Source organism: Streptomyces sp. NPDC002671 (assembly GCF_053592475.1).
Map to the genome: position 1 here is coordinate 1 of NZ_JBSFVU010000003.1, position 367092 is coordinate 367092.

A 367092-nucleotide genomic window follows, 5' to 3' on the forward strand; every position below is an offset into this window, starting at 1 on the left:
GTTGATTTTTGGCACGCTGTTGAGTTCTCAAGGAACGGTCGCTTCCTTTGTACTCACCCTCTCGGGCTTTCCTCCGGGCTTCCCTTCGGTGTTTCCGACTCTATCAGATCTTTTCTCGATCCGATTTCCTCGGCGCTTTCCAGGTTCTCGCTCTCGCGTTTCCCTTTCCGGCGGTTCTGACTCTATCAGATCCTTTCGGGCCTGACTCCCAGTCAGTTGGGCTTGTCTTCACGGTTGTTGGGCCGTTCCGACGTCTCAAACCTTAGCGGATCCTCCCGGCGATTCCCAATCGGACCGCCGAGTCCCTATTCGAATTGAATTCGGGCACGCCGAAATCAACCCGGATGGGTGATCGTGCTGTTGCTTGAGGGGAGTGCCGCTCGAAGCGGCTGAGGTGCTGTCAGAGAACCGTTACGGCTCGGTGGCAACTCGGAGAACTTTACGGATCGGGCATGGGGGTGTCAAGCACCCCTGTCAAGATTTTTTTCCGAGCCTCAGTCGAGGTCGCTCAGCCGACCGCCGGCGTCCGGCTGGGCGTGCTCCACACGGCGCAGGAGCCGGGTGAGGACTTCGCCGAGCACCATGCGCTCGGCGGGGGTGAGGTCCTGGAGGAGGTCCTCCTCGAAGACGGTCGCCAGGCGCATCGCCTCCAGCCACTTCTCGCGGCCCTCGGGAGTCAGCTCCACGATCACCCGTACGCGGTTGGTCTCGTCGCGCTCCCGGGTGACCAGACCCTCGGCGACCATCCGGTCGATGCGGTGGGTCATCGCGGCCGGGGTGAGGCCGAGCCGCTTGGCGAGGTCGCTCGGGCCCATGCGGTACGGAGCGCCGTCGAGGACGAGGGCCTTGAGGACCTCCCACTCGGTGGTGCTGATGCCGAGGGCCGAGGTCTGGCGGCCGTACGCCACGTTCATCCGGCGGTTCAGCCGGGACAGCGCCGACACGATCTTCTCGATCTGGGGGTCGAGGTCCTGGAACTCGCGCTGGTAGGCGGCGATCTGTTCTTCGAGTGTCGGCTCCGTGACGCCGGGGGTGTCGGCCATGGGCGAAGTATCGCACGGAGCCGCTTTGCCTTGAAGTCCTTCGCTGTGTACTCTTTAGCTTCGAACTTTAGAGTTGAAGTCTTCACTCCTAACTAGTGAGAGAGGTGAACGTGACCAGGGCGATGGGCGCAGCGATGCGCCGGATCCACGTGGGTAACGCACTCAGCGCTTTCGGGCTCGGCTTCACGGTCCCGTACCTGTACGTCTATGTGGCGCAGGTGCGGGGTCTGGGGGCCATGACGGCGGGTCTCGTGCTCGCCGTCTTCGCCGTGGCCGCGCTGATCGTGCTGCCGTTCGCCGGCCGGGCGATCGTGCGGCGCGGCCCGCTGCCGGTCCTGCTCGCCGCCCTGGTCACCGCCGCGCTGGGCGCGCTCAGCCTGGGGCTCGCGGGCAACGCCGCGGCCGTACTGCTGTCCGCCGCCGCGCTCGGGGCGGGGCAGGCCGTGATGCAGCCGGCGCTGGCGACGATGATCGTGGACTGCTCGACTGCGGACACGCGGTCGCGGGCGTTCGCCATGCAGTTCTTCCTGCAGAACCTTGGACTGGGCGTCGGTGGCCTCATAGGCGGTCACCTCGTCGACACGACGCGGGTCTCCTCCTTCACGCTGCTGTTCGCGATCGAGGCGGCGATGTTCCTGCTGCTGGTCGTCGTGATGTCGACGGTGCGGATGCCTCGGGCGCCGCGGATCGAGGAGGCGCCGACCGGTTCGGCGAAGGGCAGCTGGAAGCAGCTGCTCGGGAACCGGGCGATGGTGCAGCTGTGCGTGCTCGGCTTCGTGCTGTTCTTCGCCTGCTACGGACAGTTCGAGTCCGGCCTGAGCGCGTACGGCGTCGAAGCGGCCGGGATATCCACCTCCGCGCTGGGGACGGCGCTGGCCGCGAACACGCTGATGATCGTGGTCGCGCAGTTCGCCGTGCTGAAGTTCGTGGAGCGGCGCCGGCGCTCGCGGGTGATCGCCGCTGTCGGTCTGATCTGGGCGGTGGCCTGGGTGGCCGCGGGGTACGCCGGGCTCGGGCACGGCAGCCAGGAGATGGCGACGGCTGCGTTCGTCTCGACGTACGCGTTGTTCGGGCTGGGTGAGGCGATGCTGTCGCCGACGGTCGCGCCGCTGGTGGCGGATCTGGCGCCGGAGGGGATGGCCGGGCAGTACAACTCGGCGTTCGCGCTGGTCAAGCAGTTGGCGTTGGCTGTGGGGCCGGCGGTGGGCGGGCCGCTGGGGGCCTCGCTGCCCGGGCCGTACATCGTGACGTTTCTGCTGTTCTCGCTGGGGATCACTGTGCTGGCGCTGCGGCTGGGGCGGGGGCTCACGGCGGTGCAGGACCGGCCGTGGCTGGCGCGGAGCCGGGTGGTCACGCGTGGCGGCCTTCCTGCGGAGCCGGTGCCGGCGGAGGCGTAAGGCGCCCGGCGCTGGGGCTGGGCGTGCGTGGGTTTCGCTTGCCCGCGCTCGCGGGGTGCCTCCCCCACGCCCGACTGCCCGCAGCTACGGGGACGCCGGGAGTGCGAACTCGCACCACACCGCCTTGCCGCCGCCCGGGGTTCTCCGCGAGCCCCAGTTCGACGCGATCGTCGCCACGATGGCGATGCCCCTCCCCGATTCGTCGCCCGGTTCTGCTCGGCGGCGGCGGGGGAGGTGGTCGTCGCCGTCTGTGACCTCGATGATCAGGCGGCGGTCGGTGCGGCGGAGGCGGAGGCGCATGGGCGGGGTGCCGTGCTGGAGGGAGTTGGCGACCAGCTCGCTGGCGGCGAGGACGCCGAGGTCGTGCAGGTCGACGGGGAAGCGCCAGCTGGTGAGGACACCGGAGGCGAAGGCACGGGCGCGCGGGGCCGCCTCCACGCCGCCGAGGAGTTCCAGTGCGGCGTTGCGGAAGAGGTCGCCCTCGGGGCCCGTACGGGCGGGGTGCTGGAGGACGAGGACGGCCACGTCGTCGTCGTGGTCGGCGGTGACGCCGGCCGAGCGGACCAGGCGGTCGCAGATGACCTGCGGGGTGCCCGTGGCACCGGCGAGGGCGCCCTCGAGTGCGGCGATGCCTTCGTCCAGGTCCTCGTCCCGGCGCTCCACCAGGCCATCGGTGTAGAGGACGGCGGTGGCGCCGGGGCCCAGCGGGACCGAGCCGGAGGCGTGCATCCAGCCGCCGGTGCCGAGCGGCGGGCCGGTGGGTTCGTCGGCGCGCGTCACGGTGCCGCTCTCGTCGCGGACCAGGATCGGCAGGTGCCCGGCGGAGGCGTACACCAGGCGGCCCTCGTTGGGGTCGTGGACGGCGTAGACGCAGGTGGCGATCTGGTTGGCGTCGATCTCGGTGGCGAGGCCGTCGAGGAGCTGGAGCACCTCGTGCGGGGGCAGGTCGAGGCGGGCGTACGCGCGTACGGCCGTACGGAGCTGGCCCATCACCGCCGCCGCACGGACTCCTCTGCCCATCACGTCGCCGATCACCAGCGCGGTGCGTCCGCCGCCGAGGGTGATCACGTCGTACCAGTCGCCGCCGACCGCGGCCTCGGTGCCGCCGGGCTGGTAGGTGGCGGCGATGCGCAGGTCGTCGGGCTGTTCCAGTTCCTGCGGGAGCAGGGAGCGCTGGAGGGTGACGGCGGTCTCGCGCTGGCGGCGCTCGCTGGCGCGCAGGCGTTCGGCGGCCTCGGCGTGGTCGGTGACGTCGGTGGCGAAGACGAGCACGGCGCCGTCGCCGCCGGCGCGGTCGGCGTCCTCGGTCACGGGGGTACAGGTGAAGGTGTAGGAGCGGCCGTCGACGGCCTTGCGGGACTTCAGGGTGCGGGGCTTGCCGCTGCGCAGCACCTGGTCGAGGAGGGGGAGCAGGCCGAGTTCGGCCAGTTCCGGCAGGGCCTCGCGGGCGGGTGCGCCCGGGGGGCGTGCGCCGAAGGCCGCCGCGTAGGCGTCGTTGACGTAGGCGATGCGGTGCTCGGGGCCGTGGACGAGGGCGACGAGTGCCGGGACGCGGTCGAGGACCTCACGCCCGCACAGTTCGTCGACCGCGGGCACCGGCGCCGTTCCATCGGTCTGTTGTTCGACGCGGGCCGCGGGCACGGAGCCTTCCCCTCGGCGGTCCGGGGAGACCGCGGTTTCGGTCCGCGCGGCGGCGCGGCGCTGCGTTCCGGGGAGCCGGGCGCTCCAACGCGTGAAGTTCACAGTGGGGAAAGCCTCGTGGGTGCTGAGGGCGGGCGGGTGGCCCGTCCGAGGTCGTGGGGCAGTCTGGCAAAGGGCGGGCCGCGGCGACATCCGTCAGACGCCGGAGCGGCCCGGGGAGTTCCCAGGTCGGGTCAGGACGACCCCTTCGGGTCGTCCGAGGGGCTGTGAGGAGGCTTTCCCCCGGCAGCCAGTTCGAACTCCGCTCGGGGATGTTCGAGCGAACCGAGCGAGACGATCTCCCGTTTGAAGAGCCCGGCGAGGGTCCACTCGGCGAGCACGCGGGCCTTGCGGTTGAAGGTGGGCACCCTGCTGAGGTGGTAGACGCGGTGCATGAACCAGGCAGGGTAGCCCTTCAGCTTGCGTCCGTAGACCTGGGCGACGCCCTTGTGCAGGCCGAGGGAGGCGACGGAGCCGACGTATTTGTGCGCGTACGTCTCCAGGGGCTCGCCGCGCAGCGCGTGGACGAGGTTGTCGCCGAGGACCCTGGCCTGGCGGACCGCGTGCTGGGCGTTGGGCGCGGTCTCGGTGCCGGGTTCGGCGGCCGTGACGTCGGGGACGGCGGCGGCGTCGCCCGCGGCCCAGGCGTGTTCCGTGCCGTCCACGGTGAGTTCGGCGGTGCACCTGAGCTTGCCGCGCTCGGTGAGCGGCAGGTCGGTGGCGGCGAGCAGCGGGTGCGGTTTGACGCCGGCGGTCCACACGACCGTACGGGTCGGGAAGCGCTGGCCGTCGCTGAGGGCGGCGACGCGGTCGGCGCAGGACTCCAGGCGGGTCTCCAGCAGCACCTGGATGTTGCGGCGGCGCAGCTCGGTGACGGTGTAGCGGCCCATCTCCGCGCCGACCTCGGGGAGGATGCGGTCGGAGGCCTCCACGAGGATCCATTTCATGTCCTCGGGGCGGACGTTGTGGTAATAGCGCGCGGCGTAGCGGGCCATGTCCTCCAGTTCGCCGAGCGCCTCTACGCCCGCGTAGCCGCCGCCTACGAAGACGAAGGTGAGGGCGGCGTCGCGGATCGCGGGGTCGCGGGTGGAGGAGGCGATGTCCATCTGCTCGATCACGTGGTTGCGCAGGCCGATGGCCTCTTCGACGGTCTTGAAGCCGATGCCGTACTCGGCGAGGCCGGGGACGGGCAGCGCGCGGGAGACGGAGCCGGGGGCGAGCACGAGTTCGTCGTAGCCGACGAACTCGGTGGTCCTGCCCTCGTCCTCGGTGGCGAGCGTGGTGAGGGCGGCGGTGCGCACCGCGTGGTCGATGGAGGTCACCTCGCCGATGACGATGTGGCACTGGTGCAGAACACGGCGCAGGGGTACGACGACGTGCCGAGGAGAAATCGAACCGGCCGCCGCTTCGGGAAGGAACGGCTGATACGTCATGTAGGGGTCGGGGGTGACGACGGTGATCTCGACGCTCCCCTGCTTCAGCTCCCGCTTCAGCTTCCGCTGGAGGCGCAGGGCCGTGTACATCCCGACGTAGCCGCCGCCGACAACGAGAATGCGCGCACGTTCCTTCACCATCCCATGACGCACCCGGCGCTGTTGTTTGTCCACAGCCCCGGCAAATTGTGTGACCGGCGGCCAGGTGTGCGCGGTGGGCGGGGCGGAGGCGGAGCGGAGTGAAAGCGGGCAGGTCAGCGGGGGCGGACGGGCGGGAAGGATGGGGCGGAATCGGGACGTACACACCCCGTACTCCGATCGGGGGGCGCACTGTGCGGAACCTGCCCCTTCTGAATTGACGCTCCCTCAACTATGTTCGTGTGCAGACGGGGTGTAGGGATTGTGGTCGAACGCGTCCGCGACGGGCGGGTCCCGCATGTTGAACGGCGCCGCAGCCGCGCACTCCGCTTTGATTGGCGGGGAGCGTCTCCGGGGGGAGACGTCATTACCGGGGGAAAACACATGCATGTTCAGGACACTCATTGGGCATCGGCAGCCGCAGTCGCATCCGGTGGCGGAGCGGTGAGCGGAGCGGTGGGCAACGGGCGCGCGGACCAGGCGCGTACGACCCCGCTGCGGGTGGACGCACAGCGCAATCTGGAGCACGTGCTGCGTGCGGCGCGCGAGGTCTTCGGCGAGCTGGGGTACGGCGCGCCGATGGAGGACGTGGCGCGGCGCGCGCGGGTCGGTGTCGGCACGGTGTACCGGCGCTTCCCGAGCAAGGACGTGCTGGTCCGGCGGATAGCCGAGGAGGAGACCGCCCGGCTGACCGAGCAGGCGCGGGCCGCGCTGGGGCAGGAGGACGAGCCGTGGTCGGCGCTGTCGCGGTTCCTGCGGACGTCCGTGGCCTCGGGGGCGGGGCGGTTGCTGCCGCCGCAGGTGCTGCGGGTCGGGGTCGCCGAGGAAGGCTCCGACGGTACGGCCGGGTCGATCGGCTCTGCTGACGAGGCTCGGGTGCCGCAGCAGAGGTCGCAGCCGGCGGCGGGGGAGCTGCGGCTGGTGCCGGAGCCTTCGGTGACGGCCGAGGAGTGCGACGCGGGGGCGGCTGCACTGCTCGACGTGGTGGGGCAGTTGGTGGACCGGGCGCGGGCGGCGGGTGAACTGCGGCCGGACGTCTCGGTGTCCGACGTGCTGCTGGTGATCGCCACGGCGGCGCCGTCCCTGCCGGATGCTGCGCAGCAGGCGGCGGCGTCGGCGCGGCTGCTGGACATCCTGCTGGACGGGCTGCGCTCGCGTCCCGCGTAACCCCGCGGGGCATGACCGGCTGCCGCCTCGGCCACGCCTTCGGCGGGGATGGTTTTCCACCCGCACCCCCCGTGCAGCTTTCGCGGTCGGGTGCGGGTGGCCCTTGTGGGGGCCTCTCGCCGTCGGCGGGTGCGGGTGGGTCCCGTGGGAGGCTTTCGGCGTCGGCAGGTGCCGGTCGGCCGTCGGGACGGGAGTCTTTGGTGACGAGTCCGCTCGGATGAGTGGATGGGGTGGATGGGGGTCCTTGAACGAAAGACAATGTGGCACCCTGTGCCCGTAACGGGTTGGGCTGGGCCGGTGTCGGGGGCTTTCCGCGATGGGCGTTGACGGGTGGGCCGAGTCGCGCGGTGACGGTGACGCGGAGGCCGGTGGGCTGACTTCGCCACAGGTGCCGAGTCAGGGGGGCCGCGCCGATGTGCCTGCCCCGGGCGACCGGAGTGTGCCCGCTCAGCGGGACCGGAGGGGGCTGCCACCGTCCCGGGAACTGCCGGCCGCCGACGGCGAGCTGATCGAGCGGATGCGTGCCGGTGACGACTCCGCCTACGAGGAGCTGTACCGGCGGCACGCGGATGCCGTGCGGCGGTACGCGCGTACCTGCTGCCGGGACGGGCACACCGCCGATGACCTCACCGCCGAGGTGTTCGCCCGGATGCTGCAGGCCGTACGCGGCGGGTCCGGGCCCGAGCACGCCGTACGTGCCTATCTGCTGACCTCCGTGCGGCGCGTCGCCGCGCACTGGATCAAGTCCGCCCGGCGTGAGCACCTCGTCGACGACTTCGCCGTCTTCGCCCAGCAGGCCTCGCGCGGGTCCGAGGTGTCCGCCGACACTGCGTCCATGGGCTCCTTGGGAGCGGGCCTGGACCTGGGCGCCGATGCGCTCGCCATGCACGAGGCCGAGCAGTCGATGGCCATGCAGGCCTTCCGTACGCTGCCCGAGCGCTGGCAGGCCGTGCTGTGGCACACCGAGGTGGAGGACGAGTCGCCGAGCGAGGTGGCCGTTCTCTTCGGGCTCGATGCCAATGGCACTCGGGTGCTGGCCAGCCGCGCCCGCGAGGGACTGAAGCAGGCCTACCTCCAGGCCCACGTCAGCACCACCCTCACCGACGACGAGGAGTGCGCCCGCTACGCCGACCAGCTCGGCACCTACGCCCGCCGCAAGCTGCGCATCCGCGCCGAGCGGGGCCTGCGCAAGCACCTGGAGGAGTGCGCCAGGTGCCGGCTGGCCGCCGTGCAGATCGAAGAGGTCGCGAGCGGCATCCCCGGTGTCGTCCCGGTCGCGGTCATCGGTTGGTTCGGGGCCGCCGGGTATGCCAAGGCGCTCGGGATCATCGCCGGCAGCGCCGGGACCGCGGGCGCAGCCGCCGCGGCGACCGGCACGAGCGGCGGGACGAGCGCGGGTGGCGGGGCCGCCGCCGCGGAGGGGCTCGGCGCGCCCGTGAAGGCAGGTGTCGCGGCCGGTGTCGTCGCGGTGGCCGCCGCCGCGCTCGCCATGGCCCTGATGAACGACAGCCACCCGGCGAAGGTGGTGGCCCAGCCGTCGCCGCCCCCGCCGGCCGTGCAGCCCGAGCCGCCCAAGCCGGCACCGCCGAAGCCGACTCCCCAGCCTCCGAAGCCGGTGGTGCTCGCGCCCACGCCGACGCCCACCCCGCCCCCGAAGCCGACGCCGACGCCGGCCGCCAAGCCGAAGCCGAAGAAGCCCAGACCCACCCCCACGCCGACCCCGACCCCGACCCCGCCCCCGAAGCCCACACCGAAGCCGACCCCGAAGCCCGCTCCCCCGCCGGTTCCCGCCGACTACGAGTGGAGCGAACTGAACTACGACGTCAACGGCGACGGCACCCGGCCCGAGATGCGGATGGCCGAGAGCAGCTGGGTGTGGCGGCGCCATGGCCTGTCCATCGACGGCAAGCAGTACGCGCGCGGGGTGACCGTCGGCGGCACGTCCTCCGTCACCATCGACCTCAACCGGCAGTGCACCGCCTACGACGCGATGGTCGGCGTGGACGACATGACCCTCGGGCTCGGCAAGGTCATCTTCTCCGTCTACGCCGACGGAGTCCGGCTGTGGCAGTCCGACATGGTCAAGGGCCGGGACCAGGCCATTCCCGTCCATGTGAATCTGACCGGGCACAAGACCGTACGGCTCGTCGTCGAACCGCACAGCAACGCCTTCGACCAGGCCGCGCTGGCGGACTGGGCGGACGCCAAGTTCGCCTGCCGGTAGCCCCGCTCAGCGGCCGTCCGCGGTCGTCGCCGCTGCCACCGTCGCCAGCTCCCGCAGTACGTCGTCCGTGTCGAGGGACGCGCCCTGGGCCTGCTCGGCCTCGTAGCGCTCCGGGGCCAGCGCCGCGCGGGCCCCGGCGTCCACGTGTGCGGCGCGGGTGCGCTCCGGCTCGGGGCGCGGATTGCCGTCACGCCAGTGGTCGGCGGCGGCGAACAGCCGTACCGCGCCCGGCAGATCGCCGAGCCGGGCCAGCAGGTCCGCCGCGATGTCCACCAGCCCCGCGGTGACCGACTCCGCGCACCGCTGCTCCACCGCCTCCCGCAGCGCGTCTGCCACGATCGGCAGCCCGTGCGCGGGACCCGACTCGCCGGCCGTGACGAGCGCCTCGACCGCCCGCAGGCCCGCCGTGAACTGCGGCGGCAGGGTGCCCCCTCGCGATACCGCGCAGGTCTCCTCGTACAGCTCGCGCGCGCGGACCAGGTCCCCTTCGTCCCGGGCGATGTGCGCGCGCATCAGCAACACGAAGGCCCGCGACTCCGCCACCCCGTACCGGTCGGCCACCGCGCCCGCCTCGTCCAGGGTGGCCAGCGCTGTCGTCCGGTCGCCGGAGCGGTAGGCGATCTCGGCGAGCCGCGCCTTCAGGAACGGCGTCTCGGCGTAGGCGCCCACCTCGTAGGCGAGCCGCTGCCCCTCCTCGTACTCGGCGCGGGCCTCCGCGTACCGGCCGCGGGCCATGGCCGCCTCACCCGCCGCGCTGCACACCTGCGCCCGCATCCAGCGGTCCCCGACCCGCCGGCTGAGCGTCCGCAGCTCGGCCAGGTCCTCGTCCACGCCCCGCAGGTTGCCCGGCGAGTCGACGACGACGTGGGTGCGGTACATCAGGGCGACGCCGACCTCCCAGTCACCGCCGTACGCCCGGCAGTTGGCGACCGCTTCCGCCAGGTCGGCCCCCATGTCCGTCACGCTGCCCAGGTAGTAGTCGGTCAGCGGCCAGACGATGCCCGGCACACGGGCGGACTGCGGGCCGCCGGGCTCGTAGTGGGCCCGCACGCGCGCGATGTACTCCGGGGCCCGCTCGTCCCCCGAGAGATGGTCCGCGCTCGACTCCGCCGTCAGGAACAGGTCGAGCATCCGCAGGTCCATGCGCCGGGCGCGCAGCGGATGCCCGGACTCGCCGTCGGGCGCGGCGAGGAAGGAGCCCACCGGGTCGGCCGACGCCACCAGCGGCATCAGCTCGCCCTCGGGTGCCGCCGCAGGCAGGGCGTCCAGGGCGGCGCCCAGGCGCAGCACCAGCCGCACCCAGGCCACCGCCTCCTGGCGGTAGTTGCGCAGCCACCAGAACCAGCCCATGGCCAGGACGATCGCGCCCGCCTCCGCCTCGTCGCCGGCGCACACCGCGCGGTCCAGGGCCGCACGGATGTTGTCCAGGTCGCTCTCCAGGCGGGAGATCCACGGCAGTTGCGCCGCGGACCGCAGCTGCGGGTCGGCCTCCTCGACGAGGGCGCGCACCCACGCGCGGTGCCGGCGCTCGGCCGCCGCGCGCACCTCGGGGACCTCGGCCGCGCGCTCGGTGGCGTACTCGTGGATGGTCTCCAGCATCCGGTACCGCATGCCGCCGGAGCCGTCCGTGACCCCGCCGGGGCCCTCCGTGCCGAACGTGCCGTCCGGGGTGGCCACGACGAGGGACTTGTCGACCAGGGCGCCGATCAGGTCCGCCGCCGGGCCGGTGCACACGGCCTCTGCCGCCGCGAGGTCCCAGCCGCCGGCGAACACCGACACCTCGCGCAGCACGGTCCGCTCCCGCTCGTCCAGCAGCTCCCAGGACCAGTCGACCACCGCGCGCAGGGTCTGCTGGCGGGGCAGGACCGTGCGGCTGCCGGAGGTGAGCAGGCGGAAGCGGTCGTCGAGCCGGTCGGCGATCTGCCGCGGGGTCAGCAGCCTGAGCCGGGCCGCGGCCAGCTCGATGGCGAGCGGCAGGCCGTCCAGGCGGCGGCAGATCTCCGCCACGGCCGCGGTGTCGCGGAGGACGGCGCCGGCGTCGGGACGGACGGCCTTCGCGCGCTCCGCGAAGAGGTGGTGCGCCTGCTCGGGGACGAGGGGTTCGACCGGGCGCACCGACTCACCGGGGACGCCCAGGGGTTCACGGCTGGTGGCGAGGATCGTGAGCCCGGGGCAGTGGGTGAGGAGGGTCTCGGCGAGGTCGGCTGCCGCGCCGATGACGTGTTCGCAGTTGTCAAGGATCAGGAGTTGGCTGCGCTGAGCGCAGTACTCGATCAGCAGGGCCGTGGGGTCGGCCTGCGGCATCGCCAGCTCGTTGGTCAGCAGCACGGTCTCGCGCAGACCGAGCGCGCTGACCACCGCGCCGGGCACCGCCTCCGGCTGGTCGAGCGGGGCCAGCTCGACCAGCCAGGCCTGCGGGAGCCCGGCGGCGGCCTGTTCGGCGAGGCGGGTCTTTCCGGAGCCGCCCGGTCCGGTGAGGGTGACCAGGCGGGTCCTGTGCAAGTCGGAACGAATGGCCTCGAGTTCTGGTTCCCGGCCGACGAAGGACGTCAGACGGGGGCGGAGGTTGCCGGTGCGCTCGGGGGGTGGAGCTAGCGCAGGCTGCCCCGCCTGCCTCGGTGCCGGGGTCTCCTGCTTCAGCAACGACGTGTGCAGGGCCCGGAGTTCCGGGCCCGGGTCGGTGCCGAGGGTGTCGGCGAGGGTGCGGCGGGCCGACTCGTACGCGGCGAGGGCGTCGGCGGGGCGGCCGGTGTCGCGCAGGGCGCGGATGAGGAGGGCGTGCAGGGGTTCGTCGTACGGGTGGGCCGCCGTCAGCTCCGTCAGTTCCGGTACGACGTCCCCGGCGCGGCCCAGGTCGAGGGCGGCGGCGGCGCGGGCGCGGGCCGCCTCCAGGCGCAGGGACTCGGGGCGGGTGGCCGCGGTGCGGTCGGGGAGGTCGGCGAGGGCGGGGCCTTGCCAGAGGGCGAGGGCCTCGGTGAGGGTGCGGTGCGCGGTGGCCGGGTCGCCTGCGGTGAGGGCCTGGGTGCCGGTGCGGGTGAGGCGCTCGAAGACGTGCAGGTCCACGTCGTCCTCGGTGGCTTCCAGGCGGTAGCCGCCCGGGGTGGAGGTGACGGCGTCCCGGCCGAGGGTGCGGCGGAGGCGGCCGACGAGCGCCTGGAGGGCGGCGGTGGCGTCCTGGGGCGGGTCGTCCGCCCAGACCTCGTCGATGAGGGTTTCGGGGGTGGTGGTGCGGGCGGGGCGCAGGGCGAGGGCGGTGAGGAGCGTGCGGAGTCGTTGGCCGCCGATGGGTATGGGGGTGCCCTGGTCGTTGGCCGCCTGGGTTATGCCGAGGATTCTGTACCGCACCTGGTCATTGTTGCGGCGGATGCCGGTACTGGCGACGGGGTTTGCCGGTGCGGGTCGGCTGGGCGGGGGGTGGGTTCCGCCTGCCGCGCCGGGCGCAGCGACAGGGGTGGCTGGGGAACCTCACGCCCCCGACGCCAAGGCCCCCTTCCTCGGCTGGATCCCGGAAGGCACCGCACGCGCGCGTGCCGGTGTTCCCGTCCAGCACGTGCCGCGGCGGGCGAGGAGGCGGTGGAGCCAGAGTTCGAGGGAGACGAGGTCGGCGAGGCCGTCCAGGGGGAGGGAGGCGCCGGAGGCTGCCGCGCGCAGGGCCTTGCGGACCACGCGGGCCTCGACCAGGCCGGCCTCCGCGAGGAGGGGCGTGGCGAAGAGGTCCATCAGGGGGTCGGCCGCCAGGCGCAGCCCCGCGCGTGTGGCCGCCGCCGAGGACGCGTGGGAGGGGGCGCCCCAGCCGGGCGGGAGGTCGGTGACGCCGGCGCCTTCCAGGACCGTGCGCAGGACGGCGGAACGGGCGCCGGGCTGGACGCGCAGGGCCTCGGGGAGGGCGCGGCAGGCGCGGACGACCTGGTTGTCGAGGAAGGGCGCGTGCAGGCGCTGGGAGCGGATCTCGGCGGCCTGTTCCAGCACGCGCAGGTCGGCGGCGTACCGGGCGAGCACGGCACGCGCGCGGTAGTCGCCGGGGCGCTGGCCGGGACCCGCCGCGGAGCGGTCCGCCGCACTCTGGAGCAGAACCGATACTTCAGCCAGCGCCTCCCCCGTCAGCCAGCGCGCCGCCGGCCCCGGTCTGGCCCAGGTCAGCGCGGCGAGGGACGCCCCGACCGCGCCCCCCGGCTCCTCGAAGCGGCGCCGCATCAGCCGTTCGGCCAGCCCTTCGAGGCCCGCCCGGTAGGGGGTGCGGGCCAGCCGCCGGGCCGCGCCGTACACGCGCGCGGAGACCATCACCGAGCCGTCGGCCCGCGCGAGCGCGGCGACCGGCCGGACCAGGTGGCGCCGTTTGCGGTCCATCAGGAGGTCGGCGAGGCGCGCCGGGTGGGCGTCGAGGACCTGGCGGGCCCCGTGCCCCGTGAAGTGGTCGGCGCTGCCCGCGGCGAGCCGGGCGCGGTGCCGGGCGGCGGAGACGAGCGAGGGGCCGGGTTCGTCGGTGAGGGGGATGTCCAGGTCGGCGTAGGGCAGCGCCTCCTCGGCGCCGGTCACCACCACGTGGTGCAGGCGGGGGTTGGCCGCGAGGGTTCCCGCGCGCTCGACCTCGGCCTCCCGGCCGCCGACGGCAAGGTCGTTGAAGGTGACGGCGAGCAGCCGTTCGCCCGCGCCCGTGCCGTGGCCCAGCAGCGTGCCCGGTCTGCCGGGCAGCCCGGCGGCCAGCAGGGCGAGCGTGCCGGAGGCGGGGCCGCCGGACAGGTCGGCGCCGATCCCCGGCACCGGCATCCCGCGCGCGGCGCGCCGCTCGGCGGGGCCCATGCCGGGCACCGGCCCCGGGTCGATGTCGGGGACGTGCCGGGGTGCCGACAGCCGGGTGCGGACGGCCTCCACGAGGGCGTCCCGTACGGCGTCCACGGCGTGGTGCGGGTCGGCGGAGGGCGCGGACACCGCGAGGGAGGCGACCGGCTCGTACCCCGTGATCTCGCGCGCCCCGGCACGCAGGACCAGCGCATGCCCCGGCGGGACGCGTCGTACGCCCTCGTAGGGGGTGCTGTCGCGCAGCGCGGCCGGTACGTCGGGGGCGGCGAGCAGGGCCGCCAGGTGTCCGAAGTCGAGGTTGGCCTCTATGAGGTCGGCGAGGGGCAGCGCGGCCGTGGCGTAGGCGGTGCCGCCGGCCCACGGGGTGCAGAACACCGGGCGGGCGCCCGCGAGATCGCCGCAGACGGTGATGCGGCGGCCGACCTGGACGACGGCCGTGTAGCTGCCGGGCCAGGCCGTCAGATGCCTCAGTGCGCCCCCGCGCGCGGTGTACAGGCCGCGCCGCAGTTCCTCGTCGGAGGCGCCGCAGATGCCGAGGACGGCGATCCGGTTCTGCGCGTCGGCCTTCACCACGCGCACCTCGTCCGGGCGCCAGTCGCCGACGGCCCAGAGCGGATCGGGGTCGCCCCACAGGAGCTGGGAGCCGACCGGGTGCAGGGTCTCGCCGTCGTAACCGGCCGCGCCCGCGTACCCGTTGCCGCCCGCGGAACCGATCCCGGCGGCGCCCGCGGCGGTGCTGCTCCAACCCACCAACCACCGCATCGACGCCTCCACAGACTGTGGACAACCAGTGCACCGCACGAACCGGATCCCCATGCTGCCATGAAGAACGCGCCACGGAGGGGCGGTGACACCCCCTTCGATCGAGGGAAGTCAGCGGGAAGCCGAAGGGGTGCGCGCGGCCGGCCGCGCGGGCCGGGGTGGTCCAACCGCCGGACGGGCCAAGGTCGGTGCGATGTGAATGCGCCCCTGATGCGCTCCCCCAGAACGCCCTTCGCGCCCTCAACTGCCGTGGTGAGAGCGCTCATCACCCTCGACAGGCAGGGTCGGTTTTCGGCCAATTCAGCAGAGGGAAGCGGGCTTTGAGCACGCTCCGTACAGGCCTGCGGAACGCGTGGCGGCGCCGGACGCGCACAGTCCGGGAGGCGGGCATCGCCTCCCGGACCGGTCCGCCACCCGCGGGGATGAAGGCGGCGGTGTCCCCCAGCCCGCTGGATCCAGTACAGCGGGCCGACCCACGCACCCGCCATGGAACCGGTCCCCGGATGGCCGGAGAAGAGCGCACGGACGGGCGCACGGCCACACGGCCGGGGGCACACCGCGAAGGTCCGTGCACGGTGCGTACAGGGCCGCACTCCCGTACGGACCACAATCCCGCCATCCGGAACAATGCCCCTTAACGCTTGGGATGCGGCGAACTACGCTGGGTTTACGAATGCCGCGTGGTTATGCCAGAGCGGCAGCCGTCTGTGTCGAGGGGTGGCGCATGTCCAGGGAGCAACGCGGGCCGAACGAAAAGCTCGGCGCCGTTCTCGCCCTCGCGGGAATCAGCAACGCAGGACTCGCGCGACGCGTCAACGACCTTGGCGCACAACGCGGTTTGACTCTTCGCTACGACAAGACCTCGGTGGCGCGCTGGGTGTCGAAGGGGATGGTGCCGCAGGGTGCGGCGCCGCATCTCATTGCGGCTGCCATCGGCCAGAAGCTCGGCCGTCCGGTGCCGCTCCACGAGATCGGCCTGGCGGACGCGGATCCCGCCCCCGAAGCGGGTCTCGCCTTCCCCAGAGACGTGGCACAGGCGGTGAAGTCGGCGACGGAGCTGTACCGTCTCGACCTCGCCGGGCGCCGGGCCGGCTCCGGCGGCATCTGGCAGTCGCTCGCCGGATCGTTCGCAGTGAGCGCATACGCAACGCCCGCCTCACGATGGCTGATAACCCCCGCCGACAGCTCGGTCGCGCGGGAGGCGAACTCTGCCGAGGGCTCCGGCGCACCGATCAAAGTCGGCCACAGCGATGTGCGCAAGCTGCGGGAGGCAGCCGAGGACGCCAGGCGCTGGGACTCCAAGTACGGAGGCGGCGACTGGCGTTCGTCCATGGTTCCGGAGTGTTTAAGGGTGGAGGCGGCACCGCTGCTGCTCGGCGCGTACTCCGACGAGGTCGGCCGCGCCCTGTTCGGGGCCTCCGCCGAACTCACCCGGCTCGCGGGCTGGATGGCCTTCGACACCGGCCAGCAGGAGGCCGCACAGCGGTACTACATCCAGGCGCTGCGCCTCGCGCGTGCCGCCGCCGACGTCCCCCTCGGGGGCTATGTGCTGGCCTCCATGTCGCTGCAGGCGACGTACCGGGGCTTCGGCGACGAGGGCGTCGACCTCGCCCAGGCCGCCCTGGAGCGCAACCGGGGACTGGCCACCGCCCGCACCACGAGCTTCTTCCGCCTGGTCGAGGCACGGGCGCACGCACGCGCGGGCGACGCACAGGCGGCCGGCGCCGCACTGAAGGCGGCGGAGGGGTGGCTGGAGCGGTCGCGGGACGGCGACCACGACCCGTCCTGGCTCGGCTTCTACTCCTACGACCGGTTCGCCGCCGACGCGGCGGAGTGCTACCGCGATCTGAAGGCACCCCGGCAGGTCCGCCGCTTCACCGAACAGGCGCTGTCGAAGCCCACGGAGGAGTTCGTACGGTCGCACGGGCTGCGGCTGGTCGTCTCCGCGGTCGCCGAGCTGGAGTCGGGGAACCTGGACGCGGCCTGCGAGCAGGGCGTGCGGGCCGTGGAGGTGGCCGGGCGGATCTCGTCCGCGCGGACGAAGGAGTACGTCAGGGATCTGCTGCACCGGCTGGAGCCGTACGGGGACGAGCCGCGGGTGGTGGAGCTGCGGGAGCGGGCCCGGCCGCTGCTGATGGCTCCGGCTTGAGAGACACCGCACACGGCTCGGCCTGAGAGACAGGCCACACGTTTGAAGGTGTTGTCAGTGGCGCAGTGCACTATCTGAGGTGGGAGGTGGTGCGGATGCGCGCGGGTGCGTACGACTGTGACGTGCTGGTGGTCGGCGGGGGGATCGTCGGGCTGTCCACGGCGTATGCGATCACGCGTGCCGCGCCGGGCACACGGGTGACCGTGCTGGAGAAGGAGCCGGGCCCGGCCCGGCATCAGACGGGGCGCAACAGCGGGGTCATCCACAGCGGGATCTACTACCGGCCGGGCTCCCTGAAGGCGCGGTACGCGGTGCGGGGCGCCACCGAGATGGTGAAGTTCTGCGCCGAGTACGACATCGCGCACGCCGTCACCGGCAAGCTGATCGTCGCCACCGAGCGGGAGGAGCTGCCCCGGCTGCACGCACTCGTCCAGCGCGGCCGGGAGAACGGCATTCCGGTGCGCGAGCTGGGGCCCGCGCAGATCACCGAGTACGAGCCGGAGGTGCGCGGACTCGCGGCCATACACGTCGGTACGACCGGCGTGTGCGACTTCGTGGGCGTGGCCCGGCAGCTCGCGCAGGCCTCCGGGGCCGAGATCCGCTACGGGGCACGGGTCGTCCGCGTGGACCGGCGGCCGGAGCGGGGCGTGGCCGTGCTCACCTCGGCCGGGGACGTCGTCCGGGCGCGCGTGCTGGTGAACTGCGCCGGGCTGTACTGCGACGAGGTGGCCCGGCTGACCGGGGACGAGCCCGGGGTGCGGATCGTGCCGTTCCGCGGGGAGTACTACGAGCTGGCGCGGCCGGAGCTGGTGCGCGGGCTGGTGTATCCGGTGCCGGATCCGGCGTTCCCGTTCCTCGGGGTGCATCTGACCAGAGGGATCGACGGCGGCGTGCACATCGGGCCCAACGCGGTGCCGGCGCTGGCCCGCGAGGGGTACGGCTGGGGGGTCGTACGGCCCCGGGAGCTGGCCGGGACGGTGGCCTGGCCGGGGTCCTGGGTGATAGCCCGGCGGCACTGGCGGTACGGCGCGGGGGAGCTGCGCCGCTCGGTGTCGAAGGGGGCGTTCCTGGAGGCGGTGCGCAGATTGCTGCCCGCGGCGGAAGCCTCGGACCTGGTGCCGGCCCCTGCCGGGGTGCGGGCGCAGGCGGTGCTGCGGGACGGGACGCTGGTCGACGACTTTCTCATCCGCGAGGGGAACAGGGCCGTGCATGTCCTCAATGCACCGTCTCCTGCGGCTACCGCGAGCTTGCCCATCGGCAGGGAGGTCGGGCGACGCGCACTGGGCATGCTCGGCTCGCTGTAGTGCGCCGTAAAATCGGTCCTACTGTGTCTGACTCCCTGAGCACCCCCGAAGCCCCCCAGCCCGCTGCCGACGCGCCCCGGGCGCATGTCCCCGGTGTGTCCGTCCGGCACAGCAGGGCCAAGGGTGAGCCGCGGTTCCCGGACGGGCCCCAGGCCGATCCCGCCGGGTCGCACTTCGAGCGGCGGATCCGGAGCTTCCAGCCGCGCCGGAGCCGGGTGACGGCCGGGCAGGCCGACGCCCTGCAGCGGCTGTGGCCCAAGTGGGGGCTGGACATCGACGGACAGCAGACCATCGACCCCGTCCAGCTGTTCGGGAACACCCACCCCGTCGTCCTGGAGATCGGGTTCGGCATGGGCGAGGCCACCGCGCAGATGGCCGCCGCGGACCCCGGCACCAACATCCTCGCCGTGGACGTGCACACCCCGGGGCAGGGAAACCTCCTCAACCTCGCCGACCAGAACGCGCTGTCCAACATCCGGGTCGCCAACGGCGACGCGATCATCCTGCTCAGGGAGATGCTGCGGCCCGACTCGCTGGACGGGCTGCGCGTCTACTTCCCGGACCCCTGGCCCAAGAAGCGGCACCACAAGCGGCGGCTCATCCAGCCCGAGTTCCTTTCCCTCGCCGCGACCCGGCTCAAGCCCGGGGCGATCGTGCACTGCGCGACCGACTGGGAGCCGTACGCCGAGCAGATGCTCGAAGTGCTCACCGCGCATCCCGACTTCGAGAACACCCAGGCAGACGGCGGTTTCGCGCCACGCCCCGAGTTCCGGCCGCTGACCCGTTTCGAGGGGCAGGGACTGGACAAGGGACATCTGGTGAACGACCTGCTCTTCCGGCGCGTACCGCACCGGGAACAGCAGTGACAAGCTAAGAGGAGTCCCTCGTTAGGGTCGATGCCGTGGCCACCAGTCCTCCGTACCCGACGTACCCACCGCGGCACCCGCACTGGTGGCAGCGCACCTGGGTGCGGTACGGCGCGCTGGTCACCCTGCTCGCGCTGTCCGGTCTGGTCATCCTCGCGCTGGTGCGCCGGCAGACGGGCACGGACGGGTTCCTCGTCGGGCTCGGTCTGGCCGTGCTGCCGGTGCCGTGGCTGATCGCCGCCTTCCGCTGGCTGGACCGGGTGGAGCCGGGCCCCTGGCGGAACCTGCTGTTCGCGTTCGCCTGGGGCGCGTGTGCGGCGGCGCTCATCGCCATCGTCGCCAACAGTTTCGCGACGAAGTGGATAGCCACCGCCACCGCGGATCCGGCGAGCGCCGACACCCTCGGCGCGACCGTGATAGCGCCGATCGTCGAGGAGTCCGCGAAGGCCACCGCCGTGCTGCTGGTCTTCCTCTTCCGCAGACGGGACTTCACCGGGATCGTGGACGGGGTGGTGATAGCCGGGATCACCGCCACCGGGTTCGCGTTCACCGAGAACATCCTCTACCTCGGCACGGCCTTCGGGACCGACCAGCTCACCGGCGACCGCGGCATCGCCTCCGTCACCGCCGCCACCTTCTTCGTGCGCATCGTGATGTCCCCGTTCGCGCACCCCCTGTTCACCGTGCTCACCGGCATCGGCTTCGGCATCGCCGCGCTGTCCGCCGAGCGGCAGCGCGTCCGGCGGGTGCTGGTCCCGCTCTGCGGTCTGCTGCTCGCGATGGGCGTGCACGCCTTCTGGAACGGCTCCTCGACCTTCGGCGAGTACGGGTTCTTCGCCGTCTACGGCGTGTTCATGCTGCCCGCGTTCGGGCTGCTGACCTGGCTCGCGATCTGGACGCGGCAACGGGAGCTGCGGACCGTGCGGGAGGAGCTGCCCGCGTATGTGTACGCCGGGTGGCTGGGGCCGGCGGAGCCGTTCGCCCTCGGGTCGATGCGGGCGCGGCGGCTGGCCCGCAACCACGCCCGGCAGTACTTCGGGGGGCGGCCGGCGGCACGCGCGGTCGCGGAGTACGAGGCCTGCGCCACCTCGCTCGCGTTCCTGCGGCACCGCGGGCGCAACGGCAAGGCCGGGGCCGACTTCGCCGTACGGGAGCGGGAGCTGCTGGCGGAGCTGTGGAAGCGGAGGGAGGTTTCCTGGCCGGCGCTGGAGTACGCGGCCAGGGCCTCCGTTCCGGTGCCGGTGCACTGGGCGCCGTACGGGTATCCGGCCGGGTACCCGGCGGTGCCGTATCCCGCGTACAACCCGTACCGGACGTAGGCACCGCCGGATCACGCAGCCGCGGCGGAAAGACCGGGCGGAAAGACCGGAAGGAAGCCTCAGGCGGAGGCCTCCGTCAGCTGCTTCAGTTCCGTGTCCGTCAGCTTCAGATCCGCCACGCCCAGAAGCGCCGGCAGCTGCTCCACCGTCCGCGCCGAGGCGATCGGTGCCGTGATGGTCGGCTGGGCCGCCAGCCAGGCGAGGGCGACCGTGGCCACGGGGGCGTCGTGGGCGGCGGCGATCTCGTCCAGGGCGGTGAGCACCCGGCGCCCGCGCTCGGACTTCAGGTGCTGCGCGGCCGAGCCGGCGCGGGGGCTGCCGACCGTCGTGCCGGGGCGGTACTTGCCGGTGAGGAAGCCCGCGGCCAGCGAGAAGTACGACACGGCCCCGAGGCCCTCGCGGGCGGCGAGGTCGCGCAGCGGGCCCTCGTAGGTGTCGCGGGAGACCAGGTTGTAGTGGGGCTGGAGGGCGACGTAGCGGGCGAGGCCCTCGCGGTCGGAGAAGTCGAGGGAGGCCTGGAGGCGCTCGGGGGTGATGTTGGAGGCCGCGATGTGCCGGACCTTGCCGGCCTTCACCAGCTCGTCCAGGGCGCCGATGATCTCCTCGACCGGGACCTCGGGCTTGTCGAAGTGGGTGTAGTAGAGGTCGATGTAGTCCGTGCCGAGGCGGCGCAGGGAGGCGTCGGCGGCGGCCTTGATATTGGCCGCGGACAGGCCCGGGTACTCCGGGTGCTGGCTGACCTTGGTCGCGATGACGACGTCGGAGCGGTTGCCGCGGGCCTTCACCCACTTGCCGATGACGGTCTCGGACTCACCGCCCTTGTTGCCCTCGGCCCAGGCCGAATAGGAGTCGGCGGTGTCCACGAAGTTGCCGCCGGCCGCCGTGTAGGCGTCGAGTACGGCGAAGGACGTCTCCTCGTCGGAGGTCCAGCCGAAGACGTTGCCGCCGAGGGCGAGGGGGAAGACCTGGAGATCGGAGGAACCGAGTGTGCGCAGAGAAGCCATACCCTGTTTCAACACCCGTACCAGTGATCACATTCCGCGCAGCAGGACAGCAGAGCGCGGGCGCCGGAAGGAATCCGGCAGCCCTGACGTCGGGGGGATGCCGCCAGGACCGCCGGGGACCGGGGTCAGGCCGGGTCAGGGGTTGAGGCCCTTGTCGCGGAGCCAGGTCATCGGGTCGATGCCGGTCGGCTGGCCGCCGGGGTGGACCTCCAGGTGGAGGTGCGGGCCGGTGACGTTGCCGGTGGCGCCGATACGGCCGATCACGTCGCCGGTGTTGACCTTCTGGCCGACGCTGACGTTGATCGAGGACTGGTGGCAGAACCACAGCTCGGTGCCGTCGTCCAGGGTCAGCACGGTCCGGTAGCCGTAGGCACCGGCCCAGCCCGCCTGCGTGACGGTGCCGCTGTGGACGGCCTTGATGAGCGTGCCCGTGGGGGCGGCGAAGTCCAGGCCCGTGTGGTAGCCGGAGGACCACATCGCACCGGGCTGCCCGAAGGTGCCGGTGATGGTGTACGAGACGACCGGCAGGCTGAACTGCTTGGCCAGCTTGGCCAGGCGCTCCGCCTCGGCCTTCTTCTTCGCGATGGCCTCGGCCTGCTCCTTGGCGGCGGCGGCCTTGGCGACGGCGGCCTTCTCGGCCTTCGCAGCCGCAGCGGCGCTCTGCTGCTCGGCGGCGGCGACCGCGGCGGCGGTGGCCTTGCTGTCGGCCTGGCCCTGCTGCTGGTCGGCCTGCGCCATGATCCGGTTGCGCAGGGCCTCGCCCGCGTCCGTGTTCTGCGCGTCCTCGGAGGTCATGCCGACCCTGCTGAGCGTGTCCGCGGAGGCCGCCTTGGGCGCGTCCGCGGAACCGTCGTCAAGCAGGGAGTCGACGGAGGAAGGCAGGTCGGGCAGGTCGGGCATCGAGATGGCGACCGGGGGCTTGCCGGAGTTGGCACTGGCGATGCCACCCGCGCCGACCGCGGCCAGGACGCCGACGCCGAGGACCGTGGAACTGCGCGCGAGCCCGCCGCGCTGCTTGGCGACGCGGTGCCGGCCGCGGACCGGGCGGACGGAGTCCTCGGTGGGGTTCCACTCCTCCCAGGGGCCCTCCTCGGCCGGGAAGGAACCGTAGCCAAAGGCTTCGGTCTCGCGCTGAGCCGGTATGAACGGGGCTTCTTGGGCAGGCCGGTTGGACGCCACGCGGGCGTACTCCTTTCCTTCCTCCGCCTACCGGGTTAGCTGACGGGTTCGGAGCAGGAAGGTCTCCTACGCGTGGCACTGTCGTGTACTCAGCGAGTTCACGACGGCGTCCGCGCGATTCACCCCAAGGTGGTGGTTCCCCGGTTCCCTCACGGGATTCGGCGCATGAGCACGGAGCCGCCTCTTGTGACGGCTGGGACGACCGCGCTGCGTTATCGAACGTTAATAGACCCGGCTGTCAGATTCCAAGCCGTTCGGCTTGATCATTAACGCTTTCCGAGGTGGAGATACACGCCATTACCGGCGCAAACCGGGCGACTTGGTCGAGGTTCAGGAGTCACAGCGTTTTTGATGGTGACTCAGATGTTATGCAGAGGGCGGTCGCCCGATCACCCTGAGTAGTGCGCCCCGCAGGCCGTTGAACACTGCAAACACTCAGGGCCGGAACCCATGTCTGGATTCCGGCCCTGAGCCTTCAGTAGCGGGGACAGGATTTGAACCTGCGACCTCTGGGTTATGAGCCCAGCGAGCTACCGAGCTGCTCCACCCCGCGGCGATGTCTCTACTGTACGCCATACGCGGGGCAGAAAGCACATCGGTTTATTCACCGGTCAGTAGGTGGCGGTTCGGCGCCATGGCACGCTCCTCGTATTCGGGCAGTACGACGACCTCGACGCCCTGGGCCGACAGCAGTCCGCTCCCGTCCGCCGCCGCCACGAACGTGTCCGGCTCGCGCCAGGCCGTGACCACCCGCCGTACCCCCGCCGCCAGGATCAGCCGCGCGCAGGGAGCCGGCCGTGAGGCGCGGCGGGCGCAGGGCTCCAGGCTGCTGTAGACCGTGGCGGCGGGCAGCCTCGGGTCGGCCGGGTCGATCTTCGCCAGGGCCGCCTCCTCGGCGTGGACGACCGGATCGCCGCCCTCCCGCGAGTGGCCGCGCGCCAGCTCGGTCCCGTCCTCGGCCACCACGACCGCGCCCACGCTGAACGCCGTCTCCGAGGGCGGGCACAGCGCCGCCAGCTCGCAGGCGATCCGCATCCAGTGCCGGTCGGCGGCCGTGACCGACTGCCCGGTTCCGGGTGCGGTGGGCTCGTAATGCATCAGTACGACGTCCTCGATCCTGCGGGTTTCGGTGAGGCGGAGGCGACCGGCCTGGTACGCGCCCGGGCCGAACAGCCGGGGCGCCTTCGGGTCCCCGACGAGCAGCGGGGCGAGGACCAGCTGGAGCTCGTCGGCGAGGCCCTGCTGGAGAAGCTGGGTGTGGACGGTGCCGCCGCCCTCGACCATCAGGCGCCGTACGCCGCGCACGTCGTGCAGGTGCTCCAGCAGGGCACGCCAGTCGAGGTCGGGGCCGAGGGCGACGACGTCGGCGGCGATACCGAGGCCGCGGGCCCGCTCGGCGCCCTTGTCGGTGGTGCAGACGAGCTTCTCGCCGCCGGTGTGCCAGAACCTGGCGTCCGGGTCGAGGTCGCCGGAGGCGGTGACCGTCACCTTCAGCGGATACTCCGGCCGGCCCGCGGCGACGCGGGCCGCGCGGCGCTCCGGGGAGTTGACCAGGAGCCGTGGGTTGTCCGCGCGGATGGTGCCGGCGCCGACCAGGATGGCGTCGGCCGAGGCCCGTATCTCGTCGACCCGGTCGAAGTCGGCCGGGCTGGACAGCAGGAGTCGCTCGGGGCCGGTGTCGTCCAGGTAGCCGTCGAGGGAGACGGCGGCGGACAGCAGCACGTACGGCAGGGGCATCGGCGTCCTCTTTCCGGAAGCGGACTTGCTGAGGCTGACGACTGGGCTCGCCTTGGTTCAAGTTTGAAACAAACTTACACTGGCGGCATGACGACCCGCTGGCTCACCCCCGAAGAGCAGCGCGCCTGGCGCGCCTACATGGCCGCCTCCCGGCTCCTGGAGGACACGATCGACCGGCAGCTCCAGCAGGACGCCGCCATGCCCCATCTGTTCTACTCCGTGCTCGCCAACCTCTCCGACGCACCCGACCGGCGACTGCGCATGACCGATCTCGCCGAGACACTGAAGATCACGCGCAGCAGGCTGACGTACGCGGTGACCCGGCTGGAGCGGGACGGGCTGGTGCGCCGCGAGGACTGCCGGTGGGACAAGCGCAGCAGCCTCGCGGTGCTGACGGACGAGGGGACGGCCGTACTGGAGCGCACGGCACCCGGACACGTCGACACGGTGCGCGCCGCCCTCTTCGACCGGCTCACCCCGGAGCAGGTACGGCAGCTGGAGGAGATCTGCGCGCAGATCGCGGGCGGGCTGCAGGGCGACGACGCCGAGGCCGGGGCGGGTGACGTCCCGTGGCGGCGCCGTTCGTCATGCCCGTCGTCCGCATCACCGACAGCTCCATGATTGCTTTAACTTTTAAGCATGAGGTAGGGTCCCTACGAACCGACTGCTTCAAATGTGAAGCAAACCGCCTCGGAGGGATCCGCATGCCCGACACCCCTGCCGCCACGCCGCGCGCCCGCGTCCGGGTACCGCTGCGCTTCCACGACGGCTACAGCGCCGACGCCGAACTCGTCACCTTCCACGGGCTGGCCGACGGCCAGGAGCACGTCGCCGTCGTCCTCGGCGACCCCGCGCCCGGCTCCGTCCCCCTGGTGCGCCTGCACTCCGAGTGCCTGACCGGCGACGTCTTCGGCTCGGCCCGCTGCGACTGCGGACCCCAGCTGCGCGAGGCGGTCGAGCGCATCGCCGACCGCGGCGGCGTCCTGCTCTACCTCCGCCAGGAGGGCCGCGGCATCGGCCTGTACAACAAGCTCGACGCCTACGCCCTCCAGGACCAGGGCCTCGACACCTACGAGGCGAACGCCGCCCTCGGCCTCCCGGAGGACGCCCGCGACTACACGGCCGCCGCACAGATGCTGGGCGCCCTCGGCATCGGGGAACTGGACCTGCTGTCCAACAACCCCGACAAGGCGGAGCAGTTGCGCGCGCTGGGAGTCGGCGTACGGGACCGGGTACCGACCGGCGTCTTCACCACCGCGCACAACGTCCGGTATCTGCGGGCGAAGGTCCTCCAGACCCAGCACACACTGCCCCTGACCGAGCTGACCGAACTGACCGAACTGAGCGCGGGCTGACGGCCGGTCCGTCGCTTCAGGGAAGGAACTTCACCTCCGGGAAGGCCGGGCACGGGCCGTCGAGCAGATGCCCGCGCCGGTGCCGCAGGTGCAGGTCGAAGAACGCGAGGGGGTACGCCCGCTGGATCCGCACCGCCCGGGCGGGAGCGAGGGTGCCGATCCAGCCCCGGAGTTCTTCGTCGCTCATCCCGACCGCCTTCGCCAGCTGCGGGATCAGCACCTGGTCGTCACCGTACGACCAGTGGGTGGCGCCCTCGGCCTGGACGTTGAGCCGCCATCCGCGCAGGTGGGACCAGAACTCGGCGACACTCGGCTGCGTGGCCCGGGGGAACGCCGCGGTCATCAGCATGAACGGCCGGTCCAGGTCGTTGGTGACCGTCGGCTGCATCGGGCCGTCGAGGCTCAGCCCGGCCCGGACGCGCTGGTCCTCGCTCATGACGAAGGCGGTCGCCGTCGCGCCTTTCGACCAGCCGAACATGCCGATGCGATGCGGGTCGAGGGCGCCACGCAGGCCGGGCGGCAGCGGTCGGTGTCCGGCGTCGGGGTTGCGCCCGGCGGCAAGGTCCTCGATGCAGTCGAGCACGAACCGGATGTCGGTGGCGAAGTCCCGTGGTGTCAGGGCGGGTTGGTCGAGCGGGACCGTGAGCCGGCCGTCGGGGAACTCACTGAACGCGTCGTACGTGTGATCCACCGTGACCACCACGTACCCGTGGCTGGCGAGCTCCTGCACCACGACGGTGGTGTCCGCACGGTGATCGTGCGCGCCGTGCGAGAACACGACGACGGGCAGTCGTCCACCCGTTCGCAGCACCGGGGCGCCCTCGTGGCCGGCCGTGAGTGGCGCCACCGCGACATCGACCGGCCAGCCCGCCGACGTGGCGAGGATGGCCCGCGTCACGGCAGGGGGCGTCCAGCGGGCGAGCGGATACCGCTCGACGCCCCGGGCGGGGTACCAGACGCTCGCCATCAACTCGCGGTGTTGCCCGGGGCCGGCCACGGGATCCGGGCGTGAAGTGTCGACGAGGTGCAGGGGCACCGTACCCACCGGGTACGGCCCGGTGGGCGCGGGCAGGGTGAGCTGAACCGGGCCTGAGGCGGTCGAAGCCGCCGACGCCTGGCGTGCGATGCCCATCAACACGGCGGCACCGACTGCCAGCGCGGCTCCGAGCATGCGACGGCGCGTCGTTCCCTCTCGGCCTTCTCGACCTTCTCGGCCTTCTCGGCCTTCTCGGCCTTCTCGGCCTTCTCGGCCTTCTCGGCCTTCTCGGCCTTCTCGGCCTTCTCGGTTCATGAACGGCGTGGTGGTCACGGACCCTCCCTGGGTCTTCGGACAGAACCGGGCTACGCCCGGCGCTTGGGCACGGACATGAGGTAGGCGAGCACGGCCAGCACGCGACGGTTGTCGTCGTCGGAGGGCGCGAGCTCCAGCTTGGTGAAGATGCTGGTGCTGTGCTTGGACACGGCCTTCTCGCTGATGAAGAGCCGGTTCGCGATGGCACTGTTGGAGCGTCCCTCGGCCATGAGTTCGAGCACCTGGCGTTCCCGCTCGGTGAGCCCGGACAGGGGTTCGCGTCCGACACGGCTGCGGCGGCCGAGCAGCTTGGCGACCACTTCGGGGTCCATGACCGTGCCGCCCGCGGCGACCGTACGGATCACGTCGACGAACTGGTCGTCGCTGAACACCCGGTCCTTGAGCAGGTAGCCGACCCCTCCGGCCTGGTCGGCGAGCAGCTCCTGGGCGTAGATCTGCTCGACGTACTGCGAGAGCAGCAGAATCGGCAGCCCGGGTATCCGTTCGCGGGCGGACAGCGCCGCACGGAGTCCGTCGTCGGTGTGGGTGGGCGGCAGCCTGATGTCCACGATCGCGAGGTCCGGCCGGAACTCCAGCAGCGCGTCGAGCAGGCCCGGCGCGCTGTCGGTGGCCGCCACGATCTCGAACCCACGCGCCTTGAGGAGTCTGACCAGCCCCTCCCGGAGCAGGAAGAGATCCTCCGCGACGACTACGCGCACGGGACCTCCATGACCACGATCGTCGGGCCCCCGGGCGGGCTGCTGACCGCCAGGATGCCGTCGAAGGCCGCCAGCCGTCGTTCCACCCCCGCCAGCCCGGTGCCCCGGGCGGGATCCGCGCCGCCCACCCCGTCGTCGACCACCTCGATGCGCAGCAGCCCGCCCGCCTGGGCCATGCGGATCTGGAGGGCATGCGCCGAGGCGTGCCGGACGGCGTTGGTGACCACCTCGGCGACGGCGAAGTAGCAGGCCGACTCCAGCGGGGCGTCGAGCCGCCCGGGCAGATCGATCTCGGTCTCACACGGCAGGGGCAGGTCCAGCGCGAGCGCCCGGACCGCCTCCCCCAGGCCCCGGTCGGCGAGCATCGGCGGGTGCATCCCCCTGATCAGGCCGCGCAGTTCCTCCAGTGCCGCCGCCGAGGCGACACGAGCCTCCACGACGAGTGCGGCGGCCTCGTGCGGATCGCTGTGGATCATCTCCTCGGCGACCCGGAGGTTCATCCCGATGGTGACCAGCCGTCCCTGTGCGCCGTCGTGCAGGTCCCGCTCGATCCTGCGCAGCTCCGCGGCTGCGGAGCTGACCGCATCGGCCCGTGTCTCGGTCAGCTCCCGCACTCGCCGGGTCAGCGCCGGGTCAGGCCCCCTCCCGAACAGCCGTCCGGCATCCGCCAGCACGGTTCTGGGCAGCAGCCAGAGCCCGAGGGCCAGTAGCACCGCCCCCTGGATGCCGCCGAGGACCGATGCATGGTGGGCAATCTCCAGGGGGAGGGACGGCGCCGGCCCGGGCGGGGAGCCGAACTTCCGCACCACCACCAGGTGTTGTCCGAACCCGCTCTGGGCGACGTCGTACGCCCCGATCCCCACCAGCCCCAGGACAGCCAGGTTCGCCGCAGCCCTGGGCCACCGCACCAGCCCGGCCACGACGGCCGCCAGCAGCGCCAGTCCCGCCAGGTAACCCGCCACTGCCGGCCCGATCCCGGTGCCCGGTGACGCGAACTGCCACAGATCAAGACCGAGCAGGTCACCGGTCATCACCACGACGGCGGGCAGCAGCAGGGCCCAACGCGCGGAGCTCGACGCGCCGGCTCCGGCCAGACGCGCGGGCCTGCCGTTCGCCGGCCGGAGCAGAGCCGCACCGGCGAAGGCGGCGAGCACCGGGACGCTCACACAGCCCACCAGGACGTTCAGCAGTGTCTGCCCATAGCCGGCAGAGGAATGCGTGAGCCAGTACATCCATTCCAGCAGTTCGCCGGTCACCGCCGCGACCACGGGCAGCACCCACCGCCTGGGCACGCTCGCCGAGGTGAGCAGCGTGGTGGCCAGCAGGCCGGCCATCAGCAGCGCCGCAGGGAGCAGCCCGTCGGGTTGCAGATCCGGCACGGTGACGACGTAGCCGCCCGGTCCGGCGGAGTTGTGCAGGGCGAACAGCAGGGTCGGCACGCTGCCGTACGCGGCCGTACCCACCAGTCCCGCCACGACCGGCCAGCCGATCCGCCCAACCGGTCGCGCGGTACGCCCCGGCCGGTCCCGCGCCTGCTCCGCCCTGAACGCCAGCACGGCGCAGACCGCGGTCAACACCACGATCACGCCCGCCGGCCAGGGCGCCCCGCCCACCGGAAACGGCCACATATCCGCCCCTCGCCTCGTCTTCCGGGCCACGCGCCGTGGCCTGGAGATCATGCTGCTGCGAGGGGTCCGGCAAGCACCATGGGCCGAAACCCACTTCTGGGGTAGGTAAACACCCACCCCGGCCGGAGAGCCTCTGCCGGAGCTGCGAGCCGGAAGCCGCGTGGCAGCGGTCTCCCCCGGCTTGGTGGCCGCCCGGATCACAACTCGTTCGGCGCACGCAGCGCGCGCGGAGAGCCGCGCCACGTAACGATGGGCGCACCTTCCGACCCGCACTCAACGGAGGCCGCCTTGGGACACGCTGTCGGTGATGTGCTGGGCCTGGCGGCCGGTGTCGCGGTCAGTCCCCTGCCCATCGTGGCGATCATCCTCATCCTGGCCACGCCCCGCGGTCGTCTCAACGGCCCGCTCTTCGCCCTCGGCTGGGTCCTGGGCCTCGCTGTCCTGGGAGCGATCATGCTCGCCGTGGGAGGCTCGGGCAGCGCCTCCACCCACAAGCACCCGGCCACCTGGGTAGGGGCCCTGAAACTCGCCCTCGGCCTGCTCCTGGTTCTGTTCGGCGCCCGGCAGTGGCGGCGGCGCCCCGCCGACCCCTCCCAGGCGCAGTTGCCGAAGTGGATGGCCGCGATCGACCGCTTCACCCCGCTCAAGATCCTCGGACTCGGGCTCCTGCTGTCGGCGGCCAACGCCAAGAACGCCCCGCTGACCCTTGCCGCCGGTGCCTCGATCAGCTCGGCCGGAATCCCCCTCCCGCAGCAGATCGGCGCTCTCGTCATCTTCGTGGTCATCGCCTCGGTCGGCGTACTCGCACCGCTCGCCGTCTACCTGCTCATGGGCGAACGAGCGAAAGGCGTGCTCAGCAACTGGCGAGACTGGGCCACCCGCCACAACGTCGCCGTCATGGCGGTTCTCTTCTTCGTCCTCGGCCTCAAGCTGCTCGGCGACGGCATCACCATCGTCGCCTCCTGAGGAAAGTCCCGGGCCTGAAAACGAAGCAGCGCCCGAGCCGACCGAAGCCGACCCGAGCGCTGCACAGCAGGTCAGAGGGGGTTTCCCCTCTCCCGCACCCGTAGGCCCTGTGGGACTCGAACCCACAACCAATGGATTAAAAGTCCACTGCTCTGCCAATTGAGCTAAGGGCCCAGGCGATGTTGCCTGTCCGAGCATAGCCGGACGCGGCCGTGTCGCCGATCGGGTATCGGGGACACGGCCGCGTCAGAGTGCAGGACGGGGCGGGTGTGGTCAGCTTTCGGCCGGCTCTGGGGAGGTTCTGGCGGTGCGCGCCGGGTGCATGAACCAGTGGCGGGCCGAGGCCAGCCACCAGGCCGCCGCGAAGCCCAGGACGAACAGGACGGCGACCGGGGCGTAGTTGAAGGTCTTCCAGGTCACCGGGGAGACCTGGGGGAGCATGAAGAGGACGGTGATCACCGCGACCCAGGTCACCGACACCACCCCGACCAGGCGCGACCAGCGGCCCAGGTGCCACGGCCCGGGTTCGAACTCGTCCCCCTTGCGGACCCGCAGCAGGGTCGGGATGACGTACGCGATGTAGAGGCCGATCACCGCGATCGACGTCACCGCCGCGTAGGCCGTCGAGTTGATCAGGTACGGCAGGCCGAGCACCAGGGCGCCCAGCGCGGCCAGCCAGACCGCCGCGACGGGCGTGCGGGTGCGCGGGCTGACGGTGTGCCATACGTGGGAGTACGGCAGCGCGCCGTCGCGGGAAAAGGCGTAGATCATGCGGCTGTTGGCGGTCACCGAGGCCATGCCGCAGAAGAGCTGGGCGCCGATCACGACCAGCAGGAGCAGCTTGCCGGTCGTCGCGCCGAGCGCGTCCAGGAGGATCTGGGCGGGCGGCGCGCCGGTCGGGGACGCCAGCTCCTTGTCGTACGACTGGATCGCGAAGGTGAAGCCCAGCAGCAGCACGAACCCGGCGATCCACGACGTCCAGATCGAGCGGACGATGCCCTTCGGGCCCGCGATCGCCGCGTCGTGGGTCTCCTCCGTCATGTGGGCGGAGGCGTCGTAGCCGGTGAAGGTGTACTGGGCCATGAGGAGGCCGAGGAGCACGACGTAGGGCCCGCTGCTCCAGCCGGTCTCGTTGACGAACTTCGTGAAGACGAAGGACGCCGACCGGTGGTGGTCGGGGACGAACGCCAGCGCCCCGACGATCACCGCGACCCCGAGTACGTGCCACCACACGCTCACGCTGTTGAGGAAGGCGACGATCCGGACGCCGAAGGTGTTCAGCAGGCCGTGCAGGAGGAGGATCGCGGCGAAGAGGAGGACCGTCCGGCCGGGGGTCACCCGGAAGTCGAACTGGAGGTCCAGGTAGGCGCCGAGGAAGGACGCTGCACCGAAGTCGATGCCCGCCGTCACCGCCACCTGCCCGAGCACGTTGAACCAGCCCGTGAACCACGCCCAGGCCGCCGCCGAGCGGGGCGGCGCCAGCCGGTGGGCCCAGAAGTACAGGCCGGCCGAGGTCGGGTACGCCGAGCAGATTTCGGCCATCGAGAGACCGACGAACAGCGTCATCAGGCCCACCGCCACCCACCCCCAGGTGATCACCGCGGGGCCTCCGGTCACCATCCCGAAGAGGTACAGGGTCAGGCAGCCGGACAGGACCGAGATGATCGTGAAGGAGACGGCGTAGTTCGAGAACGCCGACATCCGGCGGGCGAGGACCTGGGTGTAACCGAGCTGGGCCAGCCGATCCTCGTCCGACAGCCCACTCACTCTGGCGTCATCTGTCATGCCCCCAGCAATTCCCTCGCTGGGGGCGTGACATGCGTCACAGAATGGCTAAGAAATGCCCTTGTATACCTGCCAGCCCGTGGCGATCTTCACCGGCGCCCCGAAGGCCCCCCTGCCGTCGCCGCCCAGGCGGCAGAGTGCGCCGGCCGTGTCGCGCGCGACGAGGTCGGCCCTCCCGTCGCCGGTGATGTCCCCCACGCCCACGACCACGTCGTACGAGCCGCCCCAGCCGGCCGACAGTTTCACCCGAGCGCTGAACTCGCCCGTGCCGGTGCCGAGGTAGCGGTACAGGTTGTTCGATCTGTCCTGCGCGATCAGGTCACCGATGCCGTCACCGTTCAGGTCCCCTGTGCCGACGACCTTCTTGTACGTCTTCCAGTCGTCGTACAGCTTCACGCGCGCCGACAGCTTGCCCGTGCTCGTCCCCTTGTACAGGTAGACCGCGCCGGTCGACGCGTTGCGCGCGATCAGGTCCGGCCGGCCGTCCTTGTTCACGTCGCCGGGCGCGGTCAGCACGTCGTACTGGTTCCAGCCGCCGGCGGCAAGCGTCGTGTACGGCGTCGACGGCTTGAGCGCCGCCTCGCACGCCGGCTTGTACAGGCGCAGGGCGCCGCTGCCCGGCCGTACCAGGACGTCGTTGCAGCGGTCCCCGCTCAGGTCGCCGAACGGCACCGCCGTCACGCTCGTCGCCCAGCCGGTGCCGCTGACCTTGCCGGAGAAGGTCCCCTTGCCGGTGCCCTGCTGGAAGGTCAGCGCGCCGGAGGAGTTGAGAGTGAGCAGGTCGCCGGTGCCGTCGCTGCCGACGTGGTCATGGCGTACGGCGGCACCGCCGGACAGGGCGGTCTTCCCGGTGAGCGTCAGCGGCGCGCCCTGGCCATCGGCGGGCTGGGCGGTGAGCGTCCAGGTGTACGTGCCGTTCGGCGCGTACCCGCCCGCCGTGGTCCTGCCGTCCCAGGTGGCCGTGACGGTCCCGCGGGCCTCGCCGCCGCCGAGGGTGCGCACGGTGGCGCCGGCCGCGGACTTCAGTGTCAGTGTCCAGGAGGCGGCCGGCTTGGACAGCTGCCAGGACGCCTGCCAGGTGGCCGGCGCCTTGACGGCGGTGGGCGTACTGGCCTGGGTCGCCGTCAGCGGGGAGGCGGGCACCCCGCTCGGCACGACATGGACGACGTTCTCCTTGTCGACGTAGGCGAGGCCGCCGCCGAAGCGGTCCACCGCCCAGGTCCGGCGGCGGGTGTCGCTGCCGTCGACGGGCATGGGGATGCCCAGGTCCCGGCTGACGGCGGTGCCGCTCTGGAACTCCGTCAGGCGCAGACCGGAGCCGACATAGCGCTGGTTGACGAAGTAGCCGTCCCCGAGCAGACCGCCCCGGCCGGCCGGCAGCGCGATCTTCGCGCCGGTCCGCACGTTCACCACGCCGTGCTGCTGAAACTGCTCGCACGTCCAGTACAGCCACGGCCCGGCGCTCTGCAGCTCGACCGGGACGCAGGGCGCGCCCGTGTCGAGGGTCCCCGCGTCCTTGCCTGTGGCCAGGTTCTTGCGGGCGACCGTGCCCGCCGTCGCCGTTCCCGTGTAGAGCGTGCTGCCCCACACGGTCGCGCCCGTCTGCGCCCGCTGGTCGACGACCTTCCCGGTGTCCAGGTCGACGACGATCGTCTTCCCGTCCTCCGCCGGCAACCCGGACCCGGGCGTCCGACCGCTCTGGAGGACGGCGTACCGCCCGGTGGAGTCGGTGAGCCACCCGTCGAAGGCGCCGGTCAGCGCCCGGTCCGCCCGGTCGGGGCCGCGCCGGCCGACGATCTCGACCTGGGCCTGGCTCGTCTGGTAGTTGCGGACCTGGTAGACGCTGCGCCCGTCACCGCTGTTGAACAACTGGGTGCACGGGCTCTGGCCGCAGACTGTGTAGTCGTAGTACCGCCCGCTCTCGCGTCCCACCCAGACCGGCGCGGAGACGGAGGTGGGCGCCTGGGCGGGGCTGAGCGTGCGGTTGTAGAAGCCGGCGCCCTGCGGGCCCTCCTTCTCCACCGTGGAGAGGGTGCCCGCGCTCAGCGCGATCGCGTCGATGCCGACGGCTACCGGGGCGATGCGCCGCACCTTCGTCAGGCTCGGCAGGCCGTCCGCGTCAAGCGTCACCTTCTGCAGGTACCAGTCCGCCGACGAGGTGCCGCCGATCACCGCGACCCCGCCACCCGCGATCTGCACCGCCTCCTTGTCGGCCTTCTCCAGCAGGGCCCGCCGCTGCTGCCCGACCGACACGGCGACCAGGCTCCGCTTCAGCGCCGCATCCGTGCCGTCGGCGTCCGTGAAGGCCAGCACCCAGCCGTCCAGCAACCCGAGCTTGGAGGTGTCCAGGTCGGCGGGGAACGGGAAGACCCGGACGGGCGCGTCGAGTCGGCTGCGCGAGGCGACATGGGCGATCCGGTCGGTGTCGATCCAGGCCATGTCGTCCCCGGCGACCACGACCGAGGTGTTCCCGGTGGTGTCCGCCTCGACGGCGCGCAGTTGCCCGGTCTTCAGGTCGATCAGGCCGAGTCGGTCGAAACGGCCGGACTCCGCCGCAGTGGCCGACGTGGCGAACCGGACGACTGCCTCCTTGGCGTCACCCGCGACCAGTCGCGCATGCTGCAGGTCCGCGCCCTCGGACCAGCCGGTGACCGGGACCTTGGCGTCGGCCACCGGGTGGTCGGCGGGCAGGACGTACCAGCCGTCGACCGTGCCGGAGCCGTCCGCCGCATAATCCCGTACCAGGACCGAGGAGCCCACGAGCCCCTGGAAGGAGTCCTCGTGCGGGATGTCGAGCGAGGGCGCGGTGCCGTCCGCCATGTTCTCGATGTCGATCTCACCGAGGTGGTGGTGGGCCACGTAGTCCGACTCGGCACCGAACTCGCCGAAGCCGGCGTCCTCGTTGGCGCCGTAACCGAGCAAGTTCGTCGTCTTCCCGGTGTCGAACCGGGTCCACTGGAACTCCTGCCCGAAGGACGGGTCCGCGTCCTCGGGCGAGTGCACGAACCCGGTCGCTCCGAAGGAGGCCAGCGAGTCCTCGCGGGGCACGGCACGCCAGGTGGGCGTGATGTCCAGCCGGGCCGGGCCGTCCGCGGCGGCGGCAGGTGAAGCGAGGGCGGGCGCCAGCCCGATGGCCAGGGCCAAGGCGGCCACGGCGGTCGCGGTCCGCCGGAGCCGGTGGGTGCTGCGCATCAGAAGACCCCCTTGTAGACCTGCCACCCGGTCGCGATCCGCACGCGCGCGGCGAACGACCCCTTGCCCGTGCCGGTCTGGCGGTACAGGTTGCCCGCGGTGTCCCGCACGACCAGGTCGTTCTTGCCATCGCCGGTGATGTCCCCAGCCCCGACGACGGCGTTGTACGAAGCCCCCCAGTTCGAGAAGACCTTCACCCGCTCCTTGACCTGGCCCGTCCCGGTGCCGTCGTAGCGCCACAGCGTCCCGGCCTTGTCCAGCGCCAGCACGTCCCCGAAGCCGTCGCCGTTCAGGTCACCGGCGCCGACGATCTTCTTGTACCCCGGCCAGGTGCGGATCTTGACGCCCGCCTTCAGCTTCCCGGCCCCGTCGTTCGCGAACAGGTAGACGTCCCCGGTCGAGGCCTTCCGCGCCAGCAGGTCGGTACGGCCGTCGCCGGTCAGGTCACCGGGGGCGGTGAGGACGTTGTACGCGTTCCAGCCGGTGCCGAGGGAGGTGTGGCTGTTCGACGGGCTGTAGGGCTCACCGCACCGGCCCGCGTAGCGCCGCAGCTCACCGTTCGGCATACGGACCAGCAACTCGGCGCACCGGTCCTTGCCCATGTCGCCGAACGGCACGGCCACCGTCCCGGCGGGCCAGCCGGAGCCGGACCGCTTGAAGTCGTAGGTGCCCTTGCCCTGGGTGTAGTGCAGGGTCAGGGCGCCCGATGAGTTGAGGGTGACCAGCTCGCCGTAGCTGTAGTAGCCCTGGTCGTGGAAGCCCTGGAGGCCGCCGTCGTACCCGAGCGGACCGCCCGTGGTGTACGTGCCGCCGCCGTCCTCGGCGGTGGCCTTCAGGCTCCAGGTCTTGGGGCCGTTGTAGAGGTAGGCGCCCGAGTCCGACTTCAGGTCCCAGTTCACCTCGACGTGCGCACCGCGGCCCGTGATGGTGCGCTCGGTGCGCCCCTGGGCGTCCTTCACGGTGAAGGTCCAGTTCGCCGGCTTGTTCAACTGCCAGATGCTGTCCCAGTAGTCGACGCCGTTGCGGCTCTTCACATCCACGGCGCTGCCGGCCACGTCCGACTCGATCTTCGCCAGCGACTGCGCGGGCACCCCGCTCTGCATGATCCGGATCGCCTTGTCCGGGCCGACGTACGCGATGTCGCCGCCGAACTTGTCCACCGTCCAGGTCAGCCGCCGCTGGTCGGCCGTGTTCCCGGCCGGCAGGTCGGCGATCCCGCGCGCGGCGGCGGCCGTCCCGGTGTGGTAATCCGTCAGCATCAGCTTGCCGGCCGCCCGGTCGTGCTGGACGAGGTAGCCGTCGCCGACGAGGGCGGGGCCGGAGGGCACCTTGATGTTCTTCTTCGCCGTACGGTCGTACACGCCCGCGGCGCCCGTCGGCCCGCAGTTCCAGTAGATCCAACGGCCGATGGCCTGAAGCTCCTTGACCGTGCAGGGAGCGCCGGTCGAGACGGTCTGCACGGTCTTCTTCTGCTCCAGGTCGTACGCGGTGACGACCCCGTTGCCCGAGCCCGGCGTCCACAGCGCCGCACCCCACACGGAGGCGGCGGTGGCGGACCGGGGCAGCCGCACGTCCTCGGTGCGGTAGGGGTGCACCGCGTCGACGTACTGCTTGCCGGTCGAGGACGCCTGGTAGACGTAGTAGCGGCCGGTGGCGTCGACGAAGCGGCCACCGGTGACGGTCGGCTCGTCCGTGCCGCTCAGTGAGTTCTCGGTCAGACTGATCTCGGCCTGCTGCTTGCCGGTGCCGTCGTCCATGAAGTAGCCGACGTACGTGTTGCCGAAGGAACGCATCGGCACGCAGCCCTCCGCACCGGCATCGCACGGCACCCGCTGCACATGGCTGCCGTCCGCGAAGGTCGCCGCATAGCCGCGGGACGTCTTGCCCAGCACCGTGGAGCCGTCGGCCGAGATCTGTCGGCCTATCACCCACTGATAACCACTCGGCGTGTTCTCCACGGTGGTCAGAAAGCCGCCCGCGTAGTCAATGCCCCAGACGCCGTCTGTCGTGATCGGCATCGGGGCGGTGTCCGCGGCCGCCGGGCCCGCGGTGGTCAGCGAGCCGGCGCCCAGGGCGGCCAGACTCACGAGCGTGAGAGTGATCCGGGCATGCCGGCTCAAAGGGTCCCTCCCCAGGGAAGTCAGAAAAGGCACGGCGGCAGGCCTCGTCGTATTCCCCCTCGGCCACGCTCCGCCACGCAAGCGATGGGATGCTAACAACCGTCACACAGGCTTCGGTAGGCCTTTTCCAGCGTGGAGAAAGCCATTTCTGTCCCGCCGCTCCCGGCCCGGGGACGGGGAAGGGCCCGTACGACCGGAGTCGTACGGGCCCTTGTCAGGTCACTCGGCGTCAGCCGTTGCGCTTCCAGCGCGGCTTGTCCTCGCGGCGGCCGAAGGAGCCGGAGCCGCGGTGGTCGTCACGACGGCCGTAGGGGCGCTCGTGGCCGCCGGAGCGGAAGCCCGGACGGTCGTCACGGCGGTCGCGGTTGAACGGCCGGTCGCTGCCCCGGTGCCCACCGCGCTCGTCCCGGCGGAAACCGCCACGGTCACCGCCACGGTCACCGCCACGGTCACCGCCCCGGTCGCCGGCCCGGTCGTCACGACGCTCGAAACCACGGTCGCGGTCCCGGTCACGGTCGAACGGACGGCGGTCGTCACGACGCTCGAAGCCACGGCCACCACGGTCACCGCCACGGTCGTCACGGCGCTCGAAACCACGGCCACCACGGTCGTCACGACGCTCGAAACCACGGTCGCGGTCACGGTCGAACGGACGGCGGTCGTCACGACGCTCGAAACCACGGCCACCGCGGTCGTCACGACGCTCGAAACCGCGGTCGCGGTCACGGTCGAACGGACGGCGGTCGTCGCGGCGCTCGAAGCCACGGCCACCACGGTCACCGCCACGGTCGTCACGGCGCTCGAAGCCACGGCCACCACGGTCACCGCCACGGTCCTCGCGGCGCTCGAAGCCGCGCCGCTCCCGGCGCTCGTACGACCCCTCAGCCGCCGGACGCTCCTCGCGCTCGGCCGGCTCCTCCGCCACGGACGCCTCGGTCACGGCCTCCGCCGCGGACGCCTGGGCCTCGGCCACCGCGGCCTCCGGGTCCTCGCCGCGCTCGCGGGCGACCCGGGCGACCAGCCGGTCGGCCTCCTCGCGCAGCTCGGCGGCGCGGCGCTGGGCGCGCTCCAGCTGCTTGGTGAGCTGGGTGACCTCGCGCTCGGCCTGCTGGGCGGCGTTGGCGGCGGACTCGGACTGGACCTCGGTCATGGAGCGGGCGCCGGTGATCTCGGCGACCTCCGGGTCGAAGGCGGCGCCGCCCTGGATGATGTGGCGGCCGGCGTCGACGCCCGCGTCCTCCATCAGGCGGAAGATCTGGCGCCGCTGGTGCGGCAGGGACAGGGAGACGACCGTGCCCGTACGACCGGCACGCGCGGTGCGGCCCGCGCGGTGCAGGTAGTCCTTGTGGTCGCCGGCCGGGTCCACGTTCAGGACCAGGTCGATGCCGTCCACGTGGATACCGCGCGCCGCCACGTCCGTCGCGACGAGGACGTTGACGTAACCGTCCTTGAAGTCGGCCAGCGTGCGCGTGCGGGCGCCCTGGGTCATGCCGCCGTGCAGCGCGTCGGCCTTCACGCCCGCCTCGCGCAGCTGCTCGGCGACGCGGTCGGCGCCCAGCTGGGTGCGGACGAAGATGATCGTGCGGCCCTTGCGGGAGGCGATCGCGGCCGTGACCGGCGCCTTGTCCTTGGGCTTCACGATGAGGATGTGGTGGGACATGGTCGTCACCGCACCCTGGGCCGCGTCCACCTCGTGCGAGACGGGGCTGTTCAGGTAGCGGTCGACGAGGGTCTGGATCTCGTTCTCCATGGTGGCGGAGAAGAGCATGCGCTGGCCGCCCGCGGGGACCTGGTCGAGCAGCTCGGTGACCTCGGGCAGGAAGCCCAGGTCGGACATCTGGTCGGCCTCGTCGAGGACGGTGATCTGCACGTCCTCCAGGGAGCAGGCGCCGCGGTTGATGATGTCGCGCAGACGGCCCGGGGTGGCGACGAGGATGTCGACGCCGCGCTCCAGGGCGTAGATCTGGTTGCCCATCGACGTACCGCCGCAGACGACCTTCATCTTCAGGCCGACGACGTCGCCGTACGGCTGGAGGGCGTCGGCGACCTGCATGGCCAGCTCGCGGGTCGGGGTGAGGATGACGGCGCGGGGCCGCTTCTTCTCGGTACGGCCGCCGGCCAGCTGGGCCAGGGTCGGCAGACCGAAGGAGAGGGTCTTGCCGGAGCCGGTGCGGCCACGGCCGAGGATGTCCTTGCCGGCCAGGGCGTCCGGGATGGTCGCGGCCTGGATCGGGAAGGGGGTGGTCACGCCGTTCTGTGCGAGCTTGCGCACGACACCCTCGGGCAGGCCGAGGTCGGCGAAGGTGATCTGGGGGGTGGTGTCAGCGGCCTCGACGGCCTCGGTGACCTCGGTGACCTCGGTCGTCACGTCCACGAGCTCGTTGTCGTTCTCGGGCATGACGATCTGATCAGTACTGGACACGGACATGCGTATGCGAAACCTTCCGGAGTCTCTTCGGCACGCGCCCGTCAACTCCGTGCTTCGCATACGACCGCCTCAATGCGGTCCGCCACGGCAAAGGAGAGTACGCGCCACACGGCGCGCTCTGCGGTGGCGCCGGGCAAATGGGATCAAACGATCTACCACCATACGCACCCACCACCCCCGAAGGCAAACCCGATCCCCCGTCCACAGGTGAGACTTCCTTCACTCCGCAGGCCGGCACGCCCGCCCTCCTGCGTCGGCGCGCCCGCCCGCTCACGCCGGGACGCCCGCCACGGGCGCCGGCTCCCGCTCGACCAGCTGCGGTCCCGTCGCCTCGTGGGCCGAGGAGGACGGCTCGGCCGACGGCGGCTCCGTGCTGGCCGGGGGCGGGGTGGGCGCGGGCGGCTCGGGGGGCGGGGTGGAGGAGGGCGGCGGCGTCGGGTCGGGCTGGGCCGGTGTCGGATCCCCCGGCTGGACGGGCTTCCCCGACTTCGGCTTCCCCGGCTTCCCGGAGGCCGCCGACGCGCTGTCCGTCCCCGACGGGCTCGCCGAGGCGGAGGCCGGCTCCCCGGGCTTCCGCTTCCCGCCGTGCTCGTGCTTGCCGTCGTCCGCCCCGCCGCCCCCGGGACCCCCTCCGCCGCCGACCGGGCCACCGTCCGGCGCCACCCCGCCGTGCTGCCCCGACGAGTGCGGGGGCTTGGGCCCGCCGGCGTCATCACCCACGTTCACGCAGCCTGCGGCAGTGGCGACGGCCAGTACCGCGACGGCGAGACGGGCGGGTACGTACAAGGGGCGCACGGCGGCCACCTCCGGAGGCAAGGAGAGGATTCAACCTCCTCAACTCCCGCCGCCCGCAAGAGGACACGCGCCCCGCCAGCATCGCGCACCCGGGTCGCCTCACCCGTACCCCAGCGCATGCAGCCGCGCGTCACCGATGCCGAAGTGGTGGGCGATCTCGTGGACCACGGTCACCTCGGTCTCGGCGACGACGTCCTCCCGGCTGTCGCACATCCGCAGCGTCGGCCCCCGGTAGATGGTGATCCGGTCCGGCAGGACACCGGCGTACCACTCGCCGCGCTCCGTCAGCGGGGTCCCTTCGTAGAGCCCGAGCAGCTCGGGGTCCTCGGCGGGCGGTTCGTCCTCGACGAACACCGCGACGTTGTCCATCAGCCGTGTCAGCTCCGGCGGAATCCGGTCGAGCGCCTCGGCGACCAGTTCCTCGAACTCCTCGCGCGTCATCTCCAGCACAGGGCCATTGTCCGGTACGGATGCCGCATATCCACCGCGGGACTTGGGCATACGCGACCAATGGCCCGCGTCTCCCTCGCAGCCCTGCGCAGCCTGCTGAACCGGATCCGGCCCCCGAACCGCGGGACCCGGCCCCTCAGGCGCCCTGCGGGCGGCCTCCCGGACCTGGAGCCGGCCGCCCACGCCCGCCCCTGGCCGAGCGCGCTGGGCCTGACCGCGGTGGTCCTCGCCGGCGCCTGGCTGGGCCTGCTGATCGTCGGGAACGTACGGGCGCCGGTCGGCCCCATGAACACGACCATGGCGCTGCGCCCCTCCCTCACCGGGGGCACGAGGATCAACGTCTCCCCGCTGGGCGCGCTGACCCTGGACAGCCATGTCGCCCCGGTCCGGCTGGACGTCAACGTCGACCAGCTCGACCCGCTGCGCTCCCAGGCCCTGGTCGACCACCCCGAACGGCTCTCCGGCCTCCAGGACGAGGTCGCCCGGGACGTGGAGCACGGCACGCTCGACCTGGCCGTACGCTCCTGCGTCGCCGTCGTCTCCGGCGCGACGGCCCTCGGTCTGGCCGTCTACCGCCGCCCGCGCCGGGCGCTCGCGGCCGGCGGACTGGCTTTCGCGCTCCTGGCCGCCTCGGGCGCGTCGGCGTACGCCACCTGGAACCCGGCGTCGGTCCTGGAGCCGCGGTACTCCGGGCTGCTGTCCTCGGCGCCGTCCCTGATCGGCAACGCGCGCAGCATCGTCACCGAATTCGACGTCTACCAGAAGGAGTTGGCCCGCCTGGTGACGAACGTGACGAAGCTGTACGACGTCACGTCCACGCTCCCGGCCTACCAGCCGGACCCGAGCACCATCCGGGTCCTGCACGTGTCGGACATCCATCTCAACCCGGCGAGCTGGAAGATCATCGGCTCGCTCGTGGAGCAGTACAAGGTGGACGTGATCGTCGACTCCGGCGACACGATGGATCACGGCGCGGCGGCGGAGAACGGCTTCCTGGACCCCGTCGCGGACCTGGGCGTGCCGTACGTCTGGGTCCGGGGCAACCACGACTCGACGACCACCCAGCGCTACCTGGCGCGCATGAGGAACGTGCACGTCCTGGACGACGGCCGGGCGGAGACGGTCGCGGGCCTGCGCTTCGCGGGCATGGGCGACCCGCAGTACACCCCGGACCGCTCGGTGCCCCCCGGCGGGAACGCGGCCGAGGAGCTGGCGGGCGACCGCCTGGACACCGCCCTGCGGGACCAGCGGGCGGCAGGGACCCCGGTGGACGTGGCGATCGCCCACGAACCGTCGGCGGCGCGCGAGACGGACGGCACGGTGCCGCTGGTCCTGTGCGGCCATTTGCACCACCAGGGCACCGAGATGCTGCGGTACGGCACCCGGCTGCGGATGGAGGGTTCGACGGGCGGCAGCGGGCTGCGTGCGGTGGAGGGCACGTACCCGGACCCGATCGAGGCCTCGATCCTCTACTTCGACCGCGACACCCGCCGCCTCCAGGCCTGGGACGAGATCAGACTGGGCGGCCTGGGCCTGACGACAGCCGAGGTCAGCCGCCACCTCCCGGAGGAGAACCTGCCAGGCGCGACCCGACCCCCCGCCCCGCCTTCGCCATCGGGGCCGTAAACCGTTTTGGCGATCCTCCCCGCCATCCCATATGCTTCTCACGTCCCCGACGCGCTGAGAAGCGCCCAGGCGGGCCGATAGCCCTCATCGTCTAGCGGCCTAGGACGCCGCCCTTTCAAGGCGGTAGCACGGGTTCGAATCCCGTTGGGGGCACGCACCACCTTGTGCGACACTGTCGTACGAAAGCTTGGTCCTGTGGAGCAGTTTGGAGTGCTCGCCACCCTGTCAAGGTGGAGGCCGCGGGTTCAAATCCCGTCAGGACCGCTGAGGTTTCACGTGAAACCTCGTGGCTGGGTAGCTCAGTTGGTACGAGCGATCGCCTGAAAAGCGATAGGTCGCCGGTTCGACCCCGGCCCCAGCCACAACCAGAAGGCCCCGTTCATCCGAACGGGGCCTTCGCCGTATAGGCACGAAGTTTCGGCACGAAGTTTCGGCACGGGGGGTAGTGATGGCAGAGGACTTCCGCGGCTTCGAGATCGTCCGCCGGGGTTACGACCGCGCGCAGGTGGACGCCTACCTGTCACAGCTCGCCGCAGGAACGGCACCCGAGGCGCCGCCTGCTTTCGATATCGTCCGGCGCGGGTATGACCGTACGCAGGTGGACGTACGTGTCGCGGAGCTGCGAGGCGGGGGACGATGAGCCGGGACGAGACCAGGGCCAATCGGGACACCGATCTGGAGAAGGACAGGGCCCGGTACGGGCTGCTGGCGGTCGTCGTCAGCAATCTCGCCATCGCCGGGGTCGCGATCTTCGGCGTGTGGCGGCTCCACGGGGACAGGTCCGTGATCGTCGGCGTGCTGACCGCCGCCTTCACCGCCGTGAGCAGCATGACCACCGCCTACCTGGGCATCAAGGCCGTCTCCAACACCGTCAAGTCGATCGCCCTCGGCGACACATCGGCACGGCAGCAGCACCAGCACGTGCCGCCTCCGCCGCAGGGGCACGCACCGCCCGCCCAGCGGACCCCGTAAGCCCCGGCCGACGGGCCGGGAGCAAATCGTTCGCCAGTGATTTCCCTGAGGTGAGATCCTGGAACGCGTATGTCTACGCATCCCGCCCCCGCCCTCGGCACCCTCGCCTCCCGCCTGACCGAACTGTCGCTGCGCGACGCGCACCGGCTCGGCAGGCGGCTCGAAGGTGCGCGCAAGATCCGCAAGCCGGAGGCCCGTGCCACCGTCCTCGCCGAGATCGAGGGCGAGGTCGGCAGGGCCGAGGCACAGATGGAGGGGCGCCGCACCCGCGTGCCCGCCATCACGTACCCCGAGCAGCTGCCCGTCAGCCAGAAGAAGGACGTGATCGCCGAGGCCATCCGCGATCACCAGGTCGTCATCGTCGCCGGTGAGACCGGGTCCGGAAAGACCACGCAGATCCCGAAGATCTGCATGGAGCTGGGCCGCGGCGTGCGCGGCATGATCGGGCACACCCAGCCCCGCCGTATCGCCGCCCGGACCGTCGCCGAGCGCGTGGCGGAGGAGCTGCGGACGCCCCTCGGCGAGGCCGTCGGCTGGAAGGTCCGCTTCACCGACCAGGTCAACCCGGACGCCACCTTCATCAAGCTGATGACGGACGGCATCCTGCTCGCCGAGATCCAGACCGACCGCGAGCTGCGCGCCTACGACACGATCATCATCGACGAGGCCCACGAGCGGTCCCTCAACATCGACTTCCTGCTCGGATACCTCGCGCAGCTGCTGCCGCGCAGGCCCGACCTCAAGGTGGTCATCACCTCCGCGACCATCGACCCCGAGCGCTTCTCCCGGCACTTCGGCGATGCCCCGATCGTCGAGGTCAGCGGGCGTACCTATCCGGTCGAGGTCCGTTACCGGCCGCTCCTCGAAGAGGACTCCGAGGACGTCGACCGGGACCAGATCACCGCCATCACCGACGCCGTCGAGGAGCTGATGGCGGAGGGGAAGGGCGACATCCTCGTCTTCCTCTCCGGGGAGCGGGAGATCCGGGACACCGCGGACGCCCTGGACAAGAAGAAGTACCGGTTCACCGAGGTCCTGCCGCTCTACGCCCGGCTCTCCCACGCCGAGCAGCACCGGGTCTTCCAGCCGCACACCGGACGCAGGATCGTTCTGGCGACCAACGTCGCCGAGACCTCCCTGACGGTCCCCGGGATCAAGTACGTCATCGACCCCGGCTTCGCCCGCATCAGCCGCTACAGCCACCGCACCAAGGTCCAGCGGCTGCCCATCGAGGCGATCTCGCAGGCCAGCGCCAACCAGCGCAAGGGCCGCTCGGGCCGTACCAGCGACGGCATCTGCATCCGGCTCTACTCCGAGGACGACTTCCTCGCCCGCCCGGAGTTCACGGACCCCGAGATCCTGCGGACGAACCTCGCCTCCGTCATCCTGCAGATGACCGCGGCCGGCCTCGGCGACATCGAGAAGTTCCCCTTCATCGACCCGCCGGACCACCGCAACATCCGCGACGGCGTCCAGCTGCTCCAGGAGCTGCACGCGCTGGACCCGGCCCAGAAGGACCCGCGCAAGCGCCTCACCGACACCGGCCGCAAGCTGGCGCAGCTGCCCGTCGACCCCCGCCTGGCCCGCATGGTCCTGGAGGCCGACAAGAACGGCTGTGTCCGCGAGGTCATGGTCATCGCCGCCGCGCTGTCCATCCAGGACCCGCGCGAGCGCCCGGCCGAGAAGCAGGCCCAGGCCGACCAGCAGCACGCCCGCTTCAAGGACGAGACCAGCGACTTCCTGGCGTACCTGAACCTGTGGCGGTACATCCGCGAGCAGCAGAAGGAACGGGGTTCCAGCTCCTTCCGCCGGATGTGCAAGCAGGAGTACCTGAACTTCCTGCGCATCCGTGAGTGGCAGGACATCTACACCCAGCTGCGTACGGTCGCCAAGCAGATGGGCATCCACATCGAGGAGCCTTCGGCGGGTACTGACGCCCCCGCCGACCGCGTGCATGTCTCCCTCCTCGCCGGCCTCCTCTCCCACATCGGGATGAAGGACGTGAAGGACGGCAGCAAGAACGAGTACCTGGGCGCCCGCAGCGCCAAGTTCGCGATCTTCCCGGGCTCGGCGCTGTTCAGGAAGCAGCCCCGGTTCGTGATGTCGGCGGAGCTGGTGGAGACGAGCCGGCTGTGGGCGCGGGTCAACGCCAAGGTCGAGCCCGAGTGGGTCGAGCCGCTGGCCGGCCACCTCCTCAAGCGGACGTACAGCGAGCCGCACTGGGAGAAGGACCAGGCGGCCGTCATGGCGTACGAGAAGGTGACGCTGTACGGCGTCCCGATCGTCGCCCAGCGCAAGGTGAACTACGGCCGGATCGACCCCGCGGTCTCGCGCGAGCTGTTCATCCGCAACGCGCTGGTCGAGGGCGACTGGCGTACGCACCACAAGTTCTACGCGGACAACCGGAAGCTCCTCAGCGAGGTCGAGGAGCTGGAGCACCGGGCCCGCCGCCGGAACATCGTCGTGGACGACGAGACGCTCTTCGACTTCTACGACCAGCGGGTGCCCGAACATGTCGTCTCCGGCGCCCACTTCGACTCCTGGTGGAAGCGGAAGCGGCACGAGCAGCCGGACTTCCTGGACTTCGAGCGGGAGATGCTCATCCGGGAGTCGGCGGAGGCGGTCACCAAGGCCGACTATCCGGACAGCTGGCGGCAGGGGCAGCTCAAGTTCCGGGTGACGTACCAGTTCGAGCCGGGCGCGGACGCGGACGGTGTGACGGTCCACGTCCCGCTCCAGGTCCTCAACCAGGTCACCGACGAGGGCTTCGACTGGCAGATCCCGGGCCTGAGGGAGGAACTGGTCACCGAGCTGATCCGCTCCCTCCCCAAGCCCATCCGCCGTAACTACGTGCCCGCGCCGAACTACGCGAAGTCGTTCCTGGAGAAGGCGGTGCCCCTTCAGGAGCCGCTGACGGTGACGATGGCGCGGGAACTGAAGCGCATGGTCGGCGTGCCCTTCGAGGCGGACGACTTCGACTGGGCGCGGGTCCCCGACCACCTCCGGATCACCTTCCGGATCGTCGACGAGCGGCGCCGCAAGCTCGCGGAGGACAAGGACCTGGAGGCGCTGAAGCTGCGCCTGAAGCCGAAGGCGAGGCAGGCCCTCTCCCAGGCGGCGGCAGCGACCGCTGAACGCCAGGGCGGGGAGTCCCTGGAGCGCAAGGGCCTGACCGACTGGACGATCGGGACCCTCACCCGGGTCTTCGAGACGCGCCGGGCCGGGCAGCCGGTGAAGGCGTACCCGGCGCTGGTGGACGACGGCGACACGGTCTCCGTACGCCTCTTCGACACGGAGGCGGAGCAGGCGGAAGCCATGTGGAAGGGCACGCGCCGGCTGATCCTGCGCAACATCCCGGTGAACCCGGCGAAGTTCGCCTCGGAGAAGCTGACGAACGCCCAGAAGCTCGCCCTGTCCTCGAACCCGCACGGCTCGATCCAGGCGCTGTTCGACGACTGTGCGATGGCGGCGGCGGACAAGCTGATCGCGGACTTCGGCGGGCCGGTGTGGGACGAGGAGTCGTACCGGAAGCTGTACGACAAGGTGCGCGCGGAGATCGTGGACACGACGGTCCGTACGGTCGCCCAGGTGCAGCAGGTCCTGGCGGCCTGGCAGGCCTGTGAGCGCCGCCTGAAGGCCGTGCGCAGCCCCGCGCTGCTGGCGAACCTCACGGACGTCCGCAAGCAGCTGGACGCCCTTGTGAAGCCCGGTTTCGTGACGTGGGCGGGGATACGCCGCCTGCCCGACCTGATGCGCTATCTGGTGGCCGCCGACCGGCGCCTGCAGCAGATGCCGACCGGGGTCCAGCGGGACACCACCCGCATGGAGAAGGTCCACGAGATGCAGGACGAGTACGCCTGGCTCCTGGAACAGCTGCCGCAGGGGCGGCCGGTGCCGCAGCAGGTGCTGGACATCCGCTGGATGATCGAGGAACTGCGGGTCAGCTATTTCGCCCACGCGCTGGGCACGGCGTACCCCGTCTCGGACAAGCGGATCGTGAAGGCGATCGACGCGGTCGTCCCGTAATCGCCCGTGTACAGGGGGTGAGTTCGACCAGGACCCTCACCCTCCTGTACAGTCCTTCTCGCAGCGCAACGCAGCAAGCCGAGCGCCGCGAAACCTGGTCCTGTGGAGCAGTTTGGAGTGCTCGCCACCCTGTCAAGGTGGAGGCCGCGGGTTCAAATCCCGTCAGGACCGCAGAGAGGCCCCCATCCATAATTGGATGGGGGCCTTGCACTTGTCATCACCAGCCTGCCCGCCACCCTGCCGAGGTCGAGGTGGAGGCCGCGCCCGCGGCGGAGCCGCAATCGGACAGGGGCAAATCCCGTCAGGACCGCACAGAAAGAAGGGCCCCCGAATCGGGGGCCCTTCTGCTGTTCCCGACGCAGCCGTTCTCAGGGTTGACGGTGGCACGTTCGCTCGGTACCTAGAAACCAGGCCCCCGTCCCCCTGTGCGGCCCCCGGAGGTGGCGTATGGCGGCATCGGTCAGGCATGAGACGCGGGCGCTTCTGAGGGCCCATCTGTCGGCCGCCTCGTCCTATCGGCACCTGACCCGCCACTGCCCGATCTGCCATCACCTGCAGCGGCTGGCGATGGACTCGGTCCCGCACGCCCCGGAGCACCCCGAGGGGGAGGCCGGCGGGGACGAGAGTCCGCGTGGCGCGTGAGCGGACGGCGGCCCCAACACCCTTGTGTGCGTGGGACGCTGGAATGCGTGGTTCCACTAGCGCACCTCAGGCGGAGGCAGCAAGGCGCCGGTCATGTGACGGGAGTCACCGAACCAGTTTTTGAAACTCCCAGTTTTACCCCTGCCCTACAACAGGTCAATTTAATATGTGCAATTGCACGGGCGCCCACAGCATCCCCTGCCACACCCGTCACTCCCGTCACCAGCACACACGCCCAACGCGCGGGCCCGGCACACAAAAAGATCGCGCTGGACCCGGCGGAGTCCAGCGCGATCGACGACGCACCCTGTGTCGCTTGCCTTGAAAGTCTTGTTCGGCTCGGGCGTGGGTCCTGTTGGGGCAGTTCCCGCGTCGCTTGGAGCTAGGGTTTCGGGCGCCTCGGCCGGATGGGGGACCAGCCGCTTTGCCCGGTTATTCGGTTGTTCAGGCCTCGCTGCGCTGCTGCGGGATACCCGCGAGCAGAGCGCGGACCTCGGCCTCGCGGTAGCGGCGGTGCCCGCCGAGCGTACGGATGGACGTGAGCTTGCCGGCCTTCGCCCACCGCGTGACCGTCTTGGGGTCGACGCGGAACATGGTGGCGACCTCAGCCGGGGTCAGCAGCGGCTCGGCATCAGGGGTGCGAGCGGTCATGAGCGGCCTCCTCGGGAGAACCGAACCTTCTCGGTTCTTTCCTCTAAATTCTGCACCTTGACCCGCGTTGCCCGAAATGGCGGACGCGAGTCGAGTCGGTTATAGGACGAACGGCTTGTCCTCGGCACTACAACTACACCATCTGTCCAGCCGCGTCGGCCAAACCGATGGAATTGCCCTCCCAGGTGTTCATCAGCGACGGAAGCCGATGGACCATGCCATAGCGGACAGTCACGCCACTGTGACGATCAGTCACAGGGCGATCAGGAGGCACCAGACCCCCCAAAGCGTGCAATGCTGAGATTCCACCCATAGTTGAGCATAGTTGGGCGGAGGGAACCCTCCCCGGGCCCCTTGTCCTATTTTGGCATGAGGGGCGGCAAGAGGCGCAAGAGCCGCGTAAGTGCCGTCCATCACCCTTGAGGCAAAAGCCCGGATCGGAACCAACGTCCCGTCAGGTGGTCTAAGTGCGTAGACGGTACGTCGTTCGATGCCATTTCGACCGTGACGTACGTCACTCAACGCGACTCAGTTCGCGGAACGCAGGTCCCGCACCGCCCGCCACCGCTCCACCAGCCGCGCGTACGCCTCCCCCGCGGCCGTGCCGTCGCCCTGGCGCAACGCCTCGATGCCGGCGGCCACATCCGCCGCCGAGTGGTCGTCCTCCAGTTCGCCGGCCGGCACCACGTGCACCAGGCCGCCGTAGTCCAGCTCCACGAGCGCGCGCGGGTGGAACTCCTCCAGCCAGCGGCCGACGTCCACCAGGCCGTCGATCAGCGGCCCTTCCCCGACCGTGTCCTTCAGCGTGCGCAGCGCCCGCGCCACCCGCCGCCGGGCCTGCACCATCGGCGTGCGGTACCGCAGCAGCGGCGGCACCTCGCCGGTCCCCTTCTCGTACCGGCGCTCCTCGTCGGAGACCAGCACGAACCAGTTCAGCGGCACCTGCCAGGTCGCGGTGCGGATCCACGGGCGGGCGTCCGGGTTCCGGGCGAGCCAGCGCTCGTAGTCCTGTGCGGCCTGGTTGCGGACCACCTCCGGCAGCACCGCGTCCAGCAGCAGCGGCGGCAGCTCCGCGGTGAGGTCGTCCAGCGCCAGCCAGCCGCGCAGCCGGGTCCGCCAGGGGCACACACAGACCACCCCGTCGATCTCCAGCACGAAGGCGTCGCCGCTCTCGTGCACCGGCACCGCGATCGGCGGGGTGGGCAGCAAGTCGGCGAGGGAACGGCGCAGTTCGTCCTGGTACGAGGGGCGGTCGGCGCGGCGCGCGTAGCGCGCCCAGTGGGTGCGCTCCGGCTCCGGGAAGGCGGCCAGCGGCTCATAGACGCGCAGGTACGCGGCATAGGGGACGATCACCGAGGACACCTTGGGCACGCCTGCTCCCTCCCCATCGGACCCGCCGCTCAACCACTGCAGATCGTGCCACGGTCATGCGTGCACAAGCGGCTCGCGAGGGTGATCCTGAACACTGGGCCCATGGCGGGTGACCGCAGGCTCTACGCTCATGCCACGGCCCCCCGCCACCTGTACGGGAGCCGCTCCCCACCCGCCGCTACTTACTCAGGAGTCACCACAGTGACCGACGTAACTGGCGCACCTGCCGACGTCCTGCACACCCTGTTCCACTCGGACCAGGGCGGCCATGAGCAGGTCGTGCTCTGCCAGGACCGCGCCAGCGGCCTCAAGGCCGTGATCGCCATCCACTCCACCGCCCTGGGCCCCGCCCTCGGCGGCACGCGCTTCTACCCCTACGCGACCGAGGCGGAGGCCATCGCCGACGCCCTCAACCTCTCGCGCGGAATGTCGTACAAGAACGCCATGGCCGGCCTGGAGCTCGGCGGCGGCAAGGCCGTGATCATCGGCGACCCGGAGCTCGACAAGACCGAGGAACTGCTCCTCGCCTACGGGCGCATGGTCGCCTCGCTCGGCGGGCGCTACGTCACCGCGTGCGACGTCGGCACCTACGTCGCCGACATGGACATCGTGGCCCGCGAGTGCCGCTGGACCACCGGCCGCTCCCCCGAGAACGGCGGCGCCGGCGACTCCTCGGTGCTCACCTCCTTCGGTGTCTACCAGGGCATGCGCGCCTCCGCCCAGCAGCTGTGGGGCGACCCCTCGCTGCGCGGTCGCAAGGTCGGCATCGCGGGCGTCGGCAAGGTCGGCCACCACCTGGTCCGGCACCTGCTCGACGAGGGTGCCGAGGTCGTGATCACCGACGTGCGTGCGGACGCCGTGCAGCGGATCCTCGACCAGCACCCGGAGGTCACGGCCGTCGCCGACACCGACGCCCTGATCCGCGTCGAGGGGCTCGACATCTACGCCCCCTGCGCCCTGGGCGGTGCCCTGAACGACGACACCGTGCCGGTGCTCACCGCCAAGGTGGTCTGCGGCGCGGCCAACAACCAGCTCGCCCATCCGGGTGTGGAGAAGGACCTCGCCGACCGCGGGATCCTCTACGCGCCGGACTACGTGGTGAACGCGGGCGGCGTCATCCAGGTCGCCGACGAACTGCACGGGTTCGACTTCGACCGGTGCAAGGCGAAGGCCGCGAAGATCTTCGACACCACGTTGGCGATCTTCGCACGTGCGAAGGGAGACGGGATTCCGCCGGCCGCCGCGGCCGACCGGATCGCCGAGCAGCGCATGGCGGAGGCCCGCGCCGCGCGCTGATTCGCACAGCTGAGCGGTACCCGCCGGCGGGAACTTAGAGAGAACTCTCACTTCCACCGGCGGGTCGGCCCCCAAGAAGTGGTTAAAATCGGCACTGACCAGCAAGGACAGGGCGCCTTGGCGGTCCTGTGCACACGCGCGTAGTGCGGGCGACGTACCGTATGGGCGCGGGCTCAGGTACCGTGGAAGCCCTACGGACCGGCCTCTCCGCGGAGAGTCCGTTCCGGATCATGAACGCGTGTCAGACTCTGGGGCCGTCGAGCCCCGTCACCGAGGGGGTCGAGCCATGGGGCGCGGCCGGGCCAAGGCCAAGCAGACAAAGGTCGCCCGCCAGCTGAAGTACAACAGCGGTGGGACTGACCTGTCACGTCTGGCCAGTGAACTGGGCGCATCGTCTTCGAACCAGCCGCCGAACGGCGAGCCGTTCGAGGACGATGAGAACGACGAGGACGATCTCTACTCTCGTTACGCCGACCTCTACGAGGACGACGACGAGGAAGAGGACGACAACGATCCTCACCAACAGCACCGTCGCGGCGCTTGACCTTGCAGTGACCAGTCCGGTCGGTGGCAGAGCCACCGACCGGTTTCTGTGCTGTCCGCACGGTCGGCGTCCGCCGGATCAGGCGGCGTAGTCCCCCACCAGCTCGGCGCCCGACTCCTTGTCGCCCCGCTCGGTGATCTCGCCGGCCACCCAGGCGTCCACACCGCGGTCGGCCAGTGTGGCCAGGGCCGCGTCCGTGGACTCCTCGGGGACGATCGCCATCATGCCGACGCCCATGTTGAGGGTCTTCTCCAGCTCCAGGCGCTCGACGTTCCCGGTCCGGCCGACCAGGTCGAAGATCGCGCCCGGGGTCCAGGTGGAGCGGTCCACGGTGGCGTGCAGCTCGTCCGGGATCACGCGCGCCAGGTTGGCCGCCAGCCCGCCGCCGGTGATGTGGCTGAACGCGTGCACGTCCGTCGTGCGGGTCAGCGCCAGGCAGTCCAGCGAGTAGATCTTCGTCGGCTCCAGCAGCTCCTCACCGAGGGTGCGGCCCAGCTCCGCGATCTCCGCGTCCAGGGACAGGCCCGCGGTGTTCAGCAGGACGTGGCGGACCAGGGAGTACCCGTTCGAGTGAAGCCCGGAGGCCGCCATGGCGATCACGGTGTCACCCTTACGGATACGATCCGGACCCAGCAGCCGGTCGGCCTCCACGACGCCCGTACCGGCGCCGGCGACGTCGAAGTCGTCCGGGCCCAGCAGACCCGGGTGCTCAGCCGTCTCGCCGCCCACCAGGGCGCAGCCGGCCAGCACACAGCCTTCCGCGATGCCCTTGACGATGGCCGCGACCCGCTCCGGGTACACCTTGCCGACGCAGATGTAGTCCGTCATGAACAGCGGCTCGGCACCGCACACCACGATGTCGTCCATGACCATGGCGACCAGGTCGTGGCCGATGGTGTCGTAGACACCCAGCTGCCGGGCGATGTCGACCTTGGTGCCGACGCCGTCCGTGGCGGAGGCGAGCAGCGGACGCTCGTAGCGCTTGAGGGCGGAGGCGTCGAAGAGCCCGGCGAAGCCGCCGAGGCCGCCCAGGACCTCGGGGCGCTGGGTCTTCTTCACCCACTCCTTCATCAGCTCTACGGCGCGGTCGCCCGCCTCGATGTCGACTCCGGCAGCCGCGTAGGAAGCACCGGTGGAACGGCTCTCAGACATTGCCTGGGATCTTTCGGGTTGGTTTCTACGGGGCTTACGGGCGACGGATCGCGTCGGCCGCGGCCGTGGCGGCCGGCCCGGCGGCCAGCTCGGTCTCCAGCAGCTGCTTCCCGAGCAGCTCGGGGTCCGGCAGCTCCATCGGGTACTCGCCGTCGAAGCAGGCGCGGCACAGGTTCGGCTTGGCGATGGTGGTCGCCTCGATCATGCCGTCGATGGAGATGTACGACAGGGAGTCGGCGCCGAGGCTGGTGCCGATCTCCTCGATGGTCATGCCGTTGGCGATCAGCTCCGCGCGGGTGGCGAAGTCGATGCCGAAGAAGCAGGGCCACTTCACGGGCGGCGAGGAGATCCGGATGTGGACCTCGGCGGCCCCGGCCTCGCGCAGCATGCGCACGAGGGCCCGCTGGGTGTTGCCGCGCACGATCGAGTCGTCCACGACGACCAGGCGCTTGCCCTTGATGACTTCCTTCAGCGGGTTCAGCTTGAGCCGGATACCGAGCTGGCGGATGGTCTGCGAGGGCTGGATGAAGGTGCGGCCGACGTAGGCGTTCTTGACGAGACCCGCGCCGAACGGGATCCCGCTCTCCTCCGCGTAGCCGATGGCGGCCGGGGTGCCGGACTCCGGGGTCGCTATGACCAGGTCGGCCTCCGCAGGGGCCTCCTTGGCGAGCCGGCGGCCCATCTCCACGCGGGAGAGGTACACGTTCCGGCCGGCAATGTCGGTGTCCGGGCGGGCCAGGTACACGTACTCGAAGACACAGCCCTTGGGCTTCGCTTCCGCGAATCGCGACGTGCGCAGGCCGTTCTCGTCGATGGCGACGAACTCGCCCGGCTCGATCTCGCGGACGAAGCTGGCGCCGCAGATGTCCAGGGCGGCGGACTCGGAGGCCACCACCCAGCCGCGCTCCAGGCGGCCGAGGACCAGCGGGCGGATGCCCTGCGGGTCGCGGGCGGCGTAGAGGGTGTGCTCGTCCATGAAGACGAGCGAGAAGGCGCCCCGCACCTTCGGGAGGACCGCGTGTGCGCCCTCCTCGATGGTCAGCGGCTTGCCGTCCTCGTCGACCTGGGCGGCCAGCAGGGCCGTCAGCAGGTCGGTGTCGTTGGTGGCCGCGACCCGGGTGGAGCGGCCGTTGGTGTCCTTCGGCAGCTCGGCGACCATCTCGGCGAGCTGCGCCGTGTTCACCAGGTTGCCGTTGTGGCCGAGCGCGATCGAACCGTGCGCGGTGGCGCGGAACGTCGGCTGGGCGTTCTCCCACACGGAGGCGCCGGTGGTCGAGTAGCGGGCGTGACCGACCGCGATGTGACCCTGGAGCGAACCGAGAGAGGTTTCGTCGAAGACCTGGGACACGAGGCCCATGTCCTTGAAGACGAGGATCTGGGAGCCATTGCTGACCGCGATTCCCGCGGATTCCTGACCCCGGTGCTGGAGGGCGTAGAGCCCGAAGTACGTGAGCTTTGCGACCTCTTCGCCCGGAGCCCAGACACCGAAGACGCCACACGCGTCCTGGGGGCCTTTCTCGCCGGGGAGCAGATCGTGATTGAGTCGACCGTCACCACGTGGCACGGCACCGAGTGTAGGCGAGGTCGACCACTGGTCCGAATTGGGGATACGCACCCGTAACGGATCACGGCTCGGTAATCATCTTGGCGGTTTCTTGGTTTCCGCAGGTCAGATGGGGTGAATCAGCGGGCGGACCAGCCACTGGGCACCCTCTGCGACGTCCGGCCGGGCCACTTCACCGCGTGCATGAGTGAGGCGTCGCACATCATTCGGGCGCGCCGCGACTGAGGTGGACGAGGTCGCCGTCGCTGTCGGTGAGCGTCAGCTTGCCGTCGTCGACCCGGGCGGTGAGCGTGCCGGTGGTCAGGGTGCGGGCGAGGGCGCGCTCGAAGTCCATCCGCTCAGGGCCGCAGGCCATCTTGGTCGTACGGAGGTCCCCGAACGTGATCCGGTCGCCGTGCACGGCGGCCCGGGCGCTGAACAGGTTGCAGCCGAGGTTGCCGGCCGCCTGGCCGTCGGCGCCGATGCGGAGGCGGGGGGAGCCGGAGGCGGGCGCGGGGTGGGTGACGCCCTCGGCGGTGACGCTGTCGACCCGCCACTCCACGCCGGTCACGGGTTCGGGTACGGCCACGGCACCACTGTCCGCCCTTCCGCCCCCGCAGGCCACCACGAGCGGGAGAAGGAGTGCCGCCGTCACCGGAACCGCGCGTCGCATGTACCGCTTCATACGCATTCGACGTACCCCTTGGGACGCCGGTTCCCTCAGGCCATCAGCGGCAGCAGCCCCCCGATGTCCGCCCGCTCCCCGCCGGCGCTGACCTTGGCCTCGTCCAGCGCGTCCTTCCAGGCCACGCGCCCGGTGGCGAGCCGCACCCAGGTCAGCGGGTCGGTCTCCACGACGTTGGGCGGGGTGCCGCGGGTGTGCCGGGGCCCCTCGACGCACTGCACGACGGCGAACGGCGGCACGCGCACCTCGGTGGAGCCGCCGGGCGCCTTGAGGGCGAGCGCGTCGGCGAGCAGCCGGGTGGCGGCGGCCAGGGCCTGCCGGTCGAACGGCACGTCGAGGCCCGGGACGGCGGCGTTGAGGTCGTCGGTGTGGACGACGAGTTCGACGGTCCGGGTGACCAGGTAGTCGTCCAGGGGCAGCGCGCCGACGCTGGTGGCCAGCAGCCGGGTGCCGGGGTGTTCGTCGAGCAGGGCCCGCAGGCTGCTCTCGACGTGGGCGAGGTACGCGTCGACGTCGGGGTGGTCCGCGGCGAGGTTCCGCGTGAAGTCGTCGATGGCCGAGGCGTTGACGGCGGTGCCGAAGGGCCACTCGACGAGGGTGACGTCCTGCTTCGCCGGGGCCGGCTGGTCCAGGGCGCGGTGGACCGCGGTGACCGCCATCCCGATGTGCACGGCCAGCTCCCGTACGGTCCACTCCCCGAGCCGGGTGGGCAGCGCGAGCTGCTCCGGGGTGAGGCCGCGGACGGCCTCCCGTACGTTGCCGAGCTGGGCGAGGACCGCCGCGCGGGTCTTGGCGGGGTCGTATCTGCGGGCACGCTTCCTGGCCGGGGGCATACCGGCGAGCCTATGCCTTCACGGCGTAGCCCTTCAGCCCGTTTTCCACCAAGTCGAAGGCCTGCCGGGCGCGTCCGGGCGCGTCGGCGGCGACCGCCTCGCGCGTCTCGCCGGCCTCGATGCGGCGGTTGTTTTCCTCGATCAGGGCGTTGCGGGTGGCGGACAGGGCGGAGGCGACGATGAGGGCCAGGGTGCGATCGCCGGTCTCCTCGGCGATCAGGTCGGCCAGTTCCCGGGTGCCCTTCTGCGCGGCCAGGAAGGCACGCTCCATCAGTACCGGGGTCTGCAGGACGAGTTGGCGCACCTGACGGGTGAGCGGCTCAGGGCTCAGGCCGACCGAGGGATCGCTGCGGTCGACCTGCTCCAGGAACTGCCGGCGTACGGCGTCCACGGCGGACTCCCCCGGCTGCCGTTCGCGCACCGCGAGCGCGGCGTCACCGAAGTGCTCCTCCATCGGCCGGAAGACCAAGTCCTCCTTGGTGCCGAAGTAGTTGAAGACGGTCATCTTGGAGACCTCGGCGGCGTCGGCGATCTCCTGCACGGAGACATTGTCGAACCCTCGCTCCGCGAACAGCGTCACCGCGGTCCGGTAGATCCGCAGCGCCGTCTGCTGCTTCTTGCGCTCCCGCAGTCCCATCGCTTCGGCCATGCGAGCACCTTACCAAGACGAATTTTAGCCCCAGATGAAATCTCAGCCCAGCTTAAATATTGACTCGGTACACAATCGCGAGGCATGGTGATGCCCATGACCGAGACCCAGCGCAAAATCGGCTTCCTCGTCTGCCTCGTCACGATCGTCCTGGCCGTCCTCGACCTGCAGATCGTGTCCGCGGCGACCGTCCCGATCGTCAAGGACCTCGACCCCGGTCACGGCATCGACAAGATCCCCTGGCTGATCAGCGCGTACGCGCTGGCGTCGGCCGCGATGCTGCCGCTGTACGGCAAGCTCTGCGACGTCCTCGGCCCCAAGCGCGTCTTCACCGGCGCGATCGCCACGTTCCTGCTCGGCTCGGCGCTGTGCGGCGCCGCCCAGTCGATGACCCAGCTCATCGCGGCACGGGCGCTCCAGGGACTCGGCAGCGGCGGACTGATGAGCGTGACGATGGTCGTGCTCGCCCACCTCAGGGGCCCCGGGGAGAAGGGCGCCGGCAAGGGCGGCAACATCGGCGGGCTCGTAGCGGGCGGCGCCATGGCGGTCGGCCCGTGGATCGGCGGCCTGCTCGCCGATCACGCAAGCTGGCGCTGGATCTTCTACGTCAACCTGCCGGTCGGCCTCGCGGTCCTCGCCGCCTCCGCCCTGGCCCTGAAGCTCCCCGCCCACCACGTGCGCCGCCCGCTCGACTACCCGGGCGCCGCGCTCGCGGCCACGTTCTCCAGCGCACTGCTGCTGGTCACCGACTGGGGCGGCAAGAAGTACACCTGGTCGTCACCGGCCGTCCTCACGCTGATCGCGGTGGCCTGCGTCGCGCTCGCCCTGTTCCTGCGGCGCCAGCTCCGGACGGCGGAACCGATCCTCCCGCTCAGCCTGTTCCGCGTCCGCGTACTGCGCCTGGGCTTCGCCATCCAGGCGCTCACGGGCGCCGCGATGATGGGCGCCATCTACTACGTGCTGATCTATCTACAGCTCGTCCGGGGCCTCAGCAGCTCCTCCGCGGGCCTCTACCTCATCCCCCTGGCCGTCGGCCTCTCGGCGACCGGCCTGCTCTCCGGTCCGCTCACCGCGCGTGGCTGGACGGCACGGACCTTCACGATCAGCGGCACGGCCACCACCGCCCTGGCGTTCGTCCTGCTCGCGACGACCATCGGCCCCGGCACCTCGCTCTGGCTCATCCGCGCCGAACTCCTCCTGACGGGCGCCGGGTTCGGACAGCTCCTGGGCCAGCTGATCCTGCTCGTGCAGGAAGCGGCCCCCCGCTCCCAGCTCGGCGTCGCCACCACGTCCATCCGTTACTTCCAGTCCCTCGGCACCGCCCTCGGCACCGCGCTCTTCGGCACCGTCCTGACCCGCCTGTACGCGGCCGACGGCCCCGGCGGCGAGGTCAGCGCCCTCGCCCGCCTGACCGGCACCGCACGCACGGCCGGCGTGCACGCCTACGTCGACGCGACGAGCGTGGTGTTCTGGTGCGGCGCCGGAGTGATGGCCCTGTCGGCGCTGATGGCCCTGCGGCTGCCGAAGTCCCAGCGGATGCGACCCGCTTCGGAGCCTGAGTCTCCGGCTGAGGACCTCCGGCTGTCTTCCACAAGCCGGGCCCAGAAGTGACCGCTGGGCCGGTGGCCCTGACCGGCGTGGGGCCATGCCGACCAGCTGAGAAGGCCCCACCCGGAAGCGTGAATCCGGGTGGGGCCTCCATATCTCCCTGGCTACAAGGGACTTACGCCAGCAGCGCCGGGATCGTGCCCTCGTGGGCCTCGCGCAGCTCCGTCAGGGAGAGGGCGAACTCGCCCTGGATCTCCACCGCGTCGCCGTCCACGACACCGATGCGGGTGACCGGGAGGCCCCGGGCGCCGCACATGTCGTTGAAGCGGACCTCCTCCGAGCGCGGCACGGCGACGATCGCGCGGCCGGCCGACTCGGAGAAGAGGAAGGTGAAGGCGTCCAGGCCGTCCGGGACGACCAGGCGGGCGCCCTTGCCGCCCAGCAGGGCGGACTCGACCACGGCCTGGATCAGACCGCCGTCGGACAGGTCGTGCGCGGAGTCGATCATGCCGTCGCGGGAGGCGGAGATCAGGATCTCGGCCAGCAGGCGCTCGCGCTCCAGGTCGACCTGCGGGGGCAGACCGCCGAGGTGGTCGTGGACCACCTGGGACCAGGCCGAGCCGCCGAACTCCTCGCGCGTGTCGCCGAGGAGGTAGATCAGCTGGCCCTCCTCCTGGAAGGCGACCGGGGTGCGGCGGGCCACGTCGTCGATGACGCCCAGGACCGCCACGACCGGAGTCGGGTGGATCGCCACCTCGCCCGTCTGGTTGTAGAGCGAGACGTTGCCGCCGGTGACCGGGGTGCCCAGCTGCTGGCAGGCGTCCGCCAGACCGCGGACGGCCTCCGCGAACTGCCACATGACCGCCGGGTCCTCGGGCGAGCCGAAGTTCAGGCAGTCGGAGACGGCGAGCGGCTTGGCGCCCGTGGTCGCCACGTTGCGGTAGGCCTCCGCCAGCGCCAGCTGGGCGCCCGCGTACGGGTCCAGCTTGGCGTAGCGGCCGTTGCCGTCCGTCGCGATGGCGACGCCGAGACCGGTCTCCTCGTCCACGCGGATCATGCCGGAGTCCTCCGGCTGGGCGAGGACGGTGTTGCCCTGCACGAAGTGGTCGTACTGCTGGGTGATCCACTTCTTGGAGGCCTGGTTCGGCGAGCCGACCAGCTTCAGGACCTGCTGCTTCAGCTCGTGCGTGTCGGCGGGCCGGGGCAGCTTGTTCGCGTCGTCGGCCTGGAGGGCGTCCTGCCAGTCCGGGCGGGCGTACGGGCGCTCGTAGACCGGGCCCTCGTGCGCGACGGTGCGCGGGTTGACGTCCACGATCTTCTCGCCGTGCCAGAAGATCTCCAGCCGGTCGCCGTCCGTCACCTCACCGATGACCGTGGCGATGACGTCCCACTTCTCGCAGATCTCGAGGAAGCGCTCGACCTTCTCCGGCTCGACGACCGCGCACATGCGTTCCTGCGACTCGCTCATGAGGATCTCCTCGGGCGAGAGCGTGGAGTCGCGCAGCGGGACGTCGTCCAGGGTCACGCGCATGCCGCCGGAGCCGTTCGACGCCAGCTCGGACGTGGCGCAGGACAGGCCGGCCGCACCCAGGTCCTGGATGCCGACGACGAGCTTCTCCTGGAAGGCCTCCAGGGTGCACTCGATGAGGAGCTTCTCCTGGAAGGGGTCGCCGACCTGGACGGCCGGGCGCTTCGAGGGCTTGGCGTCGTCGAAGGTCTCGGAGGCGAGGATCGAGGCGCCGCCGATGCCGTCGCCGCCGGTCCGGGCGCCGTACAGGACGACCTTGTTGCCGGCGCCGGAGGCCTTGGCCAGGTGGATGTCCTCGTGCCGCATCACGCCGATGGCACCGGCGTTGACCAGCGGGTTGCCCTGGTAGCAGGAGTCGAAGACGACCTCGCCGCCGATGTTGGGCAGACCCAGGCAGTTGCCGTAGCCGCCGATGCCCGCGACCACGCCCGGCAGGACGCGCTTGGTGTCGGGGTGGTCGGCCGCGCCGAAGCGCAGCGGGTCGACCACGGCGACCGGGCGGGCGCCCATCGCGATGATGTCGCGGACGATGCCGCCGACACCGGTGGCCGCGCCCTGGTAGGGCTCGACGTACGACGGGTGGTTGTGCGACTCGACCTTGAAGGTGACCGCGTAACCCTGACCGACGTCCACCACGCCCGCGTTCTCGCCGATGCCGACGAGCAGCGCGTCGCTCTGCGGGGCCTTCTCGCCGAACTGGCGGAGGTGGACCTTGGAGGACTTGTACGAGCAGTGCTCGGACCACATGACCGAGTACATGGCGAGCTCGGCACCGGTCGGGCGGCGGCCGAGGATCTCGACGACCCGCTCGTACTCGTCCTTCTTCAGGCCCAGTTCGGCCCAGGGCAGCTCGACGTCAGGGGTCGCGGCGGCGTGCTCGACCGTGTCCAGAGGGGTCTTGCTCATGCGTTGACCAGCTTCTTGAGGATCGAGGTGAAGAACGGGAGGCCGTCGGTACGGCCCGTGCCGATCAGCGGCTCGACGGCGTGCTCGGGGTGCGGCATGAGGCCGACGACGTTCCCGGCCTCGTTGGTGATGCCGGCGATGTCCCGCAGCGAGCCGTTGGGGTTGAAGTCCAGGTACCGGAAGACGACCCGGCCCTCGGCCTCCAGCTTGTCGAGCGTGTAGGAGTCGGCGACGTACCGGCCGTCCATGTTCTTCAGCGGAATGTGGATCTCCTGGCCGGCCGTGTAGTCGCCGGTCCAGGAGGTCTCCGCGTTCTCCACCCGCAGCTTCTGGTCGCGGCAGATGAAGTGGAGGTGGTCGTTGCCGAGCATCCCGCCCGGGAGGAGGTGGGCCTCGGTGAGGACCTGGAAGCCGTTGCAGATACCGAGGACCGGCATGCCGGCCTTCGCCTGCTCGATCACGGTCTCCATCACGGGCGAGAACCGGGAGATGGCCCCGGCCCGCAGATAGTCGCCGTAGGAGAAACCGCCGGGGAGCACCACAGCGTCGACCTGCTTGAGGTCCTTGTCCTTGTGCCAGAGGGCGACCGGTTCGGCACCCGCGAGGCGGATCGCGCGCCGGGTGTCCTGGTCGTCCAGGCTTCCCGGGAAAGTGACGACGCCAATACGAGCGGTCACTTCGCCGCCTCCGCGACTTCCACGGCCTCTTCCACCCGAACGGTGAAGTCCTCGATCACGGTGTTGGCGAGGAAGGATTCCGCGAGATCGTGGATGCGGGCGAGCGCGGCCTCGTCGACCGGTCCGTCAACTTCCAGTTCGAATCGCTTTCCCTGACGTACGTCCGAGATCCCGTCGAAACCCAGGCGCGGCAGCGCACGCTGGACCGCCTGGCCCTGGGGGTCGAGGATCTCCGGCTTGAGCATGACGTCGACTACGACGCGTGCCACTGGCACTCCCGGTGTGTGGTGCTGAGCAGGTTCCTTCAGACTACCTGCACAAAATTTCTACGCGGGTAGAGTTGTAGGAAACTACGTGAGGGGCATCACGATCGGGTGACGAACGGTTGCCGCCATGAAAAGTTCTGGGAAAGTTCCCCCGACCCCCGCACCGCGCGTAATGCACTGGGACACGCGGACGGATTTAGCAGGGCTTCACTTTGTATTGCCGGGCACTGTACAAATGAATTGGCAATAGCCGATACTCGGCACGTCATCGCCGGTGAGCTGTATCGACGTGCCGCACGAAGGGACCGATATTCGTGGCGCAAAAGGTCGTGGTCACTCTCTTTGACGACATCGACGGCTCGGAAGCGGCGGAAACGATCGCCTTCGGACTCGACGGCAAGTCGTACGAGATCGACCTGAACGAATCCAACGCCAAAAAACTGCGCAAGGCGCTCGCGCCCTACGTGGAGGCCGGCCGCAAGCGTTCCCGCTCCGGCAAGGCGTACAAGCAGACCGAGGTCGCCCCCGACCCGGCGGCCGTCCGCGCCTGGGCCCAGGCGAACAAGATGGACGTACCGGCGCGAGGCCGCATCCCGAAGAAGGTCTACGAGGCGTTCAGCGCCGCGCAGTGAGCCCGTGAGCCCGCGAAGGGGCACCCCTCAGGGTCCGTCAGCGGGCCCTGAGGGCCGTCCACTTGGCCGCGCGGGCCGCCCGCCCCCGGCCGCCCGCGGGCCCGCCCGGACAGCCGACTTGCGCTACCCCCCTGCTGATCAGCTAATGTCTGGGACACGCCGAGGGGCGAGGCCGAAAGGCCGGATCCCAAGGAGTACATGCGGGTGTAGTTCAGTAGCAGAACATCCCCCTTCCAGGGGGAAGGCGCAGTGTGCAATTCCTGTCACCCGCTCTGGCACCGGTTGTCACGACCACTCTTGTGGATCAGGTAAGCTGGTGCTCGCACCGATCGGTGGGAGCCGGTCGGGGGCAGTGCGGACGTAGCTCAGTTGGTAGAGCGCAACCTTGCCAAGGTTGAGGTCGCGAGTTCGAGCCTCGTCGTCCGCTCGGGAATGAGACCCCGGTCCACTGGACCGGGGTCTTTTCGTGTGCCCTGTACCCGTCTGACATTTGTCATGCCGGGTGATGACATCGCGCACTGCTGTTCCGGCCCGCGCGCCGGGACGCTGAAGGCATGGACACCAACGAACACGAGCACGTGATCGAGGTCACCGACCTCAGGCGTGTCTACGGGGGCGGGTTCGAGGCCGTACGCGGAATCACCTTCTCCGTGACACGCGGGGAGATCTTCGCCCTGCTGGGCACCAACGGCGCGGGCAAGACGTCGACGGTCGAACTGCTGGAAGGCCTCGCGGCACCGGCCGGGGGCCAGGTCCGCGTCCTCGGCCACGACCCCTACCGGGAGCGGGCCGCCGTACGCCCGCGGACCGGGGTGATGCTCCAGGAGGGTGGCTTCCCCTCCGACCTGACCATCGCCGAGACCGCCCGGATGTGGGCGGGCTGCACCAGCGGGGCCCGGCACGAGGCGGAGGTACTGGAGCTGGTCGGGCTGGCCCGGAAGGGCGACGTACGGGTCAAGCAACTGTCCGGTGGCGAGCGGCGGCGCCTGGACCTGGCGCTCGCCCTGCTCGGCGACCCCGAAGTGCTGTTCCTGGACGAGCCGACGACCGGACTCGACGCCGAAGGCCGCCGGGACACCTGGGAGTTGGTACGCGGTCTGCGGGCGGCGGGCACGACCGTGCTGCTCACCACGCACTACCTGGAGGAGGCGGAAAGCCTCGCCGACCGGCTCGCCATCCTGCACGAGGGGCGCATCGCCGTCTCCGGAACCCCGGCCGAGGTCACCGCGGGCCGGCCCTCCCGGATGTCCTTCGAGCTGCCCGACGGCTACTTCCTCGGCGATCTGCCGCCCCTGGCCGACCTCGGTGTCTGCGGGCACGAGAGCGACGGCCGCCTCGTACGGCTGCGCACCCTGGAGCTGCAGCGGACCGCCACCGGAGTACTGGCCTGGGCCGAGCGGGCCGGGGTCGAGCTGCGCCGGCTCGATGTGCGCTCGGCTTCGCTGGAGGAGGCGTTCCTCGGGATCGCGCGGGAGCAGGAGGTCATGGCATGAGCACTCTCGCCTGGGCACCGGCCAGCCGGCGGCTGCGAGCGCTGGCCCGCGCCGAACTCGCCCTTCTCGGCCGCAACCGCAGCGTCGTCCTCACCGCGCTCGTCATGCCGCTCGCCCTGCCGTTCAGCGTGCGGCCGGCCCTCGACCAGATCGACCTGAAGAAGGAAGGGCTCTCCGCCGGCGCGGTGATGATGACGGCCGCGGTCGGCTTCTCCTTCCTCTTCGCCGTCTACACCTCCCTGGTCAACGCCTACGTCGCCCGCCGCGAGGAACTCGTCCTCAAACGGCTGCGCACCGGCGAACTCTCCGACGCCGAGATCCTCACCGGCACGGCCCTGCCGGCCGTCGGCCTCGGCCTCGCCCAGGCCCTGCTGCTGTGCGCGGGCTGCGCGGTGCTGCTGCACACCGGGGCCCCCAAGGCGCCGTACCTGACCCTGCTGGGGCTGGTGGCGGGGCTCGTGCTGAGCGCCGCGCTGGCCGCGCTCACCGCCTCCTTCACCCGAAGCGTGGAGAGCGGTCAGGCCACCGCGCTGCCGCTGGTGCTCTTCTCGATGATCGGCTCCGGCATCGCGATCCCGACCGAGGTCCTGCCCGACCGGCTCGCCTCCGTCTGCGAACTCCTTCCGCTGTCCCCCGCGATCCGGCTGGTCCGCGGGGGCTGGACCGGCCAGTTGAGCGCGTACGAGGTGCTGGGCGCCGTGGCCACCGCGCTGGCCTGGACCGTCGTGGCGGTGTTTGCTGTACGGCGGTGGTTCCGGTGGGAGCCGCGGCGCTGAGCACGGGGGCACACATGGTCGGTTGGATACGGCGGTGGCAGCAGCGGCACTGGGGAGAGCGGAGCAAGGCCGAGCGGGTCGAGCTGTTCAGCCTCGTCACCTGGTACTGCACGGTCTGGTTCATCATGGTCTGCTGGCTGCTGCTGCCCATGGTCGGCGGCCTCGCCTACCGGCCCGTGGCGGTCGGCCTCGGAGCCCTCTTCATCCTCGTGGGGATCCTGCAGTGCGCCGTCTCGAACCGGCTCACCCGGCCCGCGCTCGACCACTACCTCGGGCGCGCCGAGCTGCCGGCCCGCGCGCACCGCACACCGGCCGTCCTGCTGGGGCTGGGGGTGGCGCTGCTCGTGGCGCTCGCCGCGCTGGACGCGGCCACCCCGATGGCGGTCCGGTTCGCGATCGGTGGCCTGGTGCTGCCGTTCGTGCTGGTCTACGGGCTCACGGTCCCGGTCCGGGTGCTCCTGCGCCGCTCGGCGGTGTTCACGGTCCTGCTCACAGCCGCCATCGGGCTCGCCGATCACGACGGCCTCGGCCTGGTGGCGACCGGCGCGATGGCCGTCTTCCAGGTGGTCTTCGCGCTGCTCGCGGGCCGCTGCGGAGCCTGGACCCTCGCCGTGCTCTGGGAGGCGGAGCGCGCCCGGGAGATCGAGGCCCGGCTCGCCGTCGCCGAGGAGCGGCTGCGGTTCGGACGGGACCTGCACGACGTGCTGGGGCGGAACCTGTCCGTGATCTCCCTCAAGAGCGAACTGGCCGTGCAACTGGCCCGGCGCGGGCGGCCGGAGGCCGTGGAGCAGATGATCGAGGTGCAGCGCATCGCGCAGGAGTCGCAGCGGGAGGTGCGCGCCGTCGTACGCGGGTACCGGGAGGCCGACCTCGGTGCCGAACTCATCGGCGCCCAGGGGGTGCTGACGGCCGCCGGCATCGACTGCGAGGTGACCGGGGAGGCCGGCGGGCTGCCGGCCGAAGTGCAGTCGGCGCTCGGCTGGGTGGTGCGGGAAGCCATCACGAACGTGCTGCGGCACGGGGACGCCGAGCGGTGCACCGTGGGACTGCGGGTGCTTGAGAGGCATGTGGTGCTCACGGTGGAGAACGACGGGGCGTCCGGAGCCCCCGACGGGGGTGGGGGTTCCGGACTCGCCGGACTGCGGGAGCGGCTGGCCGTGCTCGACGGAACGCTGAAGGCGGGAGCCGTCGGAAAGGATCGGTTCCGGTTGGTGGCGGAGGTGCCCTTGACGGGAGTGAGAGGAGTGACGCGATGAGTTCGCCGGTACGGCTGTTGCTCGCCGACGACGAGCATCTGATCCGGGGCGCGCTGGCCGCCCTGCTCTCGCTGGAGGAGGATCTGCTCGTCGTCGCCGAAGCGGCGAGCGGGCCCGAGGCGCTGGCCATGGCGCGGGCCCACGAACCCGACGTGGCCGTGCTGGATCTCCAGATGCCGGGCGCGGACGGTGTGAAGGTCGCCACATCTCTGCGCACCGAACTGCCCCGCTGCCAGGTGCTGATCGTCACCGGTCACGGGCGGCCCGGCCACCTCAAGCGGGCCCTCGCGGCGGGTGTGCGCGGATTCGTCCCGAAGACCGTCAGCGCCCAGCGGCTCGCCGAGATCATCCGGACGGTGCACGCCGGAAACCGTTACGTCGACCCCGAGTTGGCCGCCGACGCGATCTCCGCCGGGGACTCGCCGCTGACCGCTCGGGAGGCCGAGGTGCTGGAGCTGGCGGCCGACGGAGCGCCCGTCGCGGAGATCGCCGAGCGGGCCGCGCTGTCGCCGGGAACCGTCCGGAACTACCTCTCCTCGGCCGTCACGAAACTCGGTGCGGAGAACCGTCATACAGCGATACGTCTCGCCCGCGAGCGAGGTTGGGTATAGTTGGCCTCGCGCCACGGCGCAACGCGGACGTAGCTCAGTTGGTAGAGCGCAACCTTGCCAAGGTTGAGGTCGCGAGTTCGAGCCTCGTCGTCCGCTCCACAGCAAAGGCCCCGGTCATCGACCGGGGCCTTTCTCGTGCCTCAGCTCCAGCTGACGCCCGTGAGCCGCTCGTACGCCTCCACGTACTTCTGCCGGGTCGCCGCGACGACCTGCTCGGGCAGCGCCGGCGGGGGCTGCTCGCTCTTGCGGTCCCAGCCCGACTCGGCCGAGGTCAGCCAGTTCCGCACGAACTGCTTGTCGTACGACGGCTGCGTGCGGCCCGGCTGCCACTGGTCGGCCGGCCAGAAGCGGGAGGAGTCCGGGGTGAGGACCTCGTCGGCGATGACGAGCGTGTCGCCCTCGAAGCCGAACTCGAACTTGGTGTCGGCCAGGATGATCCCCCGCTCGCGGGCGATGTCCCGGGCGCGGGAGTACACCGCGAGGGTCGCCTGGCGCAGCTGGGCGGCGGTCTCCGCGCCGACCTGGCGGGCGACCTCCTCGTAGGAGACGTTCTCGTCGTGCTCGCCGACCTCGGCCTTGGTGGCCGGAGTGAAGATCGGGCCGGGGAGTTCGGAGCCGTCGACCAGGCCCTCGGGGAGGGCGAGGCCGCAGACGGTGCGGGACTCGTTGTACTCGAGCAGGCCGGAGCCGGTGAGGTAGCCGCGGGCCACGCACTCGACCGGGACCATCTTCAGGGACTTGCAGATGAGCGTGCGGCCCTGCCAGTCGGCGGGGGCGCCCTCGGGCAGCTCGGTGCTGAGGACGTGGTTGGGGACCAGGTCGCGCAGCTGGTCGAACCACCACAGGGAGAGCTGGGTGAGCACGCGGCCCTTGTCCGGGATCTCCGTGGGCAGCACCCAGTCGTAGGCGGACATGCGGTCGCTGGCGACCATCACGAGGTCGCCCGCCTCGTTCTGGTACAACTCGCGCACCTTTCCGGTGTGCAGGTGCACCAGGCCCGGAACCTCGATCGGCTCGGGCTTTTCTACGAATCCGGACACGGTTCCTCCCCGTGGTTCTGTCCAAGTGCCTCGATTCTCCCTTATACGGGCGATCGGTTTCGGCCAGGGGGCCGGTGACCTCTGCGACGGTCAGTCGCGTTTGCAGATGCGGTCCAGCAGATTCGCCGTCGCCCGCTGGATCCGGGGGTCCTGGTGGCCGGGGCGGTCCAGGGCCGGGGACCAGGCGAAGGTGCCGGAGGCGAACACCCAGGCGCCGGAGGGGGCGCGGTAGAGGGAGGTCTCCTGGTGGCGCTGGGTGCCGGCGGTGTCGGTGTAGGGGGAGTGGGAGAGCAGGATCCGTTCTTCGTGCGCGGGCAGCGGGGTGCGCGGGAAGTACCGGTCGGCCTCGCCGGCGACCAGGCCCTCGATCGCGTCGCCGTCGTGCGCGCCGGTGGCCTCCCACAGCCAGTGGCCCGCGTTGCGGACGATCAGCGGGTGCGGCTCGGGCACCCGGCCCGCGTACTGGATGCCGATCAGCCGCTGCTCGGGCCGGTCGATCTCGCGCCACAGCACCGGCCTGCCGGGGCCCTTGCGCTTGCGGCAGGTCAGCAGCCGGTCGGGGGCGCCGGACGGGGAGGGTCCCAACTCCACGTGCCAGTACATGGTGTTGGCGGACAGGAAGACCAGCGAGGTGCCGTGGTCGCGGGCCTGCTCGACCGCGCGGCGCATCGCCGTCGACCAGTACTCGTCGTGGCCGGGGAAGACCAGGCCCCGGTAGCGGGTGAGGTCGACGCGGCCGGCGTGCAGATCGCGGGCGTCGGCGTAGGCGAGGTCGTAGCCGTAGCGCTCGGCCCAGCGGATGAAGTCGTAGGCGTGGCCGACGTGCAGGGGCAGGCCCGCGCCCGCGTACGGGCGGTCGAAGGAGACGGTGGTCGCCGCGTCGGCCTCGCCGAGCAGCCGCCCCTTCTCGTCCCAGGCGTGGTAGAGGCTGGCGCCTGTGTGGCCGTCCTCCGGGTAGAGGTTGTACGCCTGCCAGGTGATGTCGGGCAGCAGCAGGAGCAGGTCGGCGGGGTGGTCGTCGCGGACCGTGAACGGCACGTGGGAGCGGTAGCCGTCGGCGGTGGTGAGGACGGCCACGTAGGCGCCGATGCTCCAGTAGGAGGGCACCTGGAGGCGCCAGGACAGCCACCAGTGGTGGCAGGAGACGGTGCGGTCGGCGGTCAGCGGCGGGGGCTGGACGATGCCCGAGAGCCGGGGGCTGGTGGTGATCTTGGCGGCGCCGTCGCCGCCGTAGTGGCCGATCCGGTAGACGTCGACGGCGAACTCCTGCGGCGGGTCGACCGTGATGTGGAAGTCGATCGCCTCGCCGGGCCGGACGGTGCCGGTCGCCGTGAAGCCCTTGATCTGGCGGTGCACGTCGTCGGCCGAGCGCGGTCCGGGGGCGCTGCGCGGCACGGGCACGCGCGGGTGGTCACCCGTGAGCTGCTGCGGGTTCGGGTCGACGTACCAGGGGACGACGTGGCCGGTGTCGTCGAAGTACGTCTCGCTGCCGCGCAGCCAGGGCACCGGGCCCTGGCCGAAGGGGTCTGTGACGGCGTGCGCGAGCGCTCCGGACTCCCAGCGGCGGATGTGGTCCGAGGCCATGGCGGCTTCCCCTCCCTCATGCCCCCGTGTGCTCGTGTGCTGGCTCGGTGCTGTGTTGGGTCGCGCTGTCGTATGTCGCAAGCCTTTGCCAGGTGCGTGGTCGGTCCCAGCACATCACATAACGCACGGGTACGGTCACTATTCGTTGCGAATTGACCGGAATTGGAAGTCACCACTCCGCCTACGCGGCTCAGGGCGGGTCAGACGAGACGCACCGGCTTCTCCGGGCGTATGCCGGACGCGGCCAGCCAGTCGTGCAGCGGGCCCGGGTCTCCCTCCTCGATCAGGCTGAGGACCCTGGGCATCAGGTCGGCGGCCCGCTCGCCGTCCAGCAGCAGCGCCGGGCCGTCGAGCCAGTCCAGGCCGGGGGCCGCGCCGGCGGTGTCGACGGCCGCGCAGCACACCAGCGCGGTCACGTGGTCGGCGAGGAGTTCACGGGCGGTGCGCGGGGTCTGGAGCGGGAACAGCGGGAGGGCGCCGTCGTCCCACAGGGAGCCGCCGGGGCCCTGCCCGGGTGCGGTGGCGCCGCTCGGCGCGACGGCCTCCTCGCGGGCCAGCGCGGCACTCAGCCCGGCGGCGAGGGCGGCGCTGCGCTCGGTGCCGGGGTCGGAGCACTCGCCGTCGTCCCCGTCGTACGCCTCGTCGTGGTCGTACGCCTCGTCGGTCTCGGCGGTCTCCTTGGCCCCGTCGGTCTCGTCGGCGGCGGCCTCGTCCCCGGGGTGCTCGTGGACGGCGGGGCCGGGGGCGGGTTCCGTGAGGTGGTCCAGGACGCGGGCCAGGGTGGCACCGCCCGGGTCGGGGGCCGTGGGGTCGGGGGAGGGGCGGACGCCGAGGGAGTCCAGGACGCGGTGCAGACGGGCCGCGTGGGCGCGCCAGGTGCGGTCCACGACCTCCTCCGGATAGGCCTGCCAGTCCACCGGCGCCCAGTCCCGGCCGGGCTCGGCGGGGCCGCCGTGGAAGAGGCGGGCGGCGAGCAGGGAGACGGCCTCGTCCACCGCGCCCGGCTCCTCCAGCAGGTCGCACGCGGGCCGTTCGCCGAGACGGGAGGCGAAGCCCTCGGCGAGCCGGTCGCGCCGGGACAGCTCGGTGAGCGCGGCCACCACGCCGGCGTCCAGCCGGGCCGGCCAGCGGCCCATGCGCCAGGCGGGCAGCGCCACCCTGGTCAGCAGCCGGTCCCAGCCGGCGTACGCCAGCCCGACCTGCTCCTGGGCGACGATCCGCAGGCCGTAGTCCACCGCCTGCGCGCGCTCGGCCGCGGCGGCGGCGACCCCGCGCTCCATCTGCGCCGCGTGCTCCCGGCAGCCGCGCAGCAGCAGCCGGGCCACCGCGCCGACGGCCGCGCACACCCAGCGGGCCGGCGGGCGGCGGCCGGGGGCCGCGGCTACGGCCACGGCCGCGTCCAGCCCGCGGACGAAGCGGCGGGCGGCGGCTATGTCCGGATGCGCGGAGGGGCCCGTACCGGCGACGACCGGCGCGAGGACCGCGCGCAGCTCGCCGACCCGCATCCACCACAGGAACGGGGAGCCGATGACGAGGACCGGGGCGGTGGCCGTGCGGGCCTGGGCGCGGCGCCCGGGCCCCGCTATCTCGTCGTGCGCGGGGCGCGGGGGCGGGGCGTGGGCCGGGTGGGTGCGGTCCTCCAGCCAGCTGTCGCAGTCCGGGGTGAGGGCTATGGCGGACGGCGCCGGGACGTCCAGGCGGTCCGCGAGGTCGCGCACCATCCGGTACAGGTCCGGGGCGGACCGCTCCGGGATCGGGACCGTGGGGCTGACGGCGGGCCGGGCTCGGGCCACGACCAGGGCGATGCCGGCGGCGGCCAGCAGCACCAGCACGGCGAGCACGCCCACGACCCAGCGGGCGGTGTCCCAGCCCCGGCCGACGAAGTGCCCGGTGGAGCCGCCGGTCAGCAGGATCACCGCGGCGGCTGCGGGCAGCAGGGCCACACCCAGCGCCCGGCCGCGGACACGCAGCACGGCCAGGGCCCGGGAACGCGCGGCCTGCGCGCCCGTCTCCACTCCGATTCCGGTCACGAGCGGCCTTCGCCCCCTCCTTGCCGATCCGATGCCGTCCTGGCGTTGCTCACTCCCCCACTGTGGCACCCGTCGCTGACATCGCAATGTCGGTGGGCCAAGTGCCGGAACGCTTGCGCGGCACCATAGTTGGGGCCCCGGCCCCCGTCAGCCGTATGGAAGATTGCTCACCCGATGGAATGGCTTTGGTCAGAGGTGGGTGACAGACAGCGAGGATCAGGCCCCGGATAACGCACCAAACGCGCCAGGCCCCGGATGTTCGTCCGGGGCCTGGCGCGTTTGGCGTGCTTGTTGGCGTGCTTGACCGGCGGTTTTACGCCTCAGCCGACTCGGCCGTCCCGGTCGCCCCAGCCGTCTCGGCCGCCTTCGCCGCGATGTCCGTGCGGTGCTGCGAGCCGTCCAGGCGGATGCGGCCCACGGCCCGGTACGCCCGCTCGCGGGCCTGGGTCAGGTCCTGGCCGGTCGCCGTGACGGACAGCACACGCCCGCCCGCGCTGACGACCGCGTCGCCGTCCTGCCTCGTCCCGGCGTGCAGCACGTACGCGTGCGGGGCGTCCTCGGACGCGACCTCGCCCAGGCCGGTGATCGGGTCGCCGGTGCGCGGCGTGCCGGGGTAGTTGTGCGAGGCGACGACGACGGTGACGGCCGCGTCCTCGCTCCAGCGCAGCGGCTCCAGGACGTCGAGGGTGCCGTTCGCGGCGGAGAGCAGGACACCGGCCAGCGGGGTCTTCAGGCGGGCCAGCACGACCTGGGTCTCGGGGTCGCCGAAGCGGGCGTTGAACTCGATGACCCGGACACCGCGCGAGGTGATCGCGAGCCCGGCGTAGAGCAGACCGGAGAAGGGCGTGCCGCGGCGGCGCAGCTCGTCCACGGTCGGCTGGAGCACCGTCTCCAGCACCTCTTCGACCAGCTTCGGGTCGGCCCACGGCAGCGGCGAGTACGCGCCCATGCCGCCCGTGTTCGGGCCCTCGTCGCCGTCCAGGGCCCGCTTGAAGTCCTGGGCGGGCTGCAGCGGGACGACGGTCTGTCCGTCGGTGATGGCGAAGAGGGACACCTCGGGGCCGTCGAGGAACTCCTCGATGACGACGCGCTCGCACCCGGCCGCGTGGGCCTTGGCGGCCTCCAGGTCGGAGGTGACGACCACGCCCTTGCCGGCGGCGAGTCCGTCGTCCTTGACGACGTAGGGGGCGCCGAAGGCGTCGAGGGCCGCGGCGGCCTCCTCCGGCGTGGTGCAGACGTACGACCGCGCGGTCGGCACGCCGGCCCGGGCCATGACGTCCTTGGCGAAGGCCTTGGAGCCCTCGAGCTGCGCCGCCTCGCCGGAGGGGCCGAACACCGGGATGCCCACCTCGCGCACGGCGTCGGCCACACCGGCGACCAGCGGGGCCTCCGGGCCGACCACGACCAGGTCGGCGCCGAGGCCGGTGGCCAGCGTGGCCACGGCCGCGCCGTCGAGCGGGTCGACCTGGCGCAGCTCGGCGACCTCGGCGATGCCGGCGTTGCCGGGGGCGCAGTACAGCGCGCTGACGTCGGAGTCGAGGGACAGGGAGCGGCACAGGGCGTGTTCGCGGGCGCCGCTGCCGATGACGAGGACCTTCACGGGGTTCAGCCTAATGGCAAGGTTGCCGAAGGCCGGGGGCCGGGGATCCTGTGGGTTCCTACGAAGGCAGGGAACAGCCGGTGCCCCCCTCACTCGTTGGAGAGCTCCTCCACCACGGTCGCGCCCAGCTCCCGCACGATCAGTTCGTGGCCGGACAGGGCCGACTCGTCCAGGTCGGGGTCGTCGTCCTCGGGGATGTCGTCCTCGGGGGCGACGGGGGGCGGCTCGGGCGCCGAGGCGGGCTGCGGGGCAGGGGTGGCCGGTGCCGGGGCGCTGCCCTGGGGGGCGGCGGGCGCCGGGGTGGGCTGCGGGGCGGGGCGAGGGGCGGCGGGGGCGCCGTAGCCGCCGGCGGGTGCGCCGCCGTAGCCCGAGGGGCCGCCGGACGGCATGGGCGCGGAGCCGCCGCCCGACGGGTCGACGACCGCCTCGATCTTCCACTGCACGTTGAACTGCTCGGCCAGCGCCTGTCGCAGCACGTCCTCGCTGCCGCTGCTCGCGAAGTTGTCGCGGGCACCGGCGTTGACGAACCCGAGCTGGAGGGTGGTGCCGTCGAATCCGGCCACGTGGGCGTTCTGGCTGAGCAGGATCCAGGTGAAGCGGCGGCGGTTCTTGACGGCCTCCAGGATGTTCGGCCAGAGCATGCGGGGGTCGAGGCCACCGGCGGGGGCGGCTGCCGGAGCCGGGGCCTGAGCCGGAGCCTGAGGCGGGGTGGAGGGGGCGGCCGGGGCAGGGGCCGCGGCCCGCTGCTGCGGCTGGCCGGAGCCCGCCTGACCTGGCCCTTGCCCCTGTCCCTGGCCGGCCGGGGCGGCGGCCGTGGGCCAGCCGCCGGGGCGTCGGCCGCCGCCGGCCGGGGCGGCGGCGGGCCAGGCACCCGGGGCCGGGGCGGCGGGAGCTTCGGGGGCCACGGGGGTCGCCGGAGAGGGGGCCGGTGCCTGAGCCACCGCAGGCGCGGGTGCTGCCGGGGCAGCAGGTGCCGGAGCGGGGGTCGGAGCAGGGGTCGCCGGGGCGGGCGCGGGCGACGTAGCCGCCGGGGCGCCTGCCCCCTGGCCGGCACCCGGACCACCACCGGCGCTCGGCGCGCCCGAAGCCCGTACGGCCGCGCGGGCTGCCGCGGGACCGCCGCCGGCAGCCACGCCACCGCCGGCCGGATCCCCACCGCCGCCATGGGCCCCAGGTCCCGGGACGTAGTCCATGGCGGGTGCGCCGGCACCGGCGGAGAAGCTGACGCCGCGCTCCAGGCGGTCGAGGCGGGCCATGACGGAGCGCTCGTCGCCGTAGGCGGCGGGGAGCAGCACGCGGGCGCAGATGAGTTCCAGCTGGAGGCGGGGCGAGGTGGCGCCGCGCATCTCGGTGAGGCCCGCGTTGACGAGGTCGGCGGCGCGGCCCAGCTCGGCGGGGCCGAAGGTGCCGGCCTGGGCCTGCATGCGCTCCAGGACGTCGGCGGGGGCGTCGAGGAGCCCCTTGTCCACGGCGTCCGGAACGGCGGCGAGGATCACCAGGTCGCGCAGCCGCTCCAGCAGGTCGGCGACGAACCGACGCGGGTCGTTGCCGCCCTCGATGACACGGTCGACGACCTCGAAGGCGACGGCGCCGTCACCGGTGGCGAAGGCCTCGACGACGGAGTCGAGCAGGGACCCGTCGGTGTAGCCGAGGAGGGAGGTGGCCATGGCATATGTCACACCCTCCTCTCGCGCACCGGCGAGGAGCTGGTCCATGACGGACATGGAGTCACGCACGGACCCGGCACCGGCGCGTACGACGAGCGGGAGCACGCCCTCTTCGACGGGGATGTTCTCCCGCCGGCACACCTCGGCGAGGTACTCGCGGAGGGTGCCGGGCGGCACGAGCCGGAACGGATAGTGGTGCGTACGCGACCGGATCGTCCCGATGACCTTCTCGGGCTCGGTGGTGGCGAAGATGAACTTCAGATGCTCCGGCGGCTCCTCGACGACCTTGAGCAGCGCGTTGAAGCCGGCCGACGTGACCATGTGGGCCTCGTCGATGATGTAGATCTTGTACCGGCTGGAGGCGGGGCCGAAGAAGGCCTTCTCGCGCAGCTCACGGGCGTCGTCCACGCCACCGTGCGAGGCGGCGTCGATCTCGATGACGTCGATGGACCCCGGGCCGTTCCTGGCCAGGTCCTGGCAGGACTGGCACTCCCCGCAGGGCGTCGGAGTGGGACCTTGCTCACAGTTCAGGCAGCGGGCGAGGATCCGCGCGCTGGTCGTCTTGCCGCAGCCGCGCGGCCCGCTGAACAGGTACGCGTGATTGACCCGGTTGTTCCGCAGCGCCTGCTGCAGCGGGTCGGTGACATGCTCCTGCCCGATGACCTCCGCGAAGGTCTCCGGGCGGTAGCGGCGGTACAACGCGAGAGACGACACGCATACGAGGTTATAGGCGCCCACTGACAACCGGTCCCGGCCACAGACCCCGGAAACGCAAGCGCCCCCCACGCACCCGCCAGAGCCGACCTACCCTTGCTGCCTTCCGGCCCTGGGGGAGTTCAGTCAGATAGCGCCACGTGAGGGGCTGCGCCCACAGTACCCGATCGCGGCCCGCGGGCAGTAACGCGATGCGGACCCGATCCGGACCCGATCCGGAGCCGAGCCGGGCCTGCGGGAACGAGTTCGCGAGCACTCCCCTCGGTCATGTAATGTTCCCAGCGGAGGATTCGCCTAGAGGCCTAGGGCGCACGCTTGGAAAGCGTGTTGGGGGCAACCCCTCACGAGTTCGAATCTCGTATCCTCCGCCAGTGCCTCACCGGGCACGTTGTCGAAGGGCCCCCTGGAAACAGGGGGCCCTTCGACGTTGTCCTCACGCCTCGTGGCGCATCGACGATGTGGGTGGTGAGGGTCCTGAGGAGCTTCCGATACCCGCACCAGCTAGAGGATCCCAAGCTTCCTGCAAGTCCAAGTCCCCATCGGAGGCAACCACGGACTGCATGAAAGCGTCACTTGCGGTGACCGAGCCCTGTCGCCTCCTTGGAGGGCTTCCGTTGCCGCCATCACCTCAGCCGCCTCTGCCGCCATCTTTGCCACCGCCGCGGGGGCAGTCCGTGGCGGTGTGGATACGGCGTACGTTTCGCTCACGCAAGGCGTTGTCGGGCGTCACGCAGTGGTTCATCGACTGGGGTATACCGATCGCCCTGGTCATCGGGTTCGTCTGGGTATTCGGTGCCAGCCGATCCGAAAAGGGTTGGAGCGGCATCTACAGGGCGTTCACGCTCATCGACCCGCCCGTGCACGAATCGTCCTGGGGCGCGTCGATACTCGGCTGGCTGCTGGTGCCCGCCCTCATCGGTGGAGTGGCCGGTCATGTGATCGCTGCCCGGATGCAGCGGGTCAAGGAGATCGCCACCAATCACCTCTTTCAGCAAAGGGGCCTCGGCCGTCGGCTCAAGTTGCCGGGAAGGATCACCTTTCTCGAGTCACTGCACCTGAAGAGCGCGGTGGACCAGGAGTTCCTGGACCGTTATGTGAGGCGGGCCCACCGGGGAGACTGGAAGAAGGCCCAGGACCACTGGGAGGTCCTGGTCCGGGACGTGCTCTGCACGGTCGAACTCGCTGAACTGGACCGCACCGAGGCACTCGAATCCGCCGAGAGCTTCGCCCGCGCGGTGATGTGGATGACCGGCTACCAGGACAAGTGCCTCGTGTGCACCGCCCGCGCCAACCACCCGTGACCCTGCAGTAAGGACCCTAACGATGCAGACACGAAGCGCCGTGGAGATCGCTCGCGCTGCCCTGCGCGAAATCTTTCCTACCGCTCCCGAGGATGGCCTGGACGAGGGAGCACGCCACCTCGCCCGCTGGGGAGTCGAAGGTCACGGAAGTCAGCTCGGCAGCTCGGCTGCCGCGCTTATGTACATCGATCTGGCTTCGGCGTCCCAAGAGAGTCGGGTGCCAGACAATGTCAGTCTGGCCGCCGAAGTTGGTGGTGCCACACGGACCTGGCGTGCGCCAACACGGCGGGGCTGACCATGAACCGCGCGCGTTCTGAGCCGCTCGTTGTCCTGGTCTTTGTCCAGTACGCCCACGGCCACCGCTGTTCACCGCCGTACGCACACTCGCGCTGACCTGCCCCGCGGACCCCTGCGAACGCCCCCGGGCGGTCACGCGGACAGTTGGAAAGCGTGTTGGGGGCAACCCCTCACGAGTTCGAATCTCGTATCCTCCGCCAGCCCAGAGGGCCGGACCGCGAAAGCGGTCCGGCCCTCTGGCGTATGTCGGCCGTATGTCGGCCTGATCGCGTCGACGAAGGCAGGCGTGCCGGGTGACGCGCCTCGCGTGTCGATGTGGGCTTGCTTGCGGCATATGAGATGACTTCTACCAGTTCGTCCCACCCGGGACCGCACTGGAACAGGAGCATCTGGATGGCATCACAGGCAACGGCCCGTAGACCCCGCCCCGGCCTGCGACGACTGACGGCGGTCGCGCTGGCCCTGGGCACGGTCGGCGCGCTCGCCGCCGCAGCGCCGCCCGTGGCGGGGCACACCCCGCGCGGGAACGATCACGGCTTCCTGGAGCGCGACCTCGTCTCCGACATCCCGGGCAGGGCGGAGAAGACCGACCCGAACCTGGTCAACCCCTGGGGCCTGGTCCCCGAGAGGACCGGCGAGATCCTCGTCTCGGACAACGGTTTCGACAGGGCGACGGCGTACTCGGGTGCCGTACGCAACCAGCCGGTCAACATCACCCCGCTGCTCGTGCCGTTCCCCGACGGCGGCGCTCCGACCGGGGTCGTGCGCAACGACACCGACAACTTCCAGTTCAGCCTGGGCACGAGGTCCGGGCCCGCCCGGTTCCTCTTCGCGGGGGAGAGCGGCACCCTGTTCGCGTACAACCCGGACGTGAGCGCGGGCGCCGTCCAGGTCGCGTTCGAGCCCAGCGACGGCACGTTCGCCGTCTTCAAGGGCCTGGCGCTGGTGACGGGCAAGAAGAAGGGCCTCGGGTGCGACGGGAAGGGGAAGGCGGGCAAGAAGGGCGGCTGCGACGAGCCGCGCATCCTCGTCGCGAACTTCCGTGACGCCCGCGTCGACAGCTTCGACACCGATTTCAACCTGCTGCCGCCCGACGACCGGTTCCAGGACCCGAGCCTCCCGGAAGGCTTCGCGCCGTTCGACATCAAGAGGATCGACAACAAGATCTTCGTGACGTACGCCCTGCAGGACGACGAGAAGCAGGACGACGTCGCCGGTCCGGGCAACGGCTTCATCGACGTGTTCAGCACCGAGGGCAAGCTGCTCAGGCGCTTCGCGAGCCAAGGTGTGCTCAACTCGCCCTGGGGCCTCGAAACGGCGCCCAAGGGGTTCGGGAAGTTCGCCGGTGACCTGCTCGTCGGCAATTTCGGAGACGGCCGCATCAACGTCTTCGACCTGAAGACCGGCCGGTTCGAGGGCACGGTCAAGGACCGCAACGGGGAACCGATCGTGATCCCCGGCTTGTGGGGTCTGCAGCGTGGCACCAAGCAGTCCGGCGGCAAGGACAGCGTCTGGTTCGCCGCGGGAATCGAGGACGAGGAACACGGCCTGCTCGGCACCCTGCGCGCCGCGAAGTGACCCGTCGCCGCGCCTCGGAGGGCTCGCCGGGCGGTACACCCGCCGGGCGAGCCCTCTTTCCCTCCCTCTCTCAGCCCGCGCAGCAGGAGGGCGCAGCGTTCAAGACGCCGTCAGCTGCGTGGCCAGGGCGGTGAAGGCGCGGATCTTCGCCGTTTCCGTGTCCGTGCGCCAGACCAGGGCGCCGTTGGCGGGGGCCATGCCGGTGAGGGGGCGGTGGGTGACGCCGGGGTGGCGGTAGAGGCGGAAGAGGCCTTCGTGGGTCGCCCAGACGAGACGGCCGGAGGCGACGCTGTGGAGCGCCTCCTGGTAGGTGCGTCCGCCGGGTTCCCGGCGCAAAGGCCTGCCGCGGGGGGTGAACGGGGGGCAGATGGCGTGCCGGAACGCCTCGGGGCGTTCCGCGGGGCCGTCCAGGACCACCCAGTCCGCCAGTTCCTCCACGTCCACGGTCTCCCGCCGCGCCAGCGGGTGGTCGGTCGCGACGGCCAGGACGCGGGGGTGGGACACCAGGACGGTGCCGACCCTGAGGTCCGGTTCGTCCAGCGGCAGCAGCGTGAACAGGACGTCGATCTCGTCGGTGCGCAGCGCCCCGTACACATCGCTCCACGCCACCTCGGCCACCGTGATGTCGCAGGCCGGGTGGCGGCGGCCGAAGGCGGTGACCGGGTCGGTCAGCGGGGGGCCGTTGAGGCAGCCGAGGAAGCCGACCCGCAGGGTGCCGACCACGCCCTGGGCGATGGCGACGGCCTCCTCGAAGCTCTTCCGGAGGCCGGTGTAGGCGGTGCCGAGAGTGCCCCGGGTGTGCTGCCCCAGCGGGGTCAGCGCGACCCGGCGGCTGGTGCGGGTGAACAGCGGGGCGCCGATGCGCCGTTCGAGATTGCGGATCAGCTGGCTGACCCGGGACTGGGACAGCATCAGGCGTTCCGCGGTGCGGCCGAAGTGCAGTTCCTCGGACAGGACGAGGAAGGTCTCGATCTCGGTCAGGTCCACTGTGCTCTCCCCCAGGTCACGGCCTCCCCCGGATCTACCAGACCCGCGCCGCTGCCCCGGCGGGCTTTGCCGATCGATGAGCGTGGCAGATGGGTCGTGCGCCGAATCGGCCTTGATCGGCTTCTGCCCGGGCTGAAATCGTCCAGCCGACGGGACTTCGTCCAACCGACGGGAGAGACTTTCGTGATCGTCGTTACAGGCGCCACCGGCACCGTGGGCTCCCAGGTGGTCCGCGGCCTGCGTGAGCGAGGCGAGGCCGTGCGGGCGCTGGTCCGGGCAAAGACGGCGCCGCCCGCGGGCTGGGACGAGGGGGTCGAGCGGGTGGTCGCCGACTTCGCCGACCCGGACTCGCTGGACGCCGCGCTGGCGGGTGCCGACGCGGTGTACCTGCTGGTGGCGGTGCATCCGGAGATGGACGGCCATGAGCGCAACGTGATCGACGCCGCGGTGCGCGGCGGGCGGTCCCCGCGCATCGTCCTGCACGGCGCCGCGGGGCTGGAGCAACGGCCGGACGGTGTGCGGTTCGTGGGCGCGCACGTCGCCGGCCTCGATCATCTGAAGGCCAGCGGTCTGCCCTGGACGGTGCTGGCGCCGAACGGGTTCTTCCAGAACTTCCTGGGCATGGCGGACGCGGTCCGGTCCGGCACGCTCGCGGTGCCGGGCGGCGCGGGCGCGGTGTCGTACGTGGACGCGCGTGACGTCGCCGCCGCGGCCGTCGAGGTGCTGACCACCGAGGGGCACGAGGGCTCGGTGTACACGCTGACCGGCCCCGCCGCGCTCACCCACGCCGAGATCGCCGCGCGGCTCGGCACCGCCGCCGGGCGCGAGGTGGCGTACGCCTCGCCGGCGCCGGAGGCGGCCCTGGCCGGGATGCTGGGCGCCGGGTGGGACCCCTGGCGCGCGGAGGGGATGGTCGAGTTGTACGGGCTCTACGCCGCCGGGCGGGCCGCGGCCGTCAGCCCGGACGTGGAGAAGCTGACCGGGCGGCCCGCGCGGTCCTTCGCCGAGTTCGCGACGGAGTTCGCGGCCGGGTTCCGCCCCTGAGCCGGACGACGAGTTCACCCATGCCGGCCCCGACCCGCCCCGGGGAAGGCCTTCTCCCTGGCGAGGAAGGCCAGTTGGGCCCGCTTCCGCGGTAGGTACACGTCCGGGAGGTCGATCTCGGGGAGGACGGCCTCGGGGCCGCGCTCGAAGCCCTGGCGTTCGAAGCGGGCGATCGCCTTGGCGTTGCGCACATCCGGGTCGATCACGATGCGCCGGCGGTCCAGGGTCAGCAGGGCGTACCGGGTGATCGCCGTCATCAGCGCGGACGTCCAGCCGGGGCGGGGGCCGTCCGGGCCGGCGGGGGCGAGGAGGAGATGGATGCCGATGTCGCCGGGGCGGGCCTCATAGCACTCGCTCACCCGGTCGGCCGCCGGCTCGTACGTCTGGAGCAGGGCGGCCGGTTCGCCGTCCCTGGTGACCAGGTGGGCGTGGTGGGTGTCGAGGGTGGCCATGTGGGCGTAGATCTCGGTGACTTGGGCCTCGGTGAGGCCGTTCATGCCCCAGAACGCGGCGCGTTCCTCGCTCACCCAGGCATGGACGACGGGCGCGTCGGCCGCCGGGTCCAGGGGGCGGATACGGACGGTGCCGTAGCCGTCGATTCGCTGCTCCGTGTGTTCGTGGGTGAGCAGGGTCCAGTCCGTGACGACCGGGGCCAGATCTCCCTCGATCCACAAGGGCAGTTGGTCGCGGTGGTGCGGGGCGCCGGGTACGCCGTCCGCGCCGAAGGGGACCACCCAGCGGCTGTTCTCGCGGCGGGACAGGTCCCAGACGTAGCGGGCGGCGGGGCCGCGCGCGGCGAGATCGGTGAGGCCGGGGACGGCCGAGGTGCACAGCACGCAGTCGTGGTCGCCGGCCAGGCCCGGTTCCTCGTACGACTCCCCCGGCAACGCCCGCCAGGGGGCGAGTCGGTGGCTGTCGGACCAGGTGCCGGCGGGCGGTGCGGCAGCCACCTCCTCCAGCGCGGCGCGGACCGCGGCGGGGCGGTCGATGCCGTACAACTCCTCGGCGCGCAGCAGGTGTTCGAGGGCGTAGCCGATGCGGGGGGTGAGGGCCAGCCAGGGCTGGAGGATCTCCGGGTAGGCGGGCGGTGCGGTGAGGGCGGCGAACGCCGGGTGCGCGGCGAGATGTCGTACGACGGCGGTGCGGACGGCCGCGTAGGCCGCCGCGCCGGTGCTGTCGGCGTCCATGCGGCGGTCCCAGGCCAGCAGGCGCTCGCGCAGGCGGGCCGCCTCGGGGGTGAGGCCGTCCAGGGCGGCGAGGTGGTCGAGGAGGGGAGCCGCCGAGGCGAGGTGGGTGTCGGTGTGGATCGCGGGCAGGGCGGCGGCGGACCAGGTGCGGCGCTCGTCGAGGAGGGCGCGGATGCGGTCGGCGCGGTGCGGTGGGGCGAACTCGACGCCGAGGGGGGTGGCGGGGCCGCGCTGGTTGGCCATCACGGCGACGCCGTCGGTGAGGGTGCCGTACGGCGTTTCGTGCCAGCCCTGCCACTCGTGGCCGGGCTGCCAGGCGGGGACCGGCCGGAGGCGGTTCGCCGCCGCGCGCACGGGGACACGGCCTGCGACGCGGTGCAGGAGGCCGCCCTCGGCGTCGGCGGCCTGCACGACGTCGACCGGCTCGGCCCAGGTGTCGAAGGCCCGGTCGACGTCGGCGACGGTGCGGGCGCGGAGGAGGGGGAGGAGGGTGCTGAAGCCGAGGTCGCCGGTGACGCGCGGTGGGTGGCGCAGGGCGAGCGGGAGTGGCCCCTGCGGGGCGCTACCGGCGTCGGCGGCTTGCGGTTCGACTCCCTCCAGGCCCTCCGGACCCCCCACGATCACCGGCCCCCGGGCCGTTTCGATCAGCTCCAGTTCCAGGGGAGGTTCGCCCGCGACCTCCACGGTCTCGGTGTGGCGGGTGGCGCGGTGCCAGGCGCCGTCCGGGCCCAGGGCCTCCACGCCCGCGCCGGTGCGGCGGAGGCGCTCGCGGTAGAGGTCCTGGTAGTCGGCCATGGCGTTGGTGACGGACCAGGCGACCGTGCCGGTGTGGCCGAAGTGGGCGATGCCGGGGACGCCGGGGACGGCGAGGCCGAGAATGTCGAACTCGGGGCAGGCGAGGCGGATCTGCTGGTAGACGCCGGGGTCCTCGATGAAGCGGTGCGGGTCGCCGGCGAGCAGGGCGTGGCCGGTGTCGGTGCGGGCGCCGGAGAGCAGCCAGCCGTTGCTGCCCGCCGTGCCGGGGCCGTCGGTGGCGAACAGGCCGACCGCCTCGGGGCCCAGGTGCCGTATCGCCTCCTCGCGCCACAGCTTGGCCGGGAAGCCCGCGAACAGGATGTGCGTGCCGAGCCAGATGCCCAGCGGGGTCCACGGCTCCCAGGTGCCGGGGGTGAGGCCCGTACGGGTGAACTCCGGGGCGCGGCGAGCGCCTTCGGGCAGGCCCGCGTTGACTCCGTCGACGTACGCCCGTACCCACGCGGCCGTCTCGGGGTCCCGGCTCTCCAGGGCCGCGAAGCAGCGCCGCGCGGTGTCGGCGAGGCGGGCGCGGCGGGCGAAGACGTCCCAGGACAGGGCGGAGGCGCCGAGGAAGGATGCCGTGGTGCCCTGGCAGCGGTGCCGCTCCACCTCCAGTTGCCAGGCGCGGTCCACGGCGGTCACGCGGCCCTGGGCGTGGGCCAGTTCGCGGGCGCTGGACGCGCGCAGGTGGGGGATGCCCCAGGCGTCGCGGTAGGTCTCGGTGGTCACTCTGGGAAACCCTTACATTAGGTTAGCCTTGCCTAAGTTAATTGCAGAGATCGTAGTACAACCTTTCGAGCGCTTCGTGAGTCCTCTGCGGCGACCGTTCTCTATTGGGGGAGTTCCGTTGCGCAGAGTTCTCACGGCCGCTGCTGTGGTCGCCGCAGCCGTCGCCGTTCCGCTGACCCCGGTGGCATCCGCCGCCGCGCCCTACAAAGGGGCCAACACCGCCGCCGTCCAGGACGACTTCAACGGTGACGGGTACCGGGACCTGGTCATCGGTGCCCCCGATGCCTCCAACGGCAGCGTGAACAAGGCCGGCGCCGTCGTCGTCCTGTACGGCTCCGCCTCGGGGGTCAGCACCGCCCGCCGCCAGGTCATCACCCAGGCCACGACCGGGATCCCGGGCACGCCGGAGAAGAACGACCGCTTCGGCCAGACCGTCACCACCGCCGACCTGGACCGGGACGGATACGCGGACCTGGTCGTCGGCACCCCACGCCAGGACTTCGGCCTCCAGCTCGGAACGCGCGGCGCCGTCACCGTGATCTGGGGCGGCCCGAGCGGTCTCAAGGGCGGCGCCGACATCGCTCCGCCCACCGGATACGGCCAAAATCGTTCGTACTGCCTCTTCGGGCAGTCGCTCGCCACCGGGGACATGAACGGCGACGGCGCCCCCGAGCTGGCCGTCGGCAGCACCTGCCAGAGCGCCACCTACACCGGACCCTTCACCCGCACCGGAAAGCCGGCCGCCGCCCACCTCGGCAAGGGCCTCAAGCGCAGTGTGGTCATGGGTGACGTCGACGGCGACGGCAAGGCCGAGCTGTTCTCGATGCCCGGACCCGTCTCGGCCGACAGCGGCCCCCTGAGCGTCGTCCAGGACGATCCGGCCGCACCGTCGACCCAGCTCCCGCTCGCCCACGGCTGGAACGGGCAGGTCGGCGACGTCAACGGCGACGGCTACGGCGACCTCGTCACGGGAGTCCAGTACGACGCCCTGCACACCCAGGACCCGAGCGGCGCCCACAGCGGCGGCGAGATCCAGGTCCTGTACGGCGGCCCGCACGGCATCAGCCCCGACCAGCAGCCCGCGGTCATCCACCAGGACACGCCCGGCGTTCCCGGCGTCGGCGAGGACGGCGGCCAGTTCGGCTCCTCGCTCAGCGTCGGTGACGTCAACGGCGACAAGATCGCCGACGTCCTCGTCGGTGTGCCGTACAAGACCCTCGGCTCGGCCAAGTGGAGCGGTGAGGCCGTTCTGCTGCGCGGTTCCACCGCCGGGCTCTCCGGCGCCAAGGCCACCGCCTACACCCAGAACACGACGGGCGTCCCCGGCACCGCCGAGGCGGAGGACTACTTCGGCTGGGCCGTCCACCTCTCCGACCTGAACAGGGACGGGAAGGCCGACCTCGTCGTCGGTGCGCCCGGCGAGAACACCGATGGCCTGGTGTGGGTCGCCCGCGGCTCCGCCGCGGGACCGGTGACGAACGGCTCGGTCGGCATCTCCGGCAAGAGCGCCGGCATCACCGTCGGCTCTGCCGGCCTCAGCCTCGGCGCGGCGCTGCCCAGCACCGCGGTGACCCGGTAGCAGGCCGGTCCGGCCGGGCGGCGAGCGGATCCCGGGCGAGGCATGATCGACGCATGGACGTCACCCTGCACCTCGCCCAGGATCCCGAGGCCGACGCGCTCCTCGGGCGCAGTCCGCTCGCCGCGCTGACCGGGATGCTGCTGGACCAGCAGGTCCCCATGGAGTGGGCGTTCAAGGGCCCGGCGACCATCGCCGGGCGCATGGGCGCCGACGACCTGGACGCCCACGAGATCGCCGTCATGGACCCGGAGGCCTTCGCCGCGAAGCTCTCCGAGAAGCCCGCCGTGCACCGCTACCCGGGCTCGATGGCGAAGCGGATCCAGCAGTTGTGCCAGTACCTGGTCGAGCACTACGACGGCGACGCCGAAACGGTGTGGCGGGGCGTCGGCAGCGGGGCCGAGCTGCTCAAGCACCTGGAGGACCTGCCCGGGTTCGGCAGGCAGAAGGCGCAGATCTTCCTCGCACTGCTCGGCAAGCAGCTCGGGGTCGCCCCCGAGGGCTGGCGGGAGGCCGCCGGCGTCTACGGCGAGCGGGACTCCTTCCGGTCGGTCGCCGACATCACCGGGCCCGAGTCGCTCGCCAAGGTACGGGCGCACAAGCAGGAGACGAAGGCGGCGGCCAAGGCCGCGAAGGCGGCGCAGAAGTAGGTCCGCGGTAAGCCTGCCGGACCACCCGGGTGGCGGGATTCGACGGGCCGCTCTCAGCATGGAACATGACCGAGCAACCGAGCGGTGGCCCCGACTGGGGCCGTGAGTACGACGACCGCGGGGTGCACTCCCGGCAGGCCCCGCACACCCACGAACCCGAGCCGCCCCTCGAGGGCCCGCTGCACGCCCTGTCCCGGGCCACCTGGCAGGTCGTCCTGGTCACGGGCATCGCCTCGCTGATCCTGGGCGTACTGGTGCTGGTCTGGCCGGGTCAGTCCCTGCTGGTCTTCGGTGTCCTGTTCGGCGTCTACCTCGTGATCAGCGGCGTCTTCCAGCTGGCCTCCGCGTTCGGTACGCACACGGCGACCTCGCTGCGGGTGCTGGCCTTCATCAGCGGCGCGGTGTCGATCCTGCTGGGCCTGTTCTGCTTCCGCGGTCCCTTCCAGTCGATCCTGCTGCTCGCCCTGTGGATCGGCATCGGCTGGCTGTTCCGCGGGATCACGCAGGCCATCGCCGCCGCCTCCGACCCCCGGATGCCCGCTCGGGGCTGGCAGATCTTCCTCGGGATCGTCACCGTCGTCGGCGGCGTCGTCCTCATCGACTCCCCCTTCCATTCGGTCGCCGTACTGACCCTGGTCGGCGGCATCTGGCTGGTCGCGGTCGGGATCGTCGAGATCGTCACCGCGCTCAGGATCCGCAGCCGCGCCCGGAGCGTGCCGCGCACCGTGTGAGCCGTACGCCGAACGGGTGTATTACGCGTCCGGTGTGCTGAACTCCGGGCGTGTCGTGGGCAGATGACCCCCATGAGCACCGCACGACGCCTCCCACGCAGCCGCGCCTGGCTGCGGGTGCTCGTGCTGCTGCTCGCCCTGCTGGTACCGGGCGCCCGCGCCGAGGCCTGCGCGGCGCCCGTCGCGTCCGGGGAGACCGTCGAGTACGACGGCCCGTACGACGCCCTCTACGACGCCCTGGGCCTGGCCGTACGGCCACCGGCCGGCGCCGTCCGCCGGGCCGCCGTACCCCTGTCTCCGGCGCCCCTGGCGACCCCGCCGTCCGCCGCCGCGGAGCACCCCCTCCCGGCCGCGCCGCCGCCGTACACCCTGCGCACCCTGCGCTCCGTGGTCCTGCGCTGCTGACAGAGCCCGCCCCGAGCGAGACCCGTCAGTACGACGCAAGGAACACAGCCATGCCCACAGACCCGTACGCGGTCCTGCGCGCCCTGCTGCGCGCGGAGGCCCGGCGCAGCGCGCCGCCCCGACCAGAGACGCCAGTAGCGAGGGAACAGGAACAGGAGCGGTCACCGAAGGAGCGGGGCCGCTGAACCGCACCGGCGGGGGCGGGCCCTACCGCCCCCGCCGGGCGGCTTCGGCCGCGTCTCGGACTCACTCTTCTGCCGCAACTGCGACCCCTGTTTCCGATCCCGTTTCCGATCCCGCCTCCGGCGTCTGCTCCCGGCCCCCGCACCGATACCGGCCGGTATGCCCATGTTCGCGGCGTGTTTTCCAGCGTCGCACTCCGTCGCCATGGCTGCGCCCGGAACGCCTTGGCCGGTAGGCTTTCCGTGTGATCTTCAAGCGCATCGGAAACGGCCGGCCGTACCCCGACCACGGCCGGGAAAGCACCCGGCAGTGGGCGGACGTCGCGCCGCGCCCGGTCCGCCTCGATCAGCTCGTGACCACCAAGCAGCAGCTCGATCTGGAGACCCTGCTGGCGGAGGACTCGACGTTCTACGGCGACCTCTTCGCACACGTCGTGAAGTGGCAGGGCGACCTCTACCTGGAGGACGGACTGCACCGCGCCGTCCGCGCCGCCCTCCAGCAGCGCCAGGTGCTGCACGCGCGCGTGCTCGAACTCGACTGACCCCGGCGCGGCACACGGTCGTTGACCCTTTCGGGTTCCGCGAGCGGCGTCGACTGATCATCTAATAGGCATCGCCGCTCCGGCGCACTACGCTGCGCCCATGAGCATGCTGACTCCCCCCGGCATGGGCGGCAAGTACCGGATCACGGGGGACAAGTACCCCCGGATGCGCCCTCCGAGGCGACGCGGCAGGCTCGCGCTCGCCGTCGTGGCGTCCGTCGCCGCGCTCGGCCTGATCGGCTGGGGCACGCTGCAGCTCATCGACGTCTTCGCCGACGGCGGCAAGAAGACCTCGGCGGCCGGCGCCAAGGCCCACTGCCACACCAGGACCGCCACGGCCGCCCAGGCGAAGGTCCTGCCCAGGCCCGGCCAGATCACCGTGAACGTCTACAACGCCACCGAGCGCAGCGGGCTCGCCAAGGACACCGCGGACGAGCTGAAGAAGCGCGGCTTCAAGATCGGCGACGTGGGCAATGCCAGCGACGAGTTCGACAAGAAGGTCAAGGGCACCGGGGTACTCCTCGGTCCCCCGTCCGCGCTGAACACCTCGCTGCCGGTGCTGGCGATCCAGCTCACGGACGCGGAGCGGCGCACCGATGCGAAGCGCACGGGTGCGGACCTCGACCTGATCATCGGGGACGCGTTCAAGTCCCTGACGCAGCAGGCGGCGGCCGACAAGGCGCTGACCGCGCTGACGGCGCCGGCGCCTGCCGCGCCGAAGAAGGGCTGCTGAGTTCGCCCAGGGAGTTGCCTCTCAGGGCGCTTGCCCGGCTCGCTTGCCCGGCTCGCTTACTCCGCGGCGCCGTACAGCCGGTCCCCCGCGTCGCCCAGGCCCGGGATGATGTAGCCGTGCTCGTTCAGGTGGTCGTCCACCGCTGCCGTGACGACCGTCACCGGCGTGCCCGCCAGCTCGCGTTCCATGACCTCGACGCCCTCGGGGGCGGCGAGGAGGACCACGGCGGTCACGTCGTCGGCGCCGCGCTTGATCAGCTCCTGGATGGCGGCGACCAGCGTGCCGCCGGTGGCCAGCATCGGGTCCAGGACGTACACCTGGCGGCCCGAGAGGTCCTCCGGCATGCGCGAGGCGTACGTGGAGGCCTGCAGCGTCTCCTCGTTGCGGATCATGCCCAGGAAGCCCACCTCGGCGGTCGGCAGCAGCCGGACCATGCCGTCCAGCATGCCGAGACCGGCCCGCAGGATCGGTACGACCAGCGGGCGCGGGCGGGCCAGCTTGACGCCGGTGGTCCGCGCGACGGGCGTCTGGATGTCGACCTGCTCGGTGCGCACGTCCCGCGTGGCCTCATAGGCCAGCAGGGTGACCAGTTCGTCGGCGAGCCGGCGGAAGGTCGCGGAGTCGGTGCGCTGGTCGCGCAGAGTGGTGAGCTTGTGAGCGACCAGGGGGTGGTCGACGACGTGGAGACGCATGCCCCTAACGGTACCCGCGACCAGAGCCCCGCCGACCCTGGCGCCGGAGCGGCCGTCCGGGGGAAAGTGGGAGGGACGGACTGGGGTGGTGTGACGTGCCTGACCTGCCCGACCTGCCTGAGGACGCGTCCGGGAACACCAAAGCCCCGGTCGAGCCCGCGACACCCGAGACGGACTCGGCGACACCCGAGACGGACGCCGAACGGCGGCGCCGCCGCGCCCAGTTCCTGCGCGACCTCGCCGAGGCGCGCGCGCTGCGCGAACGCGTGCAGCCGCGGCGCGCCAAGGCCGCCCGGCTGCGGCACGCCATGCGGATGAGAACCTTCCGTTGGTAGGGCGGTCCCGGTAAGAAAGTTCCGGGAAAGTTCCGTAAAAACGGCCCCCCGGCAAGGAAGATCAACGAGGGCGCCGGCGTTTGCGGTGGCGGGCGTGCGCGGGCGGCTGGAAAAGCCGCGTACGATCCGCAGGTGGCGGCAACAAGTGCGCTGGTGAGTGCTTTTCGCTTCACAACCAGATGCTCGACCAAAACAGCCAGACACAGGGAGCCGAAGACGTCCCCTGAACGCCTTGTTTCTGCCACGATTCCGAGTGGGCGGGGCTCGGAGCCAGCTCCCTCCGCCCAGAACCTCCGCCGGGGGGACCCCCAACCGGCACGCCTATGACCAGTGGGAGAGTCACGGTGTACTTCGCCGCACTGCTCGCGCGCACCGAAGACGGGTGGAAAGCGAGCGACACAGAGCTCGACGATGTGGAGACCCTGTCGGATCTGGCCGACCTGGCCCGGGAATCCTCTCCTGAAGAGGACACGGTGCTCGTCCTGATCGAGCAGGAGGACGCCTGGTTCGGCGTCGTCCGCGTGGACGGCGAGGACGACCCTCGCATCTACGTCTCGGATGCCGCCGCAGCCGCCCGCAGCGCCTACGGCGAGCTGCTGCTCACCGACGAGCTGCTGGGCCGGGAGCCCGGCGCCGACGACGGCCCCGACCTCGACTCCCTGAACCTCGACGGCACGGAGGACGGCGAGGACGAGGCCGACGACGACGAGGAAGCGGGTGCCGCCGCCGACGCGGTGCCGCACAGCCCGGTGGGCGACAGCGAGATCCTCGACGACCTGGGCGTCAGCGCGAAGGAGCTGCGCGCGCTGGACGCCGAGGACGCGCTGGGCGCGATCGCCGACGCGCTGGGCGCCTCGGAGGTCCTGGAGACCGTCCGCTGACCGCACCACAGGACCCGGTGGCCACTCCGGACCCGGTGCGCGACCCCTGGCGGGCCGCCATGCGGCTCGCCCTGGAGGAGGCCGAGCGCGCCGTCGAAGGCGGCGACGTCCCCGTCGGCGCCGTCGTGCTGTCCCCGGACGGTACGACGGTGCTCGCGACCGGGCACAACGAGCGCGAGGCCACCGGCGATCCCACGGCACACGCGGAGGTCCTCGCGATCCGGCGGGCCGCGGCGGCTTTGCGGGACGCGGCGGCGCGGAGCGCCTCCGGCAAGGGTGGTGGGCGACGGGCGGGCGAATGGCGGCTGAGCGGCTGCACGCTGGTGGTCACGCTGGAGCCGTGCACGATGTGCGCGGGCGCCCTCGTCCAGTCCCGGGTGGACCGGGTCGTCTACGGCGCCCGGGACGAGAAGGCCGGCGCGGCGGGCTCGCTGTGGGACGTGGTGCGGGACCGCCGGCTCAACCACCGCCCGGAGGTCATCGAGGGCGTGCTCGCCACGGAGTGCGCACGGCTCCTCACGGAGTTTTTCCGGGACCGGTGAATACCGATTTCGGACCACGGCCCACCGTGCTGTAAGGTCTCCCTCGGTAGCGTGTCCGAGCGGCCGAAGGAGCTCGCCTCGAAAGCGAGTGTGGCGCAAGTCACCGAGGGTTCAAATCCCTCCGCTACCGCTTGAGAAGGGCCCCGTCATCTGGCGGGGCCCTTCGTGCACATACCCTCAAGTGGCGAACAGGGCGCGGAGGTTAAACTCGCGGCCGGCAGCAGGGGTACAGGGACGGCAGGGGAGGCCGGATGGCGGTGAACACGAAGAAGATCGCTGTGTACGCGCTCGTGGTCTTCGCGCTGTACGTGATCATCACAGACCCGGCCAAGGCCGCCGACTACGTCCAGATAGGCTTCGAGGGCATATCGGACGCGGCCAAGGCCATAGGCGACTTCATGACCTGGGTCGCCAACGGAGGAAAGAGCTGAGGTAACCCCATGATCCGCCACCTGGTCCTCTTCAAGCTCAACGAGGGCGTCGAACGCGACGATCCGCGCGCCCAGGCGGGCGCGGAGGCCTTCCGGGCCCTCGGCGGCCAGATCGAGGAGCTGCGCTTCTGGGAGTGCGCCTGGAACATCACCGACCGCCCGATCGCCTACGACTTCGCGATCAACTCGGCGGTCGAGGACGCGGACGCGCTCAAGCGCTACCTGGAGCACCCGGCTCACCAGGCCGCCGCCGCCCAGTGGCGGGAGTTCGCCACGTGGGTGATCGCCGACTACCCGTTCTGAGCCGCTCGCGGCACCGGACGCGACACCAGCCCTCCGCCGGAACGGCGGGGGGCTTTCGTGCACCTTGGGCCCCAACTTGTCGAAATTTGAACACAACACGGCGTTATGCGGTGCTTGCACACAGTGCACATGTCTTGTGATGCTATGACCGCTTTTGACGGATGATTGACCGTGAAGAGGTGGCGTTGACCGTGTCGGCCAGTACTGCGCCGCCCCAGGAGGAGGCACCCGCTCCCACACCCACACCCACTCCTGCCCCCGCCCCCGCCCCCGCTCCCGCGGATCCCCCGGCCCCCGAGAAGCGCCGCGGCGCCGACACCCGCGCGCTGACCCAGGTGCTCTTCGGCGAGCTGAAGCAGCTCCGGCCGGGCACGCCGGAGCACAACCGGGTGCGGGGAGCGCTGATCGAGGCCAACCTCCCGCTCGTGCGCTACGCCGCCGCCCGTTTCCGCTCCCGCAACGAGCCCATGGAGGACGTGATCCAGGTCGGCACCATCGGCCTGATCAACGCCATCGACCGCTTCGACCCCGACCGGGGCGTGCAGTTCCCCACCTTCGCGATGCCGACCGTGGTCGGCGAGATCAAACGGTACTTCCGGGACAACGTACGCACGGTCCACGTACCGCGTCGGCTGCACGAGCTGTGGGTGCAGGTCAACAGCGCGACCGAGGACCTGACCACCGCCTTCGGGCGCTCGCCCTCGACCGCCGAGATCGCCGAGCGGCTCAGGATCAGCGAGGACGAGGTACTGTCCTGCATCGAGGCGGGCCGCTCGTACCACGCGACCTCGCTGGAGGCCGCACAGGAGGGCGACGGGCTGCCCGGCCTGCTGGACCGCATCGGCTACGAGGACCCGGCCCTGGTCGGCGTGGAACACCGCGACCTGGTCCGCCATCTCCTGGTCCAACTCCCCGAGCGCGAACAGCGGATCCTTCTCCTGCGCTACTACAGCAATCTCACCCAGTCACAGATCAGCGCGGAACTCGGCGTCTCTCAGATGCACGTCTCCCGGCTGCTCGCGCGCAGCTTCCAGCGCCTGCGGTCGGCGAACCGGATCGACGCGTAACCGCATACAGGATCGATTGATCACCGGCACGAGCGAATCGCTCACCAGGGCGGTTCCCGACAGTTGTGTGCCGAAAGACCGTCAGACCCCTTTTTTCCAGGGCCGATTCGCAACTTGCATGTCGACATGTCACTACAGCGTGTTGCCGACATGTGACATTCTGCGGGAAGCGCGTTTGCCGTGGCTCCGGCTCCGGTATTCAGGTGAAGGCTGCGTTGCTCGAAGGGGCGCCGCCACGACCGTCCCGCGACCCAAAGGGGGTGGCATGTCCGCAGAACAGGGCAGCTCGAAGGTGCTCACGCCCACGATGACCGAGGCAGCGCCCAAGGAGCTCGACGCTCTCGACGTGCTCGACAGCCTTGAAGGCGTACCGGCCCTCGACGCCGTGCCGGCCCCGCCCGTCCCGGCGGCAGAGGCCGCCCCGGTCCTGCCGGCCCCGGCGGACATCGACACCCGCACCCTGTCCCGCTCCCTGTTCCTGCGGCTCGCCGCCCTCGGCGAGGACAGCCCGGAGCGCGGCTACGTCCGGGACACCCTGATCGAGCTGAACCTGCCGCTGGTCCGCTACGCGGCGGCACGCTTCCGCTCCCGCAACGAGCCGATGGAGGACATCGTCCAGGTCGGCACCATCGGCCTGATCAAGGCGATCGACCGCTTCGACTGCGAACGGGGCGTGGAGTTCCCGACGTTCGCGATGCCGACGGTGGTCGGCGAGATCAAGCGCTTCTTCCGCGACACCTCCTGGTCGGTGCGCGTCCCGCGCCGCCTCCAGGAGCTGCGCCTGGCCCTCACCAAGGCCAGCGACGAGCTGTCCCAGAAGCTGGACCGCTCCCCGACGGTGACGGAACTGGCCGCCGTGCTCGGCGTCTCCGAGGAGGACGTGGTCGACGGCCTCGCGGTCGGCAACGCCTACACGGCGTCCTCGCTGGACTCCCCGGCCCCCGAGGACGACGGCGGCGAGGGCTCCCTGGCCGACCGCCTCGGCTACGAGGACACCGCCCTGGAGGGCGTGGAGTACCGCGAGTCCCTCAAGCCGCTGCTGGCCAAACTCCCGCCCCGGGAGCGCCGGATCATCATGCTGCGGTTTTTCGCCAACATGACCCAGTCGCAGATCGGCGAGGAGGTCGGCATCTCCCAGATGCACGTCTCCCGTCTGCTCACCCGGACCCTGGCCCAGCTGCGCGAGGGCCTGATCTCGGACTGAGTCCTCACCGGAGGGTTCCGATCTGACGGAGCGTCAGCCACCATGGCGGGATGCTGCGTACGACGACGTGGACACGTGGCCGCCGAGGCGCCGTTACGGCAGCGTCGGCGGCCGTCGTCTGTCTGGGCGGGGTCCTGGGCGCGTGTGCCGGTTCGGGCGGCCCAGGCGGCGGTTACGTGGCCGTAGGGGGCGTGGGCGGCGGGCCGGGACCGGGCGGCGGCGCGGGGACGCCGACGGGCGGCGTACGGATGGTGCCGCTGGACGGGACTACGCCGGGCAATGACGACAACACGCCGCAAAAGGGCGGGACTTCGCAGTCGGCAACGGCACCACCGTCCTCCGGGGCCTCCGTTGCTCCCGGAACGTCCGCTCCTGCCGGAACGGCCACCGTCGGCCCCGTCCCCTCCGGCTCCCCGTCGGGCAGCACCGGAGGCGAAGCCAAACCCGTGCCGTCCCCGCCGAGTTCATCGCCTCCGGGTTCACCGTCCCCGAAGCCGACAGCCGGTCACACCGAGCCCGCCACGCCCGCCGACCTCACCTGGGGCGACCCGAAGCGGAAGGCCACGGACCAGCGGTGGTGCGAGCAGGTGACCGTGCCCTTCCGCAACTCCGGTGGTACGGCGGTGCGTTCGGGCACGGTGACGTTCGGGACGCACGTCATCGGCGCGCTCGGCATCGACTGGGGCACGGTCGAGTCGACCGCGGACCTGCCGGTGCCGATCGGGCCGGGCGCACGTACGTCCCCGACGTGGACGGTGTGCGTGGACGCCTGGCGGGTACCGCTCGGCATGCACATCGAGACGCGGGACGTCTCGGTGAAGTGGAAGTGATCGCCCGCTGACTACTTGAGCGCCAGCCAGGCCACCGCGGCGACGACCGCCACGGCGACGACGATGCCGACGATCAGACCGATGCGGGGGCCGGAGGAGGCCGCCGCCTGCTGCTGCCGGCCCTGCGGGGCCTCGTCGACGAACGCCCGGAACATCTGCGTGCTGCCGGCGGGGTCGTAGTTGCCCTGGGGGCCCTGGGTGTTAGCCATGGCCCGAGACACTAGCGAATCCGGGTGTGCGGCCCAAGTGCGGGGCCGGGGGGACAGAGGGGGGCAGCTCAGGCCGCACCACCTGCGCGTTTACGTTCGCAATACTTGCCTTTGCCAACTTTTTGCGCCCGTTGGTCTTCGATTTATTTGCCTTCGGCAACCAACAGTCTATAAAGTTGCCCGAAGCAACGAATACGGAAGGTGTGAGATGGCCGAGCAGGCGCTGTACGAAGAGCTGGTGCGTCAGCTCAGTGCCGTCGGAGCCGTGAAACGGGACCTGGGGCGCATCCTGCCGCCCGACTGCCCGGCCGGCTCGGCCGCCGTGCTGAACCTGCTCGGCCGCCACGGCGACATGCGCATGAGCAAGCTCGCGGAACTGCTCGCCGTGGACATGTCGGTCACCAGCCGGCACGTCGCGCACGTCGCCGCACGCGGCTGGATCGAGCGGTCCCCGGACCCCGCCGACAAGCGCTCGCGGATCCTGCACCTGACGCCCGCGGGCCTGGCGCAGCTCGACGAGCTGTCCTGGCGGACCAGCCGGCTGCTCGCCGAGCGGCTCGCCGACTGGAGCGACGACGAGGTCGGCCAGCTCATCCGGCTGATGACCCGCCTGCGCGCCAGCTTCGGCGACTGCCGGTCCGCCACGGCCCGGCTCGCCCCCGAAGCCGCCCCCGTATTCGCGGAGACCACCCGTACACCCGCAAGCACGTAAGCAAAGGAAGCCCATGGCAACGACCACACCAGCCGGTGTGCGGGCTCACGCCAAGCACGGGGGAGGCTCCGCCGAGCACGCCCCCATGACGCACCGGCAGATCATGGAGGCGCTGTCCGGCCTGCTGCTGGGCCTGTTCGCCGCCATCCTCTCCTCGACGATCGTCACCAACGCCCTGCCGACGATCATCAAGGACCTCCACGGCGGGCAGTCCGCCTACACCTGGGTCGTCACCGCGGCGCTGCTCGCGATGACCGCCTCGGTTCCGCTGTGGGGCAAGCTGGCCGACCTGGTCAGCAAGAAGGCGCTCGTCCAGATATCCCTGGTCATCTACATCGCCGGCTCGGTCGTCGCCGGTCTCGCGCAGAACCCCGCGATGCTGATCGGCGCACGTGTCATCCAGGGCCTCGGCGCCGGCGGTCTGTCCGCCCTGGTGCAGGTCATCATGGCCGCGATGATCTCCCCGCGGGAGCGCGGCCGTTACTCCGGCTACACCGGTGCCACCTTCGCCGTCGCCACCGTCGGCGGTCCGCTGCTCGGCGGCGTCATCACCGACACCGACTGGCTCGGCTGGCGCTACTGCCTGTTCGTCGGTATCCCGTTCGCGCTGATCGCGCTGCTCGTGCTGCAGAAGACGCTGCACCTGCCGGTGGCCAAGCGTCAGGTCAAGGTCGACTGGGCGGGCGCCTTCTTCATCACCGCCGCCGCCTCGCTGCTGCTGATCTGGGTCACCTTCGCCGACGACAAGTACGACTGGCTGTCCTGGCAGACGTACACGATGGTCGGCGGCACGATCGTGCTCACGCTGCTGTTCGTCCTCACGGAGACCAAGGCCGCCGAGCCGATCATCCCGCTGCGCCTGTTCCGCAACCGCACCATCTCGCTGGCCTCGCTGGCCTCCCTGTTCGTCGGTGTCGGCATGTACTCCGGGACCGTCTTCTTCTCGCAGTACTTCCAGCTGGCCCGCGACAAGTCGCCGACCATGTCCGGCGTCATGACCATCCCGATGATCGGCGGTCTGTTCGTCGCCTCCATGGTCTCCGGACGGTTCATCACCAGCACCGGACGCTGGAAGGGCTGGCTGGTCGCCGGCGGCGTCTTCCTCACGGCGGGCCTGGCCCTGCTCGGCCTGATGCGCTACGACACCCCCTACTGGCAGCTCTCCATCTACATGGCGCTGCTGGGTATCGGCGTCGGCATGATGATGCAGAACCTGGTCCTCTCCACGCAGAACCAGGTCGCCCCGCAGGACCTGGGCGTGGCCTCCTCCGTGGTGAGCTTCTTCCGCTCCCTCGGCGGTGCGGTCGGCGTCGGTGTGCTCGGCTCGGTGATGTCGACCCGGATCACGCACTACGCCAAGGACACCATCACCGAACTGAGCCCGAAGGCGCAGGCCGCCGCCGGCCACGCCGTGGGCGGCGGCTCGCTGCCGGACATGGACCTGCTGCCCGCCCCGGTCCGCAACTGGCTGGAGGGCGCCTACGGCCACGGCATCGCCGACGTCTTCCTCTACGCGGCGCCCTTCGCCCTGATCTCCTTCTTCGTGGTGCTGTTCATCAAGGAGGTCCCGCTGAAGACCAAGGGAGCCCTGGCGCAGGCCGCCGAGGGCGAGACCCCGGCGAACGCGCAGGCACCCGCCGAGGTCCCTGCCGTCACGGAGACCGCCAGTGAGGCTCCCGCCGCGGAGCGGGTGCCCAGCTGGGCCGCCCCCGTGCTCGGCGAGGACGGCACCGCGGCGAGCGCGGCCACGCAGCCGACCGCCGTCGCCACGATCGCCGACCCCGGCACCACCGGCGGCGCCATCGGCAACGGCAGTACCCCGGTGCACGGCTTCGTGCGCGGCACCGAGAGCGCCCCGGTCCCGCAGGCCGCGGTCACGCTGATCTCCCTCTCCGGCCGCCAGCTGGGCCGCGCGGTCGCCCAGGCCGACGGTTCCTACGCGGTGGACGCGCCGGGCGCGGGCTCGTACGTGCTGATCGCCTCCGCCGACGGCTACCAGCCGCAGGCCTCCACCGTCGTGGTGGGCGGGGAGCCGCTGGCGTACGACCTCCTGCTCAGCGGCACCAGCGGGCTGACCGGTGTGGTCCGGGCCGCCGGGAGCGCGCTGCCGGTCAAGGACGCCATGGTGATCGTCACCGATGTGCGCGGGGACCTGGTGGCCACCGCCGCCACCGGGGAGCAGGGCGACTTCGCCCTCACCGACCTGGTGCCGGGCGCGGTCACCGTCGCCGTCAACGCGAGCGGCTTCCGGCCGCGCGCCCTGCCGGTCGAGGTCGGCGCCACCGGGGTCACCCGGATCGAGGTCGACCTGGACGCCGGCGCCCACCTCCAGGGTGTCGTCCGGGCCCCGCACGGTCCGCTGGCCGACGCCCGCGTGACGCTGGTCGACGCGGCGGGCAACGTGGTCGGCACGTCCACCACCGGGACGGACGGGGCGTACGCCTTCACCGACCTGGACAGCGGCGAGTACACCGTCATCGCGACGGGCTACCCGCCGGTGGCCACCGCGCTGTCCCTGTCCGGCTCCGGAAACGACGGCCACGACATCGAACTCGCCCACTCCGGCGAGTAGCCGGGCCCCGGCCCGCGGCGGGTGCGTTCCGAGCGGAGGCGCGCCCCGCCGCGGGCCGGTTCTCTACGACCAATTTGTAAGAGTTTCAAGGCTTTTCAGGGCTTTCAGGTTTCTCAGGGAGACAGCGGGATGGGACTGACCGCGAGGATCCGTACCCGGGACGGATGGGCCGTGTCGCACGCGGTCGTCACGGTGACCGACATGACCGGCGCGCAAATGCTGCGCGCGGAGGCGAACGCCGAAGGGGCCGTACGGGACACCACCGAGCTGGCGCCCGGGGCGTACACGGTGATCGTGACGGCCGTCGGGTACGCGCCCGCCGCGTCCAGTGCGATCGTCACCGCCGGCGGCCGGGCCGAGGTCGGCACGGTGACGCTGGCCCGGCAGGGCGGCACCGAGCTGCCGCCGCCCGGCCCGTGGACCATCGACCCGGCGCACTCCTCGGTGGCCGCGGTCGCCCAGCACCTCGGGATCTCCAGCGTGCGCGGCCGGTTCACGGAGTTCGGCGGCACGATCGAGATCGCGCCGGACGACATCGCCAAGTCCCGCGTGGAGGCGGTCATCCGGGCCGCGTCCATCGACACCGGCCACGGCATGCGGGACACGCACCTGAGGTCCGCGGACTTCCTCGAAGTCGACACCCACCCGGAGATCACCTACCGCTCCACGGGTCTGACGCCGGCCGGCCCGGACCGCTGGACGGTGCACGGCGAGCTGTCCCTGCACGGCATCGTCCGCCCGGTCGACCTGGACCTCGCCTACCTCGGCACCGGCGCCGACCCGTGGGGCGGCACCCGGGCCGCCTTCCGCGCGACGGCCGGACTGCACCGCGAGGACTTCGCGATGAACTACAACCAGGTCGTCCAGGCCGGCATCGCCGCCATCGGGACGACCCTCAAGGTCGAACTGGACGTCCAGGCGGTCCAGGGCGACCGCCTGCCGACCGCCTGACGCCCCGGCCGCCCGGCCTTCCGGGCGGGTCAGCCGCGGGCGACCATCGCCTCGATGCCGGCCACCAGCAGGTCCAGGGCGAAGGCGAAGTCCCGGTCCATGTTCTCGGTGACCGTGGCCCCGCCCCGGGCCGCCATGATGTCCTCCGTCTCCTGGATGACCTCGGCGGTCTCCGGGGACTCGGCCACCATGGTCAGCGCCTGCGCGTAGTACTCGTCCGCGCTCAGCCCGGAGTCGGCGATCGTCGTGAAGAAGTGGCTCTCGATCGTGCCGTAGCCGTACACGAACTGGAAGACGGCCGAGATCGCCCCGGCCAGCCGGTGCGCGGGCAGCCCCGTCCGGCGGACCACCCGCTGCACCACCCGGGAGAACGCCCGCGCGTTCGGGCCGATGTTGAGGTAGCGCCCGGCGAGCGGGGACAGCCAGGGGTGGCGGACCAGCAGCGCCCGGTACTCCGTGGCCAGCGCGCGCAGCTGGTCCCGCCAGTTCTCCCCGTCGTCCTCCGGGTCGGGCAGCCGCAGCTCGCCGAAGACCGCGTCGAGGGCGAGTTCGAGCAGCTCGTCCTTGGTGTCCACGTACCAGTACAGGGACATCGCGGTGACGTTCAGCTCGCCCGCCAGCCGCCGCATGGAGAACTTCGCGAGCCCCTCGGCGTCCAGCAGCCGTACGGACACCTCGGTGATCCGCTCCCGGTCCAGCCCGGAAGGCTGCGCGCTGCGCCCGCCGCGCCGTGCCTTGCCGCCGAGCCACACACTGCCGCGCGGCGCCCGCTCAGCCACCTTCGCCACCGGCGCACCCTCCTCGAATTCCGGCAACCCTCACGATGCTAGAGGGGCGGCCGAACCGAAGGGAGGGCCTGTCGGCTCCTCCGGATCAGCTCCCGGACGTGCGCCGGGTCAGGTCGTAGAACGTGACCGATCCGACCGTCACCTTCTTGAAGTTGCTCTGGACCCACGAGGTGATGCGGGAGGACGTGCCGTTGCCGCCGCCCATGCCACCACCCATGCCGCCGCCCGCGATGAGGTAGTGGATCCTGCCTTGCGCCACGTACTTCTTGAACTGGGCCGGCGTCGGGGACGGGTCGGTGCCGTTGAAGCCGCCGATCGCCATCACCGGGTCGCCGGTGGCCAGTTGGTAGCTCGCGGCGTTCTGGGAGCCCATGCCCGCCGCGACCCAGGTGTACTTCCCGGCGTCCTGCTCCAGCAGCTTCCTGGCCGCGGAGCTGACGTTCGCGCCGTTCAGCAGGCCGCCGGCGCCACCGGCACCCATGCCCATACGGCCGCGTTCGCCCTGCATACGGCTACCGGGGAAGGTGTTGCCGTTCTGGCCGGGCATGCCACCACCCGGGAAGCCCTGGCCCTGGCCGGGCATTCCTCCGTTGCCGTTCTGCCGGCCCGGCATGCCCTGCTGGCCCGGCATGCCGCCGCCGAAGCCGCCACGCATCCCGCCGCCGTTGCCGCCGGGGCCACCGTTGCCCCCGGGAGCACCGCCGGGACGGCCGCCGCCGAAGCCCATCATGCTCGCGCCCGCCGGGCCCGCCGTCGGGATCGAGCCCGTGTGCGCGGAGTTCACCGTGCTCAGGGTGTACGCCGTCGGACCGGCCAGGGCCGCCAGCAGGCCCACCGCGGCGGTGCCGAGGGCGAGTCGACGGGAGAGGCGGCCCGCGAAGAGCAGGCCGAGCGCCGCCGTGAGGCCGCCGGTCAGGACCAGCCACTTCAGCCACGGCAGATAGTCGGGCGTGCGGTTGAGCAGGACGTACCCCCAGACCGCCGCGGCCACCACGGAGGCGGCGAGGGCGAAGGACGCCCAGGTCTCCTTCCGCCGCTCCCACAGCAGCCCGGCGCCCATGCCGGTCACGGCCGCGAGGTAGGGGGCGAGGGCCACGGTGTAGTACTGGTGGAAGATGCCCGCCATGTAGCTGAAGACCACCATGGTGATCAGCAGCGAGCCGCCCCACACCAGGAACGAGGCGCGCGTGACGGACGTACGCCGTGCCTTGCCGGTCGCCCACAGGCCGGCCACCAGCAGGATCAGCGCGGCCGGGAGCAGCCAGGAGATCTGGCTGCCGATCTCGGAGCTGAACATCCGGTCCCAGCCCGTGGCGCCCCACCGCCCGGCACCGTTGCCGCCCCCGCCACCCCCGCCGCCGACACTGCCGGTCTCGTCGCCGTTGATGCGGCCGAGGCCGTTGTAGCCGAAGGTCAGTTCAAGGAAGCTGTTGTGCTGCGAACCGCCGATGTACGGGCGGGAGCCGGCGGGCCACAGCTCGACGATCGCGACCCACCAGCCGCCCGCCACCACGAGCGCGACGGTCGCGAGGCCCAGCTGCACCAGCCGCTTCCTCAGCTTCACCGGTCCGCAGACGGCGTAGACGAGCGCCAGCGGCGGCAGGATCAGGAAGGCCTGGAGGGTCTTGGCGAGGAAGGCGAAGCCGATCGCGACACCGGCCCACACCAGCCACTTCGTCCGCCCGTCCTCCACGGCCCGGACGACGAAGTAGCAGGCCAGCGACATCAGCAAGGCCAGCAGCGCGTCCGGGTTGTTGAAGCGGAACATCAGCGCCGCGACGGGGGTGAGCGCGAGGACCGCGCCCGCGACCAGTCCGGCCACTGGGCTGAACCGGCGCCGTACGGACGCGTACACGACCGCCACCGTGCCCACGCCCATCAGCGCCTCGGGCACGAGCATCGCCCAGGAGTTCAGGCCGAAGATCCGTACCGACAGCTCCATCGGCCACAGGAACGCCGAGGGCTTGTCGACGGTGATGGCGTTCCCGCCGTCCAGCGAGCCGAAGAAGAACGCCTTCCAGGACGTGCTGCCCGCCTGAACGGCCGCCGAGTAGAAGGAGTTGGCGTAGCCGGAGGCGCTGAGGTCGTAGAGGTAGAGGACGAGGGTGGCGGCGAGCAGGCCGAGGAAGGCCGGGCGCACCCAGCGGGGCTCCTCGGGACGGGCACCGGAGCCCGGCGCCTGCGGGGCGTCCGGCGACTGCTGTGGCGTGGTCGGCTGGTCGTAGTGCGTGGTCATCGGGCATCCCCCGGGTCGGTGTCGTAAGAGCCCCGGTCCGGGAAGACCCAGGCGCGGAAGAGCAGGAAGCGCAGCACGGTCGCCGCGAGGTTGGCGGCGATGAGCACCGCCAGTTCGGTGGAGTGCGCGGGGTGGTCGGTGGCGCCGCTCAGGGCGGCCAGGGAGCCGCTGGTCAGGGCGAGGCCGATGGCGAAGACGACCAGCCCCTGCGCCTGATGCCGGACGGCCCCGCCCCGGCCGCGCACCCCGAAGGTGAGCCGGCGGTTGGCGGCGGTGTTGGCTATCGCCGACACGAGCAGCGCGAGCGCGTTGGCGACCTGCGAGCCGGAGAACTGCCGGAAGCCGCTGTAGAGCAGCAGATAGAACAGCGTGGACAGGCCGCCGACCACGCAGAACCCGACGAGCTGGCGGGCCAGCCCCTTGGGTACGTCCTTGATCTCGCGGTCGCGCGGGTCGTCGCCGAACGGGCGGGTGAGCCGGTCCAGCGGCAGCGAACCGGTGGCCAGGGCCTTGCCGACGCGCCACACGCCCTTGAGGTCGTCCGTCGCCGTCTTCACGATGTGGACGGTGGAGTCGGGATCGTCCACCCAGTCGACCGGCACCTCGTGGATCCTGAGCCCGGCCCGCTCCGCCAGCACCAGCATCTCGGTGTCGAAGAACCAGCCGGTGTCCTCCACCAGCGGCAGCAGCACCTGGGCCACCTCACGGCGGATCGCCTTGAAGCCGCACTGGGCGTCGGAGAAGCGGGCCTGCAGCGAGCCGCGCAGGATCAGGTTGTAGGCCCGGCTGATGAACTCCCGCTTGGGGCCGCGTACGACCCGGGAGGCGCGGGCGAGCCGGGAGCCGATCGCCAGGTCCGAGTGGCCCGAGATCAGCGGCGCCACGAGCGGCAGCAGGGCGTTGAGGTCGGTGGACAGGTCGACGTCCATGTAGGCGAGGACCGGGGCGTCCGAGGCGGACCACACCGTCCTGAGGGCGCGCCCCCGGCCCTTCTGCTCCAGCCGGAAGCCGGTGACCTCGGGCAGTTCGGCCGCCAGCCGCGCCGCCACCAGCGGGGTGGTGTCCGTGGACGCGTTGTCCGCGATCGTGATGCGGAAGGCGTAGGGGAAGGTGCGCATGAGGTGCGCGTGCAGTCTGCGCACGCACGGCTGGAGGTCCTTCTCCTCGTTGTAGACGGGGATCACTACGTCCAGGACAGGCGTTCCGGCATCTGTGGCCGGGAGGTGCTCCCGCGCCGGCAGGGTGCCGGGAGAAGAGTCGGTTCGCATGGCACCGACTCTCGTCAGGCCCCCTGTCGTGCCCGTGTGGTGGCGCTGTGCTGTGCCTGTGAGTGCGGTTGCGCGTCGGATTCGGGGGCGAGCGCGGGCAGATGGACGGTGAACACCGTGCGCCCCGGGGCGCTGTCCACGGCCACGGCGCCGCCGTGCGCGGCGGCGACGGCCTGCACGATGGCGAGGCCGAGCCCGGTGGAGCCGGTGGCCCTCGACCGGGCCGAGTCCCCGCGCGCGAACCGCTCGAAGACGTGCGGCAGCAGGTCCGGCGGGATCCCCTGCCCGTTGTCCTCGACGTCGACGCACATCCAGGGCCCGCGCCGCTGCACCCGCGCGGTGACGGTCGTACCGGGCGGGGTGTGGTTGCGGGCGTTGCCGAGCAGGTTGACCAGCACCTGCTGCAACCGTGCCGCGTCCGCCGTCACGAGGGCGGGCTCGTCGGGCAGTTCGAGGCGCCAGTTGTGGCCCGTGCCGGCCGCGCGGGCGTCGCTGACGGTGTCCACGACGAGCGGGACGAGGTCGGTCCGCTCGAACTGGAGCGGCCGGCCGGCGTCGAGCCGGGCGAGCAGCAGCAGGTCCTCCACGAGGAGGGTCATCCGCCCGGCCTCGGACTCGATCCGCCCGAGGGCATGCCGCGTGTCGGGCCCGACCTGCTCGCGCCCGCGCCGGGTCAGCTCGGCATACCCGCGGATGGAGGCGAGCGGGGTCCGCAGCTCATGACTGGCGTCCGCGACGAACTGCCGTACCCGCATCTCGCTCTGCTGGCGGGCGTGCAGGGCGCCGTGCACATGCTCCAGCATCCGGTTGAGCGCGGCACCGACCTGGCCGACCTCGGTGTGCGGGTCGCACTCGGACTCCGGGACCCGCTCGCTGAGGTTCACCTCGCCGGTGTGCAGGGGGAGTTCGGAGACCCGGGTGGCGGTGGCGGCGACCCGGCGCAGGGGGCGGGTGGCCACGCTGACGATGACCGTGCCGGCGAGGGAGGCGGCGAGCAGGCCCGCCACGGTGACACAGACCTCGACGACGATCAGGGTGTCGATGTTGTCGTCGACGTCCTTGGTGGGCAGGGCGACGTAGTAGGCGTCGGCGCCGTCGAAGCTCACCTTGTACCGGACGAGGTAGTCGCCGAGACCGGGGAGGCCGACGGTGTGCGGCTTGCCGTCCTTGGGCACCTTGGCGAGCGCCCGCTGCTGCGCCGCGGTGAGGTCGACGGTGCCCATCTTGCGGAACCCGCCGTAGCTGTCGTTCAGCTGCACGGCCTTGCCGGCGCTGGCGATCGAGCCGTTCTTCACGTACGCCGCGACGGTGCTGGGCTGCGTCGGGCCGTTGACGAGGAGGTGCTCGATCCACTCGCTGGGCGTGATGCGGGTCCTGGACGGGGAGAGGGGCGCGGTCGGGGCGCCTGGTTCCATACCACCAGGGGTCGGGAGCCGGCCGCCCGCCGCGCGCATGGCGATGTCGCGGACCTTTTCGTCCAGCTGGTCGTAAAGATGCGAGCGCAGCGCGAGCGTGGTCACGGTGCCGATCACCGCGCACACCACGGCGATCAGCACCACGGACGCGACGACGAGCCGGGTCAGCAGGGTGCGCGGCTGTCGCGCCCGGCGCGCCTGCGGACGCGGCCGTCGTCGCCCGCTCATGCGACGGCGGGCTTGATCAGGTAACCGGCTCCGCGCCGGGTGTGGATCATCGGCTCCCGCCCGGCGTCGATCTTCCGCCGTAGATAGGAGATGTACAGCTCGACGACGTTGGCCTGCCCGCCGAAGTCGTACGACCACACGCGGTCCAGGATCTGCGCCTTGCTGAGCACGCGCCGCGGGTTGCGCATGAGGAAGCGGAGCAGTTCGAACTCGGTGGCGGTGAGATGGATGGACTCCCCGCCCCGGGACACCTCATGACTGTCTTCATCAAGGGTCAGATCCCCGACGACGAGCACGGACTCCGACCGCCGGTCGGCTGCCCCGGCCCGCCGGATGAGCCCGCGCAGCCGTGCGACGACTTCTTCGAGGCTGAACGGCTTGGTGACGTAGTCGTCCCCGCCGGCCGTGAGCCCGGCGATACGGTCCTCGAGGGCGTCCTTGGCGGTGAGGAAGAGGACGGGCACGTCCGGCAGTTCGCGCCGCAGCCGCCCGAGGACGGCCAGCCCGTCCATGTCGGGCAGCATCATGTCGAGCACTACGGCGTCTGGCCGGAACTCGCGGGCCGCCTGCACGGCACCCTGCCCGTCCCCCGCACTCCTGATCTGCCAGCCCTCGTACCGGAGGGCCATGGAGAGGAGTTCGGTGATCGACAACTCGTCGTCCACCACAAGCACGCGGACGGGGCTCCCGTCCGGCCTCAGCAGTTCGGTGCGCCCCTGGGGCGAGGTCGTGGTCATGGTGGACACCCTGTCGGGATCCTCTGAGAGCACGCTTTCACGAGTCTGTGAATTTCCTGAGAAACACACAGGCGGTTCTCAGGGAGCATCTGGCAATCCCTTACGTACGCGGGTACTACGCCCGCAGGAACGCGTTGGCGTGCTCGACCCGGGCGATGTGGATCGAGTACTGCTCGTACCACTGCCGCAGCCCCTCCCGCTTGGCCGCGAGGTGTTCGGGATGGCGGCGCCACTGCTCGATACCGGCGAGGTCCCGGAAGTAGGCGACGGAGATGGCGAGTCCGCCGGGCGTGTGGGCGAAGTCCTCACCGAGGAAGCCGGGGATGTCCTTGACGAGGCCGGAGAGGTGGGCGGCGGTGCGCTGGTATCCGTCGGGGTCGTTCTCGGTGCGCAGGGAGGTGAACACGACTGCGTAGTAAGGGGGTTCGAAGGTGGGCGTGGGACTGACAGGGGCAACAGGCTGTTCGCTCATGTCGACCACGATGACCCGGCTGCCGCCCCGGGGTCCACGGACCTTGCCCAAAGGGATCCGTAAGGGATCCAACTCTTGACCCTTCGGGCCGGGAGATCAGAACAAACCGTCCTGCTCCTGCACGAACTCCCTGACGGGCAGGGCGAAATGGCCCGCTCGGGTGCCCAGGGGCACCAGCTCCCAGCCAGTCATGAGCCGCGTGTCCAGGACGACGACCCCGCGCCCGTCGACGGCCAGATGCAGATCGGGCCCGGCGGCGGCGACCAGCTCCCCGTCCACACAGCCGCCCGCGACGAGTTCGGTGACGGCACCGGCGGCGCGCGGGGTGCCGGCGAGGCCGAACGCCTGCACGTGATCGACAGGGAGACAGGGCTCCCGTCGCAACGATTCGGGCCATGCGTCGAGTTCGACGGCACGCTGGTACAAGGCCCGCACCTCCGCGGCCCGTTCGTCCTCCGTCCCGGGCAGCTGGGACCGCACGGCCCGCTTGTCCGCGTACGGGATCCGGTCCGGCACCTGAAGGGCGGCCCGCAGCAGCTCCTCGGTACGGCGGGCGGCCATCAGCGGGCCGCTGCCGAGCCAGCTGAAACAGACGGCACCCTGTTCGAGCAGCCGCGCCGGGCCCCGCTCCACGGCGGTGATCCCGACCTTGACCATGCCGGGACCGAACCAGGCCAGATAGACGCGGTACGGCCGTGGATCGTCGGCGATGGTGTCGGCGGCCACGGAGTGCGCCCGGTCCAGCCGCGCACACTCCTCGCACCGGGCCCCCGTACGCCGCCCCGGCACGGCAGCAGACACCGGACAGACATGCCCCCGCGCCCCCGCACACCGCCGCACGGCCCCCTCCGGCACGGCGAAGGCCACCCGCTTCCCCCACGACAGCGCACTGCGCCGCCCACCGTCCCACGCCAGCACGGGGCCGTCCGGCGTCCAGCGGAGTCCCGAGCACTTCCACATGTGTGCCATCACTTGTGAGGGTAGATGGCCAGGCAATATGTACCGAACGGCCCCCTCGGAGCGATCTCCGAGGGGGCCGTTTGTGTTCAGTACTGCTCGGTCTCCATGAATCCCGTACCCCCGTTGTCGTCCGCGTCGAAGGCGGCGGCGGTGGGGTCGAATCCGGGCGGGCTGTCCTTCAGGGCCAGGCCCATGCCGGCCAGCTTCGCCTTGACCTCGTCGATGGACTTCGCGCCGAAGTTGCGGATGTCCAGCAGGTCCGCCTCCGAGCGGGCCAGGAGCTCACCCACCGAGTGGACGCCCTCACGCTTGAGGCAGTTGTAGGAGCGGACCGTGAGCTCCAGCTCCTCGATCGGCAGCGCCATGTCGGCGGCCAGGGCGGCGTCCGTCGGGGACGGGCCCATGTCGATGCCCTCGGCGTCGATGTTCAGCTCGCGGGCGAGACCGAACAGCTCGACCAGGGTCTTGCCGGCCGACGCCATGGCGTCACGCGGACGCATGGCCTGCTTCGTCTCGACGTCGACGATCAGCTTGTCGAAGTCGGTGCGCTGCTCGACACGCGTGGCCTCGACCTTGTACGTGACCTTCAGCACCGGCGAGTAGATCGAGTCGACCGGGACACGGCCGATCTCCTGGCCCACCTGCTTGTTCTGCACGGCGGAGACGTAACCGCGACCGCGCTCGACGGTCAGCTCCATCTCCAGCTTGCCCTTGCCGTTGAGCGTGGCGAGGACCAGGTCGGGGTTGTGCACCTCGACACCGGCCGGAGGCGCGATGTCGGCGGCGGTGACCAGACCCGGGCCCTGCTTGCGCAGGTACATCACGACCGGCTCGTCCTGCTCCGAGGAGACGACCAGCTGCTTGATGTTGAGGATCAGGTCGGTGACGTCCTCCTTGACGCCCGGCACGGTGGTGAACTCGTGCAGGACACCGTCGATCCGGATCGAGGTGACAGCGGCACCCGGGATCGAGGACAGGAGCGTACGGCGGAGGGAGTTGCCGAGGGTGTAGCCGAAGCCCGGCTCCAGCGGCTCGATCACGAACCGGGAGCGGAACTCGTCGACGACCTCTTCGGTCAACGAGGGACGCTGAGCGATCAGCATGTGTGGATCAGATCCTTCTTTCGTGGACGCCCGCTATCTGACGCCGTGGTCTCCGAAGGGTAAGGGCGGTGCGGCCTCCTCACGAAGCCGAACCGCCCGGCCCCACCCGTCTGCCTGCGGGCCGGTCGGCAGGTTCAGCTCTTGCCGGAGTGGAGTCAACCGATCAGCGAGGTAGCCACCAGGGCGGTTCGTAGGCGCATACTGGGGGCAATGACAAAGCCTGCTGCACCGAAGCGTCACTTGCCCACCAGCCCCTTCAAGGCCCCGGTCACGTCGGCTCCGAAGCACTTCGCCGTGGGTGACCAGGTCACACACGACGTGTACGGCCTCGGCCGGGTGATCGGCATCGAGGACGGAATCGCGGCACTCGTGGATTTCGGCTCGGAGCAAGTGCGGATCTTGAGCCCGTACGCCAAGATGACCAAGCTATAGACCGCTGTGCCCGGTCACGGCACGCCAGGCCCCTTCAGGGACCTGCAACGAAAGCGAGACCTCTCATCAATCTGACGTCGCTGTTCTCTGCCCTGGAAGGGCAGTCCCGCTGTGCCACTCCGGCATCGCCGCCTCCGACGACAAACCCCTTCCAGGCCCCGGACTTCGGGGAAGACGAGGCCTTCCTGCCTGAGGAGGTGCAGGAGCCCGCCTGGGGCATGCGTGCGGCGTAACCCGAGGCCGCTTAGTTCCCACGCGCGCCGCGGCCCGGACACCTGGCCGCGGGCCGTCTCCGGTGCAATCCCGTGGCCGAACCTCTCCTCATGGAACTGCCGTCAAGGCAAAAGCCAGAGGCCCTGTGGATCACTCCACAGGGCCTCTGATCTGTTGTGCACTCGGCAGGATTCGAACCTGCAACCTTCTGATCCGTAGTCAGATGCTCTATCCGTTAAGCTACGAGTGCTTGTTCTTTTGTTTTTGTCTCCGTTCCCGGCCTTTCGGCCCGTCCCGGCGACAGGAAGAACATTACATGACTGCCGCCGTCATGTGAAATCCGATCCGCACACCCCTTGTGACCTGCGAAAACGCGGACCTGACCCATCTGGGACCCATCGAGCCCGGGAACGCCGAAGCCCCGGTCCTGGGGACCGGGGCTTCGGGATCAGGTGCGGAGGCGGAGGGATTTGAACCCTCGATGGGCTTTAAGGCCCAAACCGCATTAGCAGTGCGGCGCCATAGACCGGACTAGGCGACGCCTCCAGCACAACCGCTCACGCGAGCGCGCGATTGGTGCGTGCAGATGATGACACAGTCTAGTGCGGTGTCACCAATCGCCCCCCACGGTACTAGGGAGGAAGGCCACAGGGCAAAGGGCTTCCCCCGGCCAGTCGCGGGGGCGGCGGAACGTTCGCTGCGGGTGCGCGTTGGGCACGGCATGACTTCTGCGCTGTCGCGGTCCATCGCCTCGTCGTCCCGGGGCCTCGTCGCGGCCCTCGCCGGTTCGCTCGGTGTCCTCGGTGCCGGCGGCGCCCTGGGTGCCGTACCCGCAGCCGCTGCCGCCGGGCCGGGCTCCGGTGATCACCTCACTGTCGTCGTCCAGCACGCGGGGGCGGGGCGGGGGAACGGGACGTACGAGGTGTTCTGTCATCCGGAAGGCGGGCGGCACCCCGATGTGGCGGGGGCCTGCCGCCTCCTCGACGCGAACACTCGGTGGGGGCGGGACACCTTCGCCCCGGTGGCCCCCGGAACCGAGTGCACCATGCTCTACGGCGGACCGGCCACCGCCCGCGTCACCGGCACCTGGGCGGGACGCCCGGTCGACGCGACGTACGACCGCAGCAACGGCTGCGAGATCGGGCGGTGGGACCGGATGGTGCCTTTGCTGCCTTCGCTCGGTTCACCCACGTAGCCGGTTCATGACGGAACGGGCGGTGCCGTAGAGGTCCCGCGAAGGTCTGGGGGAACCGTCGGCGCGCCGGAGCATACGGTCACGTGTTCGCCTTCACTTCGTCGTGGGACCTCTCCCGCATCCGGCGTCGCGAGCGCAACTCATGCCCTTAGACTCCCTCGCGTGACAGCTCGCGGGCCGGTTGGCAAGATGGCCCGAGCGGTCGGCAAGGTGCGGTAACAGGGAGGAAGCGTCTCGTGAGCAGCAGGCCATCCCGAGGCGCTGCTCGCCTCGCAGCCATACTCGACGCGCTGCCGGACGCGTTGGTCCTGGTCAACGCCAACGGAACCGTCGTCAACGCCAACACCATCGCGCTGGAAGCCTTCGAGGCGCCGGGCACGGCGCTCGTCGGGCGCGGGCTGCTCGATCTGCTGCCGCAGTTCGACTCGCGGCTGATCCCGGGCTCCATGCGGCGGCCCGATCACATGGACCCGCACGGGCGGACCAAGCCCACCCGGATGATCGCGCGGCGGACCGACGGCTCCGAGTTCCCGGTCGAGGTCACCAGCGCGAACCTGGAGAACGGGCAGCAGGCGTACGACGGTTACGGCTACACCGGCGACGAGTTGCTGATGATCGTCGTCCGGGACCTGTCCGGGACCGTCGACACCGAGGCCGAGCTGGCCCGCTCACAGCGGCAGACCGAGATGATCCTGCGGGCCGCCTCCGAAGGCGTCGTGGGGACCGACACCGACGGGCGGATCGTGCTCGTCAATCCGGCCGCCGCTCAGATACTGGGCTACCGGGCCGGTGAGCTGGGCGGCAAGGAACTGCACGCCCTCGTGCTGCATTCGCGCGCCGACGGGTCCCCCTTCCCGTACGAGGAGTCGCCGCTCGCCGACACCCTGCGCTCCGGGCGCAAGCACCGGGTGCGCGGGCAGGTGCTGTTCTCCAAGGGCGGGGAGAAGGTCGCGGTCGACCTGACGACCGCGCCGGTGCGCGACGGCGACCAGCTCGTCGGCGCCGTGATGACCTTCGCCGACCGGCGGCCGTACGACACCCTCGCCGACGAGAAGGCCGCGCTGGAGAAGGCGCACGCCGACGAGCTGGAGCGGCTCTCCGAGGAACACGCCTCCGACCTCACCGCGCTGCGCCAGCAGCACGTCGCCGAGGCCGAGGAGCTGCGCGAGCAGCACCAGGAGGAGCTCGCGGCCGGCGAGGAGCGGTACGCCTCGCTCGCCGAGCGCGAGAAGGACCGCTACGACGCCCTCGCCGGGCGGCACGAGCAGCTCCTGACGCTGCTCGGGCAGTCGCTGCGCGGCCCGCTCGACCAGCTGCGGCGCGAGCTGTCAGCCCTGGCCGCGGACGACGCCGGGCAGCTGTGGCCCGAGGCCAACCAGGTGCTGCACCACCTCTCCGCGGGGTACTCCCGCATCACCACCCTCATCGACAACGTCCTCGGCTACCAGCGCCTCGACGCGGGCGCGGAGGACGTCACCCGTACGAAGGTGATGCTGGACGCCGTCGTCGCCGCCGGTGTGGAGGGGGCCGTCGAGCTGATCGGGCCGGGGCGGGTGCAGTTCGCCGTGCACGCGCCGCCCATCGAGGCCGAGGTCGACCCGCAGCGGCTCGCCACCGCGCTCGCGCATCTCGTGGCGGATGTGGCGGGTGTCGACGCGACCGGCAACTCGCCCGTCTCCGCGGGCGGTTACCTGGACAACACCGTCGTGGTCGCGGCGGCCCAGCGCGGCGAGGTCGCGCGGATCGAGGTGCGCGGGCCGTACGCCGGGGGAGACCCGGTCCACGAGCCGATCGTGCGCGGCATCGTCCGCGCCCACGGCGGGGTGCTCCAGACGCACGAGGTGCCGGGCATGAGCGGCAGCGCGTACGTCCTGGAAGTGCCGCTCGGCGGCGGGGCCGGGGCCGTTTCCGCGGGGGCGGGCGCCGACCGGAGCCAGGACGGCAGCGCGCACGACGAGACTCCGGCCGAGGGCACCGCCGCGGCCGGGCAGGGCACCGGTGGCGGACGTCGGCGCGGCCGGCGGGCCTCCACGGACGCCTTCCTGGAGAGCGAGGTTCCGGGCGGGTCCGAGGGCGGCGAGTCGGAGGCGGCCGTACCGACCGGGCGGCGCCGCAGGCGGGCCGGGGCGACGGCCGAAGAGCTGCCGCAGGCAACCCTTCACGGGGCCCTTCCGGGCGCGGACGGCGAGGCTGCCACCGAGACGTCCGGCGGGACCGGGCGACGGCGCGGGCGGTCCGCCGAGGGCGGCGGCTCCCGCGACGAGAACGGCAGTAACAGCAGTAACAGCAGTAACAGCAGCGACGACGGTACGGCGGCCGAAGGTGCCGTCGTGACCGCGGCCGAGCATGCCGCGGGAACCGCCGCGGCCGGTACGGGACTCGGCGGCGCCGTGCCGCCGCAGGGCGTGCCCGCCCCCACGGGACGGCGTGCCCGCCGCGACTCCGACGCACCGCAGGCCGCCCTGCCGCCCGCGCTGCCCGCCGCCGGGCCGGGTGCGGAGCCCGTGCCGGCCGAGGGTGGCCAGCCGACCGGACGGCGCCGTCGTGCGCTGGCCGCCGCGGCCGAGCGTGCCGCGGTCCAGGAGGCGGCCGGCCCGCGTCCGGTCTTCGCCCTGCCGCCGGCCGAGGCCGACCGCTCACCGCAGTCCGCGGACGCGGCGACGGGCATGGCGGCGGAGCTGCCTCAGGGAGCCGGTCCGGCCGGTCAGGCGGTGCCGGTGCCCGCGCAGCTGCCGGTGGCCGTCGAGCACGTCCCCGGTGACGACGGGCGGCACGACGCCGTACCGCTCGACCAGGCCGAGGACCACACCCCGCCGCAGCCGCATCCCACCAGCGCCCCGACCGGCCGACGCCGCCGGGCGGTGGCCCAGCCGACGGAGGTCGCGCAGCCGGTCGCCCCGCAGGGTCTGCCGGAGCCGGCTCCGGCGACGGCTCCGGCCCCCGCCGGTCAGGCGACCCCGGTCCACGGCGTCCCGGCGCAGGGCACGGTCGGGCAGGGCGTCCCCGTCCCGACCGCCGTCCCCCCGACCGCCGTCCCCCCGACCGCCGTCCCTCCGGCCGCCGTGTCCGCGCAGGGCACCCCGGCCGAGGGCGTACCCGTGCCCCCGGCCGGACAGCCCACCCCGGCCGCGGGCACCCTGGGCGGCGCCCAGCCACTGCCCTCGGAGGCCCAGGCGGTCCCGGCGGCGCAGGGCGTGCCGACTCCGGCCGCCGGTACCCCCGCGGCCACCGTCCCGCAGCAGTGGCCCGGTGCCGACGAGACCCCGGGCGCGGGCACCCCCGTACCCCCGGCCCCGCAGGCCGCGCACGCCCCCCAGGCGGCACCCGCCACCCCGGCACCGGGCACCCCGCTCCCGCCGGAGCACGCCGGTGTCCAGCCGCCGCGGGCCGCTCAGCCGCTGCCCGCCGAGGCCGCCGCGGCAGCCGTGATCGACCCGAACTCGACCCAGGGCCGGGCCATCAGCGTGCGCACGCTGGGGCAGGGTGTGCCGTTCGCGCGGCAGGCCGCGCAGGCGCAGCAGCCGACGGCGACCCCGCCCCCGCACGCGCCGAACGGTTCCGGCCGCCGCCGCAAGCTGGGCACACCGCCCGACCCGGCCGGCCGCCCGGAGGCACAGCCACAGCAGGAGCAGGAGGCCCGTCCGCATCCGTCGGCCGAGCAGCCGCCCGCGCAGCCGATGCCCGCGCAGCCGTCCCTCGCCGGTCAGGCGCTGCTCGTCCCGGGCGCCCCCGGCACCGAGGGCGCCGGACGGTCGTACGCCATAGGCGCCCCGGACGCGGACGCCGCCGAGGGGCCCGAGCCGCTGGACGGTCCCGGCGGGGCCGTCGAGGTCGCGGACACCCCGCGCCCGCAGCCGATGGACGACGAGCTGCCCCCGGAGCCGCTGGACAACCCGCGCCGGCTGCTGGTGTGGCCCGCGCCGGACGTGACGACCCAGCAGGCGCTGAGCGACCGCGGCTACCGGCCCGTCATCGTGCACTCGCGCGAGGAGGTCGACGCGCAGATCGCGGCCTTCCCCGCCGCGCTGTTCGTGGACCCGCTGACCGGGCCCATCACGCGTACGGCCCTGCAGTCGCTGCGCCAGGCGGCGGTCGCCGCCGAGGTGCCGGTGCTGGTCACGGCCGGGCTCGGGCAGGCGACGCGCGAGGCCGCGTACGGCGCCGATCCGGCCGTGCTCCTCAAGGCGCTGGCGCCGCGGGACAGCGAGCAGCACCCGCCGCGCGTCCTGCTCATCGAGGAGCACGCGGAGATCGCGCTGGCGCTGACCGCGACGCTGGAGCGGCGCGGAATGCAGGTGGCGCGGGCCGCGAGCGACGCCGACGCGGCGACGCTCGCGGGGCAGTTCCGGCCGAACCTCGTCGTGATGGACCTGATGCAGGTGCACCGGCGGCAGGCCGGGATCGTGGACTGGCTGCGCGCGAACGGGCAGCTCAACCGCACCCCGCTGGTCGTCTACACCGCCGCCGTCGACCCCGCCGACCTGCCCCGGCTGGCCTCGGGCGAGACCGTGCTGTTCCTCGCCGAGCGGTCCACCAGCGCCGAGGTGCAGTCGCGGATCGTCGACCTGCTCGCCCGCATCGGTACGAACTAGTACTCCAGCCGGACGGCTGGAGTACCAGGGCTCCGACCAGGGCCTGTTACCTGGCCACCAGCCTGCGGGCCGCCTCCTTGATCGAGGCCCGCAGGCGGGCGCGGTCGGTGTCCTCGGCGCCCGTGATGATGCGGCCCATCTGCGGTACGACGGCGATCCAGTTGGTCATGGCGACGATCAGGAACAGCAGGTCGCCGGGCGGGATCGCGTCCGTGACGACGCCCCGGGCCTGGCCGTCCTCGATCGCGGCGACCTTGCGGGCGTAGTGGTCCTGGCGCTGCGCCTCGTCGGGCAGTTCGGCGGTGCCGTACTCGATGCCCTCCCAGAAGAGCAGGCGCAGCAGCTCGGGATGGGAGGCGTGGTAGTCGAGGAGGTGGTCGACCCAGCCCTCGATGTCGTCGGGGTCGACGGGCACGGCGGCGGCCAGGTCGACCATGCACCTGCCGAGGACCTGGGTGAACAGTTCCGCCTTGTTGCCGAAGTAGGCGTAGATCAACTGCTTGTTGGCCTTGGCCGCGGCGGCGATGCGGTCGATGCGGGCGCCCGCGATGCCGTGCTGGGCGAACTCGGCGACCGCCGCGTCGAAGATACGGGCCTTGGTGGCCTCGGGGTCCCTGACTGCTGCCATGGGGACAGGGTAGGACCCGGCACGGCAAGTAACCAACTATTTGGTTGACACCGATCGGGAGGGCGACGCAGACTGTCCGGCAGACAAGCAACCAACCAGTTAGTTGGGAATGCTCATGCCGCAGACATCCGTCACCGCCACACATGAGGTCCGTGGGGTACAGGGGACTCGTGAGGTCCGTGAGGTCCGGCCGTACGCCGGGACCCGCACGGGCCGAGGCTCCGGCAACCCCGGCCTCCTCCTCGCCCTCATCGCCCTCTGCACCGCGGTCACCGCCGCGAACATCTATCTCGCCGCCCCGCTGCTCCCGCTGATCGCCCGCAGCTTCGGCGCGACGCCCTCCGGGGTGGCCTGGATCGCCTCGGTCGCCCAGTTCGGCTACGCGGCCGGCCTCCTCTTCTTCGCCCCGCTCGGCGACAGCCTCAACCGGCGGCGCCTGGTCGGCGTCCTCTCGCTGGTCGCCGCCGCCGCGCTCGCGGCCGGAGCCGCGGCGACCGGGACCACCGCGCTGGCCGCCGCCGTCCTGGTGGCCTCCGCGGCCACCGTCGTACCGCAGCTGCTGGTCCCGCTGGTGGCCGCCCGCGCCCCCGCCGACCGGCGGGCCCGCCATGTCGCCGCCGTCATCGCCGGGCTGTTCGTCGGCATCGTCGCCGCCCGCGTCCTCGGCGGGCTGATCGGGCAGGCGTACGGCTGGCGGGTGGTGCTGGCCGGCGCCGCCGTCCTGACCGCGCTGCTGGGCCTGGCCACCGCCCGGGCCCTGCCCCGGGAGGACCGCCCGCGCCGCAACGTCCCGCTGTTCGCCGGGCTGACCGCCCTGCCGGGCCTCGTCCGCCGCTCGCCCGACCTGTGGCGCGCCTGCGTCCGGCAGGCCGGGATGTACGGCGCGTGGAGCGCCCTGTGGACCTCGCTGGCGCTGCTGCTGACCGGCCCCCGGTACGGCCTGTCGACCGCCACGGCCGGGCTGTTCGGCCTGTTCGGGCTGTCGGCGAGCGCGGTGGCGCCGCTCGCGGGCGGGCTCGTGGACCGCTTCGGCGCCGCGAAGGTGGTCCGCTCCGCCTACCTGCTCTCCGCCGTCTGCGTCCCGCTGTTCTGGCTCGGCGGGCACGCGCTCGCCGCGCTGTTCGCGGGCGCGGTCCTGCTCCACGCGGGCCTGGTCGCCTCCCTCATCGCCAACCAGACCCTCGCCCTCACCACCACCGACACCCCCGCGACCGCCAACACCGCCTACATGGTGGCGAGTTTCGCGGGCGGCGCCGTCGCCTCCGCCCTGGCCGGGCCGGCGTACGACCACTGGGGGTGGAGCGGGGTGTGCGCGGTGGCCGGCGTGTGGCTGCTGCTGGGCTGGGCGAGCACGGCCGTGGGGGCGGGGCGCCGGGTACGGCGATGAGTCCCGTACGGATGAGTCCCCGACGGAGACGAGCGAAGCGCCCCGCCACGGTGGTGAGCGGGGCGCCCGTACGGCTGTGACCGTGCTTCAGAACGTGGTTCAGAAGGCGGCTCAGAAGGTGGCTCAGAAGGCGGCTCAGAAGGCGGCTCAGAGCGTGGTGATCTCCAGCTCGCCGTCCGCGTACTGCCGGCGCAGCACCTTCTTGTCGAACTTGCCCACGCTCGTCTTCGGGACCGACTCGACGATCGTCCAGCGCTCGGGGAGCTGCCACCTGGCGATGCGGCCCTCCTCGGCGAGGAAGGCGCGCAGGCTCAGGAAGTCGGCGCCGGCACCCTCCTTGAGGACGACCGTGGCCAGCGGGCGCTCGCCCCACTTCTCGTCCGGTACGGCGACCACGGCGGCCTCGGCGACGTCCGGGTGGGACATCAGCGCGTTCTCCAGCTCGACCGAGGAGATCCACTCGCCGCCGGACTTGATGACGTCCTTGGCGCGGTCGGTGAGGGTGAGGAAACCGTCCGGGGAGATCGTGCCCACGTCGCCCGTCTTCAGCCAGCCGTCCTCGCTGAACTTGTCGTCGGGGCGCAGGGGTTCGGCGCCGGGGCCGTTGTAGTAGGCGCCCGCGATCCAGTTGCCGCGCACCTCCAGCTCGCCCGCCGACTCGCCGTCCCAGGGCAGGCGTTCGCCGCCGGGGCCGGTCAGCCGGGCCTCGACGCCGGCCGGGAAGCGACCCTGGGTGAGGCGGTAGGCGAACTCCTCGTCGGTGCCGAGCGCGTGGGCCGGCGGACGGCACACCGTGCCGAGCGGGGAGGTCTCCGTCATGCCCCAGGCGTGGCGGACCCGCATGCCGAGCTCGTCGAAGGCCGTCATCAGGGAGGGCGGGCAGGCCGAGCCGCCGATGGTGACCTGGCCGAGGGAGGAGACGTCGCGGGGGCGGACGGTGAGCTCGCCGAGCAGGCCCTGCCAGATGGTGGGGACGGCCGCCGCGTGGGTCGGCTTCTCGGCCTCGATCATCTCGGCGAGCGGGGCCGGCTGCAGGAACCGGTCCGGCATCAGCAGGTTGACGCCGGTCATGAAGCTCGCGTGCGGCAGGCCCCAGGCGTTGACGTGGAACTGGGGGACCACGACGAGGGAGGTGTCGCTGTCGGTCAGCCCCATCGACTGGGTCATGTTGACCTGCATGGAGTGCAGGTAGATCGAGCGGTGGCTGTACACCACGCCCTTGGGGTCGCCGGTGGTGCCGGAGGTGTAACACATGGCGGCGGCCTGGCGTTCGTCCAGCTCCGGCCAGTCGAAGGTGGTCGGGCGGCCCGCGATCAGCTCCTCGTACTCGTGCACCTGCGCGGCGGCGCCGTCGAGGAGAGTGCGGTCACCGGGGCCCGAGACCACGATGTGCTCCACCGTGGCCATCTTGGGCAGCAGCGGCGCGAGCAGGGGGAGCAGCGAGCCGTTGACGATGATCACGCGGTCGGCGGCGTGGTTGACGACCCAGGCCAGCTGTTCGGCGGGCAGCCGCAGGTTGAGCGTGTGCAGGATCGAGCCGATGGACGGGATCGCGAAGTACGTCTCGACGTGCTCAGCGTTGTTCCACATCAGCGTTGCAACCCGATCATCCGGGAGGATGCCGAGCTCGTCCCGCAGGGCATTCGCCAGCTGCACCGCGCGTGCCCCGGCCTCGGCGAAGCTGCGCCGCTGCGGCTCGGCCTCCCCGGTCCAGGTGACGATCTGGGAGCGTCCGTGCACGGTCATTCCGTGCGTGAGGATGCGGGTGACGGTCAGCGGTACGTCCTGCATGGTGCTCAGCACGGAGTCCTCCCGGGGCGGCACTGCCTACTCGGTGGTAGGGGGATGGGCTGATTCTGCGCGCATACCAAGCGGTATGTCACTAGGTCCGGACGATGCATCACGTCACGTACCGTTCGGAATGTCCGCAGGCCCCGGGAAAGCCGCCCCTGCCCCGCCTCAGCGCGCGAGCCCCAGCTCGGGGTCCTCCCGCAGCTTGCCCAGCGCTCGGGACACCGCCGACTTCACCGTGCCCACCGACACCCCGAGCACCTCGGCGGTCTGGGCCTCGCTGAGGTCCTCGTAGTACCGCAGGACGACCATCGCCCGCTGCCGTGCCGGGAGCTTCATGACCGCCCGCCACATCGCGTCGTGCAGCGCCTGCCGCTCGGCCGGGTCGTCGTCGCCGGGCACGGGCTCCGGCTCGGGCAGCTCGTCGCAGACGAACTCCTCCACCCGGCGCTTGCGCCACTGCGAGGTCCGCGTGTTCAGCAACGCCCGGCGCACATAGCCGTCCAGCGCCCGGTGGTCCTCGATCCGCTCCCAGGCCACGTACGTCTTCGCCAGCGCGGTCTGCAGCAGATCCTCGGCGTCGCACGGGTTCGCGGTGAGCGAGCGCGCGGTACGCAGCAGGACCGGCTGGCGGGCCCTCACGTACGAAGCGAACGACGGGTACGACGGGGTCTGCCGCGCGGGTGCGGCGGCGGCCGAGGCGCTGGTGCAGACGGGTGTGGTCATGGCTCCACGCTAGGAGCGGCCCGCCGGCGGCGGATCGGCCGCAGGTCCCGAAGCGGAGTCCCCCTCAGGTTGTAGGGGTGGGGCCGGCTACACCTCCTGAAGGTGGACGGCAGTCCGGGCCGCCTCCGGGTTCCACCCCGAGGCGCCCCCGAGGAGGCTCAGCCGTCCGCCGCCAGGACCAGGCCCGACGTCGGCACCCCGGTACCGGCCGTCACCAGGGTCCGCGCCGCCCCGGGTATCTGGTTCACCGCCGTGCCCCGCAGCTGCCGCACCGCCTCCGCCACCCCGTTCATCCCGTGCAGATACGCCTCCCCGAGCTGGCCCCCGTGCGTGTTGAGGGGCAGCCCCTCCGCGGCCACGAAGTCCGCCGCCTCCCCCTTTCCACAGAACCCGAACTCCTCCAGCTGCATCAGCACGAACGGGGTGAAGTGGTCGTACAGGATCCCCACGTCGATGTCGGCCGGCCCGAGCCCGGAGGTGCGCCAGAGCTGGCGGGCCACCACGCCCATCTCCGGCAGGCCCGCCAGGTCGTCCCGGTAGAAGCTGGTCATCTGCTCCTGGGCCCGGCCCGCGCCCTGCGCCGCCGCCGCGATCACCGCGGGCGGCTGCGGCAGGTCCCGGGCCCGCTCCAGGGAGGTGACCACCAGGGCCTGGCCGCCGTCGGTCTCCTGGCAGCAGTCCAGCAGTCTGAGCGGCTCCACGATCCAGCGGGACGCCGCGTGGTCGGCGAGGGTGATCGGCCGGCCGTGGAAGTACGCCGCCGGGTTGGTCGCCGCGTACCTGCGGTCCGCCACGGCCACGTGCCCGAACACCTCCGGGGTCAGCCCGTACGTGTGCAGGTAGCGCTGGGCCGCCATCGCCACCCAGGAGGCCGGGGTGAGCAGCCCGAACGGCAGCGCCCAGCCGAGCGCCACGCCCTCCGCCGACGGCTCCCGGTGCCGCACGCCCGCGCCGAACCTGCGGCCCGAGCGCTCGTTGAAGGCGCGGTAGCAGACCACCACCTCGGCCAGGCCCGTCCCCACCGCGAGCGCCGCCTGCTGGACGGTCGCGCAGGCCGCTCCGCCGCCGTAGTGGACCCGGGAGAAGAACGACAGCTCGCCCATCCCGCAGGCCTGGGCCACCGTGATCTCGGGGCTCGTGTCCATCGTGAACGTCACCAGGCCGTCGACGTCCGCCGGTGTCAGCCCCGCGTCGTCCAGCGCCACCCGCACCGCCTCCACCGCCAGCCGCAGCTCGCTGCGCCCGGAGTCCTTGGAGAACTCGGTGGCCCCGATCCCGACGACGGCGGCCCGCCCGCCGAGGGAGTCCCGGGTGCGCACGCTCATGACGCGCCTCCGCCGGGAAGAACGACCGTCACGGTGCCGGTGACATGCCGGCCGATGGCGTTGGCCCCGATCACCCGCACCGTCGCCGTGTCCCCGTCGACCTCCTCGATCCGTCCCGTCAACACCATCGTGTCCCCCGGATAGTTGGGCGCCCCGAGCCGGATGCCGACCTTGCGGAGCACCGCCGTCGGGCCGAAGTGGTCCGTGACGTATCTGCCGACGAGGCCGTTCGTCGTCAGGATGTTCATGAAGACGTCCGGAGACCCCTTCTGCCGGGCCAGTTCCGCGTCGTGGTGCACGTCCTGGTAGTCGCGCGACGCGATCGCCCCGGCGACGATCAGCGTGCGCGTGACCGGGATCTCCAGCGGCGGCAGCTCGGCGCCCGCCCGCAGCGCCGCCGCCCTCCTGTCACTCCCCATCGGCGATCAACTCCCCCAGTTCCTGGAGTACTTCGCTCCCACAGCCCAGATAGGCGTCCAGCTGCCGCCCCCACAGGAAGTGCCGGTGCACCGGATGACCGACATCGGCTCCCGCCCCGCCGTGCAGATGCTGACCGGTGTGGACGACTCTCTGCCCGGCCTCGGACGCCCACCAGGCGGCGGTCAGCGCATGCGTGGCGTACGGCAGCCCCGCGTCCCGCCGCCAGGCGGCCTCGTACGCCGTCACCCGGATCGCCTCGGTGTCCAGGTGGGCGTCGGCGGCGCGGAGCTGGACGGCCTGCCGGGTGGCCAGCGGGCGCCCGAACTGCTCCCGGGTGTTCACATGCGCCACGGCCCGCGCCAGCGCTCCCGCGCACACCCCGGCCTGGAGCCCGGCGAAGGCGGTGCGGGCGGTGGCCAGGACATCGGCGTAGGCACCGGTGCCCGGACCGCCGAGGGGTTCCGCCGGTGCGCGGTCGAGGGTGAGCCGCCCCGCCGACCAAGGGGCCGTCAGCTCGACCGGGGTGACCCCGGCGCCCTCGCCGAGCGGGGCCAGCCACAGCCGCCGGTCCGCGTCGGCGACGAGCACATGTGTGGCGTCGCGCAGCCAGGGGACGGCAGGGACGGTGCCGGTCAGTCCGCCCGGCGCGGCGGCCCGCACGCCCCCCTGCGCCGGAAACGCCCCGCTCACCACCACCGAGCCGTCCTCGATGCCCGGCAGCAGCCGCTCCCGCTGCTCCGGGGTGCCGTGCGCGGCGACCGCCAGCAGGCCGTACACGCACGTCGTCGCGTACGGCACCTGGGCCGTCGTACGCCCCTGTTCCTCCAGGAGCAGCACGAGCCCGAGCAGGCCCAGGTCCGCCGCCGCGCCGACCAGGCCCGCCCCGCACAGGGCCTTGAACAGCTCCGGGTCGCTGCCGCGGCCGGCGGCCGTGAGCCGCTCGTGGGTGGCGAGGTCGTCGAAGATCCGCGCGGCCAGGTCCCGGGCCTCGGCCTGGGCCTCGGTGGGCGTGAAGTCCATGTCAGCCCTCGCCTTCGACGACCCGGAAGACGGGAAGGACCAGCGCGCCGTCCTCGCCCCCGTCCCCGTCGTTGTCGTAGGTCCGGAACTCCACCCGCACCGGCAGGCCGATGCGCACCTTGTCGTACGGCACCCCGACCACGTTGCTCACCATCCGCACGCCCTCGGCGAGTTCGATCAGGCCGACCGCGTAAGGGGGCTCGAAGGCAGGGAAGGGCGGGTGGTGCATCACCACGTACGAGTGGACCGTGCCCGCGCCGCTCGCCTCGACCGTGTCCCAGTCCAGGCAGCCGCAGGCGTTGCAGCCGGGCAGCCAGGGGTGGCGCAGGGTGCCGCAGCCGGTGCAGCGCTGGATGAGGAGCCGCTGCTCGGCGACGCCCTGCCAGAACCCGGCGTTGTCCCGGTTGACCACCGGCCGGGGACGCCGGGCCCGGGTTCCGGGCTGGACCGTGGGTTCCCGGTGGGCCGGCGATCCGGCACGGGCCGGGGCGTACTTGAGGATGCGGAAGCGGTGCGTGCCGACAAGCTCGCCGTCCACCCGTACGTCCATGCGGGTCGTGACGAAGTACCCCGTGCCCAGCTTCGTCGTCTTGCGGTCGGAGACGGACTCGATCACCGCGTCGAAGGTGACCTCGTCGCCCGGCCGCAGGAGCCGCAGATACTCCTGCTCGCAGTCGGTGGCCACCACGGACGTACAGCCCGACTCGTCCAGCAGGCCGAGGAGTTCGTCGTAGGCGTCCGTGCGGCCCTCGTGGCCCGCGAGGCCGCCCATCGTCCACACCTGGAGCATGGTGGGCGGGGCGACGGCGTCCGGGCCCGCGTACGCCGGGTTGGTGTCGCCCAGCGCCTCGCACCAGTGCCGGATCATGGGCGCGTTGACCGGGTCCTTGCCCGCCCCGGCGACGACGGCCGGCCGCCCTTCGAACGTCTTGAGCCGCGCCTCCAGCCCGTCCGGCTCCACCCCGAGGACGCTCACCGTCGCCCCCTCGCCAGCCCGAGCCGCATCGTCGCGACGATCTCCCGCTGCACCTCGCTCACCCCGCCCCCGAACGTGTTGATCTGTGCCGCCCTGTTGAGCCGCTCCAGCTCGCCGTCCCCGAACACCCCCGGCGAACCGGAGCGGATCAGTGCCGCGTCTCCGGCGATCTCCTGACACATGCGATACGTCGCGACAGCCGATTCCGTTCCCGCGACTTTCACCGCGCTGGCGTCTCCCGGGGCTGTCCGACCGGCCGCCACATCCCCCACCAGACGCCAGTTGAGCAGGCGTGATGCCGCCAGACGGGCATGGGCTTCGGCCGCCCGAAACCGCACCCACGGCTCGTCAATGCGGCGCCTGCCCGTCACCGGATCGGGGGTACGGGCGGCGGCGAGCGCGGCGGCGTGGAACTCCTCGGCCTGCATCCCGGTCGCGGCGAGGGCGACCCGCTCGTGGTTGAGCTGGCTGGTGATGAGGGACCAGCCCCCGTTCTCCGCGCCGACCAGGTTCCCGGCGGGGACGTGGACGCCGTCGTAGTAGGTGGCCGTCGTCGTCTGCCCGCCGACCGTCGCGATCGGCGTCCAGGAGAACCCGGGGGCGTCGGTCGGCACGAGGATGACGGAGATGCCCTGGTGCTTGGGCGCGTCCGGGTCGGTGCGGCAGGCCAGCCAGATCCAGTCGGCGTGCTGGGCGCCCGAGGTGAAGATCTTCTGCCCGTCGATCCGCCACCCGTCGCCCTCCCGTACGGCCCGGGTCCGCAGCGCGGCGAGGTCGGTGCCGGCGCCGGGCTCGCTGTAGCCGATCGCGAAGACCAGTTCTCCGCTGAGGATGCGGGGCAGGAAGCGGGCTTTCTGCTCCTCGCTGCCGTACGTCATGAGGGTGGGCCCGACGGTGTTGAGCGTAACCATCGAGACGGGGGCGCCCGCCCGGTAGGCCTCGTCGAAGAACACGAACTGCTCGTCGGCACCGCGCCCCTGGCCGCCGTACGCGACCGGCCAGCCCAGTCCCAGCCAGCCGTCGGCGCCGATGCGGCGCAACAGGGCGCGCCCGTCGTCGTGTGCACGTCCTTCGTGCATCAAAGACCGGAAGTAGGCGCGGAGTTCGGCGCGCAGGCACTGCTGCCGTTCGGTGGGAGCGAGGTGCACGACGGGACCTCCCGGCCTCGCGGACCTGACAGAAACAGTTTCTGACTGTCCGTCAGATATCAGGGAGTGTCAAGGTGGGCCGCCCCGGAACCCGCGGCCGGCAAACGACTGCGCGGCGGCGCCGAAGCACCGCCGCGCAGTCGCCTTACGACCCCGAAGCACACCCCACGAGGGCCCTCCCCACGAGGGACCTCAGCCGAGGCTCACCACCACAGGTGGGTGAAGTTGATGGCGACGTTGTCGTTGCCCTGCTGGATGGCCGTCCAGGCGGAGCCCTTCACCTGAGCCGTGTTGCTCTGGTTCGAGGCGCCGGAGCCGACCGCGTTCTGCTGGGTGGTGGACGAGTTGCCGTTGTTGTTGTGACCGACCCCGCTGCCGATGATGCTCGACACACCCGCGTTCGATCCGTCGTCCGCGAAGGCGCCGTTGTCCGCGGCTGCGACGCCGGTGAAGAGGGCGGCTGCGAGCGGGAGAGCGGAAACGACGGCGAGAACGCGGGCGGTACGGATGCTTGCCATGTTTGTTCCTCCAGAACCAGCACTCGGGCCCTAAGGCCGGAAGTACATGAACTACGGCTTGCGCCAAGGCAGTTGGCCGACCGCCTGAGCTGTTGTGGACGACGTCGCGAGTCCAGAGTTGCCCACCGGATCCCCGGCGGACCCCCCGGGAAGCCCCGATTCCCACGCAAGCGTGATGACAAGTCGCTAAACCCCCAACGCCGCTTTTGATCCCTTCACGCCCAACAGCGGACGAGACGGACCTTTAATCCCCAAGCGCCACAAGAGGTGAACCGTTCCGTCGCCGTTCCGGCCAAGGCCCCCGCTCCCGGCGCGTCGACACCGGCCCCCTTCCCATTTTCGAACGTGCGTACGAAAATGAAGCCATGGCCACCACCGACCGGCAGGCCACGACGCTGGCCCTCGCACACGCCCTGTCAGCCGCCGAACGCGGACTGGCCGTCATCCCCCTGTCCCGGACGAAGCTCCCGGCCCTGCGCTCCCCCCACCGCGACGACCCCGACCCGGCACGGCCGCCCTGCCGCGGCGAATGCGGTCGCTTCGGCCACGGTGTGTACGACGCCTCGGCCGACCCGGTCCGCATCCGCGAACTCTTCGCCGCCGCCCCTTGGGCCACCGGCTACGGCATCGCCTGCGGGCTGCCCCCGCACCACCTGATCGGCGTCGACCTCGACACCAAGTCGGCCACGGACTCCTCGGCCGCCCTGCGCGAACTGGCCCTGCGGCACCTGTTCACGATCCCCGAGACGGTCGTCGTCATCACCCCGAGCGGTGGCCGCCACCTGTGGCTGACCGGCCCGCCGGACGTCGTCGTCCCCAACTCGGCCGGCCGGCTGGCTCCCGGCATCGACATCCGGGGCGCCGGCGGCTACCTCGTCGGCCCCGGCTCCCGCACCGACCACGGCGTCTACGCCACCGCCCCGGGCACCGCGCACCTGCCCCCGGCACCGTGCCCGCCGGCCCTCCTGCGCCTGCTCCTGCCGCCGCCACGCACCCCGCACCGGACCTCGCCACCGACGCCGACACCGCCACCTGCGCCGCCCGGCGACCACGGCCGGGGCCTGGTCCACTTCGTCCTGACCGCGCACGAGGGCCAGCGCAACACCCGCCTGTTCTGGGCGGCGTGCCGCGCCTACGAGAACGGCATCGGCCCGGCCCTGGTCACCCCGCTGATCGAGGCGGCCCTCAACACCGGCCTGACCGAACGCGAGGCACGGGCGACGATCGCGTCGGCGGCCAGGATGACAGGGCACCGCCCGTGAGAGGGCCGGTCCTCATGTCTTGGAACGCTGCTGCGCGTGCGCCCCTCTCCGGACGCCCTGCCTGGAGGAAACCTGGCCGACGAGTTCCCAGAAGCACACCAGGGACGTGACCGGTGGAATTCCGAGCGTCACGAACGCCAGCATGGAGCGGGACGAGTGACTGACGCACAGGGCCACCGCCATGGCCGAGGTGGCGAGGAGGACACCCCAGGAGCGGTTCGCGGGCTGGTGCTGAACGGTCGCCCGGAGAATCGAGAGAGCCGCGACGAACCACGGACCGTACACCGTGAGCGGCCACCATTGGGCCATATTCGGGGGCAATACGAACTCGGCGATCGTGCGGAGCTGGCCATAGGTATAGGTGACGGACCAAGCCAGCAGGCACGCCGCACACACCGAGATAATGGCGAACAGGACCGTCACCTGGGAGATGCGCTGATCGCCCCTCAAGAAGTGCGATTTCGACCGCATACGCCGCCGGTCGCTTCTGCGGAGCGGTTGGTCCACCGAGGCGGGAGGCGGGTTCGGGCTCGACACCGTGGACAGCATCTGGGTGAGTTCCTCATCCAGGTTCTGGCGGCTCAGCGTGGCGTCCAGCATCGCGTCGTCCCAGGGCTGCTGGGCGGGGAAGGGGACACTGTCGTAGGGGTGCAGTGTCCCGTACTCAGTCGTCAGAGGGTGTTGCGGGCTGTAGAAGTTCGTTCGGTCGTTGTACCAGTCCATCTGTTTCTTCCATGCCCTTTTCAGATCGTTCCGTCTAGAGCACGGACCCCGGACGGCCGCGCCGGTACACGTTCGGTTCTCATCGCCCTGATCTCATTCAGAAAATCATCCGATAAGCCGGAAATGCTTCCGTTGTTAGTCAACCCATATGAGTTGCCGATCAACAGAAGAATCCTTTCTCCGTACCTGGCCTGCATAACGAACGTGCTCAGAGAAGGGGCTGTACGGCGATTGGGTGATCGGCCCACACGAACGAATTACACGGGCTGCCGTTCAAACGCTTGAACGTAGGAAAAGCAGAAGGGGTGCCCCTCGGTGAGGGGCACCCCTTCTGATCAACGTGCACGCGGAGGCGGTGGGATTTGAACCCACGGTGACATCGCTGCCACGACGGTTTTCAAGACCGTTCCCTTCGGCCGCTCGGGCACGCCTCCTCGCTCCGTCCACCTGGGACGGAGCGGGTAGCAGCACGGTCGGACCGGGCGTCGGACGGGGGCGTGGTCCACACAGGGTCCACTGGCTCTGTTCCCAGCCGCCGGTATTGCCGCTTCGCGCGCCCTGGCCCTGCTTCCCATGGACTATGACCTTGTGATCCGTAGCTCTATGTGGATCGGTCATTGAAGGTCGTACAGGCCACGATGAGTGCTGTGAAGGCCAGTACTCGGCGCTGCCGGTTGCTGGGGTTGCTATACATCGATGCTGTACGGCCGGATGCAGCAACCGCCATATGAGGAGTTCGATCATGGGTATGGATCGTCCCCGCGTTCCCCTCCTTGCTGCCATCAACGATGGCCGGACTTCCCATGTTCCTCGGGCTTCCCATGCTCCTCGGGCTTGTTGCAGCGTTTGTCGGGCTTAATGTTGGTGGGGTCGGTGGCGGTGTGCTTGGCGCTGTCGCCGCCCCCAGTGACCGTGGCCCTGTTCGCTTTCCGGGCCGGAGCCTTGCACTTGCACGGCACGTCGACCTTCAGCTTGATCGGCGGGTAGCTGCTTCCGCCAGGCAGCACATCACTGCGGGTGCAGGTGAGGGTGGACAGGGTGCAGTTCCATCCGGAGCCGCTGATGGCTTTGGCGGTGAGTCCCTTCGGCAGGGTGTCGTGCACCGTGACCGTGCTGCCGTCGGTCGCGCCGGGCCCGTCGTTGCCGACCGTGATGGTGTAGGTGCCCCGCTTCCCCTGGACGAAGTCCCCGGTGTGGCTCTTGTGGATGGTCAAGGAGGGACGCTGAGGCTTGCTGACCGGGGTGATCGCCACACCGACCGGGCCGGTGCCGACGGGGACGGTGGCGGTGACCGTGTTGGTGGCGGTGTCGACCACCGACACATTGTCTGATCCGTTGTTGGCGACGTAGGCGTGCTTGCCGTCCGGGGTGATCGCCACGGCGAGCGGGTGGGTGCCGACGGGGACGGTGGCGGTGACCGTGTTGGTGGCGGTGTCGATCACCGACACATCGTTCGAACCGCCGTTGACGACGTAGGCGAACTTGCCGTCCGGGGTGATCGCCACGCCGACCGGGCCGGTGCCGACGGGGACGGTGGCGGTGACGGTATTGGTGGCGGTGTCGATCACCGACACATTGTTCGAGACTCTGTTGGTGACGTAGGCGAACTTCCCGTCCGGGGTGATCGCCACACCGCTCGGGAAGTCGCCGACGGGGACGGTGGCGGTGACCGTGTTGGTGGCGGTGTCGATCACCGACACATCGCCCGAGGTCCCATTAGTGACGTAAGCGTGCTTGCCGTCCGGGGTGATCGCCACGGCGAGCGGGTGGGTGCCGACGGGGACGGTGGCGGTGACCGTGTTGGTGGCGGTGTCGACCACCGACACATTGCTCGAATCGAAGTTGGCGACGTAGGCGAACTTGCCGTCCGGGGTGATCGCCACACTCTCCGGTTCGCTGCCGACGGGGACGGTGGCGGTGACGGTATTGGTGGCGGTGTCGATCACCGACACGTTGTCCGCGGCCGCGTTGGTGACGTAGGCGAACTTGCCGTCCGGGGTGACCGCCACACCGAACGGACCGTTGCCGACGGGGACGGTGGCGGTGACCGTATTGGTAGCGGTGTCGACCACCGACACATTGCTCGAATCGAAGTTGGCGACGTAAGCGTTCGGGCCTGGCGCCGCCCAGGCCGAGGACGAGGTGACGGCCGGCAAGGCCAGCCCTGCCAGCACGGCCAGCCCCACCATGCAGACCCGCGCCCACGCCCACGCCCACGGTCCAGGCCGGTCCACGCTCCCCGGACCGCGATGCGGCACAGTCTGTTTTCTATAGCGCCTGACCACTGGTACCTCCGTCTCGCATATAAGGGTGGGTGGCCCCTACCGGCCATACCGATGGCACCGACAGCAAGCCATGATCACTCGTCGTGACAATATGTCACCAAATGTGTATATGTGCGTTTCTGGCAATGCGACACTCTGTGCACCGCCCACACGGCCCCCTTGGGTGGGACTGTCCTGAATTTCGCGTAAGCCCTGGTGTGACCCATCCGGCATGAGGTGTCGCCTCTGTCGGGAAGGATCACCGATGGCGATCAAGGACGAGAGCCCGCGCGAGAGCGTCGCGAACAACTTGAGAGCGGGTGCGGAGTTGGCGCGAGCAGCCCAGCTGGACCGGGACTTGACCGAGCAGTTGATCGAACGGGCCCGCCAGGAAGGTGTGAATCTGGTCGGCGAGGGCGGGCCGCACGGAACTTGTGCCAGACCCCAACTAGCTCCCTTGCCGGGCACTTCCTGGCCTGTAGCACTCCACACGCGGCACGCGGCCTGGGTACCGTCAAGGGTAGAAGCCCCGACGGATGGAGCACGATGCCTCGCCGCCCGCTGGACCGCCGGCGCCTCACCCATAGGGGGGCGCGCTGATGCTGGAAGAAGCCGAAGAGATCGGCCGTCGCGCACGCCGTGCCAGGCTCCGCCTCGGCATGACGCAAGCCGACCTCGCTGCCGCCCTGGGCAAGACGCAGGGCTGGGTGTCCAAGATGGAACGCGGACACATCGAACTCGATCGCGTCGGCCTGCTCAACCTGCTCGCCTCGGAGCTGCACGTACACCCGAACGACCTGATCGGACGGCCGTACAACAGCTCCCCGGCCGAGAATCAGTGGCAGGTCTCTGCCGCAGCGATCATGCGCGAGCTGCGCCGTTACGACCTCGCTCCCGTCTTCGACGGATCTCCCCGCCCAGCCGGTCAGCTGTGGCAGGAAACCACCCGTCTGCACCGCCTCCGCGACGCCGCTGCGAACGTGGCGATCATGCAGGTGCTCCCCGACCTGTTCCGTGAAGCGCGCGCCCTGGCCGAAGTCGCCACGGGCCACGAGCAGGAAGAGGCGTACGCGATCTACGCAGTGTGCTGCAAGTTCGCTCACACTGCCGCGCACGCCCTTGGACACCCGGAGCTGGTCGCCATGGCATGTGAACGAGCCGCATGGTCCGCACGGCTATCAGGCGACCCGGTGATGCCTGCCGTCGCCGACTGGATGCGCGTCTGGGACATGTGGGCTACAGCGGATTGGGATGACGCCATTGCCCTGTCGGACAAGGCGATTCGCAGCGTGCAGCAAGAGTATGACCAGGGTGATCCGCTGGCCGTGCGGGCGTGGGGGTCACTGCAACTGCGCGCGGCTGTCTCGGCTGCGCGGGGCGGTCGCAAGGCCGAAGCGAAGGACCGGATCAAGCACGCGCGCGGTGCAGCCAAGCGGATGACGGAGGCCGTCGGCCCTCCGGTCTACGACCGCCACAGCCTGACCTTCTCGCCGGGCAACGTGCAGATCCACGCAATCAGCGTCGCCCTGGAGATGCATGAGCAACGCGAGGCACTGTCGATAAACCGGCGCACGAGTAAGGAGCTGATCGAGTCGCTTCCCAACTCGCGCCAGGGCCACCACCACATGGACCTGGCCCGCGCTTGGCTGTGGGACGGAAACCGCGACAAGGCGCTGAAGGAACTGGAGGAGGCCGAGAGCACCGCCCCCCAGCTCGTCCGCAATCACCCCATCGCCCGGTCAACCCTGCGCAGCATCGCGTACGCCGAGCGCGCGAGCACCCGCGAGAAGCTACGCCGCATGTCAGACCGCTTCCACCTCGACGGATGAGGGTCGTATTCCTGCGGTTCATATTGGGCTTGGGAGATCTTCCTAGCTTCGAGGTATGGCCGAACGAACCTCGAAGCAACTTCCCGCGCGGGGCGTCGAGTTAACCGCTGGCGCCCCGTTCCACCCCCGCCTTGGCGACCTGGCCCTCGACCTCGCCAAGGCAGGCAAGATCGGGGTGGTCGTCGCCCTGCCGAGCGACAGTTCGGCGTCGTACCAACTGCGTCCGCCGGGCGGTGGTGAGGACTGGCGCGCGAGATCTGACGGGTCCACCCTGCGCCCCGTGCCGGTCCCCGTCACGCACGTCGCTCCCATGCGGCGAGACGCCATCTACGACCCGCGCGCTCAGCAGGCCGCGCTGCCGGTAACCGTCCACTACGAGGACGGCGGCGCCTGCGAGACGATGCTCGTGCTCACCCCGGCGCAAGTCGAGCTGTACTCCATCCAGTTCGGACAGCTCATCGAGGCGAGGGATTCGGCACGGGAGCATGCGCAGTGAGCCGGGCCGTGCTGATGCTCGCCCCGCCGGCTTCTGCACGTGCCTCGATGCGGTCGCCCGTCGCCTTCCGCTGTGAGGCGATCGCCCACGACCTCAGCGGCTCCCGCGAGGTGCTGCTCGCCACCTACCGGGGCCGTTCGGCACGGCTCGCCGCCCGGTGGCTGCGCGCTGAGGCTCACCACCTCGCCCGGCTGCTGTCCCCGGACCCCGGGGCCCCGTTCCTCCGGGACGCGCCCCTCACCACCGCAGGTCCGGACGTCCCTCACCCTGGCGCTGAGCTGCGTGCGTGGGCCGACAGCGACCACGCATACGAGCATGCGTTGCGCTCCCTCGCCACGGGCCGCGCGTTCGTGTTCACCGTGACGGACTACGACGCCCGGTACTCCCTCCGGGTGTATCCGCTGCCCACCCGCCGACAGGCACCGCCTCAAGCCCCCGTCCCCGCCCGGTGCCCACCCCACTCCCCAGCGGGGACGGGCCGCCACCGGAGGCCCCGAGGGCGGCGCACGACCCGATGACTCCCGCCTTCGCGCCTCCCCTTCTCCCCGGGTGCGGGGGCGGGTCCACCCCCTCTGTCCTGAGCCTTACCGCCCAACCAAGGGAAGTGAGCCAATGGAACAGTTCGAGCGTGCTCGTCTCGATTCGTACTTCACGCGTGTCGCGGACACCTTCGCCCCGGCGGAAATGCCGTCGGCTTTCCTGATCACGCACCTGCTGCCCGAGCGACCCGCGTTCGTACGGGCAGTGGGCATCAGTACCAACCTGCGGGCCGTGTTGCCCAAGCCCAAGTCCGTCGACCTCACCGCCCGCCGCGAGATCGAGAAGACAACGCAGTGCGACGCCCTCTCTCGGGATCTGTTCGAGGACCCCGACAGCGCGGTCGACTACATCGAGTCGCGGGCCGGTGGTGAAGCCGTCGTGCTGCTCGACGTCGGTGGGTACTTCGCGCCGACAGTCGACGCCCTGTGCGAGCGGTTCTCGGGCCGCCTCCTGGGCGTGGTCGAAGACACGGAGAACGGGCGCAAGCGGTACGCCAACGCGGAGAAGCTGCCCTGTCCGGTGGTCTCCGTCGCCCGCTCTCCGCTGAAGGACCCCGAGGATTTCCTCGTGGGTCAGTCGGTCGTCTTCTCGACCGAGGCCCTGATGCGCAGCCGTGGGGACATCCTGCACGGCCGCACGGCCCTCGTGATCGGGTTCGGCAAGCTCGGTTCCAGCATCGCCCGCCTGCTGCACGCCAAGGGCGTACAGGTCACCGTGTACGACCTCGATCCCGTCCGCCGCACACAGGCGCTCTCGCAGGGCTTCACCGTCGCCAGGGACCGCGACGCCGCTTTACACGGGGCCGGTCTGATCCTCTGCGCGACCGGCGCCGTATCGCTGCGGGGCGAAGACTTCTCGGCCCTGCGGAACGGCGCCTACGTCGCCACAGTCACCAGCAGCGAAGACGAACTCGACCTGGCCGGCCTCCCCGACGTGTACCAGCGGACCCCGAACGGGGAGCACATCACCCGCTACCAGACGACCGGGCACTACTTCTACCTGCTCAACGGTGGCAACGCCGTCAACTTCCTGCACGGTGCCAGCGTCGGCCCGTTCATCTACCTCGTGCAGGCCGAGATACTCGCGGGCGTCCGAAACCTCGCCCGTGGCGACCTCGGGCCCGGTATGCACGAGGTCGACGCCGCAGACCGCGCGACCATCGCCGGAACATGGCTGAACTACTTCAACCGCTAGGAGAAGCAACCCCATGCCGATCACCGCGCAACACGTGCGCGAAACCGTCTCCGCCTACCTCGCCGACCACCCGGACGAGAAGGATGCTCTCTCGCCCCTGTGTGAAGTCGTCGAGCGGGCTGGCGATGCGGTCGCCTCGCGCAAGGAATTCCGCGGACACGTCACCGCCGGTGCCGCCCTGGTCCGCCCCGACGGGCGCGTTCTCACCATCGAACACCGCGCCCTGCGCAAGTGGTTGCTGCCCGGCGGGCACGTCGAGGACAGCGACGCGACCCTTCGGGACGCCGCCCTGCGCGAGTTGGCCGAGGAAACCGGCATCAGCAGTGGCCAGGTCGAGCCGAACGGTGACGTGCCTCTGCACATCGACGTTCACTCGATCCCGGCGAACGACGCCAAGGGCGAGCCTGAGCACCTGCACTTCGACTTCCGGTTCCTGTTCCGGACCACCGTCGATGCGGTCGAGCTGCAAGAGGAAGAAGTCACGAACTACTCGTGGCAGTTCGCGGACATGCTGACCACCGAGCCTCTGCGCTCGCGGGTGATGGCAGCCGCCGCACGGCCGTAGCGGGCCGCAGCAAGCCAGCCGTACAGCCATCGCTCCCCCGAGACGGCGGTACAGCTTCCCCCGGCGCCCGCCGCTCGCTGCCCGTGCCACGAGCGACGGGCGCCAACAACAGGAGACCGGACCACCCCTCAGCCTGGACAGCAATCAGGGGTGGTCCGGTCCTGGAATCCCTGGTCAGGACCCCGGTGCCGATGGTACCGGGGTGGTCGGCGTGCCCGGATGCGGGTGCGGCTGCAACCCCGGTGCCCTGTTGTCGAGTTGGAGAGGGTCACTGTTGAGGTCCGGCCGGCTGAATCCCAGTTCTGACCTGAGCCACCGAAAGTCAGCCACGACGGCGGGTGCGCCGAACGAGCACCCGTCACGTGTGTTTCCAGCAACCCCGTACCGGCCTCAGCCACGCTTCTTCCATGCGTCACGGGCCGCACCTCGATCCGGCCTGGGCGCTGCCGACATGGCATGGCAACTGGGCTCGGACTGCGGCTCTGTGGGCTATGCGGCTCGGAGCGGTGGGCGGTTGGGTGGCGTGGTCGTGCTTGGTGAGTGTCGGCCTAGTCCTGGTGCTCGCAGCGGTCGGGTTGCTTCCTGGTCCGGCTGTCCGCCTTGACGGTGCTGCGCGCTGAGCGGGTGGGGGCCGCCGGAGCGGTGGCGGAGACAAGGAGCGGCGGCGGCCCTTGGCCGCCAGCGCGCGCGGCCCGCCGTAGGCGGGCCGCCTTGATCCAGTAAAGAAACTCTGAACAGCTCCGCTGCGCTGGGCCCCTGGCCGGTCGCACGGCCATGCGCATACCCCGACTTCCCGCCCGCTCGCAGGTTCCTGCGCCGCTTTAGGGCCGATTGATCCGCATTCATGCCCGTTTACTCTGGCGGTCGCCGGAATTTATCCACAGGCGGGGATTGCAGGATGCCATTGCGGGCTCGGTCGGGCCCACCCCGCCATTCCGTGACCTTTTCATGACCTTGGTCGGGGGCTGATGGTCGGTGTGGTGGTCGGTGGCGAGTGCTGGGCTGATTTCTTCCGGGCGACTGTCACACCGATGGGTTTTACGGCACCTGTAGCAGACGAGCACGGGGATCTGCCTGGGTCCCGAAATCGGAGTGGAGGAGTGATGTGGATCGCAGAAATGGGCGTCACACCGATGCAGATTTCGACACCTCTATAGGCGGTCCGCAATGGAGCGGCCGGCGGAACATAGCCGACGATCGCCGGTTACCCAAACCGGCGATTCTCCGGACCATTGATGCCCTGACCGACGAACGGAAGGACGAGTGGCGTGAGCGCGCATGCACACGGGCCCGCCCGACGGGACGCGAAGGAAGGTTTTTGCCCGCCCCGCGGGAGCGTGGCGCCGCTTGCCTCCTACGTGTCCGGTCTAGCCGGTAGACCTGTCTCAACAGTCGCGATGACGGTTTGCCGAGCGGCACGGGCAAGCCCTGATCCGGTGGTGGATGGCCGCTGGGCAAGCCTTCGGGCAAGCCCCCGGCGCTTGGCTGAACTCGGCACGCAGCAACGACACAACAACGAACGGGTGGAAATGAACAAGCACGAGGCAGCACTGATAGCGGCAAAGCTCAAGGAAGTCGAAGACAAGGTGGCGCGGCTGGAAGATTTGGCGCGTCGGGTCTTCGAAAACGTTCGTGCTACTTCTTCGGCGGCTTCTTCGCCTCGGTGACGCCGCCGAGTTGCCCGAAGACCTGGAACAGAGTGTCCAGCCTGGCGTTTATGGCATCCAGCCGTCCGGACAGTTCGACGTATTCCGGCGTGGGCATCTGCCCGCCGCTTGCCGCCTCGGGAGTGCCGGCCTTCGGGTCGGCCTCCGGCAGAGGATCCGCGACGAAATTGCCCCGGCCCGGCATGGTGTTGATCAGCCCCTCGTCGCGCAACATGCGCAGGGCGGAACGCGCGGTCATGTTCGCGATCTCGTAGGTCGCCTCTAGGTCGCGAGACGAAGGGACCCGTTCGCCCGGCTTGAGGCGGCCGGATCGGATCTGCCGCCGTAGTTCCTCGGCGACCAGACGGTATGGCGGGGTGTCGGAATCCTTGGGCAGCTTCATAGCCCGAGGATAGCGGGCCTGGCCCGTCTACCGCAGTAAGACCCTGTTGCACCTCCTATTTTCCGCATGTGCTTACCCCACCCAAGGTGCGATGTGCGCTAGGCGCTTGACGGACTTCTGGCGGGTAGCGCACTGTTGATCTCGCTTCGCCACCCCGGCGGAGCACCTACCGAAAGGACGTAACACCCATGGCTCGTATCCGTGTTGGCCTGCTGCCCTCCGCGTCGTTCATGGTCGGCAACATGGCGGTGCCGAAGTACACAGACGCCGAGAAGACCCAGTTCGCGACCGACCGTGAGACCGGCGCGAAGCTGTTCACGGTCACCCTCTTCTTCATGGAGGAGGACCGTGCCGAGGCGCTGAAGATCACGGTTCCGGAGACCGGTCTCCCCAACGGCCTCAAGCCGGGTGTGCCGGTGATGCCCGTGGAGCTGTTCGCCACCCCGTGGGCCCGGATCTTCAACGGTTCGCTCTCGGACGGCATCGCCTACCGCGCCGAGCGTCTGGACCTGGTCGGCGGTCCGGCTTCGGCCGCTGAGGCGGCGTGAGCGGTACTGCGTTCCGGTCCGGCGTCGAGTGCAGTTACCCGCTGCCTCACGCCGGGCCGGATGCCCGGCTCAGTGACTCCCTCATCAACTCGGTGGCGGCCGTGCTCGTCGGCTACGGCTTCCCGCGCCTCGCCGCCCCGGATCGGGCGGCCCTCGAAACGGCCCTTGCGGCCTTCCTCTACAACTCTCAGGAGAGCAACACATGAAGGACAACGACCCGACGGGAGGGGCCTTCGGCTACGGCGCCCTGGTCGTCGGCGTGGTACTGGCCGTGCTGGTCGGCTGGTCGGTGTGGTGGGTGGTGCGCTACCTGCGGGCCGATGCCATGACCCGGCAGTCCATCCGGCAGGCCGTGCGGGTACGGCGGACGTGGAAGCGGCTCGCGCAGATGCTGAAGCTGTGTGCCACGGACAAGATGCCGACCCCGCTGGCCTCGCTGGCGAACTCGGACGGCAAGCCCGTCAAGCCCCGCGTCCTGGTCCCCGCGCTGAAGGTCACGCATGACGGGTTCGGGGTGATCGCACGGGCGACCTGTCTGCCGGGCGTCGGCCTGGCGGAGTTCCAGAAGGCGGCCCCCTACCTGGCGGATGCCTGGCGTATGACCCGAGTGTCAGCGCTGCCGGGGGACAAGCCCGGACAGGTCATGCTGCGCGGGGTGCGCGTGGACCCGCTGATCACGCCGACCGTTCACGCGCCCACCGGTCGGCCGCCTGAGGAGTACGCGAAGTGGGACCTGGGGGTGGACGAGTTCGGCATGCCCGTCTTCGTGCCCCTCAAGGAAGTGCCGGGGGTGGCTGTCGGCGGCCTGCCGGGCTTCGGGAAGACCTCGTGTGTGAACCGGCTGGTGTGTGACTGGGCGCCCTCGCCGGCCGTGCAGTTCGTCTTCTTCGACGGGAAGGTGTCCCACGCCCACGAGGGCGACTACGCCGACCTAGTACAGCGGGCGTTCGCGTTCTGCGGGGATGACCTGGAAGAAGCGAACAAGCTCCTCAAGGAGCTGGTGGAGCTGCGCCGTGCCCGCTCCGCGCGCATCCGCAAGGTGCTGGGCAAGAAGAACATGTGGCACGTCGGCCCGTCGGCTGACTGGCCCCTGATCGTCATCGTCATCGACGAGGCCCATACCTACTTCCGCGACTACAAGGGCTCCGACCAGGCCACGAAGCGGCTGGCGGCGTTCGCTGCGGAGAACGCCCGGCTCACGGAGGACCTGGTGAAGAAGGGCCGCTCAGTCGGCTTCCTGACCCTGCTCACCACGCAGAAGACCACCGGTGACGCCATCCCCACCTTCATCCGCGATGTCTGCCCGGTCGGCCTGTCCTTCGCACAGAAGACCGCTGACGCCGCCGTGGCCGCGCTCGGCGACGACATCCGCGAGTGGCCTGACGCGAGCCCGGTCCTTCTCCAGGACCCCGCGTACGTCGGTGTCGCGGTCATGTCCCAGCACGGCCGCCCCGGCTTCATCCGCATCCGCACCCCCTACGTCGCCGACGAGGACGCCGCCCGCGTCGCCGAAGCCACCGCCCACCTGGTGCACCACCCGGCCCGGCTTCTGGAGGAGCTGACCGGACGGACGGTCGTGGACCTCACCAAGGATGACCCCGAGCCCCCGACCATGGCGGCCTGACATGCGCCGATTCATGAGGATCTACATCCGACACATGCCCAAGGCGATCATCGCCCAGGACTTCGACAGGTCCGGTCGGATCGGCATCGCCGCGTACCGCGTCGCCAACGCCAACGAACGCCGGGTCCTGGAGACCTGCCTCGGCCCGAACGCCGCCCGCCGGGCCGACCTCGCCCTGAGGTCCTGACCACCCCTGACCGATTCCCCACCGACACCACGAGAGGAGGTGAACTCCCAATGTCTGAGGACCGGATCACCCAGCGCACCGTGACCGTGGTCATGGGCATCATCGCCGCCCTGGCGTTCGTCTTCTCCTTCGGCAACGTCTGGGCACTGGCCCTGCGCCTGGGCGTCCCCGCCCCCATCGCACCCCTGATCGCCCCCATGGTCGACCTGTCCGTGGTCGGTCTGCTGGTCGCCCTGCGCTACCTCTCCCTGCGCGGCGTCCCGCCCGAGCAGATGAAGGCGGCCACCCGCCTCATGCACGTCTCCGGCCTGCTGACCCTGGCCCTCAACATCGCCGAACCCATCGTCGCCCGGCACTACGGCCGCGCCGCTGTCGACGCCGTAGCCCCGCTGCTGCTCCTCGGCTGGGGAGCGGTCGGCCCGCAGCTCCTGCGTTCCTTCCACACGGTCGCCACCGATGCAACCGACCCGGCGCCCGTTGCCAGGACGGGACTGGCCGAAGAACTCGCCCCGGCCTCCACCGAGCCGGAACCGATCTCGACGCCTGAGCAGCCCGTCGCTCCGGAACCGGCCCCGGCTCCGGCGGCTCCGGCTCAGGTCACTCCGGTCACCGCCCCGGCTCCCGCCGCACTCGCTGCTGCGCTCGCGGCCAAGGTGCCTGAGCCGCTGCTGACCGAAGCACGCTCCATCGCCGCATCCCACCACGCCGAGCACGGCGAGCCCATCACGGCGGCCCAGCTCAAGAGGCGACTCGGCATCGGCCTGCCCATGGCCACCGCCCTCCACGCCGCCCTGTAGGGCCGCACCCTCCGCCGGCCTTCCCGGCACCTCCCATCCTCGCCCACCCCTGAGCCCGACCCGTCATGCCTGCGGGCAGCAGCCCGAGCGCACTGAATCGCTGCTGCCCGCAGGCCGCACCCTCGCGCCAGAAGGGAGACCCCGCCACCCATGCGCCGCCCTCTCGACCTGCGCCACGTCATCAGCCCCGGCCTGCGGGACCTGATCGAACTGGCCAACACCAACGACTTCGACCGCGTACAGCAGCAGGTCCGCGACCTGCGCGGCTGCACCAGCCCCGTCAACCTTCATGGCTGGACCGTCACCACCGACCAGACCACCAAGGAAGTGGTCCGCTCCTACCGCTCCGAAGACGAACCCACCGGGCGCCTGCTGACCACCTGCGGCAACCGCCGCGCCTCCCGCTGCCCCGCCTGCTCCCGGGTCTACGCCGCCGACACCTACCACCTGATCAAGGCCGGACTCTCCGGCGGCAAGGACGTCGCCGAAACCGTCCGCGACCACCCCCGCGCCTTCGTCACCCTCACCGCCCCCTCCTTCGGCCCTGTCCACCGCAGCACCGACAGTGCGGGCAAGCCCCGCCGCTGCCGCTGCGGCACCCAGCACGCCGACGATGACCCGGCTTTGAGTACCCCGCTGAACCCGGCCACCTACGACTACTCCGGGGCGGTGCTCTGGAACGCGCACGCCGGACAGCTCTGGGCACGCTTCACCACCTACCTGCGCCGCGCCCTGGCCAAGCACTTCGGCATGACGCAGAAGGCGCTGAACTCGGCCCTGCGCGTCTCCTTCGCCAAGGTCGCCGAGTACCAAAAGCGCGGCCTGGTCCACTTCCACGCCGTGATCCGCTTCGACGGACCCGACGGCCACACCACCGAGCCCCCGCCCTGGGCCACCTTCGACGCCCTGCGCGTCGCCGTGGGCCTGGCCGTCGAGCGCGCCCGGCTCACCGTCGAGTCCGACTCCATCGGCGAACGCGTCATCGCCTGGGGCCGCCAGTTCAAGGTCGACCCCATCACCGCCCTGGGCGACGGCGAACTCACCGACGCCCGCGTTGCCGAGTACACCGACGCCAAGGTCGCCGGATACGTCGCCAAGTACGCCACCAAGAACGCCGAAGGCGCGGGCACCGTGGACCGCACCCTGATGTGCCGCCCCTGCGCCGGACGGGGCTACCTACGCGGCCCCGACGGCTTCCACGACCGGTGCACCGACTGCGACAGCACCGGACAGACCGAACCCATCAAGGCCCTGCCCGTCCAGCAGCACGTACGACAGATGATCCGCATCGCCTGGGCCCTCGGCCACCTGACCGAGTTCGCCGAACTCAAGCTCTGGAAGTGGGCCCACATGCTCGGCTTCCGCGGCCACTTCTCCAGCAAGTCCCGCGCCTACTCCACCACCCTCGGCGCCCTCCGCGACGTACGCCGCGCCTGGCGCCTCGCCCAGGCCGAAGCCGCCCGCCTCCGCGCCGGCCTCCCCGCCACCGACGAGACCACCCTCGTCACCGCCTCCTCGTGGACCTACCTCAGCAGCGGCTACCGCCCCGGCGAAGAACTCATCGCCGCCCAGGTCCGCCACGACATCGCCCACGCCCAACGCATCAAGTCCGAAGGAGATCCCTGGCTGTGACCACTCCGACCAAGGCCTACAGGCAGACGCTGAAGCTGGGGGAGGCTCTCGCCGAGATCGGGGTGTCCCGTGCCGCCTTCTACCGCATGCGCGCGCGGGGCCAGGCCCCCAGGCACCTGAAGCTCCCCAACGGTCAGATCCGCATACGCCGGGCCGACCTCGACGCCTGGTTCGACTCGTGCGAGGTGCAGGAAGCGTGCTGACCTACGACGTGCAGATCCGGGGTATCCGCAAACGGCCCAACCGTGTGGCGACCTATCAGCTCCGTTGGCGGGTCGGCCCCCGCCCCTTCTCCAAGAGCTACAAGATCAAGGCTCAGGCCGACGGTCGGCGCTCGGAGCTGCTGGCCGCCCTGCGCAACCGAGAGCAGTTCGACACGGAAACCGGCCTGCCCGCCTCGGAAGTCCAGGCGCTCAACTCGTCCACCTGGTACGCCCACACCCGTGCGTACGCCGAGATGAAGTGGCCAGGCGCCTCGGCCAAGCACCGCGCGAGCATTGCTGACACGCTGGCGACCATCACGCCGAAGCTGGTCAAGGACAAGCGCGGGGCTCCGGCTCCCAAGGTGCTACGGATCGCGCTCTACTCGTGGGTCTACCGGTTCGTCCTGGACGACGACGGGACGCTGAAGCCCCGCCTTGACCTTGAAGAACCCCCGGCCGACATCGTGGCCGCGCTGGACTGGATCGCTCGCAAGTCGGTGGACATCACCGACCTCAACACACCGTCGGTGGTGCGGACCGCCCTCGACGCGCTGAAGCTCAAGCAGGACGGCACGGCCGCTGCCGAGAACACGGTGAACCGCAAGCGGACGGTCTTCAGCAACTGCCTGCGCTACGCCGTGGAACGAGAGCTGCTGACGACGATGCCCCTCGACAAGGTGGACTGGACAGCGCCCGAGGCCGATGACGAGATCGACTTCCGGTTCGTCCCCGGCCCGAAGCTGGCTAAGGCGCTCATCGATACTGTCGCCGAGCAGGGCGAACGCGGGCGGCATCTGACGGCGTTCTTCGGCTGCCTCTACTACGCGGCCAACCGCCCTGGTGAGGCGGTCAGTCTGCGTGAGGACGACTTCACCCTTCCCGAAGAGGGCTGGGGTGAAGTCCTACTCTCCACGAGCATGCCCCGAGTCGGCTCCGGATGGACCGACACGGGCGAGTCGTTCGATACACGCGGCCTGAAGAAGCGGGCCCGCAAGGCGACCCGGCCGGTGCCCATTCCGCCCGTGCTCGTCCGGCTGGTCCGCGAGCACATCAAGGAGTTCGGCGCTGCCGAAGACGGTCGGCTGTTCCGCGCGTTCCAGGGCGGCCACCTCCTGTCCAAGGAGTACGGAGAGGTCTGGAAGGCGGCTCGGCTCGCGGTGCTGACAGAGTCCGAGGCTGCCTCACCGCTGGCTGACGTGCCGTACTCCCTACGCCACGCGGGCGTCTCGCTCTGGCTTGAGTCCGGCGTCTCCCCGGCCGAAGTTGCACGCCGGGCAGGCCACAGCATCGCGGTTCTGTTCCGGTTCTACGCCAAGGCGATTCACCGCAACCAGCAGCACTCGAACGAACAGATTGAGCGGGCTCTGGAAGCAGCAGCCGAAGAGTAGTCCGGCCAGGCCAGACCATGCCGCCACAATGTGAGTCACGTACACGTCGCCCTCACTGGCAATCAGTAAGTGTGGGGGCGACGCATCTTCGTACGTTGACGTGGCTCTGAACGCGTCACATCACTCACTGTTCAGGGACGCCGGGAGTTCGTGGGGTGCCATATCGCGGTCCGGCGGCCCTCTTCAGCTCGTTGCGGAACCGGTTGGGATCGACTCTGGTGGCGGTGTCCCGTCCGTAGAGCATGAAACCACCGCCCTGACGGGTGGTGACCCCGTTTGCGACGAGCCACTTGGACGTCGGCTCGTTCGTCTTACTGAACCACGCGACGACCTCATGCTTGCCGGCGGCGTTTCTTTCGACAGTGATGGCTTCCAACGTGTCCCATCGGACCGTGAAGCCCTTGAGCTTCCGGTTCTCCCTCACCCAGCGGCTGAAGGTGATGCCGTCGTCGTGGATGGTGACTACATCCGAGAGATCAAGGTGTCCCCGCCACCAACCCACCAGTTGTAGGCCCAACCCGAACACCGAGCCCAATACGAACCAGCCCACGAACATATGCCCGATAAAGGTGCCTGCCGAATCCGAGGGAGAGTGTTCGGCCCAGACGAGGCTGATGACGGGGCCGGCAAGGAGGATTCCTGTACAGCCCAGGCCGTAGGGCGCGAAGCCGTCGACGGGATCTTCGTCATACGCCTTCTTCAGCTCGGCTCGTGTGTTGGTGAATTTCACGGTTTCGGGCCGTACTGGCTTCTTGGGCGGCTCTTTGACAGGGGGCTTCGGAGGCTTGGGAGGCTTGGGAGGCGTAGTGAGCATCACCAACGCATCGGGGATGGTGGGACGTTGGGTGGGGTCCTTCTCCAGCAGGCCGGCGATGAGAGCGGCCAGCCGACCGGCCTTCACCGGTGGGCGAGGGGGGTCGGTCAGGGCGGCGGTGGGATTTCCCATCGGGAACGGCATCGCACCCTCCACTGCCGCGTACAGCGTCACGCCCAGTGAGAACAGGTCGGCCCGGCCGTCGCTCTGCGCGCCGTGAAGCCGCTCGGGGGCTATGAAGCCGGGCGACCCGATGACGAGAGCGGTCGCCGTCAGGCGTGGATCGGTCTGCCCGACGGCGATCCCGAAGTCCGCGAGGAGCACCTCTCCGCTGTCGGTGAGCATCACGTTGGCCGGCTTCACGTCCCGGTGAACCACACCTGCCTTGTGAGCCGCCTCCAGCGCGCTGAGCAGTGCCTGGGCGATAGCAGCGGCCCGCTCGACGGCCAGCGGGCCGCGTTCCTGCAGTTCTTCCGCGAGCGAGTATCCCTCCACCAACTGCATGACGATCCAGGGGACTTCGTCCACCTCGACGACGTCATGCACGGTGACGATATGAGGGTGATCGCGCAGCCGGGCCGCGTTGCGAGCCTCTCTTGCCGCGCGGGCCAGTAGTTCTGCGCGCTCCTCGTCCGGCAGCGTGCTGCCCAGATGAACCTGTTTCACCGCCACGTCTACGCCCAGAGCTGTGTCGTGAGCCCGCCAGACTTGGCCGAACCCGCCGGCACCTAGCCGATGGTCCAGCCTGTACCGGCCGCCGATTAGCGCTCCCGGCTGCGTCCCACTCGTCATCGTGCCCCCGTTCGACATGGGTCGACGTACTCGATGCGTCTCTCTTCAGATCGGCATGAAGAGGAGACGAAGACTCCCCTTCGCCGGGTTCCGGCCGCGCAGGCACAAGGCCGAGAACCGGAAGTACGTACACACCTTCCTACCGTTGTCACTGACATGCCAGCACCCGGCCCGTCGATGGTGCACCAACGGCTGATCATCGACCGCGAGAAAGTGCCTGGTGTCGTTCACGGCTGCATATCCCCTGAACAGCTGGCAGACGTCAAGCGTCTGCACCACTGACCGTCTGGTCCACGCCTGGTCCACGCACAGTGATCCACAACGCGACAGAGCCGGATCAGGGTGAGACAGGCCCCACGCCGAAAGGGTGCCCCTCCACGAGGGGCACCCCTTCTGACCTGCAAGGCTCATGACCTTGGCGGAGGCGGTGGGATTTGAACCCACGGTGACATCGCTGCCACGACGGTTTTCAAGACCGTTCCCTTAGGCCGCTCGGGCACACCTCCCGGCGCCCGCCTGTGATCGGCAGGGCGGGGTACAGCGTACCGGCCGCACGGCGGAACGTGAGGGGGGCGCCTCCTCCCGAGAGAGGCGCCCCGGCGCTCACGCGCGCGCGGCGGGTCAGTTGTCGCCCTGGCGGGAGCCCAGGACGAGGTCCACCGTGTGCTCCTGGCCGCCCCGCTTGTAGGTGATCGTGACCTTGTCACCCGGCTTGTGGGTCCAGATGTCGCCGATCAGGGTCGGGCCGCTGTCGACCACCATGTCGTCCAGCTTGGTGATGACGTCACCGGGCTTGAGGCCCGCCTTGGCGGCCGGGCCGCCCGCCTCGACCGGGGAAGAGCCGCCCGCGCCCTGGTCGGTGATCTTCGCGCCGTCGGTGGACTCCTCCAGGGAGACGGACGCACCGATCCTGGCGTACACCGGCTTGCCGGTCTTGATCAGCTGCTGGGCGACGTACTTGGCCTGGTTGACCGGGATGGCGAAGCCCAGGCCGATCGAGCCGGACTGGCCGGAGCCTCCGAAGCCGCCGCTACTGGTCGACTGGATCGCGGAGTTGATGCCGATCACCGCGCCGGCGGCGTCCAGCAGCGGGCCGCCGGAGTTGCCGGGGTTGATGGACGCGTCGGTCTGCAGGGCGCTCATGTACGAGGCCTTGCTGCTGGCGCTGCCGTCGCTGGAGGCCACCGGGCGGTTCTTGGCGCTGATGATGCCCGTCGTGACCGTGTTGGACAGGCCGAACGGGGCACCGATAGCGATGGTCTCGTCGCCGACGGCCACCTTGTCGGAGTCGCCGAGGGCGAGGGGCTTCAGGTCGGACGGCGCGTTCTTGAGCTTGATGACGGCGACGTCGTAGCCCTGCGCGTGGCCGACGATCTCGGCGTCGTACTTCTTGCCGTTGGGGAAGGTGGCCGTGAGCTTGCCACCGTTCACCGCGTCGGCCACCACGTGGTTGTTGGTGACGATGTGGCCCTGGGTGTCGAAGACGAACCCGGTGCCGGTGCCGCCCTCGCCGCTGGTGCTCTCCGCCTCGATGGTGACCGTGCTGGGCAGCGCCCTGGCGGCCACGTTGGCGATCGTGCCGGGGGCGCGCTTGACCTGGGTGGCGCTGCCGTCGGAGGCGGAGACGGTGGTGGAGCCGTTGTTGTCGTTGTCCTTGGCCAGCGTGTAGCCGAGGCCACCGCCCAGGCCGCCCGCGACCAGCGCCGCCACCAGGACCGCGGCGACCAGTCCCCCGCGCCCGTTGCGGGGCTTGGGCGCGGGCTGCTGGTACGACGCTCCCCAGCCGGCCCCCGCACCGCCGTCGCCGGCTCCACCGGCTCCGGGGGCGCCGTAAGCGCCCGCGCCGCCGTCGCCGTACGCGGGCGTGGCCGGCGGCGGAGGAGACGGCCAGGAGCCGTCAGGAGCGGCGGGGGAGGGCGGCTGGGCGCCCTCGGCGGGGGTGTCCTGAGCCTGCGTGGCGGGCACCGGCGGGAGCGGAGCCGTCGGCGCGTTCCCGTCGGGCGCGGCGCCCTGCGGGGAAGCAGCGGGAGTTGCCACCGGCACGGGAGGTGCGGACGGGGCCTGGGGTACCGCGTTGCCCTCGTTCTCGGTGCTCACAGCTCTTCTCCTCGATCCACGGCTGTTGCTCGATCCACGGCTGTTGTATGCAGTCAGCTTTTCCCACGGGCCGTCAGAGCACCATAAGCCGTGGCTGTGGGTTCACGACCACTCTTTAGATGGGACATTTCCGTCAAAACTTACATACACGAGCAGGGTGCTCACCCTCGTTCACCCCACGGACGCGCTTACGCCACCCCGCGTACGTCTCGACGGTGGCACCATGACGCAGTGACACACGCACCACAGCGCTCCATCCAGGTCGTCGCCCATCGGGGAGCCTCCGAAGATGCCCCCGAGCACACCCTGGCCGCCTACAAGAAGGCGATCGAGGACGGCGCGGACGCCCTGGAGTGCGATGTACGGCTGACCGCCGACGGCCACCTGGTCTGCGTCCACGACCGACGGGTGAACCGCACCTCCAACGGCCGCGGCGCCGTCTCCGCGCTGGAGCTGGCCGAACTCGCCGCCCTGGACTTCGGCTCCTGGAAGACCCGCGAGCCCTGGCGCGGACGGGACGAGGAGCCCGACTGGGTGCAGCGGCCCGAGGACCGCGGCGACACCTCCGTGCTCACCCTGGAGCGCCTGCTGGAGCTGGTCTCGGACGCCGGGCGGCGGGTGGAGCTGGCCATCGAGACCAAGCACCCCACGCGCTGGGCGGGCCAGGTCGAGGAGCGGCTGCTGACACTGCTGAAGCGATTCGACATGGACGCGCCGGCCAGCGCCGCCGAGTCCCCGGTCCGGGTCATGAGCTTCTCCGCCCGCTCCCTGCACCGCGTCCGGGCCGCCGCCCCGACCCTGCCGACGGTCTACCTGGTGCAGTGGCTCTCGCCCCGGCTGCGCGACGGGCGCCTGCCCGGGGACGTGCGGATCGCGGGCCCCTCCATCCGCATCGTGCGCAACCACCCCACCTACGTCGAGCGGCTGAAAAGCGCCGGTCACCAGGTCCACGTGTGGACCGTGAACGAGCCCGAGGACGTCGACCTCTGCGTCGAACTGGGCATCGACGCCATCATCACCAACCGCCCGCGCGCGGTGCTGCGCCAGCTCGGCCGCTGACCCGGCCACGCCCGCGAGCTGCCCAAGAGTCGGGTAAAGACGGGCCCGCACCCCTTGACCCGGGCCCGCGGCTCCTGGATGCTCCCTTCTCGGCCAGACCACCGAAATCAAGCCACACGACCAGAGACCCGTCACGGGGAGTGCTCCGGCGCGTTCGCTCCGTATGTAGTCGTTACGAATGCGTCACCGGAAGAGGATTGGCCGGTTTCCGGTACAGGCCAATGGGGCATCCACACCGTGGCGTGGGGCAAAGGAGGTCTCGGGGGTGGCGTTGGTGGTGGCACAGGAGGTGCCCACGTCGTCGAGCATGGCCGTTCCCCATGGCCCTGCGGGCGTGGGGAAGGCGAGACACCGAATGCGTGCGCAACTGCGCAGCGGGGGTGTATCCGAATCGGTCATCGACGACGCCGTACTGATTCTTTCCGAACTGTTGAGCAACGCCTGCAAACACGGGCGGCCACTGGGCGACGTGTCGGCCGGTGACGGCGACGTCCGCGCGGCGTGGCGGGTGGACCCGCGGGGGCGGCTCATCGTGGAGGTGACGGACGGCGGCGGCCCGACCCGCCCGGCTCCGGCCACCCCGTCGGTGACCGCGCACGGCGGCCGGGGGCTCAACATCATCACGGCCCTCGCCGACGACTGGGGAGTACGGGACGACATCCAGGGCGAGGTGACGGTCTGGGTCGTGGTCCACGCGGACGTTCATGATCCCGATGCCGGGCGCCACGGCGGGGATTTCGCTACGCGCGTCACGGCCTCCGCGGTACCGGCCCTGGCCGAACTGGACTTCGCGGACGCGTTCGAGGACCTGGACTGACTTCTCCGGGACCCGCCGGACTCCTGCCGGACTGCCGGGGACCCACGTGTCCATTGTCCGCAGGTTCCCGTCGGCGATGGCTCGAACGGCTAGGCTCCCGCCCGTACCAGACGAGCCGTAACCGGGAGACCCAACCATGGCCAAGAAGCGACCCCAGACGAAGGCCAAGCCGCAGATCACGGACGAAGAGATCCCGGTTGTCGGCGCCCGTGAGCCCTGCCCCTGCGGCAGCGGCCGGCGCTACAAGGCGTGTCACGGCCGGGCCGCCGCGCACGCCGCGACCGAGCTGGTGCACCGCCCGTTCGAGGGGCTGCCGGGCGAGTGCGACTGGGTGGCGCTGCGGGAACTGGTCCCGGCCGCCACGGTCGAACTGCCCCTCAAGGACGGCCTGCCCGGGGGCGTCCCGTCGGTCGCGCTCGCCACCGTGCTGCCGATGGCCTGGCCGGCGCTGCGCCGGGACGACGGCTCGGTGCTGCTCGGCCTGCAGAACGACACCGCGTCCGGCGACATCAGCCGCGACCTCGCCGACACCCTCCTGCGCGCGCTGGAGGCCGAGCCCGGCACCCCGGTACAGGGCCGCCGCGCCCCCGCCGGCGGTCCGCGGCTGCAGGATCTGCTCGACCCTGAAGGCGCGTTCGAGCCAGTTGTGCACAGCGGCTTCGAGTTCTGGGTGCCGGACGCGGAGAACGCCGCCCCGGAGGTGGCCGCGTCCCTGGAGCGGGCCAACGCCGCCGCCATCCCGACCGCGAAGCTGACCGGCGTGGACGCGGCCTACTGGTGCCAGACCCCGGAGAAGAACCACCTGCGCTGGGTCATGCCGCATCCGGAGGAGCAGCTTCTGGACGCTCTCGCGCGGCTGCACGCGGCGGGCCGCTCCAGCCTCGGCGAGGGCACCCGGCTCGTGGGCTCCTTCCGTGCTCACGGCCTCACCGTGCCGGTCTGGGACCTGCCGAGCGGGGTCGGTGCCGAGGACATCGAGAAGCCGGCCGCCGAATTCGCCGAGCGCCTCGCCGCCGCCCTCGCCGTGCGGGAGCCGCTCACGGCCGACGAGCGCCGGGCGCGCGGCGGGCTGACCAACCGGCAGGTCACGCTCAGCTGACGCCCCGCGCGCGCGTGTCATGGCTGACTGGTCGGTCAGCCATGACGACAGCGGGCCGGAATACGTGACTCCCGTCACAACTTCCCGTCTCGACAGGGAAATCGGTGTCCGAATAGCCGAGATCGAATTTGCGAACCGCCGATCTCTTGTTACCGTTCCAGTAGCCCGGTTGCTGGTGCATCCCCCGTCGCCAGCAACCGGGTCTTTCCACGTCCGCGTGCGGTGTACAGCGCCCCGCGAAGCGTCAATTCCCCTCCGGGCCCCCCACCGCACTTCCGCCCGAACTCCCGCCCGCCTCTTCGGAGTTGCTCATGTTGCTCGCCGAGCGCAGCAGCAGCGGGCCGTCGGCCCCGGGCGCGGCGAACTCCGCGACGGCCGTGTAGGCGTCCGGCGCGCCCCGGCTGTGCTCCCGGGGCGTCTCACAGGTGCCGGGCTCGTCGTCGGCGCCCGTGGCGCAGCGCGTCTGCACGCTGTGGCCGCCCGGACCCATCAGGCTCAGCACGGAGTCCACCGACCTGCCGGTGGCGTTGCGGTAGTACGTGCGCGCCCAGGTGTCCTCGCCCTGGGTCAGGACGCAGGTCTGCGCCTCGACCCCGTCCGGGGAGGTGAGTTCGGGACCGCAGCGGGCGGCGGTGGCCACGCCCAGGCCGAGCAGCAGCGGGGCCCGACGGGGGGCGGCGGGGTGAGCCTTGGCATCGGCGCCGTGCGGGGACGTCCGTACGTCCGCCCGCCCGGCGTCGCCCACCTGCCCGGCGGACGCCACGGCCCAGGGCAGGGCGACGGCCGCCACGACGGCACCCATGAGGCCCAGCAGACGCAGTCTCCGGGGGTCGAGCCCCTGATGCCCGCCGGGGTCGGGCCCGCCGTGTCCGTGGGGGTCGGGCCCGCCGCGCGGCGCCCGTCGCGTGCCGTGTCCACCGGCGATTCGCACCATGAGCGGAAGATAACGACCACGAGCGGCCCGCCGGCCCCGTCCGCGCCGGGCACGCCTACAACTCGGGCGCGCTCACACCCGTACGAGTGAGGGCGGCGACCGCGGCGTCCACCACGGCCTCCACGTCCGGCACCCAGGGCGAGGCCGAGCCGGGCAGCGGGGCGCGCTCCCAGCGGACGGCGCCCTGGCCGGTCTCGGAAGGGGGCAGCGCGAGGTAGCCGCCCTCGCCGTGGAAGCGCAGGGAGCCGGGCACGAAGTCCTGGGCGTACAGCAGTTCGCCCAACTGCTCCATGGAGTAAGGCTTGACGAGCAGCGCCCAGCGGGCCGGCGCTGCGATCACCGGGCCGAGGCGCATGCCCCGGCGGTCGAGCAGGTCGAGGGCGCGGGCCGCGGCGGGCGCCGGCAGGCTGACCGCGCAGGGCGCCTTGCCTCCGGTGGCCATGACGATCGGCGCGCCCGGCCGGTTGGTCCACCACCAGCGCACCATGCGCGCGTCGGTGGTGGCGGCGAGCAGACCGGGGTCGAAGGGGTGCGCACCGGGCACCGGGCAGTCCGGGTCCGGACAGCCGCAGCGCGCCCGGCCCTGCGGGTCCGGGGCCACGCCCGGGAGCACGGGCCACTGCCATTGGGTCGCGAAGGTCAGGGCCGCGCTGATCAGCTCAGGCCTCCCGTCGTTCCGCCTGGACAGGAGCCTGCGTCGCCTTCCGAGGATCTCGCGCATGAGCGCTCGTTCCTTTCCGTTGCACCGCTGGCAACACCGTGGACCACATCACATCATGTGTCGATCACTTCACTGTGCGTACCTGTTGGCGCATCACGCCCCTGCGCATGACAGGGGGAACCCCAAGGGGTCGAGCGTTGGCCGCGTCCGCGTCCATAGTGCGTCTATCAAAAGCACGGCTGCGGCGCGGGGGTGGCGAAGTCTGGCGTTTTGCCGTCGCGCGTATTTCTCTCCGCCTCCGCCACGGGAGGATGGGGCTCGGCCGTCGGTGGCTATGACGCCCGGGTCCGTCGCCAGGTTCCGGGTGGCCCCCAACCACCCCTGGCCTTCTCCGAGTACGTACCCATCACGACCGCTGTGACGCTCCGTCGAGCAAGCCCAGTCGACCGCAATGGACCGATACCTAAGGCAGTTTTAAGCCAACTTGGCAGTAAGGCAAGGGGTTCGAGAGAAACCCCCGGAAGACCAGCGGAAGACCCACGGACACCAGGAATCCCGGCAGGACAATGCTGGACATCCCCTCACGAGTGCGTGTACATGTGGAGACACTGCTAGCGGCGCAGAATGACATGGGGGTTTGCGATGCTTTTGAGCAATACGCACCGGTCTGAAAGCCGGACGCCATGAACGCCCCGCACCCTCCGAAAGTGGCCGGAATCGATCCAACGGTCCCCACCCCCGCACACACTGTCGCGCCCGCCCCCCTCGCCCCGGACGCCGGGCCCGCCGCGCACACCTCCCCCGTCCCGGCCCCGGGCGCCTCCGCCCCCGGCGCCCTCCTCCAGGACCGGCTGGCCGGCTGGGTCTCGGACCTCACGACCCTCCACGAACTCACCGAACGCCTGTCCCGCACGGACGCGCTGGAGCCCGCCCTCCAGGAACTGCTGCGCGCAGGAGCCGCCCTCGTCGGCGCCCGCCGCGGCCTCGTCGTCCTGGAGCCCGCCGACGGACAGGGTCCCCGCACCACCCTCGGCCTCGGCCTCGGCCGCGCCGACCTCGGCCACCTGGAGACGGTCCCGCGCGGCTCCCTGCCGTACGACACCCGCGGCGCCGCCGAGCTCGTCCACCCGGACCTGCTCGCCGAGGACGGCCTCGACCCCCGCCACCGCGAGGTGGCCGCCCGCCTCGGCTACGCCGCCAGCTACGCCCTCCCCCTGTCCACCGACTCCGCCGGCCGCCTGGGCGCCGCCGTCTGGCTCTACGACGAGCCCGCCGAGCCGCACGAGCGCCAGCGCCACCTCGCCGGCCTCTACGTCCGCCACGCCGCCGAACACCTCGCCCGGCTCGTGGAAGTGGAGCGCACGCGCGCGTGCATGGCGACCATCGCCGAGGAACTGCTGCCCTCCCGGCTCCCGCGCGTGGCCGGCGTCCAGCTCGCCGCCCGGCACCGCACCGGCCCGCGCGGCGGCGGCGACTGGTACGACGCGCTGCCGCTGCCCGACGCCGCCCTCGGCCTCTCCGTCGGCTCCGTCACCGGCTCCGGGCCGAGCGCGGTCGCCGCCATGGGCCGGCTGCGCGCCTCCCTCAGGGCGTACGCGGTGATGGAGGGCGAGGACCCGGTCGCCGTCCTGTCCGATCTGGAGCTGCTGCTGCGGCTGACCGAGCCCGCCCGCTCGGCGACCGCCCTGTTCGCCTACTGCGAGCCCGCCGTGCGCAAGGTCACGCTGGCCGGCGCCGGACACAGCCCGCCGCTGCTCATCGGCGAGCGGCGCACCGAGTTCGCCGAGACGTCCGTCTCCGCGCCGCTCGGCATGCTCGCCTGCTGGGAGGCGCCCAGCGTGGAGATCGAGGCCGAGGCGGGAGAGACGGTTCTGCTCTACACCGACGGGCTGCTGCACCGTACCGGCGACCCCATGGACCGCGCCTTCGCCCGGCTGCACGCGGCAGCCGCGGGCGCGCCCCGCGCGGTGCGCCACGACCCCGGAGCCCTCGCCGACCACGTCCTGCGCACCGTCCTGCCGGACGGGCTGGACACGGCCGACAGCGAGGAGGACGTGGTCCTGCTGGCGGCCCGCTTCGACTGACCGCCGGCCCCGGACGGCTGGCATGACCGGGCATAACAGGTCATCCACCCCCGGGTCCACTCCGGTACGACCGTACGATGATGGAGGTCCCCGCTCGGCCACAAGCAGGAGCGTCGCGGGCCCGGGGGAGATCACAAGGCGTATCGAGGAGGATCACGTGTCCGACGAGCTCAACCCGGCTGTGCCCGACTCTGCTACCGCAGAGGGCCCCGAGACCGAGTCCGAAGAGCCCATCAAGCCGCGGAAGAACGGCCTGTACCCGGGCGTCTCCGACGAGCTGGCCGACAACATGAAGTCCGGCTGGGCCGACACCGAACTGCGTGACCTGAAGCCGGTCGAGCAGGCCGCCGAGACCGCGCGCCGCCGCGCCGCGCTCTCCGCCCGCTTCCCTGGCGAGCGCATCGTCGTCCCCGCGGGCAACCTGAAGACCCGCTCGAACGACACCGAGTACTCCTTCCGCGCGTCCGTCGAGTACGCCTACCTCACCGGCAACCAGACCGAGGACGGCGTCCTGGTCCTGGAGCCGAAGGGTGACGGTCACGAGGAGACGATCTACCTGCTGCCGCGCTCCAACCGTGAGAACGGCGAGTTCTGGCTCTCCGGCCAGGGCGAGCTGTGGGTCGGCCGCCGCCACTCCCTCACCGAGTCCGAGGCGCTCTACGGCATCCCGGCCGCCGACGTGCGCGAGCTGGCGGCGAAGCTGAAGGAGGCCACCGGCCCGGTCCGCGTGGTGCGCGGCTACGACGCCGGCATCGAGGCCGCGCTGACCGACAAGGTCACCGCCGAGCGCGACGAGGAGCTGCGCGTCTTCCTCTCCGAGGCCCGGCTGATCAAGGACGACTTCGAGATCCGCGAGCTGCAGAAGGCCGTCGACTCGACCGTCCGCGGCTTCGAGGACGTCGTGAAGGTCCTCGACAAAGCCGAGGCGACCAGCGAGCGCTACATCGAGGGCACGTTCTTCCTCCGCGCGCGCGTGGAGGGCAACGACGTCGGCTACGGCTCCATCTGCGCTGCCGGCCCGCACGCCTGCACGCTGCACTGGGTGCGCAACGACGGCCCGGTCCGCTCCGGCGACCTGCTCCTGCTGGACGCGGGCGTGGAGACCCACACGCTGTACACGGCCGACGTCACGCGCACGCTGCCCATCAGCGGCACGTACAGCGAGATCCAGAAGAAGGTCTACGACGCGGTGTACGAGGCCCAGGAGGCCGGTATCGCGGCCGTGAAGCCGGGCGCCAAGTACCGCGACTTCCACGACGCCTCGCAGCGCGTGCTCGCCGAGAAGCTCGTCGAGTGGGGCCTGGTCGAGGGCCCGGTCGAGCGCGTCCTGGAGCTGGGCCTGCAGCGCCGCTGGACCCTGCACGGCACCGGCCACATGCTCGGCATGGACGTCCACGACTGCGCCGCCGCGCGGACCGAGACGTACGTGGACGGCACGCTGGAGCCCGGCATGGTGCTCACCGTCGAGCCGGGCCTGTACTTCCAGGCCGACGACCTCACGGTCCCCGAGGAGTACCGCGGTGTCGGCGTCCGCATCGAGGACGACATCCTCGTCACCGAGGACGGCAACCGGAACCTGAGCGCCGGGCTGCCGCGGCGCTCGGACGAGGTCGAGGCGTGGATGGCGTCTTTGAAGGGCTGACGTCACACTGAATGGCCGGGTACCGGTGGGTACCCGGCCATTTTCTTGTGCGCGTGGTCCGTGGCCGCGGGCAGTTCATGGCTGAAGGGCTGTGGAGGGGGATCGTGAGCGACTTCTGGTCCGGCATCGGTGTCGACCTGCACCTGGAGCCCGACGCGACGGCGGGGCGGCGAGCGGGCCTGGAGAAGGCGCTCCGGGACGCCGTACGGGACGGACGGCTGGCGCCCGGAACACGGCTCCCGGCCACCCGGAAGCTCTCCGCCGAACTCGGCATCTCGCGCGGCACGGCCAAGGCCGCCTACGACCAACTGGTCGCCGAGGGATACCTGGTGGCACGGCAGGGCTCGGGCACCCAGGTCGCCTCGCTGCCCGCCGCCCGCTCCGAGGCGCCGCAGGCACACGCACGCGCGCGTGACCCGCGTTTCGACCTGCGCCCCGGCAGCCCGGACGTCGGCGCGTTCCCGGCGGCGGCCTGGCTGCGCGCCCTGCGCCGCGCCATTGCGACGGCACCCTCCCTGGCGTACGACTACGGCGACCCGCGCGGGCGGATCGAGCTGCGCACCGCGCTCTCGGGCTACCTGGGGCGGGCGCGCGGGGTGCTCGCGCCGCCGGAGCGGATCGTCATCACCTCCGGCTACGTCCAGGGGCTCGCGCTCCTCACGCGCGTACTGGACGGCGCCGCCGTGGCCATGGAGGACCCGGGGCTGCCCTTCCACCGGGAGGTGGTGCGGCGAAACGGCGGGACCGTGCAGCCGGTGCCGGTCGACGCGCGCGGGATCCGGCCCGACGCGCTGGGCGACGTGGCCGCCGTGGTGGTGACCGCGGCCCACCAGTACCCGACCGGGGTCACCCTGCACCCCGAACGGCGCCGGGCGCTCACCGACTGGGCACGCGCGCGTGGCGGGCTCATCGTCGAGGACGACTACGACGGCGAGTTCCGCTACGACCGGCAGCCCGTGGGCGCGGTCCAGGGCATGGCACCGGGGCAGGTGGTCTACCTGGGCACCGCCTCCAAGACGCTCGGGCCCGCGCTGCGGCTCGGCTGGATGGTGCTGCCGCCGCACCTGGCGGACGCGGTCGCCGACGCCAAGCTGCACAGCGACCACCACACCGAGACGATCGGCCAGCTCGCGCTCGCGGAACTGATCGACAGCCACGCCTACGACCGGCACGTGCGCGCGTGCCGGCTGCGGTACCGGCGCCGCCGCGACCAGTTGCTGGACCGGCTGGGGGCCCGCAGGACCGTACGCGGGGTGGCGGCGGGGCTGCACGCGCTGATCGACGTGCCCGACGAGGCCGCGGTGCTGGCCCGCGCGGAGGCGGAGGGCCTCGCGCTCGGCACCCTCGGCGAGTACTGGCACACGTCCGGCGCGGACCGCCCGCAGGGCCTGGTCGTCGGCTACGGCACGCCCCGGGAGCGGGTCTATCCCGAGGCGCTGGAGGTGCTGGCGAAGGTCCTGGAGGCCTGAAGCGGGCGCTGAATCGGACCACGGAAGCGGCGGCGGATTGGGTCTCCTCGGGGGCCCAACCGGCCCCTACGCTCACGGGTATGACAATCCGTCCGCAGCGCCGCCTGGCCCTCGCCCAGCTCGCCAACTCCGTCGGGGACGGCGCCTATTACGTGTCCTCGGCGCTGTATTTCACCCAGGTCGTCGGGCTCGCCCCCGCGCGCGTGGGGCTCGGCCTGACCCTCGCGTGGGCGTTCGGCTCGCTGGTCGGGGTGCCTCTCGGACGGCTCGCGGACCGGCGCGGGCCGCGCGGGACGTCGGTGCTGCTGGCACTGGGAACCGCGGCGGCGGTCGGCTCGTTCCTCGTGGTGCGGGGGTTCGTGCCGTTCGTCCTCACCGCCTGTGCCTACGCCTCGGCGCAGTCGGGGCTGGCGGCGGCCCGGCAGGCACTGCTGGCGGGGCTGGTGCCGGCTGGGGAGCGGACGGGGCTGCTGGCCCGGCTGCAGTCGACGCTGAACGGCGGGCTCGCGGTGGGCGCGGCCCTCGGCGGGCTCGCGCTGAACGCCGGGACGGCGACGGCGTACCGGGGCGTGCTCGCGCTGGACACGGCGTGCTTCCTGGTGTGCGCGCTGATCCTGTCGGGGCTGCCGGCGGTGCCCCAGGTGGCCGCCGCGGCGGGCCACGGCGGCCGGCTCGTCGTACTGCGCGACCGGCCCTACGCGCTCGTCGCCCTGCTCAACGCGGTCCTGCTGCTGCGGCTGCCGCTGCTGAGCCTCGCGCTGCCGCTGTGGATCACCGAGCGGACCGGCGCCCCGGCCTGGCTGGCGTCCGTGCTGTTCGTGCTCAACACCGCGGCGGTGACGCTGTTCCAGGTCCGGGCGGCCCGCGCGGTCACCGGGCTCGACAGCGCCGTACGGGTGCTGCGCCGGTCCGGGGTCGTGATGCTGGCGTCCTGTGCGGTGTGCGCGCTGTCGGCAGGGCGCTCCGCATGGCCCGCGGCGCTGGCCCTGGTGGCCGGCGCCGTGCTCCAGGTCATCGCGGAGATGCAGCAGTCGGCGGGCTCCTGGCAGCTCTCCTTCGACCTGGCCCCGGCCGACCGGATGGGCGAGTACCAGGGCTTCTTCGGCACCGGCGTCACGGTGGCCCGCACCCTGGGCCCGCTGGTGGTGACCTCGCTGCTGCTGGGCTGGGGCACCCCCGGCTGGCTGCTGCTGGGCGCCCTGATGCCGGTCGCGGCGTACGCGATGGGACCGGCGGCGCGCTGGGCGGCGAGCCGCCGGCCGGCCGCGGAAGAGCTCACAGCTCAGGATCGCGCTCGTGCAGGATCCGCTGGAAGAGACGGCAGTCCCGCCATCTCCCGTTGATGTGGAGGTAATGCGCCGCAAGACCGATCGGCACGAATCCGCACTTCTCCAGCACGCGCTGCGAGGCGGTGTTCTCCACCAGCGTGGACGCCTCGATCCGGTGCAGGCCGAGCGCGTCCCGCGCGATCCGGCCGACCGCGTTGACGGCGGCGCCGGCCAGCCCCTTGTTCTGCTGGTCGGCCGCGACCCAGTAACCGAGAAAGGAACTGCAGAACGGCCCCCGGGAGATGCCCGTCAGGGTGATCCTCCCGACGATCCGCCCGTCCGCCGCCTCGAACACCCACGGCACCGCGAGGCCCTCCGCGAACTGCCGCAGGATCCCCTCGATGCGCTCCGCCTGGCCCCCGACCGTGAAGAAGGACTCCGGTCTGACCGGCTCCCACGGCTCCAGGTGAGCCCGGTTCTCGTTGCAGGCGAGGCAGAGGCCTTGCGCATCCTCCGCGGAGAGGAGCCGCAGGGTCACGCCGGCCGATATCTCCGCGTGCTCGAAAAGTCCGCTGTCCTCGTCGAAGAGCATGCGCGCACCCTAGCGATACGGACGGTCCGTCGCGCCGACGGACCGTCATGCCGTGAGCAGGGAGGGGTCCTTCTTCCATTTGAGGATCTTGTCGAAGCTCACGACCGTCCCGCCCCGGCCCGGCTTGGCCCCGATGTGGACGTGGTCGGCGAGTTCTCTGATCAGACAGAGCCCCCGGCCGTGCTCGGCGTCCGCGCGGGCCGGCCGGATGTCCTGGATCCGGGCGAGGCCGGGGCCGGGGCCGGAATCGGCCACCTCGATACGGCACTTCTCGCCGTCGATGTAGGCGGTCACCCGGTACGCCTCCGAGGTTCCGCCGGCCGTGGCGCCCCCGCCGTGCGCGACAGCGTTCGCGCAGGCCTCACTGAGGGCGACGGACAGGTCGTAGGAGATCTCCGGATCGACGCCCGCCGTCTCCATGGTGCCGATCAGCAGCCGCCGGGCGAGCGGTACGCTCGCGGCCTCGCGCCGCAGATGCAGTGACCACCAGATGCTCATGCTCCAGCCTCCTGGCCGCGGCTCGACATACCGTTACCCACTGCCGCCCGTACGTGGTACCTATTGCCGCCCGTACGCGCCCGTAAGCACCCTGTTGACGTGACTCAGCCCATACGGGCGATGCGTCCCGGCCGAAATCGGTGTATGAGGTGCGGACCTGCCGTCGGCTGCGGCCCAGGCCAGTGGGATGATGGGCGCGCCATGACTGCCCCCCACCCGCGCACGGCGCGCCCCGGAGCCGGGCTCCGGATCCTGCGGGCCGCGGTGTTCGCCGCGGTCTGTGTCGTGCTGGCCGCGGCCGGGCACGTCCTGGCCTCCTGCGCGCGCGTGCCCCTGTGGACGCTCGGCGCGGGTTTCCTCGGTTCGCTGCTGCTCGTGGCACCGCTCGCCGGGCGGGCCCGCTCGCTGCCCGGCATCGCCGCGCTGCTCACGCTCGGCCAGACCGTACTGCACACGCTGTTCGGGCTGGGCCAGCACGGGGCGATGGCGGCTTCCGGCGCGACACCGATGGGCTCCATGGGCTCCATGAATTCCATGGGCCCGATGAACGCGTCACTGAACGACGCCGCGCTCGTCGAACGGGCCGCGCGGCTCCTGTGCGGGTCCAGCCCCTCGGCCCTGCCCCCCGGGCACTCCTACCGGCTCCTCCTCAACGCCCACCTGATCAACACCTCCGGCCGCCCCACCGGCACCACGGGTGCCGTGCACCACGCGGCCGACGCCACCGGCTCCTTCGCCGCGCTGCTGCCCTCCCTGCCGATGCTGCTCGGCCACGTTCTCGCGGCCGTCGCCACCGGCTGGCTGCTGCGCCGCGGCGACCTCGCCGTGCTCCGGCTCATCGAGCTGTCGGCGCACGGGGTCGCCGAGGGGGCGCTCATACGGTCTCTGCGCGCGGCGCTCGCGCTGACGTGCGCCCTGTGCGCCGGGCTGCTGCCCGCGCCCGAGCCGGGCCCGCGTGGCCGCCGTGCCGCCGCCGACGAGGCACCCGCCCCGCACACCACCACACTCCAGCACACGGTGATCCGGCGCGGCCCGCCCGCCGCCGCCTTCCTCCTCGCCGCCTGACGCGACGCGACCACCGCTCCACGGGACACACGGAACAGTCCACCGAAGAACCGGAGAGGGGCCGCCGTCGCGCGGCACGCGCGCCTGCGCGCGTTTCCCCCTTACGGATCTCACCCAGAGTGGAGTGCCCTGCCATGCAGGCTTCTCGTATCGCCTCTCACCTCACCGCCGCCGCTGCCGTCGCCGGTACGGCCGTCCTCGCCCTGTCCGTCCCCGCCTTCGCACACGTCAGCGTGCAGCCCGAGGGCACCGCGGCCAAGGGCGGCTACGCGGTGGTGGACTTCAAGGTGCCCAACGAGCGCGACAACACCTCGACCACCAAGGTCGAGGTGAACTTCCCGGCGGACCACCCGCTGGCCTCGGTCATGCCCGAGCCGCTGCCCGGCTGGAGCGTGCACGTCACCAAGGCCAAGCTGGACAAGCCGCTCACGATGCACGGCGAGAAGATCGACGAGGCCGTCACCAAGGTCACCTGGACCGCCGACGGCAAGGGCATCGAGCCCGGCTACTTCCAGAAGTTCCCGCTCTCCCTCGGCGCGCTGCCACAGGACACCGACCAGCTCGTCTTCAAGGCGATCCAGACGTACTCCGACAAGGAGGTCGTGCGCTGGATCGAGGTGCCGCAGAAGGGCCAGAACGAGCCCGAGAACCCGGCACCGGTGCTGGAGCTGTCGGCCGCCGGTGACGACCACCACGGCACGTCCGACGCCAAGGACGCCGCCGACAAGACCGACGGGACCGGCAAGACCGAGAACACCGCCGCCGAGGACTCCGACTCGCACGGCGGCAGCGACACCACCGCGCGCGTGCTCGGTGTCGCCGGCATCGTGATCGGCGCCGCGGGCGTGGCCTACGGCCTCCTCGCGGGCCGCCGCCGGACCGCCTCCTGATCCACCGTTCCGCAGCGCGTACCGGGGACCGTGCGAGGCTGTCGCACGACCCCGGTGCGCGCCGGAATTCTCATCTCTGGGACATTTTTCTATGCGTAAGAAGACGTTCGTCGCGGCCACGCTGCTCGCCGCCGCCACCCTGACCCTCTCCGCCTGCGGCAGCGGGGACGACGGCAAGTCGCCGGTCGCCGTGGTCGGCGGCGAGACCGGCTCGAAGAAGGCCGCCACCGTCCTCGACCAGCCGTTCGACAAGCCGGACCTGGTCCTCACCGACACGCACGGCAAGAAGTACGACCTGCGCAAGGAGACCAAGGGCCACCCGACCCTGATCTACTTCGGCTACACCCACTGCCCCGACGTCTGCCCGACGACGATGAGCAACATCGCGGTGGCCAAGAAAGCGCTGCCCAAGGCCGAGCAGAACGACCTCAGGGTCGTGTTCGTCACCACCGACCCGGCCCGTGACACCTCTGCCGAACTGGGCAAGTGGCTCAAGGGCATCGACCCGCAGTTCATCGGCCTGACCGGCGACTTCAAGACCATCCGGGCCGGCGCCCGCACCGTCGGCATCGCCGTCGAGCCGACGACCAAGGACAAGAACGGCAAGCTTGTCTCGATGCACGGCACCCAGGTCATCGCGTTCTCGCCGAAGACCGACGCCGGTTACGTCCTCTATGGCGAGGACGCCACGGTCGACGACTACACCAAGGACCTGCCCAAGCTGGTCGAGGGGGCGAAGCCGTGAGGCGTGCCGTCCCGACTGCGGCTGTGCTGGCCGGGGTCCTGACCCTGGCCGGCTGCGGCGGCTCCGACTCCGGTTCCGGTTCCGGCAAGGCCGAACTGTCCGTCAGCTCCTCCTACATGCCCCAGCCGGTCACCGCCGACATGGCCGCCGGCTTCCTGACGATCGTCAACAAGGGCGGGGCGAAGGACGAGCTGACCTCGGTCACGAGCGACGTCGCCGGCGAGGTCACCATGCACAGCACCGTCGGCGGGACGATGGCCGAGAAGTCGTCCTTCCCCGTCGCCGCCCACGGGCAGCTGGTGTTCAGGAGCGGTGGCAACCACCTGATGTTCGAGAAGCTGAAGCGGAAGCCGGAGCAGGGCCAGACGGTCACCGTGAAGCTCACGTTCGCCAAGTCGGAGCCCCTCACCGTCGAGATGCCGGTGCGGTCCGCCACGTACAACCCGTCGACCGGCCACTGAGCGCCACTGAGCGCCACTGAGGAAGGGACCACCTTGACGCGGACCATCACCCCCCGCCTGCGGACCCTGGTGCTGCTGCTTCTCGCCGTGACCGGCGCGCTGCTGGCGGGCGCCGGCCCCGCCTCCGCGCACGCCGCGCTGACCGGCAGCGCCCCCGCGCAGGGGGTGGTGGTCGACAAGGCGCCCGACCAGGTGTCGCTCACCTTCTCCGAGAAGGTGGCGCTGAGCGACGACTCGCTGCGCGTCCTCGACCCCAGGGGCAAGTCCGTCCAGACGGGCTCGCCGGCCAACGTGAGCGGGACGACGTACGCCGTCCACCTCAAGAGCGGCCTCGGCAAGGGCACGTACACGGTGACCTACCAGGTCGTCTCGGCCGACAGCCACCCCGTCTCCGGCGCCTACACCTTCTCCATCGGGGCGCCCTCGCAGACCGTCGTCTCCGACACCGGGCCGACGGCCGGGGGCGGAGTCGTGGGCGTGCTCTACGGGCTCGGACGGTACGTGTCGTACGCCGGCTTCATCGTGCTGGTGGGCGGCGCCGCCTTCGTGCTCGCCTGCTGGCCGCGCGGGTCGGGCGTACGGGCCCTGCAGCGACTGGTCGTCGGCGGCTGGCTCGCCCTCACCGCGGCCACCCTGTGGCTGCTGCTCCTGCGCGGCTCGTACACCACCACCGGGAAGTTCGCCGACGTCTTCGACCTCGATCTGCTCGACCAGGTCCTGCAGACCAAGACCGGCGCGACGCTGGTCTCCCGGCTGCTGCTGCTCGCCACGGCCGCGCTGTTCATCGCCATCCTGTTCGGCGCCTACAACCGGCGCGAGGAGGGCCCGGAGAAGCGCGATCTGACCTTCGGCCTCGCGGCCGGCGGGGTGGTCGTCGCGGCCGGGCTCGCGGCGAGCTGGGCGATGGCCGAGCACGCCTCCACCGGGCTCCAGCCGGGCCTCGCCATGCCCGTCGACGTCGTCCATCTGCTGGCCGTCGCCGGCTGGCTGGGCGGTCTCACCGCGCTCCTGGTCGCCCTGTACCGGGCGCCCGCCGAGACCCCGGTCGAGGCCGCAGCCACCCGCCGCTTCTCCCGCCTCGCCTTCAGCTCGGTCGTCACCCTGGCCGCCACCGGCACCTACCAGTCCTGGCGCCAGCTCGGCTCCTGGTCGGCCTTCACCGAGACCCGGTACGGACAGCTGCTGCTGATCAAGATCGGGCTGGTGGTGCTGCTGATCAGCATCGCTCGCCTGTCGCGCCGCTGGACGCGCCGCCTCGCGGACACGGTCCCCGCGACAGCGGAAACGGTCCCGGCGACGGCGGAACAGCGCGAGAAGGTCGCGTCCGGCGGCGTACAGGAGACCGCACCCGCCACCGACGACACCCGGCGCGCCGCTCAGCTCGCCCGGCAGCAAGCCGCGATGGACACCGCCCGGCGCAAGCAGCTGCGGGACGCCGATCCGCACCGATCCGGGCTGCGCCGCTCGGTGTTCGCCGAGGCCTGTGTCGCGGTCGTCGTGCTCGCCGTCACCACCCTGCTGACCCAGACCGAGCCGGGCCGCACCGAGCAGGAAGCCAAGGCCGCCGCCTCGTCGTCCTCCGGCGCAGCCGACAGGTCCGCCTCCGGCGCGCTGACCCTGGACATGCCCTTCGACACGGGCGGCACCGACGGCAAGGGCGTCGTACGGATCGAACTCGACCCCGCGCGCGTGGGCGGCAACCTGCTGCACGTCTACGTCCAGCGGCCCAACGGCCGCGCCTTCGACGTCCCGGAGGTGAAGGTCTCCCTCACCCTCGCGGTGAAGAAGATCGGCCCGCTTCCCGTGACCCCCGACCACCTCGCCACCGGCCACTGGTCGGCGGGCGGAGTGCAGATCCCCATGGCGGGCGACTGGAAGATCGCCGTGACCGTGCGGACCTCCGACATCGACCAGGCGACCGTCTCCAAGAACGCGCAGATCGGCTGAACGACACCATGCCCGACCAGTCCCCTCCCGAGATGACCGCCCGCAAGGGGGAAACGGCCGCCCCCAGGGAGGCCGATTCCGAAAACGCCCCCTTCAGGGAGGGCATTTCGCGCCGGACGCTGCTCGGCACCGTCGGCGCCACCGGCCTCGTGCTCGGCGCGGCGGGCGGTGCCGCGGGCTACGCCGCCGCGCCCGCCCAGGCCGCCCCGTTGTCCTCCGTGGGCTCGGGCCGGGCGATGTTTCACGGGAAACATCAGCCCGGCATCACCGAGGGGCTCCAGGCGCGCGGCCACCTCGTCGCCTTCGACCTGGCCGCGGGCGCGGGCCGCAAGGAGGCGGCGGCCCTGCTGCGCCGCTGGTCGACCACGGCCGAGCGGCTGATGGCGGGCGAGGCGGCTCCGCACGGCGACACCGGCGTGGCCCGGGACGCGGGCCCGTCCTCGCTGACCGTCACCTTCGGCTTCGGGCACTCCTTCTTCGGCCGGACCGGCCTGGAGAAGCAGCGGCCGGACGCCCTGGACCCGCTGCCGGCCTTCTCCTCCGACCAGCTCGACAAGACGCGCAGCGACGGTGACCTGTGGGTGCAGATCGGCGCCGACGACGCCCTGGTCGCCTTCCACGCCCTGCGCGCGCTCCAGAAGGACGCGGGCAGCGCGGCCCGTGTCCGCTGGCAGATGAACGGCTTCAACCGCAGCCCGGGTGCCACCGCCCACCCCATGACGGCCCGCAACCTCATGGGCCAGCTCGACGGCACCCGCAACCCGAAGCCGGCCGAGCCCGACTTCGACCGGCGGATCTTCGTGCCCGGCTCGGGCGAGCCCGCGTGGATGGCGAACGGCTCCTACGCCGTCGTACGCCGGATCCGCATGCTCCTGGACGACTGGGAGAAGCTGTCGCTCGCAGCCCAGGAGGCGGTCATCGGACGCCGCAAGGACAACGGGGCGCCGCTGTCCGGGGGCGGCGAGACGACCGCGATGGACCTGGAGAAGACCGACGCGAAGGGCCAGTACGTCGTCCCGCTCAACGCGCACGCCCGGATCAGCAGGCCCGACCGGAACGGAGGCGCGGCCATGCTGCGGCGCCCGTTCTCGTACCACGACGGCATCGACGCGGACGGCACTCCGGACGCCGGTCTGCTGTTCGTCTGCTGGCAGGCGGACCCGCTACGCGGTTTCGTGCCGGTGCAGCGCAAGCTCGACCGGGGGGACGCGCTGTCGGAGTTCGTCCGGCACGAGGCGAGCGGCCTGTTCGCGGTGCCCGGCGGGGCGGCCGAGGGGGAGTACGTGGGGCAGCGGCTGCTGGAAGGGTGATCCCGGTCGGCCCCGCGCGGCCCACCGGGGATTCCGAGTGATCCCGGAGGATTCCGGGCGGGAAATCACCCGTCCGGGGTTTCAAACCACTCACTCGGGTGGCTTTCATGAGACGCGGGAGCCGCGCTTTCCTGCGGCCATTAGGGTGAGGCTATGCCAGCGAGCTATGCGTATCTCGGCCCCGAGGGCACCTTCACCGAAGTCGCCCTGCGCACGCTTCCGGAGGCGGCCACCCGGGAGCTGATCCCGTACGTGTCGGTGCAGTCCGCGCTGGACGCGGTGCGCGCCGGCGAGGCCGAGGCCGCGTTCGTACCGATCGAGAACTCCGTCGAGGGCGGCATCACCACCACCCTGGACGAGCTGGTCGCGGGCGCCCCGCTGACGATCTACCGCGAGGTGCTGCTGTCGATCACCTTCGCGCTGCTGGTCCGGCCGGGCACCAAGCTGTCCGACATCAAGACGGTCTCCGCCCATCCGGCGGCCCAGCCGCAGGTGCGCAACTGGCTGAGGAAGAACCTGCCCGACGCGACCTGGGAGTCTGCCGCCTCGAACGCGGACGCCGCCCGCCTGGTCCAGGAGGGCCGGTACGACGCCGCCTTCGCGGGCGAGTTCGCCGCCGCCCGGTACGGCCTGGAGGCCCTGGAGACCGGCATCCACGACGCGGAGAACGCGCAGACCCGGTTCGTGCTGGTCGGCCGTCCGGCCCGGCCCGCCGCGCCGACCGGCGCCGACAAGACCTCGGTGGTGCTGTGGCAGCGGGACGACCACCCCGGTGGCCTGCGCGATCTGCTGGGCGAGTTCGCCTCGCGCGGCATCAACCTCATGCTGCTGCAGTCCCGGCCGACCGGGGCCGGTATCGGCAATTACTGCTTCTGCATCGACGCCGAGGGCCATATCTCCGACCGGCGAATGGCCGAGGCGCTGATGGGGCTCAAGCGGATCTGTCTCCAGGTGCGCTTCCTCGGGTCCTATCCGCGGGCGGACATCAGGCCGGACGAGGCGGGGCCGACGCGGCCGGGGACCTCGGACGAGGAGTTCATGGCGGCGGCGGACTGGGTGGCGCGCTGCCAGGACGGCCGGTTCTAGGCCGGTTCCAGGCCGGTTCCAGGCCGGTGCCGGCCGGTCGTACCCACACACCGGCGTTATCCACAGAAGTTATCCACAGGTCCGCTTCTCGACCTGGGGACAAGTCGACACGGCAGGGCGATCCGGTCGACAAATCGCCCCAGAAGTCCCCGATGCGGCCACCATCCCGCACATCACCCTTCGTCCACTCGTTTCCTTTGGTTCATCTTTTGGAGCGACCCCTTTCCACCCGAAAGTGGGTGTCACCCCAGCTCGAACCGGGAATTCTTCAGTTCGGCCGCAGCTTCCGGAGTGATCAATTCCGAAGTCCACAGATCTTCCACACAGCCTGTGGATAACTCATCGGAGGTCCGAGACTTCTGTGGACAACCCGGTGGCCAAGTGCCGCCCCGCACAAGGGAATCCGGTCAACCGGGCACGCGACACATGCCTCGTCCCGGGGAATGAGACACTTTCCCTTGACACGCTCGGCAATTAGCGCATAACGGAACGTAAGCCGCGAATCAGGACTCCCCGGAATAGTGATTCGTGAGCGGGAACCCCGCACCGGTAGCCTTGGCCACGTGATTGACCTTCGCCTGCTCCGTGAGGACCCCGACCGTGTGCGCGCGTCCCAGCGCGCCCGTGGAGAGGACGTCGCGCTCGTCGACTCCCTCCTGTCTGCCGACGAGCGGCGCAGGTCGTCCGGCGTCCGCTTCGACGAGCTGCGCGCCGAGCAGAAGTCGCTCGGCAAGCTCATCCCCAAGGCCACCAGCGACGAGAAGGCCGAGCTGCTCAAGCGCGCCGAGCAGCTGAAGGCCGACGTCAAGGCCGCCGAAGCCGAGCGCGACGCGGCCGACGCCGAGACCCAGCAGCTGCTGCTCCGGCTCGGCAACCTCGTCCACCCCGACGTGCCCGTCGGCGGCGAGGAGGACTTCGTCACGCTGGAGACGCACGGCACGATCCGCGACTTCGGCGCCGAGGGCTTCGAGCCCAAGGACCACCTGGAGCTGGGCCAGCTGCTCGGCGCGATCGACGTCGAGCGCGGCGCCAAGGTCTCCGGCTCCCGCTTCTACTTCCTCACCGGCGTCGGCGCCCTGCTGGAGCTGGCCCTGGTGAACGCGGCGCTCGCGCAGGCGACGGCGGCCGGCTTCACGCCGATGCTGACCCCGGCGCTGGTCCGCCCGCAGTCCATGGCCGGCACCGGCTTCCTCGGCCAGGCCGCGCAGGACGTCTACCACCTCGACAAGGACGACCTCTACCTGGTCGGCACGTCCGAGGTGCCGCTGGCGGCCTACCACATGGACGAGATCATCGACGCGGACAAGCTGCCGCTGCGTTACGCGGGCTTCTCCCCCTGCTTCCGCCGCGAGGCCGGTTCGCACGGCAAGGACACCCGGGGCATCTTCCGCGTGCACCAGTTCGACAAGGTCGAGATGTTCACGTACGTCACTCCCGAGGACTCGCAGGAGGAGCACAAGCGCCTGCTGGAGTGGGAGAAGCAGTGGCTGACCTCGCTGGAGCTGCCGTTCCGCGTCATCGACGTCGCCTCCGCCGACCTCGGCGCCTCGGCCTCCCGTAAGTACGACTGCGAGGCGTGGATCCCGACCCAGGGCAAGTACCGCGAGCTGACCTCGACCTCGGACTGCACCGAGTTCCAGTCCCGCCGCCTGTCGATCCGCGTCCGCGACGGCAAGCAGGTCCGCCCGCTGGCCACGCTCAACGGCACGCTGTGCGCCGTACCGCGCACCATCGTGGCGATCCTGGAGAACCACCAGCAGGCCGACGGCTCGGTCCGCGTGCCCGAGGTCCTGCGGCCGTACCTGGGCGGCCGGGAGGTCCTGGAGCCGGTCGCCAAGTGAGCCACGAGTCTCCCTCCGGAGGGTCTGCCTCCGGAGGGTTCCCGTACCGGCTGATCGCGACCGACCTCGATGGAACGCTCCTGCGCTCCGACGAGTCGGTCTCGCAGCGCACGCGTGAGGCGCTCGCCGCGGCCACCGCGGCGGGCGCGGCCCACATCGTGGTCACGGGCCGCGCGGTCCCCTGGACCCGGCACATCCTCGACGCCCTCGGCTACGAGGGCCTCGCCGTCTGCGGCCAGGGCGCGCAGGTCTACGACGCCGGGGCGCACCGCCTGCTCACGTCGGTCACCCTGGACCGGCAGCTGGCGGGCGTGGCGCTGGCCAAGATCGAGGCCGAGGTGGGCCCGCTGTACCTGGCGGCGAGCCGCAGCGGCCTCGACGGCGAGGTGCTGGTGGGGCCGGGCTACGCGGTCACGGGCAGCCTCCCCGCGGTCCCCTTCACGGACGCGTCCGACCTCTGGACCGCCCCGCTGAACAAGATCTACATCCAGCATCCGACGCTGGGCGACGACGAGCTGGCCGAGGCGGCCCGCCACGCGGCCGGCGGCTTCGTCACCGTGGCCCTGGCGGGCGCGGGCATCGTGGAACTGCTTCCCCTGGGCCTGTCCAAGGCCACGGGCCTGTCTCTCGCGGCCCGCCGCCTGGGGCTGAAGGCGGCTGACACGATGGCCTTCGGTGACATGCCCAACGACATCCCGATGTTCGCCTGGGCGTCCCACAGCGTGGCCATGGCCAACGCCCACGAGGAACTGAAGGCGGTGGCCGACGAGGTGACGGCCTCCAACGAGGAGGACGGCATCGCGGTGGTGCTGGAACGGTTGCTGGGCTGAGCTTCTCAGCCTCTTCTGCTTCTTCTGCTTCTTCTGCTTCTTCTGCGGAGGATGCACGGATCGAACGTGCGCGGGGTTACCCCCGACCGCGACCTGCTTCTGATTGAACACAGCGCAAGCCGGTGCCTTACCACTCGGCCAATCCTCCGGGTGGGCGGTCCACGCGAGAGCGACATCGCGTGCTCGAAGCGACCGCCCCGGGCAGTTCCCATGGCTCCACGGAGGGGTAGCGATTACTCCGGAGCCGGCCTCGGGCTGCCCTGCCGGGAGCCGGGCGTACTGCCGTGCATGGACATCGCCCGCCTCCTCTCCCAGAACGCGGCGCCGGGACGTTCCCGGCGGAAGGGGCACAACCACTGTGCCCCACCGCCGAGTTGGACACCACCGAATTAACCGCCGGCCGGCCTACTCCTCGCCCGCCAGCGTCAGCGCCCGCAGCTTCTGGCCCGCGTACCAGGTGGCCAGGACGGTGACCGTCACCAGCAGCACGGTCGCCGTCGGCAGGCTGACGTCCGAGGTGATCAGCTCGCCGCCGGTGACCTTGTGGGCGACGGCCAGCGCCCACTGCTGGACGCTCAGCGTGCGCGCGCCCGAGACGAGGGAGCCGAACAGCGCCTCCCACACGAGCGCGTAGACCAGCCCGAAGACCACCGCGTGCCGCGACACCGTGCCGAGGAGCAGGAAGAGCGCCGCGTAGGCGATGGAGGCGACCAGGGCCGCGACCGTGTAGGCGACGGCGACCTGCTGGCCGTTGCCGTTGAGGATCAAGCCCGCTATCAGTGTCGGCACCGCGGAGAACACCATGGTCACCGCGACGGCCACGATCAGCTTGGTGAAGATGATCGCGGGGCGCTTGATCGGCTTGGACAGCAGATACACCACGGAGCCGTCGTCGATCTCCGGGCCGATCGCGCCGGTGCCCGCGATGACGCCGATGATCGGCACCATCGTGGCGAGGGCCAGGCCGCCGAGCAGGTCGGCCGCCGTCTGGTCGTCGGCGCCGGCCAGCGCGCGCACGACCGCGGAGATCACGATCAGTAGCAGCGGCAGCGCGCCGAGGATGAGGGCCCGGCGACGGCCGAGCAGGGCCCGGTAGGTGAGCCGGGCGACGGTGGGGTCGTACATCTTCGGCCTCCTACGCCGCGACCAGGTACGAGAAGACGGACTCGAGGGACTCGTCGGACGGCGAGACCGTGAGCAGGCGGATGCCGTGGTCCCTGGCGACTCTCGGCAGCAGCGCGGTGAAGCGGCCGAAGTCGACGGCCTGGATACGCAGCGCACCCTCGGCGAGGTCGACCTCGATGCCGGACGTCGACGGGTCCGCGATCAGCGCCGCCGCGAGGGCCCGGTCGTCGCTGGAGCGCACCAGGTAGCGGTGCGGGCGGTCGGTCATCAGGCGGCGGATCCTGCGGAAGTCGCCGCTGGCCGCGTGCCGCCCGGCGACGACGACCTCGATGTGCCGGGCGAGCTGCTCGACCTCTTCGAGGATGTGCGAGGAGAACAGCACCGTGCGGCCCTCGTCACCCATCCGCCTGAGCAGCTCCATGAGTTGCATGCGCTGGCGCGGGTCCATGCCGTTGAAGGGCTCGTCGAGCAGCAGCAGTGACGGGTCGTGCACCAGCGCGCTCGCCATCTTCACGCGCTGCCGCATGCCCTTGGAGTACGTGGAGATCTTCCGGTCCTGCGCGTACTCCATCTCGACCGTGGCGAGGGCCCGCCCGGCCGCCTTGGCGCCCAGGCCGTGCAACTCGGCGTTGGCGACGACGAATTCGCGGCCGGTGAGGAAGTCGTACATCGCCTCCCGCTCGGGGACGATGCCGATGTGCCGGTAGATCTCCTCGTTGCGCCACACCGGCTGCCCGTCGAGGGTGACCGTGCCGGTGGAGGGGGCGAGGAAGCCGCCCATCATGTTGATGAGCGTGGACTTGCCGGCGCCGTTGGGCCCGAGCAGGCCGGTGACCCCGGGGCCGATGGTCATGGTGATGTCGTTGACGGCGACGACGTTGCCGAACCAGCGGGAGACGTGGTCGATGCTCAGCGTGGTCACAGGCCCACCTTCTTGTAGCGGCGCACCAGGAGGCCGTAGCTCGCGGCTATCACTCCCAGGGCGACCAGGACGAACACGGCGCCCTGCCCGTGGGAGGGGCTCACCCCGCCGGGGTAGGGGGAGCTGCCGCCCAGGAAGGCGGACTGGATGCCGCCGATCAGCGTGATGGGCGAGAACAGGCCGAGCCACGGAACGGCGTCGCTGTTGCCGTGGGTGTCGGCGATGGCCTGGAGCGTGGAGACGGCGCCGGAGGTGATGGTCAGTACGGCGATCACGGCGGCGATGCCGAAGCCGCGGCGCGGGGTGACGGCCGCGATGACCAGGCCGATGCCGGCGAAGAGCAGCGAGAGAAGGGTCACGCAGACCAGTCCCTGGGCGAATTCCTTGGTCTGATGGGCGAAGCCCATCTTGGACAGCAGCGCGCCCACGTACATCACGAGAAGTGGGGCGCCGGTGAGCACGAACAGGGCCGAGGCCAGCGCCGCGAACTTCGCCTGTACGTAGTCGGCGGTCTCGACCGGCCGCGAGAAGTACAGCGGCACGGTCTTGAAGCGCAGGTCGCGGGAGACGGACTGGGGTGCCTGCGAGGCGACGTACAGGCTGATCACGGCCTGCATGACGATCGCGTAGCGGGTGTAGGACACGGGGAGTTCGTGCGCCTTGGTGGTGACGGCGACGGCCACCATGATGGCGGCGGGCACGCACATCACCGCGAACAGCAGCATCGGCAGCACCTTGGACTTCACCGAGCGGCCGAGGCCGTAGGCGCCGCGCAGGGACTGCGAGTACAGCGAGCGGCGGGCGTAGGCGCGGCCCAGGCGGGGGCCGTCGTAGCCGCGGTAGCCGATGTCGTGGATGCGGGACTGGTCGCCGCTGTGCGTCGCCAGGGGCTGCTCAACCGCCATGGCCGACGGCCTCCTTCCGCTGTTCGTCGCTGTTGGTGAACACCTCGGAGATGTGGTGCCGGCGCTGCTCCATGCGCACCAGGCCGAGGCCGAGGTCGGCGACCACGTCCCGGACGAGGTCGTACGTCTCCTCGCCCGCGGCGCTCAGCAGCAGGATGTGTCCGGCGCCGGGCAGACCGTCGCCGTCCTCCTGGATCTCCACCCCGCGCGCGTGCAGCGCGTCGCGGACCGCGCGGGTGCCGTCGGGGTGGGTGTCGCTGTCGGTGACCTCGATCGCGAGGGTGGTCGTGGTCTGCGTGAAGTCCCTGGTGGAGCTGGAGCGCAGCAGCTTGCCGCCGTCGATGACGACGACATGGTCGCAGGTGCGCTCCAGTTCGCCGAGCAGGTGGGAGGTGACCAGGACCGAGATGCCGAAGTCGGTGTGGATGCGGCGGATCAGGCCGAGCATCTCGTCGCGGCCGACCGGGTCGAGGCCGTTGGTCGGCTCGTCCAGGAAGACCAGTTGCGGGTCGTGCACCAGCGCCTGGGCGAGCTTCACGCGCTGCTTCATGCCGGTGGAGTAGCCGCCGATGGGGCGGTAGCGCTCCTCGTACAGGCCGACATGGCGCAGGGTGTCCGCGGTGCGCTCGCGCGCGGCGGTGGGCGGCAGACCGGACATGCGCGCCATGTGGACGACGAACTCGGTGGCCGAGACGTCGGGCGGCAGGCAGTCGTGCTCCGGCATGTATCCGACGCGCTCGCGGATGGAGCCGCCCTTCGTGGCGACGTCCAGGCCGAGCACCTCGGCGCGGCCCTCCGTGGCGGGGGACAGACCCAGCAGGATCTTGATCAGGGTGGACTTGCCGGCGCCGTTGGCTCCGACGAGTCCGGTCACACCGGGCCCGATGTCCACGGACAGCCGGTCGAGCGCGGTCACCCGGGGGAACCGCTTGCTCAGGCTTTCGGTCGCGATCACAGTCACGCCTTCGACGGTAGTGATCCGAGCCACGCCGGTCGTCAGACCTCAGAGCCGTTTTGGCGTCAGACTCCGGTATTACGGGGCCCTAGGGGTTCCCCTGCCCGAGCACGCCTATTGACGCCGCCTCTAACAACTGTCACATTCACCAGTGTCAAGTTACGGACGCGTACCGCAGTCGACGGGACGAGTCGGCGGCACGACGGGACGGGGCGGCATGACGACGGCAGTGAGCAGTGAACCCTCCGTTGAACTTCAGGGGTTCAGGCGCGTGCAGCGCCTGGCCTACGAGTGCGCGGAGGCGATCGCGGCGCGCCTTGAGCCGGGCGTGACCGAGCGCGAGGCGGCTCGGATGCAGCGGCAGTGGCTGCGCGAGCGAGGGGTGCGGGACTGGTTCCACCTGCCCTTCGCCTGGTTCGGGGACCGCACGGCGTTCGTGAACTTCCGCGTCCCGCTGCAGTTCTTCCCGACCGACCGCAGACTGGAGCCCGGGATGCCGTTCATCCTGGACATGGCTCCGGTCTACGAGGGATACACCGCGGACATCGGCTACTCGGGCTCGCTCGGCGCGAACCCGGTACAGGACCGGCTGATGGCCGACCTGGAGGCGCACCGCGAGCTGATCCTGCGCGAGGTGCGCGAGCGGCGCTCGCTGCGCGAGATCTACGAGGACGTGGAACGCCTCATGGCCCGCCAGGGCTACGCCAACCGGCACCGGGCGTACCCGTTCGGTGTGATCGCCCACAAGGTGGACCGGGTGAAGCCGCGCCGCTTCTCGCCCCACCTGTTCGGGTTCGGCACCCAGTCCCTGAAGGGACTGGCCAGCGACGCGCTGCACGGCCACCGCGAGGGCTGGTCGCCGCTGTGGTCGCCGTACCGCTTCTCGGACCACCCGCCGCAGCCGGGCCTGTGGGCGGTGGAACCGCACCTCGGCTTCAGGGGTACGGGCGCGAAGTTCGAGGAGATCCTGGTGGTCACCGACTCCCGGGACCCCGAGGAGAGCGCGTTCTGGCTGGACGACGAACTGCCGCACGTGCGGCGCTGGGCGGAGGAGAAGTGACGGCACTTTCGATGCTGAAGGGTGCGCGCGAGCGCTGGGTGAGGACCGGCGGCGTCGAGCTGTGCGTGGCCGAGCTGGGCGACCCGGAGCAGCCGACGGTCGTGCTGGTGCACGGCTACCCGGACAGCAAGGAGGTCTGGTCGGAGGTCGCGAACCGCCTGGCCGGCCGCTACCACGTCGTGCTCTACGACGTCCGGGGCCACGGCCGCTCCACGGCGCCGCAGCCGCTGCGCGGCGGCTTCACGCTGGCCAAGCTCACCGACGACTTCCTGGCCGTCCTTGACGAGGTCAGCCCGGACCGGCCGGTGCACCTGGTGGGACACGACTGGGGCTCGGTGCAGTCCTGGGAGTTCGTCACGGTCGGCCGCACCGAGGGCCGTATCGCCTCCTTCACCTCGATCTCCGGGCCGTCCCTGGACCACTTCGGGCACTGGATCAACGCGCGCGTGAAGCGTCCGACGCCCCGCCGGGTGGGCCAGCTCCTCGGCCAGGGCGCCAAGTCCTGGTACGTCTACCTGCTGCACACGCCCGCCCTGCCTGAACTGGCCTGGCGCGGCCCGCTCGGCAAGCGCTGGCCGAAGATCCTCCAGCGGGTCGAGAAGGTCCCCGGCGGCGACTACCCGACCGCCTCCCTGCCTTCCGACGCCGCGCACGGCGCCTGGCTGTACCGGGACAACGTCCGCGCCCGCCTGCTCCGGCCGCGCCCGGACGCGTACGCGCACGCGCCCGTGCAGCTCATCACACCCCAGGGGGACGCGTTCCTCTCGGAGCGCCTCTACGACGACCTGGGGCAGTGGGTGCCGCAGCTGACCCGCCGCACGCTCCCGGCCAAGCACTGGGTCCCGCGCACGCGCCCCGACCAACTGGCCGCCTGGATCGCCGAGTTCATCGCCTCGGGGGACGGCGACCGCCCCGAGCCGCAGGCCACCGGCCGCCATGTCCAGCGCTTCGGCGGGCAGTTGGTGCTGGTCACCGGCGCGGGCAGCGGTATCGGCCGGGCGACGGCGTTCGCGTTCGCCGAGGCCGGCGCGCGCGTGGTCGCCGTCGACCGGGACGCGGAGAGCGCGGCCCGCACCGCCGAGCTGTCCCGGCTGATCGGCGCCCCCGAGGCCTGGGCGGAGACGGCGGACGTCGCCGACGAGCAGACCATGGAGAAGCTCGCCGAGAAGGTGCACCGCGAGTACGGCGTACTGGACGTGCTGGTCAACAACGCGGGCATCGGTCTGTCGGGCTCCTTCTTCGCCACCACGACCGACGACTGGCGCAAGGTCCTCGACGTGAACCTGTGGGGCGTGATCCACGGCTGCCGGCTCTTCGGCGCGAAGATGGCCGAGCGCGGCCAGGGCGGCCACATCGTCAACATCGCGTCCGCGGCGGCCTATCAGCCCTCCCGCGCCCTGCCCGCCTACAGCACCTCCAAGGCGGCCGTGCTGATGCTCTCCGAGTGCCTGCGCGCCGAACTCTCCGGCCAGGACATCGGGGTGAGCGCGATCTGCCCCGGCTTCGTCAACACGAACATCACCTCCACGGCCCGCTTCGCCGGTGTCGACGCGGCCGAGGAGCGCCGCCGCCAGAAGAACTCGGCGCGCCTGTACGGGATGCGCAACTACCCGCCGGAGAAGGTGGCGGAGGCCATCCTGGACGCGGTCACCCGGAACAGGGCGGTGGTCCCGGTGACCCCGGAGGCCAAGGGCGCGCACCTGCTGTCGCGGTACATGCCGGGAGCGCTGCGACGGCTGGCGAGGGTCGAGCCGAAGTTGTGAGCAACAGGCCCGGTCACCACCGGAGGAACCGCCCATGACCGACCTCCCGCCAGGCCGGACCTATCGCATCGAGGATCTCGCCCACGACACCGGCGCGACCGTGCGTACGATCCGCGCCTATCAGGACCGGGGCCTGCTCCCCCGCCCGGAGCGCCGGGGGCGTGCCAACCTCTACTCCGAGGCGCACGTCACCCGGCTGCACCAGATCGCCCAGCTCCTCGACCGCGGCTACACGCTGGCCTCGATCAAGGAACTCCTGGACGCCTGGGACAGCGGGCGCGGCCTGGGCGGGGTCCTCGGCCTGGTCACGGAGGTGGAGGGGCCCTGGACGGACGAGGAACCGGCCCGCATCACCCGCGTCGAGCTGGACGCCCGCTTCGGCGGCACCGCGGACGACGACGCCGTGGCCGAGGCGGTCGACCTCGGCGTCCTGGAGCGGGTCGACGGCGCCTCCGGCGTCTTCCTCGTCCCGAGCCCCCAAGAGCTGTCCGTTGCCGTCGAGTTGCACGCGGCCGGTGTTCCGCTGTCCGCGATCTCGGGCCACCTACGGGAGTTGAGGGGTCAGGTGGAGCACATAGCCGCCCGTTTCCTTGAGTTCACCACCGAGCACGTCTTCGCCCGCTACCTGGACGACTCGGGCCACCGTACGGACGCGGACGCGGCGGAAGCGGCCTCGCTCGTACGACGCCTGCGCCCCCTCGCCCAGCAGACCGTGGACGCCGAACTTGCCCGCGCCATGCGCCTGTTCGCCGCCCGCCACCTCCGGACACACCTCGGCGCCACGCAACCGGCCGAACCCGCCTCCGGCACCCGCCCGGTCGCCCTCCCCGCAGAGACGATCGATGCCGTGGAAAAGCTGGTTGGTCACGAACAGACATCGACATTCATTGCACTGGCAGCCGAACGCGAGGTGAAGGCACGGGCGTTGGATACCCTCGCCTCATCTTCCCCAGCTCCCAACAAACTTAGCGAATCACCCTAAACAGCCTGCCAGTTATCCACACCTTCGCCAATTCCCCTGTGGATAACCACACTTGGTTGTGGATCAAACCTTCGGGCAAAAACAACCTGCGTGATCCGCGTCTCTCCCGCACGCTGGACGCATGGACGAAAGACGCACCGTGAAGGTGTCGAAGTACCTCTCGAAACACCTGCGCCACCAGCCCGAGCGGATCGGGCTCGTCCTCGACGAGGGCGGCTGGATCGAGATCGACGCGCTGATCGCGGCAGCCGCCGCCCACGGCTTCCGGTTCACCCGCGCGGAACTCGACCAGGTGGTGGCCGACAACGACAAGCAGCGCTTCGCGATCGAGGGGACGAGAATCCGCGCCAGCCAGGGCCACAGCATCGAGGTCGATCTCGGGCTGCCCCCGGCGACCCCGCCGCCGTACCTCTACCACGGCACCGTCGCCCGCAACCTGGACGCGATCCGGACAGCGGGCCTCAGGCCGATGAGCAGGCACGACGTCCACCTCTCGACAGACCGCGAGACCGCCACCCGGGTCGGCGCCCGGCGCGGTCGCCCCGTCGTCCTCACCGTCGACGCCGGCGCCATGCACCGCGACGGCCACGTCTTCCACGTCAGCGCGAACGGAGTGTGGCTGACCGAGGCCGTACCCCCGCAGTACCTGCGCTTCCCCGGCCCGCGCTGACCAGCCACCGGGTGCTGGGCAGGTGCTCGGGCGGCTCCACGGGCGTCGGCGTCACCACCGACCCGGACGGTTCGCTGCCGCACGAGACGTATGTCGAGCTGCTCACTCCGTGGCTGAGCAGCCGCGTACGGTGACCGCTTTCGGCCGTTGTCGGAGGTCCCCGTACTCTCGGACGCATGAGTCTGCCGAGTCTGCGTCTGAGCACCGTGATCCTCCCGTACCGCCGCTGGAGCGAGGGCGGCCGTTCGGCCTGGGTGCGGGCCGAGCAGCTCGGCTTCCACACCGCGTACACCTACGACCACCTGTCCTGGCGGAGCTTTCGCGACGGCCCCTGGTTCGGCGCCGTACCGACGCTGACCGCCGCCGCCGCCGTCACCGACCGGCTCCGCCTCGGCACACTGGTCACCTCGCCGAACTTCCGGCACCCGGTCACCCTCGCCAAGGAGCTGATCTCCCTCGACGACATCTCCGGTGGCCGGATCACCCTCGGCATCGGCGCGGGCGGCACGGGCTTCGACGCCACGGCGCTGGGGCAGGAGCCGTGGACCCCGCGCGAGCGCGCCGACCGCTTGGCCGAGTTCGTGCCGCTGCTGGACCGGCTGCTCACCGAGGACGCGGTGACGTACGACGGCCGGTTCTACTCGGCGCACGAGGCGCGGAACATTCCGGGCTGCGTGCAGCGCCCCCGGCTGCCGTTCGCGGTGGCGGCCACCGGCCCGCGCGGACTCAAGCTCGCCGCGCGCCACGGCCAGGCGTGGGTGACCACCGGCGACCCGAAGCTGTACGAGAACGGCACCCCTGAGCAGTCCGTGGCGGCCCTCGCCGCCCAGACGGGCAAGCTGGCCGAGGCGTGCGCCGAGGCCGGGCGGGACGTGGCCGAGCTGGACAAGGTCCTGCTCACCGGCTTCACCCCGGACCGCGGCCGGCCGCTCGAGTCCCTGGACGCCTTCGTGGACTTCGCCGGCCGGCACCGGGAGCTGGGCTTCACCGAGATCGTGATCCACTGGCCCATCCCGGACTCCGACTTCGCCGCGGACGAGAAGGTCTTCGAGCGGATCGCCATGGAGGCGCTCGCCCAGCTGGACTGACGCACGGGGCAGGGGGTCGGCTATGTCTGCCGGCGGTGTCTCATCTGTCGTCTGTGTCTCATCTGTGCGAAGTACCGCACGTACGTGCTGGCATATGCATGAGAATGGTCCGGTGACCTCAGCGACTCGACAGCCCGGGACCCCGGCCGCGGCCCTTCCGCCGCGGCTGATCGCCACCGATCTCGACGGCACTCTGCTGCGCGACGACAAGTCGGTCTCCCCGAGGACGATCGCGGCGCTGGCTGCCGCCGAGGAGGCGGGCATCGAGGTCTTCTTCGTCACCGGCCGCCCGGCCCGCTGGATGAACGTCGTCAGCGACCACGTCCACGGCCACGGCCTGGCGATCTGCGGCAACGGCGCCGCCGTGGTCGACCTGCACGGCGGCCCCGGCGCCCACCGGTTCGTGAAGGTGCGCGAACTGGCCCGGCAGAACGCACTGGACGCCGTGCGGCTGCTGCGCGCGGCGGCACCCGGCACGGTGTTCGCGGTCGAGCAGACGTTCGGCTTCCACCAGGAACCGGACTATCCCAAGCTGCACATGGAGATACCCGACCACCTCCGGCCCGCCGAGGAACTGCTCGCGGCCGACGGTCCGAACGCCGACCAGCCCGTGCTGAAGATCCTCGCCTACCACCCCGTTCTCGACCCCGACGCGTTCCTCGCCCTGGCCCGCGTCGCCGTCGACGGCCACGCCAACGTCACCCGCTCCAGCCCCAGCGCCCTGCTGGAACTCAGCGGCCCAGGCGTCTCCAAGGCCAGCACCCTCGCCCTGTGCTGCGCCGAGCGCGGCATCGCGCCGGAGGAGGTCGTCGCCTTCGGCGACATGCCCAACGACGTCGAGATGCTGACCTGGGCCGGTCAGTCGTACGCCATGGGCAACGCCCACCCGGACGTCGTCGCCGCCGCGTCGGGCCGTACCGTCGCCAACAACGAGGACGGCGTGGCGGTCGTGATCGAGCGGGTGCTCGCGGAACGGGTCTGACACCGCGGCATTCATCCCTGCGCCAGGGGTGCCTCCTGGCTCAGGCCCGCTCCGCCTCCACCAGCTGCTCGGTCTCCGCTTCCCACTCCCGCCGCGCCAGCGTGCGCAGCGGTCCGTCCACCGCGACCAGTTCCGCGTACGGCCCCCGCTGCACCACCCGGCCCGCGTCGAGCACGATCACCTCGTCCACGGCTTCGAGCCCCGCGAGCCGGTGGGTGATGAGCAACGTCGTACGGCCCTCGGTGGCGGCCAGCAGATCGGCGGTGAGCGCGTCGGCGGTCGGCAGGTCCAGATGCTCGGCGGGCTCGTCCAGGACCAGGACGGGGAAGTCGGCGAGGAGCGCGCGGGCCAGCGCGAGCCGCTGCCGCTGGCCGCCGGACAGCCGCGCCCCGTGCTCGCCGACGAGCGTGTCCAGGCCGTCGGGCAGCCCGTCCACCCAGTCCAGCAGCCGGGCCCGGGACAGCACACGCCGCAGATCGGCCTCGTCGGCGTCCTTCCTGGCCAGCAGCAGGTTCTCGCGCACCGAGCTGTCGAAGAGGTGCGCGTCCTGGGCGCACAGGCCCACGAGCCTGCGTACGTCGTCACCGGCCAGTGCGTACGCGTCCACACCGGCAAGGGTGTACGAGCCCTGCTCCGGGTCGAGGAACCGCAGCAGCACCTGGGCGAGGGTCGTCTTGCCGGAGCCGGACGGCCCGACCACGGCGATACGGCGGCCCTGCTCCAGGGTGAGGTCGAGCCCGGAGAGCGCGTCCCGGTGCTGCCCGGTGTGCCGCGCGTCCAGCCCCTTGAGGACGACCGGGAACGGCGCGGCGGGAGCCTGCCGGGGTTGCTCCGGCTCGCGTACGGGCTCGGGGGCGTCCAGGACCTCGTACACGCGCTCGGCGCTGCGGCGCACCCGCTGCCGGTGGCGCACGGCGAGCGGCAGCCCGAGGACGGCCTCGAAGGCGGCCAGCGGGGTGAGGACGACCACGGCCATCGCCACTCCGCTGAGCCGGCCCGTGGCCACCGCCTGGGCACCGAGCAGCGCGGTGGCCGTGACGGTCAGGCCGGAGATCAGCGAGGTGAGCCCGTCACCGAGCGCGGTGACGGCGGCGGCGCGCGAGGCGATCCGGGTGAGGGTGCCGTCGGCCTGCCGGGCCGCGGCCGTACGGGCGGGCAGCGCACCGGCGACGGTCAACTCGGCGGTGCCGGTGAGCAGGTCGGCCACGCGGGTCGCGAGCACCCCGCGGGCGGGCGCCAGCCGCCGCTCGGTCCGCCGGGCCACGGTCGCGGTGAGCACAGGGACACCGGCCCCGGCTGCGAGCAGGCCCGCCGCGAGCGCGGCCCCGGCCTCGGGCAGCAGCCAGGCCGTGAAGCCGACGGAGGCGGCGGAGACGACCAGGGCGGCTCCGGCGGGCAGCAGCCAGCGCAGCCAGTAGTCCTGAAGCGCGTCCACGTCGGCGACCAGCCGGGTGAGCAGGTCACCGCGGCGGGTGGTCCGCAGCCCGGCGGGCGCGAGCCGCTCCAGCCGCCGGTACACGGCGACCCGCGTGTCGGCCAGCATCCGCAGTACGGCGTCGTGCGACACCAGCCGCTCGGCGTACCGGAAGACGGCCCGCCCGATCCCAAAAGCCCGCGTCGCCGTCACGGCCACCATCAGGTACAGCACCGGCGGCTCCTGCGAGGCCCGCGAGATGAGCCACCCGGAGGTCCCCATGAGCCCAACGGCACACCCCAACGCCAGACTTCCCAGCAACAAGGCAAGCGTCAGCCGCCCACGCCGGGCCCCGGCCATACCCCGAACCCGCGCAAGCACACCCCGACGGGCGACGAGAGGCTGTGCAGCAGAGTCACTTTCCAGCGGACTGCCTTCCGGGCCACTCTCCAGCGAACCGATCGCCGCCCCGCCCATCGGGCCACTTTCCAACGAGCCGAGTCGGGTGGTGGGAGGCCGGGCACCAACCCGCTGCACCAGAGGCCCGGCACCGTCCAGCCGCACCACCCGGTCCGCGACCTCCAACAGGGCCGGCCGGTGCACAACAAGCAGCACCGTGCGGCCCACAGCCAGCCTCCGCACCGCCGCCACGACCTCGGCCTCCGTCACCCCGTCCAGCGCAGCCGTCGGCTCGTCCAACAGCAGCACGGGGCGGTCGGCAAGAAACGCCCGCGCCAGCGCAAGCCGCTGCCGCTGACCGGCGGAGAGACCGGCCCCGTCCTCCCCGAGCACCGTCCCGGCACCTTGGGGCAGCGCGTCCACGAACTCCAGCGCGCCCGCATCCCGCAGCGCCCGCCGTACGGCGTCGTCATCCGCGTCGGGCCGGGCCAGCCGTACGTTCTCCGCGATGGTCCCGGCGTACAGATGCGGACGCTGCGGCACCCAGGCGATCCGCGACCGCCACTGCTCGAGGTCGAGCCCGGCGAGATCGGCTCCCCCGACCCGCACCCGGCCCGCCACGGGCTCCACGAACCCGAGCAGCACATGCAACAGCGTGGACTTGCCCACCCCGCTGGGCCCTACCAGCGCGACGGTCTCACCGGGCGCGACACTGAAGGACACCTCGGTCACGGCGTCCGCCGAACGGCCGGGGTAGCGAACGGTGACCCCTTCGAAAGCCACCGCACCCTCGGGCACCGCCCCGGCCCCGGACGGCGGCACCGGCGTCTCCAGCACACCGAAGATCTCCCCGGCGGCGGCAAGCCCCTCCGCCGCCGCATGGAACTGCGCACCCACCTGCCGCAGCGGCAGATACGCCTCGGGCGCCAGCACCAGGACGACCAGGCCGACGTACAGGTCCATGTCGCCGTGCACGAGCCGCATGCCGATCGTCACGGCGACGAGCGCGACCGACAGCGTGGCGAGCAACTCCAGGGCGAAGGAGGAGAGGAAGGCGATCCGCAGGGTCCGCATGGTGGCCTGCCGGTACTCGCCGGTGATCCGGCGGATGGACTCCGCCTGCGCCTTGGCGCGGCCGAACACCTTCAGCGTGGGGAGCCCGGCGACGACGTCCAGGAAGTGGCCGGACAGCCGTGACAGCAGCAGCCACTGACGGTCCGTCCGGGACTGGGTGGCCCAGCCGATGAGCACCATGAACAGGGGAATCAGCGGCAGCGTGCCGACGATGATCGCCGCCGACACCCAGTCCTCGGTGACGATCCGGGCCAGTACCGCCACCGGAACGACCACTGCGAGCCCCAACTGCGGGAGATAGCGCGAGAAGTAGTCGTCGAGGGCGTCGACCCCGCGCGTGGCCAGGGTGATCAGCGAGCCCGTCCGCTGGCCACTCAGCCACCCGGGACCGAGTGCCGCCGCCCGGTCGAGCAGCCGGCCGCGCAGTTCGGACTTCACCGCCGCGCTCGCCCGGTGCGCGGCGAGTTCGGTGAGCCAGGAGACCAGCGCCCGCCCGGCCGCGACCGCTGCCAACAGCAGCAGGGGACTGCGGAGTTCGCCGGCCGAACGGCCGTGCTGGAAGGCGCCGACCACCACCTCGGCGATGAGCATCGCCTGTCCGACGACCAGTCCGGCACCGACCGCGCCCAGGGCGACGACCGCCACCAGGAAGAGCCGGGTGGACCGGGCGTAGCGGAGCAGACGCGGATCGATTGGTTTCACGTGAAACACGCCCTTCGGCACGGGAAGGGTGTTTCACGTGAAACGCCAGGCACCATCGTGAAACACCCTCCCCTGTAAATCAGTGCGCGGTGGCAGGGTCCGGAGCGATGTGCTGCGTGCCGATCCGCTGGCGGAACACCCAGTAGGTCCACCCCTGGTAGAGCAGCACGAACGGCGTGGCGATCGCCGCGCACCAGGTCATGATCTTCAAGGTGTACGGGCTCGACGAGGCGTTGGTGACCGTGAGGCTCCATTCGCTGTTGAGCGTGGACGGCATGACGTTCGGGAAGAGCGACAGGAAGAGCATCGCCACGGCGGCGACGATGGTGAGGCCGGACAGGGCGAACGACCATCCCTCGCGCCCCACCTGGTTGGCCACCAGCGCGGCCACCAGGGCGACGACCGCCACGATCAGAGCGACCAGGCTCTTGCCGTCACCGCTGTCGGCCTGCGTCCACAGCAGGAAGGCGAGCGCGACGGCCGCCGCGACGGGACCGACCCACAGGGCCAGCTTCCGCGCCCGCGTCCGGATGTCCCCGACGGTCTTGAGCGCGGTGAACACCGTGCCGTGGAAGGTGAAGAGCGTCAGCGTCACCAGACCGCCGAGCAGGGCGTAGGGGTTGAGCAGGTCCCCGACGTTGCCCGCGTACTCGAAGTTCCGGTCGATCTTGACGCCGTGCACGATGTTCGCGAAGGCCACGCCCCACAGGAACGCCGGGATCAGCGAGGTCCAGAAGATCGCGGTCTCCCAGTTGCGCTGCCAGGTCTCGTCGGGCCGCTTCGCCCGGTACTCGAAGGCCACGCCCCGGACGATCAGGCACACGAGGATGACCAGCAGGGGCAGATAGAAGCCGGAGAAGAGCGTGGCGTACCACTCGGGGAAGGCGGCGAAGGTCGCACCGCCCGCCGAGAGCAGCCACACCTCGTTGCCGTCCCAGACGGGCCCGATGGTGTTGATCAGCACCCGCCGCTCGGGCCGGTTCCGGGCCAGCAGCTTGGTGAGGATGCCGACCCCGAAGTCGAAGCCCTCCAGGAAGAAGTAGCCGGTCCACAGAACGGCGATCAGAACGAACCAGACGTCGTGAAGTTGCATGACTGTTCCCCCGGCCTAGTACGAGAAGGCCATCGGCTTGTCGGCGTCACGCATGTCGCCGCCGATCTTCGTGGGCGGATTGAGGTCGGCCTCGGTCAGCTCGGGCGGGCCCGCCTTGGCGTACTTGGCGAGAAGCCTGACCTCGACGACGGCGAGGATGGCGTACAGCGCGGTGAGGACGATCATCGAAGTGAGGATCTCGCCCTGGGAGACACCGGGGGAGACCGCGTGCCGGGTCTGCAGGACGCCGTAGACCACCCACGGCTGACGGCCCATCTCGGTGAAGATCCAGCCCCAGGAGTTGGCGATCAGTGGGAAGGCCAGCGTCCAGACGGCGATCCGCCAGTACCAGACCGTCAGCTTCGGGCTGAGGGCCTTCTTCCTGAACAGGACCAGATGCGGCACCTCGTCCTCGCCGACGCGCAGATGCTTCGGCAGCATGAACTTCTTCCGGGTCAGCCAGAGCCCGGCCAGGCCGATGGCGAAGGAGGCCATGCCGAAGCCGATCATCCAGCGGAAGCCCCAGAAGGTGACGGGGATGTTGGGCCGGTAGTCGCCGGGGCCGAACTTCTTCTGCTCGGCCTTGTTGACGTCGTTGATGCCAGGGACGTACGAGTTGAAGTCGTCGTTGGCCAGGAAGGACAGCAGGCCCGGGATCTCTATCGCGACGGTGTTGTGGCCCTTCTGCACGTCGCCGTAGGCGAAGATCGAGAACGGCGCCGGCTTCTGGCCGTCCCACAGCGCCTCTGCGGCTGCCATCTTCATCGGCTGCTGCTTGAACATGACCTTGCCGAGCGTGTCACCGCTGATCGCGGTGAGCATGCCGGCGATGACCACGGTGATGAGGCCGAGGCGCAGCGAGGTCTTCATCTCGCGTACGTGCTTCTTGCGGGACAGGTGGTAGGCGGAGATGCCCACCATGAAGGCACCGCCGGTCAGGAACGCCGCCGACAGCGTGTGGAAGGCCTGGCTGAGCGCGGTGTTCTGGGTCAGGACGTGCCAGAAGTCGGTGAGCTCGGCGCGGCCCTTCGCCTTGTTGATCCGGTAGCCGACGGGGTGCTGCATCCACGAGTTGGCCGCGAGGATGAAGTAGGCCGACAGGATCGTGCCGAGCGAGACCATCCAGATGCAGGCCAGGTGGATCTTCTTGGGCAGCTTGTCCCAGCCGAAGATCCACAGCCCGATGAACGTGGACTCGAAGAAGAAAGCGATCAGTGCTTCGAAGGCCAGCGGGGCACCGAAGATGTCACCGACGAACCGCGAGTAGTCCGACCAGTTCATACCGAACTGGAACTCCTGCACGATGCCGGTGACCACACCCATCGCGATGTTGATCAGGAAGAGCTTGCCCCAGAACTTCGTCGCCCTGAGGTACTTCTCCTTCTCCGTGCGCACCCAGGCCGTCTGCAGTCCGGCCGTGAGGGCGGCCAGCGAGATCGTGAGAGGGACGAACAGGAAGTGGTAGACGGTAGTGATGCCGAACTGCCAGCGCGCCAGTGTCTCCGGCGCCAAAGCCAAATCCACGTCGTCAGCTCCTTACTCCGCCGCAGAAGCGACAGTTTGCCCCTTTTTGTTGCACACATCACGGGAGCAATGGGACACGCTTGTGAACGCGTTCACATTCACAAGCCATTATGACGCACTGATTTTCGGCACTCGAAGGGGGGTCCCCCCTTCGCCTCCACGTCAACCCCTTGGCAGCGACTTCAACATCTTGTTGAATTGCGCGCCATGCAGATACGGATCTCCTGGCCCGCGGGCAACGTCACCGCGACCCTCGACGAGAACACACCGACCACGCAGGCCCTCGCCAAGGCACTGCCACTGACCTCCACCGCGCACACATGGGGTGAGGAGGTCTATTTCGACACGGGTGTGGCTGTTTCACGTGAAACGGATGCACGGCAGGTAGTGGAGCCGGGCACCGTGGCCTTCTGGACGGACGGCGACGCGCTCGCCCTCCCCTACGGCCCCACGCCCATCTCGCGAGGCGACGAATGCCGCCTCGCGAGCCCGTGCAACATCCTCGGGCGCCTGGACACGGACGCCCGCGTCCTGGCCACCGTCCGCCACGGCGACCCCGTACGCGTGGAACTGACGGACGGCCAGGACTGATCGCACCGACGAGGAGCGCGGACTACAGCTCCTTGCGGAACCCTTCCGCCACCTTCAGGAAGATGTCGTTCGCCTCGCACTCCCCGATCGTGACCCGCACACCCTCGCCGGGGAACGGCCGGACCACCACGCCGTGCTGCTCACAGGCCTGCGCGAACGCGACCGTGCGCTCCCCCAGCCGCAGCCACACGAAGTTCGCCTGGGTCTCCGGCACGGTCCACCCCTGGGCGCGCAGCCCGTCGACCACGCGCGTGCGCTCGCACACCAGCGAACCCACCCGGCCCAGCAGCTCGTCCTCGGCGCGCAGCGAGGCCACCGCCGCGTCCTGCGCGAACTGGCTCACCCCGAACGGCACCGCCGTCTTGCGCAGCGCCGCCGCCACCGGCTCATGGGCGACCGCGAAACCGACGCGCAGCCCGGCGAGCCCGTACGCCTTGGAGAACGTGCGCAGCACGCAGACGTTCGGCCGCTCCCGGTACAGCTCGATGCCGTCGGGCACCTCGGTGTCGCGGATGAACTCGCGGTAGGCCTCGTCCAGGACCACCAGCACATCGCCGGGCACCCGGTCGAGGAACCGCTCCAGCTCGGCCCGCCGCACCACTGTGCCGGTCGGGTTGTTCGGGTTGCAGACGAAGATCAGACGCGTCCGGTCGGTGATCGCGTCCGCCATCGCGTCCAGGTCGTGCACATCGCCGGGCGTGAGCGGCACCTGCACCGGCCGGGCACCGCTGATCCGCGTGATGATCGGGTACGCCTCGAAGGAGCGCCAGGCGTAGATCACCTCGTCGCCGGGCCCGCTGGTGGCCTGCAGCAGCTGCTGGGCGACACCCACCGAGCCGGTGCCGGTGGCCAGGTGCGAGAGCGGGACACCGAAGCGCTCCGACAGCTCGTTCATCAGCTCGGTGCACGCCATGTCCGGATAGCGGTTGAAGGAGGCGGCGGCCTCGGTCACCCGCTCCAGCACGCCGGGCAGCGGGGGATACGGGTTCTCGTTGGAGGACAGCTTGTAGGCGGCCGGACCGCCCGCGGCAGCAGGCTTCCCGGGCTTGTAGGTGGGGATACCCTCCAGCTCCGCGCGCAGCTTGGGGCTCGTCTCGCTCACCGCAGTCCTCCTCGCGACCGCCGGCGGACCGTCGACGCCGCCAGCTTCCATTACTCCTCACCATATGAGGATTCGGCGCCGCTGCGTACAGGTGCGGGGCAAAGCTCGTGATCCCCACCGGCATCAGGGGCATCGTCAGACGAAGGCGTACGTATCAGGGGGCGCGCCCTACATATATCTATGCGCCGGTGGCTTGCGCCCTGGCGCGCATCACCCGTGAAGGTGAGTTGAGACCTCTTCGAAACATCCGGCCCTTGGCAGGCCCATGCGCGTCGACAGGCAACGTCCTAGCATCCAATCGACTAACTACCTTAGTTTCCAAGGTAGTTGGCGCTATATGATCATGCAGAAACGTACCTGTCGCCGCGTGCATATGCGTCCGCACTACCCCACCGCATGAGCCCTACTATCGGCTCGCCATGACAGCAGCAGGGAAGCACCAGGTGAGCCGCGCGGAAACCTCACGGCGAAGCAGCCGACCGGGCCGGGCGGGCATCAGAGACGTGGCCGCCGCCGCCGGGGTCTCCATCACGACCGTCTCCGATGCCCTCAACGGCAAGGGGCGGCTCCCGGATGCCACCCGGCGCCATGTCCGCGAGGTCGCCGACCGGCTGGGGTACCGCCCCTCGGCCGCCGCCCGCACCCTCCGTACCGGCAAGTCGGGGCTGATCGGCCTGACCGTGACGACGTACGGGGATGAACCTTTCACCTTCACGGAGTTCGCGTACTTCGCCGAGATGGCGCGGGCCGCCACCTCGGCCGCGCTCGCCCGCGGCTACGCCCTCGTCATCCTGCCCGCGACCTCCCGTCACGACGTGTGGTCCAACGTTGCCCTCGATGGCACCGTTGTCATCGACCCTTCCGACCAGGACCCGGTGGTCAGCGAACTCGTCCGGCAGGGGCTGCCGGTCGTCTCCGACGGCCGCCCGGCCGGCCCGCTCCCGGTCACCGCCTGGGTCGACAACGACCACGAGGCCGCCGTACTCGGCATCCTCGACCACCTCGCCGACGCGGGCGCCCGCCGGATCGGCCTGCTCACGGGCACCACGACGGACACCTACACCCACCTGTCCACCACCGCGTACCTGCGCTGGTGCGAACGGGTCGGCCAGGCCCCGGTCTACGAGGCCTACCCTGCACACGACCCGTGCGCGGGCGCCGTCGCCGCCGACCGGCTGCTCGCCCGCCCCGACCGGCCCGACGCCGTCTACGGACTGTTCGACCCCAACGGCACCGACCTGCTCGCCGCCGCCCGCCGCTACGGCCTGCGCGTCCCCGACGACCTGCTGCTGGTGTGCTGCAGCGAGTCCACCGTGTACGCCAACACCGAGCCGCCGATCACCACGCTCTCCCTGAAGCCGCGCCGCATCGGCACCGCCGTGGTCCAGCTCCTCATCGACGCCATCGAGGGCGTCGAGTCGGACCATCCGGTCGAGCAGGTGATACCGACCGAGCTGATCGTGCGCACCTCCTCCCAGCGGCGCCCGCAGCGCACGACGGTCAGCCCGCCGCGCACCCCGGACGAGGGGTAGCGGGGGAGCACGGAAGCACCGGGCGGCGCACGGCCGGGACACGCGGCGCGCACGGTCCGGTGCGCCCCGCACGACCGGCCTCCCACCCCCATGGCCGCCCCGCGCGACCGAACCGTCCGCCCCACCGGTCGGCTGACGCGGGCCGGTATCCGGGCGACGCAAGGGGTAACCCCTGCCCAAACGGGGCGAAAGCCGCGGTGAACTGGAGTCTTGTTCCGATTCACCACCCCTGGGTCATCACACGGCGCGACGCGCATTCCTATGATGGGCCCACGACACCGCGGGCCGTGCGACCAGGCAGTCCGAAGCGGTGCAGATGCGGCGCGATGGTGGAGGGGTCGGATGACTCAGGGGGCCGGTCAGGGACCCGAGACGGAGCGGACTGCGACGTTGCGCGACTTCCGGGTACCCGCGTACGTCCACGAGACCGGTCCGTACGTCCAGGCCGTCCACCCCGGCGACACCGACACGCCCGCCGAGGAGACGTACCCCGACGGCTACACGCCCACCCAGCGCGACCTGCCCGTCATCCACCGCGGTGACACGCTCCAGGTCCCCGTCGAACCGGCCCCCGCCGCCCCGGCCCCGCAGCCCGCGACCGGCCAGGGTCCCCTGTACGTCGTCGGGGACGTCCACGGCTACCTCGACGAACTGGTGGCCGCCTTGCAGGAGAAGGGGCTGATCGACGCCTCGGGCCAGTGGTGCGCGGGCACCACCCGGCTGTGGTTCCTCGGCGACTTCACCGACCGCGGCCCGGACGGCATCGGCGTCATCGACCTGGTGATGCGGCTGTCCGCCGAGGCAGCCGCGGCAGGCGGCTACTGCAAAGCCCTCATGGGCAACCACGAACTGCTGCTGCTCGGCGCCAAGCGGTTCGGCGACACCCCCGTCAACTCCGGCGCGGGCACCGCCACCTTCCAGGCGGCCTGGCTGCTCAACGGCGGCCAGAAGACCGACATGGACCGCCTCCAGGACCACCACCTGCAGTGGATGGCCCGCCTCGACGCCGTCGAGGAGGTCGACGGCTATCTGCTCCTGCACTCCGACACCACCGCCTACCTCGACTACGGCGACTCGATCGAGGCGGTCAACGACACCGTCCGCGAGACGCTCACGCGCAACGACGCGGACGAGTGCTGGGACCTGTTCCGCAAGTTCACCAAGCGCTTCTCCTTCCGCGACGAGGGCGGCGCCGACGCCGTCCGCTCCCTCCTCGATACGTACGGCGGCACCCGCGTCGTTCACGGCCACAGCCCCATTCCCTACCTGCTCGGCGAAGTCGGCTCCGAGGACGGCGAGGAAAGTACTGGTCCCGTCGTCGAGGGGCCGCACGTCTACGCCGACGGGCTCGCCATCGCCATGGACGGCGGAGTGACCATGGCCGGAAAGCTGCTGGTCCAACAACTTCCCTTGGATAACTGACCGTTCACCGGGCAGTCGTTCACCGGCGGCTGCACACACGCCGGTAACTCAATTTCCGGCAATCCCCTGTCACCGCGCGCCGTCACGGCTCTACCATCGGCTTATCCGTAGCAGGCTCCCCTCCGTTTCTGCCCGACGGCTCGCCGGCGTGCGAGCCCCAAGCCCTACGGAGCATCGGGGGATGCACATGAACAGCGTTCCGCAGCACCTGCTGAGCGAGGACCGCCAGGAATTCGAGCGGATCCTCGATGAGGCGCTGCGCTCCGCACCACACCGACCGGAACTGGCCGCTGTCGGACAGCGGCTCAACCCCGAACAACTGCGCACCATGGCGCTCAACGCCAGCACGCTCATCACGGCCGCCGCGGCGACCGAGTACCAGCACTACGTGACGGTCCGCGAGGAACTGCGCCGTCCGGCGCCGTCCGTCCTCCCGGTCCCCGACGACTCCGGTTCCACGGAACCGGCTTCGGACGGGCCGGGGCTCGCCACCGCCCTCGGCGACACCCCTCTCCGCGAGGCCGCCGAGACCACCGGCGCGGGCGCCGTCGCGGTGATCGCCGTGCTGGCGCCGGTCCTCGCCGGAACCGCCGCGGCGATCTTCCTGCTCGTCGGCTACATCCTGAAGACGGTCGCCCCCGGGCAGACCTTCGCCCAGACCATGCTCACCGCCGGCTGGGTGTTCGGTGCCGTGACCGCGGCCTCGGTCCTCGTCGCCGCCGTCGGGCTGCTGCTCACCGCCCTGCGCAACAGCGCCTCGGCGGACAGCGACGCCCACGACGCGGCGGCCGAGAAGGTCACCAGGGCCAGAGAGGCCTGGCGGGACGCCCTGCTGGAGCGCGGCATCCTGCCGTTCCTGCAGGACGCGCTCGCCCAGCCCGGCGCGGCAGCCCTGCAGCACACGGCCCGTCCCGCCCCGACCGGCCGTATGCCGCGCCTGGGCTACGGCCGCCCCGGCTTCAGCAGCCCGGACGACGGCGCCGGATCCGGCCGCCCGAGCTTCACCAGTCCCGACTACACCAGCCCGGACTTCGGCGGCCCGGAGCACCAGCCGGAATAGCCCGGCTCACGCCCCTCGAAAGGCGTGAGCCGAACCGGGCGGGACCAGAACTGCCCTCGCGGCCGACCGGGCGTGGCCCCACCACCCCGGTCAGCCGCCTCCTGCTGTACGGGCGACGTCAGCCGGCCGTCAGTCGGCCAGGGGGAGATAGACCCGGTTGCCCGCCGCCGCGAACTCCTTCGACTTCTGGGCCATACCCTCCTCGATCTCGGCCCGGCTGCCGCCGTGTTCGCGGCGGATGTCCTGCGAGATCTTCATCGACGACAACTTCAGCCCGTAGGCAGCACATTCACCCATCACCTCGTGCATCCGCAGCAGCCAGCAGGACTTCCGCCGCCTCGGTGCGGACGTACAGCACGTACCGGCCACTGCGGTGCGCGTCGACCAGGCCGGCGGAGCGGAGGGCGGTCAGGTGCTGGGAGACTCCGCCGGCGCTGATCCCGGTGCGGCGGGCCAGGTCGGTTGTTGAGGCGGGTGTGTCGAGTTCGGCCAGCAGGCGGGTCCTGGACCGGCCGATGACCGCTGCCAGGGCCTGTGGGAGGGCAGACCGCCGTTCCCAGAGTGCGGCCACGCCGCGCGGCGGATAGCGCAGGGTGGGTTGCCAGTTCGGGCTGATCACGGAGAAGATCCTGGGCCAGACGAACACCGACGGCACGAGCAGGAGGCCGCGTCCGCCGAGTTGCCGGCTGCCACGGCCGTAATGGTGCCCGACGTACAGGGTGTCCTCGTCCCAGGTCACGCTGGCCCCCAGATCGCCCAGCAGCTGATCCGCTCCGTGTTCGGCGAACAGCCTGGCCCGGTGAAGCACGTCACCCTCCAAGAGGGAGCGCATCCGCGGCCAGTACGGCGCGAGGGCGACCTCCCAGTAGGCCTCGACGAGTTCAGCGAGTTCGGCGAGACCGCGGCGCGGATCGCTGCGCAGCCGATCGATCCGCTCGGAACGCGGCGCGCGTGGACCGCCGAGGCCGGACCGGACCTGCTCGGGTGGTGTGGCGCGCAGTACGGCCAGCTCTAGTCCCAGATCGGCGACCGAGGTTGTCGGTGGCGGTGCGATGAAGACCGGTATCGACCGGGGCGGTTCCGGGACCAGATCGGCGAGCAGACGCCAGTCCAACCCCGAGGCGGCCAACCGGCTGCCGACCTCGGCGGTCCACGGGTGGTACAGGGGGTGCTCGGCCGGGCGCTTCAACACCCTGACGCTGGCGACCACCTCCCACAGCGGCGACAGGGCGAACCGGGTGCGGGCCAGGTCGCGGACGGAGAACACCAGGTCCAGCACGGTGCAGCCCTTCTGCGTCGGAAGAGCCCGCGGCCAGCGGGTCAGGATTCAGTACAGCCTAAATTCCTCGCTCGCCGGTCGGCCCCGGCAGGAACCTCACTCCATGACCAGTACTGATCTCGCTCACGGGCCGGGCACGGCCGCGCCCACCCTCGAGCCGTATCCTTCGGCCCTCCGGAACCCGGGCTTCCGACTACTTGTCGGCGCCGCCGCGGTGAGCAAGCTCGGCACCGCGGTGAGTTCCCTGGCGATACCGCTGACCGCCGTCCTGGCCCTGCACAGCTCGGCCGGACAGGTCGGCGTTCTGGCGATGCTGAGCACCCTCGCCTTCCTGCTGATCGGCCTGCCGGCCGGAGCCTGGGTGGACCGGATCCGGAAGCGGCCCGTGATGATCGCTGCCGACCTGGTCAGGGCCACGCTGTTCGGGTCCGTGCCGGCCGCGTGGCTGCTCGGTTGCCTGACGATCCAACAGCTCTACGTTGTGGTCCTGTTGGCGGGCGCCGCCACGGTCTTCTTCGACGTGGCCGCACTGAGCCAACTGCCCGAACTGGTCGGGCGGGCCCAGCTCACCCAGGCCAACGCCTACCTGGTGACGGTGGACTCCCTCACCCTGATCGGTGGGCGCAGCGCGGGTGGCTTCCTGGTGGCGCTGCTGTCCGCCCCGACGGCGGTCGTGGTCGACGCGGCCAGCTACCTGTGGTCGGCGGTCCTCCTGCTGCGTATCCGCCAGGCGGACCCGCGTCCGCAGCACCGGCGCGACGCACGGCTCAGCGGCGAGATCCGGGAGGGCCTGCGCTTCGTGCTCGGCAACCCGACCCTGCGGGCGATTGCGCTCGCCGGGGCACTGACGAACCTGTCCATCCAGCTGTGCCAGACCATGCTGCCGGTGTTGTTCGCCCGTGAACTCGGCTTCTCCGACGGCGTCATCGGCCTGTTCTTCGCGGTTGGTGGTCTCGGCGTGTTCATCGGTTCGATGTCGGCCCGATGGTTGGCCCGCCGGGTCGGCGCAGGCCGGGTGCTGTGGCTGATGGGCCTGGCCGTCGCGCCGTTCGGCGCTCTGCTGGCGCTGGCCGATCGCGGACCGGCCCTCTGGTTCGCCGCGGCCGCCTGGCTGATCACCACATGCAAGGTCGGCATCGACAACGTGATCAAGGTCAGCTTCCGCCAGAGCGTGACACCGGACCGTCTTCTCGGCCGGATGAACGCCACCATGCGGGTCCTGCTGACCGGCTCACTCGCGATCGGCGCGGCCCTGGCCGGCCTGCTGGGCGAACTCGCCTCCGTCCGAACCGCCCTCTGGCTCGGTGCCGTCGGGCTCGCCCTGGTCTGGGTACCGATCTTCTTCTCACCACTGCGCACCCAGCGCGAGCTGCCCGGCCCCGGCGCTCTGCGGTGAACGGATGACCACGAGCGAGCGCCGCCCCGAGTTCGCTCGGGGACGGCGCTCCGGTTGCCTGTCAGTCCGCCATCGGCAGGTACACCCGGTTCCCGTTCTCCGCGAACTCCTTCGACTTCTGGAGCATCCCCTCAGCGACCTCCTCAGGCGAGGCCCCCTCAGCCGCCGCACCACCGAACCGCTCTGTGATGCTTTGGCTGATCTTCATCGAGCAGAACTTCGGCCCGCACATCGAGCAGAAGTGAGCCGTCTTGGCGGGCTCGGCCGGCAGGGTCTCGTCGTGGAACTCCCGTGCCGTGTCCGGGTCCAGGGCGAGGTTGAACTGGTCCTCCCACCGGAACTCGAAGCGGGCGTCGGACAGTGCGTCGTCCCAGGCCTGCGCATCCGGGTGCCCCTTGGCGAGGTCGGCTGCGTGGGCGGCGATCTTGTAGGTGATGACGCCGGTCTTGACGTCGTCACGGTTGGGCAGGCCCAAGTGTTCCTTGGGCGTGACGTAGCAGAGCATCGCCGTGCCCCACCAGGCGATCATCGCGGCACCGATGCCGGAGGTGATGTGGTCGTACGCCGGCGCGATGTCCGTGGTCAGCGGGCCGAGCGTATAGAACGGAGCTTCATCGCAGATCTCCTGCTGAAGGTCGATGTTCTCCTTGATCTTGTGCATCGGGACGTGACCGGGGCCCTCGATCATCGTCTGCACGTTGAAACCCTTGGCGATCCGGTTGAGCTCCCCGAGCGTGCGCAACTCCGCGAACTGCGCCTCGTCGTTGGCGTCGGCGATCGAGCCCGGCCGAAGGCCGTCGCCCAGCGAGTACGTGACGTCGTAGGCGGCGAGGATCTCGCACAGTTCCTCGAAGTTCTCGTACAGGAACGACTCCTTGTGGTGCGCCAGGCACCACGCGGCCATGATCGAGCCGCCGCGCGAGACGATGCCGGTCTTGCGGTTGGCGGTGAGCGGCACGTACGGCAGCCGGACACCCGCATGGACCGTCATGTAGTCCACGCCCTGCTCGGCCTGCTCGATGACCGTGTCCTTGTAGATCTCCCAGGTCAGCTCTTCGGCCTTGCCGTCGACCTTTTCCAGGGCCTGGTAGAGCGGCACCGTGCCGATCGGGACGGGGGAGTTGCGCAGCACCCACTCGCGGGTGGTGTGGATGTTGCGGCCGGTCGAGAGGTCCATGACCGTGTCGGCACCCCAGCGGGTCGCCCAGGTCATCTTCTCGACCTCCTCCTCGATGGAGGACGTCACCGCGGAGTTGCCGATGTTGGCGTTGACCTTCACCAGGAACCGCTTGCCGATGATCATCGGCTCGATCTCCGGGTGGTTGACGTTGGCCGGCAGCACCGCACGGCCCGCCGCGATCTCCTCCCGGACCACCTCGGGCGACACGTTCTCCCGGACCGCCACGTACTCCATCTCGGGCGTGATCTCGCCCCGGCGCGCATACGCGAGCTGCGTGACCGCCTGGCCGCCATGACCGCGCCGCGGCTGGCGCGGACGTCCGGGGAAGACGGCGTCGAGGTTGCGCAGCCCTCCGCGCGGCGAGGTGTGCTTGATCCCGTCGTCCTCCGGACGGACGGGACGGCCCGCGTACTCCTCGGTGTCGCCGCGGGCGATGATCCAGTTCTCCCGCAGCGGCGACAGGCCCCTGCGGACGTCGGTGTCGACGAGTGGATCGGTGTACGGGCCTGAGGTGTCGTACAACGTGACCGACTGCCCGTTGGTGAGGTGCACCTGACGGACCGGCACGCGCAGGTCGGGGCGCGAGCCCTCGATGTACGCCTTGTGCCAGCCGATGGACTTCCCGGCCTCCCCGTTCGACGACCCGTTCGTCGCGTTCTGCGTGGAGGCAGGCGTGCGTGCGTCCTTGTTGGTCATGAGACCTACTCCCTACGCCGGCATTACCCGGTAACAGGTTCGGCGGTCGACGCAGCGGTTTCCGTCGGTCGCTGTTTCACGTGAAACTTCGTACGTTCCATGTGAAACACCGCGAAACGGAGGTCAGCGCCCTCTCAGCCCGGTGCTCCGAGCTCCCGCGTGTGCAAAGGTGCCCCCACGCTAGCGTCAATCCGGGAGCGGTGAACAGAGGGCCCCCGGCGTTCTTGCGATGATCGGGCGGTGACCACGATGCAGCAGCACCCCTCCCAGCCTCCCGAGCCGCCCCGTCGAGGCCGCCCCGGCTCGGGCGGCGGTCACAGTCACGCGCACGGTCACGACCAGGGCCACGGCCACGCGCACGGCCACAGTCACAGCCACGGCCCGGCCGCCCCCGTCTCCCGGCACCTGCGCAAGGTCATCGCCGCGATCCTGATCCCGTTCACGGCGGCGGTCGTGGTCGGCCTGCTGGTGCTCTGGCCCGGAGGAGCCCCGGCGCACAAGCGCACCGGCGTCGGCTTCGACCGGCAGACGCAGCAGGCCACGGTCACCGAGGTGATCAAGGTGAGCTGCGCCTCGGTGAACGCCTCGGGCGGCAGCCTGACCGGCGACGCCTCCGCTGCCGGGGGAAACTCCGCCGCGCAGAAGCCGAACGGCACCTGCAAGAAGGCGACCATCCGGGTCGACACCGGCAAGGACAAGGGCCGCACGTTCACCGAGATCGTGCAGCCGGACCAGTCACGCCAACTGGACCAGGGCGAGAAGGTCGTGGTCGCCTACGAGCCCTCGGCACCGAAGAACCTGCAGTACTCGGTCACCGATGTGAACCGGCAGTTCCCGATGGCCCTGCTCGCCGGGATCTTCGCGGTCGCCGTCGTCGTGGTGGGGCGCATGCGCGGTGTCATGGCGCTGATCGCGCTGGCCGTGAGCTTCCTGGTGCTGACCCTGTTCATCCTGCCCGCGATTCTGCAGGGTTCGAATCCGCTGCTCGTGGCGGTCGTCGGGTCCAGCGCCATCATGCTGATCGCCCTGTACATGTGCCACGGCCTGTCGGCTCGTACGTCCGTGGCGGTGCTCGGCACCCTGATCTCGCTGTGCCTGATCGGTGTGCTCGGCTCGCTGTTCATCGGCTGGGCCGCGCTCACCGGCAACACGGACGACAGCACCGGTCTGATCCACGGCCTGTACCCGTCGATCGACATGAGCGGTCTGCTGCTGGCCGGCGTCATCATCGGCTCGCTCGGTGTCCTCGACGACGTGACGGTGACGCAGACGTCCGCCGTGTGGGAGCTGCACGAGGCCAATCCGTCGATGGGCTGGCGCGGGCTGTACCGGGCGGGCATCCGCATTGGCCGCGACCACATCGCCTCCGTGGTCAACACCCTCGTCCTCGCCTACGCCGGTGCCGCACTGCCGCTCCTGCTGCTGTTCTCGATCGCGCAGAGCAGCGTGGGGACGGTGGCCAACAGCGAGCTGGTGGCGGAGGAGATCGTGCGCACGCTGGTGGGCTCGATCGGCCTGGTCGCCTCGGTCCCGGTCACGACCGCTCTCGCCGCCTTGGTGGTGGCGGCCGACCGGCCCGCACCGGACACGACGGCACCCGCCGGGGCCCCGTCCACCACGGCACGCGGCGGACGGGGCCGACGCCGGAAGCGGTGAATCCCGGCGGGAGTCGATGACCCCGATGCAGAACCGTTCCTGCACCGTCCCGCGCGGCACGGCCGGGCGCCTGACACCCCGTGCCGTAACGCTTCAGCCGGCGCTCTGTTCCTCGGCCAGGATGCGGTCCAGGGCCTCGTCGAGGTGGGCGTCGAAATCGGCGAGCGCACCCTCCTGACCCAGCGGCACGAGCTTGTCCGTACGGTCGAGGAAGGCCACGAGCGGTGGCACTGAGGAGCGGAACAGCGCCTGATCGGAGCCGACCTGAAGCCGGATCAGCACCTCGCCCAGCACCTCGGAATCGGCGGGGGCGATGTGCACATCCCCCTCGCCGCACGGCCGGCCGACCCCGTCGACCAGCAACTCCCGCCCGAAGGCCCAGGTCACCGGGGCATCGCCGGGCAGGTGGAAGGTGAGCCGCACGGCATAGGGATCACTGGTCTCGTAGCGCAACTCCACCGGAATGCGGAAGGAGAGCTCCTCGGACACGAGAAAGCTCATCATGACCTCTGCCTGTACGGACTCGCGCATCGCCTACCCCGTCATATGACGTCGACCGGCCGGGATCGATCCCTTTGACCATGGTCAAATCTTGCTGAACGTACACAACAGATCACAAGGAGTGAGTTTTCAGATGCTGATAGAGAGGGCGAGCGCTCCCAGATGACGCCCGATCTCGGCCTGCAGCCGGTTCGCCGCGGGCAACAGCCGGTCGGCCTGGTGCAAGGGCAGCGAGATGGCGATCGTGGCCGCCGTGGTGCCGACCGTGATCGGCACCGCCGCACAGACCGTCCCGAGCGCGTACTCCTGCCGCTCCACCACCGGCTCCATGCGCGGCATCCGGTCCAGCCGCCGCAGCAGGGCGTGGTTGTCACGCACGGTGTACGGCGTGATGGCCTGCACGGGATAACGGGCGAGGTGGTCGCGGCGGGCCTCCTCGTCCAGCTGGGAGAGCAGGCACTTCCCGATGGCGTGCGCGTGGCCGGTCTCGCGGAAGTCGGCCCACTCCTCGACGGCGGGGGCCTGCCGGGAGGCGGAGACGCACATGACCTCGATCTCACCGTCCCGGTACATCGCGTAGTACACCGGGGCGCCGATGCGGTCGCGCCAGTGCGCAAGCGTGTCGGCCACCGTGCTGCGACGTTTCTGCTGTGCTCCGCTGCTGCTCAGCTGTTCGGCCGCGTCACCGAGGAAGAACAGCCCCTTCTCGCGGCGCAGATAGCCCTCATGCACGAGGGTGCGCAGCAGGTGGTAGGCCGTGGGCAGGGCGAGGCCGGTCTCGCGGGCGAGCTGTTTGGCGGGGGCGCCGTACTCATGCCGGGCGACGGTCTCCAGCAGGCGCATGGCGCGCTGGACGGAGCCGATGAGGGTCGCGGATGGGGGTGGTTCCAGGCGGGCCCCGGAGCGCGGTTGTCCGGGCACGGCCGCGCCGGGCGGCCGGCGGACGGAGGGTGGGCAGGAACGCGGCGGGGCGGGGGGTGCGTGGGGTCCTGCCGGTGCGGTGTCAACCGTGGCCAAGGGGTCACTCCCGAAACGCGAGGGGGCAGCCCGTGCGGGGAAGAGCACGGTGGGGGTGTGCCGCCCACGGGGCCGGACCCCGCGGGGAGTTCCGGACTCTAACCGCCCACCACCGCGAGCAGACGGCCTCCCGGGGAAACTTCCCTCGCCCGAGGGAACCGGTGCCTTCTGTTACCGGTCACCGGCTCTCCCGTGATCCCTCACCAGTCGCTGCGCGACGAGGAGTTCGACATGAACTTCCGCACGATGTAGATCAGTCCGCCGACCAGGGCGACGAAGATCAGCGCCTTGAAGAGCAGGCCGATCACGAAGCCGACCACGGTCGCTATCAGGCCGCCGAACACGACCAGGGCGATGACCGGCACCGCGACCCACTTCACCCACCACGGAAGTCCCGCGAAGATCTCTCGCATTGCCCTTGTCCTTTGCGTCTGGTGCGTTGTCGGAGTGCCGCACTGTCTGCATCGATGCTAGGGCCGCGAAGGGTCATCGCGGGGGCCTCTCATCCCTTGTCCTCCCCTGACCCGTCCCCTAGGGAACCCCGAGGGCCGGGCTCAGGCCTCAGGTGGAGAGAAGACGACCATCACCCTCAGGTCCTCGCTGATGTGGTGGAACTTGTGGGCCACCCCTGCCGGTACGTAGACCACGCTGCCCCGGGCCACCTCGGTGGTCTCCATGCCGACCGTGATCGACGCCCGGCCGCTGACGACGAGGTACACCTCGTCCTGGTTGTGCGGCTTCTGCGGGTCGTGTTCGCCCGCGTTGAGCGCGTACAGGCCGACCGACATGTTCCGCTCGCGCAGGAACTGCAGGTAGGCACCCTCGTTGGCGGCTCGCTCCGCCTCCAGTTCGTCCAGCCGGAATGCCTTCATCGCCGTTGCCGACCTCGTCTCATCACTGCTCGTTCTCCATCCGGTCTGCCACGATCAGACACATGAAGAATTTTGTAGTCAAGACGATCGCCAACGCGGGCGCCCTGGCGGTCGCCGTATGGCTGCTCGACAAGATCACCCTTACCGGTGACAGCACGGCCAAGAAGGCCGGCACGCTGATCCTCGTGGCGCTGGTCTTCGGCCTGGTCAACTTCCTGGTCAAGCCGATCGTGAAGGTGCTCACCTTCCCGCTGTTCATCCTGACCCTGGGTCTGATCACCCTGGTCGTCAACGCGCTGATGCTGATGTTGACGTCCTGGGTGTGCGGCAAGCTCGACCTGGGCTTCCATGTGGCGGGCTTCTGGACCGCCGTCCTCGGCGGCCTGATCATCTCGGTCGTGTCCTGGGCGCTGCACGTTCTCCTGCCCGACGAGGACTGAACGCGCCATGGCCTATCGCGTCTGCTTCGTGTGCACCGGCAACATCTGCCGCTCCCCGATGGCCGAATCCGTCTTCCGCGCGCGCGTGGCGGAGGCCGGGCTGGAGCATCTGGTCGAGGTCGACAGCGCCGGCACCGGCGGCTGGCACGAGGGCGAGCCCTCCGATCCGCGGACCGTCTCGGTCCTCGACGAGCACGGCTACGACACCGAGCACATCGCACGCCAGTTCCAGCCGGCCTGGTTCGCCCGCCGCGACCTGGTGATCGCGCTCGATGCCGGGCACCTGAAGGCCCTGCGCCGCCTCGCGCCCACCGAGGAGGACGCGCGCAAGGTCCGCCTGCTGCGCTCCTACGACCCCTCGTGCGACCCCACGGCAGGCGGCGACCTCGACGTACCGGACCCGTACTACGGGGGCCGTGACGGCTTCGAGGAGTGCCTTGAGATGGTGGAGGCGGCGAGCGCCGGTCTGCTCGCCGCCGTACAGGAACAACTGGAGGGACGGGCCGCATGAACGAGGGCAGGGAGGACGAGGGACGCATCGGCGACGGCACGCGCGCGGTACGGGCGGGGCTGCCCGAGCCGGTCAAGCACGAGCCGACCCTGCCCGGACCGGTCTTCGCCGCGCACTTCCACCTCCCGGGCGAGGTGACCGGACCGTACTCCTACGGCCGTGACGACAACCCGACCTGGACGCTGCTGGAGAGCGCCATCGGCGAGCTGGAGGCGCCCGGGCAGGACGACGTCGAGACGCTGGTGTTCGCCTCCGGCATGGCGGCGATCTCCTCGGTGGTGTTCTCCCAGCTCCGCGCCGGAGACGCGGTCGTACTCCCTTCCGACGGCTATCAGGTGCTGCCGCTGGTCGGCGCCCAGCTGGAGGCGTACGGCATCGAGGTGCGCACTGCGCCGACCCGCCAGGACGCCCAGCTGGAGGTCCTCGACGGGGCGCGGCTGCTGTGGCTCGAGTCCCCGTCGAACCCCGGGCTCGACGTGTGCGACATCAGGCGCCTGGTGGAGGCGGCACACGAGCGGGGCGCCCTGGTGGCCGTCGACAACACCCTCGCCACCCCGCTCGGGCAGCGCCCGCTGGAGCTGGGCGCCGACTTTTCGGTGGCCAGCGGCACCAAGCAGCTGACCGGGCACGGGGACTTGCTGCTGGGCTACGTCGCCGGCCGCGAGGGCGAGGCGATGGCCGCCGTACGCCGCTGGCGCAAGATCGTGGGGGCGATCTCCGGCCCCATGGAGGCCTGGCTGGCGCACCGCTCGATCGCCACGCTCCAGCTGCGCATCGACCGGCAGAACGCCAACGCCCGCACGCTCGCCGAGGCCCTGCGGCAGCGGCCCGAGGTGTCCGGGCTGCGCTATCCGGGCCTGCCCGACGACCCCTCGTACAAGATCGCCTCGCAGCAGATGCGCCGCTTCGGATGCGTCGTCTCCTTCACGCTGCCCACGCGCGCGCGTGCCGAGCGTTTCCTGGAGGCCCTGCGCCTGGTGGAGGACGCGACGAGCTTCGGCGGGGTGCGCTCCACGGCCGAGCGGCGCCGCCGCTGGGGCGGAGACGCGGTCCCGGAGGGCTTCATCCGTATGTCCGTCGGTGCGGAGGACCCCGAGGACCTGGTGGCCGACGTACTGCGTGCCCTGGACGAGTCCGCCGAGTGACGAGACGGTCCGAGCCTCCCCCCTCGTGGCTCGGACCGTCCTCGATTCCCCCTTCGGTTCCCGCGCGAAGAACCGCGCGAACAAGGCTAGTTGACTCTGTGTCAGTGTCCAATCACGGTAGCGACAGAGACCTATCGACTTATTTATAGTTGGTGTCTGCCTGGGGGCCGGAGGGAGGCAGGGACAGGGAGGGCATGCCATGGATCTGGCCTTGCTGCGCACCTTCGTCACCGTGCACCGGGCCGGTTCCTTCACCCGCGCCGCCGCCCTGCTCGGCCTCTCCCAGCCGGCCGTCACCTCGCAGATCCGCACGCTGGAGCGCCAGTTGGGCAGACCCCTGTTCCTGCGCCAGGCCCGCGGGGTGACCCCCACGACCATCGGCGACGAACTCGCCCACAAGGCGGCGCCCCATCTCGACGCGCTGGTGGAGATAGCCGAGAGCGGCCTGGACGACGAGTCCTCGCTGCGCACGCTCCACCTCGCCGGGCCGCCCGAGTTCACCACCGAACGCGCGCTTCCGGCCCTCACCGAGCTGACCGGCGACGACGGCCAGGGCTTCGCGCTGCGCGCCTCCTTCGGCACCGCGGAGGAGACGCTGGAGGGGCTGGCCGCCGGGCACCACGACCTGGCTATCAGCACGGCCCGGCCGCGCGGCGCCCTGCTCACCGCCACTCCCCTCTGCGACGAGGAACATGTGCTGGTCGCCGCCCCGCGCTGGGCCGAGCGGATCGGCTCGGACGCACCGCGCCTCAAGGGCGCGCCCGCCCTGGAGAACCTGCCTGTCGTCGAGGTCCACGAGTCGCTGCCCCTGGTCTCGCGCTACTGGGCCTCCGTCTTCGACTGCCGCCCCGCCGCCTCGGGCACCGTCATCGTCCCCGACCTGCGCGCGGTGCTCGCCTGCGCGATCGCCGGCGCGGGGCTGGCCGTACTGCCCCGCTATCTGTGCGCCGACGCCCTCGCACAGGGCGCGATCGTGTTGCTGCACGATCCTCCGGTGCCGCCGCTACGCACGTATTTCCTTGTGGTGCGCACCGGGACGCTGGCGATGCCTCATGTCGCGCGGGCGCACGAGTGGCTTCAGCGGGCGGCCATCGGCTGGTGCTGAGGGCCGGTCCGGCGGTGCACGCCCTGCCCTGATGTGGTTCTGCTTTGTGATGTTTCACGTGGAACCAGCCGGGCCACATTTCTCCCATGACCGTCCGACCCGTGGTCAAGCGCACCGCCCGCGCCGTTCTCCTGGACGGCGACGACCTGATCCTGATCAAGCGCACCAAGCCCGGCGTCGATCCCTACTGGGTCACTCCCGGTGGCGGGGTCGAGCCCGCGGACCCGACCGTCGTGCACGCCCTGCACCGCGAGGTGTACGAGGAACTCGGCGCCAAGATCACCGATGTGGTGCCGTGCTTCGTGGACACGGTGGAGCACATCGGCGAAGACGGCGGCGCGACCGGCGTGAAGGTGCAGCACTTCTTCGTCTGCCGGCTGGAGTCCATGAACCCGTCGCTGCGCCACGGACCCGAGGTGGACGAGCCGACCGGTGAGTACGAGATCGTCCGCATCCCGTTCACCCGCGTCGGCATCGCCTCCGTCCACCTCGTACCGCTGTCGCTGCGTCACTACCTGGACGGCAACATCGAGGGGGTGCGCGCCATGCACGCTCCCGACCTCGGCTAGGGGATCAGGTCCCGACGACGACCAGTTCCTCCACCGAGTCGTGCCGTATGCGGTCCGCGGGGATGCCGATGTCCCGGAGCGCGTCGATGCCGTTGCGGATCATCCCGGGCGGGCCCGAGAGGTAGGCGTCGTACTCGTTCCACGGGCCGTACTCGCGTATGGCGTCAGGGAGCTGGAGATGGGCCAGCTGGTCGATGACGGCCCGGACGGACAGCCAGGGGTGGCTCTGCTGGAGCCTGAGCATGGTGTCGATGTCGTACAGGTCGTGATCGGTGCGGGCACCGTAGAACACCTCGACCAGGCGCCGGTCACCGTGCTCGGCGACATCCTCGACCAGGGCTTTGATGGGCGCTATGCCGGTGCCGCCGCCCAGGCAGAGCAGTCCGCTGTCGGTGGTGTGGTCGACGGTCATCGAGCCGGTCGGCGGGCCGAGGCGTATGACGTCTCCGGGCCGGGCGCGGTGCACGAGCGCGTTGGAGACCCAGCCTGCCGGGATGGCCTTCACATGGAAGGTCAGCAAACCGTCCGGACGCGGCGCGGAGGCGAAGGAGTAGTGCCGCCAGACCCGGGGCCACCAGGGTGTCTCCACGCTCGTGTACTGCCCGGCAAGGAAGGGATAGGGCTGGTCCGGGCGGACGGTGAGGATCGCGACCTCGGGGGTCCTCAGGTCATGTGCGACGACCTCGGCGTGCCACCAGGCCGGAGCGCGCAGTTCGTCGGCCGCCGCCGCGTCGATCATGACCTGGGAGATCGTCGTGTACGCCCGGATCCAGGCGGCCTCGATCTCCGGGTTCCAGATGTCGTAGCCGTACCTGCTCAACGCGGCGATGAGGCATTCGCCCACGGCCGGATAGTGCTCCGGGCGTGTTCCGTACTTGCGGTGTCCGCGGCCCAGGTTCTGCAGATAGTCGACGAGGACCGGGGTGTTGTCGATGTGTTCGGCGGCGGTGAGCAGCGCCTTCAGCAGCCGGTCCCGCTGGGTGTCCATCGCCGCCGGGAACAGCGACCGCAGGTCGGGGTGGCGGACGAAGAGGAGCGCGTAGAAGTAGGAGGTGACCTTGTCGGCGACGGGGGCGATCTCGGCCATAGTGCGGCGGATGAGGATCGCGTCGGGGGAGCCCTCCTCGGCGGGCGGCTCGGACCGCCGGGAGGGCACTCGGTCCGGCTCCGGAGCCACTTCCGGGTGCGAGACCGGAGCCTCCGTCGGAGGCGGCGGCGGGGCCTCTGCCGGGTGCGGTGCCCCCACCCGGTGCGAGGCCTCCGCCGGGCGCGGTGGCTCCTCGGGGCGCCGTGGCGGAGACTGGGCCGACTGAGGGGCGGGAGCGCCCGTGGGGCCGTCGGTGCCCGGCGGGGAGACGGGAAGGCCCGTCGTACGGCTCGCAGCGCCTGGCTGCGGGGCGGGAGTGTCCGGTGGTGGGGCCGATGGCACCTTGCGCGGCGTGAACCAGCCGCCCCCGCCCGACATGCCGTGCTCCCCCGACGTGGTGGTCGGAGCGTCCATGGTGTGCCCTCGCCTCGAACATCTCTCGGTCGGTCTGCGCACCTTCTCCTCAGAAGGCGCATGCTTTCCCCCGGCGGGTGGCCAGCCGTAGCACTCTTTCTCCGCAGCATCCCATCCTGAGCGGATTCGGCGGCCGTGTATACGAAAACGCGGGTTTTGATCTCTCCGTCCCGTTAGGCTGCTTGCCCTGTTCGCGGCCCGCCCGGGCGTGCACTACATCCCAGGCGTGAACCGGAGTCGACCCTACCGGCCCTCGCTGTGCACACAAGTCCCCCCTTGCTCCATCACAAACGAGGCAAGCGGGCGAACCCTGAATTCCCTCAACTACCGGTCGCCGACGACCAATTCATAGGCATCCCACAGATCCCGCCCGGTATAGGCGTGCGTCGCGAGTCCGGCCAGGTGCCCGTCCGCATTGACCGCGACAGAAACCGGTACGGCAGCAAACAGGTCCTTGTCCGACATTGAGTCGCCATACGCGACGCAGTCGGCACGTGTCACACCGAACTCCTCGCAGAGCCGGTCCGCGATGGTCACCTTGGCCGCGGCGCTGAGTGCCCCGGCGGGGTCCACGGGCTCGGTGAACGGCACGGCGGGGAAACGCGATCCATAGGCCGCATGCGCACCCCAGCCGAGAAGACGTTCCACGAAGAACGAGGGCGAGAGGGACACCACCGCGCAATACTCGCCCGACTGCCGGATCTCCGCCCATACCTCGCGGATCCGGGCCAGCCACGGAGCCCCCTCGAACGCGGCGCTCACCTGCGCCTCGGTCAGCTCGGTCCACAGGTCGTACACGAGCGTCGCGTACTCAGGGGGGCCTATCCTCCCCGTCGCAATCGCGCGCTCCAGCGCGACCGTCTCCGCCTCCTTCCCCAACTGGCGGGAAATCTCCATCGGAGCAGTCGTGCCGTGCAGCAAAGTGCCATCGAGATCGAAGAGATGAAGTCTCGCCATGGGCCCGAGGCTAATCGGCAGCCGATGTTTCACGTGAAACACTCGCGACGGTCCATGCCCTGTGAGAACGGCCACGGCATGGCCAAAAGCACGTACGTCTGCGTCGAAACGGGTGGACGCCGGGGGTGCCGGTCGGACAGCCTGACCTGCGTGCCGACTCCTCCCCTCGCCGATCTGCCCATTCGCCGTCTGACGCTCCGGGATCTCACCGCCTGCGCCGACTTGTCCGAAGACCGGGGGTGGCCGCGCGAGGAACACAAGTGGGGCTTCCTCCTCACCGCCGGGAAGGGTTACGGCATCGACGATCCCGGCGGTGGCCTTGTCGCCGCGTGCGTGATCACGGAGTACGGCTCTTGGGGGCGGCCGGAACTCGGCGCCATCGGCATGGTTCTGGTGGCCGAACGGCATGCCCGCCAGGGCGTCGGGCGCCGCTTGATGCGGCATGTCATGGGGGCCATGGGCACCACCCCGCTCACCCTGCACGCCACGCCCAACGGCCGCCCGCTCTACGAAGAGCTGGGCTTCAAGGTCACCGGCCGGGCGGAAATGCTGACCGGGCACTTCGTTTCCGCGGACCCGGAATCCCGGGTGTCGACGCGCGCCGCCACCGCGGAGGACCTCTCCTCGATCCTCCGCCTCGACGAGGAGGTGTTCGGTGCCGACCGGACGCCCCTCATCGCCCGACTCCCCGCCTTCGCCGACCAGTTGAGGGTGGCCGAGGACGGCGGCCGGATCATCGGCTACACCGCTGCCTGGCCCAACATGAACACGCACGTCGTCGGCCCGCTGATCGCTCGTGACACGGAGACCGCCAAGGCCCTCATCGCCTCACTCGCGGCCCACACCGAGCGACCGCTGCGCACCGACATCGACGTACGCCACGAGGAACTGCTGGCCTGGGCCAAGGAGCGGGGGCTCGCGTCCGTGGCCTTCAACTCGGTCATGACCTACGGCGTCGCGGACCTGCCGGGAGACTGGAGGCGGCGGTTCGCGCCGCTGACGGTGGCCGCGGGCTGAGCAACCGTGACATGACCAACGCCGGCCCACCGCTCCAGGGCGGGGCCGGCGTTGCCGCTGTGTGGCGGGTGCTGGACGATCAGGCGAGCGCCTGCACGGCTGCCGTGGCGAAGCCGTGGTCCTGGTCCGGGGCGCCCCCGCCGACACCGATCGCGCCGATCAGCCGGCCGTCGCGGTGGACAGGGATGCCGCCCGCGATGAACAGCAGAGGCCGGTCGAGGGCCGTGGGCAGCGTGTGGAAGAGGCCGCCGGGCTGGACGGTATCGACCAGATCGACGGTGGCCGCGTTCAGCTGGAGCGCCGTGTAGGCCTTGCGGGTGCTGGTCTCGCCCGAGATCAGCACGGCCCGGTCGTCCCGGCGGAAGGCGAGCAGGTGGCCGCCGGCGTCCAGGACGGTGACGCTGACGGTGACTCCGGCGTCCTCGGCCGCACGACGGGCCGTGGCGACGAGCAGTTCGGCGTCCTCGGTGGTGAGCGGGGAGACGGCGGTGGTCATGGGGGTTCCTTAAGAATGTTGGGCGGTCCGGGAGGACCGGGTGTGGCTGATGGGGTTTCTGCCGTTGATGGCTTCCGGAGAATGGCCGCCCGGTCCTCCGGGACGCTCCGACTGCTGATTGAGAACTGCGGGCATCGCTGGTTAAGGACCTGTCGGCGGAGTGTTCTTCGGGCCACGGAAGTGCTGGTCACGGTGGAACGGAGCGACGGGCTTGGGCACGTCTCACGCGCGGATATGGGTCGGCATCGACGCCGGCAAGGGGCATCACTGGGCAGCGGCGGTGAACTCCGACGGCGAGACACTGTTCTCGACGAAAGTGATCAACGACGAGGCCCAGATCCTGACGCTGATCGCCACGGCCCGGGAGAAGGCCGAAGAGGTGCGGTGGGCGGTGGACATCTCCGGCCGGGCCTCCGCCCTGCTGCTTGCCCTGCTGATCGCGCACGGCCAGCAGGTCGTCTACGTGCCCGGCCGCACCGTCCACCGGATGACTGGTGCCTACCGCGGCGAGGGGAAGACCGACGCCAAGGACGCCCACGTCATCGCCGACCAGGCGCGCATGCGCCGGGACTTCGCCTCGATCGAGACTCCGCCCGAGCTGGTCTCCACGCTCCAGCTGCTGACCGGCTACCGGCGCGACCTCATTGCCGACCGGGTCCGGCTCATCAACCGGCTGCGTGACCTGCTGGTCGGCATCTGCCCCGCTCTGGAGCGCGCGTTCGACTACTCCGCAGCCAAAGGCCCAGTGGTCATGCTGACCGAGTACCAGACCCCGGCCGCTCTGCGGCGGATAGGCGTCAAGCGGCTGACGACCTGGCTGGAGCGCCGCAAGGTCCGCAGCGCCGACACCGTGGCGGCCAAGGCCGTCGAGGCCGCCCAGTCCCAGATGACCGCGCTGCCCGGCGAGGGTCGGGCGGCCAGGCTGGTGCGCGATCTGGCCCACCAGCTCTTGGCTCTGGACGAGCGGATCAAGGACAACGACCGGGAGATCCACGAGACCTTCCGCGCCGACGACCGCGCCGAGATCATCGAGTCCATGCCAGGCATGGGCCCGATCCTGGGTGCCGAGTTCGTCGCCATCGTCGGCGACCTGTCCGGCTACAAGGACGCCGGCCGCCTGGCCTCGCATGCCGGCCTTGCCCCAGTGCCCCGCGACTCCGGCCGCCGCACCGGCAACTACCACCGGCCCAAACGCTACAACCGGCGCCTGCGCTGGCTGTTCTACATGTCCGCGCAGTCCGCCATGATGCGGCCGGGCCCGTCGCGGGATTACTACCTCAAGAAGCGCGGCGAGGGACTGCTGCACACCCAGGCCCTGCTCGCGCTTGCCCGTCGCCGGGTCGACGTGCTCTGGGCGATGCTGCGTGACAAGAGGCTGTTCACCTCCGCTCCGCCGGTCACGCAGGCGGCTTGACACGGTCATTGAGATTCTCCTTGGTGTTTCTGAGGTGAGGTGGTGCCGTTCCGGAGTGCGCCTCTCGGTACGGGCGCCTGTCGGATGGTCACAGCGTCTGCGGGCTCGTGCGGCGACCCGCGCAGCGGGCGGCTCAGTGGTGGACGGGAGTCCGGCGGCCGTCGGAGCTGCCGACGGCCACTACGACGCTGGGCCTGCTGTCGCGGCGCTCCAAGGCGGCCGAGAGGACGGCGAGGACCAGGGCGGCTGCGGCGAGGACGGCGCCGACCCAGTTGGGGGCGGTGTAGCCGAAGCCGGCCGCGATCACGATGCCGCCGAGCCAGGCGGAGAGGGCGTTGCCCAGGTTGAAGGCGCCGATGTTCATCGCCGAGGCGAGCGTCGGGGCGCCGTGCGCCTGGTCGAGGACGCGCTTCTGCAGCGGCGGGACGGTGGCGAAGCCCAGGGCGCCGATCAGCATGATCGTGACGGCCGCCGCGATCTTGTTGTGCGCGGTGAGTGTGAAGAGCGCCAGGACGACGGCCAGGGCGCCCAGGGAGACGTACAGCATCGGCATCAGGGCGCGGTCGGCGAACTTGCCGCCGACGAGGTTGCCGCCGACCATGCCGAGGCCGAACAGGACCAGCAGCCAGGTGACCGAGCCATCGGCGAAGCCCGCGATGTGGGTCATCATCGGCGCGATGTAGGTGATGGCCGCGAAGACGCCGCCGAAGCCGAGGACGGTCATCGCCATGGCGAGCAGGACCTGGGCGTTCTTGAAGGCGGCCAGCTCGTGGCGCAGGTGCACGCCCTCCGGGCGGGGCAGCTCGGGCACCAGCTTGGCGATGCCCGCGAGGCCGGCGGCGCCGAGGGCCGCGACGATGGCGAAGGTGACGCGCCAGCCGACGCTCTGCCCGATGAGCGTGCCCAGCGGGACGCCGACGACATTGGCGACGGTCAGACCGGTGAACATCGTCGCGATGGCTCCGGCCTTCTTGTCCGGGGCCACCAGCTCGGCCGCGACGACCGAGCCGATGCCGAAGAAGGCGCCGTGGGCGAGGGAGGTGACCACCCGCCCGATCAGCATGATCGTGAAGGTGGGGGCCACCGCGGAGACCAGGTTTCCCGCGATGAACAGGCCCATCAGCAGCATCAGCATCCGCTTGCGCGAGACCTTGGTGCCGAGCACGGTCATCAGCGGGGCACCGAGCACCACGCCCAGGGCGTAGCCGGTAACGAGCAGGCCCGCCGTGGGGATGGAGACCCCGAAGTCACCCGCGACCTCGGGCAGCAAGCCCATGATCACGAATTCGGTGGTGCCGATTCCGAAGGCCCCGATCGCGAGGGCCAGAAGCGCGAGAGGCATGTGGGGGTACACCTTCCAGACGATTGCGGGAGCGCTTTTCGCGTCTCAACAATAATTGCGTACGCGGGCTAATGCAACCCGAGACTATTGCAGGTGTGCCCTACCCTGGATTCAGCCGCTCCGGGACGGAGGAAGAACACCAATGACAGCGACGGACCCCGCGCTCACCGCCCTCGCCCAGGGCTGGTGCACCCTCTCCCTGCTGCACGGGAGGATCGAGGGACACGTCGAGCGCGCCCTGCAGGCCAAGCACGACCTCAGCGTGCGCGAGTACTCCCTGCTCGACGTGCTCAGCCGGCAGCACGACGGCGAAGGCGGGCATCTGCAGATGAAACAGGTCGCCGAAGCGGTCACCCTCAGCCAGAGCGCCACAACCCGGCTGGTGACCCGCCTGGAGGACCGAGGTCTGCTGGAGCGCTACCTGTGCCCCACCGACCGTCGCGGCATCTACACGAACGTCACGGAGGCCGGCCTGCGACTGCTGGAGGAAGCGCGGCCCACCAATGACACCGCCCTGCGCGAGGCCCTGGACGAGGCGGCCAGGAACCCCGCGCTGGTCCCGCTGGTCCGAGTCGTGGAGTCCCTGAACGTGCCCGCATAGGGTGCGGCCATGGGAGATCTTGAAATACGGACCGCGACCGCCGACGACCTCCCGGCGATCGTCGCCCTGCTCGCCGACGATCCGCTGGGCGCCCAGCGCGAGTCACTCGAAGACCTGACCCCGTACCGGGCCGCACAGATACGCCTGGAGTCGGACCCCAACCAGCACCTCGTCGTCGCCGTGCGCGAAGGCCGCGTGGTCGGAACCCTCCAGCTCACGATCATCCCCGGACTCTCGCACAAGGGGGCGACCCGCTCGATCATCGAGGGCGTACGCATCCATGCCGACGTGCGTGGCAGCGGCCTGGGCACGCAGTTCATCGAGTGGGCGATCGAGGAATCCCGGCGCCTGGACTGCCAGTTGGTGCAGCTGACCTCCGACAGCAGCCGCACGGATGCCCACCGTTTCTACGAGCGGCTCGGCTTCACCGCCTCGCACGTGGGCTTCAAGTTCCAGCTCTGAAAACGGCCGGGGTGGGTGTTTCACGTGAAACACCCACCCCGGCCGTCGCTCCGGACCGGCTACTCCTCGATCCCCCGCCAGCCCTTCGGGTCAACTCCACCGGGCACGCCGGCCCCGTCCTCGTACGGCTGCCGTGTGAACACGAAGGAGCCGAGGTCGAGGTGGCTCACAGACCCGTCCTGGCGGCGTACGGGCCGCAGCAACTCTGCGGCGTAGTACCCCTCCAGGCCGGTCCATGTGCCGTCGCCGTTCGGGCGGAAGCGGGCCCGGCGGCCACCACCGGTCAGCGGCCCCAGGGCGATGAGGCCGTCGGCCGTCACGCGCAGCCCGAAGGCGTGGGTTCCCCAGTACCACTGCCCGGCCAACTCCATCACCGCTGGGTCGACTTCACGCAGGGGCCGCCACGGCTCGGGGAACCGCGGTTCCGCCTCGGCGACGATACGCACCAGGTCGGCACCCACCGCTCCCAGCAGCGGGCCACTGGTGCAGTTGGCCAGCACCACCGCCGCCACGTCGTCCTCCACGCTGATGGTGAGGTTCGCAAGGAAGCCCGGAAGCGAGCCGGAGTGCCCGGCGAGGAGCCTTCCGTCCCGGTGCTGGATCTGCATGCCCAGGCCGTAGGTGACTCCGTCCACCACATCCGCGACCTCGGCAGGCGCCGCGGGTGTCCGCATCGCTCGCACCGACTCCGCGCTCAGCACCCGGTCGTCTCCCCCGGCCAGGAAGGCGGCGAACCGCGCAAGGTCCCCGGTGGTCGACCACAGCTGGCCGGCGGGGGCCATCCGGCCGAGATCCTCCAACGGTTCGGGCAGCAGCGCGTCGGCCCAGGGGTGCACCGCCCAGCCGCCCGCGTGCGGCGCCTGCGGCTGGGCGCTGGTGCGGTGCAGGCCGAGCGGTTCGAGCACCTCCCTGCGCAGCACGTCCTCCCAGGGCGCCCCGCGCAGTTCCTCCACCAGCGCGCCCAGCAGTGTGTAACCGGGGTTGGAGTAGTGGTGCCGGCGGCCCACGGGGTGGAGGAGGGGCTGCTCGCCGAGGACATCGCTCAGCTCGGGCCGCAGTGAGCCCGGGGTCCGCTCCCACCAGGGCCCGGGCGACTCGGCCGCCAATCCCGCGGTGTGCGCGAGCAGTTCGGCGATCGTCGCCTCGCCCGCTCCGGTGCCCGGCAGATGCTTCTCCAGCGGATCACCGAGGTCGAGCAGGCCCTCGTCGCGCAGCCGCAGGACCAGTACGGCCGTGAAGGTCTTGGTGATGGACCCGATCCGGTACTGCACGTTCTCGTCCGGTCCGTGCCCGTCCACGGAGGTCCGCGATCCGTGCCACACGGCCCGCCCGCCCCGCACGAGCGCGGCGACGAGCGACGGCGCCCGCCCTTCGGCCTGCGCCACGGCGATCCGGTGCAGCAACGCCCGCCGGGTGCCCGGGAGCAATTCTTCCTGAGATGTCGTCATGGACCCAGTCCAACCCCTGAAAGCGCCCCGCGTCGAGTTCGTTTCCCCGGCGGTCCGGCCGATCAGGTCTGTGCCATGTCCACGAAGCGGGAGTAGTGGCCCTGGAAGGCGACCGTGATCGTCGCCGTCGGGCCGTTTCGGTGCTTGGCCACGATCAGGTCGGCCTCGCCCGCGCGCGGGGACTCCTTCTCGTAGGCGTCCTCGCGGTGCAGCAGGATGACCATGTCGGCGTCCTGCTCGATGGAGCCGGACTCACGCAGGTCGGAGACCATCGGCTTCTTGTCCGTGCGCTGCTCGGGACCACGGTTGAGCTGAGAGAGCGCGATGACCGGGATCTCCAGCTCCTTGGCGAGCAGCTTGAGGTTACGGGACATGTCCGAAACCTCCTGCTGGCGGCTCTCGGCGCGCTTGGAGCCGCCGGACTGCATCAGCTGGAGGTAGTCGATGACGACCAGCTTCAGGTCGTTGCGCTGCTTGAGCCGCCGGCACTTGGCGCGGATCTCCATCATCGACAGGTTCGGGGAGTCGTCGATGTAGAGCGGGGCGGCCGAGACGTCCGGCATCCGGCGGGCCAGGCGCGTCCAGTCCTCGTCGGTCATCGTGCCGGAGCGCATGTGGTGCAGGGCCACCCGCGCCTCCGCGGACAGCAGACGCATCGCGATCTCGTTGCGGCCCATTTCGAGGGAGAAGATGACGCTGGGAAGGTTGTGCTTGATCGAGGCGGCGCGGGCGAAGTCCAGCGCGAGGGTGGACTTACCCATGGCGGGACGGGCCGCGATGACGATCATCTGGCCCGGGTGCAGGCCGTTCGTCAGTGAGTCGAAGTCCGTGAACCCGGTGGGCACACCCGTCATCTCGCCGCTGCGCGAGCCGATCGCCTCGATCTCGTCCAGCGCGCCTTCCATGATGTCGCCGAGCGGCAGATAGTCCTCGCTGGTGCGCTGCTCGGTGACGGCGTAGATCTCGGCCTGGGCGCTGTTGACGATCTCGTCCACGTCGCCGTCGGCCGCGTATCCCATCTGCGTGATCCGCGTGCCGGCCTCGACCAGGCGGCGCAGGACGGCTCGCTCGTGGACGATCTCCGCGTAGTACTCGGCGTTGGCCGCCGTCGGCACGGTCTGGACGAGGCTGTGCAGGTACGCCGCGCCGCCGACCTTGTTGATCTCGCCGCGCTTGGTGAGTTCGGCGGCGATGGTGATGGGGTCGGCCGGCTCACCCTTGGCGTAGATGTCGAGGATCGCCTGGTAGATCGTCTCGTGGGCGGGCTTGTAGAAGTCGTGGCCCTTGAGGATCTCGACGACGTCGGCGATGGCGTCCTTGGAGAGCAGCATGCCGCCCAGCACGGACTGTTCGGCGTCCAGGTCCTGTGGCGGCACCCGCTCGAAGGCGGAACCACCGCCGTCCCAGCCGCCGCTCTCCCGGCCCCGGTCGTGCTGTTCGTCACGGCCCCGGCCTCCGTCGCCGCGCCGCCGGGAGGCGGGCAGACGATCACTGGGTCCGGTGTCGGCCCACGGATCGTCCAAGGGCTCGGAAATGCTCACCGAGCCACCTCCTCCCGTCCGCACGGCGGACCTCGCCGTGCCCTCTTTTGTACGGCACGACACTGACAAATCGAGAGGCCCAACTCCGGTTCTGGCGCGTCGGATTTATGACGTTTCCCGGCCCCTGGGACGGACGTCTCCCGGGCCGGAGGAAAGAGCGGGCGCCGGACAACGGTAGGCCCGTCGGCACCGTCAGCCAATCTGGTTATCCACAGGCCATGTGGACGACGGCCCGGATGCTGTGGAGAACCTGCCGAAACCTGTGCACGACACGGTGGACAGCCCTGTGAACAAGACCTCGATCCCGGTTACCAGAAGGCTCTGACCTGCGAATTCAACGTCCACCGGCTGTGCAGAAGAAAAACTTCCCCAGTCGGACCAAGATCGCTTCGAACGCCGCGCGAAAGCACACACCCGGAGACGGTGAGTAAGGGACACAACTCGATTGCGTCCCTTACCTGTGGACGATTAGATTAGTGCTCATGACACAGGCTCCCGCGATACCCAGGGCCACCCGACGGCGGCACGACCGAGAGATCGTCGCGCTGGCCGTCCCGGCCTTCGGCGCACTCGTCGCCGAGCCCCTCTTCGTCATGGCCGACAGTGCGATCGTCGGCCATCTCGGAACCGCCCAGCTCGCCGGCCTCGGGGTGGCATCGGCCCTCCTCGCCAGTGCCGTGAGCGTCTTCGTCTTCCTCGCCTACGCGACCACGGGCGCCGTGGCCCGGCGCGTCGGCGCCGGTGATCTCCCCTCCGCCATCCGCCAGGGCATGGACGGCATCTGGCTGGCACTGCTCCTCGGCGCCGCCGTGATCGCCGTCGTCCTCCCCCTGGCCCCCGGCATCGTGGACCTCTTCGGCGCTTCCACCACCGCGGCCCCCTACGCGACGACGTACCTGCGCATCTCCGCACTGGGCATCCCGGCCATGCTGATCGTCCTCGCCGCCACCGGTGTGCTCCGCGGACTGCAGGACACCAGGACTCCGCTGTACGTCGCCGTCGCGGGCTTCGTCGCCAACGCCGTGCTCAACGTCGGGCTCGTCTACGGCGCCGGACTCGGCATCGCGGGCTCGGCCTGGGGGACCGTCATCGCGCAGTGCGGCATGGCGGCCGTGTATCTGACCGTGGTCGTCCGCGGGGCTCGCCGGCACGGGGCTTCCCTGCGACCGGATGCCGCCGGTATCCGCGCCTCGGCACAGGCCGGCGTTCCGCTGCTGGTGCGGACCCTCTCGCTGCGGGCGATCCTGATGATCGCCACGGCGGTCGCGGCCCGGCTCGGCGATGCCGACATCGCCGCCCACCAGATCATCCTGTCCCTGTGGAGCCTGCTGGCCTTCATCCTCGACGCGATCGCGATCGCCGGGCAGGCGATCATCGGCCGCTACCTCGGTGCGGACGACGCCCCGGGCGCCCGTGCGGCCTGCCGTCGCATGGTCCAGTGGGGCATCGCGACCGGTGCCGCGCTCGGCCTGCTCGTCGTCGCCGCGCGCCCCCTCTTCCTCCCGCTGTTCACCGGCGACTCCATGGTCAAGGACGCGGCACTGCCCGCCCTGCTGATCGTGGCGCTCTGCCAGCCCGTCTGCGGGATCGTCTTCGTCCTGGACGGCGTCCTGATGGGAGCGGGCGACGGGCCGTACCTGGCCGGGGCGATGGTCGTCACGCTGGCCGTGTTCGCACCGGTGGCCCTGCTCGTTCCCACGCTGGGTGGGGGACTCACCGCGCTCTGGGTGGCGATGACGCTGATGATGACCGTGCGCATGCTGACCCTGTGGCTACGGACCCGCTCGGGCCGCTGGCTGGTGACGGGCGCGGCCCGCTGAACAGGCCACCCGGCAGCTGCCGTCCCTGTTTCACGTGAAACATGCCGCTCCCGGCGAACCCCGGTACCGAACACCCAACCGCGGTATCGAACGCGAAGAGGGGCCGCCCCCGCAGGGGCGGCCCCTCTCAGCTGCTCAAGACGAGCGCAGCGTTACGCCGCGACGACCTCGATGTTGACCTTGGCGGCAACCTCGGGGTGCAGACGCACGGACGTCTCGTGGGCGCCCAGGGTCTTGATCGGGGCGGACAGCTCGATGCGGCGCTTGTCGACCTCGGGGCCACCGGAAGCCTTGATCGCGGAAGCGATGTCGGCCGGGGTGACGGAACCGAAGAGACGACCGGCTTCGCCGGAGCGGACGGCCAGGCGGACCTTGACGCCCTCGAGCTGGGCCTTCACAGCGTTGGCCTGCTCGATGGTCTGGATCTCGTGGATCTTGCGGGCGCGGCGGATCTGCTCGACGTCCTTCTCGCCACCCTTGGTCCAGCGGATAGCGAACTTCCGCGGGATCAGGTAGTTGCGAGCGTAACCGTCCTTGACGTCGACGACGTCGCCAGCGGCACCGAGGCCGGAAACCTCGTGGGTGAGGATGATCTTCATTAGTCGGTCACCCTTCCCTTAGCGCGCGGTGGAGGTGTAGGGCAGCAGCGCCATCTCACGGCTGTTCTTCACAGCCGTGGCGACGTCACGCTGGTGCTGCGTGCAGTTGCCGGTCACGCGGCGGGCACGGATCTTGCCGCGGTCGGAAATGAACTTCCGCAGCATGTTCGTGTCCTTGTAGTCCACGTACGTGACCTTGTCCTTGCAGAACGCGCAGACCTTCTTCTTAGGCTTGCGCACAGGCGGCTTCGCCATGGTGTTTCTCCTGTGTGATCAAGAAGTGGGGATGCGAGCCCTTAGAAGGGGGGCTCGTCCGAGTAGCCGCCACCGCCACCGCCGCCGGAGCCTCCGCCCCAGCCGCCGCCGCCCTGGTTGCCACCGGCGGGAGCGCCGGTCGCCCACGGGTCGTCGGCCGGAGCGCCGCCCTGCTGACCGCCGCCGGGGCCACCGCCCCAGCCGCCGCCACCCTGGCCGCCACCCTGGCCACCGCGAGCGCCACCGGCGGTCTTGGTGACCTTGGCCGTGGCGTTGCGCAGGCTGGCGCCGACTTCCTCGACGTCCAGCTCGTAGACCGTGCGCTTGACGCCCTCACGGTCCTCGTAGGACCGCTGCTTCAGCCGGCCCTGCACGATGACGCGCATGCCTCGCTGGAGCGACTCGGCGACGTTCTCCGCCGCCTGGCGCCAGACCGAGCAGGTCAGGAAGAGGCTCTCGCCGTCCTTCCACTCGTTCGTCTGGCGGTCGAAGGTACGGGGAGTGGACGCGACACGGAACTTCGCGACCGCCGCACCGGACGGGGTGAAGCGCAGCTCGGGGTCGTCGACAAGATTGCCGACAACCGTGATGACGGTCTCGCCTGCCATGGGGGAACCTCTCGGCGGGTTTGCTGCTGGCTGCTTGGTGCTACTCGAATCCCGAGATCAGCTGAGCGGGAAAGCTCAGTGGGTCTCGGGGCGGAGGACCTTGGTCCGGAGGACCGACTCGTTCAGGTTCATCTGGCGGTCGAGCTCCTTGACGACCGCAGGCTCGGCCTGCAGGTCGATGACCGAGTAGATGCCCTCGGGCTTCTTCTTGATCTCGTACGCGAGACGACGACGGCCCCAGGTGTCGACCTTCTCGACCTTTCCGTTGCCCTCACGGACGACGGAGAGGAAGTTCTCGATCAGGGGGGCGACAGCGCGCTCCTCCAGATCGGGGTCGAGGATGACCATCACCTCGTAGTGACGCATGTGGAACCCACCTCCTTTGGACTCAGCGGCCACGGTCGTTCCGTGGCAGGAGGGTTGTGATGCGTACGCAGCGGCGTCCGCGTCGACAGGCCTGGGTAGGCCTGAGCAGACACCGGTGCAGACGGTACAGACTACCTGCACACCGGCTTCCGGTTGAAATCCGGCGGTGGAGGCCGTCAGTCTGTACACATCGGGTGTCCACGGCGCTACGATGCGCCGCCTTCCGCAGGAGGTGCCATGACTCAGGCATTGCGACCCAACACGGCTGGTTCTCTCTTCGCCCACGACGGCAAGGTCCGCCCGGTCCAGGACACCCTGATGGCGGTGACACTGGTCCTGGGGCTGCTGTCCTTCATCACGTCCTTCTTCCACAGCCTGCATCTGCTCACTTCCTGGACCGGCCTGCTGGGGGTCGTCACCGGCGCGTACGGGCAGTGGATCTCGGAGACCACGCGTGAGCGGACCGGCCTGATCGTGGGTCTCGTTGCCGCGGGGATCGGCTTCCTGGTCGGCATGGCACACGGCGGACTGTTCGGCGGCATCGTCAGCTGACCCTGTACTGCCCAGTCGGGGCGCTCGCACGGCGCAGTAGGCTTCGGCGCGAGAGCCGGAGCCCCTGTACCCATGGGGACACACCAGCCCGAGGAGCGCCCCGACATGAGCCTGACCCTGAGGACCATCAGCCGCGAGCAACATCTGGCCTACATCCAGAGCCTGCCGGCGGCGAGCCACATGCAGGTCCCGGCCTGGGCCGATGTGAAGGCGGAGTGGCGCTCCGAGAGCCTCGGCTGGTTCGACGAGCGCACCGGCGAGCTGGTCGGTGCGGGCCTGGTCCTCTACCGCCAGCTGCCCAAGATCAAGCGCTACCTCGCCTATCTGCCCGAGGGCCCGGTCATCAACTGGTTCGCGCCGAACCTGGACGACTGGATCCAGCCGATGCTGGCGCACCTGAAGCAGCAGGGTGCCTTCTCGGTGAAGATGGGCCCGCCGGTGATCATCCGGCGCTGGAACGCCGAGACCATCAAGAGGGGCATCCAGGACCAGGACGTGAAGCGCCTGCGCGACCTGGAGGCCGACTTCATCGAGCCGCGCGCCTTCGAGGTCGCCGACAAGCTGCGCCGCATGGGCTGGCAGCAGGGCGAGGACGGCGGCGCCGGCTTCGGCGACGTGCAGCCGCGCTACATCTTCCAGGTGCCGCTGGCGAACCGTTCCCTGGAAGAGGTCCACAAGAACTTCAACCAGCTGTGGCGCCGCAACATCAAGAAGGCCGAGAAGGCCGGCGTCGAGGTCGTCCAGGGCGGCTACCAGGACCTCGCCGAGTGGCAGCGGCTGTACGAGATCACGGCCGTGCGCGACCACTTCCGGCCGCGCCCGCTGTCGTACTTCCAGCGCATGTGGACGGCCCTCAACACCGAGGACCCCAACCGCATGCGGCTGTACTTCGCGCGCCACAACGGCGTGAACCTGTCGGCGGCGACCATGCTGGTCGTCGGCGGCCACGTCTGGTACTCCTACGGCGCCTCCGACAACATCGGCCGTGAGGTCCGGCCCTCGAACGCGATGCAGTGGCGGATGCTGCGCGACTCCTACGCGCTCGGCGCGACCGTCTACGACCTGCGCGGCATCTCCGACTCGCTGGACGAGAGCGACCACCTGTTCGGCCTCATCCAGTTCAAGGTCGGCACGGGCGGGCAGGCCGCCGAGTACCTCGGCGAGTGGGACTTCCCGCTGAACAAACTGCTCCACAAGGCGCTCGACATCTACATGTCGCGCCGTTGAACCGCGGGCGTTTGATTCCATAGCCTTCAGCCTTCAGAGCTCACTCATCCCTGTTTCACCCCAGCCACGAGAAAGGTCCGGGTCCGGCCATGGCGCTCACGCTCTACGTCGACACCGCGCGCTGGCGGGCGCACCACAAGCACGTGCAGGAGCAGTTCCCGGGGCTCGTCCCGGTCTGCAAGGGCAACGGCTACGGCTTCGGACACGAACGGCTGGCGGAGGAAGCCACGCGGCTCGGTTCGGACCTGCTCGCCGTCGGCACGACGTACGAGGCCGCGCGCATCAAGGACTACTTCGGCGGTGACCTGCTGGTGCTCACGCCGTACCGGCGCGGCGAGGAGCCCGTGCCGCTGCCCGACCGCGTCATCCGCTCGGTGTCGTCGATCGACGGCGTGTACGGCCTCGTCGGCGCCCGTGTCGTCATCGAGGTGATGTCCTCGATGAAGCGGCACGGCATCAGCGAGCAGGAGCTGCCGCAGCTGCACCAGGCCACGGAGAACGTCCGGCTGGAGGGCTTCGCCATCCATCTGCCGCTGGACCGCGCCGACGGCTCGGACGCCGTCGAGGAGGTCATCGGCTGGATGGACCGGCTGCGCGCGGCCCGGCTGCCGCTGCACACCATGTTCGTCAGCCACCTCAAGGCCGAGGAACTCGCCCGGCTCCAGCAGCAGTTCCCGCAGACCCGGTTCCGCGCCCGGATCGGCACCCGGCTGTGGCTGGGGGACCACGAGGCCACGGAGTACCGCGGCGCCGTCCTGGACGTCACGCGCGTGTCCAAGGGCGACCGCTTCGGCTACCGGCAGCAGAAGGTGGCCTCGGACGGCTACCTGGTGGTCGTGGCGGGCGGTACGTCGCACGGGGTGGGCCTGGAGGCCCCGAAGGCCCTGCACGGCGTCATGCCGCGCGCCAAGGGCGTCGCACGGGCCGGCCTGGCCACGGTGAACCGGAACCTTTCCCCGTTCGTCTGGGGCGGCAAGCAGCGCTGGTTCGCGGAGCCGCCGCACATGCAGGTGTCGATCCTGTTCGTCCCGTCCGACGCCCCCGAGCCGACGGTCGGCGACGAGCTGGTCGCTCATCTGCGGCACACCACCACGCAGTTCGACCGCCTCGTGGACCGCTGACGGCCCTCAGGACAGCGAAAAGGCCGTACACGGAGCTTTCGTGTACGGCCTTTCCTTCAGCGGCCTTCCTGTGCCGACCTTCCCTTCACCGTAGGGCGTTCGCTCAGAGCGAACTGTCCTCGGAGGGACGGCTTCCCCAGTCCACCTGAGGCACGTCGAAGCGGGCGGCGTGCCGCGGCGGATGGGCCGCCGCGCCGAGCACGAAGACGTCCTCCGCGCCGTCGAGCACCCCGCCCGAGGGGTCGTCGTCGCCCGAGCGGCGCACCGGGTCCCGCTCCGGCATGAGGATGTCCCGTACGACGACGGCGCACAGGTACAGCGTGCCCAGCAGATGCAGCGCGATCGCCCAGTGGTAGCCGTGCGTCGGCAGGCCCTTGTGGGCGTCTCCGCTGGTCGTGTAGGCGAGGTACATCCAGATGCCCAGGAAGTACGCCAGCTCGCACGCCTGCCAGATCAGGAAGTCCCGCCACTTGGGGCGGGCGAGGGCCGCCAGCGGCACCAGCCACAGGACGTACTGCGGCGAGTAGACCTTGTTGGTGAGGATGAAGGCCGCGATCATCAGGAACGCCAGCTGGGCGAAGCGCGGCCGGCGCGGGGCGGTGAACGTGAGCGCCGCGATGGCGAGGAAAGAGAACACCACCAGCGCGCTGGCCGCGGTGTTCACGAAGTCGGTGCTCGGCGGGTGGCTGGAGTTCTGCGCCCAGATCAGCCAGAAGGAGCCGAAGTCGACGCCCCGGTCGTGGCTGAACGTGTAGAACTTCGCCCAGCCCTCGCGGATGTGGAAGCCCTCCGCGTCGTACGTGAGCATCACCGGCAGGTTCACCACGAGCCAGGCGCCCACCGCGGCGCCCACGGCCTGGAAGAAGTCCCGCCATTTACCGGCCCGCCAGCACAGCACGAGCAGCGGGCCGAGCAGGAGGACGGGATAGAGCTTGGCGGCCGTGGCGAGGCCCAGCAGGACGCCGAAGGCGAGCGCGCGGCCCCGTGCCCACATCAGCATCGCGGCGGCGGTGAGGGCGACCGCGAAGAGGTCCCAGTTGATGGTGGCGGTCAGCGCGAAGGCGGGTGCCAGGGCGACCAGCAGGCCGTCCCAGGGGCGCCGGCGGTGGGTGCGCGCCACGCAGACGGCGATGACGGCCGCGCAGACCATCAGCATTCCGGCGTTGACGAACCAGTACCACTGCTCCTGGTGCTGCATGCTGCCGCTGTGCGGGGTCAGCCAGGACGCCACCTCCATGAACACGCCGGTCAGCACCGGGTATTCGAGGTAGCCCATGCCGCCGGAGACGTCGTCCGGGATGCGGTCGAAGTACGGCACGAGCCCGTCGGCGAAGCCGCGCCCCTGGTAGAGGTGCGGGATGTCGGAGTAGCAGGCGTGCGTGTACTGCGAGCTGGCACCGAAGAACCAGGCGCTGTGATAGCAGGGCGCCTTCTGGACCAGGCCCAGGGCGAACATGCCGATCGCCACCAGGACGACCACCCGGACCGGGGTCAGCCAGGAGGTCCCGAGCAGGGCGCGCCGCCCGACGGGGCCGCCGATCAGCTCACTGCCTGCCGCGGCGACCTCGTCCTCCCGGGTCGGCCGCACCGGTTCCGCCCCGGCGGGCCGCAGGGGCTCGGGCGGGTGCGCGCTCGCGGGCGTCATCTCTGCACTGGGCATGGGGCACATCCTGCACTACCTCTCTTGCCGTTCAGGTGGCCGCGTACGAGGGAACGCAAAGAGGCCGGTGCCCGACGCCCCCGCAAGGAAGCGCCGCACACCGGCCTCCGGTCATCGGTCAGCCGTTTGTGCCGCCGAAGATTCCGCCGTTGCCGTTGCCTTTGGTGGTACCACCGGTCCCGGACGTATCAGTGACGCTCGGACTGGGGGTCACACCGCCGTCCGTGCCACCGGTGGTGGTGCCACCGGTGTCCGTGCCGCCGGTGGTGGTGTCGCACTTCCACCGGCTCTTACAGGTCTGGCTCGCCGACGGCGACGGCTCGATGCTGCTCTCGCTGGGCGACGGGCTCGGCGAGTCGCTCGGCGTCTCGCTCGGCGTGTTGGTGACCGTCGGGGTCGGGGAGGGCGCGCCCACCTCGTCCTGGACGTTGTCGATCTTGGTGGCGGCCGGGAAGCCCGTGTCGTTCGCCCCCTCCAGCGCGACCTTCATGTACTCGGTCCACACCGATGTCGGGATGTCACCACCGTGGATGGAGTCCACGCCGGCGGTGCCGTTCATGGAGAGCAGCTCGTGGTCCTTGGGGTTCTCGCGGAACATCGTCACCGAGGTCGACAGCTGCTTGGTGTAGCCGACGAACCAGGCCGACTTGTTCTTGTCGGTCGTACCGGTCTTGCCGGCCGCCGTACGCCCCAGGGCCTTGGCGTTCTGGCCCGTACCGTTCTGGATGACGTTCTGCAGGACGTCCGTGACGTTGTTCGCCACGTTGTCCGGCATCACCGTGTGGTGCTTCGGCTTGGCGAAGCCCGGCTGCTCGTCGCCGTTGTACTTGAGCTTGGTCACCGAGTACGGGTCCGTGTGCGTGCCGGACGCGGCGAACGTGGCGTAGGCATCGGCCATGCGGATCGCGCTCGGGGTGGACGTACCGATGGCGAACGAGGGGTTCAGGCTCGTGGGCATGCTCTCGTTCAGAACGCCGGACGCCTGGGCGACGTCCCGGACCTTCTGCAGACCCACGTCCACGGCGAGCTGGACGAACGGCGTGTTGATGGACTGCTCCATCGCCTTGCGCAGGGTGATGTAGCCCCAGGGGTGAGGACTCTCGTTCATCTGATAGAAGGTCGAGTTGTCCTTCTTGAGGTAGTACGTGCCATCCGGCCTCATGACCTTGAGGTGGTCGTTGCCGTTGTACTTGCTCAGCGGGGAGATACCCAGGCCGTCGGAATTGTAGGTGCCGTACTCCATGGCCGCGGCGAGCACGAACGGCTTCCACGTCGAACCCACGGGGACACCGGAGGTGTCCGCGTTGTTGGTGAAGTGGCCGTGCTCGTAGCCGTCACCACCGTAGAGGGCGACGATCGCGCCGTCGTTCGGCTGCACCGACGCCGCGCCGAACTGGACGTACTTGTCCTTCGGCTCCGTCTTGGGGTGCAGGCGCTGCTGCTGGATCTTCTTGACGGCCGCGCTCAGGGCGTTGACCTTGGACTTCTCGAAGGTCGTGTAGATCTGGTAGCCGCCCTGGTCGAACTGGGCCTCCGTGATGTGGGAGTGGTTCAGGACGTACTTCTTGGCCGTGTCTGCCAGATAGCTGATCTGGCCGGTCATGCCCTTGGTCGCCTTGCGGCCCTGGGGCGTGGGGTACTCCTTGACGGCATCCTGGTACTGGGCGTCCGAGATGTGCTTGTCCTTGTGCATCTCGCCGAGGATCCACTGCCAGCGTGCGTGGGACCGCTGGTAGTTGGCCTTGGCGGTCGCCGCCGGGTCGAGATCGGCGTTGCCGGCCGGGTCGTAGTACGTCGGGCCCTTGAGCAGCGCGGCGAGGAAGGCGCACTGGCTCGTCTTGAGCTGGACCGCGTCCTTGCCGAAGTACGTCTGCGCGGCGGCCTGGATGCCGTATGCGCCACGGCCGTAGTAGGACGTGTTCAGGTACCCCTGCATGATCTGGTCTTTGGAGAGCTTTGTGCCCACCTTGATGGAGATGAACATCTCCTTGAACTTGCGGCTGACCGACTGTTCCTGGCTGAGGTACGTGTTCTTGACGTACTGCTGGGTGATCGTCGAACCACCCTGCGTCTGACCGCCGCTCGCCATGTTGGCCAAAGCGCGCAGGATACCCATGGGGTCGACGCCCGAGTCCTTGTAGAAGGACTTGTTCTCGGCCGAGATCACCGCGTACTGCATCGCCTTGGGGATCTTGTCGATGGTGACGTTCTGCCGGTTCACACCGGTGCCCGTGGCCACCATCTGGGAGCCGTCGGCCCAGTAGTAGACGTTGTTCTGCGACTTGGCCGCGTCGTTCTCGTTGGGGATGGAGACCATCGCGTAGCCGACGCCGACCATCACCACCAGGCTGCCGACGAAGCCGAGGAACATCCCCGAGACGAGCTTCCAGGAGGGCACCCAGCGGTGCCAGCCGAACTTGCCCGCGCGCGGGTAGTCGATGAACCGCTTCTTGCCGGGTGCCGCCCCGGCCCGGCCCCTGCCGCGCCCGGGACCGCTCGGTCCGCCCGGGCCACCGCGGCGGCCCGGACCCTCGTTGTCGGCGGCTCTGCGCCGGCCGCCTCTCTGCGCAGCGCGGCGGGCCTCGGCACGGCTGCCGTAGGCACGCTCCTCACCTCCCGGACCGCTGGAGTCCGACCCATAGGAACCGGATCCATAGGAGTCGGCAGGAGACCCGGTGGCGCCTCGCGGTGCCGCACGGCGGCCGGAGGACGGACCGGGCTGGCCGCGTCGGGCCGCGGCACGTCCGTCGCCGCCTCCCTGCGGCTGCGGCGGTTTGCGACGGTGCTCGCTCATCGAACGACTACTCCTCGGGCAGGCGCACCCCTGCGCGCCTGGAACGGCGGCTGATTTCCGGTCCCCCCGGAGTACGGATGTGGTCGGTTCCGCATTCACCCGTACTGCACCGAGGACAACGACGCTCCCCAGACGTCACTTGGTTCCCGGTGGTGTGCATGCCGCACACACTACGCACCGCCAAAACGCACCGAGCTTCGAAGTTCACCCCAAAACAGGCAACTTGCCTCCTACGAATCGGGGATGTGATCCCGTTCACCACTCTCCCCCTTGTCGCACCCGGAAGGCCGTTCTATCGTCGTGATGTATCGAGTCGATACATCAGCGCGAGATAAGCGCGCTGACAGACGCTGCGCGTGGCACTGCGGGCACCGCGGACCGAGAGGAGGCGACGATGAGCCGACGTTCCGGCATCCTCGAGTTCGCCGTGCTCGGCCTGCTGCGCGAGTCCCCCATGCACGGCTACGAGCTGCGTAAACGACTCAATACGTCACTGGGTGTGTTCCGTGCGTTCAGCTACGGAACCCTGTATCCCTGCCTCAAGACGCTGGTCACCAGCGGCTGGTTGATCGAGGAACCCGGAAGCACCCACGAGGACGCCCTCACCGCCCCCCTCGCCGGGCGCCGCGCCAAGATCGTCTACCGGCTGACGGCGGAAGGTAAGGAGCATTTCGAGGAACTGCTCTCGCAGACCGGTCCCGACGCGTACGAGGACGAGCACTTCGCCGCACGGTTCGCCTTCTTCGGGCAGACCTCGCGCGATGTGCGCATGCGCGTGCTGGAGGGCCGGCGCAGCCGCCTGGAGGAGCGCCTGGAGAAGATGCGCGCCTCCCTGGTCCGCACGCGCGAGCGCCTCGACGACTACACACTCGAGCTCCAGCGCCACGGGATGGAGTCCGTGGAGCGCGAAGTGCGCTGGCTGAACGAGCTCATCGAGAGTGAGCGGGCCGGGCGGGACCTGAGAGGTTCCGCTTCCGGGGGGTCCGCTCAGCAGGACACCACCACTGGATCGACGGGCGTCCTGCCCCGTCCCGGGGAAACCCGCCGGACGGATACGCCCGACGACACCGCCACGTGACGGCCCAGTCAGGGCCTCACTCGTACACACAGGGAGCAACCGGAATGGGTTCGGTTCGCGTAGCCATCGTCGGCGTGGGCAACTGCGCCGCCTCGCTGGTTCAGGGAGTCGAGTACTACAAGGACGCCGACCCGGCGTCCAAGGTCCCCGGCCTGATGCACGTGCAGTTCGGTGACTACCACGTGCGCGACGTCGAGTTCGTCGCCGCGTTCGACGTCGACGCCAAGAAGGTCGGTCTCGACCTCGCGGACGCCATCGGCGCCTCCGAGAACAACACCATCAAGATCTGCGACGTGCCCTCCACCGGTGTCACCGTCCAGCGCGGCCACACCCTCGACGGTCTCGGCAAGTACTACCGCCAGACCATCGAGGAGTCCGAGGCCGAGCCGGTCGACGTCGTCCAGATCCTGAAGGACAAGCAGGTCGACGTTCTGGTCTGCTACCTGCCCGTAGGTTCCGAGGACGCTGCGAAGTTCTACGCGCAGTGCGCCATCGACGCCAAGGTCGGCTTCGTCAACGCCCTCCCGGTCTTCATCGCCGGCACCAAGGAGTGGGCGGACAAGTTCACCGAGGCCGGTGTGCCGATCGTCGGTGACGACATCAAGTCCCAGGTCGGCGCCACCATCACGCACCGCGTCATGGCGAAGCTGTTCGAGGACCGCGGTGTCATCCTGGACCGCACCATGCAGCTGAACGTCGGCGGCAACATGGACTTCAAGAACATGCTCGAGCGCGAGCGCCTTGAGTCCAAGAAGATCTCCAAGACGCAGGCCGTCACCTCGCAGATCCCCGACCGGGACCTGGGCGAGAAGAACGTCCACATCGGCCCGTCCGACTACGTCGCGTGGCTCGACGACCGCAAGTGGGCGTACGTCCGCCTCGAGGGCCGCGCCTTCGGTGACGTCCCGCTGAACCTCGAGTACAAGCTCGAGGTGTGGGACTCCCCGAACTCCGCGGGTGTCATCATCGACGCCCTGCGCGCCGCGAAGATCGCCAAGGACCGCGGCATCGGCGGCCCGATCCTCTCCGCGTCCTCGTACTTCATGAAGTCCCCGCCGGTCCAGTACTTCGACGACGAGGCCCGCGAGAACGTCGAGAAGTTCATCCGCGGCGAAGTCGAGCGCTGAGCACTCCGCTCGCCGAGAACGCTCCTGCCAGGGCTGTGAGGGTCCCCGGGTTTCACGACCCGGGGACCCTCCGCATGTGTGAGGCTGTGCCCCATGCCCGTCGTCCGTGACCTGCGCGTCCTGCTACGTCTGCGGAACTTCCGGCGCCTGCTGTACGTGCGCCTCCTCTCCCAGGGAGCCGACGGCGTCTACCAGGTCGCGCTCGCCGCGTACGTCGTCTTCTCCCCGGAGAAACAGGCCTCGCCCGCCGCGATCGCCTCGGCGATGGCGGTCCTGCTCCTCCCGTACTCGCTGGTCGGCCCCTTCGCCGGCGTTCTCCTGGACCGGTGGCGACGCCGCCAGGTCTTCTTCTACGGCAACCTGCTGCGCGCCCTCCTGGCGGCGGTGACCGCCGTGCTGATGGTCAGCGAGGTCCCGGACTGGCTGTTCTACGCCTCCGCGCTGTGCGTCACGGCCGTCAACCGCTTCGTCCTCGCCGGACTGTCCGCGGCTCTGCCGCGCGTGGTCGACGCCGACCGCCTGGTGCTGGCCAACTCCCTCTCCCCGACGGCCGGAACGCTCGCCGCGACCGCGGGCGGCGGCCTCGCCTTCGCCGTCCGGCTCGCCGCGTCGGGCTCCTCCGCGGCGGTGGTGCTGCTGGGGGCCCTCCTCTATCTGTGCGCCGCTGTGACCTCGCTGACCATGGCTCCCGGCCTGCTCGGCCCCGACCGGGAGCCGGCACGGCCCCGCCTGCGGACCGCGCTCGTCGTCACCGCGCGTGAGCTGTTCGCGGCCGTCCGGCATCTGGCCGAACCCCGGCGCCGGGAAGCCGTCTGGGCGCTGACCTCGATGACGCTGATGCGCTTCTGCTACGGCGCGCTGCTCGTCCTGCTGCTCATGCTGTGCCGGTACGCCCTCGCCACGACCCCCGACGAAGGGCTCAAGCTGCTCGGACTCGCGCTGGTGGCGTCCGGCGCGGGCTTCTTCGCGGCTGCCGTGGTGACGCCGTGGGCGGCGGGACGACTGGGCCCCGGCCGCTGGATCGCGGTCTGCTCCGGCGCGGCCACGGTTCTGGAACCCGCGCTCGGCCTGCCGTTCGCCCTCGGCCCCCTGCTGGTCGCGGCCTTCGTGCTGGGCCTGACCACCCAGGGCGCCAAGATCTCCACGGACACGATCGTCCAGGCGTCCGTGGACGACGGCTTCCGGGGCCGGATCTTCTCCGTGTACGACGTCCTCTTCAACGTCGCCTTCGTCGGCGGCGCCGGAGTGGCCGCTCTGATGCTTCCACCGGACGGCCACTCCGTGCTTCTCATCGTCGCAGTCGCAATCGTCTACGGGACGGTTGCGGTGACTATGGGCCGCTTTGAACGGCAGAGAGTGTCACATCAATGACACAGAGTCCCTCTGGATTACAGGCGCGCCAGTGGCAGCCGCTAACTTACGTGGGTCTTACTTGCCATGTGCACCACGTCCCAGGGGGACCCCAAAGTGACTACTCCGCCGCAGGGCCAGGCTCCGTACCCGCCGCAGGGCCAGGCTCCCTACCCGCCGCAGCAGGGCTACCCGCCGCAGGGCGGCGCTCCGTACCCGCCGCAGCAGGGCTACCCGCAGCAGGGCGGCGCTCCGTATGCTCCGGTGCCGCCGCAGCCCAAGCGCAAGCTGAGCTTCAAGACGATCAAGAACATCGTCATCGTCGTGATAGCCGCCGGTGTCGCCATCGGCGGCTACTTCGCCAGCCGGAATGATGCCGACACGGCGAAGGTCGGCGACTGCATGCACCGCGGCAGCAGCAGCGACACCAGCCCGGACCTCGAGGTCGTCGACTGCGGCTCGTCGAAGGCCCAGTACGTGGTGCTGGCCAAGGTCGATGGCAAGTACTCCGGCGCCTCGGCTCAGCTCACGTGCGAGAACAAGGCCAAGGGCTTCCAGTACGCCTACACCGAGGAGAAGAGCGGTGGCTCCTTCCTGCTCTGCCTGAAGGACTACAAGAAGTAGCACCGACCGAGACGCGAGGGGCGATGTTTCACGTGAAACATCGCCCCTCGGTTGCGCCTGGTCCGGGGTCGTGTTTCACGTGAAACACGACCCCGGACCACGGGCTCAGCTCTGCTCCGCCCACCATTCCTTGAGCGCCGCCACCGCCGCGTCATGCTCCATGGGTCCATGCTCCAGGCGGAGTTCCAGCATGTGCTTGTAGGCCTTGCCCACGACCGGGCCGGGGCCGACCCCCAGGATCTCCATGATCTGGTTGCCGTCGAGGTCCGGGCGGATCGCGTCCAGTTCCTCCTGCTCCTGGAGCTGGGCGATGCGCTCCTCCAGGCCGTCGTAGGCCCGGGACAGCGCGGCGGCCTTGCGCTTGTTCCGCGTGGTGCAGTCGGAGCGGGTCAGGTAGTGCAGGCGCTCCAGCAGGGGGCCGGCGTCACGGACGTAGCGGCGCACCGCCGAGTCCGTCCACTCCCCGGTGCCGTAGCCGTGGAAGCGCAGATGAAGTTCGACCAGCCGTGAGACGTCCTTCACGAGCTCGTTGGAGTACTTCAACGCGGTCATGCGCTTCTTCGTCAACTTCGCGCCGACCACCTCGTGGTGGTGGAACGAGACCCGGCCGTCCTTCTCGAAGCGGCGCGTGCGCGGCTTGCCGATGTCGTGCAGCAGCGCGGCCAGCCGGAGCGTGAGGTCGGGACCGCTCGGCTCCAGCGCCATCGCCTGCTCCAGCACGATCAGCGTGTGGTCGTAGACGTCCTTGTGCCGGTGGTGCTCGTCACGTTCCAGGCGCAGTGCCGGCAGCTCGGGCACGACGTGGTCGGCGAGCCCGGTGTCGACCAGCAGGGACAGGCCCTTGCGGGGGTGGACGGAGAGGATCAGCTTGTTCAGCTCGTCCCGGACCCGCTCGGCCGAGACGATCTCGATCCGCCCGGCCATGTCCTTCATCGCGGCGACGACCTCGGGTGCCACCTCGAAGTCCAGCTGAGCGGCGAACCGGGCGGCACGCATCATCCGCAGCGGGTCGTCCGAGAAGGAGTCCTCCGGCGTGCCGGGCGTGCGCAGCACCTGGGCGGCGAGGTCCTCCAGGCCGCCGTACGGGTCGATGAACTCCTTCTCCGGCAATGCGACGGCCATCGCGTTGACCGTGAAGTCACGGCGGACCAGATCCTCCTCGATGGAGTCGCCGTACGACACCTCGGGCTTGCGCGAGGTGCGGTCGTACGCCTCCGACCGGTAGGTGGTGATCTCGATCTGGAAGTCCCAGTCGGTCTCGCCGACCCGGGCACTCTTCTGCGCGCCGACGGTGCCGAAGGCGATGCCCACCTCCCAGACGGCGTCCGCCCACGGCCGCACGATCTTCAGTACGTCCTCGGGGCGGGCGTCGGTGGTGAAGTCCAGGTCGTTCCCGAGCCGGCCGAGCAGCGCGTCGCGCACCGAGCCGCCGACCAGGGCGAGAGAGAACCCGGCCTCCTGGAATCGGCGGGCGAGGTCGTCGGCGACGGGGGCCACCCGCAGCAGCTCGCTCACCGCGCGCCGCTGCGCCTGACTCAGGGCAGAGGGAGTGTCATCGTTGGGGTTCGGCACAACAGAAAAGGGTACGTGGCCCGGACGCCGCGGAGCGCCTCCATTACGTGGGCCCCGGACAGTACCCTGCATACCCCCGCAAGCACAGTTCTTACGACGTACGGCCGCTCTCCGCTCGATACTGGATATAGAGGGCGGCTTGCCAGTGTTCTTCGATCTTGTGACGGAGACCGCGGCACTTCGCCTCCGCGCGCATCGTTACCATGCGGGGACGCACATTCCGACGACCACTGACGACGACGAGGGACGGGCGAGCGCGTGGCCGACGCGGCAGACTTCCAGGGGACCAGTGCCTCACCTGCCCGCCGCTGGCTGCGGCGCACCGGAGCACTGCTCGCCGGGGCGCCCCTGCTGGCCGGACTGCTCCAGCTACCGGCGGCCGTCCGCGCACAGGCCGCTTCCTCGGACAGGGTGTCCGTCGCCCTGGACTCGCTCAGCCCCAGCGCCCCCGCGGACGGCGACACGGTCACCGTGTCGGGCACGGTGACCAACAACGGCAAGCACACCGTCACCGACGCCCACGTGGGCCTGCGCGTGGGCCCCCCGCTGAACACCCGCTCGGCGATCGACAACGTCTCCCAGCACCCCGACGACGTGCAGAGCAGCACCGGCTCCGAGGTCGGCGGCAAGTACACGGAGAAGTTCGCGAAGCTGGCCCCGGGTGTCGCCGAGCACTTCACCATCTCCGTCCCCGTGGACAAGCTCGACCTCGGCCAGGACGGCGTCTACGAGCTCGGCGTGGCCCTCTCCGGCCAGACCTCCTCGCAGCCCTGGCCCCAGGTGCTCGGCATCCAGCGCACCTTCCTGCCGTGGCAGCCCGCCGAGCCCGACACCAGGACGAAGACGACCTTCCTGTGGCCGCTGCTCTCCACGGTCCACATGACGGCCAAGACCGGCGCCGGTGAGCTGCAGACGCCGGTCTTCCTCAACGACGACCTCGCCAAGGAGATCGCACCGGGCGGCCGGCTGGCCGCGATGGTGGATCTGGGCAAGGACCTCGACGTCACCTGGGTGATCGACCCCGACCTGCTGGCGGCCGTGGACGCGATGGCGGCCAACTACCGGCTCCCGGCAGCAGGCGGCTCCACCGCGCCGGGCCCCCGCCAGTCCCAGGCGCTCGCCAAGCAGTGGCTGGCCAAGCTGCAGAAGGCCGTGGCGGGCAAGGAGATCGTCGCGCTGCCCTTCGCCGACCCGGACCTGGCCTCCCTCGCGCACAACGGCACCAGCGTCACCGGCTCGCTCAGCCACCTCAAGGACGCCACCGACGTCGCCACCACCACCGTGAAGACTGTGCTCCACGTCACACCGAGCACGGACTTCGCCTGGCCCGCGGAAGGCGCCGTCGACCCGTCGATCATCAAGGTCGCCACCTCCGCCGGGGCGGACCGGGTGATCGCCCGCAGCGACAGCCTCCAGGAGACCGCAGGGCTGCCCTACACGCCCTCCGCGGCACGCCCGATCGGCGGCGGCACCACGGCGGTCGTCGCCGACGCCCGGCTCTCCACGGCCTTCGAGGGCGACCTGACGAAGGCGGACTCGGCCACGCTCGCCGTGCAGGAGTTCCTGGCCCAGAGCCTGGCCCTGAACGCGCAGACGGACCAGGAGCGCAGCATCGTCGTCGCCCCGCAGCGGATGCCGTCGACGAGCCAGGCCCAGGCCATGGCGGCGGCGCTGAAGGCGCTCGAGGGCGGGACCTGGACCGAGTCCCAGGGCCTCAACACGGCCGCGAAGGCCAAGCCCGACCCGAAGGCCACCACGCGGATCCCCTCGACGTCCGCCTACCCGTCCTCGCTGCGCCGGCAGGAGCTGAAGAAGTCGGCGTTCGTGCAGATCGCGCGCACCGAGGACAAGCTCGACAACTTCCAGGTGATCCTCACCGACCGGTCCCGCGTGGTCACCCCGTTCGGGCGGGCCATAAACCGCGAGATGTCCACGTCGTGGCGGGGCCGCGGCACGGCGGCCGGCGCCTACCGGGACGGGGTGGAGAAGTGGCTGGACGACCTCGCCGACCAGGTCAAGCTGATCGACAAGTCGGAGACCAAGCTCTCCGGCCGCAGCGCCACCATCCCGGTGACCGTCCAGAACAACCTCGTGCAGCCCGCCGGCCACCTGGTCCTGCGGCTCACCTCGACGATGCCGACCCGTCTGAAGATCGGCGGCAAGCCCTACGACGAGCAGCCCGTCTCGGTGTCCGGCGGCCACAGCCAGTCCGTGAAGTTCACCACCTCGGCCAATGCCAACGGCCGGGTCACCGTGATCGCCCAGCTGTACACCGAGGACGGCCAGCCGTACGGGGACGCCGTCACCTTCGACGTGAAGGTCACGGAGGTCACGCCCACCGTCATGCTGGTCATCGGCGGCGGTGTGCTCCTCCTCGTCCTCGCCGGCTTCCGCATGTACACCCAGCGCAAGCGGGCTGCCGCCCGCCAGGGCGAGGATGACGGTCCCGACGCGGCGGGGGAGGACACCGACGAGCCCGGGAACCCCGGCACGCCCGGAGACCGTCTCCTGGAGGAGTCCGGCTCCGGGGCAGACGACCCGGAGCAGCAGAGTGACCCGGCGCCGGACACCGCTCCGGAAAACACCGACCCGTCCGGGACGGGTGAGAGAGTGGACCGTTGAGCGATGTCGTGGCCGGTGGGCCCGGGACGATGAGGTGGGGTAAGCATGAACGCGCCGTACGACGGTGAACGCGGCCAGGGCGCGGCCGGCTCGGGCTACCCCGAGACGCCGCCCGAGGCCGGTCAGGTGCCGCCGCAGCACGCGGCGGACATGTACCTCCAGGACGCCTACGACCAGGACCCCTACCGGGCGCAGGACCTGACCGCCCAGGACCCGGTCGCCGAGGCGCTCTACGACCGTGCCGCGCACCCGCCGCCGCCTCCGGGCACGTACGACCAGCAGCAGCCGCTCTACGCCCCGCCGGCCCAGTCTCCGTACGCCCCCGACCCACGGGTGTGGGCGCAGACCCCGGCGCCGGAGCCGGAGGGCGCCGCCCCGTACCTGCCGTACGGCGACGATCCGCGCACCACCCAGTTCGTGGGCGTGGACGACCTGGTCACGCACTCCGGCGAGGAGCGCCACGAGCCGGACGCCTTCGCACACCTCTTCCAGGACCAGCAGCAGGGCGGGCATCAGCCGATGCAGCCGCCGACCGTCCCCGGCCCGGCCGTGGCGCCGGGCGCCGGGCAGGGTCCTGCGGGCCAGTACGGGGCGGGCCAGTTCCCGGCAGGCGAGTACCCGGCGGCGCAGTACGGGCAGGGCCCGCAGCAGGGGACCCCGTACGCGGGTGCCCCCTACGCCGGGACCCCGTACCAGGCCGCTCCTACCGCTGCCCCTACCGCCGGACACCCGGTGCAGCCTCCCGTGCCGGCTCCGGCCCCGGCTGCGGCTCCTGCCGCGGCCCCCGCCCCGGGTCCGTCAGGTCCCGCGAAGAAGGGCGGGAAGGCCTCCGGGCTGCTGAAGTCCAGCGCCGTCATGGCGGCGGGCACGATGGTCTCCCGCCTCACCGGCTTCATCCGCTCCGCGCTGATCGCCGCCGCCCTGGGCCTCGGCTTTCTCGCCGACTCCTTCCAGGTGGCCTACCAGCTGCCGACCATGATCTACATCCTCACCGTCGGCGGCGGGCTCAACTCCGTGTTCGTCCCGCAGCTGGTGCGGTCCATGAAGGAGGACGAGGACGGGGGCGAGGCCTTCGCCAACCGGCTGCTGACGCTCGTGATGGTGGCGCTGGCCGCGCTGACCGGGCTCGCGATGTTCGCGGCGCCGCTGCTGGTACGGATGCTGTCCCCCACCATCGCAAACAACCCGCACGGCAACGAGGTCGCGGTCACCTTCACCCGCTACTTCCTGCCCTCGATCTTCTTCATGGGCATCCATGTGGTGATGGGTCAGATCCTCAACGCGCGGGGTAAGTTCGGCGCGATGATGTGGACTCCGGTCCTGAACAACATCGTCATCATCGTGTCGCTCGGCATGTTCATCTGGGTCTACGGCACCGCCTCCCACTCCGGCATGACCGTCACGAACATCCCGCCGGAGGGCCAGCGCCTCCTCGGTGTCGGTGTGCTGCTCGGTCTGGTCGTCCAGTCCCTCGCCATGATCCCGTACCTGCGTGAGACCGGCTTCCGGATCCGCCTGCGCTTCGACTGGAGGGGGCACGGCCTGGGCAAGGCCGCGATGCTCGCGAAGTGGACGGTCCTGTTCGTCCTCGCCAACCAGGCGGGCGCCATGGTCGTGACCCAGCTGTCCACCGCCGCCGGCAACGACTCCGGCATCAAGGGCGCCGGCTTCGCCGCCTACGCCAACGCCCAGCTGATCTGGGGCCTGCCGCAGGCCATCATCACCGTGTCCCTCATGGCCGCGCTGCTGCCGCGCATCTCGCGGTCGGCTGCCGAGGGCGACGGCGGGGCCGTCCGCGACGACATCTCCCAGGGCCTGCGCACCACCGCGGTCGCCATCGTGCCCATCGCCTTCGGCTTCCTCGCGCTCGGCATCCCGATGTGCACGCTGATCTTCGGCTCCGCGGGCACCAGCTCAGCCGTCAACATGGGCTACATGCTGATGGCCTTCGGCCTCGGCCTCATCCCGTACTCCGTGCAGTACGTCGTCCTGCGCGCCTTCTACGCCTACGAGGACACCCGCACCCCCTTCTACAACACCGTCATCGTGGCCGCGGTGAACGCGGGCGCCTCGGCGCTCTGCTACTTCCTGCTGCCGGCCCGCTGGGCGGTTGCCGGCATGGCCGCCGTCTACGGCCTCGCCTACGCGATCGGTGTGGGCGTCGCCTGGCGTCGGCTGCGCAAGCGGCTGGGCGGCGACCTGGACGGCGCACGGGTGCTGCGGACGTACGCGCGGCTCGGCATCGCCTCGGTGCCGGCCGCCCTGCTCAGCGGCGCGGCCTGCTACGGCATCGGGCACACCCTCGGCCAGGGCGTGGCCGGTTCCTTCGCCGCACTCCTCGTCGGCAGTGCGGTGCTGCTCGGCGTCTTCTACGCCGCCGCCCGCCGCATGCGCATCGAGGAACTCAACTCGCTCGTGGGAATGGTGCGCGGACGTCTGGGTCGATGAGTCGGGGGTAGTCGCACAACCATCGTCCCCGGCTGCGTGTCGTGCATAGCGGCGGACTGTGGGCACAATTGGTTTCGGCGTCGGACAGCGTGCAACGGATGGGGAGGCAGGGACGACGGTGGCGGAACGGAGCACGGCTGCCGTCGACGTGGCAGACAACAGTGGCGACCAGCCGCTGACCGCCAAGGCGGACCAGTCCACGGCCGACGGGGTGGCCAAGATGCCGGAGCGGGACACGGACAGCGACAAGGCACAGGGGAGCGGCGGGGCCGACGGCCCCGGGAAGAAGTCCTCGCCCCCCGAACTGCACAGCGGTCACAAACTCGCCAGACGCTACCGTCTCGAGGAGTGCGTCACCCGTCTGGACGGATTCAGCAGCTGGCGTGCGGTCGACGAGAAACTCCGTCGTGCCGTCGGCGTCCACATCCTGCCTGCGGACCATCCACGGGCCCGCTCCGTCCTCGCCGCCGCCCGCTCCTCCGCGCTGCTCGGCGATCCGCGCTTCGTCCAGGTCCTCGACGCCGTCGAGGAGAACGACCTCGTGTACGTCGTGCACGAATGGCTGCCCGACGCCACGGAACTGTCCGCCCTGCTCGCTTCCGGGCCGCTGGAGCCGCACGACGCCTACCAGATGGTCAGTCAGGTGGCCTCCGCCATGGCCGCCGCGCACCGTGAGGGCCTGGCCCATCTGCGGCTGAACCCGAACGCCGTCCTGCGCGCCTCCACCGGCCAGTGGCGCCTCCGCGGCCTCGCCGTGAACGCCGCGCTGCGCGGCATCAGCTCCGACACCCCACAGCGCACCGACACCGAGGCGATCGGCGCCCTGCTGTACGCCGCGCTGACCCAGCGCTGGCCGTACGAGAACGACGCCTACGGCCTGTCCGGGCTGCCCAAGGACGTCGGCCTGATCGCACCCGACCAGGTGCGGGCCGGGGTCCACCGCGGCCTGTCCGAACTGGCGATGCGCGCTCTTGCCAACGACGGGGCGACCGCGTCCCGGCACGAGGCCCCGTGCACCACGCCCGAGGAACTGGTGAAGGCGATCGGCGAGATGCCCCGCATCCGCCCGCCGGAGCCGGCGTTCACGGCACCGCCGGAGTACCAGCGCACGACGTACCAGCAGGGCACGTACGGCCGCCCCACGCCGCGCCCCGGTGTCACGCAGCCGATAGCGCCCCCGCCGCCTCCGCTGCAGAGCCGCACCGGCAGGGCCCTGAAGTGGGCGGTCTCCGCCCTCCTCATCGCGGCCCTCGGCCTGGGCAGCTGGCAACTGGCGGACGCCCTGATGGACCAGGTCAAGTCCGACGACACGAACAAGAGCCAGCAGACGGACGACGGCGACAAGAGCGGCAGGAAGGCGCAGGCCGCGCCGATAGAGATCCAGGACAGCCGGGAGTACGTCGCCGAGGGCGACCCGCAGCACCCCGGCGATGTCAGGAAGACGTACGACCACGACGGGTCGACGTACTGGCGGACCAAGACCTTCAACGCCGGTCCCGAGATCGCGCCGTACCGGCCCGGCGAGGGCATCATCTACGACCTCGGCTCCGCCAAGCAGGTGAACACCGCCACGATCAACCTGCGCTACCCCGGCGACCACACCACGGTCGAGCTGTACGCGGCCGATTCGCTGACATCGGCGTCGCTGGACTCGGTGCACCAGTTCGGCAAGGTCACGACCACGGGCACCACCGCTACGGTGAAGGCCGGCAAGTCCGTGAAGACGCGGTACGTCCTGGTGTGGCTGACGGCCGTGCCGAAGTCGGGTTACGACGCCGACGCGTACGCCAGTGCGGGCTTCAAGCAGGCCTTCACCGAAGTGAAGTTCACGGGCTGACGTCTCACCCGAACCGGAGGGGGCAGATGGCAGAGGGCGCCGGATACGACGGAGTGAGCGACCAGGACCTGCTCGCCCGCCATGTCGAAGGCGACCCCGAAGCCTTCGGTGAGCTCGTGCGGCGGCATCGGGACCGGCTGTGGGCCGTGGCCCTGCGGACGCTGGGGGACCGGGAGGAGGCCGCTGACGCGGTGCAGGACGCGCTGGTATCGGCCTACCGGGCTGCGCACACCTTCCGGGGGCAGTCGGCCGTCACCACCTGGCTGCACCGGATCACGGTGAACGCCTGCCTGGACCGCGCCCGCAAGGCCGCCTCGCGCAAGACCTCACCGGTGGACGACACCGAGCGACTGGAGCAGATGCTTGAGCCGCACGAAGCGGCCTCGGCCCCGGCCGAGCGCAACGACCTGCACCGGCAGCTGCTGGAAGCGCTCGGCACGCTTCCGTATGAGCAGCGTGCCGCTCTGGTCCTCGTGGACATGCAGGGGTACCCCGTCGCCGAGGCCGCCCGCATCCTCGATGTCCCCACGGGGACGGTGAAGAGCCGGTGCGCCCGGGGCAGGGCCAGGCTTCTGCCCCTGCTCACCCATCTGCGCCAGGACGGCACAGAGGCCGGAGAAGAACCCGGGCCGGGACGGAACCGGGTACAGGGGACATCCGTCCCACCCGCAGCGGGGCCACAAGAAGGTCCCCCGGACACAGGGCCGAGCGATTCAGCCGTAGTGAAGGGCGGAGGTGGGCGAGCGTGACTTCCACGACGGACACGGCCGGACACCCGGACGTCGCAGAGATCTCCGACCTCACCGAAGGCCTGCTGCCGCCGTCACGGTCCGCGCATGTGCGGCGCCATCTGGACGCGTGTGAGCTGTGCGCCGACGTCCACGCCTCGCTGGAGGAGATCCGGGGGATGCTGGGGACCCTTCCGGGCCCGCCGCGCATGCCTGCGGATGTCGCCGGTCGTATCGATGCCGCCCTCGCCGCCGAAGCGCTGTTGAACGCCACCACGCCCGAGGCCGCCGACGGGACGGGCGCGGTCTCCAGTCCGAGCGAGTCTCCCGCCGCGCATGTTTCACGTGAAACATCGGCCCCGGCGGACCGGCCCGCCGGGCGCCCGCATGCGACGACCGGACCGGGGCGGAAGGGGTCCGGGCGGGGTCGGCGCCGAAGGACCGTCGTCCTGGGTGCCGTGTTCACCGCCGCTGTGCTCGGCGCCGGGACCTTCGTCCTGCAGTCGTTCGGGGATCACACCTCCGACACGACCGCCCACAGCACGGCCAGCTCGGCCGCCGGTCCCTTCTCCGGGCACAGCGTCCAGAACCAGGTACAGGAGCTGCTCACCGCGAAGCAGGGCACACAGCGGGGCTCCGAGCGGCCACGCAGCGGCAGCGACTCGGGCCAGGAGACTCCTGGGGCGAGCGAGAACGCGCACACGCTCGTCCAGAGCCAGGTCCCGGTCCCCGACTGTGTCCAGCAGGCGATCAAGCGCAGTGACACCATCCTGGGTGCCAAGACCGGCAGGTACGACGGAAAGGATGCCTACCTCGTCGTCCTGCCCGACGCCCGTGACAGCGCACACGTCACGGCCTATGTGGTCGACGCGGCCTGCGTGTCCCGGCAGCCCGTCTCGGCGGGCAAGGTGCTCCTGGAGCAGTCCTTCGCCCGTCCCTGAGTCGCTCGTCTCTGTGCAGGCGCTCGCCCCTGTGCAGGCGCTCGTCCCTGTCTACGTGTGTACCCGGACACGGTGGGAATGCGGGCCCCTTAGGATCCGTTGGGTGGGGTGAGAGTCCTGAAGGGTGCTCCCCCCGGTCGACCGACGCAGACCAGAGACGAGGAACCAAGCCGTGAGCGACGTCCGTAACGTGATCATCATCGGCTCCGGGCCCGCCGGCTACACGGCGGCGCTGTACACCGCGCGCGCGTCGCTGAAGCCCCTGGTGTTCGAGGGCGCCGTCACCGCCGGTGGTGCCCTGATGAACACCACCGAGGTGGAGAACTTCCCGGGCTTCCGCGACGGCATCATGGGCCCCGAGCTGATGGACAACATGCGGGCGCAGGCCGAGCGCTTCGGCGCCGAGCTGATCCCGGACGACATCGTCTCCGTCGACCTGGCCGGTGAGATCAAGACCGTCACCGACACCGCGGGCACCGTCCACCGGGCGAAGGCCGTCATCGTCACGACCGGCTCCCAGCACCGCAAGCTCGGCCTGCCGAACGAGGACGCGCTCTCCGGCCGTGGTGTCTCCTGGTGCGCCACCTGTGACGGATTCTTCTTCAAGGACCAGGACATCGCCGTCATCGGTGGTGGCGACACCGCGATGGAGGAGGCCACCTTCCTCTCCCGGTTCGCCAAGTCCGTGACGGTCGTCCACCGCCGTGACACCCTGCGCGCCTCCAAGGCGATGCAGGACCGCGCCTTCAACGACCCGAAGATCAAGTTCGCCTGGCACAGCGAGGTCGCCGAGATCCAGGGTGAGCAGAAGCTCTCCGGCCTGAAGCTGCGCAACGTCAAGACGGGCGAGCTGTCCGACCTGGCCGTGACGGGCCTGTTCATCGCGATCGGCCACGACCCGCGCACCGAGCTGTTCAAGGGCCAGCTGGACCTGGACGACGAGGGCTACCTGAAGGTCGCCGCGCCCTCCACTCAGACCAACCTGACCGGCGTCTTCGCCGCCGGTGACGTGGTCGACCACACCTACCGTCAGGCGATCACCGCGGCCGGCACCGGCTGCTCCGCCGCTCTCGACGCCGAGCGCTTCCTCGCGGCCCTCGCCGACGGGGACCAGGCGCAGGCGTAAGCGCGCCCCGACCTACTTCCCCCTTCCCCACCCCACCGCATCATCAAGTGAAGGAGCCCGCTGTGGCCGGCACCCTGAAGAACGTGACCGACGCCGACTTCGACGAGGTCGTCCTCAAGAGCGACAAGCCCGTCCTGGTGGACTTCTGGGCCGAGTGGTGCGGTCCGTGCCGCCAGATCGCCCCGTCCCTGGAGGCCATCGCGGCCGAGCACGGCGGTCAGATCGAGATCGTCAAGCTCAACATCGACGAGAACCCGACCACGGCCGCCAAGTACGGCGTCATGTCCATCCCCACCCTGAACGTCTACCAGGGCGGCGAGGTGGCCAAGACGATCGTTGGTGCCAAGCCGAAGGCCGCGCTCCTCCGCGACCTCGACGAGTTCATCGCCGAGTGACGTTTCACGTGAAACACGAATGGGCCAACCCCTGAGGGTTGGCCCATTCGCTTTACAACGGCTTACAACGGCCGCAGCGCGGGCTCCTTCTGGACCGCTCCCAGGAGCCGGTCGAGTGCCAGCTCCACGTCCTGCTTCCAGGAGAGTGTGGACCGCAGCTCCAGCCGCAGCCGGGGGTTCGTGGGATGCTGCCTGACCGTCTTGAAGCCGACGGCCAGGAGATGCTCGGCAGGCAGCAGGCAGGCGGGCTCCTTCCAGCGGGCGTCACCGAACGCCTCGATGGCCTTGAAGCCGCGCCGCAGCAGATCCTTGGCGACCGTCTGGACCATCACCCGGCCGAGCCCCTGGCCCCGGTACCCGGGCATGATGAACGCCGTCATGAGCTGAACGGCATCCGGCGAGACCGGGCTCGTGGGGAACGCCGCGGAGCGCGGCACATAGGCCGGGGGCGCATAGAGCACGAAGCCCACTGGGACGTCATCGACGTAGACCACCCGGCCGCACGATCCCCAGTCCAGCAGGACGGCGGAGATCCAGCCCTCCTTCTCCAGCGCGGCCGTGCCTCCGTTTACCGCTGCCCCTCCGCTGACGGGGTCCAGTTCCCAGAAGACGCACGAGCGGCAGCGTTTGGGAAGGTCCTGAAGGTTGTCCAGCGTGAGCGGTACGAGCCGGCGCCCCATGAAGGCTGTTCCTCGCTTCCCTCGCCCGCGGCATCGCGAGCGGCCGTCAGAGCGCTCCGTTCCCTGAGCAGGCTGCCGACGAATCCGCCGACCACTCCGAGGCCCAGGCCCGCGCTCACCAGTCCGGTGCGGCTCATCGTTCGCATGGCCCCTGTCTCCCCACTCAGAGATGCTGCCAGGTGGATGCGCCATACCCGTTCGCATCGTATCCACGATGCGATTGCCTCGATACCGCCTCGAAGCAAAGAGCGGGCCGCGTTCCGGCACACACCGGACACGGCCCGCTCCTGCACGACCAGGCGTACCGCCCAGGGGCGTCCGAGGATCAGACGTCGTTGCCCTCGTCGTCGCCCTCGTCGTCGCCCTCCTGGAGGCTCTCCTGGAGACCCTTCTGCAGGACCGGTCCCTCGCCCGGGGCGAGGGTGCCCAGGATCCGCTCAAGGTCCTCCATGGAGGCGAACTCGACCGTGATCTTGCCCTTCTTCTGGCCCAGGTCGACCTTCACCCGGGTCTCGAAGCGGTCGGAGAGGCGGGTCGCCAGGCTGCTCAGTGCCGGGGAGACCCGGGCACCGGCTCGCGGGCCCTTGGAGCGCTGGGTCGTCTGGGGACGCGAGCCCATCAGGGTCACGATCTCCTCGACGGCCCGCACGGACAGCCCCTCGGCCACGATGCGATGGGCCAGCCGGTCCTGCTCCTCCGAGTCCTCGACGGACAGCAGCGCCCGCGCGTGCCCGGCGGAGAGGACCCCGGCGGCGACCCGGCGCTGGACCGCCGGCGAGAGCTTCAGCAGACGCAGGGTGTTGGAGACCTGCGGCCGGGAGCGCCCGATCCGGTCGGCGAGCTGGTCGTGCGTGCAGTTGAAGTCCTTGAGCAGCTGATCGTAGGCGGCTGCCTCTTCCAGCGGGTTCAGCTGGGCGCGGTGCAGGTTCTCCAACAGCGCGTCCAGGAGGAGCTTCTCGTCGTCCGTGGCCCGGACGATCGCCGGGATCGCCTCCAGGCCGGCCTCACGACAGGCTCGCCAGCGCCGCTCGCCCATGATCAGCTCGTACCGGGCCGGGCCCAGCTGCCGGACGACGACGGGCTGGAGGAGACCGACCTCCTTGATGGAGGTCACCAGCTCGTGAAGCGCATCCTCGTCGAAGACCTCACGCGGCTGGCGCGGGTTCGGCGTGATCGAGTCGAGGGGGATCTCGGCGAAGTGGGCACCCAGCGGAGGCGCGGGCGTCTCCGGGGCAGGGCCCGCCGAGGGCTCCTCGGCTTCACGTGAAACAGGCGGCAGTGTGGCCACCTTCGCCGCAGCCACCCCGCGGTCGGTCGTCAGCACCGGGACGGCAGCGGGAGACGCGGACGCACCACTCCCCATCGCGGCCGGGGCCGGGTTCTTCTCGGTCGGGGCAGCAGGGATCAGTGCGCCGAGACCACGGCCCAGCCCCCTCCGTCGTTCACTCACTGAATCCCCTCCACCATGCTCGGGTCGTTCTGGGCGCCGATATGGGCCTGGCTCGCGTCGTAGCTGATGCCGATGCCCTTCAGCGCGATTTCTCGGGCCGCCTCAAAATAGGAGAGGGCGCCGCTCGATCCTGGATCGTAGGTCAGCACCGTCTGCCCATAGCTCGGCGCCTCGGAGATACGGACCGAGCGGGGAATGCTCGTCCGCAGCACCTCGTCGCCGAAGTGGGTGCGCACCTCTTCCGCGACCTGGGAAGCGAGACGCGTCCGGCCGTCGTACATGGTGAGCAGGATGGTCGACACATGCAGGGTGGGGTTGAGGTGCCCCCGCACCAGGTCGACATTGCGCAGCAGTTGGCCCAGGCCCTCCAGCGCGTAGTACTCGCACTGGATGGGGATGAGGACCTCCTGGCCCGCGACCAACGCGTTGACCGTCAGCAGACCCAGGGACGGCGGGCAGTCGATGAGGATGTAGTCCAACGGCTGCTCGTACGCCTGGATCGCCCGCTGAAGCCGGCTCTCACGGGCCACCAGCGACACCAGCTCGATCTCCGCACCGGCAAGATCAATGGTGGCGGGGGCACAGAAGAGGCCTTCGACGTCCACCACGGGCTGGACGACCTCGGCGAGAGGCCTGCTCTCCACCAACACGTCGTAGACCGAAGGGACTTCGGCGTGATGGTCGATCCCCAGAGCCGTGGACGCGTTGCCCTGAGGGTCGAGGTCGATCACCAGGACACGGGCACCGTGCAGAGCCAGCGAAGCGGCAAGGTTGACGGTCGTCGTCGTCTTGCCCACACCGCCCTTCTGGTTGGCGACCACGATCACTCGGGTCTGCTCCGGTCGCGGCAGGCCTTCGCCGGCACGCCCCAGAGCCTCCATGGCCAGTTGGGCAGCACGACCGATGGGAGTGTCGTCCATCGGGGACGGTGTTTCACGTGAAACATCCGCCCCCATCGACTCGGTACGGGGACCGGGGACCGGATCGGTCATCGGTCCCGCGATGTTGGCGTCGGACCGCAAGGATTCACTCTCCTCGACTTCAGGCTCGCAATGAACAGAGCCTCCCATGTCTTCGGGGTCGTGAACCAGTGAGGCCTGCTGTTCTGTGGAGAAATCCACCTCTGTGGACAACTCCGTGCCCCGGGAGGGGGACGGAGCGCTCTGGGAAGGGGCCGGAGCTCCCGGGGAGGCGGTTCCCTCTCCCAGTGAACCGAGAGGCTTCCGGTCGCGAGGTTCGGCCGCAGCGCGGCCACGACTGATGATGCCCTGCAGCAGTGAGCGACGTTTCACGTGAAACACGATGCACAGCGCCGACGACCGGACCTCAGCGACACTCCGGCTTGCATAGGTTTGGCAGCTTGTGTGGAGTACGTCTCGTCGTCAGGACGGATCAGCGGCGCCGGCGCGCACGACCGGCCCGAGCCGCCTTCGCCCGCTTGGCCGCGAACCGCACACCACCCGGAGACTCTCCGACCTCGACCCGCACGACCGTGGACAGCGGATCCACCACGCCCTCACCCACATGCAGGATGGACGTGGAGACCGCACCGAGCTTGCTGAGCGCGGTGGCCGCGGCCTTCAGCTCCTCCTCGGCGGTGTCGCCCTTGAGCGCGAGCATCTCGCCGTACGGACGCAGCAGCGGGATGCCCCAGGTGGCCAGCCGGTCCAGCGGGGCCACGGCGCGGGCGGTCACCACATGGACCGGCGGCAGCGTGCCCAGGACCTCCTCGGCGCGACCGCGCACGACCGTGACGTGGTCGAGGCCGAGCAGCTCGACGACCTCTGTGAGGAAGTTGGTGCGCCGCAGCAGGGGCTCCAGCAGGGTGATGTTCAGGTCCTCCCGGACCAGGGCCAGCGGGATGCCCGGCAGCCCGGCGCCCGAGCCGACGTCGCACACGGTCACCCCCTCCGGAACGGCCTCCGACAGCACCGCGCAGTTCAGCAGGTGCCGCTCCCACAGGCGGGGCACCTCCCGTGGGCCGATCAGGCCACGCTTCACGCCTGTCTCGGCGAGCAGCTCCGCATAGCGGACCGCATCGGCGAAGCGATCACCAAACACTTCCCGCGCCTGCTCGGGCGCGGGGGGAAGCTCCGCTGCCTCCGTCACGGGGACCGTCCTTCCGTACAGCGCCGGCGCTCCGCGCGCCGGCCACCAGAACTACCAGGCTGACAAAGTTCGGCCCCGTCTGCGCTACAGACGGGGCCGGTGAGACGTGGGACCGATCAGGCGGGCAGCACGACGACGAACCGCTGCGGCTCCTCGCCCTCCGACTCGCTGCGCAGTCCGGCGGCCTTGACCGCGTCGTGCACGACCTTGCGCTCGAACGGGGTCATCGGCTTGAGCTTGACGGGCTCGCCGGTGTTCTTGGCCTCGGCCGCGGCCTTGGCGCCCAGCTCGGACAGCTCGGTCCGCTTCTGGGCCCGGTAGCCCGCGATGTCCAGCATCAGCCGGCTGCGGTCACCGGTCTCCCGGTGCACGGCCAGCCGCGTCAGCTCCTGCAGCGCCTCCAGCACCTCGCCGTCCCGGCCGACCAGCTTATGCAGTTCACGGCTGCCGCTGTCGCTGATGATCGACACGGAGGCGCGATCGGCCTCGACGTCCATGTCGATGTCGCCGTCGAGGTCGGCGATGTCCAGCAGACCCTCCAGGTAGTCCGCCGCGATCTCACCCTCCTGCTCCAGGCGGGTGAGGGTGTCTGCACCCTCGGCAGCGGCGGAGGTGGTGCCTTCCGTCACGGGATGGGCTCCTTCTTACTTCTTGGACGGGGACTTGGGCCGCTGCGGGCCACCCTTGCGCTGGCCGGACTGGGCCTTGCTGCGGGTGCCGTTGCCGGGCTTCCGCTGCTGCTGAGCAGCGGCGGGCTTGGCGTCCTGCGGCTCGTCGGACTTCTCCAGCGAGGTTGACTCGGTGTCGCCCGCCTGCTTGGCCCCGCCGGACTGACGCTGGGCCTTGCTCTGGCGCTTGGGCTGCTGGCGCCGGGCCGCGGTGGCGGTGGCGGTGGTCGTGCCGCCGTCCTCGGTCTCCAGCGCGGCCTGGGCCTCGCTCTTCACCACGGTGCCGTCGGCCTGGGCGGCAAGGCCGGCCTTGCTCAGGGAGTTGATGAACTTGCGCTCGAACTCGTTGCGGTCACGGCCCTTGGTGACGATCGCCTTGACGATGGCCTTCTCGCCGCGCCGGCTGACCTTGCCGTGGTGCGTGACGTGCTTGGTCAGGCGCTCCAGGTAGGCGGCCTGGGCCTTGGAACCCGGGGTCGGGTTGTTGCGGATGACGAACATCTGCTGGCCCATGGTCCATACGTTGGTGGTCAGCCAGTAGACGAGGACACCGACGGGGAACCGGATGCCGAAGAAGGCGAACATGATGGGGAAGACGTACATCAGCATCTTCTGCTGCTGCATGAACGGCGTCTTCACCGTCGTGTCGACGTTCTTCGTCATCAGCTGGCGCTGCGTGTAGAACTGCGACGCGGACATCAGGACGATCATGACCGCGGTGACGACGCGGATGTCCGTCAGCGAGGCGCCGAGCTTCGCGGCCGTGTCGGCGCCGTCCAGGAACTTCGCGGCCAGCGGGGCGCCGAAGATGTGCGCGTGCTGCGCGCTCTCCAGCAGGTCCCCGTTGATGACGCCGACCTTCTTGCCGCCCGCGATGCCGTTCAGCACGTGGTACAGGGCGAAGAAGAACGGGGACTGCGCCAGGATGGGAAGGCACGAGGACAGCGGGTTGGTGCCCGCGTCCTTGTACAGCTTCATCATCTCTTCGGACTGACGCTGCCGGTCGTTCTTGTAGCGCTCCTGGATCTTCTTCATCTCCGGCTGGAGCGTCTGCATCGCGCGCGTCGCCTTGATCTGCTTCACGAAGAGCGGGATCAGGCAGATGCGGATCAGAATCACCAGGGACACGATGGACAAGCCCCAGGCCCATCCGGTGTCAGGGCCGAAGATCGCGCCGTACACCACGTGGAACTGGACGATGACCCATGAAACGGGTGTCGTGATGAAGCTGAAGAGGCTGGCAATCGTGTCCACTAATCATGCTCCTTGGGCATGGGGCGAGGTCTCTGCGGCCGGGCTCGAAGGAAGCTCAGTGGGAGTCTTCTCCTCGGTGGCCGGTTCGGCGGCGGAGGGCCCGCCCTTGCGTGCACGCCAAGCGTCGCGCAGCAACTCGTGCCACCGCGGGCGCTTGCGTGGCGGAACATGGTCCACACCGCCGAGCGACCACGGATTGCACCGGAGGATGCGCCAGGCGGTCAGTGCCGTTCCCTTGATCGCACCATGCCGGTCGATGGCCGTGTAGCCGTAGTGGGAGCACGACGGGTAGTACTTGCACACCGGCCCCAGCAATGGACTGATCGTCCACTGGTACAGCTTGATCAGGGCCAGCAGTGGGTACTTCATCGCGCGCCCCCTCCCAGCAGCCGCTGCAGGGCGGCATCGAGGTCTCGGGCCAGCTGTGCGTGGTCCGCGTCGCCCGCTCCGGGCAACGCTCGTACGACTACCAGGCTACCGGGGGGAAAGAGGCCGACTCGGTCGCGCATCAGATGGCGCAGTCTGCGCTTCACTGTGTTACGCACGACCGCACCACCCACGGCCTTGCTCACGACGAAACCCGCACGCGTCGGGGGAGCGCTCTCCCCAGGCGCGTGCGGGTCCGTGGCACCGCTACGAAGGTGGACGACGAGGGTCGGGCGTCCTGCCCGACGACCCCGTCGTACCGCGGTCGCGAAGTCCTCGCGCCGCCTCAGCCGATGCTCGGTAGGCAGCACGACGTCATGACCTGATCAGAATCAGGCGGACAGGCTGGCGCGACCCTTGGCACGACGGTTCGCGAGAATCGCGCGGCCGGCACGGGTGCGCATCCGCAGGCGGAAGCCGTGGGTCTTCGCGCGGCGACGGTTGTTCGGCTGGAAGGTGCGCTTGCTCACTCGGGGGCTCCAGAAAGAATCAGTAGTGGCGGGGTGCCGTCCTGGCTGTCACCGTGCGCCCACGAGTAGCTCGCGTCACGCCCGAGTGCACCGCTTCCCGATCACCTGAAGTGATCTGTGCCCATCGGAGGCAGGCGGCAGCAGCCATCGACAACTCGACCTGGTTACGGTACGCGGGGCTACGCCATCCGGTCAAACCGGGGGTGACTGAGAGACACTATCCACAGGCTGGGGACAACAACTTGAACCCTACCCGCCGCGCTGACTACCGTGGCTGAACTCCGATTCGTTCCCTTATCCCCAGCCGAGCGGGATTGCCCCCGCCCGTCCACCCGAGATTCATCCCGACCCGTCCGCGAACCACACGTTCGTGGGACCTGTGAGAGAGCGTGCCCTGTGGCTGACGTACCTGCCGATCTTGCCGCAGTGTGGCCGCGAGTACTGGAGCAGCTCCTCGGTGAGGGCCGCGGTCAGGGTGTCGAGGCGAAGGACGAGCACTGGATCCGGCGCTGCCAGCCACTCGCGCTGGTCGCGGACACCGCGCTGCTCGCCGTGCCGAACGAATTCGCGAAGAACGTACTGGAGGGCCGTCTCGCGCCGATCGTCAGCGAGACGCTGAGCCGCGAATGCGGCCGGCCCATCCGTATCGCCATCACCGTGGACGACTCCGCGGGCGAGCCGCCGGCTCCCGCGGCCCGCCCCGCCCAGCAGCCGCAGCCCCGCTACGAAGAACCGCGCTACGAAGAGCCCCGCTACGAGGAGCCGGAGCTGCCCTCCGGACCGTACGAGGGCTACGGTCGCCACCGCGCCGGCGACCAGCTCCCGGGCACGGACCCGGCATCCCGCCAGGACCAGCTGCCGACCGCCCGCCCGGCGTACCCGTCCGAGTACCAGCGCCCCGAGCCCGGCGCCTGGCCGCGGCCCGCGCAGGACGAATACCGCCAGGACGAGTACCGGAAGGACGAGTACCGGAAGGACGAGTACAGCTGGCAGCAGCCGCGGCTCGGCTTCCCGGAGCGGGATCCGTACGCCTCGCCCTCGCAGGACCCGTACGCCACCCCGGCCCAGGACTACCGCTCGCAGGGCATGGACCGCCCGTCGTACGAGCAGCAGCGCGGCGAGTACGACGCCCCGCGCGCGGAGTACGACGCACGCCAGGACTACGACTCCGCGCGCTCCGAGTACGACCAGCGCGACCCCGGCCGCCGTGAGCGGACCGAGCAGCCGGGCGGTGCCGGTCCGGCGCACCGTGCGGGCACCGGCCGTCCGGACGTGCCGGGGACGGGCGGCGCCGGTTCGCTGGCCGCACAGTCCGCGGCGACGGGCGGTTCCGGCGAGCCGACGGCACGGCTGAACCCGAAGTACCTCTTCGACACGTTCGTCATCGGCGCCTCCAACCGCTTCGCGCACGCCGCCGCGGTGGCCGTCGCCGAGGCGCCGGCGAAGGCGTACAACCCCCTCTTCATCTACGGGGAGTCGGGGCTCGGCAAGACGCACCTGCTGCATGCCATCGGGCACTACGCGCGCAGCCTCTACCCGGGCACGCGCGTGCGGTACGTCAGCTCCGAGGAGTTCACCAACGAGTTCATCAACTCCATCCGCGACGGCAAGGGCGACAGCTTCCGCAAGCGCTACCGCGAGATGGACATCCTGCTCGTGGACGACATCCAGTTCCTCGCGGACAAGGAGTCGACGCAGGAGGAGTTCTTCCACACGTTCAACACGCTCCACAACGCGAACAAGCAGATCGTGCTGTCCTCCGACCGGCCGCCCAAGCAGCTGGTCACGCTGGAGGACCGGCTGCGGAACCGTTTCGAGTGGGGCCTGATCACCGACGTCCAGCCGCCCGAGCTGGAGACGCGCATCGCGATCCTGCGCAAGAAGGCGGTGCAGGAACAGCTCAACGCCCCGCCGGAGGTGCTGGAGTTCATCGCCTCCCGGATCTCGCGGAACATCCGCGAGCTGGAGGGCGCACTGATCCGGGTGACGGCGTTCGCCTCGCTCAACCGGCAGCCGGTGGACCTGGGTCTGACCGAGATCGTCCTCAAGGACCTGATCCCGGGCGGCGAGGACAGCGCGCCCGAGATCACCGCGACGGCCATCATGGCGGCCACCGCCGACTACTTCGGGCTGACGGTGGAGGACCTGTGCGGCACCTCGCGGGGGCGCGCGCTGGTCACGGCCCGGCAGATCGCCATGTACCTGTGCCGCGAGCTGACGGACCTGTCGCTGCCGAAGATCGGCGCGCAGTTCGGCGGACGCGACCACACGACCGTCATGCACGCCGACCGCAAGATCCGCGCGCTGATGGCCGAGCGGCGCTCGATCTACAACCAGGTGACCGAGCTGACGAACCGCATCAAGAACGGCTGACCGCCGGCCGTACGGCCGCGCCGGAGGGCGCCCTCGGGGACATCCCGGGGGCGCCCTTCGGCGTTCAGGAGGCCCTCGGCGGCCGTTGGCGAGCCCGTCGTGAAGGCTCGCGGACGGGTTTCCAACGGCTTCCAGCGACCTTTCAACGGGCTCGCGGCGGGCTCCGGCGCGTCCCGGCCTCTCGCTCCCCGGCCACCCGCTGTTCGATTAAGTGCCTGGTTACGGCCACTCTCCACAGATTCGGTGACTTTCTTCCGTCCACATCCTGGGGACTGTGGAGTTGTCCCGAACTGCGTCCACAGGGAGGCTGTTCCCCCGGCGTCCGCCCAGCTCAGCTGCCTGTGGAATCGTGGACGAAGGATCTCCACAGTCTGTGGACGAAACGAAGATCCACAGACTGTGGACGAAGTTGTCCACGGGCAACCCACAGGCTGAGGCCGGTTGTCCCCAGCGATCCCCGGCTTCTCCACATGGCTGTCCACTGTTCGGCAACGCAACGCACCCGCTCACCGCGTCGAGTGAAAGGCGTCACACGAAGATGCCGGATTGGGGTGTGGGAAACGTGGGTAAATCTGGGGACGCAGCTGGGGAGAACTGCCCTCAGGCTGTGGGCGGGGTGTGCAGAACTTTCTGTTCTCCACAGAAACCCCTGGTTGTCCACGGCCTGCACCCACAGGGCCGGTGGATAAAAATCCCGCTCTGACCTGGGAAAACAGGGTTATCCACGGTATCCACAGGCCCTACTACTACTCCCGACTAGAGAGAGCTGGGAATCCGTTTCGAAGCGGGACCTGTGCACAACTCGCTCCGCCGTGCCCGGCTGCCCCTCCGCCCGACTTGACCCCGACGGGCACCTACTGTCAGTGCGGTGCGTCAGACTGGTCCCCGGTGTCCTTCCCTCCGCAGTGGGCGGTGACACCGAGTCGGAGGACTCAGTAGCAACAGCAGGAGGCGGCTTACGGTGAAGATCCGGGTGGAACGCGACGTACTCGCGGAGGCAGTGGCCTGGGCGGCACGCAGCCTTCCGGCCCGTCCGCCGGCGCCTGTCCTCGCCGGCCTGCTGCTGAAGGCCGAGGACGGCCAGCTGAGCCTGTCGAGCTTCGACTACGAGGTGTCCGCGCGGGTGAGCGTCGACGCCGAGGTCGAGGAGGAGGGCACCGTCCTCGTCTCCGGCCGTCTGCTCGCCGACATCTCCCGTGCCCTGCCCAACCGCCCGGTGGAGATTTCCACAGACGGTGTACGGGCGACCGTGGTCTGCGGCTCCTCCCGCTTCACCCTCCACACCCTGCCTGTGGAGGAGTACCCGGCGCTGCCGCAGATGCCGAGCGCGACGGGCACCGTGCCCGGCGAGGTCTTCGCCGCCGCCGTCTCCCAGGTGGCCATCGCCGCGGGCCGTGACGACACGCTGCCGGTGCTCACCGGTGTGCGCATCGAGATCGAGGGCGACACGGTCACCCTGGCCTCCACCGACCGCTACCGCTTCGCGGTCCGCGAGTTCCTGTGGAAGCCGGAGAACCCGGACGCCTCCGCGGTCGCCCTGGTCCCGGCCAAGACGCTGCTGGACACCGCCAAGTCCCTCGGTGCCGGTGACAGCGTCACGCTGGCGCTGTCCGGCTCGGGTGCGGGCGAGGGCCTGATCGGTTTCGAGGGCGCGGGGCGTCGTACGACCACGCGGCTGCTCGAGGGTGACCTGCCGAAGTACCGCACGCTGTTCCCGACCGAGTTCAACTCCGTCGCCGTCATCGAGACCGCGCCCTTCGTGGAGGCCGTCAAGCGTGTGGCCCTGGTGGCCGAGCGCAACACCCCGGTGCGGCTGAGCTTCGAGCAGGGCGTGCTGATCCTGGAGGCCGGGTCCAGCGACGACGCACAGGCTGTGGAAAGGGTCGACGCGCAGCTGGAGGGCGACGACATCTCGATCGCCTTCAACCCGACGTTCCTGCTGGACGGTCTGAGCGCGATCGACTCCCCGGTGGCGCAGCTGTCGTTCACGACGTCCACGAAGCCGGCGCTGCTGAGCGGGAAGCCGGCGGTGGATGCCGAAGCCGACGACGCGTACAAGTACCTGATCATGCCGGTGCGGTTGAGCGGCTGACGTTTTCCACAGCTGTGCACAGTGCCGGGTGCCTTGAGGGTGCCCGGCGCTGTTGCTGGGCGGGGGTTGGGTCGCTTGCCGGCGGCGGGCGTTTTCGCAGGTGAGCGCGTATGCCCACAGCTGTGCACGAAGGGTCGCGATTAGGCTCGGACCCCGGGCACGAAGGTGCCCCGAACGCCACCAGCGACCCTAAGGAACACAACTGATGGAGCTCGGTCTCGTCGGACTCGGCAAGATGGGCGGCAACATGCGCGAGCGGATTCGCCGCGCGGGCCACACCGTCGTCGGATACGACCGCAATCCCGACCTCGCGGATGTCCACAGCCTGGAAGAGCTTGTGGGCAAGCTCAGCGGTCCGCGCGTGGTCTGGGTGATGGTCCCGGCCGGTGAGCCCACCCAGTCCACGATCGACGAGCTGGCTGAGCTGCTGAAGCCCGGCGACGTGGTCGTGGACGGCGGCAACTCCCGCTGGACGGACGACGAGAAGCACGCCGAGGAGCTGGCCGCCAAGGGCATAGGCTTCGTCGACTGCGGCGTCTCGGGCGGCGTCTGGGGCCTGGAGAACGGCTACGCGCTGATGTACGGCGGCGACGCCGAGAACGTCGCCAAGGTGCAGCCGGTCTTCGACGCGCTCAAGCCGGAGGGCGACTTCGGCTCGGTGCACGCCGGCAAGGTCGGCGCGGGCCACTTCGCGAAGATGGTCCACAACGGCATCGAGTACGCGATGATGCAGGCCTACGCCGAGGGCTGGGAGCTGCTGGAGAAGGTCGACTCCGTCACGGACGTCCGTGAGGTCTTCCGCTCCTGGCAGGAAGGGACCGTCATCCGGTCCTGGCTGCTCGACCTCGCGGTCAACGCGCTGGACGAGGACGAGCACCTGGACGGGCTGCGCGGTTATGCACAGGACTCCGGTGAGGGACGCTGGACTGTGGAAGCCGCGATCGACAACGCGGTCCCGCTGCCCGCGATCACCGCGTCGCTGTTCGCGCGGTTCGCCTCCCGCCAGGAGGACTCGCCACAGATGAAGATGATCGCCGCGCTGCGCAACCAGTTCGGCGGCCACGCCGTAGAGAAGAAGTAGTCCACAGATCCACAGGGTCGCCTCCGCGATCCACAACCCCGGGGGAGGTCGGCGAAACGACCATGCACGTCACGCATCTTTCGCTGGCCGACTTCCGCTCGTACGCCCGGGTCGAGGTCCCGCTGGACCCGGGCGTCACCGCCTTCGTCGGCCCGAACGGCCAGGGCAAGACCAACCTCGTCGAGGCGGTCGGCTATCTGGCCACGCTCGGCAGCCACCGCGTCTCCTCCGACGCCCCGCTGGTCCGCATGGGCGCCGAGCGGGCCGTCATCCGGGCGCAGGTCAGGCAGGGCGAGCGGCAGCAGCTGATCGAGCTGGAGCTGAACCCCGGCAAGGCGAACCGCGCCCGCATCAACCGGTCCTCGCAGGTCAGGCCGCGGGACGTGCTGGGGATCGTACGGACCGTCCTGTTCGCGCCCGAGGATCTCGCGCTGGTCAAGGGCGATCCCGGTGAGCGGCGCCGCTTCCTGGACGAGCTGATCACCGCCCGCGCCCCGCGCATGGCGGGGGTGCGCTCGGACTACGAGCGGGTGCTCAAGCAGCGCAACACGCTCCTCAAGACCGCCGCCCTCGCGCGGCGGCACGGCGGGCGCTCCATGGATCTCTCCACCCTCGACGTGTGGGACCAGCACCTCGCGCGCGCGGGCGCCGAGCTGCTCGCCCAGCGCCTGGACCTGATCGCCGCGCTGCAGCCGCTGGCCGACAAGGCGTACGAGCAGCTGGCCCCCGGCGGCGGCCCGGTCGCGCTGGAGTACAGGCCGTCCGCGCCCGGCGAGGCGCACACGCGCGAGGACCTGTACGCGCAGCTCATGGCGGCCCTCATGGAGGCGCGCAAGCAGGAGATCGAGCGGGGCGTCACCCTGATAGGCCCGCACCGGGACGATGTGATTCTCAAACTCGGCCAGCTGCCCGCGAAGGGCTACGCCTCCCACGGCGAGTCCTGGTCCTACGCCCTCGCCCTGCGCCTGGCCTCGTACGACCTGTTCCGCGCGGAGGGCAACGAGCCGGTGCTGATCCTGGACGACGTCTTCGCCGAGCTGGACGCGCGCAGACGGGAGCGGCTGGCCGAGCTGGTCGCGCCCGGTGAGCAGGTGCTGGTCACCGCCGCCGTGGACGACGACGTACCCCATGTACTGGCCGGTGCCCGGTACGCGGTGGCCGACGGGACGGTGGAGCGCGTATGAGTACCGAGGAACCCACCCCGAAGGCCACCGGGAACCCGAAGGAGCCCGGGAAGGCGCCCGAGCCCTCCGGTGTCGACCTCGCGCGCGTGGCGTTGCGCGCCGCGAAGGAGCAGGCACGCGCGCGCGGGGATGCGGCGCGGCAGAAGAAGCAGGCCCGGCGCGGCGGCGGTCTGCGCTCCGGCGCGCGCGCCGACGGCCGCGACCCGATGGCGCTCGGCTCCGCGATCAACCGGCTGATCACCGAGCGCGGCTGGGAGACCCCGGCCGCGGTGGGCGGGGTCATGGGCCGCTGGCCGCAGATCGTCGGGGCGGACCTGGCCAAGCACTGTGTGCCGCAGCGGTACGACGAGGACGAGCGCGTGCTCACGGTCAGCTGTGACTCCACGGCCTGGGCGACCCAGCTGCGGCTGCTCGCGCCGACGCTGGTCGCCCGCCTCAACGAGGACCTCGGCCACGGCAGGGTCCGGCTGCTCAAGGTGCAGGGCCCCGGCGGCCCGGCCCGCCGCTACGGCCCGCTGCGCGCTCCGGGGAGCACAGGGCCCGGCGACACGTACGGCTGACCCTCCCCGAAGACCCCTAAGGCCCCCCGAAGGCACGTGAGGTACGGGTGACGTACCTCACGTCACCCCTGCCCAAGTGCGGTGCGGTTCCATCCCCGTGCACAGGCGCGTTCCGGGCCTGGCACACCGTCGTACACAGGTGTGGATCGCCATCTGACCCGGGAGTAGCCAAGGGTTGACGGCTCGAAGCGCTGAGTGCCGCTGTGAGCCGCTTGAAGCCCCCTTCCGTATATCGGGACCCGGCCGAGACCGGTTGAGGGCGGCACATGGGGACTCAGGTACCGGCAAACCCCCATCACTGTCGGCGCTACCGGTAGACTGGAACGTAATCCCGCCCCAATCGTGGGGACCGCCCGGGAAAAGCTGAGCAACGCTGATCAAGGCTGACCAACGCAACATGCCGCAGCCGCTCCGGCAACCTGCCGAAGAGCCCGGCTCGTGCTGTGCCAGAAAGGGCGCTTCGTGGCCGATTCCGGCAACCCCAACGAGAACATCCCGTCCACCGACGCCGGCGTGAACGGCGAGGCCGCAGACTCGGGCGCAGCCTCCGCCTCCTACGACGCCAGCGCCATCACCGTGCTCGAAGGGCTGGACGCGGTCCGCAAGCGGCCCGGCATGTACATCGGCTCCACCGGCGAGCGCGGTCTGCACCACCTGGTGTACGAGGTCGTCGACAACTCGGTCGACGAGGCGCTGGCCGGGTATGCGGACACGATCGACGTGACGATCCTCGCCGACGGCGGCGTGCGCGTCGTCGACAACGGCCGTGGCATCCCCGTGGGCATCGTGCCCTCCGAGGGCAAGCCGGCCGTCGAGGTCGTGCTCACCGTGCTGCACGCGGGCGGCAAGTTCGGCGGCGGCGGTTACGCCGTCTCCGGCGGTCTGCACGGTGTGGGTGTGTCCGTCGTGAACGCGCTGTCCACGAAGGTCGCCGTCGAGATCAGGACCGACGGCCACCGCTGGACGCAGGACTACAAGCTCGGCGTCCCGACGGCCCCGCTCGACCAGCACGAGGCGACGGACGAGACCGGCACCTCGGTCACCTTCTGGGCCGACCCCGACATCTTCGAGACCACCGAGTACTCCTTCGAGACGCTGTCGCGGCGTTTCCAGGAGATGGCGTTCCTCAACAAGGGTTTGACGATCAAACTCACCGACGAGCGCGAGTCGGCGAAGGCCACCAGCGGCGCGGACGAGGCGGGCGCGGACGAGAGCGCCGAGGTCAAGGCGGTCACGTACCACTACGAGGGCGGCATCGTCGACTTCGTGAAGTACCTCAACTCCCGCAAGGGAGAGGCCGTCAACCCCACGGTGATCGACCTGGAGGCCGAGGACAGGGACAAGAGCCTGTCCCTCGAGGTCGCGATGCAGTGGAACAGCGGCTACAGCGAGGGTGTGTACTCCTTCGCGAACATCATCCACACCCACGAGGGCGGTACGCACGAGGAGGGCTTCCGCGCGGCCCTCACGAGCCTGATCAACAAGTACGCGCGCGACAAGAAGCTGCTGCGCGAGAAGGACGACAACCTCACCGGTGACGACATCCGTGAGGGTCTGACCGCGATCATCTCGGTCAAGCTGAGCGAGCCGCAGTTCGAGGGCCAGACGAAGACCAAGCTGGGCAACACGGAGGCCAAGACCTTCGTGCAGAAGGCGGTCTACGAGCACCTCAACGACTGGCTGGACCGCAACCCGGTCGAGGCGGCGGACATCGTCCGCAAGGGCATCCAGGCGGCCACCGCGCGCGTGGCGGCCCGCAAGGCGCGCGACCTGACCCGCCGCAAGGGCCTGCTGGAGTCGGCGTCCCTGCCGGGCAAGCTGTCGGACTGCCAGTCCAACGACCCGACCAAGTGCGAGATCTTCATCGTCGAGGGTGACTCCGCCGGCGGTTCGGCCAAGTCCGGCCGCAACCCGCAGTACCAGGCGATCCTCCCGATCCGCGGCAAGATCCTCAACGTCGAGAAGGCCAGGATCGACAAGATCCTGCAGAACCAGGAGATCCAGGCGCTGATCTCCGCCTTCGGCACCGGTGTGCACGAGGACTTCGACATCGAGAAGCTCCGCTATCACAAGATCATCCTGATGGCGGACGCCGACGTCGACGGCCAGCACATCAACACCCTGCTGCTGACCTTCCTGTTCCGCTTCATGCGGCCGCTGGTCGAGGCCGGGCACGTGTTCCTGTCCCGTCCCCCGCTCTACAAGATCAAGTGGGGTCGGGACGAGGTCGAGTACGCGTACTCGGACCGTGAGCGCGACGCCCTGCTGGAGCTGGGCCGCCAGCGCGGCAAGCGCGTCAAGGAGGACTCGATCCAGCGCTTCAAGGGCCTCGGCGAGATGAACGCCGAGGAGCTGCGCGTGACCACGATGGACCAGGAGCACCGAGTCCTCGGTCAGGTCACGCTGGACGACGCCGCCCAGGCCGACGACCTGTTCTCGGTCCTGATGGGCGAGGACGTCGAGGCCCGACGCCAGTTCATCCAGCGCAACGCCAAGGACGTCCGCTTCCTCGACATCTGAGTCGGTCTCAGCTGACCGCACCAGGAAGGATCTTCACCAGCAATGGCCGACGAGAACACCCCGAGCACTCCCGAGATTGAGGGCGGCGAGACCGTCCAGCGTGTCGAGCCCGTCGGGCTCGAGACGGAGATGCAGCGCTCGTACCTCGACTACGCGATGTCCGTCATCGTCTCGCGTGCGCTGCCCGACGTCCGGGACGGCCTCAAGCCCGTCCACCGCCGTGTGCTGTACGCCATGTACGACGGCGGCTACCGCCCCGAGCGCGGCTTCTACAAGTGCGCCCGCGTCGTCGGCGACGTCATGGGCAACTACCACCCGCACGGCGACTCCTCGATCTACGACGCCCTGGTGCGCCTCGCCCAGCCGTGGGCGATGCGGATGCCGCTGGTGGACTCCAACGGCAACTTCGGCTCTCCGGGCAACGACCCGGCGGCGGCCATGCGCTACACCGAGTGCAAGATGGCGCCGCTGTCGATGGAGATGGTCCGCGACATCGACGAGGAGACCGTCGACTTCACGGACAACTACGACGGCCGCTCCCAGGAGCCGACCGTCCTGCCCTCCCGCTTCCCGAACCTGCTGATCAACGGCTCCGCCGGTATCGCGGTCGGCATGGCCACCAACATCCCGTCGCACAACCTGCGCGAGGTCGCGGCCGGCGCCCAGTGGTACCTGGAGAACCCGGAGGCCACGCACGAAGAGCTGCTGGACGCGCTCGTCGAGCGCATCAAGGGCCCGGACTTCCCGACCGGCGCCCTGGTGGTGGGCCGCAAGGGCATCGAGGAGGCGTACCGCACCGGGCGCGGCTCCATCACGATGCGCGCGGTCGTCGAGGTCGAGGAGATCCAGGGCCGCCAGTGCCTGGTGGTCACCGAGCTGCCGTACCAGGTGAACCCGGACAACCTGGCGCAGAAGATCGCCGACCTGGTGAAGGACGGCAAGATCGGCGGCATTGCGGACGTCCGCGACGAGACGTCGTCCCGTACGGGCCAGCGTCTGGTGATCGTCCTGAAGCGCGACGCGGTCGCCAAGGTCGTCCTGAACAACCTGTACAAGCACACCGACCTGCAGACGAACTTCGGCGCCAACATGCTGGCGCTGGTCGACGGCGTGCCGCGCACGCTGTCCCTGGACGCGTTCATCCGCCACTGGGTGACGCACCAGATCGAGGTCATCGTCCGCCGGACCCGGTTCCGGCTGCGCAAGGCCGAGGAGCGCGCGCACATCCTGCGCGGCCTGCTGAAGGCCCTGGACGCCATCGACGAGGTCATCGCGCTGATCCGGCGCAGCGAGACCGTCGAGATCGCGCGCACGGGCCTGATGGGTCTGCTGGAGATCGACGAGATCCAGGCGAACGCGATCCTCGAGATGCAGCTGCGCCGGCTCGCCGCCCTGGAGCGCCAGAAGATCGTCCAGGAGCACGACGAGCTCCAGGCGAAGATCACCGAGTACAACGAGATCCTCGCCTCGCCGGTCCGCCAGCGCGGGATCGTCAGCGAGGAGCTGGCGGCGATCGTCGAGAAGTACGGCGAGGACCGCAAGACCAAGCTGATCCCGTACGAGGGCGACATGTCCATCGAGGACCTGATCGCCGAGGAGGACATCGTCGTCACGGTCACGCGCGGCGGCTACGTCAAGCGGACCAAGACGGACGACTACCGGGCGCAGAAGCGTGGCGGCAAGGGCGTGCGGGGCACGAAGCTGAAGGAAGACGACATCGTCGACCACTTCTTCGTCTCCACCACGCACCACTGGCTGCTGTTCTTCACCAACAAGGGCCGGGTGTACCGGGCGAAGGCGTACGAACTGCCCGAGGTCGGCCGGGACGCGCGCGGCCAGCACGTGGCGAACCTGCTCGCCTTCCAGCCGGACGAGGCGATCGCCGAGATCCTCGCGATCCGCGACTACGAGGCGGTGCCGTACCTGGTGCTGGCCACCAAGTCCGGCCTGGTGAAGAAGACGCCGCTGAAGGACTACGACTCGCCGCGCTCCGGCGGTGTCATCGCCATCAACCTGCGCGAGCGGGAGGACGGTTCGGACGACGAGCTGATCGGCGCCGAACTGGTCTCGGCCGAGGACGACCTGCTGCTGGTCAGCAAGAAGGCGCAGTCGATCCGGTTCACCGCCTCGGACGACACCCTGCGCCCGATGGGCCGTGCCACCTCGGGTGTGAAGGGCATGAGTTTCCGCGAGGGCGACGAGCTGCTCTCGATGAATGTGGTCCGACCCGGTACGTTCGTGTTCACTGCCACCGACGGTGGGTACGCGAAGCGGACCGCCGTCGACGAGTACCGCGTCCAGGGCCGCGGCGGCCTCGGCATCAAGGCCGCCAAGATCGTGGAGGACCGTGGTTCGCTCGTCGGCGCGCTGATTGTCGAGGAGCACGACGAGATCCTCGCGATCACCCTGTCCGGCGGTGTGATTCGTACGCGAGTCAACGAGGTCAGGGAGACGGGCCGTGACACCATGGGCGTCCAACTGATCAACCTGGGCAAGCGCGATGCCGTGGTCGGTATCGCACGTAACGCCGAGGCGGGGCGCGAGGCGGAGGAGGTCGACGGCGATGAGCCCGTGGACGAGACCGCCGAGGATGCCGCGACCACCGGCACGGACGAGGGTGAGGCGCCCTCGGCCGAGTAGCACGAGGAGAGAGTCATCGTGAGCGGAGCCACGGGCGCCGGATCGGCCGGTACCTCCACGGGTACGGAAACGGACGGCGGCGGCCGTGGCTCCGCCGCGCGTGCGACGGATTCGCACACGACGCAGCTGCGCAAGGTCGACGCAGGCCAGGCCGGCACTCCCGCAACCGAGGCGCATGGATCCCAGGGGGGAACTGTGACGGACACCCGAGGCCCGCAGATCCAGCCGGGCATGGCCCCGGCCGAGGGGCGGTCCACGTCCCCGCTGCCCGGGGAGCGGCGCCCGGAGCAGCCCGCCGGGCCGTACCACCCGCCGCAGGCCTATCCGGCCCAGGAGCCGGCCGGCGTACGCCGGCCGCGCACCGGGGCGCGCACCACGCCCCGCGTCCGCAAGGCGCGGCTGCGCGTGGCCAAGGCCGACCCGTGGTCGGTGATGAAGGTCAGCTTCCTGCTCTCCATCGCGCTCGGCATCTGCACGATCGTCGCGTCGGCGGTGCTGTGGATGGTCATGGACGCGATGGGCGTCTTCTCGACGGTCGGCGGCACGATCTCGGAGGCGACGGGCTCGAACGAGGCGAACGGCTTCGACCTCCAGTCGTTCCTCTCCCTCCCCCACGTCCTGATGTTCACGACGATCATCGCGGTCATCGACGTCGTCCTCGCGACGGCGCTCGCGACGCTCGGCGCGTTCATCTACAACCTCTCGGCGGGCTTCGTGGGCGGCGTGGAGCTGACCCTGGCCGAGGACGAATGACGGTCCCCCGACAACCGATTTTGGGACTGACGTGGTCGTGCGCTAATCTTCAGGAGTCAGCGCGCGGGACACATACCGCAAAGCGCGGCGGGGCTATAGCTCAGTTGGTTAGAGCGCATCCCTGATAAGGATGAGGCCACAGGTTCAAATCCTGTTAGCCCCACCAGTACGAAGACCCCCGGTCCAGCAGGACCGGGGGTCTTCGGCATGTACGGAGAGCCGTGCGGAAGGCCGTGCGGCGGGCAGAGAAGTGGGCAGCAAAAGGCCCGACCGCTGGCGACGGGGGATGCACCAGCGATCGGGCTATGGCCAAGGGTAACAAGGTTGCCTGAGGCATGGGGCCAAGTCCGGCGGAATTCGGGATTGTTGGCCGATCATCGTCGAATCGGCCGTGGTTCCTCCACCGTTTCTCCAGCGCTTATCCGTCGCACGGGGGGTCGTAGGACAGGCGCGGCAGGTACTCGTGCCACCGTTGCCGGGTCAGGACGTCCGGGGTGACCGCGCAGATGTGACGGATCGCCTGCTCGGTGTCCAGGCTCCACAGGCGGACCGTGTCGGTGCCGCTCGACACCCCGAGCACGTTGCTGGCCGGGCTGAAGGACAGGAAGTTGCCGGCCTTGGCGTTCGGGCTCATCGACTGGCCGATGGGTGTGGCCTCGGAGGGGCGGGTGACGTTCCACAGCCGGACCGTGTTGTCGTCGCCGCCGCTCGCCAGGGTGTTGCCGCTCGCGCTGAACGTGAGCGAGGTGACCGCCTCGGTGTGGCCGGTGAGGGGGGAGCCCAGCGGGCTCGCCGCACCCGGGTCGGTGACGTCCCACAGGCGGACCGTGTCGTCGTCGCTGCCGGAGGCGAGGGTGTGCCCGTCCGGGCTGAAGGCGAGCGCGTTGACGGGCCCGGAGTGCTCCGTGAGTGGCCGTCCGAGCGGTACGACGCGGGCCGGGGCCGTCACGTTCCACAGGCGGACGGTGCTGTCCGCGCTGCCGGAGGCGAGCGTGTGGCCGTCCGGGCTGAAGGCGAGGGCGTTGATGTAGCCGCGGTGGCCGGTGAGCGGCGGGCCGAGCGGTACGGCGCGGGCGGGGTCCGTGACGTTCCACAGCCGGATGGTGCGGTCGTCGTAGGCCGTGGCCAGGGTGCGGCCGTCCGGGCTGTAGGCCAGCGCGTCCGGGCCCATGAACCGGGTCCGCAGGGCCAGGGGGTGCCCGAGCGGCTCGGGACGGGCCGGCCGGCGTACGTCCCACAGGTACACCGTGCGGTTGCCCGTGAGGACGGCGAGGGTGTGGCCGTCGGGGGAGAACACCATGGCGCGCTGGCCGCCGTCCGCGCGCATGAACGGTTCGCCGAGCAGCACGGGCCGGCCGGGGGCGGTCACGTTCCACAGCCGGATGCGGCCGTCGCGCCCGGCGGTGGCGAGCACCTTCCCGTCCCGGCGGAACGCTCCGCCGCGGCCGATCATGTCCGACGTCGGCACCGACCACAGGCGGACCTTGCTGTCGCCGCTGCCGGTGGCGAGGGTGTGCCCGTCCGGGCTGAACCCCAGGGCGTACATCTCGCCGCTGCTGCCCGCGAGCGGCTCGCCGACCTGCGAGGGCGACGCCGGGTCGCTGACGTTCCACAGGCTGGCCGTGCTGTCCGCGCTGGCGGCGGCGAGCATGCCGCCGCGCGGGCTGAAGGCCACCGACCAGATGGGACCGGTGTGACCGGTGAGCGGGCCGCCGATCGCCGCCGCGCGGGACGGGTCGGTCACGTCCCACAGGCGGATGGTGTCGTCCGCGCTGCCGGAGGCGAGCGTGTGCCCGTCCGGGCTGAAGGCCAGCGAGTGCACGAGGTCCGTGTGGCCCTTCAGCAGCGGGGGCAGCCGCTTCGGCCGGCCCGGGGCGTGCACGTCCCACAGGCGGATCGTCTGGTCGTCGCCGCTCGCCGCGAGCGTGCGCCCGTCGGGGCTGAACGCCACGCAGCGCATCGCGGCCGAGGAGCCGCGCAGCACGCCGAGCGGCGTCGGCCGGGCGGGGTCGGAGACGTTCCACAGCCGGACCGTGCGGTCCTCGCTGACGGAGGCCAGCGTGCGCCCGTCGGGGCTGAACGCGACCAGGTAGATGGTGCCCGTGTGGCCGGTGAGGGGCTTCCCGAGCGGGGACGGCCGCGCGGGGGAGCGCACGTCCCACAGCCGGATCGTGCCGTCGTCGCCGGCGCTGGCGAGGGTGTGCCCGTCCGGGCTGAAGACCGCGCTGGACACCCAGCTGGTGTGGCCGGTGAGCGGCTTCCCGAGCGGCCTGGGCCGGCTCGGGTCGTGTACGTCCCAAAGGCGGACGGTCCGGTCGTAGCTGGCGGTGGCCAGGGTGCGGCCGTCGGGGCTGAAGGAGGTGAGGTAGACCGCGCCGGTGTGGCCGAGCAGCGGGGTGGCCAGCGGCGCGTTCACGATCGAGAGCAGCCTGCTGGTGGTGCCCTTGTCGTGCGAGCGCAGCCGGTGCGCCACCAGGTCTAGCTGGGCGGCCAGCGACGGATCCGTGTGCTGCACCCGGTCGGCCTCGGCGAGCACCTGCGCGAACACGGCGTCGTCCCGCTGCTGCCAGGCGAGCACCGCCGAGCCCGCCGCGAGGACGGCGAGGGCCATCACGACCGCCACCGCGCCCCGGCTGATCCACACCGTGCGCCTGCGCAGCCGTACCGAGGCGGCCAGGAACTCCATCGCGCCGCGCGTCAGATAGGTGTCGCCTGCCGAGCCGGCCCAGCTGCGGGCCTGTTCCAGCCGGGAGCCGCGGTAGAGCAGCGAGCTGTCGCGGCCCGAGTCCTCCCAGGCCCGGCCGTCCTCCTCCAGCCGCTGGCGCAGCAGGTGGTCGTTGCGGCCCTCGACGATCCAGTGCCGCAGCCGCGGCCAGGCGTGCAGCAGCGCCTCATGGGTGATCTCGACCGTCTCCGCGTCGAGCGTCACCAGCCGGGCGCGCACCAGCGCTTCGAGCGACTCCTGCGTCTTGCCCGGGTCGGTGGACTCCGCCGCCAGCTGGCGCCGCGTCCCTCGCCTGCGCGTGGCCTGCGTGTCCTCGCCCAGCCGGACCAGCCGCAGCAGGAGCAGCCGCGCGGCCGTACGGGCGGCGGGGTCCAGGCCGGACCAGGCGCGCTCGGCGGTCGCCGCCACCGCGCCCTGGATGCCGCCGGCCGCGCGGTATCCGGCCAGCGTCAGCTTCCCCGCCTTGCGGCGCTGCCAGGTGGCGAGCAGGGCGTGCGACAGCAGCGGGAGCACCCCGGCGTCGTGCTCCCCCATAGCCCGAAAGGCATGGGAGGTACCCCCACCGCGCGGCCCGTCAGCGCTGACCTCGCGGACGATCAGCTCGGCCAGCCCCGGTTCCAGCTCCAGCCCGACGGCCTTGGCCGGGCCGGTCACCGCCTCGCGCAGCTCCGCGGTGGTCAGCGGGCCGAGCACCATGTGCCGGTGCTGGAGCGCGTCGGCGAGCTCGGGATGGCGCAGGCACTGCTCGTAGAAGTCGGCACGGATGCCGAGGACCACCAGCACGGGGGCGCCTTCGCCCAAGGCGCCGGGCGAGGTGCAGGCGGCGTGCAGGAGCTGGATGAAGGTACGCCGGTCCGCCTCGTCGGCGCAGAGGGTGAACGTCTCCTCGAACTGGTCCACGATGACGACCGGACGCACGTCCGCGGGTGCCTCGCGGCGGGCCCACTCCCGCAGGGCCGCCCGTACCGCACGGCCGGTCGCCGGGCTGTCCGCCCCCGGCGCCGCCGGGTTCTCCGCCGCCGCCAGCTCGGCCTCCCGCGCGCGCTCGGCGACGGGGGCCAGCTCGGGTATGCACCGGGTCAGCTCGGCCAGCGGATCGGCTCCGGGGACGAACTGGAGGACGGCGCCGGGGCGATCGGCCGGGTCGTTCGGAACGTTCGGGTCGGTCGGTTCCGTGGAGGCGGTGGGGGCAGCGGTGCGTTCGGCGGGGTCCGCTCCGGCCAGGTCGGCACCGTGGCCGTGGTCCGTCAGGGCGCCGTCGCGTACGGCGGGCACCAGGCCGGCGTTCAGCAGCGACGATTTTCCGGCTCCGGAGGCGCCCACCAGCATCACCAGGCCGCCCGTCTTCCCGGCGGCGTGGAGCTGGCAGACGAGGGCTTCGGTGCTCCGCTCCCGGCCGAAGAACCAGCGGGCGTCCTCCTGGCGGTACGGCGACAGGCCCCGGTAGGGGCACACGCCGCCGGTGACGGGCGGGGCCTGGGCCGCCGCTGCCGGGGTCTCCGCCTCGGCCGGTGCGGGCCGCTCGCCGGCCGGGTCGGCCACCGCCCGCTCCCACAGCCGCTGCCAGTGGGCCAGGTCGTACAGGCCGCTGGAGACCGGGACGGGCCGGGCGCGCCGCGCCTCGGGTATCAGGATGTGCAGGACCGCGGCGAGGGCGGTGAACTGCGCGGGAACGTTCTTGGCCCGCCGCCAGTCGCTGATGCGCTGGGCGGACACGCGGACGGGGCGCCCGCGCTCGTCGACCCGCTGCAGCCGGACGACCCCCTCGGACACGCTCTTGAGAGGAGGGTTCCCGGCCTCCTTGTAGAGCAGCGCGAGGCGCTCGGCGAAGGCTGTGCGTGCCCCTGAGTCGGAACTCAAGGTCCCACCCCTTACTTCCCCCGCAGCTGGACGTCCGGACCGGAAAACTCACCTTATACGCCTGACCTGCGGATTAGCCCAGGACCGGAGACCGGAATCTCCTCGTCGGCGAAAACAGGTGGCAGGATTTCGACGCAGTGGCAGAGCGGTCACGCACCGTCTGGACAGACCACCGGCTCAGCGCTCAAAGAGGCAGCCCATGGCGCCGAAGGTTCTCGGTCAACATCCGTCGAAGCGTATGACGCAGGTCATTTGATCCATGATTCGTTCGATTCGTGCCCGTTTCGCCGACTTGGCATGAGTCGACTGCCCCGTACCGTCCGGTACCGGTCCCCGCGTGGGGAGGGACCGGTGCCGGACGGACAGGGGTCTCGCCCTGCAGTGCCCTGTGTCGCCCTGTCTCGCCCTGGAAATCTGACGTGCCGTCAGTTAAGGTTCCGGCCCGCCTGCCGTTCGCCCATGGGGTGAGAAGGGGTGTGTGCCATGGAGAAGCGTCCCCCGTGCCCGCGACCGCCCGGTGCACCGCGCTGGGTCGCGATGTTCTACCAGCCCTCCCGGGACTCCTGGGCGGTGGGCGCGGAGTCCCCCGACCGGGGGCCCGTGCTGTACGCCGTCGGGGACATGACCCAGACCGTACGGGCGCGCGGTGACGAGGCGACCGTCGCCCTGTGGGGCCCGAAGGACGGCGACTGGCACCGCTTCGACGCCTGCGGCCCCCAGGCCCGCGCCACCGCGCCGGAACCGCCCCCGGACGGCCCGGGGGAGCCGGCCCGGCTCGCGGAACGCATGACGGACCGCCGGCACCAGGTGCTCCTGGCCGGTCTGAGCAGGGCGGGCCTGTACGAGCTGACCCCCGAGGACGGCGAGGCGGTCCGCGAGATGGCCGACCGGCTCGGCGAACCGACGGTCCGCAGGGTCGCCCACTGGCTCTCCGTGGCCGGGGACGGGCGCTGACGCCGGTTCGGCGAGCGGTCCGCAGGGCAGTTACGTCCTCGAAGGCCCCGAGCTGACCGGAGGGACGCATGCCGGAGGGACGTATGAAGGTCTCCGTGGACCGGAATCTCTGCTACGGCTCCGCCGAGTGCGCGCACCGGGCTCCGTCCGTGTTCGCGTTCGAGGACGGCTACGGCGTCGTCCGGCCCGGCCGGGAGGCGGCCGGGGACGATCCACAGGTGCGGGAAGCGGTGCGGGAGGCAGCCGAGAAGTGCCCCTCGCAGGCCATCGCCGTCGCCGAGTAGCCGAGGAGCCGCGGAGCAGACGGAGCCGGCGCCTCAGTCGTCGGTGCCGGCCGTGTAGCGCCAGCCGAAGTTCGCCAGTGCCCGGGCCCTGGCCTCCGCGACCGCCATGCGGGCCGTGCGTTCGGCGGGGTCGACGTGGGAGGCCTGGCCGGTGGCCTGCCCCTCCCACTTGCGGTACAGCAGGCCGACCTCCGCCGAGAACCAGCCACGGCTGACCGCGTTCAGCGCCAGCAGCAGCCCGGTGTCCTCCGAGGCCGGCAGGGCCATCCAGCCGCCCAGGGCGGTCAGCAGCTGCCGGCGGACGCACAGGGTCGCCGGGTGGACCTGGGCGCGGAACCCGTTCTCCTTCCAGAAGGAGAGCACGGCACCGCGCTCGACGGGGCCCTCGTCCGGGTCGCCGGGGAAGCCGACGGTCGAGCCGTCCGGCAGCAGGTCGAGCACCCGGGACGTCGTCCAGCCGATCGTGCCGTCCGCCTCCAGCACGGCCAGGTCGCGGGCGAGCGTGCCCGGCGGCAGCTGGTCGTCGGCGTCCAGGACCTTCACGTACGCGCCCGAGGCGTGCGCCAGCGCGATCGTCCGGGCGACGCCGGGCCCGCCCGGACGCCCCTGGCGGAAGGTCACCCGCTCGTCGTCCGGGACGTACGGGCGGACGTCGTCCGTGCTGCCGTCCTCCTGGATCACCCACTCCCAGTCCCAGCCGTCCGGGAGCCGCTGCTCGCACAGCGACTTGTAGGCCTCCGGCAGGAATCCGGCGGAGGGGCCGTGGACAGCGGTGACAACGGTGATGCGCCGGGTCACGGCGGCACTCACCACCTTTCCAGAGCAGTGGTGAAGAGCAACTCGGTACGGTCGCCCGGCAGTACGACGTAGGAGACCTCGACGACCCGGCCGCCGGTGTCGTACGAGGTCTTGCGGAGTGCGATCACCGGCGCGCCCGGGGGCAGTTCCAGCTCCCGCGTCTCCTCGGGCGTCGGTGGACGCGCCGTGAACCGCTCCTCGATGCGGTCGAGTTCGACGCCCACGGTGGACAGCTGATGGTGGGTGCCGCCGGGCCAGGGCTCGTTCGAGGCGTCCAGGAGGTCGGGGTTGGGTGCCACCACGCAACGCGGGAGGTAGGAGGTGACGAGGCTGAAGGGGGCCGTCTCGGCGGCGTGCCGGGTGCGGTAGCGGCGTTCGAGGAGAGCCGTGCCCGCGGGCACCCCGAAGAGCTCCGCCAGTTCCCTGGACGCCCCGGTCTCGCGGTACCGCGCCAGGAAGACGAGGTCACCCGTGGCCAGGCCGGTCTCGTGCTCGGTCGCGCCGGTCGAGGACCGGACGGCCGGCAGTTTGCGGACCCGGTCCTTCTCCCACTGGTGGCGCCGGTTGTCGCGCACGGCCTGGGTGCGCGGGGCGATCGCCCCGCACCCCTTCTCTTCGTATGCCTTGGGCACGGCTTCAGCCTATGACCAGCGGCTCCAGAACGCGCGAGACCCCCGGCCGGGCCCGGCCGGGGGTCGTTCCGTGTCGACTCGACTGATGTGCTGCGTACGCAAGTCGCCGTGGTGTCGAGTCCGCGGTGTCGCGCGCGTGCGGGCGGTCAGCAGTCGAGCGGGGCCGTGGACTGGGACAGGGACCCGGCGCTTTCGGCTTCCGTCTCGATGAGGGGTTCGTTGAGGGGTTCGTTGAGGGGCTCGGAGAGGTTCTCGTTGCTGGGCCGGTGCCGGCAGCTCGGAGACTTTCCGTGGGCCTCGGCCCCGATGCGCTGCTTGATCGTGGGGGGCAGGGCCGTGGCATGGGACCAGTACCAGGACCAGTAGGGCGTCTGCGGGATCGCCGGGACCGTCCGGTGCGGGGTGCTGTCGCTCTTCGGGTTCTCGGTCCGGGGTGCGGCCGTCGCGGTGGCGGTGGCGGCGGTGACGAGTCCGAGCGCCGTGCACAGCGCGAGGAAGGCGGTGACGATGGCGGTCCACAGCTTCATGACCTTGTTCTCGGTCATGGCCCCTCACTTTCAGGTTGGGCGATTTGCGTACTTTCCTCATGATGTGTATGGGGATCGCGAAGTGGTGGACCCACGCTCGTGGCGCGTCGATGTTCAGATCAACACCACTCGGATGGGTGCAAAAGAGGAAGGAAACGCTCAAAACCTGGTGAGGAGGAGCGAAGGGGGAGCAAACTAACCGTCCGTGCGGGTGTGATCACCCTCCGGTCGAAACGCCGTCGACCTGGCCTATTGCGCTGTCGGAGGCGGGAGTTGGGCCCCGACGCAGGTCACCGATCGATATCGGCCGGTGTGTATAGTCGGGCGCCAGAGGTCCACTACGTCAAGGAAAGACGAGGTCGCGCGGTGAAGAAGCTCCTCCTGGTCGCACTGGCCGCCATCGGCGGGCTCCTCGTGTACCGCCAGATCCAGGCGGATCGCGCCGAGCAGGATCTGTGGACGGAAGCCACCGACTCCGTGTCCACCGGTTCGTGAGTGCCGATACCAGAAACTGACACAGACCCCGGTCGCCCGAGCGGCCGGGGTTTCGTGTTGCCGGGCTCCGGTGGGTGGTGTACGGCCCCGGGTGGCGCCCGCTGACTGCGGTCCCGAGAGGGCGGGCGTTTCGGACGGCCGCACGCATTGCCCGGATGGCGCACCGGTGCGCGGGGCAGGATGGGCCACGGTCCGGGTGACGGGTTCGGTGCGGTTGCGTGGTGCGGAGCGGCTGGGGGTGCTGGTGCGGAGGCGAGGGCGTACGAGGGTGTGGGCGCCGGGCGTACGGCGGCTGGTTCGCGCCGTGGCCGTGGCCATGACGGTAGCCGTCGCTATGGCCGTGGGGGCGCTGCCGGGCGGGGCCGCGTACGCCGCGGGCGCGCGGCCGGGATCGTACGGCTTCGCGCCCGGCGCCGGCCGGGTCACGGGGGCTGAGGGCCCCGCTGACGCCGTACGGCTGGAGCCGGGCCGGACCTACCGCAGCTCCCTCCCGAAGAACGGCAGGCTGTACTACCGCCTCGACCTCGCCGCCACGACCACGGCGTACGTCCCCGTCACCGCCGTACCGCCCGCGGACGCCACCGTCACCGCCACCGACGGCATCCGCGTGTCGGTCCAGGACGCGCACGGGGGCTCCTGCTCCTTCGCCTCCGCCCGCTTCGGTGCCGGGCTCAGCCCCCGCCCCGTCACGGCCCTCGGCCGGCGCGAGCCCGGCAAGGGGCTGTGCCAGGGCCCCGGCCCGTACTACGTGCTCGTCGAACGCCTCGACGCCGAGGGCGCCGGCGCCGTGGCCCCGGCGCAGCGCTGGGACCTGGAGCTCGCGGCCGTCACGGAACCGCGGCTGGCGCGGACCGGGCCCACGACGGCTCCGCAGGCCGGGGACTCCGCCTCCCCCGAACCTCTCACCGGCAAGCCCGAGGACCGCTCCGGCGGCGCGGGCTTCACCTGGGCCCGCCCGCTCGGCCAGGGGGTCTGGCGCACCGGCCTGGCACCCGGCGAGACCGCCTTCTTCAAGGTGCCGCTCGACTGGGGCCGGCACCTTCAGGCCACCGCCGAACTGGGCGATGCCCCGGGCCGCGGCTACGTCGGCGGTGCGCTGAACCTCTCCCTCTACAACCCCGCGCGCGGCTACGTCGACGACACCGGCCTCGGCTACACCGGCACCGCGAAGTCCGCCTCCCTCAACCCGCTGCCGCCCGTCGAGTACGCCAACCGGTACGCCGTCATCGACCGGGACGCCGCCATGCGCTTCGCCGGGGACTACTACCTCGTCGTCCACCTCAGCCGGCAGCTGGCCGAACCGTTCGGACAGGGGCCGTTCCCCGTGACGCTGCGGGTACGGGTCGACGGGCAGGCGCACGCCGGTCCCGGGTACGCCGGGCGGCCCGAGCCGGACGGCGTCTTCACGGTCACGGACCAGGACCGGGAGGCGGCGCGGGCGGGCGCTACGGGCGGCACCGGGGGCGGTGGCACTGGGGGCGTCGGCACAGGAGGTGGCGGCGACGGCACCGCGATGAAGGCGGTCGCGGTCGGCGGGATCGGTACGGGTACCGCGTTGCTGCTGGTGCTCGGCGGCTGGACGGTCGCCGCCCGGCGGGCTCAGACGCGGGTCAGAGCCCAGAAGCCCACGGCGTAGCAGACCAGCGCCAGGAGCAGCACCGGGATCGCCACTTTGGCCGGGGGCCCGGGGCGCCGGTTCGCACGCCGGGCCCGCCGGCCGCGTACGGAGGGTGCCGACGGACGCGGTGGGGCCTGGGCGGTGTACGAAGCGGTGGAGCCGGTGGACCCGGTGGAGCCGTCGCCGTGGGGCCAGGCCGCCTGGGCCGGGTAAGCCGGAGGCGGGGGTGGGGGCGTGGGCGGGGAGTACGGCTGCTGGGGGTAAGGCTGGGGCGTGTACGGCTCCGGCGGGTACGGGGGCTGTGCGGTGGCCGACGGCGTCTGCGGCGGCGGGAGATGGAAGCTCCCCGTGTCCGACATGGTGGACGGCGGCGCGGCGGAGGGGAGGTCCTCGCCCGTGACCGCATGCATGCCGGAGTCGGTGCTGCCGGAGCCGGTATCGGTGTCCGTGCGGGAGTTCGTGGCAGCGCCCGCGTCCACGCCCCCGCCCCTGACCCACTCCGCCGCCACCCCCGAGGCGGCCTTGAGGGGACCGTCCGGGCCGAACCCGGGCGGCAGCGGTCCGAGTTGGTCGAAGATCTCGATCAACTCGTCGTCGACACCGGGTTCCGGGAGGAGTTCCACTGCGGCGGCGAGCGCCTTGCGCGCCCCCGTGGCGGTGCGGAAACGGGCCTCGGGATCAGGGTGGAGCAGGGCGGAGACGACCTCCCACAGCGGCTCGGGAATGCCCTTGGGGGCACCCGGGACGCCGTGTTCCACGAAGTACTCCACGAGCGCCTTGACGTCCGGCTTGGCTCCTTCGAGTAGATACACGGCGACCAGACCCACGGCGAACAGGTCGGCAGGGAAGTCCGGTTCGGCGCCGAGGAGTTGTTCGGGGGCGAGGTAACCGGGGGTGCCGACGACGAGGTTGGTCTCCGTCAGGCGGGGCTCGCCGAGCCGCATGGCGATGCCGAAGTCGGACAGCCGGAGGCGCGGCCGGCCGGTGCCGGTGGCTTCGAGGAGGACGTTGGCGGGCTTGATGTCCCGGTGGACGACGCCCTCGGCGTGGACCGCGGCCAGCCCGGACAGGAGCTGGTCGAGCAGGGTGCACACGAACGCCGGCGGGAGCGGGCCGTAGTCGCCGACCAGGTGGACCAGGGAGCCGCCGCCCACCAGCTCCATGGTGAACAGCACCTTGTCGTCGTCGGCGGCCCAGCTGGCCGGGGCGAGGACATGGGGGTGGTCGATCCGCAGGGCCTGCTCCCGTACGAAACGCAGGAGGGAGTGGGCATCGCGCTGCTGGAGCACCTTGGCGGCCACGTAACGCCGTCGGCGGTGGTCCCAGGCACGCCATACGGCGCCCACCCCACCGCGCCCGATCGGGTCGGCCAGCTCGTACCGGCCGGCGAAGACCTCACCCATGGCTGCGCGTCGCTCCTCCCCCTGCGGTTACCCCCCTTGCCTCCCCCCTTGCGCCCCCCTTGGAACCCCCCGCGCCCCCCTGCTGCTGCCTCGGCCCGGCCCCGGACCCCCTCCGGTGAACCGGGCCGCGGCGTCAGTTCTGGTGGGACTGGTAGTGCGCGACCGCGTCAGAGGTACGGCCGGCGCCGTAGACCCGGAGGAACTCTGCCAGCTCGGGGTGGGTCGGGGCGAGGGTGTCGGCGGCCTCGATGATGTCGCCGGCGGCAGCCACCGAGCGCAGCAGCGACTGGATCTCGCGGACCACCCGCTTGACCGTGGGCGCGCCCGAATTGTTCGTCGTGTGCGTGGTGTTGCTGAGCACCGAGCCCCCCTGCGACTTCTTGATCTCGTCCATGCGCTCGGTCGCCTCGGCGGCGCTGACGCTGCCGTCCGCGACCTGGGCCGCCAGATCCTGCAGCAGCTGCACCCGCTGGACCACCGCGGGATTGCCGATCTTGGCCCGCTGGCCGCTCATCAGCTGCGAGAGCATCGGAGCGGACAGGCCGAGGGCCGCCGCGAGCCGGGCCTGGTTGAGCCCGAGATCGTCGATGAGCTTACGGAAGAGCGCCCCCAGCGGCTCCCCGTACCAGTTCCGCTGCAGCTCGCGCGCTCTCGCGGTGGCTTCCTGCTGTGCGGCGTCCATTGCGTCTCCCCATCGCTTCCCCAAAAAATCCACGGTTCGCTGTAGCGAACCACGCCGAGCATCTTACGGAGCGTGGTCATCCTGGGGGAGCCCTAATCTTTTTGCGGGATACCGGGGGTGACCCGGTACTCTGTTCTGCGACGCCCACCGGGGCACAAACCCTCCGGCGGGGTGCTCACGTACGGGGCCTTAGCTCAGTTGGTAGAGCGCCGTCTTTGCATGGCGGATGTCAGGGGTTCGACTCCCCTAGGCTCCACTCGGAAATGCCCTCTGACCTGCGGAAACGCGGGTTCTGGGGGCATTTTTGGTGTGTACACGGTGCGCACGGGGGCGCAGGAGCGCTTGATGGGCATGTCCGTACGGCGGGCGCCGAGTGCCAACCGGTACGGCGCTCGGGAATCGACATCGTGTCCGGTGGTTGCTTTCGGACGGGTGAAGCGTCCGGTGCCGGGTTTTGCCGCTGGCATCCGTAGGGAAGCCTTTCCCCGTCCAACGGGGAGGAAATAGGACATCCCGGCTGGCGAGGTGTGGGGGTACACCGGCTGACGGCCGTACCAGGGACGGGGATGACATGGGCCGTTGGCAGCCGTTGCCCGAATCTCTCGAACCCGAAACCAGGGACCTGCTGGAGCGCATGCGGGCCCTCAAGGATGCGACGGGTATGAGCCTGGCCGAGCTGGCAAAGCGCACCGCGCACAGCAAGTCGGCCTGGCACCGCTATCTCAACGGCGAGAAGCCACCACCGCGTTCAGCGGTCGAGGCACTGGGACGGCTCAGGCCGGCCGACACGTCGGAGCTGCTGTGCCTGTGGACGCGTGCAGAGGCCGTGAGCGAACGGATCGCAGTCCCCCGGCAGCCTGAACTCCCGCCGTCACCGGAGCCCCCCGCACGCGGGAAACGCCGGCGACGCCACCTTCTGTCAGCCGCCGCCCTCACGCTCTCGGCCGCCGCTCTCGCCTGGCCGACCATCGCGGGATCGTCACTGCCGGCCGGCCGTCCGGCGCCAACGACTGCCCCAGCAGCTTCCCCGCCGTCGATGTTCCCGTCGATGTTCCCTGTCACCCTCGCGCCATGCCGGGGCGAAGGCTGCGAGGGCCAATATCCAACCCCGTCAGGCTGCACGGGCGACGCGCGAACGGAGAGCAGCGTGGCCACCTCCACCGTCTCGGTGCGGCTGCTCTTCAGCCCCAGCTGCGGTGCGGTGTGGACCGAAGTCTCCTCGCGCGTCGCCACGATCCGCGAGGTCTCCATCAAGGTGGAGCCGAAGGACGAGCTCTCCGCTCCGCCCAGCGACCGCTTCCCGACCAGCAGCCCGATGCTGGCCACGACCGACCCTCGGGCCGCCGAGGCATGCGCCGTCGCGGGAGACACTCTGGCCTGCACCAGCCCGGGCGGCGGCGGAGAGATCAGCCTCATCGGCGGCCGACAGGCGAACGCCGGAGGAGAAGACACCTGCCGGTTCCCCGCCGGCGCCACTACGGCAGCTGTGGATCAGCAGACGGCGGGGCCGAGCTCCCGCAGGACCGCCTGGCCCGCCGCGCGGTGCTCCGAGGCTGTGGCCGGGTCCGTCTCGGCGAGTACGGTCGCGATGCCCTCATGGGCCAGCGCCTCCTCGTAGCGGTAGCCCAGCCTCGGGGCCAGCTCCAGTGCCTGCTGGTGCAGGCGCAGGGCCTCCTCGGGGAGGCCGGCCAGGCGGCAGGTCTCGCCGTAGCCGTTGAGGAAGCGGATCTTCCAGTGCTCCTCGAACAGCTTGTCCAGCAGCGCGAAGGCCTCCTGGTGGCTGGCCAGGGCCTCCTCGTACCGGCCCATCTGACGGAGCGCGACGCCGAGGCAGTTGAGGGACCAGGCCTCGTTGTGCACATGTCCGTCCTCGCGGGACAACGCCAGCGCCCGGCGCAGGTGCTCCGTCGCCTCGTCGGGCGCCTCGGGGGCGATGGCCACGCCGAGGGTGATCCGGGCCGTCAGCGTGGGCGGCCAGGCGGGGTCGGCGTGCGGGATGCCCAGCACCTCCCGGGCCCGCTGTGCCGCCTCCTCGCGGTGGCCCAGCTGCAGCATCGCCCAGGCCTCGGCCGCAGCCGCGTGGGCCGCGCCCGTCGGGCTGCCGGCCTGCTCGTACAGCTTGCCTGCCAGCCGGAAGAGGTCGAGCGGCTCCTCGACGTGTCCCGTGTCCCAGCTCAGATAGCCGCGGCGCAGGGCCAGTTCGGCCTCGGCGTGGGTGTCCCCCGCCTGGGACACGCCGAGTTCGACCGCCTCGTACGCGGCGGCGGCCTCCGCCATCCGGCCCGCGTTGTACCGGGCGAAGCCCAAGTCGCTGTGCGCCTCGGCAAGTTGCAGAGGGTCGCCCAGGCGCTGCGCGGCGGCCAGCGACCGCTCGAAGAGGACGTTGAGGTGCGTCGTGCCGCAGCGCCGCGCGAAGTACGCCCGAAGGAAGCGCGGCAGCTCGCACACGTGCGTGTCGGCCCCGACGGCGGCAGCCGTCTCGAAGGCGGCCATCAGGTTTCCGTACTCCGTGACGAGCCAGGCGAAGGCTGTGTGCTTGTCCGCGAACCGCGGCAGTTCGGCCGGGGGCCGGCCCGCGGAGGCCGAGCGGCTGGGCGCGAGGAACGGCATCGTGGCGTCGGCGGCGGCTGCCGCGTGCACGTAGTAGTCGAGCACCCGGCCCAGCGCCCGCTCCCGCTCTGCCTGCGGGTCCTGCTCGGCGCAGGCCCGGCGCGCGTGTTCGTGCACCAGGTCGTGCAGCCGGTAGCGGCCCGTCGTCGGCTGCTGGACGAGGTGCGCGTCGAGCAGGTCCTCCAGCATCGCCTGGGCGCTGCGCAGCGGCACGTCCGCCAGCGCCGCCACCACGTACTCGTCGAAGGAGGCCCCGGGCAGCAGGCCCAGCAGCCGGAACAGGCGGGCCTGGGACCGGTTCAGCTGCCGGACGGACATGGCAAACGCCGCGCTGAACACAGCGTCGAACTCGCTCACGCCCTCCGCCATCCGCTCCACGAGGATGCCCACGGTCCAGCCCGGCCGGTGCCGCAGCCGGGCCCCGGCCAGCCGCAGGGCCAGCGGCAGCCTGCCGCACAGCCGAAGCACCTCGGCAGCGGACTCCGGATCGCGGGCCAGCCTGCCTTCCGGTCCGCCGGGGTCACCGCTGGCGCGGGCCAGCAGCTCCGCGCTCTCCTGCGGGCTCAGCACGTCCAGCGACACCGGGGGCACCTCGTCCAGGTCCAGCAGCCGGTTGCGGCTCGTGATCAGGGCGACGGAGTCGCCGGCGCCGGGCAGCAGCGGGCGGACCTGCTTGGCGTCGGCGGCGTTGTCGAGGACCACGACGGCCCGGCGGCGGGCCAGTTCCGACCGCCAGCAGGCGGCCAGCTGTTCCAGGCCCTCCTGGGGGACCCGCTCGGACGGCACGCCGAGCGCCCCGAGCAGCATCCGCAGCGCGGAGTCGGGATCGAGCGGTTCCCGGCCCTCGGTGAACCCGTGCAGGTCCACATAGAGCTGGGCGTCCGGGTACTGCTCGGCGAGCCGGTGCGCGGCGTGCACCGCCAGGCAGCTCTTGCCGACGCCCGCCATGCCGTCGACGGCGACCACCCGGTGGCCGTCCACCGCGGCGAACACGGCGGTGAGCTGGTCCTCGCGGCCGGTGAAGTCGGGCACGTCGCGCGGCAGATCGTTGCGAGGCCGCGGATGGACCTGACGGCTGGCCTTCGGGGGCGCCGGCAAGGGGTTCGAGGACCGCTCCCACAGGGGCCGCAGGGGGCGGGGATCGCGCTTGACGAGGCGGCAGAGGGCGACCACCGCGGGCCACGGCGGCACGGTCTGCCCGCTGAGGTAGCGCGAGAGCGACGAGGAACTGAGGCCGGTGTCCCGCGCAAGAGCCCGTACGCCGAGCCCGGACAGTTCCTGGAGCAGGCGCAGCCGGGCCGCCAGCTCCTCCTGCGGCTCGCCTCTCCCCGTCCGCTGTTCCAACTCCACCGTTCCCCCGCCTCCCTGTCCCGCCCCGGCAGAAAACTGCCGGGCAACGTCACTGCTGGTCAAGGCCGTTGCAGCTGTCCCACGGTGTCCCATTGCCATCGCCGTGGCAAGCCGGTCGGGCTGAGATGGAGTCACACCCCGGGACGACGGGGCGACGAAGCGAAAGAGGAGCAGATCAGATGCAGTCTCGTATGCAGAACCCCGCCACGGTGCTGTCCGGTGCGATGCAGCCCATCCAGGAGCTCATGAAGACCGTGCACTCCGCCGGGGTGGACGCGCAGATCCTGGAGCTGGTGCACCTGCGGGTCAGCCAGATCAACGGCTGCAGTGTCTGCGTCGACATGGGCGTCACGTCGGGCCGTAAGGCCGGATTGAGCGACAAGCGGCTGGTCATGGTCGCCGCCTGGCGGGAGGCCCCGTACTTCAGCGAGGAGGAGCGGGCCGCCCTGGCGCTGGCCGAGGCCGCGACGCGGCTGGCCGACCGTCCCGACGCGGTGAGCGACGACATCTGGGACACGGCCGCCACCTACTTCGACGAGAAGCAGCTGGCCGCGATCGTCCTGCTGATCGGCGTCACCAACCTGTTCAACCGCCTCAACGCCACGACTCGCCAGATCGCCGGCGCGTGGGGCTGACAGGCACCAGGAGGAGAACCGCAGTGGGCACGCAGAGGAGAACCGCAGTGAAGACGTCCCCGGCATTCACGGACGAGGAACGCAGCGCGATGAAGGAGCGCGCCCAGGAGCTGAAGGCGTCCACGCGCCGCGGAACGCGCGGCGCCGGCAAGGCGGACGACGAGGCCGCCGTGCTCGCGAAGATCGCCGAGATGCAGGACTCCGACCGGGTCATGGCCGAACGGATCCACGCCGTCGTCAAGGCGAGCGCCCCGGACCTCACGCCGAAGCTCTGGTACGGGATGCCCGCCTACGCCAAGGACGGCAAGGTCGTCTGCTTCTTCCAGAGCGCGCAGAAGTTCAACGCGAGGTACGCGACCTTGGGCTTCAGCGACAAGGCGAACCTCGACGACGGCTCCCTGTGGCCGGCCTCCTACGCCCTGAAGGAGCTGACCGCGCCCGGCGAGGCGCGGATCGCCGAGCTGGTGAAGAGAGCGGTGAGCTGAGCGTCGGCAGCCATGCACCGACTGCAAGGCGACATGCCGCTGTTTCACGTGAAACATGCGGAGGGACGGGCGAGAGTCCCACCTCGCCCGCCCCCGGCCTTCCCGGCCCCGATCACTCCGGCCGTCTCAGCCCCGATCGCTCCGGTCGTCTCAGCCCAGATCCCTCAGGCCGTCTCAGCCCAGATCCCTCAGGCCGTCTCAGTCCTGATCGTCGTGACGCGAGGCCTCGTCCTCGTCCTGCTTCGCCTGGACCTCCGGGTCCAGGACGGCGCCGCTGCCGTCCACCGAGCTGAGCCGGCCCGTCTCGGGCACCTCCGTCGGCGCGGGCGGCTCGACCAGCCAGTCGGGGTTGGCCTGCTTGTCCCACCACTTCCAGGCCGCGAACGCCCCGCCCGCCAGGACGGTCAGCAGCGCCAGCGCCTTCACGGCGCGGCCCCTGCGCGAGCGCCGCTCGTTGCGCCGGGCCAGCTTCTGGATCTCCTCCGCCGAGACGTGACCGCGCAGCGCGACCAGTGCGGCGGCACCGCGCGCGGCGGCCTCCTCGCGCACCGGACCGGCCGCGGCCACCGCGTGCTCGATCCTCGGACGCGAGTACTCGGCCGCCTGCCGGGCGGCCTTACGGGTGCGGACGGCGGCTTCCTGCGCGGCCAGGTCCACCTTCGGCGGCACATGCGTACGGGCCTGCTCCAGACGCGGGACGAGCCGGGCGTCGTACTGCACGCGAGCCTGTTCAGCGGCCTGCGACACCACGGGCGCGAGCCGTACGCGCGCCTCCTGCGCGTAGTGCGCGGCACGCTCCATGGCTGTGTCGGCGTACGGTGCCACCACTTCCGCGGCGTGCAGCACGCTGTCCTTCGCCGAGCCGGTCGCGGCGCGCACGCTGTCGATGCGGGTCACGGGTTTCCTCCTCCTCGGTGGCGGTACGGTAATTCGCCTTTCCACCCTTTTACGGATCATGCCTGTCAACGGCCTGCGCGGCATGCGAGGGCGGGCATATGGGTGCCCAATGCCCTCTATGGAGCGAATCCGGGCAAGAAGAGCTTGGCGACGACACTGCCACGAAACACCGCCCCGCGCCCCCTTACCGGCGGAACTCGTGCTCGCCTGACGACGAACGGTCCCGGCCGTGCGAGGATCAGGGAGTCACGGAAAGACAACGGAAGGCAGATCGTGGCCGAGCAGCTTTACGCCACCCTGAAGACCAACCACGGCGACATCAAGGTTCAGCTGTTCCCGAACCACGCGCCCAAGACGGTCAAGAACTTCGTCGAACTCGCCACCGGCGAGCGCGAGTGGAAGCACCCGAAGACCGGAGCCGTGAGCACGGACAAGCTCTACGACGGCACGATCTTCCACCGGGTCATCGAGGGCTTCATGATCCAGGGCGGCGACCCGCTGGGCACCGGCATCGGCGGCCCCGGCTACAAGTTCGAGGACGAGTTCCACCCGGACCTCTCCTTCAACAAGCCGTACCTGCTCGCCATGGCCAACGCCGGCCCGGGCACCAACGGCTCGCAGTTCTTCATCACGGTCGCGCCGACGACCTGGCTGAACCGCAAGCACACCATCTTCGGTGAGGTCACCGACCCGGCCAGCCAGAAGGTCGTGGACGCCATCGTCGCTGTGGCCACGACGCCCGGCAACGACCGTCCGCTCAAGGACGTCGTCATCGAGTCGGTCGTCGTCGAGACGCACGAGGGCTGAGACCCGCTGCCTGCTCGGAACGTTCCGTGAGGAACGCTCCGCAGGGAACCATTCGCCCCGCTCGTCCGTAAGGATGAGCGGGGCGGGGTATTGCCAGGGGGTAGTACCACCACGAGCGAGGGGACCGCATGGACCAGGCAGCAGGGAGCACGCAGGACGCCAGGAGCGGCCTGCCGGTGTGCTACCGGCACCCGGACCGCGAGACCGGTGTGCGCTGCACTCGCTGTGACCGCGCCATCTGCCCCGAGTGCATGATCAGCGCCTCGGTCGGCTTCCAGTGCCCCGAGTGTGTGCGCGGCGGACACGGCAGCGGGCCCGCCCCGGCCGCTGCCCGGCCCCGCACGGTGGCGGGCGGGACGATCACGGCCGACCCGCGGCTGCTCACCAAGCTGCTGATCGGCCTCAACATCGCCTTCTACCTGGTCCAGCTGGCCGTCGGTGACAGCTTCACCACCAGGTTCGAGCTCATCGGCCGGGCCTACACCTACCACCTCAACGGGATACAGGGCGTCGCGGAGGGCCAGTACTACCGGCTGCTGACCTCGATGTTCCTGCACGGCGGGTACGTCCACATCCTGTTCAACATGCTCAGCCTGTGGTGGATCGGCGGCCCCCTGGAGGCCGCGCTCGGCCGCGCCCGCTATCTCGCGCTCTACGCGGTCTCGGGCCTGGCGGGCGGCGCCCTCACCTATCTGCTCGCCGCGCAGAACCAGCCGTCCCTCGGCGCCTCGGGAGCGATCTTCGGTCTCTTCGGTGCCACCGCCGTGCTGATGCGCCGCCTGAACTACGACATGCGGCCGATCATGGCCCTCCTGGTGATCAACCTGATCATCACCTTCGGGGTCTCGAACATCGCCTGGCAGGCGCACATCGGCGGCCTCGTCGCGGGCGTCGTCACCGGGTACGCGATGGTGCACGCCCCGCGGCAGAAGCGGGCGCTGATCCAGTACGGCACCTGCGCGCTGGTGCTGGCCGTCGCCCTCGTCCTCGTCCTGGTCAGGACCGCTCAGCTCACCTGATGCCGAACCGTTGTCCACAGTGAGTGCCGGATCTTGTGCACGCTGTGCGGGCACAGCTGTGCCCCCTGTCGCTCGGATGTGTTTTCCCAGGTCGGACAGGGGGCGAACGGGCGTACGGCGGCCGGTAGGGCAGTCACACCGGCGTCAACCTCGGATGAGTTATCCACAGATCGTCGTTTCTTTTCCCCACCGTGTGGACAGTGTGGACAGCGCCTGTGGATAACTCAGTGGATAGCCCTGGGCAGAGCTACCGCCACCGCGCCGGCTGTGCTACTTCCACTGCGTGGAGACACCGAAGCCGGCGGCGATGAAGCCGAAGCCGACCACGATGTTCCAGTTGTCCAGGGCGTCGATGGGCAGCGACCCGTCGGTCACATAGAAGACGACGATCCAGGCCAGGCCGATGATGAACATGGCCAGCATGACGGGCGCGACCCAGCCGCGGCTGTCGAGTTTGATCGCCTGTGCCGTCTTCGCCGGCGGCGGCGTGTAGTCGGCCTTCTTGCGGATACGTGACTTCGGCACGAGGGTCTCTCCTGTCGATGCGCTGCGTGGCCGCGCAGGTAACTGGGTCGGGCTCGGGGCAGCGTACAAGGGGACAGCAAGGGCACACTGAGTGCTCCCCCGGGCGTCCGTTAGCGTAGTGCTTCCGCGGCGCCGAAGGAGATAAGGGTACGTTGAGCAATTCTGCCGACTCCCCCGGGACGGGATCAACGGGTCCCGGCCCCGCTCGTGGGCTCCGCTTCTTCCGCCCCGTGCGGCTTCGTCCCGTGCGGGTTCTCACCGCTGCCGTGTTCGCGCTGGCGGGGCTCATTTTCTTCACCAGCTTCGACACGGCCAAGGGCACCGACATCCGCCGGGACGACTCCCTGCTGAAGCTGTCCGACCTGATCCAGCAGCGCAGCCGCAAGAACAAGGAGCTGGACGAGTCCAACGCGGCCCTGCGCGACAGCGTGGAGTCCCTGGCGAAGAGCGACGGCGGCAGCACCAAGGCCCAGGACCGCAAGCTCACCGGGCTGGAGAAGAGTGCGGGCACCCAGCCGCTGACTGGCAAGGCGATCACCGTCACCCTGAACGACGCCCCGCCGAACGCCACCGCCAAGCTCCCTGGCTATCCCGAGCCGCAGCCTGACTACCTGGTCATCCACCAGCAGGACCTGCAGGCCGTGGTGAACGCCCTGTGGCAGGGCGGCGCCCAGGGGATCAGGGTCATGGACCAGCGGCTGATCTCCACCAGCGCGGTGCGCTGCGTCGGCAACACCCTGATCCTCCAGGGCCGCGTGTACTCACCGCCGTACAAGATCACCGCGATCGGGGACCCGGGCCGGCTCCAGCGGGCGCTCGCGGCGAGCAAGGCGATCCAGACCTACATGGTGTACGTGAACGTCTACGGCCTCGGCTGGAAAGTCAGCGAGGACGGGACGGTGACTCTGCCGGGCTACTCGGGCACAGTGGATCTGCACTATGCGAAGCCCGTGCAGTAGAACCCCGTGCAGTAGAAGCCTGTGACGTAGGTGCCCCGCCCGCCAGGAGCCGCCGGTGCGCGTGATCGTCAGGACCGTCAGCGAACTGTGCATCACGATCGGCGCCCTGATCGTGCTCTTCGTCGGCTATGTGCTGTTCTGGACGGGAGTGCGGGCCGACGGCGCGATGCGGCACCAGATCGACCAGCTGCATGAACAGTGGTCGCGGGGGAGTGTGCACAATGTCAGCGCCTCCGCCGGCCGGGCCGGGAGCCCGCGCCCGCCGGTGCCGTACCGCCACGGCAGGCCTTTCGCGATCATGTACATCCCGCGGCTCGGTTTCACGTGGAACAAGCCGGTACTGGAGGGCACCGACGCGGGCGTGCTGCAGAAGGGCCTCGCCCACTACGCCGGGACCGCGCGGCTCGGCCAGGAGGGGAACTTCGCGGTCGCCGGCCACCGCCGCACCTACGGCGACCCGTTCAAGGACTTCCCCCGGCTGCGGCCGGGCGACGCGGTGGTGCTGACCGACGGGACGGCCTGGTTCACGTATCGGATCGACAAAGGGCCCTACAAAACCGTCCCTACGGACATCGCGGTCATCGATCCTGTGCCACGTGAGTCCGGATACACGCGCCCCGGCCGCTACCTCACGCTGACCACGTGCGAACCGGAATGGGGACACAGCCACCGGCTGATCGTCTGGGCGCACCTCGACTCCACCCAGCCCGTGGAGTCAGGCGAACCGAGGGCTCTGCGCCGTTAGTCTGGTGCAGTACGGCGTGAGTCAGGTGCCGTGGGGATACGGAAGGAACGGCATGTACGGCTGGATCTGGCGGCATCTGCCGGGGAGCGTATGGGTGAAGGCGTTGCTCTCACTCGTGCTGGTCCTGGCCGTGGTCTACGTCCTCTTCCAGTACGTCTTCCCCTGGGCCGAACCGCTGCTGCCCTTCAACGATGTGACGGTGGACAACCAGTGAGTGCGCGGATTCTCGTCGTCGACAACTACGACAGCTTCGTCTTCAACCTCGTCCAGTACCTGTACCAGCTGGGCGCCGAGTGCGAGGTTCTGCGCAACGACGAGGTGTCGACGGCGCACGCCCAGGACGGCTTCGACGGCGTGCTGCTCTCACCCGGCCCCGGGACGCCGGAGGAGGCGGGCGTGTGCGTGGACATGGTCCGCCACTGCGCCGCGACCGGGGTGCCGGTCTTCGGTGTCTGCCTCGGGATGCAGTCGATGCAGGTGGCGTACGGCGGTGTGGTGGACCGGGCGCCGGAGCTGCTGCACGGCAAGACCTCGCTGGTCGAGCACGAGGGCAAGGGCGTCTTCGCGGGCCTGCCCTCCCCCTTCACGGCGACCCGCTACCACTCCCTGGCCGCTGAGCCTGCGACGGTCCCGGCCGAGCTGGAGGTGACGGCCCGCACGCACGACGGCATCATCATGGGCCTGCGTCACCGGGAACTCCCGGTCGAGGGCGTGCAGTTCCACCCCGAGTCGGTGCTGACCGAGCACGGGCACCGGATGCTGGCCAACTGGCTGGTGGAGTGCGGGGACCAGGGCGCCGTCGCGAGATCGGCGGGGCTGGCCCCGGTGGTGGGCAGGGCCACGGCGTGACCGCGCTGCGCCCCGAGCGCGAGGACTTGTACGGCGAGCAGCCGCCGTACGGGTCGTACGGCAGTGCGCCGTACGCGGGCGTGGGCGCAGCAACGGGTGCGGGTGCGGGTGCGGACATGGGTGATCCGCCGACGGCGCCGCTGCCGGCCTTGGACGACGAGGCGCTGCCGATCCCGGACGACGAGACCATGGCGCTGCGGATCCCCGATCCACGCGCCCCCGTTCCGCCGTCGCCCGGCCTGGAGAACGCATCCGTACGCGCCTCCAGGGCTTCTACCGCCTCTGCTGCCACTGGAACCACACCGGGCGGCCGTGCGGCCCGCAGAAAGGCCGCCAAGCGGCGCGGCGGGCGGCACAGCGGCAGCCGTGAGGCGGCACCCGCACAGGAGGCGGACCCTCAGCGGGACCCGCAGCGCCCGCTGACCCGGGTGGAGGCCCGGCGGCAGGCGCGGCTCAGCAAGCCGAGCCCGGCGGTCATCGCGAGCCGGGTGATCGGCGAGGTGTTCATCACCGCCGGCTTGCTGATGCTGCTGTTCGTCACCTACCAGCTGTGGTGGACGAACATCCGGGCGCACGCGCAGGCGAGCAAGGAGACCAGCGACCTCCAGCACGACTGGGCGAGTGGCAAGCGGGCGCCGGGCGTGTTCGAGCCGGGCCAGGGCTTCGCGATCCTGCACATCCCCAAGCTGGACGTGGTGGCCCCGATAGCGGAGGGCGTCAGCAACCGGAAGGTGCTCGACAAGGGCATGGTCGGGCACTACGGCGAGGGCGCGCTGAAGACGGCGATGCCGTACGACAAGACGGGCAACTTCGGGCTGGCCGCCCACCGCAACACGCACGGTGAACCGTTCCGCTACATCAACCGGCTGAAACCGGGCGACGCGGTCGTGGTGGAGACGCAGGACACCTACTTCGTGTACAAGGTGACGTCGACGCTGCCGGTGACCCCGCCGTCCAACACCAGCGTGCTGGACCCGGTCCCGCCGCAGTCCGGGTTCACCGGACCGGGCCGCTACATCACCCTGACGACCTGCACGCCGGAGTTCACCAGCAAGTACCGGCTGATCGTCTGGGGCAAGATGGTCGAACAACGCCCGCGCGCCAAGGGCAAGCCGGACGAGCTGATCGAGTAATCGAGAGGGAACTGTGGCAGCGACCGCCGACGAGACCGAAGAGCACGCGGAGGAGTCCGAGGAGTCGCCGGCCCCGGGCCGTCGGCGTCCCGGCCGGATCGCCCTGGCGGTCAGCGTCTTCGGCGAAATCCTCATCACGGTGGGCCTGGTGCTCGGCCTGTTCGTCGTCTACTCCCTGTGGTGGACGAACGTGATAGCAGACCGCAAGGCCGACCGGCAGGCGCACAAGGTCCGCGACGAGTGGGCCCACTCCACCGATTCGAGCCCCGGCGCGCTGGACACCAGGGACGGCATCGGCTTCCTGCATGTGCCCTCCATGAAGAACGGCACGGTCCTGGTCGAGCAGGGCACCGGCACGGACGTCCTGAACGACGGCGTCGCCGGCTACTACACGGAGCCCGTGAAGGCGACCCTCCCCATGTCGGGCAAGGACGGCAACTTCGCCCTGGCCGCCCACCGTGACGGCCACGGCGCCAAGTTCCACAACATCGACAAGGTGAAGAAGGGCGACCCGGTCGTCTTCGAGACGAGGGACAACTGGTACGTCTACAAGGTCTTCGCCATCCTCCCCGAGACCTCCAAGTACGACGTCAGCGTCCTCGCCGCGGTCCCCAAGGAGTCCGGAAAGAAGAAGCCGGGCCACTACATCACCCTGACGACCTGCACCCCCGTGTACACCTCCCGCTACCGGTACGCGGTGTGGGGCGAGCTGGTCCGCGTGGAGAAGGTGAACAGCACGCGGACTCCGCCGGTGGAACTGCGTGGCTGACTGGGGCTCTTCGAGCGACTCTGTCGTCTAGCACGGCCAAGGCCCGCAGCCGCAACTTCGACTTGCGGCTTCGGGCCTCTTCGGTAGGACTGTCGCAGCGCCTTGAGGCGGACCCCCGTGCTCCACGCCTCCAGTTCGTCGCGGTCACGACACCAAGGGGCCCCTGCCGGAACTTCCCGGCAGGGGCCCCTTGCGTGGTGGTGCGGGGCGTCAGCCGTTGACACCGCCGAGGAAGTTCGTGCCGCCCTGGTCGCCGCCATTGGCGTCCACGGTTTGCAGAACGATCTGGGTGGTGCTCGGATCGGCCTGGGTGCCCGGCTGCGGTGACTGGATCATGACCCGCGCCTTGTCGTCGGTCGGGCCGCTGACCTGGATCTGCGTGTAGCCGTTCTGCGCCAGGGTGTTCTCGGCGTCCTTCAGCTTCATGCCCTGGACCTGCGGGACCTGCCCCTGCTGTCCCTGGTCGCCCTGGAACTTGCCGACCTGCAGCACGACGGGTGTGTTCTTGGAGACCTGCTGGTTCGGCTGCGGGTTGCTCCCGGTGACCTTGCCGTCCTGGCTCTGGTCGTTGGTGGGCGAGTCGCTGCAGCTCGGTGCCAGGCCCAGCGAAATGAGCTTGGCCTTGGCGTCGTCGCAGGTCATGCCGATGATGTCGCCCGGGATCGTGACCTTCTCCTCCGGCTTGGCGACCGTGAGGGTGATTGTGGAGCCCTTCTCCTTCGAGGCGCCGGGCAGCGGGTCCTGCGTGATGACAATGTTCGGCGTCTGGCTGGACACCTGGGTCTTCTGCTCGACCTGGAAGCCCTTGTCCTTCAGCAGGGCCTCGGCCTGGGCGTACTGCGAGCCCCGCACGTCGGGCACGGCGATCTTGGGTGCGCCCGTCGAGACGACCACGTTGATCGTGGTGTTCTTGGCGACCTTGGTCCCCTCCTTCGGATCCTGTGTGCACACATTGCCCTTGGGCTGGTTGGCACAAGGCTTCCGGGTGGGCTCGCCCAGCTTCAGGTCCGAGTTGATGGCCATCTTCTGGGCGGCGGCGTAGGTGTTGCCGATGAAGTTCGGCACCGGCACCTTGTCGTTGGCGGCGTCGTCCCCGCTGAACGCGTACTTGCCGATAAGGATCGCGCCGATCAGCACCAGGACGCCCGCGACCACCAGGAGGATTGTGGAGGTGTTGTTCTTCTTCGGCTGCTGGCGGCGCCGGTCGGGGCGCTCGTCGTAGCCGTAGCCGCCGTCGTCCGGGTTCATCGGCGGGAGCATGGAGGTCGCGGCGGCGCCCTGGTCGGGGCGCAGGGCCGTCGTCGGCTGGTCGTCGGGGTAGCCGCCGTAGCCCACCGCGCCCATCGCCGCCGTGGCCGCGACCGGCTGGCCGTCGAGGCAGGCCTCGATGTCGGCGCGCATCTCGTCGGCCGACTGGTAGCGGTAGTTCGGGTCCTTGACCAGTGCCTTCAGGACGATCGCGTCCATCTCGGGCGTGATCTCGGGGTCGAAGACGCTCGGCGCCTGCGGCTCCTCGCGGACGTGCTGGTAGGCCACCGCCACCGGGGAGTCGCCGACGAAGGGCGGGCGGACCGTCAGCAGCTCGTAGAGCAGGCAGCCGGTCGAATAGAGGTCGGACCGCGCGTCGACCTGCTCGCCCTTGGCCTGCTCCGGGGAGAGGTACTGGGCCGTGCCGATCACCGCGGCCGTCTGGGTCATGGTCATGCCAGAGTCGCCCATGGCGCGGGCGATGCCGAAGTCCATCACCTTGACCTGGCCGTTGCGCGTCAGCATGACGTTGGCCGGCTTGATGTCACGGTGGACGATGCCGTTGCGGTGGGCGTACTCCAGGCCCTGGAGGATGCCGACGGTCATCTCCATCGACCGCTCGGGCAGGAGCTTGCGACCGGAGTGAAGCAGCTCACGCAGGGTGGAGCCGTCCACGTACTCCATCACGATGTACGGGATGGAGACCCCGTCGATGTAGTCCTCGCCCGTGTCGTAGACCGCCACGATCGCGGGATGGTTGAGCGAGGCGGCCGACTGGGCCTCCCGGCGGAACCGGGCCTGGAAGGACGGATCACGCGCGAGGTCCGCGCGCAGCGTCTTCACCGCCACGGTGCGGCCGAGCCGGGTGTCATGCGCGAGGTAGACCTCCGCCATGCCACCACGGCCGAGCACCTGGCCCAGCTCGTACCGGCCGCCGAGGCGACGCGGCTCTTCCATAGCTACCTACCAGCCCTCTCCGTCGGTCTCAGCCGCACACCGTGCACGGCCAAAGGCTGCCGTCCGGGCCTACCGTACCCGGCTCGCGTTGTATGACCTGGCCAAGCCCGTAACCCGATACAGGACCGGTATCGCAACGTGCAACGATGTGAAGGAGACGTGAGCGGCGTCACTTCATGGGGCGGGCTAGGTCACTTCTTGCTGTTGATGACCGCCTCCATGACGTTCTTCGCGATCGGTGCGGCCAGGCCGCCACCGGAGATGTCGTCGCGGTTGGCGTTCTCGTCCTCGATCACCACGGCGATCGCGACCGGGGAGCTGTTGTCGGGGAGCTTGGCGTAGGAGATGAACCACGCGTACGGGTTCGCGCTGTTCGCGACGCCGTGCTGGGCGGTACCGGTCTTGCCGCCGACGGTGACTCCGCCGCCGATCTGCGCGTTCTTGCCCGTACCGTCCTTGACGACCGTCTCCATCATCGACTGCAGGATCTGCGCGTTGTCGGAGGACAGCGGGCGGCTCAGCTCCTGCGGCTCGGTCTGCGCGACGGTGTCCACGCTGGGGGACTGGAGCTTGTCGACCATGTACGGCTTCATCAGCTTGCCGTCGTTGGCGACCGCCGAGGCGACCATGGCCATCTGCAGCGGGGTGGCGGCGGTGTTGTACTGGCCGATCGAGGACAGCGCGGTCTGCGAGGTGTTCATGTCGCCCGAGAACACCGACGAGTTGGAGCGGACCGGCGTGAACTGCTCGGCGTCGAAGCCGAACTTCTTCGCCTCCTCCAGCATCTTGTCGTTGCCGAGGTCGGCGCCGATCTTGCCGAAGACGCTGTTGCAGGAGATGCGTAGCGCCTCACGCATGGATACGTTCTTGCAGGGGATGTTGCCCTCGTTCTTCAGCGGCAGCCGGGTGCCCGGCATGATCCACGGCAGCGGCGAGTCGGTCTTCTGGTCGGCCGAGGTGTACTTGCCGTTCTCCAGCGCCGCCGCGGCGGTGACCACCTTGAAGGTGGAGCCCGGCGGGTAGGTCTCGCGCAGCGCCCGGTTCAGCATCGGGTCGGCGGGGTTGTACTTCTTCTGCAGCTTCTGCCAGGCCTTGCCGTCGACGTCGGTGCTGCTCCCGGCGAACGACGAGGGGTCGTACGACGGGTAGGAGGCCAGCGCGAGGATCTTGCCGGTGGAGGGCTCCAGGGCGACCACGGCACCCTTGCCGCCACGGGACTTCAGGCCGTCCCACGCGGCCTTCTGCGCGGCGGCGTTGAGCGTGGTGACGACGTTGCCGCCCTGCTGCTCCTTGCCCGTGAGCATGTCCAGGGTCTTGCGGAAGAACAGCCGGTCGTCGTTGCCGGTGAGGATGCCGTCGTCGATGGACTCCAGCTGCGTGGCCCCGAAGGCCTGCGAGGCGTACCCGGTGACCGGCGCCCACATGGCGCCGTTCTTGTAGGTGCGCTTGTACTTCAGGTCGTTCAGGCCGCGCGTGTTGGTCGCGACGGACCCGGTGATCGGGTTGCCGTCGACGATGATGTCGCCGCGCGGTGTGGAGTAGCGGGCGATGGTGACCCGGCGGTTCTTCGGGTCCTGCTTGAGGCTGTCGGCCTTGACGTACTGGAGCCAGTTGTCGCGCAGCAGCAGGGTCAGGACCAGGAGGCCGCAGAAGATCGCGATCCGGCGCAGGGGTTTGTTCATGACGGGCGGACCACCTGGGTCATCTCGGCGTCGGGGTTGCCGGCGGGGGTGGGGGCCGGGCGGCGGGCGGTGTCGCTGATGCGGATCAGGATGCCGATGAGCGCCCAGTTCGCGATCACGGAGGAACCGCCGTAGGCGAGGAACGGCATCGTCATACCGGTCAGCGGGATGAGCCCCATCACACCGCCGGACACGACGAACACCTGGAGCGCGAAGGCTCCGGACAGGCCGACGGCGAGCAGCTTGCCGAACGGGTCGCGGGCGGCGAGGGCGGTGCGCACGCCGCGCTCCACGATCAGACCGTAGATCAGCAGGATCGCCATGATGCCGGCCAGGCCCAGCTCCTCGCCGAAGGTGGCGAGGATGAAGTCGGAGTTGGCGGCGAAGCGGATCAGGTCGGAGTGGCCCTGGCCCCAGCCGGTGCCGAGGGTGCCGCCGGAGCCGAAGGCCCACAGGGCCTGCTGGAGCTGGTCGGAGTGGGCGATGCCGTCGTGGGTGACCATGCGACTGAGCTTGTACTCGCGCATCGGGTCGAGCCAGGCCTGCACACGGGTCTGGATGTGCGGCTCGAAGCTCGCCACGCCGACGGCGCCGACCGCGGACATCAGCAGACCGAAGACGATCCAGCTGGTCCGCTCGGTGGCGACGTACAGCATGATCACGAACATGCCGAAGAACAGCAGCGAGGTGCCGAGGTCGGTCTCGAAGACCAGGATCAGGATCGACATGAACCAGACGACCAGGATCGGACCGAGGTCTCGCCCACGCGGCAGGTAGAGCCCCATGAAGCGGCGGCTGGCGAGGGCGAGCGCGTCGCGCTTCACCATCAGGTAGCCGGCGAAGAAGATCGCCAGCACGATCTTGGCGAACTCACCCGGCTGGATGGTGAAACTTCCGATGTGGATCCAGATCTTGGCGCCGAAGACGTTGGCGCCCAGGCCCGGGACCAGTGGGAGCAGCAGCAGGACCAGCGCGGCCACCATGGAGATGTAGGTGTAGCGCTGCAGCGTGCGGTGGTCCTTGAGGAAGAACAGCACGGCCGCGAACAGTCCGATGCCCATCGCCGTGTACAGCAGCTGGTTGGTCGCCTTGCCGCCGGACACGTTGATCGACTGCAGCAGCTTGGACTGGTCCAGCCGCCAGATGCAGACCAGGCCGAGCCCGTTGAGCAGGGTGGCCAGCGGCAGCAGCAGCGGGTCGGCGTACGGCGCGAACTTCCGTACGACGACATGCGCGACGCCGGCCAGCAGGCCGAGGCCGAGGCCGTAGCCCAGCAGGCCCGCGGGCACCTTGTCGTCGATGGCCAGGCCCACGTTGGCGTAGGCGAACACCGGGATGGCCACGGCGAAGATCAGCAGGGCCAGCTCGGTGTTGCGGCGGCTGGGTGCGCCGATGGCGCCGATCGTGGACGTGTGATGCGTCGGCGAGTTCGAAGTAGTGCTCATCGTGTGACGGGGCCTCTCACGGCTTGCCTACTGCTTGCCGCACTGATCGACGACCTTCTTTTCATCCTCGGAGAGGCTCGGGCCGGGGTGGGGAGTCGCGGACGGGGTCGCGGATGTCGAGGGGGACTTCGAGGACGATGCCGACGGGTTCGGCGTCGGCGATGCCTTGGACGTGAAGGCCGTACGGGTGGTTCCCGTGGTGGCTGAGGTCTTCCCCGGGCTGCGCGAGGTGTTCCGCTCGGTGTCGGGGGTCTGCGCGGCCTCGGCGGCCTTGCGCTCCACCTGCTTCTTGCAGGCGGACGCCTGCAGGGCCAGCGCGTCGATCTTCGCCTGGGCGTCCGTCAGGCCGCCCTCCGTGATCGTGTTCTTGACCTGCTTCTGCTGGTAGGGCGGCAGGTACTTGAGTTCGATCTCGGGGTGGTCCTTCTCCACCTCCGACAGCGACACCCAGGCCAGGTCCTGGCTGATGCCGCGGTACAGCGCCACGTGCTCGCCCTTGGCGCCGACGTAGTACTGCGTCTGCGTCCAGCGGTAGCCGCCGTACAGGCCGCCGCCGATCACGGCCAGCGCGAGACCGCTGTACAGGGACCGCTTCAGCCACCTGCGGCCCTTGGCGGGCTTGGTGAAGTCCTCGTCGCCGTACTCGTCGAAGCCGTCGGACGGGGCGTAGCCGTTGGTGTCGCCGGAGCCGGGTGGGCCGAACTCCCCGCCGCCGCCCTGCCCGTGGCCCTGGCGGCCGAGGTGCGAGGCGCGGCCGGCCGGGGTCTGCATGATGTTGTTGTCGTGCAGGTGGTGCGGGTTCTCGGCGACGGCGCCGACCACGACCGGGGTGTCGGACAGCTGCCCGGCGAGGGTGTCACCGGTGTCCAGGTCGAGGACGTCGGCGACGATGACCGTGATGTTGTCGGGGCCGCCGCCGCGCAGCGCGAGCTGGATCAGCTCCTGCACGGTCTCCTGCGGGCCCTGGTAGCTGGCGAGGGTCTCCTCCATCGTCTGGTGGGAGACGACGCCGGACAGGCCGTCGGAGCAGATCAGATAGCGGTCGCCGGCGCGGACCTCGCGGATCGACAGGTCGGGCTCGACGTGGTCGCCGCTGCCGAGGGCGCGCATCAGCAGGGAGCGCTGCGGGTGGGTGGTGGCCTCTTCCTCGGTGATGCGGCCCTCGTCGACCAGCCGCTGCACCCAGGTGTGGTCCTGCGTGATCTGCGTCAGCACCCCGTCGCGCAGCAGATACGCGCGCGAGTCGCCGACGTGGACGAGGCCGAGCCGCTGCCCGGTCCACAGCAGGGCGGTGAGCGTGGTGCCCATGCCCTCCAGCTGGGGGTCCTCCTCGACCATGGCGCGCAGCTGGTCGTTGGCGCGCTGCACGGCGACGCCGAGCGAGGTGAGGATGTCGGAGCCGGGCACGTCGTCGTCGAGGGTGACCAGCGTGGAGATCACCTCGGACGAGGCGACCTCGCCGGCCGCCTGGCCGCCCATGCCGTCGGCGATGGCGAGCAGCCGCGGACCGGCGTAACCGGAGTCCTCGTTGCCCTCCCGGATCATGCCCTTGTGTGATCCGGCAGCAAAGCGCAGTGACAGACTCATGCCCACCTCGCCCGTCGGCTCCGGGTACAGCCGGTCGTGTCGAGCCACACTGCCCACCCTCCGGTCGGGAGCGCGCCGGGGACCGGGGTGTGGCCCGCCGTTGCGTGCTCGCTCCGCTCGCGCTCACTCATGATGTAGCACTACTTCCGCAGCTCGATGACGGTCTTGCCGATGCGGATCGGCGCGCCCAGCGCGATCGGTGTGGGGGTCGTCAGCCGGGACCGGTCCAGGTACGTGCCGTTGGTGGAGCCGAGATCCTCGACGATCCACTGGCCGTCGCGGTCCGGGTAGATCCTGGCGTGGCGGCTGGAGGCGTAGTCGTCGTCCAGCACGATCGTCGAGTCGTGCGCCCGGCCCAGGGTGATGGTCTGGCCCGCGAGCGCGACGGTGGTGCCGGTCAGGGTGCCCTCGGTCACGACCAGCTTGGTGGGGGCGTTGCGCCGCTGGCGCCCGCCGCCCTGCTGGGCGCGCTGCTGGCTGCGCGGCTGGGCGCGCTGCTGCGGGGGCGCGGCCTGCTGCCGGCCGCTCTGCTGCTGGCGTCCGGCTTCCCTGCGCGATCCGCGCTGTGTGACGCGCGTACCGAACAGGTCGCTCCGGATGACCTGCACGGCCACGATCACGAACAGCCACAGTACGGCCAGGAAACCCAGCCGCATGACCGTGAGGGTCAGCTCTGACATTGCCCCCGCTTCACCCTTCGGCTTGCCTATAGATAACGGTGGTGCTGCCCACGACGATCCGCGAGCCGTCGCGGAGCGTAGCGCGGGTGGTGTGCTGCCCGTCCACCACGATGCCGTTGGTGGAGCCGAGATCCTGGATCGTCGAGGGCGTTCCGGTCCGGATCTCACAGTGCCGGCGGGAGACGCCGGGGTCGTCGATCCGCACGTCGGCTTCGGTGCTGCGGCCCAGCACCAGCGTCGGGCGGGAGATCTGGTGGCGGGTGCCGTTGATCTCGATCCAGTGGCGGGTGCGCCCGCCGCTCGCGGGAGCGGCCGGAGGCCGCTGGCCGGCGGGCTGCGGGTAGCCGTAGCCGCCGGGGCGGGCGCCGGGCGGCGGCGAGGCGGGCATCGGGGGGGCGCCGGCGGGGGCGGGCGGGTAGCCGTAGCCGCCCGGAGCGCCCTGGCCGCCGGGAGCGGCGTGGCCCGGGCGGCCCTGCGGGGCGGCGGGGGCCTGTGAGCCCTGCTGGCTGCTGGAGGAGGCGAGCGTACGGCTGCGCACCCGGTACAGGCCGGTGTCGAGGTCGTCGGCCTTCTCCAGGTTGACCTTGATCGGGCCCATGAACGTGTACCGCTGCTGCTTGGCGTAGTCGCGCACCATCCCGGCCAGCTCGTCGCCGAGCTGCCCGGAGTAGGGGCTGAGGCGCTCGTAGTCCGGCGCGCTCAGCTCCACGATGAAGTCATTGGGGACGACCGTGCGGTCCCGGTTCCAGATGGTGGCGTTGTTGTCGCACTCCCGCTGGAGCGCGCCGGCGATCTCCACGGGCTGGACCTCGGACTTGAAGACCTTCGCGAAGGTGCCGTTGACCAGGCCTTCGAGACGCTGCTCGAACTTCTTCAGGACTCCCATGGGGCACCTCCTCCGTCGCTGCCGTTCTGCCTTCTACTACGTACTGCTCACTGATCGTATCTACGCGTCCGGCAATCAGCCGGTTCCCCCAGCGGCCACCCTTCGAACTCCTCCCGGCACCGGTTTCCGGCGCTCATCCTGGCAGGGATCGTAGAGGCGGCCCAGGACCAGTGTCCCGCACCCGACAGCACACCTGTCCCGCTCCAGGGGAGACGGCCTGGACCGGTACGAGGTTGATACGTGAACAAGGACACCCTGATACGTGCGGGGATGCGGGCCGGGATACGGGCCGGGATACGGGCGGCAGGGGCCGGGTCACGTGCGGGGCGGGCCGGCGCGTGGGCCCGCCCCGCCTCGGCGTCCGGCGTGGGCGTCCGGCCCGGGCGTCCGGCCTCGTCCGACCTCGTCTGACCTCGTCCGGCCTCGTCCGGCCTGGGCATCGGGCCTGGCGAGAAGGGATGTGAACCCACCCCGGACCACGTGCTAATGTTCTCGATGTCGGAAGGGGCCAGCCCGAAAGGGCCGGAAACGGAAGACACACCCAATGCGCGGGTGGCGGAATAGGCAGACGCGCTGGATTCAGGTTCCAGTGCCCGCAAGGGCGTGGGGGTTCAACTCCCCCCTCGCGCACACAGAGGCTACGGGCCCATCGTGAAAACGATGGGCCCGTAGTCGTGTTCCGGGACTTCTGGGATGCTCCGGGGAGTTCTGTGGATGTTCCGGGGTTGTGAGGAAGTTCTCAGGGGCGGGGCGCCGCCGAGTTGTCCACAACAGCCGGGTTTTCCACAGGGTCTGACGCGTTTCGGTCACCCGCTGTACGGTCTGCACGAGTTGATGTTCGGGCTGTACGGGGGAGGCGGTCGCGGTGACCGAGGCCGGTGCGGGAGTGGCTCAAGCGGTGGAGCCTGCGGGGCCGGTGGGGCCGGTGGACCTGTCGGTTCCGGTGCAGCCGTCGGTTCCGGCGGTACGCCGGCTGCCCCAGGTGCGCGGCTTCGCGCAGTGGCCGTCCCGCGGCACCGCCAAGGAGGAGGGCAAGGCGCTCAGAGCGAGCGTGCCGCGCTCCGTACACCGCACCCTCGACCTCGACGGCTCCCGCCCGGACGCGGTGAGCGCGGTGGAGGAGTCCAACACCGGCCGCATCCCGGAGCTGACCCCGATACGGGTGGGGCGGATGGCCGCGACCCCGTTCGCCTTCCTGCGCGGCTCGGCCGGCCTCATGGCGTACGACCTCGCACGCACCCCGTCCACCAGGATCGGCACCCAGATATGCGGTGACGCCCACGCCGCCAACTTCGGCCTGTACGGCGATGCGCGCGGCGGCCTCGTCATCGACCTCAACGACTTCGACGAGACCGTGCACGGCCCCTGGGAGTGGGACCTGAAGCGGCTCGCGGCCTCCCTGGTGCTGGCCGGGCGCGAGGCGGGCGCAGACGAGGACACCTGCCGCGCGGCGGCGCAGGACGCGGCCGGCGCCTACCGCCGCACCATGCGGCTGCTCGCCAAGCTGCCCGCGCTGGACGCCTGGAACGCCATCGCGGACGAGGAACTGGTCTCGCACACCGACGCCCACGACCTGGTCGGCACGCTGGCACGGGTCTCGGAGAAGGCACGCGCCAACACCAGCGGCCGGTTCGCAGCGAAGTCGACCGAGACCGCCGAGGACGGCGGACGCCGGTTCGTCGACGCGCCCCCGGTCCTGCGCCGCGTCCCGGACGCCGAAGCCGCCGCGGTGGCCTCGGCCCTGGAGGAGTATGTGACGACTCTCTCCGAGGACCGCCTCCCGCTGCTCGCCCGGCACGCCGTGCACGACGTGGCCTTCCGCGTCGTCGGCACCGGCAGCGTGGGCACCCGCTCGTACGTGGTGCTGCTCCTCGACCACCGCGGACAGCCGCTGGTGCTCCAGGTGAAGGAGGCGCGCCCCTCGGCGCTCGTCCCGCACCTGGCCACGGCCGGCTTCGAGGCGGCTGCGGTGGCGCACGAGGGCCGCCGGGTGGTCCTCGGCCAGCAGCGGATGCAGGTCGTCAGCGACATCCTGCTCGGCTGGACGACGGTCGACGGGCGGCCCTTCCAGGTACGCCAGTTCCGCAACCGCAAGGGCAGCGTCGACCCGGCCGCCCTCGCCGCCGACCAGATGGACGACTATGGCCGTATGACCGGCGCCCTGCTGGCCCGCGCCCACGCCCACGGCGCCGACCCCCGCCTGATCGCCGGCTACTGCGGAAAGAACGAGGAACTGGACGAGGCGATGGCCGACTTCGCGGTCACCTACGCCGACCGCACGGAGGCGGACCACGCGGAGCTGGTGACCGCGATCCGCACCGGGAGGGTCGGGGCCGAGCTGGGGGTGTGAGGCCCGGGGGTGTGACGGGGCGGAGCTGCGCTTCCCTACGGTGAGATACCGCACCTCCGGTTCAAGCCAGGCGCAGCGCTACCCTGGGCGCGTGACGACCCCGGAAGCCGACCAGTCCGCACCGCGACCCGAGGAACGGCTTGAGCAGGCCGTACGGGCCGCCGAGCAGGCGTTGATCGAGTACGAGATCGCCGTGGAGACCTTCCGCGTCGAGGTCGAGAACTTCTCCCGGCTGCACGAGCAGAAGCTCGGCCCGCTCTACGCCCGCATCGAGGAACTGGACGCACGGATCGCCGAGGCCAGGGCCGCCCGCACCGGCGACCCCGAGGACCTGCGCCGTGCCGAGGAGGCCCGCGCCCAGGTCCAGCCCATCCCCGGCGTCGAGGAACTCCTGCACGGCTGGATGGACGACCACGGCCTGTTCCCGGAGGCCGCCGCGATGCTCACCGACCAGGCCGTACGGCCCCCGCAGCGGGTGCGTCCCAGCGAAGAGGCCCGCAAGCTCTACCGCGAACTGGCCCGCAAGGTCCATCCCGACCTCGCGCAAGAGGAGGGCGAACGGCAGCGGCGTGAGGAGTTCCTCACTCGCGTCAATGCCGCCTACGCCCGCGGCAACGAAGCCGAGCTGCGGGAACTGGCCGAGGAATGGGCGGCCGGCCCCGCACCGGCCGAGCGGCCGCCGAGCCCCAGCGAGGAGCTGTACGAGCGCCTCGAATGGCTCGCCCAGCGCAAGGAACTGCTCCACCTCGTCGCCCGCGAACTGGAGAACGGCGCGATCGCCGCCATGCTCCGCCTCGCCCCGGACGACCCCGACGGCCTCCTGAACGAGATCGCCGGCCGGCTGCACTCCGACATCGCCGAGCGGGAGACGGAGCTGGCGGCCCTGCTGGCGGGGGAGTGAGCCACACGGTCCGTCGGGTAGCGTCGGGAGCATGAGTTTCGGAGCTGGTGTGCCCACGGTCGAGGTCACGGACCTCAAGGACGGCGACTTCCTGCTGGACGTCCGCGAGGACGACGAGTGGCAGGCGGGCCACGCCGCCGCGGCGCTGCACATCCCCATCAGCGAGTTCGTCGCCCGCTACGGCGAGCTGACGGAGGCCGCCCCGCAGGACGGCCGCGTCCACGTCATCTGCCGCTCCGGCGGTCGCTCGGCCCAGGTCACGATGTACCTGGTCCAGCAGGGCATCGACGCGGTGAACGTCGACGGCGGCATGCAGGTCTGGCAGGCAGCGGGCCGCCCGGTCGTCACGGACGACGGTCAGCCCGGCTTCGTGCTCTAGCTCGGCCTGGCGGTTCCGCCTGTAGTTCGTCGTCGGCTCGGGGTCAGCTGAGCGGATGCGCCGCCAGCAGGTCCCCCAGCACCTCCTCGTACGCCCCCGCCGGGCCGAGCACCAGCTCCAGGTGCTTGGCCCAGGCGTGATACCGGTGCAGCGCGTACTCCGTGTCCGCGCCGAATCCGCCGTGCAGATGCTGTGCCGTCTGCACCACCCGGCGCACCCCCTCCGCCGCCCAGATCTTCGCCACGGCCACGTCCCCGGCAGCGGGCAGCGCCCCCGGCGCCCCCGAGGCGATCCGCCAGGCCGCCTGCCACAGGGTGGCCTCCATGGCGCGCAGGTCGATGTACCGGTCGGCGGCCTGCACGGCGACCGCCTGGAACGTCGCGATCGGATACCCGAACTGCTCCCGTTTCCCGGTGTATTCGCCGGTCATCCGCAGCACCCGCTCACCCAGCCCGAGCGTCAGCGCACACGTGCCGGTGACCAGCAGCGCGTGCAGCCACTCCCAGGCACCGTCGGCCTCGATGACGTCCCCGGCCGGGATCCGCGCGGCCCGCAGCCGCAGTTCGGCCAGCCGCTCCCCGCTCGTGGACACCTGCTCGGCCAGGACCACCCCGTCGTGTTCCCGCGGCACGAGCGCCAGCACGGTGCGGCCGGCCCCGGTGTGCGCCGGTACGACGACCAGGTCCGCGTCGTACGCCCACGGCACCCCCGTCTGCACCCCGTCGAGCACCCACGCCTCGCCGTCCCGACGGGCGCTGACGGCGAGCCCCGCGGGATCGTGCCCGGTACGGCCCTGCGCGGCGACCGTCAGCACCACCTCCCCCCGCCCGGCCGGCCCCAGCAGGCGCTCCCCCAACTCCCTGCCGCCATAGGCCTGTACGACCGCCGCGCCCGCGCTGTGCTCCAGCAGCGGCACCCGGGCGAGCACCTTGGCGGACTCGCGCAGCACCAGGCACAGCGCGACGGCGTCCAGGCCCGCCCCGCCGTACCCGGCGTCGAGCAGCAGGCTGAGCAGATCGGCGTCCGCGAGCCTGCCCCACAGCTCCCGGTCGAGGCCCTCGGCGACGGCCCCGGTGGTGAGCGCCGGACTGGGCACCGCATCCACGGCCACCCCGGCGAACACCCCCCGTGCCGCCTCGGCCGCCGCCTGCTGCTCCTCGCTGAAGGTGAAGTCCACGACCTGTCCTCCCGGCGCATCCGGCCCACGTCCAGCTGGTCCCGTCGGATTCGGGCGGGCCGACTGACGGGGCGTCAGGGAGGCAAGATAGAACAGGTTCTAGGAGAAGGGAATGGGGAGCGGTCTTGGGGCCCCTCCCCCTCCCTCCCCACCCCCCGTCCCGTCACCTCAGCGGTCGAAGTCCAGCTCCACGTGTTCCGTCACCGGGTGCGACTGGCAGGCCAGCACGAAACCGGACTCCGTCTCGTCCTCCTCCAGCGCGAAGTTGCGGTCCATGCGGACCTCGCCCGAGACCAGGAAGGCCCGGCAGGTCCCGCACACCCCGCCCTTGCAGGCGTAGGGCGCGTCGGGGCGGTTGCGCAGGACCGTCTCCAGCAGGGACTCTCCGTCCTGGACCGGCCAGGTGCCGCCGCGTCCGTCGAGCCGGGCGGTGATGGTGCTGTGCTCGGGCGTCGGTGCGGTCGGGGCCGGCGCCGGGGCAGCGTCCACGTGGAAGATCTCCTGGTGGATCCGGGCCCGCTCAACGCCCAGTTCGCGCAGCGCCTCCTCCCCGCCGGTCACCAGCCCGTAGGGCCCGCACAGGAACCAGCCCGCCACCCGCTCCACCGGCAGCAGCGCCGGCAGCAGCCCGGTGAGCCGCTCCCGGTCGAGCCGCCCGGACGGCAGGCCCGCCTGCTGCTCCTCCCGGGAGAGCACGGTCACCAGCTGAAGCCGCTCCGGGTAGCGGTCCTTCAGGTCGGCGACCTCCTCCAGGAACATCATCGAGGCGGCCGTACGGTCACTGCGTATCAGGCAGAACCGGGCCTCGGGCTCGCGCGCCAGCAGCGTCGAGACGATGGACAGCACGGGCGTGATGCCGCTGCCGCCGACGATGGCCGCGTACAGACCCGGCGCCGGTTCCAGGGTGAAGCGCCCGGCCGGGGTCATCACGTCCAGCACGTCGCCGAGGTTGATCTCCTTCAGCGCGTAGGTCGAGAACGCGCCCCCCTCCAGCAGGCGTACGCCCACCCGCAGGGTGCTCGGGCCCGCGCCGTCCGGGTCGGGGGCGGGGGAGCAGATCGAGTAGGTCCGCCGGATCTCGGTGTCGTCGACGATGCGGCGCAGGGCGAGGTGCTGGCCGGGTGCGTGACGGTACTCCGCGCGCAGCTCCGGCGGGACGGCGAGGGTGAGGGCGACGGAGTCGTCGGTGAGCCGGTCGACCGCGGCCACCTGGAGCGGGTGGAAGCGCGCCATCACAACTCCTTGAAGTGGTCGAACGGTTCACGGCAGGCGAGGCAGCGGCGCAGCGCCTTGCACGCGGTGGAGGAGAACCGGCTCAGCAGCTCGGTGTCGGCGGATCCGCAGTGCGGGCAACGGACGGGGTCCGGTTCCGCCGCGAGGGTGCGGGTCGGGCCGAGAGTGAGCGTCACCGGGCCGGTGTCGTGGCCCTCGCGCGGGGGAGCGATGCCGAACTCCCGGAGTTTGCGGCGGCCTTCGGGGCTGATGTCGTCGGTGGACCAGGCGGGCGTGAGCACCGTGCGGACGGTGACCTCGCGCATGCCGTGCGCGTGCAGGACCCGTTCGATGTCCAGGGCCATGGCCTCGATGGCCGGGCAGCCGGTGTAGGTCGGGGTGAGGTCGACCTCGACCCTGTCGGGACCGCTGACGTGGACCGCGCGCAGCACGCCCAGCTCCTGGAGGGTGAGCACGGGCAGCTCGGGGTCGGGCACCGAGCCGGCCAGCTCCAGCAGTTCCGTTTCCAGGGCGGTGGCGGTCACCATGTCGCCCCCGGGTGGCTGCGGTGCAGGTGCTGCATCTCGGCGAGCATCCGCCCGAACGGTTCGGTGTGCAGGCCCTGCCGTCCGGCGCCCGCCGACCAGGCGCCGGTGCGCGGGCCCTCGGGGACGGTCAGGGTGGCCCGGCCGAGGACGTCCGTGACGGACTCCAGCCAAGCGGCCTCCATGCGCGCCCAGTCGACGTCCAGGGACTCCACCGGCTGGAACATCTCCGCGGTGAAACGCCACAGCGCCTCGCAGGCGCGCTGCATCCGTTCGTGGCTGACCTCGGTGCCGTCGCCGAGCCGCAGGGTCCACTGTTCGGCGTGGTCGCGGTGGTAGGCGACCTCCTTGACCGCCTTGGCGGCCAGCGGCGCGAACGGGCCGTCCCCGGCCGCGAGTTCGGCGTAGAGCAGCTGCTGGTAGGTGGAGAAGTACAGCTGGCGGGCGATGGTGTGGGCGAAGTCTCCGTTGGGCTGTTCGACCAGCTGGAGGTTGCGGAAGGCGCGCTCCTCGCGCAGGTACGCCAGCTCGTCCTCGTCGCCAGCCATGGACAGCAGGATCCGGGCCTGGCCGAGGAGGTCGAGGGCGATGTTGGCGAGGGCGACCTCTTCTTCGAGGACGGGGGCGTGGCCGGCCCACTCCCCCAGGCGGTGGGAGAGCACCAGGGCGTCGTCGCCGAGGGCGAGTGCGGCGGTCGCGGGGACGGTGGCGGTCACAGGTGCTTCACCCCTTCCGGGATCTCGTAGAAGGTCGGGTGCCGGTAGGGCTTGTCGGCGGCGGGTTCGAAGAAGGGGTCCTTCTCGTCGGGCGAGGACGCGGTGATCATGGTGGCGGGGACCACCCAGATCGAGACGCCTTCGCCGCGCCGGGTGTACAGGTCGCGGGCGTTGCGCAGGGCGAGTTCCGCGTCGGGGGCGTGCAGGCTGCCGGCGTGGGTGTGGGAGAGGCCGCGCCTGGAGCGCACGAAGACCTCCCACAGGGGCCAGTCGGTGGTGCTCATGCTCGGTTCGCTCCCGTCTCCGCGGTGTTCCCGGTGTTTCCGGGGGTGCCGGTGTCGGCGGTGTGTCCGGTGCGCTTGGCCGCGTAGGCGGCGGCTGCGTCACGCACCCACGCGCCCTGGTCGTGTGCGCGCCTGCGCTGGGTGATCCGCTGTTCGTTGCAGGGGCCGTTGCCCTTGAGGACGTCCCAGAACTCCGCCCAGTCGATCGCGCCGAAGTCGTAGTGGCCGCGGTCCTCGTTCCAGGTCAGGTCCGGGTCGGGGAGGGTGAGGCCCAGGGACTCGGCCTGCGGGACGCAGATGTCGACGAAGCGCTGGCGCAGCTCGTCGTTGGAGTGGCGCTTGATCTTCCATTCCATCGACTGCGCGGAGTGCTGGGACTCGTCGTCGGGCGGGCCGAACATCATCAGCGAGGGCCACCACCAGCGGTTCACCGCGTCCTGGGCCATCGCGTGCTGCTCGGGGGTGCCGTTGCTGAGGGCCAGCAGCAGCTCGTAGCCCTGGCGCTGGTGGAAGGACTCCTCCTTGCAGATCCGCACCATGGCGCGCGCGTAGGGGCCGTAGGAGCAGCGGCACAGGGGGACCTGGTTGGTGATGGCGGCGCCGTCCACGAGCCAGCCGATCGCGCCGACGTCGGCCCAGGTCAGCGTGGGGTAGTTGAAGATCGAGGAGTACTTCTGGCGCCCGCTGTGCAGCTTGTCGAGGAGCTCGTCGCGGCTGGTGCCGAGGGTTTCGGCCGCGCTGTACAGGTACAGGCCGTGGCCGGCCTCGTCCTGGACCTTGGCCATCAGGATCGCCTTGCGGCGCAGGCTGGGCGCGCGGGTGATCCAGTTGGCCTCCGGCTGCATGCCGATGATCTCGGAGTGCGCGTGCTGGGCGATCTGCCGGACCAGCGTGGCGCGGTAGGCGTCGGGCATCCAGTCGCGTGGTTCGACGCGCTCGTCGGCGGCCACGGCCGCGTCGAAGGCGTGCTGGTAGGCCGTCGTGTCGACGGTGTCCGGTGCGCCGTCCGCCGGTGTGCCGGCCGTGCGGTGCGCGGCTGCTGTGGCCATGCGGTCCCCCTGACCTTGGGCTCTGCTTGAACGCCTTCCCGACCGATCGTTCGGTCCGTGCGTGTCAATGGTGGGGCGGGCCGCCGTGAGGTGTCAACTGCTGTGGACAACCGCGTCGGCTGCCTGTGGAAAACCTCAGGGGCTCCCCGGGGCTGCGCCCGGCGGGCGGGGCTGAGTACCGTTCCGTGCGGGCGTCACCGCGTGACGCCTGTGCAGCATGCGGCGCCTGTGGCGGGCGGACCACGGAAACAGAGCGGGGATCGGGACGGAATGGACGCGTACGACGAGGACTCGCATGCCCGGCCGGGGCCGGACGGGTCGGAGGGGGCGCGTCACCCGGACCACACCGGAGCCCAGGTGCACGCCGAGCCGGAAGGGCGCAGCGAGCCGGAGGGGCATGCCGGGCCGGAGGGGCACAGCGAGCCACAACGGCACCCCGCGCCCCAGGCCCGTACCGGTGTCGCCGCCCTCTCCCCCCGCTACCAGGTCGGCGTGGCCCTCGCGCTCGCGGTGGTCGGGGTGGCCGCCTGTGTGCACCTGGGGATGGTGTTCCTGAGCCTCGCCCCGACGAACATAGTGTCCAAGCAGCACGGCACGGCGATCGCGGACTGGGTGGACCCGGAGTTCGAGCAGAACTGGAAGCTGTTCGCCCCGAACCCGCTGCAGCAGAACATCGCCGTCCAGGTGCGCGCCGAGGTGCGGACGAAGGACGGCACGCTGCGCACCACCGGCTGGAACGACCTCTCCGCCCTGGACGGGGCGGCCATCGACGGCAACCCGGTGCCCAGCCACACCGACCAGAACGAGCTGCGCCGCGCCTGGGACTTCTTCGTGGGCTCGCACACCGCCGACAACCGTCCGGTGCTCCTGCGCGGCGCGCTCTCCGAGCAGTACCTGCGCCGGATCGTGGTGATGCGCCTGTACCGGGACGACGCGACCGCCAAGGAGGGTGTCATCCAGCGCGTGCAGGTGCGCTCCAGCACCACCAATGTGCAGCCGCCCGAGTGGAGCGGTGAGCGCGTCTCCGAGACGCCTGTCTACCACCAGCTGTCCTGGTGGACCGTCACGGCCGACGAGGCCGCGGGAGGTGTGCGGTGAACCGCGTCGCCCTGACTCTGTCGCGCGGCATCGCCCGCGTCACCGGATCGGCCCTCGGCCCGTACCAGAGCGCAGTGATCCGGATCGGCTTCGCCGGGACCTGGCTGCTGTTCCTGCTGCGGGAGTTCCCGCACCGCGAGGAGCTGTACGGCCCCAACGGCCCCTGGGCCTGGGACCTCGCCAAGCGGCTGACCGACGACAACCACGCCTTCTCGGCGCTGCTGTGGTCCAGGGGCCAGCTCTGGTTCGAGTGCGTCTACGTGCTGGCGGTCCTCGCCTCCGCGATGCTGCTGCTCGGCTGGCGCACCCGGACCGCGTCCGTGCTGTTCATGGTCGGTGTGGTGTCACTGCAGAACCGCAGCGTCTTCATGGGCGACGGCGGCGACAACGTGCTGCACCTGATGTCCCTCTATCTGGTGTTCACGCGCTGCGCCCAGGTGTGGTCGCTGGACGCGCTGCGGGCGTCGCAGGCCGAGGCGGCCCGCGCGCGGGGGGAGCGCGTTCCCGGTGACCGGGTGGGACCGGCGCTGTGGGCGGTGCTCGGCCTGGCGCTCGGTACGGTCACCCTGAACGGCCGGCTGTTCGACAACGGCTGGCTGGTGCCGGCGCTGCTGTGGACGGCCTGGGCGGTGCTCGGTCTGTGGTGGGCCGTGGAGCGCTGGGCGAAGTCGCCTGAGCCGCGGCTCCTGCTGGACGTCGTCGCCGACGTCGTCCACAACGGAGCCCTGTTCGTGATCATGGCGGAGGCGTGCCTGATCTACGCCACCGCCGGCTGGTACAAGATCCAGGGCTCGCGCTGGCAGGACGGCACCGCCGTCTACTACCCGCTGCACCTGGACTACTTCTCGCCCTGGCCGGGCCTCGCCGACCTGATGTCCTCCAGCGGCACGATCATGCTGCTGGTGGCCTACGGGACGGTCATGGTGCAGGTCGCCTTCCCGTTCACGCTGTTCAACCGGCGGATCAAGAACGTCCTGCTGGTGCTGATGATGACCGAGCACGCCGTGATCGCGGTCGTCCTCGGCCTGCCGTTCTTCTCCCTGGCGATGATCACCGCGGACGCGGTCTTCCTGCCGACGTCCTTCCTGCGCAGGCTGGGCGCGCTGGCCACGCGCACGCGTGACCGGCTGCTGCGGCGCGGGGACGGCGGTGCCGTGCCCCCGCCGCGCTCCCCGGAGGAGAGCGCGCCGGGACGCGTAGGGTTCACCGCATGACCGACCCCGTGACCCGCTGGCGGGAGATGACCACGGACACCGTGCTGCTCGACGGCTTCCACGCCCTGAAGCACGCGCTGCGCTTCGGGGCCGAGGTCCCGGTGGCGGTCACCACCGACCGGCAGGCCGCGCTCGCCCTCGCCGAGGAGCTGGCCGGGGACGTACGGGAGTGGCTGGCGGCGCTGCTGACCGAGGTGCCGCAGGAGACGTACGCCTCCCTCGTCCCCCGCCCGCACCCGACAGGCGTGGCCGCCCTGGCCGTACGGCCCTCCCGCGAGGCCAACCTGCGGGCGCTGGCCCACACCCCGCGCACCGCCCCGGTCGTGGTCCTCGACAACCCGCGCAACCTCGGCAACGCCGGAGCCGTGATCCGGCTGGCCGCCGGGTTCGGGGCGACCGGTGTGGTCACCACGGGCACGCTCGACCCCTGGCATCCGACGGTGGTGCGCGGCGGCGCGGGGCTGCACTTCGCGACCGCCGTGGAGCGGCTCGACGTGGCCGAGCTGCCCGCCGGGCCGCTGTTTGCGCTCGACCCGGAGGGCGAGGACATCCGCGGCACGAAGCTGCCCGACGACGCCGTGCTGGCCTTCGGCTCGGAGCGCAGCGGCCTGTCGGCCGAGCTGCGCGCGCGTGCCGACCACCTGCTGCGGCTGCCGATGCGCCCCCAGGTCTCCAGCTACAACCTCGCCACCAGTGTGGCGATGACGCTGTACCACTGGAGCGCCACCGGGGGCGCACCCGGCGCCGACTGAGGACGGCTCAGGCGTCCCGGCGTACCTCCACCACCCGGAAGCGGTTGGAGACGAACGCGCCGTCCGTCAGGGCGGCGTTCGCCGCCGGGTTGCCGCCCGACCCGTGGAAGTCGGAGAACGCGGCCGTCTGGTTCACGTACACCCCGCCGGTCAGGTTGAGCGACAGCTGGGCGGCTTCCTCCAGGCACACCTCCTCGACGGCCCGCTCGGCCTCCGGGTCGGTGGTGTACGCGCCGACCGTCATCGCGCCCTTCTCGCGCACCGTGCGGCGCAGCAGCCCGACCGCGTCGGCCAGCGAGTCGACCGCGACGGCGAAGGAGACCGGGCCGAAGCACTCGCTCATGTAGGCGGCCTCGTCGTCCGGCTTGGCGCCGTCCAGCTTGACGATCACCGGGGTGCGGACGACCGCGTCCGGGAACTCCGGGTTGGCGATCTCGCGGGAGGCGAGGGCGACCTCGCCGAGCCCGGCGGCGGCCTCCAGACGGGCCTTGACGTCCGGGTTGACGATCGCGCCGAGCAGGGCGTTCGCGCGCGCGTCGTCGCCGAGCAGGCCGTCGACCGCGCGGGCCAGGTCGGCGGTGACCTCGTCGAAGGTCTTGTGGCCCTCGTCGGTGCTGATGCCGTCGCGCGGGATCAGCAGGTTCTGCGGGGTGGTGCACATCTGGCCGCTGTACAGGGACAGCGAGAACGCCAGGTTGGACAGCATGCCCTTGTACTTGTCCGTCGAGTGCACGACGACCGTGTTGACGCCGGCCTTCTCCGTGTAGACCTGCGCCTGGCGGGCGTTGTCCTCCAGCCAGTCACCGAAGGACGTCGACCCCGTGTAGTCGATGATCTTGATCTCGGGGCGGGTGGCGAGCGTCTTGGCGATGCCCTCGCCGGGGCGCTCGGCGGTCAGCGCCACCAGGTTTGCGTCGAAGCCCGCCTCGGCGAGCACGTCCCGGGCGATCCGCACGGTCAGCGCGAGCGGCAGCACCGCGCGCGGGTGCGGCTTGACCAGGACCGCGTTGCCGGTGGCCAGGGAGGCGAACAGGCCCGGGTAGCCGTTCCAGGTCGGGAAGGTGTTGCAGCCGATGACCAGGCCGATGCCGCGCGGGACCGGCGTGAACTGCTTGGTGAGGGTCAGCGGGTCGCGCTTGCCCTGCGGCTTGCTCCACTCCGCGGTGTCGGGCGTGCGGACCTGCTCCGCGTACGCGTACGCCACCGCCTCCAGGCCGCGGTCCTGGGCGTGCGGGCCGCCCGCCTGGAACGCCATCATGAACGCCTGTCCGCTGGTGTGCATGACCGCGTGGGCGAACTGGTGCGTGCGGTCGCTGATCCGCTTCAGGATCTCCAGGCACACCGCGGCACGCAGCTCCGGGCCCGCCTCGCGCCAGGCGCGCTGCCCGGCCGTCATCGCGGGCAGCAGCACGTCGATGTCCGCGTGCGGGTAGGTCACACCCAGCTCGATGCCGTACGGGGAGACCTCGCCGCCCACCCAGTCGTCGGTGCCGGGCTGGTCGGTGAGGTCGAGGCGGTTGCCCAGCAGGGCGTCGAAGGCGGCCTTGCCCGCCGCCGCGTCCAGGCTGCCGTTCTCGCCGTAGGCCTTCGGGTGCTCGGGGTGCGGGGACCAGTACGCGCGCGTGCGGATCGCTTCCAGCGCCTGGTCGAGCGTGGGCCGGTGCTTCGCGATCAGCTCGTGCGCGGTCGGTTCGGCGGCCATGCGGGACCAACTCCTCGTCTGGAGAACTCGTCGTCGAGTTCATGCCTGGCAGAAACATGGGCAGAGACAGCCGGTGAGAGCTAGAGTAACCGAACGATCGGTCGGGACAAGGGGGCCTGCCGCATCTGTGGAAAACCCCGTGCGGGAGGATCGCGCACATGACAGCACTCGACCTCAGCAGCCCCGTGGCCGTCGTCGGCACCGGCACCATGGGCCAGGGCATCGCCCAGGTCGCGCTGGTCGCCGGACACCCCGTGCGGCTCTACGACACCGTGCCCGGACGCGCCCGGGAAGCGGCCGACGCGATCGGCGCCCGCCTCGACCGGCTCGTGGCCAAGGACCGGCTCTCCGCCGCCGACCGGGACGCGGCCCGCGCCCGCCTGAAGCCCGCCGACGCCCTGAGCGAGCTGGCCGACTGCGGGCTGGTCGTCGAGGCAGTCCTGGAGCGGCTGGACGTCAAGCAGCAGCTCTTCGCCGAGCTGGAGGAGCTCGTCGCCGAGGACTGCCTGCTCGCCACCAACACCTCGTCCCTGTCGGTGACGGCCATCGGCGGCGCCCTGCGCCACCCCGGCCGCTTCCTGGGCCTGCACTTCTTCAACCCGGCGCCGCTGTTGCCCCTGGTCGAGGTCGTCTCCGGGTTCGCCACCGACGTCACGTCGGCCACGCGCGCGTACGAGACCGCCCGCGCCTGGGGCAAGACCCCCGTGGCCTGCGCGGACACCCCCGGCTTCATCGTCAACCGGATCGCCCGGCCCTTCTACGCCGAGGCGTTCGCGGTCTACGAGGCGCAGGGCGCCGACCCGGCCACCATCGACGCCGTCCTGCGCGAGTGCGGCGGCTTCAAGATGGGCGCGTTCGAACTGACCGACCTGATCGGGCAGGACGTCAACGAGTCCGTCACGCACTCCGTGTGGCAGTCCTTCTTCCAGGACGTGCGCTTCACGCCGTCCCTGGCCCAGCGCCGCCTGGTCGAGTCCGGCCGGCTCGGCCGCAAGAGCGGGCACGGCTGGTACGACCACGCCGACGGCGCCGAGCCCGCCGAGCCGCACACCGCCGAGAAGGAGCAGCCGCCCGCCTACGTCGTCGCCGAGGGCGGCCTCGGGCCCGCGGCCGAGCTGCTCACGCTGATCCGCGAGGCCGGCATCCAGGTCCGCGAGGAGGACGAGGACAACGGCACCCGCCTGGTGCTGCCGAGCGGCGGCCAGCTGGTCCTCGCCGACGGCCAGACCTCGGTGGAGTTCCGGGACGTCGTCTACTTCGACCTCGCCCTCGACTACCGAACCGCCACCCGCGTCGCCCTGTCCGCCTCCCAGGACACCGCGCCGCAGACCCTCGCCGAGGCCACCGGCCTCTTCCAGGCGCTCGGCAAGGACGTCAGCGTCATCGGCGACGTCCCCGGCATGATCGTCGCCCGCTCGGTCGCCCGGATCGTCGATCTGGCCTACGACGCCGTCGCCAAGGGCGTGGCCACCGAGGAGGACATCGACACCGCGATGCGGCTCGGCGTCAACTACCCGCTCGGCCCCTTCGAGTGGAACCGCAGACTCGGCCGCGACTTCGCCTTCGACCTCCTGGACGAGATGCACGAGCGCGACCCCTCCGGACGCTACGCGCCCTCCCTCGCGCTCTACCGCCACGCGTATGCCACCGACAAGCGGGAGGGCACCTCATGACAACCGCCCGGCGCGACACGTACACCCCCGAGACGCTGCTCTCCGTGGCCGTCCAGGTCTTCAACGAGCGTGGCTACGACGGCACCTCCATGGAGCACCTGTCCAAGGCGGCCGGCATCTCCAAGTCGTCCATCTACCACCACGTCAGCGGCAAGGAGGAGCTGCTGCGCCGGGCCGTCAGCCGCGCGCTGAACGGCCTGTTCGCCATCCTGGACGAGGAGCACGCGCGGGTGGGGCGGCCCGCGGAGCGCCTGGAGCACGTCGTGCGGCGCATGGTCGAGGTGCTCATGACCGAACTGCCGTACGTGACGCTGCTGCTGCGCGTGCGCGGCAACACCGCCACCGAGCGGTGGGCGCTGGAGCGGCGCCGCGACTTCGACCACCGCGTGGCCGACCTGCTGAAGGCCGCGGCGGCCGAGGGCGACATACGCGGTGACGTGGAGGTGCGCCTGGCCACCCGGCTCGTCTTCGGAATGATCAACTCCATTGTGGAGTGGTACCGGCCCGACGCGCGCGGCGCGACCGGCCGCGAGGTGGCCGACGCGGTCGTACGGCTGGTCTTCTCCGGGCTGCGCCAGGCCTGACCCCGGCCTGCCCCGGGCTGACCTCAGCACGGCCTCACCCGTCCGGCTCCAGGTCCTCCTCCTCGAAAACCAGCAGCGTGCGCGTGCTCAGCACCTCGGGGATCGCTTGGAGCCGGGTGAGCACCAGCTCGCGCAGCGCCCTGTTGTCGGGCGTGTGCACCAGCAGCAGCACGTCGAAGTCCCCGCCCACCAGCGCGATGTGGGAGGCGCCGGGAAGCTGGCGCAGATGCTCGCGGACCGTGCGCCAGGTGTTCTGGACGATCTTCAGTGTCACGTACGCCGACGTGCCGTGCCCTGCCCGTTCGTGGTCCACGCGGGCGCTGAAGCCCCTGATCACACCGTCCTCGACGAGCCGGTTGATACGCGCGTAGGCGTTGGCACGCGAGACGTGGACCCGTTCGGCGACCGACCGTATGGAGGCGCGGCCGTCCGCCTGGAGGATCTTCAGGATGTCCTGATCGATGGCGTCGAGCGGACGCGGCGGCGCGAGCGGGGCGCTCCCCTTCGGCCCGTCGGCCATTTGTTCAGCTGCCATGTCCCCCTGCTTTGCCGCCGTGGACGTCCTGCATTCATTCCAGGCTGTGCAGAACCGATTGTCCATAGCCTGAAGGGGCCTGTAGCCAAAATGTGCCGACGACCGAACAATCGGTAGGTGAGGCGGGTCACAGCCGACACGCCTCCCGTAGCCACTCCCACGAGGAGGTGCCGTCATGACGGTCATGGAGCAGCGGGGCGCGTACCGGCCATCGCCGCCGCCCGCCTGGCAGCCCCGTATGGACCCCGCGCCGCTGCTGCCCGACGCCGAGCCCTATCGCGTCCTCGGCACCGAGGCGGCCGGCAAGGCCGATCCGGACCTGCTGCGCCGGCTCTACGCCCAGTTGGTGCGCGGTCGCCGCTACAACGCGCAAGCCACCGCGCTCACCAAGCAGGGCCGCCTCGCCGTCTACCCCTCCAGCACCGGCCAGGAGGCCTGCGAGGTCGCCGCCGCGCTCGCCCTTGAGGAGCGCGACTGGCTCTTCCCGAGCTACCGCGACACCCTCGCCGCGGTCGCCCGGGGCGTCGACCCCGTCGAGGCCCTGACCCTGCTGCGCGGCGACTGGCACACCGGCTACGACCCCTACGCCCACCGGGTCGCCCCCCTGAGCACCCCGCTGGCGACCCAGCTCCCGCACGCCGTCGGCCTCGCCCACGCCGCCCGCCTCAAGGGCGACGACGTGGTCGCGCTCGCCCTGGTCGGCGACGGCGGCACCAGCGAGGGCGACTTCCACGAGGCGCTGAACTTCGCCGCCGTCTGGCAGGCGCCGGTCGTCTTCCTCGTGCAGAACAACGGCTTCGCCATCTCCGTCCCGCTCGACAAGCAGACCGCCGCGCCCTCCCTGGCCCACAAGGCCGTCGGGTACGGCATGCCGGGCCGGCTGGTCGACGGCAACGACGCCGTCGCCGTCCACGAGGTGCTCGGCGACGCCGTGCGGCACGCCCGCGCGGGCGGCGGCCCGACCCTGATCGAGGCGGTGACCTACCGCATCGACGCCCACACCAACGCCGACGACGCCACCCGCTACCGGGGCGACGCCGAGATCGAGGCCTGGCGCGCCCACGACCCGATCGAGCTGCTGGAGCGGGAGATGACCACGCGCGGACTGCTCGACGAGGCCGGTATCGAGGCCGCCCGGCAGGACGCCGAGACGATGGCCGCGGACCTGCGCGAACGCATGAACCGCGACCCCGAGCTGAACCCCATGGACCTGTTCGACCACGTGTACGCCGAGACCACGGCGCAACTGCGCGAACAGCGCGCGCTGTTGCAGGCCGAGCTGGCGGCCGAGCAGGACGACGAGCACCACCAGGAAGGCGGTCACCGATGACCACCGTGGCCGTCAAGCCCGCCACCATGGCGCAAGCCCTCACGCGGGCGATGCGCGACGCGATGGCCGACGACCCCACCGTGCACGTCATGGGCGAGGACGTCGGCACGCTCGGCGGTGTCTTCCGGATCACCGACGGACTCGCCAAGGAGTTCGGCGAGGACCGCTGCACCGACACCCCGCTCGCCGAGGCGGGCATCCTCGGAACCGCCGTCGGCATGGCCATGTACGGGCTGCGCCCGGTCGTGGAGATGCAGTTCGACGCCTTCGCCTACCCGGCGTTCGAGCAACTGGCCAGCCACGTCTCCCGGATGCGCAACCGCACGCGCGGCAGGATGCCCCTGCCCATCACCGTCCGCGTCCCCTACGGCGGCGGCATAGGCGGTGTCGAGCACCACAGCGACTCCTCCGAGGCCTACTACATGGCCACCCCGGGCCTGCACGTCGTCACGCCCGCGACCGTCGCCGACGCCTACGGGCTGCTGCGCCAGGCCATCGCCTCCGACGACCCGGTCGTCTTCATGGAGCCCAAGCGCCTGTACTGGTCGAAGGACTCCTGGAACCCCGAGCACCCCACCGATGTCGAACCCATCGGACGGGCGGTCGTCCGGCGCCCCGGCAGCAGCGCCACGCTCATCACCTACGGCCCCTCCCTGCCGGTCTGCATGGAGGCCGCCGAGGCCGCACAGGCCGAGGGCTGGGACCTGGAGGTCGTCGATCTGCGCTCCCTGGTGCCGTTCGACGACGAGACGGTCTGCGCGGCCGTACGGCGCACCGGACGCGCGGTCGTCGTGCACGAGGCGACCGGGTTCGGCGGACCGGGCGGGGAGATCGCGGCCCGGATCAGCGAGCGCTGCTTCCACCACCTGGAGGCGCCGGTGCTGCGCGTGGCCGGCTTCGACATCCCCTACCCGCCGCCCATGCTGGAGCGGCACCACCTGCCCGGTGTGGACCGCATCCTGGACGCCGTCGCGCGTCTGCAGTGGGAGGCCGAGGGCTGATGGCACAGGTGCTGGAGTTCAAACTTCCCGACCTCGGCGAAGGACTCACCGAGGCGGAGATCGTCCGCTGGCTGGTGCAGGTCGGTGACGTCGTCGCCATCGACCAGCCGGTCGTGGAGGTCGAGACGGCCAAGGCGATGGTCGAGGTCCCCTGCCCGTACGGCGGCGTGGTCACCGCCCGCTTCGGCGAGGAGGGCACGGAACTGCCCGTCGGTGCCCCGCTGTTGACGGTGGCTGTGGGCCCGTCGGCTCCCGAGGGGGAGAGCGAGGGCTCGGGCAACGTGCTGGTCGGCTACGGCACCTCGGAGGCGCCGACCCGACGGCGCAGGGTGCGGCCGGCGGCGCCGGCAGCCGTGGTCACCCCGGCCACCCCGGTGGTCCATGCCGAAGGCCCCGTTCCCGTGATTTCGCCCCTGGTGCGCCGGCTCGCCCGTGAGGGCGGTGTGGATCTGCGCTGCCTGGCGGGTTCGGGACCGGAGGGACTGATCCTGCGCGCGGACGTCGAGAACGCGCTCCGGGCACAGGCGGCGCACGCCCCGGCGGGACAGGTCCAGGCGGCACCCGCCCGTACGGCCGAGGCGCTCACCGCCTCCGTGCCCGCGGCGGCCACGCCCTCCCCTCTCCGCAACGGCATCCGCACCCCCCTCAAGGGCATTCGCGGGGCTGTCGCCGACAAGCTGTCGCGCAGCCGCCGGGAGATCCCCGACGCCACCTGCTGGGTGGACGCGGACGCCACCGAACTCATGCGCGCGCGGGCCGCGATGAACGCGGGCGGCGGAGCGAAGATCTCCCTCATCGCCCTGCTCGCCCGCATCTGCACCGCCGCCCTCGCCCGGTTCCCCGAGCTGAACTCCTACGTCGACGCCGACGCCCGCGAGGTCGTCCAGCTCGACCACGTGCACCTCGGGTTCGCCGCGCAGACCGAGCGCGGACTGGTCGTGCCGGTCGTCCGGGACGCCCACGCGCGCGACGCCGAGTCGCTGACCGCCGAGTTCGCCCGGCTCACCGAGGCCGCGCGGACCGGGACGCTCACCCCCGGGGAACTCACCGGCGGCACCTTCACGTTGAACAACTACGGAGTCTTCGGCGTCGACGGCTCCACCCCGATCATCAACCACCCCGAAGCGGCCATGCTCGGCGTCGGCCGCATCATTCCCAAGCCCTGGGTGCACGAGGGCGAGCTGGCGGTGCGCCAGGTCGTCCAGCTCTCGCTCACCTTCGACCACCGGGTGTGCGACGGCGGCACGGCAGGCGGCTTCCTGCGGTACGTGGCGGACTGCGTGGAACAGCCGGCGGTGCTCCTGCGCACACTGTGACCCCGGGAGGAGCAAAGACAGACATACTCGGGGGGTGACCGAGTACGCTCCCGCAACCCCCGGGACCCCCGCGCCGTACGACGCCGTCGTGCTTGCCGGCGGCGCCGCCCGGCGGCTCGGCGGGGCCGACAAGCCCGGGGTGCGGGTCGGCGGACGCGCGCTGCTCGACCGGGTGCTCGCGGCGTGCGCGGGCGCCCGCACCACCGTGGTCGTGGCCGGCCCCCGGTCCACCGTGCGCCCCGTGCGCTGGGCGCGCGAGGAGCCGCCCGGTGCCGGGCCGGTCGCCGCGCTGGAGGCCGGCCTGCGCCACACCACCGCCGAGCACGCGGTCGTTCTCTCCGCCGACCTGCCGTTCCTCGAAGCGGCGACGGTGGAGCGGCTGCTGACCGCCCTGGCCGCCGCCGGCGCCGACGGCGCGCTGCTCACCGACGCCGACGGCCGCGACCAGCCGCTCGTGGCCGCCTACCGCACGGCTGCCCTGCGCCGCGAACTCACCGCCCTCGCCGAGGCGCACCACGGTCTCACCGGCCTGCCCCTGCGCCGGCTCACCGGCGCCCTCCAGCTCACCCGCGTCCCGGACCCGCTCGCGTCCTTCGACTGCGACACCTGGGACGACATCGCCGACGCCAGGGCACGCATCAGGGAGCATGGGCACGTGTTGCATGAATGGATCTCCGCAGTCAAGGACGAACTGGGCATCGAACTGGACGTCGACACCGGCGTCCTGCTCGACCTGGCCCGCGATGCCGCGCACAACGTGGCCCGGCCCGCCGCCCCGCTGACCACCTTCCTCGTCGGCTACGCCGCCGCCCAGGGCAAGGGCGGACCCGAAGCCGTCGCCGAGGCCGCCCGCAAGGCCGCCGCGCTGGCGCTGCGCTGGGAGACGGAGAACGCAGAGAACGCAGGGAGCGACGCGAACCCCACCGAACCGGGCGGGGGCACCTCCGCCCCGGACGCCGGATGACCGCCCCCGGCCGGCGGGCCGCGGCGGCGGCCGAGGACATCGACGACCTCGACGTCGAGGAGGCCCTGGCCCTCGTGAGGGACCCCAAGCACGACAGCGCCGGTCACGTGCCCGCCCCCGCCCCGCAGGACGAGTCCCGGCCGGCCGAACCGGGGCGGGCCGAGCGGCACAAGGCCACCCCCTGGCCGCAGGCCCGCGAGATCGCCGTGCGCGCCGCACGCCCCCGGAGCCGCGGCGGCACGGGTGACAGGCCCAGCGTCGCCCGCCGGGCCCCCGTCTGCGTACCCCTCGCCGACGCGCTCGGCCTGGTCCTGGCCGCCCCCCTCGACGCGCTCACCGACCTGCCCTCCTTCGACACCTCCGCGATGGACGGCTGGGCGGTCGCGGGACCCGGCCCCTGGGACGTGCGGGACGACGGCGTACTCGCCGGGCACGCGCTGCCCGAGCCGCTCACCGACGGCGAGGCGGTCCGCATCGCCACGGGCGCCCGCATCCCCGCCGACACCACCGCCGTCCTGCGCAGCGAACACGGCCGGCTCGACACCAAGGGCCGCCTGCATCCCCTGCACGAGCTGAGCCACGGCCATGACATTCGCCCGCGCGGCCAGGAGTGCCGCAGCGGCGACCAGTTGCTGCCCGTCGGCACGCTGGTCACCCCGGCCGTCCTGGGCCTGGCGGCAGCCGCCGGATACGACACCGTCACCGCCGTCCCCCGGCCGCGCGCCGAAGTTTTCGTCCTCGGCGACGAGTTGCTCACCGAAGGGCTCCCGCACGACGGGCTGATCCGTGACGCGCTCGGCCCCATGCTGCCGTCCTGGCTGCGTGCCCTCGGCGCCGAAGTGACCGCCGTGCGCAGGGTCGGTGACGACGCCGAGGCCTTGTACCGGGCGGTCACCGACTCCACCGCCGACCTGGTCGTCACCACCGGCGGCACCGCCGGCGGACCCGTCGACCACGTCCACCCCACCCTGGAACGCATCGGCGCCGAACTCCTCGTAGACGGGGTCAAGGTGCGCCCCGGCCACCCCATGCTGCTGGCCCGCCTCAACGAGACCCAGCACCTCGTCGGCCTGCCCGGCAACCCCCTCGCGGCCGTCTCCGGCCTGCTCACGCTCGCCGAGCCCCTGCTGCGCACCCTGGCCGCCCGCCCCGCCCCGGAGGCGTACACGCTGCCGCTCGGGGAGGCGGTGCACGGGCATCCGTACGACACCCGGCTCATCCCCGTGGTGCTGCGCGGCGACCGTGCGATGCCGCTGCACTACAACGGCCCGGCCATGCTGCGCGGCGTCGCCGCCGCCGACGCCGTGGCGGTCGTACCGCCGGGCGGGGCACGCCAGGGTGAGGAAGCGGAACTGCTGGACCTGCCGTGGGCTGCCGCCGGGATCGGGGTGTGTTTCACGTGAAACGTCCGGGCTGTGAGGCCCGGTGTAGCGTCGCCCGCATGCATGCGATCACGATTCCCGAACCCGGTGGTCCCGAGGCGCTCGTGTGGGACGAGGTCCCCGATCCCGTGCCCGGCGAGGGCGAGGTGCTGGTCGAGGTGGTGGCCAGCGCCGTCAACCGCGCCGACATCCTCCAGCGGCAGGGCTTCTACAACCCGCCCCCCGGTGCGTCCCCCTACCCCGGCCTGGAGTGCTCCGGCCGGATCGCCGCGATCGGCCCCGGGGCGTCCGGCTGGGCCGTCGGCGAGGAGGTGTGCGCGCTGCTCGCCGGCGGCGGCTACGCCCAGAAGGTCGTCGTGCCGGCCGGACAGCTGCTGCCCGTGCCCGCCGGCGTCGACCTCAAGCAGGCCGCGGCACTGCCCGAGGTGGTCTGCACGGTCTGGTCCAACGTCTTCATGATCGCCCACCTGCGACCCGGCGAGACGCTGCTCGTGCACGGCGGCTCCAGCGGCATCGGCACCATGGCGATCCAGCTCGCCAAGGCGGTCGGCGCCAAGGTCGCGGTGACGGCCGGCACGAAGGAGAAGCTGGAGCGCTGCGCCGAGCTGGGCGCGGACATCGTGATCAACTACCGCGAGCAGGACTTCGTCGCCGAGATCCAGCAGGCCACCGACGGCGCGGGCGCCGACGTCATCCTCGACAACATGGGCGCCAAGTACCTGGACCGCAACATCCAGGCGCTCGCCGTCAACGGGCGGCTCGCGATCATCGGCATGCAGGGCGGAGCCAAGGGCGAGCTGAACATCGGTGCCCTGCTGAGCAAGCGGGCCGCCATCAGCGCGACCTCGCTGCGCGCCCGCCCGCTGAGCGAGAAGACGTCCATCGTGGCCGCCGTACGCGAACACGTGTGGCCGCTGGTCGCCGCGGGCCGTGTCCGCCCGGTCGTCGACCGCGAACTGCCCATGCCGGAGGCGGCCGAGGCCCACCGCGTGGTGGAGGAGAGCGGTCACATCGGGAAGGTGCTGCTGGTCACGCCCTAGCGGCGTCCAGGCGTACCGGAGTAGCGGCGTACAGGCGTACCGGCGCTACCGGCGTCGTAGGTCAGCTCCTGCGGATCCGCAGCCCCAGGAACGTGAGGCCCAGGCCCAGGCCGATGAGGACCAGGCCGCTGCCCAGCGGCAGGATCCGCAGGACCGGCTCGCTCGCCTCGGCCTGGGGCTGGCCCTCGCCCTGGTGGACGGTGTGCGGGGGCAGTTGGGCCTCGTCGGGCGGGGTGGCCGTGGGCGTCCCGGCGGTCCCGGCCGGGGGGTCCGCCGTCTCCGGTTCCTCCGGCCGGGCGGCATCGGTGTCGGGGACCCTGTGCGGCACGGAGTTGTCGTCGCCCTCCACCTCGGCCGCGGGGCCGTCGGGCCGGCCAGGCCGCATCCGCCCCTCGCCGGGCCGGCTCCCCGCACGCGACGGCTGGACGGCGGGCCCGTGGGTGGATGGCGAAGCCGAGGGCGAGGCGGAACGGTGCGCATGGGCGGCGGGCGACGGTACGGCGGCCGTGGGGCCGGGGGAGCGCGAGGGGGCGGGCTCGGTGCGGTACGCGTGGGCAGTGCCGTACGCGGTGGATATGTCGTACGCGGGCAGGGCCACCGCCAGGACGAGCAGCAGTCGCGCGAGGCGGAGCGTGAGTCGCAGCCATGGAGTCACGTCGGTGACCTCCTGGAGCCGAGTTGCCGTGACCGGCGTCGAGCCGGCGTCGAGCCGGCGGAGAGCCGATGGAAAGCCGACGGACTCCCAGCCTCACATTCAATGGCAAACCAGGCATTCCGGATTGGGCCGACGGGTCTAAGCCCGTCCGTAGCCCTTCTAAGCCCGGTCATTACGGTGGATCACCCGCGCCAGGGGGCACCACGGTGGTGAGGTATACGGGTGCGAGAGAATGGCGGCATGGAGATGCCGAGGAACGAAAGGTCGCCGGAGAACCCGCAGATCCTGGTCGTGGGCCAGGACGGGATGGCGCTCAGCGGTGGCAACGGGGACGAGGACTCCCGCGAGACTCCGGTGACGGAGCAGGTCGAACAGCCTGCCAAGGTCATGCGGATCGGCAGCATGATCAAGCAGCTCCTGGAGGAGGTGCGCGCGGCTCCTCTGGACGAGGCTAGCCGGGTCCGGCTCAAGGAGATCCACCGCAGCTCGGTCAAGGAGCTGGAGGACGGCCTGGCGCCGGAGCTGGTCGAGGAACTGGAGCGGCTCTCCCTGCCGTTCACCGACGAGGCGACCCCGAGCGACGCCGAACTGCGCATCGCGCAGGCGCAGCTCGTGGGCTGGCTGGAGGGCCTCTTCCACGGGATCCAGACGACGCTGTTCGCCCAGCAGATGGCCGCGCGGGCCCAGCTGGAGCAGATGCGGCGGGCGCTTCCGCCGGGCGTGGGCCACGACGGCCACGACGACCAGCACACCGGCGGCCGTGCGGGCGGACCGTACCTGTAGACCCGTTCACCACCAGCGCGTCACCACCAACGCGAAGGGCCCGGCGGAAAACCGCCGGGCCCTTTCGATGTCTGTGGCGTGTCTGTGCCGATGCCTGCCGCGCCGCCTGCTCCGGCATCCGTGCCGTGATCAGCTCGGCGGGTTGCCCGTGGACACGTTGAGCTGGATCTCGACGTTCTTCGGATCCACGTCCGTGTTCTCCTTGGGGAACTGGTCCATGACCGTGCCGTCGCCCCAGGTGTTGTCGGCGACCTTGACGACCTTCACGGTCCAACCCGCGGCCTGCGCACAGTCCTTGACTGACTTGATGTTCTTGAACCGGAAGTCCGGGAGCATGACCTTGTCCGGATCGTCGTACGACTCCGTCGGCTCGGTGCACTCGGTCTTGTCGATCACCTTGGTGGTGTCGGGACCGCGGTAGCCGGGCTTGTGGGCGGGGGAGGCCGACGCGCTCGCGTTGGTGTTCCCGCCCTTGTCGTCGCTGCCGCCGCCGTTCATCACCAGCGCGACGATCAGGCCGATGACCGCGACCAGGGACACCGCGACCGAGCCGATGATCACCGGCTTGTTGCCCTTGCCCCCGCCCGAGGCGGGGGACTGCGTGGCCGGCTGCGGCGAGATCGTGTACGGCGGCGGGGTCGCGGGCGTCTGCTGGCCGTAGCCCACCGGCGCAGGCGTGTGGTAGCCGCCCTGCTGCGGGTAGCCGTACGCGGGGGCGGGAGGGGGCGTCGGGGCGCCGTACGGGCCCGGGGCCGGTGTCGGCTGGTACGGCGACTGGACCGGGCCGGTGGGCCCCGGGGCCGCCTGGCCGACCGGCGGGAACACGGCGGAGCCGACGCCCGCGCCGCTCTGCCCGGTGGCGCCGGGCACGATGCTCGGCGGGGCCGCCTGGAAGGAGGCGGCGACGCGCAGGCACTCGTCGCGCATCGCCTCGGCGGTCGGGAAGCGCTCGTTCGGGTTCTTTTTCAGCGCGCGGGCGACCAGCGCGTCCACCGCGGGCGGCAGGGACCGGTTGACCGAGGAGGGCGCCACCGGCTCCTCCTGCACATGCGCGTACGCGATCGCCAGCGGCGAGTCCGCGTCGAACGGAAGCCGCCCGGTGACCAGCTGGAACAGCATGATGCCGACCGAGTACAGGTCGGAGCGGGCGTCCACGCCCCGGCCGAGGGCCTGCTCGGGCGAGAGGTACTGCGGGGTGCCGACGACCATGCCGGTCTGGGTCATCGAGGTGACGCCGGACTGCATGGCGCGGGCGATGCCGAAGTCCATGACCTTGACCACGCCGCGCTTGGTCATCATCACGTTGCCCGGCTTGATGTCGCGGTGGACCAGCCCCATCTCGTGGCTGATCTCCAGCGCCGCCAGCACATCGGCGGTGATCTTCAGCGCCTTGTCGGCGGGCATCGCGCCGTACTGGCGGATGTCGTCCTCCAGGACCGAGCCCAGCGGGCGGCCCTCGACGTACTCCATGACGATGTACGGAGTCGTCATGCCGCCGAGCTCGTCCTCGCCGGTGTCGAAGACGGAGACGATGTTGGTGTGCGTGAGCTTGGCCACGGCCTGGGCCTCGCGGCGGAAGCGCTCACGGAAGGCCTGTTCCCGGCCGAGTTCGGTGTGCAGGGTCTTGATCGCGACCTGGCGGTCGAGCACGGCGTCGTACGCCAGATGCACCGAGGCCATGCCGCCCTCGCCGAGCAGGTCGCGCAGCTGATAGCGGCCTCCGGCCACCGCCTGCCCCGCGTGCCGGCCTTGTGCGCCGTCCTGGCTCATCTCTCCGCGTCCCCCACTGGCCGTCCGGCGCCGTCGCTGATCGAGTTGATCGGATAGGCCTTGATCGAATGTGTCATTCCCGGCCAAGTCTGCCCCAGGGCACTGACACGTCAAGCTCGGTGCCCGTTCCGTGACCGTACGCGAAAGAAGCGTCGCGCAAGCGTTACAGCGGGCGTACCCCCGGCGCACAGAATTTGCACGACAGCGCGTGCTACGGGTTTCATGGCCGGTCCGGCTCCGGGCGGTCCCGGTTTCGGTTCCGGGCCGGCGGTTTCCACGGAGGCTGTAGCGTGGCCGACGGAGACCCGTGACAACACCGCGCGCACCGCGGGCAGAGACGACGGCGAGGACCCATGGCACAGACGCACAGCGCCCAGGGCCCGTCCGACCCCGAGGCGACTGGCGGTGGCATGTCAGACACGCCGGAGATGTGGGGCAACGGAGGGCTCGTCGGCGACGGCCGGTACCGGCTGACCCACCGGCTGGGCCGGGGCGGCATGGCCGAGGTCTTCGCGGCCGAGGACGTGCGCCTGGGCCGTACGGTCGCGGTGAAGCTGCTCCGCGCCGACCTCGCCGAGGACCCGGTCTCCAAGGCCCGCTTCACGCGTGAGGCACAGTCGGTCGCCGGGCTCAACCACCACGCGATCGTCGCCGTGTACGACTCCGGCGAGGACGCGGTCGGCGGCCAGTCCGTGCCGTACATCGTGATGGAGCTGGTCGAGGGCCGCACCATCCGCGACCTGCTGATCAACTCCGAGGCGCCGGGCCCCGAGCAGGCCCTGATCATCGTCTCCGGGGTGCTGGAGGCGCTCGCCTACTCGCACCAGCACGGCATCGTGCACCGCGACATCAAGCCCGCCAACGTGATCATCACCGACAGCGGCGCCGTCAAGGTGATGGACTTCGGCATCGCCCGCGCCCTGCACGGCGCCTCGACAACGATGACGCAGACCGGCATGGTCATGGGCACCCCGCAGTACCTCTCCCCGGAGCAGGCGCTCGGCAAGGCCGTCGACCACCGCTCCGACCTGTACGCGACCGGCTGCCTGATGTACGAACTGCTCGCGCTCAGGCCCCCGTTCACGGGCGAGACCCCGCTGTCGGTGGTCTACCAGCATGTCCAGGACATGCCGGTGCCGCCGTCGCAGGTCTCCGAGGCCGGCTGCCCGCCGGAGCTGGACGGCCTGGTCATGCGCTCGCTGGCCAAGGACCCCGACGACCGCTTCCAGACGGCCGAGGAGATGCGCGGCCTGGTCCAGTACGGGCTGCAGATGCTCTACGAGCAGGGCGCCCACACCGGCACCTGGAACACCGGCCCGGTGGACGCGCACGACGGCCGGCAGACCCCGCCGGGCGGCTTCGCGCCGACGACCGCCATGCAGCACCCGATGAACGGCTCGGGCACCACGCAGATCCCGCAGCCGATGCTGCCCCACGGGTACGGCGGCGGCGACGACGGCGGCTTCGAGGGGCACGGCAACAAGGGCAGCGGGCGCGGCAAGCTGTGGATCCTCGCCGTTCTCGCGGTGATCGCGATCGCGGTGGGCGTGGCCGTGGCGCTGAAGCACGGGAACGACAGCGGGGGCAGCGGCGGCGGCAGCACGCCGACGGCGACCCACTCCCAGGGCACCAAGCACGAATCGCCCTCGAAGAGCCCGACCGGCGACAGCACCAGCCAGCCCAGCGACACGTCCACGGACGACGGCGGCTCGGACACGGGCACCGGCCCCGGCTGGACGCAGTCGTCCACGCCGTCGGCCACCCCGTCCGACACGCCCACCACCGACCCGACCGACCAGCCGACGGATCCGCAGACGACCCCGACGGACCCGACGGATCCGCCGACCGACCCGACGGACCCGACGACGGACCCGACGACGGATCCGGGGACCGGCGGCGCGGACGTGGGCGGCCTCACCGACGGCGGCACGGACGCGGGCACCGGGCCGTGAAGCGGTCCCGCGCCCACTGAGACGGCGCCGGGCGGCGTCCCTTGATCCGGCGTCACCCTGAGGCGGGCGCCGGCACCCTGAGGGGCCGTCACTCCGCGAACGCGTCGCACACCGCGTCGTACTCCCGGGTCCACCACACCGCGAGCGCGGAGGCGGCCGGGAACTGGCAGTCCGCGCGGGTGTCGCCGCGCTCGTAGTGCCAGCGCAGCATCCAGAAGTCGTTCAGGCGTTCCCACCACACCCGGTGCACGGCCGCCGCCAGCTCCGAGGGCGTGGCCTTGGCCGCGCGCCGGTACGCGCGCGCGTAGGACCGCACTTTCGGCAGGTCGAGCGTTCCCGCGGGCCGTACGAAGAAGATCGCGGCGGCGCGTACGGCCTCCTCCGCGCGGGGCTGCACGCCCAGCCGGTCCCAGTCCACGATGGCGGCCGGGGCGTCGTCCTTGTAGAGCAGGTTGAAGGGGTGGAAGTCCCCGTGCACCCAGCCCACCGAGCCGCCGCGCGGCGGGCGCCGGTGCGCGTGCTGTTCCAGCAGGTCCCGCCGCTCCAGGAGCCGGTGCCGGGCCAGTTCGTCGAAGGCGTCCGCGGGGCGGTGGCGGCGGACGTGGCCGAGCAGGTCGTCGATGAGGGCGAAGGTGTCGGCCGGATCGGCGCTCTCCACAGGGTGGGGGCTCGTGGCCGGGCGGGTGCGCCCCTTGGGCGGCATCACGCGCTCCAGGCAGGCGTGTACGGCGCCCAGGAGCGCCCCCAGGCGTGCGCTCTCGGAGCGGGTGAGCTGGCCGCCGTGCCGGTGCCTGCCGTCGATCCAGGGGTGCAGGGCGTAGGCGTGGCCGCCGACGACGGCGACCGTGCGCCCCTCGCGGTGCGCGAGCGGCGGGGCGACCGGGACGCCGAGGTCTGCCAGCCGCTGGGTGGCCCGGTGCCGGCGTTCGATGGCGGCCGGGTCGGCGGTGTCCGGGTCGAAGTGGTGCTTGAGGAAGTATCGGCCGCTGGTCGTGCGCAGCCGGTAGCCGCGGTTGAGCAGACCTTGGTCGACGGGCTCGCAGGCGAGGGCGGTACCGGCGGCGTACAGGCGCAGCAGGGCGCCCAGAGGGGGCGCGTGGGGCACAGGGGGTGGTACACAAGAGCGCGGCACGCGGCAGATGCTAGGGCACGGAAAGAGGGCCGTGAGCTGGGGCTTGTCACAGATAGTCGCCGATGGTCGCTTTCGGTCACGCGGCGTCAAACTCGGGTGATCATGTAGGTGATCCCGCACGTGATCCCGTAAAGAAACTCAAGCACTTCCCTGCTTTTCCGCTGCATTCGCGTGGCTTGAGTCCGGCATAAGCGGCGGCTCGGGAACGGGGTGACCGGAATCCGTTACTGGCGAGTAGGTAACCGTGCCGGCCTCACCGGCGGCCTCGACCGGGTGACCATCACCCAGATATACGGTGATTTGTCGGCCTTCGTGTGGGCGATCAGTCTCACAAATTGGCTCTTCCCGAGGCCGGGGTCGCCGGGATACGGTGCCGTAGCTCCGGCCTCCTGCAAGGCTGTGACCAGCGACCTTTCGGTCTTCGCGCTTTTACTTGGAAATCCAAGCAAAAACGCAGGTCAGAAGGGGTTTCACAGAAATGTGGAGCACTGGGTAACGTGAATGTTGCAGGGCGCTCGCCGGGGCACCTGTCACGCCTGTTCCCGGCCGAGTGGCACCCACCCCGTGCCCCTGGGACGACAACAGGTGAGCCGCACTGGCCTACCGGCAACCCCGGCGGCCGGAACGACGGAGGAGCACACGTGACCGTGGAGAGCAGTGCCGCGCGCGAGCCGCGACGCACCGCCGCAGGCAAGGCCGGCACGACCGGCGGCAAGCGCACCACCCGCACCACCGCGAAGAAGAGCAACGAACCTGAACTCGTGCAGCTTCTTACGCCGGAGGGCAAGCGGGTCAAGAACGCCGAGTACGACTCCTACGTCGCCGGCATCACCCCCGAAGAGCTCCGCGGCCTGTACCGCGACATGGTGCTCACCCGCCGCTTCGACGCCGAGGCCACCGCGCTGCAGCGTCAGGGCGAGCTGGGCCTGTGGGCCTCGCTGCTCGGCCAGGAGGCCGCCCAGATCGGCTCCGGCCGGGCCACCCGTGAGGACGACTACGTCTTCCCGACCTACCGCGAGCACGGCGTCGCCTGGTGCCGCGGGGTCGACCCGGCCAACCTGCTCGGCATGTTCCGGGGTGTGAACAACGGCGGCTGGGACCCGAACAGCAACAACTTCCACCTCTACACGATCGTCATCGGCTCGCAGACGCTGCACGCCACCGGCTACGCGATGGGCGTCGCCAAGGACGGTGCGGACTCGGCGGTCATCGCCTACTTCGGCGACGGCGCCTCCAGCCAGGGCGACGTGGCGGAATCGTTCACGTTCTCCGCGGTCTACAACGCCCCCGTGGTGTTCTTCTGCCAGAACAACCAGTGGGCGATCTCCGAGCCCACCGAGAAGCAGAGCCGCGTGCCGCTCTACCAGCGCGCGCAGGGCTTCGGTTTCCCGGGCGTGCGGGTGGACGGCAACGACGTGCTGGCCTGCCTCGCGGTCACCAAGTGGGCGCTGGAGCGCGCCCGCCGCGGCGAGGGCCCCACCCTGGTCGAGGCGTTCACCTACCGCATGGGTGCCCACACCACCTCCGACGACCCCACCCGCTACCGGGGTGACGAGGAGCGGCTGGCCTGGGAGGCGAAGGACCCGATCCTGCGCCTTCGCCGGTACCTGGAGTCCTCAAACCACGCGGACGAGGGATTCTTCGCGGAACTCGAAGCCGAGTCCGAGGCGTTGGGCAAACGAGTGCGCGAAGCGGTCCGTGCCATGCCGGACCCGGATCACTTCGCCATCTTCGAGAACGTGTACGCGGACGGGCACGCGCTCGTCGACGAGGAGCGCGCCCAGTTCGCCGCCTACCAGGCGTCGTTCGCGGATGCAGAGGCCGAGGGGGTCTGATCATGGCAGCGGAGACCAAGACCATGGCGATGGCCAAGGCGATCAACGAGTCGCTGCGCCGCGCCCTGGAAGCGGACCCCAAGGTCGTCATCATGGGCGAGGACGTCGGCAAGCTCGGCGGCGTCTTCCGGGTGACGGACGGCCTGCAGAAGGACTTCGGCGAGAGCCGCGTCATCGACACCCCGCTCGCCGAGTCGGGCATCGTCGGCACCGCGATCGGCCTGGCCCTGCGCGGCTACCGCCCGGTGGTGGAGATCCAGTTCGACGGCTTCGTCTTCCCGGCGTACGACCAGATCGTCACGCAGCTCGCGAAGATGCACGCCCGCGCCCTGGGCAAGGTCAAGATGCCGGTCGTCATCCGTATCCCCTACGGCGGCGGCATCGGCGCGGTCGAGCACCACTCGGAGTCCCCCGAGGCGCTGTTCGCGCACGTCGCCGGCCTGAAGGTCGTCAGCCCCTCCAACGCCTCCGACGCGTACTGGATGATGCAGCAGGCCATCCAGAGCGACGACCCGGTGATCTACTTCGAGCCCAAGCGGCGCTACTGGGACAAGGCCGAGGTCAACACCGAGGCGATCCCCGGCCCGCTGCACAAGGCGAGCGTGGTCCGCGAGGGCACCGACCTCACCCTGGCCGCCTACGGCCCGATGGTGAAGCTGTGCCAGGAGGTCGCCGACGCGGCGGCCGAGGAGGGCAAGTCCCTCGAGGTCGTCGACCTGCGCTCGATCTCGCCGATCGACTTCGACACCGTCCAGGCGTCGGTCGAGAAGACCCGCCGCCTCGTCGTGGTCCACGAGGCGCCGGTGTTCTTCGGCTCCGGTGCGGAGATCGCCGCGCGGATCACCGAGCGCTGCTTCTACCACCTGGAGGCCCCGGTGCTCCGGGTCGGCGGCTACCACGCCCCGTACCCACCGGCGCGTCTGGAGGAGGAGTACCTGCCGGGCCTGGACCGGGTGCTCGACGCCGTCGACCGCTCGCTGGCGTACTGAGGGAGAGGGGCGTGACGACGATGACGGAAGCATCCGTACGCGAGTTCAAGATGCCCGACGTGGGCGAGGGACTCACCGAGGCCGAGATCCTCAAGTGGTACGTGCAGCCCGGTGACACGGTCACCGACGGCCAGGTGGTGTGCGAGGTCGAGACCGCCAAGGCGGCCGTCGAACTGCCCATCCCCTACGACGGTGTGGTGCGCGCACTGCACTTCCCGGAGGGCACCACCGTCGACGTGGGCATGGCCATCATCGCGGTGGACGTGTCCGGCGGCGCTGCTCCGGCTCCCGCCGCCGCGCCGGCCGAGCAGCCGAAGGCGGAGGCTGCGCCTGCGGCCGAGGCGCCCAAGGAGGAGGAACCCAAGCCGCCGGCCCGCCAGCCGGTCCTGGTCGGCTACGGCGTGGCCACCTCTTCCACCAAGCGCCGCCCCCGCAAGGCTGCCCCCGGGACCACCGTCCCGGCGCCGTCGGCGGCGCAGGCGATCCAGGGCGAGCTGAACGGCCACACCGGCCAGGTCGCGGAGAAGCCCCGCCCGCTGGCCAAGCCGCCGGTGCGCAAGCTGGCCAAGGACCTCGGCGTCGACCTCACGGCCGTCATCCCGTCCGGCCCGGACGGCATCATCACGCGCGAGGACGTCCATGCGGCAGCGGCCCCGGCCGCCCCCGCCGAGCTGGTGGCCCCGGCGGTCCCCGCCCCGGTTTCCGCTCCTGCTCCGGTTTCCGCTCCCGCTCCGGTCGTCGCCTACGACGGTGCGCGCGAGACCCGCATCCCGGTCAAGGGCGTCCGCAAGATGACGGCCCAGGCGATGGTCAACTCCGCGTTCACCGCCCCGCACGTCACGGAGTTCGTGACGGTGGACGTGACGCGCACGATGAAGCTGATCGAGGAGCTGAAGCAGGACAAGGAGATGCAGGGCCGGCGGGTGAACCCGCTCCTGCTGATCGCCAAGGCCCTGCTGGTCGCCATCAAGCGCAACCCGGAGATCAGCGCCGCCTGGGACGAGGCGAACCAGGAGATCGTGCTCAAGCACTACGTGAACCTGGGCATCGCCGCCGCCACCCCGCGTGGCCTGATCGTCCCGAACATCAAGGACGCGCACGACAAGACGCTCCCGCAGCTGGCGGACGCGCTGGGCGAGCTGGTGTCCACGGCCAGGGAGGGCAAGACGTCCCCGGCCGCGATGCAGGGCGGCACGGTGACCATCACCAACGTCGGCGTCTTCGGCGTCGACACCGGCACGCCGATCCTCAACCCCGGCGAGTCCGCGATCCTCGCGGTCGGCGCGATCAAGCTCCAGCCGTGGGTCCACAAGGGCAAGGTGAAGCCGCGCCAGGTCACCACCCTGGCCCTGAGCTTCGACCACCGCCTGGTCGACGGCGAACTGGGCTCCAAGGTCCTCGCCGACGTGGCGGCGATCCTGGAACAGCCGAAGAGGCTCATCACCTGGGCGTAGGGCAGCTAGTCTGCGGGATGGGGCGGTCGCAACCACTTCTTGCGACCGCCCCTCTCTCTTCCAGAGCTGTCAGGGCCGGTTGAGCACGTACACCGGTGCCCCGTCCTCCGCCCCGCCCCGACAGACCTGTACGGGCGGCGATCGATTCGAGCGGCTCGCGCAGCTCACCCTTCTCGACGAGAACCGGGGCGATCACGACGGCTACCGTCCACAGGCGTTTGACGTTCGAGGACGAGGGCGTCGAGCCGGTCCGCGATGCGTTCCATCGCCCGGACCATGGCCTGCTGCACGGCGAGTGTGGCCTTCTGCGTGGTCAGTGTCTCCCTCTGGATGGCCAGCATCTCCCTTTGCAACGTGATCGATTCACGCTGCCCGTTCGCAAGCTCTTCGTCCAGCTGAAGGTTGTGCGCCTCAAGCCGGACGATGGCCTCCGCGACCTGTTCCGGCATGGCGTAGGCGATGGGGGCGCCTGGGTCGGCGGGCTGCACCTCGGCCTCTTCGAGCGTGTAAGTCCCCTCCCGCTGAACCGTCTCGATCACCTCGGCGACCCACTGTTTGAAGGGGGCGCAGGCGGGTTTCGTGCAGGCCTGAACGAGGATGATCAGGCCCTGGAGATCGATGAGTTGCAAGTCTCGGCGCCACTCCCGACCTGCGGGAATGCTGAGAGAGTGACTTCCAGTCAGTGTCTCAAGACTTTCTCGATGGTCCTCCGGGACATGGTCCATCAGGGCCTTTCGGGGCGTGGTGTACCCCAGTTCCTTGCACACATCCACCGCCGGGAACCAATGAGCCCCGTCCGGCATGGTCAGCCGTCGCACCCGTGCTCCGGTCGCCGCGTACACGAAATCGCTGACGTCGATCGCCTCATGCCGCTCGCCCGCGTCGGGCCGCTTACTGGGTTCGTTCATGTGAACCACCTCCGCCGCGGAACCTAGGGCGGCGAAATTCGAATATGCCAGCCGCAAGCGCGGATGTTCACGATTGCGAGGGAAGATCGCCGATTCCCGTGCGGCAGCGGTGTTTTGCATGGACACTGCCTCGGAATCCGATGGAACCTTTGGCCCCTGCCTCGACTCCTGACCCGGCGATGCGGACCCGACGGGGGACCGCGCCGGAGTGAGAGGGGTCATGCATGGCACCGCACATCGACACCGAGCGGGTGCTGCCGGAGGACGTACGGGCCGAGCACAGGTGGCTGGACGTCCGGGGCGCCCGGCTGCACGTCGCCGAGTACGGCACCGGTGTCCCCCTGCTGATGCTGCACGGCTTCCCGCAGCACTGGTACGCCTGGCACAAGGTCGCCGGCCTGCTCCCGGACGGGTACCGGTTGATCTGCCCGGACCTCCGCGGCTTCGGCTGGTCGGAGGCGACCCCGCGCGGGTACGACATGGACGCCCTGGCCGAAGACGCCATCGCACTGCTCGACGCGCTCGGGCTGGAGCGGGTCGGGCTGGTCGGGCATGACTGGGGTGCCCACCTGGGGTTCCGGCTGTGCCTGCGGGCGCCGGAGCGGTTCAGCGGGTACGTGGCGCTGAACATGTCCCACCCCTGGCCCCGGCACCGCGCCGTCCTGCCCAACCTGTGGCGGCTGTGGTACACCGCGTTCGTCGAGTACCCCGTGCTCGGGCGGGCCGTCCTGCGGCACTGGCCCGGCTTCACCCGCTTCCTGCTGCGCCACCAGGTCGCCGACCCGGCCGTGTGGACGGACGCCGACCTCGCCGAGTACGCGGCGGCGACCTCCGCGAGCGCGCCCGCCGTACAGTCCCTGTTCTGGCAGTACGTCCTGCACGACATCCCCGCGCTGCTCCGCGGCACCTGGCGGCGGCACCGGCTGACCGTGCCCACGCTGCTGCTCGGCGGCGAGCGGGACACCGTGATCCGGCCGTCGCTGCTCGCCGGGGCGGAGCCGTACGCCGACGATCTGGCGGTGCGGCTGGTGCCGGGCGCCGGGCACTACCTGCCGCAGGAGCGGCCGGAAGAGGTGGCGAAGGCCGTACGGGAGTTCTTCGAGGACCGGCGCTAGCGCAGCTGCGCCCGCTCGGTGACCCGCTGGACGAACGCCCGTCCGCGGCGCTCGCCGAGCAGGCGGCCGTAGAGCCACTGGACCGGTCGCAGGGCGGCGGGACGTGTCGCGCCGAGGACGGCGAAGCGCGTTCCGTCGCCCTCCGGTACGGCCGCCATGCCGCCCACGACCGTGCGGGACTGCATCAGGCACCAGCCGGGCGCGAGCCGCACCTCGAAGGACTCCGTCATCCCCGAACGTCCCACGGCCAGAGCCCGCTTGCAGTCGGAGTCCCCCGGCGGGACGCGGAACTCCCGCAGGAACGGCACGAGATGGGGCAGCTCGGAGGAGAGATCAGAGGCCACGGACCAGACCCGCTCGTACGGCAGCGCCAGGTGCTCCTCCGCGTACATCCCCGCGTGCAGCCCGGCCGCCAGCACGCGCAGCCGCCGTACGGGATCGGCACTCATCGCGACCACGCCTTCCGGAATGACGAACGGGCCCGGTGCAGCCGGGACTTGACCGTGCCCGGAGGAACCCCGAGCAGTTCGGCGACGGAGGCCTCGTCCAGGCCCTCCAGTTCGCGCAGGACCAGTACGGCCCGGTGCCGGACCGGGAGCCGGGCGAGTACGTCGCGTACGTCGGCGGGCAGTTCACCGTCGGTGCTCGGGCGGAGTCCGCCGAGCCGGGCCAGCTCGGCGGGGTCGGCCGGCTCCTCGACCGCGGTGCGCCGTGCGACGCGTACCGCCTCTCGTACGGTGACCGTACGCACCCAGCCGTAGAAGGCGAGCGGATCGCGCAGCGTGCGCAGGCCCTTGAAGACCACCACGAGTGACTCCTGCACGGCGTCCGGCACGTCGAGCGGTGCGATCGGCCGGCACAGCCGCGTCACATACGGCGTCACCAGCGTCAGCAGCTCGTCCATGGCCAGGGCATCCCCACCCTGCGCGGCCCGCACCAGCCCGGCGGCCGTCTCCCAGGGCTCGGCAGCGTCCCCCTGCATGCCTACGCGGGTGGTCCGTAGTCGGCGGGAGGCAGGGCGAGGCGGTCGGCGGCTATGGCCAGCCAGGCGCTGGGCGAGTACGGCGCGGGCGGGTCGACCTCCATGCCCAACTCGGTGACGGCGAGGGCGCAGTCGGACTCGTCGAGGTCCAAGGCGAGCAGTTCGTGCAGCTCACCGACGAGGCGGGCGACGAGTTGTGGGTCTGTGGAGGTCCGGTAGTCGTCGACGGCTGCACCGTGGTCGTCGAACTCGTCCGGCATGTCCTGGGAGAACCAGCCGCCGAGGAACTGGCCGAGTTCGGGGAAGCGGGCGTGCCATTCCCAGTGGGTGGCCGGAGCGGCTGGGGGCGGGACCTCGCCCTCCTCGATGCTGTGCTTGATGTGGTCGGCGAGGCAGTGGAGCCACTGCTGGATGTCGTCCTCGGACAGGCCGACGTCGGGGATGGCGTAGTACTCGCCGAGGCGCAGCCGGAGCCGTCCGGGAGGGTTGTCGGCGTACTCCCGTAGCTGTCGCTCGGCTACCGCAAGGGCCCACGGACGGCTGTGCCAGGTCTGCCGGAGGCAGGCGGTCAGGGCCTGACCGGGCCGGTCGGGGGTGTCGTCCGCCGGCTGTCCGAGGTAGGCGCGCATGACCTGGTCGAGTTCGGCGTAGCGGCGGTCGTGTTCGAGGGGGCTCAGGGGCACGGTGGTCAGCCTCTACGGGTCTCTACAGGTAGATCGGGAAGGTGGCGTGGACGGTGAAGCCGTGCGGGCGGGACGCGTCCCGCTTGAGGATCACCCTGGCGGCCCGCACGTCAACCGGCTCCCGGCCTGCCAGCATCATCGGCTGCGACAGGACCCGGCCGACCGGCTCGGACCGGGACGGCCAGCTCGCCTCGATGGTCAGGCGGGGGCGCGTGGACTGGGCGAGCCAGCGGTGGATGGCCTGCTCGTTGGCGGTGACGACCTGTTGGGTGGCCCATTGGGCGGTTTCCCGGTCGGGGTAGGAGGCGGAGTGGGTCGGATGCGCGGTCATGAGTGCTCTTGCTGCATGTGGTCGTTGACGGTGGCGAGGAGTTCTTGCAGTCGGGTGCGCGTGGCCCATGACAGTCGCTCTGCGAGCGCGTCCGGACCTGGGAAGAGGGCCAGCGCTCGCTGTGCCTCCGTGGTGTAGGCGGCGGCGCGTTCGTGGCAGTACGGGTGCTCGTCCGTCACGACGGAGCGCACCACTGACGCAAAGTCTTTGTCGCCCTCGTCCATGAGAATCGCGTCGAGCCCGAACAGATAGGGAAAAGTCTGCAGAAACTCCCAGCCCCCCATGGGAAGTTCCCAGTACTCGGGCGGCGGCTGGCGGTCATGACTGCGAACGATTTCGGCGAGTGTGCGCAAGTAGTCCGCCGGCGTCATGTCACCGCACGCTCGTTTCATCCTGTCCTGGAAATGCGACGGCAGTGATTCGAAGTCGGAGGTGCCGTCGATACGGTCGGCGATGGCGTCCAGAATTCCTGTGGCCGCATACACGGAACAGTTCCACTGTGCGGTCTTGTCGCCGTTGACGACTCGGATGTATCGCCGTATTTCGTCGTCCAGTGACAGCTTTCCCTTGGATTCCTGGGCCGCAATGGCGATGTCCAGGATCCGTGGCGCGGGCCCTTCGGAGAGCAGTGAAGGTGGGATCTGCTGCACAGTGAACTACCTCTCTCAAGGACCCTTGTGAGGCATGGCGGTAAGGACGATGAACGGCGGGTTCAGGTCCTTCTTGTAGATCAGACGGACCTGGACCCAGTGCATATCGTTCGCCTGGGCGTTCATGCCGTCTTTATCGTAGTCGTCGCGCGAGACGTTACGGCCTGTGTTCTGTCCGGGGAATTCCTTGTAGAGCGGAGGCTGTAGCTCTGATTTGTTCGGATCGTAATTAGGGTTGTTCTGGATCTTTTTCTGGACGCTTTGAATCCATTTATCGATCCGGTCCGCGTTGTCGATGTCCTCGATCGTTGCGGTGGTGTATTTCTGAGCGGATGCGAGATCTGTGAACGTGGACGCCGCCGGGGCGCTGCTCTGATCGCGCAGCCGCACTCTCAGCTGGTCGTCGGTGAGGCCGACATGCTTGTCGATGACGTGACTGTCGTAGATGCCTTCCTGATTGGCCAGGTCCAACGGGAAGTACATGTTATCCGGGTCCTGCCCGGGAACGGTGAAGTGGTGCTCGTTCTTGTAGTCGTTGAGCGCCCGGGCACCGAATGCCTCGGCACGTGCCTCTTCCGCGTTATAGGTGGGGGCGGCGAGCTTCGCCTCCTCCAAGGGTGGTTTCAGCGCGGTGAATTGGGGTGTCAGCGCATTGACCCGTGTGTTGTAGTGCTCCACCGCAGCGTTCAGTGCGGCGGTGTCGAGGTTGAGTGTGATCTCGGCGCCGACTTCTGCTCCTGCCTTGGCGAGGCCCTTGATGAAGCGACCGACGGCCTTCGCTCCCTCCTTCACGTCCTCCAGGTCGACGCCGTCGCTGAGGTCGATGTTGCCAACCGCCTGTTTCACGGCGGCGAAATAGATGTCCCAGACCTTGCCGTTGAGCTCGACCGCGGCTTCGGCGAACTCGTAGAGCAGGTCGCTGATCTTCTTCGCGCTGTCGAAGAGAACCGACATGACCGGGTGTGTGGCGGTGGGGCTGGACGCCGAGTCGTGTTTCCACTGGTAGGGGGCGCCGGGGTCGTTCTTGCCCCAGGCCGTCGTGCCCCAGAGCGCGCTGCAGAACTGACGCATGGCGTCGTACCACTCGCTGTTGCTCTGCTGCGTGATGCCGCTGACATAGCCGGTCAGCATGCTCTCCGTCGTGGAGAGCGTGATGGTCATGTCCCCCCACGATTGGGAGAGGGAGTTGAGATAGTGCTGCTGCGGAAAGGGGTAGACGTCGGCCACCTTGCCCCAGCGGAAGACGTGCTTCAGCAGAGGGCGGATGATGTGCCACACGACCTCGGGAATGCACTCGAGCAGCGAGCGGATGAAGTCGTCGCCGCCGTCGTCGTCACCCCATTTGAGGTCGGGTACGGCTCCGTAGTCCGGCGCCTTGTCGATGACGTGAGGCGGTGGCTGGGTCTGGGGCTGTGTCTTGCCGGAGGCGTCGTTGGCCGCCTCGGCCTTCGAGTAGTTGTTCGCGGTGGTGGCGAAGCCGACGGCGGCACCGCCGATGCTCTCCACGGACCTGGCCCACACGTCGAGGAAGAGGTTGCCGACCTCGACGTATGCCTTGGCGAAGTTCTCTGCGGCCGTTCCCTTGCCGCCGGCGTCCGGGTACTTGTGCAGCGCGGTGAGCAGGTCCTTGGCGGCCTTGTCGAAGGGGGTCTGCTGCCCGGCGAAACTGCTGGCGACGAAGTGCAGGTTGGACGGCTTGACGTCGATGGTGCCGTTCTGTGCCGGGACCGGCGTTCCCATCAGGCGGCTCCCCAGCCGCGCAGCACGGCCCGGTGCGCCGCCGCGTAGTTGGCGTGGCCGGTGGTGACGTACTCGTGCAGCCACTTCTGGGCCGCCTGGAGGTCCTTGGCGGAGTGGTCCCATTCGTCGAGCTTCTGCACGAAGGTCTCGCGGGCCTCGCCCTTCCAGGACAGCACGACCGGTTCGACGCGGTCGTAGAGGTCGTCCAGTTTGCCGTTGAGCTGCTTGAGGATGTCCTCCAGTTCGGCAGCGAGTTCGTGCAGTGTGGAGAACGAGACGGTTATGTGGTCGCCGTCGGCACCGGTCGACATGAATCCCCCTTGGTGTCGGTAACCGTGGCTGCGAGGCAGGTGCGTTGCTGCTCGCGGCGTCAGAAGCCGTCCAGGCTGCTGCGCGGACGGGACGGTGTGCCGTCGGCTCCCGTATTCGGTGTGGAGAGCTTGTCGACCTCGCTGTCGATGTCCACGTGGACCCGCCGCATCTGTTCGAGCACGTGGAGATCGTCGGCGCTGAAACCGTCACGACTCAGCCGTACGGCTGTCTCCAGCTGCTTCATCACTTCCCGGATGCGTACGGCGTCCTCGGCCGCCGCCCGATGGAAGTCCCGGTACGCCGTGGCTGCCGGGCCGCGCCAGCCGGCCTCGATACGGTCGACGAGTTCGTCCATGCGCCGGACCTGCTTGTCGAGGTGGTCCTGCATGCCGTCGAGGTCTTCCGCGAGCTTGGTGAGGTCCTTGGACGACACTCGAAGGTCGGCCGCTCCGTTCTGCCCCGACGCATTCCCTCGTACGCCCATGTCGTATGCCTCCCCCCTTTACATCAGCATAGATCCCGACGCGTAAGCACCGATGGCTGGTTCCGCCCTCTGGGACGGGCGAGCAGGCCGGGCTTGTGGGTGAGTTTCACCGCAGGTCTGCTCGGTGGGACTGGGCCGACCGCAGCGCGTTGAGCAGGGCCGCCCCGCGCTCCGCGTCCTCCGCGCTGACCGCGAACTCCCTGCGCCTGCCGCGCGGATGGACGACCAGGCAGTCGCCGGCGCGCACCATCACCGTCGTGCCGGGGCCGGTGAGGCGGTAGCCCCAGCCGCCGACCTGAGCCGGGGTGCGGTGTTCGGCGCGGGCCGAGTCGATGGCGGACGGGGTCCAGCGGCGGACCGGCCAGCCGAGGGGGCCGAAGGCCACCTCCAGGCCGCGCGCCGACACCTGGGCCCGGACCGAGGCGGAGACGGCCAGGGCGAGGGAGGTCGGTGCTGTTGCGGCGCACAGGGAGAAGAGGGAGGCGGGTGCGGCCAGGCCCGCAGCGAGGGCCGTGCCGGAGGCCAATGCGATGAGGCCGGTCAGCAGGGCCATGCCCTGGAGCCAGGGGTTCGTGGTGCGGGAGAACCAGGCCAGTTGCTGCCCCTCGGGTATCACCAGGGTGGGGGCCGGCGGTGCGGAGGCCGTCGGGGTCGGCAGGCGGTGGCGGGTCAGGAGCCACGCGGTCGCGCCGGCCGCGACGGTGGTCACCAGGAGCGCCGCGAGCCACATCGTCGGCTGGCTCGCCCGGCGCCAGTCCGTGCGGTCGAGGTTCGCCCGGACCACGCAGGCCTGGGCGCCCATCAGGAGGACGCCGCCCGTCAGCAGCGTGATGGCGGCCACCGGGGCGGCGGACGGCCCGGAGCGGTGGCGTACCACCGTCGTCACCAGGGCCAGTGCCAGCCAGAGCAGCGCCGGGAACACGGCGGCGGCCCACAGCGGCATCGAGCCGTCGGGCCTGCTGCTCGTGCCGCTCCAGTGGGTGGCCAGACGGTGGGGGAGACGATCGCTCGCCGCCCAGGGCAGTGCGGCGATCACCCCCGTGACGCCGGCGATCCCGGTCGCCGTCCCCCAGTTCCCCCGGTTCCCCCAGTGTGTTCCCGCTTTCACGACATCCCCCTGATCATCTCGATGAGATCCTGCCTGCCGTAGCCCAGGCGGGCCGCCTCGGCCACCAGCTCGTGCACGCGCATCCGCAGCTCCGAGCGTTGGTCGGCGCCCTCGGCCACGGTCACCCCCCGCCCCCTGCGGAACTCCAGCAGGCCCTCGTCCCGGAGGGAACGCAGGCCGCGCAGAACCGTGTTGACGTTGATGTCCAGCGCCTGGGAGAGGTCGCGGGCCGACGGCAGGCGCTCGCCCGGACGGCACTCCCCCTCGGCGATGGCTCGCCGGAGGGCACCGGCCACCTGTTCGTGCAGGGGCCGGGTGTCTGTCTTGTCCAAACGCAGCAACATGATGCTAGTGACGATAGCACCATACATTTCATTCCGCAGGGTCCGGGCCGCAGGATCCGGGCACTTCCAGGCATGAGAAACGGGCCCGCCGTGAAGCCGAGGCTTCGCGGCGGGCCCGTTGTCGGAAGCTGGGCAGGTCAGTCCTGCGGTGCCCCCGCGGGAAGCTTGCGCAGGTGCATCGTGGTCGCCGAGGTGCTGCCGAACGCGTAGTCCATCAGCTTGGCGCCGTCCGTGAAGCGGTTCGCGTCGTTGAGGACCACGCCGATGACCGTCTTGCCGTTACGGGTCCCGGCGAAGACCAGGCAGGGACCGGCCGGCGTGTTGGTGCCCGTCTTCACGCCGATCGCGCCGCTGTAGGAGCCCAGCAGCTTGTTGCTGTTGTACCAGGTGTAGGTGCGGGTGCCGCCGGTGCTCGTCGGGGCGTACTGCACGGTGCTCGGCTTCTTCACGACGTCGCGGAACGCCGAGTACTTCATCGCGCTCGCGGCGAGCTTGGCGAGGTCGCGCGGCGACGTGTAGTTCGTGTTCTGCGTCGAGTTGCCGTCGAACGAGTCGAAGTGCGTGTTGGTCAGGTGGAGTTCGGTCGCCTTGGCGTTCATCTTGGAGATGAAGGACTTGGTGCGGGCCGCGACCGTCGAACCCGTGCCGAAGGTGTCGGCGAGCGCCATCGCGGCGTCACAGCCGGACGGCAGCAGCATCGCGTGCAGCAGCTGGCGGACGGTGAGCTTGTCGCCGGTCTTCAGGTCCGCCGAGCTCGCGCCCACCCTGGCGACGTAGTCACGGTAGGCCTGCTTGACGGTGACCTTCTTGTCCAGGTTCAGGTTGGGGGTGCTCAGCACGACGCGGGCCGTCATGATCTTGGTGGTGCTCGCCATGGGCCGGTGGGTGTCGGCGGCCTTGCTGTAAAGGGTGGAGCCCGTCGCGCTGTTGAGCATGAACGCGCCCTTGGCGGTGACCGTGGGCGCGGTCGCCGCCTGAGCGGGCACCGCGAGGGCGCCGCCGGCCAGCAGTGCGCCAGTGGTGACGACGACGGCTGCGGCTCTGCGGATACGAATGCCCTTGTTGACGGTTATCACTGTGATCGCTCCGAGTCTGAGAAATGCCTGTGAGGCGCCTCGAATGGAAGAGGGTGACTCTGAGGAGACACGCGAGCAGCGCGAAGAATTGTGTGAGAAAGGGAAGTTGATGGTGGATCAGGCAACAGGAAGGGGGCGGCTGACCTGCTGGCAGCCGCCCCCGGTGAGTGCGGAGACTCAGCCCAGCTTGGCGAAGCCGTAGTCCATCAGCTTCTTCGCGTCCGCCTCGCGGTTCGGGATGGAGGTGGAGGCGAGGACCGTGCCGATGACCGTCTTGCCGTTACGGGTTGCGGCGAAGACCAGGCAGTAGCCGGCCTCGGGGCCCGAGCCGGTCTTCACGCCGATCGTGCCGCTGTAGCTGCTGAGCAGACCGTTGGTGTTGGTCCACGGGGCCATCGTACGGATGCTGCCCGTCGAGGTGACGGTCTTCGCCGTGTACGACTTCGTCTTGACGACCGAGGCGAACGTGGCGTTCTTCATCGCGCTGCTCGCGAGCTTCGTCAGGTCGCGCGGCGTCGAGTAGTTGGCGCCGTTGCCGATGCCGTCGAACGAGTCGAAGTGCGTGTTCGTCAGGCCGAGGCTCTTCGCGGTGGTGTTCATCTTGCCGATGAAGGACTTCACGCGCGCGTCCCGGGTCGTGCCCGTGCCGAACTTGTCGGCGAGCGCGTAGGCGGCGTCGCAGCCGGACGGCAGCATCAGGCCGTACAGCAGCTGGCGGACGGTGACCTTGTCGCCGACGATCAGGTGCGCCTGGGAGGCGTTGTGGGAGACGACGTAGTCGCTGTACGCCTTCTGGATCGTCACCTTGGCGTCGAGGTTGAGGTTCGACTGCGCGAGCACGACCTTGGCGGTCATGATCTTGGTGGTGGAGCCGGTGGACCGCTGGGTGTCGGCCGCCTTGCCGTACAGCGTCGAGCCGTTCGCGTTGTTCATCACGTAGCCGCCCTTGGCGATGATCGAGGGCGTGGTGACGGCCTGCGCGGGCGCAGCGGTGAGGGCTCCGGCGGCGAGCAGGGCGCCGGACGTGACGGCGACGGCGGCGGCCCTGCGCATACGGCCGCTCTTGATACCGGTAATCAAAGTGATGTACCCCGAATGTCTGAATGCCACTGAAATGCGGCCTGGTTGAGACCGGTGGAGGGACCGGAGCCGCAGGTGTGTGACAGGTAAGTAGCACAGAAGGTTGTCCGGCCGCCGCAGAGATCTTCGTCACGTCCGGGTGGTGGACGCCTCTGCCGCATGCGTACGTGTTGTATCTATCCTGTGGGCATGCCTACGGCCGTTCACCCATCCGAAAAGCAGTCCGCGAAGCAAGCCGAGAAGCAGACCGTGAAACAGCCGCCCGCCGCCGACCGTGTCTATGACCACGTCAAGAGCGGCGTCCTCGACCGCCGCTACGAGGGCGGGACGCTGCTGACCGAGGGCGAACTGGCCGAGGCCGCGGGGGTCTCCCGCACGCCCGTCCGGGAGGCGCTGCTGCGTCTGGAGGCCGAGGGGCTGATCCGGCTCTACCCGAAGAAGGGCGCCCTGGTGCTGCCCGTCTCCGCGCAGGAGATCGCCGACGTGGTGGAGACCCGGCTGCTGGTGGAGGAGCACGCCGCCCGCAAGGCCGTACCCGCCCCGCCGGGACTGCTGGAGCGGCTCGCGGAGCTGCTGGAGCAGCAGAAGGCGCAGGCCGCCGCCGGTGACCTGGCCGGCGCCGCGACGACCGACCGCTGCTTCCACGCCGAGATCGTGCGCAGCGGCGGCAACGAGATCCTGTCGCGCCTGTACGACCAGCTGCGCGACCGCCAGCTGCGGATGGGCGTCGCCGTCATGCACTCCCACCCCGACCGGATCGCCAAGACGCTCGCCGAGCACGAGGAGATCCTTCAGGCGCTGCGCGCCGGGGACGCGGAGGCGGCCGTCGGGGTCGTGCATCGGCATGTGAGCTGGTTCTCCCACCTCGCGCGGGGTGAGGTGCGATGAGCAACCCGGTGCGCCACGCCACCCTTCCGGGTGATCCGCCGGGCGGCAGACGTGCCGTCGGCATGTGGTCCATAGGCGTCGCCGTCTACTTCGTCGCCGTCATCTTCCGTACGTCGCTGGGCGTGGCCGGCCTCGACGCCGCCGACCGGTTCCACGTGAACGCCTCCGCGCTGTCGACGTTCTCCATCCTCCAGTTGCTCGTCTACGCCGGCATGCAGATACCCGTCGGCCTGCTGGTGGACCGGCTCGGCACGAAGCGGGTGCTGAGCATCGGGGCCGTGCTGTTCACGGCCGGACAGCTGGGCTTCGCGTTCTCCCCCTCGTACGGCACGGCGCTCGCCTCCCGGGCGCTGCTCGGCTGCGGGGACGCGATGACCTTCATCAGCGTGCTGCGGCTGGGGACGCGGTGGTTCCCGGCCCGGCGCGGGCCGCTGGTCGCTCAGCTCGCCGGCCTGGTCGGGATGGCGGGCAACCTGGTCTCCACCCTGGTCCTGGCCCGGCTGCTGCACGGGATCGGCTGGACCCCGGCGTTCGCGGGCAGCGCGCTGGCGGGGGTGGTCGTGCTGGTGCTGACGCTGCTGTTCCTGAAGGACCACCCCGAGGGGCACGAGCCGGAGCCGTCGCCGCATCAGGGGGCCGCGTACGTGCGCCGGCAGATCGCCGCGTCCTGGCAGGAGCCGGGGACCCGGCTCGGGTTGTGGGTGCACTTCACCACCCAGTTCCCGGCGATGGTCTTCCTGCTGCTGTGGGGGTTGCCGTTCCTGGTGCAGGCGCAGGGGCTCAGCCGGGCGACGGCGGGCGAACTGCTCACGCTCGTCGTCCTGTGCAACATGGTGATCGGGCTCGTCTACGGCCAGATCGTCGCCCGGCACCAGGCGGCGCGGCTGCCGCTGGCGCTGGGCACGGTGGGGGCGACGGCGACGGTGTGGGCGGCCACGCTGGCCTACCCGGGCGACCGCGCGCCGATGTGGCTGCTGGTGGTCCTGTGCGCCGTGCTCGGCGCGTGCGGCCCGGCCTCCATGCTCGGCTTCGACTTCGCCCGCCCGGCCAACCCGCCCGAGCGGCAGGGCACCGCGTCAGGGATCACCAACATGGGTGGTTTCACCGCCTCGATGGCGACGCTGCTGGCGATCGGGGTGCTGCTGGACGCGACCGGCGACAACTACACCGTGGCCTTTTCCACTGTGTTCGTCCTGCAGGCGCTCGGGGTCAGCCAGATCCTGCGCCTGCGCGGGCGGGCGGCCCGGCGGGAGCAGGAGCGGCTGGTGGCGAGCCGGGTGGAGACGGTGCACGTGCCTGCGTGAACCGGTCTCTGCCTTACGGCGTCACCGCGAAGTTCTTCAGGATCGCCGCCGCCAGGGCCTGGTCGCCCTCCGTCTTCACCCGGTCCGCCGCCTCCGGGGTCACCCGGCCGCAGGCCAGGCGGACGTAGGTCTCCCAGTCGAGGGTGAGGGTGGCGGCGGGGCCCAGGGCGGGGGCGGTCTCCAGGCTGCCGCGGCCCTGGATGTCCACGCGGATCGTGCGCAGGAACTCCACGGGGCCGTGCACGTCGAAGACGATCGCCGAGCTGCGCGGGGCGTCCGCGTCCTTGGCCACGACCTTGGGCAGGGCGGCCAGCAGGACGTCACGGGCCACGTACGCGCCCGGCGAGTCCAGGTTGCCGGGGCGGCCGAGGGCTGTGCGCAGGTCCTGTTCGTGGACCCAGACGTCGAACGCGCGGTTGAGCATGGCCTGTTCCAGGGTGACCTCGGAGCCCATCGCGCCCCGCACCATGGTGCCGGGCTCACGGGACTCGTTGCGCAGCTGGCGGTTGCGGCGGATGACCGTGTACTCCAGCTCGGCCGTCATCTCGGGCCCCGTGTGGTGGCGGCGGACGTCGACCTGCATCTCCATGTAACGCTGGTGCTCGTTGGTGACGTGGAAGAGGTCGCGCGGCAGCGAGTGGATGGGGCGCGGGTCGCCGAGCATCTCGCAGTCCAGGCCGATCACATGCGACACGACGTCCCGCACCGACCAGCCGGGGCAGGGGGTCCGCCGGTTCCAGTCGGATTCCGCGAGCGACTGCACCAGTTCGGATATCGCTTCGATGGAGTCGGTCCAGGCGTCGGCGTAGGGCTGGAGGGTGGGATGCAGACTCACGGGAACGGGACCCCTCGGCGGTCGGTACACGGGCAGGTGGTGGGCAGCGTTGCCAGTGGGAGGTGGCGGCACTCGGCGGGTGTCTCAAACCGCTAAGTTACGCTGCCCCAGGGCACCCCGGCAGTGCTTTCGTGTGACGATCGTAGGCCCGTGTGGACGACTCGAATGCCAGGACGGTGGTAGTGTGCGCGCCTCGCTGATCCAGATCGCCGTGAACGAGGGTGAATCGGCAGCCGACAGGAGGCAGCGGGCAGCCGCGCTCGTGCGTGCGCAGGCCGGTGCCGATCTCGTGGTCCTGCCCGAGCTGTGGACCACCGGTGCCTTCGCCTACGAGGAGTTCGGCCGGGAGGCAGAGCCGCTCGAAGGCCCGACGTACGAGGCGATGGCCAAGGCGGCGAGCGACGCGGGCGTGTGGCTGCACGCCGGGTCCATCCCCGAACGAGACGCCGAGGGTCCTCTCTACAACACGTCTCTCATCTTCTCCCCCTCCGGCGAGCTGGCCGCGGCCTACCGCAAGATCCATCGCTTCGGGTTCGACCAGGGTGAGGCCGTGCTCATGGGCGCCGGGCGGGACCTGGTGACGGTCCGGCTGCCCGGGACCACCCTGGGCGTGGCCACCTGCTACGACCTCCGTTTCCCCGAACTCTTCCGCTCCCTCGTGGATGCCGGCGCCGAGACCCTGGTGATCCCGGCGGGCTGGCCCGAGCGCCGGCGCGCGCACTGGACGCTGCTGGCTCAGGCGCGGGCGGTGGAGAACCAGGCGTTCGTGCTTGCGTGTGGAACGGCCGGGACGCACGCCGGAGTTCCGCAGGCGGGTCACTCGATCGTGGTCGATCCGTGGGGCGAGGTGCTGGCCGAGGCAGGGGCCGGCGAGGAAATCCTGACCGTCGACTTCGACCCCGGCAAGGTGGCCACGACCCGCGAACAGTTCCCGGCCCTGAAGGACCGGATGCTGGGCCTGGAGCCGCCCCGCCGGCACGGCTAGTCGTCAGTCTCGCGCTCCTTCTCCGCAAGGTGGATCACGCACACCGCCACCGCGATCAGCAGCGCGGGATCCGCGTCCTCGCGGACGACGTCGACGCCGTAGGTCTCCCGGATGTGCAGCCACCTCCGCGAGATCACCGCGAGAAGTTCACCGTCGTACTCGATGGCGAACTCGCGGTCCAGGATCTTGCCGCTGACGTCCAGTTCGGTGCCGTCGGCCAGGGACACCCGGTAGTGGTTGCGCAGCAGCGACAGGCGTTTGCGCTTGATGGTGGCGAGCCCCGCGCCGTCCCGCTCGATCACCATCGTGTCCCGCAGCGCGAACATCTTCTGGTGGATGTCGATCAGGACGCGCCCCTGGGCGTCCTTCAGCTCGAAGGTGTCCCGCAGCCGCATGGCCTTGCCGTCGACGAGGAACACCTTCCGGCCGTGCTCGTCCTCGATCCAGTAGTCGTCACCGATACCGAGGAGCCGGTCGCGTACGAGAAGTCTCATACCGGTGCTGTTTCCCCGGGACGCGGAGATCATCACAGGGCTGGTCCGGCCTGGCCGAAGCGGCGTCGGTACGACGACGGGCTCAGACCGGTCTCGTGGCGCAGCCGCGCCCGCAGGTTGGCCGCCGTGCCCAGGCCGCTGCGGGCCGCCACGACGTCCAGCCGCTCCTCGCCCCGCTCGATCAGCCGGCAGGCGAGCGCGACCCGCTCCCGGGTGAGCCAGGCCAGCGGGGTGGTGCCCAGCTGGCTGCGGAACCGGCGGTGCAGCGTGGCGGGGGAGACGGCCGCGCGGGCAGCCAGCTCCGCCACCGTCAGCGGCTCCCCCAGCCGTTCCTGTGCCCAGGCGAGCAGCGGGCCGAGGGAGTCGTCGGGGATCTCGGGCAGCGGACGTTCCACGAACTGGCGCTGGCCGCCGTCCCGGTGGGCGGCGAAGACCAGCCGCCGGGAGACGTGGTTGGCGAGCTCGGCGCCGTGGTCCCGGCGCACGATGTGCAGCCCCAGGTCGAGCGCGGAGGCGCTGCCGGAGGCGGTGAGGATGTCGCCGTCGTCCACGAAGAGGACATCGGGCTCCAGGTGTACCTGGGGGAAGCGGGTCCGGAAGGCCTCCGCCCACATCCAGTGGCAGGCCGCCCGGCGTCCGTCCAGCAGTCCCGCCTCCGCGAGGGTGAACGCGCCCGAGCAGAAGCCGACCAGCCGGGCGCCACGCGCGTGTGCCCGGCGTACGACGTCCAGGACGCGCTCCGGGCGCGGGACCTCGGTGTCGGGCCGGTTCGGCACGATCAGCGTGTCCGCCTCCTCGGCGGCCTCCAGCCCGGCGACCCCGGTGAGAGTGAAGAAACCGTCCCGCATCCGGGTCCGCGGCCCTGCCGCGCACAGCCGGAAGTCGTACAGGTCCCGCCCCAGCTCGGGCCTGGGCAGCCCGAAGATCTCGATGGCGCAGCTCATCTCGAAGGGATTGGAGTTGTCGTCGACCACGAGAACGACACGATGGCGCCGTTGAGAGGATCCTTGCGGCATGTGCGATTTCTAGCACTCGTGCGGCTGCCGGGCACCCCCGACGATGACAGGCATGAGCAGCGAACCGATCTCCCTGGCCACCGCCCTCTCCTCCTTCACCGAGCAGTGGAGCCCCCGCATCGTGACGGCCGTCAACGACTACGACGTCCGCATCGCGAAGGTCGAGGGCGAGCACCTGTGGCACGTCCACGACGACACCGACGAGTTCTTCCTGGTCCTGGACGGCGAACTGCACATCGCCCTGCGCGAGCCGGCCGGCGAACGGACGGTCGTGCTCGCCAAGGGCTCCGTCTTCACCGTCCCGCGCGGCACCGAGCACAAGCCGTACGCCCCGGTCGCCACGTCGATCCTGCTGTTCGAACCCACGGGCACCATGACGGTGGGCGATCGCCACGACGACGTACCCGACCACGTGGATGCCACCGCGGGCCACGCGCTGGCGTGACCGCGCTGACGTGACTGTCGCTGCCAGGGGTCCCGGCTAACCCTCCAGGAACGCCACCAGCGAGTTCGCCAGCAGGTACGGGTCCTGCGCGCCGCACAGTTCACGGGCGCTGTGCATCGACAGGATGGCCGCGCCGATGTCGACGGTCCTGATGCCGTGGCGGGCCGCGGTGATCGGGCCGATCGTGGTGCCGCAGGGCATGGAGTTGTTGGAGACGAAGGTCTGGAAGGGGACGTTCGCCTTCTCGCAGGCGGCGGCGAAGACGGCGCGGCCCGAACCGTCCGTGGCGTAGCGGTTGTTGACGTTGACCTTGAGGATCGGGCCGCCGTTGATGCGCGGGTGGTGCGTCGGGTCGTGCCGCTCCGCGTAGTTGGGGTGGACGGCGTGGCCCGTGTCGGAGGAGAGGCAGACCGTGCCGGCGAAGGCGCGGGCCCGGTCCTCGAAGGAGCCCCCGCGGGCGAACACCGAGCGTTCCAGGACGGAGCCCAGCAGCGGTCCGTCCGCGCCGGTGTCCGACTGGGAGCCGTTCTCCTCGTGGTCGAAGGCGGCCAGCACGGGGATCCGGGTGAGGGCGGCGCCGGAGGTCGCGACGGCGGCGAGGGCGGCGGCGCCCGCGTGCACCGACAGCAGGTTGTCCATGCGGGGGCCGGCCACCAGCTCGCGGTCCCGGCCGAGGTACGCCGGCGGTTCCACCGGGTGCGTCATCAGGTCCCAGCCGGCCACCGAGCCCGCCGGCAGCCCGGCCTCCTGCTCCAGGAAGGCGATGAGGTCGCCGTCGGTCACGTCGTTGCCGAGGCCCCAGATCGGCTGCGAGTGGCGCTGCTTGTCGAGCTTGAGCCCCTCGGTGGCGACCGAACGGTCCAGGTGGATGGCGAGCTGGGGTACGCGCAGCAGCGGGCGGTCCACGTTCACCAGGTGGGCCGAGCCGTCGCGCAGGGTCAGCCGGCCGGCCAGGCCCAGGTCCCGGTCGAGCCAGGAGTTCAGCAGCGGGCCGCCGTAGATCTCCACCGCGACCTGGCGCCAGTTGTGTGCGCCGCTGTCGGGCTGCGGCTTGACCCGCAGGTTCGGGGAGTCCGTGTGGGCGCCGACGATGTGGAACGGCGTGTGCGCGTCGGCGCCCTCGGGGACGTACCAGGCCACGATCGCGCCGCCGCGCAGCACGTACCTGCCGCCGCTGGTCCCGTCCCAGGCGTCCGTCTCCGCGACCTGCCTGAAGCCCGCCTTCTCCAGCCGTTCGGCGACGTTCGCCACGGCGTGGTACGGCGTCGGGCTGGCCGCCAGGAAGGACATCAGGTCGTCGGTGTGGCCGCGGTCGAAGCGGGCAGCGGGTGCGCTCATGGGGTTCACCTTAACGACGGGTGTGGGCCCGCTCCCTTCGAAAGGGAGCGGGCCCACACAGGCGAGCGGGAGTTCCGGACTAGAACGCGGCCTCGTCCAGCTCCATCAGGTCCAGGTCGACCGTCTCCGAGACCTTGCGGGCCAGGGTGACGCCGGGCAGGACGTTGGTTGCGAAGAACTTCGCCGCGGCGATCTTGCCGGTGTAGAACGCCTTGTCCTTGGCGGAGGCGGTCTCCAGCTTCTCGGCGGCGACGGCGGCGCCCTTGAGGAGCAGGTAGCCGACGACCACGTCGCCGGAGGCGAGCAGCAGGCGGGTGGTGTTCAGGCCGACCTTGTAGATGTTCTTGACGTCCTGCTCGGTGGCCGCGAGGTCGGTCAGCATCAGGCCGACGATCGCCTCCAGCTCGACGGCCGCCTTGGCGAGGTACTCGCGGGCGCCGGCCAGCTCCTCGCCGCCGGTGCCGAGCGCCAGGAACTTCTTGATGTCCTCGGCGAGGGAGTTCAGCGCGGCGCCCTGGTTGCGGACGATCTTCCGGAAGAAGTAGTCCTGGCCCTGGATCGCGGTGGTGCCCTCGTAGAGGGTGTCGATCTTGGCGTCGCGGATGTACTGCTCGATCGGGTACTCCTGCAGGAAGCCGGAGCCGCCGAAGGTCTGCAGCGACTGGGCGAGCTGCTCGTAGCCCTTCTCGGAGCCGTAGCCCTTCACGATCGGCAGGAGCAGGTCGTTGAGCGCGTGCTCGGCCGAAGCGTCCTCGCCGGTCGCCTCCTTGACCGCGATCGCGTCCTGGATCGAGGCGGTGTAGAGGACGAGGGCGCGCATGCCCTCCGCGTACGCCTTCTGCGTCATCAGCGAGCGGCGCACGTCGGGGTGGTGGGTGATGGTGACCTTCGGCGCGGCCTTGTCCATGAACTTCGCGAGGTCCGGACCCTGGACGCGCTCCTTGGCGTACTCGAGGGCGTTGAGGTAGCCGGTGGACAGCGTGGAGATCGCCTTCGTGCCGACCATCATGCGGGCGAACTCGATGATGCGGAACATCTGGCGGATGCCCTCGTGCTTGTCACCGATCAGCCAGCCCTTGGCCGGGTGGCGGTCGCCGAAGGTCATCTCGCAGGTGTTGGAGGCCTTCAGGCCCATCTTGTGCTCGACGTTGGTGGCGTAGGCGCCGTTGCGCTCGCCCAGCTCGCCGGTCTCGAAGTCGAACAGGTACTTCGGGACGAGGAAGAGGGACAGGCCCTTGGTGCCCGCACCGGCGCCCTCGGGACGCGCAAGCACGTAGTGGAGGATGTTCTCCTCCATGTCGTGCTCACCGGAGGTGATGAAGCGCTTCACACCCTCGATGTGCCAGGAGCCGTCCTCCTGCTGGATCGCCTTGGTGCGGCCGGCGCCGACGTCGGAGCCCGCGTCGGGCTCGGTGAGCACCATGGTCGAACCCCAGGTCCGTTCCACGGCGATCTGCGCGATCTTCTTCTGGACGTCGTTGCCCTCGTCGTAGAGGATGCCGGCGAACGCCGGGCCGGAGGAGTACATCCACACGGCCGGGTTCGAGCCGAGGATCAGCTCCGCGTAGGCCCAGATCAGGGACGGGGGAGCCGTCGTGCCGCCGATCCCCTCGGGCACGCCCAGGCGCCAGTACTCGGAGGCCATGAAGGCCTTGTAGCTCTTCTTGAAGGACGCCGGGACGGGCGCGGTGTTCGTCTCGGGGTCGAAGACCGGCGGGTTGCGGTCGGCGTCGGCGAAGGACTCGGCCAGCTCGTTCTCGGCGAGGCGGGTCAGCTCCTCGAGAATGCTCTTGGCGGTGTCGGTGTCCATCTCCTCGAACGGGCCGGTGCCGTACAGCTTGTCGCGGCCGAGTACTTCGAAGAGGTTGAACTCGATGTCGCGGAGGTTGGACTTGTAGTGCCCCATGGTCACGGCTCCGTAGAGGGATCGGCGAGGCACTGACTCCTCGCGCCTAGTTCACGTACCAACAAGTAGCTCAGATGATGCTACCCGTCGGTAATAAGACGCAACCCCGAGCCGGTATCTGTGACGCGGCTCAAGCGCCGGACCCGGACTTCTGCCGAGCGCCCCGGCATGCTCCGGCCGTTCGGGTGAGTCCATGCCTCCGGACCGGGCATGTCTCGTAACCGATCCGCTACGTTCCGTGACTGATCCACTTCGGATCCCCTCCCCCTGCTTATGCATACGCGTGCCCGGAGGCATTCATGCGACGACTCCTGACCAAAATCGGCGGCCTCGCCGCGGCGGTGATGCTGACCGCCGGAATGACCCAGCCCGCGCATGCGGCCGGCCCGGCCTACTTCGAGTTCACGGACATCACGCGCGAAACGGCCGTCGTCCGGATCGACGACCCGGCCGTGATCGAGCACGCCCGTGAACTGCTCAGCGGCGCGACGCGGGACCGGCCCCACCTCGTCGGGCGGATCCTCAAGCGCCAGGCCCCGTACAACCCGCGGTGGAGCTTCCACTACAGCCCGGAGACGGTCCAGTTCTTCGACGTCGCCATCGAGGTCTGCGACGCCACCCTCCCCTACGTCGAGGACCATCTCGACGAGGCGGGCGGCGCCTTCCTGCCCGGGCTCTTCTGGTGTCCCTGGACCTCCCGGCTGACGCGCGAGGTTACGGCGCCGTAGGCCGTTCGGGCGGCGGGGCGGCTCGGTACGCTTGCGCCCATGTACGGATACGGCATGGACGGGGGCGCCGCGCAGCAGCAGTACGCCCCGCCGCAGCAGCAGATGCCGGGCGGTGTCGGCGGGTACGGCCAGCAGCCGCCGCTGTACCCCGAGCCGTCCCCGCCCTCCCTCGCGGACGCGGTGCGGGCCTTCACCACCGGGCAGATGTCTCCCGAGGACTTCCAGCAGATCTTCGCGACGTCCAAGGTGTACTGCCCGCGCGGTGACACCCCCGGTTTCCTCGCCCTGCACAACACCCAGCAGCCGGTGATCCCGATGTTCACCTCGCTGAAGGAGCTGCGCCGGTACGCGGGCAAGGAGTCCAAGTACTTCGTGATCACCGGCGCCGAGGTGATCGACCTGCTGCCGACCGGCTACGGCTTCGTCCTGGACATGGAGGGCGAGCACCGGATGGTCTTCGACGCGAAGGCGGTCGAGCAGATGGTCGACTTCGCGATGCGGCGGATGTACGGCGGCGGCTGAGCCCGGCAGGCAGTCACGGCGATCGAGGCCCGGAGGGAATTACCTCCGGGCCTTCGCTGTTCCCAGTGGCAGAAAGTTCAACACTCAACTAAACTGGGTGCACAAGGAGGTACCGACCATGCCTGCAGTGACCGTCGAGAACCCGCTGACGCTTCCCCGTGTGACCGCGCCGGCCGACGCCGTGGCACGCCCCGTGCTGACCGTGGCGACCGCTCCGGCCGGCTTCGAGGGCGAGGGCTTCCCGGTGCGCCGGGCGTTCGCCGGGATCCACTACCGCCACCTCGACCCGTTCATCATGATGGACCAGATGGGCGAGGTGGAGTACGCGCCCGGTGAGCCCAAGGGCACCCCCTGGCACCCCCACCGCGGCTTCGAGACCGTGACCTACATCATCGACGGCATCTTCGACCACCAGGACTCCAACGGCGGTGGCGGCACCATCACCAACGGCGACACCCAGTGGATGACGGCCGGCTCCGGCCTGCTGCACATCGAGGCGCCGCCGGAGCATCTCGTCGTGTCCGGCGGCCTCTTCCACGGCCTCCAGCTGTGGGTGAACCTGCCCGCCAAGGACAAGATGATGGCCCCGCGCTACCAGGACATCCGCGGCGGCAACGTCCAGCTGCTCACCTCGCCCGACGGCGGCGCGCTGCTGCGCGTCATCGCCGGTGAGCTGGACGGCCACCAGGGTCCCGGCATCACGCACACGCCGATCACCATGATCCACGCGACGCTCGCCCCGGGCGCGGAGATCACCCTGCCCTGGCGGGAGGACTTCAACGGCCTCGCCTACGTCCTCGCGGGCCGCGGCTCGGTCGGTGCCGAGCGGCGCCCGGTCCACAAGGGCCAGACGGCCGTCTTCGGCGCCGGTTCCTCGCTGACCGTCCGTGCGGACGAGAAGCAGGACTCGCACACGCCGGACCTGGAGGTCGTCCTCCTCGGCGGGCAGCCCATCCGCGAGCCGATGGCGCACTACGGCCCGTTCGTCATGAACACCAAGGAAGAGCTGATGCAGGCCTTCGAGGACTTCCAGAAGGGCCGGCTGGGGACCATCCCGGCCGTGCACGGGATGTCCGAGGGCGGGATCTGACCGTCAGCCCCAGGTGCGCGAGCACAGCACCAGGCGGTAGCCGTCCGGGTCGGCGACCGTGACCCCGTGCACGTCCCAGTACGGGTTGTGCGCGGGGACGCGGGTGCCCCCGGCGGCGAGCAGGCGGTCGACCAGGGCCTCGTCCACGGGGCCGCCCAGGTAGACCACGAACAGGTCGTCCACCGTCGGGGTGGGCTCCAGCGGGGCCTCGGGGTCCTGGGTCAGCTCGAAGTGCCAGGACCCGCCGGGCGGGCCGACCATCAGCAGATCGTGTTTGCCGGGCACCCGCTCGGTGGTCCGCCACAGCACGTCGAGCCCGAGGCCGGTCACGTAGAAGTGCTCGGCGGCGGCGAGATCGCGTGAGGGCCGGGCCACGCGCACATGCGTCGTTGCGTCGATCATGGTCACGCCCGCGACCCTACGGGCGGACATGACGGCGTGTCACCTGCCTGGGCCCTACGACGGGCGGGCCCGGGGCGGCCGTGGTGGCATGGGCGCATGTCCACGCCGCCGGCCCTGCTCCCCGAGCCCGTCCGCCGCCTCGCCGCCTGGTGTGTCGTGCTGCTGCTCGTCGCCGGGGTCGGCTGGGTCGGGGTGCTGCTGTGCTCCGAGTTCCGTACGGCGATCACCCCGGTGCTGCTCGCGCTGCTCGGCACCGCGCTGCTCGGGCCGCTGTACCGGCAGCTGGTGCGGGCCAGGGTCGGTCCGTCGGTGGCGGCGGGGCTGACGTGTGTCGCCGTCCTGGCCGTCGTCGGCGGGGCCGTCTACATCGTCGTCGCCGCGCTCATCGACACCGGAGACCAGATCATCTCCTCCCTCCGCAACGCCGCCAAGGGCGTCTCCCAGCACTTCGGGGCCGCCGGGACCGGGCTGGACGACCTCGCCGCCAACTCCCGCAAGCTGCTGAGCAGGTTCGGCGGTACGGCCGCCTCCAACGTCATCAGCGGGGTCAGCGTCGCCGCCGAGGCCCTCGCCATGGCGGTCCTCGCGCTGCTGCTCGTCTTCTTCTTCCTGCGCGACTCCGAGCGCGCCGTTCAGACCCTCAGATCCGTCGCCCCCGGCGAGACCGCCGACACCCTGGAGGCCATCGCGCGGCGCGCCTTCGGCGCGGTCGAGGGGTTCATGCGCGGGACGACCCTCATCGCGCTCATCGACGCCCTGTGCATCACCGTCGGCCTGCTGATCCTCCAGGTGCCCGGCGCGATCGGGCTCGGCGCGCTCGTGTTCGTCGGCGCCTACATCCCCTACCTCGGCGCCTTCATCTCCGGCGCGGTGGCCGTGCTGGTCGCGCTCGCCGACCGGGGGTTCGTCATCGCCCTGTGGGCGCTCGGTGTCGTCGTCGCCGTGCAGGTGCTGGAGGGGCATGTGCTCCAGCCCGTGATCCAGAGCCGGACCGTGCAGATGCACCCGGCCGTGGTGATGCTGGCGATCACCGCGGGCGCCTCCGTCGCGGGCATCCTCGGCATGCTGCTCGCCGTACCGCTGACCGCCGCCGCCTTCGGGGTCGCACACGAGCTGCGGGCGCAGTACGCCCCGAGCAAGTCGGCCGGGTCGGCCGAATGAGTCAGGGATGACGGCGGGGAACGGGGCTCCGGAAATGGTGGGGAGCCGATCTTGGCGTGCCCGGTACCCTTGATGGGTCCGGGCCCCGTGCCCGTTCCCGCCTGGTCCTGAGACCCGGCAGGAGAAAACCCCACCACGAAGGACGATGAACGACGATGCATCGGTACAGGTCCCACACCTGCGGCCAGCTCCGCGCCTCTGACGTCGGCACCGACGTCCGGCTGAGTGGCTGGCTGCACAATCGGCGCGACCTGGGCGGCATCCTCTTCATCGATCTGCGCGACCACTACGGCATCACGCAGCTGGTCGCCCGCCCCGGCACGCCCGCGTACGAGGCCCTGGACAAGATCTCCAAGGAGTCCTCGGTCCGCGTCGACGGCCGCGTTGTTTCACGTGGAACCGAGAACATCAACCCCGAGCTGCCCACCGGCGAGATCGAGGTCGAGGTCGGCGAGGTCGAGCTGCTGGGCGCCGCCGCCCCGCTGCCGTTCACGATCAACGCCGAGGACGGGGTCAACGAGGAGCGGCGCCTGGAGTACCGCTTCCTGGACCTGCGCCGCGAGCGCATGCACCGCAACATCATGCTGCGCACGGCCGTGATCTCGGCGATGCGCCACAAGATGGCCGCGATGGGCTTCAACGAGATGGCGACGCCGATCCTGTCCGCCACCTCCCCCGAGGGCGCCCGTGACTACGTGGTCCCCTCCCGTGTGCACCCGGGCAAGTTCTACGCCCTGCCGCAGGCCCCGCAGCAGTTCAAGCAGCTGCTGATGATCTCCGGCTTCGACCGCTACTTCCAGATCGCGCCCTGCTTCCGCGACGAGGACGCCCGCGCCGACCGTTCGCCGGGCGAGTTCTACCAGCTCGACATCGAGATGTCTTTCGTCGAGCAGGAGGACATCTTCCAGCCGGTCGAGAAGCTCATGACCGAGCTGTTCGAGGAGTTCGGCGACGGCCGTCACGTCACCTCGCCCTTCCCGCGCATCCCGTTCCGCGAGGCGATGCTCAAGTACGGCTCCGACAAGCCGGACCTGCGCGCCAAGCTGGAGCTCGTCGACATCACCGACATCTTCGAGGGCTCGGAGTTCAAGGCCTTCGCCGGCAAGCACGTGCGCGCGCTGCCGGTCCCGGCGGTCCAGGACCAGCCGCGCAAGTTCTTCGACCAGCTCGGCGAGTTCGCGATCTCGCTCGGCGCCAAGGGCCTGGCCTGGGTCCGCGTCGGCGAGGACGGCGCGCTGTCCGGCCCGATCGCGAAGTTCCTCACCGAGGAGAACGTCGCCGAGCTGACCAAGCGCCTCTCCCTGACCCCCGGCCACGCGGTGTTCTTCGGCGCGGGCGAGTTCGAAGAGGTCTCGAAGATCATGGGCGCCGTGCGCGTCGAGGCCGCCAAGCGCGCCGGCCACTTCGAGGAGGGCGTCTTCCGCTTCTGCTGGATCGTCGACTTCCCGATGTACGAGCGGGACGAGGAGACCGGCACGATCGACTTCTCGCACAACCCGTTCTCCATGCCGCAGGGCGGCCTGGAGGCCCTGGAGACCCAGGACCCGCTGGACATCCTGGGCTGGCAGTACGACATCGTCTGCAACGGTGTCGAGCTGTCCTCCGGCGCGATCCGGAACCACGAGCCGGAGATCATGCTGAAGGCCTTCGAGATCGCCGGCTACGACCGCGAGACCGTCGAGGAGAAGTTCGCGGGCATGCTCCGCGCGTTCCGCTTCGGCGCCCCGCCGCACGGCGGCATCGCCCCCGGCGTGGACCGCATCGTCATGCTCCTCGCGGACGAGCCCAACATCCGGGAGACGATCGCCTTCCCGCTCAACGGCAACGCCCAGGACCTGATGATGGGCGCGCCGACGGAGCTGGACGAGGCGCGTCTGCGCGAGCTGCACCTCACCATCCGCAAGCCGCAGCCGAAGTAAGTAAATAGGTAACTGACGAAGGGGCCCGGAACCGTGATCGGTTCCGGGCCCCTTCGCGTGAGCCAGGACTGGCTGGGGCCAGCCGGTATCAGGACAGGGACTTGTAGCCGCCCCATCCGGTGGCGATCTGTGTGCGCGCCCCGAACGAGCCCTTCCCGTCACCGTAGTTGCGGTACAGATTGCCCGCGGTGTCCCGCACGACGAGGTCCGCCCTGCCGTCGCGGTTGAGGTCGCCGACGCCGACGACGGCGTTGTACGACGCGCCCCAGTTGCTGAACACCTTGGCGCGGGCCGCGAAGGTGCCCTTGCCGGTGCCGTTGTAGCGGTAGAGGGTGTTCGACGCGTCCTGGGCGAGGAGGTCGCCGATGCCGTCGCCGTTGAGGTCGCCGGTGCCGACGAGCTTCTTGTAGCCCTTCCAGCTGTCGTACAGCTTCACGCGGGCGGACAGCGTGCCGGTGCTGGTGCCCTTGTACAGGTACACCGCGCCGGTCGAGGCGTTGCGGGCGATCAGGTCGGCCCGGCCGTCGCCGCTGATGTCGCCGGGCGAGGTCAGCAGGTCGTACTGGGTCCAGCCGCTGGTCGCCAGCGTGGTGTACGGCGTCGACGGCGTGAGCGCGGCGCCGCAGCCCGGCTTGTACAGGCGCAGGGCCCCGCTGCTCAGCCGTACCAGCACGTCGTTGCAGCGGTCCCCGTTCAGGTCCCCGAAGGGGACGGCCTTGATGCTCGTCGCCCAGCCGCTGCCGCTGACCTTGTCCCCGAACTTCCCGGTGCCCGTGCCGATCTGGAAGGTGAGACCGCCCGAGGAGTTGAGGGTCAGCAGGTCTCCGAGGCCGTCCATGCCGTCGGGGCTGCCGAAGTCGTGCCGTACCGGCGCCCCGTTCTGGAGGAAGCCTGTGCCGGTCTTCACGGTGGTGGCCGTCGACGTGCCGAGGCCCGTCGCCTTCAGGGTCCACGTGAACCGGCCGTTGGGGAAGCGGCCTCCGCTCGCGGTCTTGCCGTTCCAGTCCGCCCGGACCCACGCGTCGGTCGCACCGCCGGCGATCGTGCGGGCGTCCCTGCCGGTGTCCCCGCTCTCCACCGAGGTGAAGGTCAGCGACCAGGAGGTGGCCGGGCGGGACAGCAGCCACGCGCCGTTCCAGGAGGCGGTCGAGGACGGCATGGCGTAGTCGCCGGCGGTCGACCTGAACGCGGTCGGAGCGGACGGGGTCACGCCGGTGGTGGCTACGTGCGTCTGCTCGTAGCCGTCGAACCAGGCGACCAGGCCCGTGTACTCGTCCACGGTCCAGCGGTAGCGGCGGTCGGCCGGAAGACCGGTGTCCGGGACCTTGGAGGCGACCACGCGGGTGGCGCCGGTGGCCGCCTCGGTGAGGACCAGCTCGTCGGTGGCGTGGTCGTGGCGGACGGTGAAGCCGTCGCCGAGCAGCACGTCACCGGGGGTGACGGCGAGGGCCGTACCGGCCTTGGTGTCGTACACGCCCGCCGAGGCCGTGCCACAGGACCAGTACAGCCAGCGGCCCGCTGCCTGCAGCTCGGTCGGGACGCAGCCGGCGCCCGGGATCGTCACCGTGGAGAGGGTCTTGTCCTCGGTGAGGCTGTACGAGGTGACCTGGCCCGCGGTCGAGCCGGCGCTCCAGAGGGTGGAGCCGTTCAGGGCGGCGGCGCGGATCGAGCGCTTCAGCTTCTGGGCGTAGCCGAACTCGCCGACGTACTGCATGGGCGTGGCGCCGCCGGAGTTGTAGACGGCGTAGCCGTCGGACACGTCGACGATCGTGCCCTTCTCGGTGCCGAACTCCAGGGAGACGTCGCCCGCGCCCGCGCCGTCGCGGATGCCGACCAGCCGGTCCGCGTGCGTGAGGCCGCTTCCGCCCTCGTCGTCGTCATAGAACGTGTCGAGGTAGACGTCCCGGGGCTCGGTGCCCTTGTTGCCCCACATCGCCGCGCAGGTGCTGCCCGCGTACGGGCACACGGGGTAGACGTCGTCGCCGGGCGTGGCGGCGGATGCAGTGAGCTCGGTGCTGCCGTTCGTGGTCAGGGTGCGCACGGAGGTGCTGGCCGTGGTGCTGGTGCTGCGAGGGTCGCGCTCCGCCACGCGCAGGCTGCCCCGGCTGAGCGCGAGGCCCGACTTGGGGTTCTCGAACGGCGCGACCTTGTACACCTTCTCCAGCTGCGGGGTGCCGTCCGCGCCCTGGCGGACGCGCTGCACCCACCAGTCGGCGGCGACCGTGCCGCCGGTGACGAGGGCGGAGCCGTCCGGGGCGGCCACGGGGTCGCCGTAGGACTGGCTGAGCAGGGTCTTCGTGGAGCCGTCGGTCAGGGAGACGGCCGTGACGGTGCTTCTGTTCGCCACCAGGACGAGCCAGTTCCCGACGAGGACCGGGTACCCGCCGGTGCTGTTGCCCGGCACCGGGACCGTCTCCTCGGCGGCGAGGTCGGTGCGGGACTTCAGGTGCAGGCCGGAGGCGGCCGAGTACCAGCCGATCCGGTCGCCGCTGACGACGAGCGACAGCCCGTCGTCGGCGCCGGTGAAGACCTGGGTGAGCTCGGCGGTGGCGAAGTCGAGGTAGTCGATGTCGACAGACGCGTGGCCGGCCGAGTCGTAGACGGTGTACGCGAGCAGCGCGCCCTTGGCGTCTCCGGTGCGCGCGGGGCCGGTCATCCGCCGCGGCTTGTCGGCCGGATTTCCGGTCACGTCGCGGGTGCGCTGCACGCCGTCGACATAGTCGAGCAGGTGCAGTCCGGTGCCGGGCAGGGGCGTGCCGTCGACGCTGGTGCCGCTCGTGTCCTTCGCGATGACCGTGGTGCCGTAGGTGGCGATGTAGTCGAGCCGGGGCATGTCCAGCGTCCGCAGGGTGCCGGCGCCGTCCGGTCCGTCCGGGGTCCACAGCGACACGGGTTCGGTGTACGACCGGTGCGGCAGTGCCACGACGTCGGCGCCCTGGCCGAAGGTGCCCGAGGGGCACGAGAGGCTGTTGTCCCAGCAACTGGTGGTGGTCGGCTGGTACGGCTGACCGGCGCCGGCGTTGCCGGGCGGGGTGTTGACGGTGACGGTGCTGCCGTCCTCGTAGCTCGTCCAGAGCAGTCCGGCGACGCCGCTCTGCCGGTGCAGGAAGCCGGTCTCGCCGGCCGCGAGCACCCGCTCCGTGCGAGGGTTCGGCGAGTTCGGGTCGTCCAGGACGAGCTCCGTGGTGCCGGCGGACTGTGCGGTGGCCGCGCGGGCGGGCTCACCGCCCCCGGAGACCACGGTGAGGGTCGCGACCGCGACCGTGAGTGCGGAGACGGCGGCGGTCAGACCGCCCCGTCGCAGGGCGTGTCTGCCCACGTGAGAGTCCCTCCCGGCGAGGGCCTCCGCCCTCGCACAAGTGAGCGGACTTTACCAGTCCCTTTCCGGCTCTTTACTCGGGGCCTGGGGGGCTTTACTCCTCCGGCGGCAACTCGCCCTCCTCCATCAACCGCTCGGCGATGTCGTCGGACCAGTGCTGGGCCCAGGCGCGCAGGGCGGTGACCGCGGGCTCGTCCAGGCCGTACCGCGTGAAGTCCGCCTCGGAGTAGAAGTCACTGCCGGTGAGGCGGGACTGGAGCGTGGGCAGGTCGAAGGGGTCGTGGGCGTGGCGGCGGCCCAGCTCTTCCAGGTCGGGGAGGGAGAAGCGGGCGGCGGCGGCCTGCGCGTCGATCAGGTCCACGGCCGCGCCCCGGTCGTACAGCGCACGGATCTTGGTGCCGACGGCGTCCTCCAGCGAGAGGGCGGGGCCGTACTCGGTCAGCTCCGGCGGCTGCCAGAAGGCCTCCTTGTGCAGGGCCAGTTCGCACGGCCGGCCGGTCGGCGGGTCTGTGACCGTCAGCTGCGCGGTGAGCGCGGTGACGGCCGTGGCCCGCACCTGCCGGCCCCGCGCCTCCAGCGCCGCGCCGACGGCACGCGCCATCCGCTCCATGGGTTCGGTGCTCTCGCTGGCGAAGTCGAGGTTGGCGTGCGGACGCCGGAGCAGCCCGTGCGCCTGGAGGGCGTAACCGCCGGCGAGCACGAACACGTACGGGCTGCCGACCGAGACGAGGTCCTCAAGGAGCCGCCGGTGGGAATCGGGGAGGTTCACGGCACCCGTACTCTGCCAGAACGGGAGCGGGGCGTCCGCGCACCCCGCACCGCTGTTCACTCAGGGCGAGGGAACGTTCAGCCCTTGCGCTGCCACCAGCGGCGCCGGGCGGGTGTGGACGGTTCGAGGACGGGGAGGGCCGCGAGGGCCTCGCGGATCCGGTCGAACGTGGCTACCGGGTGGTGGCCGAAGCCCTTGTCGTCGGCGGGCAGCAGGACGCCCGCGCAGACCAGCATGAAGCTGTCGGGGCCGTCCTCCTCATGGGGCGTGGAGTAGAAGACCGGCGCGCCCACACAGCCCGCCGGGAGTTCGGTGCTCCAGCGGATCGTGCCGTCCTTCATGCGCGCCAGGGCGCCCACCACGACCGCCTGCTCCCGGGCCCCGGTACGCGGCGCCACGTCGTGGGCCAGGGCGTACGCCGTGACCGGCTTGGTGGTGATCCGTGCGATGTCCTCGGCCCGGGCCGCGGCGCCGTCGGTGATCTCGTGCGTGTTCCACTGCCAGCCCTTGTCGGCGGCGTACGCGCGCAGGAACGCCGCGGACTGGACGGCCACGCCGAGCCCGGGCAACTCGGTCCAGCCCTGCGCGAACTGCGTGAGCAGCAGCCGCTCGGCGCTCGGCGCCGGGTCGCACAGCTCCGGCCGCATGGCCACCTCGGCGACGTCGTAGCGGGTCTGCTCGACGGCGGTCACCAGCAGCGGGCGGACCGTGTCCGCCTCCTCCGTCGACTCCAGCAGCTCGTTGAACCAGAAAAGAGTGCCGTACGGGCCAGGTCGGTTCGCCCGCTCGAAAGCGAGCGTGGCGCGGCCCGCGTAGGAGTGGATGGCGTCGATGGTGGCCTGGTGGAGGCTCGGGGGCTCTTGGCTGGGTGGCTCTTGCGTGGACATGAGGTCAGACATTAGAGGAGGCCGGTACCGGCCGCCGCGGCGGGCAGGTTCGTGGTCCGGCCGCTGTGACCGGGCAGGGCGCGAGGCCCCCGGAGGCTCAACCGCGTACTGCCTTCATGGCTTCATCCAGGACGGCGCTCAACTCCCGCAGCGCTTCACCAGCGGTGGCAGGGTCCGCGTGTTCCAGCCTGCTCTGCGCCTGAGCGAAACGGGAGGACAGATCGGAGCACCGGGCAATCTCGATGTCCCTGGCCCAGGTGAGGACCCAGCTTCGCACAGGGCTCAGAGACTGCCACTCGACGGCTTTGGCGAAGGCGTCGTCCTTCGTGGCCTGCATCTCGCCCAGGCGGCCCGGGGCGACGACGGCGAGGGCCGCGCGGAGGGCGTCGGGGGTCTGCTCCGGGCGGGGGGCCAGTTCGCGTCCGTGGTCGGCCGGTGTGCTCATGATGTCTCCCAGGAGTGCCCCGGCCAGGGTGTCCGGCCGGGCCTTCGTCACGAGAGGTGCCGTACGTCCGGGGCGCGTCTACGGTTCGAGTGGGAGGGATGTCTGTTCGGCCGCCGGACCGAGGTAGGTGTACTCGGTGGACCGTGCGATGCCCACCGAGTCCAGCCGTTGGCGGAAGCGGACCCGGAAATGGACGTTGTCCCCGAGGCCCGGGCGCATGCGCAGCAACTCTTCCGGCTCTTCGAAACGGACGTCGTAGGCGTACGCGTTCTTGGCGGTCCCCGTTTTGACCTTCACCCAGCCGCTTTCGCGTAGTTCGGTGATACGGCCGGAGATCGTGATCTCCTGGTCGCGGTCCCGGGTCTCCCGCAACCGTTCCACGTAGTGCCTGCCTCGTTCGGTCAGCTGCGCTCGCGGACATCGCTCTCCGACTCCAGTGCGGTCAGCAACTCGGTGAGTGTGCGCATGCCAGTGCTTGCCGCGGAGGTGGCGGGGGCGTCAATGGCGTACGGCTCCGGGGAGGCACCGGTGGCCACAGGCCGGGCGTGCACCACGGTGCTGCCCGCCGAGACGCCGGTGAGTTCCAGAAGAACGGGTGTGCCCGCGGCAGCGGAGATCGCGGCCTCCACTGGGTGCAGGAGGGCGTCCCCCCATTGGAAGCGGAGAGCACCTGCTTCGGTGTCCGGACCGGTCAGGCGCAGCATGAGCTCCTCGTCGAGCCGGGCCCCCGGCGCGTATTCGCGTGCCGCGGCGAGACGGCTGGCCCGGTGCTCGGCCTCGATCTCCTCTTCGTCCCTGTCTTCGGTGCCCAGTTCGTCCAGAAGCCGTGCTGCCTTGTCCTCCGCGGTCGGATCGTCACCCAGGAGCGCGCGCCTGCGCTCGCGCCAGCTGTCGCCGTTCACAGTCGCACCTCCAGATATCCGCGCGCCGGGACGGCGCTCTGTTCGGCTGGTACCCGATGCGGAGGGGAGAGACGCCGAACTTCTCCCGCATTCTGTCCCGGCTCTGGAAGGCGGTGGTCAGCCATTTGGAGCCGGGTTTGCCGCGTACCGCACGCTCGGCCCGGGTGTCGATCAGAAGAGTCGCGTCGATGTTCCTGGGGTCGGGTTTCGTACTGACGAAGCTGCCACCGAGCCACATCCGGTGAATGAGCGGGAGGCCGGCAAGGGCGTCCGCGTAGGAGTCGTACCGGCCCAGGGGGAGGAATCCGTTGGCGGCGAAGGTGGGCAGCACGTGAGGTCCTGTCGGGTGTCGGAGAACGCCGCCACAGCGGTCAGGGCGGGGCGATACGGGTCATCCTGCTGGGGCGGCTTCGGTTTCGGCGGCGGTTCCGGAGGACTGCTTCGCTGACGCGCACCCCTGGCAGTTGCGTGGGTCTGGGCCGCGGTAGGCGTGGTCGCAGGTGTCGCAGTTCCGGAGGGGATGCCTGACGACCGGGGGCGGCTCGGGGGCGCGGTAGGGCGGCAGGGGTGGAAGTTGTGCGCTGAGGCGGTGGGCCAGGAAGGCAGCTGGGCGGCGCAGGGGCTCCAGTGGCAGGTCGCTGGTCAGAGCGTGGTGTACGGCGGTGGGGGTGAGGTCACGCTCCAGCCAGGCGGCGACGCCGGGGGCGAGGTGCTCGGCGTCGGTGGCGGAGAGAAGCAGGCGGGGGTCCGTTCGGCGGAGGCCGGCGAGGACCTCGGTGGCCGTCTGGAGGAGGGCGGGGGAGCTGTACGCCGGCTTCGGTACATCGGGGAGGGCGCGGCGTGCGGGCTTCTGCTGCGGGGTGGAGGCCGCGCGCCGGGCCGGGGGCCGGGGAGGTGTCGCCTCGGACGCGTCGCGGTGGCGGCCCGGCTGGTTGCAGGAGACGGTGCGGGTGACGATCCGGCCGGTCTCGGTGCGTTCGCGGGTGCGGCGCAGGTAGCCGTGGGCTTCCACCTCGCGCAGGGCGGCTGCGATACGGGTCGGACCCTCGGGGAAGCGGGCGGCGAGGGACTTGATGTCGACACGGGCACCGGCGGGCAACGACTGGATGTGACAGGCCAGACCGATCGCGAGGAGGGAGAGGTCCGGGTGCTGGGTGAGGTGGTTGCCGATCACCGTGAAGCGGGTGGTGTGGCGGGTGTTGTCGTGGATGACCCCGCCAGGGTGCGTGTTCGCGTGGGTGCGCCGGTGCGGGTGGTTTTTCCCGCTGTTACGGGACTGGGCGTGCGGGCGCACGCTAGTGTTTTGCGTGTCCATCGGGAAGGTCTCGGCTTCCTTGGTGGTCAGGCCCTCGCAGTGGGATTGCCGTCCCGGCGAGGGCCGTCGTGCGTCTGGGGCTGTTGTGCCGTGCTGCGCCGAGCGTAGGGCAGACAACCGGTGGCATATCCAGCTGAGTTGGTGATGTTCACTCGCGGGAGTGAGTGAGCGCCGTGGGCGGGAGGGGTGGGGCTTGGTGCGGTTTCTTTCCCTCTCGTGTTCCTTGGGAAAGACCGCCGACGGCACCGGAGCACACGCGGTCGGGTTCCGGTGAGTGTGCCGTTTCCGCTGGTCCCGGTGGCAGGTCGAGTTCCGCCCAGACGGTCTTGCGGGGTACGGGACCGAGCTTGACGCCCCAGCGGTCGGCGAGGGCCTCGACGAGGAGGAGGCCGCGTCCCGACTCGGCGTCGGGGGCGGGTGGACGGCGGCGGCGCGGGAGATCGTCGCCGCGGGTGTCCGTGACCTCGATGCGGAGGGTTGCGCGGCGGTCCAGGAGTGCGAGGCGGAAGTCGCGTCCGGGGATTCGCCCGTGGGTGGCGGCGTTTGTGGCGAGTTCGGCGACGAGCTGTTCGGCGGCCTCGGTGACGCGGTGGGGCAGCTCCCGGGTGCGCAGCCAGTCCGTGGCGCGGCGCCGGGCGAGGCGGGCGCCGCGTGGCGTGGGGGACAGCAGCACGCTGAAGTGGTCTGCGGGAGAGAGGAGTTGGGTGGACTTTTCGCTGTTCACATCACTGAGCGTGGCGGTGCGTGCTTACCGTGAACAGTGACAGCGCTGATACGTAGGGTGACTGTCCGGGGCTTGTCGGCTGTTGTCCGGGCGGTCGGAACCGGGCCTATGGGTAGAGGCGTTGCGGCACGGTGGTACGACGGAGGGGTGCGGCATGTCGGTGGACGACGAGGCACGGCAGCTCAAAGGCGAGGCGGACGAACCGGGGTGGGAGGTGGATCCGGACGATGAATGGGGTCTGGCCGTCATTACCACTGTCGGGCGGCAGTTGAGGTTGCGGCGGGAGGCAGTGGGGATGCGGGCCACCGAGTTCGCGGTGGCGGTCGGATACGGGGATGACCTGGTGTACAAGGTCGAGGGCGGGAAGCGGATTCCTCGGCAGGAGTACTTGGACAAGGCCGACGAGGTGTTGGACGCGGGCGGGCTCATCGCGGCGACTTGGGAGGACGTGAAGAAGGTCCGGTACCCGAAGAAGGTTCGGGAACTGGGGAAGCTGGAGGACAGGGCGGTCGAGATCGCTCTGTACGAGTGCCACATCATCCCTGGGCTGTTGCAGACGCCTGAGCATGCACGATCCGTGATCGGGGCAGCGCAGCCGCCGTACTCCCCGGACGATGTGGAACGCATGGTGGCCGCTCGTCTAGCCAGGCAGTCGGTCTTCGAACGCTCACCCGCGCCAGCGCTCAGCTTCGTCCTGGAAGAGGGGGTCCTGCGGCGTCCCATCGGGGGCACACTGGTCTGGCGTCAGCAGCTTGAACGTCTGCTGGAGGTGGGCCGGTTGCATAACGTCGTGCTTCAGGCGATGCCGATGAACTGCGACACCCACTCCGGCCTGGACGGTCGGATCGAGTTGCTGAAGTTTCCGGACGGTACGGCCGTGGGTCGCTCGGATGGCGCGTTCAACGGCCGACCCATCTCCGAACTCAAACACCTGCGCATTCTTGAGCTGCGGTATGGCACCATCCGGGCTCAGGCGCTCTCGCCAGGGGAGTCGCTGGCCTTCATCGAGCAACTGCTGGGAGAAACATGATCCGCAAGACCGTTGCCGGGGACGCTTCCGAGCTGGCGTGGTTCAAGAGCAGCTACAGCGGCGGCAACGACGGCAACTCCTGCGTTGAGCTTGCCATTACCCCCGGCACCGTGCATGTCCGCGACTCCAAGAGCGTCGGAGGCCCCCAGCTTGCGCTCACGCGCGACGCGTGGGCGGACTTCGTGACCTACGCGTCAGGAAGCTGACCCCACGCTGCTCGCCCCGCGCCTGGTTGACGTCGGGCGCGGGACGCGTTGCTGTCAGGCGGCCTGGGAGGTGAAGACCACCGAGAGGTCGCTGTTGGGCGTGATGTCCAAATGCAGGGTGGAGTCGAGAGCGGCGGCCAGGCGTTCGAGGAGGGGGATGGTGGGGGTGGAACCGCCGTGCTCCAGACGTGAGATGGCGGCCTGGGTCATGCCTGCCCGTTCGCCGAGCTGGGTCTGGGTCAGGCCCAGGGCGGTGCGGCGGTCACGGATGGCCTTGCCGAACAGGTAGGCGCGGCGGGCTTCCTGGTATCCCTCGCGCGCCCGATCGGTATCGGTGATCTCCCAGCGGGTGTGGCTCATGGAGTGTCCTCCGGGAAACGGTCGTAGACAGTATGGGCGGGAGGGTGCTCGGATTCGCACTCCTTCTGGGCGACCAGAGCACGCTGCACCTCGGCGGTCTCCTGTCGTTGCGTCTTGGTGAAGACGGTGAGAAACACGATGCGCCGGTCCGGTGCGAGCCAGTAGGTGATGCGGTGCTGCCGCTGTCCGAGGTGGAACCGAAGCTCTCGCACCTTTCCGCCGAGGTGACGGCTGTAGGGCTCGTCGAGTATGCCGTCGAAGTCAGCGAGGAGGTCGGCGTAGAACATCACCCGGCCGTGGTCGTGCGGGGGTAGGGCGTCCAGCCATGTTTCGACCTCGGGTTCGAGTTCGATGGTGTACCGCGAACCTTTCATACCAGCGACGTTATATACCGTCGCTGGTATGGGCAAGCCGAGGGCGTCAGTCGGAGACCCCGTCGGGCTCCGGGTTCGCCGACTGCGTGGTCATCTCGCTCGCCCCCCAGCTTTCACCGGCCACGGTGGTGCAGGGATGGCCAGGGTCAGCCCTCCTGGCCGCCGAAGCGCTCCTTGTACGTCTCCAGGTCCTCGTCCGTGAGCTTGGCGAACAGGACCGGGGGCACAGTGAAGGGGGTGCCGGCCGGGACGGCGGTCAGGGCCTTCGCCTCGTCGGCGGTGACCCAGGCGGCGGTGTCGTCGGCGAGGGAGAACGCCTGGCGCATCGTCTGCGCCGTCGCCGGGATGAACGGCTCGGAGACCACCGCGTACAGGTGGATCAGGTTCATCGCCGTGCGCAGGGTGAGGGCCGCGCCGTCCTTGTTCGTCTTGATCTCCAGCCAGGGGGCCTTCTCCTCCAGGTAGGAGTTGCCGGCCGACCACAGGGCGCGCAGCGCGGCGGCGGCCTTGCGGAACTGGAGGGACTCCATGTGCGACTCGTACTCCGCGAGGAGCGAGGCGATCTCCTCGCCGAGGCGGGCCTCCGCCTCGCCCGGCTCGCCGCCGGCCGGCACGTCGTCGCCGAAGCGCTTGCGGGAGAAGGACAGGACACGGTTCACGAAGTTGCCGAGGGTGTCGGCGAGGTCCTTGTTGACCGTGGCCGTGAAGTGCTCCCAGGTGAAGGAGGAGTCGTCCGACTCGGGCGCGTTGGCGATCAGGAAGTAGCGCCAGTAGTCCGCCGGGAGGATCTCCAGGGCCTGGTCGGTGAAGACGCCCCGCTTCTGCGAGGTGGAGAACTTGCCGCCGTAGTACGTCAGCCAGTTGAAGGCCTTGACGTAGTCGACCTTCTTCCACGGCTCGCGCACGCCCAGCTCGGTGGCCGGGAACATCACCGTGTGGAACGGGACGTTGTCCTTGGCCATGAACTCCGTGTAGCGGACGTCCGTGTCGACGTCGTACCACCAGGACTTCCAGTCACGGTTCTCCGGGTCCTGGTCCGCCCACTCGTTGGTCGCGCCGATGTACTCGATCGGGGCGTCGAACCAGACGTAGAAGACCTTGCCCTCGGCGGCCAGCTCCGGCCAGGTGTCGGCCGGGACCGGGACGCCCCAGTCCAGGTCACGGGTGATCGCGCGGTCGTGCAGGCCCTCGGTCAGCCACTTGTGGGCGATGGAGGAGGCCAGCTGCGGCCAGTCCTTGTCGTGCTTGGCGACCCACTCGCGGACCTCGTTCTCCAGCTTCGACTGGAGGAGGAACAGGTGCTTGGTCTCGCGGATCTCCAGGTCCGTGGAGCCGGAGATCGCCGAGCGCGGGTTGATCAGGTCGGTCGGGTCCAGGACGCGGGTGCAGTTCTCGCACTGGTCGCCGCGGGCCTTGTCGTAGCCGCAGTGCGGGCAGGTGCCCTCGACGTAGCGGTCCGGGAGGAAGCGGCCGTCGACGGGCGAGTAGACCTGGCGGATCGCCCGCTCCTCGATGAAGCCGTTCTCGTTCAGCTTCCGGGCGAAGTGCTGGGTGATCTCGCGGTTCTCCGGGGAGGAGCTGCGGCCGAAGTAGTCGAACGCCAGCGCGAAGCCGTCGTAGACCGCCTTCTGCGCGTCGTGCGCCTGGGCGCAGAACTCGGCGACCGAGAGCCCGGCCTCCTTCGCGGCCAGCTCGGCGGGGGTGCCGTGCTCGTCCGTGGCGCAGATGTACAGGACGTCGTGGCCGCGCTGGCGCAGGTACCGGGAGTACACGTCCGCCGGGAGCATGGACCCCACCATGTTGCCCAGGTGCTTGATCCCGTTGATGTACGGAAGGGCGCTGGTGATGAGGTGTCGAGCCATCGTGGCTGCTCCCAGGTCGCTGCGTTTTCTGCGGTTTCGAACCTTGAAATCGTAGCTGACAGGGGTGGGCCGCCCGCTTCCCGTTTTGCTGGGTGGGAAGGGGCGGCCGGGGGATGAGACGGGTGGCTACGGTCGGTTACGGACGCCAGGCCGCGAGTACGCCCTGGTAAAGCTCGGTGTCCGTCAGCTCGCGGGGGGTCGGGCCCGCGTGGAAGAAGGACGTGTTGCCGGTCTTCAGCTTGCGGAGGTAGTCGAAGGCCTTGTTGTCGTGCTCGCCGAAGGCGACGAAGGAGAAGAACGCGGAGGGGTGGTTCTTCGCGGCCTCGGTGAGGGACTGGGTGGCGGGGGTCTTGGCGTCCGGGGCGCCGTCCGTCTGGAAGACGACGAGGACGGGGGTGGCGGGGTCGTCCGTCGTCTTCTCGTGGTGGGCGAGTACGGCCTCCACGGCGGCGTGGTAGCTGGTACGGCCCATGCGGCCGAGGCCGGCGTGGACGTCGTCGATCTTGGTCTCGTGGCCGGGGGCGAGGGTGAGGTCGGTGGTGCCGTCGACCTCCGTGGAGAAGAAGACGGTGTGGACCGTGGCCTCGGGGTCCAGGTGCGCGGCGAGGGCGAGGGCCTGGTCGGCGAGGGCCTGGGCGGAGCCGTCCTTGTAGTACGGGCGCATGCTCGCGGAGCGGTCCAGCACGAGGTAGAGCTTCGCCCGGGTGCCGGTGAGGCCGGCTTCTTCGAGGGTGGTCTGGGCGGCCTTGTAGGCGGTGACCAGGGTGGGGGCGTTGTCGCGTACGTGGGTGAGGGGGGTGGCGGGGGTGGCGATCTCGTTCCCACCCGCACCACCCGTGCCGGATTCGTCGTCGACTGCGGGCAGCCCCTGCGGGGCGTCCTCGCCGTCGGCGTCTGCGGCTGCGTGCGACTCCTCGGCCTCCGCGACAGCCTCCGGCTCGATGGCCATCGGTTCTGCAGCCAGGGGTTCAGAAGCTTCGGGCTCCTCGGCCTCCGGCTCGACGGGCTCCGGCTCCTCAGCCACGGGCTCCCCAGCGAGGGGCTCCGCAGCCTCCAGCTCCGCAGCGTCGGCCTCCGGCTCGACGGCCATGGACTCGACTGCTTCCGGCTCGATGGCCATCGGCTCTGCAGCCAGGGGCTCAGAAGCTTCGGGCTCCTCGGCCTCCAGCTCCGCAGCCAAGGGCTCCGCAGCCTCCGGCTTCTCGGCCTGCGGCTCTACGGCCTGCGGCTCCTCAGCCACGGGCTCGACTGCTTCCGGCTCGATGGCCATCGGCTCTGCAGCCAGGGGCTCAGAAGCTTCGGGCTCCTCGGCCTCCAGCTCCTCGGCCTCCAGCTCCGCAGCCAAGGGCTCCGCAGCCTCCGGCTTCTCGGCCTGCGGCTCTACGGCCTGCGGCTCTACGGCCTGCGGCTCTACGGCCTGCGGCTCCTCAGCCACGGGCTCGACTGCTTCCGGCTCGATGGCCATCGGCTCTGCAGCCAGGGGTTCAGCAGCCTCGGGCTCCTCGGTCTCCGGCTCCTCGGTCACGAGTTCCGCAGGCTCCGCTTCGACCGCCACGGGCTCCTCGGCCTTCAGCTCCGCAGCCTCCGGCTCGGCAGCCTCGGGCTCCTCGGCCAGGAGCTCGGCAGCCTCCGGCTTCTCGGCTTCTGGCTCTACGGCCTGCGGCTCCTCAGCCGCGAGTTCCGCAGGCTTCGGCTCGACGGCCACGGGCTCGACTGCTTCCGGCTCGATGGCCATCGGCTCCTCGGCCAGGGGTTCAGCAGCCTCGGGCTCCTCGGCCTGCGGCTCTACGGCCTGCGGCTCCTCGGCCACGAGTTCC

Annotated in this window: 324 protein-coding genes, 19 tRNA genes, 1 other RNA gene, 3 pseudogenes and 1 riboswitch; of the genes and pseudogenes, 182 read left to right on the plus strand and 165 right to left on the minus strand. The window is 70.7% G+C overall.

The annotated features are described in order from the left end of the window. Positions 1-494: 494 nt before the first annotated feature. Positions 495-1043, minus strand: coding sequence for a MarR family winged helix-turn-helix transcriptional regulator (locus tag ACWD35_RS04830; RefSeq protein WP_451349724.1), 549 nt, complete (start codon positions 1041-1043; stop codon positions 495-497). Between the two features lie 122 nt (positions 1044-1165). Here ACWD35_RS04830 and ACWD35_RS04835 point away from each other — a divergent pair, with 122 nt between their 5' ends. Then, positions 1166-2440: an MFS transporter gene (locus tag ACWD35_RS04835; protein ID WP_451350058.1), complete on the plus strand. Its 1275-nt coding sequence runs from the start codon at positions 1166-1168 to the stop codon at positions 2438-2440. A gap of 84 nt (positions 2441-2524) precedes the next feature. On the opposite strand, the gene ACWD35_RS04840 is transcribed toward ACWD35_RS04835, so the two are convergent. After that, positions 2525-4183: an ATP-binding SpoIIE family protein phosphatase gene (locus ACWD35_RS04840; protein ID WP_451349725.1), complete on the minus strand. Its 1659-nt coding sequence runs from the start codon at positions 4181-4183 to the stop codon at positions 2525-2527. Positions 4184-4314: 131 nt separating this feature from the next. Then, a complete protein-coding gene (locus ACWD35_RS04845; protein ID WP_451349726.1) occupies positions 4315-5694 on the minus strand; it encodes an NAD(P)/FAD-dependent oxidoreductase in 1380 nt (459 codons plus the stop codon). Between the two features lie 381 nt (positions 5695-6075). On the opposite strand from ACWD35_RS04845, the gene ACWD35_RS04850 reads away from it, so the two are divergent. Further along, on the plus strand, positions 6076-6858 hold the full coding sequence (locus tag ACWD35_RS04850; protein WP_451349727.1) for a TetR/AcrR family transcriptional regulator: 783 nt from the start codon (positions 6076-6078) through the stop codon (positions 6856-6858). A gap of 316 nt (positions 6859-7174) precedes the next feature. After that, a complete protein-coding gene (locus tag ACWD35_RS04855) occupies positions 7175-9082 on the plus strand; it encodes a sigma-70 family RNA polymerase sigma factor (RefSeq protein WP_451349728.1) in 1908 nt (635 codons plus the stop codon). A 6-nt stretch (positions 9083-9088) separates the two neighbouring features. On the opposite strand, the gene ACWD35_RS04860 is transcribed toward ACWD35_RS04855, so the two are convergent. Next, a complete protein-coding gene (locus ACWD35_RS04860; RefSeq protein WP_451349729.1) occupies positions 9089-12427 on the minus strand; it encodes a BTAD domain-containing putative transcriptional regulator in 3339 nt (1112 codons plus the stop codon). Positions 12428-12547: 120 nt separating this feature from the next. Next, positions 12548-14644 (minus strand): asparagine synthase-related protein, encoded by a 2097-nt coding sequence (locus ACWD35_RS04865; protein ID WP_451349730.1) that lies wholly within the window; start codon positions 14642-14644, stop codon positions 12548-12550. A gap of 724 nt (positions 14645-15368) precedes the next feature. Here ACWD35_RS04865 and ACWD35_RS04870 point away from each other — a divergent pair. The 4 genes from ACWD35_RS04870 to ACWD35_RS04885 all read left to right on the plus strand — a co-directional run bounded on the left by ACWD35_RS04870 (position 15369) and on the right by ACWD35_RS04885 (position 20282). Next, the gene (locus ACWD35_RS04870; RefSeq protein ID WP_451349731.1) at positions 15369-16793 is read left to right on the plus strand and encodes an MFS transporter; all 1425 of its coding nucleotides are present in this window, start codon (positions 15369-15371) and stop codon (positions 16791-16793) included. A gap of 95 nt (positions 16794-16888) precedes the next feature. Next, positions 16889-18097, plus strand: coding sequence for an L-2-hydroxyglutarate oxidase (lhgO, locus tag ACWD35_RS04875; RefSeq protein ID WP_451349732.1), 1209 nt, complete (start codon positions 16889-16891; stop codon positions 18095-18097). Positions 18098-18120: 23 nt separating this feature from the next. After that, the gene (gene trmB / locus ACWD35_RS04880; protein ID WP_451349733.1) at positions 18121-18963 is read left to right on the plus strand and encodes a tRNA (guanosine(46)-N7)-methyltransferase TrmB; all 843 of its coding nucleotides are present in this window, start codon (positions 18121-18123) and stop codon (positions 18961-18963) included. A 35-nt stretch (positions 18964-18998) separates the two neighbouring features. Continuing rightward, positions 18999-20282, plus strand: a complete 1284-nt coding sequence (locus ACWD35_RS04885; RefSeq protein WP_451349734.1) for a PrsW family intramembrane metalloprotease — start codon at positions 18999-19001, stop codon at positions 20280-20282. Between the two features lie 59 nt (positions 20283-20341). On the opposite strand, the gene ACWD35_RS04890 is transcribed toward ACWD35_RS04885, so the two are convergent. The 4 genes from ACWD35_RS04890 to ACWD35_RS04905 all read right to left on the minus strand — a co-directional run bounded on the left by ACWD35_RS04890 (position 20342) and on the right by ACWD35_RS04905 (position 24202). Next, complete coding sequence (locus tag ACWD35_RS04890; protein ID WP_451349735.1) at positions 20342-21286, minus strand: aldo/keto reductase; 945 nt, start codon at positions 21284-21286, stop codon at positions 20342-20344. Positions 21287-21421: 135 nt separating this feature from the next. After that, positions 21422-22465, minus strand: a complete 1044-nt coding sequence (locus ACWD35_RS04895; protein WP_451349736.1) for a M23 family metallopeptidase — start codon at positions 22463-22465, stop codon at positions 21422-21424. Positions 22466-22474: 9 nt separating this feature from the next. Continuing rightward, positions 22475-22639, minus strand: a riboswitch (cyclic di-AMP (ydaO/yuaA leader). Positions 22640-22944: 305 nt separating this feature from the next. After that, positions 22945-23018, minus strand: a tRNA-Met gene (locus ACWD35_RS04900). A 47-nt stretch (positions 23019-23065) separates the two neighbouring features. Next, on the minus strand, positions 23066-24202 hold the full coding sequence (locus ACWD35_RS04905) for a dihydrofolate reductase family protein (RefSeq protein ID WP_451349737.1): 1137 nt from the start codon (positions 24200-24202) through the stop codon (positions 23066-23068). 87 nt (positions 24203-24289) lie between these two features. Between ACWD35_RS04905 and ACWD35_RS04910 the strand changes: the two genes are divergently transcribed. Both ACWD35_RS04910 and ACWD35_RS04915 read left to right on the plus strand, forming a co-directional pair. After that, entirely contained in the window at positions 24290-24823 is a 534-nt protein-coding gene (locus ACWD35_RS04910; protein ID WP_451349738.1) for a MarR family winged helix-turn-helix transcriptional regulator, read from the plus strand. Positions 24824-24906: 83 nt separating this feature from the next. Further along, a complete protein-coding gene (locus ACWD35_RS04915) occupies positions 24907-25557 on the plus strand; it encodes a GTP cyclohydrolase II (RefSeq protein ID WP_451349739.1) in 651 nt (216 codons plus the stop codon). Between the two features lie 16 nt (positions 25558-25573). On the opposite strand, the gene ACWD35_RS04920 is transcribed toward ACWD35_RS04915, so the two are convergent. From ACWD35_RS04920 to ACWD35_RS04930, 3 genes are all read right to left on the minus strand, one after another. Continuing rightward, positions 25574-26728 (minus strand): alpha/beta hydrolase family protein, encoded by a 1155-nt coding sequence (locus ACWD35_RS04920; RefSeq protein WP_451349740.1) that lies wholly within the window; start codon positions 26726-26728, stop codon positions 25574-25576. Between the two features lie 170 nt (positions 26729-26898). Then, positions 26899-27567 (minus strand): LuxR C-terminal-related transcriptional regulator, encoded by a 669-nt coding sequence (locus ACWD35_RS04925; RefSeq protein ID WP_451349741.1) that lies wholly within the window; start codon positions 27565-27567, stop codon positions 26899-26901. Further along, positions 27558-29195, minus strand: a complete 1638-nt coding sequence (locus ACWD35_RS04930) for a sensor histidine kinase (RefSeq protein WP_451349742.1) — start codon at positions 29193-29195, stop codon at positions 27558-27560. The genes ACWD35_RS04925 and ACWD35_RS04930 overlap by 10 nt, the downstream gene beginning before the upstream one ends. A 288-nt stretch (positions 29196-29483) precedes the next feature. Here ACWD35_RS04930 and ACWD35_RS04935 point away from each other — a divergent pair, with 288 nt between their 5' ends. Next, positions 29484-30161 carry a GAP family protein gene (locus ACWD35_RS04935; protein WP_451349743.1) on the plus strand — a complete coding sequence of 226 codons (678 nt, stop codon included), beginning with the start codon at positions 29484-29486 and terminating at the stop codon, positions 30159-30161. A gap of 101 nt (positions 30162-30262) precedes the next feature. Here the strand turns inward: ACWD35_RS04935 and ACWD35_RS04940 are convergent. The 7 genes from ACWD35_RS04940 to ACWD35_RS04970 all read right to left on the minus strand — a co-directional run bounded on the left by ACWD35_RS04940 (position 30263) and on the right by ACWD35_RS04970 (position 40931). Next, a tRNA-Lys gene (locus ACWD35_RS04940) sits at positions 30263-30335 on the minus strand. 99 nt (positions 30336-30434) lie between these two features. After that, complete coding sequence (locus ACWD35_RS04945) at positions 30435-31946, minus strand: amino acid permease (protein WP_451349744.1); 1512 nt, start codon at positions 31944-31946, stop codon at positions 30435-30437. A gap of 48 nt (positions 31947-31994) precedes the next feature. Continuing rightward, positions 31995-35138 carry an FG-GAP-like repeat-containing protein gene (locus tag ACWD35_RS04950; RefSeq protein ID WP_451349745.1) on the minus strand — a complete coding sequence of 1048 codons (3144 nt, stop codon included), beginning with the start codon at positions 35136-35138 and terminating at the stop codon, positions 31995-31997. After that, positions 35138-37225 (minus strand): FG-GAP repeat domain-containing protein, encoded by a 2088-nt coding sequence (locus tag ACWD35_RS04955; protein WP_451349746.1) that lies wholly within the window; start codon positions 37223-37225, stop codon positions 35138-35140. The genes ACWD35_RS04950 and ACWD35_RS04955 overlap by 1 nt, the downstream gene beginning before the upstream one ends. A gap of 262 nt (positions 37226-37487) precedes the next feature. After that, complete coding sequence (locus tag ACWD35_RS04960) at positions 37488-39686, minus strand: DEAD/DEAH box helicase (protein WP_451349747.1); 2199 nt, start codon at positions 39684-39686, stop codon at positions 37488-37490. Positions 39687-39956: 270 nt separating this feature from the next. After that, positions 39957-40481, minus strand: a complete 525-nt coding sequence (locus tag ACWD35_RS04965) for a hypothetical protein (RefSeq protein ID WP_451349748.1) — start codon at positions 40479-40481, stop codon at positions 39957-39959. 99 nt (positions 40482-40580) lie between these two features. Then, on the minus strand, positions 40581-40931 hold the full coding sequence (locus ACWD35_RS04970) for a metallopeptidase family protein (RefSeq protein ID WP_451349749.1): 351 nt from the start codon (positions 40929-40931) through the stop codon (positions 40581-40583). Positions 40932-40991: 60 nt separating this feature from the next. Here ACWD35_RS04970 and ACWD35_RS04975 point away from each other — a divergent pair, with 60 nt between their 5' ends. The 9 genes from ACWD35_RS04975 (at position 40992) to ACWD35_RS05015 (ending at position 48197) form a co-directional block, all read left to right on the plus strand. Continuing rightward, the gene (locus tag ACWD35_RS04975; protein WP_451349750.1) at positions 40992-42557 is read left to right on the plus strand and encodes a metallophosphoesterase family protein; all 1566 of its coding nucleotides are present in this window, start codon (positions 40992-40994) and stop codon (positions 42555-42557) included. Positions 42558-42637: 80 nt separating this feature from the next. Further along, a tRNA-Glu gene (locus ACWD35_RS04980) sits at positions 42638-42710 on the plus strand. A 36-nt stretch (positions 42711-42746) separates the two neighbouring features. After that, positions 42747-42821, plus strand: a tRNA-Asp gene (locus tag ACWD35_RS04985). 24 nt (positions 42822-42845) lie between these two features. Next, a tRNA-Phe gene (locus ACWD35_RS04990) sits at positions 42846-42919 on the plus strand. An 86-nt stretch (positions 42920-43005) separates the two neighbouring features. Next, complete coding sequence (locus ACWD35_RS04995) at positions 43006-43197, plus strand: DivIVA domain-containing protein (protein WP_451349751.1); 192 nt, start codon at positions 43006-43008, stop codon at positions 43195-43197. After that, positions 43194-43529, plus strand: a complete 336-nt coding sequence (locus tag ACWD35_RS05000; RefSeq protein WP_451349752.1) for a hypothetical protein — start codon at positions 43194-43196, stop codon at positions 43527-43529. Before ACWD35_RS04995 ends, ACWD35_RS05000 begins: the two co-directional genes overlap by 4 nt. Positions 43530-43598: 69 nt before the next feature. Next, positions 43599-47555 (plus strand): ATP-dependent RNA helicase HrpA, encoded by a 3957-nt coding sequence (gene hrpA / locus ACWD35_RS05005; protein ID WP_451349753.1) that lies wholly within the window; start codon positions 43599-43601, stop codon positions 47553-47555. 96 nt (positions 47556-47651) lie between these two features. Then, positions 47652-47726 (plus strand) — tRNA-Asp (locus ACWD35_RS05010). A 276-nt stretch (positions 47727-48002) separates the two neighbouring features. Beyond that, the gene (locus ACWD35_RS05015) at positions 48003-48197 is read left to right on the plus strand and encodes a DUF6274 family protein (RefSeq protein WP_451349754.1); all 195 of its coding nucleotides are present in this window, start codon (positions 48003-48005) and stop codon (positions 48195-48197) included. A gap of 444 nt (positions 48198-48641) precedes the next feature. On the opposite strand, the gene bldC is transcribed toward ACWD35_RS05015, so the two are convergent. Further along, the gene (gene bldC / locus ACWD35_RS05020; RefSeq protein ID WP_003949541.1) at positions 48642-48848 is read right to left on the minus strand and encodes a developmental transcriptional regulator BldC; all 207 of its coding nucleotides are present in this window, start codon (positions 48846-48848) and stop codon (positions 48642-48644) included. Positions 48849-49376: 528 nt separating this feature from the next. Then, positions 49377-50219 (minus strand): hypothetical protein, encoded by an 843-nt coding sequence (locus ACWD35_RS05025; RefSeq protein WP_451349755.1) that lies wholly within the window; start codon positions 50217-50219, stop codon positions 49377-49379. A 201-nt stretch (positions 50220-50420) separates the two neighbouring features. Here ACWD35_RS05025 and ACWD35_RS05030 point away from each other — a divergent pair, with 201 nt between their 5' ends. Together ACWD35_RS05030 and ACWD35_RS05035 are read left to right on the plus strand one after the other, a co-directional pair. Then, complete coding sequence (locus tag ACWD35_RS05030; RefSeq protein WP_451349756.1) at positions 50421-51515, plus strand: Leu/Phe/Val dehydrogenase; 1095 nt, start codon at positions 50421-50423, stop codon at positions 51513-51515. A gap of 286 nt (positions 51516-51801) precedes the next feature. Further along, positions 51802-52059: a DUF3073 domain-containing protein gene (locus ACWD35_RS05035; protein WP_451349757.1), complete on the plus strand. Its 258-nt coding sequence runs from the start codon at positions 51802-51804 to the stop codon at positions 52057-52059. A 78-nt stretch (positions 52060-52137) separates the two neighbouring features. Here the strand turns inward: ACWD35_RS05035 and purM are convergent, their stop codons facing one another. The 5 genes from purM to ACWD35_RS05060 all read right to left on the minus strand — a co-directional run bounded on the left by purM (position 52138) and on the right by ACWD35_RS05060 (position 56921). Continuing rightward, a complete protein-coding gene (gene purM / locus ACWD35_RS05040) occupies positions 52138-53211 on the minus strand; it encodes a phosphoribosylformylglycinamidine cyclo-ligase (protein WP_451349758.1) in 1074 nt (357 codons plus the stop codon). Positions 53212-53245: 34 nt separating this feature from the next. Beyond that, positions 53246-54775: an amidophosphoribosyltransferase gene (purF, locus tag ACWD35_RS05045; protein ID WP_451349759.1), complete on the minus strand. Its 1530-nt coding sequence runs from the start codon at positions 54773-54775 to the stop codon at positions 53246-53248. Between the two features lie 202 nt (positions 54776-54977). Next, a complete protein-coding gene (locus tag ACWD35_RS05050; RefSeq protein ID WP_451349760.1) occupies positions 54978-55427 on the minus strand; it encodes an META domain-containing protein in 450 nt (149 codons plus the stop codon). 47 nt (positions 55428-55474) lie between these two features. Further along, positions 55475-56272 carry a sterol carrier family protein gene (locus ACWD35_RS05055; RefSeq protein WP_451349761.1) on the minus strand — a complete coding sequence of 266 codons (798 nt, stop codon included), beginning with the start codon at positions 56270-56272 and terminating at the stop codon, positions 55475-55477. Between the two features lie 10 nt (positions 56273-56282). Continuing rightward, positions 56283-56921 carry a TetR/AcrR family transcriptional regulator gene (locus tag ACWD35_RS05060; protein ID WP_451349762.1) on the minus strand — a complete coding sequence of 213 codons (639 nt, stop codon included), beginning with the start codon at positions 56919-56921 and terminating at the stop codon, positions 56283-56285. 96 nt (positions 56922-57017) lie between these two features. Between ACWD35_RS05060 and ACWD35_RS05065 the strand changes: the two genes are divergently transcribed. Further along, positions 57018-58532, plus strand: coding sequence for an MFS transporter (locus ACWD35_RS05065; RefSeq protein ID WP_451349763.1), 1515 nt, complete (start codon positions 57018-57020; stop codon positions 58530-58532). A 112-nt stretch (positions 58533-58644) separates the two neighbouring features. Here ACWD35_RS05065 and purL read toward each other — a convergent pair whose 3' ends face one another. Genes purL through purS form a run of 3 tightly spaced genes read right to left on the minus strand, consistent with a single transcriptional unit; the run spans position 58645 to position 61849 of the window. Continuing rightward, positions 58645-60903, minus strand: a complete 2259-nt coding sequence (purL, locus tag ACWD35_RS05070) for a phosphoribosylformylglycinamidine synthase subunit PurL (protein WP_451349764.1) — start codon at positions 60901-60903, stop codon at positions 58645-58647. Beyond that, on the minus strand, positions 60900-61580 hold the full coding sequence (purQ, locus tag ACWD35_RS05075; RefSeq protein ID WP_451349765.1) for a phosphoribosylformylglycinamidine synthase subunit PurQ: 681 nt from the start codon (positions 61578-61580) through the stop codon (positions 60900-60902). The genes purL and purQ overlap by 4 nt, the downstream gene beginning before the upstream one ends. Continuing rightward, entirely contained in the window at positions 61577-61849 is a 273-nt protein-coding gene (purS, locus tag ACWD35_RS05080; RefSeq protein ID WP_451349766.1) for a phosphoribosylformylglycinamidine synthase subunit PurS, read from the minus strand. Before purS ends, purQ begins: the two co-directional genes overlap by 4 nt. A gap of 311 nt (positions 61850-62160) precedes the next feature. Here purS and ACWD35_RS05085 point away from each other — a divergent pair, with 311 nt between their 5' ends. The 8 genes from ACWD35_RS05085 to ACWD35_RS05120 all read left to right on the plus strand — a co-directional run bounded on the left by ACWD35_RS05085 (position 62161) and on the right by ACWD35_RS05120 (position 66713). Further along, on the plus strand, positions 62161-62478 hold the full coding sequence (locus ACWD35_RS05085; protein WP_030656924.1) for a histone-like nucleoid-structuring protein Lsr2: 318 nt from the start codon (positions 62161-62163) through the stop codon (positions 62476-62478). A gap of 200 nt (positions 62479-62678) precedes the next feature. After that, a tRNA-Gly gene (locus tag ACWD35_RS05090) sits at positions 62679-62750 on the plus strand. An 82-nt stretch (positions 62751-62832) separates the two neighbouring features. Further along, a tRNA-Gly gene (locus ACWD35_RS05095) sits at positions 62833-62905 on the plus strand. 127 nt (positions 62906-63032) lie between these two features. After that, positions 63033-63971 (plus strand): ABC transporter ATP-binding protein, encoded by a 939-nt coding sequence (locus tag ACWD35_RS05100; protein ID WP_451349767.1) that lies wholly within the window; start codon positions 63033-63035, stop codon positions 63969-63971. Beyond that, a complete protein-coding gene (locus ACWD35_RS05105; RefSeq protein WP_451349768.1) occupies positions 63968-64747 on the plus strand; it encodes an ABC transporter permease in 780 nt (259 codons plus the stop codon). The genes ACWD35_RS05100 and ACWD35_RS05105 overlap by 4 nt, the downstream gene beginning before the upstream one ends. Before the next feature lie 14 nt (positions 64748-64761). Continuing rightward, positions 64762-66003, plus strand: a complete 1242-nt coding sequence (locus ACWD35_RS05110) for a sensor histidine kinase (RefSeq protein WP_451349769.1) — start codon at positions 64762-64764, stop codon at positions 66001-66003. Continuing rightward, on the plus strand, positions 66000-66614 hold the full coding sequence (locus ACWD35_RS05115; protein WP_451349770.1) for a response regulator: 615 nt from the start codon (positions 66000-66002) through the stop codon (positions 66612-66614). Before ACWD35_RS05110 ends, ACWD35_RS05115 begins: the two co-directional genes overlap by 4 nt. Before the next feature lie 23 nt (positions 66615-66637). After that, positions 66638-66713, plus strand: a tRNA-Gly gene (locus ACWD35_RS05120). Between the two features lie 41 nt (positions 66714-66754). On the opposite strand, the gene ACWD35_RS05125 is transcribed toward ACWD35_RS05120, so the two are convergent. The 6 genes from ACWD35_RS05125 to ffs form a co-directional block, all read right to left on the minus strand. After that, positions 66755-67654 carry a phosphoribosylaminoimidazolesuccinocarboxamide synthase gene (locus tag ACWD35_RS05125; RefSeq protein ID WP_451349771.1) on the minus strand — a complete coding sequence of 300 codons (900 nt, stop codon included), beginning with the start codon at positions 67652-67654 and terminating at the stop codon, positions 66755-66757. 90 nt (positions 67655-67744) lie between these two features. Continuing rightward, positions 67745-69238 carry a N,N-dimethylformamidase beta subunit family domain-containing protein gene (locus ACWD35_RS05130; protein ID WP_451349772.1) on the minus strand — a complete coding sequence of 498 codons (1494 nt, stop codon included), beginning with the start codon at positions 69236-69238 and terminating at the stop codon, positions 67745-67747. 200 nt (positions 69239-69438) lie between these two features. Beyond that, positions 69439-71268 (minus strand): hypothetical protein, encoded by a 1830-nt coding sequence (locus ACWD35_RS05135; protein WP_451349773.1) that lies wholly within the window; start codon positions 71266-71268, stop codon positions 69439-69441. A 313-nt stretch (positions 71269-71581) separates the two neighbouring features. After that, positions 71582-72868 (minus strand): phosphoribosylamine--glycine ligase, encoded by a 1287-nt coding sequence (gene purD, locus ACWD35_RS05140; RefSeq protein ID WP_451349774.1) that lies wholly within the window; start codon positions 72866-72868, stop codon positions 71582-71584. Between the two features lie 89 nt (positions 72869-72957). Further along, positions 72958-75249 carry a DNA polymerase III subunit gamma and tau gene (locus tag ACWD35_RS05145; RefSeq protein WP_451349775.1) on the minus strand — a complete coding sequence of 764 codons (2292 nt, stop codon included), beginning with the start codon at positions 75247-75249 and terminating at the stop codon, positions 72958-72960. 54 nt (positions 75250-75303) lie between these two features. After that, positions 75304-75402, minus strand: an RNA gene (gene ffs / locus ACWD35_RS05150) — signal recognition particle sRNA small type. Between the two features lie 130 nt (positions 75403-75532). On the opposite strand from ffs, the gene ACWD35_RS05155 reads away from it, so the two are divergent. The 3 genes from ACWD35_RS05155 (at position 75533) to ACWD35_RS05165 (ending at position 78425) form a co-directional block, all read left to right on the plus strand. Next, a tRNA-Ser gene (locus ACWD35_RS05155) sits at positions 75533-75620 on the plus strand. Between the two features lie 303 nt (positions 75621-75923). Next, the gene (locus tag ACWD35_RS05160; RefSeq protein ID WP_451349776.1) at positions 75924-76550 is read left to right on the plus strand and encodes a DUF6313 family protein; all 627 of its coding nucleotides are present in this window, start codon (positions 75924-75926) and stop codon (positions 76548-76550) included. A gap of 690 nt (positions 76551-77240) precedes the next feature. Further along, entirely contained in the window at positions 77241-78425 is a 1185-nt protein-coding gene (locus ACWD35_RS05165; protein ID WP_451349777.1) for a TIGR03118 family protein, read from the plus strand. 99 nt (positions 78426-78524) lie between these two features. Here ACWD35_RS05165 and ACWD35_RS05170 read toward each other — a convergent pair whose 3' ends face one another. Beyond that, on the minus strand, positions 78525-79412 hold the full coding sequence (locus ACWD35_RS05170; RefSeq protein WP_451349778.1) for a LysR family transcriptional regulator: 888 nt from the start codon (positions 79410-79412) through the stop codon (positions 78525-78527). Between the two features lie 183 nt (positions 79413-79595). Between ACWD35_RS05170 and ACWD35_RS05175 the strand changes: the two genes are divergently transcribed. Continuing rightward, positions 79596-80456 carry an NAD(P)H-binding protein gene (locus ACWD35_RS05175; RefSeq protein ID WP_451349779.1) on the plus strand — a complete coding sequence of 287 codons (861 nt, stop codon included), beginning with the start codon at positions 79596-79598 and terminating at the stop codon, positions 80454-80456. Between the two features lie 14 nt (positions 80457-80470). Here the strand turns inward: ACWD35_RS05175 and ACWD35_RS05180 are convergent, their stop codons facing one another. Further along, the gene (locus tag ACWD35_RS05180; protein WP_451349780.1) at positions 80471-83167 is read right to left on the minus strand and encodes a GNAT family N-acetyltransferase; all 2697 of its coding nucleotides are present in this window, start codon (positions 83165-83167) and stop codon (positions 80471-80473) included. A 118-nt stretch (positions 83168-83285) separates the two neighbouring features. On the opposite strand from ACWD35_RS05180, the gene ACWD35_RS05185 reads away from it, so the two are divergent. From ACWD35_RS05185 to ACWD35_RS05215, 7 genes are all read left to right on the plus strand, one after another. Further along, positions 83286-84746, plus strand: a complete 1461-nt coding sequence (locus tag ACWD35_RS05185) for an FG-GAP-like repeat-containing protein (RefSeq protein ID WP_451349781.1) — start codon at positions 83286-83288, stop codon at positions 84744-84746. Between the two features lie 53 nt (positions 84747-84799). Beyond that, a complete protein-coding gene (locus ACWD35_RS05190) occupies positions 84800-85393 on the plus strand; it encodes an HhH-GPD-type base excision DNA repair protein (protein ID WP_451349782.1) in 594 nt (197 codons plus the stop codon). 65 nt (positions 85394-85458) lie between these two features. After that, positions 85459-86124, plus strand: coding sequence for an HdeD family acid-resistance protein (locus tag ACWD35_RS05195; protein WP_451349783.1), 666 nt, complete (start codon positions 85459-85461; stop codon positions 86122-86124). 72 nt (positions 86125-86196) lie between these two features. Continuing rightward, on the plus strand, positions 86197-86529 hold the full coding sequence (locus ACWD35_RS05200) for a hypothetical protein (protein ID WP_451349784.1): 333 nt from the start codon (positions 86197-86199) through the stop codon (positions 86527-86529). 50 nt (positions 86530-86579) lie between these two features. Continuing rightward, on the plus strand, positions 86580-86714 hold the full coding sequence (locus tag ACWD35_RS05205) for a hypothetical protein (protein WP_451349785.1): 135 nt from the start codon (positions 86580-86582) through the stop codon (positions 86712-86714). Between the two features lie 242 nt (positions 86715-86956). After that, complete coding sequence (locus tag ACWD35_RS05210) at positions 86957-87253, plus strand: type II toxin-antitoxin system VapB family antitoxin (protein WP_004943146.1); 297 nt, start codon at positions 86957-86959, stop codon at positions 87251-87253. 100 nt (positions 87254-87353) lie between these two features. Continuing rightward, complete coding sequence (locus tag ACWD35_RS05215; protein ID WP_451349786.1) at positions 87354-87986, plus strand: LytR C-terminal domain-containing protein; 633 nt, start codon at positions 87354-87356, stop codon at positions 87984-87986. A gap of 56 nt (positions 87987-88042) precedes the next feature. Here the strand turns inward: ACWD35_RS05215 and upp are convergent, their stop codons facing one another. After that, positions 88043-88678 (minus strand): uracil phosphoribosyltransferase, encoded by a 636-nt coding sequence (upp, locus tag ACWD35_RS05220; RefSeq protein WP_451349787.1) that lies wholly within the window; start codon positions 88676-88678, stop codon positions 88043-88045. Positions 88679-88773: 95 nt separating this feature from the next. Between upp and ACWD35_RS05225 the strand changes: the two genes are divergently transcribed. The 9 genes from ACWD35_RS05225 (at position 88774) to ACWD35_RS05265 (ending at position 94271) form a co-directional block, all read left to right on the plus strand. Further along, the gene (locus ACWD35_RS05225) at positions 88774-89013 is read left to right on the plus strand and encodes a hypothetical protein (protein ID WP_451349788.1); all 240 of its coding nucleotides are present in this window, start codon (positions 88774-88776) and stop codon (positions 89011-89013) included. A gap of 344 nt (positions 89014-89357) precedes the next feature. Continuing rightward, a complete protein-coding gene (locus ACWD35_RS05230) occupies positions 89358-89894 on the plus strand; it encodes a tRNA adenosine deaminase-associated protein (RefSeq protein ID WP_451350059.1) in 537 nt (178 codons plus the stop codon). 59 nt (positions 89895-89953) lie between these two features. Continuing rightward, positions 89954-90436, plus strand: coding sequence for a nucleoside deaminase (locus ACWD35_RS05235; RefSeq protein ID WP_451350060.1), 483 nt, complete (start codon positions 89954-89956; stop codon positions 90434-90436). A gap of 45 nt (positions 90437-90481) precedes the next feature. Beyond that, a tRNA-Ser gene (locus tag ACWD35_RS05240) sits at positions 90482-90566 on the plus strand. A 121-nt stretch (positions 90567-90687) separates the two neighbouring features. After that, positions 90688-90867, plus strand: a complete 180-nt coding sequence (locus ACWD35_RS05245) for a hypothetical protein (RefSeq protein WP_451349789.1) — start codon at positions 90688-90690, stop codon at positions 90865-90867. Between the two features lie 9 nt (positions 90868-90876). Then, positions 90877-91170: a Dabb family protein gene (locus tag ACWD35_RS05250; RefSeq protein WP_451349790.1), complete on the plus strand. Its 294-nt coding sequence runs from the start codon at positions 90877-90879 to the stop codon at positions 91168-91170. 161 nt (positions 91171-91331) lie between these two features. Next, entirely contained in the window at positions 91332-92237 is a 906-nt protein-coding gene (locus tag ACWD35_RS05255; protein ID WP_451349791.1) for an RNA polymerase sigma factor SigF, read from the plus strand. 265 nt (positions 92238-92502) lie between these two features. Continuing rightward, positions 92503-93441, plus strand: a complete 939-nt coding sequence (locus tag ACWD35_RS05260) for an RNA polymerase sigma factor SigF (protein WP_451349792.1) — start codon at positions 92503-92505, stop codon at positions 93439-93441. 50 nt (positions 93442-93491) lie between these two features. Then, positions 93492-94271: a hypothetical protein gene (locus tag ACWD35_RS05265; RefSeq protein ID WP_451349793.1), complete on the plus strand. Its 780-nt coding sequence runs from the start codon at positions 93492-93494 to the stop codon at positions 94269-94271. Between the two features lie 11 nt (positions 94272-94282). Here ACWD35_RS05265 and ACWD35_RS05270 read toward each other — a convergent pair whose 3' ends face one another. Continuing rightward, positions 94283-94480, minus strand: a complete 198-nt coding sequence (locus ACWD35_RS05270) for a hypothetical protein (protein ID WP_451349794.1) — start codon at positions 94478-94480, stop codon at positions 94283-94285. A gap of 208 nt (positions 94481-94688) precedes the next feature. Between ACWD35_RS05270 and ACWD35_RS05275 the strand changes: the two genes are divergently transcribed. The 3 genes from ACWD35_RS05275 (at position 94689) to ACWD35_RS05285 (ending at position 98715) form a co-directional block, all read left to right on the plus strand. Then, on the plus strand, positions 94689-95192 hold the full coding sequence (locus ACWD35_RS05275) for a MarR family winged helix-turn-helix transcriptional regulator (protein ID WP_451349795.1): 504 nt from the start codon (positions 94689-94691) through the stop codon (positions 95190-95192). A 13-nt stretch (positions 95193-95205) separates the two neighbouring features. Further along, on the plus strand, positions 95206-97764 hold the full coding sequence (locus ACWD35_RS05280; RefSeq protein WP_451349796.1) for an MFS transporter: 2559 nt from the start codon (positions 95206-95208) through the stop codon (positions 97762-97764). A gap of 129 nt (positions 97765-97893) precedes the next feature. After that, the gene (locus ACWD35_RS05285) at positions 97894-98715 is read left to right on the plus strand and encodes a YceI family protein (protein WP_451349797.1); all 822 of its coding nucleotides are present in this window, start codon (positions 97894-97896) and stop codon (positions 98713-98715) included. A 29-nt stretch (positions 98716-98744) separates the two neighbouring features. Here ACWD35_RS05285 and ACWD35_RS05290 read toward each other — a convergent pair whose 3' ends face one another. The 8 genes from ACWD35_RS05290 to ACWD35_RS05325 all read right to left on the minus strand — a co-directional run bounded on the left by ACWD35_RS05290 (position 98745) and on the right by ACWD35_RS05325 (position 107922). Beyond that, positions 98745-99503, minus strand: coding sequence for a TetR/AcrR family transcriptional regulator (locus ACWD35_RS05290; protein ID WP_451349798.1), 759 nt, complete (start codon positions 99501-99503; stop codon positions 98745-98747). An 85-nt stretch (positions 99504-99588) separates the two neighbouring features. Continuing rightward, complete coding sequence (locus tag ACWD35_RS05295) at positions 99589-101739, minus strand: ArnT family glycosyltransferase (RefSeq protein WP_451349799.1); 2151 nt, start codon at positions 101737-101739, stop codon at positions 99589-99591. After that, positions 101736-103007: a glycosyltransferase gene (locus ACWD35_RS05300; RefSeq protein WP_451349800.1), complete on the minus strand. Its 1272-nt coding sequence runs from the start codon at positions 103005-103007 to the stop codon at positions 101736-101738. Before ACWD35_RS05300 ends, ACWD35_RS05295 begins: the two co-directional genes overlap by 4 nt. Positions 103008-103021: 14 nt before the next feature. Beyond that, on the minus strand, positions 103022-104650 hold the full coding sequence (locus ACWD35_RS05305) for a HAMP domain-containing sensor histidine kinase (RefSeq protein ID WP_451349801.1): 1629 nt from the start codon (positions 104648-104650) through the stop codon (positions 103022-103024). Then, positions 104647-105387 carry a response regulator transcription factor gene (locus ACWD35_RS05310; protein WP_451349802.1) on the minus strand — a complete coding sequence of 247 codons (741 nt, stop codon included), beginning with the start codon at positions 105385-105387 and terminating at the stop codon, positions 104647-104649. The genes ACWD35_RS05305 and ACWD35_RS05310 overlap by 4 nt, the downstream gene beginning before the upstream one ends. A 115-nt stretch (positions 105388-105502) precedes the next feature. Then, on the minus strand, positions 105503-105859 hold the full coding sequence (locus ACWD35_RS05315) for an antibiotic biosynthesis monooxygenase family protein (protein ID WP_451349803.1): 357 nt from the start codon (positions 105857-105859) through the stop codon (positions 105503-105505). A 96-nt stretch (positions 105860-105955) separates the two neighbouring features. Further along, positions 105956-106828, minus strand: coding sequence for a DUF2797 domain-containing protein (locus ACWD35_RS05320; RefSeq protein WP_451349804.1), 873 nt, complete (start codon positions 106826-106828; stop codon positions 105956-105958). Between the two features lie 77 nt (positions 106829-106905). Further along, on the minus strand, positions 106906-107922 hold the full coding sequence (locus tag ACWD35_RS05325; RefSeq protein WP_451349805.1) for a DNA-directed RNA polymerase subunit alpha: 1017 nt from the start codon (positions 107920-107922) through the stop codon (positions 106906-106908). Positions 107923-108132: 210 nt separating this feature from the next. Here ACWD35_RS05325 and ACWD35_RS05330 point away from each other — a divergent pair, with 210 nt between their 5' ends. Further along, positions 108133-108354 (plus strand): hypothetical protein, encoded by a 222-nt coding sequence (locus ACWD35_RS05330; protein ID WP_451349806.1) that lies wholly within the window; start codon positions 108133-108135, stop codon positions 108352-108354. Between the two features lie 390 nt (positions 108355-108744). Here the strand turns inward: ACWD35_RS05330 and ACWD35_RS05335 are convergent. Together ACWD35_RS05335 and ACWD35_RS05340 are read right to left on the minus strand one after the other, a co-directional pair. Beyond that, positions 108745-108817: transfer RNA gene (locus ACWD35_RS05335), tRNA-Arg, on the minus strand. Between the two features lie 205 nt (positions 108818-109022). Beyond that, a tRNA-Ser gene (locus tag ACWD35_RS05340) sits at positions 109023-109113 on the minus strand. Between the two features lie 175 nt (positions 109114-109288). Here ACWD35_RS05340 and ACWD35_RS05345 point away from each other — a divergent pair. Then, the gene (locus tag ACWD35_RS05345; RefSeq protein WP_451349807.1) at positions 109289-109762 is read left to right on the plus strand and encodes an SSI family serine proteinase inhibitor; all 474 of its coding nucleotides are present in this window, start codon (positions 109289-109291) and stop codon (positions 109760-109762) included. Between the two features lie 236 nt (positions 109763-109998). Then, the gene (locus ACWD35_RS05350; protein ID WP_451349808.1) at positions 109999-114354 is read left to right on the plus strand and encodes a PAS domain-containing protein; all 4356 of its coding nucleotides are present in this window, start codon (positions 109999-110001) and stop codon (positions 114352-114354) included. A gap of 46 nt (positions 114355-114400) precedes the next feature. Here ACWD35_RS05350 and ACWD35_RS05355 read toward each other — a convergent pair whose 3' ends face one another. Further along, a complete protein-coding gene (locus ACWD35_RS05355; protein ID WP_451349809.1) occupies positions 114401-114982 on the minus strand; it encodes a TetR family transcriptional regulator in 582 nt (193 codons plus the stop codon). Positions 114983-115097: 115 nt separating this feature from the next. Here ACWD35_RS05355 and ACWD35_RS05360 point away from each other — a divergent pair, with 115 nt between their 5' ends. After that, positions 115098-116369, plus strand: a complete 1272-nt coding sequence (locus ACWD35_RS05360) for an MFS transporter (RefSeq protein ID WP_451349810.1) — start codon at positions 115098-115100, stop codon at positions 116367-116369. Between the two features lie 147 nt (positions 116370-116516). Here ACWD35_RS05360 and ACWD35_RS05365 read toward each other — a convergent pair whose 3' ends face one another. The 8 genes from ACWD35_RS05365 to ACWD35_RS05400 all read right to left on the minus strand — a co-directional run bounded on the left by ACWD35_RS05365 (position 116517) and on the right by ACWD35_RS05400 (position 124293). Next, positions 116517-118193: a long-chain fatty acid--CoA ligase gene (locus ACWD35_RS05365; protein ID WP_451349811.1), complete on the minus strand. Its 1677-nt coding sequence runs from the start codon at positions 118191-118193 to the stop codon at positions 116517-116519. A 135-nt stretch (positions 118194-118328) separates the two neighbouring features. Next, positions 118329-118886 carry a SigE family RNA polymerase sigma factor gene (locus ACWD35_RS05370; RefSeq protein ID WP_451349812.1) on the minus strand — a complete coding sequence of 186 codons (558 nt, stop codon included), beginning with the start codon at positions 118884-118886 and terminating at the stop codon, positions 118329-118331. A gap of 158 nt (positions 118887-119044) precedes the next feature. Beyond that, on the minus strand, positions 119045-120211 hold the full coding sequence (locus ACWD35_RS05375) for a lipid-transfer protein (protein ID WP_451349813.1): 1167 nt from the start codon (positions 120209-120211) through the stop codon (positions 119045-119047). Then, complete coding sequence (locus ACWD35_RS05380) at positions 120208-120603, minus strand: MaoC family dehydratase (RefSeq protein ID WP_451350061.1); 396 nt, start codon at positions 120601-120603, stop codon at positions 120208-120210. The genes ACWD35_RS05375 and ACWD35_RS05380 overlap by 4 nt, the downstream gene beginning before the upstream one ends. Before the next feature lie 16 nt (positions 120604-120619). After that, the gene (locus ACWD35_RS05385; protein ID WP_451349814.1) at positions 120620-121651 is read right to left on the minus strand and encodes an acyl-CoA dehydrogenase family protein; all 1032 of its coding nucleotides are present in this window, start codon (positions 121649-121651) and stop codon (positions 120620-120622) included. Position 121652: 1 nt separating this feature from the next. Continuing rightward, a complete protein-coding gene (locus ACWD35_RS05390; RefSeq protein ID WP_451349815.1) occupies positions 121653-122627 on the minus strand; it encodes a bifunctional MaoC family dehydratase N-terminal/OB-fold nucleic acid binding domain-containing protein in 975 nt (324 codons plus the stop codon). Further along, positions 122624-123775 (minus strand): acyl-CoA dehydrogenase family protein, encoded by a 1152-nt coding sequence (locus tag ACWD35_RS05395; RefSeq protein ID WP_451349816.1) that lies wholly within the window; start codon positions 123773-123775, stop codon positions 122624-122626. Before ACWD35_RS05395 ends, ACWD35_RS05390 begins: the two co-directional genes overlap by 4 nt. Before the next feature lie 203 nt (positions 123776-123978). Continuing rightward, positions 123979-124293 (minus strand): hypothetical protein, encoded by a 315-nt coding sequence (locus tag ACWD35_RS05400; RefSeq protein ID WP_451349817.1) that lies wholly within the window; start codon positions 124291-124293, stop codon positions 123979-123981. Positions 124294-124658: 365 nt separating this feature from the next. On the opposite strand from ACWD35_RS05400, the gene ACWD35_RS05405 reads away from it, so the two are divergent. Continuing rightward, positions 124659-125555 (plus strand): bifunctional DNA primase/polymerase, encoded by an 897-nt coding sequence (locus tag ACWD35_RS05405; RefSeq protein WP_451349818.1) that lies wholly within the window; start codon positions 124659-124661, stop codon positions 125553-125555. 12 nt (positions 125556-125567) lie between these two features. On the opposite strand, the gene ACWD35_RS05410 is transcribed toward ACWD35_RS05405, so the two are convergent. From ACWD35_RS05410 to ACWD35_RS05420, 3 genes are all read right to left on the minus strand, one after another. After that, positions 125568-126278, minus strand: coding sequence for a DUF2637 domain-containing protein (locus ACWD35_RS05410; protein ID WP_451349819.1), 711 nt, complete (start codon positions 126276-126278; stop codon positions 125568-125570). Between the two features lie 347 nt (positions 126279-126625). Next, positions 126626-126712, minus strand: a tRNA-Ser gene (locus ACWD35_RS05415). Positions 126713-127060: 348 nt separating this feature from the next. Further along, the gene (locus ACWD35_RS05420) at positions 127061-128467 is read right to left on the minus strand and encodes a beta-propeller fold lactonase family protein (protein WP_451350062.1); all 1407 of its coding nucleotides are present in this window, start codon (positions 128465-128467) and stop codon (positions 127061-127063) included. A gap of 674 nt (positions 128468-129141) precedes the next feature. Here ACWD35_RS05420 and ACWD35_RS05425 point away from each other — a divergent pair. From ACWD35_RS05425 to ACWD35_RS05450, 6 genes are all read left to right on the plus strand, one after another. Continuing rightward, positions 129142-130371, plus strand: coding sequence for a helix-turn-helix domain-containing protein (locus ACWD35_RS05425; RefSeq protein ID WP_451349820.1), 1230 nt, complete (start codon positions 129142-129144; stop codon positions 130369-130371). Positions 130372-130426: 55 nt separating this feature from the next. Beyond that, on the plus strand, positions 130427-130867 hold the full coding sequence (locus tag ACWD35_RS05430; RefSeq protein WP_451349821.1) for a hypothetical protein: 441 nt from the start codon (positions 130427-130429) through the stop codon (positions 130865-130867). Continuing rightward, positions 130864-131385 (plus strand): hypothetical protein, encoded by a 522-nt coding sequence (locus tag ACWD35_RS05435; RefSeq protein ID WP_451349822.1) that lies wholly within the window; start codon positions 130864-130866, stop codon positions 131383-131385. Before ACWD35_RS05430 ends, ACWD35_RS05435 begins: the two co-directional genes overlap by 4 nt. A 94-nt stretch (positions 131386-131479) precedes the next feature. Continuing rightward, a complete protein-coding gene (locus ACWD35_RS05440; RefSeq protein WP_451349823.1) occupies positions 131480-132601 on the plus strand; it encodes an adenosylhomocysteinase in 1122 nt (373 codons plus the stop codon). A gap of 13 nt (positions 132602-132614) precedes the next feature. Beyond that, a complete protein-coding gene (locus tag ACWD35_RS05445) occupies positions 132615-133166 on the plus strand; it encodes an NUDIX hydrolase (protein ID WP_451349824.1) in 552 nt (183 codons plus the stop codon). Positions 133167-134647: 1481 nt separating this feature from the next. Further along, complete coding sequence (locus ACWD35_RS05450) at positions 134648-134833, plus strand: hypothetical protein (protein ID WP_451349825.1); 186 nt, start codon at positions 134648-134650, stop codon at positions 134831-134833. Here the strand turns inward: ACWD35_RS05450 and ACWD35_RS05455 are convergent. After that, on the minus strand, positions 134802-135215 hold the full coding sequence (locus ACWD35_RS05455; RefSeq protein WP_451349826.1) for a GntR family transcriptional regulator: 414 nt from the start codon (positions 135213-135215) through the stop codon (positions 134802-134804). The genes ACWD35_RS05450 and ACWD35_RS05455 overlap by 32 nt on opposite strands. A 188-nt stretch (positions 135216-135403) precedes the next feature. On the opposite strand from ACWD35_RS05455, the gene ACWD35_RS05460 reads away from it, so the two are divergent. From ACWD35_RS05460 to ACWD35_RS05495, 8 genes are all read left to right on the plus strand, one after another. Beyond that, positions 135404-135763: an SCO3933 family regulatory protein gene (locus ACWD35_RS05460; RefSeq protein ID WP_451349827.1), complete on the plus strand. Its 360-nt coding sequence runs from the start codon at positions 135404-135406 to the stop codon at positions 135761-135763. Continuing rightward, a complete protein-coding gene (locus tag ACWD35_RS05465; protein WP_451349828.1) occupies positions 135760-135969 on the plus strand; it encodes a hypothetical protein in 210 nt (69 codons plus the stop codon). Before ACWD35_RS05460 ends, ACWD35_RS05465 begins: the two co-directional genes overlap by 4 nt. Beyond that, a complete protein-coding gene (locus tag ACWD35_RS05470) occupies positions 135966-137387 on the plus strand; it encodes an FtsK/SpoIIIE domain-containing protein (RefSeq protein ID WP_451349829.1) in 1422 nt (473 codons plus the stop codon). Before ACWD35_RS05465 ends, ACWD35_RS05470 begins: the two co-directional genes overlap by 4 nt. 34 nt (positions 137388-137421) lie before the next feature. Continuing rightward, complete coding sequence (locus tag ACWD35_RS05475) at positions 137422-137574, plus strand: hypothetical protein (protein ID WP_451349830.1); 153 nt, start codon at positions 137422-137424, stop codon at positions 137572-137574. A gap of 50 nt (positions 137575-137624) precedes the next feature. Continuing rightward, positions 137625-138371, plus strand: coding sequence for a DUF2637 domain-containing protein (locus ACWD35_RS05480; protein WP_451349831.1), 747 nt, complete (start codon positions 137625-137627; stop codon positions 138369-138371). Positions 138372-138521: 150 nt separating this feature from the next. Beyond that, positions 138522-140003 carry a replication initiator gene (locus ACWD35_RS05485; RefSeq protein ID WP_451349832.1) on the plus strand — a complete coding sequence of 494 codons (1482 nt, stop codon included), beginning with the start codon at positions 138522-138524 and terminating at the stop codon, positions 140001-140003. Further along, positions 139994-140206, plus strand: coding sequence for a helix-turn-helix transcriptional regulator (locus tag ACWD35_RS05490; protein ID WP_451350063.1), 213 nt, complete (start codon positions 139994-139996; stop codon positions 140204-140206). Before ACWD35_RS05485 ends, ACWD35_RS05490 begins: the two co-directional genes overlap by 10 nt. Continuing rightward, complete coding sequence (locus tag ACWD35_RS05495) at positions 140200-141594, plus strand: tyrosine-type recombinase/integrase (RefSeq protein ID WP_451349833.1); 1395 nt, start codon at positions 140200-140202, stop codon at positions 141592-141594. Before ACWD35_RS05490 ends, ACWD35_RS05495 begins: the two co-directional genes overlap by 7 nt. 124 nt (positions 141595-141718) lie before the next feature. Here ACWD35_RS05495 and ACWD35_RS05500 read toward each other — a convergent pair whose 3' ends face one another. The 3 genes from ACWD35_RS05500 to ACWD35_RS05510 form a co-directional block, all read right to left on the minus strand. Then, positions 141719-143218, minus strand: coding sequence for a serine/threonine-protein kinase (locus ACWD35_RS05500; protein ID WP_451349834.1), 1500 nt, complete (start codon positions 143216-143218; stop codon positions 141719-141721). Between the two features lie 398 nt (positions 143219-143616). Continuing rightward, positions 143617-143706, minus strand: a tRNA-Ser gene (locus tag ACWD35_RS05505). A 115-nt stretch (positions 143707-143821) separates the two neighbouring features. Continuing rightward, positions 143822-145297 (minus strand): trypsin-like peptidase domain-containing protein, encoded by a 1476-nt coding sequence (locus ACWD35_RS05510; RefSeq protein WP_451349835.1) that lies wholly within the window; start codon positions 145295-145297, stop codon positions 143822-143824. A gap of 231 nt (positions 145298-145528) precedes the next feature. Between ACWD35_RS05510 and ACWD35_RS05515 the strand changes: the two genes are divergently transcribed. From ACWD35_RS05515 to ACWD35_RS05525, 3 genes are all read left to right on the plus strand, one after another. Further along, the gene (locus ACWD35_RS05515; protein ID WP_451349836.1) at positions 145529-146356 is read left to right on the plus strand and encodes a glycerophosphodiester phosphodiesterase; all 828 of its coding nucleotides are present in this window, start codon (positions 145529-145531) and stop codon (positions 146354-146356) included. A 178-nt stretch (positions 146357-146534) separates the two neighbouring features. Further along, positions 146535-147173 carry an ATP-binding protein gene (locus ACWD35_RS05520; protein WP_451349837.1) on the plus strand — a complete coding sequence of 213 codons (639 nt, stop codon included), beginning with the start codon at positions 146535-146537 and terminating at the stop codon, positions 147171-147173. Positions 147174-147309: 136 nt separating this feature from the next. Beyond that, positions 147310-148272, plus strand: coding sequence for a DUF5926 family protein (locus ACWD35_RS05525; RefSeq protein WP_451349838.1), 963 nt, complete (start codon positions 147310-147312; stop codon positions 148270-148272). A gap of 244 nt (positions 148273-148516) precedes the next feature. Here ACWD35_RS05525 and ACWD35_RS05530 read toward each other — a convergent pair whose 3' ends face one another. Next, positions 148517-149074: a hypothetical protein gene (locus ACWD35_RS05530; protein ID WP_451350064.1), complete on the minus strand. Its 558-nt coding sequence runs from the start codon at positions 149072-149074 to the stop codon at positions 148517-148519. A gap of 187 nt (positions 149075-149261) precedes the next feature. Further along, the gene (locus ACWD35_RS05535) at positions 149262-149927 is read right to left on the minus strand and encodes a bifunctional DNA primase/polymerase (protein WP_451349839.1); all 666 of its coding nucleotides are present in this window, start codon (positions 149925-149927) and stop codon (positions 149262-149264) included. Positions 149928-150550: 623 nt separating this feature from the next. Here ACWD35_RS05535 and ACWD35_RS05540 point away from each other — a divergent pair. The 4 genes from ACWD35_RS05540 to ACWD35_RS05555 all read left to right on the plus strand — a co-directional run bounded on the left by ACWD35_RS05540 (position 150551) and on the right by ACWD35_RS05555 (position 156405). Next, positions 150551-151951: a SpoIIE family protein phosphatase gene (locus tag ACWD35_RS05540; RefSeq protein WP_451349840.1), complete on the plus strand. Its 1401-nt coding sequence runs from the start codon at positions 150551-150553 to the stop codon at positions 151949-151951. A gap of 157 nt (positions 151952-152108) precedes the next feature. Continuing rightward, positions 152109-153593, plus strand: coding sequence for an aminopeptidase P family protein (locus ACWD35_RS05545; protein WP_451349841.1), 1485 nt, complete (start codon positions 152109-152111; stop codon positions 153591-153593). A gap of 104 nt (positions 153594-153697) precedes the next feature. After that, entirely contained in the window at positions 153698-155062 is a 1365-nt protein-coding gene (gene pdxR / locus ACWD35_RS05550; RefSeq protein WP_451349842.1) for a MocR-like pyridoxine biosynthesis transcription factor PdxR, read from the plus strand. A gap of 80 nt (positions 155063-155142) precedes the next feature. Continuing rightward, positions 155143-156405 (plus strand): MFS transporter, encoded by a 1263-nt coding sequence (locus ACWD35_RS05555; protein WP_451349843.1) that lies wholly within the window; start codon positions 155143-155145, stop codon positions 156403-156405. On the opposite strand, the gene ACWD35_RS05560 is transcribed toward ACWD35_RS05555, so the two are convergent. Both ACWD35_RS05560 and ACWD35_RS05565 read right to left on the minus strand, forming a co-directional pair. Continuing rightward, positions 156338-156922 carry a GNAT family N-acetyltransferase gene (locus ACWD35_RS05560; RefSeq protein ID WP_451349844.1) on the minus strand — a complete coding sequence of 195 codons (585 nt, stop codon included), beginning with the start codon at positions 156920-156922 and terminating at the stop codon, positions 156338-156340. The genes ACWD35_RS05555 and ACWD35_RS05560 overlap by 68 nt on opposite strands. A 45-nt stretch (positions 156923-156967) precedes the next feature. Further along, a complete protein-coding gene (locus ACWD35_RS05565; protein ID WP_451349845.1) occupies positions 156968-157420 on the minus strand; it encodes an ATP-binding protein in 453 nt (150 codons plus the stop codon). A gap of 201 nt (positions 157421-157621) precedes the next feature. Between ACWD35_RS05565 and ACWD35_RS05570 the strand changes: the two genes are divergently transcribed. The 9 genes from ACWD35_RS05570 (at position 157622) to ACWD35_RS05610 (ending at position 167595) form a co-directional block, all read left to right on the plus strand. Next, positions 157622-158485 carry a hypothetical protein gene (locus ACWD35_RS05570; RefSeq protein WP_451349846.1) on the plus strand — a complete coding sequence of 288 codons (864 nt, stop codon included), beginning with the start codon at positions 157622-157624 and terminating at the stop codon, positions 158483-158485. A gap of 134 nt (positions 158486-158619) precedes the next feature. Then, complete coding sequence (locus ACWD35_RS05575; RefSeq protein WP_451349847.1) at positions 158620-159375, plus strand: YcnI family copper-binding membrane protein; 756 nt, start codon at positions 158620-158622, stop codon at positions 159373-159375. A 91-nt stretch (positions 159376-159466) separates the two neighbouring features. Further along, positions 159467-160120: an SCO family protein gene (locus ACWD35_RS05580; RefSeq protein WP_451349848.1), complete on the plus strand. Its 654-nt coding sequence runs from the start codon at positions 159467-159469 to the stop codon at positions 160118-160120. Next, positions 160117-160581 (plus strand): copper chaperone PCu(A)C, encoded by a 465-nt coding sequence (locus ACWD35_RS05585; RefSeq protein WP_451349849.1) that lies wholly within the window; start codon positions 160117-160119, stop codon positions 160579-160581. Before ACWD35_RS05580 ends, ACWD35_RS05585 begins: the two co-directional genes overlap by 4 nt. A gap of 33 nt (positions 160582-160614) precedes the next feature. Continuing rightward, entirely contained in the window at positions 160615-162528 is a 1914-nt protein-coding gene (locus ACWD35_RS05590; RefSeq protein ID WP_451349850.1) for a copper resistance CopC/CopD family protein, read from the plus strand. A gap of 8 nt (positions 162529-162536) precedes the next feature. Further along, complete coding sequence (efeB, locus tag ACWD35_RS05595; protein WP_451349851.1) at positions 162537-163838, plus strand: iron uptake transporter deferrochelatase/peroxidase subunit; 1302 nt, start codon at positions 162537-162539, stop codon at positions 163836-163838. 153 nt (positions 163839-163991) lie between these two features. Continuing rightward, entirely contained in the window at positions 163992-164924 is a 933-nt protein-coding gene (gene pheA, locus ACWD35_RS05600; protein ID WP_451349852.1) for a prephenate dehydratase, read from the plus strand. A 563-nt stretch (positions 164925-165487) separates the two neighbouring features. Continuing rightward, positions 165488-166765, plus strand: a complete 1278-nt coding sequence (gene serS / locus ACWD35_RS05605; RefSeq protein WP_451349853.1) for a serine--tRNA ligase — start codon at positions 165488-165490, stop codon at positions 166763-166765. Beyond that, positions 166762-167595 (plus strand): HAD family hydrolase, encoded by an 834-nt coding sequence (locus ACWD35_RS05610; protein ID WP_451349854.1) that lies wholly within the window; start codon positions 166762-166764, stop codon positions 167593-167595. Before serS ends, ACWD35_RS05610 begins: the two co-directional genes overlap by 4 nt. A 45-nt stretch (positions 167596-167640) precedes the next feature. Here the strand turns inward: ACWD35_RS05610 and ACWD35_RS05615 are convergent. The 5 genes from ACWD35_RS05615 to ACWD35_RS05635 all read right to left on the minus strand — a co-directional run bounded on the left by ACWD35_RS05615 (position 167641) and on the right by ACWD35_RS05635 (position 171502). Then, positions 167641-167743 (minus strand) — tRNA-OTHER (locus ACWD35_RS05615). A gap of 257 nt (positions 167744-168000) precedes the next feature. Further along, the gene (locus tag ACWD35_RS05620) at positions 168001-168720 is read right to left on the minus strand and encodes an ABC transporter permease subunit (RefSeq protein ID WP_451349855.1); all 720 of its coding nucleotides are present in this window, start codon (positions 168718-168720) and stop codon (positions 168001-168003) included. A gap of 10 nt (positions 168721-168730) precedes the next feature. Next, a complete protein-coding gene (locus tag ACWD35_RS05625; RefSeq protein WP_451349856.1) occupies positions 168731-169642 on the minus strand; it encodes an ABC transporter ATP-binding protein in 912 nt (303 codons plus the stop codon). Further along, positions 169639-170547 carry an ABC transporter permease gene (locus ACWD35_RS05630; RefSeq protein ID WP_451349857.1) on the minus strand — a complete coding sequence of 303 codons (909 nt, stop codon included), beginning with the start codon at positions 170545-170547 and terminating at the stop codon, positions 169639-169641. Before ACWD35_RS05630 ends, ACWD35_RS05625 begins: the two co-directional genes overlap by 4 nt. Next, positions 170537-171502, minus strand: a complete 966-nt coding sequence (locus ACWD35_RS05635; RefSeq protein WP_451350065.1) for an ABC transporter ATP-binding protein — start codon at positions 171500-171502, stop codon at positions 170537-170539. Before ACWD35_RS05635 ends, ACWD35_RS05630 begins: the two co-directional genes overlap by 11 nt. Before the next feature lie 217 nt (positions 171503-171719). Here ACWD35_RS05635 and ACWD35_RS05640 point away from each other — a divergent pair, with 217 nt between their 5' ends. From ACWD35_RS05640 to ACWD35_RS05670, 7 genes are all read left to right on the plus strand, one after another. Next, positions 171720-172562, plus strand: a complete 843-nt coding sequence (locus ACWD35_RS05640; RefSeq protein ID WP_451349858.1) for a M24 family metallopeptidase — start codon at positions 171720-171722, stop codon at positions 172560-172562. Between the two features lie 11 nt (positions 172563-172573). Further along, complete coding sequence (locus ACWD35_RS05645) at positions 172574-174325, plus strand: SDR family oxidoreductase (RefSeq protein WP_451350066.1); 1752 nt, start codon at positions 172574-172576, stop codon at positions 174323-174325. 34 nt (positions 174326-174359) lie between these two features. Then, the gene (locus tag ACWD35_RS05650; protein ID WP_451349859.1) at positions 174360-175307 is read left to right on the plus strand and encodes a MerR family transcriptional regulator; all 948 of its coding nucleotides are present in this window, start codon (positions 174360-174362) and stop codon (positions 175305-175307) included. 121 nt (positions 175308-175428) lie between these two features. Beyond that, on the plus strand, positions 175429-175977 hold the full coding sequence (locus tag ACWD35_RS05655; protein ID WP_451349860.1) for an RNA 2'-phosphotransferase: 549 nt from the start codon (positions 175429-175431) through the stop codon (positions 175975-175977). An 11-nt stretch (positions 175978-175988) separates the two neighbouring features. Next, complete coding sequence (locus ACWD35_RS05660) at positions 175989-176111, plus strand: hypothetical protein (RefSeq protein WP_451349861.1); 123 nt, start codon at positions 175989-175991, stop codon at positions 176109-176111. Positions 176112-176153: 42 nt separating this feature from the next. Continuing rightward, on the plus strand, positions 176154-177065 hold the full coding sequence (locus ACWD35_RS05665; protein ID WP_451349862.1) for an LLM class flavin-dependent oxidoreductase: 912 nt from the start codon (positions 176154-176156) through the stop codon (positions 177063-177065). A gap of 94 nt (positions 177066-177159) precedes the next feature. Next, positions 177160-178047, plus strand: coding sequence for an HAD-IIB family hydrolase (locus ACWD35_RS05670; RefSeq protein ID WP_451349863.1), 888 nt, complete (start codon positions 177160-177162; stop codon positions 178045-178047). Positions 178048-178087: 40 nt separating this feature from the next. Here ACWD35_RS05670 and cydD read toward each other — a convergent pair whose 3' ends face one another. From cydD to ACWD35_RS05685, 3 genes are all read right to left on the minus strand, one after another. Then, the gene (gene cydD / locus ACWD35_RS05675; protein WP_451349864.1) at positions 178088-181636 is read right to left on the minus strand and encodes a thiol reductant ABC exporter subunit CydD; all 3549 of its coding nucleotides are present in this window, start codon (positions 181634-181636) and stop codon (positions 178088-178090) included. Positions 181637-181715: 79 nt separating this feature from the next. Next, positions 181716-182729, minus strand: a complete 1014-nt coding sequence (cydB, locus tag ACWD35_RS05680; protein WP_451349865.1) for a cytochrome d ubiquinol oxidase subunit II — start codon at positions 182727-182729, stop codon at positions 181716-181718. Positions 182730-182744: 15 nt separating this feature from the next. Further along, positions 182745-184253, minus strand: coding sequence for a cytochrome ubiquinol oxidase subunit I (locus ACWD35_RS05685; RefSeq protein ID WP_451349866.1), 1509 nt, complete (start codon positions 184251-184253; stop codon positions 182745-182747). Between the two features lie 207 nt (positions 184254-184460). On the opposite strand from ACWD35_RS05685, the gene ACWD35_RS05690 reads away from it, so the two are divergent. Further along, positions 184461-184844: a cyclophilin-like fold protein gene (locus ACWD35_RS05690; protein ID WP_451349867.1), complete on the plus strand. Its 384-nt coding sequence runs from the start codon at positions 184461-184463 to the stop codon at positions 184842-184844. A gap of 22 nt (positions 184845-184866) precedes the next feature. Here ACWD35_RS05690 and hisC read toward each other — a convergent pair whose 3' ends face one another. Next, complete coding sequence (hisC, locus tag ACWD35_RS05695; protein ID WP_451349868.1) at positions 184867-185946, minus strand: histidinol-phosphate transaminase; 1080 nt, start codon at positions 185944-185946, stop codon at positions 184867-184869. 419 nt (positions 185947-186365) lie between these two features. Here hisC and ACWD35_RS05700 point away from each other — a divergent pair, with 419 nt between their 5' ends. From ACWD35_RS05700 to ACWD35_RS05710, 3 genes are all read left to right on the plus strand, one after another. After that, entirely contained in the window at positions 186366-187478 is a 1113-nt protein-coding gene (locus ACWD35_RS05700) for a LacI family DNA-binding transcriptional regulator (RefSeq protein WP_451349869.1), read from the plus strand. Positions 187479-187820: 342 nt separating this feature from the next. Further along, positions 187821-188900: a metallophosphoesterase gene (locus ACWD35_RS05705; RefSeq protein WP_451349870.1), complete on the plus strand. Its 1080-nt coding sequence runs from the start codon at positions 187821-187823 to the stop codon at positions 188898-188900. A gap of 181 nt (positions 188901-189081) precedes the next feature. Next, a complete protein-coding gene (locus ACWD35_RS05710; protein WP_451349871.1) occupies positions 189082-189960 on the plus strand; it encodes a hypothetical protein in 879 nt (292 codons plus the stop codon). A 129-nt stretch (positions 189961-190089) separates the two neighbouring features. Here the strand turns inward: ACWD35_RS05710 and ACWD35_RS05715 are convergent. Both ACWD35_RS05715 and ACWD35_RS05720 read right to left on the minus strand, forming a co-directional pair. After that, a pseudogene (locus ACWD35_RS05715) lies at positions 190090-190230 on the minus strand (thiamine biosynthesis protein ThiC); the annotation flags it as partial. Between the two features lie 19 nt (positions 190231-190249). Beyond that, on the minus strand, positions 190250-191239 hold the full coding sequence (locus ACWD35_RS05720; RefSeq protein WP_451349872.1) for a DUF5937 family protein: 990 nt from the start codon (positions 191237-191239) through the stop codon (positions 190250-190252). Between the two features lie 103 nt (positions 191240-191342). On the opposite strand from ACWD35_RS05720, the gene ACWD35_RS05725 reads away from it, so the two are divergent. Continuing rightward, a complete protein-coding gene (locus ACWD35_RS05725; RefSeq protein ID WP_451349873.1) occupies positions 191343-192635 on the plus strand; it encodes an MFS transporter in 1293 nt (430 codons plus the stop codon). A gap of 61 nt (positions 192636-192696) precedes the next feature. On the opposite strand, the gene thiC is transcribed toward ACWD35_RS05725, so the two are convergent. After that, on the minus strand, positions 192697-194511 hold the full coding sequence (gene thiC, locus ACWD35_RS05730) for a phosphomethylpyrimidine synthase ThiC (protein WP_451349874.1): 1815 nt from the start codon (positions 194509-194511) through the stop codon (positions 192697-192699). Between the two features lie 249 nt (positions 194512-194760). On the opposite strand from thiC, the gene ACWD35_RS05735 reads away from it, so the two are divergent. After that, positions 194761-196167 (plus strand): YibE/F family protein, encoded by a 1407-nt coding sequence (locus ACWD35_RS05735; protein ID WP_451350067.1) that lies wholly within the window; start codon positions 194761-194763, stop codon positions 196165-196167. 93 nt (positions 196168-196260) lie between these two features. Here the strand turns inward: ACWD35_RS05735 and ACWD35_RS05740 are convergent, their stop codons facing one another. From ACWD35_RS05740 to ACWD35_RS05755, 4 genes are all read right to left on the minus strand, one after another. Further along, positions 196261-196698 carry an SsgA family sporulation/cell division regulator gene (locus ACWD35_RS05740; protein ID WP_451349875.1) on the minus strand — a complete coding sequence of 146 codons (438 nt, stop codon included), beginning with the start codon at positions 196696-196698 and terminating at the stop codon, positions 196261-196263. A 99-nt stretch (positions 196699-196797) separates the two neighbouring features. After that, complete coding sequence (locus ACWD35_RS05745) at positions 196798-197589, minus strand: IclR family transcriptional regulator (protein ID WP_451349876.1); 792 nt, start codon at positions 197587-197589, stop codon at positions 196798-196800. 296 nt (positions 197590-197885) lie between these two features. After that, positions 197886-198098 carry a DUF5326 family protein gene (locus ACWD35_RS05750; protein WP_365176290.1) on the minus strand — a complete coding sequence of 71 codons (213 nt, stop codon included), beginning with the start codon at positions 198096-198098 and terminating at the stop codon, positions 197886-197888. 141 nt (positions 198099-198239) lie between these two features. Further along, positions 198240-198557 carry a cupin domain-containing protein gene (locus ACWD35_RS05755; RefSeq protein ID WP_451349877.1) on the minus strand — a complete coding sequence of 106 codons (318 nt, stop codon included), beginning with the start codon at positions 198555-198557 and terminating at the stop codon, positions 198240-198242. Positions 198558-198619: 62 nt separating this feature from the next. On the opposite strand from ACWD35_RS05755, the gene ACWD35_RS05760 reads away from it, so the two are divergent. The 5 genes from ACWD35_RS05760 to ACWD35_RS05780 all read left to right on the plus strand — a co-directional run bounded on the left by ACWD35_RS05760 (position 198620) and on the right by ACWD35_RS05780 (position 202327). Continuing rightward, entirely contained in the window at positions 198620-198997 is a 378-nt protein-coding gene (locus ACWD35_RS05760) for a phage holin family protein (RefSeq protein ID WP_451349878.1), read from the plus strand. Positions 198998-199004: 7 nt separating this feature from the next. Beyond that, positions 199005-199508, plus strand: a complete 504-nt coding sequence (locus ACWD35_RS05765; RefSeq protein ID WP_451349879.1) for a low molecular weight protein-tyrosine-phosphatase — start codon at positions 199005-199007, stop codon at positions 199506-199508. Beyond that, positions 199505-200653 (plus strand): cystathionine gamma-lyase, encoded by a 1149-nt coding sequence (locus tag ACWD35_RS05770; protein ID WP_451349880.1) that lies wholly within the window; start codon positions 199505-199507, stop codon positions 200651-200653. The genes ACWD35_RS05765 and ACWD35_RS05770 overlap by 4 nt, the downstream gene beginning before the upstream one ends. Before the next feature lie 199 nt (positions 200654-200852). Further along, a complete protein-coding gene (locus ACWD35_RS05775; RefSeq protein WP_451349881.1) occupies positions 200853-201758 on the plus strand; it encodes a LysR family transcriptional regulator in 906 nt (301 codons plus the stop codon). 86 nt (positions 201759-201844) lie between these two features. Next, positions 201845-202327, plus strand: coding sequence for an NUDIX domain-containing protein (locus ACWD35_RS05780; protein WP_451349882.1), 483 nt, complete (start codon positions 201845-201847; stop codon positions 202325-202327). Between the two features lie 4 nt (positions 202328-202331). On the opposite strand, the gene ACWD35_RS05785 is transcribed toward ACWD35_RS05780, so the two are convergent. After that, positions 202332-203828: a globin domain-containing protein gene (locus tag ACWD35_RS05785; RefSeq protein WP_451349883.1), complete on the minus strand. Its 1497-nt coding sequence runs from the start codon at positions 203826-203828 to the stop codon at positions 202332-202334. A 324-nt stretch (positions 203829-204152) separates the two neighbouring features. Further along, a complete protein-coding gene (locus ACWD35_RS05790; RefSeq protein ID WP_451349884.1) occupies positions 204153-204785 on the minus strand; it encodes an HAD family hydrolase in 633 nt (210 codons plus the stop codon). A 150-nt stretch (positions 204786-204935) separates the two neighbouring features. Here ACWD35_RS05790 and ACWD35_RS05795 point away from each other — a divergent pair, with 150 nt between their 5' ends. Further along, on the plus strand, positions 204936-205802 hold the full coding sequence (locus ACWD35_RS05795; protein ID WP_451349885.1) for a GNAT family N-acetyltransferase: 867 nt from the start codon (positions 204936-204938) through the stop codon (positions 205800-205802). Between the two features lie 79 nt (positions 205803-205881). On the opposite strand, the gene ACWD35_RS05800 is transcribed toward ACWD35_RS05795, so the two are convergent. Next, a complete protein-coding gene (locus ACWD35_RS05800) occupies positions 205882-206298 on the minus strand; it encodes a GlcG/HbpS family heme-binding protein (RefSeq protein WP_451349886.1) in 417 nt (138 codons plus the stop codon). A 211-nt stretch (positions 206299-206509) separates the two neighbouring features. Here ACWD35_RS05800 and ACWD35_RS05805 point away from each other — a divergent pair, with 211 nt between their 5' ends. After that, positions 206510-207712, plus strand: coding sequence for an IS110 family transposase (locus ACWD35_RS05805; RefSeq protein WP_451349887.1), 1203 nt, complete (start codon positions 206510-206512; stop codon positions 207710-207712). A gap of 133 nt (positions 207713-207845) precedes the next feature. On the opposite strand, the gene ACWD35_RS05810 is transcribed toward ACWD35_RS05805, so the two are convergent. Beyond that, positions 207846-209054, minus strand: a complete 1209-nt coding sequence (locus ACWD35_RS05810) for an MFS transporter (protein ID WP_451349888.1) — start codon at positions 209052-209054, stop codon at positions 207846-207848. 142 nt (positions 209055-209196) lie between these two features. Here ACWD35_RS05810 and ACWD35_RS05815 point away from each other — a divergent pair, with 142 nt between their 5' ends. Continuing rightward, positions 209197-209655 carry a MarR family winged helix-turn-helix transcriptional regulator gene (locus ACWD35_RS05815; RefSeq protein ID WP_451349889.1) on the plus strand — a complete coding sequence of 153 codons (459 nt, stop codon included), beginning with the start codon at positions 209197-209199 and terminating at the stop codon, positions 209653-209655. Between the two features lie 9 nt (positions 209656-209664). Further along, positions 209665-210117, plus strand: a complete 453-nt coding sequence (locus ACWD35_RS05820; protein WP_451349890.1) for an N-acetyltransferase family protein — start codon at positions 209665-209667, stop codon at positions 210115-210117. A 59-nt stretch (positions 210118-210176) separates the two neighbouring features. Here the strand turns inward: ACWD35_RS05820 and ACWD35_RS05825 are convergent, their stop codons facing one another. Both ACWD35_RS05825 and dnaB read right to left on the minus strand, forming a co-directional pair. Next, entirely contained in the window at positions 210177-211565 is a 1389-nt protein-coding gene (locus tag ACWD35_RS05825; protein WP_451349891.1) for a serine hydrolase domain-containing protein, read from the minus strand. A gap of 62 nt (positions 211566-211627) precedes the next feature. After that, complete coding sequence (gene dnaB / locus ACWD35_RS05830) at positions 211628-213106, minus strand: replicative DNA helicase (RefSeq protein ID WP_451349892.1); 1479 nt, start codon at positions 213104-213106, stop codon at positions 211628-211630. Positions 213107-213588: 482 nt separating this feature from the next. Between dnaB and ACWD35_RS05835 the strand changes: the two genes are divergently transcribed. Then, positions 213589-214926, plus strand: a complete 1338-nt coding sequence (locus tag ACWD35_RS05835; RefSeq protein ID WP_451349893.1) for an MATE family efflux transporter — start codon at positions 213589-213591, stop codon at positions 214924-214926. A gap of 152 nt (positions 214927-215078) precedes the next feature. Here the strand turns inward: ACWD35_RS05835 and rplI are convergent, their stop codons facing one another. The 4 genes from rplI to rpsF form a co-directional block, all read right to left on the minus strand. Continuing rightward, on the minus strand, positions 215079-215525 hold the full coding sequence (gene rplI, locus ACWD35_RS05840; protein ID WP_451349894.1) for a 50S ribosomal protein L9: 447 nt from the start codon (positions 215523-215525) through the stop codon (positions 215079-215081). 18 nt (positions 215526-215543) lie between these two features. Continuing rightward, positions 215544-215780 (minus strand): 30S ribosomal protein S18, encoded by a 237-nt coding sequence (gene rpsR, locus ACWD35_RS05845; protein WP_003949403.1) that lies wholly within the window; start codon positions 215778-215780, stop codon positions 215544-215546. Between the two features lie 41 nt (positions 215781-215821). Beyond that, the gene (locus ACWD35_RS05850) at positions 215822-216388 is read right to left on the minus strand and encodes a single-stranded DNA-binding protein (RefSeq protein ID WP_451349895.1); all 567 of its coding nucleotides are present in this window, start codon (positions 216386-216388) and stop codon (positions 215822-215824) included. 75 nt (positions 216389-216463) lie between these two features. Next, positions 216464-216754 carry a 30S ribosomal protein S6 gene (gene rpsF, locus ACWD35_RS05855; RefSeq protein ID WP_003956532.1) on the minus strand — a complete coding sequence of 97 codons (291 nt, stop codon included), beginning with the start codon at positions 216752-216754 and terminating at the stop codon, positions 216464-216466. A 237-nt stretch (positions 216755-216991) separates the two neighbouring features. On the opposite strand from rpsF, the gene ACWD35_RS05860 reads away from it, so the two are divergent. From ACWD35_RS05860 to ACWD35_RS05870, 3 genes are all read left to right on the plus strand, one after another. Then, complete coding sequence (locus tag ACWD35_RS05860) at positions 216992-217306, plus strand: hypothetical protein (RefSeq protein ID WP_451349896.1); 315 nt, start codon at positions 216992-216994, stop codon at positions 217304-217306. A gap of 105 nt (positions 217307-217411) precedes the next feature. Beyond that, the gene (gene femX, locus ACWD35_RS05865) at positions 217412-218533 is read left to right on the plus strand and encodes a peptidoglycan bridge formation glycyltransferase FemX (RefSeq protein ID WP_451349897.1); all 1122 of its coding nucleotides are present in this window, start codon (positions 217412-217414) and stop codon (positions 218531-218533) included. Between the two features lie 89 nt (positions 218534-218622). Continuing rightward, a complete protein-coding gene (locus ACWD35_RS05870) occupies positions 218623-219654 on the plus strand; it encodes an alanine racemase (RefSeq protein ID WP_451349898.1) in 1032 nt (343 codons plus the stop codon). A gap of 103 nt (positions 219655-219757) precedes the next feature. Here ACWD35_RS05870 and ACWD35_RS05875 read toward each other — a convergent pair whose 3' ends face one another. Together ACWD35_RS05875 and ACWD35_RS05880 are read right to left on the minus strand one after the other, a co-directional pair. Beyond that, entirely contained in the window at positions 219758-221314 is a 1557-nt protein-coding gene (locus ACWD35_RS05875; protein ID WP_451349899.1) for a glycosyltransferase family 87 protein, read from the minus strand. Positions 221315-221432: 118 nt separating this feature from the next. Next, positions 221433-224108 carry a transglycosylase domain-containing protein gene (locus ACWD35_RS05880; protein WP_451349900.1) on the minus strand — a complete coding sequence of 892 codons (2676 nt, stop codon included), beginning with the start codon at positions 224106-224108 and terminating at the stop codon, positions 221433-221435. Positions 224109-224502: 394 nt separating this feature from the next. On the opposite strand from ACWD35_RS05880, the gene ACWD35_RS05885 reads away from it, so the two are divergent. The 4 genes from ACWD35_RS05885 (at position 224503) to ACWD35_RS05900 (ending at position 228287) form a co-directional block, all read left to right on the plus strand. Then, positions 224503-225186 (plus strand): PadR family transcriptional regulator, encoded by a 684-nt coding sequence (locus tag ACWD35_RS05885; protein WP_451349901.1) that lies wholly within the window; start codon positions 224503-224505, stop codon positions 225184-225186. 44 nt (positions 225187-225230) lie between these two features. After that, positions 225231-226313 (plus strand): inositol-3-phosphate synthase, encoded by a 1083-nt coding sequence (locus tag ACWD35_RS05890; RefSeq protein WP_451349902.1) that lies wholly within the window; start codon positions 225231-225233, stop codon positions 226311-226313. Between the two features lie 93 nt (positions 226314-226406). Then, positions 226407-227684 carry an MFS transporter gene (locus tag ACWD35_RS05895; RefSeq protein ID WP_451349903.1) on the plus strand — a complete coding sequence of 426 codons (1278 nt, stop codon included), beginning with the start codon at positions 226407-226409 and terminating at the stop codon, positions 227682-227684. A gap of 96 nt (positions 227685-227780) precedes the next feature. Next, positions 227781-228287 carry an LppU/SCO3897 family protein gene (locus ACWD35_RS05900; RefSeq protein WP_451349904.1) on the plus strand — a complete coding sequence of 169 codons (507 nt, stop codon included), beginning with the start codon at positions 227781-227783 and terminating at the stop codon, positions 228285-228287. A 105-nt stretch (positions 228288-228392) separates the two neighbouring features. Here the strand turns inward: ACWD35_RS05900 and ACWD35_RS05905 are convergent, their stop codons facing one another. Then, positions 228393-229859: a CCA tRNA nucleotidyltransferase gene (locus tag ACWD35_RS05905; RefSeq protein ID WP_451349905.1), complete on the minus strand. Its 1467-nt coding sequence runs from the start codon at positions 229857-229859 to the stop codon at positions 228393-228395. Positions 229860-230117: 258 nt separating this feature from the next. Here ACWD35_RS05905 and ACWD35_RS05910 point away from each other — a divergent pair, with 258 nt between their 5' ends. The 7 genes from ACWD35_RS05910 (at position 230118) to trxA (ending at position 239956) form a co-directional block, all read left to right on the plus strand. Beyond that, positions 230118-232481, plus strand: coding sequence for a DUF6049 family protein (locus tag ACWD35_RS05910; protein WP_451349906.1), 2364 nt, complete (start codon positions 230118-230120; stop codon positions 232479-232481). Between the two features lie 45 nt (positions 232482-232526). Further along, the gene (murJ, locus tag ACWD35_RS05915) at positions 232527-234929 is read left to right on the plus strand and encodes a murein biosynthesis integral membrane protein MurJ (RefSeq protein ID WP_451349907.1); all 2403 of its coding nucleotides are present in this window, start codon (positions 232527-232529) and stop codon (positions 234927-234929) included. Between the two features lie 118 nt (positions 234930-235047). Beyond that, positions 235048-236766 (plus strand): protein kinase family protein, encoded by a 1719-nt coding sequence (locus ACWD35_RS05920; protein ID WP_451349908.1) that lies wholly within the window; start codon positions 235048-235050, stop codon positions 236764-236766. Between the two features lie 26 nt (positions 236767-236792). After that, the gene (sigM, locus tag ACWD35_RS05925) at positions 236793-237515 is read left to right on the plus strand and encodes an RNA polymerase sigma factor SigM (protein ID WP_451349909.1); all 723 of its coding nucleotides are present in this window, start codon (positions 236793-236795) and stop codon (positions 237513-237515) included. Next, on the plus strand, positions 237512-238435 hold the full coding sequence (locus ACWD35_RS05930) for an anti-sigma factor family protein (RefSeq protein WP_451349910.1): 924 nt from the start codon (positions 237512-237514) through the stop codon (positions 238433-238435). The genes sigM and ACWD35_RS05930 overlap by 4 nt, the downstream gene beginning before the upstream one ends. A gap of 172 nt (positions 238436-238607) precedes the next feature. Further along, positions 238608-239561, plus strand: coding sequence for a thioredoxin-disulfide reductase (trxB, locus tag ACWD35_RS05935; protein ID WP_451349911.1), 954 nt, complete (start codon positions 238608-238610; stop codon positions 239559-239561). 62 nt (positions 239562-239623) lie between these two features. Further along, on the plus strand, positions 239624-239956 hold the full coding sequence (gene trxA, locus ACWD35_RS05940; RefSeq protein WP_451349912.1) for a thioredoxin: 333 nt from the start codon (positions 239624-239626) through the stop codon (positions 239954-239956). Positions 239957-240018: 62 nt separating this feature from the next. Here the strand turns inward: trxA and ACWD35_RS05945 are convergent, their stop codons facing one another. From ACWD35_RS05945 to rpmH, 9 genes are all read right to left on the minus strand, one after another. Then, positions 240019-240636 carry a GNAT family N-acetyltransferase gene (locus ACWD35_RS05945; RefSeq protein ID WP_451349913.1) on the minus strand — a complete coding sequence of 206 codons (618 nt, stop codon included), beginning with the start codon at positions 240634-240636 and terminating at the stop codon, positions 240019-240021. Between the two features lie 325 nt (positions 240637-240961). Beyond that, complete coding sequence (locus ACWD35_RS05950; RefSeq protein WP_451349914.1) at positions 240962-242086, minus strand: ParB/RepB/Spo0J family partition protein; 1125 nt, start codon at positions 242084-242086, stop codon at positions 240962-240964. Continuing rightward, positions 242083-243156: a ParA family protein gene (locus tag ACWD35_RS05955; protein ID WP_451349915.1), complete on the minus strand. Its 1074-nt coding sequence runs from the start codon at positions 243154-243156 to the stop codon at positions 242083-242085. Before ACWD35_RS05955 ends, ACWD35_RS05950 begins: the two co-directional genes overlap by 4 nt. Before the next feature lie 322 nt (positions 243157-243478). Then, on the minus strand, positions 243479-244195 hold the full coding sequence (gene rsmG / locus ACWD35_RS05960; protein ID WP_451349916.1) for a 16S rRNA (guanine(527)-N(7))-methyltransferase RsmG: 717 nt from the start codon (positions 244193-244195) through the stop codon (positions 243479-243481). A gap of 116 nt (positions 244196-244311) precedes the next feature. Further along, positions 244312-244824, minus strand: coding sequence for a Jag family protein (locus tag ACWD35_RS05965; RefSeq protein WP_451349917.1), 513 nt, complete (start codon positions 244822-244824; stop codon positions 244312-244314). Between the two features lie 15 nt (positions 244825-244839). Beyond that, positions 244840-246117 (minus strand): membrane protein insertase YidC, encoded by a 1278-nt coding sequence (gene yidC / locus ACWD35_RS05970; RefSeq protein WP_451349918.1) that lies wholly within the window; start codon positions 246115-246117, stop codon positions 244840-244842. Positions 246118-246120: 3 nt separating this feature from the next. Further along, entirely contained in the window at positions 246121-246486 is a 366-nt protein-coding gene (yidD, locus tag ACWD35_RS05975; protein ID WP_451349919.1) for a membrane protein insertion efficiency factor YidD, read from the minus strand. Next, complete coding sequence (rnpA, locus tag ACWD35_RS05980) at positions 246483-246854, minus strand: ribonuclease P protein component (protein ID WP_451349920.1); 372 nt, start codon at positions 246852-246854, stop codon at positions 246483-246485. Before rnpA ends, yidD begins: the two co-directional genes overlap by 4 nt. 21 nt (positions 246855-246875) lie before the next feature. Next, positions 246876-247013 carry a 50S ribosomal protein L34 gene (rpmH, locus tag ACWD35_RS05985; RefSeq protein ID WP_015659252.1) on the minus strand — a complete coding sequence of 46 codons (138 nt, stop codon included), beginning with the start codon at positions 247011-247013 and terminating at the stop codon, positions 246876-246878. 396 nt (positions 247014-247409) lie between these two features. Here rpmH and dnaA point away from each other — a divergent pair, with 396 nt between their 5' ends. From dnaA to ACWD35_RS06030, 9 genes are all read left to right on the plus strand, one after another. Then, the gene (gene dnaA / locus ACWD35_RS05990; RefSeq protein ID WP_451349921.1) at positions 247410-249386 is read left to right on the plus strand and encodes a chromosomal replication initiator protein DnaA; all 1977 of its coding nucleotides are present in this window, start codon (positions 247410-247412) and stop codon (positions 249384-249386) included. 961 nt (positions 249387-250347) lie between these two features. Beyond that, positions 250348-251478, plus strand: a complete 1131-nt coding sequence (dnaN, locus tag ACWD35_RS05995; protein WP_451349922.1) for a DNA polymerase III subunit beta — start codon at positions 250348-250350, stop codon at positions 251476-251478. A 205-nt stretch (positions 251479-251683) separates the two neighbouring features. Continuing rightward, positions 251684-252559, plus strand: coding sequence for a phosphogluconate dehydrogenase (NAD(+)-dependent, decarboxylating) (gnd, locus tag ACWD35_RS06000; RefSeq protein WP_451349923.1), 876 nt, complete (start codon positions 251684-251686; stop codon positions 252557-252559). A gap of 62 nt (positions 252560-252621) precedes the next feature. After that, entirely contained in the window at positions 252622-253743 is a 1122-nt protein-coding gene (gene recF, locus ACWD35_RS06005) for a DNA replication/repair protein RecF (RefSeq protein ID WP_451349924.1), read from the plus strand. Further along, on the plus strand, positions 253740-254303 hold the full coding sequence (locus ACWD35_RS06010) for a DUF721 domain-containing protein (RefSeq protein WP_451349925.1): 564 nt from the start codon (positions 253740-253742) through the stop codon (positions 254301-254303). The genes recF and ACWD35_RS06010 overlap by 4 nt, the downstream gene beginning before the upstream one ends. A gap of 438 nt (positions 254304-254741) precedes the next feature. Continuing rightward, positions 254742-256823: a DNA topoisomerase (ATP-hydrolyzing) subunit B gene (gene gyrB, locus ACWD35_RS06015; RefSeq protein WP_451349926.1), complete on the plus strand. Its 2082-nt coding sequence runs from the start codon at positions 254742-254744 to the stop codon at positions 256821-256823. 42 nt (positions 256824-256865) lie between these two features. Continuing rightward, positions 256866-259463 (plus strand): DNA gyrase subunit A, encoded by a 2598-nt coding sequence (gyrA, locus tag ACWD35_RS06020; RefSeq protein WP_451349927.1) that lies wholly within the window; start codon positions 256866-256868, stop codon positions 259461-259463. A gap of 18 nt (positions 259464-259481) precedes the next feature. Further along, entirely contained in the window at positions 259482-260216 is a 735-nt protein-coding gene (locus tag ACWD35_RS06025) for a DUF3566 domain-containing protein (RefSeq protein WP_451349928.1), read from the plus strand. An 89-nt stretch (positions 260217-260305) separates the two neighbouring features. Then, positions 260306-260382, plus strand: a tRNA-Ile gene (locus tag ACWD35_RS06030). Positions 260383-260634: 252 nt separating this feature from the next. Here the strand turns inward: ACWD35_RS06030 and ACWD35_RS06035 are convergent. Next, the gene (locus ACWD35_RS06035; RefSeq protein WP_451349929.1) at positions 260635-264801 is read right to left on the minus strand and encodes an nSTAND1 domain-containing NTPase; all 4167 of its coding nucleotides are present in this window, start codon (positions 264799-264801) and stop codon (positions 260635-260637) included. A 483-nt stretch (positions 264802-265284) separates the two neighbouring features. On the opposite strand from ACWD35_RS06035, the gene ACWD35_RS06040 reads away from it, so the two are divergent. Together ACWD35_RS06040 and ACWD35_RS06045 are read left to right on the plus strand one after the other, a co-directional pair. Then, positions 265285-265755, plus strand: coding sequence for a hypothetical protein (locus tag ACWD35_RS06040; protein WP_451349930.1), 471 nt, complete (start codon positions 265285-265287; stop codon positions 265753-265755). 83 nt (positions 265756-265838) lie between these two features. Further along, complete coding sequence (locus ACWD35_RS06045; RefSeq protein WP_451350068.1) at positions 265839-266039, plus strand: ferredoxin; 201 nt, start codon at positions 265839-265841, stop codon at positions 266037-266039. A gap of 33 nt (positions 266040-266072) precedes the next feature. On the opposite strand, the gene ACWD35_RS06050 is transcribed toward ACWD35_RS06045, so the two are convergent. The 3 genes from ACWD35_RS06050 to ACWD35_RS06060 all read right to left on the minus strand — a co-directional run bounded on the left by ACWD35_RS06050 (position 266073) and on the right by ACWD35_RS06060 (position 268014). After that, entirely contained in the window at positions 266073-266849 is a 777-nt protein-coding gene (locus ACWD35_RS06050; RefSeq protein WP_451349931.1) for a glycosyltransferase family 2 protein, read from the minus strand. Next, a complete protein-coding gene (locus ACWD35_RS06055; protein WP_451349932.1) occupies positions 266846-267469 on the minus strand; it encodes a UTRA domain-containing protein in 624 nt (207 codons plus the stop codon). Before ACWD35_RS06055 ends, ACWD35_RS06050 begins: the two co-directional genes overlap by 4 nt. 146 nt (positions 267470-267615) lie before the next feature. Then, a complete protein-coding gene (locus ACWD35_RS06060) occupies positions 267616-268014 on the minus strand; it encodes a DUF6344 domain-containing protein (RefSeq protein ID WP_451349933.1) in 399 nt (132 codons plus the stop codon). A gap of 348 nt (positions 268015-268362) precedes the next feature. Here ACWD35_RS06060 and ACWD35_RS06065 point away from each other — a divergent pair, with 348 nt between their 5' ends. Both ACWD35_RS06065 and ACWD35_RS06070 read left to right on the plus strand, forming a co-directional pair. Next, positions 268363-268491 carry a DLW-39 family protein gene (locus ACWD35_RS06065; RefSeq protein WP_221886882.1) on the plus strand — a complete coding sequence of 43 codons (129 nt, stop codon included), beginning with the start codon at positions 268363-268365 and terminating at the stop codon, positions 268489-268491. A gap of 316 nt (positions 268492-268807) precedes the next feature. Next, positions 268808-270127: a hypothetical protein gene (locus ACWD35_RS06070; RefSeq protein WP_451350069.1), complete on the plus strand. Its 1320-nt coding sequence runs from the start codon at positions 268808-268810 to the stop codon at positions 270125-270127. On the opposite strand, the gene ACWD35_RS06075 is transcribed toward ACWD35_RS06070, so the two are convergent. Together ACWD35_RS06075 and ACWD35_RS06080 are read right to left on the minus strand one after the other, a co-directional pair. Then, entirely contained in the window at positions 270091-271512 is a 1422-nt protein-coding gene (locus ACWD35_RS06075) for a serine/threonine-protein kinase (protein WP_451349934.1), read from the minus strand. The two genes, ACWD35_RS06070 and ACWD35_RS06075, sit on opposite strands and share 37 nt — an antisense overlap. A 133-nt stretch (positions 271513-271645) precedes the next feature. Beyond that, positions 271646-272194, minus strand: a complete 549-nt coding sequence (locus ACWD35_RS06080) for a DNA-binding protein (protein WP_451349935.1) — start codon at positions 272192-272194, stop codon at positions 271646-271648. A 183-nt stretch (positions 272195-272377) separates the two neighbouring features. Between ACWD35_RS06080 and ACWD35_RS06085 the strand changes: the two genes are divergently transcribed. Further along, positions 272378-272450: transfer RNA gene (locus tag ACWD35_RS06085), tRNA-Ala, on the plus strand. Positions 272451-272855: 405 nt separating this feature from the next. Further along, a pseudogene (locus ACWD35_RS06090) lies at positions 272856-273536 on the plus strand (DUF2690 domain-containing protein); the annotation flags it as partial. A 149-nt stretch (positions 273537-273685) separates the two neighbouring features. Here ACWD35_RS06090 and ACWD35_RS06095 read toward each other — a convergent pair. Further along, the gene (locus tag ACWD35_RS06095; protein WP_451349936.1) at positions 273686-276154 is read right to left on the minus strand and encodes an ATP-binding protein; all 2469 of its coding nucleotides are present in this window, start codon (positions 276152-276154) and stop codon (positions 273686-273688) included. 179 nt (positions 276155-276333) lie between these two features. Here ACWD35_RS06095 and ACWD35_RS06100 point away from each other — a divergent pair, with 179 nt between their 5' ends. Next, the gene (locus ACWD35_RS06100; protein ID WP_451349937.1) at positions 276334-276789 is read left to right on the plus strand and encodes a carboxymuconolactone decarboxylase family protein; all 456 of its coding nucleotides are present in this window, start codon (positions 276334-276336) and stop codon (positions 276787-276789) included. Positions 276790-276878: 89 nt separating this feature from the next. Next, positions 276879-277274, plus strand: coding sequence for an iron chaperone (locus ACWD35_RS06105; RefSeq protein WP_451350070.1), 396 nt, complete (start codon positions 276879-276881; stop codon positions 277272-277274). A 198-nt stretch (positions 277275-277472) separates the two neighbouring features. On the opposite strand, the gene ACWD35_RS06110 is transcribed toward ACWD35_RS06105, so the two are convergent. Further along, the gene (locus ACWD35_RS06110; protein ID WP_451349938.1) at positions 277473-278171 is read right to left on the minus strand and encodes a DUF5324 family protein; all 699 of its coding nucleotides are present in this window, start codon (positions 278169-278171) and stop codon (positions 277473-277475) included. A 273-nt stretch (positions 278172-278444) separates the two neighbouring features. Here ACWD35_RS06110 and ACWD35_RS06115 point away from each other — a divergent pair, with 273 nt between their 5' ends. Together ACWD35_RS06115 and ACWD35_RS06120 are read left to right on the plus strand one after the other, a co-directional pair. Then, the gene (locus tag ACWD35_RS06115) at positions 278445-278978 is read left to right on the plus strand and encodes a peptidylprolyl isomerase (protein ID WP_451349939.1); all 534 of its coding nucleotides are present in this window, start codon (positions 278445-278447) and stop codon (positions 278976-278978) included. 128 nt (positions 278979-279106) lie between these two features. Beyond that, positions 279107-279997, plus strand: a complete 891-nt coding sequence (locus ACWD35_RS06120; protein ID WP_451349940.1) for a rhomboid family intramembrane serine protease — start codon at positions 279107-279109, stop codon at positions 279995-279997. Between the two features lie 270 nt (positions 279998-280267). Here the strand turns inward: ACWD35_RS06120 and crgA are convergent, their stop codons facing one another. Further along, positions 280268-280522: a cell division protein CrgA gene (gene crgA / locus ACWD35_RS06125; protein ID WP_451349941.1), complete on the minus strand. Its 255-nt coding sequence runs from the start codon at positions 280520-280522 to the stop codon at positions 280268-280270. Between the two features lie 152 nt (positions 280523-280674). Between crgA and ACWD35_RS06130 the strand changes: the two genes are divergently transcribed. From ACWD35_RS06130 to ACWD35_RS06155, 6 genes are read left to right on the plus strand one after another with little or no spacing between them, the layout of a single operon-like run. Further along, entirely contained in the window at positions 280675-281481 is an 807-nt protein-coding gene (locus tag ACWD35_RS06130) for a DUF881 domain-containing protein (RefSeq protein ID WP_451349942.1), read from the plus strand. A 55-nt stretch (positions 281482-281536) separates the two neighbouring features. Beyond that, on the plus strand, positions 281537-282226 hold the full coding sequence (locus ACWD35_RS06135) for a class E sortase (RefSeq protein ID WP_451349943.1): 690 nt from the start codon (positions 281537-281539) through the stop codon (positions 282224-282226). 52 nt (positions 282227-282278) lie between these two features. Continuing rightward, entirely contained in the window at positions 282279-282440 is a 162-nt protein-coding gene (locus ACWD35_RS06140; RefSeq protein WP_385397507.1) for a hypothetical protein, read from the plus strand. Beyond that, positions 282437-283075: an aminodeoxychorismate/anthranilate synthase component II gene (locus ACWD35_RS06145; RefSeq protein WP_023548428.1), complete on the plus strand. Its 639-nt coding sequence runs from the start codon at positions 282437-282439 to the stop codon at positions 283073-283075. Before ACWD35_RS06140 ends, ACWD35_RS06145 begins: the two co-directional genes overlap by 4 nt. Continuing rightward, a complete protein-coding gene (locus ACWD35_RS06150; protein WP_451349944.1) occupies positions 283072-284208 on the plus strand; it encodes a class E sortase in 1137 nt (378 codons plus the stop codon). Before ACWD35_RS06145 ends, ACWD35_RS06150 begins: the two co-directional genes overlap by 4 nt. A gap of 13 nt (positions 284209-284221) precedes the next feature. Beyond that, positions 284222-284977 (plus strand): class E sortase, encoded by a 756-nt coding sequence (locus ACWD35_RS06155; RefSeq protein ID WP_451349945.1) that lies wholly within the window; start codon positions 284222-284224, stop codon positions 284975-284977. A gap of 210 nt (positions 284978-285187) precedes the next feature. Here ACWD35_RS06155 and pknB read toward each other — a convergent pair whose 3' ends face one another. The 6 genes from pknB to ACWD35_RS06185 form a co-directional block, all read right to left on the minus strand. Further along, on the minus strand, positions 285188-287182 hold the full coding sequence (pknB, locus tag ACWD35_RS06160) for a Stk1 family PASTA domain-containing Ser/Thr kinase (RefSeq protein ID WP_451349946.1): 1995 nt from the start codon (positions 287180-287182) through the stop codon (positions 285188-285190). 191 nt (positions 287183-287373) lie between these two features. Then, positions 287374-288864: a penicillin-binding transpeptidase domain-containing protein gene (locus tag ACWD35_RS06165; RefSeq protein ID WP_451349947.1), complete on the minus strand. Its 1491-nt coding sequence runs from the start codon at positions 288862-288864 to the stop codon at positions 287374-287376. Further along, positions 288861-290309, minus strand: coding sequence for an FtsW/RodA/SpoVE family cell cycle protein (locus ACWD35_RS06170; protein WP_451349948.1), 1449 nt, complete (start codon positions 290307-290309; stop codon positions 288861-288863). Before ACWD35_RS06170 ends, ACWD35_RS06165 begins: the two co-directional genes overlap by 4 nt. 27 nt (positions 290310-290336) lie before the next feature. Continuing rightward, positions 290337-291896 carry a Stp1/IreP family PP2C-type Ser/Thr phosphatase gene (locus ACWD35_RS06175; protein WP_451350071.1) on the minus strand — a complete coding sequence of 520 codons (1560 nt, stop codon included), beginning with the start codon at positions 291894-291896 and terminating at the stop codon, positions 290337-290339. A 140-nt stretch (positions 291897-292036) separates the two neighbouring features. Continuing rightward, the gene (locus ACWD35_RS06180) at positions 292037-292576 is read right to left on the minus strand and encodes an FHA domain-containing protein FhaB/FipA (protein WP_451349949.1); all 540 of its coding nucleotides are present in this window, start codon (positions 292574-292576) and stop codon (positions 292037-292039) included. 10 nt (positions 292577-292586) lie between these two features. Beyond that, positions 292587-293462: an FhaA domain-containing protein gene (locus ACWD35_RS06185; protein WP_451349950.1), complete on the minus strand. Its 876-nt coding sequence runs from the start codon at positions 293460-293462 to the stop codon at positions 292587-292589. Positions 293463-294008: 546 nt separating this feature from the next. Here ACWD35_RS06185 and ACWD35_RS06190 point away from each other — a divergent pair. The 4 genes from ACWD35_RS06190 to ACWD35_RS06205 all read left to right on the plus strand — a co-directional run bounded on the left by ACWD35_RS06190 (position 294009) and on the right by ACWD35_RS06205 (position 297092). After that, positions 294009-294092 (plus strand) — tRNA-Leu (locus ACWD35_RS06190). Between the two features lie 295 nt (positions 294093-294387). Next, complete coding sequence (locus tag ACWD35_RS06195) at positions 294388-295812, plus strand: DUF2252 domain-containing protein (protein ID WP_451350072.1); 1425 nt, start codon at positions 294388-294390, stop codon at positions 295810-295812. A 91-nt stretch (positions 295813-295903) separates the two neighbouring features. Continuing rightward, positions 295904-296713 (plus strand): hypothetical protein, encoded by an 810-nt coding sequence (locus ACWD35_RS06200; RefSeq protein ID WP_451349951.1) that lies wholly within the window; start codon positions 295904-295906, stop codon positions 296711-296713. A gap of 49 nt (positions 296714-296762) precedes the next feature. Further along, the gene (locus ACWD35_RS06205; RefSeq protein WP_451350073.1) at positions 296763-297092 is read left to right on the plus strand and encodes a rhodanese-like domain-containing protein; all 330 of its coding nucleotides are present in this window, start codon (positions 296763-296765) and stop codon (positions 297090-297092) included. Between the two features lie 43 nt (positions 297093-297135). Here ACWD35_RS06205 and ACWD35_RS06210 read toward each other — a convergent pair whose 3' ends face one another. From ACWD35_RS06210 to paaA, 6 genes are all read right to left on the minus strand, one after another. Continuing rightward, the gene (locus ACWD35_RS06210) at positions 297136-298269 is read right to left on the minus strand and encodes an acyl-CoA dehydrogenase family protein (RefSeq protein WP_451349952.1); all 1134 of its coding nucleotides are present in this window, start codon (positions 298267-298269) and stop codon (positions 297136-297138) included. Between the two features lie 168 nt (positions 298270-298437). Next, positions 298438-299502 (minus strand): 2Fe-2S iron-sulfur cluster-binding protein, encoded by a 1065-nt coding sequence (locus ACWD35_RS06215; RefSeq protein WP_451349953.1) that lies wholly within the window; start codon positions 299500-299502, stop codon positions 298438-298440. Next, the gene (gene paaD / locus ACWD35_RS06220) at positions 299502-300029 is read right to left on the minus strand and encodes a 1,2-phenylacetyl-CoA epoxidase subunit PaaD (protein WP_451349954.1); all 528 of its coding nucleotides are present in this window, start codon (positions 300027-300029) and stop codon (positions 299502-299504) included. The genes ACWD35_RS06215 and paaD overlap by 1 nt, the downstream gene beginning before the upstream one ends. Continuing rightward, positions 300023-300742 (minus strand): 1,2-phenylacetyl-CoA epoxidase subunit PaaC, encoded by a 720-nt coding sequence (gene paaC, locus ACWD35_RS06225; protein ID WP_451349955.1) that lies wholly within the window; start codon positions 300740-300742, stop codon positions 300023-300025. Before paaC ends, paaD begins: the two co-directional genes overlap by 7 nt. Further along, positions 300739-301026: a 1,2-phenylacetyl-CoA epoxidase subunit PaaB gene (gene paaB / locus ACWD35_RS06230; protein WP_451349956.1), complete on the minus strand. Its 288-nt coding sequence runs from the start codon at positions 301024-301026 to the stop codon at positions 300739-300741. Before paaB ends, paaC begins: the two co-directional genes overlap by 4 nt. Then, positions 301023-302075 carry a 1,2-phenylacetyl-CoA epoxidase subunit PaaA gene (gene paaA / locus ACWD35_RS06235; RefSeq protein WP_451349957.1) on the minus strand — a complete coding sequence of 351 codons (1053 nt, stop codon included), beginning with the start codon at positions 302073-302075 and terminating at the stop codon, positions 301023-301025. The genes paaB and paaA overlap by 4 nt, the downstream gene beginning before the upstream one ends. 270 nt (positions 302076-302345) lie before the next feature. On the opposite strand from paaA, the gene ACWD35_RS06240 reads away from it, so the two are divergent. From ACWD35_RS06240 to ACWD35_RS06250, 3 genes are read left to right on the plus strand one after another with little or no spacing between them, the layout of a single operon-like run. Then, entirely contained in the window at positions 302346-303173 is an 828-nt protein-coding gene (locus tag ACWD35_RS06240) for a DUF5819 family protein (RefSeq protein WP_451349958.1), read from the plus strand. Then, the gene (locus ACWD35_RS06245; protein ID WP_451349959.1) at positions 303170-304387 is read left to right on the plus strand and encodes an HTTM domain-containing protein; all 1218 of its coding nucleotides are present in this window, start codon (positions 303170-303172) and stop codon (positions 304385-304387) included. Before ACWD35_RS06240 ends, ACWD35_RS06245 begins: the two co-directional genes overlap by 4 nt. Then, positions 304384-305139 carry a TrmH family RNA methyltransferase gene (locus ACWD35_RS06250; RefSeq protein ID WP_451349960.1) on the plus strand — a complete coding sequence of 252 codons (756 nt, stop codon included), beginning with the start codon at positions 304384-304386 and terminating at the stop codon, positions 305137-305139. Before ACWD35_RS06245 ends, ACWD35_RS06250 begins: the two co-directional genes overlap by 4 nt. A gap of 7 nt (positions 305140-305146) precedes the next feature. Here the strand turns inward: ACWD35_RS06250 and paaN are convergent, their stop codons facing one another. Further along, complete coding sequence (gene paaN / locus ACWD35_RS06255) at positions 305147-306841, minus strand: phenylacetic acid degradation protein PaaN (RefSeq protein ID WP_451349961.1); 1695 nt, start codon at positions 306839-306841, stop codon at positions 305147-305149. A 158-nt stretch (positions 306842-306999) separates the two neighbouring features. On the opposite strand from paaN, the gene ACWD35_RS06260 reads away from it, so the two are divergent. Then, positions 307000-308514, plus strand: coding sequence for a 3-hydroxyacyl-CoA dehydrogenase (locus ACWD35_RS06260; RefSeq protein WP_451349962.1), 1515 nt, complete (start codon positions 307000-307002; stop codon positions 308512-308514). Then, positions 308511-309098: a TetR/AcrR family transcriptional regulator gene (locus ACWD35_RS06265; protein WP_451349963.1), complete on the plus strand. Its 588-nt coding sequence runs from the start codon at positions 308511-308513 to the stop codon at positions 309096-309098. Before ACWD35_RS06260 ends, ACWD35_RS06265 begins: the two co-directional genes overlap by 4 nt. A 34-nt stretch (positions 309099-309132) precedes the next feature. Here ACWD35_RS06265 and ACWD35_RS06270 read toward each other — a convergent pair whose 3' ends face one another. Further along, positions 309133-309618 carry an Lrp/AsnC family transcriptional regulator gene (locus ACWD35_RS06270; RefSeq protein WP_451350074.1) on the minus strand — a complete coding sequence of 162 codons (486 nt, stop codon included), beginning with the start codon at positions 309616-309618 and terminating at the stop codon, positions 309133-309135. 190 nt (positions 309619-309808) lie between these two features. On the opposite strand from ACWD35_RS06270, the gene pdhA (ACWD35_RS06275) reads away from it, so the two are divergent. From pdhA (ACWD35_RS06275) to ACWD35_RS06300, 6 genes are read left to right on the plus strand one after another with little or no spacing between them, the layout of a single operon-like run. Then, positions 309809-310963, plus strand: a complete 1155-nt coding sequence (pdhA, locus tag ACWD35_RS06275) for a pyruvate dehydrogenase (acetyl-transferring) E1 component subunit alpha (protein ID WP_451349964.1) — start codon at positions 309809-309811, stop codon at positions 310961-310963. Further along, positions 310960-311964: an alpha-ketoacid dehydrogenase subunit beta gene (locus ACWD35_RS06280; RefSeq protein WP_451349965.1), complete on the plus strand. Its 1005-nt coding sequence runs from the start codon at positions 310960-310962 to the stop codon at positions 311962-311964. The genes pdhA (ACWD35_RS06275) and ACWD35_RS06280 overlap by 4 nt, the downstream gene beginning before the upstream one ends. Next, complete coding sequence (locus ACWD35_RS06285) at positions 311964-313280, plus strand: dihydrolipoamide acetyltransferase family protein (RefSeq protein ID WP_451349966.1); 1317 nt, start codon at positions 311964-311966, stop codon at positions 313278-313280. The genes ACWD35_RS06280 and ACWD35_RS06285 overlap by 1 nt, the downstream gene beginning before the upstream one ends. 34 nt (positions 313281-313314) lie before the next feature. Further along, positions 313315-314244, plus strand: a complete 930-nt coding sequence (locus ACWD35_RS06290; protein WP_451349967.1) for an NTP transferase domain-containing protein — start codon at positions 313315-313317, stop codon at positions 314242-314244. After that, on the plus strand, positions 314241-315647 hold the full coding sequence (locus tag ACWD35_RS06295) for a molybdopterin molybdotransferase MoeA (RefSeq protein WP_451349968.1): 1407 nt from the start codon (positions 314241-314243) through the stop codon (positions 315645-315647). Before ACWD35_RS06290 ends, ACWD35_RS06295 begins: the two co-directional genes overlap by 4 nt. A 38-nt stretch (positions 315648-315685) precedes the next feature. Beyond that, a complete protein-coding gene (locus ACWD35_RS06300; protein WP_451349969.1) occupies positions 315686-316666 on the plus strand; it encodes an NAD(P)H-quinone oxidoreductase in 981 nt (326 codons plus the stop codon). A gap of 61 nt (positions 316667-316727) precedes the next feature. On the opposite strand, the gene ACWD35_RS06305 is transcribed toward ACWD35_RS06300, so the two are convergent. Next, complete coding sequence (locus ACWD35_RS06305; protein ID WP_451349970.1) at positions 316728-317321, minus strand: hypothetical protein; 594 nt, start codon at positions 317319-317321, stop codon at positions 316728-316730. A 240-nt stretch (positions 317322-317561) separates the two neighbouring features. Between ACWD35_RS06305 and ACWD35_RS06310 the strand changes: the two genes are divergently transcribed. Next, a complete protein-coding gene (locus ACWD35_RS06310; RefSeq protein WP_451349971.1) occupies positions 317562-318104 on the plus strand; it encodes a bacterial proteasome activator family protein in 543 nt (180 codons plus the stop codon). Positions 318105-318233: 129 nt separating this feature from the next. Here ACWD35_RS06310 and ACWD35_RS06315 read toward each other — a convergent pair whose 3' ends face one another. Next, the gene (locus ACWD35_RS06315; protein ID WP_451349972.1) at positions 318234-319874 is read right to left on the minus strand and encodes a protein kinase domain-containing protein; all 1641 of its coding nucleotides are present in this window, start codon (positions 319872-319874) and stop codon (positions 318234-318236) included. Between the two features lie 353 nt (positions 319875-320227). On the opposite strand from ACWD35_RS06315, the gene ACWD35_RS06320 reads away from it, so the two are divergent. Next, complete coding sequence (locus tag ACWD35_RS06320; RefSeq protein ID WP_451349973.1) at positions 320228-321826, plus strand: protein kinase domain-containing protein; 1599 nt, start codon at positions 320228-320230, stop codon at positions 321824-321826. An 88-nt stretch (positions 321827-321914) separates the two neighbouring features. On the opposite strand, the gene ACWD35_RS06325 is transcribed toward ACWD35_RS06320, so the two are convergent. Beyond that, a complete protein-coding gene (locus ACWD35_RS06325; protein WP_451349974.1) occupies positions 321915-322931 on the minus strand; it encodes a phosphotransferase in 1017 nt (338 codons plus the stop codon). Positions 322932-323599: 668 nt separating this feature from the next. On the opposite strand from ACWD35_RS06325, the gene pdhA (ACWD35_RS06330) reads away from it, so the two are divergent. The 3 genes from pdhA (ACWD35_RS06330) to ACWD35_RS06340 are packed head-to-tail and all read left to right on the plus strand — an operon-like array spanning position 323600 to position 327236. Then, a complete protein-coding gene (pdhA, locus tag ACWD35_RS06330; RefSeq protein ID WP_451349975.1) occupies positions 323600-324793 on the plus strand; it encodes a pyruvate dehydrogenase (acetyl-transferring) E1 component subunit alpha in 1194 nt (397 codons plus the stop codon). A gap of 23 nt (positions 324794-324816) precedes the next feature. Further along, positions 324817-325782 (plus strand): alpha-ketoacid dehydrogenase subunit beta, encoded by a 966-nt coding sequence (locus tag ACWD35_RS06335; protein WP_451350075.1) that lies wholly within the window; start codon positions 324817-324819, stop codon positions 325780-325782. Between the two features lie 11 nt (positions 325783-325793). Next, entirely contained in the window at positions 325794-327236 is a 1443-nt protein-coding gene (locus tag ACWD35_RS06340; protein WP_451349976.1) for a dihydrolipoamide acetyltransferase family protein, read from the plus strand. A 69-nt stretch (positions 327237-327305) separates the two neighbouring features. Here the strand turns inward: ACWD35_RS06340 and ACWD35_RS06345 are convergent. Next, positions 327306-328144: pseudogene (locus ACWD35_RS06345) on the minus strand (BRO-N domain-containing protein). A gap of 224 nt (positions 328145-328368) precedes the next feature. Between ACWD35_RS06345 and ACWD35_RS06350 the strand changes: the two are divergent. Beyond that, complete coding sequence (locus ACWD35_RS06350) at positions 328369-329259, plus strand: alpha/beta fold hydrolase (RefSeq protein ID WP_451349977.1); 891 nt, start codon at positions 328369-328371, stop codon at positions 329257-329259. On the opposite strand, the gene ACWD35_RS06355 is transcribed toward ACWD35_RS06350, so the two are convergent. The 12 genes from ACWD35_RS06355 to ACWD35_RS06410 form a co-directional block, all read right to left on the minus strand. Next, positions 329256-329708 carry a hypothetical protein gene (locus tag ACWD35_RS06355; RefSeq protein ID WP_451349978.1) on the minus strand — a complete coding sequence of 151 codons (453 nt, stop codon included), beginning with the start codon at positions 329706-329708 and terminating at the stop codon, positions 329256-329258. The two genes, ACWD35_RS06350 and ACWD35_RS06355, sit on opposite strands and share 4 nt — an antisense overlap. Further along, on the minus strand, positions 329705-330241 hold the full coding sequence (locus ACWD35_RS06360; RefSeq protein WP_451349979.1) for an RNA polymerase sigma factor: 537 nt from the start codon (positions 330239-330241) through the stop codon (positions 329705-329707). The genes ACWD35_RS06355 and ACWD35_RS06360 overlap by 4 nt, the downstream gene beginning before the upstream one ends. A 2-nt stretch (positions 330242-330243) precedes the next feature. Beyond that, entirely contained in the window at positions 330244-330924 is a 681-nt protein-coding gene (locus ACWD35_RS06365; RefSeq protein ID WP_451349980.1) for a contact-dependent growth inhibition system immunity protein, read from the minus strand. Between the two features lie 22 nt (positions 330925-330946). Then, positions 330947-331255 carry an RNase A-like domain-containing protein gene (locus ACWD35_RS06370; protein WP_451349981.1) on the minus strand — a complete coding sequence of 103 codons (309 nt, stop codon included), beginning with the start codon at positions 331253-331255 and terminating at the stop codon, positions 330947-330949. Continuing rightward, positions 331252-331905, minus strand: a complete 654-nt coding sequence (locus ACWD35_RS06375; RefSeq protein WP_451349982.1) for a hypothetical protein — start codon at positions 331903-331905, stop codon at positions 331252-331254. The genes ACWD35_RS06370 and ACWD35_RS06375 overlap by 4 nt, the downstream gene beginning before the upstream one ends. A gap of 15 nt (positions 331906-331920) precedes the next feature. Continuing rightward, on the minus strand, positions 331921-333645 hold the full coding sequence (locus tag ACWD35_RS06380; RefSeq protein WP_451349983.1) for an RNase A-like domain-containing protein: 1725 nt from the start codon (positions 333643-333645) through the stop codon (positions 331921-331923). Then, a complete protein-coding gene (locus ACWD35_RS06385; protein WP_451349984.1) occupies positions 333645-333956 on the minus strand; it encodes a WXG100 family type VII secretion target in 312 nt (103 codons plus the stop codon). Before ACWD35_RS06385 ends, ACWD35_RS06380 begins: the two co-directional genes overlap by 1 nt. A 59-nt stretch (positions 333957-334015) precedes the next feature. Next, positions 334016-334441: a WXG100 family type VII secretion target gene (locus ACWD35_RS06390; protein WP_451349985.1), complete on the minus strand. Its 426-nt coding sequence runs from the start codon at positions 334439-334441 to the stop codon at positions 334016-334018. Positions 334442-334547: 106 nt separating this feature from the next. Next, positions 334548-335549 (minus strand): DUF1648 domain-containing protein, encoded by a 1002-nt coding sequence (locus ACWD35_RS06395; RefSeq protein WP_451349986.1) that lies wholly within the window; start codon positions 335547-335549, stop codon positions 334548-334550. Then, entirely contained in the window at positions 335546-335893 is a 348-nt protein-coding gene (locus tag ACWD35_RS06400) for a GntR family transcriptional regulator (protein WP_451349987.1), read from the minus strand. Before ACWD35_RS06400 ends, ACWD35_RS06395 begins: the two co-directional genes overlap by 4 nt. Positions 335894-336030: 137 nt before the next feature. Then, a complete protein-coding gene (locus tag ACWD35_RS06405) occupies positions 336031-336969 on the minus strand; it encodes a D-alanyl-D-alanine carboxypeptidase family protein (RefSeq protein WP_451349988.1) in 939 nt (312 codons plus the stop codon). 177 nt (positions 336970-337146) lie between these two features. Then, positions 337147-338022 (minus strand): D-alanyl-D-alanine carboxypeptidase family protein, encoded by an 876-nt coding sequence (locus tag ACWD35_RS06410; RefSeq protein ID WP_451349989.1) that lies wholly within the window; start codon positions 338020-338022, stop codon positions 337147-337149. 216 nt (positions 338023-338238) lie between these two features. Here ACWD35_RS06410 and ACWD35_RS06415 point away from each other — a divergent pair, with 216 nt between their 5' ends. Next, a complete protein-coding gene (locus ACWD35_RS06415) occupies positions 338239-338937 on the plus strand; it encodes a GntR family transcriptional regulator (protein WP_451349990.1) in 699 nt (232 codons plus the stop codon). Further along, a complete protein-coding gene (locus ACWD35_RS06420) occupies positions 338934-340241 on the plus strand; it encodes an MFS transporter (protein ID WP_451349991.1) in 1308 nt (435 codons plus the stop codon). The genes ACWD35_RS06415 and ACWD35_RS06420 overlap by 4 nt, the downstream gene beginning before the upstream one ends. A gap of 13 nt (positions 340242-340254) precedes the next feature. On the opposite strand, the gene ACWD35_RS06425 is transcribed toward ACWD35_RS06420, so the two are convergent. Next, the gene (locus ACWD35_RS06425; protein WP_451349992.1) at positions 340255-341076 is read right to left on the minus strand and encodes a maleylpyruvate isomerase family mycothiol-dependent enzyme; all 822 of its coding nucleotides are present in this window, start codon (positions 341074-341076) and stop codon (positions 340255-340257) included. Positions 341077-341260: 184 nt separating this feature from the next. On the opposite strand from ACWD35_RS06425, the gene ACWD35_RS06430 reads away from it, so the two are divergent. Next, positions 341261-342061 carry a carbon-nitrogen family hydrolase gene (locus ACWD35_RS06430; RefSeq protein ID WP_451349993.1) on the plus strand — a complete coding sequence of 267 codons (801 nt, stop codon included), beginning with the start codon at positions 341261-341263 and terminating at the stop codon, positions 342059-342061. Here ACWD35_RS06430 and ACWD35_RS06435 read toward each other — a convergent pair. Together ACWD35_RS06435 and ACWD35_RS06440 are read right to left on the minus strand one after the other, a co-directional pair. Then, the gene (locus ACWD35_RS06435; RefSeq protein WP_451349994.1) at positions 342058-342555 is read right to left on the minus strand and encodes an LURP-one-related/scramblase family protein; all 498 of its coding nucleotides are present in this window, start codon (positions 342553-342555) and stop codon (positions 342058-342060) included. The genes ACWD35_RS06430 and ACWD35_RS06435 overlap by 4 nt on opposite strands. Before the next feature lie 32 nt (positions 342556-342587). After that, positions 342588-343571, minus strand: coding sequence for a helix-turn-helix domain-containing protein (locus ACWD35_RS06440; RefSeq protein WP_451349995.1), 984 nt, complete (start codon positions 343569-343571; stop codon positions 342588-342590). Between the two features lie 52 nt (positions 343572-343623). Here ACWD35_RS06440 and ACWD35_RS06445 point away from each other — a divergent pair, with 52 nt between their 5' ends. Next, positions 343624-344016: a cupin domain-containing protein gene (locus ACWD35_RS06445; RefSeq protein ID WP_451349996.1), complete on the plus strand. Its 393-nt coding sequence runs from the start codon at positions 343624-343626 to the stop codon at positions 344014-344016. A 36-nt stretch (positions 344017-344052) separates the two neighbouring features. Here ACWD35_RS06445 and ACWD35_RS06450 read toward each other — a convergent pair whose 3' ends face one another. Continuing rightward, positions 344053-345354, minus strand: a complete 1302-nt coding sequence (locus ACWD35_RS06450) for a M18 family aminopeptidase (RefSeq protein ID WP_451349997.1) — start codon at positions 345352-345354, stop codon at positions 344053-344055. A gap of 79 nt (positions 345355-345433) precedes the next feature. Beyond that, the gene (locus ACWD35_RS06455; RefSeq protein WP_451349998.1) at positions 345434-347260 is read right to left on the minus strand and encodes an acyl-CoA dehydrogenase; all 1827 of its coding nucleotides are present in this window, start codon (positions 347258-347260) and stop codon (positions 345434-345436) included. Positions 347261-347559: 299 nt separating this feature from the next. On the opposite strand from ACWD35_RS06455, the gene ACWD35_RS06460 reads away from it, so the two are divergent. The 3 genes from ACWD35_RS06460 to ACWD35_RS06470 all read left to right on the plus strand — a co-directional run bounded on the left by ACWD35_RS06460 (position 347560) and on the right by ACWD35_RS06470 (position 349600). Continuing rightward, positions 347560-347988 (plus strand): BP74-related protein, encoded by a 429-nt coding sequence (locus ACWD35_RS06460; RefSeq protein ID WP_451349999.1) that lies wholly within the window; start codon positions 347560-347562, stop codon positions 347986-347988. Positions 347989-348027: 39 nt separating this feature from the next. Beyond that, on the plus strand, positions 348028-348510 hold the full coding sequence (locus tag ACWD35_RS06465) for an SseB family protein (RefSeq protein WP_451350000.1): 483 nt from the start codon (positions 348028-348030) through the stop codon (positions 348508-348510). A gap of 118 nt (positions 348511-348628) precedes the next feature. Then, the gene (locus ACWD35_RS06470; RefSeq protein ID WP_451350001.1) at positions 348629-349600 is read left to right on the plus strand and encodes a pirin family protein; all 972 of its coding nucleotides are present in this window, start codon (positions 348629-348631) and stop codon (positions 349598-349600) included. A gap of 3 nt (positions 349601-349603) precedes the next feature. Here the strand turns inward: ACWD35_RS06470 and ACWD35_RS06475 are convergent, their stop codons facing one another. Further along, complete coding sequence (locus ACWD35_RS06475) at positions 349604-350002, minus strand: VOC family protein (RefSeq protein WP_451350076.1); 399 nt, start codon at positions 350000-350002, stop codon at positions 349604-349606. A 96-nt stretch (positions 350003-350098) separates the two neighbouring features. Here ACWD35_RS06475 and ACWD35_RS06480 point away from each other — a divergent pair, with 96 nt between their 5' ends. After that, complete coding sequence (locus ACWD35_RS06480) at positions 350099-351163, plus strand: AI-2E family transporter (RefSeq protein ID WP_451350002.1); 1065 nt, start codon at positions 350099-350101, stop codon at positions 351161-351163. Between the two features lie 155 nt (positions 351164-351318). After that, the gene (aspS, locus tag ACWD35_RS06485; RefSeq protein ID WP_451350003.1) at positions 351319-353082 is read left to right on the plus strand and encodes an aspartate--tRNA ligase; all 1764 of its coding nucleotides are present in this window, start codon (positions 351319-351321) and stop codon (positions 353080-353082) included. Positions 353083-353170: 88 nt separating this feature from the next. Here aspS and ACWD35_RS06490 read toward each other — a convergent pair whose 3' ends face one another. From ACWD35_RS06490 to ACWD35_RS06530, 9 genes are all read right to left on the minus strand, one after another. Further along, complete coding sequence (locus ACWD35_RS06490; RefSeq protein ID WP_451350004.1) at positions 353171-356401, minus strand: FG-GAP repeat domain-containing protein; 3231 nt, start codon at positions 356399-356401, stop codon at positions 353171-353173. 94 nt (positions 356402-356495) lie between these two features. Further along, positions 356496-357170, minus strand: coding sequence for a nucleotidyl transferase AbiEii/AbiGii toxin family protein (locus ACWD35_RS06495; RefSeq protein ID WP_451350005.1), 675 nt, complete (start codon positions 357168-357170; stop codon positions 356496-356498). A 77-nt stretch (positions 357171-357247) separates the two neighbouring features. Next, positions 357248-358057, minus strand: coding sequence for a hypothetical protein (locus ACWD35_RS06500; RefSeq protein WP_451350006.1), 810 nt, complete (start codon positions 358055-358057; stop codon positions 357248-357250). Between the two features lie 97 nt (positions 358058-358154). Further along, positions 358155-358502 (minus strand): hypothetical protein, encoded by a 348-nt coding sequence (locus ACWD35_RS06505; protein ID WP_451350077.1) that lies wholly within the window; start codon positions 358500-358502, stop codon positions 358155-358157. A 78-nt stretch (positions 358503-358580) separates the two neighbouring features. Next, complete coding sequence (locus tag ACWD35_RS06510) at positions 358581-358883, minus strand: hypothetical protein (protein ID WP_451350007.1); 303 nt, start codon at positions 358881-358883, stop codon at positions 358581-358583. 20 nt (positions 358884-358903) lie between these two features. Continuing rightward, positions 358904-359404, minus strand: a complete 501-nt coding sequence (locus tag ACWD35_RS06515; RefSeq protein ID WP_451350008.1) for a hypothetical protein — start codon at positions 359402-359404, stop codon at positions 358904-358906. Beyond that, positions 359358-359735 (minus strand): DUF6932 family protein, encoded by a 378-nt coding sequence (locus ACWD35_RS06520; RefSeq protein ID WP_451350009.1) that lies wholly within the window; start codon positions 359733-359735, stop codon positions 359358-359360. Before ACWD35_RS06520 ends, ACWD35_RS06515 begins: the two co-directional genes overlap by 47 nt. Positions 359736-359795: 60 nt before the next feature. Beyond that, a complete protein-coding gene (locus tag ACWD35_RS06525; RefSeq protein ID WP_451350010.1) occupies positions 359796-360719 on the minus strand; it encodes a helix-turn-helix domain-containing protein in 924 nt (307 codons plus the stop codon). 148 nt (positions 360720-360867) lie between these two features. Then, complete coding sequence (locus tag ACWD35_RS06530) at positions 360868-361443, minus strand: ATP-binding protein (RefSeq protein WP_451350011.1); 576 nt, start codon at positions 361441-361443, stop codon at positions 360868-360870. Positions 361444-361597: 154 nt separating this feature from the next. On the opposite strand from ACWD35_RS06530, the gene ACWD35_RS06535 reads away from it, so the two are divergent. Beyond that, positions 361598-362473 carry a helix-turn-helix domain-containing protein gene (locus ACWD35_RS06535; protein WP_451350012.1) on the plus strand — a complete coding sequence of 292 codons (876 nt, stop codon included), beginning with the start codon at positions 361598-361600 and terminating at the stop codon, positions 362471-362473. Then, a complete protein-coding gene (locus ACWD35_RS06540; RefSeq protein ID WP_451350013.1) occupies positions 362470-362679 on the plus strand; it encodes a DUF397 domain-containing protein in 210 nt (69 codons plus the stop codon). The genes ACWD35_RS06535 and ACWD35_RS06540 overlap by 4 nt, the downstream gene beginning before the upstream one ends. A gap of 54 nt (positions 362680-362733) precedes the next feature. Here the strand turns inward: ACWD35_RS06540 and ACWD35_RS06545 are convergent, their stop codons facing one another. The 4 genes from ACWD35_RS06545 to ACWD35_RS06560 form a co-directional block, all read right to left on the minus strand. Beyond that, a complete protein-coding gene (locus ACWD35_RS06545; protein ID WP_451350014.1) occupies positions 362734-363039 on the minus strand; it encodes a helix-turn-helix domain-containing protein in 306 nt (101 codons plus the stop codon). After that, complete coding sequence (locus ACWD35_RS06550; protein WP_451350015.1) at positions 363036-363413, minus strand: type II toxin-antitoxin system RelE/ParE family toxin; 378 nt, start codon at positions 363411-363413, stop codon at positions 363036-363038. The genes ACWD35_RS06545 and ACWD35_RS06550 overlap by 4 nt, the downstream gene beginning before the upstream one ends. Positions 363414-363559: 146 nt before the next feature. Then, a complete protein-coding gene (gene metG / locus ACWD35_RS06555) occupies positions 363560-365275 on the minus strand; it encodes a methionine--tRNA ligase (RefSeq protein ID WP_451350016.1) in 1716 nt (571 codons plus the stop codon). A gap of 136 nt (positions 365276-365411) precedes the next feature. Beyond that, positions 365412-367092, minus strand: a 1681-nt coding sequence (locus ACWD35_RS06560) for a VWA domain-containing protein (RefSeq protein ID WP_451350017.1), incomplete at its 5' end; no start/stop codon positions are given.

Coding starts and splice junctions, on each gene's coding strand:
- ACWD35_RS04830 (WP_451349724.1), bottom strand. CDS start 1,043: ATGGCCGACACCCCCGGCGTCACGGAGCCGACACTCGAAGAACAGATC.
- ACWD35_RS04835 (WP_451350058.1), top strand. CDS start 1,166: ATGGGCGCAGCGATGCGCCGGATCCACGTGGGTAACGCACTCAGCGCT.
- ACWD35_RS04845 (WP_451349726.1), bottom strand. CDS start 5,694: ATGGTGAAGGAACGTGCGCGCATTCTCGTTGTCGGCGGCGGCTACGTC.
- ACWD35_RS04850 (WP_451349727.1), top strand. CDS start 6,076: ATGCATGTTCAGGACACTCATTGGGCATCGGCAGCCGCAGTCGCATCC.
- ACWD35_RS04855 (WP_451349728.1), top strand. CDS start 7,175: ATGGGCGTTGACGGGTGGGCCGAGTCGCGCGGTGACGGTGACGCGGAG.
- ACWD35_RS04865 (WP_451349730.1), bottom strand. CDS start 14,644: ATGCGGTGGTTGGTGGGTTGGAGCAGCACCGCCGCGGGCGCCGCCGGG.
- ACWD35_RS04870 (WP_451349731.1), top strand. CDS start 15,369: ATGTCCAGGGAGCAACGCGGGCCGAACGAAAAGCTCGGCGCCGTTCTC.
- lhgO (WP_451349732.1), top strand. CDS start 16,889: ATGCGCGCGGGTGCGTACGACTGTGACGTGCTGGTGGTCGGCGGGGGG.
- ACWD35_RS04890 (WP_451349735.1), bottom strand. CDS start 21,286: ATGGCTTCTCTGCGCACACTCGGTTCCTCCGATCTCCAGGTCTTCCCC.
- ACWD35_RS04905 (WP_451349737.1), bottom strand. CDS start 24,202: ATGCCCCTGCCGTACGTGCTGCTGTCCGCCGCCGTCTCCCTCGACGGC.
- ACWD35_RS04910 (WP_451349738.1), top strand. CDS start 24,290: ATGACGACCCGCTGGCTCACCCCCGAAGAGCAGCGCGCCTGGCGCGCC.
- ACWD35_RS04915 (WP_451349739.1), top strand. CDS start 24,907: ATGCCCGACACCCCTGCCGCCACGCCGCGCGCCCGCGTCCGGGTACCG.
- ACWD35_RS04920 (WP_451349740.1), bottom strand. CDS start 26,728: ATGCTCGGAGCCGCGCTGGCAGTCGGTGCCGCCGTGTTGATGGGCATC.
- ACWD35_RS04930 (WP_451349742.1), bottom strand. CDS start 29,195: ATGTGGCCGTTTCCGGTGGGCGGGGCGCCCTGGCCGGCGGGCGTGATC.
- ACWD35_RS04945 (WP_451349744.1), bottom strand. CDS start 31,946: ATGACAGATGACGCCAGAGTGAGTGGGCTGTCGGACGAGGATCGGCTG.
- ACWD35_RS04950 (WP_451349745.1), bottom strand. CDS start 35,138: ATGCGCAGCACCCACCGGCTCCGGCGGACCGCGACCGCCGTGGCCGCC.
- ACWD35_RS04960 (WP_451349747.1), bottom strand. CDS start 39,686: ATGTCCGTGTCCAGTACTGATCAGATCGTCATGCCCGAGAACGACAAC.
- ACWD35_RS04975 (WP_451349750.1), top strand. CDS start 40,992: ATGGCCCGCGTCTCCCTCGCAGCCCTGCGCAGCCTGCTGAACCGGATC.
- ACWD35_RS04995 (WP_451349751.1), top strand. CDS start 43,006: ATGGCAGAGGACTTCCGCGGCTTCGAGATCGTCCGCCGGGGTTACGAC.
- ACWD35_RS05000 (WP_451349752.1), top strand. CDS start 43,194: ATGAGCCGGGACGAGACCAGGGCCAATCGGGACACCGATCTGGAGAAG.
- hrpA (WP_451349753.1), top strand. CDS start 43,599: ATGTCTACGCATCCCGCCCCCGCCCTCGGCACCCTCGCCTCCCGCCTG.
- ACWD35_RS05015 (WP_451349754.1), top strand. CDS start 48,003: ATGGCGGCATCGGTCAGGCATGAGACGCGGGCGCTTCTGAGGGCCCAT.
- bldC (WP_003949541.1), bottom strand. CDS start 48,848: ATGACCGCTCGCACCCCTGATGCCGAGCCGCTGCTGACCCCGGCTGAG.
- ACWD35_RS05035 (WP_451349757.1), top strand. CDS start 51,802: ATGGGGCGCGGCCGGGCCAAGGCCAAGCAGACAAAGGTCGCCCGCCAG.
- purM (WP_451349758.1), bottom strand. CDS start 53,211: ATGTCTGAGAGCCGTTCCACCGGTGCTTCCTACGCGGCTGCCGGAGTC.
- ACWD35_RS05050 (WP_451349760.1), bottom strand. CDS start 55,427: ATGCGACGCGCGGTTCCGGTGACGGCGGCACTCCTTCTCCCGCTCGTG.
- ACWD35_RS05055 (WP_451349761.1), bottom strand. CDS start 56,272: ATGCCCCCGGCCAGGAAGCGTGCCCGCAGATACGACCCCGCCAAGACC.
- ACWD35_RS05060 (WP_451349762.1), bottom strand. CDS start 56,921: ATGGCCGAAGCGATGGGACTGCGGGAGCGCAAGAAGCAGCAGACGGCG.
- ACWD35_RS05065 (WP_451349763.1), top strand. CDS start 57,018: ATGACCGAGACCCAGCGCAAAATCGGCTTCCTCGTCTGCCTCGTCACG.
- purL (WP_451349764.1), bottom strand. CDS start 60,903: ATGAGCAAGACCCCTCTGGACACGGTCGAGCACGCCGCCGCGACCCCT.
- ACWD35_RS05100 (WP_451349767.1), top strand. CDS start 63,033: ATGGACACCAACGAACACGAGCACGTGATCGAGGTCACCGACCTCAGG.
- ACWD35_RS05105 (WP_451349768.1), top strand. CDS start 63,968: ATGAGCACTCTCGCCTGGGCACCGGCCAGCCGGCGGCTGCGAGCGCTG.
- ACWD35_RS05110 (WP_451349769.1), top strand. CDS start 64,762: ATGGTCGGTTGGATACGGCGGTGGCAGCAGCGGCACTGGGGAGAGCGG.
- ACWD35_RS05115 (WP_451349770.1), top strand. CDS start 66,000: ATGAGTTCGCCGGTACGGCTGTTGCTCGCCGACGACGAGCATCTGATC.
- ACWD35_RS05130 (WP_451349772.1), bottom strand. CDS start 69,238: ATGGCCTCGGACCACATCCGCCGCTGGGAGTCCGGAGCGCTCGCGCAC.
- ACWD35_RS05165 (WP_451349777.1), top strand. CDS start 77,241: ATGGCATCACAGGCAACGGCCCGTAGACCCCGCCCCGGCCTGCGACGA.
- ACWD35_RS05190 (WP_451349782.1), top strand. CDS start 84,800: ATGGACGTCACCCTGCACCTCGCCCAGGATCCCGAGGCCGACGCGCTC.
- ACWD35_RS05195 (WP_451349783.1), top strand. CDS start 85,459: ATGACCGAGCAACCGAGCGGTGGCCCCGACTGGGGCCGTGAGTACGAC.
- ACWD35_RS05200 (WP_451349784.1), top strand. CDS start 86,197: ATGAGCACCGCACGACGCCTCCCACGCAGCCGCGCCTGGCTGCGGGTG.
- ACWD35_RS05205 (WP_451349785.1), top strand. CDS start 86,580: ATGCCCACAGACCCGTACGCGGTCCTGCGCGCCCTGCTGCGCGCGGAG.
- ACWD35_RS05215 (WP_451349786.1), top strand. CDS start 87,354: ATGAGCATGCTGACTCCCCCCGGCATGGGCGGCAAGTACCGGATCACG.
- upp (WP_451349787.1), bottom strand. CDS start 88,678: ATGCGTCTCCACGTCGTCGACCACCCCCTGGTCGCTCACAAGCTCACC.
- ACWD35_RS05235 (WP_451350060.1), top strand. CDS start 89,954: ATGCGGCTCGCCCTGGAGGAGGCCGAGCGCGCCGTCGAAGGCGGCGAC.
- ACWD35_RS05245 (WP_451349789.1), top strand. CDS start 90,688: ATGGCGGTGAACACGAAGAAGATCGCTGTGTACGCGCTCGTGGTCTTC.
- ACWD35_RS05250 (WP_451349790.1), top strand. CDS start 90,877: ATGATCCGCCACCTGGTCCTCTTCAAGCTCAACGAGGGCGTCGAACGC.
- ACWD35_RS05255 (WP_451349791.1), top strand. CDS start 91,332: ATGATTGACCGTGAAGAGGTGGCGTTGACCGTGTCGGCCAGTACTGCG.
- ACWD35_RS05260 (WP_451349792.1), top strand. CDS start 92,503: ATGTCCGCAGAACAGGGCAGCTCGAAGGTGCTCACGCCCACGATGACC.
- ACWD35_RS05265 (WP_451349793.1), top strand. CDS start 93,492: ATGCTGCGTACGACGACGTGGACACGTGGCCGCCGAGGCGCCGTTACG.
- ACWD35_RS05270 (WP_451349794.1), bottom strand. CDS start 94,480: ATGGCTAACACCCAGGGCCCCCAGGGCAACTACGACCCCGCCGGCAGC.
- ACWD35_RS05275 (WP_451349795.1), top strand. CDS start 94,689: ATGGCCGAGCAGGCGCTGTACGAAGAGCTGGTGCGTCAGCTCAGTGCC.
- ACWD35_RS05280 (WP_451349796.1), top strand. CDS start 95,206: ATGGCAACGACCACACCAGCCGGTGTGCGGGCTCACGCCAAGCACGGG.
- ACWD35_RS05285 (WP_451349797.1), top strand. CDS start 97,894: ATGGGACTGACCGCGAGGATCCGTACCCGGGACGGATGGGCCGTGTCG.
- ACWD35_RS05295 (WP_451349799.1), bottom strand. CDS start 101,739: ATGACCACGCACTACGACCAGCCGACCACGCCACAGCAGTCGCCGGAC.
- ACWD35_RS05300 (WP_451349800.1), bottom strand. CDS start 103,007: ATGCGAACCGACTCTTCTCCCGGCACCCTGCCGGCGCGGGAGCACCTC.
- ACWD35_RS05305 (WP_451349801.1), bottom strand. CDS start 104,650: ATGAGCGGGCGACGACGGCCGCGTCCGCAGGCGCGCCGGGCGCGACAG.
- ACWD35_RS05310 (WP_451349802.1), bottom strand. CDS start 105,387: ATGACCACGACCTCGCCCCAGGGGCGCACCGAACTGCTGAGGCCGGAC.
- ACWD35_RS05315 (WP_451349803.1), bottom strand. CDS start 105,859: ATGAGCGAACAGCCTGTTGCCCCTGTCAGTCCCACGCCCACCTTCGAA.
- ACWD35_RS05320 (WP_451349804.1), bottom strand. CDS start 106,828: ATGGCACACATGTGGAAGTGCTCGGGACTCCGCTGGACGCCGGACGGC.
- ACWD35_RS05325 (WP_451349805.1), bottom strand. CDS start 107,922: ATGCTGATCGCTCAGCGTCCCTCGTTGACCGAAGAGGTCGTCGACGAG.
- ACWD35_RS05330 (WP_451349806.1), top strand. CDS start 108,133: ATGACAAAGCCTGCTGCACCGAAGCGTCACTTGCCCACCAGCCCCTTC.
- ACWD35_RS05345 (WP_451349807.1), top strand. CDS start 109,289: ATGACTTCTGCGCTGTCGCGGTCCATCGCCTCGTCGTCCCGGGGCCTC.
- ACWD35_RS05355 (WP_451349809.1), bottom strand. CDS start 114,982: ATGGCAGCAGTCAGGGACCCCGAGGCCACCAAGGCCCGTATCTTCGAC.
- ACWD35_RS05360 (WP_451349810.1), top strand. CDS start 115,098: ATGCCGCAGACATCCGTCACCGCCACACATGAGGTCCGTGGGGTACAG.
- ACWD35_RS05370 (WP_451349812.1), bottom strand. CDS start 118,886: ATGACCACACCCGTCTGCACCAGCGCCTCGGCCGCCGCCGCACCCGCG.
- ACWD35_RS05375 (WP_451349813.1), bottom strand. CDS start 120,211: ATGAGCGTGCGCACCCGGGACTCCCTCGGCGGGCGGGCCGCCGTCGTC.
- ACWD35_RS05385 (WP_451349814.1), bottom strand. CDS start 121,651: ATGGACTTCACGCCCACCGAGGCCCAGGCCGAGGCCCGGGACCTGGCC.
- ACWD35_RS05400 (WP_451349817.1), bottom strand. CDS start 124,293: ATGGCAAGCATCCGTACCGCCCGCGTTCTCGCCGTCGTTTCCGCTCTC.
- ACWD35_RS05405 (WP_451349818.1), top strand. CDS start 124,659: ATGGCCACCACCGACCGGCAGGCCACGACGCTGGCCCTCGCACACGCC.
- ACWD35_RS05410 (WP_451349819.1), bottom strand. CDS start 126,278: ATGGACTGGTACAACGACCGAACGAACTTCTACAGCCCGCAACACCCT.
- ACWD35_RS05420 (WP_451350062.1), bottom strand. CDS start 128,467: ATGGTGGGGCTGGCCGTGCTGGCAGGGCTGGCCTTGCCGGCCGTCACC.
- ACWD35_RS05425 (WP_451349820.1), top strand. CDS start 129,142: ATGCTGGAAGAAGCCGAAGAGATCGGCCGTCGCGCACGCCGTGCCAGG.
- ACWD35_RS05430 (WP_451349821.1), top strand. CDS start 130,427: ATGGCCGAACGAACCTCGAAGCAACTTCCCGCGCGGGGCGTCGAGTTA.
- ACWD35_RS05440 (WP_451349823.1), top strand. CDS start 131,480: ATGGAACAGTTCGAGCGTGCTCGTCTCGATTCGTACTTCACGCGTGTC.
- ACWD35_RS05445 (WP_451349824.1), top strand. CDS start 132,615: ATGCCGATCACCGCGCAACACGTGCGCGAAACCGTCTCCGCCTACCTC.
- ACWD35_RS05455 (WP_451349826.1), bottom strand. CDS start 135,215: ATGAAGCTGCCCAAGGATTCCGACACCCCGCCATACCGTCTGGTCGCC.
- ACWD35_RS05460 (WP_451349827.1), top strand. CDS start 135,404: ATGGCTCGTATCCGTGTTGGCCTGCTGCCCTCCGCGTCGTTCATGGTC.
- ACWD35_RS05470 (WP_451349829.1), top strand. CDS start 135,966: ATGAAGGACAACGACCCGACGGGAGGGGCCTTCGGCTACGGCGCCCTG.
- ACWD35_RS05475 (WP_451349830.1), top strand. CDS start 137,422: ATGCCCAAGGCGATCATCGCCCAGGACTTCGACAGGTCCGGTCGGATC.
- ACWD35_RS05480 (WP_451349831.1), top strand. CDS start 137,625: ATGTCTGAGGACCGGATCACCCAGCGCACCGTGACCGTGGTCATGGGC.
- ACWD35_RS05485 (WP_451349832.1), top strand. CDS start 138,522: ATGCGCCGCCCTCTCGACCTGCGCCACGTCATCAGCCCCGGCCTGCGG.
- ACWD35_RS05500 (WP_451349834.1), bottom strand. CDS start 143,218: ATGTCGAACGGGGGCACGATGACGAGTGGGACGCAGCCGGGAGCGCTA.
- ACWD35_RS05520 (WP_451349837.1), top strand. CDS start 146,535: ATGCGTCACCGGAAGAGGATTGGCCGGTTTCCGGTACAGGCCAATGGG.
- ACWD35_RS05525 (WP_451349838.1), top strand. CDS start 147,310: ATGGCCAAGAAGCGACCCCAGACGAAGGCCAAGCCGCAGATCACGGAC.
- ACWD35_RS05530 (WP_451350064.1), bottom strand. CDS start 149,074: ATGGGTGCCGTCGTGGCGGCCGTCGCCCTGCCCTGGGCCGTGGCGTCC.
- ACWD35_RS05535 (WP_451349839.1), bottom strand. CDS start 149,927: ATGCGCGAGATCCTCGGAAGGCGACGCAGGCTCCTGTCCAGGCGGAAC.
- ACWD35_RS05540 (WP_451349840.1), top strand. CDS start 150,551: ATGAACGCCCCGCACCCTCCGAAAGTGGCCGGAATCGATCCAACGGTC.
- ACWD35_RS05555 (WP_451349843.1), top strand. CDS start 155,143: ATGACAATCCGTCCGCAGCGCCGCCTGGCCCTCGCCCAGCTCGCCAAC.
- ACWD35_RS05560 (WP_451349844.1), bottom strand. CDS start 156,922: ATGCTCTTCGACGAGGACAGCGGACTTTTCGAGCACGCGGAGATATCG.
- ACWD35_RS05565 (WP_451349845.1), bottom strand. CDS start 157,420: ATGAGCATCTGGTGGTCACTGCATCTGCGGCGCGAGGCCGCGAGCGTA.
- ACWD35_RS05570 (WP_451349846.1), top strand. CDS start 157,622: ATGACTGCCCCCCACCCGCGCACGGCGCGCCCCGGAGCCGGGCTCCGG.
- ACWD35_RS05575 (WP_451349847.1), top strand. CDS start 158,620: ATGCAGGCTTCTCGTATCGCCTCTCACCTCACCGCCGCCGCTGCCGTC.
- ACWD35_RS05580 (WP_451349848.1), top strand. CDS start 159,467: ATGCGTAAGAAGACGTTCGTCGCGGCCACGCTGCTCGCCGCCGCCACC.
- efeB (WP_451349851.1), top strand. CDS start 162,537: ATGCCCGACCAGTCCCCTCCCGAGATGACCGCCCGCAAGGGGGAAACG.
- pheA (WP_451349852.1), top strand. CDS start 163,992: ATGCCAGCGAGCTATGCGTATCTCGGCCCCGAGGGCACCTTCACCGAA.
- ACWD35_RS05620 (WP_451349855.1), bottom strand. CDS start 168,720: ATGTACGACCCCACCGTCGCCCGGCTCACCTACCGGGCCCTGCTCGGC.
- ACWD35_RS05630 (WP_451349857.1), bottom strand. CDS start 170,547: ATGGCGGTTGAGCAGCCCCTGGCGACGCACAGCGGCGACCAGTCCCGC.
- ACWD35_RS05640 (WP_451349858.1), top strand. CDS start 171,720: ATGACGACGGCAGTGAGCAGTGAACCCTCCGTTGAACTTCAGGGGTTC.
- ACWD35_RS05645 (WP_451350066.1), top strand. CDS start 172,574: ATGCTGAAGGGTGCGCGCGAGCGCTGGGTGAGGACCGGCGGCGTCGAG.
- ACWD35_RS05650 (WP_451349859.1), top strand. CDS start 174,360: ATGACCGACCTCCCGCCAGGCCGGACCTATCGCATCGAGGATCTCGCC.
- ACWD35_RS05655 (WP_451349860.1), top strand. CDS start 175,429: ATGGACGAAAGACGCACCGTGAAGGTGTCGAAGTACCTCTCGAAACAC.
- ACWD35_RS05665 (WP_451349862.1), top strand. CDS start 176,154: ATGAGTCTGCCGAGTCTGCGTCTGAGCACCGTGATCCTCCCGTACCGC.
- ACWD35_RS05670 (WP_451349863.1), top strand. CDS start 177,160: ATGCATGAGAATGGTCCGGTGACCTCAGCGACTCGACAGCCCGGGACC.
- cydB (WP_451349865.1), bottom strand. CDS start 182,729: ATGCAACTTCACGACGTCTGGTTCGTTCTGATCGCCGTTCTGTGGACC.
- ACWD35_RS05690 (WP_451349867.1), top strand. CDS start 184,461: ATGCAGATACGGATCTCCTGGCCCGCGGGCAACGTCACCGCGACCCTC.
- ACWD35_RS05700 (WP_451349869.1), top strand. CDS start 186,366: ATGACAGCAGCAGGGAAGCACCAGGTGAGCCGCGCGGAAACCTCACGG.
- ACWD35_RS05705 (WP_451349870.1), top strand. CDS start 187,821: ATGACTCAGGGGGCCGGTCAGGGACCCGAGACGGAGCGGACTGCGACG.
- ACWD35_RS05710 (WP_451349871.1), top strand. CDS start 189,082: ATGCACATGAACAGCGTTCCGCAGCACCTGCTGAGCGAGGACCGCCAG.
- ACWD35_RS05725 (WP_451349873.1), top strand. CDS start 191,343: ATGACCAGTACTGATCTCGCTCACGGGCCGGGCACGGCCGCGCCCACC.
- thiC (WP_451349874.1), bottom strand. CDS start 194,511: ATGACCAACAAGGACGCACGCACGCCTGCCTCCACGCAGAACGCGACG.
- ACWD35_RS05735 (WP_451350067.1), top strand. CDS start 194,761: ATGCAGCAGCACCCCTCCCAGCCTCCCGAGCCGCCCCGTCGAGGCCGC.
- ACWD35_RS05740 (WP_451349875.1), bottom strand. CDS start 196,698: ATGCGCGAGTCCGTACAGGCAGAGGTCATGATGAGCTTTCTCGTGTCC.
- ACWD35_RS05750 (WP_365176290.1), bottom strand. CDS start 198,098: ATGCGAGAGATCTTCGCGGGACTTCCGTGGTGGGTGAAGTGGGTCGCG.
- ACWD35_RS05755 (WP_451349877.1), bottom strand. CDS start 198,557: ATGAAGGCATTCCGGCTGGACGAACTGGAGGCGGAGCGAGCCGCCAAC.
- ACWD35_RS05760 (WP_451349878.1), top strand. CDS start 198,620: ATGAAGAATTTTGTAGTCAAGACGATCGCCAACGCGGGCGCCCTGGCG.
- ACWD35_RS05765 (WP_451349879.1), top strand. CDS start 199,005: ATGGCCTATCGCGTCTGCTTCGTGTGCACCGGCAACATCTGCCGCTCC.
- ACWD35_RS05770 (WP_451349880.1), top strand. CDS start 199,505: ATGAACGAGGGCAGGGAGGACGAGGGACGCATCGGCGACGGCACGCGC.
- ACWD35_RS05775 (WP_451349881.1), top strand. CDS start 200,853: ATGGATCTGGCCTTGCTGCGCACCTTCGTCACCGTGCACCGGGCCGGT.
- ACWD35_RS05780 (WP_451349882.1), top strand. CDS start 201,845: ATGACCGTCCGACCCGTGGTCAAGCGCACCGCCCGCGCCGTTCTCCTG.
- ACWD35_RS05785 (WP_451349883.1), bottom strand. CDS start 203,828: ATGGACGCTCCGACCACCACGTCGGGGGAGCACGGCATGTCGGGCGGG.
- ACWD35_RS05790 (WP_451349884.1), bottom strand. CDS start 204,785: ATGGCGAGACTTCATCTCTTCGATCTCGATGGCACTTTGCTGCACGGC.
- ACWD35_RS05800 (WP_451349886.1), bottom strand. CDS start 206,298: ATGACCACCGCCGTCTCCCCGCTCACCACCGAGGACGCCGAACTGCTC.
- ACWD35_RS05810 (WP_451349888.1), bottom strand. CDS start 209,054: ATGCCTCTCGCGCTTCTGGCCCTCGCGATCGGGGCCTTCGGAATCGGC.
- ACWD35_RS05815 (WP_451349889.1), top strand. CDS start 209,197: ATGACAGCGACGGACCCCGCGCTCACCGCCCTCGCCCAGGGCTGGTGC.
- ACWD35_RS05820 (WP_451349890.1), top strand. CDS start 209,665: ATGGGAGATCTTGAAATACGGACCGCGACCGCCGACGACCTCCCGGCG.
- ACWD35_RS05825 (WP_451349891.1), bottom strand. CDS start 211,565: ATGACGACATCTCAGGAAGAATTGCTCCCGGGCACCCGGCGGGCGTTG.
- ACWD35_RS05835 (WP_451349893.1), top strand. CDS start 213,589: ATGACACAGGCTCCCGCGATACCCAGGGCCACCCGACGGCGGCACGAC.
- rplI (WP_451349894.1), bottom strand. CDS start 215,525: ATGAAGATCATCCTCACCCACGAGGTTTCCGGCCTCGGTGCCGCTGGC.
- rpsR (WP_003949403.1), bottom strand. CDS start 215,780: ATGGCGAAGCCGCCTGTGCGCAAGCCTAAGAAGAAGGTCTGCGCGTTC.
- ACWD35_RS05850 (WP_451349895.1), bottom strand. CDS start 216,388: ATGGCAGGCGAGACCGTCATCACGGTTGTCGGCAATCTTGTCGACGAC.
- rpsF (WP_003956532.1), bottom strand. CDS start 216,754: ATGCGTCACTACGAGGTGATGGTCATCCTCGACCCCGATCTGGAGGAG.
- ACWD35_RS05860 (WP_451349896.1), top strand. CDS start 216,992: ATGACTCAGGCATTGCGACCCAACACGGCTGGTTCTCTCTTCGCCCAC.
- femX (WP_451349897.1), top strand. CDS start 217,412: ATGAGCCTGACCCTGAGGACCATCAGCCGCGAGCAACATCTGGCCTAC.
- ACWD35_RS05870 (WP_451349898.1), top strand. CDS start 218,623: ATGGCGCTCACGCTCTACGTCGACACCGCGCGCTGGCGGGCGCACCAC.
- ACWD35_RS05875 (WP_451349899.1), bottom strand. CDS start 221,314: ATGCCCAGTGCAGAGATGACGCCCGCGAGCGCGCACCCGCCCGAGCCC.
- ACWD35_RS05880 (WP_451349900.1), bottom strand. CDS start 224,108: ATGAGCGAGCACCGTCGCAAACCGCCGCAGCCGCAGGGAGGCGGCGAC.
- ACWD35_RS05885 (WP_451349901.1), top strand. CDS start 224,503: ATGAGCCGACGTTCCGGCATCCTCGAGTTCGCCGTGCTCGGCCTGCTG.
- ACWD35_RS05890 (WP_451349902.1), top strand. CDS start 225,231: ATGGGTTCGGTTCGCGTAGCCATCGTCGGCGTGGGCAACTGCGCCGCC.
- ACWD35_RS05895 (WP_451349903.1), top strand. CDS start 226,407: ATGCCCGTCGTCCGTGACCTGCGCGTCCTGCTACGTCTGCGGAACTTC.
- murJ (WP_451349907.1), top strand. CDS start 232,527: ATGAACGCGCCGTACGACGGTGAACGCGGCCAGGGCGCGGCCGGCTCG.
- sigM (WP_451349909.1), top strand. CDS start 236,793: ATGGCAGAGGGCGCCGGATACGACGGAGTGAGCGACCAGGACCTGCTC.
- ACWD35_RS05945 (WP_451349913.1), bottom strand. CDS start 240,636: ATGGGGCGCCGGCTCGTACCGCTCACGCTGGACAACCTTCAGGACCTT.
- ACWD35_RS05955 (WP_451349915.1), bottom strand. CDS start 243,156: ATGGGAGGCTCTGTTCATTGCGAGCCTGAAGTCGAGGAGAGTGAATCC.
- yidD (WP_451349919.1), bottom strand. CDS start 246,486: ATGAAGTACCCACTGCTGGCCCTGATCAAGCTGTACCAGTGGACGATC.
- gnd (WP_451349923.1), top strand. CDS start 251,684: ATGGAGCTCGGTCTCGTCGGACTCGGCAAGATGGGCGGCAACATGCGC.
- recF (WP_451349924.1), top strand. CDS start 252,622: ATGCACGTCACGCATCTTTCGCTGGCCGACTTCCGCTCGTACGCCCGG.
- ACWD35_RS06010 (WP_451349925.1), top strand. CDS start 253,740: ATGAGTACCGAGGAACCCACCCCGAAGGCCACCGGGAACCCGAAGGAG.
- gyrA (WP_451349927.1), top strand. CDS start 256,866: ATGGCCGACGAGAACACCCCGAGCACTCCCGAGATTGAGGGCGGCGAG.
- ACWD35_RS06040 (WP_451349930.1), top strand. CDS start 265,285: ATGGAGAAGCGTCCCCCGTGCCCGCGACCGCCCGGTGCACCGCGCTGG.
- ACWD35_RS06045 (WP_451350068.1), top strand. CDS start 265,839: ATGAAGGTCTCCGTGGACCGGAATCTCTGCTACGGCTCCGCCGAGTGC.
- ACWD35_RS06060 (WP_451349933.1), bottom strand. CDS start 268,014: ATGACCGAGAACAAGGTCATGAAGCTGTGGACCGCCATCGTCACCGCC.
- ACWD35_RS06070 (WP_451350069.1), top strand. CDS start 268,808: ATGACGGTAGCCGTCGCTATGGCCGTGGGGGCGCTGCCGGGCGGGGCC.
- ACWD35_RS06075 (WP_451349934.1), bottom strand. CDS start 271,512: ATGGGTGAGGTCTTCGCCGGCCGGTACGAGCTGGCCGACCCGATCGGG.
- ACWD35_RS06080 (WP_451349935.1), bottom strand. CDS start 272,194: ATGGACGCCGCACAGCAGGAAGCCACCGCGAGAGCGCGCGAGCTGCAG.
- ACWD35_RS06100 (WP_451349937.1), top strand. CDS start 276,334: ATGCAGTCTCGTATGCAGAACCCCGCCACGGTGCTGTCCGGTGCGATG.
- ACWD35_RS06105 (WP_451350070.1), top strand. CDS start 276,879: ATGAAGGAGCGCGCCCAGGAGCTGAAGGCGTCCACGCGCCGCGGAACG.
- ACWD35_RS06120 (WP_451349940.1), top strand. CDS start 279,107: ATGGACCAGGCAGCAGGGAGCACGCAGGACGCCAGGAGCGGCCTGCCG.
- ACWD35_RS06140 (WP_385397507.1), top strand. CDS start 282,279: ATGTACGGCTGGATCTGGCGGCATCTGCCGGGGAGCGTATGGGTGAAG.
- pknB (WP_451349946.1), bottom strand. CDS start 287,182: ATGGAAGAGCCGCGTCGCCTCGGCGGCCGGTACGAGCTGGGCCAGGTG.
- ACWD35_RS06165 (WP_451349947.1), bottom strand. CDS start 288,864: ATGAACAAACCCCTGCGCCGGATCGCGATCTTCTGCGGCCTCCTGGTC.
- ACWD35_RS06170 (WP_451349948.1), bottom strand. CDS start 290,309: ATGAGCACTACTTCGAACTCGCCGACGCATCACACGTCCACGATCGGC.
- ACWD35_RS06175 (WP_451350071.1), bottom strand. CDS start 291,896: ATGAGTCTGTCACTGCGCTTTGCTGCCGGATCACACAAGGGCATGATC.
- ACWD35_RS06180 (WP_451349949.1), bottom strand. CDS start 292,576: ATGTCAGAGCTGACCCTCACGGTCATGCGGCTGGGTTTCCTGGCCGTA.
- ACWD35_RS06185 (WP_451349950.1), bottom strand. CDS start 293,462: ATGGGAGTCCTGAAGAAGTTCGAGCAGCGTCTCGAAGGCCTGGTCAAC.
- ACWD35_RS06215 (WP_451349953.1), bottom strand. CDS start 299,502: ATGGCGCGCTTCCACCCGCTCCAGGTGGCCGCGGTCGACCGGCTCACC.
- paaD (WP_451349954.1), bottom strand. CDS start 300,029: ATGGTGACCGCCACCGCCCTGGAAACGGAACTGCTGGAGCTGGCCGGC.
- paaB (WP_451349956.1), bottom strand. CDS start 301,026: ATGAGCACCACCGACTGGCCCCTGTGGGAGGTCTTCGTGCGCTCCAGG.
- paaA (WP_451349957.1), bottom strand. CDS start 302,075: ATGGCCACAGCAGCCGCGCACCGCACGGCCGGCACACCGGCGGACGGC.
- ACWD35_RS06240 (WP_451349958.1), top strand. CDS start 302,346: ATGGACGCGTACGACGAGGACTCGCATGCCCGGCCGGGGCCGGACGGG.
- ACWD35_RS06250 (WP_451349960.1), top strand. CDS start 304,384: ATGACCGACCCCGTGACCCGCTGGCGGGAGATGACCACGGACACCGTG.
- paaN (WP_451349961.1), bottom strand. CDS start 306,841: ATGGCCGCCGAACCGACCGCGCACGAGCTGATCGCGAAGCACCGGCCC.
- ACWD35_RS06260 (WP_451349962.1), top strand. CDS start 307,000: ATGACAGCACTCGACCTCAGCAGCCCCGTGGCCGTCGTCGGCACCGGC.
- ACWD35_RS06265 (WP_451349963.1), top strand. CDS start 308,511: ATGACAACCGCCCGGCGCGACACGTACACCCCCGAGACGCTGCTCTCC.
- ACWD35_RS06270 (WP_451350074.1), bottom strand. CDS start 309,618: ATGGCCGACGGGCCGAAGGGGAGCGCCCCGCTCGCGCCGCCGCGTCCG.
- pdhA (WP_451349964.1), top strand. CDS start 309,809: ATGACGGTCATGGAGCAGCGGGGCGCGTACCGGCCATCGCCGCCGCCC.
- ACWD35_RS06280 (WP_451349965.1), top strand. CDS start 310,960: ATGACCACCGTGGCCGTCAAGCCCGCCACCATGGCGCAAGCCCTCACG.
- ACWD35_RS06285 (WP_451349966.1), top strand. CDS start 311,964: ATGGCACAGGTGCTGGAGTTCAAACTTCCCGACCTCGGCGAAGGACTC.
- ACWD35_RS06295 (WP_451349968.1), top strand. CDS start 314,241: ATGACCGCCCCCGGCCGGCGGGCCGCGGCGGCGGCCGAGGACATCGAC.
- ACWD35_RS06300 (WP_451349969.1), top strand. CDS start 315,686: ATGCATGCGATCACGATTCCCGAACCCGGTGGTCCCGAGGCGCTCGTG.
- ACWD35_RS06310 (WP_451349971.1), top strand. CDS start 317,562: ATGGAGATGCCGAGGAACGAAAGGTCGCCGGAGAACCCGCAGATCCTG.
- ACWD35_RS06315 (WP_451349972.1), bottom strand. CDS start 319,874: ATGAGCCAGGACGGCGCACAAGGCCGGCACGCGGGGCAGGCGGTGGCC.
- ACWD35_RS06320 (WP_451349973.1), top strand. CDS start 320,228: ATGGCACAGACGCACAGCGCCCAGGGCCCGTCCGACCCCGAGGCGACT.
- ACWD35_RS06335 (WP_451350075.1), top strand. CDS start 324,817: ATGGCGATGGCCAAGGCGATCAACGAGTCGCTGCGCCGCGCCCTGGAA.
- ACWD35_RS06350 (WP_451349977.1), top strand. CDS start 328,369: ATGGCACCGCACATCGACACCGAGCGGGTGCTGCCGGAGGACGTACGG.
- ACWD35_RS06355 (WP_451349978.1), bottom strand. CDS start 329,708: ATGAGTGCCGATCCCGTACGGCGGCTGCGCGTGCTGGCGGCCGGGCTG.
- ACWD35_RS06360 (WP_451349979.1), bottom strand. CDS start 330,241: ATGCAGGGGGACGCTGCCGAGCCCTGGGAGACGGCCGCCGGGCTGGTG.
- ACWD35_RS06370 (WP_451349981.1), bottom strand. CDS start 331,255: ATGACCGCGCATCCGACCCACTCCGCCTCCTACCCCGACCGGGAAACC.
- ACWD35_RS06380 (WP_451349983.1), bottom strand. CDS start 333,645: ATGGGAACGCCGGTCCCGGCACAGAACGGCACCATCGACGTCAAGCCG.
- ACWD35_RS06385 (WP_451349984.1), bottom strand. CDS start 333,956: ATGTCGACCGGTGCCGACGGCGACCACATAACCGTCTCGTTCTCCACA.
- ACWD35_RS06390 (WP_451349985.1), bottom strand. CDS start 334,441: ATGGGCGTACGAGGGAATGCGTCGGGGCAGAACGGAGCGGCCGACCTT.
- ACWD35_RS06400 (WP_451349987.1), bottom strand. CDS start 335,893: ATGTTGCTGCGTTTGGACAAGACAGACACCCGGCCCCTGCACGAACAG.
- ACWD35_RS06410 (WP_451349989.1), bottom strand. CDS start 338,022: ATGCGCAGGGCCGCCGCCGTCGCCGTCACGTCCGGCGCCCTGCTCGCC.
- ACWD35_RS06415 (WP_451349990.1), top strand. CDS start 338,239: ATGCCTACGGCCGTTCACCCATCCGAAAAGCAGTCCGCGAAGCAAGCC.
- ACWD35_RS06420 (WP_451349991.1), top strand. CDS start 338,934: ATGAGCAACCCGGTGCGCCACGCCACCCTTCCGGGTGATCCGCCGGGC.
- ACWD35_RS06435 (WP_451349994.1), bottom strand. CDS start 342,555: ATGAGACTTCTCGTACGCGACCGGCTCCTCGGTATCGGTGACGACTAC.
- ACWD35_RS06440 (WP_451349995.1), bottom strand. CDS start 343,571: ATGCCGCAAGGATCCTCTCAACGGCGCCATCGTGTCGTTCTCGTGGTC.
- ACWD35_RS06445 (WP_451349996.1), top strand. CDS start 343,624: ATGAGCAGCGAACCGATCTCCCTGGCCACCGCCCTCTCCTCCTTCACC.
- ACWD35_RS06450 (WP_451349997.1), bottom strand. CDS start 345,354: ATGAGCGCACCCGCTGCCCGCTTCGACCGCGGCCACACCGACGACCTG.
- ACWD35_RS06455 (WP_451349998.1), bottom strand. CDS start 347,260: ATGGGGCACTACAAGTCCAACCTCCGCGACATCGAGTTCAACCTCTTC.
- ACWD35_RS06460 (WP_451349999.1), top strand. CDS start 347,560: ATGCGACGACTCCTGACCAAAATCGGCGGCCTCGCCGCGGCGGTGATG.
- ACWD35_RS06465 (WP_451350000.1), top strand. CDS start 348,028: ATGTACGGATACGGCATGGACGGGGGCGCCGCGCAGCAGCAGTACGCC.
- ACWD35_RS06470 (WP_451350001.1), top strand. CDS start 348,629: ATGCCTGCAGTGACCGTCGAGAACCCGCTGACGCTTCCCCGTGTGACC.
- ACWD35_RS06475 (WP_451350076.1), bottom strand. CDS start 350,002: ATGATCGACGCAACGACGCATGTGCGCGTGGCCCGGCCCTCACGCGAT.
- ACWD35_RS06480 (WP_451350002.1), top strand. CDS start 350,099: ATGTCCACGCCGCCGGCCCTGCTCCCCGAGCCCGTCCGCCGCCTCGCC.
- aspS (WP_451350003.1), top strand. CDS start 351,319: ATGCATCGGTACAGGTCCCACACCTGCGGCCAGCTCCGCGCCTCTGAC.
- ACWD35_RS06500 (WP_451350006.1), bottom strand. CDS start 358,057: ATGTCCACGCAAGAGCCACCCAGCCAAGAGCCCCCGAGCCTCCACCAG.
- ACWD35_RS06505 (WP_451350077.1), bottom strand. CDS start 358,502: ATGAGCACACCGGCCGACCACGGACGCGAACTGGCCCCCCGCCCGGAG.
- ACWD35_RS06525 (WP_451350010.1), bottom strand. CDS start 360,719: ATGGACACGCAAAACACTAGCGTGCGCCCGCACGCCCAGTCCCGTAAC.
- ACWD35_RS06535 (WP_451350012.1), top strand. CDS start 361,598: ATGTCGGTGGACGACGAGGCACGGCAGCTCAAAGGCGAGGCGGACGAA.
- ACWD35_RS06540 (WP_451350013.1), top strand. CDS start 362,470: ATGATCCGCAAGACCGTTGCCGGGGACGCTTCCGAGCTGGCGTGGTTC.
- ACWD35_RS06545 (WP_451350014.1), bottom strand. CDS start 363,039: ATGAGCCACACCCGCTGGGAGATCACCGATACCGATCGGGCGCGCGAG.
- ACWD35_RS06550 (WP_451350015.1), bottom strand. CDS start 363,413: ATGAAAGGTTCGCGGTACACCATCGAACTCGAACCCGAGGTCGAAACA.
- metG (WP_451350016.1), bottom strand. CDS start 365,275: ATGGCTCGACACCTCATCACCAGCGCCCTTCCGTACATCAACGGGATC.